Genomic DNA, 459921 nt, shown 5'->3' with positions numbered 1-459921 from the left:
CTCCGGTCACGGCGGCACGTTTGGCCGAGGAAACCGAGGTGTCGGAACGCACCCTTTACCGCGACATCGCCAGCCTGCGCGCGGCAGGGGCGGTGATTGATGGCGCTGCGGGCGAGGGGTATTGGCTGACCGAAGATCCCGCCCTGCCGCCGCAATCCTTTACCCGCCTTGAGATCGAGGCGCTGGTGCTGGCCATGGGCGAACTTGCCGCGCGGGGCGATCCGGCCATTGTCGCGGCGGGCGAAGCGGCATTGGCCAAAATCATCGCCACCCTGCCGGAAACCAAACAGCGTCAGGCGATGCATGCGGTGGTGACTGTCAACCGGTTTGGCCGCCTGCCGCCCACCACGCTGGATCTGTCGCTGTACCGGCAGGCCTGTTGGGAGGAAACCGCGCTTGATATTGCCTATTGCGATGCCGGGGGCGCGGCGACGCACCGGCGGATTTACCCGCTGACGATTGTTTATTCCGAACGGTTGGTGTCGCTTTTGGCGTGGTGTGTGCTGCGCCGGGATTTCCGCCAGTTTCATTTGCACCGTATCAATGACGTGGCCCTGAGCGATGAGGGCTTTCGCCCCCGCCGGGTGGCGCTGTTGCGGGAATATCTGGCGCGCTTGCGCAATCGGGGTTCGGGGGGCAAACAGGAATGATGGATCTTCTGACCGCCAATGACCGCCCCGGCGCCTATCCGGCAAGCTGGTACGCGGAAACCGCCACACCGCTGGCCCCCTTCGCCCCCCTGACAGGCGAGGTGCGCGCCGATGTCTGCGTGGTGGGCGGCGGTTATACCGGGTTGTCGGCGGCGCTGCATCTGGCGGGGTCCGGGTTTTCGGTGGTGCTGCTTGAGGCGCAGCGTGTGGGGTTTGGTGCCTCGGGGCGCAACGGCGGGCAGGTGGGCAGTGGCCAGCGGCAGGATCAGGATTGGTTGCTGCGCCACGCCCCCGGATCGGCCCGCGCCCTGTGGGATATTTCGCAGGAGGCCAAGGCGCTGATGCAATCCCTGATCGCACGTCACGGGATTGAGGCGGCTTGGCGCCCCGGTGTCGCCCATGCCTGTCACAGCGTCCGCTCGGCCGCCCATGCGCACAGCTATGCCGAAACGCTGGCGCGCGATTATGGCTATGATCAGATCGCACCGCTGGACCGGGCCGGGATCGGCGCGCTGATCGGGTCAACCTGTTTCGCCGGGGGCGATCTGGACAGGGGCGCGGGGCATCTGCATCCTTTGCGCTTTGCCCTTGGGCTGGCCCGGGCCGCGACTGCGGCGGGGGTGCGGATATGTGAACAATCGCGCGTGAGTGCCGTGGCAAAGGGCCGGGTGCAAACGGAACAGGGCCATGTCACGGCGGATCATATCGTGCTGGCCTGTAACGGCTATCTTGGGGGGCTGGCGCCGGATGTGGGTGCGCGGGTCATGCCGATCAATAACTTCATCGTCGCAACCGAGCCTTTGGGCACACGTGCCGATACGGTTCTGGCCAAAGACATCGCCGTGGCGGATGACCGGTTCGTGGTGAATTACTGGCGCCTGTCCGAGGATCGCCGCCTGCTGTTTGGCGGCGGCGAAAGTTATGGCTATCGCTTTCCGCGCGATATTGCGGGGCTGGTGCGCAGGCCCATGCTGGCGATTTATCCGCACCTGCGCGATGTGGCGATCACCCATGCATGGGGCGGCACATTGGCGATTACCATGAACCGGATGCCGCATTTTTCGCGCGGTGGTGGCGTTTACACGGCGTCGGGGTATTCCGGGCACGGGGTGGCCATGGCCACCATGGCCGGGCGGATCATCGCCGGGGCGGTGCAGGGCGATGCCACCCGGTTTGACACCATGGCGGGGATCACCGCGCCAAAATTCCCCGGCGGCGCCGCCCTGCGCAGCCCGCTTTTGGCGCTGGCAATGACATGGTACGGGCTGCGCGACCGGCTGGGGCTTTGACGCCTCAGCAGTACCGTTCAACCCCCACCCATTGCGCGGCGGAATACCGATCACCATGAAGGCTGCCCGGGGGCAGGGCGCGGGCAATGCGGGCCAGATCCTCGGCATTCAGGGCCAGGTCGCACCCGGCGGCAAGATCGCGCAGGTGGGCCACCGACCGGGTGCCGGGGATCGGGTGAATATGCGGCCCGCGCGACAACAGCCATGCAATGGCCAACGTCGCCGTGGCCACCCCCATATCAGCCGCCAATGCGCGCAGGGGGGCCGTTGCCGCAACATTGCGCGCCCGGTTTTCGCCGCAAAACCGCGGGTTGGTCTGCATGAACGCGGTGGCGGCGGCGCGGGCGGCATCGGGGGGCGTGTCGGTCAGCAATCCACGGGTGACGGGGGAAAACGCAACCAGGGCCGCGCCAACCGCTGCGCAGGCCTCGACCAGCCCCAGATCGGGCAGGCGGGTGGCGATGGAATATTCCGATTGCACCGCCGCGATGGGATGCACCGCAGCGGCGCGGACAAGGGACGTGGGCGCAATTTCGGAAAAGCCGAAACTGGCAATTTTACCGGCGTTTTTCAGGGTGATAAGGGTTTCGACCACCTCTTCAATCTCGCGCTCTGCCTCGCGCCGGTGAACATAGAACAGATCGACCTGCTCCACCCCCAGACGTTTCAGGCTACCGTCCAGTTCACGGGTCAGATGGGCGGGGGAATTATCGAAATACCGGTTTCCGTCGGCGTCGCGGGTGATGCCCGCCTTGGTGGCGATGTGAAACCGCTCACGGGTGCCGGTTTGCGCCAGATACCGCCCGATCACGGTTTCCGAACGCCCCGCCCCATAGACATTCGACGTGTCCATGGCGGTGATCCCCAGTTCTTGCGCGGCATCGAGAATGGCGAAAGAGGCCTCATCAGTGGTGGCGCCATAAAAATCGGAAAATGACATGGCGCCAATTCCGATGGCGGAAACGTGCGGGCCATCGTGGCCAAGGGGGCGGGTGTGCATGGGCAGGCTCCTGTTGGGTGGGCACACCAAAGCGCGAATAGGCCGGGATGTCGAGATACGCCACGGGCCACCCTTGGAAGGTAGGCTGAAATGCCTGTAAGGTGGCGCAAGGTTTGCAGGGGACAACCGGAATGACCAGCACCACGCCATCGACCACCCTCACACGTCGCGATCTGTTGCGCCTTGCCGGGCGATACGGGCTGTCCAGCACGCTGTTGGCGGCGGGCAGTTTCGGTGGCGCGCTCAGTCTGGCGAATGCCGCGCGCGCGGCGGAATCAACCTATGAGAAACGGTTTGCCAAATCGGCGCGCCACACCTTTCGGTTCGGTGCGTCGGGGTTGAATGCCGCAAGCCTGTTGATTGAACGGGCCGGGGCGCTGGAATTTGCCCGGGATCTGGAAAGCCGCACCGACGGCGAAATCCGCATCGAATTCATCGGCGACAACCGGGCGTGCAGTCAGACGTCCTGTGTTGATCTGGCGCGTCAGGGGGTTGTCGATTTTTATACCGCCTCGACCCAGAATTCGGCGCTGGGTGCGCCCTATCTCAACGTGCTGGATTACGCTTATCTGTTTCCGTCCCGCGCCGCGCAATATCATTTCCTGTATGCGCCCGCGTCACAAAAGCTGTTGCGCGATCCGCTTGAGCAACAGCACGGGGTGAAATTCCTGTTCAGTCATTGTGAACTGCGCGGCATTCAACTGGGTCATGGATGGCAGGATAAACCGCTGGTCAGCACGATCGACGACCTGGCCGGCACCACCAACCGGGTGACAAGCACGCAACTGGGCCGCATCGCCATGCGCGCGCTGAACCTCAACCCGGTGCCCATGGTGTGGGAGGAAACCCTGAGCGCACTGGACAACGGGCTGATCGACGGCGCCGAAACCTGGGCCTCGGCTGTGGCATACGCGGGAATGGCGCCGGTGGTGTCGCAAAGTGTCGATCTGCGGTTCTTTGCCGGGATGGAGCATACGGGCATGTCAGCCGAGGCGTTCAACGGGTTGTCGGATGATCTTCAGACGGCGGTGATGGAATCGGCTTATTGGGCGCAGGCCCATGTGCAGGGCGCCAATGAGGCGGCGCTGGTCAACACCGTGGGGTTCAGCGAACCGCAGTTGCCCGGCACGATCTTTGCCCGTAATCAGGTGCGCATCGCCCGGCTGAGCGACGCGGAAATCCGCAAAGCCGAGGAAATGTGTTCGCCCGAATTTCAGCCCCAATTGTGGGAACCGTGGCGCGAGCGCCTGAACGACTGGTCCGGCGGATACGATACCTATCAGGAAATCCATGACATCGCCCGGGAAATCCCGGTCGACATGCTGGCCGAAAATGTTGAACCGCGCCGGTGGTGGAAGGGGTGATTGGCGCTTGACGCTGGCCGCCCGGGGGCCAACATTGGCGCCGACAATTGAAACACCCCCCGGGAGGACGACCATGCCATTCACCAGACGCCAGACCCTTGCCCTGATCGGTGGCACCGCCGCCAGTGCCCTTGCCGCGCCCGCCATCGCGCAAAACCGCAAGGTGACCGTGGGGGCCCTGCGCCTGACCAGCCACGCCGCCAGCTTTGTGGCCGAACAGCGCGGCTATTTCGCCGACGCCGGGCTGGACGCCGATCTGCGGTTCTTTGATGCGGCCCAACCCATGGCCGTGGCAATCGCCAGCGGCGATGTGGATTTCGGCATCACGGCGATGACCGGCGCGCTGATTTCATTGGCCGACAAGGGCGCGGTGCGCATCATCGGCGGCGCCTTGCAGGAAGAGCCGGGCATCGACGGGCAGAAAATCCTGGCCTCGGATGCCGCGTTCAAGGCGGGCGTTACCACGCCAAAGATGCTGGATGGCAAGAAATGGGCAATCACCCAGGCCGGTTCGTCGTTCCATTACATGGGGTCGAAAATGGCCACCGGCGAAGGGATCGAACTGGAATATACACCCCTGCAAAAGGTCGGCAATATCGTTGGCGCGATGAAATCGGGGCAGGTGGATGGCTGGTCGATCGTACCACACATCGCCAAGGCGCTGGCCGGGTCCGGTGCGGTGCATATCATCGGTGATGTGGCTGATTATCTGCCCAATTATCAGGTAACAACGGTATTCACCTCGGAAAAGAACACCACCGACAACCGTGCCCTGACCGAAGATTTCCTCAAGGTGTTTTCCCACGGGGTGGATGATTTCAATGCCGCCCTGGTGGACAAGACACTGGGTGACGAAGGCCGTGACGACATGGTCGAACTGATCCACAAATACGTCTATTCCGACCGCCCGCTGGACAAGGCGGCTCCGTCGATCATCAACGGCGCGATGCGCCTGAACGCGAATGCGGCGCTGAATATGGGGTCGCTCAAGGATCAGCTTGATTGGTTCAAGGCCGAGGATCTGGTGGATTCCTCCATCGCGCTTGATACCGTGGTGGATGACAGTTTCGCCCCGACCATGGCCTGATCGCTTATGGAGTTGTCCCTTGTCGGCGTCGCTCATGCCTATGACGGCGCCGACGTTCTGAGCGATATTACCCTCGACATTCCCGGCGGGCGCATCCTGTGCATCGTCGGGCCGTCGGGCTGTGGCAAATCCACCCTGCTGCGCCTGATCGGCGGGCTGGAGCGGCCAACCGGCGGGCAAATCCTGCAAAAGGGCCGCGCGCCTGAGGGGTGCCTGAACCCGCTGACCTATGTGTTTCAGGATTTCGCCCTGCTGCCCTGGCGCAGTGTCGAGGGCAACGTGCGCCTTGTGCTTGAGGATCATCACCTGCCAGCCGACAGGGTTGAGGAGATCGTGGCCGATGTTCTGGCCCGCACCCGGCTGGCCGATTTTCGCAAGGCGCTGCCACGGCAATTGTCGGGCGGGATGAAACAGCGGGTGGCGATTGCCCGGGCTTTGGCGGTGAACCCGGCGGTGATGCTGATGGATGAACCCCTTAGCGCGCTGGATTCCCAGACCCGCGAATTGCTGATGGATGATCTGGTGGGTCTGTGGACGCGGGCACCCTTTACCTCGGTCTATGTCACCCACAACCTGGCCGAGGCGGTGCGCCTTGGCCATCGCATCGTGGTGCTGTCGCGCCGCCCCGGGCGGATTGCCGAGGTGGTGGATATTGATATGCCGCTGGAGCAACGCCGGGCCGATCACCCCGATCTGACCCATCAGCAACAACGCCTGTGGTCGATCATGCGCGATGAGGCCCGCGCAGCGGACGGAGAGCTTATTCATGGCTGAAACGATCAATGCCACACCGGTGCCGTTTCGTGGTGGTGGTTTTGCGCCGCGCGCCAAGCGGGGCGTGGGAATCGTGGTCTTCGTGGCGCTGATCGCGCTGGTGGAATGGGGCACGCGGGCCGGATGGATTTCCGCCCTGACCCTGCCGCGCCCCTCTGATGTTCTGGCCACCTTTGTTGATCTTTATCAAACCGGCCGCCTGTGGGAACACCTGATCCCGTCCCTGACGCGGCTTGTCGTGGGGGCCACATTCGGGGTCAGCGCGGGCATGGCGGTGGGGTTTGCCATCGGGTTGTTTTCCTATGCGCGCGCCGGGTTGGTGCCGTTGATCGCGGCGATTTTTCCGGTGCCGAAAATTGCCCTGCTGCCGCTGTTCGTGATCTGGTTCGGCATTGATGAGGCCAGCAAATACGCCCTGATCGCCTTTGGCACCTTTACCCCCACGGTCGTGGCCACCTATGGCGCGGTCGATAACGTGGACCGCACCCTGATCCGCATGGGGCAGAGTTTCGGGATGTCGTGGTTTTCCATCCTGCGCAAGATCGTGCTGCCCGGTGCAATGCCCGGCATTCTGTCGGGGCTGCGGATCAGCCTTGCGATTGCGATCATCCTGTTGGTGGCTGCTGAAATGCTGGGCGCGCAGCGGGGCATTGGCGCCTATATCCTTGAGGCCGGGTCGCTTTATGATCTGGAGCGGCTGTTTGCGGGCGTCACGATCTTGTCATTGCTGGGCGTGACTGTAAGTTTCGTGATCGGACTGATTGAAAAACGCCTGCTGCGCTGGCGCAACTGACATACCCGGAGGACCCATGAAATTCACCACCATCACCGCCGCCCTTGCCGCTCTCGCCATGGCCGCACCTGCCACAGCGGAAACGCGCATCACCTATAAATCGGCCAAGACCGGATCATCCTATTACCAGATGGGTGTCGAAATTGCCGAGGCGATGAAGAAAGGCACCAACGGCGACGTGATTGTCACCGTCGAGGAAAGCCAGGGATCGGTGCAAAACGTGATGGAGGTGCGCGCCCGGGGCGGCGATTACGTCTTCACCACGCCGCCCGCATTGGTCGGGGCCGCGCAAAAGGCCGCAGGCCCGTTCAAGGACAAGGGCGCACCGGCGTTCGATACCATCCGTGCGCTGTTTCCCATTCCGTCGCTGACCATGCATTTCGTGATGTCCGCCGACAGCGGCACCACCACCATGGCGGGGCTTGCGGGCAAGACGATCCTGCTTGGCTCGGGGTCTTTCGGGGCAACCGAGGGCGCGAAATACATCGAATTGTTCGGGCTGGATGGGAAAGTCACCATCGCCGACAGCGAATTGTCAAACGCCGTGGCGGCCCTGAAAAACGGTCAGATCGACGGGTTTGTCACCGCTGGCAGCTATCCTGCGCCGAATGTGATCGAGGCCGCCGCCTCAACCCCCGTGACACTGATTTCCATGTCCGACGATGAAATCGCCGCCACCAAACGCACCCGCCTTGTCATTCCCGCAGGCACCTATGCCGGGCAGGACAGTGACGTTGACACCACGTCATTGCCCGTTGTCGCCTATACCACCGACAAGATGGACGACGACACCGCCTATGAACTGACCAAGACATTCTGGGAACAGAAAAAGGCGATGAGCGGCACAGCCCCGTGGTGGGCTGCGGTCAACACTGACATGCTGTCCAACATCACCACCAAGATCCACCCCGGTGCTGCCCGCTATTACGGTGAAATCGGCGTGACGCTCAGCGATTCGCAGATGTGAACGCCCGGCCTGCCCATCCCTACGGGGGGCAGGCCTTCTTTTTGCTTTCGGAAACGGCCAGAAACCGTGGCTAAAATGCCCCGGCCCCGTGTAAACTGCGCGTGACTTTCCCTGTGTGTGGATCAAAACGCGCCGCTGCGGGGTTGCCAGTACAATGAGCCTGTCACTAATTGACAAATATAACTGCCATGTCTTTCCGATCTGCCCGGAGAGCAAGCCGAGTACAAAAGGAACTGCCATGATGAATCGCCGGACCATTCTGAAAACCGGAGCGGCGTTCGGTCTGCTGGGCGCCACACCCGTTTCTGCGGCGCCGACCATTCCGACCTATAATGTCCCCGAACAATATCTGCCACGCGAAGTCAGCCTGCGGGTGAACCTTGCGCCGGGCGAAATCCATGTGATGCCCGACGAATTCGCCCTGTATTGGACCATGCCGGAAAACCGCGCGATTCTGTTACACCTGTGGCATCGGGCGTGTGGGACTGTATGAGCCGGGCGAATTTTACGTGGGCGCGAAAAAGGAATTCCCAAGCTGGAAGCCGACTGCGGACATGGTAAAGCGTTCTCCCGAACATTATGCGCGCTATGCCGAAGACGGGCTGCCCGGCGGGTTGTCCAACCCCCTTGGGGCGCGGGCTCTGTATCTGTTCAAGCCCCAGATCGGCGACACCTTCCTGCGCATCCACGGCACGGATAAACCGAACACCATCGGGCGTGCGGTGTCCAACGGTTGTGCGCGGCTGGTGAACGATCAGATTGCCGATCTTTACAGCCGGGTGCCGATGCAAAGCCGGGTCGTGCTGTATGCGCGGATGTTGCCCAACCGGTCGTAACGCGGCCCGACGCAATCGTGACTGGAATGCATGTGCGCGGCCCCCTAGGCTGCGCACAAATCGTTTTGGCGCCCGGTTTGCGGCCATCTGAAACCGCCAAGTGAAAGTCAGAGCCATGAGCACACCCCTTCGCGCCGCAGATATCCTTGCGCGTCGTCTTTATGCCGCCGGGTGCCGCTATGCCTTTGGCATGCCGGGGGGCGAGGTTCTGACGCTGATTGACGCGCTGGAGCAGGCGGGGATCACCTTTGTACTGTGCAAACACGAAAACGCCGCCGGGTTCATGGCCGAAGGGGTGCACCACGTCGATGGCGCCCCTGCCATTCTGGTGGCAACACTGGGGCCGGGGGCGATGAACGGCGTCAACGTCGTGGCCAATGCATTGCAGGACCGGGTGCCGCTGATCGTGCTGACCGGCTGTGTCGATGCGGCCGAGGCGCAAACCTATACCCATCAGGTGCTGGATCACCGGGCCGTGTTTAGCCCGATCACCAAGACAACCTTCACCCTCAGCGCGGGGGCCGCCGGGGTGATCGCGGACAAGGCGCTGGGAATTGCCCGCGAAGGGCAGGCCGGGCCGGTGCATATCGACGTGCCGATTTCCGTGGCCGATGCACCCGGCACCGATATGGAAGGCAGCCGCGCCATCCCCGCCCCCACGGTGCCGGCCAATATGCAAAAGGCGCGCCGCTGGCTGTCCGAGGCGCACCGCCCGATCATGATCGTTGGCCTTGATGCCCTGAACGACGGCGCGGCGGACGAGGTACACAGGTTCGCCAATGCCCATTCGGTGCCGGTGATCACCACCTATAAGGCCAAGGGCGTGATCCCCGAGGATCATCCTCTGTCGCTGGGGGCGGCGGGCCTGTCGCCCAAGGCCGACAAGGTGCTTTTGCCGCTGATCGCTGAGGCCGATCTTGTGCTTTGTGTCGGGTATGATCCGATTGAAATGCGCGTGGGCTGGCGCGATCCGTGGAATCCGGCTGTGCAACGGGTGATCGACATTCACGCCGCCCCCAACCACCACTACATGCACCAGACCCGGCTCAGCTTTCTGGCTGATACCGGCGCCACCCTTGCCGCCCTGGGCGAAGGCGGGGCGGTGCGCGTGACCTGGGCCGAGGGCCGCGCGCAAGAGGCAAAGGCCACGCTGGCACAGGCCTTTCCCAGAGATGAGCCATGGGGCCCGGCGGCGGTGATCGACACTTGCCGCGCCGCGTTGCCGGATGGCACCATTGCCACGGTGGACAGCGGCGCGCACCGGATTCTGCTGTCGCAGATGTGGCGCTGTGACGGGCCGCGCACCCTGCTGCAATCCTCGGGGCTGTGTACCATGGGGGGTGCCGTGCCATTGGCCATGGGCGCCAAAATCGCCGCCCCCGACCGCCCCGTGGTCAGCTTTTGCGGCGATGCCGGGTTCCTGATGGTGGCGGGCGAACTCTCTACGGCGGCGGAACTGGGGCAGAACACGATTTTCGTGGTGTTCGTCGACCGCTCGCTGGCGCTGATCGAGCTGAAACAGCGCGGGCGGCAGATGCAAAACCGCGGCGTCGATTTCGCGGGCCATGATTTTGCCGCCATCGGGCGCGCCTTTGGTGGCAACGGGGTGACGGTGCAAAACCGCGCCGATTTGCAGGGGGCGATCAAGGGGGCGCTGAACGCTGACACCTTTACGGTGATTGCCGCTGTGATAGACCGTCAATCATACGACGGACGCATTTAATCAAGGATCACAAGATGGCGGGCGCACTGGACGGGCTGAAAATTCTGGATCTGACGCGCATTCTGGCCGGGCCAACCGCGACCCAGCTTTTGGGCGATCTGGGCGCCGAGGTGATCAAGATCGAAAACCCCGGCACCCGGGGTGACGACACCCGCACCTGGGGGCCGCCGTTTGTCACCGGCACCGATGGGCAGGCGACGGATCTGTCGGCCTATTTCATGTGCGCCAACCGTAACAAACTGTCGGTTGCCGTCGATATCGCCACCCCTGAAGGCCAGGAAACGATCCGCGCGCTGGCGGCGCAATCGGATGTGGTGATCGAGAACTTCAAACCCGGGGGCCTTGTCAAATACGGGCTGGACGCCGCCACGTTGCTGGCTGCGCATCCTGCGCTGGTTTATTGCTCGATCTCGGGGTTTGGGCAGACGGGGCCGAATGCCAGCAAGCCGGGCTATGATCTCATGGCGCAGGGGTTTGGCGGGATGATGTCGCTGACCGGCGCCATTGACGGCGAACCGATGAAGGTGGGCGTGGGCATCGCTGATGTGATGTGTGGAATGTACGCCACCATCGGCGTTCTTGCTGCCCTGCGCCACCGCGATGCCACGGGGCAGGGGCAGCATGTGGATGTGGCGCTGGTCGACAGCCAGATCGCCTGGCTGATCAACGAAGGGGTGAGCTACCTCACCTCGGGCGATGTGCCACAGCGGCGTGGCAATGCGCACCCCAATATCGTGCCCTATCAGGTGTTTGCCGCCTCGGATGGTCATCTGTTGGTGGCGGTGGGCAATGATTCACAATTCACCCGGTTTTGCGATTTTCTGGGCCGCGCCGATCTGGCCACGGATGTGCGTTTTGCCACCAATCCCGCACGTCTGGCCAACCGCGAGGTATTGATTGCCATTCTGACGCCGCTTTTGGCCGCCCGCCCCATGGCCGATATCGTGGCGGGGCTGGAAGCGCGCCGCGTGCCCGTGGGACCAGTGCAAACCCTGGATCAGGTGTTTGCCAGCGATCAGGTGGCGGCGCGGGGAATGATCGCCGAGGTGCCTTGCCCCGACGCGGCGGCGGGCCATGTGCGGCTGGTCGGGAATCCGCTTCACCTGTCGGCCAGCCCGGTCACATATCGCCGCGCACCCCCCGGTTCGGGCAGGACACGGATGCGGTTCTGGCCCGTTTGCGCGATAAACCCTGAAACATCCCTGGGCGAACAGCGGCGCGAAACTGCAATATTTGCATCCAAATCGCCTGTTTTGCCGTCAAATCATATCACGGCTCTGTCATACACGGGGCTGTGAGGCCTAATTTACACGTTGGATTGATAGGTATGCAGGACGCTGCCCTACAGATCGAGACATCCGATGACCCACGATATCTTTGGCCAAACCACAACCCTGCCGGCCGGTCCCGCGCTGGAAAGTTGGAATGCAACCCAGATGGCGTTTCTGGCCCATGGTGCGGCAACGCCAACCCATCTGGCGGTCACCTTGAGCGCGGCACCTGATTTTGCGCTGGGGCATGCGGTCAAGGGGATGTTTTATCTTTTGCTCGGACGGCGCGAGCTGAACGCCACCGCGGCCGAGGCCCTGACAAGCGCCCGCGCGGCACTGACCACAGGCCCGGTCAGCGCGCGGGAAACAGGGTTTGTCGCGGCGCTGGATCTGTGGGCTAGGGGCGATATTTCGGGCGCATTGGGCCGGTTCGAAACGATATTGGCGGCACGCCCCGACGATACGCTGGCGCTGAAGCTGGATCATGCCCTGCGCTTTGTCATGGGCGATGCTGCGGGGATGCGCCGGATGGTCGAATCCGCGCTGCCCGCTTATGGCGACGATCACCCGGGGCGGGGCTATGTGTTGGGTTGTCATGCCTTTACGCTGGTGGAAAACGGTGCCTTTGCCCGGGCGCAGCGAACCGGGACCGCGGCGCTGGAGCTTTGCCCCGATGATGCCTGGGGGCTTCATGCGGTGGCCCATGTCCATGATATGACGGGCGACGCACAGGGCGGGCTGACATGGCTGACCGGGCGCGAGGCGGCCTGGGCCCATTGCAACAATTTTCGCTATCATGTCTGGTGGCACAAGGCGCTGATGCATCTGGATCTGGGCCAGACGGACGCGGTGTTCGCGCTGTATGACACCGAGGTGCGCAAGGATCGCACCGACGATTATCGCGATATTTCAAACGGCACCACGCTGTTGATGCGGTTGGAGATGGACGGCATCGATGTGGGCGACCGTTGGGCCGAACTGGCCGATATTTCGGCGCAGCGGACCGATGACGGCTGTTTGATCTTTGCCGATCTGCATTACATGATGGCGCTGGTCAGCGACAACCGCACCCGGGCCGTCAACACCCTGATGGGGCGGTTGCACCGGGATGCCAAGGCCCAGACCACCCAGATGCACCGCGCGATGAAACGCCCGGGCCTGTCCGCGATGGCCGGGCTTGCAGCCTTTGGCGAGGCGCGTTTCGATATTGCCTTTTTCAATCTGGCGCAGGCGCGCAAGACCATGCAACTGGCGGGGGGCAGCAATGCCCAGCGGGATGTGTTTGAGCGTCTGACCATCGACAGCGGCATTCGCGCCGGTTTTCTGGACGAGGCCGAGCAGGTTCTGAACGAACGCACGGCCAAACGGGCCTGCCGCGACGATGGCTATGCGGCGGCGCGCCGCGCATTGATCGCCCGGGGCCGTGATGCCGCTTGCGCCGGGCGTGTCCCGGCGGAATAAGCCGCGTGGCAGATGGACACGGGTATGAGCATGGCAACCACCACCGATTTTCGCCTCTCCGAGAGACAGACAGCGGCGGCGCAGGTCAGGCCCACCGCGCGGGCGCGCGATCCGCGCCTTGATTTTTATCGCGGCATCGCGATGTTCATCATCCTGTGCGCCCACACCCCGCACAATTACTTTTCGTCCTGGATTCCGGCGCGTTGGGGGTTTTCCGACGCGACCGAAATTTTTGTGTTTTGTTCGGGCATGGCCAGCGCCATCGCCTTTGGCAGCTGCTTTGTGCGGCGCGGCTGGGTTTTGGGCGCCGCGCGGGTGTGCCAGAGGGTCTGGCAGGTGTATTGGGCGCATATCGGCATGTTCGTAGTGATTGCCGCGATGATGGCGGCGATCGATCAGCTTGGTGGATTTGACAAACACTATATCGGGTCTCTCAACCTGTGGAAGTTTTTCGAAAATCCCGCGCCCGAACTGATCGGGCTGGTGTCGCTGACCTATGTGCCGAATTATTTCGACATTCTGCCGATGTATATGGTGATTCTGGCGATGCTGCCGGTGGTGATGGCCCTGTCACGGCTTGGCGTCTGGGCGGTTGCCGTTGCGGTTATCGCGGTCTGGATCATGGCGCAAAGCGCGCTTTGGGCCTGGGCGGGAACCACGTTTCACGGGCTGAGCTTTCCGGCAGAGCCATGGTCGGACCGGCAGTGGTTCTTTAACCCTTTTGGGTGGCAACTGGTCTTTTTTACCGGGTTTGCCCTGATGCGCGGCTGGATTCCCGCGCCGCCCCTGCGGTGGTGGCTGGTGGCGCTGGCCGCGCTGGTGGTGCTGGCCAATGTGCCGCTGTCCAACATCGGCATCCGGGAATTGCACCTTGATTGGGCGCGCGACTGGCGGGATGCCAACAAGGCGTGGTTCGACAAATCCGATTTCGCCCTGTTGCGCTATGTTCATTTCCTTGCGCTGGCCTATCTCGCCTATGTGGTGGCTGGCCCCGGGGGCGCCCGTCTGCAACCTGAGGGGACAAGCGGGATGTCGCGCGGTTTTGCAATCGTCGTTGCCCTGATCACCAGGGTGGGGCAGCAATCCCTGGCGGTGTTCCTGTTTTCCATGGTCTTTGCCCGGTTCAGCGGCTTTGCCATGGATCAGATCGGGCGCACCACCTGGAACATGGCATTGGCCAATGCCGTTGGTTTTGCACTGTTGATTTGCGTCGCTTACGGCGTGGGCTGGTTCAAAAGCCAGCCATGGAAAGGGTCGGCCACGGGATGATTGATATGCAACGCCGCAGTTTTCTGGCCAGCCTTGCCGCATTGGCCGCCGCCCCCGCCGCCGCAATGGATGAACTGGTGCGCGCCGAGGCGCCGTTTTCCGGCGATTGGCTGCGCGCCGAGGCATTGCGCCTGTCCAAAGCACCCTATGCCCCCGCACCTGATGTGCCGCAGGCGTGGCGTGACCTGACATATGATCAATACCGTATGGTCTGGTTCAATTCGCAAAAGGCGATCTGGGCGGATGAGCCACGGCCGCTTCAGCTTGATCTGTTCGCGGCCGGGCTATATTTTGCCCACCCGGTACAGATTTCGATTGTCGAAAATGGCATGGCCCGCACGCTGGGGTTTGATTTCAGCCTGTTTGACAAGACTGACATGTTTCCCGATGTGCCGATTGACGACACCATGGGCTATTCCGGGTTGCGCCTGCGCGCCGAGATGAACAAGCGCGGTATTTTCGAGGAATTCATGGTGTTTCAGGGCGCCAGCTATTTCCGCGCCATCGCCAATGGTCAGACTTATGGCCTGTCGGCCCGGGGGCTTGCTCTTGGCACGGGCGATGCCGAAGGCGAGGAATTTCCCGAGTTTACCAAACTCTGGGTCGAGGCCCCGGCGGCGGGGGCGGAAACCTTCATTCTTCATGCCCTGCTGGACGGGCCGTCGGCCACCGGCGCGTATCGGTTTGAAATCACGCCCGGAATGCCAACGCGGGTAGAGGTGTCGGCGCAATTGCACCCAAGGGTCGATCTGGGTCACGCCGGGCTGGCCCCCCTGACCAGCATGTTTCTGTTTGATGAAACCAACCGCAGCCGGTTCGATGATTTCCGCCCCGCCGTTTATGACAGCGAGGCCTTGATGATGTGGAATGGCAAAGGCGAAGCCCTGTGGCGCCCGCTGGCCAACCCGCGCGAATTGCAGGTGTCGAGCTTTGTCGATGTAAACCCCCGTGGGTTTGGCCTGATTCAGCGCGACAGGCGGGCCGAGGATTTCGCCGATCTCGAGGCGCGCTATGAAAACCGCCCGACCCTGTGGATCACCCCCGGGGGGATTGGGGGCGGGCATCGTGCGGCTGGTGGAAATCCCGTCCGAGCGTGAGATTTATGACAATATCGTCGCCTATTGGCGCCCGCGCGATCCACTGCCTGCCGGGCAAAGCTTTGATTTTGCTTATGGTATGGTCTGGGGGGAACAGCCGGGCGGTCTGCCTGATGTGGCGCGGATCATCAACACCCGGATCGGCAAGGGGTTTGATCGGGTGCGGGTGGTTTGCACCGTTGATTTTGCCGACCACCCCGCCTTTGCCGACGGGATCGAGGCGCTGACCATCCATGTCAACGCCGACATTGATGATGTCACCCCCGGGATATTGCAGCACAACCCCGGAACCGGCGGCATGCGGCTCGCGTTCAGTTTCGAACCGGGCGAGGCGACGGCGGTGGAACTGCGGGCGCAATTGTTCAGAAACGGCATTCCGATCAGCGAAGTGTGGCTTTATAAATGGACGGCGTAACCCCTTTTCCCATCCACGGCACCATGCCGCCGCCTAGCCCGATGCACCGCCCGATTCAGGCGCTGGACCGGCCCCATGCGGGGGCCTCGGCGCCGGTGCGGGTGCGCTCACGGGCGGTGGCGTGGCGATTGGCCACCTTTGTGCCTGCGCTGCTGACAACCCTGGCGCTGATTGCGGCCTTCACCGACTGGTTCGCGGTGGATGGGGTTTCTGGGTTTGAGGGCGTCGTCATCGCTTTGATCGCGTTTACATTTTTCTGGATTGCTCTGTCGGTCAGCACCGCCAGCCTTGGGGTGGCAACGCTGTTTGTGTCGCGCCGACGCGCGGCCCCGCAGGGGCAGGGCCGGGTCAAACCGCTGCGCGTGGCGCTGCTTGTGCCAGTCTATAATGAATCGCCCGCCGATGTGTTTGGCAATGCCGCCGCCATGCTGCTTGCCCTGTCCAAAGAACCCCATGTGCATCGGTTTTCCCTGTTTGTCCTGTCCGACACCCGCGACGATGCCATTGCCGCACAGGAATTGCGCGCCTTTCACGGGCTGCGCGCCATGCTGCCCGAAGGGGCGCCGGTGTATTACCGTCGCCGCGCCGACAATGTGGATCGCAAGGTCGGCAATCTGGCCGATTGGGTGGAAAACTGGGGCGGGGCCTATCCTGCCATGCTGGTTCTGGATGCCGACAGTCTGATGAGCGGGCGCGCCATTGTCTCGCTTGCCGATGCGCTGTCTGCCGATCCGGCGGCGGGGTTGATCCAATCCTTTCCCACCCTGTTCGGCGCGCAATCCCTGTTTGGCCGGGTACAGCAGTTTTCCAACCGGATCTATGGCACCGCATTGGCCGAAGGTCTGGCCAAATGGACCGACCGCGAGGGCAATTATTGGGGCCATAACGCGATCATCCGCAGCGCCGCCTTTGCCGCCTGTGCCGGGTTGCCCCGGGTCAGGATGCGCAGCGGCGAGGAGCGCCTGATCCTGTCCCATGATTTCATCGAGGCGGGGATGCTGCGCCGGGCCGGATGGTCGGTGCGGTTTTCGCCCTGGATCGAGGGCAGCTATGAAGAGGTGCCCGCCACCCTGATTGATTATGTGCTGCGCGACCGGCGCTGGTGTCAGGGCAATCTGCAACATCTGCGTTTGCTGGCCAGTCGCGGGTTTCATGCGGTGTCGCGGTTTCATCTGGTGTCGGGGGCCATGGGGTATCTGATGTCACCGGCCTGGCTGGCGCTGTTGGTGGTGTGGTTTCTGGTGGGCAATGGTGCCGAGTCCAACGTGATCCGCTATTTCAGCGATCTGAACCCCCAGGTGCGCTGGCCGGAAATGACCCGCACCCACGGCATTGCCATGCTGGCGTTCATGTATGCCATGCTGCTGGCCCCCAAATTGATGAGCGCGGGCGCCATTCACCGGGTTGGCATCCCCCTGCGTGATCTGGGTGGGCTGCGCCAGTTTTTGTTGTCGGTGCTGGGGGAAATCAGCCTGTCCATTGCCTATGCGCCGGTCCTGATGGTGCAGCAATCCGTTGCCGTTCTGCGCACCGCCGTTGGGCTGCGTGAAACATGGGTGCCGCAACAGCGCGGCGGCGGCGGGCAGTATGGGATTGGTACGCTGATAAAATTCCACGGGCTGGAAACATTTCTGGGGGCGGTTATCCTTGGGGGGATGGCGCTGAACGTCGTGTCCCTGTGGCTGTTGCCTATCGCGCTCAGCCTGGTGATGGCGGTGCCGCTGTCGGCGCTGTCGGGGGTGAACCTTGCCAATCGCCGCTGGTCGGCGCGCCAGTTGGGCACGCCTGAAATCATCAACACGCCGCGCATCATCCGGTCGGCCATGGTGGAACGGCGGCGCTTTGCCGATCTGCTGGCGCGTTCGGAACAGGTGGCGGCGGAATAACGCTGGGGGCGCCATCACTTGCCGCGCTGAACCTTCGGATTGCGGCTGTTCAAGGGCAGGTTGCGCGCGATCCAGCCCGGCCCGGCGGACGAGCCGAGCATGCCTTCCGGCACGTCGATGATCTGGCTGAACCCGGCGTTGCGCAATTGGTTGCCCACCCGGGCCGACCGCACGCCGCGCGCACAGATCAGTGCGATGGGCGCGCCGTGATTGCCCGCCACGGCGGCGCTCAGGGCGGTGATGAAATCGTCGCGCCGCAGATCCAGCCGCAGGGCCGGACCGGCGCTGCCCGTGCGCGCCCATTCATCGGGGCGGCGAATGTCGACCAGGGTGATTTGCCCCGCCAGCGCCGCATCGTGGGCCTGTGGCGGGGTCAGGGTGTCGCCTGCGAAATCTTCGGTCAGGGCGTCATAGAACAGAGTCCGCCCATCCAGCGCGACAAACCCCGCGCCCCCCGCCAGGATCAGCGCGATACCCCCCAGAACAGCCCGGCGTGACAGCGCGCCCATGAATGGCTCAGCCCGCCGGCGCGAACTTGCCGCGCACAATTTTTTCGGCCTGTTGCGGGGTCAGGGTGGGGGGCAGCAGGCTCAGAACGTCGCCCTTGCCGTTCAGCAGATAGATAAAACTGCCATGGGCATAGATCGGGCCATATTCGGGATCGTCGAAGATATGTTTTATCTCCACCGAATAGGCATCATAGGCCACCTGCAATTCGGCCCTTGTGCCGGTCAGCCCCACGAAATCGGGGTGCAGATATGTCAGCGGCGGGCCGATCTCGGCCACTGTGTCGCGGGCGGGATCGACCGTTATCATCACCGGGCGCAGGGCCACGCCCTCGGCCGCCATGGTTTCGGTGATGTCAGCCATGAGAGGCAGCGCGGCCGAGCAGATCTGAAGACAATTGGCATAGCCAAAGAACAACAGTTGCGCCCGCCCGTCCGGGTCAACCTGGGTGCGGCGCGCCCCGGTCTGATCGGTCAGGGCAAACGGCCCGCCCACGTCAAAGGGCAGGCGGGGGGCTTCGGCCTGTGCGGGACCGCCCGCACATAACAGGGCAAGACCAACGGCGCGGATCATTCTTCAAACAACTCCGCCTTGATTGCCGCGTCGCGGTCAATGCCCAGCCCGAAATAGCCGGTGCTGGCAATCATCGCATTCACGCGCGGATCGCGGCGGAACCACGGCCCCTTGCCTTTGGCATCGGGGTTGTTTTCTGCCCAAACCTTGGTCCAGCGGTTGGCCGTGGTCCATTCGGTATCGCCCTGCTTGCGGATTTTCTGCACCAGATAGATATTCTTGGCGCCCAGTTCCGCATCGTCGATCAGCAGGCCGTCAACCTCGACATCCATGGCGCAGAACGGCAGCAGTTCGACCACAGCGCCGGTAAACAGGGGTTGGTTGTTCTTGTTGGGAAACACCAGAGCATTGTCGGCGCTGCGCACAAGGCCCAACTGGCGCGTTCCACCGCCGCAATCTGCGGGGCAATCGCCGGTGATTTCACACAGAACATCCACCACCTTTGCCTCAAATCGGGCAGGTTGTTCGGCATAGAGGTTCCATGATTTTGCCTCGCTGTCCTGGGAAAAATCCTGTGCAAAGGCGGGCGCGGCAAGGGCCACGAGGGGGATCAGGGGGGTGAGAATGCGCATCTTACCGCTCTCCTTCCGGGATGGCGAAGGGGGGAACGGTGCCGTAATCCAGATGGTTTTCGTTGGTGATACCATTGTCGGTGACGACTTTTTCAACCACGAGGTAATTCAGCCCGTCCCGTTCATAGTGCATTCCGTCAGCGACGATCTGATGACTGGCAAGGTTAAGCTGGGTATCGCCCCCGGCACTGGCGGCGCTGTCTTCGATTTTAAGAACCATGTAAACGGTGCCATCGTCGCCCAGCAGACCCACGGGAATACCGCCCGCCGAACACCACATCGCGCAGGTATGGTGGGCCGTGCCGACAACGGCATCCGGCCCGCCCATGACCCCGGAAAAGTAACACCAGGTATCAATGATTTCGCCGGTCACCAGAATGCGTTCACCTTCTGCGGCCCAGAGGGGCGCGGCAAGGCTGACAAGGCCGGTTGCAAGGGCAATTGGTCTGAGCATGACGCTCCTCCTGTTAAGCTGATATGCGACAGCCTGTCACAGCAAAAGCGAGGCACCAAACGGCAATGCCCTTGGTCAAGCAGGTGTGATCACAGGTTACCGCCCCCGAATGCGCGGATCCAGCGCATCGCGCAGCCCGTCCCCGATGTAATTCACCGACAGCACGGTCAGGGAAATGGCAAGGCCGGGCCACATGACCCGCTCGGGGTATTGTTGCAGGTAATCGGTGGAATCAAACAACAGCCGCCCCCAGGTGGGGAAATCCGACGGAAACCCGAGGCCAAGGAACGATAGGGCGCTTTCGGTGATGATCGCATTGGCGATGCCCAAAGTGGCGCTGACCATGATCGGGGACAACACATTGGGCAGGACATGCCGGGTGATCATTCGCCGGCTGGGGGTGCCGATACTGCGCGCCGCCAGCACGAATTCACGTTCCTTTAGGGCCAGAACATCGCCGCGCACAATCCGCGCCGTCTGCATCCACGAGGTAATGCCGATCACCCCGACGATCAAAATGAAAATCCCGGTTTCAGGGCCGAACGTGGCGCGCAGGGCATCGCGAAACAGCAGGATGATGACCAAAAGCAGCGGCAGCAGGGGCAGCGCCAGAAACAGATCGGTGAACCGCATCAGGATACCGTCAAGACGGCGGAAATATCCGGCCAGAACGCCGATGGTGGTGCCAAGAAACAGCGACAGCGCCATGGCCATCAGGCCCACGGCAACACTGGTCTGTCCGCCGGTGATCATCCGGGCCAATGTATCGCGGCCCAGTTGATCGGTGCCAAAGGGATGGGCAAAGCTAGGCCCCGAATTGCGGGCGCGGATGTCGATGTATTTCGGATCAATGCCCCACAGATATGGCCCCAGGACCACCGCCAGAAGGATCAGCAGGAAAAAACCAAGACCGGCCAGCGCGCCCTTGTGGGTGCGGAACTGATCCCAGATATCCCACCATTGGTTGCGCGGGGGGCGGGGCATCTGGGCGGATTGCGCGGCCCCGATCGGATTATGGATCACCGGTTCAGTCATAGCGGATCCTCGGGTCAAGCACGCCGTAAAGCACATCGGCAATCAGGTTGAAAACAACAATCAGAATGGCAAAGATAAACGTCAGCGTCTGCACCATGGGCAGATCATTGGCCTGAATCGCGGTGATCAGAAGCTGGCCGATCCCGTTCACCTTGAACACCTGTTCGGTGATGATGGCGCCGCCAAAAATGCCCGGCACCCCCAGCGCGATCACGGTCACGACCGGGATCATCGAATTGCGCAGCACATGCACCAGCAGCACGACGTTTTCCGTCATGCCCTTGGCCCGGGCGGTGCGCACGTAATCCTGGTTGAGGTTGTCCAGCATCGAGGCGCGCATGAAACGGCTGATCTGCGCGGTGGTTTGCAGCGCCAGCACCATGACCGGCATGATCATCTGCATCAGTTGCACCTTGAAGCTGGCCCAGTCGTTGACCACATGGGTGGTGTCATAGATCGACGGCAACCAGCCCAGTTTCACCGAAAAGATCACGATCAACAGCACCCCGGAAAAGAACGGGGGCACCGAATAGCCGATCATCGAAACGAACGTCCCGGCCTGATCGAACATCGAATACTGGCGATAGGCCGAATAGATGCCGATGGGCAGGGCGATCAGCACGCCGACCACATAGGCCATGCCCACCACCCACAGCGTCTGGGGTATGCGCTGCATCACGATATCCATCACCGGGCTGCGCGTTTGCCACGAAATCACCCGCAGTTTGCCATCGGCAAAGCCGGTGCCGAACAAATGATCAAACAGATTCAGCGGTTCGATCCAGAAGAACTGAACGAGCCATTTGATAAACCGGATATATCCCGGTTCACCCAGCCCCAGCGCCAGACGCATCTTTTCCTTCACCTCGGGGGGCACCGTCAGCGGCACCTGCGCCATGGGATCGCCCGGCGCGAGTTCGAGCAACAGAAAAATGACCAGGCCAATAAACAGCAGGGTCGGAATGGAAATCACAAGCCGGCGGATTGTGAATGTCAGCATGGGCTTACCTCTGGCCGGAAAACAGGGCTGGGATCAACGGGCACGGCCCCTGTCGCCAGATAATGCGTATGGGGTTCCAAGATGATACATGCCCTTGTGGCGCTCTGGCATGGCATTGACAGGGGCGGGCCAAAGCCCGCCCCAAAGGAATGATTATTCCTTGATGCGATACCAGTCGGCCGCATTCCACAGCTCGGAATCCCAGGTGTTCAACTGAACCCCCCCAAGGTGTTGGAATGGGCGGACACACGGCCACGATCCACCAGCGGAACGATGGTATAGGTGTCTTTTGTCACCATTTCGTTCAGCTTTTTGGCGATGCGGCTGCGTTCGTCCAGATCGCCCGTACGCCCCAGTTCCGCAATCATTTCATCATAGGCCGGATCACAGAACCGGTTGATGTTTTCGCCCTGCCACTGGGTTTCGGGGCGGGGGGCCTTGTCGCATGTATAGGCGGCAAGATAGGCCTCGGGGTCTGTGCCATCAAAGTTGTTGGCATACATTTCCACATCGGCATAGAACCGCTGGAACGTATCGGTCGAGCCGGGATCGCCGCCAAAGAAGACCGAGGCATCAATGGCGCGCAATTCGGTTTCAACGCCGATTTCCTGCCACCACTGTTTGATCAGGGCCTGAAAATCCTGACGCACGGCATTGACCGAGGTTTGATACAGGATCGACAGGCGCACGCCCTTGTCGTTCACCCGCACACCATCCGGCCCGGGTTTGAACCCGGCTTCGTCCAGCAGCGCCTTGGCGCCTTCGATGTCCTGCGCGATGCAATCGGTGTTGTCGCTGGCATACATGGCCGGTGCGGGCACCAGGTTGCAGGTGGGGCGGCCTGCCTGACCATAGCCGATCTCGGTCAGAAGGCCGCGGTCGATGGCCATGCTCAGCGCCTGCCGCACACGTTCGTCTGACAGGAAGGGGTGCGGATGCTTGGTGGTTGCACGTTCGCCCTCGGGCAGGTCGGGCGATGGGTCGGTCATGTTCATCTCGATCCGTTCGACCAATGTGCCGAAGGCCGAAACCGGGGTGCCTTTGCCCGCAGCCGCCATGTTGGCGATCACTTCGGGGGCGAGTTGCAGGTTCCAGGCGTAATCGTATTCGCCGGTTTCCAGAACCGCGCGCCCGGCCGCGGCCGCATCGCCGCCGCCCTTGAATGTCACTGTCGCAAAGGCCGGTTTGTTGGGGTCACGATAGTTGGGGTTGGCCTCCAGGGTGATCACGTCGTTGGGGCGGAACTCCGTAACCACAAACGGACCGGTGCCGATGGGGTTGAAGTTTTCTTCGGTGCATTCCGGGGCGCGGGCGCCTTTGCAGTCGGCGAATTGCGCCGCCTGAAGGATCGGTGACTGGCCGCCCATGAACGGCAGATACGGGTTGGGTTTGGGTTCCTTGAAGGTCACCTTGACCGTCAGATCGTCAAGCGCCTCAACGCTTTTTACGCCCTCAAATTTGGCCAACTGCGCGCAGCCGCCTTCGGGGTCCATGCAGTAATTGGCGGTGAACACAACGTCAGCCGAGGTAAAGGGCGACCCATCAGACCATTTCAGATCGGGTTTGATCGTCCAGGTGATGGTGGTCAGGTCTTCGCTCACGCCGCCATTGGCCACGGTGGGAATTTCGCTGGCCAGAAACGGCACCATGTTGCCGTCCTGATCAAAGCGGCCCAGAGGTTCCAGAACCAATGAGGCGGCTTCGATGTCCTTGGTGCCGCCCGACAGGAACGGGTTCATGATCGACGGTGCTTGCCAATAGATGATCTTGACCTCGCCGTCGCGGCCCCGGTCGCCTTCGTGGGCGTCAGCATAAGCCATAACCGGGGTCAGCGCCACGGCAGCGGCGGCCCCCCAGAGGGCAGTTCTGAGTTTCATGATATACTCCCTTGGTTGTTGGTTTTTTGGTCTTGCGCAGCCGGTCGCAGGCCTGGCCCTTGATCGGATACGGTGTCGTTCAAAAGGTGGCAGGCGGCAAAGCGCCCCGGTTCCACCTCGCGGAATTCGGGATCAATCTGGCGGCAGATATCCATCACCGCAGGGCAGCGGGTGCAGAAATTGCACCCCTGGGGCGGATTGGCCGGCGATGGCACGTCGCCGGTCAGAATCTGGCGTTGGCGCTGGCTGGCCACGGCCGGGTCCGGGTCGGGGACCGCCGACAGCAGCGCCTTGGTATAGGGGTGCAGCGGTGCGGCATAGATTGCGTCACGGGGGGCCAGTTCAACCAGCTTGCCCAGATACATCACCGCCACACGATCCGCGATATGGCGCACCATGGACAGATCATGCGAGATGAACAGATAGGTCAGGCCCATCTTGTCCTGCAGATCCTCAAGCAGGTTGACGACCTGCGCCTGTATCGACACATCCAGCGCCGCGATGGGTTCGTCGCAGACGATAAAGCGCGGGTTCAGGGCCAGGGCGCGGGCAATGCCGATACGCTGGCGCTGACCGCCGGAAAAGGCATCGGGGTATCGGTTGGCAAAGGCGCGGTTCAGCCCCACCTGATCCATCAGCTCGAACACCCGCTCGTCACGCTCGGCGCGGCTCAGTTTGGTGTGTTCGATCAGGGGTTCGCCGATGATCCGGGCCACAGTCATCCGGGGGTTGAGGCTGGCCTGAGGGTCCTGAAACACCATCTGCATCTTGGGACGCATCTGGCGCAAAGCCTCGGGCGTGGCGTCGGCAATATTGGCGCCTTCGATCAGGACCGCGCCCGCTGTCACCTCGTACAGCCGCAGCAAAGCCCGCCCACAGGTGGATTTGCCACAGCCGGATTCCCCGACAAGCCCAAGGGTTTCACCCTCGTAGATGTCAAAGCTGACACCATCCACGGCCTTGACCGCGCCCACGATGCGCTGCAACAGCCCGCCGCGGATCGGAAAGTGCATCTTGAGGTCGCGCACTTCGACCAGTTTGCGGGCGGCGGTCATCGCTTATCGCTCCCTGCCGGTCGCTCTGCGCGGTGGCGCGAACAGCGATGAGGGACGCAAGGACCGAAGAGCGCTGGGTCAAACATGGCGCGGGCCTCCGGTGGCGGGATCCCAGAAACAGGCCACATCGTGGCCGTGGCCCACGGGAACGCGGATCGGGTTCTCATTGGCGCAGCGATCAAACCCCTGCGCGCAGCGGGGCAGGAACGGGCAGGCGGCGGGGGCCGCTGTCATGATCGGCGGCTGTCCTTCAATCACTTGCAGACGCGCATCCCGCCTGCCGCTGACCGAAGGAATGGTTTTCAGCAGGCTGCGGGTATAGGGATGCTGGGGGTTGGAAAACAATTCGCGCACCGGGGCCTGTTCAACGACTTGCCCGCCGTACATCACCATCACCCGGTCCGCGATCCCGGCAATGACCCCCAGATCATGGGTGATCCAGATGATCGCCATGCCCAGCTTTTCGCGCAGATCCTTTACCAGTTCCAGAATTTGCGCCTGAATGGTCACGTCCAGCGCGGTTGTCGGTTCATCCGCGATCAGAACTTCAGGGTCACAGGCCAGCGCAATGGCAATCATCACCCGCTGGCGCATTCCGCCGGAAAACTGATGGGGAAAATCCGCCAGCCGGCGCCGGGCATCGGGGATGCCGACAAGCTCCAGCAATTCGGCCGCGCGCCGCATCGCCGCCGCCTTGTTCATTCCCATATGTTTGCGCAGGGGTTCACAGATCTGAAACCCCACATTGAACACCGGGTTAAGCGAGGTCATCGGATCCTGAAACACAAACCCGATCCGTTTGCCGCGAATGGCGCGCAATGCGCCTTCGTCAACCGCCAAAAGATCGCAGCCACCAAACAGAACCTTGCCGCCGCACACATCTGCCGGAGGCGAAGGCAGCAGGCCGATCAGCGACATCATGGTCACCGATTTGCCTGAACCGGATTCGCCCACCACCCCCAAGAGTTCGCCGGGGCGCAGATCAAAGCTGACCGAGTTGACGGCATGGATTTCGCCGGACCGCGTTTTGAACACGGTTTTGAGGTCCTTGACATCAAGGACGGGCGCGGCCCCATCGGGCATAGGTGACTCCCCAGTCAGACTTATCGTTTATCCCGGATCGGTACATTGCCGTCCGGGTTGGCCCGTACCATTGCGCAAGTTTTGCATTCCGACAACCTGTTATCGTCAGACATCCTATTATCTTTTCGCATACCTTCGGGAAACGGGTGACTTGACCTCTGGGTGCTCTGGTCGCACCTTTCGCGCAACCCGAACCCCGAACGCAAGGAATGCACCGATGCCCCGCCTGTCCGCCCGTCAGATCATGGAAACCCTCGTTGCCTTTCCCACCGTCAGCCGCGACAGCAATCTTGACCTGGTGGATTGGGTCGAAACCTATCTGGCCGACCTCGGGGTCAGCGCGACGCGGGTGTATGATGCAACGGGCAGGAAGGCGGCGCTTTACGCCAATATCGGCCCAGATGTCGAAGGCGGGATCGTTCTGTCAGGGCACACCGATGTGGTGCCCGTTGACGGACAGGCATGGGACACCGACCCGTTCGTGGTGACGCAAAAGGGCGGGCGGCTGTATGGCCGGGGCACCTGTGACATGAAGGGGTTTGACGCGCTGGCATTGTCGGCGGTGCCACTGGCGCTGGAACGCGGCGTGAAACGGCCCCTGCAAATCGCGCTGAGCTATGACGAGGAAGTGGGATGTGTCGGCGCCCCGCCGATGATTGATGAAATGGTCAAACACCTGCCCCGTGCCGCCGGGGCGATCATTGGCGAACCGTCGATGATGAAAGCGGTGACTGCCCACAAGGGTGGCACCGGGTTTCACACCCATATGCGCGGGTTCGAGGTGCATTCCTCGCTTATTCATACCGGGGTCAGCGCGATCATGTTCGCGGCCAAGCTGATCGAGTGGGCCTCGCAGGTGAATGCCGAAAACGCCGCCGCCACACCCGGTGGTTTGGCCAGCGCGTTCGTGCCACCCTATACCACCCTGCACGTGGGCCAGATCAGCGGCGGCACCGCCCATAACATCACCGCCAAGGATTGCCGGTTCGGGATGGATTTCCGCGTGGTGCCCGGCGAATCCATGGACGACTGGAAAGCCCGCTATCTGGCCAAGGTAAAAGAGATCGAGGCCGAAATGCAGGCCATCGTCCCGGAAACCGGCATTGACGTGGAATCCTATTTCAGCGTCACGCCTCTGGCCCCCGAAGAAAACGGCACCGCCGAGGCGTTGGTGCGCGCGATCACGGGCGACAACGCATCCCATGTGGTCAGCTATGGCACCGAGGCGGGGCAGTTTCAGGAACGCGGCTATTCCGCCGTGGTCTGCGGGCCGGGCGACATTGCCCAGGCGCACCAACCCAACGAATATATCGAAATCAGCCAGTTCGAGGCCGGCGAGGCATTCGTGTCGCGGGTGGTTGACAGCCTGTGTGAGTAGGGCGCAGGCGCGGCTGGCCCCCCTTGCCGCACAGGTCACAATACCCAATAATCCGCCCAATGTCACAGGAGCCACACCATGCCCGTCAAGAACCGCTTTGCCGAATTGCTGCCCGAAATCACCGAATGGCGCCGCGATCTGCACATGCACCCCGAGTTGCAGTTCGACACCCACCGCACCAGCGGGATTGTCGAGGAAAAGCTCAGGGCGTTTGGTTGTGACGAGGTGGTGCCGGGCATCGGGCGCACCGGCGTTGTCGGGGTCATCAAGGGGCGCAAGACCGGATCGGGCAAGGTGATTGGCCTGCGCGCCGACATGGACGCTCTGCCGATCATCGAGGATACGGGCCTGGAATATGCCAGCACCGCGCCGGGCAAGATGCACGCCTGCGGCCATGACGGCCACACGGCCATGCTGCTGGGGGCGGCGAAATATCTGGCCGAAACCCGCAATTTTGACGGCACGGTCATTGTCATATTCCAACCTGCCGAAGAGGGCGGCGGCGGTGGCCGTGAGATGGTAAACGACGGCATGATGGAACAATTCGGCATTCAGGAAGTGTACGGAATGCACAACTGGCCGGGTATGCCCGTGGGCAGTTTTGCGATCCGCCCCGGCGCCTTTTTCGCGGCGACGGATGTGTTTGAAATCAACGTGGAAGGGCGGGGCGGCCATGGCGCCAAACCGCAGGAATGCGTTGACCCGATCATCGCCGCCTCGCAGATCGTGACGGCCTTGCAATCCATCGCCTCGCGCAATGTGGACCCGGTGAAACAGGTGGTGGTGTCGGTCACCGCGTTCCAGTCCGAAGGCGAAGCGTTCAACGTCATCCCCCAACGGGTGCGCCTGCGCGGCACGGTGCGCACATTGGACGGCGACGTTCAGGATCTGACCCAGGAGCGGCTGACCACGATTGCCGAAATGACAGCGCAGGCCATGGGCTGTGTGGCGACGGTGAATTACACGCGCAATTACCCGGCCATGGTGAACAGTGAAACCCAGACCGATTTTGCCGCGTCAGTTGCCGAATCCGTGGCAGGCGATTGTGCCGAAGCGCCCCTTGTCATGGGTGGCGAAGATTTCGCCTTCCTGCTCAACGCCCGCCCCGGTGCCTATATCCTCGTGGGCAACGGCGACACGGCAGGCGTGCACCACCCGAAATACAACTTTGACGACGATGCGATTCCCGCAGGATGTTCATGGTGGGCCGAAGTGGCCGAACAGCGGATGCCGGTAGGTTGAGCGATGCTTAGAAAGTTACTTCGACTGATTTTCGGGTATCCACGCAAAAGAAATACTACGGTCAATAGCCTCAGGCGGGGGCGCATCCAGTCGCGCCCCGCCAAGAAAAACCACGAACGGCACGACAGCCTGTCAACATTGGCACTACGGGCGTTCTGAAAGGCAGATGTTATGTGATCGATGGCGACACTATCGTGATCAATAGCACAAAAATCAGGATCGCGGGTATTGACGCGCCCGAGATAGACCACCCTTGGGGTGTGAAATCTAAATTTTATGTCATGGGACTGTGTAAAGGCCGTGAGGTGACCGCACTTGTCCAACCTGATATTTCGTATGATCGAGTTGTTGCAAAGTGTTACCTGAGTGATGGCACCGATCTGGCCGCCGAGTTGGTCAAGCATGGGCTGGCGCTTGATTGGCCAAAATTTTCCGGGGGCACATATGCCCAGTTGGAGCCTGACGGAATCAGAAAAAAATTGTGGCGCACTGCCGCACGGCAACAAGGCCGGATGACGGTGAATAGGTCAGACGCAACGTCCAATATGTAGATCAACCAAGTGATCCGAGGTCACCCGCCGGTATGGCTCATGTGGCGGGTCATCTGGCCATCGGTGCGTTGGCGTGAATAATCAAAATCATGGCCCTTGGGTTTGCGGGCGATGGCGTTGCGGATCGCCTGTTCCAGCGGCGCGTTGTCATCCGAGGCGCGCAGGGGGGCGCGCAGGTCGGCCATGTCTTCCTGGCCAAGGCACATATACAATTCGCCGGTGCAGGTCAGGCGCACCCTGTTGCAGCTTTCGCAGAAATTATGGGTCAGGGGGTGATGAACCCGATCTTCTGGCCGGTTTCCTCAAGCCGCACATACCGCGCCGGGCCGCCGGTGCGTTCGGTCAGATCCGTTACGGTATATTCTTCGCGCAATCGGGCGCGCAGGTCATCCAGTGACCAATATTGATCCAGCCGGTCCTCGTTGCCCAGATCGCCCATGGGCATCACTTCGATCCAGGTCAGATCACACCCCCGATCGGCGCACCATTTTGTCAGGGAAAACAGCTCATCCTCGTTGAACCCCTTCAGCGCCACGGCGTTCAGTTTCACCCGCAGCCCCGCCGCCTGTGCCGCATCAATCCCGCGCATCACCTGTGGCAGTCGGCCCCAGCGCGTGACCTTGGCGAACTTCGCCTCGTCCAGCGTATCAAGGGAAATGTTGATCCGGCGCACCCCGGCGGCATAAAGATCGGCCGCGTATTTCTCTAGCTGCGACCCGTTCGTCGTCAGCGTCAATTCGTGCAGCGCGCCCGATTCCAGATGCCGCGACATGGACCGGAAAAATGTCATGATATCGCGCCGCACCAAGGGTTCGCCCCCGGTGATGCGCAATTTCTGCACCCCAAGCCCGATGAAGGTGGAACACATGCGATCCAGCTCTTCCAGGCTCAGCAATTCCTTTTTGGGCAGAAAGGTCATGTTTTCCGACATGCAATAAACACAGCGAAAATCACAGCGGTCGGTCACGGACACCCGCAGATACGAGATGGTGCGCTGGAAGGGATCAATCAAAGGCGTATTCATACTCAGAGACTAGGCAGGGCAAAGACCCGCCGCAAGGGGGATTGCCCGTTGCCGACTGGCTGACGGCATACTATCCTTGGAACATGAACAAATTATTGTGTCCCGCCGCCCTTGCCGGGTTTTTCGCGCTGTCTGCCTGTGGGCAGGTGGGTGGTTTTCTTGAACGTGACGAAGTTTCGCCGCAGCCGCCGCAAAACACCGGCGACCCTCTGGATGCGACAACCCCGGGGGTGCCGCCCTGAGCGACGATGAGCGCGCCGTGGTGGCGGCCCCCGCCGCCCCGTTCGGCACGCACCGCCGAAGATTTCGACACCACCACATCCGACCAGCGCGCCAAGGCCACGGCGGCGCCCACACAAGGCGGCGCGCGGCGGTTGGGCGAAACGGTTGCCTCGCTTGGTGATCCGTCGCAATCGGGGTTCTGGATCAAAACACCTTTGGCCAAAACCGCCGGGTCGGGGCGGATCGAAAACCCCGCCAATGGCAAATCGGCGCAGGTTGAACTGATCCCGCTTGATGGCCCTGAATCGGGTGGATCGCAGGTATCGCTTGCGGCCCTGCGCCTGATTGATGCGCCGATCACCGATTTGCCAACGCTGGTTGTTTACGCCAACTGAGGTTGGTTCCGCTGGCACCGACGTTGCCCGATCCACAGCTCTCGGCTTGGCGCTGGTAGGGTGCCATGGCGAAATCCGGATCGTGCCCTGGTTCATCCAATACATAAAGACTGTCACGTATGGTATTGATTTTAAATAAATACATTTCGAAGCTCCAACCTATAGAGAATAGCGCACCGCACCCCCTGGCCGCGTGGGCAGTGGTGATCAAACCCGCCCGGTGAAATGCAGCACCTTGGGCAGGGCCCAATTCATGCGTGTGCGCTGACCGGCGGCCAGAACCACATGATCAGCATCCATACTGCTCTTTCCTTTTATTGCGCGACCTTTTACCCCTTGGCGGCCCCGGCAGAATGGGCGGGATGATCAAAAACCTTTACGCCCCGTACCATTCAGGGTGGAAAGCCGCCAAAGGGGGCGTCATGCGCACGGTGATTTTCGATCTTGACGGCACGCTGGCCGACACGGGGCAGGATATGCTGGCGGCGGCCAATGCCTGTTTTCGCGGCCTTGGCCATGGGGATGTCTTGCAGGTGGAAACCGACCGGGGCGTCGGGGTGCGCGGTGGGCGGGCGATGTTGGAACTGGGGTTTTCGCGCCTTGGTATTCCGGTGGATGAGGCGCGGTTTCGCTCGCTTTATCCGGTTCTGTTGGGCCACTACGCCGAGAATATCCATGTGCATACGCGGTTTTATCCGGGCGTAGTGGACGCGATACAGCGGTTGCGCGACAACGGATATGCCGTGGGTATCTGCACCAACAAACCCGAGGCGCTGGCCGAAACCCTGATGCAACGCATGGGCGCGCGTGACTGGTTTGGCGCGCTGATTGGCGCCGATACCCTGCCCACGCGCAAACCCGACCCGGCACCATTGGCCGAGGCTGTGCGCCGCTGTGGCGGCGATCTGGCGCGCGCGGTTTTGGTGGGCGACACCGACACCGACCGAAAGACGGCGCGCAATGCCGGGGTGCCTTCGGTGCTGGTGACGTTCGGGCCGGGGGATGATGACGTGCGTGATCTGCACCCCGAGGCATTGTTGCACCATTTCGATGATCTTGACGGGGTTGTCGCGGCCTTGATCGGTTGAGACAGGAGGCGCAGTTGGACGAGGTTTTCACCGGTAGTTTCACCCAGCAGGAACCGATCTGCCAAGCGGGAATCGAAGCCGCGCTGCGGGTTTTGGGGCATGGGCGGTTGCATCGTTACAATGTTGCACCGGGCGAGGAGGGCGAAACCGCACTGTTGGAACAGGAGTTTGCGGCGCAGACCGGGGCGCGATATTGCCTTGCCGTGTCCTCGGGGGGCTATGCCATGGCCACGGCTCTGCGCGCCCTGGGGGTGGGGCCAGGGGACAAGGTTTTGTCCAACGCCTTTACGCTGGCGCCGGTGCCGGGGGCGATTGCCAGCCTTGGGGCGGTGCCGGTTTTTGTGGGCGTGACCGCGTCACTGACCATCGATCTGGCGGATCTGGCCGAAAAGATCGCCAGCAGCGGTGCAAGGGTGTTGTTGCTGTCGCATATGCGCGGGCACATTTGCGACATGGAGGCGTTGATGGCCCTGTGTGACGGAACAGGGGTGCGGGTGGTTGAGGATTGCGCCCACACCATGGGGGCAGGGTGGAACGGCACGCCGACGGGGCGGTTCGGGGCCGTGGGGTGTTTTTCCACCCAGACCTATAAACACGCGAATTCCGGCGAAGGCGGGCTGTTGATTTCCGACGATCCCGATCTGATGGCGCAGGCGATTCTGCTGTCGGGGGCGTATATGCTCTATGATCGGCACAAGGCCGCGCCCCCGCCCGAGGCGTTCGAGGCGGTGAAATACGACACGCCCAATATTTCGGGCCGTATGGACAATCTGCGCGCGGCTATCCTGCGCCCGCAACTGGCAAGGCTGGAGGAACGCGCCGTGGCATGGAACGCCCGGTATCGCCGGGTCGAACAGGGGCTGCGCGCCACCCCGGGGCTGACCCTGATTGAACGGGCCGGGGCGGAATCTTTTGTGGGGTCATCGTTTCAGATGCTTTTGCGCGACTGGCCGACCGACAGGATCGAACGGGTGGTTGCGCGCTGTCAGGCGCGGGGGTCGAGCTGAAATGGTTTGGCGCGCCCGAACCGGCGGGGTTTACCTCGACCTATGGCCATTGGCGCTATGTTGACGCGCCCGCAATGCCCGCAACCGACCGGGTTCTGGCGGGCCTTCTGGATATGCGCCTGCCGCTGACGTTTTCGCTGGCTGATTGTGATCTGATCGCGCGAATTCTGCGCGCCGAAATTGGCGCGGCGTTCCAGGCCCCGCATTAATCTTGCGCCTGATTTGCAGTTCCGGCCCGGCTCGGATAGATCGGGCGCAGCAATCCGGGGAAAGTCATGATTACACTTCACCACTGCCATCAGACCCGCTCCATGCGGGTTCTGTGGTTGCTGAACGAACTGGACGTTGAGTTCAATCTGCGTGTCCACCCGTTTGACCGTTCGCTTCGGTCAGAAGAATTTCTCACCCGTTCGCCTGCGGGGCGGGTGCCGGCCCTGGAAATCGACGGCGATGTCCTGTGGGAAAGCGGCGCCATCTGCGAGGTTCTGTGCGAGAGGTTCTCGGAGCGTGGCCTTGGGCGGGTGCCCGGCGAAATTGATCGGCCTGACTATCTTGTCTGGCTGCATTTTGCCGAAACCATCAGCCAGCACAGCGCCGCCCTGACGCAACAGCATATCGCGCTGTTTGATGATGCCATGCGGTCGCCCATCGTGATGAAGCTTGAGGCCGCGCGCCTTGGAAAATGTTACGCGGCGATCGAGGGCCGTCTGTCCACGCCGGTTGAAAACCGCGACTATCTGCTGACCAGCGGGTTTTCGGCGGCAGACATCTGTGTGGGGCAGGCGGTGTATATGGCGCGCCATTTTGCCACGCTGGATGATTTTCCCGCCGTTTCCGAATGGTACGACAGAATCACCGAGCGCCCGGCCTTTCAGAGCGCGCTGCCCCCCGAGGGCGCCGAACTGCTCTATGACAAGCCGTTTTATGCGCCCTGGCCCCTCTGAGATTGGCATTGTGCGGCGCCTGCGCCGGTTGACCCGGCCCAAGGGCGGGCTTAGACAGACGACAGCCAATGTTTCGCCGGGCCGCGTCCGGCACCAAGGAGCAGCACAGTGGACGAATACCTTCGCGAATACCTGCCGATCATGATCTTTCTGGCGATGGCCATCGGCCTTGGCCTGGTTCTGATTCTGACGGCCACCATCATTGCGGTGCGCAACCCCGACCCCGAAAAGGTGTCGGCCTATGAATGCGGGTTCAACGCCTTTGACGACGCGCGGATGAAATTCGACGTGCGCTTTTATCTGGTGGCGATCCTGTTCATCATCTTTGACCTTGAAATCGCCTTTCTGTTTCCCTGGGCCGTGGCGTTCAGGGATGTGGGCGATGTCGGGTTCTGGTCGATGATCGTGTTTCTGGGCGTGCTGACCGTGGGCTTTGCCTATGAGTGGAAGAAGGGGGCGCTGGAATGGCAATGACCGGAACCAATACCGCCGGTGTGGATCGCGAAGTCACGGTTCAGGATCTGAACCGCGATTTGCAGGACAAGGGGTTTCTTGTCACCTCGACCGAAGACATCGTGAACTGGGCGCGCACCGGTTCGCTCCACTGGATGACCTTCGGTCTGGCCTGCTGTGCCGTGGAAATGATGCACACCTCGATGCCGCGCTATGATGCCGAACGATTCGGCGTCGCGCCCCGTGCATCTCCGCGCCAGTCGGATGTGATGATCGTGGCCGGAACCCTGACCAACAAGATGGCACCGGCCCTGCGCAAGGTATACGACCAGATGCCCGAGCCGCGCTATGTGATCTCGATGGGGTCATGTGCCAACGGCGGCGGTTATTATCACTACAGCTATTCCGTGGTGCGCGGCTGCGACCGGATCGTTCCGGTTGATATCTATGTGCCCGGCTGCCCCCCGACCGCCGAGGCGCTGCTGTATGGCATCCTTCAGTTGCAACGCAAGATCCGCCGCACCGGCACCATCGTAAGGTAGGCCCCATGTCCGACACCCTGAACGAACTCGGCGCCCATATCGAAGCGAAACGCCCCGATTGCGTGCTGTCTTTTGCCGTCACCCATGGCGAACTGACCATGGAGGTCGCGCCATCCGCCCTGGTGTCTTTTGTCGAGTTCCTGAAAACGGACCGGACCTGCCGGTTTTCCACGCTGGTCGATATCACCGCAGTTGACTATCCGGCCCGCCCGGCGCGTTTTGACGTGGTGTACCATTTTCTGTCGATGTATCAGAACCACCGCATCCGCCTGCGGGTGGCCGCCCGTGACGACGAAATGCTGCCCTCGATCATTGGCGTGCATCCCTCGGCCAACTGGTTCGAACGCGAGGTGTTCGATATGTTCGGCATCCTGTTCACCGGCCACCCCGATTTGCGCCGGATCCTGACCGATTACGGCTTTCGCGGCTTTCCCCTGCGCAAGGATTTTCCGACCACGGGCTATACCGAGGTGCGCTATGACGAGGCCCAGAAACGCGTGGTTTACGAACCCGTCAATCTGGTTCAGGAATACCGTCAGTTCGATTTCATGAGCCCCTGGGAAGGTGCCGAATACATCCTTCCCGGCGACGACAAGGCCGGGGGCGGCGCCAAGTGATCGGCGCTGTCGGCCACCATTGCGGGGGCTAGGGCCATGGCCACGCCGGTTGTGATGTTCTGTGTCGGAGCAACGAAATCAGGCACGTCCTGGCTGTTCGAGGCGTTGAGCGAACACCCGGAATGCCATTTTCGCACCGTCAAGGAATTGCATTATTTCGATGGGTTGGAAAAGGGCAAACTTGCCGAACAACACGCCCGGATGACCGGCTGGCGCGATGGGCTGGCCGAAAAGCTGGCCGCCAAATCCTGGCTTCGCCGCCGTGATCTGGCCCGCCGGGTGAAAGACCGCGATGATTGGCTGGCGGTGCTGGGGCAGGGCGGTGAAAATACCGACGCCTATTTTGCCTATCTGAACGCCGGGCGCAAAAAGGCAAAGGTGGTGGGCGATATCACGCCTGCCTATGCCTTGCTGCCGGTTGAACGGCTGCGCGCCATGGCAACACTGAGTGACGATGTGCGGTTCGTCTATATCATGCGCGACCCGGTGGCGCGGCTCTGGTCCCATGTGCGGATGATCGCGACGCGGCGCGGGGGCGACGGAACGGTTGACCCGAACCGCGCAAGGAATATCCTCAACCGCACGATCAGCGGCGGCGAGGATGAAATCGCAACCCGCGGCGATTATGCCGCTGCACTGGCCCGGCTTGACGCGGCGGTGGCACCGCAAAAACGGCTGGCGCTGTTTTACGAGGACGTGTTCGGCGGCGACGGGATGGCGCAACTCTGTGCGTTTCTGGGCATTGCGCCGCGGCCGGGCGAACAAACGCGACGGGTTCACGCAGGCACGGTGCTGGACATGCCCGACCCGTTGCGCGACAAGGCACGGGAATGGCTGGTGCCGCAATACGAAGATGTGGCCCGTCGGATGGGCCGTCTGCCCGAGGCGTGGCAGGCAAACATGATGAGGGTCTGAAATGGACGGACAATTCGACGACGCGCTGACAGGCGAACAGAAAATCCGCAACTTCAACATCAACTTCGGGCCGCAACACCCCGCGGCCCATGGTGTGCTGCGTCTGGTGCTGGAACTGAACGGCGAAATCGTGGAGCGTTGCGACCCGCATATCGGCCTGCTGCACCGTGGCACCGAAAAGCTGATGGAATCGCGCACCTATCTGCAAAACCTGCCCTATTTCGACCGGCTGGATTACGTCGCACCGATGAATCAGGAACATGCCTGGTGTCTGGCCATCGAAAAACTCACCGGCACGCCGGTGCCGCGCCGCGCCTCGCTGATCCGGGTTCTTTATTCCGAAATCGGTCGTGTTCTCAATCACTTGCTGAATGTCACCACACAGGCGATGGACGTTGGCGCGCTCACCCCGCCGCTCTGGGGCTTTGAAGAACGCGAGAAACTGATGGTGTTTTACGAACGGGCTTGCGGTGCGCGCCTGCACGCGGCCTATTTCCGCCCGGGCGGTGTGCACCAGGATCTGCCCCCCGCCCTGATCGAAGACATCGATCAATGGGCCAGGGAATTTCCCCCGGTGCTGGATGACATCGACGGGTTGCTCACCGAAAACCGCATCTTCAAACAACGCAACGCCGATATCGGTGTGATCACCGAACAAGAGGTGCTTGACTGGGGCTTTTCCGGCGTGATGGTGCGCGGCTCTGGCATGGCCTGGGATCTGCGGCGCGCTCAGCCCTACGAATGTTATGACGAATTCGAATTCGGCATTCCCGTTGGCAAGAATGGCGATTGTTTCGACCGCTATCTGGTGCGGATGCAGGAAATGCGCGAATCTGTCAAAATCATCCATCAGGCCTGTGAAAAACTGCGCAACGAACCTGGCCCGGTGATGACCCGCGGTAAAATGGCGGCGCCCGCCCGCGCCGACATGAAAACCTCCATGGAAGCGCTGATTCACCATTTCAAGCTTTACACCGAAGGCTTCCACGTTCCGGCGGGCGAAGTGTACGCCGCCGTCGAGGCGCCCAAGGGCGAATTCGGTGTCTATCTCGTGGCTGATGGCACGAACAAACCCTACCGTGCCAAACTACGCGCGCCGGGCTTTCTGCATCTTCAGGCCATGGATCACGTGGCATCGGGCCACCAACTGGCCGATGTGGCCGCGATCATCGGCACCCTGGATGTGGTGTTCGGTGAGATCGACAGGTAACAGCTCCATGCTTTTTACTGATAAAAATACTCCCGCCGGAGGCTCCGGCCTCTGCCACGAACACGAGGGTCGCACGTAAATGCTCCGCCGCCTCCATTCCGAACAGCCCGACAGCTTTGCCTTTACGCCCGCCAATCTGGCATGGGCCAAGGCGCAGATGACCAAATTTCCCGAAGGCCGCCAGGCCAGCGCCGTGATCCCGATCCTGTGGCGCGCCCAGGAACAGGACGGCTGGCTGACCCGCGCCGCCATAGAAGAGGTCGGGCGCATGCTCGATATGGCCTATATCCGGGTGCTTGAGGTCGCGACCTTTTATTTCATGTTCCAGCTTCAGCCGGTTGGGTCTGTCGCCCATATCCAGATCTGCGGCACGACATCCTGCATGATCTGCGGCGCCGAGGATCTGGTGTCGGTCTGCCGCGAAAAAATCGCCAAATCGCCCCATCACCTGAGCGCGGATGGCAAGTTTTCGTGGGAAGAGGTCGAATGTCTCGGCGCTTGCGCCAATGCGCCCATGGCCCAGATCGGCAAGGATTATTACGAGGATCTGACCGCAGACAAACTGCGTGCGCTGCTTGATGATCTGGCGGCGGGCAAGGTGCCGGTGCCGGGGCCGCAGAACGGGCGCTATGCCGCGGAACCGGCCAGCGGACTGACCAGCCTGACCGATCACTACGAGGGCCGCGCGCAATATAACGCGAGTGTCGGACTGGCCAGCGATCTGGGCGATACGATCAAACGGATTGACGGCAGCGAAGTGCCGTTGATCACCCCCTGGGCGCGGGCCCGCAACGAAGGCGCGGCACAGGACAGCGCCCGCGACGATCTGATGCCGCCCTCTGCCAACACCGACAAGCCGACGCCGGGGCCGAAACCCGCCAAAACGCAGCCCGCCGATGATACCGGCGTGACCAAGCATGAGGCCAAAGAAACCAGAGCCGCGCGCCCGGACCCGAGCGGGGATGCGCCCGATGATGGCCATAGCGCGGCCGAAGCGCTGCCGGCCGAGGATGGCCCCTCGGCAGAAAGCCGCGCCGCCGCCGATATCGCGCCCGAAGATGCCGTGCGCCCCGAGGCGCTGAAGGCCGCGCGCGATGGCAAGGCCGATGATCTCAAGATGATCAAGGGTGTCGGACCCAAGCTTGAGGAATTGCTGCATTCTCTGGGCTTTTTCCACTTTGATCAGGTCGGTGGCTGGTCTCCGGCTGAAATCGCCTGGGTCGATCAGAACCTTGACGGATTCCGGGGCCGGGTGATCCGTGATGATTGGGTTGCACAGGCGCGCATTCTGGCCGCAGGTGGCCAGACCGAATTTTCGAAACGCGCCAAGTATTGATTTGAAAACGCCTCTTGCATAAGGGAAACCCCAGATGAGCGACCGCCGCGAAACCGATCTAGCTCTGGCGCGCCAACAGCGCGCCGCCGCGATCGCGATTGCCGGGGCGATGGTGATCTGGATGATTTTGCAGTATGTCGGGGCGCAGGGGCTGATCTCTACCCGGGGGATGTTTTTTTCGATTTCGCCGCGATGGCCGTTATGGTCTGGGCGCTGGTGGTGACATTCAGGGTCTGGCGCAAACGGCGCAACGACACGACCCGTTGAAGTAAGGTAAACGACATGCTGAAAGATCAGGACCGGATTTTCACCAACATCTATGGGATGCACGACCGTTCTTTGGCGGGCGCCAAGGCGCGTGGCCATTGGGATGGCACCGGCGATATCATCAAGAAGGGCCGTGACTGGATCATTGACCAGATGAAGGCCAGCGGGTTGCGGGGCAGGGGCGGTGCGGGGTTTCCCACCGGTCTGAAATGGTCGTTCATGCCCAAGGAAAGCGATGGGCGCCCGGCCTATCTGGTGGTCAACGCGGACGAATCCGAACCGGGCACCTGCAAGGACCGCGAGATCATGCGCCATGATCCGCATACCCTGATCGAAGGCTGCCTGATCGCGTCTTTCGCGATGAATTCAAATGCCTGCTATATCTATATCCGGGGCGAATATATCCGCGAGCGCGAGGCGCTTCAGGCGGCGATCGACGCGGCCTATGACGATGGGTTGCTGGGCAAGAATGCCGCCGGGTCGGGCTGGGATTTCGATCTCTACCTGTCCCACGGGGCCGGGGCCTATATCTGTGGCGAAGAAACCGCGCTGTTGGAAAGCCTTGAAGGCAAAAAGGGCATGCCGCGCATGAAGCCGCCGTTCCCGGCGGGGGCCGGCCTTTACGGCTGCCCCACCACGGTGAACAATGTCGAATCCATTGCCGTGGTGCCGACGATCCTGCGCCGTGGGCCGGAATGGTTTGCCGGGTTTGGCCGCCCCAACAATGCGGGCACGAAACTGTTTGCGATCTCGGGCCATGTGAACAACCCCTGCGTCGTCGAAGAGGCCATGTCGATCAGTTTCGAAGAACTGATCGAGCGGCATTGCGGCGGTATTCGCGGTGGGTGGGACAACCTCAAAGCGGTGATTCCGGGGGGATCATCGGTGCCGATGCTGCCCGGCAAGATCATGAAGGACGAGGCGATCATGGATTTCGACTGGCTGCGCGAGCAGAAGTCGGGCCTTGGCACTGCTGCCGTGATCGTGATGGATCAGAACACCGACATCATCAAGGCGATCTGGCGGTTATCGGCGTTCTATAAACACGAAAGCTGTGGCCAGTGCACGCCCTGCCGCGAAGGCACCGGGTGGATGATGCGGGTGATGGACCGTCTGGTAAAAGGCGATGCCGAACCCGAAGAAATCGACATGCTGCTGGATGTGACGAAACAGGTTGAGGGCCACACGATCTGTGCCCTTGGCGATGCCGCCGCCTGGCCGATTCAGGGGCTGATCCGGCATTTCCGCGATGAAATCGAAGACCGGATCAAACACAAGCGCACAGGGCGTTCCAGCGCGGTTGCCGCTGAATAGTGAAGCCGCACAAAGGGTTGTGGCGGATGGCGCTTCGCGGATATGTCTTGGACGTGCAACGGCAGGGAAAGGCCCCCGGATGACAGTATCTTTTGGACGTCTTGCCGTGCTTGGCGTGGTTCTGGTTTCGGTTTTGGCGGGCTGTGGCATCCGGCAACGGTTGGGGTTTGCCACAGCAACGGCCGAGATCGTTTTGCCGTACAAGGCAAAGCTGACCAAGGACGGCGATGATCCACGCCGCTTTTCCGTTCGCGCCGAGGCGGATGGCGCCAGCATAGATGACGTACGCGAAAGCGTGCGCCACCCGGCCACGGGATATTGCCTGCTTAACTTTGGCGGCTCTGACATCAATTGGGATACGGACGCCGATGGTGAATGGCAGGCGCTGCGCGGCGAAAAGGGCGGGCTGACGTTCTCGGGCATCTGCACCGACAGATGAGGCAGCCTTCGGGCCATCACATTGCGGAATTCAACATCGGAATCCTGTCGCACGACTGGGATGATCCCCGGGTGGCTGATTTCGTCAACGGGCTGGATCTGGTGAACGGGGTTGCGGCACGCAGCCCCGGTTTTGTCTGGCGGCTGGGCGATGACGCCATGGAATCGGCCCAGAACGATGCCGAAGGAGTGCTGGGCGGCAATCCACGCACAGCCAGCACATTGTCGGTCTGGCGCGATGTGGCCAGCCTGGAACATTTTGTCTGGAACACGGTTCACAAGCGGTTTTATGAGCGGCGCCGCGAATGGTACGATATGGGCGCGGCCCTGCGTCTGGTGATGTGGTGGGTGCCCGAGGGCCACCGCCCCACGATCCCCGAGGCCAAGGCGCGATTCGATTTGCTGGATCAGCAGGGGCCGTCTGAGCGGGCCTTTGGCTGGGCTTGGCTGAAACACGAAGGCTGACGTCGGGTTACCTCACCTTTGCGTTCGAATCGCGCGTGGGACTTGCAAAATCACCCCCTGACGGCCAATTTCATGCAACCGCACCGCAAGGCGCGGCGTTTTCGGAGTGTGCGGACACCTGAAACCCGAGACCGGAGCTTTGACATGACGAGAGTTTTAACAAGTATCGCGCTTTGCGCGGGCCTTTTGCTGGGCGCGCCGGCGCAGGCGCTGACGCCGCTGCATCAGGAAAAGACGGTGCGCGCGATGTTTTATGCCGTCGGGCTGGCCGATGAGGTGCGCAAACACTGCCCGACGATTTCGCCCCGAATGGTGCGCGCCTTTCTGTATCTGAAATCCATCGAAACCTATGCGCGCAAGGCCGGGTATTCCGACGATCAGATTCGCGACCTGACCGAGAACAAGGCCGAAAAGGAAAAACTGCGGGTGCAGATCAGGGCCGATCTGGCCAAACGGGGGGCTGTGCCGGGCCAACCGGATGGATACTGCAAGGTTGGGCTGGAAGAGATTGCCGCCAATTCGGCCTCGGGGCGGCTTTTGTCGGCCAACTGACGGCAAATGGTGCGATTTTTGCGGGGCGTGCTGCCGCAGGGGGGAAACGGCGTTGCGAATTCCGGCGAAGTGTTCCAAGACAGGGGAACTTCGCCCTCTGTTCGTTTCGTGGGCGGGCAGTGTTTTCCGGGCCGTCCCTCGGCCCGTGCAAGGGAAGGACATCAGCCATGGGCACCCTGCGCAAGATCATCATTGACGGAGCCGAGGTCGAGGTCGACCAGGCCATGACCCTTATTCAGGCCTGCGAAGTGGCGGGCATTGAAATTCCCCGGTTCTGTTATCACGAACGCCTGTCGATCGCGGGCAACTGCCGGATGTGCCTTGTCGAGGTTGTGGGCGGCCCGCCCAAACCTGCCGCGTCCTGCGCCATGCAGGTGCGCGATCTGCGCCCCGGTCCCGAAGGTGCGCCGCCCGAGGTGAAAACCAACAGCCCCATGGTCAAGAAGGCCCGCGAGGGGGTTATGGAATTCCTGTTGATCAACCACCCGCTGGATTGCCCGATCTGCGATCAGGGGGGCGAATGCGACCTTCAGGATCAGGCCATGGCCTATGGCGTTGATTTTTCGCGGTATCGTGAACCCAAGCGCGCCAACGCCGATATGGATCTGGGGCCGCTGGTTGGCACGGCGATGACGCGCTGTATTTCCTGCACGCGCTGTGTTCGATTTATCACCGAAGTGGCGGGCATGCCGGAAATGGGCCAGACGGGCCGCGGCGAAGATGCCGAGATTACATCCTATCTCGGGCAGACGCTCGAATCTGAATTGCAGGGCAATATCATTGATCTCTGCCCGGTTGGGGCGCTGACCTCCAAACCCTATGCCTTTACAGCCCGTCCATGGGAGCTGTCCAAGACGGAAACCATCGATGTGATGGATGCGCTGGGGTCCAATATCCGGGTTGATACAAAGGGGCGCGAAGTGATGCGCCTTTTGCCGCGCAACCATGATGGCATCAACGAAGAATGGCTGTCCGACAAATCGCGCTTTGTCTGGGATGGCCTGCGCCGTCAGCGGCTTGACCGGCCCTATGTGCGTGTGGATGGCAAACTGAAACCCGCCACCTGGCCCGAGGCTCTGGCCGCTGCGGCATCTGCCATGAAGGGCGCAAAGGTTGCCGGGATCGTCGGTGATCTGGCCCCGGTCGAGGCGGTCTTTGCCCTCAAGGGAATCGTGAGCGGTCTGGGCGGTGTGATGGAATGCCGCACGGATGGCGCCAAGCTGCCTGCGGGCAACCGTGCAGGCTATGCCGGGACGGCCAGAATCGAAGACATCGACAATGCCAAACACATCCAATTGATCGGCACCAATCCCCGCGCCGAGGCGCCGGTGCTGAACGCGCGGATTCGCAAGGCGTGGCTGCGCGGTGCCAATGTGGGGCTGGTGGGTGAACCTGTCGATCTGACCTATGAATATGCCCATGTGGGTAAAGGGCCGGGTGATCTGCGCAAGCTGCTGGATCATGATTTCGGCGCGGTTCTGGACGAACCGTCGCTGGTGATCGTGGGGCAGGGCGCCTTGTGCCGCGAAGATGGCGCCGCCATTCTGGCGGATGCCATGGCGCTGGCTGAAAAGTCAAAATCCGGTCTGCTGATTCTGCACACCGCCGCCGGGCGGGTCGGGGCCATGGATGTGGGCGCTGTTTGCGAGGGGGAATCACCGCCGCGCTGGACGGGGCCGATGTGGTGTATAACCTTGGCGCCGATGAGGGCGACATTCCCGCAGGCCCCTTTGTGATCTATCAGGGCAGCCATGGCGACCGGGGCGCGCACCGGGCCGATGTGATTCTGCCGGGCGCCGCCTGGACCGAGGAACAGGCCCTGTTCGTGAACACCGAAGGCCGCCCGCAATTGGCCATGCGCGCCGGATTCGCGCCGGGCGAGGCCAAGGAAAACTGGGCGATCCTGCGCGCCTTGTCTGGCGAGTTGGGTGCGACGTTGCCCTATGATTCCCTTGGGGCATTGCGCAAGGCGTTGGTCAAAGAGGTGCCGCATCTTGGGAACATCGACGCGGTTCCCGTCAATGAGTGGCACGCCGAAGACACGGGCAATCTGACAGATGCGCCTTTTGTCCATGCAGTGCGGGAACACTATCTGACCAATCCGGTGGCCCGGGCCAGCGCCCTGATGGGGGAACTGGCCGCCAATGCCAAGGCGCGGGGCACGTCGCGGATGGCGGCGGAGTAAGAGATTGCGCGCCCGGATCGCCACGCTTTTGGCCGCCACAACCCTGGCGGCCTGTCAGCCCAGCAACCCGACGGTCGATCAATTGGGTCTCGTGCCCGATTACCTCGGGGTGCAGACGCGGCTTTTGGATGGCGATCTGGTGAACTTTCTGGTTGAGGCGCGCGGTGCCTTGCAAACCCACGACGTTGAGCGTTATGCCGAATGTGCTGCGGCGCAGTATGCGCTGATCCGTGGCTATGGTTTTGCGCGGCACGTGCGCACGAATGTGGACGAAGAGGGTGGCATTTGGCGCGGCGATGCTGTTTACACCATCTCGCCAGCCCTGCCCCGGGGGTGCGCACCATCGACGCCGAAGTCGTGGTGGCACGCTGCCGGGAAAGCGGAATACCAACGGTTTGAGAAGGCCCAAGTTTTCAGATGGACACGGTGACAAACAATGACTGAATTCTTTTCCACCGGACTTGGCATTGCCCTGCTTGTTGCGGTTCAGTGCCTTTTGGTCATCGCGTTTGTCATGATCTCGCTGCTGTTTCTCGTTTATGGGGATCGCAAGATCTGGGCCGCTGTGCAGATGCGCCGGGGGCCGAACGTGGTGGGTGTGTTCGGCATCCTGCAATCGGTGGCGGATGCGCTGAAATACGTGGTCAAGGAAATCGTGATTCCCGCCGGCGCTGATCGCACGGTGTTCATGATGGCACCGATGACCAGCTTTGTTCTGGCCATGGTGGCATGGGCGGTTATCCCCTTTGCCGATGGCTGGGTTCTGGCCGACATCAACGTCGCCATTCTCTATGTCTTTGCGATATCCTCGCTTGAGGTGTACGGCGTGATCATGGGGGGCTGGGCGTCCAACTCGAAATATGCGTTTCTCGGGTCGCTGCGGTCCGCCGCACAGATGATCTCTTACGAGGTCAGCATCGGGTTGATCATCATCGGCGTGATCATTTCCACCGGTTCGCTGAACTTTGGCGATATCGTGCGCGCGCAGGATGGCAATTTCGGGCTGTTCAACTGGTACTGGTTGCCGCATTTCCCGATGGTGTTCCTGTTCTTCATCTCGGCGCTGGCCGAAACCAACCGCCCGCCGTTCGATCTGCCGGAGGCTGAATCCGAATTGGTCGCCGGGTATCAGGTTGAATATTCGTCGACGCCGTTCCTGTTGTTCATGGCCGGAGAATACATCGCCATCTTCCTGATGTGCGCCCTGACCACGCTGCTGTTCTTTGGCGGTTGGCTGTCCCCGATCCCGGGCCTGCCCGATGGCGCGCTGTGGATGGTTGGCAAGATGGCAATCTTCTTTTTCCTCTTCGCCATGGTCAAGGCCATCGTGCCGCGTTACCGCTATGACCAGTTGATGCGATTGGGGTGGAAAGTTTTCCTGCCGTTCTCGCTGTTCTGGGTCGTGTTGGTTTCGTTTTTTGCCCACTTTGAAATGTTCGGCGGCGCCTATGCCCGCTGGGCGGTTGGAGGCTGATCCCCATGGCAAATATAGACTATGCCCGCGCAGGCCGTTATTTCCTGCTGTTTGACATCTTCATCGGGTTCAAGCTGGGGTTCAAATATTTCTTCGCCCCCAAGGCGACGATCAATTACCCCCATGAAAAAGGCCCTCTGTCGCCGCGGTTTCGCGGGGAACACGCGCTGCGCCGCTATCCGAACGGCGAAGAACGCTGCATCGCCTGTAAATTATGCGAGGCGATCTGCCCCGCACAGGCGATCACCATCGACGCCGAGCCGCGCGATGACGGCAGCCGCCGCACCACGCGCTATGACATCGACATGACGAAATGCATCTATTGCGGGTTCTGCCAGGAGGCCTGCCCGGTGGATGCCATCGTCGAAGGGCCGAACTTTGAATTTTCGGCCGAAACACGCGAAGAGCTTTACTATGACAAGACCAAGCTGCTGGACAACGGAGAGCGTTGGGAAGCCGAGATTGCGCGCAACCTCGAAATCGACGCGCCGTACCGGTAACGCATTGCACACGGTCCGCCAGAGGCCGACGGAAAAAGGGAACTGAACGATGGGTGTTGCGGCTTTCGCATTCTATCTTTTCTCGATCACGCTGATCATAGCGGGGCTGTTCACCGTGATCAGCCGCAACCCGGTGCATTCGGTGCTCTGGCTGATTTTGGCGTTCCTGTCGTCGGCGGGGTTGTTTGTGCTGCTGGGGGCCGAATTTGTCGCCATGCTGCTGATTATCGTCTATGTGGGCGCGGTGGCGGTTCTGTTCCTCTTTGTCGTCATGATGCTGGATGTTGACTTTGCCGAGCTGAAGGCAGAAATGACCAAATACATGCCGTTGGCCCTGCTGATCGGCGTCGTGATTCTGATGCAGCTGGGCATGGCCTTTGGCGTCTGGCAGGCCAGCGATCAGGCTGACAGCCTGCGCGCGGCTGTGGTGGCCGATTACGGCAATACCGAAAACACCGCCATCCTGGGGCAGTTGATCTATGACGATTACCTGCTGCAATTCCAGCTTGCCGGCCTGATCCTGTTGGTGGCCATGATCGGCGCGATCGTGCTGACCCTGCGCCATCGCCCTGACGTGAAACGCCAGAACGTCATCGCCCAGATGATGCGCGATCCGGCGGTGGCAATGGAAATCAAGGATGTGAAGCCGGGGCAGGGGTTGTGATGCCTGCCCAAGCCGAAGGAGAAAGCGATGTCGCGCAATACTATCGTGGTTCTGGTGGTCGTGCTGATCATCCTGTTCGGCGGCTATTCGTTCATGGGCTGACGGCCCGCAAGACTGACCTGACTCGGGGAACCACCCAATGATCGGAATCGAACATTACCTCACCGTTGCCGCCGCGCTGTTCGTGATTGGCATCTTCGGGCTGTTCCTGAACCGCAAGAACGTGATCATCATTTTGATGAGCATCGAATTGATCCTGCTCGCGGTGAACATCAACTTTGTCGCCTTTTCGTCCTTTCTGGGCGATCTGGTCGGACAGGTGTTCACGCTCTTCGTTCTTACGGTTGCCGCCGCCGAAGCGGCAATCGGGCTGGCGATCCTCGTGTGTTTCTTCCGCAATCGCGGAACCATCGACGTTGAAGACGTCAACGTGATGAAAGGCTGAACCGTTGGAAACGATCATTCTCTTTGCCCCGCTGGTGGGCGCGCTGATCTGCGGCTTTGGCTGGAAGTTCATCGGTGAAAAGCCCGCACAATGGACGGCCACGGGCCTGTTGTTTCTGGCCGCGTTCCTGTCGTGGATCGTGTTCTTTTCGTTTGACGGGGTGACACAGCAGATTCCGATCATGCGCTGGATCGAAAGCGGCTCGCTGGCCACGGAATGGGCGATCCGCCTTGACCGTCTGACCGCGATCATGCTGATCGTCGTCACCACGGTATCGAGCCTGGTTCACCTCTATTCCTTCGGTTACATGGCGCATGACGCGAACTTCCGCGACGATGAATCCTATCGCCCCCGGTTCTTTGCCTATCTGTCGTTCTTTACCTTTGCCATGCTGATGCTGGTGACGGCCGACAACCTCGTGCAGATGTTTTTCGGCTGGGAGGGCGTGGGCGTCGCCTCGTACCTGTTGATCGGGTTCTATTACCGCAAGCCAAGCGCGAACGCCGCCGCGATCAAGGCATTCGTCGTCAACCGGGTGGGCGATTTCGGCTTTGCCCTCGGGATTTTCGCGATCTTCTTCCTCGTGGATTCCATCAACTTTACCGATGTCTTTGCCGCCGCACCGCACCTGGCGGACACCAAGCTGCATTTCCTTTGGGCCGATTGGACGGCGGTTGAGGTGATCTGCCTGCTGTTGTTCATCGGCGCCATGGGCAAATCGGCGCAATTGTTCCTGCACACCTGGCTGCCCGACGCCATGGAAGGCCCGACCCCCGTGTCGGCGCTGATCCACGCGGCCACCATGGTGACGGCAGGCGTGTTCCTTGTCTGCCGCATGTCGCCGCTGATGGAATTTGCGCCCCATACGAAAACATTCATCACCCTGATCGGGGCCAGTACCGCGTTTTTTGCGGCCACGGTCGCTTTGGTGCAGAACGACATCAAACGTGTGATCGCCTATTCCACCTGTTCGCAGCTTGGTTATATGTTCGTCGCCGCCGGGGTGGGCGTTTACTCGGTGGCCATGTTCCACCTGCTCACCCATGCGTTTTTCAAGGCGATGCTGTTCCTTGGGGCCGGGTCTGTGATCAACGGCATGCACCACGAACAGGACATGCGAAATTACGGCGGGTTGCGTAAGAAACTGCCCTTTACGTTCTGGGCGATGATGATCGGTACGCTGGCGATCACCGGTTTCGGGATTCCATTGACCCATATCGGATTTGCCGGCTTCCTGTCCAAGGACGCGGTGATCGAATCCTCATGGGGTGCGGTCGGCGGGGCCAGCACTTATGCTTTCTGGATGCTCGTCATCGCGGCCCTGTTCACCAGTTTCTATAGCTGGCGCCTGATATTCATGACGTTCTATGGCAAGGCCCGCGGTGAAAAGCACACCCACGACCATGCCCACGAAAGCCCGAACACAATGTTGGTGCCGCTTGGTGTACTGGCGCTCGGGGCGATTCTTTCGGGGATGCTGTGGTACAACCCGTTCTTTGGCGATCACGCCAAAATGGAAAGCTTCTTTGGCATCAGCCAGGGCGAGGTGCACGCTACGACCGCCGGGGCACACGGCGAAGAGGGCGCGCAAGCAACCGATGAGCACGCCGCCGCCGCCGCCGCGCCCGGGCAGGGGGCCATATACATGGGCGCCGACAACCACGTCCTGGAAGAGGCGCATAATTCCCCCGCCTGGGTCAAGGTCAGCCCCTTCATCGCCATGGTGATCGGCTTTGCCTTGGCATGGCTCTTTTACATCAAAAACCCCAGCCTGCCGACACGTCTGGCAGAAACGCAGCCACAGCTTTACCGCTTCCTGCTGAACAAATGGTACTTTGATGAAATCTATGACGCGATCATCATCCGTCCCTACAAGGCCCTGGCCCGGTTCCTGTGGACGCGGGGCGACGGCACCGTGATTGATGGCGGGATCAACGGTCTGGCCATGGGGATCATCCCGTTTTTCACCAGGCTCGCGGGCCGTGCCCAATCGGGCTATCTGTTTCACTACGCCTTCGCCATGGTGCTGGGCATTGCATTGTTCGTCACCTGGATGACGCTCGGCGGAGGGGCCGAATAATGGACAACCTTCTTTCCATCGTCACCTTTCTGCCGGCCCTTGGTGCGCTGATCCTTGCGCTGTTCCTGCGCGGCGATGATGAGGCGGCGCAGCGCAACGCGAAATATCTGGCGCTGATTGCCACATCGGCGTCGTTCCTGCTGTCGATCTTCATCCTTACCGGGTTCGATCCTTCCGATACCGGTTTTCAGTTCGTCGAAGACCGGGATTGGCTGCTCGGCCTGAAATATAAAATGGGCGTGGACGGCATTTCGGTGTTGTTCGTCATGCTCACCACGTTCCTGATGCCTCTCACCATTCTGGCCTGCTGGGATGTCAAGGTCCGGGTCAAGGAATATATGATCGCCTTTCTGTTGCTGGAAACGCTGATGCTTGGCGTCTTCTGTGCGCTGGATATGATATTGTTCTATCTGTTCTTCGAGGGCGGCCTGATCCCGATGTTTCTGATCATCGGGATCTGGGGCGGGGCGAACCGTGTTTATGCGTCGTTCAAATTCTTTCTCTACACCTTCTTTGGCTCGGTCCTGATGCTGGTGGCGATTGTGGCGATGTATGTGTCCGCCGGCACCTCTGATATTCCGACGCTGCTGACCCATAATTTCGCCTCTGATGATTTCAGCGTGCTGGGCGTCCATATTGTTGGCGGGATGCAAACGCTGATGTGGTTCGCCTTTTTCGCGTCGTTTGCGGTGAAAATGCCCATGTGGCCGGTTCATACCTGGCTGCCCGATGCCCACGTTCAGGCGCCCACCGCCGGGTCTGTGGTTCTGGCTGCGATCCTGCTGAAAATGGGCGGTTACGGCTTTTTGCGGTTCAGTCTGCCGATGTTTCCCGTCGCCTCCGAGATATGGGGCCCGCTGGTGCTGTGGCTCAGTGCGATCGCCATTGTCTATACGTCGCTCGTTGCCTTTGCGCAGTCGGACATGAAAAAACTGATCGCCTATTCCTCGGTCGCGCATATGGGGTATGTCACGGCGGGGGTTTTCAGTGCCAATCAACAGGGGCTGGACGGCGCGATCTTTCAGATGATCAGTCACGGCTTTGTGTCGGGGGCGCTGTTCCTCTGTGTCGGCGTGATCTATGATCGGATGCACACCCGCGAGATCGACGCCTATGGCGGTCTGGTAAACCGGATGCCCGCCTATGCGATGATTTTCCTGTTTTTCACCATGGCCAATATCGGCCTGCCCGGCACCAGCGGTTTCGTTGGCGAATTCCTGACGCTTATGGGGTTGTTCCAGGTGAACACCTGGGTTGCCTTTGTGGCCACGTCGGGGGTGATCGTGTCGGCGGCCTATGGGCTGTGGCTCTATCGCCGGGTCGTCCTTGGCGATCTGATCAAGGAATCCCTGAAATCCATTACCGACATGACGCGCCGCGAGCTGGATAATCTTTGCGCCACTGGTCGTCATGACCATCCTGCTCGGGGTGTACCCCAGCCTTGTCACCGATATCACCGGCCCTTCGGTTGCGGCGCTTCTGGGCAGCTATGACACGGCGGTTGTCGAACATGCCGCCCAAAGCCAGATCGCGCAGAACTAGGATCACAAGAGATGATTGCAAACGATATCTTTCAGGTTTTGCCCGAACTGGCGCTTGCCGTATTTGCCATGCTTGCGCTTTTGGGCGGGGCTTATTTCGGCAAGGATGCGGCTCGCCCGGCCCATATTGTGGCTGACGGTCGCGATGATGGTGCTGTTGGCGTTTATTGTCGCCTCCGGGTCGGCAAGCACCGCGCCGGCGTTCAAGGGAAGTTTCACCAACGATGGATTTGCCCGCTTTGCCAAGGTGATGATCCTGTTCTCCGCGGCCTCTGTCCTGTTGATGAGCGAGGGCTATATGGCCCGACGCAATTTGCTGCGGTTTGAATTTCCGATTCTGATCTGTCTGTCGGTTATCGGCATGATGGTCATGGTCAGCGCCGGTGATCTGATCACCCTCTACATGGGGTTGGAGCTTCAGTCGCTTGCGCTTTACGTTGTTGCCTCGCTGCGCCGCGACAGTGTGAAATCCACCGAGGCGGGCCTGAAATATTTCGTGCTCGGCGCGCTCAGTTCCGGTCTTCTGCTCTATGGCTGTTCGCTGACCTATGGCTTTGCCGGGACCACGCTGTTTTCCGGGATCATTACCGCCGTCGGTACCGAACATGCACCGCTGGGGCTGTTGTTCGGTCTGGTCTTCATCATTGCCGGTCTGGCGTTCAAGGTATCTGCTGTTCCGTTTCACATGTGGACACCCGATGTTTACGAGGGGTCGCCCACCCCGGTTACCGCTTATTTTGCCACCGCGCCCAAAGTGGCGGCTATCGTGCTGTTTGCGCGGGTGATGCACGATGCGTTTGGCGGTGTTGTCGGGGACTGGCAACAGATCATCGTGGTTCTGTCGATACTGTCGATGTTGCTTGGGGCCGTCGGGGCCATCGGGCAGACCAACTTCAAGCGGCTGATGGCCTATTCGTCGATTTCGCACATGGGCTATGCATTGATCGGGTTGGCGGCGGGCACGGCGTTGGGCGTGCAGTCCATGCTGGTCTATATGGCGATCTATGTGACGATGAACGTCGGCACCTTTGCCTTTATCATGACCATGGAGAAAGACGGCCAGCCGGTCACCGATATTTACGCCCTGAACCAATATGCCAAACGCGAGCCGCTGCGCGCGCTCGCGGTGCTGGTGCTGATGTTCAGCCTTGCGGGCGTGCCGCCGATGCTGGGCTTTTTCGCCAAGCTGAACGTCTGGCAGGCGGGTGTTGATGCCAACCTGTTCTGGTTGGTGGCAATATCGGCTGTGGCCTCGGCGATTGGCGCCTTTTATTACCTTCGGATCGTGTTTCTGATGTATTTCGGAAAAGACGGTGATGGGTTGGATCAGGGCGGTTCGCCTGTTCTGTGGGGTTTTCTCATGGTGTCGGCGCTGGCGATGGTTCTTGGTGTGATCAATCTTTTTGGCATCGACAGCGCAGCGGCCGCGGCGGCGGCAACTCTTGTCAACTGATCCCACGGGGCCAACGGGGCCATCCCCCTGGCCTGATGGGTATGACCGGATCATTCTCGACGAGGTAGACAGCACCAACGCCGAGGCCGCGCGCATGGCCCCGGAGCTGGCACGGCCCACCTGGATCATGGCACATCGCCAGACCGGGGCGCGGGGACGGCGGGGCCGAACGTGGAGCATGCCGCCCGGTAATTTTGCCGCGACATTGGCGATGCGTCCCGGAGGCGTGGCCGGATGGGCCGCGCTTCGGTCGTTTCTGGCGGCCAACGCCCTGTTTGAAACACTGGCACTTTATGTCGATCGCACGCGTCTGGCCAACAAATGGCCCAACGACGTGTTGCTGGACAACGGCAAGATCGCGGGCATCCTTCTGGAAAGTGCCGGAAGCGGCGGGCAGGTTGAATGGTTGTCCATCGGGATTGGCGTCAACCTTGCCACGGCGCCCGTCGTGCGCGATGCGGGGTTTTCGCCGGTCAGTCTGGCCGAACAGGGTGGCGCCAGTGTAACGCCCGAGGCATTTCTGAACGATCTCGCCGGATGTTATGCCACCGAAGAAGCGATCCTTGAACAGATGGGGTTTGCCTCGATTCGCGAAAACTGGCTTCGTCATGCCGCACGGTTGGGCGAAACCATCACCGCCCGCACCACGACCGAAGAAATCAGCGGCCGCTTTGAAACCATCGACGAGGCAGGGCAGTTGGTTCTGGATACCCCGGCAGGGCGCCGGATCATTCCCGCTGCCGATGTCTTTTTCTGAAAGGGGTTTCGCCCATGCTTTTGGCCATTGATTGCGGCAATACCAACACCGTGTTTTCCATATGGGACGGCGAAAAATTCATCGCCACCTGGCGGACGGCGACGGAATGGCAGCGCACGGCGGATCAATATTATGTCTGGCTGTCCACCCTGATGAGCCTGCACAAGCTGGACGTGGCCATCACCGAGGTGATCGTTTCGTCCACGGTGCCGCGCGTGGTGTTCAACCTGCGCGTTCTGTCTGATCGGTATTTCAGCTGTCGCCCCCTTGTGGTGGGCAAACCCGACTGCCTGCTGCCCATTGAGGTGCGCGTCGATCAGGGCACCGCTGTGGGGCCGGACCGGTTGGTGAACACGGTGGCGGGGCATGATCTTTATGGTGGCGACCTGATCGTCGTCGATTTCGGCACGGCGACCACGTTTGATGTGGTGGCTGGTGATGGCGCCTATGTTGGCGGCGTGATCGCGCCGGGGGTGAACCTCAGCCTTGAGGCGCTGCACAATGCGGCGGCGGCGCTGCCCCATGTGGATATTTCCAAACCGCAATCCGTGGTGGGCACCAATACGGTGGCCTGCATGCAGTCTGGCGTGTTCTGGGGCTATATCGGGCTGGTGCGCGAAGTCTGCACCCGCATCAAGGCCGAACGGGACCGCCCGATGAAAATCATATCAACCGGCGGGCTGGCGCCGTTATTCCAGCAGTCCGAAGCATTATTCGATGATTTCTCGGATAACCTTACAATGCACGGTTTGACCGTGATCCATCGCTATAACAAGGAAAACAAAAGCGTATGAATACTGAACGATTGATTTACCTTCCCCTCGGCGGCGCCGGGGAAATTGGTATGAACTGTTACGTTTACGGCTATGGCCCCGAGGGCGCCGAGCGTTACATCATTGTCGATCTGGGCGTTACATTCCCGGATATGGATGGCAGCCCCGGCGTGGATCTGATTTTTGCCGATATCGCCTGGATCGCGGAACGGCGTGACCGGCTGGATGCGATTTTCATCACCCACGCCCACGAAGATCACGTGGGCGCTGTCGGCCATCTGTGGTCGCGGCTGCGGGCGCCGGTGTATTGCCGCACGTTCACCGCGTCGCACGCAAAGCGCAAGATGGAAGAACAGGGGCAGAACCCCGACGAGGTCAAAATTGTCTCGGCCTGGCCCGAAATGGTGCAGGCGGGGCCGTTTCGCGTTGGGTTTCTCCCGATCTCGCATTCCATCCCCGAAAGCAGTGCCTTGGTGATCGACACCCCCGAAGGCCGGGTGATTCACACGGGCGATTTCAAGCTCGACAAGACGCCGCTGGTTGGCGAGGCCTATGACCCCGACCTCTGGGCCGATGTGGCCAAGGATGGGGTCAAGGCGCTGATCTGCGATTCCACCAACGTGTTTTCCGGCAAACCGGGCCGTTCCGAGGCGTCGTTGGGCGATAACATCACCAAACTGATCGCCGAACAATCCGGCATGGTTGTTGCCACCACATTTGCCAGCAACGTGGCCCGGGTGCGCACGCTTGCCGTGGCCGGCGAAAAGGCGGGGCGGTCGGTGTGCCTTTTGGGGCGGGCGATGCAGCGGATGATCCGCGCGTCGGTCGAAGCGGGCGTTCTGTCGGATTTCCCCGCCACCGTCAGCGTCGAGGATGCGCGCGAAGTCCCGCGGGAAAGCCTGATGCTGATCGTCACGGGATCGCAGGGCGAACGGCGTGCTGCCAGCGCGCAACTGGCCCGGGGCAAATATCTGGGCATGACCATGGCCGAGGGTGACACGTTTTTGATGTCCTCGAAAATCATTCCGGGCAATGAACGGGGCGTTTATCGGATCATCAATGCCTATTCCGAAATGGGCGTCGATGTGGTGGACGATAACGATGGCATGTACCACGTTTCTGGCCACGCCAACCGCCCCGATCTGTTGGAGATGCAGAACCTTGTAAAGCCGCAGATCGTGGTGCCGATGCACGGCGAACACCGGCATTTGCGCGAACATTGCAAACTGACCGGGCAACAGGGCCGCATGTCGGTTCTGGCGCCCAACGGCACCTGTGTTTCCCTGTCGGGCAATGAACCCAAGGTGGTGGAATACGTGGAAACCGGGCGCACCTATCTGGATGGCTCGGTTCAGATCGGTGCCATGGATGGTGTCGTACGTGACCGGATCTCGCATGGCGCTGAACGGTCATGCCATCGTGACGCTGATCATGGATGAAAATGACGATCCCTTGGGCGATCCCTGGGTTGAGATCATGGGCCTGCCCGAAACGGGCAGCTCCGGCGTGCCGCTGGTCGATGTGCTTGAGGCCGAGCTGGCCCAGGTTCTGGGCCGGACCGCTGACAAGATTCTGATGGATGATGCCAAACTTGACGAGGCCCTGCGCCGGGCCACACGCAACGCCGCGAACACCGAAATCGGGCGCAAACCCGAAGTGACGGTGGTGGTGTCGCGGCTTAGCTGAAAATTTCACGGGCCACGCAACCATCGTGGCCCGCGCACGTTATCCATAGAGAATAACCAAGAGGACAATGACATGATCAAGAAAAGTGGCTCTGCAAAATGGTCAGGCGGGTTGAAGGATGGCAAAGGCCATGTCTCGACGCAATCCGGCGTACTTGACGATCAACCCTATGGCTTCAACACCCGTTTTGAGGGTGAAAAGGGCACCAACCCGGAAGAGCTGATCGGGGCGGCACATGCGGCATGTTACTCTATGGCGCTGAGTCTGATTCTGGGCCATCATGATCTGAAGGCCGATGAAATCGCCACCAAAGCGACCGTCGCCATCGAAGAGGTGGATGGCGGTTTTGCCATCACCAAGATTCATCTCGATGTCACGGCGAGCATTCCCGGCGCCGATGCGGCCAAGTTTAAAGAGGTCACAAACGCCGCTAAGGAAGGGTGCCCGGTGTCAAAGCTGATGAATGCCGAGATCACCATGGATGCCAAGCAAGTCTGACGTTGCCTGATCGCCCGCAGGTGCGGCCCAAGAGGGGCGGCACCTGCCATCATACCCGGCGCTGCAGCCGCTTTTTGTACCAGTTTTGATAGGGATGTTCGGCGTATTTCGTCGCCAACGCCGACAGCGCAATCGCAAGCCCCAACATGACGGCCATGACAAGCGCGCTGGAATAGACGTTAAAGCCAAAGGCGATGCGCACCAGATTTCCGACAACGGAATAGATCAGAATATGGGCGAGATAAAGAATATACGACGATTCCCCCCACAAGATAACGCTGTCAGGCAAGGGTTTGGTTAGCCCCAGCACCCCATAGACGATCATCGCCGCCGGAATACCCGGCATGATCTCGCGCGATACAGGCAGGTTGAGCATATCACCCAGATGCGCCAGCATCAAAAGCGTTCCACCAATCAGAACCGGGATCTGCAACCGCGCCGCGCCGCGCAGGAACACCACGGCGATTATTGCGCCGAACAGGAATTCCAACACGGCGGAATGCAGCGCCAGTAACAGCCATGTCGGTTTTTCACTGACCCCATAAAGGAAAATCTGCGTGGCAATCACCCAGAGCGCCATGGCGGCAAAAAACACCCGTGCGCCGAACCTGAAATAGGTCAGCGCAAACAGCCAATAAAACAGCAGTTCAATGGATAAGGTCCAGGCAATCGTGATGACCTGATCTGGATAGGGCAGAAGGAAATAGGACACGATCAGGCGCGACGTGGACGGAAAAATAAATTCACCCTGCGCCAGACCCAAGGCAACAGCGGCCAGCACATAAAGGGTAAGGATGGCCCAATAGGGCGGCAGGATCCGCCAGAACCGCGCCCGTAAAAACCGCAGCGCGTTCATCCCCACGCGGCCCTGGACGCTGTAATAGATGATAAATCCGCTGATGACGAAAAAGATATCAACGCCCGCTTCACCATGTTTGAACAGGCTGAACGCGCCGGTGGCAAACCCCTGGGCATCGGCGGCAGCCCAGAGATGGAACGCGGCAACCAGGGTTGCCGCCAGACCGCGCAAAAGCTGAATACTGTCGATCCGGGATTTTCTCATGGGGCTGTCATAGCAGAAAAACCATAAACGAACGGTATAGATGCCCCTGAACAAAAAGACCTGCCGCGCTGTTGGCGGCAGGTCTGATTTTCGTTCCGTTCCATGATCTCGGGTCAGCCAGCGCGCCGTTCCTCAAAACTCATGGCGATAAAGCTGGGCAGATGATCGCCCATGCCGACGACCTGCGCGTTATCCTGCCGCTCGCCACCACGATTGCGCCCGCCGCGGCCACGGCTGCGCTGCTGTTCTTTCGGGGGTTCTTCGGGTTGCGGTGCGGGCTGCGCTTGCGGCGCTTCGGCCTCTTGCACGACGGCGGGTTCTTCTTTGGAAACCGGGGCCTTGCGCGACCGGCTGCGCGTGCGCTTTGCGGGCTTGGGCGCGTCGTCGTGTGATTCTTCCGGCGCGGGTTTGGCCAGCGGGTTCTCCAAACGCGGCACCTCTTTGGACAGCAGCCGTTCAATATCTTCGAGGTTCTTTTCGTCGCTCGGCACGCAGATCATCATTGCCTTGCCATCGCGCCCGGCGCGGCCCGTGCGCCCGATGCGGTGGACGTAATCCTCGGCGTGGGAGGGCACATCGAAGTTGAACACATGGCTGACCGCGGGTACATCCAGCCCCCGTGCGGCCACATCGGACGCAACGAGAAACCGCAGTTTGCCTTCGCGGAACCCTTCCAGGGTGCGGGTGCGTTGCGACTGGTCCAGATCGCCGTGGATCGGCGCGGCATCATAGCCGTGCTTGGCCAGAGATTTCGCCACGATATCCACATCCGTCTTGCGATTGCAGAAAATGATCGCGTTGGTGCATTTGTCGCCCTCGGCGTCGATCAGGGCGCGCAATACGTCGCGCTTTTCGCTGGCCTGACGGTCCTTGCGCGAGGCGCGGAACATGACCACGCCCTGTTCGATGGTTTCGGATGCGGTGGCCTGACGGGCCACTTCCACCTTTTCCGGGTTGGAAAGAAATGTATTGGTGATCCGCTCGATTTCGGGCGCCATGGTGGCGGAAAAGAACAGGGTTTGGCGGGTAAAGGGCACAAGGCCGAAAATCCGTTCGATATCGGGAATGAACCCCATGTCGAGCATCCGGTCCGCTTCGTCCACGACCATGATTTTCACGTCGTTGAGAATCAGCTTGCCGCGCTCCTGATGATCAAGAAGCCGGCCGGGCGTGGCGATCAGAACATCGACGCCCTTGTCGATCAGGATATCCTGTTCCTTGAACGACACGCCACCAATCAGCAACGCCTTGGTCAGCTTGACGTATTTCGAATAGGTATCAAAGTTTTCAGCCACCTGCGCGGCCAATTCGCGGGTCGGGCACAACACGAGGCTGCGCGGCATCCGTGCCTTGGCGCGGCCGCGCGCAAGCATTTGAATCAGCGGCAGGGTAAAGCCGGCGGTCTTGCCTGTGCCCGTCTGCGCAATGCCCAGAACATCGCGCCCTTGCAGGGCGGCGGGGATTGCGCCCACCTGAATTGGCGTGGGGGATCTCGTATCCTGCCTCGTCGATGGCCTTCATGATCTTGGGGTCGAGGTTCAAGTCAGAGAATTTTGTCATTCGGTTCCGTGGGTTAACGGACCGATCTGTGGCCCGTGCGTCAGATGTGCGGCGGCCCGGATGGCCGAATTTGCCCAAGGGGCACGCGCGTGGGCATGTGGCTACTGGAAATGCGGCTCTGGGTCAACGTGACATGGGGGAACGTGAACAATCCGGCATTGTTTTGCCGGATTGTGTTGACTTTAAACCATCATTTCCTTGGTTGCCGTAAGGGTAACATCAGGATGATCGCGTGCGATACGGTCAATATCCCATTGCAGGCGGGTCAGGAACACGATGTCGCCGTCGCTGTCGTGGGAAATATGACCCTTGTTGGCGTTCACAAAGGTGTCGACGGCGGCCTGCGGCCCGGAAACCCAGCGCGCACTGGTGAATTGCGACGGTTCGAACCGCACCGGCAGGCCATATTCCAGCTCGATCCGGCTGGCCAGAACCTCAAACTGCAACTGCCCGACGACGCCGACGATGAAACCCGCACCCAACATGGGTTTGAACACCTTGGCCGCGCCCTCCTCGGCGAATTGCGACAGGGCCTTGTCCAGATGTTTTGATTTCAACGGATCGCCTGCGCGGCAGTTTTGCAGAAGTTCCGGCGCGAAAGACGGGATGCCGACGGCGCGCAGGGCTTCGCCTTCGGTCAGGGTATCGCCAATGCGCAACTGGCCGTGGTTCGGGATGCCGATGATGTCGCCGGCCCACGCTTCCTCGGCCAATTCGCGGTCCGAGGCGAGAAACAGCACCGGATTGCTGATCGCCATGGGTTTCTTGCTGCGCACATGGGTCAGTTTCATACCCCGGTGAAAATGCCCCGACGCAAGGCGCACAAAGGCCACCCGATCGCGGTGTTTCGGATCCATGTTGGCCTGCACCTTGAACACGAATCCCGTCACTTTGGGTTCGTCCGGCGCAATCTGGCGGGGGGTGGCGCGCTGGGGCTGGGGTTCGGGGCCGAATTCTCCGATACCGTCCATCAATTCCTTGACGCCAAAGCTGTTGATCGCACTGCCAAACCAGATCGGGGTCAGGGTGCCGTCCAGCAGGGCCTGCTGATCAAAGGGGGCAGCAATTCGCGGGCCATTTCAACATCTTCGCGCAGCTTTTCCAACAGATCGGCGGGAATGTGTTCGGCCAGTTTCGGATCGTCCAGCCCGTTGATGGAAATCGATTCCGCAACCTTGTTCCGGTCGGCGCGGTCCATCAGCTCCAACCGATCATGGAGCATGTCGTAACAGCCCAGAAAATCACGCCCCAGCCCGATGGGCCACGAGGCGGGTGTCACGTCAATGGCCAGATTTTCCTGAATCTCGTCAATGATTTCAAATGTATCGCGGCTTTCCCTGTCCATCTTGTTACAGAAAGTCAGGATCGGCAGATCGCGCAAGCGACAAACCTCAAACAGTTTTTGCGTCTGGGATTCCACGCCCTTGGCGCCGTCAATCACCATCACGGCGGCATCCACCGCCGTTAGGGTGCGATAGGTGTCTTCGGAAAAATCCGAGTGGCCGGGGGTGTCGACCAGATTAAAGCGGAAGGTCTTGAAATCAAACGACATGGCCGAGGCGGAAACGGAAATGCCCCGGTCTTTTTCCATCTGCATGAAATCGCTGCGCGTGCGCCGCGCCTCACCCTTGGCGCGGACCTGTCCAGCCATCTGAATGGCGCCGCCATAGAGCAGGAATTTTTCGGTCAGCGTGGTTTTACCGGCATCAGGGTGGCTGATGATGGCAAAGGTCCGGCGCCGGGCGATTTCCGGCGGCAGGGCGGGTGAATTTGAGGCGCGATCCAACATGCAGCGCATATAGCGCCGCTTACGGGGCGGCGCAATCGGCGCTGGCCGTGTTATCGTGCCGAGGCGCTGCGCAACAGTTCGACGGTGACTGATCCCTGACGCGGGCGCAGCAATTCAACCCCCGGCGTGCTGGCCCCCCGGCAAGGGTATCCTGCAATTCGGGCGGCAGGGCGGGGCGGACACGGGTATCGACCATCAGGCTTTCGGCGGCGATACCTTCGGCATAAATGATTTCATGGCGGTCAAACAGGATTTGGAAATAATCGACAAATCCGCCGTCGGTTCGGGTGACCGTATCGTCGTTGACCAGATATTTTGCCTTGACCAACACCTCGGCCTGACCGGCCTTTACCCGGTCTTGCCGCTGATAGATGAACAGCCGGTGATTGGGGCTGACGATCAGGTCGTTGTCGTTGTTCAGGGTGCCGGCGGCGATGCGGATCGGGGCCATGGCGCCCGTGGCGCGCAGGGTTTGCTGGCCGATCCAGCGCACCTTTTGCGCCCCGTGATCGCGGGTCAGAACGGTATCGCCCGGCATCAGATCCTCGATCCGGGTCTGACGGCCCGAGGCCAGCGTGATATGGGTGCCACGGGTGAATGACACACAGGCGGTCTGGGCAAAGCGGGCCAAGGCGGCCGCACGGTCCACCGCCACAAGGGAATAGCCAAGTTTGGGTTTTATCCGGGCCAGCGGGAACAGGTAAATTTCGGCAATCGTGGCATGATCGGCGTTCAGTTCCACCAGAATCAGCGCCTCAAGGGTGGTGCCATCGGGGGTCATGAAGGTGGCAAGACTGTCGAGATGCAGCGCCGCGCCAACCCGGCCACATTCGGTATCGGTGACGATGGCCATCTGTCCGGGGGTGGCCGTGGTGCTGTGCGCAAGGCGATGCTGGGCCGCGCGGGGGGCCAGCATATAGACATCGCCAAGGTTGAGTTCACTGGCATGGCTGATCGGATCGCCCAGGTTCGCCCCGTCGATCGCGCAAAATCCGGCAGAGCGAAAAACCGACAGGCTTTGTGCCGGTTCGCCCAGGGTGTTGTTCGTGTGGTTCATCAGCAGCTCACTATGTTTGTCTGCGGCTGTCATTGGCCGTTTTCTGCAAAACGCCCGACGACACCCCACCGCCATAGCAGTTGCAACGTTAAGAACCCCCCAACAGAAGGTCAACGAAGGGTTTGTTTTCCGTTGCGTTTTAACCGCTTTTGTTTCGAATTCGTCGACAGTTTGCGGGAATTGGCATGTTTGGCCCCGGCCCGCCGTGAATGGCAACTTTCCTCTGCACTGGCGGGGTGTTAGATCGGTTGAAACATCAAACCCAAGGAGAGATGCAATGGATCTGGGGATTTCGGGCAAACGGGCCGTTGTTACGGCGTCGTCCAAGGGGCTTGGGCTGGGCTGTGCGCGGGCGCTGGCCGAGGCGGGCGTTCATCTGGTGATGAATGCGCGGGGCAGTGAGGCGCTGGAGGCGGCGGCTGCGGGTATTCGTTCCGAATTTGGAGTCGAGGTCACGACGGTGGTTGGCGATGTGACCGAAGATGCCGTGCGTGCCGCAATCCTTGATGCCGTGGCCGGGCAGGGTGGCGCGGATATTCTGGTCACCAACGCCGGTGGCCCGCCCCCCGGCATGTGGAGCGATTGGGAGCGCGAGGATTTCATCAAGGCGCTGGATGCCAACATGCTGACCCCCATTGCCCTGATGAAAGCCTGCCTTCCCGGGATGATGGATAAGGGCTGGGGCCGGGTGGTGAACATCACGTCGATGTCGGTCAAGGCGCCCAATCCGGTGTTGGGGCTGTCCAATTCGGCCCGTGCGGGGCTGACGGGATATGTGGCGGGGACATCGCGGCAGGTTGCGCCTTTTGGCGTGAACATCAACAACTTGCAGCCGGGTATTCATGCAACGGATCGCGCGGTTTCGCTTGATAAAGGCGTGAGTCAGTCACAGAATATCTCCATGGAAGCGGCGACAGAGCAACGCGCAGCGGGGATTCCCGCGCGCCGCTATGGCACCGCGGATGAGTTCGGGCAAACCTGCGCCTTCATGTGCAGTCAATACGCCGGATATATGGTCGGGCAGAACATCCTGCTGGATGGCGGGGCCGTCGCAACCACAATGTAGGGGCGGCATTTTGGCATCGGGGTTGAACCTCGCGGGGCGCGCTGCTACCTGCGGGGCCAAGCCCGACAAGATCGCTCGGGTATGACACGAGGCCTTGGTGAATCAGTCCGCCCCCCGTTTGCGCATCGAAAACATCACCCGCATCTTTGGTGGGCGGCCAGTGGTGGACGATGTGTCGCTTGATGTGATGCCGGGGCAGGTGACTTGCCTGCTTGGGCCGTCGGGCTGTGGCAAATCCACAACCCTGCGGATCATCGCCGGGGTTGATGAACAGAACAGCGGTAAAATCTGGGTCGATGGCGCGCTGATGTGCGACACGATCACCCGTGTTCCCCCCGAGGGGCGTTCCATCGGGTTGATGTTTCAGGATTTCGCGCTGTTTCCCCATCTGACCGTCGCCGACAATGTGGCGTTTGGCCTGCGCGGGGGGCGTGCGGAAAAACGTCGCCGGGTCGAGGAACTGCTGAGCCGAGTCGCGCTGGAGCGCTATATTGACGTGTTCCCGCACGAGCTTTCGGGGGAACAACAGCGTGTCGCATTGGTGCGCGCCCTGGCCCCCCGCCCGAAAATCATGCTGATGGATGAACCGTTTTCCGGCCTTGATAACCGGCTGCGCGATGGCATCCGCGACGACACCCTGTCGATCCTCAAGGAGGAAGGCACCGCCGTTCTGCTGGTCACCCACGAGCCGGAAGAGGCAATGCGCATGGCCGATGAAATCGCGCTGATGCGCGCAGGCAAGGTGGTGCAGCGTGGTGCGCCCTATAACATATATAACGCCCCCGCCGATCTGGAGGCCGCTGCATTCTTTAGCGATATCAACGTGATCCGGGGCAAAGTGCGCGGCGCGCTTACGGAAACCGCCTTTGGCCAGTTTCTGGCGCCGGGTGTGCCCGATGACACCGAGGTTGATATTGTCATCCGTCCGCAACATGTGCGCATGGATTTTGATCGCGCCGGACGCGGCCCTTTGCCCACCGCCAGTGATGGCACACCGGCCCGCGCCGTGGTCAAACGGGCGCGGTTCATCGGCAAGGAAAGCCTGGTGGAATTCCAGCTTGATTTCGACAGCTCGATCATGACGGCGACGGTGCCATCGGTGTTTCTGCCCAAACCCGGCACGCCCCTGTGGCTGATGATCCGGCGTGACCGGTGTTTTGTCTTTCCGCACTTGTGATCACACGGGCCGCTGGCGGTTGATATAATCAATCAACGTCTTGCCCTGTTCTTCGACAAACAATTCCGGCAGCGTCGCCAGTCGGGTGATCCGGTCCACGCGCAACACTTCAAAATCGGCACTTAATTCGCACCACACCGTGACCGTCCAGACCCGCCCCCAATACTCAAGCTTCAGCGGGCGGATGGTGCGGCGTGTCTCGGTGCCATTCAGATCGGTGTAATCGATCGCCAGTTTCTGCCGGGCCCGGATGGCGGCGCGCAGTTTTGGCATATGCACAAATCCATGGGCGGCATCGGCAAAGGGATAGATGGCAAAGCCCCAGCCGCGCGGCGGCGCGCTTCGGTCTTCGGGCAGAACCGCATCGATCTTGGCCGAGAGCGACTGCGCCGCGTGCTGTAATTCCGGGTCGGCCCCTTCGCCCACCACCGCCATGCCCAGATGCAGGGCTTCAAGCTCGGTCAGGGTCAGGTTCAGCGGGGGCAGGGTGATCGGCGCGGTCATCTGATACCCAAGGCCCCGTTCGCCCTGCACCGGCACCCCCGACGCCATCAGCGTTTCCATATCCCGGTACAGCGTGCGCAGGGACACATTCAGCGTGTCGGCCATGGCCTGGGCACGGTGCAGCCGCCCGTCACGCAGGATCTGGATCAACTCGAACAGGCGGTCGGTACGGCGCATGGTGATTCGCAACTTTGCTGGGCAGGGTGGCGCCCATTACTGACAAAAACCTGTCAGTTGACAATCCCGTGTCGCAAAACCCGGCATTTCCCCGCCATCGCACCCCGGTTTCGCCGCGTTCCCGCTTTTCCTTGCGCGCGCTCTGCCCTAACAAGAGACGTCATGTCAGTTGCCGCCCCGACCGGGCCGCACAAAGGGAGATACCCCATGTTGAACAATATCGGCCTGCCCGGCCTTCTTCTGATCGCCGTCGTCGTTCTGGTCCTGTTCGGCCGGGGCAAGATTTCTTCGCTGATGGGCGAAGTGGGTAAGGGCATCACCGCCTTCAAAAAGGGTGTCAGCGATGGCACCAAGGAATTGGAAGACGCCGATTCTGCCGACGACAAGGTCGTCGATGCCGAACCCGCCAAGCGGGACGAGGCCGAGGCCGCGCCCCTGAACAAAGACAAGGTCTGATCAGGACCGAAAGGCACGCGCCATGTTCGATATCGGCTGGACGGAACTTCTGGTGATCGGCGTTGTGTCGCTGATCGTGGTTGGCCCCAAGGATTTGCCGGGGATGTTCCGCACCCTGGGGCGGTTCACCGCCAAGATGAAGGGCATGGCACGCGAATTTCAGCGCGCCATGGATGATGCCGCCGATGAGGCCGGGGTCAAGGATGTGGCAAAGGATCTGCGCAAGGCCACGTCCTCAAAAAGTCTGGGCCTTGATGCCTTGAACAATGCCGCCGACAAGTTCGAAAAATGGCAACCCAAAGCGGGGGCCAGAGGGCCAAAAACCGGCGATGTTGCCGCAGCGGCGATTGCCACCGCCGAACCAGAGGCCGACGCCACCAAACTGGCCGCCGAACGGGCCGAACACGGCGAAGAGTTACGCACCGCCACCGCCGAAAAGGCCGCCGTGCCGGATGGCGCGCCCGCAGCCGCAGCGCCCAAGGATGACGCATGAACTCCCAGGACGAAATCGAGGATTCAGGCGCCCCCCTGATCGAACATCTGGCCGAATTGCGCACGCGGCTGATCCGTTCTGTGATTGCCTTTATCATCGGGATCGTGATCGCCTTTACCGTGGCGGAACCGATCCTGCAATTTTTGCTGAAACCGATCGAGGCCACCCTGCGCAGTCTGGGTGATCCGTCGCCGACACTGCAATATACGTCACCGCAGGAATATCTGTTCACGCTGTTCCGCATTTCCATGGTGTTTGGGTTTGGTCTGGCTTTCCCGGTGATTGCGCATCAACTGTGGCGCTTTGTGGCGCCAGGGCTGTACCGGACGGAAAAGTCGGCATTTCTGCCTTTTCTGATCGCATCGCCTCTCATGTTCCTGCTGGGGGCGGCTTTTGCCCAATTCATCGTCACGCCGCTGGCGATGCAGTTTTTCCTTGGCTTTGCCGACATCAGTTCAATCTTTGCCGGGTTGCTGAAGGGCGCCACGGGCGATCTGCCGGCGGCCACGGCCACAGTGCCCGATACAGCCGCAGGGGTAAGGATTACCTTTTTCGGTAAGGTCAACGAATCCCTTGATATAACGTTGAAATTCATCATGGCATTCGGGCTGTGCTTTCAGCTTCCGGTGTTGCTGACGCTGATGGGCAAGGCCGGGTTGGTGTCGTCGCGTGGGTTGGCGGATATGCGCAAATATGCGGTTGTCGCCATCCTTGTTCTGGCGGCCATCGTGACGCCCCCCGATGTAACCACCCAGGGCATTCTGTTTATTGTGGTTTACGGCCTTTATGAAATCTCGATCCAGCTTGTCAAAATGGTGGAAAAGAAACGCACCGATGAGTTGCGCGCCGAGGGCATTCTTGGCGAGGACGAAGAGCTGTGGGACGAAGCTGACGAAGCCGACGACGCTGACGAGGATACGCCGAAACCATGACGACCGACCCGATGGAACGTATCGCCGCCGCCCTGGAGCGCATGTCACCGCCGCCCCTGCATGCCCCCGATCTGGACGGGGCCGATGCCTTTGTCTGGCATGTGGCCCCCGATAACCTGGCCCCCGTGGCACAGGTGAACCGGGTGGATCTGTCGCTGTTGATCGGGGTCAACCGATCGCGTGATACGCTGCTGGAAAATACCATCCGGTTCGCCTGCGGCCTGCCGGCGAACAATGCCCTGTTGTGGGGCGCGCGTGGCATGGGAAAATCAAGCCTTGTCAAGGCGATACATGCCGAAGTTGTCGTGCGTGGCCACCCGCTCAAGATTGTCGAGGTCCAGCGCGAGGATCTGCCCTCCATCTCGCGGCTGTTGAACCTGCTGCGGGACAGCGCGCATCGTTTCGTGCTGTTTTGCGACGATCTCAGCTTTTCCCACGACGATCAGCATTACAAATCGCTCAAGGCGGTGCTGGATGGCGGGATCGAGGGGCGACCTGACAATGTGGTGTTCTATGCCACGTCGAACCGCCGCCATCTGATGCCTCGCGACATGATCGAAAACGAACGCTCCAGCGCGATTTCCCCATCCGAGGCGGTCGAGGAAAAGGTGTCGTTGTCGGATCGTTTCGGGTTGTGGCTGGGGTTTCATCCCTGCACGCAGGACGAATATCTGGCGATGATCGAAGGCTATTGCGCCGCTCACGGGGTGCCCGTTGACCCTGAAACCATGCGCGCCGAGGCGATCGAGTGGCAGGCGACGCGGGGCGGGCGTTCGGGCCGTGTGGCGTGGCAATATTTCACCGATCTGGCCGGGCGTCAGGGTGTGTCACTGACCTGACGCCCGCCTTGTGTACCCAAGTTTCGGAATGCCGGATCAGCCGTCGAAATCAATCTTTTCCATGATCCGCAACGCCTCGGCGCGGTGTTTGGCGATGTCGGTCAGCGGCGTGGTGTCGGGGGTGATCTTGCCCCAGCTTTTCACCAGATCGGCGGCGGGCGTGTTCGGATCGGCGGGGTATTCATAGACGGCATTGGCATAGATCGACTGTGCCTCGGGCGAGGCGAGGTATTCCATGAATTTCAGCGCGTCATCGCGATTGGGGGCATGGGCCGCCATCGCAACGCCGGAAATGTTCACATGGGTGCCTGATCCGTCGGCGAATGTGGGAAACCGGATGTTAACCGCATTGGCCCATGCGGCCTGTTCGGGATCGTTCAGCATCGCCCCGATGTAATAGGTGTTGCCAAGCGCGATGTCGCATTGCCCGGCCCAGATCGCCTTGGCCTGGGCGCGGTCATCGCCTTCGGGTTTGCGTGCCAGATTAGCCTTGATGCCGCTGGCCCATGCTTCGCCGGCCTCCAGACCATCGTGTTCGATTACAGCGGCAAGCAGGCCGATGTTGTAAACATGGGTGCCAGAGCGGGTGCAGATGCGGCCTTTCCATTTGGGATCGGTGAGATCCTCATAGGTTGTGATTTCACCATCGGCCACCCGGTCTTTGCTGGCATAGACGATGCGGGCCCGATAGGTGACGCCAAACCATTGGTTGTCGGCATCGCGCAGGGTGGCGGGAATGTGAGTGTTGAGGATGTCCGAGTGAACAGCCTGGGTCACGCCCGCGTCTTTTGCTTCGGACAGGCGCGAAATATCAACTGTCAGGATAATATCGGCGGGTGATCGGGCGCCCTCGGCCTTGAGCCGCGCCACCAGCCCCTTGTCGATATAGGCAGAGTTCGTCTTGATCCCGGTTTTTGCCGTAAATCCGTCCAGCAGGGGCTGAATCAACTGCGGTTGACGATAGGAATAGATATTCACATCGGCGATGGCCGGGGCGGCCAGCGCCATCAGCGACGCAGCAAGGGTGAGTGTGCGGATTGTCATGAATGCCTCCGGTTCTGGTGCTGGCTCTTATAAATCTGACAAAAATACTCTGGTCAATGTCCGACTGATACACTCGGCTATTTTTCCGCCGCTTTCGCCGCATCCCAAAGGGCATCCATTTCGTCGAGGGTCGACTCCTCGGGGCGCCGGCCCTGGGCGCGCAATGCGGTTTCGATCTGGCTGAACCGGCGGGTGAATTTATCGTTGGTGCCGCGCAGGGCCGCTTCGGGGTCAATCCCCAGATGGCGGGCCAGATTGGCCATGACAAACAACAGGTCGCCCATTTCGTCGGCCATTTCCGCCGGGCCAAGGGTGTCGCGCGCGGCGACCAATTCGCGGGATTCCTCCAGCAGTTTATCCAGCACCTGTTCGGTTTGCGGCCAGTCAAACCCGACCCGCGCCGCGCGGTTTTGCAATTTCACCGCCCGCATCAGGGCCGGAAGGCCAAGGGCCACGCCATCCAGCGCGCCCTTGTCCGGCCCTGCCGCCCGTTCGCGGGCCTTTTGCGTTTCCCAGTCGCGGGTCTGTTGTTCTGGCGATTTGTCGCGGGATTCATCGTTAAACACATGGGGGTGACGCGCGATCATCTTGTCGGCGATGGTGTTGACGATGTCATCAAAGGTGAAATGCCCCGCCTCGGCTGCCATTTGCCCGTGATAGACCGCCTGAAACAGCAAATCGCCCAGTTCGCCCCGAAGATCGCCCATATCGCGCCGGGTGATGGCATCGGCCACTTCGTAAGCCTCTTCGATGGTATAGGGGGCGATGGAATCGAAATCCTGCTCAACATCCCAGGGGCAGCCGGTGTTCGGATCGCGCAACCGGCGCATGATTTCCACCAACCGTGTAATATCGCGGGGATGGGAGTGAATCGGATCAGTTGAATTGGCCATTTACGCCGCCCTGTTTCTCTGGAACGCTGGTAGTCTCTGTCACCTTGGGAATGGGAGCTAAGATGCCTGTCGTCAACCGTATCGCGGATTTCGCGGAAGATATGAAAACCTGGCGGCGCTGGCTGCATCGCAACCCCGAACTGGGGTTTGACCTGCCGAAAACCGCCGCATTCGTGGCCGAACGGTTGCGCGATTTCGGGGTGGACGAGGTGCATGAAGGCATCGCGCAAACCGGGATTGTCGCGATCATTCAGGGGCAGGGCGTTGGCCCCACCATCGGGCTGCGCGCCGATATGGATGCACTGCCGATCCTGGAGGCAACCGGGGCGGAATATGCCAGTGAAACGCCGGGAGTGATGCACGCCTGTGGCCATGACGGGCACACGACCATGCTGTTGGGCGCGGCGCGGTATCTGGCGGAAACGCGCAATTTCGCCGGGCGTGTCGCGCTGATCTTTCAGCCCGCCGAAGAGGGGGGCGGCGGTGGCGAGGCGATGGTGCAGGATGGCATCATGGAACGGTTTGATATTGGTCAGGTCTTTGCCATGCACAACGCCCCCGAATTTGCCGTGGGTGAGTTTTTCTGCACCCCGGGGCCGATCATGGCGGCAGTGGATGAATTTACCGTTACCGTGCATGGAAAAGGCGGCCATGCGGCCTATCCCCATGATTGCACCGACCCGATTCCGCCGCTTTTGGCCATGGTGCAGGGGTTTGGCACCGTGGTGTCGCGCAACCATAAACCGATTGACGATCTGGTGATCTCGGTCACGCAAATCCACACCGGCACCGCCAACAACGTGGTGCCCGCCAAGGCGGTGTTTTCGGGCACCGTGCGCACGTTCGACCCGGCGGTGCAGGCGATGGTGATCGCCCGGCTTGAGGAATTGGTGGCGGGCAATGCGGCGGCTTACGGGGTGCAGGCAGAGTTGGATTATGAAAAGGGTTACCCGGCGACGGTGAACGACCCTGCCAAGGTGGATTTTGCCCTTGACGTCGCGCGCGACATCGTGGGCGAGGGGCGCGTGGATGGCGCAGTTGAACGGATGATGGGCGCCGAGGATTTTTCCTATATGCTGAACGCGCGGCCCGGGGCCTATCTGTTTCTGGGGCAGGGCGAGGGGGCGTTCTGCCACCATCCGGCCTATGATTTCAACGATGATGTGGCCCCGGTGGGTGCCTCGTTCTTTGCCCGGATCGTTGAACGGGCGCAGCCGGTGGGATAACGCCCCCGAAGCGTTGAAAATCAAAACCATGAAAGGGGTGCCCATGGCCCTGGAAGATGCGAAAACACAGATCGACGTGGCTTTTACCCGCCCCGATCGCCGGGGGTTGGCATTTGAAAATGCCTTTGGTGGCGCCACGTCATTTCTGCGCCGCACCTATACCAAGGATCTGGCGGGTGTTGATCTGTGCATTACCGGCGTGCCGTTTGATCAGGCGGTCACCAACCGCCCCGGCACCCGGTTTGGCCCCCGCGCGATCCGCGAGGCAAGCGCGCTTCAGGCGTTCGACCCGCCCTATGGCTGGGGTTTTGATCCGCTGAGCGAATTTGCCATCACCGATCACGGGGATGTGGCGTTTGATTATGCCGATACGGGCAGTTTCCCGGGGTTGGTGCAGGCCCATATCGCGCGGATTCTGGCCGCGGGGCCGGGGGTGATAACCCTTGGCGGGGATCATTTCATCACCCTGCCGATCCTGCGCGCCTTTGCCGAAAAATATGGCCCCGTGTCGGTGGTGCAGTTTGACGCCCATTCCGACCTTTGGGCCGATGACGATATGGGCCGGATCGACCACGGCACATTCATGTATAAGGCGGTAAAGCTGGGGCTGGTCAATCCTGCGCGCTCGGTTCAGATCGGGATTCGCACGGAATGCCCCGATTATCTGGGCATGAATGTGATTGACGCGCCCGAGGCGCACCGCATTGGCCCGGCTGCCGTGGCCGATAAGGTGCGCGCCATTGTGGGGGATGCGCCGACCTATGTTACCTTTGATATTGACGGGCTGGACCCGGCCTTTGCGCCCGGCACCGGCACACCGGTCTGGGGGGCCTGAGCAGTTGGCAGGTCGCGGCGATCTTGCGCGCGCTGGCGGGGATCAACCTGATGGGGGGCGATGTTGTGGAAGTGTCACCGCCCTATGACACCACCGGCGCCACCGCCGTTGCCGGTGCCCATGTGGCGCACGAGCTGATATGTCTGTGGGCGTGGAACAGGCGGGCGGGCGTAAGAAACGAGGGTTAAACACATGAAAACCATGATTGTTCTGGTTGTTCTTGCCGCGCTGGCGGGCGTTTCGGCCTGGGTGCGTCTTGCGCCGATTGACGCCGCACGTTGGGACGTCGATCCGCTGACCGTCAAATCGCCGCAGGCGACCGGCTGGCTGGTGCGCCCAGAGGGGGGCGATGCGGCCTGGGCGACATTTGATGCCGATGAAACAACTGTGTTGCAGGCCTTTGATGCCATTGCCATGGCCGAACCGCGCACCCGGCGCTTGCAAGGGAGCGTCGAGGCCGGGCGCATCACCTATGTGACGCGCTCAAAAATCTGGGGCTTTCCTGATTTTACGACGGTTCAGGCTGTTCCGGTGGAGGGTGGCACCAGTCTTGCCGTTCTGGCGCGCCTGCGATTTGGGCGGTCAGATTTTGGGGTGAACCGCGCCCGAATCGAGAGGTGGTATGACGCTTTGGGGCAGCGATTGGCGCAGGTGGAGTGACGACGACAGGCAGCCTTCGCGGATCTCACGCCACATGGGGACGTTCAGAGACATCTGGCACTCGGCGGTAAAGGTGCGCCCGTTCACATGCAGGCAAATGCTTTGGCCCAGCTCCACGCGCCCGCCGGTGCTGTTGGTGCAATAACAGTCAATCGTCTTGCCGCCGGGGCCTTTGACATCGGCCATGGCGGGGCTGGCGATCAGGATAAGGGCGATGATCCTAAGCATGGGCGATAATAGCATATGTTTGCGCCCTTGACCAAATGGTTCGGTTAAGCGATGGCAGGGGATGGTTCCTCTCGACAGACTTGCCCAGATCACCGAACGCTTTGAATACCTTGAGGCCGCCATGGCCCAGGGGACGGGCGATATTGCCGCTTTGGGCCGGGAATATGCGGAATTGCGCCCGGTTGTGGAACAGATTGCCGCCTATCGCACCCTTCTGGATGACATGGCCGAGGCCGAGGCGATGCTGGACGATCCTGAAATGCGCGCCCTTGCCGAAGATGAACTGCCACAGTTGAAGGGCCGCCGCCCCGGGTTGGAAGATGCCCTGCGATTGGCGCTGTTGCCGAAGGATGCGGCAGATGCGCGGCCTGCGATTCTGGAAATCCGGCCCGGAACGGGGGGCGATGAGGCATCGCTGTTTGCCGGTGATTTATTGCGCATGTATCAACGGTTTGCCGAGGCGCAGGGCTGGCAGTTCGATATTGTTGCCGAACAACAGACCGAACTTGGCGGCATCAAGGAAGTGATCGTCAACGTGCGCGGTGCCGGGGTGTTTGCCCGGCTGAAATACGAATCCGGCGTGCACCGGGTGCAACGGGTGCCGACCACCGAATCGGGCGGGCGCATCCACACCTCGGCGGCGACCGTGGCTGTTCTGCCCGAAGCGGCCGAGGTGGATGTGCAGATTGACGCCAGCGACATCAGAATCGACACCATGCGCGCCAGCGGGGCAGGCGGGCAGCACGTCAACACCACCGATTCGGCGGTGCGCATCACCCATATCCCCAGCGGCATTGTGGTGGTCAGCGCCGAGAAATCCCAACACCGCAACCGTGAAATCGCCATGGGGGTGCTGCGGGCGCGGCTCTATGACGCAGAGCGCCAGCGAATCGATGGAGAGCGCAGCGCGAGCCGCAAATCACAGGTGGGCAGCGGCGACCGAAGCGAGCGGATCTGCACCTATAATTTCCCGCAGGGGCGGATGACCGACCATCGGATCAACCTGACGCTTTATAAGCTGGATCAGGTGATGCAGGGCGATCTGGACGAGGTGATAAATGCCCTGACCGCCGACGATCAGGCGCGCAAACTGGCCGAATTCGAAGCATGAACAATACGACCGTGGCCGACCTTTTGCGCGGCGCAACCCGCGCTTTGCGCGATGGTGGCATCGACGGGGCCGAGGGCGATGCCCGCCATCTGGTGGCGGCGGCAACGGGCCTTGGGCGCGACCGGCTGACCCTGTATCTGCGCGATCCGGTTGCGGGCGGGGGCGATGTTCTGGACAGGTTCATCGCGGCGCGGCTGGCCGGGGTTCCGGTGTCGCGCATATTGGGGCGGCGGGCGTTTTATGGCCGCGAATTCACCGTCACCGGTGCCGTTCTTGACCCACGACCCGAAACAGAAACCCTTGTGCATGAGGCGCTTGGCGCGTGTTTTTCAAGTATCCTCGACCTTGGCACAGGGTCGGGGTGTATCCTGATTTCGCTGCTGGCCGAACGCCCACAGGCGCGCGGGCTGGGTGTGGATATCAGCGCCGATGCCCTGAAAATTGCCGCTGAAAATGCCGCGTCTTTGGGCGTGGCAGGTCGGGCGCGGTTTGCCCTTTCCGATTGGTGGGCTGGCATCACCGGGCAGTTTGATCTGATCGTGTCGAACCCCCTATATCGCCGCTGCGGAAATGTCCGGACTGGCCCGCGAGGTGCGCGACCACGACCCCGCCGTGGCCCTGAGCGACGGGGCGGACGGGTTGAGCGCCTATCGCGCCATTGCCGCCGGGCTGTTGACGCATCTGGTGGCGGGCGGGCGGGTGTTGGTCGAGATCGGGCCGACCCAGGGCGCCGCTGTCATGGCCCTGTTTGCCGGGGCCGGGCTGGGCGATATCCGCTGCCTGCGCGATCTGGATGGGCGCGACAGGGTTATTGCTGCAACTGCACCCTAAGCGGGCAAATAGGCCTGGGTTGTGTCGCTTTTACGCCGAATACGCATATTTTGCTTGCCATTCGCCATGGGCCGTGTTTTCAAAAGAATGCAAAGGCTGGGACGCGGTTGTGTCCCCCTTGCTGATCGCCCGTAATATCGCAATCGACCTGGTATCGCCTGTAATAGGAGGGCGGAATTCTACCGGGTCAGCCCTTTCATCGGGCGCGCAGATAGAAATGCCCAGATACAAGGCTGGAACCAGAGCAACATGAGATCTTCCAAGTCCCGTTCGCGGAACAAGAACAACCGCAACAACAACAACAATCGGTCCGGTGTGAACATCGTTAACCGCGTGTTCGACAGTTCCGGCCCCGAAGGCAAAGTGCGTGGCACGCCCCAGCAGATCATCGACAAGTATAACCAGCTTGCCCGTGATGCCCAGCTGAGCAATGACCGCGTGGCCGCCGAGAATTTCCAGCAGCACGCCGAACATTATCTGCGGATGCTGAGCGAGGCACAGCGCGAGATCGACGCGCGCCGCGAACAAGAGGCCGCGCAGCAGGCCCAGCGTGACCGCCAGCATCAGCAAAACCAGCAGAACACCCAAAACAACCAGCAGAACAACCAGAACGCCCCGCGCCCGGGCGAGCAGGAACAACCATCCGTCGCGGCCCAACCACAGCCACAACCCGATGCCCAGCCTCAGGTCGAACAGCTGCCTTCGGGCGATGCCGCCGCCAAGGATGCGCCGGTCAAGGATGAAAAGCCGACACCCCGCCCACGGCGTGCCCGCACCCCCGTGCCGCAGCCAAGCGCGAGGCAACACAGGACGATGTGATCGACACGGGCGCCAATGCCGATTCCGATTCCGGTCTGGTGGAAACCCCCGAAAGCAAACCGGCCAAACCGCGCCGCAGTCGGGCCAAGCCAAAACCAAAGGCGCAAGAGGGCAACGATACCCCCTCTGACAACCCGGAAGCGGCGGAGTAGGCGTTTCGCCAGACCAACGAAAAAGGCCCCGCGCGATTGCCTTGCAGCATCGCGCGGGGCCTTTTTTCAGGCGGTCAAGATTGCCACGCTACAGGGTGTAAAGCGGCGTCTTGCCTTGTGCGTTGTGAACCTCATTCACCGTGGCGCGATCCAGCGCCAGACGTTCGGCCAGCGCGTTAAGGTATTGCGCCTCGGCGCGGTTGTCCGGTTCGATCGCCATGAGTGAGGCGGTATAAATTTCCAGCTCCAGCCCGGCAGGGACATCGCGCGCCAACGCTTCGACATCCACCGGGGCGTTCAGGGCGGTTTCGACAAAGGCCTGATCGGTGGCCTCGCTGTCGCCCAGAACCTCCCACAGGGCGCGGCGCTCGGTCTCGTCGATTTCGCCGTCGGCCTTGGCGGCCATGATCATCGCGCGGATCGCCAGCGCGGCGTGGGTTTCTTCCGGCAGGTCGGGCGCGGCGGTGGAATCAAGCAGGCCGCGCATTTTTGCGCCACCATCGGCAGTGCCGCCCGACGCACCCGCAAGGCCACCCAGAATGCCGCCAACACCACCCGCCGCCAAACCGCCAGAGGCGCCACCGCCGCTCAGGCCCAACTGGCCCAGCATTCCGCCCAGCCCGCCAGAACTGCCACCCGCGCCGCCGAGGCTGCCCAGCAGCCCGCCAATGCCCTGACCCGAACCCTTTTGTTCGGCAAGCTTGCGTTTGACCCCTTCCATCCCGCCCGCGCGGGTGAACGCCTGCGCGCCCTTGGCGGCGACAAAGGCAATGGCAAGTTTGGTCGTCATGCTTTTCAGCGACATCTGGCAATCCTCCTGTGATATTCTGACACTAGATAGGCGCGCAGGGGGTGTTTCCTAGACCAGATCAGGTTCGCGGCTCAGGCGGCGGGCCAGCGCGGCAACGCTTAACCCCTGCACGATGATCGAAAACACCACCACCATATAGGTGCAGGTCAGGATCAGCGGTTTCCATTCGCCCTCGGGCAGGGACAGGGCCAGCGCGACCGAAATCCCGCCCTTCAACCCGCCCCATGTCATGATCGGAATGACGCCATTGGCAAATCTGCGAAAGGGGCGCAGCACCAGAATGGGAATCGCCACCGCCGCCAGCCGCGCCAGCAGGGCCAGCGCAACGGTGATTGCCCCGGTTGCCAGCGCATCCATGCCAAAGGCCACGGCGAACACCTCAAACCCGATCATCAGGAACAGAACCGCGTTCAGAATTTCGTCGATCAACCGCCAGAATCCATCGACATAGCGGCGGGTTTCTTCGCTCATCCCGTATTTTGTGCCGACATCACCGATCAAAAGCCCCGCACAGACGGCCATGATGGGTGCTGACACATGCAGGTAAACGGCCAGTTCATACCCACCAAAGGCAAGGCCGAGGGTCAGCAGCACTTCAAGCGAATAATCATCAATCTGGCGCATCACCCGAAAGGTGATCCAACCCAGGCTCAGGCCCAGCAACGCGCCGCCCACCGCCTCGCGCACAAACAGCGTGGCGGCCCCGGCCACGCCTTCGGCATGGTGCGCACCGCTGGGATAGGCCAACCCGATCAGCACCAGAAACACCACATAGCCAACCCCGTCATTGAACAGGGATTCGCCCGCGATCTTGGTTTCCAGCGCCTTTGGCAAATCGGCCTCGCGCAAGACCCCCAGAACGGCAACCGGATCGGTGGGGGAAATCAACGCGCCAAACACCAGCGCAATCAGCAACGGCATCCCCGTCAGCCAAGAGAACCCGACACCGACGATCACAGTGGACAGGCCCACGCCGATGGTGGCCATCAACACCACGGGCAACCATTGTTCGCGCAGATCGCCCAGTTTGACATGCAGCGCCCCGGCAAACAGCAACAGGCCCAGCATCCCCTCAAGCAGGGCATCGGAAAAATCAATGCCTGTCACGATCCGGCGCACCTGATCGGCCATCCCCAGATCGGGCAGCAGCAGGTCAAGCCCGAGAATGCCGAAGGACGCCAACAGCGACACCACGAGAATGCCGATCGAGGATGGCAGCCGCAGATAAAGATAATTGATCGCGCCAAACACTCCGGCCAGCACGATCATGAGCGAGGTGATCTGAAGTAATGTCATTGGTTGCAATCCCCGAACCTGAATGGGCTGCTGCTAGCATGGGCCAACGCGCGACAAAAGCCACGGTGATTGTCTCTGGCGCGCCGATGGCTATGGTCGCGGTGAGGGTGCAACCAGAAAGGGCCGGAACCGTGCAGCATATTCACCGAAATTCCGAAGGGGTGTTCATCATCGCCGCGACGCCGTTCGATGACAGCGGCGCGCTGGATCTGGCCAGCACCGACCGGATGGTTGATTTCTATCTTGAAACCGGGGTCAGCGGCATGACCATTCTGGGCATCATGGGCGAAGCGCCCAAGATGGCAGGGGATGAGGCAGAGCGTTTTGCGCGTCATGTGTTGAACCGGGTCGCGGGGCGGGTGCCGGTGATTGTCGGGGTTTCGGCGCCGGGGCTTGATAACATGGCGCGTCTGGCTGGCACGGCGATGGATGCGGGGGCGGGCGGCGTGATGGTCGCGCCACAACCGGGCATGGTGACCGAGGCCAAGTTGAACGGTTACATGGCGCAGGTCTGTGCCGCCCTTCCTGATGTGCCGATCTGTTTTCAGGATTATCCCCAGACAACCGGCGTGCAGGTATCGGTGGAAACCATCATCGGGCTGAGCGTCGATCACCCCCAGATCGTCATGCTGAAACACGAGGATTGGCCTGGATTGACCAAGCTTAGCCGGGTGCGTGCCGAAACCGGTGTGGGCGATGTGGCGCGCCTGTCGATTCTGACCGGCAATTCGGCGCTGTTTCTGGCGCAGGAAATGCAGCGTGGCGCCGATGGCGCGATGACCGGCTGTGCCTATCCCGAAATGTTGGTGCATGTGGTGGCGCGCCATAAGGCAGGCGATGTGGATGGCGCCGAAGATCTGTTTGATGCCTATCTGCCCATGGTGCGCTATGAACAGCAGTTGGGCCTTGGCCTTGCCATCCGCAAAGAGGTGCTGGCGCGACGCGGGGTGATTGCCTCGGCAAAGGTGCGCGCGCCGGGGCCGGTTCTGACCCGAACCGACCATGATGAAATCACCCGCCTGATGGCCCGGCTGGAGGTGCGTCTGAAGGCGCTGGGATAGCGCGGGCCAAAGCATTACTGCGCAAAGGCCACCAGCGCGCGTTCATCCCATGAAATGCGGGCGGTTTCGCCACGCTCCAGCACCCGGCGCCCCACGAGGTTTTTCATCGACAGGGTGACGGGTTTTTCCACGCCTTCAAGGGCCACGTCATAATATGTCATGTCCCCGTAATAGGCCAATTCATCGACGCGGCCCTTGGTTTCGCGCGCCGGGGCCGGTTCGTCGCCAAACAGGATCGACATGGTTTCAGGCCGGATGCCGATGGTGCAATCGCCGGAAAGCGGCCCGGCGGGGCATTGCCCGGGGGTGATGGCGGCGCGGCCAAGGCCCGCGATCTCAACGCCGGTGTCTGTCGTGGTGGCGGGCAGGAAATTCATCACGCCGATGAAATCGGCCACCTTTCGCGACACCGGGCGCCGGTACAGGGTTTGCGGATCGGCCAGTTGCGCGATTTCACCCTCGAACATCACCGCGATCCGATCGGACATGATCAGCGCCTCTTCCTGATCGTGGGTGACAAGAACAAAGGTGATGCCCACATGGCGTTGCAAGCGGCGCAGTTCGTTCTGCATCTGCTCGCGCAGTTTCTTGTCCAGCGCCGACAGGGGTTCATCCAGCAACAACACCTTGGGTTTCAGAATCAGCGCCCGGGCCAGTGCCACCCGTTGCCGTTGCCCACCCGAAAGGGCATGAGCGGCGCGCGCGCCAAAGCCCCCAAGGCCGACCATATCCAGCGCCTCTTCAACCTGAAGGTTTTTGGCCTGCTTGCTCAGGTCTGATCGGCGGCGCAGCCCAAAGGCGACGTTTTCGGCCACGCTCAGGTGGGGAAAAATCGCATAGCTTTGAAACACCATGTTGGTGGGGCGTTTGTTGGCCGGTACATCCACCATGTCCTGCCCGGACAGCAAAAGAATGCCCTCGGAAATATCCTCAAACCCCGCAATCGTGCGCAAAAGTGTGGTTTTGCCACAGCCGGACGGGCCAAGCAGCGAAAAGAATTCGCCCGCGCCTATATCAAGGTCGATGCCGCGCAGGGCGTGGTAGGTGCCGTAATATTTATGCACGTCGCGCAAAGAAACGATTGGGGTCAAAGAAAGCCTCCGGTGTCTTTTCCGCCCGCCCGGGCAATGCCCCGGCGCCGCGCGATTTCGGCCACGGTCAGCAGGATAACCGACAGCGCCACAAGGATGGTTCCCAGCGCCATGACCACGGGGATTTTCTGGGGAAACCTGAGTTGTCCCCAGAGGTAGACGGGCAGGGTGGGTTCGGTGCCGGTAAGAAAGAACGCGATGATGAACTCGTCCAGCGATATGGTAAAGGAAATCAGCAGCGCCGAAATGATGCCCGGCATCACCAGCGGCAGGGTGATCAGCCGAAAGGTGGACCAGCGGGTTTCGCCAAGGTCAAACGCCGCCTCCTCAAGCGAGGAATCGAGATTGCCAAAGGCCGAATTCAGGATCGCGATGCAAAAAGGGGTGCAGATAAGGGTATGGCCAAGAATCACCGTCCAGCCGCCCAGGGGCAGGCCAAGCGCCAGCAGCACCACCAAGAGCGACACGGCGACAATGATTTCGGGCAAAACCAGCGGCAGCATGATAAAGCCCAGCATCGGCCCCTTGCCCGGAAAACTGTATTTCGCCCCGGCCCGCGCGGCGCAAATGCCAAGGGTGGTGGACAGCAGCGCGGTTGTGACAGCGATAATCAGCGAGGTTTGCACCGATTTCACCAGCGCCGGTGTGTTGGGGATTTCGCTGAACCACTGGGTGGTGAACCCCGACAGCGGAAACGCGATGATCGTGCTGTCATTGAACGCAAAGATCGGCAACAGGATGATCGGCGCATAGAGAAACAGCAGATAAAGAACGGCATAACCGCGCAGCCACCTCATGTGCTCCGCCCTTTCAGCCAGCGGCGGTTTGCAAACAGGAACAACAGTGAAATCACCGTGACGATTCCCATGGCAATGACGGCAAGGGTGGCGCCCATGGGCGCGTTGTTCAGTTTCAAAAACTGCGTCTGGATCATGTTGGCGATCATCAATCCGTTCGGCCCCCCCACAAGGCGCGGCGTTACATAATCGCCGATGGTGGGGATGAACACGATCAGGGTGGCCGCAACCACACCGGGCACCGCAAGGGGCAGGGTGACGCGCAGGAAGGTCATCACATGATTTTCCCCCAGATCGCGCGAGGCCTCAAGCAAGGAACGGTCGATCTTTTCAAGGCTGACAAAGATCGGCAGAATCGCAAAAGGGGCAAAGGCATGGGCCAGCGTGATGACCACGGCGTTGGCGTTATAAAGGATAAAGGTCAGCGGTTCGTCGATCACCCCAAGGCCCAGAAGCGATGAATTCAGCACGCCGTTATAGCCAAGGATCACCTTCCACAAAAACACCCGGATCAGATAGCTGGTCCAGAACGGGATGGTGATCATGAAAATCCACAGGCTCTTGCGGCCCGGCGCCACATGGAACGACACGAAATAGGCGATGGGAAAGGCCAGAACCACCGTGGCCAGCGTCACCGACCCCGCAATCAGCACCGAACGCAGCATGAGCTGGGCATAAAGCGGCTCACTGAAGGCTTCGCGATAGTTTTTCAGGGTCAGGGTGTAATCAATCGTCAGGAAATCCTGCGACCAGAAACTGAAGGCAAATATCGCCGCCAGCGGCACCGCCAGCAACAACAGCGCATAGAGGGCAGGCGGTGCGATCAGCGCCAGCCCCCGGGCGGTTTCAGAATTGCGAAACACCGGCATTCTTCTCCCTGTTGGCGCCTTCGTTGGGGGATGCTTCAACGGTTGGGGGAAAAGTGCAACAGGAAATGATGGAGTCAGGGCACCACATGCAGGGTCGGGGCGCGGTTTGCCTCGGACATGAGCGCAATCAGAACCTCGACATGGCGCGCCACATTGTAACTGGCATCGCCCGCCTTGCGGCGCTCTTCGCACGCGGCCTCATGGGCCAGAAGGGGGCGCAGCGGATCGGCGCTTGCCGGGGTGTCGGGCAGGATGCGGCGCAACACCCGGCGCCGGTCATAATCGGACAGGCCAAAGCGCGCGGCACGGATTAAAAGACGGGGACGGCGCAGGCGGGACAGGGCATTGGTGGCGGGATTTGTCATCATCGGTTCCTTTGGAATGTGGCAACATCGTGGCGCAACCTTGGCACAACCGGGGCGTGTGTTGCGCAATGGTCGCAAAGGCCGCGCGCTGCCCTACACAATCGTTTACGTTTTGGTAGCAATCTCGCTCAGACCGGCTTGTTGTTAACGATCTGATAACAATTACAATCAAGGGTTGATCGCGCTGGGGGTAAATCTGTGGATAAACAGGCCCCGGCGGCCGGTTAAACGAGGGGACGTAACGATGTTGTCAGTATCGCCGATTGCGGCAGCGCCGGAATGGGTGCCAGAAGAGGTGAGGCTCTATCTTGCACATACGGAACACGGGGCGTCGATCCGCGCCCTTGCCCGGGCCGCGGGGTGTCATGCCTCGACGGTCATGCGCCAGATCCGACGCTATGAACAACGCCGCGACGATCCTCTGATTGATCATGCCCTGCGCCGTCTTGGCGCCATGGGCATCGGGCAAAACACGCCCGTTCATTTGACCGGAGACACCATGAAGCACACCAGACCCACCCGCGCCAGCGCGGCCCCCGATGACATTCAGATCGACAAAGAGGCGCGCCGGGTGCTGCGCCGTCTGGCCGAACCGGGGGCCTGCCTTGCCATTGCCACGGGGATGGAAAACGCCGTGGTGGTGCGCGAAGGCGCGGACGGACAGACCGTGCGCACCGCCATTGTGCAACGCACGGTGGCCGAGGCGATGGCCCTGCGCGACTGGATCGCGGCAGGCACCGGGGGCAAGATTGCGCGCTATCATCTGACCAATGCCGGGCGCGCCGCCCTGCGCCAATTGTTGGACGCGGCGGGCGAATTCCACGGCACCGCACAGCGCAGCGCCGCCAAGGGGCGGGCGCGCTATGGGATGGCGGAAAGCCCGCTGAACGTTCTGGCGCGCCGCCGCGACAAGGATGGCAGCCGCTTTCTGAGCGAACCTTTGCTGGCGGCGGGTGAGCGGCTGCGCGAGGATTTCGAACTGGCGCAGATGGGCGGGCGCAGCCCACGCAACTGGGAACAAATCGTCGCGCAGGGGGTGGGCGACGAGGCGGGCGATCCGAAAGGCACCGGGCCAGAGGCCGCCCGCGCTCGGGTGGCCGCGGCGCTGGCCGAACTTGGGCCGGGGCTGGGCGATGTGGTGCTGCGCTGTTGCTGCCTGCTGGAAGGGATGGAAACAGTCGAGCGGCGCATGGGCTGGGCCGCGCGCTCGGGCAAGATCGTGCTGCGGATCGGGTTGCAGCGGTTGCGCCGCCATTTCGACGAAACCGAAGGTAAATGGTCGCCGATGATCGGTTAGGGTGCCCAGCTCAGGAAATTCGCAATCAGACGCAACCCCGCATGTTGCGATTTTTCCGGGTGAAACTGGGTGCCGATGCGGTTTTCCGCACCGACAATGGCGGTGATCGTGCCGCCATAGTCACAATGGGCCAGCCTTTGGGCCGTATCATCCATTTCCATCTGATAAGAATGGACGAAATAGGCGTGTTCACCAGTTTCAATCCCGGCCAGCACCGGATGGGGGCTGTCAATTACCAGATCGTTCCACCCCATATGCGGCACCTTCAGCGCCGGATCGGCGGGGGCGATGGCGCGCACCTCGCCGTTGATCCAGTTCAGGCCGTTGGTTGGCTGATATTCATGGCCACGGCGCGCCATCAGTTGCATCCCCACACAGATGCCCAGAAACGGGCGGGCGCGGTGTTCGACCGCCTCGACCAAGGCCTCGTACAGCGCGGCGTGGCCTTGCATCAACGCATTGCGGCAGGCGGGAAAGGCCCCGTCGCCGGGCAGCACGATCCGGTCGGCGCGGGCCACATCCTCGGGGCGCGATGACACGATCACGCTGCCGGCATCGGTTTCGCGCGCCATCCGCTGAAACGCCTTTTCCGCCGAATGCAGATTGCCGCTGTCGTAATCAATCAGAACCGTCAGCATTCACAGCGCGCCCTTGGTCGAGGGCAGGATGTCACCCATGCGCGGATCGGGTTCAACCGCCATGCGCAGGGCGCGGGCGACGGATTTGAACGTCGCTTCGGCAATGTGGTGGCTGTTGATGCCATGCACCTTGTCGATATGCAGGGTGATGCCCCCATGGGTGGACAGGGCCTGAAAGAATTCACGCACCAGTTCGGTATCGAAGCTGCCGATTTTTGCGGTGGGCAAATCGGCGTTCCAGATGAAATAGGGCCGCGCCGACAGATCCAGCGCAGTGGCAATCTGGGCATCGTCCATGGCCAGGGTGCAGGAACCATATCGCCGGATACCGCGTTTGTCGCCCAAGGCCCGGGTCAGGGCCTGCCCCAGAGCGATGCCGGTGTCCTCGACACAATGGTGATCGTCGATGTGCAGATCGCCCCTGGCGCGCACCTTCATGTCGATCAGCGAGTGGCGCGACAGTTGGTCCAGCATGTGATCAAAGAACCCGATGCCGGTCTGGTTGTCATACTGCCCGGTGCCGTCAAGGTTGATCTCGACCGAAATATCGGTTTCGGCGGTGGTGCGGGTGATGCTGGCGTTGCGCATGATGTGCCTCCGGGTGCTGTGCGCTGTCTATAGGGGGGTGGCCTGCGGTGAAAAGGGGCGACAACGCAAGACACTTGCAAGACTGCGGGCGCCGTGTTCCAGTAATAGTGTGGAAAAAATGCGGCAAGCACTGCGCATCGGGGCGCGACAGGCAAATGAGCCAAGGGAATGCAATTGCATACCGGGGTTTCCATTTGGGCAATGCACATTACGCAGGGGGTACGCTACCCCTGCGGCAATCACGACACATCAGATAAACACGTTGGAGGAGAAACCATGGGACGCGTTGCACTTGTGACCGGCGGAAGCCGGGGATTGGCGCTGCAATATCCATTGCCCTGAAGGATGCAGGATATACCGTTGCCGCGAATTACGCGGGCAATGATGAGGCGGCGGCGAAATTTACCGATGAAACCGGGATCAAGGCCTTTAAATGGTCGGTCGCCGATTATGATGCCTGCGCTGCCGGTATTGCCGAGGTAGAAGCCGCCCTTGGCCCGGTTGAGGTGCTGGTGAACAACGCCGGGATCACCCGCGATGCCATGTTCCACCGCATGACCCCCCAGCAGTGGCGCGAAGTGATCGACACCAACCTGTCGGGCGTGTTCAACATGACCCACCCGATCTGGCCCGGCATGCGGGAACGCAAATTCGGGCGGGTGATCAACATCAGTTCGATCAACGGCCAGAAAGGGCAGGCGGGGCAATCCAATTATTCCGCCGCCAAGGCCGGCGACATCGGCATCACCCGCGCGCTGGCGCAGGAAGGCGCACGGGCGGGCATCACCGTGAACGCCATCTGCCCCGGCTATATCGGCACCGAAATGGTGCGCGCCATTGATGAAAAAGTGCTGAACGACAAGATCATCCCCCAGATCCCCGTGGGCCGTCTGGGTGAACCCGAGGAAATCGCCCGCTGTGTGACCTTCCTTGCCAGCGACGACGCCGGGTTCATTTCCGGCTCGACGATCAGCGCGAATGGCGCACAGTTCTTCGCATAAAATTTGAAAATCTGTCAGTGGGTGGGTGTTATAACACAAGTGTTATGACACCCCTTGTGGCAAAGGAGATCTAGATGAAAGACGGAACACCCGACATTGATCCTGTCGAATCCCGTGAGTGGCAGGAGGCGATCGAGGATGTGATCGCGCGTGATGGCGCGGACCGCGCGCATTTCCTGTTGGACAAAGCCGTGCAACAGGCCCGCGCCGCAGGTGCGACCCTGCCGTTCAGCGCGACGACGCCTTATCAGAATACAATTCCGTCTGACGACCTGCTTGACGTGCCCGGCGATCAGGACATGGAATGGCGCATTCGCACGATCAACCGTTGGAATGCCATGGCCACGGTGGTGCGGCGCAACAAGGAATCGTCCGAATACGGCGGTCATATCGCCTCTTTCGCCAGTTCGGCGGTGATGTATGACATCGGGCTGAACCATTTCTGGCGGGCAAAATCGGCGATTCACGGCGGCGATCTGGTGTTCTTTCAGGGCCACATCGTGCCGGGTATCTATGCGCGCTCGTTCATGGAGGGGCGTTTTTCCGAACAGCAGATGGAGAATTTCCGCTCCGAGGTGGCCGGTGGCGGGCTTTCGTCCTATCCCCACCCATGGCTGATGCCGGATTACTGGCAATTCCCGACCGTTTCCATGGGCCTTGGTCCCTTGATGGCGATCTATCAGGCGCGGTTCATGAAATACATGCACAACCGGGGCCATATCGATATGGCCGACCGCAAGGTGTGGTGTTTCCTGGGTGACGGCGAGATGGACGAACCTGAATCCCTGGGTGCCATCGCGTTGGCGGCACGTGAAGGGTTGGACAACCTTATTTTTGTGGTCAACTGCAACCTTCAGCGCCTTGATGGCCCGGTGCGCGGCAACTCGAAAATCGTGCAGGAACTTGAGGGCCACTTCCGCGGTGCCGGCTGGGGCGTTCTCAAGGTGCTGTGGGGCAAGGGCTGGGACGACCTGCTTGAGATGGACACCACCGGGCGGTTGCGTCAGTTGATGGATGAAACCGTCGATGGCGATTACCAGACGTTCAAATCCAAGGACGGCGCGTTCATCCGCAAGCATTTCTTTGGCAAATATCCCGAAACGGCGAAACTGGTCGAAGACTGGACCGACGATCAGATCTGGGCATTGCGCCGGGGCGGCCATGATCCGCAAAAGGTGTACACGGCGTTCAAACGCGCGACCGAGGCCAAGGGCCAACCCACCTGCCTGTTGGTGAAAACCGTCAAGGGCTATGGCATGGGCAAGGCGGGTGAGGGGCAGAATACCTCGCATCAGCAAAAGAAGATGGTCGAGGAACAATTGCGCGCCATGCGCGACCGGTTCCAGATTCCGGTCAGCGATGAAGACCTGCCAAAGGCGCCGTTCATTTCCCTGAACAACGCACAAAAGGCTTACCTCGCGGACCGCCGCAAGGAATTGGGCGGCGCATTTCCCCAACGGTTTACCGGCGCGCCCGCGCTGGAAATTCCGCCGCTTGAGGCATTTAAGGCACAGCTGGAAAGCACAGGCGAGCGCGAAATTTCCACCACCATGGCCTTTGTGCGCATCCTGACAACCCTGTTGCGCGACAAGAAGATCGGCAAACAGGTGGTGCCTATCGTGCCCGACGAATCCCGTACCTTCGGGATGGAGGGGCTGTTTCGCAGCGTTGGCATCTATAACCCTCAGGGGCAGAATTATACCCCCGAAGATGCCGATCAGATGATGTTTTACAAGGAATCGACCAGCGGTCAGGTTCTTCAGGAAGGCATCAACGAAGCGGGCGCCATGGCCGATTGGATCGCCGCGGCGACATCCTATTCCAACCATGGCGTGCCGATGGTGCCGTTCTATATCTACTACTCGATGTTCGGGTTCCAGCGGGTCGGCGATCTGGCCTGGGCGGCGGGCGATTCACGGGCGCGCGGTTTCATGCTGGGCGGCACGGCGGGGCGCACCACCCTGAACGGCGAAGGGTTGCAACACGAGGATGGCCACAGCCACATTCTGGCCAGCACCATTCCCAACTGCATCACCTATGACCCCACGTTCAGCTTTGAGGTGGCCGTCATCGTGCAGCATGGTTTGCAGCGGATGTATGGCAATCAGGAAGATGTCTATTTCTACATCACCCTGATGAACGAAAACTATCGCCATCCGCAAATGCCCATGGGCAGCGAAGAAGGGATTATCAAAGGGCTCTATGCCCTTGAACGGCAAAAGAAACCCGGAAAAAAGCATGTGAACCTCATGGGGTCCGGCACCATTCTGGTGCAGGCCCTCAAGGCGGCTGAAATGCTCAAGGAAGATTTCGGCGTCACCGCCGATATCTGGAGCGCGACCAGCTTTAACGAACTGGCCCGCGAGGGGCAGGATTGCGCCCGCTGGAACCGTCTGAACCCCCTGAGCGATCCGAAGGTGCCCTATATCACCCAAACCCTGAAAGACGCCAAAGGCCCCATGGTGATCGCCAGCGATTACATGAAAAACTATGGCGAACAGGTGCGCGGTTTCATTGAACAGCCGCTGTCGATCCTTGGCACCGATGGCTTTGGCCGCTCGGACAGCCGGGTGAACCTGCGCCGGTTCTTCGAGGTGGACGCAAACCACATCGCCGCCGCCGCCATGGTCGAGCTTTACAAGCTCAAGGCCGTGACCCGCGCCGATATGGAAAAAGCCATCAGCAAATACGACATCGACGGCGACAAGCCGAACCCCCGCTTGGTGTAAGCCGAAGATCAGGAGAGAAACATGAGCATAGACGTCAAAGTACCCGATATCGGCGATTTCAAGGATGTGCCGGTGATCACCATTCTGGTGGCCGTGGGCGATACCGTGGCCAAGGAAGACCCGCTGATCGAGCTGGAATCCGACAAGGCCACCCTTGAGGTGCCATCCTCGGCGGCCGGTGTGGTCAAGGAAATCAAGGTGTCCGAGGGGGATAATGTCTCCGAAGGCGCGCTGATCCTGGTGCTCGAGGCCAGCGGCGAAGAGGACGCGAAAGCGCCCGATGAGGCGCCCGCCAAAACCGAAGCGCCAAAAGAAACGGCACAACCCGCCGCTGCCGCTGCGCCCGCTCCGGCCCCCGCCGTCACCGACAGCGGCTTTTCCAAGGCCCACGCATCGCCCTCGGTGCGTGCTTTTGCCCGCAACCTCGATGTGGACCTGTCCAAGGTCAACGGCTCGGGCCGCAAGGGCCGCATCCTGCGCGAAGACATCACCGCGATGTTCAAATCCACCGCCACCCCGGCCTCGGGCGCTGCCCCGGCGCAGGGTGGTTCGGGCATCCCGCCGATCCCCGCCGTCGATTTTTCCAAATTCGGCCCGGTCGAAGATGTGGACATGCCCCGGATCAAGAAAATCTCTGGCCCGGCACTGCACCGCTCGTGGCTGAACATTCCCCATGTCACCCACAACGAAGAGGCCGACATCACCGAGCTCGACAAGTACCGCAAAGACCTCGACACTCAGGCCAAACAGGAAGGCTATCGCGTCACCCTGCTGTCATTCATCGTCAAGGCCTCGGTCAGCGCGCTGAAAAAACACTGGGAATTCAACAGCTCGATCCACCCCGACGGTGACAAGCTGATCAAGAAATCCTTCTATAACATCGGCTTTGCCGCCGACACGCCCAACGGTCTCATGGTGCCGGTGATCAAGGACGCCGATCGCAAGGGCATCGTCGAGATCAGCAAGGAACTGGGTGATCTTTCGGCACAGGCCCGCGACGGCAAGCTGAAATCGGGCGATATGCAGGGGGCCACCTTTACCATCTCGTCGCTCGGCGGGATCGGCGGCACCTCGTTCACCCCCATCGTCAACGCGCCCGAGGTGGCCATTCTCGGCCTTACCCGGTCCAAGATGGCACCGGTCTGGGACGGCGAACAATTCGTGCCGCGCAACATGCTGCCCATGTCCCTGTCCTATGATCACCGGGCCGTTGACGGGGCGTTGGCGGCGCGGTTCTGTGCGCACCTGAAATACCTGCTGGGCGATGCCCGGCGGTTGATGCTGTAAGGGGGCGCGAAGATGGATATCAAAGTACCCGACATCGGCGATTTCAAGGACGTTCCCGTGGTCACCATTCTGGTGGCCGTGGGCGATACCGTCGCCAAGGAAGACCCGCTGATCGAGCTGGAATCCGACAAGGCGACGCTGGAAGTTCCCAGCCCCGCGGCGGGCACGATCAAGGAAATCAAGCTCTCCGAGGGCGATAAAGTTTCTGAAGGCAGCCTGATTCTGGTGCTGGAAAGCGCCGACGCCGAAACCAGCGATGAGGGCGTGCCAGCAACCGAAGAGCGTGCACCAGAGGCACCCAAAACCGTCGCCGCCAGTGGCACCGCCACCGGCAAGGGCGATCTGCACGCCGAGGTTGTCGTGCTCGGCTCGGGCCCCGGCGGTTATTCGGCTGCGTTCCGCGCCGCCGATCTGGGCAAATCCGTGATCCTGATCGAAAAATACCCCAACCTTGGGGGGGTCTGTCTCAACGTCGGCTGTATCCCCTCCAAGGCCCTGCTGCACGCTGCCAAAGCAATCACCGAGGCCGAGGAAATGGGTGATCACGGCGTCACCTTCGCCAAGCCCAAGATCGATCTCGACAAACTGCGCGGCTGGAAAGACAGCGTGGTGAAACAACTGACTGGTGGTCTGGGCGGTCTGGCCAAGGCGCGCAAGGTGACCACGGTACAGGGCTATGGCAAATTCACCGGCGCCAACATGATCGAGGTCACAGGCGACGATGGCACCAAAACCGTCAGCTTTGATCAATGCATCATCGCCGCCGGGTCCGAGCCGGTAAAGCTGCCGTTCATCCCCCACGATGATGAACGGGTGATCGATTCCACCGGCGCGCTTGAACTGCGCGACATCCCGAAAAAACTGCTGGTGCTGGGCGGCGGGATCATCGGTTTCGAAATGGCCACGGTCTATGATGCGCTCGGGTCCGAAGTGACGGTCGTGGAACTGATGGATCAGATCGTTCCGGGCTGTGACAAGGATATCATCAAACCTCTGCACAAGCGGATGGAAAAACGCCTTGCCGCGATCAAGCTCAAGACGAAAGTGACCGATGTAAAGGCCCAGAAAAACGGCCTGAAAGTCACGTTCGAGGATGACAAGGGCGAGGTCAGCAGCGCCATCTTTGACCGGGTGCTGGTGGCCGTTGGCCGCCGCCCCAATGGCAAGTTGATTGATGCCGAAAAGGCGGGCGTCGCGGTGGATGAACGGGGCTTTATCGCCACTGACATTCAGATGCGCACGGGCCAATCCCACATTTTCGCCATTGGCGATGTGGTGGGCCAACCGATGCTGGCCCACAAGGCGGTCCATGAGGGCAAAGTCGCCGCCGAAGTCGCCGCAGGGCACAAACGGGCGTTCGATGCGCGGGTGATCCCTTCGGTTGCCTATACCGACCCCGAGGTCGCATGGGTGGGCGTTACGGAAACCGAGGCAAAGGCCAAAGGCATCAAATACGAAAAGGGCGTGTTCCCCTGGGCCGCTTCAGGGCGTTCCCTTGCCAACGGGCGCAACGAAGGGATCACCAAACTGTTGTTCGATCCCGCCGATGACCGGGTAATCGGGGCCGCCATCGTCGGCACCAACGCCGGTGATCTGATTGCCGAAGTTGCGCTGGCCATCGAAATGGGGTGTGATGCCGTTGATCTGGGCCACACGATCCACCCGCATCCGACGCTTTCGGAAACGGTGAACTTTGCCGCCGAAATGTTTGAGGGTACAATCACCGATCTGATGCCCCCCAGGAAACGCCATTGAAGGATACCACCATGACCAAGAATCCGTTCGACGTGAGTGACATGTTCAAGGCCTTCGATCCGGCCGAGATGCAGAAGATGTTTCAACCTCAGAACATGTTTTCCATGTTCCAGCCGCAACAGCAGTCGATGTTCGATGTGGACAGCATCGTAAAGGCCAACCAGCGCAATTTCGACGCATTGCAAGAGGCCAACAAATCTGCCGCCGAGGCCTATAAGGACATGCTGGACAAACAGATGGAAATGTTTGGCCAGATGACCAAAACCGTCCGCGAACAATATCAGTGGGCCGAAGACAACGCCGGGCCGGATACGCTCAAGGCGAAACAGGCCGCGATGAATGACGCGGTCGAAGAGGCTCTGACGATGATGAAAAAGCTGGCCGATGCGACCCGCGAGGCCAACGAAAAGGCCTATGAACAGGTCAAGGGCCAGGTCTCGGAAGCGGTTGAAGAGATCAAGAAGAAAAAGTAAAACGCCGATTGGCGCAAGAATATTACGTCCGGGGTTGTGTGTGAATATGATTCGCCCATAACCCCGGACGCCAAATGAATTTGGGGGACTAAATGCTGATCGGGACACCGAAAGAGCAATTCGAAGGCGAGCGGCGCGTTGCGTTGACGCCCGATAGCGCAAGGGCCTTGGCCAAGCTGGGCCATAGCGCCCTGATCGAAAGCGGCGCAGGCATTGCTGCCGGGTTTTCCGATGCCGCCTATGCCGACGCAGGCGTTGAGGTGGTGCAGAACGCTGCTGTCGTCTGGAGCAAATCCGACATCGTCGCCAAGGTGCGCCCGCCCTCCGAGGTCGAAATGGCACAGATGCGCGATGGCCAGACCCTGATTTCCTTTTTCAACCCGGCGGGCAACCCCGAGCTGATGGAGCAGGCAAAAGACAAGGGCGCCTCGGTCATTGCCATGGAAATGGTGCCCCGCATTTCCCGCGCGCAAAAGATGGACGCGCTGTCCTCCATGGCCAATATCGCCGGCTATCGCGCGGTGATCGAGGCGGGCAATAATTTTGGCCGGTTCTTTACCGGTCAGGTCACGGCGGCGGGCAAGGTGCCCCCGGCCAAGGTTCTGGTGATCGGCGCCGGTGTTGCCGGGCTCGCGGCCATCGGCACCGCGACGTCGCTGGGCGCGATCACCCTGGCCTTTGACGTGCGCCCGGAAGTGGCCGAGCAGATCGAAAGCATGGGCGCCGAATTTGTCTTCCTTGAGTTCGAGGAATCCTCGCAGAACAGCGCGGCGACCGGCGGCTATGCCGCCCCGTCCAGCCCGGAATTCCGCGAAAAGCAGCTTGAGAAATTCCGCGAACTGGCGCCCGAGATCGACATCGTGATCTGCACCGCGCTGATCCCCAACCGTGAGGCGCCCGAACTCTGGACGCCGGACATGGTGGCGGCGATGAAGCCGGGCAGCGTGATCATTGATTTGGCGGCGGAAAAGGGCGGCAACTGCAAACTGACCGTGCCGGACGAGAAAATCGTCACCGACAACGGCGTGACCATCGTGGGTTACACCGATTTCCCGTCGCGCATGGCATCGCAGGCCAGCACCCTTTATTCCACCAATATCCGCCACATGCTGACGGATCTGACCCCGGGCAAGGATGGCATCGTCAACCACAACATGGAAGACGACGTGATCCGTGGCGCCACGGTCACCCACAAGGGCGAAATCACCTATCCGCCACCGCCCCCCAAGGTCAAAGCCATCGCTGCTGCTCCGAAAAAGGAAAAGGCGCGCGAATTGACCGTGGAGGAAAAGAAGGCGAACGAGGTGGCCGCCTTCAAGACGCAGACCCGCAATCAGGTGACATTGCTGGCGGTTGGCGCGGTGGTGTTGCTGGGCGTCGGCCTTGTCGCTCCGGCCAGTTTCATGCAGCATTTCATCGTGTTCGTTCTGGCGGTTTTCATCGGGTTTCAGGTGATCTGGGGCGTGGCGCACAGCCTGCACACGCCGCTGATGGCGGTAACCAACGCGATCAGTTCGATCATCATTCTCGGGGCGCTTATGCAGATCGGGTCAGGGTCGTTCCTTGTCATCATATTGGCCGCGCTGTCGGTCTTTATGGCCGGGATAAACATCTTCGGCGGTTTCCTCGTGACACGGCGCATGCTCGCCATGTTCCAGAAATCGTAAGGGGCGCAAGACATGGAATTTGGTTTCACAACAGCGGCTTATGTCGTCGCGGCGGTTCTTTTCATTCTTTCGCTGGGTGGGCTTTCGGGCCAGGAAAGCGCCAAGCGCGCGGTGTGGTATGGCATCGTCGGCATGGCATTGGCCGTGGCGGCCACGCTGGTCGGTCCCGGTGCGGGATTCTGGTTTTTGTCGCTGCTGCTGATCGCGGGCGGCGCGATCATCGGCTATCAGCTGGCCACCAAGGTGCAGATGACGCAGATGCCCGAACTGGTCGCGGCGATGCACAGCCTTGTCGGTCTGGCGGCGGTGTTCGTCGGGCTGATCGCCCATATCGAACTGGGCCGGGTTCTGGCGATGAACGCCGAGGCCCGCGCCGCGCTTGATGGGTTCGCGGCGCTTCTGGCTCACAAGAGCCCGGTTGAGGTGTCGATCCTGCGGGTCGAGCTGTTCCTTGGCATCTTTATCGGTGCGGTCACATTTACCGGATCGGTGGTGGCCTATGGCAAACTGGCGGGCAAGGTGGATTCAGCGGCGAAAAAGCTGCCCGGCGGGCATATGCTCAACGCCGCTGCGGCCGCTTTGTCGGTGTTTTTCCTCATCTGGTACTTCAACACCGGCGGTTTCTTTCCGCTGTTCCTCATGCTGTTGGCCGCTTTGTTCATCGGCTATCACCTGATCACCGGGATCGGCGGGGCGGATATGCCCGTGGTGGTTTCCATGCTCAACAGCTATTCGGGCTGGGCGGCGGCGGCGATTGGTTTCAGCCTTGGCAACGACCTGTTGATCGTGGTTGGCGCGCTGGTCGGCTCAAGCGGTGCGATCCTGTCCTATATCATGTGCAAGGCGATGAACCGGTCGTTCGTCAGCGTGATTCTGGGCGGCTTTGGCGGCGCGGCAGGCCCCGCGATGGAGGTCGAGGGCGAACAGATCGCCATCGACGCCGATGGCGTGGCCGCGGCGCTTGAGGACGCCGACAGCGTGATCATCATTCCCGGCTATGGCATGGCCGTGGCACAGGCACAGCAATCGGTCAGCGAACTGACCAAGCGCCTGCGCGCCAAGGGCAAAGAGGTGCGTTTCGCCATCCACCCCGTGGCGGGCCGACTGCCCGGGCACATGAACGTGCTGCTGGCCGAGGCGCGTGTGCCTTACGACATCGTGCTGGAAATGGATGAGATCAACGATGATTTCCCCAACACCGACGTGGCCATCGTGATCGGGTCAAACGACATCGTGAACCCCGCCGCACAGGACGACCCCAACAGCCCCATCGCCGGAATGCCGGTTCTGGAATGTTGGAAGGCGAAACAGGTGTTCGTGTCGAAACGTGGACAGGGAACGGGATATTCCGGCATCGAAAACCCGCTGTTCTTCAAGGAAAACACGCGGATGTTCTATGGCGACGCCAAGAAATCGCTGGATGATCTGCTGACCCGGATCAGTTGAAATCACACCGCGAACGTGAAAACCCCGGCCTTGCGCCGGGGTTTTTTTATGCCCCGCGCCATCGTGACAGGACAGCCGCCGCCCATTGGTGGTAAATCTGCCGGATCAGGGGGCGTTATTTTGCAAGACATCATCACACATGAACCGATCATCAGGATGGCGGTGTTTTTTGGCCTTTTGATCGCCATGGCGGGGTGGGAATTTGCCGCGCCGCGCCGCCGGGTGGAAATTCCGCGGCTGGTGCGCTGGTCAAACAATCTGGGGCTTGTGGTGCTTGATTCCCTGCTGGTCAGGCTGGTGTTTCCGATGGTGGCCATTGGCGTGGCGGTGATTGCAGGCGAAAATGGTTGGGGATTGTTGAACCAGTTTTCCCTGCCGGTCTGGATCGAGGTCATTCTTGCGATCCTGGCCTTTGATCTGGCAATCTATCTGCAACATGTGTTGTTTCACGCGGTTCCGGCCCTGTGGCGGCTGCACCGGGTGCATCATGCCGATCTGGAATTTGATGTGACAACCGGGGTGCGGTTTCACCCGTTTGAAATTCTGATTTCCATGGGGATCAAGCTGTTGCTGGTTCTGGCCCTTGGCCCCTCTGCCGGGGCCGTTTTGATATTCGAGGTGCTGTTGAACGCCACATCGCTGTTCAACCATTCCAACATCCGCCTGTCGCCGCGGCTCGATGCCCTTTTGCGCCTGATCGTCGTGACCCCCGATATGCACCGGGTTCACCATTCGGTTCTGCCATCGGAAACCAACAGCAACTTTGGCTTTAACCTGCCGTGGTGGGATCGGCTGTTGGGCACATATATCGCCCAACCCCGCGCCGGGCATTCGGCAATGACCATCGGGTTGGGGCGGTTTCGCACCCGGCGCGATCTGTGGCTGGATCGCCTGTTGGTGCAACCGTTTCGCGGTGCGGCCTCGGGCGAACCGGACCCGGCACCGCAGGATGACCCCTGAGGTTACGCCGGTGCCACGGCCGCGACCCGGGTGAACAGCCCGCCGATCAGCCGCCTTGCCAGTATTTCAACCAGCACCAGCGACAGGATAAAGCCACTTGTCACCGCCGTGGCAATGCCCAGCCAGACGCCCCAATACCCGAAATCGAACACCACCACATAGAGCCAGGCAAACAGCGCCACGCCGATGCCCTGACGGTAAATCCCGATCCACAGGGTATAGACGGGCCGCTTGAACGCCTGAAGGATCGAATTGATCGCAAACAGCATCACATAGACCGGCAGGATAAACCCATCGACGTGCAGGTAACTTTTGCCGATCTCGATCACCTGTGCGTCGTCGGTAAACACCGAAAGGGCAGGGCCGGCGGCAAACCACAGCACGCAGGACGCGCCGAGCATCAGGATGACCCCCGATTTGAAACAGAACATCGACGCCTCGCGCACCCGGTCGTAATCGCGCGCGCCATAATTCTGCGACATGATCGGGAGCAATGCCCCGGTCAGCCCGAAAGCGGGCAGCAGCAGAAGCTGTTCGATCCGTAACGCCACGCCATAGGCCGCCACCGCCGAGCCACCGAACCCCTTGAGGAAATATTGCACCACGAAACCCGCGATCATCATCACCATCATCGCGAAACTGGCAGGCAGGGCTTGCGCGGCAATTTCACCATATACTGCGGGGCGGGGGATATATTGCCGTTCGCCCTGCATCGCTTCGGAGGTGAACACGCGGTAAAGGATGAACACCATCACCCCGGTTTGCGACGCGAGGGTGGACAGGGCGATGCCGTTAAACCCCAGCCCCTCCCACGGGCCAAGGCCGAAGATGAACAGCGGGTTCAGCACGACATTGGCAAAAAACGCAGCGATATTGGCATATTGCATGGATTTCGTATCGCCCTGCGCGGTCAGGATGCCGTTGGCACCAAAGGCAATCAGGAACGCCGGCGCGGCAAAGATCAGAATGTCGAGGTATTGGTTCGCCGCATCCCGGTAATCGCCCGGTTCGGAAATCAGCGCGATCAGATCGGGCGCAAAGACCCACCCCAATATGACCCCCAGAACCGACACGATCAGGGCAAATGACACCCCCTGCGATGCAATCACCGATTCCTTGGCCGAACGTTCGCCCAACGCATTGCCCACCAGCGCGCTCATCGCGGTGGACAGACCAAACCCCAGCGCGATCAGCACGAAAAACACCTGAAACGAAATCGCCAGCCCGGCCTGTGCGTCGGTTGAAAGCATCCCGGCGAAATAGACATCGACGACGTTATAAAGGGTGGTGAACACCATGCCGATGGCGGTGGGAATGGCCAGCGCGCGGAAATGTCCGGCGATGGACCCGGTGGTCAGGTCGCGGCGTGCCATGGTTTCTCCTGTCTGGCTGTCGCGCGACCATAGCGTCGGCGCTGCAAAAGGACAGGGCCGATCCGCGCCCATTGTCAACTAACCGCTTGACCATTGGGGCCACCCTGCGAAATGTCAGGGCAACGGCCCTTGGTGCGCGTTCTGTTTGTGCGCCGCGGGCATTCACACAAGGAGCTGAATCCATGCCACTGAAAACACGCCACTATGACCGGATCGGAAACGGTGGGTTGACCTTCACTGAAATCGGCTTTGGCACTGCGCCCCTTGGCAACCTGTTTCACGCGCTCAGCGATGAGGATGCCCAGGCCACGTTGCAGGCGGCATGGGATGCGGGGGTGCGGTATTTCGACACTGCGCCGCTTTATGGGCTGGGCCTGTCGGAAACCCGGGTAAACCGGTTTTTGCGCGACAAACCCCGTGATGAATATGTGCTTTCCACCAAGGTGGGGCGTCTGTTGATGCCCACAACCCCCGACAAACGCGACAGCCCCGACAAATGGATCGACGTTCCGGCGCGGAACGAAAAATTCGATTACACCTATGATGGCGTGATGCGCAGTCTTGAGTTTTCGTTCGAACGGCTGGGGGTCAGCCGGGTTGATATTCTTTATGCCCATGATCTGGATATGTTTTCGCGGGGCGACCGGGGCGTTCTTGATGCGGCGATGAATGAATTCATCGAAGGCGGCTACAAGGCATTGCTGGAATTGCGCGATCAGGGCGTGATCAAGGCCTTTGGCGCCGGGGTGAACGAATGGGAAAGCTGCCAATGGCTGGCCGAGCGGGGCGATTTCGACATCTTTCTGCTGGCCGGGCGCTATACCCTGCTGGAGCAAACCCCGCTTGATACCTTCCTGCCATTGGCGCAGGAACGGGGCATCGGGCTGGTGATTGGCGGGGCCTATAATTCGGGCATTCTGGCAACGGGCGCAAAACCCGGCGCCCATTACAACTATGCACCTGCATCGCCCGAAATCCTTGATCGCGTGACCCGGATCGAGGCGGTCTGCGCCGCCCACAACACCCGGCTGATTGATGCCGCGTTGCAGTTTCCGCTGCTGCATCCTGCGGTGGTGTCGGTCATTCCGGGCGGGCAGGGCGTGCGCGAACTGGATGGCAGCATCCGTGCCGCCGGGGCGGACATTCCCGATCAGCTTTGGCAGGATCTGAAATCCGAAAACCTGCTGCGCCAGGAGGCCCCCACGCCATGATCGACGCCCATCACCACCTGTGGCAGCCCGCCCGGGGCGATTATGACTGGATGAAACCGGACAGCCCCCTGGCGCGCGCCTTTACCCCCGCTGATCTGGCGCCGATCGTGGCGCGCCACGGCATCACCAAAACCGTGCTGGTGCAGGCGGCGCCAACCGTGGCCGAAACCGATTACATGCTGGGTCTGGCCGATGCCACGCCCTTTGTCGGCGGGGTTGTCGGCTGGATCGATTTTGAACAGCCGGATCACGCGCGCCATCTGGCCCGTTGGGCGGCACATCCGAAATTCTGCGGCGTGCGACCGATGATTCAGAACATCCCCGATGTGGATTGGATGCTGCGCGACGATGTGCAGTGGGCCTTTGCCGCGCTGATTGACCATGATCTGACCTTTGACGCCCTTGGGTTTCCGCGCCATCTGGGCAATTTTGCCCGCATTGCCGAAAAATACCCCGATCTGCGGTTCGTGATCGACCACGCGATGAAACCGGCCATTGGCGGCGATGCTGATGCGGCATGGTTTGATGGCATGTCCCGTCTGGCCGATCTGGGGGTGTGGTGCAAATTCTCGGGCCTTGTGACCGAGGCGTCGGCCGATTGGCGCACCGATGATCTGCGCCCCTATGCCGAACATCTGTTTTCCCGCTTCACGCCGGAACGGGTGATGTGGGGGTCGGATTGGCCCGTCTGCACGAGGGCCGCGCCCTATGACGGCTGGGTGTCCGCCGCGCAAGAATTGTGTGCCGGACAGTCACAGGCAGCCCGAGAGCGGATTTTCAGCGCAAGTGCCGCCGAATTTTACCGCCTCGCCCCCTGAGGGTGGGGCCGGGCGCGGGGGAACTGTTGCTGCATTGCAGCAAAATCGCGCCCGGCCCGGGGTTTGGCGAAAAAGTGAGCGCAACAACGGTTGAAATTTCTTGCGATACGCGGCCCTTTGGACAAGAACAACGCAACAGTTACCGCTAACATGACACGCATTCCGCGCGTTCCGAAAGGGTCCACCATGTCCGCCAAGGATTTATCTGCCGATTTTGGCGATGCCATCGCCCGCCACCTTACCTATTCCCTGGGCAAGGATCCGGCCCATGCGCAAACCACCGATTGGCGCATTGCCCTGTCGCTGACCGTGCGCGACCGGATCGTCGATCCGTGGTTCGCCAGCACCCGCGCCACCTATGAGGGGCAACACAAGCGGGTCTATTACCTGTCGATGGAATTCCTTATCGGACGGCTGCTTGAGGATGCGGTGGTCAACCTTGGCCTGATGGAAACCGCCGACAATGCCCTGCGTACCCAGGGGGTGGATCTGCAAACCGTTCTGGAGGATGAGCCCGACGCCGCCCTTGGCAACGGCGGCCTTGGCCGTCTGGCGGCGTGTTTTCTTGAATCCCTCTCGACCATCGGCTGCCCCGCCTATGGATATGGCATTCGCTATGAACACGGGTTGTTCAAGCAAAGCTTTGAGAACGGCGTGCAGAAGGAAGCACCCGAAGATTGGCTGCAACAAACCCACGCGTGGGAATTCGAGCGCACGGAATCTGCCTATACCATCGGTTTTGGCGGCGCCGTGAAAGGCCAGCTTTGGACGCCCGAGGAAACCGTGATCGCCAAGGCCTATGACACCCCGGTCATCGGCTGGCAGGGTCGCTGGGCCAACACCCTGCGCCTGTGGGAGGCAAAACCGACCAAGCTGTTCGATCTCGACCGGTTCAACGCCGGTGATTATTACGGTGCCGCCGAACCCGAGGCCTTGGCGCGCACCATTTCCCGCGTGCTTTACCCCGATGACAGCACCCCCGAAGGCAAGCGCCTGCGCCTGAAGCAGGAATTCTTTTTCACCGCCGCATCCCTGCGCGACATCCTGCGCCGGTTCCTGTCGGAATATGACGATCTGTCGCTGTTGCCCGCCAAGGTCGCGATTCAGCTTAACGATACGCACCCGGCGATTGCGGGGCCGGAACTGGTGCGCATTTTGCATGATGAACAGGGTATGGACCTGCCCACGGCCATCGAAACGGCGCGGGGGTGTCTGAATTACACCAACCACACCCTGCTCCCCGAGGCGCTGGAACGCTGGAGCGAGCCGCTCATGTCCGATCTGCTGCCCCGTCACATGCAGTTGATCGAGGCGATCGACGACGCCCACGCCATGGCCAACCCGCGCCGCACCGTCACCCTGCGCGAAAATGGCGAGGTCAAGATGGGCGAAATTGCCTTTACCATGGCCAATCGCGTGAATGGGGTGTCGGCCCTGCACACCGGGTTGATGAAGGAAACCGTGTTCAAGGAATTGCACGCCCTGCATCCCAACCGGATTGTCAACGAAACCAACGGCGTAACGCCGCGCCGCTGGCTGCTGTCGGCCAACCCGCGCCTGTCGTCGCTGATCACCAGCGCCATTGGCGATGGCTGGGTCGATGATCTGGAGCAATTGCAACAGCTTGACGGCAAGCAGAATGATGCCGGTTTTCTGGCGGATTACGCCAAGGCGAAACACGACAACAAGGTGGAACTGTCCAACTGGTTTGCAGAGACCGAAGGCGTGGCGCTGGACCCCGAGGCGATGTTTGATGTGCAGATCAAACGCATTCATGAATACAAGCGCCAGCATCTGAACATTCTTGAAGCGATCGCCCTGTGGCAGGAAATCCGCGACAACCCGAACGGCAACTGGACGCCGCGGGTCAAGATTTTCGGCGGCAAGGCGGCGCCGGGGTATGTGTTCGCCAAACAGATCATCCATCTTATCAATGCGGTGGGCGATGTTCTTAATGCCGATCCGGTCACGTCAAAATGGCTCAAGGTCGTGTATCCGGCCAATTACAACGTCACCCTTGCCGAACGCCTGATCCCCGCGTCGGACCTGTCCGAACAGATCAGCACGGCCGGCAAAGAGGCATCGGGCACCGGCAACATGAAATTCGCCCTGAACGGCGCGCTGACTGTCGGCACGCTGGATGGTGCCAATGTCGAAATCCGTGAACATGTGGGGGCTGACAATTTCTTTCTGTTCGGCATGACCGCCGCCGAGGTGGTGGCACGGCGCGACATTGACGGCCATGCAGCCAAGGCGATTGCCGCCGATCCCCGGCTGGCCCGCGCGGCAAAGGCGATTGCAGACGGGGAATTTTCCAAGGATGATCCGACCCTGTTTCACGCCATCACCGACAATCTGGCCGGGCCTGACTATTTTCTCGTCGCGTCGGATTTCACCGATTACTGGCGCGCCCAACGTGCCGTGGATGCCGCCTACCTCGACCGCGACCATTGGATGAAAATGGCGCTGCTCAACACCGCGCGGTCAGGCTGGTTTTCGTCTGACCGGACGATCCGCGGCTATATGGCCGATATATGGGACGCCAAGGCGGTGCAGACAAAAGAGTAATTCCCCCGTTCGCATCACGGCCCTGCAACAAGGGTTGCCCCAATCGTGAAATGACTTACCGTGGATTCCATGAAAACACCTAAACCGACTGCCAAAACCCCAGCCAAGCCCGCCGCAAAAGCCGCCGCAAAGCCCAAGGCGCCGGTTGCGAAGAAGGCGCCCGCGAAAAAGACTGCGGCAAAAGCAACGCCCGCAAAGGCGGCGCCGGCCCATGGCCTGACGCGCGCTGTGGCGCTGGCCCTGCACGAGGGACGCCACAGCGACCCGTTTTCAGTGCTTGGTCCGCAAAAACGCGGGCGGGCGACCTGGCTGACCACCACCGATCACGGGGCCACCGCCATGACCGCGCGGATCGGGGCCAAGACCTATCCGCTGGAACGGGTGTTTGACGATCTGCATGTGTTCAGCGGGAAAGTACCGGCCAATAAACCCTATATCCTCGAGGGGCGCGACGCCGAGGGCAACACATGGGACATGCAGGATCCCTATCGTCACGGTCCGGTCATGGGCGAGATGGATGAATACCTGTTGGGCGAAGGCACCCATCAACGGATATGGACCGTCCTCGGCGCCCATGTGATGGAACACGACGGCATTCAGGGCACCCATTTTGCCGTCTGGGCCCCGAACGCGCAAAGGGTCAGCGTGGTGGGTGGGTTCAACCATTGGGATGGCCGCCGTCACCTGATGCGTCGCCGGGGCGCCACCGGCGTGTGGGAAATGTTCATTCCCGGCGTGGGTGACACGGAAATCTATAAATACGAAATCATCGGTGCCGATGGCACCCTGCAACCGCTCAAGGCCGATCCGGTCGGGTTTGGGTCGCAGCATCCGCCGGAAAACGCCTCGATGGTGCGCGATATTCGTGGCTATGGCTGGCAGGATGCCAGATGGATGAACACCCGCGAAGGGCACAACGCCCGCAGCGCGGCGATCAGCGTTTACGAGGTGCATCTGGGATCGTGGCGGCGTCACACCGACGACAACAACCGCCCGCTTTCCTATGTCGAGGCGGCGCGCGATCTGATTGATTACGTGGCCGACATGGGGTTCACCCATATCGAACTGATGCCGATCAGCGAATATCCCTTTGATGGCTCATGGGGGTATCAACCGGTTGGGTTGTTCGCGCCCACCGTGCGCCATGGCCCGCCCCACGAATTCCGCAATCTGGTCGAGGCGGCCCATGCGAAAAACATCGGCGTGCTGCTGGATTGGGTGCCGGGGCATTTCCCGACCGACCCCCAAGGGCTGGGCCGGTTTGACGGCACGCCGCTTTATGAACATGCCGATCCGCGCGAAGGCTTTCATCAGGATTGGAACACCCTGATTTACAACTATGGCCGCACCGAGGTGGCCAATTTTCTTGTCTCCAACGCCTTGTATTGGCTTGAAGAATATCACGTGGACGGGCTGCGCGTTGATGCCGTGGCGTCGATGCTGTACCGCGATTATTCGCGCAAGGACGGGGAATGGGTGCCCAACAAAGACGGCGGGCGCGAGAATTACGAAGCCATCGCCATGCTGCAAAACACCAACACCATCGTTTATGGCCAACAGCCCGGCATCATGACCGTGGCCGAGGAAAGCACATCCTATCCCGGCGTCTCACAGCCGGTTGACGGTGGGGGGCTTGGCTTTGGCTACAAGTGGAACATGGGCTGGATGAACGACACCCTGTCGTTCATGGAAAAAGACCCGATTTATCGCCGCCATCACCACCATCAGATGACCTTTGGCATCCATTATGCGTTTTCGGAAAATTTCATCCTGCCGATCAGCCATGATGAGGTGGTCCATGGCAAAGGCTCCATGCTCGACAAGATGCCGGGCAATGCATGGGAGAAATTCGCCAACCTGCGCGCCTATTACGGGTTCATGTGGGGGCATCCGGGCAAGAAACTGTTGTTCATGGGGCAGGAATTTGCCCAACCCGGCGAATGGAACCATGACGCGCAACTGACCTGGGGTGTCCTGAGCGATCCGGCCCATAAGGGGATTCAAACCCTCGTGCGTGACCTGAATATGCTGTACCGCGATTATCCGGCGCTGCATGTCAAAGATTGCGATCCCGGCGGGTTTCAATGGATCGAGGTGAACGACGCCGAAAATTCGGTGCTCTCGTGGATACGCCGGGGCGGTGCCGATGATTCCGAAATCGTGGTGGTGTGCAATTTCACCCCGGTTGAGCGGACGGACTATCACCTTGGGCTGCCGCAGACGGGTGAATGGCGCGAAATCCTGAACACCGATGCCGCGCTTTATGGGGGTGGAAATCGCGGGAACATGGGGGCCATCAACGGCAATGACACCGGCCATCAGGGGCAGCCTGCCTCGGCCACGGTGGTGCTGCCGCCGCTTTCAACCATGATTTTCGTCAAGGACTGAGCGGTAAAATCATCTGCCGCCCCGGTGCAGGGGCGGTGAAGGTCCGGTGTGCAAGCCGTGCATCGCGATTGCGGCGGTCCACCCGTCGAAAACAGACGGGACGATAAGTCCAGATTGGGAGGGAAAGACATGGCGACACCAAACGCGAGATTGTCCAGCAGAAGCATGGCCTTCGTTCTGGCGGGGGGCGGGGCAGCCGCCTCAAGGAACTGACCGACCGGCGCGCCAAACCGGCGGTGCCCTTTGGCGGCAAAACCCGGATCATTGATTTTGCCCTGTCCAACGCCCTGAATTCGGGCATCAAGAAAATGGCCGTCGCCACCCAATACAAGGCCCATTCCCTGATCCGCCATTGCCAGCGCGGCTGGTCGTTTTTCCGGGCCGAACGCAACGAATACCTTGATATCCTGCCCGCCTCCCAACGGGTTTCGGAAAACAAATGGTATCTGGGAACGGCCGATGCCGTGACCCAGAATATTGATATCGTTGACAGCTATGATATTGAATACGTTCTGATTTTGGCCGGTGATCACATCTATAAGATGGATTACGAACTGATGCTGCAACAACATGTCGAGACCGGCGCCGATGTGACCATCGGCTGCCTCACCGTGCCGCGCGAAGAGGCCAGCGCCTTTGGTGTCATGGATATCGACGCAAGCGACCGCATCACCAGCTTTCTGGAAAAGCCCGCCGATCCCCCCGGCACCCCCGATGATCCGAACGTCACATTGGCGTCGATGGGCATCTATGTGTTCAAGTGGAGCTTTCTGCGCGACCTGTTGATCCGCGATTCCGAGAACAGCAATTCGACCCATGACTTTGGCGGCGACATCATTCCCGACATCGTGAAAAACGGCAAGGCGATGGCCCACCGGTTTGAGGACAGTTGTGTGAAACACGACCCGGCGGCACCCGCATACTGGCGCGATGTGGGCACGATTGATGCCTTCTGGAAGGCCAATATCGACCTGACCGGCTTTACCCCCGATCTTGATCTCTGGGACAAACAATGGCCGATCTGGACGTATTCTGAATCCGTTCCCCCCGCCAAATTCGTCCACGATGCGCCAGACCGGCGTGGCATGGCGCTTTCTTCTCTGGTTGCCGGGGGTGCGTGATTTCAGGAAGCGAAATCCGCGAAAGTCTGCTGTTCACGCAGGTTCACACCAATTCCTATTCCAGCCTCGAACAGGCGGTGGTGCTGCCCTATGCCACCATTGGCCGCAACGCCAAGTTGCGCAAGGTGGTGATCGACCGTGGGGCACAGATTCCCGAAGGGTTGCAGGTGGGGATTGACCCCGATGAAGATGCGCGGTGGTTTCGGGTGTCGGAAGGCGGTGTCACCCTGATCACCCAGGACATGCTGGATCTGCGGGCCGCTGCCAAATGATGCAGGTGCTGTCGGTTGCGTCGGAATGCGCGCCGCTGGTGAAAACCGGCGGTCTGGCCGATGTGGTCGGCGCCTTGCCCGGGGCGATGACCGGGCAGGGGGTGCAGATGCGCACCCTGATCCCCGGCTATCCTGCGGTTCTGGCCAAGGTGGACCTTGGCGATGTGGTGCTGACCGAGGACGATCTGTTCGGTGACCGGGGCGATGTTATGGCGGCCAAGGCCGGTGCGCTTGATCTGTTGATCCTGCGCGCCCCGCACCTGTTTGACCGGCCCGGCTTGATCTATCTGAATGCCGCCGGGCAGGATTGGAGCGACAACCCCGAGCGTTTCGCCGCCCTGTCGTGGATGGCCGCCCGGATTGCGCGCGAAGGCGCGGCGGATTGGCGGCCTGAAATCCTCCATTGTCACGACTGGCAGGCGGGGCTGGCGCCTGCCTATCTGCGTTCTCTGGGCATTCATGATGTGCGCTCGATCCTGACGATTCACAACGTCGCGTTTCACGGGTTGGCCCCGGCGGCCAAACTGGATGCGCTGCGCCTGCCGCACTGGATGTTCACCCCCGACGGGGTGGAATTCTGGGGGCGGATTTCGGCGCTGAAGGCCGGGTTGGTTTACGCCGACAGGCTGACCACCGTTAGCCCGACCTACACCCGTGAGTTGCTCACGCCGGAGTTCGGTATGGGTCTTGATGGGGTGTTGCGCGCACGGGCGGGGGATCTTTCGGGTATCCTGAATGGGATCGACCTTGACCTGTGGAACCCGGAAAGTGACCCCAATATCGTGCCGTATCAATCCTGTGACGGGAAGGCCGCGAATAAACACCGGGTGTTGGAGGAATTCGGCCTGCCGCCCGGCGATGGCCCGCTGGCCGTTCTTATCTCGCGTCTGAGCGAACAAAAGGGGCTGGATCTGTTGATCGACGCGCTGCCCGGGTTTTTGGCGCGCGGCGGGCGGTTGGCTCTGCTCGGGAGCGGCGATCCGGGGCTGGAACATGCCTTTGGAGACCTTGCCAATCATTACGACAACGTGAGCGTTCGCATCGGCTATGACGAGGCGTTAAGCCATCGGATGATGGCGGGGGGCGATGCCATTCTTGTGCCGTCGCGGTTTGAACCCTGCGGCCTGACCCAGCTTTACGGGCTGCGCTATGGCACGGTGCCGCTGGTGTCGCTGACCGGGGGGCTGGCCGATACGGTGATCGCGGCCAATGACGCGGCGCTGCGTGCGGGCGTGGCCACGGGCATTCAGTTTGCGCCCATAACCGCCGATGCCCTGGCGGGCGCGCTGGATCAGCTTTGCGATCTTTACGCTCAGCCTGACGTCTGGGCGCGGATTCAACAAAACGCCATGGCCCACCCCGTGGGCTGGGAAACCTCGGCGGCTGAATATGCCGCCCTTTACCGGACAGTGACAGCCGCCCCATGACCAGCCCTTTCGTGATGACAGCCGGGCGCGCCGCCCCCTTGGCGCGACCTTTGACGGCGACGGCGTGAATTTCGCCGTCTTTTCCGAACATGCCGCCCGTATGGTGCTGTGCCTGTTTTCCGAGGATGGCAAACACGAGGTGGCGCGCCTTGACCTGCCGGAACGGGATGGCGATGTCTGGCACGGCTATATTTCAGGGATGCGCCCGGGGCAGCAATACGGGTTGCGCGCCCATGGCCCCTATGCCCCTGATGAGGGCCACCGTTTCAACGCCAACAAATTGTTGATCGATCCCTATGCGAAACGCCTGACCGGCCATCCGGAATGGCACGATGCGCTCATGGGCTATACCGTTGGCGCGCCGACCGGGGATCTGAGTTTCGATAAGCGCGACAGTGCGGTCTATATGCCGCGCTCGGTGGTTGAAGACCCGGCATTCTCGTGGGGCAGGGATGGGGCGCCGCAAACGCCAATTCAGAATTCGGTGATTTATGAGGCCCACGTCAAGGGCCTGACGGCGCTGCACCCCAGTGTCGATCTGCCCGGCACATTCCTTGGCATGGCGTCTGATCCGATGCTGGATTACCTGACCGATCTGGGGATCACGGCGATCGAGCTGTTGCCCGCCCAGGCGTTCCTGAACGACCGGTTTCTGGTGGAAAAGGGGCTTACCAACTACTGGGGCTATCAAACCCTTGGGTTTTTCGCACCCGAGCCGCGCTATCTGCACCGGGGACAGATTGCCGAGTTTCAACAGATGGTTGCGCGGTTCCATTCTGCGGGCATCGAGGTGTTGATGGATGTGGTTTACAACCACACCTGCGAAGGCAATGAAATGGGGCCGACCCTGGCCTTTCGGGGCCTCGACAATGCCAGCTATTACCGCCTGGCCGATGATCCGCGCCATTACATCAACGACACGGGCACCGGCAACACGTTGAATGTCGATCATCCCATGGTACTGCGTATGGTGATGGATTCACTGCGGTATTGGGTCGAGGTGATGCATGTCGACGGGTTTCGCTTTGATCTGTGTTCCACCCTTGGGCGCACTGACACGGGGTTTGACCGGGGGGCGGCATTTTTTGATGCGATCCGGCAGGATCCGGTTCTGACGGGCACGAAACTGATTGCCGAACCCTGGGATATTGGCCCCGGTGGGTATCAACTGGGCGCGTTTCCACCGCCGTTCATGGAATGGAATGACAAGTATCGTGACAGCGTGCGTCGGTTTTGGCGGATGGATCCGGGTCTGGCGCCGGGGCTTGCCGACCGGTTGACCGGTTCCGCGTTGCAGTTTGACCATTCGGGCCGGCCCGCGACAAGTTCGGTCAATCTGGTGACGGCCCATGATGGGTTCACCCTGCAAGATGTTGTATCCTATAACGAAAAACACAACATTTCCAACGGCGAATATGGCATGGACGGCCACGGCGAGAATTTCTCGGACAATATGGGGGTTGAGGGCGAAACCCAGAAACCCGCCGTTCTGGCGGCCCGCGCGCAGCGGCGGCGCAATATGATGGCGACGCTGTTTCTGTCTCAGGGCACGCCGATGTTGTTGGCGGGCGATGAGTTGGGCCATTCGCAAAAGGGCAACAACAACGCCTATTGTCAGGACAATTCCATCAGTTGGATCGACTGGTCAAAGGCCGACAGCGATTTTCATGATTTCACGCGCCGGATGATCGCGTTTCGCCGTGACCACCCGATTTTGCGGCAAAAGTTGTTTCTGCATGCCCAGGAAAGGGCGATCGACGGCAAGGCGGATGTGTTTTGGCGCATGGCTGACGGGGCGCCGATCTCTGATGGCTGCTGGCAGGATCCGGGGTTGAATTGCATCTGTGTCGAAATGCGCACGGCATCGGGAACGCCATTTTACGGCACAACGGAAACCGCGGTGTTCGCGGTGTTCAACGCCGGTGCCGCGGCCACCGTCACATTGCCCGAAACGCCCCAAGGCCGGATCTGGCGCCATGCAATTGATACCGCCGATCCCACGGGCCCCACAAAGCCGGCCCAGGGCAGTATCGAGGTCGCGGCCCATAGCCTGGCGGTACTGGCGCTGGAGCGGGCCCCATGACAACGCCACTTGCACGTTTGGCCGAATGGCTGGGGGTGATGCCCTGCTATCAGGATCAGACCGACACCTGGCACGACACCAGCGCCGAAACCATGGCCGCCATCGTTGCGGCGATGGGGTTTGATGTCACCTCGGACACGGCCCTGAGCGATGCCTTGAACACGTTGCAGGATGAGGCGGCGGCGCGCGACCTGCCCCATTGGTTGGTGGTTGAGGCGGGTCAACCCGGCCCAAATCTGACGGGCGATTGGGAGTTGTTTCTGGACACCGGCGAGGTGCGTCAGGGGCAGGGGCCGTTGCCCGCCCTGCCGCCGGGCATTCACCGCCTTTCACTGGGGGGCATGATACATGGCTGTTGACCGCCCCGGCGTGCCTGCCCGCCCCGCCGCCCCATTGGGGGATGACCCTGCCGCTGTATGGCTTGCGCACCGCGCAACAGGGGGGCGTGGGCAGTTACGCCGATCTGGCTGTGGTTGCCCGGGGGATGGCCGGGCGCGGCGCCGCGTTTGTGGGGCTTAACCCGATTCATGCCGGGTTTCCCACCGATCCCATGGCCTTTAGCCCCTATTCCCCCTCCAGCCGCCGCCGGTTTTCCACCCTGCACATCGAAGCGGGCGCCACCCCGGACGACCACGCAGAACTGATTGAGTATCCCGCCGTCTTGCAGGCGCAGCATGTGGCGTTGCACAATGCCTGGGCGGCCTTTTCCGGCGATCCGCAGTTCGATGCCTTTGTCGCGGCCGAGGGCGAAGCGTTGCACCGGTTTGCCCTGCATCAGGCCCTGTCGCAAGTGCACGGCCCCTATTGGCCCGACTGGCCAAAGGCCTTGCACGATCCGCTGTCGCCCGAGGTGGCCGCCTTTGCCGAGGCCAATGGCGATGCGGTGCAATATCACGCATGGCTGCAATGGCAGGCCGAGGTACAGCTGGCTGATGTGCGCGCCGCGACGGATGACATGGCGCTGGGGCTGTATCTTGATCTGGCTGTTGGCACCCATCCGGCGGGGGCGGAAACATGGGGCGATCCCGATCTGTTTGCACCGGGCTGTTCGCTGGGCGCGCCGCCTGATGCGTTTTCGGCAGATGGCCAGCGGTGGAATCTGGCCCCCATGCGCCCTCTGCATCTGGAACGCACCGGGTTTCGCGCCCTGGCCGAAATCCTGCGGGCGCAGTTGCGTTTTGCCCGGGTGCTGCGGATCGACCATATTCTGGGGTTTGAGCGGGCCTTCTGGGTGCCCGAACACGGCCCCGGCGCCTATGTGACCATGCCCAAGGCGGCGTTGCTGGCCGTCGCAAGGATCGAGGCGGCGCGGGTGGGCGCGGTGATCATCGGTGAGGATCTGGGCAACATCCCCGAAGGGCTGCAACAGGATCTGAAGGCGGCGGGCATACTGGGGTGTCGGGTTGCCATGTTCGAACAGGACTGGGATGCGGCAACGCCCGTGTTCAAACCCGCCTGCGGCTATGACCGCGACGTGCTGACGTCGTTCGCCAGTCACGATCTGCCCACTTATCGCGGCTGGCGGCGGGGGCGCGATATTGAATGGCGCGAAACATTGGGCAGCCTGCCCGCCGATGCCGCAACCCGCGCCAAGGTGCGGCGAGAGGCCGAGGTCGCGGCGCTGGCCACCACCATCGGCGGCACAAATATCGGTCGGTTGAACGGGTTTCTGGCGGGAACACCGTCGCGCCTTGTGGCGGTGCAGGCCGAAGATGCCCTGGCCCATATCGAACAGCCCAATCTGCCCGGAACCGTGTATGATCACCCCAACTGGCGGCGCCGTCTGGGCATAAAGGCGGCAAAGCTGGCCGATCACCCGGGTGTGGTGGAAACCGCGAAAATCATGAAAACCGCAGGAAGATGAGGAAGAGATGAGCGTTATCACCGTCAAGACCGCCCCGATCGAAGGGCAAAAGCCGGGCACCAGCGGGCTGCGCAAGAAAACCCGCGTGTTCATGGGGCCGCATTACCTGGAAAATTTCATCGCCGCGATATGGGCGGCCATTGACGGGGTTCAGGGAAAAACCCTGGTGCTGGGTGGTGACGGGCGCTATTTCAACGACCGTGCCGCGCAGGTGATCCTGCGCATGGCCGCTGCCGGTGGGGCGAAAAAGGTGATTGTGGGGCAGGGGGCGTTGCTGTCGACCCCCGCCGCCAGCAATCTGATCCGTTTGCGCCAGACTGACGGTGGGATCATCATGTCGGCCAGCCACAACCCCGGTGGCCCGGACGAGGATTTCGGCGTCAAGTTCAACATGCCCAACGGCGGCCCGGCCCCCGAAGAGGTGACCAACCGCATGGTGGCGGCCACGCAGAACATCACGCAATATCAGATCCTTGAGGCGCAGGATGTCGATTTGGCGGTGCTTGGCACCATCCGGTTGGGCGATATGGAGGTCGAAGTTGTCGATCCCGTGGCCGATTACGCCGCGCTGATGGAAAAGCTGTTTGATTTCGACGCGATCCGCGCCCTGTTTCAGTCGGGCTTTACCCTCCGGTTTGATGCCATGCACGCGATCACCGGCCCCTATGCCACGGCGATCCTTGAGGGCGTTTTGGGGGCGGCCAAAGGCAGCGTGGTGAATGCCACACCCAGCCCCGATTTCGGCGGTGGCCACCCCGACCCCAACCCGATCTGGGCCAGGGAATTGATGGATGTGATGATGGGCGACAAGGCCCCTGATTTGGGCGCTGCCAGCGACGGCGACGGCGACCGCAACATGATCGTCGGGCGCGGCTGTTACGTCGGTCCGTCCGACAGCCTTGCGGTGCTGGCCGCCAACGCGCATCTGGCGCCGGCCTATGCTGGCGGCCTGAAAGGGGTGGCGCGCTCCATGCCCACGTCGCGGGCGCTGGACCGGGTGGCGGCAAAACGCGGGCTGGATTGTTATGAAACGCCCACGGGGTGGAAATTTTTCGGCAACCTTCTGGATGATGGCCGCATAACCCTGTGTGGTGAAGAATCCGCCGGCACCGGCAGTGACCATGTGCGCGAAAAGGATGGGCTTTGGGCCGTTCTGTTGTGGCTGAATATTCTGGCCAAAACCGGAAAATCGGTGGCGCAGCTGATGCAGGATCACTGGGCCGAATTCGGGCGCAATTTCTATTCCCGCCATGATTACGAAGCGGTGGATGCTGCAAAAGCCAACGCCATGATGGATGGCTTGCGCGCCCGGCTGGGTGATCTGGTGGGCAGCGATGTGATGGGCGCGTCGGTCGACGGCGCAGATGAATTTGCCTATGACGATCCGGTGGACGGATCGCGCGCCACGTCCCAGGGGTTGCGGGTATCGTTTCAGGGCGGCGGGCGCATTGTCTATCGTCTGTCGGGGACAGGCACCGTGGGGGCAACACTGCGCGTATATATCGAGGACGTGTCAGATGATCCGGCGGGGTTTACCAAAGAGACACAGAATGCTCTTAAAGAGATGATCGCAAGGGCAGATCACATCGCCGGTATCCGCGAATTTACTGGCCGCGACGCGCCGGATGTGCGCACCTGATACGAAACGACCAAGGGAGTTGACATGCACAAGCTTAAAGAGTTGATCCGCTTTTCCACTTTTGCCATCGCGATTTTGCTTTTTCTGCTGTCATTGCTCTGGTTGTCCTATTCGCCTTGGGGGTGGATCGGCGTTGTCGTCTTTGGCGGTGCCACCCTTTTGGGAATTCATGATCTGTTTCAAACCCATCACGCGGTGCTGCGCAATTACCCGGTTCTGGGGCAGATCCGCTATTTCTTTGAACAGATCCGCCCCGAGATCCGGCAATACCTGATCGAGGGCGACAATGAGGAAGAACCGTTTTCGCGTGAAGAACGCAGCATCGTTTATCAGCGCGCCAAGGGGCAGGAATCGGCGCGTCCCTTTGGCACCAAACAAAAGGTCTATGAACCGGGGTATAAATGGCTGACCCATTCGGTGAACCCCTGCCATATCGACGACCCGGATATCCGCGTCACCATCGGCGGGCCGGAATGCCGTCAGCCCTATGATGCGTCGATCTATAACATCTCGGCCATGTCGTTTGGCGCGCTGTCGGCCAATGCCATTCTGGCCCTGAACAAAGGCGCCAAGGCGGGCGGTTTTGCCCATGACACGGGCGAGGGCGGGATTTCGCGCTATCACCGCGAGGGCGGCGGCGATCTGATCTGGGAAATCGGTTCAGGCTATTTCGGCTGCCGCAACGATGACGGATCGTTCAACGCCGATAAATTCGCCGAGAACGCCAATGGCGATCAGGTGAAAATGATCGAGATCAAGCTGTCGCAGGGGGCCAAACCGGGCCATGGCGGGATGCTGCCCGCCAGCAAGATCAGCCATGAAATCGCCGAGGCGCGCGGAATCCCCATGGGCAAGGATTGTGTGTCGCCCGCGGGCCATTCGGCATTTTCCACCCCGCTTGAGCTGTGTCATTTCATTCAGAAGTTGCGCGATCTGTCCAAGGGCAAACCCGTGGGATTCAAGCTGTGTGTCGGCCACCGGCGTGAATTCATGTGTCTGGTCAAGGCGATGATTGAAACCGGAATTCGCCCTGATTTCATTGTCGTGGATGGCAAAGAGGGTGGCACCGGCGCGGCGCCTCTGGAATTTGCCAACCATATCGGGATGCCCCTGACCGAGGGGCTGACGTTTGTTCACAACACCTTGCGCGGCGCGGGGCTGCGCGATGAGATAAAGCTGGGCGCGTCGGGCAAGCTGATCCATGCGTTTGACATTGCCCATGCCTTTGCTTTGGGCGCCGATTGGGCCAATTCGGCCCGGGGGTTCATGTTTTCGGTCGGCTGCATTCAGGCACAGGCCTGCCACACCAACCATTGTCCGGTGGGGGTGACCACCCAGGATCCCCTGCGCCAGCGTGCGTTGGTGGTTGCGGACAAATGGAAACGTGTGGCCAAGTTTCATGGCAACACGCTCAAGGCGCTGGCCGAAATGTCGGGGGCCGCGGGCCTGTCAGATCCGCGCGCCTTTTTGCCACATCATTTCATGCAGCGCGATTCCAGCGGCGAAATGGTGACCGGCGAAGAGGTGTTTCCCTATAAACCCATCGGATTTCTGCTGCGCGGCGAAGACTGCGGATCGGGCTATCTTGAACGCTGGAACCGCGCCCGCTCTGAAAGTTTCGCGCCTCAGGGCGCCTATGTCTGAGAAACTCAGGCGGGCAGCCCGTTGAGGTGGCCCGCACAGCCGGTGAGGGCGGCGTAATCGTCTTCGACCACCGACACGGCGAACTGATCGGTGAAATCGGCAAAGCGCCCCTTGTCGCGGAACGCGGTGCCAAAGCCGAAATCAACCAGATAGGGGGTGATCGCCCGGGTCACCCCGCCGACCAGATAAATCCCGCCAAAGGGCAGGGTGTTCAGGGCAAGGTTTCCGGTGACCGTGCCCAGCATCCGGGTGAACACCCGCACCGTTTCCGCCGCCAGCGGATCGTCGCCCGATGCCAGCGCCTTCATGATGTCAGAGGGGGCAGATCGCGCCGCGCACCCGCCTCATGGGACAGCCAGCTATAAACCCGGGTAAGGCCCCGGCCCGAAAGAACGTCTTCGATCGCCGGAAATCCGTGGGCATCTTCAACGAAACGCGACAGGCGCAGATCCTCTTCGGTGCGGATCGGCAGGTTGGTATGGCCCGCTTCGGCCGGGGGCACATAGCGGCCGGTTTCGGTGTTGTAAACCGGCGCGGCATTAAATCCGGTGCCCACGCCAATCACCAGTTTCGCGGCATGTTCGCCACCGTGTTCCCCCGGTAAAATCGGGCAAAGATTGCCCGGATCAAGATGATCCAATGCATGACCTTGGGCTTGCAGGTCATTGAGAATGGACACCTTTTCGGCTTTTGTGGCCGTCGCCAACGTATCGCGGTCAATCGTCCAGTCCAGATTGGTCAGGGTGGCGCGTCCGTCATGCACCGGCCCGGCCACCGCCACGCAGGCCCCGGCGCAATCAACACCGCCCTGATCGGCCAGATATTGCCCCAACACCGAATTAAGCCCGTCGTGATCCGCGTTGCGAAACCGCGTGACCGTTTCAGGCAAAATCAGCGGCCCGCGCGCCAGGGCAACGCGGGTGTTGGTGCCACCGATATCGGCAACAAGAGACAGGGTGTCATCGGCATATTCGGTCATGTCAGCCCCGCAGTCAGCGCGCCAAAGCGGCAGCAAGGGCGTGATAGGACGCTTTGGGGGTGCGCTGCAAGGTGTCGAAATCCACATGCACCAAGCCAAAGCGCGGCTCATACCCCAGGGACCATTCGTAGTTGTCCATAAGCGACCAGGTGAAATAGCCCTTGACCGGGATACCTTCGTCACAGGCCTGTTTCACCTTGGCCATATGGGCGTTGAGATACTCAATCCGCGCCCGGTCATTCACCGCGCCGCCGATCAGCCGGTCGTCATTGGCCAGCCCGTTTTCGGTCACGTATATTGGCAGGCCACGGGCGTATCCTTCGTGGGTGCGTTTCAGAAAGGCGTAAAGACCCTCGGGGAAAATCTCCCATCCTACCTGGGTTTTGGGCAGGGGGCCGGGCACTTCGTGGTGATGGGGCCACGGGCCATCGTCGGGCGCGATGATCTTGCGGGTGTAATAATTGATGCCGACCCAATCGACGGGGGTCGAAATTACATCGAAATCATCCTGCCAGCCCTTGGGCATATGCGGCCCCAGCCCCTCCATCACGTCAGCGGGATAGGATTTGTTGAAAATGCCCGAGAGAAAGAACCGGTTGTAATAGCCATCATAAAGGGTGGCCGCCTTTGCCGCTTCGGGGGTGGCATCGGCGGGGGTGGCATATTCAAAATTGCACACGGCCCCGAGGTTTTTCATCCCCAGCCCGCGCATGGTTTCGATTGCCCGCCCATGGGCCAGCAAAACATGGTGCATGGCATGGGCGGTTGCGCGGATATCGCGCATACCAGGGGCGTGGTGGCCAAGGAAATGCGACAGCCAGCCAACACACCAAGGTTCGTTGATCGGCGCCGCACTCCAGAGCCGGTCGCCGATGCGGCCCATGATCACCTCGGTGAAATCGGCAAACCAGCTGGCGATGTCGCGGTTGCGCCACCCCCAGATCGGCCAGTTGCACCGGCAATTCCCAATGATACAGCGTTGCGGCAGTTTTCAGCCCCCGTTCCAGCAGGCCATCGACCAGACGGTCGTAAAAATCCAGCCCCTCCTGGTTCACAGTTCCGCGTCCTTCGGGCAGCACCCGCGCCCAACTGGTGGAAAAGCGGTAAACGTCAAAATTTCCGGCCTTCAGCAGGTCCAGATCCTGATCCAGGCGATTGTAATGATCGCAGGCAACATCACCGTTTTCGGCACCTGCCACATTGCCGGGGGTTGCGGCGAAGGTATCCCAATGGGTTTGGCCCGCGCCGCCCTGGGCGTGGCCTTCGATCTGATAGGCCGAGGTGGCGGCCCCAAACAGGAACCCTTCGGGAAAATCGCGGCGGGACAGATTCATTGCATCATCCTTGTCTGGCAGGGCGGCGCGGTGCGGGGCCGGGCCGGTGGACAGGCCGATCTGAAAATCGGCCTCAAGAAGTTCGGTTATGGGCGCTGATGCCGGGTCATCAATCACCCGAAGCAGCATTTCCGCCGCCAGCCGCCCATGGTCGCGCACCGGCGAGCCGCAGCGAGGTGAAATCAGGCACCCGCCCGCCGTTGCGGAAATACGAAAGATCATCATCGTGGCTGATCAGGGAAATGTCACGCCCCATGGCCAGGCCCCGTTCATGACAGGCCCGGCGCACACCAAGTGCGGTAATCATTGATGAGGTCAGAAAAGCAGTGGGCGGATCGGGGCCGTCCAATTGTGCCAGTGTCGCGTCATAGCCGTTGAATTCGGTCATCTCGTGGGACACCATGATCAGAGGGTCGGGCGCGATGCCGTGATTGCGCAGGGCCTCAAGATAGCCATCGCGCCGCCGTGCAGCAAAATCCATCGTTTCAAGCCCGTTCAACAGCCCGATCTGCCGGTGGCCCAGTTCCGCCAGAAAACCGGTGGCCCGGGCAAAGGCGCGCCGGTTGTTCATATCGAGCCAGTTATACCCCGCCGTCGGCCCGCCGAACCGGCCATGCACCACAAAGGGCAGGGCGAGGTCCGCCAGCAGCGCCGGCCGCTCATCCTTCAGCTTGGGGGCGTGCACGATGATCCCGTCCACCGAACGCTTTGCAGCAAGTTCGCGGTAAAGCTGTGCCTCTTCGCGCCCGCCGGTCATGGACAGAACCATGTCATAGCCGTGCCGGGCATAGGTTTCACCGGCACCGGCAATGAAATCGGCAAAGACCGGATTGACCACCTCGTGTTGCGACGACACGGGAATGATGTGGGCAATCGCCATGGCCCGCCCGGTGGCCAGCCCCTTGGCCCGTGTGTTGGGGCGATAATTGTGTTTGCGCGCCGCCGCCACCACCCGCAGCCGCGTGGCTTCGTTGACTTCGGGATACCCGTTCAACGCCCGGCTGACCGTGGTTTGGGACAAGCCCAGCACCTGAGAAAGTTCGCGGAGATTCATGTCGTTGGGGTTCCAAAGCGCTTTCAATTTCCGAGTGACACTAGCCAAGTCGGCTTGCAAGGTCAAAGGTTGCGAATGCTGCGGCGCAGCACGGAAATTTGCCTTTCAGTTTGGTTTTGCTAGATTAATCCCCAAGGCCGATTGACACAGCGAAGATGATCAGCGACGGTCACAGCATTCAAAGCGCTTTGGGCCGATTCCATCGCGCCGAGAGAAATGATGCGCGCCATCGCGCAAAATTCGGGAGGGAATTTACCATGAACAAGATGCTTTTTGCCGGGGCAGCCGTGATCGCGCTGTCCACGGGCATGGCACAGGCGCAGGCCGATCTGCCGTTTGCCCCGGGCGAGGGTGATTTCAGTTGGGACAGCCTTGAGCCGATCAAGGACATGGATCTGAGCGGTCAGCAGTTGACGGTGTTTGGCCCATGGCTTGGCCCGGATCAGGGGTTTGTTGAAAACGTTCTGGCCTATTTCGCTTATGCGACGGGCGCCGATGTGCGCTATACCGGGTCGGACAGTTTTGAACAGCAGATCGTCGTCGATGCCGAGGCAGGATCGGCCCCCAACGTCGCCGTATTTCCCCAGCCGGGGTTGGCCAAGGATATGGCCGCACGGGGTTTTCTGACCCCGCTGGGCGATGAAACCGCCGATTGGGTCAGGGATAATTACGCCGCCGGGCAATCCTGGGTCGATCTTGGCACCTATAAGGACAAGGCAGGCAACGACGAATTGTTCGGCTTTTTCTACAAGGTCGATGTGAAATCTCTGGTCTGGTACAGCCCCGAAAATTTCGAGGATGCCGGTTACGAAGTGCCCCAAACCATGGAAGAGCTGAAGGCGCTGACCCAGCAGATCGTGGACGACGGCGAAACGCCTTGGTGCATCGGTCTGGGCAGCGGGGGCGCCACGGGGTGGCCGGCCACCGACTGGGTCGAGGATATGATGCTGCGCACCCAGCCGCCCGAGGTTTATGACGGATGGGTCACCAACGATGTCAAATTCGACGACCCGCGCGTTGTGGCCGCGATCGACGAATTCGGTTGGTTCGCCCGCAACGATGCCTTTGTCGCCGGTGGTGCCGATGCCGTGGCCAGCACCGATTTCCGTGACAGCCCCAAGGGTTTGTTCTCATCACCGCCGCAGTGCTACATGCACCGTCAGGCCAGCTTTATTCCGGCCTTTTTCCCCGAAGGCACCATGGTGGGGGCCGATGCCGATTTCTTCTATTTCCCCGCCTACGAGGAAAAGGATCTGGGCAAGCCGGTGTTGGGCGCAGGCACGCTTTGGGCCATCACCAAGGACAGCGAGGCGGCGCATGACCTGATCAAATTCCTGGAAACGCCCCTGGCCCATGAATTGTGGATGGCGCAATCGGGTTTCCTGACCCCGCACAAGGGCGCGAACACCGATCTGTTTGCCGACCCGACGCAAAAGGCGCTGAACGATGTTCTGCTGAATGCCACGACCTTCCGCTTTGACGGGTCCGATCTGATGCCGGGCGGCGTTGGGGCCGGTTCGTTCTGGACCGGAATGGTGGATTATGCCGGGGGCGAATCCGCCGCCGATGTGGCCAAGGCCATTCAGAACAGCTGGGACGCGCTGAAATAAACGGTGCATGATCCGGGGCGCCCGCGCGGCGCCCCGTGATCGCATGCGGGGCGGTTTCGCCCGCCCCGCGCAATCCGGGCATCAGACCCGAATTCAACGCCACGGGGGGAAGAATGCATCCAGCGCTTCAGGGTCTTTTGACCATTGTGATCGGCGTCGGCGGTTGCGTCGCTTATTACTATTTTTCCAATCAGTTTCTGGACAAGGTTCTGTTTCCGCCCCGGGGCAAACACGCCGGGCGCAACATCAACCGCGCCAATCTGATCCGCCCGTGGTTGTTTCTGGCGCCCGCGCTGATCGCGCTGGGGCTTTATCTGGCCTATCCGGTGGTTGAAACCCTGCGCCTGTCGCTGACGGATCGCAGTCAGGGCGGCGCGTTTGTGGGCCTTGCCAATTACCGCCAGATGGCCGCCGAGCCGAAATTCTGGGAGGCGCTGACCAATAATTTCCTGTGGTTGCTGATCGTGCCGGCGTTTTCGACCATGTTCGGCCTGTTGGCGGCGCAACTGACCGACCGGATCAAATGGGGGGCGATCGCGAAATCCCTGATCTTCATGCCCATGGCGATTTCCTTTGTCGGGGCGGCGGTGATCTGGAAACTGGTTTATGACACCCGCCCTGTGGATCAGGAACAGATTGGCGTGATGAACGCGATCTATCTGGCGCTTGGCGGGGCTGAACCGCAACAATGGCTGACCAATCCGTTCTGGAATTCGCTGTTGCTGATGGTGGTGCTGATCTGGATTCAGACCGGTTTTGCCATGGTGATCCTGTCGGCGGCCCTGCGCGGTATTCCCGAAGAAACCATCGAGGCGGCGATTGTCGACGGTGCCAACCCGTTTCAGGTGTTTTTCAAGATCAAGATGCCGCAAATCGCCACCACCATCGTTGTGGTCTGGACGACCATCACCATCGTCGTTCTCAAGGTGTTCGATATCGTCTTTGCCATGACCAACGGCCAGTGGGGCACGCAGGTTCTGGCCAATTACATGTATGATAAATTGTTCCGCGCCAACGATTGGGGCGTGGGGTCGGCCAGCGCGATGATCATCATGCTGCTGGTGTCACCGATCCTTGTCTGGAACGTCTATAGCGCCCGCAAGGAGATGCGTTGATGGATAACATTGCCGGAACCAAATCATCGCTGACATGGGCGGTTCACATCTCGGTTGTCGTGCTGGTGGCCCTGTGGCTGTTCCCGACCGTGGGCCTGTTGGTCAGTTCATTCCGCACCGCCGATCAGATCGCGACATCGGGCTGGTGGCGGGCGATGTTTCCCTCGGAACAAAACCTGATCCTGCGCACCGCACCGCCCGCCGATCAGGTACAAGAGGGTAATCTTTACGTCACCCAGGGCAATCTGTTCGTGGAAGACGGCAAACCGCGCCCCGATGCGACAATCTCCGTCTGGGGCACATCTTCGCGCGATGTGGCCGCCTATAAGGTGGGCGAAACCGTCGATATGGGCGAGGATGGCCGTTTGACCGTGCAAAAGAACGGCGATTACCGGCTTGAAGGCGACACCGAATTCAGTGGGCGGCGCGGCGAACGGGTGTTTGTCACCGCCAAAACCCCGCCGGAATTCACCCTGCGAAACTATGAAAACGTGCTGTTTGACCCTGACAACCGCGAAGGCATGACCAAGGCATTTTTCAATACCCTGACGGTGACGATCCCGGCGACGATCATCCCCATTCTGGTGGCGGCCTTTGCGGCTTATGCCCTTGCCTGGATGGATTTTCCCGGGCGTTCCCTGTTGATTGCCGCCGTTGTTGCCCTGTTGGTGGTGCCGCTGCAACTGGCGCTGATCCCGCTGTTGAAGTTTCACAACGAAATTGGCATCGGCAAGGGGTATCTGGGCGCGTGGCTGGCCCATACCGGGTTCGGGTTGCCCCTGGCGATCTATCTGTTGCGCAATTACATGGTGGGATTGCCCCGCGACATCATTGAAAACGCCAAGGTGGATGGCGCGACGGATTTTCAGATCTTCGTGAAAATCATCCTGCCCCTGTCTTTTCCCGCCCTGGCCAGTTTCGCGATCTTTCAGTTTCTCTGGACATGGAACGATCTTCTGGTCGCGCTGGTGTTCCTGATCGATTCAACCGGCGAAACCACGGTGATGACCAAACAGATTGTTGAATTGTTGGGCACCCGGGGCGGAAATTGGGAAATTCTGGCAACCTCGGCCTTTGTGTCGATCTCGGTGCCGTTGCTGGTGTTTTTCATGATGCAGAAATATCTCGTGCGCGGCCTGTTGGCCGGCTCGGTCAAGTAAGGAACTATAATGAGCTTTGTTGAACCCCAAACGGCTCCGGCCATTGTGACCGGGGCGCCGGACAAGGATTGGTGGCGCGGTGCGGTGATCTATCAGATCTATCCGCGCAGTTTTCAGGACAGCAACGGCGATGGCGTTGGCGATCTGGCCGGGATCATCCACCGACTGCCCCATGTGGCGGCTCTGGGGGTTGATGCAATCTGGATTTCGCCGTTCTTCCGTTCGCCCATGCTGGATTTTGGGTATGACGTTTCGGATTACCGCGATGTCGATCCGATGTTTGGCACCCTGGGCGATTTTGACGCGCTGATGGAACGGGCGCATTCGCTGGGGTTGAAAGTGCTGATTGATCTGGTGCTGAGCCACACCAGCGCGGAACACCCCTGGTTCAAGGAAAGCCGCGCCAGCCGCGACAATGGCAAACAGGATTGGTACGTTTGGGCCGACCCCAAACCCGATGGCAGCCCGCCCAACAACTGGCTGTCGATTTTTGGCGGGTCCGCCTGGGAATGGGATGGCGAGCGGATGCAGTATTACCTGCACAACTTTCTGGCCCAACAACCAGACCTGAACTTTCACTGCCCGGCGGTGCAGGACGAACTGTTGGATGTGGCGCGTTTTTGGCTCGATCGCGGGGTTGACGGGTTTCGCCTTGATACCGTCAATTTCTATTTTCACGACAAGGAATTGCGCGACAACCCCGCCCTTGCGCCCGAGTTGCGTAACGCCAACACCGCCCCCAGCGTGAACCCCTATAATTTTCAGGATCACCTCTACGACAAGACCCAGCCCGAGAACCTCGAATTTCTGCGCCGCCTGCGCGCGGTGATGGAGGAATACCCGGCGATCACATCGGTGGGCGAGGTGGGTGAAAGCCAGCGCGGCATGGAAACCCAGCGTGACTATACCGCCGGTGACGATCTGCTGCACATGGCTTATGATTTCGATTTCCTGTCCGGCGTCTATCCTTCGGGCAACCGGATCAAAGAGGTGCTGGAACGGTTTGACAGGATCGTGACCGAGGGCTGGGCCTGCTGGGCGTTTTCCAACCACGATGTGGAACGCCACGCCAGCCGGTGGAATTTTTCCGAAGGCGCGCGCCGTCTTTACGCCGCCGTGCTGCTGTGCATGAAAGGCACCATCTGCCTGTATCAGGGCGAAGAACTGGGCCTGACCGAGGCTTACGTCGCCTATGAGGATTTGCAAGATCCCTATGGCAAACAATTCTGGCCCAAATTCAAAGGCCGCGACGGGTGCCGCACACCGCTGCCCTGGGTCCGTGACAACGCCAACGGCGGGTTTTCCGATGCCAAACCATGGCTGCCCATGGCCGTCGATCATCTTGAACGGGCTGTTTCGGTGCAGGATCAGGATGAAAATTCAACGCTGGCCTTTTACCGCGCGCTGATCGCGTTTCGAAAGGCGCATATGCCGCTGATCAAGGGTAATCTGCGGGTGGTTGCCGCCGATGATGATATTCTGGTGTTGATCCGCAGTTATGACGGCCAAGAGGTGCTTTGCGCCTTCAACCTGACCGATGAAACGCAGCCGCTGACGCTGCCTGAGGGCAACTGGCAACAGGATAAGGGCGCACCGTTTCGGGCAGGAAAAACCGAACGCGGGGTGCTGTTACCGCCCTGGCAGGCCTTTTTCGCCCTGCGTGAACCGGCAAAGCAAGAGATGATTTAAGGGAGCGAGACATGGCCGATCTACTTTTGACAAATGTTGGCAAAACCTATGGCGGCGCGGTTGAAGTTCTCAAGAACATCAATCTCGATATCAAACGGGGCGAATTGATCGTGTTTGTCGGGCCGTCGGGCTGTGGCAAATCCACCCTTTTGCGGATGATTGCAGGGTTGGAAAAGATCACCAGCGGCGAATTGCAGATCGACGGTCAGGTGGTGAACGATGTGCCCCCGGCACAACGGGGCATTGCCATGGTGTTCCAAAGCTATGCCTTGTACCCCCATATGACGGTGCGCGACAACATGGCGTTTGCCCTGAAAATCGCCAAGAAATCGAAGGAAGAGATCGACGAAGCCATCGCCGAGGCCAGCCGGATTCTGCAACTGGAGCCCTACCTTGATCGCCTGCCCAAGGCGCTTTCGGGGGGCAGCGCCAACGGGTGGCGATCGGGCGTTCGATCGTGCGCGACCCCAAGGTGTATCTGTTCGACGAACCGCTTTCCAACCTTGACGCGGCCCTGCGGGTGGCGACGCGGATTGAAATTGCCCAGTTGAAAGAGGCGATGCCAGACAGCACCATGGTCTATGTGACCCACGATCAGGTCGAGGCGATGACCCTGGCCAGCCGCATCGTGGTGTTGGCGGGGGGCGGCATTGCCCAGGTCGGCACGCCGCTGGACCTGTATGAAAGGCCCGAAAATGAATTCGTGGCGCAGTTCATCGGCTCGCCCGCCATGAACCTGTTGCCGGGCAAGATCACCGGCACCGGGGCGCAGACACGGGTTGCCATGGAGGCCGGGGGGATTGCGCTTTCCGATTATCCGTCCCATGAGGCGGATATGGGGGCCAGCGTGAATGTTGGGGTGCGCCCCGAGGATCTGGTGGAAACCGACGGTGACTATCTGTTTGAGGGAACCGTGAACATCACCGAGGCCCTGGGCGAGGTGACGTTGCTGTATTTCGACCGGGTGGACGGGGCGGACCCGGTGATCGGCAAACTGGCGGGCATCCATTCCAACCTGCGCGGGCGCAGCGTGAAACTGACCGGCGATCCGTCGAAGGTGCATCTGTTCCACAAGGGGGAATCCTTGCTGTATCGCCCGGGTGGGTTGGCAAAAACGGCAACGACAACGAACCTCAACGTGGCAGTGCATTAAGCGGCGCGCGCATCGCTCCCTTGCGGTCGCTCTTTGCGAGAAGCGACCGCAAGGGAGCGCCGAGCGCCCCCGTTTCAGGCCAGACCCGGCAACCAAAGCACGATGGCCGGAAAGGCCACCAGCGTCGCGATGGTCAGGGCATCGGCCACAAAGAACGGTGCCACGCCCTTGAACACATCCTGCACCGAGATGTCATCGCGCACCCCGGCCACCACGAAACAATTCAACCCGATAGGCGGCGTGATCAGACAGAACTCGGCCATTTTCACCACCAATATCCCGAACCAGATCGCACACATCGGCCCTGACATGCCGAACGCGCTGTCTGCCGCCGCCACGTCAATGCCGCCGTTCAGCGCCATCACCGCCGGATAGACAACAGGCAGGGTCAACAGCAGCATCCCGATGGCATCCATGAACATGCCCAGCACCGCATAGGCCAGCAGGATCAGCACCAGTGTCAGCATGGGCGATTGGTGCAGCCCCGCGATCCAGTCGGCAAAGGCATGGGGCAGGTCGGCAAAACCCAGAAAACGCACATAGATCAGCACGCCCCAGATGATGGAAAAGATCATCACCGCAAGTTTTGCGGTTTCCAGCAGGGCATTGCGGAATTGCGTCCATCGCATCCCGTTCCACAGGGCGATCAGGAACACCACGAATGCCCCCAGCGCGCCGCCCTCGGTGGGCGTGCCCCAGGCATCGCCGCCAAAGGGGTTGTAGATGAAAAAGATGATGATCACGACCACGAACAGAATTGGCAGGGCCGGGGGCAGGGCGGCGAACCGCTGACCCCATGTGAACCCTTTCACCGGCGGCCCGAACCGGGGCAGCACCAGCGCCATTCCAACGATGAGCGACCCATAGATCACCGCCGAAACGACCCCCGGCACGAACCCGGCCAGCAGCAGTTTGCCCACGTCCTGTTCAACGATGATCGCATAGATCACGAGGATGGCCGAGGGCGGGATCAGCGAGGCCAGCGTGCCCGCCGCCGCCACCACCCCGGCGGCGAATTTCTTGTCATAGCCCACAGCCAGCATTTCCGGGATCGCGATACGCGCGAACACCGCCGAGGTGGCAACCGAGGCACCGGAAACGGCGGCAAACCCGGCAGTGGCAAACACGGTGGACACCGCCAGCCCACCGGGCAACCAGCCGACCCAGCGTTTCGCCGCCTCGAACAAGGCCTGCGTCAGCCCGGCGTAATAGGCCAGATAACCGATCAGGATAAAGGTTGGGATCAGGCTGAGCGCCTGTGACGAGATCTTGGAATGGGGCACCTGACCGGCGGTTTTCACCGCCACCGTCAAGGCCCAGAGAAAATCATCGCCAGCATATCCTTTCTTGGCCCAGAATATCCAGATCAGCCCCACAAGGCCCGCCAAAGCCGCGGCAAAGGCCACCCGCATTCCCAAGATAACCAGCACCAGCATCCCGATCGAGACGGCGATTCCGATGTCGATAGGCTCCATCAGCGTGATCCTTTCGGGGCGCCACTGACCGTTTCGGCCTCGGCGGCGGCGATTTCAGCGGCGCTTTGCACCAGAGGCACCGCGACGGGTTCGCTCAGGCCCAGAACAAAGGCCCGCCCATAGCCCCAGAGTTGCAGCACCAACCGCAGGCACAGCACCGAAAACGCCACGGGCACCAACAGTTTCGCGGGCCAGAGCGGCAGGGAAATATCCATTGAACTGTCGCGTGACCAAAGCGGCGCGCCGAAATCGAAACTGCGCTGGAAATGCGCCCAACTGCCCCAGACCAGCAGCACCATCAGCACCAGAATGGCAAAGGTGGTGATGAATTCCACCAGCCACAACACCCGGCCCCGCAGGGCGCCCACCACCATATCCATGCGGATATGCCCGCCAAGACGCTGGGTGAACGACACGCCCATGAAGGCAATCAGCGGCATCGCCTGTTCGATCCAATCAACATAGCCGCGCAGGGGCGCATCAAACAGGTTGCGCCCTCCCACCGTCCACACAGCCATGAGCATCAGCGAAAACACCGCCAGCCCCGACACCAGCGCCAGCGCGCTTTCAACGCGAAACAGCCCGCGATCAAGGCGTGACAAGGTTGATGTGTCTTCCAGAACGGCGGCGCCACCGGCCATGGGCCTGCTCCTGCATAGGGAAAATCACCCCGGACCGCGCGGCCCGGGGATTGACGGCTGCGATGCTGTCGTGCTTACGACCCGTTGGCGACCATACCGGTCACAAGATCATAAAGCTCTTGCGCGGGCAGGCCCTTGGCGGTGTTTTCCTCGATCCAGGCCTTGGCGGCGGGGGCGGCGGCCTTTTCCTTGAACGCGGCAAGCTGGTCGTCGGTATAGGTGATCTGTTCGATGCCCTTTTCCTCAAGCAGGGGCCACCATTTCGCCATGGTATCGTTTTCGTAATAGTCGATGTAATACTGCATCGCTTCATCCACCGACCCCAACAGTGCCTCGCGTTCACTGTCGCTGAGGCTGTCCAGTGCGTCGGTGTTCACCACCACGGGGCAGTTGACCGTGCCGGGGTTCAGGTTGGTGGTCCACCATTTGGCGTTTTCCGTGGTGCCAAACGACATATGGGCATGAGGCGCAAAAGACACAGCCCTGACCACGCCTGAATCCATCGCCTGGCGCACTTCGGTGGCCGACATGGAGGTGGGAACGGCGCCCACGGCCTCCATCGCCGCGCCGATGCCGCCAGTGGCGCGCACCGACATGCCTGCGAAATCGGCCAGCTTGTGGGGGGCGTCACCGACACCGATCAGGTTGTATTGGGGCAGGGGGCTGGGCATCAGCAGGGTGGCATTCCAACGGGCCAGATCCTTGACCACGGCGGGGTGTTTGTAGACCGCCATCGAGATCGCGTTTTCCTGTTCCAGGTTGGTTATGCCCAGAAACGGCAGCTCCATCACCGTGATCGAAGGGTTCTTGTCGGCATGATATCCGGCACAGAATTGCGCCATCTCGAAAGCGCCGATCGAAATCCCGTCGAGGTTCTCGCGCGAATTGCTCAGGCCACCGTAAGAGATGTTCAGGGTGAATTCGCCATTCGTCTTTTCGCTTATCAGTTCACCAAGCTTTTCCACATGTTCGGTGAAGGCGCGCCGTTTGCCCCAGAGTGAGACATTCCATTCCGTCGCCATCGCTTCGGTGGCAAAGGCAGTTGCGAGGGCGGCAAGCGCCACCCGGCCCATCAGCTTGTTCATTTTGTCCTCCCAGACGTATTTTATAATTTTGTTGCGCCTGCAGGATAACGTGGGATGGCGCGTGGTCAAACAAAGAAAACCGGCGCGCCGGCCGTGTGGACATTGGGCTTGGCAAATGCGGCGCTGCATGGTGATGTGCGCGGGTAACAGCCGGAGAAACCGATGCCCGTTCCCAAGAACCACCTTAAATCTGCCCTTGCCGAGGGCACATTGCAGACCGGCCTGTGGATGGCCTTTGCCCATCCGACGGCTGCCGAAATCGCCGCCCGGTCGGGGTTTGACTGGTGCCTGATTGATTGTGAACACGGCCCCAACGACCTGCCGCTGGTGCTGTCGCAGTTCCAGGCGATGGCGTCGGGCCCGTCTTCGGTGGTGGTGCGGGTGGCCGAGGCGGATGCGCGGTTGATGAAACAGGTGCTGGACATCGGAATCCAGACAATTCTGGTCCCGATGGTGAACACCGCTGACCAGGCTGCTGAAATGGTCCGTGCCACCCGCTATCCGCCCGAGGGTATTCGTGGCGTCGGCGCGGCACAGGCGCGGGCCACGGGTTTTGGCGAGGCAAAGGATTATGTCCATGTGGCGGGGGATGAAATCTGCCTGATCGTTCAGGCCGAAACCCGCGAAGCCATCGCCAACATAGGTGACATCGCCGCCACCCCCGGCATTGATTGCGTGTTCATCGGCCCTGCCGATCTGGCTGCGGACATGGGGCATCTTGGCAATATGGGCCACCCTGACGTTGTCGCCGCCATCGAGGGTGCCGTTGCCAAGATCCGCGCCGCCGGAAAGGCCGCAGGTATCGTAACCTTTGACACAACGCGGATCGGATATTTTGCCGGTCTTGGCTTTACCTTTCTGGGGGTGGGCGGCGATGTGGCCTGTTATGCGGGGGCGTTGAAAAATTTGGCGCAAACCGCCAGGGACGCCGCCGGTTGAGCCGAGGGAATTTGAGTATTTGGATCAGTAAAAAGCCAGGGGCCTGATTGGTTGCCCGCAGCGTGATTGGAGGGGGCGGGCAAATTTGCCAATGGCCCTTTCCTTTTCGTGCTGTGCGTGCGAAAGGGACGCGTCAAACGAAAACTCCACCGAAAGGCTTTCCCATGGAGATCTCGCGAGGCGCTTACCTTCGACGATGTCCTTCTTGTTCCGGCTGCGTCCAGCGTGCTGCCCAGCACCGCCGACACCCGCACCTGGGTGACCCGGAGCATCGCAATGAACATTCCTTTGCTGAGTTCTGCCATGGACACCGTGACCGAGGCGCGCATGGCCATTGCCATGGCGCAGGCCGGTGGGATCGGGGTAATTCACCGCAATCTGGACATCGAGCGGCAGAGCGAGGAGGTGCGCCGGGTAAAGCGGTTTGAATCGGGTATCGTTTATAACCCGATCACCCTGACCCCGGATCAGACCTTGGCCGATGCCAAGGAATTGCAGGAGCGGTATCACGTCAGTGGGTTTCCGGTGGTTGATCAAAAGGGGCGCGTTGTCGGTATCGTGACCAACCGCGATATGCGTTTTGCGGGCGACGATGCCACGCCGGTCAGAACGATGATGACGAGTGATGATCTCGCGATTCTGCATGAACCCGCCGATCTGGACGAGGCGCGCAGCCTGATGCGGGCGCGGCGGATCGAAAAGCTGTTGGTCACGGATGGGGCGGGCAGGCTGACCGGTCTTTTGACCCTCAAGGACAGCGAACAGGCGGTGCTGAATCCGCAGGCCTGCAAGGACCAACTGGGCCGTTTGCGGGTGGCGGCGGCCAGCACCGTGGGCGATGCCGGTTATGAGCGCAGCCAGGCTTTGGTTGATGCCGGGGTTGATATCATCGTGATTGATACCGCCCATGGCCATTCCGAAGGGGTGGCGCGGGCGGTTGAGCGGGCCAAGGGCCTGTCAAACGAGGTGCAGATCATCGCGGGCAATGTCGCCACAGGCGAGGCCAGCCGCGCCCTGATTGGCGCTGGCGCCGACGCGGTAAAGGTGGGTATCGGCCCGGGCAGCATTTGCACGACGCGGATGGTGGCCGGTGTCGGGGTGCCGCAACTGACGGCGATCATGGATTGCGCCAAGGCCGCCGGTGACGTGCCGGTGATTGCCGATGGCGGGATCAAGTTCTCGGGCGATTTCGCCAAGGCGATTGCGGCCGGGGCCTCTTGCGCCATGGTTGGCAGCATGATTGCAGGCACCGATGAATCCCCGGGCGAGATGATCTTGTATCAGGGGCGGTCCTATAAATCCTATCGTGGTATGGGGAGTCTTGGTGCCATGGCGCGGGGCAGTGCCGACCGGTATTTCCAGAAGGATGCGGCAAGTGACAAGCTGGTTCCTGAGGGGATCGAGGGGCAGGTGGCCTATAAGGGATCGGCGGGGGCCGTGGTGCATCAACTGGTGGGTGGGCTGCGGGCGGCCATGGGCTATACCGGCTGTGCGACGGTGGATGAGATGCGCCGGAACTGCCAGTTCGTCAAGATTACCGGCGCCGGTCTGAGCGAAAGTCATGTGCATGACGTGCAGATCACGCGGGAATCTCCGAACTATCGTATCGGTTGATATCAATGCATTACAGGATGATCTTTGCGCGATACATTAAGTCATGACGCCGGGCGCGCGGATTGCGGCGGCGATCGGGATCATGGATCGGGTATTGGAGGGCGAGGCCGCTGAACGCGTCCTGACCACCTGGGCGCGCCAGAACCGTTTTGCCGGCTCGGGGGATCGGGCCGCGATCCGCGATCATGTGTTTGACGGGCTGCGCTGTCTGGCCTCTGCCAGTGCCATGGGGGGGCCAGAACGGGGCGGGGTGTGATGTTGGGCGTGGTGCGGCAAAGCGGACGTGACCCGGCCGACCTGTTTACCGGGCAGGGCCATGCGCCCGCCCCCTGAGCGCCGCGGAACGCATTGTGCCCGCAGCGCCACAGGGGGATGCCGCGCTTGATTGTCCTGAATGGTTGTCACCCCTGCTGCGGGAGTCTTTGGGCGATGATTTTGCCCCGGTCATGACGTTGCTGCAACGCCGTGCGCCGCTGTTTTTACGGGTTAATCAGGCCAAAACCGATGTGGAAAGCGCCCGTGCGGCGCTGTTGCGTGATGGTATCGAAACCCGGCCCGGGCCGCTGTCGCCCTTCGCGCTGGAGGTGACGGAAAACCCGCGCCGGGTGCAGAACAGTCAGGCGTTTACCGAGGGGATGGTGGAAATCCAGGATGCCGGCAGTCAGGCGATTGCCAACGCCGTTCCGCTGGAGCCGGGCCGGCGGGTGCTTGATTTCTGCGCCGGCGGTGGTGGGAAAACCCTTGCGTTGGCCGCGCGATGCCCTGATGCGCAGTATTTTGCCCATGACGCCGACCCGCGCCGCATGGGGGATCTGGGGCCTCGCGCCCTGCGGGCGGGCGCCAGTGTTACCGCGCTTGCCACCCCGGAGTTGGCGCAGCATGGCCCCTATGATGTGGTGGTGGTTGATGCCCCCTGTTCGGGCAGTGGGGCGTGGCGCCGCTCTCCCCAGCACAAGTGGGCGCTGACCGCTGATGGATTGTCCAGGGTGCAGCGGATCCAGTCTGAAATCCTGACGCAGGCGGGCGCATTGGTGACGCCCGGGGGCACTCTGGCGTACATGACATGCTCGTTGCTTGCCGGTGAAAACGACGGTCAGGTCGAAAAGTTTATCGCCAATTGTTCGGATTTCCGGGTCTCGGGGCAACACCGCCTGACACCACTTTCGGGTGCGGATGGTTTTTTCCTTGCAATTCTAAGGCGATCATAAATCATTCAAGCCTGTTGCCACGGAGCCAGCGCGGATGTGTTGAATGTTTGCATTAATGAACATTTAACCAATGCCGGGCATGGCTATTGATGTGTTTGACTTGAAAACAAGGCTTCCTTTGACTGATTTTGTTGTCCCCCCTACTGGAGTCGTGCAAACGGCAGATGGTCTTTCGGCGCGTGCGCCAGCCCTGTTCATGTTGGCGTTGGCGCTGGCCGGGCTTGGCGGGGTCATGCCCGCTGATCGTTGGCGCGCGGCGGTTTGGTTCATCGCTCTGACCCTTGCCATGCTGGGGGTGATCCTGTTTTTGCTGTCGGCCCGTCGCATTCATCGGGCGCGGGTGCGCCTTTCGGTTTTTGAAGAGTTCACCCAATTTGAACCGGGCGCGGTTGTTCTTTCGGATCGGGCGGGGCGTATCGAGGCGCAAAATTCCACCGCGTGTGATATATTTGCCCTGCACCCCGGTGATCACGCGGCGCGGCTGCTGGATTACATGGCGGCGACGCCGGGCGCACTGTTTCACGACCTGCGCGGGCGGGCCTTGGGTGTGGGGCGCGCCGAAGAGCCGGCCAGTGGCCCGAACGGGGCTGAGGGTGTGATTGTAACCCGGGTCGGGCAGGACGGGCTGTTGTGGCGGTTTGGCGTCGCGGGACGCGCGGATGATTTGGCGGATAATGGCCCGGATGCCCAGGCATCACCGACCGCGGCTGACGTGCCAGCTGAAACCCATGCCCCCCATTCCGACCTCTATCTTGAAAATCTGCCCGTTCCGATCCTGCAAATCGCCCGGGACGGGACGGTGGAACAGGCCAACCGCCGGGCGCGGCGACTGTTGGAAGACACTGATATCGTTGGGCAACCCCTTGCATCCGTTGTCGAGGGGCTGGGCCGTCCGATCCGCGACTGGCTGGGCGATGCGTTTGACGGGCGCGGGTTGCATCGCCCCGAAGTGGTGCGCATGACACCGGGCAAGGTTGATCTCTATCTCCAGATTACCCTTGGCCAGATCGGGTTTGAGGATGGCATGAAACTGGTGGCGGTACTGCATGATGCGACCGAGCTGAAAACGCTTGAGGCGCAGTTCGTACAAAGCCAGAAGATGCAGGCGATCGGTCAACTTGCCGGGGGTTGCCCATGATTTCAATAACTTGCTGACTGCGATCAGTGGGCATTGTGATCTTTTGTTGTTGCGCCGCGATGAGATGGACCCTGATTTTGCCGATCTCGAACAGATCAATCAGAACGCCAACCGCGCCGCCAGTCTGGTTGGTCAGCTTCTGGCGTTTTCGCGCAAGCAGAACTTGCGTCCCGAGTTTCTCGATCTGCGTCGCACCCTTGCGGATCTGACCCATCTTCTGAACCGGCTTGTGGGCGAGAAAGTGGACCTGTCCTTCTCCCACGATCCCGCGCTGATGCCGATCCGGGCTGATAAGCGGCAGTTGGAACAGGTGATCATGAACCTTGTGGTGAACGCACGCGACGCCATGCCGTCGGGCGGGCAGATCACCATCGAAACCCAGGTCGAAAGCCTGACCGAACCCATGGGACGCGACCGCGTAATCGTGCCTGCGGGGGTCTATGTGACGGTGCGGGTACGTGACCGAGGGGTCGGAATCACGCCCGACAAGCTCCCCAAAATATTCGAGCCGTTCTTTACCACCAAGAAAACCGGCGAGGGAACCGGGCTTGGCTTGTCCACGGCCTATGGGATCGTCAAACAGACCGGCGGGTTCATCTTTGCCGACAGCACACCGGGCGAAGGGTCGTGCTTTCTGCTGTATTTTCCGGCACATCGCCAGACCGAAATGGAGACAGCCAAGGTGCGCCCCGGCGCCCCCTCCAAACCTGTGCAGGCAGGCGATGGCGTGGTTCTTTTGGTCGAGGACGAGGCGCCGGTGCGTGCCTTTGCGTCGCGCGCCCTGCGCTTGCGCGGCTATACGGTGATCGAGGCCGAGAACGGCGAGGAGGCAATTTCGATTCTCGAAGACAAGACGCTGGCGGTGGATATCTTCGTGACCGATGTGATCATGCCCGGCATGGACGGGCCGTCCTGGGTGAAAGAGGCACTGTTGACCCGCCCGGACACCAAGGTGGTTTTTGTCTCGGGCTATTCCGAAGAAAACCTGGCGGAAACCCAGGCGAGTATTCCAAATTCGATCTTTCTGCCCAAACCATTTTCGCTGACGCAACTGACTGCAACCGTTCTGGCGCAACTAAGCTGATCCTGCGGCATGCGCGGCGTTTTGAAAGTCGGACCCATGGTAAGGGTTGGTTAATCAATATGCGACAGGATGTTAAAGTTAACGGTTGAAATGTTCGCGCTTTGATCTCATAACAAGGCAAGAACAAGAAGCGAACACAGGCAGGCATTGCCGCCCGGACCCGGGTGTGGAATAAGGATGCGGAACATGGCAACGGCAAATCTTTTGGATATGACTGACAAGCGCAAGGCAGACAGACAGAAGGCGCTGGATTCAGCGCTGGCCCAGATCGAACGGCAGTTCGGCAAAGGCTCGATCATGAAGCTTGGCGCCGACAATCCGGTCGCCGAGATCGAAGCGATTTCAACCGGATCTCTGGGGCTGGACATCGCACTGGGGATCGGCGGTCTGCCGCGCGGGCGGATCATTGAAATTTACGGGCCGGAAAGTTCGGGCAAAACCACCCTTACCCTGCATGTGGTTGCGGAAGAGCAGAAAAACGGTGGCGTCTGTGCCTTCGTTGATGCCGAACACGCCTTGGACCCGCTTTATGCGAAAAAGCTGGGCGTCAATCTTGATGAACTGCTGATCAGCCAGCCGGACACTGGCGAACAGGCCCTTGAGATAACCGATACATTGGTACGGTCCGGCGCGGTCAGTCTGGTTGTTGTCGATTCTGTTGCCGCCCTGATTCCCAAGTCGGAACTTGAGGGGGACATGGGTGATTCCAGTGTCGGTGTTCAGGCCCGTCTGATGAGCCAGGCCATGCGCAAACTGACCGGATCCATCAATCGCAGCAAATGCATGGTGATCTTCATCAACCAGTTGCGCATGAAAATCGGTGTGATGTTTGGCAGCCCGGAAACCACGACGGGGGGCAACGCGCTTAAATTCTATTCCTCGGTGCGCCTCGATATTCGCCGGATCGGCTCGGTCAAGGATCGCGACGAGGTGGTCGGCAACCAGACCAAGGTGAAGGTGGTCAAGAACAAGGTTGCGCCACCGTTCAAGATCGTCGAATTCGACATCATGTATGGGGAAGGGATTTCCAAACGTGGCGAACTTCTGGATCTCGGGGTTCTTGCGGGCGTCGTGAACAAATCGGGATCGTGGTTCTCCTACGGTGATGAACGGATCGGGCAGGGCCGTGAAAATGCGAAACAGTTCCTGAAAGACAATCCAGCAATGGCGCTTGAAATCGAAGACAAGATCCGCGCCTCTCACGGATTGGATTTTGACGGTGATGTGTCGGAAGAAGACCCGATTCTGGACGACTGAAACAGTCGCCATCGAACAAAAGCGGGCCCGCGCCACAGCGCCGGGCCCTTTTTTCTGTCCCGCCCCTGCAATCCCCGTCAATCAGTGGACAGCCCCGCCGCAGCCCGCTAGATCAGAAAGGCTATTCCGCAACACCAGGACAGTTCGCCCCTATGCCCAGCTTGAATGAAATCCGTTCGACCTTTCTCGACTATTTCGGCCACAATCAGCACCGCATCGTCGCCAGTTCGCCGCTTGTGCCGCGCAACGATCCGACGCTGATGTTCACTGCGGCGGGCATGGTGCAGTTCAAGAACCTGTTCACGGGCGTCGAACATCGCGATTACACCCGCGCGACAACGGCGCAGAAATGCGTGCGCGCCGGGGGAAAGCACAACGATCTCGACAATGTGGGCTATACCGCCCGCCACCATACCTTTTTCGAAATGCTGGGCAATTTCAGCTTTGGCGATTATTTCAAGGAAGAGGCGATTCCGCTGGCGTGGGATCTGCTGACCAAGGAATTCGGCATCGACGCCAGCCGCCTGTTGGTCACCGTTTATCATACCGATGAAGAGGCAGTGGCGATCTGGAAAAAATACGCCGGCCTGCCGGACGAGCGGATCATCCGCATCGCGACCGACGATAATTTCTGGTCTGCCGGTCCCACCGGCCCCTGCGGCCCCTGCACCGAAATCTTTTACGACCACGGCGATCACATTCCTGGTGGCCCTCCGGGCAGCCCGGATGAGGATGGCGACCGGTTCATCGAAATCTGGAATCTGGTGTTCATGCAATATGAACAGCTTGAGGATGGCACCCGCCGCGACCTGCCCAACCAAAGCATCGACACGGGTATGGGGCTGGAGCGGATCGGCGCGCTGTTGCAGGGCAAGCACGACAATTACGACACCGATCTGTTTCGCGCCCTGATCGAGGCCAGCGCACAGGCCACCGGCACAGACCCGGACGGGCCGCAAAATGTGCATCACCGGGTGATCGCCGATCACCTGCGGTCCACCTCGTTTCTCATGGCTGATGGGGTCATGCCCAGCAATGAAGGCCGGGGGTATGTGCTGCGCCGGATCATGCGCCGCGCCATGCGTCACGCCCATTTGTTGGGCGCGAAAGATCCGCTGATGCACCGTCTGGTGCCGGCCCTGGTCACTCAGATGGGGCAACCCTATCCGGAACTGGGCCACGCCCAGGCGATGATTCAGGAAACGCTGCTGAACGAGGAAACCCGCTTTCGCCAGACCCTTGAGCGGGGTTTGCGGCTGTTGGATGATGAGCTGTCGGGCCTACCCGAGGGCACCGATCTGTCGGGACCGGCAGCGTTCAAACTCTATGATACCTTCGGTTTTCCGCTGGACCTGACACAGGATGCCCTGCGCGAAAAGGGCCGGGGCGTGGATACGGTGGGGTTTGATGCCGCCATGGCCGAGCAAAAGGCCAAGGCCCGCGCTGCCTGGGCCGGGTCCGGTGAAACCGCGAATGCAGCGATCTGGTTTGATCTGGCCGAACAGCATGGGGTGACAGAATTTCTTGGCTATGACGCCGAGCAGACCGAAGGCCAGATCCTTGCTCTGGTGATGAATAACGCCGCGACCGAGACTGCGGGTGTCGGCCAATCGGTGCAAGTCATCGTTAACCAGACGCCGTTTTATGCGGAATCCGGCGGGCAGGTGGGCGACACCGGCACGCTGGTCACGGCTGATGGCAAGGCACGGATCACGGACACGCGCAAATCTGCCGATTTGTTCATCCACATGGCCGAGGTGACCGAAGGCACCCTGCGGCGCGGTGCGGGTGCCACCCTTGCCATTGACAAGGATCGGCGCAGCCTGATCCGCGCGAACCATTCGGCGACCCACCTTCTGAATGAGGCCCTGCGCGAGGTGCTGGGCGATCATGTGGCACAGCGCGGCTCGTTGAACGCGCCCGACAGGCTGCGGTTTGATTTCAGCCATTCCAAGGGGTTGTCCCTGGAAGAAATCGCCCGGGTCGAGGCACAGGTAAACGCCTTTATCCGTCAGAACGATGCGGTTTCAACCCGGATCATGACCCCAGATGAGGCCCGCGCCCTGGGCGCGCAGGCGTTGTTCGGGGAAAAATACGGCGATGAGGTGCGGGTGGTGTCCATGGGGCGTGCGCAAACCGGCAAGGGCCACAGTGGCGATACCTGGTCGATCGAACTCTGTGGCGGCACCCATGTGACGCGCACGGGCGATATTGGCCTGTTCGTCGTGCTGGGCGACAGCGCGTCCTCGGCCGGGGTGCGCCGGATCGAGGCGCTGACCGGCGCCGCCGCGCTTGAGTATCTGCTGGGGCAGGATCGGCGGCTGGCGGAATCCGCGCTGGCACTGAAAGCCTCGGCTGCTGATGTGCCGGACCGGCTGCGGGCCCTGTTGGACGAACGCAAGGGATTGCAGAACGAGGTCGCGCAACTGCGCCGCGATCTGGCCATGGCGGGTGGTGCGGGGCAGGGCGAACAGCCGGGCACCGAAACCATCAACGGTGTGCCGTTCCTGGCCCAGAGCCTGAGCGGCGTCACTGGCAAGGATCTGCCGGGCTTGATTGATGCCCACAAGGCGCGGATTGGGTCGGGGGCGGTTTTGCTGATTGCGGACGCGGCGGGCAAGGTGGCTGTGGCGGCAGGTGTCACCGATGATCTGACCGGCACGGTTTCAGCGGTTGATCTGGTGCGTGTTGCCGTTGCCCCCATGGGTGGCAAGGGCGGCGGCGGACGGGCCGATATGGCCCAGGGCGGCGCCAAGGATGCCAGTGCCGCCGCCGAAGCCATCGAAGCCGCAAGAACCCTGTTGAAAGGATAAGTGATGACAGCTCTCTGGATTGCCCATGTAACAGTGACCGACGAGGCCGCCTATGGCGAATACGCCAAACGCGCCACCGGGGTTATTGCCGGACACGGGGGCGTGTTTCTGGCCCGGGGCGGGGCTTATGAAACCCTTGAAGGCCCGGATCGCCCCCGCAATGTGGTGGCACGGTTTCCCTCGGTGCAGGCGGCCCATGATTGCTATTACTCGGATGGCTATCAAGAGGCGCTGAGTTTCGCCAAGGGTGCCGCCCAGCGAGAGCTGTATATCGTCGAAGAAAGCGCTGGCTGAGGGTCTGGCCAGCATCACGGCGACCCGGCCCAAAGAAAGGCGCGCGCCTTGCAGCGCGCGCCAATCAATAATGTCGTGGCCCCGAAGGGGCCTCCGTTGGATCAGCCTATGGATTTGGCGTTACGCTTGCGTTCGTGGGGATCAAGGAACCGCTTGCGCAGACGGATGGCGTTTGGCGTTACTTCGACCAGTTCATCATCATCCACATAGGCGATGGCCTGTTCCAGGCTCAGGGTTACGGGGGTGGTCAGGCGCACCGCCTCGTCGGTGCCAGAGGCCCGCACGTTGGTCAGCTGCTTGCCCTTCAGGGGGTTCACCTCAAGATCATTCTCGCGGTTGTGTTCGCCGATGATCATACCGGTGTATACCGGCACCTGCGCGCCGATAAAGAACTTGCCGCGATCTTCCAGTTTCCACAGGGCATAGGCCACGGAAACCCCGGCCTCCATAGAAATCAGAACCCCGGCGCGGCGCCCCGGGATGGCGCCCTTGTGCGGTGCCCATTCGTGAAACACCCGGTTCAGCACCCCGGTGCCGCGCGTGTCGGTCAGGAATTCACCGTGATAGCCGATCAACCCCCGTGACGGTACATGGGCGATGATGCGGGTTTTGCCCACGCCGGCGGGCTTCATCTCTACCAACTCGCCTTTGCGGCTGCCGGTGAGTTTTTCGATCACGACGCCCGAGTAATCGTCATCCACATCGATGGTTGCTTCTTCGATAGGTTCGTGGACCACGCCGTCAATCTCGCGCAACAAAACCTGCGGGCGGGAAATCGACAGTTCGAACCCCTCGCGGCGCATGTTTTCGATCAGCACGCCCATCTGAAGTTCGCCCCGTCCGGCAACCTCGAACGCTTCGCCGCCCGGCGTGTCGGTCACCTTGATGGCGACGTTGGATTCGGCCTCTTTCATCAGGCGTTCACGGATCACCCGCGATTGCACCTTTTTGCCGTCCTTGCCGGCCAGGGGGCTGTCGTTGATGCCAAAGGTTACGGTGATGGTGGGCGGGTCGATGGGTTGGGCGGGCAGGGGGTCTTCGACCGCCAGGGCACAGATCGTGTCGGCCACGGTGGCCTTGGTCATGCCGGACAGGGACACGATGTCGCCTGACTGTGCCTCTTCGATGTCCTGCGGGGCCAGGCCACGGAACGCGGAAATCTTGGTCACGCGAAACTGTTCGATCTTTTGGCCGATGCGCGACAACGCCTGCACGGTCGCCCCAACCTTGAGCGTCCCTGATTCCACCCGGCCCGTCAGGATGCGCCCGACAAAGGGATCGGACCCCAGTGTCGTGGCCAGCATGCGGAACGGTTCATCGCGGTTCTTGATCTGCTTTGGGGGCGGAACATGGCGCACCACGAGGTTGAACAGCGCGTCCAGCGTCTTGCGCGGGCCGTCCAGCTCGGCGTCGCACCACCCGTTGCGCCCGGACGCATAAAGGTGGGGAAATCCAACTGGTCGTCGTCGGCCTCAAGGTTGGCGAACAGGTCGAACACTTCGTTCAACGCGCGGTCGGGTTCGGCGTCGGGTTTGTCGACCTTGTTCAGCACCACGATGGGGCGCAGGCCAAGGGCAAGCGCCTTTGACGTCACGAATTTGGTCTGGGGCATCGGCCCTTCGGCGGCGTCCACCAACAGGACAACGCCATCGACCATGGACAGGATCCGCTCGACCTCGCCGCCGAAATCGGCGTGGCCGGGGGTGTCGACGATATTGATCCGCGTGCCTTTCCATTCCAGCGATGTGGCCTTGGCCAGAATGGTGATGCCGCGCTCGCGTTCCAGATCGTTGCTGTCCATGGCGCGTTCGGCCACGGCCTGATTCGATCGGAACGAGCCAGATTGTTTTAAAAGTTCATCAACAAGCGTGGTTTTGCCGTGGTCAACGTGAGCGATGATCGCAATATTGCGAAGGTCCATGAGTGTTACCTTTTTCGGAGTTGCGGGGGCCATACCGTGCAACCGCAGAAAAGACCAGCCTTCGCGGCGCAATCCCGTCGTTTTTATGCGTCGGGCGGTGAACCGGCGCGGTCAGTGGGTGGCGCTGTTTGAAAACAGGTGGATCACCAGAATGCCCGCCAGGATCAGCCCCATGCCAAAAATCGCCGCCAGATCCAGCTTTTGGCCAAAAACAAAAAACCCGATGGCCGCGATGAACACGATCCCCAGCCCCGACCAGATGGCATAGACAATGCCAACCGGCATCGTCTTGAGCGCCAGCGCCATGAGCCAGAACGACAGCCCATAGCCAACAACCACGATCACCGAAGGCCAGAGGCGGGTGAATTGCTGACTGGCCTGAAGCGCGGTGGTTCCAATGGTTTCGGCCAGAATCGCAAAGAACAGGTAAAGATAATGGGCGGGCATGGTTCCTCGGGGTGTGAATGCCGTTTTGCCATACCCCAAGGACAGGGCCGGGGAAAGCGCGCGGCCCCCGGCGGGGGCAAAGAAAAGGGGCCGGAACGCCCTGCGCCCGGCCCCATTCACATCGGTGTGGCGCGATTACATCGCCTTGTTCAGGTTCTCGTCAATCTTTTCAAGGAACCCTTCCGTGGTCAGCCATTTCTGGTTCGGGCCGACCAGCAGCGCCAGATCCTTGGTCATAAAGCCGCTTTCAACGGTGTCTACGGTGACCTTTTCCAGTGTTTCCGCAAACTTGAGAAGCTGGGCGTTGTCGTCCAGTTTCGCGCGGTGCTTCAGCCCGCCGGTCCAGGCATAGATCGAAGCGATCGAGTTGGTGGAGGTGGCCTCGCCTTTCTCGTGCTGGCGATAATGACGGGTCACGGTGCCGTGGGCGGCTTCTGCCTCGACCGTCTGGCCATCGGGGGTCATCAACACGCTGGTCATCAGCCCAAGCGAGCCAAAGCCCTGCGCCACGGTATCGGATTGCACATCGCCGTCATAGTTTTTGCAGGCCCAGACATAGCCGCCGTTCCATTTCATCGCACAGGCGACCATATCGTCGATCAGGCGGTGTTCGTAGGTGATGCCGGCTTTTTCAAATTTCTCTTTGAATTCTGTCTCATAGATGTGCTGGAACAATTCAAGGAACCGGCCATCATATTGTTTCAGAATGGTGTTCTTGGTCGACAGATACACCGGCCAGCCCATGTTCAGGCCATAGTTCATCGAGGCGCGGGCAAAATCAATGATGGATTTGTCCAGGTTATACATGGCCATCACAACGCCCGAGATCCGGCGCGTCGAACACTTCGCGTTCGATTTCGGTGCCGTCTTCACCAACGAATTTGATCGTCAGTTTGCCCTTGCCGGGGAATTTGAAATCGGTGGCACGGTATTGATCGCCAAAGGCGTGACGGCCCACAACGATGGGTTTGGTCCAGCCGGGCACAAGGCGGGGAACGTTCTTGCAGATGATCGGCTGGCGGAAAATCACGCCGCCCAGAATGTTGCGGATCGTGCCGTTGGGGCTGCGCCACATCTGTTTCAGGCCGAATTCCTCGACCCGTGCCTCGTCGGGGGTGATGGTCGCGCATTTTACACCAACGCCGTATTTCTTGATCGCCTCGGCGGAATCCACGGTGATCTGATCATCGGTGTCATCGCGCGCCTGAATGCCCAGATCATAATATTTCAGGTCAATGTCGAGATAGGGAAGGATCAGCTTTTTCTTGATGAAATCCCAGATGATCCGGGTCATTTCATCGCCGTCCAGTTCGACGACAGGGTTTTCGACTTTGATCTTGCTCATGGGGGCGCCCCTTTTGTACGGATTCGGTTGGCCGTGGTTTAGCGTAACATCCGGACTGTGGAAAGGGGGTTGTATGCCAAGGTATACAACGTTTTCCGCCTTCTGTGCGCCAGCGCCCTGTTGCTGTGCGCGGGGGCAGGTCGACATCGGATTTCAAGAGCCTAAGTGTCGTTCAGACAACGCCAAAAACGCAGACAGGAGCGATTGATATGAGTAAGCCAAAGATTGCCGTGATCTTTTATACGACCTATGGCAACAACCACGCCATGGCCGTCGAGGCCGCCCGCGCCGCCGAAGAGGCTGGCGCCGAGGTGCGCCTGCGCCGTGCCGCCGAAACCGCGCCCAAAGAGGTGGTCGAGGGGCAGGAACCCTGGGCAAAGCAACTGGCCGCCATGCAGGACATTCCCGAGGTCAGCCATGATGACATGACATGGGCCGACGGTTATTATTTTTCGTCCCCCACACGTTATGGCAATGCCACCAGCCAGATGCGCGCGTTCATCGACACCCTTGGCCCCCTGTGGCAGCAGGGCAAACTGGTTAACAAGACTTTTACGGCGATGACCAGCGCGCAAACCCTCCATGGCGGGCATGAAACGACGCTCATGTCACTGTATATCACAGCGATGCATTGGGGGGCGATTCTGGTGCCGCCAGGCTATGCCGACGGGATCAAATTCGAGGATGGCGGAAACCCTTACGGATATTCCAAACCCGCAGGCGAGCTGGACGAGACAGGCCGCAAATCCATCGCCTTTCAGGCAAAGCGTCTGGTGGACACAACGGCCCGGTTGCTGGCCTGATCAGAAAGGGGCGCCGGGGAAACCCGGCGCACCACCCTACAGCACTTCTCGCAATACCTGAAACACTCAGTATCACCCAACGCGTTGAAATCTCTGATTTCAGGCAGTGTTGGGTGATACAGGTTTTTGCGAAAGTGCTTTAGCGCGTGGTTTCGGTCATGCGCCGTTTTACATAGGTTTCGACGTCACCGATCATCTGCTCCATATGCGGATCTTCAAAGAAATGGCCCGCACCCTCCATTTCGGTATGGGTGATGGTGATGCCCTTTTGTTCATGCAGCTTGTCGACCAATGCCACGGTATCGCGGGGCGGCGCCACGCGATCGGCACTGCCGTTGATGATCAGGCCTGACGCGGGGCAGGGCGCAAGGAAGCTGAAATCATACATGTTCGCGGGGGGCGACACGCTGATGAAACCGGTGATTTCGGGGCGGCGCATCAAAAGCTGCATCCCGATCCATGCGCCAAAGCTGAATCCGGCAACCCAGCAATGTTTCGCGTTCTGGTTCATCGACTGAAGATAATCCAGCGCGCTGGCGGCGTCGGACAATTCGCCGACCCCCTGATCGTATTCCCCCTGACTGCGCCCGACACCGCGGAAATTGAACCGCAGAACGGTGAATCCCATGGCGTGAAACGCATAGTGCAGGTTATAGACAACGCGATTGTTCATCGTGCCGCCGAACTGGGGGTGGGGATGCAGGATAATCGCAATGGGGGCATCGGATTTCTTTTGCGGATGGTAACGGCCCTCAAGCCGCCCTTCCGGGCCGGGAAAAATAACCTCGGGCATATGTCTCCCTGACGAGTTGGGGGGCCGCATTGTCAAACTTGACGAAAACGCTTGGCCACCTTAGAACGGTTCTAATCTGCGGTGAGCCGCAGGGTCATGGGTGAGGTAATTGTCCTGACCCCCGGCGTCAACTGCCCATAGGCATGTCAGAAAGGGCAAACCCCGTGAAACTGAGCACCAAGGGACGTTATGCGATGGTTGCGCTGGCCGATCTGGCCCTTGCAGAGCCTGACAAGCTGGTTTCGCTGGGCGAACTCAGCCGCCGACAGGATATTTCGCTGCCCTATCTGGAACAATTGTTCGTAAAGCTGCGCCGGGCTGAATTGGTCGAATCGGTGCGCGGGCCGGGCGGCGGGTATCGCCTTGCACGCCCTGCGATCGAAATCCGCGTGGCCGATATACTGGTCGCGGTGGATGAAACCGTCAGCGCGATGCACACCGGGGCCGGGGCGCAGGGCGGCGTGTCGGGCAGCCGGGCGCAATCCCTGACCAACCGGTTGTGGGAAGGGCTGAGCGCCCATGTTTACGTCTTTCTGCACCAGACGCGGCTGTCGGATGTGGTGGGCAACGGATTGGCCCCGTGCCCGGCGGTTCCAACCCTGTTCACGGTGGTTGACGGGGCATGAATGCGCGCGCCTATCTTGACTGGAACGCCACAACGCCCCTGCGCCCCGAGGCGCGGGCCGCGATGATTGCGGCCATGGATGTGGTGGGCAACCCGTCGTCGGTGCATGGCGAGGGACGCGCGGCAAAGGCCGTGGTCGAACGCGCCCGCGCACAGGTGGCGGCGGCCTGCGGGGCCGAGGGGGCGGATGTGGTGTTCGTATCATCAGCAACCGAGGGCTGTGCCATGGTTTTGTCGGGGCGCGGGTTGGCCTGCGCGCCGGTTGAACATGACGCGGTAACGGCGTGGTGCGATCCGGCACTGGCGGTTGATGGCGCCGGGGGTGTTGCGGTGACTGACCCCTCCGGCACGGCCCTGCAACTGGCCAATTCCGAAACCGGCGTGGTGCAGAATTTGCCCGCTGGTCTGGCCTTTTGCGATGCGACACAAGGGTTTGGCAAGCTGCCTTATGCCTTTGAATGGTCCGGCGCCGAGGCGGCCGTGATTTCGGCCCACAAATTTGGCGGGCCCAAAGGGATTGCCGCCGTATTGTTGCGGCGCGGGCTGGATGTGCCGGCGATCATCAAGGGCGGCGGGCAGGAAATGGGCCGCCGTTCGGGCACCGAAAACATTGTCGGGATCGCCGGAATGGGCGCCGCCGCCGAGGCCGCCGCGCGCGATCTGAGCGATGGACTCTGGGATGGGGTTGCGCAACTTAGAAATATTCTAGAAACAGCACTGGCGTCTGGCGAAAAAGAGACTATTTTTGTCGGGAAAGACGGCGCACGCCTGCCCAACACCAGTTGCATCCTGTCGCCCGGTTGGAAGGGCGAAACACAGGTGATGCAGATGGATCTGGCCGGGTTTGCCGTTTCCGCCGGCAGCGCCTGTTCCAGTGGCAAGGTGCGCGCCAGCCGGGTGTTGCAGGCCATGGGGTTTGACGACCGGGCATCCTCCAGCGCGATCCGCGTATCGCTGGGGCCGAACACCACGCGGGACGAAATTGAGCGTTTTGCCGACAGATGGCTGACGCAGGAACGGAAATACCGGACGAAGGCAGCCTGAGGGCGGTCTGAAAGGGGATCGAGATGAATGTAGTTGATACTGACGTAAAAGAAGGCGTGGACCGCGAAACCGTGGATGCCGTCAAATCCCTTTCGGGCAAATACAAACACGGCTGGTCCACCGATGTTGAAATGGATTACGCGCCGCGCGGGTTGTCCGAAGACATCGTACGGCTGATTTCCGAAAAGAACGACGAGCCGGAATGGATGCTGGACTGGCGCCTTGAGGCCTATCGCCGCTGGGTGAAAATGGAAGAACCCGAATGGGCGATGGTCCATTATCCCAAGGTGGATTACCAGGATCAATTCTATTACGCCCGTCCCAAAAGCATGGAAACCAAACCCAAATCATTGGATGAGGTCGACCCCAAGCTGTTGGAAACCTACAAGAAACTTGGCATCCCTCTGAAAGAGCAGATGATCCTTGCAGGGGTTGAGGGGGCCGAGAATGCCGACGAAAACCGCAAGGTTGCGGTGGATGCGGTGTTTGATTCCGTTTCGGTTGGCACCACTTTTCAGGCTGAACTGAAAAAGGCCGGGGTGATTTTCTGTTCGATCAGCGAGGCGATCCGCGAACACCCGGAACTGGTAAAGAAATACCTTGGTTCGGTCGTACCGCAATCCGACAACTTTTTCGCGACCCTGAATTCGGCGGTGTTTTCCGACGGCTCGTTTGTCTATATCCCGCCCGGCGTGCGCTGCCCGATGGAATTGTCGACCTATTTCCGCATCAACGCCGAAAACACCGGCCAGTTCGAACGCACCCTGATCATTTGCGATCGCGAAGGCTATGTTTCCTATCTGGAAGGCTGCACCGCGCCCATGCGCGACACCGTGCAACTGCATGCCGCTGTTGTGGAAATTGTCGTCATGGACGATGCCGAAGTGAAATATTCCACCGTCCAGAACTGGTATCCGGGCGACGAAAACGGCAAGGGCGGCATCTTCAACTTTGTGACCAAGCGCGCCGATTGCCGGGGCGACCGGGCCAAGATGTCCTGGACCCAGGTTGAAACCGGGTCGGCGGTGACGTGGAAATATCCAAGCTGCATCCTGCGGGGCGACGATTCACAGGGCGAATTCTATTCCATTGCCATCGCCAACAATTACCAGCAGGCCGATACCGGAACGAAAATGGTGCATCTGGGGAAAAACACCCGTTCGCGCATCGTGTCAAAAGGGATTTCCGCAGGTCGGGCGCAGAACACCTATCGCGGCCTCGTGTCGATGCACCCCAAGGCCAAGGACAGCCGCAATTACACCCAATGCGACAGCTTGCTGATCGGTGACAAATGCGGCGCGCACACGGTGCCCTATATCGAAGTGCGCAACAACTCTTCCCGGGTGGAGCACGAGGCGACCACATCCAAGGTGGACGACGATCAGTTGTTTTACTGCCGGCTCGCGCGGGATGGGCGAGGAAGACGCCGTGGCCCTGGTTGTCAACGGGTTCTGCAAGGAAGTGTTGCAGGCTTTGCCGATGGAATTCGCCATGGAAGCGCAGCAACTGGTTGCGATTTCGCTGGAAGGGTCGGTGGGCTGACATGGGCGGTCTCGACCCGATCAAAGAGCCGAAAGGCAGCGGGTGGTTCTACTGGCTGGTGTTTGCGGGTGTCGTGGTCCTGGTGATGTTGGTGTCGTCCGGCTGGTGGCTGGGCGCCGAGCCATGGAAAATCGCGGTTGCCGGTGGCGCGAGCGGGCTGATCGGGTCGTTGTCCGGGCGTTGGGCGGCTGCCCAATGGCCGCGCACGAAAGGATAAAGATCCATGTTTCCTATTGCTTTGGTTCCGGCCCGTTTTGTGGCCAAAAGGCGCTGACATGGGGCGGGGGTTTGACAAACACCGGGCGCGGGCGCTGATTGATCTGCTGGCACCAGAGCGGCGCACGCGGGTGGTTGAGGTGGGCGCGAACCCGATTAACGAAAACGCCTATGGCGGGTTGTTGGCCATGGGCGCCTGCGATGTCTGGGGGTTTGAACCCAGCGATGAGGCCTTTGCCCGCCTCAAACCGGGGCCCAACGAAACCTATATCAAGGCGGCGGTGGGCGATGGCACGACCGGCACTTACCATTTGTGCAAATCCATTTCCCTGTCGTCCCTGCTGGAACCTGACCCCCGCACGACCGGGTTTTTCCGCCGTCTGGCAAATCCTTCGCAGGTGCAAGAGAGGATCGAACTGACCACAATGCGCCTTGACGATCTGGCAGAGGTGCCGGACTTCGATCTTCTCAAGATTGACGTGCAGGGGGGCGAAATGCAGGTCTATGACGGGGCGCGCGAAAAGCTGGGCCAGGCGGTGGCGGTGATTAGCGAGGTGGCCTTTGTGCCGCTTTACAAGGATCAGCCGTTGATTGACGCGCAAATGGGGTTCCTGCGCGAGCTGTGGGTTTGATCTGCACAAGATGTTGTTTTTGAAGCAATTCTCGTTGCGCGGCGGATTGAATACCGGGCTGAACAAACGCGGCCATGCCAATCAGTTGCTTGATGGCGATGCGGTGTTCCTGCGTTCGCTGCGCTTTCCCGAAAAGATCGGGGACGAGGCCCTGAAACATATGGCCATTCTGGCCGATACGGTTTTCGACAGTTTCGATGTGGCGCTGCGCTGTGTCGAACATCTGATCGAACGTGAACTGGTCGATCCGGCGGCGGCGCGGGCTTATGCCGCAACGTTGCCGGATCAGGCCGTGAAATAGGGCGCCCTGGGCGCCAAGAAGGATGAGAAGGTAAACAAATGCTTGAAATCAACAACCTGCACGTCAAACTTGAAGACGATGAGCGCGTCATCCTGAAAGGGGTCGATCTGAAAATCGGATCGGGCGAAGTCCACGCCATCATGGGGCCGAACGGGTCGGGAAAATCGACGTTGTCCTATGTTCTGGCCGGGCGCGACGGCTATGAAGTGACCGATGGCACCGCCAAATTGCAAGGCGCCGACGTTCTGGACATGGACCCGGAAGAACGCGCCGCCGCCGGTCTGTTTCTGGCGTTCCAGTATCCGGTTGAAATTCCGGGCGTAGGCAACATGACGTTTCTGCGCACCGCCGTAAATTCCCAGCGCAAGGCACGCGGCGAAGATGAGATGAGCTCGACCGAGTTTCTCAAGGTGATCCGCGCCCGGGCCAAGGAATTGCAGATCGACGCCGAGATGTTGAAACGGCCGGTGAATGTCGGATTTTCGGGCGGTGAGAAAAAGCGCAATGAAATCCTTCAGATGGCCATGCTTGAGCCAAAGATGTGCATCCTTGACGAAACCGATTCCGGGCTTGATGTGGATGCAATGAAACTGGTCGCCGACGGGGTGAATGCCCTGCGCGATGCGGGGCGGTCGTTTCTTGTGATCACCCATTATCAGCGGCTTTTGGATCATATCAAACCTGACGTGGTGCATATCATGGCCGATGGGAAAATCGTGAAAACCGGCGGTCCCGATCTGGCGCTTGAGGTCGAAAACAACGGCTATGCCGACATCATGGCGGAGGTGCAGTAATGGCACTGCCACAACAGAAAACCGATCTGGCCGAGGCGCGGATTGCCGCGCTGGCCCTGCCCGATGGGGCCGGGTGGTCGGCTGATGCACGGCAGAATGCCGTGTCGCGGCTGCGGGCCATGGGCCTGCCGCATCGGCGCGATGAATACTGGCGCTATACCAAACCCGACACCCTGACCGCCCCCGAGGCGCCGCAGGCCGCATTGTTCAATGCCGGTGAAACCCCGGTGTTTGACGGGCTGGACCAGTTGAAAATCGTGTTTGTCGATGGTGTTTTCGATGCCGATGCCTCCGATGATCTGACCCTTGCCGGGGTCGAGATTGATCGTCTGGACAGCGCCAGCGATATTCACTGGGCGCGCGGCCTTTATGGCACGTTGGAAACCAACGGCCAAACCCCGGTTGCCCGCCCCCTTGCCGCCCTGAACACCGCCTTTGCCAGTGACGGCGTGCTGATCCGTGCCACCGGCAAGGCGGCGCTTCCTGTTTCGCTGATCTATCTGCACCGGGATGAAACCTCGGATGCGATGCTGCACCATGTGATCCGGGTGGAAGAGGGCGCCGATCTGACCCTGCTGGAAAACGGCCCTGCTGCCGCGCGGTTCAACAAGGTGCTGGAGGTGGATGTCGCCGATCATGGCGTATTCAACCACATCCGCGTTCAGGGCCGCGATCACGAACGTCGGGCGGCGACCCATATCTTTGCCCGTCTTGGCACCGAAAGCAGCTTCAAATCCTTTACGCTGTCGGTCAACGGTGTGCTGACCCGCAACGAATGCGTGATCGAACTGACGGGCGATGATGCCCTGGCCCATGTGGCCGGTGCCGCCGTGGGAGATGGTGATTTTCACCACGATGACACGATTTTCATCACCCATGACGCCCTGAACTGCGAAAGCCGTCAGGTGTTCAAAAAGGTGCTGCGCAACGGCGCGACAGGCGTGTTTCAGGGCAAGATTTTGGTCAAGGCGGGGGCGCAGAAAACCGACGGTTATCAGATTTCGCAGGCGCTTCTGCTGGACGATGACAGTCAGTTTCTTGCCAAGCCCGAGCTTGAGATCTATGCCGATGACGTGGCCTGTTCCCACGGGTCAACCACCGGCGCGATTGATGAAACAGCGTTGTTTTATCTGCGTTCACGTGGGGTGCCATTGGATGAGGCGCAGGATCTGATGGTTCTGTCGTTCCTGGCCGAGGCCCTGAACGAAATCGACGACAAGGATATTGCCGCCGATCTGACCGACCGTCTGGCGGCCTGGCTGGCCCGGCGGCGCGGCTGAACCAATGGGTGTGACCAGCGATATATTGGCCAGCTATCGCCGGCCGGGTGCGGTGCTGCGGCGCCGCACCGCCGGGGCAGTGCGCGAGGATCGCGCGCTGATTACAGTGATGATTGCCTGCGCGTTGATCTTTGTGGCCCAATGGCCGCGCCTGTCGCGCGAGGCGTTCCTGACCGGCCAGGAGTTCGAGGTGTTGATGGGCGGCGCATTGCTCGGCTGGGTGTTCATCATGCCGCTGGCCCTTTACGCTGTTGCCGCGCTCAGCCATATGGTTGCGCGAATGCTGGGCGGGCGGGGCACATGGTTTGGCGCGCGTATGGCGCTGTTCTGGGCGCTGCTGGCGGCTTCGCCGCTGTGGTTGCTGTGGGGGTTGATCGCCGGATTTATCGGCGATGGTCCCGGCCTGAATCTCGTGGGGGCGGCCGCGCTGCTGGCATTCCTCGGGATCTGGGGCGTCGGGCTTTGGACGGTCGAATGGCGAACGGAGCGGGCGCAATGATGAACCTTTCCACCCTGCTGCCCATGGCGGTGCAGACGGTTCGCGCGCCCCGTGCGGTGGCCGAGCGGCTGATGGCGCTGAATTTGGGGCGCGAGGTTCTGTGGCAGGCGCTGGTGCTGGTCGTGGTTCTGTCGATCCTGCTGGCCGAACTTGGCAATCTTTTGCTCGGCGGCTGGAGCGGTGCGCAGATGCCGCCGCTGTTCATCAGCCCCCTGCAACTGGGCCTGATCCAACTGTCGCTTTTGGTGGTAATGGTTTTCATTGTCTTCTGGGTTGGCCGGGCCTGCGGGGGTACGGGGCGGTTTCAGGATGGGCTGGTTCTTATCGTCTGGCTGCAATTCGTGATGGTGTGCCTTCAGGTGGTGCAAAGCATTGCCCTGCTGTTTCTGCCCATGCTGGCCTGGCTGATCGGGGTGTTCGGGTTGTTGCTGTTCATGTGGCTGCTGACCCATTTCATCGCGACCCTGCACAGTTTCAAATCCATTCCCAAAACCTTTGTGATGATCCTGGCGACCAGTTTCGGTCTGGCCTTTGGTCTGTCCCTGATACTTGCCGTGATCGGAATTTCCGTTCCCGGCATGGAGTGATCCGATATGTATGACGTGAATGCAGTGCGTGGCGATTTCCCGATCCTGTCGCGACAGGTGAATGGCAAGCCGTTGGTTTACCTTGATAATGGCGCCTCGGCCCAAAAGCCCAAAGTGGTGATTGATGCGATCACCCAGGCCTATTCCATGGAATATGCCAATGTGCATCGCGGGCTGCATTTTCTGTCAAACCTTGCCACCGACAAATACGAAGCGGTGCGCGCCACCGTGGCCCGGTTCCTGAACGCGGGATCGGAAGATGAAATCGTGATGAACAGCGGCACGACCGAAGGCATCAACATGGTCGCCTATGGCTGGGCCGCGCCGCGGATGCAGGCGGGCGATGAAATCATCCTGTCGGTGATGGAACATCACGCCAATATCGTGCCCTGGCATTTCCTGCGCGAACGCCAGGGTGTCGTGCTGAAATGGGTGGAAACCGATGCCACGGGCGCCCTTGACCCCGACGCCGTGCTGGCCGCGATCACGCCGCGCACCAAACTGATTGCCGTCACCCATATGTCCAACGTCCTGGGCACCCGTGTGGATGTAAAGGCGATCTGTGCCGGGGCGCGCGAAAAGGGCGTGCCGGTCCTGGTGGATGGCAGTCAGGCAGCGGTGCATGGGCCGGTGGATGTGCAGGATATCGGCTGTGATTTTTATCCGGTGACGGGGCATAAACTCTATGGTCCGTCCGGGTCCGGGGCGATTTATGTGCGCAAGGACCGGATGGCCGAGATGCGCCCGTTTCTGGGCGGCGGTGACATGATCCGCGAAGTGCGCCGCGACGGGATTGATTATAACGACGCGCCGATGAAATTCGAGGCTGGCACCCCCGGTATCGTGCAACAGATCGGGTTGGGTGTTGCGCTGGAATACATGATGGATCTGGGGATGGAAAACATCGCCAGGCACGAGGCCGATCTGCGCGATTATGCAGCGGCGCGTCTTGCCGGGCTGAACTGGGTTCAGGTGCAGGGCACAACGCCGGACAAGGGCGCGATCTTTTCTTTCACGCTGGACGGACAGGCCCACGCCCATGACATTTCAACGGTTCTGGACAAACGCGGCATTGCCGTGCGGGCCGGGCACCATTGCGCGGGGCCGTTGATGGAGCATCTGGGGGTGCATGCCACCTGCCGGGCCTCTTTTGGCCTTTACAACACCCGCGAGGAAATTGACGCGTTGATTGATGCGTTGGATCTTTGCCACGATCTGTTCGCCTGATCCAGCGGAGGCGCGCCTTGCGCGCCACATCATGTTTTGCCGCCCGTGGCGGGCGTGGCGCGCCAATGGGCCTGTTCCGTTCGCTGAACCGTTGGGGTTTGGCGGGTGTTTGCAAAAGACTGCCACGCGCAACCCGTCTTTGCACGATTTTACGTTGCGGGTGCGCGATGTGGCGGTTATAGAAGCGGCGCGCACCCATAGCTCAGCTGGATAGAGTGTCGCCCTCCGAAGGCGAAGGTCGTAGGTTCGAATCCTACTGGGTGCACCAAAACATCTGTCATCCTGTTCATTGCGGCCCATGCCGGGCCTTTGAAGCCTGCGTCGTGGCATGGGTGCCCTGGTTGCGGGGAATCTTTTCCTCGTCCCTTGCGCCGGAGGCTTTCACAGGGTCAACTGTCGGCTGACCCAGTTAGTGTGACAAGGCCAGATTAACCCCATGTATCCTACCGCCGCCAAGTTGATCGCCGGGCTTTTGTTTGCCGCGCTGGCATTTTTCGTGACCGGGCTGGTTTTGCCGCATATCCCCTATGGCGCTGATATTCCGGTAACATTTGGGGTGGTGAACGCGGGGATCGGGTTCTTGATGGGCTGGCGTGTGGTTGGGCGGCGGGCCGGTGAAGGCTATGCCTTTGGGGCGGCCTATGGGCTGACGGCGGGGGTGGCCATCACGTTTTGGGTGCTTTTGTGGTGGGGCGGGCGCGAAATGATTCAGCGGTCGCTGGATTTGTACTATGACGACCCGACCGAGGCGCTTGAGGAAATGGTGCGGCTGATGCTGGAATACGGCGGTTACATTGTGAACTATGATGTGTTGCCGGCCTTTGCCATCGGGGCGGTTTTTTGCGGTTTGATCGCCGAATGGGTTGGTCAGAAAAACGGGCGCCCGGCGGAGTAACCCATGACGGATATTTTCATTTTCGGCACGCTGCTGGACAGTGATCTGCGGCGCTGTGTGGCGGGCTGTGATCTGCACGCCGCGCCTGCGGTTCTGGCCGGGCAGGGGGTGTGGCGGGCCAGCGGCGGCGATTATCCGGTGCTGGGCGCGGGGACGGGCGCGGCGGGGCTGTTGCTGTGCGATGTTCCCCCCGATGCTATGGCGCGGCTGCATTTTTATGAAGAAGGGTTCGGGTATATCACCGGGCAGGTGACGGTTGACGTTGATGGTACGGCGCGCGCTGCAACGGTCTATCTGCCTGCCGATCCGGCACCGCCCAGTGGCGAGGCGTGGTCGCTGGCCGATTGGCAGGCTGGTTGGGGGGCGATGACCCGGCGTGCGGCAGATGAGGCGATGACGCTGTTTGGCACGGTGACGGGTGCGGTGCTGCGCGAACGGATGGGGACGATCCGGGTGCGCGCGGCCTCGGCCCTGCGCGCGCAGACACGGAATGTCGCGGGGGCGCCGTTTGACCGCTCGGCGGTTGTCACGCAGGACGTGCGCCGCCCCTATGTCGATTTCTTTGCGGTGGAGGAGCGGGATCTGACCCACCGCCGCTTTGACGGCAGCCAAAGCGCGCCGATGTCGCGCGCCGCGTTCCTGATGGGTGATGCGGTAACGGTTCTGCCTTATGATCCGGTGCGCGACCGGGTGCTTTTGGTGGAACAGTTCCGCTTTGGCATCTTCACCCGTGGCGATCCCGCGCCCTGGAGCCTTGAGCCGGTGGCGGGCCGGATTGATCCGGGCGAAGACCCGCAAACCGCGGCACGCCGCGAAGCGGAGGAGGAGGCGGGGCTGACCATGGGCGAGTTGCGCCATGTGGCCGACCATTATCCAAGCCCGGCAGCCGTGACCGAATACCTGATCAGCTATGTCGGGCTGTGCGACTTGCCCGATCTGGTGCAGGGGGCCGGGGGCCTGGATGATGAACAGGAAGATATCCGCACCCATGTGATAGCCTTTGATGATCTGATGGCGCGGATCGGGCGCGGCGAAATCACCAACACGCCGCTTTTGCTTACGGCGTATTGGCTGTTGAATGAACGCGCGCGTCCCGGCGCCTTTGCTTGAGTTCGCCTTGTGGTGCGCCTAGACAGGGGCGGTATCGGCAAGGAATCCATAACATGACAATTCACCGCGATCTGGCCGCCGCAATCGGCAACACCCCCTTATCCGGCTGAAAGGCCCGTCCGAGGCCACGGGCTGTGACATTCTGGGCAAGGCCGAGTTCATGAACCCCGGCCAGTCGGTCAAGGATCGCGCGGCGCTGTTCATTATCCGCGACGCGGTGGCGCGCGGCGATCTGAAACCGGGTGGCACCATCGTCGAGGGCACCGCCGGCAACACCGGAATCGGGCTGGCGCTGGTCGGGGCATCCATGGGGTTTCGCACTGTCATCGTGATTCCCGAGACCCAGAGCCAGGAAAAAAGGACATGCTGCGCCTTGCCGGGGCAGAATTGGTGCAGGTGCCGGCGGCGCCTTACAAGAACCCCAACAATTATGTCCGTTATTCCGGGCGTCTGGCCGAGGCTTTGGCGAAAACCGAACCCAATGGCGCGATCTGGGCCAACCAGTTTGACAATACCGCCAACCGGCAGGCCCATGTCGAAACCACCGGCCCCGAAATCTGGGATCAGACGGGAGGCAAGGTGGATGGGTTTGTCTGCGCTGTCGGGTCCGGCGGCACCTTGGCTGGCGTGGCCGAAGTGTTGCAGCCCAAAGGCGTGAAAGTGGCGCTGGCCGATCCCGAGGGTGCGGGGCTGTTAAAGATTTATACCGGCGATGAAAACCCCGGCAATTCGATCACCGAAGGCATCGGGCAGGGGCGGATCACTGCCAACCTCGAAGGATTCACCCCTGACATGGCCTGGCGCATTGGCGATGCCGAATCCCTGCCTGTGGTGTTTGATCTGCTGACCGACGAGGGCCTGTGCCTTGGCGGGTCGTCGGGCGTCAATGTGGCGGGTGCAATCCGCATGGCACGCGAGATGGGGCCGGGGCATACCATTGTCACGATCCTGTGCGATTACGGCACCCGGTATCAAAGCAAACTGTTCAATCCGGCATTCCTGCGTGAAAAGGGCCTGCCTGTTCCCGCATGGCTGGACGAGGGCGGGCGCGGATTGCCGTCGGTCTTTCAGGAATGAGCCATCGCGCGCCGCACCTGTTGCGGGCGTTGCTGGTCACTGTGCTGTTGTGGCTGGCGCTGCCGCTTTTGGCGCAACCCGAGCAGGATCTGACCGCATGGGAGAATCTGGCAGGACGTGCCGAAACCACGCTTGAGGCGGGCAATGCCAGCGATCTGCGGCTTGAGGATCTGCGCACCGAGATTGTCGGGTATCGCGAGGAATTTCAAAAGGCGCAGGGCACCAATCAGGCCCGGATCACCACTCTTGAGGCGCAGATTTCTGCCCTGGGTGATCCGCCGGGCGAAGAAGGCCCGCCCGAAGCGGTTGAAATTGCATCGCGCCGCGCCGAGCTGGAGCGCCAGCTTGCACAGTTGAAAGCCCCGCAGCGCAGCGCCGAGGAAGCCTATAACCGGGCCGATGGGTTGATCCGCGAGATCGACAAGACGATCCGCGAACGCCAGGCCGAAGAGGCGCTGCGCCGGGGGCCAAGCCCGCTGAACCCGGCGTTGTGGGCCACGGCGTTTGGCGACATGGCCAAGAGTTTTCGCGCGTGGCACGATGAGACAAGCGAGGCGCTGAACGCAGAAAACCGCGCTGAATCTTTGGGCGGCAACGGTGTTATCATCGCAGTCTTGCTGGTGATTGCGTTTGTTCTGGTGCTGCGCGGACGCAGTGCCGTTGAATGGCTGACCCTGCGGTTTTATGCCGGGTGGCGTGGTCACAGTAGCCCCGCTTTGGCCTTTGTCATTTCGCTGGGTCAGATCGCGGCGCCGGTGTTGGGGCTGACCGCGCTAAGCGCCGCAGGTTTCATGAGCGGCCTTCTGGGCCTGCGCGGGCAGCTTGCGGCTGAAACCCTGCCGACCCTTGGCGTTCTGGCGTTTGGCGCGATCTGGCTGGGCGCGCGGTTGTTCCCGCGGCGCGTCGAAATTGACGCGCCACTGCCCATTCCGCTGGAGCAGCGGCACAGGGCGCGCGTTTATGTCACCCTGCTGGGGCTGGTTCTGTGCAGTGGCGCATTGTTGGGGCAGGTTGTTGAATTTGATGCCTATTCCAGCGGAACACGGGCGGTTCTGTCGTTTCTGCTGATGGTGGTTGCGGGCCTGATTCTGGTGCGGCTTGGACGTATGTTGACCTCTGTCCATCTTGCTGCCCCGTCGCAGGATGACAACGACGCGGTTTCCGCGGTGCCTTATTTTACCGGGATCGTGCATCTGATTGGCCGGATCACAACCGTGGTGGCCGTGATTGGCCCGCTGTTGGTGGCGGTCGGATTTGAAATTGCCGGAACGCGCCTTGTTTACGCGGTGATTGGCAGTCTGGCCTTGTTGGGGCTGTTGGCGGTGCTGCGTCTGGCGGTGCGGGATTTCTATGCGCTGTTCATGCAGTTGGACCCGCGCCAGGCCGGCGAGGCGCTGACCCCGGTTCTGATCAGTTTCCTGCTTGGCATCTGTGCGCTGCCGCTGTTCGCGCTGATCTGGGGGGTGCGTTCGGCCGACCTGCTCGAACTCTGGACCCGCTTTCGCGAAGGGTTTTCCTTTGGCGAGACCCATATTTCCCCAGTGGATTTTATCAGTTTCGCCATGGTCTTTGCCCTTGGGTTTGCAATGACGCGGCTGTTGCAGGGCACACTGCGTTCGTCCGTGCTGCCCAAGACCCGGATAGATACGGGCGGGCGCAATGCCATTGTGGCGGGCACCGGCTATGTGGGGATTTTCCTTGCCGCGATCTTTGCCATCGTTTCGGCGGGAATTGATCTTTCGTCGCTGGCCATCGTGGCCGGGGCGCTGTCGGTCGGGATCGGGTTCGGCCTTCAGAACATCGTGTCGAACTTTGTCAGCGGTATCATCCTGTTGATCGAACGCCCGATTTCCGAGGGCGACTGGATCGAGGTCGGCGGGCAGATGGGCTATGTGCGCGACATTTCCGTGCGTTCGACCCGGATCGAAACCTTTGACCGCACCGATGTGATCGTGCCCAACGCCGATTTTGTCAGCGGCACCGTAACGAACTGGACCCGTGGCAATCTGGTGGGGCGGGTGATTGTGCCGGTGGGGGTTGGCTATGGGTCGGACACCCGGCAGGTTGAAACGATTCTTCAGGAAATCGCCGAGGCGCACCCCCTTGTGGTGATGAACCCACCCCCCGCCGTGGTGTTCATGGAATTCGGCGCCAGCAGTCTGAAATTTGAAATCCGGGCGATCCTGCGCGATGTGAATTTCGTGCTGTCGGTGAAATCCGACATGAACCATGAAATCGCCGCCCGGTTTCGGGATGAAAGCATCGAAATCCCCTTTTCCCAACATGATCTCTGGCTGCGCAACCCCGAGGCGCTCCATCGTGCGCCCCCGCAGGGGCGGCCGACAGAAACACCCCCATCGCAAACCGGGCCATCGGACCGTGCCTATCTGACGCTGGATGATGTGACGGACACGGGTGATGCAGATGCCAGCCCCCCTCGGATGCCGGAAAGGACGATCTATGACCATACTTCTGTTTCGCGATGACGCGTACCTGCACAGCGCCCCCGCCGTTGTAACCGCCCTCACCGATGAGGGGGGCGTGATCCTGGATCAATCAGTGTTCTATGCCACAGGTGGGGGGCAGCCGGGCGACAGCGGCACCCTGGCCTGGGATGGGCGCGAGATCGAAATCGCCACTTGCCTCAAGGGGGAAGGCGACGATCTGATCCTCATACCGGCGATGCCCGATGCCTTGCCGCCGGTGGGCACCCATGTAACCCAGACTCTGGATTGGGGCCGTCGGTTGCGCCACATGCGGGTGCATACGGCGCTGCACCTTCTGTCGGTGGTGATCCCGCTACCGGTCAGCGGCGGGGCGATTGCCGCCGAAAAGGGGCGGCTCGATTTCGACATGCCCGAGGCGCCCGATGACAAGGCCGCACTGGAGGCCGCCCTGAATGATCTGGTAAGTCGCGATCTGGAGATCAGCGAAAGCTGGATCACCGACGATGAATTGCGCGCCAATCCGGGCCTTGTGAAAACCATGTCGGTGATGCCGCCCATGGGGGCAGGGCAGGTGCGCCTGGTGCGTATCGGCCAGGGCGACGGGCAGATTGATCTGCAACCCTGCGGCGGCACCCACGTGCGCCGCACCAGCGAAATCGGCCCGCTGCGTCTGGGGAAAATTGAGAAAAAGGGCGCGCGCAACCGCCGTGTTTACCTGCATCTGGCGTGAGTTCGCAATGTGGGCGCAATTCCCGCCCAACTCCCTTGCAATCCCCGGCGCGATTGGCTAACTCACGCCCCACGGACAGGTGGCCGAGTGGTCGAAGGCGCACGCCTGGAAAGTGTGTAGGCGGGAGACCGTCTCCAGGGTTCGAATCCCTGTCTGTCCGCCACCCCACGATTTTGCAGCGTTTCGATAGGTCGCCTTGGGCGGCCTTTTTCTTTTGTCTGTAAGGTTTTGGCGGGAATTTCCGTTGTTCTGGATTTCTTTCGATTGCTCCGGTATGCTTTCCTTGAGTGGTATGGAATGTGGTATATCTCATGGCGGCGCTTACCGGAAAACTGACAAAGAAGCTGGTCGAGAACCTTGGGCCGGGGCGACATGGGGATGGGGGCGGGCTTTATCTGGTGGTTGATCCAAGCGGCGCGCGGCGCTGGATCGTTCGGGTGGTGGTCAAGGGGCAGAAAAACAGGATGGGCGCGCCGCTGCGCACTGACTTTGGCTTGGGCGGTGCCGATGTGGTGACATTGAATCAGGCGCGGGATCGGGCGTTGGAATATCGGCGCATGGCCAAACAGGGGCTGAACCCACGTTTCAACGCGCGGCAGGATGTTCCGACATTCGAGGAAGTGGCGCAGCAAGTTCACATCGCGCGGATGCCCACGTGGAAAAACGCCAAGCATGGCCAGCAATGGATCAACACCTTGCGCGACTATGCCTTTCCCAAGATCGGGCGCATGCCGGTCGATAGCATTGGCCAACCCGAGGTTTTGATGTGCCTGTCGCCAATCTGGACCGAAAAACACGAAACCGCGAAACGTTTGGCGCAGCGGATCAAAACTGTGTTGGATGTGGCGCGCTCAAAGGGGCTGCGGTCGGGCGAAAACCCGGTCACGGCGATCAAAGAGGCACAGGTTTTGCCAAAGGTGAAGCTGCGCCCCAAACATCACGGCGCGATGGCGTGGCAGGATGTGCCAGCCTTCTACGCTGATCTGAAAACCCGCAACGCCATGGCGGCAAAGGCGCTGATGTTCACCTGTCTGACCGGCTCGCGCACCAGTGAAGTGTTGGGGATACAATGGCCGGAAATTGATTTTGACGCGGGGCTGTGGACCTGTTCGGCGGACCGGATGAAAGGCGGGGTTGTTCACCGGGTGCCGTTGACAGATGAAATGCGCGCGATCCTTGAGCCATTGCGGGCGATGCAATCCGATTTTGTCTTTGAGGGCCAGAAACGGCACCGGCCCCTGTCCAATATGTCGATGCTGATGTTGCTGCGCCGGATGAAGGTTGAGGGCGTGACGGTGCATGGCTTCCGCTCAACCTTCCGGGATTGGGCGTCAGAGGTGGCCAACGCGCCGCGCGAGGTTGCGGAAATGAGTTTGGCGCACAAGGTCGGGTCGGATGTGGAGCGCGCCTATGCGCGATCTGACCTGTTGGACAAGCGCCGGGGGTTGATGGAGCGGTGGTCAAATTATGTCACGGGCGCCGAAAAGTCGGTTGTCACGTTGGCCTTTGGATCGCGGTAGCGCTCCATATGAGAGTGTCCGATCTTCTGTGTAACTTCGATCTGGTCCATGCTTCCCGAGAGGAGCAAGGACGATGACCATATCCAAGGAACTGCTGGACGAACTACTGAAGGGCTGCGAGCGGCCTGAAGACCTGCTTGGCGATGCCGGGCTGATGAAAGAGCTGAAGATCAAGCTGATGGAACGAATGCTGGGTGCCGAGCTGACGGCACATCTGGGCTATGAGGATGGCAAGGACGCGCCGGCCGATCAGGCCAACCGCCGTAACGGCTCATCCGCCAAGAGACTAAAAGGCCAGGATGGGGAGTTGCCGATCGCGGTTCCGCGTGACCGGGACGGCAGCTTCGAGCCTGAACTGGTGAAGAAGGGCCAGACCCGCATTGATGGAATGGATGACAAGATCATCGGCCTCTATGCCGCCGGTCTGACCGTCCGTGACATCCGTGCTCATCTTGAGGACGTCTATGGCCTGCAAGTCTCGCCAGATCTGATCAGCCGCGTGACCGACGCGGTGCTGGATGAGGTTCGGGAATGGCAGTCCCGTGCGCTGGACCGGATGTATCCCATCGTCATTTTCGATGCTCTGCGGGTCAAGATCCGTGACGCCAACAGCCGCATGGTCAAGAACAAGGCTGTCTATGTCGCTCTCGGCGTCAACAGGGATGGCATGCGCGAGGTGCTGGGTCTTTGGATCGCCGACAACGAGGGCGCCAAATTTTGGCTCTCCGTGATGACGGAACTGAAAAACCGTGGGGTACAGGACATCCTGATCGCGGTCGTAGACGGCCTCAAGGGCTTCCCTGACGCCATCACGGCCGCCTTTCTTCAGCCTCTGCTGGCGGGATGTTTCCGATGGGGCCAAGCAAGCGTCTGTTGTTGAACCAATCGACCCATTCGAGGGTGGCCATTTCCAGATCCTGCATGTTCCGTCACGGTCCCTGGCGATGGACCAGTTCGGTTTTGTAGAGGCCGTTGATCGTCTCGGCGAGGGCGTTGTCATACGAGTCTCCCAGGCTGCCGACCGATGGCTCGATCCCAGCTTCGGCCAAACGCTCGGTATAGCGGATGGACAGATATTGGGCGGATTCAACCGGTCGTCGCAACACCTTCGATCATATCCTGTCTGAGAAGCCGGTCGAGAGCCTCCGCCGGTGTCTGCCAGCCCAGCGTCTTGCGCGGTCGCGTGTTGAGCGCATGGGCAACGGCGCTCAACTCGTCGACGCCGCGTTGGCTGAGGTCTGTCCCTTTCGGAAAGTATTGGCGGAGCAAGCCGTTGGTGTTCTCGTTGCTGCCGCGCTGCCAAGGGCTCTGAGGATCGCAGAAGTAGATCTCGAGACCGGTGTCGATCCGAAGCTGCGCGTGTTGTGCCATCTCGGCCCCTTGGTCCCGAGTCAGCGATCGTCGCAAGTTAGCAGGCAAGCCGCGGATAGTCCCCGCGATGGCATCCCGGATGGCTTCGGCACCGTGACCGGCGAGGGCTGGTCCATTTTTGGCAGACTTCCTTGTCCCGTGCCCCTCCATGCGCGGCAAGTGCAGGAGCATCGTAAAGCGGGTCGTGCGTTCAACCAGCGTGCCGATCGCCGAACTGCCAAGACCGAGAATGAGGTCGCCCTCCCAATGGCCTGGAACTGCCCTGTCACCGATTTCTTCCGGGCGGTCGCTGATCATCAGCGCATCGGCGATGAAGGCCTTGTCGCGGTTCCGTGCGCGTTCGCGAGGCACTCTGAGAGCACGGCCGGACCGGAGACAGGCAGACAGCTCCCGCTTCAGCGCGCCGCGCCCTTGAATATAAAGAGCTTGGTAGATGGCTTCGTGGCTGATGCGCATGGTTGGGTCCTCGGGGAAGTCCACCTTCAGACGCTGCGCGATCTGCTCCGGGCTCCAGGCTGAGGACCAGCGTCGGCTCTGCCGGTGAATGGCCCGCCGTCCTTTCCATACCACAACAGGCCCATTGAAGGCGATGCCGTCCGGTGCGGCAATGAGGCCGGAAAGCCGATCCTGCACGTAGTCACGCAGGGCAGGGTTCAGCGCGAGCTTGCTGACCTTCGGACGCTTGGCTGCACGGTCAGCGTGCCACTGCGCGTTGATCGCACGGTAGTCGTAATCTCCGCCACGAGTTGCCGAGTTGCGCCTGATCTCTCGGGAGATCGTGCTGGGCGATCTCTTCACCTTCCGTGCAATCGCGCGGATACCTGTGCTCCTCGCGCATTCAAGGGCTATTTCCTCACGTTCTGCGAAGGAAAGGCTACGGCTCTTCGGTCAAGCGGCCGATGGCGCAAGATGTGTGGGAGGCAGTCCGCCAGAACTCCGAAACCATCGGGTTCCGACAGGAGCAGAGACACCCGCTTCAACGGCGGCCTCCTCACTCGAAAGCCCCGATGCAATCTCCCGCCAGAACCGGCATAGATTCTCACGCTGCCAGATTGGCGGCCGACCTGGCGAGGATAATTTGGGACGGGTCGAGCGCTCGGATTTCCGTTTTCCTGTCATTATTTACACCTCCAAAAACGGGGTGTTGCGACGACCGGTTGAATCCGCCCAATATCTGTCCATCCGCTATACCGAGCGTTTGGCCGAAGCTGGGATCGAGCCATCGGTCGGCAGCCTCGGAGACTCGTATGACAACGCCCTCGCCGAGACGATCAACGGCCTCTACAAAACCGAACTGGTCCATCGCCAGGGACCGTGGCGCAACATGCAGGATCTGGAAATGGCCACCCTCGAATGGGTCGATTGGTTCAACAGCAGACGCTTGCTTGGCCCCATCGGAAACATCCCGCCAACAGAGGCTGAAGAGAACTTCTATGCACAGCGCGACGTGCTCGATATGGTCGCGTGAAATGAAGTTATAGGTCTCCGGTGAAACCGGCGCGATTCAGAGCGCCAGTTCCTACACTACGCCACGGGACACTATCGCATGAAGGGGGGCCTGTTTTGGACCAGCCATTCTGAACTGTCGGGTCACGCAACGGGGCAACACCTGTTTGATCGCCAGTATTCACTGCCTTGTTATCTGCTTTCACAAGATCATCAGACGCAGTAGGCATGCCGATCTTTGGCGTTTCGGGACAGATCATGGCGCAAAAATCAACGATCTATAAAGTTGAACTCTCGGTCTCTGACATGGATCGTCATTATTATGAGACCCATAAACTGACCGTTGCGAAGCACCCGTCGGAGACGGATGAGCGGTTGATGGTGCGCATCCTGGCTTTTGCGCTGAATGCCCATGCGCATTTGGAAATGACGAAGGGTCTTTCAACCGATGACGAACCGGACATCTGGCAAAAAAGCCTGAGCGGCGAGCTTGATCTGTGGGTGGCTCTGGGGCTTCCCAGCGAGAAGGTGATGCGCCAATCCTGCGGCAAAGCTGGCAAGGTGATCGTCTATCCTTACGGCGGCAGGACCGCCGAGATGTGGTGGGACAAAGTTAAAAACAGCACCACCCGTTTCGATAATCTTCAGGTGATAAATCTGTCCGAGACCGACACCAGCGACCTTGCGAAACTGGTAAGCCGCGCGATGAAGTTTCAGGTCAATATTCAGGACGGCGATGTGATGGTCAGTGTTGGTGACAGCATCGTTTACGTGACCCCGGTAAAATGGAAGCCCGCTGCTTAATTCACGGATGCCTGCCGGAATGGCGGGTTTGCATTGTTGAGTGGCGCGCCAACCTCTGCGCCGATTGCTATGCGAAAATCTTCTTCGGCCCGAACCTGATGACCCAGATGGCATTTCTAGGTGCCATCAATTGTTACGTGCTGAATTCCTTCAGAACCTCTGCGGCAATCTGGAATGATCGCACCCTTGCTTGCGGGTCGTGGATCATGCCTGTCACCATAAGCTCATCTGGTTGATACCTGGATATCAGGGCCTCGAACTGCCTGCGGACCGTCTGAACATCGCCGGTCGCCGAGCAGGACAATGCGCGTTGGACCTGGGCAAACACCGGCGCCGGAATGAGCGAGGCGACATCGTTCTGCGGATGGGGCAGCTTGCCCGGGTTTCCTGTGCGCAGGTTGGCGAAGGCCAGGAATTGCGATGACCGCAGAAACTCTGCTTCTGCCTCGGTTTCCGCCGCGCAAGCCCCTGTGGCCATCATCACATAGGGGCGCGCAAGGGATTCCGAGGGCTGGAAAGACGACCGATAGATCGAAATCGCCTGCTCCAACAGGTCAGGTGCGAAATGCGATGCAAAGGCGTAGGGCAGGCCAAGATGCGCCGCCAGTTGCGCACCATAGAGCGAGGAGCCGAGAATCCAGACCGGAACCTGGGTGCCTTCGCCGGGAATGGCGCGCACCGCAGCGCCCTTCGGCGCGTCGTTGAAATAGCCAATCAATTCCTGCACGTCCTGGGGAAAGCGATCCTCGGGCGCCATATGGCGCCGCAACGCGCGGGCTGTCGCCATATCCGTGCCGGGTGCGCGCCCCAATCCCAGGTCGATCCGGTCGGGAAACAGGGTTGCAAGCGTTCCAAATTGTTCAGCCACCATAAGGGGGGCGTGATTGGGCAGCATGATTCCACCGGCGCCAATGCGCATGGTTTTCGTCGCCGCCGCGACATGACCGATGACAACCGCCGTGGCTGCACTGGCGATGCCCGGCATGTTGTGATGCTCGGCCAGCCAAAAGCGGTGATATCCCGCAGCCTCTGCCGCGACGGCAAGGGTTGCGGTATTGGCCAAGGCATCTGCTGCGGTCTTGCCTTCGGGGATCGGCGACAAGTCGAGTAACGAGAATTTCTTCATGGTGCGGTCCTTTTGCATGACCTATGCACTGCAGGGTTGCGAACCAAGGAAACCCGCGGATTTTTGTTGTGAGGCCCGGCGTTGCGCGACTGCGCAGGCCCGCCCGGCCAATGCAGGGGGCGTGCGTCACTCGTCAGTCTTGCCCCAAACAGGACGGCGGGCGATGTTGGTTGGCGCTGGTTTGGCGGCTCCGGTACGGGACCAGAAACCGGTTTTGCGGGAGTGGGATTTCTTCAGCTGCGCGAGATAGGTGGCGTGGTCGGCCACTTCGTTCGGGCGTTCCGCGCCGCGCACGGTGGCACTTCGCACAATCAATTACCCTTGCAGGTCGCCGCGTGGCCGAGTAAAAGGCCGCAGTCGCGGGTGTATCTCAATGGTAGAGAAGCAGCTTCCCAAGCTGATGACGAGGGTTCGATCCCTTCACCCGCTCCAAATCCACGGAATCTGAGAAATTCACGCGATATGTCGTGGTTGCGTGTGGCGCCGGGTCCGTAGAGTGTTTTGCACCAGGCGATGAGTGCGGCCCCGCCAATTCTTCCAAAGGATGAAATACGTTCTCAACTCTTTGTTGAAGCGGCGTTTTTAGCCGCCTGTCAGGCGTTTCCCATTCATGTAACGGAATTGGCGGCATCTAAAAGAATTGACAGAATAGGCGTCGCGGGTGTCTCATAAACTCGTTTTCAATCAAATTTTATGGGGGTTTTCTCGTGGCTAATATTGCACTCGACGGCGTTTCACCTTTCACGGCTTTTGGCAACACCTTCAACTGGAGCAATAATTATCTCGGTGAGGTCAATATTTCGGTCTATGACGGACAGCCTGGTTATACGCTGAACGCAGCTCTTTCCGGAAACTGGGACATTGACGTTCTCAGGCTGCGCAGCGACGGGCCGATCAACGCGAATTTCACCAACAACGGCGGGGGCGACCGCACGATCAATTATGTCGATCTGGATGATGCCACCGGAACGCTGGATTTGAGCGACACGCGGGTACGGTTCCTGCGCGGTGATGGCGAAATCAATCTGACCCTGGGCAATGAACGCACCTCGGCGGTCGAACTCTACGGTGGCAACAACAGGATCACACTGGGCAGCGGTGGCGTGGGTTTGATTGAGTTTGGCAATGGCAACGACACGGTCAGCGGCGGTGACGGCTATATCAACGGGCTGTACATGGGGCACGGCAACAACGTCTTTAACGGCGGCAATGGCTTTGTTTCGTATCTGAGGGGTGGCGACGGCGACGACACGGTCACGATTCGCAACGGCGCGGATTCACTGTCGCTGGGCGATGGAGCGAACACCCTGACCATCGAAAGCGGTATGGGGGGCAACACCAACTTTGTCGGCGCGGTCACGTCCTACAGTGGCAACAACACCGTCACCGTGAACAGCAACGGCGAGGTGCATTCGATCGGGTTCTCGAACGGGCAGGACCGGGTGACCCTTGATGGTGGACGGGCCGAGCAGATTCAGTTGGGCGACAACGACGATATTTTCGTGGCCCGCAACGGTGGCGAAGCCAGTACCGTCATTCTGGGCAGCGGCAACGATCAGGCTTTCATCGGAAATGGCAGCGATGTCGTGTCGATCACGGCCTATAACGGTGACGACCGGTTCGTTTATTCCGGCGATGGCCGCGGCCAGAGCGCCCAGATGGGCAATGGCAACAACCGGATCGAGATGAGCGGCAGTGCGCGCGTTGACCAGGTTCTTGCCTATGGGGGGGATGACACGGTTATGATGTCCGGGTCGACCCGGATCGAGAGCGCCGGTCTGAACGACGGTACAAACACCGTCACCCTGACCGGTGACAGCCGGATCGGCAGCCTGCAACTGGGCAATGACAACGATACGATTACCCTGAACGACAACGCCCGTATCCATCTGTTGAAAATGGGCGCAGGCGACAACCGGCTGACCACCGGAAACGGGTTTATGGAATCGGTCTATTCCTATGAGGGCAACAACACCCTGCGCATCGGTGATGGCGGCGCGCGGCAGATCGCCTTCAGTGGGGATGGCGGCGTGCATGATGTCATCACCCAGGGCTTTGTCGGGGCGTTTCAGGTGAACGGCAATTCGCGCACGACCCTTGTGGCCAACGGCGGGGCAAATTCCATTCGTCTGGGCGATGGTGACGACAGCGTCACCATGGGCCGCAACGGGTTGGGGCAGGTTCGGCTGGGCGATGGCAACGATACCATTTTCCTGCACGAAACAGACCCGAACCATGGCACAGCGGTGCAGGGCGGGGGCGGTGTTGATACCGCCAGTTTCGCCCTGTTCGGGCGTGGCGTGGCCGTATCCCTGCAACTTGACGGTGCGTTTCAGGATATCGGTGATTTTGCCGGCGATACCGGCCAATCCGTCGCCGGGTATTTTTCGTTCATCCAGATGGAGTCGCTGATCGGGTCCGGTTTCGATGACCGGCTGATCGGCGGCGATGAGGACGAGGTGCTGCACGGCGCCGCCGGCAACGACGTGATCTATGGTGGCGCCGGGAACGATACGGTGCTGGGCGATGGCGGCAACGATATTGTTTACGGCAACATAGGGGACGATCTGATCGGCGGCGGCGATGGGAACGACGCGCTGTTCGGTGTGGCCGGGGCCAATGCAATTTATGGCGGCGCGGGCAATGATACCGTGCAGGGGGGCACCGGGGCAGATACCATTGTGGGGGGCGGTAACGGCGCAAATACGCTGCTGGGCAATGGTGGCAACGATGTGATCACCGCCGGAGCGGGCGCCGATTTCATGGCCGGTGGCGATGGCAACGACTCGCTTTATGGCGGGGTCGGGGCCAACAGAATTTACCTTGGCGGGGGTGACGATTTCGTCGGTGCAGGGGCGGGAAATGACGCCATCTTTGCCGGTGCGGGGGCCAACCGCATTTATGGCGGAACCGGCAATGACACGATCACCTCGGGCACCGGGCGCGATGTGATTACCGCCGGCCCCGGGGCCGACGTTTTCGTCTTCAACAGCGCCGCACAGGCGGGAATTGGGGCCGGGCGCGATATCATTACCGATTTCCAGACCGGGGTTGATCACATTGATCTGAGTGCGCTGAATTTGACTTTCATCGGCGGGGCCGCATTCAGCGCCCCGGGGCAATTGGCGTATCAGACGGGCGGTGCGGCGGGGTATCTGATTGGTGACATCAACGGCGATGGCGTTACGGATTTCACCATCCAACTCAGCGGCGCGCCGGGGCTGACCGCCGGTGACCTGATCCTGTAAGGTCCAAGATCGGCGGGAATGTTGATTTGCATTCCCGCCGCGCAAATCGCCACGTGCCACGCCAAAGGCCGCTCCATTCCCGGGGAATTGGGCCAAAATTGTTGATCGAAACGTGAAATTGCGCCACCCTTGACAAGGTGGGCTGCCTATTCTGGCATGTTGACCACACATATTGTTTGAATTGCCGGAGTTTTGATTACCCAATATTGCACATAGAGAGGTCTTCTTGATGGGCATTCAGCTGAATACCTACAAGGCGCGTGTCGACCGAACCATCCCCAGAATCGAAGCGCTGAGCGACGTTACGACCAAGATCAGCTATCTGATTACGGCCGCCAGTTTCGGCGTGACAAAATTCAAGACCGCAGATGAAACGGCCGACAAGGCCGACAATGGCCTTTTCATCGCCAACGGCCTGCTGACGACGGTGGGGTTCATTTCGCCCCTCAAGACGCCGGTAAAGGGGTTGCAAGAGGTTCTCAAGGCACTGGAAAAACCAGTCGACAAGATCAACGACGCCTTTGACGATATTAGCGGCAAGGACGATACCTCGACCCCGACCAAGGAAGGCGACGGCGCGTTCATCGAAAGCGTCGAATCCAACCTGAACACTGCGGGTCTGGTCATTGCAGGCGTCAGGGACACCCTGACGCTCAAGCATCGCCAGCTTGAAATCGCATCCGAGGCGACAGGCCATTTCAGCCTTGCGATAGCCGCCGCCACCCGGGGCGGCGAAACCTGGAGCGGCAATTATACCGCGCTGAACACGGCCATCGAAGATCAGATGGCGGGGCGCACGGCCCTGATCGCGGGGGTTGAATCTCTCTATGCGTCGATCAAGGCCGATGTTGACGGGTTTCTGCAAGTGCTTGTCGACATTGATTTCGAAAAGATCCTTGGCGATCTGGTGGATCTGGAGGAAATTGGCAAACTTTTCGATTTCCTTGAAACACCGCTTGAAACGGCCGGTGCGCTGATCGAACCGATCCTGCCGCTTTTGAATGCGGTCGATGCATTGGTCGGGCTGATTGTGAACCCGATCATCGACTTTGTTGTCGATACGTTGAATCTGGATGATGTTCTGGGCGCGGCGCAAGACGCGATTTCATCGCTGACCCCGGCGATCAACCTGTTGGACGCGTTCAACCAGCTTGTTCAGCCGATGCAGGATTTCCTGCTGGAATATATCGTCGATGGTTTGGGCACGATCCCGTTTCTTGATGCCATCGAAGGGGCCTTTTTCGGTGATGTGGTTGGTGAGGCGGATCACGGGCCGACCGGCTGGGGCGATGATGTGTCCAACGTGCTGCGCGGCGATGATGGCGACGACATACTTGATGCCCTGGGCGGCAACGACACGATCCTGGCCGGTGGTGGCAACGATGTGATCCTTGCCGGGGCCGGGTCGGACCGGCTTGACGGTGAGGTGGGGAACGATCTGTTCTATTTCGGCGCCAGTTTCACCGAATACGAACTGGCGCGCGACCCGGACACCGGCGATATCATCGTCAGCCATCTGGCGCCGCAGACCTCGGTAAATACCGGGGTCGATGTTCTGGTGGCGCTTGATGATGGCGATACGGTGGTGTTCACCGATATTTCGTTCACCGGCGCCGAGTTGAACAATGCGATTATCGGCGGTTCGGTGCTGGTCGGTGATCAGAATGGCCCTGCCGACGATCTGATGTTTCTTCAGTCCTCGGGGCTTCGGGTGTCTGTGGACGGCAGCAGGTTCTATATGGCCGAGGGCCGTTCTGGCGACGACCGGATTTTCGGATCAACGGGCGATGACCTGTTGGATGGCGGATCAGGCAACGACGTGCTGCTGCCGGGGTTGGGTGACGACATCGCCAGAGGCGGGCCGGGAACCGATACGTTTCAGGTGCTTGAGGGCGCGCGCAGCCAACTGAGGGTGGATCTGATCGACGGCACATCCTTTGGTCAGGGGCGCGACACGCTCAGCGGCATTGAAAACGTCATCGCGTCGCCGGATCAGAAACATTCGGTCCGCGGCAGCGAATTTGCCAATGCGATTTATACCGGCGACGGAATTGACGTGATCTCGGGCCTTGGGGGCAACGACACGATAGATGCCGGCGGCGAGGACGATTATATCATCGGCGGCGCGGGGGCCGACGTGATCTATGCCGGGGCAGGCAACATCGACGTGATGGTGTCAGGCAGCGCCGCCGAGGCAGGTGTCAGCGACCATTATGTCGGGGGCGACGGGCTGGATTGGGTATCTTACGCTGCCCTCGCAAGCACGGGGATCAGCGAACAATCCGACGATCCCGCCATCGGCAACAAATTCCGCGAATTCCTGCGCGAGGTCGCGCAAAGCGGCCCGGTGCGCATCGACGGCACCACTGGCATCATCACGCGGTTTGACATGGCCGGCCACCAGATTTCCACCGACACTACGGACGGGGTTGAGGGCTTTATGGGGTCCGACATGGCCGATACGATCGCCGGCGGTGCGGTGGCCGATGGGCTGCACGGGGCGGGCGGCAACGACACGATCCGCACTGGTGGTACGGAAAACATCGACGGTGGCGTGGGCGACGATCTGATCCTGGTCGAAAGTGTCAATGGCGGCTCGACCGCGCTTCAGGTGAATGGCAACAACGGATTCGACACCCTGCGCCTTGACGGGGTGGGGGATGCGCGCTGGTTTTACAAGGTCGACACCGGCATCGCGCTGACCCTGAAGGCCTTTAAAACCACCGTGGTGGGCGAAGACCTGCGCAATGCGGGTGGTGCGTTCTTTTCGATCAAACCGGAAAGCATCGAATTGATGTCGTTCGGCAATTTCGACGATCATGTGATTTACAAACCGGGGGGCGGGGCGCTCCGGCAATTCGAAATGCGCGATGGCAACGACCGTTTTGACGGTGAAGGCGGCAATGCCGAGGTTTTTGCAGGCAACGGCAACGATGTCGGCCATTTCAACAACGGAGGTGGCGGCATTTTCCGGGGCGAGGCGGGCGACGATTACGTCATCTTCGACGATTCAGACAGCGGCAACGCCGCCCTGATGGGCATTGGCAATGATTTCGTGCAGATCGAACGGTTCTTCGGTGATGCTGACGGCGGCGCCGGTTTCGATGCCATCTCTTTCAATATTGACCTGGAGTCGCGGATTGTTGCCGACCTTGCCGCTGGCACCGTTGCGTCGTTCAAGGGCGCGACCAGCACCAATCGCTCCGATCAGGTCGGAATGACCTTGCGAAATTTCGAAACGCTGATCGCGACTGATTTCAACGATCTGATCGAGGGCAGCAACCGCTCGGAACAATTGATTGGCCGTGGGGGAAACGACACGATCCATGGCGGCGGGGGCGACGACAAACTTTATGGCGGTGCCGGAAATGACCAACTGCAAGGCGGCGCAGGCGAGGATCTGCTGCACGGGGGCACTGGCAACGATCATCTGGACGGCGGGCCGGGCAACGACACGGTGTCCTATGCATGGGTGCGCCCGGGCGGTTTGGACGGCGCGCTGCGCGCCGGTAATTTCGGCGGTGTCAGCGTTGATCTGACGGCAAACCTTGCCACTGGCGCCTTTGGCAATGACACGCTGGCCTTTATCGAAAACGTGGTCGGCAGCGGGGGGGATGATACGCTGACCGGCAACCGGTTCAACAATCTGTTGTCCGGGGGCGCGGGGGATGACAGCCTTGTGGGTGGCGGTGGCAATGACGTGCTGGTCACTGGCACTGGTGACGACACCGCCGCAGGTGGTGCGGGCGATGACAGGATCGTCGCCGGCCCCGGGAGCAAGCTGCTTTATGGCGGAGCCGGGATCGACACGCTTGATCTGGGCACGTCGCAGGGATCAATCCTGTTGCGGCTGGGTGCGTCCAACTATTCGGGGACAATGACCGAACAGGTCGCCCGCTGGTCAATCCGCGATCTGGACGGCGACGGCACCGCCGAAAGCGACGGCACCGAGGCGCGGATGTTCAACGGTGTGTCGATGACACCCGAACAGGTGCGCGAGGCCAACCCGGCCTTTTCCAACAGCGCCGACGACCTGACACGCATCCTGCCCACCCAATCGGACCGGGAGTATCGGGCGTTTCTGATCGAAACGGTGGATGTCGAAAATTACGCCGTCGGGCGGTTCTCTGGTTTTGAAAAATATGTGGGCAGCGAAAGCGGCGATACGTTCAGCGGCAATAGCGCGGCGAATTACTTCCTCGGCGCTGGCGGGGATGACACGATATACGCATACGAAGGAGACGACCTGCTTGCAGGCGGTGCGGGCAAGGACGAGCTTTACGGAGGAACCGGCAACGACACCCTGTACGGCGGAACGGGCAATGATCTCATCGCCGGGGCGGGCGGAAACGACTTTATCAGTGGCGGGGCCGGGGCCAACGTCATCTATGGCGGCGCGGGAAACGACACGGTTCAGGGTGGCACGGGCAACGATCAGATCGACGGTGGCGCCGGCACAAACCGGTTGTTCGGCAACGGTGGAAACGACACGATCAGGGCGGCCATGAACGGTGATTTCATCGGCGGTGGCGCGGGTGACGATCTGTTGCTGGGCGCAGACGGGGCCGACACGATCTTTGGTGGTCTGGGCAATGACAGAATCGGAACCGGCGCGGGCAATGACCTGATTTACGGCGGGGCAGGGGCCAACCGTTTGTTTGGTGGGTTGGGCGCCGACACGATTCAGGGCGGCACCGGTGGCGATCTGATCTATGGCGAAGGGAATGGGCGCAATGTGCTGCTGGGCAACGGGGGCGATGACAGGGTCCACGCTGGATCGGGCGATGATTTTCTTGCGGGTGGCGCGGGCAATGACAGCATCTTTGGCGGTGCCGGGGCCAACGCCATCTATCTGGGGGCGGGCAATGATTTCACCGGCGGCGGCGCGGGCAGTGATGTGATCGTCGCCGGAGCGGGCAGCAACCGTATTTATGGCGGCGTGGGCAATGACACGATTCATGCCGGAACGGGACGCGACGTGATGACTGGTGGCCCCGGTGCGGATGTATTCGTGTTCGCCAGTGCCGCCGCGGCGGGGCTGGGCGGGGGGCGCGATGTCATCACTGATTTCACCTCGGGCAGTGACCGGATCAACCTCGGCGCGCTGAACATGACGCTGATCGGCAATGCCGCGTTCAGCGGCACGGCGGGTGAACTGCGCGTGATCGCGGGCTTTGTGGTGGGCGATGTGGACGGCGACGGGATGAATGATTTCGCCATCGAACTAAGCGGCGCACCCGCACTGTCGGCGGCTGATTTCATCCTTTGAGCGCGGCTTGATCGGGCCACTATCGCCCACAGCCCTAGGTGTCGGGGGGATCAGGCCAAGGCCGCGCAGATAGATGCCGATGCAGGATTCCAACAGATCCTCGGGCGGGAAGGGCGATGTCCGCCCCGGGCTGCCCCGCGCGAACAATTCAACCACCCCGTGGGACATGGCCCAGATATGGGCGCTGAACATTTGCGGCGGCGGGCGTTTGGCAGGCGGGATGTGTTCGGACAGTTTGACGGCGGCCTTTTCCAGCACCGATTGCGCCTTGTTGGCGACACGGGCCAGTTCGGGGGTGCGGTTTACGGAAATGCCGGATTCGAACATCGCCACATAATGGCCGGGATAGCGGCGCGCAAAGGCGAGGTATGCCCGCCCCGTTGCTTCGAAGCTGGCGAGATCCGACGGCTGGCCGCTGTCATAGGCGTATTCCATGAGATCGGCAAAAACCGCATAGCCTTGCGCCGCCACCTCGGCGATCAGATCATCACGCCCTTCAAAGTGGCGATAGACGGCGGCGGGGGTGACACCGGCCTGTTTTGCCGCCTCTGACAGGGTAAACCCGTTCGGCCCCTTGTCATGGATCAGCGCAAGCGAGGCATCCACAAGCGCCTGACGCAGGTTGCCGTGGTGATACCCGCGCTTAGCCATTCCAGCTTTCAGGCCCGCCGGTTATCTTTGGATCCGGGGCGCTTAAATCTGACGCCTTTCCTTTGAAATCAACAGCCTGCAACACGCTTTGAATGCTGGCCAGCCGCGCGCGTTTCTTGTCGTCGGCTGCGATCACCGTCCAGGGGGCGGCGGTGGTTTCACTGCGATGCAGGGTTTCACTGATCGCCTCGGAATAGGCATCCCAGCGTTTCAGGCCCTCGACATCAATCCAGCTTAGTTTCCATTGTTTCAGGGGGTCACTCTCGCGTTTGAGAAAACGGCGCAATTGTTCGGCGCGCCCGACATTCAGCCAGAGTTTGACAAGGATGATCCCGTCATTCACCAGCATATGTTCGAAATCATTGACCTGCTGAAAGAACCTTTCGCGCTGTTCGGGGGTGCAAAACCCGAACACATGTTCAACAACGCCCCGGTTATACCAAGACCGGTCAAACAGCACGATGTCGCCGGCCGAGGGCAGGTGGCTGATATAGCGTTGAAAATACCACTCGCCCATCTCGCGCTCGGTCGGTTTGGGCAGGGCCACGACGCGCGCCACCCGGGGGTTCAGGTTTTCGCGGAACCGTTTGATCGCGCCGCCCTTGCCCGCCGCATCGCGTCCTTCAAACACCAAGGCAATCCGTTTTCCGGTGTCTTTCACATCAGCCTGAAGACGCACAAGATTGAGTTGCAGCGCGTCCAGCGCATCATCGTAATCGCCGCCATCCATCCGGTCGTCGTAGGGATAATCGGGGTCAAGGATGTCTTTCTTTTTGCCGTCCTTGATTGCCGCGCGCACCGTGTCGGGGGCCTCGGTTTCAAAGAACTGGCTGATGGCGCCGTCAAAGGGCAGGGTCATGTTCATCTCCTGATCGTGCTGTCCGACAGTATGGCGGCGTGCCGCTCAGCGCAATCCGGCGCGCTGTGCGGCGCGGTCGATGGTATCGGTTACCGCATCGGGGGCCACATGATGGGGCATGTGACCAATCCCCTCAAGGCGGGTCAGACGGGCACCGGGGATCTGTCGCACCAGCACCTCGGAGTGGACTTTTAGCGGAACGATGTCATCTGCCGTGCCGTGCAGGATTTCCACGGGCATCGACAAGGTGCCGTAATGTTTTGACATTTCAACGATATGCGGGCGCAGGGATTCAACCTGTCGGGCGTTGGCCCGAAACGATGCGCGGCGCAGGGTCAATCCGGGGCCGACATATTCGGCGTATCCTGCGGGCGGTTCCTGGGGCTGGAAGATCTCGTTGATCGTGTCTTTTACCCGTTGTTCCGGGGCAAAGGCGGTGATCAGGGGCACGACAGTCGCGCCCCCCACAGACGAGGCGGCGATGTCATATAGCGCGCCCAATCCTCCGGGCCATGGGTTTGACACCGCCGATACAATGACCAGCGCGGCAGGATCATATTCCAACCCCCAGGCCAAGGCGACCGCGCCGCCATAGGAATGGCCCAGCACGATGGGCCGCGTCACACCCAATTGGTCGGCGGCGGCCTTGAGGAACGCGGCCTGTTGGGCCGGGCTTTCGGCGGCAGTGTTGGTGGCGCCCTCAAAAGCCGGGGAAATGCGGTCGGTATAGCCAAGACCGGGGCGATCAAAGGCCACCACATGATAGCGGTCTTTCACCCGGTCAACGAAATCAAAGGTGAAATCGCGCAGATTGCCGCTGGCCCCGTGGATCAGGATCAGATCGGGGCCTTTGCCCGCCTCAAAGTAATGCACGCGGCGGCCTTCAACGGTCAGGAATTTGCCGATGGGGGGAAAACGCGCCTCGGCCTCGGCCTCGCGGTGGTCGGCGCGTTTGTCCACCAAGGCACCGCAGCCTGCGAGGGCTGCGGCAACGACGAAACTAGCGGCCAATCTGGGAAATGTCATAATGCGTTGTCTGATATATCTGGTTAAGCCAATTGCCATAGAGAAGGTGGGCATGACTTCTCCAACGGTTCAACGGTTTCAGGGTTGGATCGTTCCCCGGATAATAATTGTCAGGCACCTTGACCGGCGTGCCATCGGTGACATCGCGGTCATATTCCTGTTTCAACGTGTCGCTGTCATACTCAAAATGGTTAAAGATATAGAGCGCGCGGTGGCCCGGATCCTCAACCAGACAAGGCCCGACCTGATCAGAGCCAAGCAGCGTGGTCAGCCCGGGTGCGGCGTCGATCTCGGCTTGCCGCATTTCGGTCCAGCGGCTGACCGGAATCACGCAATCGTCGGAAAACCCGTTCAGATAGGGGGATGTGGGCGCCAGATTGGCGTGCCGGAAACAGCCAAACGCCTTGGCGGGCAGGATGTGTTTCGTGACCCCGTGAAAATGGTTGATCATCGCCATACCGCCCCAGCACACGCCAAAGGTGGAATGTACATTGGTCTGGGTCCAATCCATGACCTCGCACAGTTCATCCCAATAGGTGACCTGATCGAAAGGCAGATGTTCAATCGGCGCGCCGGTGATGATCAGCCCGTCGAATTTTTCGTCCTTCACCTCCTGAAACGGGCGATAAAAGGTTTCCATATGTTCGGCGGCGGTGTTTTTGGCCTGATGTTCGGACATGCGGATCAAGTGAAGATCAATCTGAAGCGGCGTTGCCCCGATCAGGCGGGCGAACTGATTTTCAGTCTGAATCTTTTTGGGCATCAGGTTCAGCAGGGCAATCCGCAAGGGGCGGATATCCTGGCGCGCGGCATCGGTATCGTCCATCACCATCACGCCCTCGTTCTTCAGTACGTTGAAGGCCGGAAGGGCAGAGGGCAGTTTGATGGGCATTTCGATGCTCCTTGGATGGGGTGAACAGATAGGGTGCGGGGGTGCGGCTCAACCCTTGTCGCGTGATGGTGTTCGCGCGATGGCCTTGGCGATCAGGGCATCAAACCCGGCGGCATCGCGCAGGTTCGCCACCTCTTCGGCGCTGACGGTGACGCCCCAGTTGCGCGCCATGGCACCATAGCGTGGACGGCGGTGCGCCAGAGCGCGGGCATAGGTCCAGCGCACAAAGGCATCAGGATCAACGTCGCCCTCGGACATATTGTGTTCGCTCAGATATTCGGCCCAGGCTGCGGTCAGGAAATCCGGGTGATAATACATCGGTTTTGGGGCACGATCAAACCGGCGGATCAGTTGGGCGGCGTGCGCGTCGGTTCCTTCAATCCAGACCGGCAGGGTATGGGATGACAGCGTTGTCATCACCGGATCATCGGGATCGTCGGGATTGACGACCTCGCAGATCGACCCGCCCGTGTCGCAGACGAAATTGTCATAGCCATAAAGGCTGTGCGCCCGGTCGATGAAATGCACCGTGTCCAGCAGGGCGGCGGTTTCGGCCTCGCGGTGTTGATCCTGCCGGTGCATGTATTGGGCAAAAGGCAGGCCGCCCTTGTCGGGGTTGCCGGGTTTGCCCAGATAGGTGGACAGGGGCGCCAGATTGTCGAACGTGATGTTCGAGGCCACATAGATGCTGTCGCTCAGCAGAAGTTCGCGCAACAGCGGCACCTTCATCGCCTCGCGTTTGAAATTATCGGCGATATGTTCGCCCATGTACCGGGTGCCGATGCGGTAATCTATGGAGTAATGAAACCACCCCGCCCCGGCGCGCAGGGTGTTGGCCACATGGGTTTTGCCCAGCCCCGACATGCCGAACAACATCACCCGTTTTCCGGGGGCGGCGTGCCAGCTTTCGGCGGTTGGATAGAGCATGTGACCTCCGGTGTTTTCCGGCGTCTTATCCTGCCCCGTCAGGATTTGGTAGAGGGCGAATGCGCCGTCGCCCCCTGCCGTTCAGGATCAACAGCCCCAGCGCAAGCACCCCAAACCCAAGATAGGCCGTCGGGCGCAGGGTTTCGCCGAGCACCACGACCCCCAGAACAATGGCCACAGGCGGAATCAGCAGGGTACAGAGCATCAGATTGCCAGCCCCCGCCATGGCCAACACCCGGTAATACAGCAGATAGGCAAAGGCGGTGGCGATCACCGCGTAATATCCGATGGCCAATACCGTGCGCGGCGCCAGGTCAAGCGTGATTGGCCCGTCGATCATCCAGGCGGCCGGTACCATGATGATTGTGGAGCCACTCAGCATCCCGGCGGCGGCCACTTCGGGGGGCAATCCGCCCAGCATGCGCCGCGCCCACGCCCCGGCAAAGGCATAGCTGAGCGTACCCCCCAACACCGCCAGTTGCGCCAGTGAACGGATGTCGAAATCGGCCAAAGCCTCAATCCCGATGGCGGTGGCAACCCCCAGAAACCCAAGAGTCACGCCGATAATGCGCCGCAGGGTCAGCCGCTCGTCGGCAAAGACTGCGGCCGCCACCAGCACCCCGAAAATCGCGGTCGCCGCGTTCAGGATCGACGTAAGGCCGGTTTCGATATGCAGCTGCCCCCACGCCATGAGCGAAAACGGAATGACGTTGTTCAACAGCCCCATGACCAGAAACGCGCCCCAGATGCGCGGATTGCGGGGCAGGGGCAGACGGCGCAGGGCGATGACGCCCCACAGAATCAGCGCGGCCCAGCCGACCCGGTGCGCCACGGCGGTGGCCACGCCGATTTCATCCAGCGCAATACGGATCGAAAGAAACGACGCGCCCCAGATTGCCGAAAGCAGCAACAGTTCGGCCCAGGCGCGGGGGAAAGGGTTTTCTGGTCTGACATATCTCAGGTGTTGAGTCCCGGCATCTGGTGGGTCGGACCCAGCGTAGATCGGCCCGGTTCCGAAGTCCAGATTTTGCAGATGTGTTCGTCGGGCGCGGGAAGGTTGAGGCGCTTTCATATCAGGGCGTTGGACAAAATCCGCTGTCTTTTGACCGGGCGCGCCTGAGCGCGAAAAAACCATTCCATATGCCACAGTCAGACAGTTTGTTTATACCCGTCGCGATCACGTGGTCTGGCCGCCCTGCCATCGTTTCCATGGGCGCAGTGGTGGCGGGTCTCGCGGTCTGCCAGAACTGACTTTGTCCTTGATGCGCTGGAACAGGCCCTGCATGATCGATGGCCTGTTCAGAAAGGTGGCTTGATTCACCACTCGCATCGCGGCGGGCAAGGCGGATTCAACCGGTCGTCGCAACACCTTCGATCATATCCTGTCTGAGAAGCCGGTCGAGAGCCTCCGCCGGTGTCTGCCAGCCCAGCGTCTTGCGCGGTCGCGTGTTGAGCGCATGGGCAACGGCGCTCAACTCGTCGACGCCGTGTTGGCTGAGGTCTGTCCCTTTCGGAAAGTATTGGCGGAGCAAGCCGTTGGTGTTCTCGTTGCTGCCGCGCTGCCAAGGGCTCTGAGGATCGCAGAAGTAGATCTCGAGACCGGTGTCGATCCGAAGCTGCGCGTGTTGTGCCATCTCGGCCCCTTGGTCCCGAGTCAGCGATCGCCGCAAGTTAGCAGGCAAGCCGCGGATAGTCCCCGCGATGGCATCCCGGATGGCTTCGGCACCGTGACCGGCGAGGGCTGGTCCATTTTTGGCAGACTTCCTTGTCCCGTGCCCCTCCATGCGCGGCAAGTGCAGGAGCATCGTAAAGCGGGTCGTGCGTTCAACCAGCGTGCCGATCGCCGAACTGCCAAGACCGAGAATGAGGTCGCCCTCCCAATGGCCTGGAACTGCCCTGTCACCGATTTCTTCCGGGCGGTCGCTGATCATCAGCGCATCGGCGATGAAGGCCTTGTCGCGGTTCCGTGCGCGTTCGCGAGGCACTCTGAGAGCACGGCCGGACCGGAGACAGGCAGACAGCTCCCGCTTCAGCGCGCCGCGCCCTTGAATATAAAGAGCTTGGTAGATGGCTTCGTGGCTGATGCGCATGGTTGGGTCCTCGGGGAAGTCCACCTTCAGACGCTGCGCGATCTGCTCCGGGCTCCAGGCTGAGGACCAGCGTCGGCTCTGCCGGTGAATGGCCCGCCGTCCTTTCCATACCACAACAGGCCCATTGAAGGCGATGCCGTCCGGTGCGGCAATGAGGCCGGAAAGCCGATCCTGCACGTAGTCACGCAGGGCAGGGTTCAGCGCGAGCTTGCTGACCTTCGGACGCTTGGCTGCACGGTCAGCGTGCCACTGCGCGTTGATCGCACGGTAGTCGTAATCTCCGCCACGAGTTGCCGAGTTGCGCCTGATCTCTCGGGAGATCGTGCTGGGCGATCTCTTCACCTTCCGTGCAATCGCGCGGATACCTGTGCCCCTCGCGCATTCAAGGGCTATTTCCTCACGTTCTGCGAAGGAAAGGCTACGGCTCTTCGGTCAAGCGGCCGATGGCGCAAGATGTGTGGGAGGCAGTCCGCCAGAACTCCGAAACCATCGGGTTCCGACAGGAGCAGAGACACCCGCTTCAACGGCGGCCTCCTCACTCGAAAGCCCCGATGCAATCTCCCGCCAGAACCGGCATAGATTCTCACGCTGCCAGATTGGCGGCCGACCTGGCGAGGATAATTTGGGACGGGTCGATCACTCGGATTTCCGTTTTCCTGTCATTATTTACACCTCCAAAAACGGGGTGTTGCGACGACCGGTTGAATCCGCCCAATATCTGTCCATCCGCTATACCGAGCGTTTGGCCGAAGCTGGGATCGAGCCATCGGTCGGCAGCCTGGGAGACTCGTATGACAACGCCCTCGCCGAGACGATCAACGGCCTCTACAAAACCGAACTGGTCCATCGCCAGGGACCGTGGCGCAACATGCAGGATCTGGAGATGGCCACCCTCGAATGGGTCGATTGGTTCAACAACAGACGCTTGCTTGGCCCCATCGGAAACATCCCGCCAACAGAGGCTGAAGAGAACTTCTATGCACAGCGCGACGTGCTCGATATGGTCGCGTGAAATGAAGTTATAGGTCTCCGGTGAAACCGGCGCGATTCAGAGCGCCAGTCCATTTGCTATCGCTTCGTACTGATCCTCTATAAAATACAGCATGGTATCTTGTTCAGTTGAGTGACCATACCGCTTGAACAGCGGGTGACGTCCCCGGACGTGGTGTAGCTTGCGGTGGCCATCGGGTTTCTCGGTAGGGTCGGGTTGTGATGACCAACCTGAACCGAGGATTACACCCGATGACCAAACAGATGATGGACCTGCGTGCGCTTGTGGAAAAGAGCGCCGATGCCGATTTGCTCCGCGAGATGATCGGTTTCGCCGCCGAACGGCTGATGGACCTGGAGGTCGGCGCCAGGACCGGCGCCGACTATGGCGAGAAGAGCGTCGAACGTCTGGCGCAGCGTAATGGCTACCGCGACCGGGATTGGCAGACCCGGGCAGGCAGTGTGGAGTTGCGCATCCCCCGGCTGCGCACCGGTTCCTACTTTCCCTCTTTCCTGGAGCCTCGACGGGCCGCGGAGAAGGCGCTGACGGCCGTTATTCAAGAAGCCTATGTCCATGGCGTATCGACCAGAGCCATGGACGATCTCGTGCAGGCCATGGGCGGGACCGGAATCTCCAAGAGCCAGGTCAGTCGGCTTTGCGAGGAAATTGATGAACGGGTCGATGCCTTTCTGACGAGAGTGTCCGATCTTCTGTGTAACTTCGATCTGGTCCATGCTTCCTGAGAGGAGCAAGGACGATGACCATATCCAAGGAACTGCTGGACGAACTTTTGAAGGGCTGCGAGCGGCCTGAAGATCTGCTTGGCGATGCCGGGCTGATGAAAGAGCTCAAGATCAAGCTGATGGAGCGAATGCTCGGTGCTGAGCTGACGGCACATCTGGGCTATGAAGACGGCAAGGATGCCCCGCCTTATCAGGCCAACCGTCGCAACGGGTCATCTGCCAAGAGATTGAAGGGGCAAGACGGCGAACTGCCGATCGCAGTGCCGCGGGACCGGGACGGCAGCTTCGAGCCTGAACTGGTGAAGAAGGGCCAGACCCGGATCGATGGAATGGATGACAAGATCATCGGCCTCTATGCCGCCGGTCTGACGGTCCGTGACATCCGCGCCCATCTCGAAGACGTCTATGGCCTTCAGGTATCGCCAGACTTGATCAGCCGCGTGACCGACGCGGTGCTGGATGAGGTTCGGGAATGGCAGTCCCGGGCGCTGGACCTGACCTGCCCCCCGGAAGTTCCCTCAATCTGATGTAGAGTCTGCCCAACCTGAAGGAGCAGACGAGATGAGGAAAAGCCGTTTTACCGATGCGCAGATAATCGGGATGATCAAAGAGCAGGAGGCTGGTTTGCCAACCGCTGATCTGTGCCGGAAGCATGGCCTGAGCCCTGCGACGTTCTACAAGCTGAAGGCCAAGTATGGCGGGATGGATTTGTCCGATGCTAAGCGGCTGAAGCAGCTCGAGGATGAGAACGCGAAGCTGAAACGCCTAGTGGCAGATGTCATGCTGGACAATGTTGTGCTGAAGGATCTCCTGGGAAAGCCCTGACGACGCCGATGCAACGGCGGGACGCAGCGCTGCGGGCGATGCGGGATCATCCGATCTCTCAACGCCGGGTCTGCGTCCTGATCGGTGTCGATCCCAAGACCGTGCGGCGCGAAAGATCGCCCGATAATCCGGAGGTCCGCCTGGAAATGAACAAGATTGCTGAGAAACGGCGCCGGTTCGGTTACCGGCGCATTGGCGTCCTGCTGGAGCGCGTGGGCATGATTATGAACGAAAAGAAACTTTACCGAATTTACCGGGAAGAGGGTCTGTCAGTGCGCCGCCGTAGAGGCCGGAAACGGGCGCGAGGCAGCCGCACACCGATGCCAGTGCCATTGCGCCCGAACCAGCGCTGGTCCTTGGACTTCCTGTCCGACACCTTCGGAGCCTGTCGCAAATTCCGCATCCTGGCTGTGAACGACGATTGCTGCCGCGAAAACCTATGCCTGGTCCCGGACACGAGCATCTCCGGGGCCAGGGTCGCACGGGAGTTGGATGCGCTGGTCCGGATCTATGGGAGGCCCGCCTGCATTGTCTCGGACAATGGCACCGAGTTTACCAGCAAAGCGATCCTGAAATGGGCAAACGACAACAAGGTCGAGTGGCATTACATCGATCCCGGCAAGCCGCAGCAGAACGGCTACATCGAGTCATTCAACGGCAGCCTCCGCGATGAATGCCTGAACGAAGAGATCTTCGACACCTTGGCAGATGCCCGCCGAACGCTGGCCCTCTGGCGCTACGATTACAACAACGTCAGGCCACACTCATCGCTCGGCAACAAGACCCCAGCAGAAGCGCGCCGGGCGCTTGACCTACATGATGGCACCGCGCCCGGCGCGCTTGCCACACCCGAAATCGACGACTATCAAACCCAAGGACTCTCGTTATGAATGAGGGACGACCGGGGGGCAGGTCACAACGACTATTCCTCAGCGGTCGTCGTAAAGGACCAGCAATTGCCCATCTACAACGGCACGCGCGTCGTCCTTGGGCCGCGCGAGCGCACCGTCGTCTTCGCGGACAAGTTCAGGGGGGTCAGCTACGTCGATGTGGTCGACTACCTGATCCGCCTGCGCAACGCGCCTCCATTCGGAGGGAAGTCGGAGCTTATCATCGACGGCACTAGCATCGGGCGGGTCGTCTCGGACATGATGCACGAGCAATCCGTCGATCATACGGCTGTCCAGATGACGGGTGGTCAGGACTGGCGGCGTGCGGGTCGATACGTCAACGCGTCCAAGACCCTGATGATCGAGAACCTTGCCGTGCTATTCGCATCGGGCGACCTCAAGTTCGCCCAAGACCTTCCAATGCGGAAGGAGATCGAGGAAGACCTGTCGTCCTTCACGACGCAGACCACAGCCGCCGGAAACCAGATCATCACGCAGTCGCGGAACGCCTCGGGTCACGGCGACACAGGCATTGCCTTAATCGTCGCGGCCTTCGCATCGCAGTATCTCGTGCCACAGAATATCCGCGTCTCGACCCTAAAAGGCTGGTTCTAACCTGCGCTTTCGTCGCGCTCGTGGCCGTCGCGCCTGCCGTTGCCCGACGAAGCGCTCGAGACGCGGGCAAACACCCCCGAAAAATCGCCCGCTGATGGGCGTCTCGATGTTTTGGGCATCGTTGCGCCCGCCAGTCCGCGACGCGCCTTAGACGCGCGCTGATGGGCGGAGGATCGAGCCGCGTAAGTCAGTAATCAAAAGCGTCAAATAGTATCGAAACATCAAATGAAGAATCGTAGCCTGGAGCTTGCACTCCCTCTAGACCAAACGTGAAGAAGTGCTTCCTGGCGGCACGCCAACCGCGCATCAAACTGGGGAAACCGACTTCAACCTCATCCGTCCCATCATCATCGGAACGCCAAGCCGACGACGCAATCCAATTTCCCAATATTAATTCCTCGTTAGAAGGGGTCGGGCAGTTGCGGCGGTATTGGGTCCTCAAAATGTGTCGCCGCTGCACACTAGCGCGCCGAACCATATTTACTGTCCAGCCATCGAGAGCTTTGAGAACGGTTGGGTCTTCAATAAGGCAATAAAAGCCCATTAATCCCCTCATTTTTGAAAGGCGCCTACCGTTGTAGAGAAAGTCTTGGATCTCTTGCTCTGTCAGACCTCCGTAGAATCCTCTGCGAAGCTCATACACCAAGCCCAACAAGTCCCAGTCATAGCCATACCTTCGATTGGCTCTGCTGCGATTGAACCCGTACTTGAGAGAATTAATCAAATATATATTGATTAAGCGCGATACTTTTTGCCGGAGTTTCTTCTCAGTTTTTCGAGGAAGCGTAAGCCCCTTGTCGCTGAACCCGTAACCTAAATAGGTGAAGTCACTTATTGTGCGAATTTCATGTTGATGATCCGTGACCTGCCCCCCGGAAGTTCCCTCAATCTGATGTAGAGTCTGCCCAACCTGAAGGAGCAGACGAGATGAGGAAAAGCCGTTTTACCGATGCGCAGATAATCGGGATGATCAAAGAGCAGGAGGCTGGTTTGCCAACCGCTGATCTGTGCCGGAAGCATGGCCTGAGCCCTGCGACGTTCTACAAGCTGAAGGCCAAGTATGGCGGGATGGATTTGTCCGATGCTAAGCGGCTGAAGCAGCTCGAGGATGAGAACGCGAAGCTGAAACGCCTAGTGGCAGATGTCATGCTGGACAATGTTGTGCTGAAGGATCTCCTGGGAAAGCCCTGACGACGCCGATGCAACGGCGGGACGCAGCGCTGCGGGCGATGCGGGATCATCCGATCTCTCAACGCCGGGTCTGCGTCCTGATCGGTGTCGATCCCAAGACCGTGCGGCGCGAAAGATCGCCCGATAATCCGGAGGTCCGCCTGGAAATGAACAAGATTGCTGAGAAACGGCGCCGGTTCGGTTACCGGCGCATTGGCGTCCTGCTGGAGCGCGTGGGCATGATTATGAACGAAAAGAAACTTTACCGAATTTACCGGGAAGAGGGTCTGTCAGTGCGCCGCCGTAGAGGCCGGAAACGGGCGCGAGGCAGCCGCACACCGATGCCAGTGCCATTGCGCCCGAACCAGCGCTGGTCCTTGGACTTCCTGTCCGACACCTTCGGAGCCTGTCGCAAATTCCGCATCCTGGCTGTGAACGACGATTGCTGCCGCGAAAACCTATGCCTGGTCCCGGACACGAGCATCTCCGGGGCCAGGGTCGCACGGGAGTTGGATGCGCTGGTCCGGATCTATGGGAGGCCCGCCTGCATTGTCTCGGACAATGGCACCGAGTTTACCAGCAAAGCGATCCTGAAATGGGCAAACGACAACAAGGTCGAGTGGCATTACATCGATCCCGGCAAGCCGCAGCAGAACGGCTACATCGAGTCATTCAACGGCAGCCTCCGCGATGAATGCCTGAACGAAGAGATCTTCGACACCTTGGCAGATGCCCGCCGAACGCTGGCCCTCTGGCGCTACGATTACAACAACGTCAGGCCACACTCATCGCTCGGCAACAAGACCCCAGCAGAAGCGCGCCGGGCGCTTGACCTACATGATGGCACCGCGCCCGGCGCGCTTGCCACACCCGAAATCGACGACTATCAAACCCAAGGACTCTCGTTATGAATGAGGGACGACCGGGGGGCAGGTCATCCGAGATCACAGCAATTCCCGGAGATTTCTTACGATTTACGATCAGACCACTTTCAGAACAATGTCGGTCAAAGCATCGTTCAAGGCGCTGCGCCTCCTCATAGCTACCACAGATCGCTACTACGTCGTCAGCAAATCTAACAAACTTGCCTGACTCCGCCGATAATTTCCGGTCAAGATCATGATTTGCTAGATTTGCCAAAAAGAGCGATGAGGAAGAACCCTGAGGGGTTCCTTTGATCTTCCGTCGAAAAGTTAGAGTTCTATGCGCCTCGGCATCGCCTAAGCGATGGTGAAGAAAGGACTCGAAAATGTGACGCTCATGCGGTGTCAAGCTGACCGCAGATCGGTCGGAAATTTTCCTTTTCAAATAATTGGCTGGAATGTTGTCGAAATATTTTTCAGAAATCAATCTGAACTGCAAACAGCTTTCCATCTTTGTCAAAATCCCTGAGTGCAAGGATCGCATCAAACACGTTCTTGTCTGGATGATAAGCGTAAGAATGTGGAGAAAGTCGCTTCTTATTTCGTTCAAGGGTTCTTCGCAGCAGCACATTAGCAAGCGCGGCGTCAGGAATACCGAAAGCCGTAACATCTCGAGTTGTCCCGTCTGGCTTGGGTATTTGAAAATTTATTGCCGGTTCAGGATCGTATTCGTATCGAAGAACTTTGTGCCAAATAGCAGTTGCTAGAACATTTGCATTACGCTTGCAATGTCGGGGGTCAAAGTGTCGATGCAACGGCCTAGCTGAACGCACAGAGGGCAAGGTAGCATCGACATTGGTGCGACGTGTGAACTTTTCTCTATACTTATCTTGTTTTTCGAGGTGAGATCGTTCTTTGTCGAAAGCCTTTTTGCTTAACCGTTTTATTTCCGTCCTAAGTTCGTTGCGCATCTTAACCCACTATAGCTATTCGGTGGGGCGCATAGAGTAAGGGGAAACGACAACCTAGATCGCCGCACCATCCGATAGAACTCTCGAACCATCGTCGCCAATTCAGTTTCCCGAAAAGGACGTCTTCGACCCCATAAGAGCCGGGTAGATCACGCCCCACCTAGGCTTCGCGCCATAATTGTAAAAGAGCAAACCCGGCGAGCAGTGTCAATCTGAGACTGAGTTTGACACACCTGAATACTGAACCGTCAATTCAGGATCACGCATTGCCTTCCCGACCTTCAACAGGCGGGATTGATCAACGCGCACTTCTCTTTTGCCTCCGACTAACAGGTAGTGGCGACTAGGGTCGGATAGCTCGACTTTCTTGATCAGCTTTCGAGACGCTGCAACATTCTGCTGAGGCGATTTTTCAGGATCACCACGATAGCGGTCAAATTCCTTGCGATCTTCAAGCTCAAGTTCAATTGTAGTGAAAGCTCTTTCGCTGCTTCCGGGCTTTGTAGGATCATCGCCACCGAACAGCCGAAACAAATCATCCTCTGACTTGATCATCCGGCACCGGGATTTAGGGGGCGCAATGAGACGCGGCGATCCCACATGTGAACGCGTTCGGCGCGGTCAAAATCAGGAGAAAAGAATTTCGCTAAGGCCCTGGCAACCCGCTTTGCAACTTTGACTTCGGGGGCGGCAACCACCTCAACCGCGCGCTTGACGGTCACATAGAGAAAGCCATCTTCGACGCGCTTCGTCTCAATGCTCCAATCATCACCTTCCAGCTTTTTGAACGTGTCTTCGTGTTCTTCAAACCGGCGTTCAACGTCCGCCTTACGTTGCTTACTCACGAGGTCTGAAAACTCAGGGGTCAGAAGGTTTTGCTCATCTGCGTCCAAGTCATCGCCGCGCTCATACTTGGCCATTGCCTCGTACTGACGTTGATGATGCTCGTTGATACGGGCCACTTCGGCATCCGCCTTGGCGATCTCATCTTCGATCTCGCTTAGACGGTTTCTGAGGCGGGTGACGCGTTTTTCCGCAGCAGCTTTGGCCGAAACGGTTTCTTCCAGTGCTGTGACAAAGAGGTCGTCGAGACGTGGGTTCAACTCTCCATCGGCCACACGCTGCGCAACGGCGGCGTCTGGGTGGTAGAAGAACCCGTCTGTGTAGGTCTCGTTCATGCGACGATTCTGCCCTTAGACGGTTTTACGATCAAGCCCTTTCCACTAGGAAACGAAAATGGGGTCGGTGATGCGTCGGGATCGTAGGCGGTTGCAACGGACATCACCTTCGATATTGTGCCGGCGTGCCAGTATTGATGGTGTTTCTCACCTATGCTCTGAGCCGGAAACTTGACGATGCGGTTCAGCTTGCCTCGCTTGGCTCTGGCTACGAAGACGGAAGCCATAGGCCTGATCTCACGGCCTTCATGCCAATACTTCTCAATCAGCGGGCGGCAATGGTCAGACAGCCGAGTATCGGGCTGCGTTTCTGAGGTGAACCAGCGCCCGTCTTCCCAAGCAAATGCCGTGCCATCGCTGAAATCGCAAGTGCCGGGATCGTCACCCATCGCCTTTAATACAGCGATGTCACCCGAAGTGAAGGTCGCAGCACCCAAGTCCACACCAATGTCTATCGCCACAATCGACTGATTGTCTGAGGCATATAGCTGCGTGCCCGCCAACTCGACGAACCCTAGCCACGGGAACAGCTTCGTCCCGCGCCCTCGAAACTTATTGGCGGTAAGTAGCGCCTCACGGAAACCCGGAGGCACGGGGGTTCTGCAATCAGGCCCAGTCATAAGCGGCCTTCGAAAAATTGCTCGGATAAGAAGCGGGCGCGATCCTCTTGGGTTGGATAGCCACGCAGTTCCTCGCCGAATGGCGAGGGAAGTAATTTGCCTGCATCGTCGTATTGCCGCACCCCCGGTGCCTGCCATTCGAAAGCCTCGGCAAAGGTGCGCAACTCACCCATACAGATCAGGCTGCGCGCCCGTTGATCGGTAAGCGCAAGCGTCCATGGGAAGTAGCTCTCAACTTGAGTTCGCACCCATTCCCGTTTGCGCTTAGGCAGAAACGAAATGTTTCGATCATTGCTGATCATCTTAGATTGAGATTTTAGATCGTAGTCGTCCATCTCGACTCCGATGTGATAGCCACGATACCGAAGCCGTGACCGCTCCACGATGTGTCCTCCTACCCGGTCAAGTTCACCGTTTTCCGTCCTTAGCAACTTAAACTTGTCCTGCGGATACATCTCATCTTCCACGAGGTCGACAGCGCCATAGAACCCATGCTCATTCCAAGCCGCAGAATCGCCTGACGTTAGGCCAGCTTCGCGGATCATATCGTTCCCGGTCGTGGCGAGGCCATGCGTTTGCACATCGCAGGAAAGGTCACTGAGCGCCATTCTAGCCAGTTGTGCCCAACGCCAACGCTCCCCTTCAGGCTTCTCATTGTTCGGGGAAAGGCAAAGGTAATCTTTCGCCTGATCGACAACTTCGAGCAGCCGTTCTTTGCCTTCGCCTTGATGGAACACAGGCAGCACACAATCGCCAAACTCTGCACGAAGGGCCGTGAGGTTTCGATCTGACTGCTCCGTAGCGTCTCGCAACTCCTGTGGCGTCGGATCACGACCTTTTTCGCCGGGAATGACATCCAAATTGATCAGCCAGATTTCTTTGAACAGGCCGTCCGCATGAGTGAGGAAGCGCGAGTAAGCCGCCTTGACCTCTTCAAGCGTAACCGACGCGCCTGCGTTCCACGCCGTGAAGGCACCAGAATCGAGCATGATATGCGAGGGACAAGAGGGCGCTCGGCACTGGGCTCGCGGTGCGAAGCGCCTCTGTATAGGGCACCCACTCTTCGTCAATACCACGTTGCGCCATTAAAGAGCGCTGCTCCTGGTCCTTCCGCTCCAGCCGAGCGACAGCCGTTGGTAGATACTCGCAATAATCGTCAAAGGTCCGAATGCCTGCTTTGACCATGCCCAGCCACTTCATGACCTCACGCGCATATTCGCCGTGCATAGAGAACAGCCTGTGCGAACAAAGCTGATTTTCTATCGCTTGAAAGGCGTCGTTCTTCGGCGTGCCGGACATATATAGGTGCATCGCGCCCTCCTGACACGAAGGGTAGCAACCGCAAGGCGATCAGGAAACCAGAATTGCAGAATAGGCGAATTATCAAACGAATGAGTCGTGAAAATCGTCAGCGTTTGAAAAACGTTTGAAAATGGTCAGCCGCCTGCGGCGCGGCGTAAGATTTTCTCTTCATTTCCAATGATTTAAATGGTGCCCCCACACGGACTCGAACCGCGGACCTACTGATTACAAATCAGTTGCTCTACCAGCTGAGCTATAGGGGCAATCTGTTGGAAGGTCAGACCATCCGAGGGGGCGTTTAGACGATTGGCGCGCAAAGCGCAATCCGTCATATCCGCGTTTTGGCGACCAAATCGAATATCACCCACACCATCAGGTGAACCGATGTTGCAGAGAAAGGTCCGGGACGATTGCCCGGGCCTTTCGTGACGCGCGATTGCGCGTTCAGAACGTATAGCCGACCTTCAGCCCGACACCGATGGCATGGTTCTTGCGGAATTCAGATGCGGCCACGCCGCCGCCCAGGGTGGTTTGGGCATTGCCGATATCCACATAGCGAATCCCGCCCGTCACTTTTACCCGGTCCATGGTATAGGTCGCGCCCAGTCCGGCCGAGATATATCCGTCAGTCGGGCCAAGGTTCGCGGCAAACCCACCGTTCTGCTTTTCATATCCGACCGTCCCGGCAACCGACCAGTTTTCGTTCAGCTTGCGCCCGACGCCCAGCGTGAAGGAATAGGTATCGTCGGCATAGCTGACCAGGGAATTGCCAGTGAGGCCCTTATAGACGACGGGCGTGATGTCAAAATCGCTCCAGTTGACCCAGCGGACCGAGCCGAACACCAGGGTGTCCTTGGCCACGCCCGTTTGAAATTCGAGGTTCACTGACTGGGGGGCATCAATTTCGGTCACGGTGTTGACCGGACTGGCGAACGCCGAGGTTTCGGTGGTGGACAGCGAGTGTTTGATCTTTGAATTATAGGTCAGGGCGACGCGCAGCGCGATCTCGGGCTTTTCATAGGCGATGCCCACGAGATAGCCAAAACCGCCGTCCTTTTCGCCCTTGGCGGTATAGGGCGCGCCGGGGGTGACGACGCCGGGGGTTGTCGGCCCGGCGGTCACAAACGGGATCGTCGCATCGGCGCTGAACGTCTGATAGCGCAGGCCGCCAAAAACGCTGACATTGGAGGGGAACTTGTATTTCACCACAGCGGTCAACGCGCTTGAGGATAGTTCCGCAACCGTACCACGGGCGAAATAGGGTTGTGCACCCGGGTAGGAGACATCGGCGCCGAACGGTTGATCAAAAATCAATGCCACGTCCAGACCGTTGCCAAAACTGTGTTTGTACGCGGCGCCCGACTGAAGGTACGACGAAGCCATATCGCCCGAGCTGCCGCCCGGTGTCGGGCTGGTTGCGGTGCCGACGCCACTGATGGACGGAGAGACGCTGCCAAGGCTCGCCTCGAAATAATTGCCCGCCTCAAAGATCACGGCGACGGATTGCCCCGAACGATCAACCCCGCCCGCCTGCGCGACACTGGCCGACATCAAACCGGCCACTCCTGCCAATACTAGCTTACTCATCACATCTCCCCCAATGCTGTATTTTGTTACATACAACTTTGAGGATAGTTTAAATTTGGTCAATTCTTTACGCCGCGTCACGAAAATTTGATGCCGCTGCGTCATTTTCGCCGCGCTTGGGCCTCGGTCCAGATATTGAGATAATTCGCCGCAAAGATAATGACGGCGCCCAGCACGACATAAATATCCAGAGGTTCGCCATAAGCGAGCATCCCGACCGTGGCGATCACCGGCAGGCGCAGGAAATCGAACGGCATCACGATGGTCGCGGGCGCAAGGCTCAGTGCTGTGGTCAGGCAGAAATGAGCCAGCAACCCGGCGCCGCCAACCAGCACGACCCATGGCCAGAGCGCGGTGGATGGCACCGCGATATCACCATCATACCCCGCGCAGATCAACCCGAACACCGCCTGCATGCCGGTCAGCCAGAACAGGATGCAGGTGATCGATTGATCCCGCGTCAGCATCTTGGTGAACACCGCCGATCCGGCAAACCCGATGGCCGCCAATGCCGCTGCGACAATGCCCGGATCAAACGTGCTGAGCGACGGGCGCGCGACAATCAGGATGCCAACAAACCCCATGAGCGCGGACAACAACCGCACTGCGGTCAAGCGTTCGCTCAGAAAAAAGGCGCCGCCAGAGTGACCCAGAGCGGTGACGAGAATTCCAACGCAAAGACCTGTGCCAGGGGGATGGTCGCGATTGCGAAAAACCACAGGTTCTGCCCGGAAAAGTGGAACAGATTGCGCACGAGGTGCAATCCGATCCGGCTGCGGTTGACCTGATGCAGCGTACCGAAGCCGCGCGCCAGCACCACAACCGCCACAAACCCGATGACCGAGCGGAACAGCATGATTTCAAAGGTATCAAGCTCGCTCGACAGGCTGCGCCCTGCCACTGCCATTGAGGAAAACGACACGATGGCGCCGATCATCCAGATTGCAGCTTTCAGGGGTTGGGCCTCGGCCGGCGCGGGGGATGGCGCGGCCGTGGCCCGGATCATTCCCATTCGATGGTGCCCGGCGGTTTGGAGGTGATGTCATAGGTCACCCGGTTGATGCCCGGCACCTCGTTGATGATGCGGGTGGCGGTTTCGCCCAGAAATTCGTGGGTGAACGGGTAATAATCTGCCGTCATGCCATCGACACTGGTGACGGCGCGCAGGGCACAGGCAAAATCATAGGTGCGCCCGTCGCCCATCACGCCCACGGTGCGCACGGGCAGGATGGCCACGAAGGCCTGCCAGATTTCATCGTACAACCCGTGTTTGCGGATCTGGTCGATATAAACCGCATCGGCCCGGCGCAGGATCGCCAGCTTTTCGCGGGTGATTTCACCGGGGCAGCGGATAGCAAGACCGGGGCCAGGGAAAGGATGACGCCCGATAAAGCTGTCGGGCAGGCCCAATTCGCGCCCCAGTGCGCGCACTTCGTCCTTGAACAATTCGCGCAGGGGTTCGACCAGTTTCATGCCCATTTTTTCGGGCAGGCCACCAACATTGTGGTGGCTTTTGATCGTGACACTTGGCCCACCGGAAAATGACACGGATTCAATCACATCGGGGTACAGTGTGCCCTGGGCCAGAAACGCGGCACCGCCAATTTCGTCGGCGTGTTTCTGGAACACGTCAATGAACAACCGGCCAATGATTTTTCTCTTGGTTTCCGGGTCACTTACGCCGTCAAGTTCACCCAGAAACAGATCGGATTCATCGGCGTGGATCAGGGGCAGGTTGTAATGCTCGCGGAACATGCCGACGACTTGCTCGCTCTCGCCTTCGCGCATCAGCCCGTGATCCACATAGACACAGGTAAGCTGTTCGCCGATCGCCTCGTGAATCAGCACGGCGGCGACGGATGAGTCGACGCCCCCCGACAAGGCACAGATCACCTTGGCATCGCCGACCTGTTCGCGGATCGCCGCGATGGCCTGTTCGCGGTAGGCGCCCATGGTCCAATCCCCGGTGAACCCGGCGATCTTTACGAAATTTTCATAAAGCGTCTTGCCATTGGGGGTGTGGTGAACCTCGGGGTGGAATTGCACCGCGTAAAACCGGCGCTTCACATCGGCAATCACCGCAAAGGGGGCGTTGGGTGACGTGGCTGACACCTCAAACCCCGGGGCGATTTTCGCAACGTGGTCGCCGTGCGACATCCAAACCTGTTCGCGCCCCTCAAGAAACCACCCGGTCAAAAGATCGGTTCCATGGTCGGTGGGGGTGACATAGGCGCGCCCGAATTCGGCGGTGCCGTGGCCGCGCAACACTTCGCCGCCCAACATCTGCATCATCACCTGTTGCCCGTAACAGATGCCCAGAACCGGTACGCCAAGGGTAAACACCGCCTCGGGGGGCGGGGTGACCCTTCGGCAATCACGCTGGCAGGGCCACCCGACAGGATCACCGCCTTTGGCGCAAAGTCGGCCAGAAAGGCATCGTCCACATTTTGAAACGGATGGATTTCGCAATAGACATTCAGTTCACGCAGGCGCCGCGCAATAAGCTGCGTCACCTGGCTGCCGAAGTCGATGATAAGAAGGCGCTCGTGGGATATATCACTCATGCCATGCGAATATTGCAGGGCGCCCCCGTGCGCAAGATGGTGTGTGGGCCAGACGCGCAATTGAGTATTTTTGCAAAAGAGAAACGGCAAGGTCGGTATTGGCCCGGATGGGGCGAAAACCGGCGTTGATATGGACAGGCAAAAGGATACGCCTTGGCAAACAGACGGGGAGTATCACCATGTCCGAAACAGCAGCGCCCCGACGGGCCAGAGGCGGTGGCGGCGCCGCACGCCGCGCCGAACGCACCGCGGTGCGGATCGAAGCCGCGCGTTTCATCGAACGCAACATTCCGGATCTTGAAATCCTGAACGCCGAAGCCATCGAAGTGATCGAGCATAACGCCGAAACGGTGCTGGCGGAAATCGGCGTCAATTTCCCCGAAAACCCCGGCGCGCTGGAGCGGTGGCGCAATGCAGGCGCGGCGATCGATGGTGATCGGGTGCGCATTCCGCGTGGTCTGGCGCGCAAACTGTGCCAGACGGCCCCCGGCCAGTTCACCCAGCACGCCCGCAACCCCGAGCGTAACGTCGAGATCGGTGGGCGCAATCTGGTGCTGGCACCGGTCTATGGCCCGCCGTTCGTGCGCGATGCGGAAGGTGGGCGGCGCTATGCCACCATGGAGGATTTCCGCAATTTCGTAAAACTTGGCTATATGTCCAAATGGCTGCATCATTCGGGCGGCACGGTGTGCGAACCCACAGATGTGGCCGTGAACAAGCGGCATCTGGATATGTTGCACGCCCATATGGTATATTCCGACAAACCATTCATGGGGTCGGTAACCGAACCGGCACGGGCGCAGGATCTCGGTGGATATGTGCAAGCTGTTGTTCGGGGCGGATTTCGTCGATCAGAACACGGTGATGACCTCGCTTATCAATATCAATTCGCCCCTGACATTCGACGGCACGATGATGGGCGCGCTTGAGATTTACGCCGCCAACAATCAGGCCTGCATCATTTCGCCGTTTATCGTGGGCGGGGCCATGGCGCCGGTATCGGTGGCGGGGACGCTGACACAGGTTCTGGCCGAGATTCTGGCCGGTGTCGCCTATTCGCAATTGGTGCGCTCCGGTGCGCCGATCATCGCCGGGGCCTTTGTGACCTCGATCGACATGAACAGCGGCGCGCCCACGTTTGGCACGCCCGAGGCGGCGCAGATCACCTATGGCGCGGGGCAGTTGGTGCGGCGGTTGGGCCTGCCGTATCGTTCGGCCGGGTCATTCTGTGGATCGAAGCTGCCCGATGCCCAGGCGGCCTATGAAACCGCCAATTCCCTGAATGTCGGGTTGCTGTCGGGGGTGAATTTCATGCTCCACGCCTGTGGCTGGCTTGAGGGCGGGTTGGTCAGCAGCTACGAAAAGTTCGTCATGGACGCCGATCAGTTGGGCGCGCTGCATGGTTTGGCGCGCGGCGTGGACATCACCGAAAACGGGCAGGCCATGGATGCGATTGCCGAGGTGGGGCCGGGGGGCATTATCTGGGCTGTGCCCATACCCAGAACAATTTCAAAGCGGCGTTCTGGCGGTCAGATCTGTTTGATTACAAACCGTTTGAGACATGGGACGAGGAAGGCGCACGCGACACCCAGACATTGGCAAGCCTGCGGGTGAAAAAGCTGCTTGGTGATTATGTTCAGCCGGCCCTCGACCCGGCGATTGCCGAGGCGTTGGAGGCCTATATCGCAGAAAAGAAGGCCTCGATGCCCGATGCGTTCGGCTAGGCGCCGGTGCCTTTTGACTGTGTGATTGAAACGCCCGGCCAACCGCCGGGCGTTTTTGTTTCCGGCACAGGGAACCGCTTTTGCGTTGCGGCGTTATATTCAGACACGAAAAAGGGCGACCGCGCACTGCAGCCGCCCAAAGCGAACGAGGAATCAATGTGGTGGTTAATGGCTCCGGGACAGGGAAACGATCAACTGCCCCAATGGCGGACGGCGCCGCAATCCATATGGACGAAATCGGATCTGGAGTAACGACCGACGCCACCCGCATGACAGGCCAGAGCGGCGCGCGCCATCTGGTTGACCGAACGCGACTGCAACCGCAGATCATTGGCCTGCCCACGCATGTGCAGCGAATTCTTGGCAACACCGCTGGAGCGGCGGCGCAGCATGGCGTTGGTTTCGGGCGAACGATAGCCGGACAACAGCATATAGGGTTCGGTGGTATCCAACAGATTATGCGCCGCCGCGACGATATCAACGGTACGCGGATCCATGGTTATGATCTTGTTGTTGCGCCAGTCGCGCATGAAATAGGTGATCTCGGTCAGGGCATCCTTGATATAATTGCCCTCGATCCAATAGATCATGTCGATGTTTTCACCGGTGCGTCCGGAATACATCTTGATGCGGCGGATATCGCCAGCGCCGCGCAGGAAGCCAAAAGCGTTGGCATATGTGGGTGCTGCGGCCACGGTTGTGGCGGCGAAAGCCCCCAGCAAAGCACGCCTTGAGAGGCCCTTCGAGCTTGAATCTGTCATGAGTTCTTCTGTCCCGTTCTTACCTGTATGCCGCTTTTCGCGACATTGATTGCCACCTCGTCCCCCAGGTTGCAGTGTCTCTATGACATGGCTGGGCGGTTGGACCAAGGTGCAAGGTCGCACTCTGTGACCGGTTTACCCCAGATCGGCAAAAATTTGCTTAACGCCGCTTTTCATTCGGCGGGATTCCCGGTTTGCTCCCGCGATGGTTTGTCGCAGCAAAGTGGGCTTCTGTCGCAAACGTGAGTGGACAGAAGCCGGGTTGGCGGCAAGGATTCCTTTAGGTACAGGTGGTAAGCCTGTGCAATGGCGTTATTTTTCAGTTTCGGAGTTTTATACGTGCGAACCCAGACCATCACCGCCCCGCTGACCCGGTTCAAATCCCTGGCTGTCGCGGTGCTGCTGTCGGCGGGCGCCCTTGCTCCGACGGTTGGCGCTGCCACGGCCCAGGTCACGGCCTTTAAACAGGCAATTGCCGAATCGGCCGCCAAAGATGACGCGCTTTCGACCTTTTACCGTGAAAACGGGTATGAGCCGATCTGGGTCGGCGATGGTGATGATGATCTGAAACGCCGGGCCGCTTTCCTGCAAGTCATTGATATGGCATCAGATCACGGGCTTCCGGCGGGGCGATACCGTTCTGCTGATGTGCGGGCCTTGCTCGCTTCGGCGCGCAGCACCCGGGATCGTGGGCGCATCGAAGTCGAGATGAGCCGTATGTTCCTGCGCTATGCCCGGGACATAAACACCGGCATCCTGACGCCGTCGCGCGTTGATCTCGGGCATCAAACGCGTGGTGCCCCTGCGTGACCGTCTGGACACCCTGCGCGCGTTCGAGAAAAGCCTGCCACTGGCGTATCTGCGGGGCCTGACGCCCAGATCGCCGGAATACACCCGCCTGATTCGTGAAAAGATGCAGCTTGAGCGCAAGATTCAGCAAGGTGGATGGGGTGCGCGCGTGGCGGCAAATTCGCTCAAGCCGGGCGAGGCGGGGGATCAGGTGATCGCCCTGCGCAACCGGCTGACCTCTGAGGGGTATCTGCGCCGCAGTGCCACCCGCGTCTATGATGATGAGATCACGCAAGCCGTGGCCGCGTTTCAGCGCGACAACGGCCTGACCGACGATGGGTTCGCCGGTAGCACGACGATTGAGCGTCTCAACATCGCGCCTGAAACCCGGCTGGGGCAAATATTGGTGTCTCTGGAACGGGAACGCTGGATGAATATCGAACGGGGCAAGCGCCACATCTGGGTGAACCTGACCGATTTCAAAGCCCAGATCATTGATGACGGCGAGGTAACCTTTGAAACCCGCAGCGTCATCGGCAAAGATGTGAGCGACCGGATGACGCCCGAATTTTCGGACGTGATGACCCATATGATCATCAACCCCAGTTGGTATATCCCACGTTCGATCGTGGTGAATGAATATCTGCCGGTGCTGCGGCGCAATCCCAATGCGCTCGGGTATCTGAAAATCACCGACAGCCGGGGCCGCGAGGTGAACCGGGGCCGTGGATTTGCACAATACACCGCCCGGAATTTCCCATTTTCCATGCGCCAGCCGCCAAGTTCGCGCAATGCGCTGGGGCTGGTAAAGTTCATGTTTCCCAACAAGTACAACATCTATCTTCATGATACGCCTGCAAAAAATCTGTTCTCACGCGAACGTCGGGCGTTCAGCCACGGGTGTATCCGCCTGAATGATCCGTTTGATTTTGGCTATGCCCTGCTGGCCAAACAATCGGACAGCCCCAAGGCCTTGTTTCAAAGCCATCTGCGCACTGGCACGGAATCCCGGATCAATCTGGAACAGCCGGTTCCGGTGCATCTGGTCTATCGCACGGCCTATACCAAACCCGAGGGCGGGATGGAGTATCGCGGCGATGTTTACGGACGTGACGCCAAGATCCTGAATGCCCTGCGTGCGGCCGGGGTGGAAATGCCGCAGATCGGCAGCTAAACCAGCCCCAACCCAGAGGGCATGACATGGCATTCACGATTGAACAGATCGCAACCGCGCTTGAGGCCGAGGCCTTTGGCGCACTTGACCTATTGATCACCGGCGCGGCTGAGCCGGCGATGGCCGGGCCGGATGACCTGGCGCTGGCGATGCAGCCGAAGTACGCAGATGGTCTGGCACAGGGCAGCGCGCGCGCGGCTATCCTGTGGGCCGGGGCCGATTGGCAGGCTTTGGGGCTGGAGGCGGCCCTGGTGGTGCCACGGCCCCGCTATGCCATGGCACATTTGACAAGGCTGCTTGATCCCGGGCCGCGCATTGATGCCGGAATTCACCCCAGCGCGGTGATTGATCCCACCGCCACAATCGGCGCGGGGGCGGCCATCGGGCCATTGGCGGTGATCGGGGCCGACGTTGAAATCGGAACCAGGGCGCGCATCGCATCCCATGTCAGCATCGACGCGGGCACGCGGATCGGAGCCGACGCCATGATCCTGTCGGGCGTGCGGATCGGCGCGCGGGTCAGCATCGGCGCGCGGTTCATCGCCCAACCGGGGGCTGTGATCGGGGCCGACGGGCTGTCCTTTGTCACGCCCCAGACATCGGGGGTTGAACGGGCGCGCCATTCGCTGGGCGATCAGGGCGACCTGCTTGACCAAAGCTGGGCGCGCATTCATTCGCTGGGGTCTATCCGCATCGGTGACGATGTGGAACTTGGCGCCAACGCCTGTGTGGATCGTGGCACCATCCGCGACACGGTGATCGGGGATGGGTGCAAAATCGACAACCTGTGCCACCTGGCCCACAATGTGGTCATGGGGCGCGATTGTCTTTTGGCTGCGCTGACCGGCATCGCGGGCAGCACCACGGTGGGCGATCGCTGTATCTTTGGCGGTCAAAGCGGGGTTAGCGACAATATTTTCATCGGTGACGATGTGATCTGCACTGGCGGGACCAAAATTCTGTCCAATGTGCCGGCCGGGCGGGTTATGATGGGGTTTCCGGCGGTGCGGATGGATCAGCACGTGGAAATGTACAAGGCCGCCCGCCGTTTGCCCCGCATGATGCGCGAACAGGGTGGCAAGAAACCTGTTTCAAAGCCCGGGCAGAGTGGCTAAGTCAGCCACAGGCGTAATATATCCCCGGAGGATGTCATGTCCGACACGATTGAAGACACCGTAATCCGTATCATCGCCGAACAGGCCGTTGTTGACCCATCAGATGTGAGCCGGGATCAAACCCTGGCGGATCTGGGGATCGACAGTCTCGGATTGGTGGAATCGATCTTTGCCATCGAGGAAACCTTCGATATCGAGGTGCCATTCAACGCCAATGACCCCAGCCAAAGCGATTTTGACATTTCGTCGGTTGCCGCCATTATCGCGGCCGTACAGGGGTTGGTCAGGGATCAGAAGGGCGGATGAAGCGGGTTGTCATTACCGGCGCGGGAACAATCAACGCGCTGGGGCATTCGGTGCCGGAAACCCTTGCCGCCATGGCCGAGGGGCGTTGTGGCATCGGCCCGCTGGATTTTCGGGATGTTGAACGCCTTTCGATCCGCATCGGCGGGCAGGTGCGCGGATACACCCCCGAGGCCGAATTCAACCGGCAACAGATTTCGCTTTATGACCGGTTCACCCAGTTCACCCTTCTTGCTGCGCGCGAGGCGATTGCACAGGCGGGCCTTGAGTTTAACGGCGATCTGGCTGCCCGCTCGGGGGTTGTTCTGGGCACCGCCGGGGGCGGGGTGCAGACCTGGGATGAAAATTACCGCGCCGTTTACGAAGAGGGCAAAAATCGGGTTCATCCCTTTGTTGTGCCCAAGCTGATGAACAACGCCGCCGCATCGCACGTCAGCATGGCCTATAACCTCATGGGGCCGTCGTTCACCGTGGCAACCGCCTGTGCCTCGTCCAATCATGCCATGGGGCAAGCGTTCATGATGATCCGCAGCGGCATGGCGCCGGTGATGGTGACGGGCGGGTCCGAATCCATGCTGTGTTTTGGCGGGGTAAAGGCGTGGGAGGGGCTGCGCGTCATGTCAAAGGATGCATGCCGGCCGTTTTCCTTGGGGCGCAACGGAATGGTGCAGGGCGAAGGCGCGGGGATATTCGTGTTCGAGGAATACGAACACGCCCGGGCGCGCGGGGCCGAGATTTTGGCCGAGGTGGCCGGATTTGCCATGACATCCGATGCCTCTGACATCGTGATGCCCAGCAAGCAGGGCGCGGCCCGGGCCATTGCCGGAGCGATGGCCGATGCGCGGGTGAACCGCGATCAGGTGGGCTATATCAACGCCCACGGCACCGGCACCGCGGCCAATGACAAGACAGAATGCGCCGCAGTTTCCGATGTGTTCGGGCCGCACGCCAATGATTTGATGATCAGTTCCACCAAATCCATGCACGGTCATCTGATTGGCGGCACCGGCGCGGTGGAGCTGTTGGCCTGCATCATGGCCCTGCGCGACGGGGTGATCGCCCCAACCATCGGCTATGAAGAGCCGGACCCGGAATGCGCCCTTGATGTGGTGCCCAATGAGGCCCGCGACGCGAGGGTCGATGTGGTGTTGTCCAACGCCTTTGCCTTTGGCGGGATGAACGCGGTGCTGGCCCTGCGTCGGGCATAAACGTCAGGCAAAAAAATGCCGCGCTTTTGGGGCGCGGCATTTTTCGTGGCTCGGGCCGTGGTTCAGTTGCCGTTGGCCGTGTTCACCGCATCATATCCGGCGGTAAACCCGTTCAGGGATACTTTCAGATTGACCTTTTCGTCGGGTGCCGCAGCGGGAACGATGCTGAGTGTTGCTGCGGCACCAGCCTTGAATCCCGCCACATCGGCATTGGTGAACCCGATCCGCGCGAAACAGCCGGTGGCCGCGCAAAAGGTGTAGGGATAGCGTTTTGCCTTGCCGCCATCCACGGCCAGGGTCATCTGCGCGGTCAGCAGGGTTTCGAGTGGCGTGATCACGGTGGCACCGGCCGCGGCCTGCTGGCCCTTGGGCAGGCCAAAGATGCTGATTTCAGCGACAGAATTGCCCTGTTCATCGGCCAGAAGCTGATAAAGCTGGCATGGGTCTTTGCCCTCTGCGGCGCGCACACACCGCACCTCCCAATCGCCATGGGTTTCGGACACATAGGTCGAACCAACGCCGCCGCTGTTGGCGTCGCTCACTTCTTCGCCCAGGGCAAGCCCGCTGGAATCAACGCCATCAGCGGCAGGTGTTTCGGCGGCGGGCGCTTCTGTTGCCGGGGCATCGGCAGGCGTGTCGGTGGTTTGGGCCATTGCCATGGGGGCCCAGGCCACCATCGCAACAAGGCCAATTGTTTTCAAAAGATCAGACATGTTGTTCCCATTACTCAAATCCGGTTCCGGCAAGGATTTAACACGCCCAAAGCGCGCTGTCAGGTGCGATTTGCGCACAGGCAAAGGCCAACGTCCTGACCCCGGAACGTAAAAAAGGGCCTGTAAAACAGGCCCTTTCTGATGGTGCTCTCCCTGCCGGACTGGCCGACTTATTCATTGATTGGGACGGTATGAAACTTGACCGCAGCCGTCAACAGGGAAAATTTCAAAACTTTCCGATGGCCGCACTCCCTGTTGGACAACAAAAAAGACCGCGCCATAAAGGGGCGCGGCCAGTCCGTCAGGGAGGATTGTCACCTCACACGATCCTGTCGCGCCGGGGACAGATCAACTCTGGCACAGAATGGTTAATTTTGTATTTTGAACGCAACGCACAATGAAAAGGGGCGAACCGGTGGCAGAACAGATATTCGTGGGCGGGGGCGGCGATGCCTATGCAACGGCGCAGGGTTTGCTGCTGGGCTATGCCAACCGTCATGGTCTGATCGCGGGCGCGACGGGCACCGGCAAGACGGTGACGTTGCAAATTCTGGCCGAGGGGTTTTCCGCAGCGGGGGTTCCCGTGTTCCTGTCGGATGTGAAGGGCGATCTTTCGGGGTTGGCACAAGCCGGATCACCCGATTTCAAGCTGCACGATGCCTTTATGGAACGCGCCGCCAAGATCGGGTTTTCTGATTACACCTATAACGCCTTTCCCGTCACATTCTGGGATCTGTTCGGCAAATCGGGCCATCCGGTGCGCACCACCATTGCCGAAATGGGGCCTTTGCTGATCTCGCGGCTTCTGGATCTGACCGAGGCACAGGAAGGGATCGTCAACATCTGTTTTCGCGTCGCAGACGAAGAAAACATGGCGCTGCTCGATCTCAAGGATCTTCAGGCGCTTTTGGTCTGGGCCGGGGAAAACGCCAAGGATCTGTCCCTGCGTTATGGCAATGTCTCCACCGCCTCGATCGGGGCGATTCAGCGCCGGTTGCTGGTGCTGGAAAATCAGGGCGGTGCGGAATTGTTCGGTGAACCGGCGCTGGATCTGGCCGATGTGATGGCAACCGATGCCGACGGGCGTGGACGGATCAATATTCTGGCGGCGGACCGGCTCATGTCGTCGCCGCGCCTTTACGCCACCTTCCTGTTGTGGCTGCTGAGCGAGCTTTTCGAAGAATTGCCCGAGGTCGGCGACCCGGACAAACCCAAACTGGTGTTTTTTTTCGACGAGGCGCATCTGTTGTTTGACGACGCACCAAAGGCGTTGGTGGACAAGGTGGAACAGGTGGCGCGGTTGATCCGCTCCAAGGGGGTGGGGGTGTATTTCATTACTCAAAACCCTGCCGATGTCCCCGAAGACGTGCTGGGCCAGTTGGGCAACCGCGTGCAGCACGCCCTGCGCGCCTTTACCGCCCGCGACCAAAGCGATTTGCGCAAGGCGGCACAAACCTATCGCGACAACCCGGCCTTTTCGACCGAAGAGGCGATTCGCGAGGTTGGCGTGGGCGAGGCGGTGACGTCATTCCTGGAGCGCAAAGGCGTGCCGGGCATGGTGGAACGCACCTTGATCCGCCCGCCGTCCTCCCAACTTGGGCCGATTTCCGCGGCTGAACGCGCGGGGGTGATTGCCAACTCACCCCTGAAAGGAAAATACAAAACCCGGCTGGATCGCGACAGCGCGTTTGAAATTCTGGCCCGCCGGGCGGAAAAGGCCGCGCGCGATGCGCAGCAGGCCGAGGAAGAAAAGGAACGGGAATTCAGCAATGCCCGGCGGTACAACCCGGGCACCACAACCACCCGCCGCGCGCCCAAACGCGAGGACAGCTTTGGCGAAGCAATGGCGAAAATGGTGGTGAAAGAGCTGAAAGGCACCACAGGACGGCGGATCGTCCGGGGCATTTTCGGCACGTTGTTCAAGGGGCGATAAGGCGCAAGGGGGGAAAATCCGACTTTGGGATTCGGGCAAAGCGTGGCAGACTTTCCGCTTTATCCGGTTTTCATTTTTCCAATGAGGGTTTCATGCTGAAATATCTTTCCGCCTTTCGCCGGTTCCTGACCGCCCACAAAGTTGCGCCTGCCACGGCCCAAAAGGTGGCCGAGCGGATATTGAACAAGATGAACCGTGGGGCTGAACTTACGGGTGACGAAATGCGTCTTGGTGCCCTTTATATCCAACTGGGCGACATAAAAGGCAAGGAAAGCGGGTCAGAATTCCTGAAGGATGCCATAGGTCTGGGGTATACCGAGGTGGAGTGGACCTATGCGCTTGCGCCCGGAAAAACCGGGCGCAAGGCCGTGGAGTGGACTTATTCCAAAGCTCCGGTTGCGGGTGCGCGCCGTGGCCCGGCAAAATTTTCGCCTACCGAATCGGGCTATACCGAAGTCGAATGGACCTATCACAAGACCGGCGCACGATTGCCCGACGCCAGCGGCATTTCCGCGATGGCCGAGCAGGTGGCAAGCGGCTGAGCCATCCGCCGGATCACCTTGGGGTTAGGGTTGTGATGCCCACCGCCGCCGCCCGGGCCAGATCCGGGTCCAGCGACATCGGGATATATTCGCCCCGCCGCCACAATTCGCCCAGATCGTCGTAATGGCGTGACAGTGGGTGGCCCGATTGGCCGGTCGCAATGATGAACACCGAACTGTCAGGATCGGCAAAATCATAAACCCCGCGATACCCGGCCCCGTGGACATTCAAAAACGGGTCGGGGCCGGTGCCACTTGTGCGGCCCCGGCGCAGGGTGTTGTCACCGCCACTGGTGGATTGGCGGATGTTGGTGAACCATTTCAGGATCGGAGTCTTGCCCAGAACCGGGTGATCGTGGGTTGCCTGATGGGCATCGCCCCAGCGCAGGGATTCAAGCGCCGTGCCATATCGTTCGGAAATCCAGATCAGCGCCGCATCCAGTGATTGGCGCGCGATATCCTGACAGGTCTCGATCGGGGCCGATTGCAACACATCACACCACACCGCCGCACCATCGGTATTGCGAAACACCCGTTCGATGAACACCGGGTCGATATGGTTGAATTCTTCGGCCAGTGGGCCCATTTCATCGCGGATCAGCCGTTCCTGCAAGGCGCGCATCCAGGCGGCATAGATCAACGGTTCGGGCAGATGTTCGTTCATCTCGCCGTTCCAGCCCGCCAACAGATCCAGCGCGCGTTGGCGCAGCCGTTCCGGCGTGCCATCGGGGGCCGGTTCGCCGGTAAACCACAGATCGGCCGCCACCAATGGCAGCAGGGCGCGCGCCGTGGGGCTGACCGTATCAAGCTGCGCCTCGACGAAACTTTCCCGTGTATGCACCTCGCGGTTTTGCATCAGGCGGCGCCAGCGCAGAACGCGCTGGGTATCGCCCCATTCCCATGACACATGAAGCGGAAAGGGCCGGTCCACGGTTTTGTTGTTGGTATTGCCAAGGATGCCGCCCTTGGGGGATATGAATTCGGGGTTCGCGGAATAGGGCAGGCGGCCCAGCCAGCGGTTTTCGGCAATCCAGCCGGGGGTTGGCATCCGCCCCAGGCTTTGGTGATGTTCATTGCGCGATGGCATGGCGCCGATGGTTTTCATGGCGATATCGGTCTTGTCCACCAGCGTCAGGTTTTGCGCCGGGGCGATAAACCCCTCGCCAGCGGCAATGCCTTCGTGGATGTCGGCGGCGTGCATCAGCTCCATTGCCGCCGTCATCGAGGTATCGGCAGGCGACAGAACCGTCCACGCGACCGAGGCAACATGGCCGGGCGGGGTGATCGTGCCAAGGTCATAGTGGCTGGCAGGCAAAATCGGGCCGTTATCGCTCCAGCGCAGGGTCAGGGTGCGCGGCGGCTGATCCTTGATGCGCAGAATCGACGTGCGCGTGCGCAGGGGGGCATAGCCGGTCGGGGTCAGCACCTCTTCGGGATTATCGGGGTTCAGTTTTTCGATATAGACATCCTGATCGTCCACATAAGCCGAGGTGATCGCCCAGCCCAGCCGCGCCGACCGCCCGGCCAGAACCACGGGCATTCCCGGTATCGTTGCCCCGATCACCCCACCCGATGCCAGTTCAAGGCGTGCCAGATACCAGATGGTCGGCGCGGTAAAGCTCAGGTGGGGATCGTTGGCCAGCAATGTCCCCCCCGAAGCCGAGCGCGCGGGCGCGGCGGCCCAGGCGTTGGATGCCCCGGCAAAGGCGCGGGGCTTGAACGGTGAAAGCGGGTCAGGCGGCGTTGGATCACCGGCGACATAACGCGGCACATCCGGGAACATCGACGCATATTCCGGCAGCGCGGCCACGCCCGTTCCGGGTGCATCGGGCAGGATGTCACGCACCCGGCTTTCCGGCAGGATCAGCGACGTGCGGGCGCGCAGCACCTCATCTTCCAGATGCGAGGACAGTTGCAGCCCCATCAGTTTGATGATGGCCAGGCTGTCGGCGGGCTGCCACGGCGCGATTTGCGGCGAAAACAGGAAAAATTCCGGCGCGCCCCGCCCCCGTGCGCCCGCGTTCACCTGTTCAAGCCAGGCATTTACCCCGGCGGCATAGGCGCGCAGAGCGATCTTGGTCGCGCCGGACTGGGCCTCGAACGATTGCACGGCAAGGTTATAAATGTCGAAACGGCGGATCAGATCATCAATCGCCACGGTCCGTTCACCGAACAATTCAGACAGGCGCCCCTGCGCCGTGCGGCGCAGCATGGTCATCTGCCAAAGGCGGTCCTGCGCATGGGCAAAGCCAAGGCCGAAATACACATCGGCATCCTGCGCGCCGAAAATATGCGGCACATCGGCATGATCACGCACGATTTCGACCGGCGCTGACAGGGCCGGCTCCACGAAAGTGGCGGTGTAATCGGGAATCGAGCGGCTGGTGAATTGATAGATCACGAACGCAGCCAAAAGGATAACGGCAACGAGCCCGACAAAAATGCGCAACAACCAGCGAAAGAACAGGGACATGAAACCTCGGTTGACCATGGGGGGGCAATGGTTAGGAAGGTGGTAAGCGATTTGAAACCCGGAGGAAAGCAATGACAAAGGTAGCGTTCTTAGGTTTGGGCGTCATGGGCGCGCCGATGGCGGGCCATCTGGCCAAGGCCGGGCACGACGTGACCGTCTTTAACCGCACGGCCAGCAAGGCCGAAGATTGGGCAAAGGCCCATGGCGGCAAGGCCGCGCCAACCCCCCGCGATGCCGTGGCCGGTGCCGCATTTGTGATGTCCTGCGTGGGCAACGACGATGATTTGCGCGCGGTCTGTCTGGGCGATGATGGGGCATTCGCGGGCATGGACAGGGGCGCGGTGTTTGTCGATCACACCACGGTTTCGGCCGCAGTCACCCGCGAATTGCACGACGCCGCCCACGAAAAGGGCATCGCCTTTGTGGACGCGCCGATTTCGGGCGGTCAGGCGGGGGCTGAAAACGGGGTTCTGTCGGTTATGTGTGGTGGCAGCGCCGAGGATTACGCCAAGGCCGAACCGATCATCGATTGCTATGCGCGAGATCTGTCGGCGGATTGGTGACTCTGGCGCGGGGCAGATGACCAAGATGTGCAACCAGATCGCCATTGCCGGTCTGGTTCAAGGCCTGTCCGAGGCGTTGCATTTCGCCGAAAAGGCCGGTCTTGACGGGCGCGCGGTGGTCGAGGTGATCAGCCAGGGCGCCGCAGGATCGTGGCAGATGAACAACCGGTATGAAACCATGCTGGACGATCATTTCGAACACGGATTCGCGGTGGATTGGATGCGCAAGGATCTGGGCATCTGTCTGGACACCGCCGATGAAAACGGCGCCTCTCTGCCGGTGACGGCGCTGGTCGATCAGTTTTATAAGGACGTGCAAAAGATGGGCGGCGGGCGCTGGGATACCTCGGCCCTGTTCAAGCGTTTGCAAAACATCGGCTGATCCAGCGGAGCGGGCTGCGCCCGCACGACATTTTTGATTGGCGCCCGTGGCAGGCCGCAGCGCGCCAATCGAACCGTGGCACATGGTATATTCGGCAAAGGGCGTTGACCTTGCGCCGGACGCAGCATAGCTGCATCGCCATGGCACGCGCACCTCTTTTACAACTCTCCGATATCGCCCTGACCTTTGGCGGCGATCCTGTGTTTTCTGACCTCGATCTGGTGGTTCAGCCCGGCGACCGGGTGGCCCTTGTCGGGCGAAACGGATCGGGAAAATCCACCCTGATGAAGGTGATGGCCGGTCTGGTTGAACCGGATTCCGGCGACCGTGTGGTCAGGCCGGGCGTCGGCGTAGGATATATGGAGCAGGACCCCGGGATGGTGGGCTTTGCCACCTTGGGCGATTATGCGGCCAGCGCACTGGACGACGGCGAGGCGTACCGCGTTGAAATGGTGGCCGAAGGGTTGAAATTTGACCCGTCGCGCGCGGTTTCGGTCGCCTCGGGGGGCGAACGGCGCCGCGCGGCATTGGCCAAACTCCTGGCCGAGGCGCCGGGGCTGATGCTGTTGGATGAGCCGACGAACCATCTGGATATTCAGGCAATTCAATGGCTTGAGGATGAACTTTCATCCACCCGCGCCGCGTTTGTCCTGATCAGCCACGACCGCGCCTTTCTGAACGCCCTGACCCGCGCGACCCTGTGGATCGACCGTGGGCAGGTGCGCCGTCAGGAAAAGGGGTTCGATGCCTTTGAGGGATGGCGCGACGCGGTCTGGGACGAAGAAGACATGCAGCGCCATAAGCTGAATCGCAAGATCAAGGCCGAGGCCCGCTGGGCGGTTGAAGGCATTTCAGCCCGGCGCAAGCGCAATCAGGGCCGGGTGCGCGCCTTGGGTGAATTGCGCAAGCAACGCAGCGAACAGATCAGACGGCAGGGCACGGCGGCCATGGCGCTTGAGGCGGGGCCGACCAGCGGCAAGCGGGTGATGGAAGCGCGCGGTATTTCAAAGACATACGACGGAAAGGTGATCCTTGCGCCCTTCGATCTGAGGGTGCAGCGGGGCGATCGGATTGCCTTTGTCGGACCGAACGGCGTGGGCAAGACGACCCTGCTGAAAATGTTGATTGGCGAGATCGAACCGGACACCGGCGAGGTGCAGAGCGGCACCAATCTGGAACTGGCGGTGTTCGACCAGAACCGCGCCCAGTTGGAGCCGGAAAAATCGCTCTGGGAAAACTTGACCGGCGATCCGGCCATCGGCGTTTCGGGCAAGGCAGATCAGGTAATGGTGCGCGGTGCGCCGCGTCATGTGGTCGGATACCTCAAGGATTTCCTGTTCTCCGAGGCTCAGGCCCGCGCGCCTGTCCGCTCTCTTTCCGGCGGTGAAAAGGCGCGGCTTTTGCTGGCGCGGATCATGGCGCGGGAAAGCAATGTTCTGGTGCTGGATGAACCCACCAACGATCTGGATGTGGAAACCCTGGACCTGTTGCAGGATCTGCTGGGCGATTACGATGGCACGGTGCTGTTGGTGTCGCATGACCGGGATTTTCTGGATCGCGTGGCCGACACCACCGTCGCGATGGAGGGTGATGGCCGCGCCACCACCTATGCCGGTGGCTGGAGCGATTACCAAACTCAACGTGGCGCGCGAATGGCCGAACCGGCCCCTGTCGCCAAGCGGGCGGCGGCTCCGGTTGCGGCGGCCAAGCCGACCGAACCTGACGGCCTGTCGTTTACCGAACGTCACCGGCTCAAGGCGTTGCCGGATGAAATTGCCCGGCTAGAGGCCGAGATCGTCAAACTTGAAGAACTGTTGATGGACGCTGATCTGTTCACGCGCGAGCCGGTGAAATTCAACAAGGCGACCGAGGCTTTGGTGGCACGGCAGGGCAAACTGGCCGAAGCCGAAGATGAGTGGCTGAGTCTTGAGGAAAAGGCGGCGTCCTGAAACGCCGCCTTTCAAGTTCAATAAATCCCCTTACTTTGCCTCATCAGCAAAGAAGCGGGCGGTTTGCAGGGATACCAGTTCTGCGGTGGTGTAATCGGCCGGGTTCACGTTGAGCGACGCGGCGAGTTGCACCTTGCCGGGCGCCAGGCTGTCGCGATCCGATGCGGTGGGGTTGGATGCGGGCTTGGACAATTGGGTGATCAGGAAATCGTTGTTTTCGTGCTGTGCCCGATCAAGCAGGATGGCGCGGTTGGTGTCGCTGGCCGCGCTCCCCGAGGTCGAAACCCGCTCGGCCCCGGCCGACGCGAGGATGAATGCGGCCTTGGCGTTGCCGGTGGCGCCGCCTTCGCGCTGTGCCTGATCCAGTTGCACCAGCTGCGCGGTGGTCAATGTGCCGGGAACGACGCCGACCGAGTGGGACAGTTGGATTTCACCGGCAGAGAGGCTTTGGGCAGCGGCAGGGATAGCAGCGGCAGAGGCGGCGGCAACGGCGATAGCGGCAATAAATGCGTTCAGTTTCATGGTCTTGGTCCTTTACATAGGTGGCGGGCCGCGGCCCTGCCTTTGGTTTGTGTCTCTCGCGGCGGAGCGTGTCGTGCTGTTGTCCGCCTGCTGTGAGGGGTAGATGGCGTCGCGCGATGGCGAACGGTAGGGTTGAAATGAGAGGGGCACATGTGCGCGGGCGCACATCACAAAACGCGGCGCGCGCGACGGAATACGCGGCACATCCGTATGCCCGTAAAACAAGGCGCCAAGGCGCGCCCGCCGATCACACAGGGCGTTTTTGTTGCGGCGGAAATGGCCCCGGCGGCGCAAATGTTTCAGAAATCACAGGCGTGGCGGGCAGGGAAAAACCATTCTGAAACAGGGTTTAATGCTCGGGTGAGTGGACGCTAGCCACGAAAGCCACTGGCCACTACGAATTTTTCGGAGCTGTCCGACCGGGAGGCCGGTGGTTTGACGTTGGCGACCTTGGTAAACTTCTGTTTCAGTATCTGTTGCAGCTCATGCTCCGCACCACCGGCCAATACCTTGGCCACAAATGTGCCCCCGGGAGTCAGCACATCAAAAGCAAAATATGCCGCAGCCTCGCACAGGGCCATGATGCGCAAATGGTCGGTCTGTTTGTGGCCCGAACTTGAGGCAGCCATGTCTGACATCACCACATCGGCCGGGCCATCGAGCCACCCTTTGACCTGATCATCGGCGCCGTCTTCGAGGAAATCCAGAACGTGAATGTCGCAGCCGGCGATCGGCTCAACCTCCTGAAGATCAATCGCGACGATTTTGCCCACCGCCTTGCCCGGCTTGTCGCCCAGGGCGTTGACCCGCCGTGCCGCGACCTGGCACCAGCCCCCGGGGGCACAGCCCAGATCAACGACCCGCGCGCCGGGCACGAGAAAACGATACTTGTCGTCCAACTCCAGAATCTTGAACGCGGCCCGCCCCCGATAGCCCATGGCCTGAGCCTTTTTGACATAGGGATCGTTCAATTGCCGTTGTAACCAGAGAGTCGATGACAGCTTGCGCCCCCGGGCGCTTTTCACCTTGATGGTCAGATCACGTTGTCCGCGCCCTGAGATGCTTTTCTTGCCGGGAGGTTTGGCCATAGCTGTGATCCTTTGGTTCACGCCTTTATAATGCGTTGGCGCGACGGGGGCCATGGGGTGCGCAATCGCATTGTCGGATGCCTCCGGCGGGAGTATTTCTTTCAGTAAAAAGCGGGTATTTTTTACTGATAAAAATACTCAAATTCCGCCCTCACCATCACGCACCGCCCGGTAAACGAAAAGGCGGATCGCTGTGGCCAGGCCGGTTTCTGTGTCACGTGCCCCGTCGATTTCGGCAGCGAGATCGTTGAGAGGGCGGTTTTGCCGGGCGGCCAGCGCGCGAAACCCGTTCCAGAAATCATCTTCCAGCGAAACCGAGGTGCGGTGTCCGCGCAGGGTGAGCGAGTGTTTGCGCGGACGGTCGTTCATTCATTCGTCTTCGAGATGATGTTGGTCAAGTACGCGCGCTGCGTGGGCGTTGCGGGTCGCGTCGAGGATCCTTTCGGCCTTGGTGCGTCCGTGTTTTACGGCATTGGCGTCGGCTTCGGCCCGCTTTTCGCTGCGGGCGCGGTCCTTGCGGGCGCGGGTCAGGTTGATCGGGGGGTCATTTCGGGCCGATCATCTGTTCCGGGCGCACCACTGCATCGAAGGTCTCGGCATCTACAAACCCGAGTGCAATTGCCTCTTCTTTCAGGGTGGTGCCGTTTTTGTGGGCCGTTTTGGCAACCTTGGTCGCGTTATCATAACCGATGGTCGGGGCGAGAGCGGTGACAAGCATCAGGGATTCGTTCATGATACGGGTGATGTTATCGCTATTGGCGGTGATTCCGACGACGCAATTATCGGTAAACGTGGCGCTTGCGTCGCCCAAAAGCTGCATGGACTGCAAAATGTTATAGGCCATCATGGGTTTATAGACGTTCAGTTCGAAATGTCCTTGCGATCCGGCAAACCCCACTGCTGCGTCGTTGCCGAACACATGGGCGCAGACCTGTGTGAGCGCCTCGCATTGCGTGGGGTTCACCTTGCCGGGCATGATGGAACTGCCGGGTTCGTTCTCGGGGAGCATCAGTTCACCCAATCCACAACGTGGGCCAGAGCCGAGAAAGCGGATGTCGTTCGCGATCTTGAACAGGGACGCGGCGACGGTTTTGAGCGCGCCCGACATTTCCACCAAGGCGTCGTGGGCGGCCAGAGCCTCAAATTTGTTGGGGGCGGTGACGAAGGGCAGGCCGGTGATTTCGGCCATGTTTGCGGCAACCGTTTCCGCCCACCCCTTGCGGGTGTTCAGCCCGGTTCCGACGGCGGTGCCGCCCTGGGCGAGTTCACTGATATGGGGCAGGGCCGCCTTGACCCGTTTGATCGCCATGGCGACCTGATGGGTATAGCCGGAAAATTCCTGTGCCAGCGTCAGCGGAGTGGCATCCATAGTGTGGGTGCGGCCGATTTTGATGATTCCGTCGAATTCTTCGACCTTGGCCTGTAATGCTGCATGGAGCTTTTCCAGCCCCGGCAAGGTGACATCGCGCGCGGTGGTGGCAACGGCGATATGCATCGCGGTCGGGAAGGTATCGTTGGAGGATTGCCCCATGTTGCAGTGGTCGTTCGGATGCACCGGATCTTTGCTGCCGATGGTGCCGCCGAGGATTTCGATGGCGCGGTTGGCGATGACCTCGTTCGCGTTCATGTTGCTTTGGGTGCCCGAGCCGGTCTGCCAGACGACCAGCGGGAAATTGTCGTCGAATTTACCAGCGGCGACTTCGGATGCTGCGGTGATGATCGCGTCGGCCTTGGTGGCATCAAGCGCGCCCGCCTCTTTGTTGGCCATGGCGCAGGCCTGTTTGATCACGCCAAGGGCACGCACGATGGCGACGGGCTGTTTTTCCCAACCGATCGGGAAATTCATCAGCGAACGCTGGGTCTGGGCGCCCCAGTATTTATCTGTGGGCACCTCGAGAGGGCCAAAGCTGTCGGTTTCTGTGCGTGTGTTGGTCATTGCGGCCTCCGGCATGTGGGATTGCTGCGGTTTTAGGGGGGCGCTGGCGAAAGGCAATTCACGTCCCGCTTTGTTGGCGCTCGCATCGGCGAAAACGATAGATCCGGGCGGGGGGCAGGTTGCGCAGGATGCGGCGCCCCTTTTCGATCCGCAATCCCAAAGCGGCGATGGTTTCCGCAGGCAGGGGCGGGCGCGGGCCATAGGTGAATTGCACATAGGGGGCATCGGGGGCCAGAATGTTGAAGGCCGCGCTGACTATATCGTGGCAGACGGCACTGGGCATCGACAACAGGGGCAGGCCCGAGATCACGCCATCGGCCTTGTCGTTTCCGAGCAACTCCGTGGCCTGTTGCGCCGGTGCGTTATGGATGGTCACGCCCGGGGGCAGGCAGGTTTTCAGATAGGCGGCCAGTTCGGAATCGAGTTCGAACAGGGTGAGGCATTCGGGCGGCAGACCTGCGCGCAACAGGGCGCGTGAAATACTGCCGGTGCCGGGGCCAAATTCGACAACCCGACCGCTGGCCGGGCCGAAACCGGTGGCCATGGCGGCAGCCAGATGACGGGATGACGGGGCGATGGCCGACATTTGCCGGGGATTGCTGAGCAAGCGACGCCGAAACAAGGCAAGCTCGGAGGGAGGCGTGCTCATGTTCGGGGAACCATTTAACGCGCCCTAGTGTTTTCGAAAGCTGTCGAGACTGACAACGTCGGCGTTTGAGGGTTCAGAGGCGCTGTCGTCTTCGGGCGCTGCCGCTTCCTCATCCGAATCATTGTCGCCCTCATCGTCGCGAGTCTGGGTTTCGAAACGCAGTCCGAATTCGACTGACGGATCAACGAAGGTGCGGATCGCATCATATGGAATATAGAGTGGCTCGGGGTTTTCCCCAAAGTTCAGGGTGATCGAGAAACCTTCGTCGGTAACATCAAGCCCGTCATACCAATGCTGGATCACCACGGTCATTTCATCGGGATAGCGATCAGAGAGCCAATCGGCGATTTCAACGTCGGGGTGCATGGTATCGAAGGTGATGAAAAAGTGATGCTCGCCCGGCAGGCCATGCTGGGCCACATCGTTCAGCACCTCCTGAATCAGACCGCGCATGGCGCGATGCATCAGGTTTCCATAGTCGATCTTTCGCGACATCAACTGCCCCCGGTTTTGTTTGGTCACCATAGTGGATTCCGGGGTGATGAAAAGACCGTGCCGACGCTTTTCGCAATCACGTTGACGCTGGGGCAGGGCCTGCACCGCAGAACGGACAATGGGCGCCCATGAAGCGGGTTAACGGATGCGGATCGAGATTTGGCTGGAAAATGCCGGAACAAACGCGATCATGACAACGATTCCCCGGACAGGCAAAGCATCACCGCCTCTTGCGGGATGAGGCCAAGCTGTTGGAACAGGCCGAGGAAATCGAAGTGGTTATAGACCTCGACGATCTTGCCATTTTCAAACCGCGCCATGATCTGGCCGGTCGCTGTGACGATGGCGGTGTTGATCTGTGATTCGGCGCGCACCCGGGTCATCACCGACACCCAATCATCATCGGACAGGGTTTTGACGATCGTGATTTCGGGGATGGTAACCATATTCAGCACCGCCATTACCATGGTCTTGAAATCTTCGGGCGTGAGTTTCAGGTCGGGCATCAGGCCCTCGGCCCCTGCATTCGGCGCAAAGATTTCATCGACAACGTCCATGTCAGCGGTCAACCAGACGCGTTCAAGGAAGTCGTGCAGGATTTCGGCGTTCGTCATTGGATGGCTTTCAACAGGAGTGTTCGAACCCGTTTTAGGGCGCAATCCTTGAAAATCCGTAAAGCCGGACCGAAAATGAAAACTGCCAGTCTGATGGGGAAAGTGCAGGCTTCTGTTGCCAGGTGCCTGCGAACCCCGCCTTACGCGGCTAGGCGTAAGGGCTTAAGATTTGGTAACAGTGACAGCTTACGCTGCGACTGCGACCGGAGCATGGTTGTTATTGGCAACTATACTATATGCACCGATATCGGTGGTAGCTCACCGAGTAAAAGCTACAGCTTTAGACGTTTGTCGATCCTGTTTCGGCCCCATATTCCCCCAATAAGGGAAGTTTTGGTGGAGCCGCCGGGTACCGCCCCCGGGTCCAATCCGCTTATTACCTGCGCGTTTATCACCATAGTCGGGTTACCCCGACAGGATCAGAGATAGGCACATCGCCCGCCGATTTCAAGCATTCATTGGCGTTTTCACCTGCCAGGGTCAGCGGATCAAAGGGCCAAGCGGGCCGAGCAGTCAATCTTGAGCAGATCAAGGCGGGCTTCGGCCAGTTTGAGATCGAGCAGGTCGACCAAAAGTTGATCCACCGGTGTGGTGATCAGGCCCACGATGCCACTGGCCGCCCCGAGCACGCCGCCCAGCAAGCGACCGCCAACGGGCAATATGTCGGTGACGAGACCCACGATCAGCCTGCGCAGATCTTCGTGCAGGGACGCAGTAAGACCCGGCGTTGTCGGGCCAAACGTGCGCCCCGTGCCATTGATGTAATCATCATAGCTGAATGACACGCTGCGGCGTACCGGTTCGTACCGGTATCCATCGCTGTCCATATCGTCGGTACTGCTGCCAAGGGACAGGCCAAGGAGGCGGGCACCGATCGTGACCTGAAGAAGGTCAGCCTCGACCGGGGAAAAGACGGCGACGGCCTGATCGGGGGCGTTGCTGCAAGGGACACCGCCGGCTGCCAGATGGGCCGCCGCATTCGCCACGTCGATTGTGAGGTTCAGTTCAACCAGCCCGGCCAGACGCACACCGTTGACGTGCAGCCTGATCTGCGAGGTTCGGGCCACGGCCTTTGGGTCGCCGGGGACGGCCCCAAGAACGACCTGCCGTGGGTCGGACACCTGAAAGGTGACATCTGCTCCGGCAAGGGGGCCGAGATCAACGCCCAGGTGCAGGTCGATCACCCGCTCGCCCAGTATTTCGGCCGATCCGAACACGACATCGGCCACGGAAAGATCGACCTCGTGAATGGGGGAACCGACGACAGTTTGGCGCAATGCCTTGTCGACATAGATCAGATCACCAAGCCGGACATCACCAAGGGTGCCCGACACCGTGCGCCCCAGAGCCGTGCCCATGATTGTCGAAGCATCGATCTCGGCGTCGAGAATATCACCATAGGTGGTATGCCCGGGTTCGAGAATGTCGGCATTTGCCGCCACGGCGCCGAGGAATTCGAACCCGCGCAGGCGCACCCCATGCCCCGAACACAGCACATCCAACCCGGCGCCAAGAACCGGGCGCAACATATCGCGGAACAGATTGAGGCTCAGCAGGCAGTTCGACAGGGCAAAGCTGACCCGCGGTTTCAACGCTGCGGTGGCCGAACGCGCGATCATGAGCTGATCTTCGGGCAGGAAGGCCCCGAGGACAAAGAAATGCGGGCGCGAGGTGGCGGTCACACGCACCGCATTCATCCCGTCCAGCAGCCCTTGATCGGTCGCGGGGGCAAAATGATGATCGGCGGAAAGCTGTCCAAACACAATGCGAGAGTCAGGCAGGGGCAACACCGGAAACGGCCATATCCCCGGACGCGCGTTGGTATCCCTGGCCGCCTGACGGGAAATTGGGGCGGTATCGAATTTTCGGATTGCGGTCAGGGCGGCCAGATCGGCCTGGGCTTGCACATGGCGTTTCTGGGCATTCAAACTGGTCAGATCTATTGCTACGCCAATTGCCATGAAAATTGCCGGCAGCATGACAAGTGTGAAAACACTCAGGCCACCGTTTTCCTTGACGACCAATGCACGAAGGGCATCGCGGATACTGCGCCCGCCGCTCACAGGACCATCTCCGCCGAGCCGGACAGGTTGGAAATCGAAAACCCGACAAGGCTGCCCAGACGGTTTGCCAGAGTTTGGGTCAGGTCGTATTGAACGATTACCGCAATTGAGCGCCCGGCATCCGCGCTTTGGCAGGCCACATTGCTTACGCGGTCAGGGGATACGAATGGCAATCCTTCTGCAAGGCGTGGCATCAGGTCTGATTTCAGGGTCGAACAGATTTCATCGAGTGGGATGGCGCGGTCGACATAGGTGAGCGACAATCGTGTCATGTCAGAGGCAAGCTGTTGAACATCGCTGAGAGTGGCAAAATACATGCAGATGGCGGCGATCGTCAGGCACACAAGAAAGATGCCCGGCAGCAGAATCGCAAATTCTACTGATATATTGCCATCTTGCTGGTGGATGAAACGACGGATTCGCGGATTCCTGGTTAAAAAGCAGAACATGGGTCACTCTTCCCTAGGCTGTGGGCCGCGGCAGATCTACTCACCGCTTGGTTGTAATTGGGGGCGAGGAGTGAGGCTGAATTAGGGCGGAATACGGGCCGCCGTTTCACACAGTGACACAGTCTGGCCATGATTGTGGCATGCTTTGGTCGGAAAAAACGGACAATTCGCCGAAAACAACTTAATATTTTAAATTCGGCACCGTTAACACTTTGGGCGACCCTGGCGGGGTGCCTGCAAAAAAGCCTGTTTCAGTGGGAATTAACTTTTAATGATTCCCGATAAAATTCAGGAAAAATCATTTGTGGTATAACGATCTGAAATTAAAGTCGATTTTTTGCAATAAAATTGGCGCCAACGCATAGGCGCCAATTCATTTGTATGGGAATGGATTCAGAACCCGGCCTTGATTTTCTCAAAGGTCTCGGATTGCTTTTCGCGCAGTTCGTTGGACATGGGCAGTTGCGCCAGTACCGGGGCGTCGATCTGCCCAAGGCCAACGGCGGTCAGGGCTTCGTCGCCAAAGCTCTGCATCGCCGTGGCATTTGAATGGCCATATCCGGCGTCCAGCAATGCCTTGGTCGAGGACGGATCAAGCATCGCATTGATGTAGTCATAGGCCTTGTCCTCGGATCCCTGACCGTCTTTCAGGTTCACGTAACCGCACAGCCACAGCGAGGAACCCTCAGTCGCCTCACGCTGAAACCCGATGGGAAACCCTTCCTCGGCCATGGTGGGCAGGGTTTCATTCCAGGCCCAGGCGACGAGAACCTCACCGGTGGCCATAAGTTGAGCAAGTTCGGCCGGGTCGGTCCAATAGGTGCGCAGATTGCCATGCACCTCGCGCAGCCAGTCGCTGGCGGCGTTGAACTGCTCATCCGTGGCGTTGGTCCAATCGGTGGTGCCGGTCGCCAGATACGCGAGCCGCATAGGAATCATCGACGTTATCGGGCAGGGTCATCCGCTGGCTGTATTTCGGGTTCTTGAACACATCGAGCGAGGCGACATCTTCGGCCGGCACTTCATCGGTGTTATAGGCAATGCCGGTTGATCCGAAATCTGTGGGAATGAAATAGGTGTCGGTGCTGGCGGCCACGTCTTTGCCGGTCAGGTTGGCGTCAAGATCGTCAAAGGCCGGGATGCGCGCGGTGTCCCACGGCTCAAGAATCCCGGATTCGACCCATTTGGTCACGGACCCGGCGCAGACATGGCTGACGTCTGCCTTGAACCCGGAACGCAGTTTCTGAAACGCTTCCTCTTCGTCCCCGAAAAACGCAAAGGTGGGGGATGCGCCGTTCTTTTCCACATAGGTTGAATGGAATGCGGGGTCTTCGAAGCCGGGGTAATCAAACACCAAAAGGTCGCTGTCCTGGGCCATGGCGGCCCCGGCCATGACCGCAAAAGCGCTGGCGGTGAGCAGAAAGGTCGGTTTGGTCATAGGCTTTCCTCCAGTGGAAAATATGGCTGATACCGGCATGACGTTAGGGGGCGCTGTGGCGCGCGACAAGGTGAATTCACAGGCATGCGGCGCGGTTTTTACGCGGCTGGCCGGGACCGGGGGATTTGCGCTAGAATGGCGCGCGAAAGGAAGGTGTCAGATGGATCTTGGTGCATTTTCGATCAGCCTGTCCGTAAGCGATCTTGCGGTGTCAGAGGGGTTTTACGAAAAGCTGGGGTTTCGGGTGGTGGGCGGTGAGGCGGCGCAGGGCTGGCTGATTCTGCGCAACGGCGGCTGCACGCTGGGCCTGTTCAAGGGAATGTTCGAGGGCAACATGCTCACATTCAATCCGGGGTGGGACGATGCGGGCGGCAAAAAGCCGGAGTATGAGGACATCCGCAGCCTTCAGGCCCGCCTGCGCGCCGCCGGAATCGAACCGGTGCAACCGGTCAGCGGCAATGACGGCCCCGGAAACCTGATGCTGCGCGACCCCGACGGCAACGCGATATTGCTGGATCAGCATGTGTGATGGGGGGCGTTCGCGTTCAACAAACGGTGGTTTCAGAAATATGCGCCAACCATCTTGCGTGATGTGACCGCGGGCGATCGCCGCAGGTGTTGCCGCGCTTTTCTTTTGTCACGCATTCATCACTCTGACATACCTGACGGCGATACTGACACCGGGAGGGTGAGGTGATTGCTGCGCGTATCCGGGCCATGGGGGCGCCCCATTGGCTGATCCTGTTCGGGGCGATCCTGCTGGGATGGGGGGCGCTTTATCTGATGGCGCTGCCGGGTGATCTGCGCGCTATGGGGCGGGTATACGGGGGTGATTTCTGGCGTGGGTTATGCACGCTGACCCCGGATGGGGCCGGGTATCTGCGGATTTGCGCCATGTGGCTGTTGATGTCGGGGGCGATGATGCTGCCCACGGCGCTGCCGGCGCTGGCGACTTATGACGATCTGGGCGCCTCGGCCCCGACGCGGTTTGGCGCGCTGGTGGCGGGGTATATGGCCGTCTGGGCCGGGTTTTCGGCGCTGGCGGCAGCGCTGCAATTCGGGCTTTACCGGGTTGATCTGGTGTCGGCCTTTGGCGACAGCCGCTCAGACCTGTTGTCGGCGGCCCTGTTGCTGTTGGCGGGGGGTTATCAATTCACCCCGCTGAAAGAGGGCTGCCTGAACAAATGCCGCGCGCCGCTGACGTTTTTCATCACCCATTGGGAGGCAGGCCCATGGCGCAACGGGCTGCGCCTTGGGCTGACCTGTCTTGGCTGTTGCTGGGCGCTGATGCTGCTGGCCTTTGTGGGCGGGGTGATGAACCTTGCCTTTATGGGGCTGGCGACGTTGATTATGGTTCTGGAAAAGCTGCCTGCGATGGGCCGGTTCGTCACCCGGCCTTTGGGCGCGATATTGATCGGAACAGGGCTGTGGATGGCCCTGACCGCAGTTTGAGAAGGGAAAGAGATGTCAACGACAGTGCAGAGCGAGGCCACCGTGGGCCAGGTGCCATGGGCGATCAAGGGTGAATTGATCCTGAACTGCAACTGCACGGTGTTTTGCCCCTGCGTGGTGTCCCTTGGCAAACATCCCCCGACCGAGGGGTATTGTCAGGCGTGGTCGGGCATCCGCATCGACAGCGGCCATTATGGCGACACCGATCTTGCGGGTCTGAATGTGGGGCTGCTTTTGGATATTCCCGGGCTGATGGCGCGGGGCAACTGGAAATGCGCCGCCTATATAGATGATCGGGCCAGCGATGCGGCCTTTGATGGGCTGGTCAACATCTTTTCCGGCGCGGCACGCGGCACCACCGGCCTGTTTCGCATGCTGGTGAGCGAATTTCTGGGTGCCGAACGCGCGCCGGTATCGTTTGAAACCGTGGGCAAGGCGCGCCGTCTGACCGTGGGCAAGAAAATTCAGGGCGAGGTGGTGCCGGTGGGCGGGGCCGACGGCGACAGCGACATCGTGGTCAGCAACACGCAATACTGGATGGGCGCCGACATCACCGTGGCAACAGCCACGAAGGGGCGGGTGCGCGCTTTTGGCCGGGTCTGGGATTTCGACGGGCGCTCGGCCGAGATTTGCCAGATCGACTGGTCCGGGCCGCAATCGTGATCACGCCTGCCTTTTGCGCCACCATGGCGCGGTATAACCAGTGGCAGAATAACAGCCTGATCACCGCCGCCGAAACCTTGGGCGAGGGCGCCCGCGACCTGGATCGCGGGGCGTTCTTCGGCTCGATCCGGCGAACGTTTTCCCATCTGCTCTGGGGCGATACCATCTGGATGTCGCGGTTTGACGGCTGGGAGGCGCCTGGCGTGGGCATTCCAGACAGCGGCGACTTTGCCCCCGACTGGGCCGGGTTTGTTGAACGGCGGCGCGCGGCGGATGTGCAGATCGTCGATTGGGCCGATGGGTTGCAAGCGCTTGACGGTGATCTCGCGTGGTATTCCGGCGCCCTGGGCCGCGACGTGGTGCGCCCGCTGGCCCTGTGCGTGACACATATGTTCAACCACCAGACCCACCACCGGGGCCAGATCCACGCCATGCTGACCGCAGCCGGCGCCACCCCCGAGGCAAGTGATCTGTTCGCCATGCCGGGGCAGTAAGATGTTAAAGGTCATCTGCCCTTGCCCCGCACGCCGCAACACCAAACTGAAAAGGAAGAGCCGGGCCTTCGTGCGAGATCGCGGCGGAATTTTCGAAGACGCCAAAAGGGCATGATTCTGCGTGACGCACGAATGTCAGTTATCGTTTTCCAGGGCCAATCGTTTGACCAACACAAAGGCCAGTATTACCGCAATAAAAAGAAGCAACGCACCGACAATCCAGGCGAAAGGTGTGGAATAAATTTCCGCCGACGCTCCGGCAAACACCATGCCCAATGCGGCCCCCAACTGTTGTATCAACGATCTCAGCGACAGCATGGTTGACCGCTGATGGTCGCCCGCGCAGCGATGCAGAATGCTGCTTGCTGGCGTTTCGCATACACCAAGTATCACAGAATACAGGATGAAAACCACCACAAAGCCGACGATACTGCCTTGCAACGCCAATGCAATCTGAACGCCCGCCAGACAAGCAAACGTTGCTGCCAGCGTAAGGGCGTGCTGCCGTTTGAATACCCGGCTGACGTGGGAGGACAGAGATGCGCCGACAGCGATGGAGAAGAAATAGGTCGCGGTCACGATACCAATGACAGTGTTTGCGTAAGCCTCATCAATCATGGGCTTTGCGTGGGTCGGCCAGAGCACTTCGACCGGGTTGGTCGCCATCAGAAAGAACGCCAGCGATGCCAGCAGGATTGAAAGTGTTGGATGTTTCAGAGCAAGCAGGCTTGCGTCCTTGATCACCGTTGGAACGTTTGCGAACCCCTGTCTGAGTGCGCCAAAATTCATCGGACGCGGATTTTCCACAATGGCCAACACTGTGAAAACAAAGACACCCAGCATCACACCAAAACTTGCCAAATAGGACACATCATAGACACTGAACCCAAGGCGTTTCGCGACTGAGCCTGACATATCCGGCAACAGACCTCCCAGAACCGCGCCAACGGCCAACCCCACGGCATTGGCCGACTGTGCTTTGGCCAATGCGGGCTGGACATCCACATTTGGCGCGGCAGTCTTAAAGGTTTCGACAAACCACGCATCGAGCGTGCCCGACCGAAGCGCCCGTCCAAGACCGATGAATCCAAATGATAATGCCAGAACGTAGAAGTCGCTTGTCGAGAGAAAAAGTGCCAGCGAAATCAGGCTGGCGACGACCGCTGTCAGAAAGACCGGCTTGCGGCCAATGCTGTCAGCGAGACCGCCAAACGGGAGTTCCATCGTCATTGTTGCAAGCGAGTAAACCCCGAAAAGAAGCGAGATTTGGAAAATATCCATGCCCCTGTCAGCCAAGGCCAGAGCAACAACGGCAACTGTGAGGCCCATCGCGAACCGATCAAGAAACTGGTGGATCTGGAACACACGAATGTGCCGTCGGGCTGACCCATTCAGCGCTGCAAAAGAGAACTCTGTTTCGGTTGTCATCTTCACAGCATCAACGTTGCTGCCGTCGCGCACAATACCCCAGGTGAGCCGGAACCTGCCCTGTGCAATAAAGCAGCCATTCGAAAAAGCGCGGCGAATGGCGGCAAATTCTGCACCATCGACATTGGCGCAGATGGCGTGTGAATGCCCACCCCGGGTCAGAAATACTTGACGTTTGGGCCAATATTGCGTCACGCCCATTCCTGAAGGGATTCAGGAAATCCATCGGTGCGTGCCACTCATGCGTGACGTTTTCACGTGCGGGGTCTGCCCAGGACAGTACCGGGGGTGTTTTCGAGACAGGAAAGGAAAGACGATGTTCAACGCGTTGATCGTGGAAAAGGATGAAGACGGCAAGACGGCCGCCTCGGTGCAGCAGATCGCAGAGGATCGGTTGCCCGATGGCGATGTGACCGTGGCGGTCGAATATTCGACGGTGAATTACAAGGACGGGCTGTGCGTTGGCCCCGGCGGCGGGTTGGTGCGCAATTATCCCCATGTGCCGGGGATTGATTTTGCCGGCACGGTCGAGGCCAGCGACGATCCGCGCTATGCCCCCGGTGACAAGGTGGTTCTGACCGGCTGGCGGGTGGGCGAGGCCCATTGGGGCGGCTATGCGCAAAAGGCGCGGATCAAGGCCGATTGGCTGGTGCCGCTGCCGGATGGGCTGAACAGCCGCATGGCCATGGCCGTTGGCACTGCCGGGTTCACGGCCATGCTGGCGGTAATGGCGCTTGAGGATCACGGGCTGGTGCCGGGCAACGGGCCGGTTCTGGTGACGGGGGCGGCCGGGGGCGTTGGTTCGGTCGCCACGGCGATTTTGGCGGCGCTGGGGCACGAGGTGGCGGCGGTGACGGGGCGCCCGGAACAAGAGGAGTATCTGCGCAGCCTCGGGGCCACGCAAATCGTTGCCCGCAACGAGATTGGCGAAACTGTAAAGCGCCCGCTGGAGGCGGAAACCTGGGCCGGCTGTGTCGATGCCGTGGGGGGCGCGATGTTGGCGCGTCTTTTGGGGCAGATGAAATACGGCGCCAGCGTTGCCGCCGTGGGGTTGGCGGGGGGCGCGGCGCTGCCGGCCACGGTGATTCCGTTCCTGCTGCGCGGGGTGAATCTGTTGGGAATCGATTCGGTGATGCAGCCGTTTGAGAATCGCCAGCGCGCCTGGGCCCGGATCGCCCGTGATTTGCCCCTGGACAAACTGGAGGCAATGACACGGCCTGCCACACTGGCTGATCTGCCTGCCCTGGGGGCTGATATCCTGAAAGGGCAGGTCAGGGGCCGGGTGGTGGTTGATGTGAACGGCTGAGGGGGCTGTTTGCATTTCACGATCACGTGTTTACCATGGGCGACGGAACGCAGAGCCGGTGACCACCCGCAACGGCGGGACGCGATACCGCAGGTCACCGGACGGTAAACACGAAGGAGAGCCCGGTGTTTAACAAGATAATCTGCCCGGTCGACCTTGCCCATGAGGGTAAACTTGAGCGGGCGCTGACCTGCACCGCCGATCTGGCGAAACTTTATGGCGCGTCGGTCGCCTATGTGGGGGTCACGACGGCGGCCCCGTCAGCGGTGGCCCATACCCCTGAACAATTCGCGGCGCGGCTGGCCGATTTTGCCGCCTCGCAGGCCACCAAACACGGCATCACCGCCACGGCCGAACCACGGTTCAGCCATGATCCGACCTCGGATCTGGAAGCGACCATATTGAAGGCGGTCAAGGAAACCGCGGCCGATCTGGTTGTCATGGCCAGCCATGTGCCGGGCCTTGCCGACCGGATCTGGCCATCGCACGGGGGCGGCATTGCGGAACATGCTTCGGTGTCCGTGATGGTCGTGCGCGCCTGAACCGGCGGGGCGCCAACCGCGCCCACCCAATAATGACCTCCAACCCAAGAGGGATAACATAATGACAGATCAATCCGGCGAAGCGGGCATACCAGTGCCCGAAGGCCATACCGCCATCATCGAGACGGATTACGAAATCGGCGACAACAATATCGAAGGCTCGCTCGGGTCGCTGGGATTTGACATTCACAACCCGGTGTTTCTCGTGTCGGCTCTGTCGATCATGGCGTTCGTGTTTTACACGATTGCCCTGCCGGAACAGGCCAACGGCGTCTTTTCGGCCATGTTCAACTTTACCACCAAGAACTTTGACTGGTTCCTGCTGGCAGCCGGGGATCTGGTGGTGATCTTTACGTTGCTGCTGATTGTCACGCCCTATGGCAACGTGCGCCTGGGCGGCACGGATGCAAAGCCCGATTACAGCTATATCGGCTGGTTCGCGATGTTGTTCGCGGCGGGCATGGGGATTGGTCTCATGTTCTATGGTGTGTCTGAACCCCTGACGCATTTTTCAACCTCCATGGGTGAAATCACCAGTGAGAACGGCATTCGCACCGATTGGGCGCCCCTTGGCGCGGCCACGGGCGATGAGGTCGGCGCGGTGCGTCTGGGCATGGCGGCGACGATTTTCCACTGGGGCCTGCACCCTTGGGCGGTTTATGCCACTGTCGCGCTGGCACTGGCGTTGTTCACCTATAACAAGGGCCTGCCCCTGACGATCCGCAGCGCGTTCTATCCGATCTTCGGCGAACGCATCTGGGGCTGGTGGGGTCATGTGATCGACATCATCGCGGTGTTTGCCACGCTGTTCGGACTTGCCACGTCCCTTGGCTTTGGCGCGACACAGGCCAATGCCGGGCTGAACGAATTGTTCGGTGTTCCGATCAGCAACACGACCGAAGTTGTGCTGATCACCCTGATCACCGCCGTGGCGCTGTTTTCGGTGGTGCGCGGCCTTGATGGCGGGGTGAAAATCCTCTCCGAGGTCAACATGGGCCTTGCCGGCATTCTGGCGCTGTTCACGCTGATCGTCGGGCCAACAGCGTTCCTGCTGGCCTTCTTCTGGGACAGTCTGGTGGCCTATGTCGAATATCTGCCGCAGCTTGCCAATCCGTTCGGGCGCGAAGATGTGAACTTTTCCCAGGGCTGGACAGCGTTCTATTGGGCCTGGTGGATCAGCTGGTCACCCTTTGTCGGCATGTTTATCGCCCGGGTGTCGCGCGGGCGCACGGTGCGTGAATTCATCGTCTGCGTGCTGTTGATCCCGTCGATGGTCTGTGTGTTGTGGATGTCGATCTTTGGCGGCACCGCAATTCATCAGGTGATTACCGACAATTTCACCGGCGCACAGGATGCCGAATTGCCCCGTCAGTTGTTTCAGATGCTTGGGCAACTGCCGCTGGCACAGATCACATCCTTTATCGGGATCATTCTGGTGATCGTGTTCTTCGTCACCTCGTCGGATTCCGGCTCGCTTGTCATTGATACGATCACGGCGGGCGGCAAGGTTGACGCGCCGATGCCCCAGCGGGTGTTCTGGTGTGTGTTCGAGGGTGCCGTGGCCATCGCCCTGCTGATCGGCGGGGGGCTTGCCGCGCTGCAATCCATGGTGATTTCCACCGGGTTGCTGTTTACCGTCGTGTTGCTGGCCATGTGTTACTGCATCTGGCGGGGCCTGGCGTCCGAGCGCGCCAAAGGCTGAACCGACAGCATTGAAACAGAAGGCGGCGCGCGGAAAACCGGGCGCCGTTTTCTTTTGCGGTGCTTGACTTGCACCGGTAATCGTTTCATAAGCGCGGCCTCTGGGCGGGTCTGACTCGTGCCGGATGAATTTTTAATGTCGCCCGAAAGGGCGCGCTGTCCGAGGCGGGGCTTGCACATGGCAAGGCCCACAAACCCCACAGGGGGCCACAGGACGCGGAGAATGAGGAAGATACCATGTTCGCGGTCATGAAAACCGGCGGCAAACAGTACCGGGTCCAGAGCGGCGATGTGCTGCGCCTGGAGCGGCTGGCAGCCGAAGCTGGTGAGACAATCCAGTTCAACGAAGTTCTGATGGTTGGCGGCACTGTCGGCACCCCCCTTGTCGAGGGCGCGGGTGTGCAGGCCGAAGTGATCGACCAGATCAAGGGCGAAAAGCTCATCCATTATGTCAAGCGTCGCCGCAAGCACAGCTCGCAGCGCACCAAGGGCCACCGTCAGAAACTGACGCTGGTACGCATCGGTGACATTCTGGAATCCGGCGCCGACAAATCCGGCGTGAAGGCCGCGATCGGCACCGGGTCGCTGTCCGCCGCTGCGCTCGCCGCGCTGGCCCCGGCCAAGAACAAGCCCGCCAAGCCAGAGCAGGACCGCACCGCCAAACCCGCAAAGGCCAAAAAGGCAAAAGCCCCCAAGGCCGAAACCCCTGCCGAAGACGTGCCGGGCGTAAAGCCGACCAACCTGCTGAGCGAGGCCCGCGAGGGTGGCGCGGACGATCTGAAAAAGATTTCAGGCGTCGGCCCCAAACTGGAAGGCATCCTGCACGAAAACGGTGTGTTCCACTTTGACCAGATCGCAGCATGGAGCCCCGAAGAAATCGCCTATATGGACGAAAAGCTGACGTTCAAGGGCCGTATCGAGCGTGACGATTGGCTGACGCAAGCCAGCGAATTCGCCGCTGAAAAGGAGTAACACCCAATGGCACACAAAAAAGCAGGCGGTTCATCCCGCAACGGTCGCGACTCTGCGGGTCGTCGTCTGGGCGTCAAGAAATTCGGCGGCGAAGCCGTGATTCCCGGCAACATCATCATGCGTCAGCGCGGCACCAAGATGTGGCCGGGCGAAGGTGTGGGCATGGGCCGGGATCACACGATCTTTGCGACCGTCGAGGGCAAGGTGACCTTTCACAAGGGCCTCAAACAGCGCACCTTTATTTCGGTTCTCCCGGTGGCGGAGGCCGCTGAATAAGCCGAACCCGAATTGATCAAGACATGGGGGATCGGCATCGCGCCGGTCCCCTTTTTCGTTTTCGATGCACGGGCCTGCCTGCCCTTGCAAGCCATAGCAACGATCGCCATTTGTCTTCATATGGCCCAGATTGTGTTACACCCTGTGTGGATCTTGGCAGATGAAGTGATCGCAACAGCCGTGGAAGATGCACGGTCGGAAAGATTTTTGATGCTGACCCTGGCCACTCTGATGGTGGCCAGCGTGGTATTTGTGCTGTTCGGAGGAGGGACAACATGAAGATGGAGCCAATCGCGGATCAAATGACCGTGGAAACCGAACGCTGCGTATTGCGGCCTCTGCGCCGCTCGGATGCGGGGTTGCTGGCCATGTATATGGGGGATGAACGCGTGGCCACGGCCAGCCAATCCATCCCCCATCCTTTGCCCCCGGCACCACCGAGGCGTTTATTTCCCGCGCGCAGGCTCCTGACCGCAGCAGTGATATCTGGGCGCTTGATGGCTCGGCCCATGGGCTGCCCGAGGTTCTGGGCCTGATCGCGCTGGAACGGATGGACCGGCTGCAATCGGAAATCACCTATTGGGTCGCACCGGCATTCTGGAACACCGGCCTGGCAAGCGAGGCGGTTGGCGCGTTGGTCGCCGCCCGTCCGCAAGATGCGCGCATTATTTTCGGCGCGGTGTTTCAGGATAATCCGGCCTCGGCACGGGTTCTGACAAACTGCGGTTTCGCCTATCTTGGCGATGCCGAAACCTTTTGCGTGGCCCGGGGCGGCACCGTGCCAACCTGGACCTATTCACTTAAACTGGGGTGATCCTGCGGCGTGGCAAAACGCGCAGTCAGGCGCGGCTGGAAACAGCGCGCCTGATGTTGCGGCCACCCGAACCGGGCGATGAGGTGGCCCTGACCGGGGCCATCGGCAATTATGACGTGGCGCGCTGGCTGGGCCGGGTGCCGTATCCCTATACCCGGGATGATGGCGAACGGTTTGTCGCCGGCGCGGTGCCGGGGCGCACCTGGATGATCGAAGCGGGCGGAGAGTTGATCGGCGGCATTTCGGCGGATCACGAGCTGGGCTATTGGCTGGCGCGCGATGTCTGGGGGCAGGGATACGCCACCGAGGCCTGCGATGCCGTGGTTGATGCCTTTTTTGCCGATCCATCCCATGATGCCCTGCCGTCGGGCCATTATCCCGGCAATGACCGTTCGGCCCGGGTTCTGATAAAACAGGGGTTTCGCTATACCGGTGAGCGGCAGATCAACGCCCGCGCCCTGTCGCAGGCGGTGACATCACGCACCATGGTGCTGAGCCGCGCCGAATGGGCCGCGCGCCGTCAATATGCCCTGCGCACCCCGCGCCTGACCCTGCGTGAATTGCGCGACGGCGATGTGCCGGCGCTGATCCGTATCGCGGGACAGGACCGGGTGGCGCGGATGTTGTGCCACATTCCGGCCCCCTGGCCCGAGGATGCCGCGCGCCGCTGGCTGAATGCGGCGCGGTTTCGCGGGCGGTTGGGGTTTCGGGCGGCGATCTGCCGGCGCGGGCGGCTGATCGGGACGGTGGGCATCGGACGCGCGCAGGGACGTTCGGCCGTGTCCTGCATGTATTTCATCGACCCCGCCGAACAGGGCCGGGGCTATGCCAAAGAGGCGCTGGTGCATTTTTTGCACGACACCATGGCGCGGTTTCACGTTGAAACGCTCTGGGCCGATCATTTCGATGATAATCCGGCCAGTGGTGCGGTGTTGCACCATGCCGGGTTTACCGCGCAGGGGGCCGATACCGGCACCTCTGTCAACCGCGCGGGCGAACATCCGATCACCCTCTATCGCCTGTCACGCAGCGATCTGCGCCCGATCACCCCCTGAGCGACCTTGAGCCGGGCCACGAAACCCGGTATCGCCTGCGCCAGCCCTCTGACCCCGAAAGCGAACGTCATGAAATTTCTCGACCTGTGCAAAGTCTATATCCGCTCTGGTGGCGGCGGGGCGGGTGCGATCAGCTTCCGGCGCGAGAAATACATCGAATACGGTGGTCCCGATGGAGGCGATGGCGGCAATGGCGGCGATGTGATCATCGAGGCGGTCGAGGGGCTGAACACCCTGATTGATTTCCGCTATCAACAGCATTTCTTTGCCCAGTCGGGCCAGCATGGCATGGGGCGGCAACGCACCGGACGGTCGGGCGAAGACATCGTGTTGCGCGTTCCCGTCGGAACCGAGGTTCTGGACGAGGATGAGGAAACGATCATCACCGACCTGACCGAAGTGGGGCAGCGGGTGGTGCTGGCGCGCGGTGGCAACGGCGGTTTTGGCAACCTGCATTTCAAATCCGCCACCAATCAGGCGCCGCGCCGCGCCAATCCGGGGCAGGAAGGGGTAGAGCGCACGATCTGGCTGCGCCTGAAACTGATCGCGGATGCAGGCCTTCTGGGCCTGCCGAACGCGGGCAAATCCACCTTTCTGGCCGCCACATCGAACGCCCGCCCCAAGATTGCCGATTATCCCTTTACCACCCTTGTGCCGAACCTTGGCGTTGTCGGGGTGGACGGGGCCGAATTTGTGGTGGCCGATATTCCGGGCCTGATCGAAGGCGCGCACGAGGGGCGGGGGCTGGGCGTTACCTTTCTTGGTCATGTGGAACGCTGTTCGGTCCTGTTGCATCTGGTTGATGGCACCTCCGAGGATGTGGCCGCCGATTGGCAAACCATCATTGACGAACTTGACGCATATGGTGGTGCCCTGGCCGACAAGCCGCGCATCACCGCCCTGAACAAGATCGACGCACTGGATGACGAGGACCGCACCGAGGTGAAAGCGGCGCTTGAGGCGGTGGCCGGCCCGGTGATGATGATGTCGGGCGTCAGCCGCGAAGGCCTGACCGAGGTGCTGCGTGCGGTGCGGGCCGAAATCGCCACCGGCAAGGTTGACGACGGCGCCGGAGAAACGACATGGCGTCCCTGAACGGCGCGCGCCGTATCGTTGTCAAGATCGGCTCGGCCCTTTTGGTGGATCGTGACAGTGGCGATCTGCGCGCTGACTGGCTGCACGCCCTCGCGCAGGATGTGGCGATGCTCAAGGAACAGGGCGGCGATGTGGTGCTGGTGTCCTCAGGCTCTATCGCGCTGGGGCGCGGGGTGCTGGGCCTTGGCAATGGCGTGCTGTCGCTGGAGCAATCCCAGGCGGCGGCGGCAGTGGGGCAGATCCGCCTTGCCCGCGCCTATGAGGAAGTGTTGCAGCCCCATGGCATGATCACCGCGCAGGTTCTGGTGACGCTTGAGGATACCATGGACCGGCGCCGCTATCTGAACACCCGCGCCACGCTGGAGCAGCTTTTGTCATTGGGCGTGGTGCCGATCGTCAATGAAAACGATACGGTCGCCACCGATGAAATCCGCTTTGGCGACAACGACAGGCTGGCGGCGCAGATCGCCGTGACCGTGGGGGCGGACCGGTTGATCCTGCTTTCTGATGTCGACGGGTTTTATTCCGCCAACCCCCAAAGCGACCCGACCGCCCAAAGGTTTGAAACCATCGCCCGCATCACACCGGAGATCGAAGCGATGGCAGGGGATGCCGGGTCTGGCCTGTCAAAGGGCGGGATGAAAACCAAACTGATGGCGGCGCGCACGGCCATTGGCGGCGGCTGTGCCATGGCCATCACCAACGGTTTTGCCACCCGTCCGATCCGAGCCTTGGAACAGGGCGCAAACGCCACCTGGTTTCTGGCCGAAGGCGATCCGCAGACCGCACGAAAACGCTGGATCGCGGCGATGAAACCGCGCGGCACGCTTATGGTTGATGCCGGGGCGGCGCGCGCACTGGGGCAGGGAAAATCCCTGCTGCCCGCCGGGGTGATTGGCGTTCAGGGCCGGTTTGGCCGTGGCGATCCGGTGGTGATTGCGCAGGCTGACGGTAAATCCATCGGCTCGGGCCTGACCCGCTATACCGGCGATGAGGCGCGCGCGATCATGGGGCACCACAGCCGTGACATCGAACCCGTGCTGGGCTATCCCGGTCGCGCGGCCCTGATCCATCGCGATGATATGGTGCTGTGACCCTCTCTTGTTGTTGCTGAAAAATCCGCAAAAGGTGCCGCCTGATGAACGATCACACCGACATTCCCGCCCTGATGGCCGACATCGGCCAGCGTGCCCGGGCCGCCGCCGCAACCCTTGCCTTTGCCCCGTCCGAGGCCAAGGCCAGGGCGCTGAACGCCGCCGCTGATGCGGTTTGGGCCAACCGGGCGGCGATTTTGACGGCCAACCGCGAGGATCTGGAATTTGGCCGCGAAAAGGGGCTGTCCGATGCGATGATCGACCGGCTGACCCTGAGCGAGCCCGCGCATTCAGGCGATGGCCGACGGGCTGCGCGCCGTGGCCGAACAGGACGATCCGGTCGGCCGCGTGACCGAGGAATGGGACCGGCCCAGCGGGCTGCACATTCGTCGGGTGCGCACGCCGCTGGGGGTGGTCGGGGTGATCTATGAAAGCCGCCCCAATGTGACGGCTGATGCCGGGGCGCTGTGCCTGAAGGCGGGCAATGCGGTGATATTGCGCGGTGGCTCGGAGAGTTTCAACTCGTCCCGCGCGATCCACGCCTGCCTGACTGAGGGGTTGCGCGCCGCCGATCTGCCCGAGGATGCGGTGCAGCTGGTTCCGACCCGTGATCGTGCGGCGGTAAGCGAGATGTTGACCATGACCGATACGATTGACGTGATCGTCCCGCGCGGCGGCAAGGGGTTGGTGGGGCTGGTGCAACAACAGGCCCGGGTGCCGGTGTTCGCCCACCTTGAAGGCATCGTGCATATTTATATCGACAAGGACGCCGACCCGGAAAAGGCGCTGAAACTGGTGATGAACGCCAAAACCCGGCGCACCGGCATCTGTGGCGCCGCGGAATGCCTGCTGATCCACCGGGATGTGGTTGATACCATCGGGCAGGGTGTGGTGCGCGCGCTGATGGATGCCGGGGTCGAGGTGCGGGGCGATGCAACCCTGTGTGCCATCGAAGGGGTGGTTGCGGCGCAGGATGGTGACTGGGGCCGTGAATATCTCGACATGATCATGGCCGCGCGGGTGGTCGATGATATTGACGCCGCCATCGCCCATATCCGCCGTTTTGGCAGCAACCACACCGATTGCATCGTCACCGAGGACGACGCAGCCGTCGAGCGGTTCTTTCAACGGCTCGATTCCGCGATCCTGATGCACAATGCGTCAACCCAGTTTGCCGATGGCGGTGAATTTGGCATGGGTGCCGAAATTGGCATCGCCACGGGAAAGATGCATGCGCGCGGCCCGGTGGGGGCCGAACAACTGACCAGTTTCAAATATCTGGTAACCGGTGATGGCGCGGTCAGAAGCTGAGCGAGATTGCGCTGTCACCCTGCGCCAGCGCCACGCGGCGCCCGATTTCCGCTGCCGCCTTGTCAGCCAGCAGGAAATGCACGTGATTGGCGCCGATGTCACCGGCACTGCCTTGGCGGGTCGCGGCGGGCCACAGATCGGGCAGGGGTTTCAACCGCTCTGCCTGCCCTTCGATCTCGCCATTCCGGGCCATTGCGCCAAATGGTGATCTTGCCGCCCCAGGGCATTGCCGTTTCAAGGCATTGGATCAAAAGAAAGGCCAGTTTGACCTCGGCGCGCGGGGGATGGGTTTCGATTTGCCAGTCGATCGACAGTTTGCCCGTCGAAAGTGGCCCGAGAATCGACAGGATTTCAGCGCGCCCGATGTCTTGCCCCGCGCTGGCCGCACCAAAGGCGACGCGAAAAAACCGGATGCGCGCGTTGGCATTCTGAACGCTTTCGCTGATCAGGCTCATTTCGGGGCCGGCCGCCACCCCGGACATGGCCAAAAGCTCCAATCCATTGCTGATCGCACCAAGGGGGCTGATCAGATCGTGGCAGATACGCGACCCAAGCAGGGCATTGATATCGGGTGACGCCGCGCTCATGCTGTGCGGCCCGCAACAAAGGAACGTAACATGGGTGATATGACCTCGCTATTGGAACCGGGGATGATCGTGCGCCATCCTGACAAGCCCGAATGGGGCCCGGGCCAGGTGCAATCCAACATCAACGGCAAGGTGACGGTGATGTTTCGCCACATGGGCAAGGTGGTGATTGACGGCGCGCGTGTAGATCTCATGCCGGTGTATGACTCCTGACCAACGCCCGGGAACTGCCTTGGGTTTTCCCTTGATAGGCTAACATTCGTTAAAATTGTGTCAACGCTCCTGAGTGTGGCGCGCCGGTTGCCACGAGGGCGCGGGATGCCTAAAAGGCCACAGCCCGAAACAATCAGAGTGGTTCCGCGCCCATGGCCCCGAAACAACCGCGGTTTTCGTGCCGTCTGGCCCGCGACGAGGCCGATCTGGCCGCGGCCCAGCGGCTGCGCTATGCGGTATTTGTTCAGGAACTGGGTGCAGAGGGCAACATGGTGGATCACGACACCGGGCGCGAGGCGGATCGGTTCGATCCGTTCAATCAACACCTGATTTTGGTCGATGACGCCCGCGCTGAAACGGGGCAGGACGGGGTTGTGGGTGTTTATCGCCTGTTGACGTCACAAGGGGCCAAAGCGGCGGGGCAGTTCTATTCCGAAGACGAATACGATCTGACCATGCTGAAACAAAGCGGGCGGTCATTGTTGGAGCTTGGCCGGTCGTGCCTGCACCCGGCCTATCGCGGTGGATCGGCGATGATGCACCTCTGGGCGGCGCTGGCGGATTATGTGCAGGCCCACGACATCGAAATCCTGTTCGGGGTCGCCTCGTTTCATGGCACTGATATTGATACGCTGGCGGCCCCGCTGTCGATCTTGCATCACCGGCATCTGGCCCCCCCGATTTGCGGGTCCGCGCCCAACCGGCACAGTTTCAGCGGATGGATCTGTTGCCCGAATCCCGGATCGACCGCCCGGCGGCCATGCGCGCAACACCGGCGCTGATCAAGGCCTATTTGCGCCTTGGCGGGGTTGTGGGCGAGGGTGCCTTTGTCGATCATGCCTTCAACACAACTGATGTTTGCCTTGTCATGGATACCGCCCAGATGAATGCCCGCCACCGCGACATTTATACAAAGGCCCGCGGATGAGCCCGACCTGGGATGACGCCCCGCCACCGCCGCCCCTGCGAATTGGCCCGCTGGGATGGCTGCGGGTTTTGCTGCGCGGCGCGGTTCTGGGTGCGGTGGTGTTTGGCGGGCTGGCGGTGCTGTTGCTGGCGCGGCTGGTTGAGCGGCCCTTTTGCGGGCTGCACCGGCCTGTGACGCCTTATATCACGCGCGGGGTCTGTCGGGCGGCATTTTTCATCCTCGGGATCGGGTTCAAGGTGCAGGGCCGCCCGATGGTGGGCCGGGGGGCGGTGGTGGCCAATCATTCGTCGTGGCTGGATATTTTCGCGCTGAACGCGGCGGATCTGGTGTATTTCGTGGCCAAATCCGAGGTGGCGGGTTGGCCTGGAATCGGCTGGTTGGCGCGGGCCACGGGCACGCTGTTCATCCGGCGCGACCGGCGCGAAGCGGCGCTGCATCGGGATATGTTCCATGACAGGTTGGTGGCAGGGCATCGGTTGGTGTTTTTTCCAGAAGGCACGTCAACCGATGGAAAGCGTGTTCTTCCCTTTAAATCAACGCTTTTCGAGGCGTTCTTTAAAGATGACATGAAGAACATCATGCAAATTCAGGCTGTGACAGTTCTTTTCGATGATCCGGTCGGGGCGCCCCGGGGGTTTTATGGCTGGTGGGGCGATATGGAGTTTGGCGCCCATCTGCTCAAGACACTGGCGGCGCGCCGACAGGGTGCGGTGACGATCCTGTATCACGACCCGGTGCAGGTGGCGGATTTCGCCAACCGCAAAATCCTGGCGCTGCACCTTGAAAACCTAACCCGTGAACCTCTGAAAAATCATATTATTTCGGTCGGTTAAGAGATCAACCTCACAAACGACTCTAACGTCGTGGCGGCATCTTCGGTCTGCCAGATCTCGTCTCCGATGCCGAAGAAATCGGTTACCGGTGCGAGGTCGGTGAATTTTGCGGCGTCCAGCGCACCTTCGGCCACCACCGGCACCTCGATCATTTCCGACCACCAGGCGAACAGATCGCGGGGGGCCACAGTGCCATCGCCCAGGGGCGTTTGCGCCACGGGGCCAAAGCTGACGTAATCGGCGCCGCTTTCGCCCGCCGACATGCCATCATGGCGCGAGGTGGCGCAAAAGGCGCCGACAATGGCATCGCCGCCCAGATCGCCACGCACCTTGCGCACGTTGCGCGCGCCTTCCACCAGATGTACGCCGTCCAGCCCCAGTTGTTCGACCATCAGCACATGATCCTGAATGACGATGGCCACGTCGCGGGCATGGGTCACTTCGCGCAGGGCATCGGCGGCACGGGCCACATCATCCTGATTATGGCTGGCCATATGCAGGCGCAGACAGGCCACATCGACCCGGTCAAGCACCTGCGCCAGCCTGTCGCAAAAGGCCGGAACCGCGAACGTGGGTGGCGTAATGAGATAGATCTGCGGGCGCTCGGAATCGGACATGGCTTGCTCCTCGGGGTCTTGGCCCCGTCTCTTACCCGGCCTGAGCGGGCTTGGCTATCTCTCGGGTAAACTGCGGGTAAATTCCAGCGCCATGGCGATCAATGTGGCGCGCAGGGCGTCATCGCCCATGGCCCACTCTTCCACATCGACCATGCCGCCCATGGGCCGCCCGGTCATCACCATCGGGCCGACACCGGGCAGGGCAAGTGCGGCGTCATGGCGCGCCTTGCCCACCCGAAACAATCCGCCCTCCTTGTGAACACCACAGAGCATATGACCATTCACCATAAAACACAGGCCGCCGAACATGCGTTTTTCCACCACGACGCCCGTATCGTTCACGTCGTCGCGCAGCAGGGCGGCAAGGCCTTCGTCATATGGCATCGGGTCGCTCCTTGATCCTTTTCGGTTCTGACCCTATCACGCCCCCAGACAAAATCGCCGGAGAATTCATGTCAACGCCCCCCGCCGCTCAGCCGCTGTTCGTGCTGGTCCGCCCGCAGATGGGCGAAAACATCGGCGCCGCCGCGCGGGCGATGTTCAATTTCGGCCTCACGGATATGGCCATGGTCGAACCGCGTGACGGCTGGCCAAATCCCCGCGCCACGGCCCTGGCCAGCGGGGCGGGGCGGGTGCTGGACGCCGCACAGATCCACGCCACCACGCCCGAGGCGGTTGCCTCCTGTTCCTTCGTCTTTGCCACGACCGCCCGCAGCCGCGACATGACCAACCCGGTTTACACGCCGGAGGCCGCCATGGCCCATGCCGCAACCTTGATCGGCCAGGGGCAGCGGGTGGCGGTGCTGTTCGGCCCAGAACGCGCGGGCCTTGAAAATGACGACATCATCCGCGCCAATGCCCTGATCAACGTGCCGGTGAACCCGGATTTTCCCTCACTGAACCTGGCGCAATGCGTGTTGCTGACCGCCTATGAATGGCGCCGCCAGTCGGCCGATCTGACCCTGCAATCCACCCATTGGGCAGGGCAGGAACCGGCAACCCAGATCGAGGTTGAAAAGCTGGCCGAACATTATGAACAACGGCTTGATGAGGCGGGGTTTTTCTTTCCGCCCCACAAGGCCGATCCGATGAAACACAGCCTGCGCAACCTGTGGTCGCGCCTGCCCCTGACGGCGGCCGATGTGCGCACGCTGCACGGCATGCTGCGGCAATTGCTGCGTGGGCGGCAGGGCTGACTTGCAGGGTGACAGGGGCGCGGCTAGTGTCCGGCCAAAGGGGGCAATATGACCACCAAACGAAGCATTTTTGAAGAGGTCGGCGCGGATCAGCCCCGCGCGGCCCCCCGTGGCGGCATGATAGATGCCCGCCCCAAAGGCGCGCGACGCGCCATTCGGGTCTGGCTCATGGTGCTGTTTGCGCTGGTGATGGCGATGATTGCCCTGGGTGGTCTGACGCGCCTGACCGATGCGGGCCTGTCGATAACCGAATGGCGCCCGGTCACTGGTGCGCTGCCGCCGATGAACGCCGCCGATTGGCAGAGCGAGTTCGACAAATACCGCGCCATCCCGGAATATCAGTTGCAGAACAAAGGGATGAGCCTTGCATCCTTCCAGTTCATCTATTGGTGGGAATGGAGCCATCGTCAGTTGGGCCGCATTATCGGGCTGGTCTGGGCGCTGGGGTTCTTTGGGTTTCTTGTGGCGCGCAAAATCCCCACCGGCTGGACCGGGCGGTTGTTGGGCGTTGGGGTCTTGGGCGGGGCGCAGGGCGCGATCGGCTGGTGGATGGTGTCATCCGGGCTGAGCGGCAGCGCGCTTGATGTGGCGTCTTACCGGCTGGCCACGCATCTTGGGCTGGCGTTTGTCATTCTCGGGCTGATCGCCTGGTACGTGTTTCAACTGGGCCGTTCCGAGGCCGATCTGATGCAGGCACGGCGCAACCGCGAAGGCGGGCTGGTTACGGCCACGACCGTTTTGATCATTGCGGCGGGCGTGCAGATTTTGCTGGGCGCGCTGGTGGCGGGCATTGACGCGGGGCGGTCCTTTCCCGACTGGCCGTTCATGGCGGGTGGGTTTCTGCCGCCTGATCCCCTGTCGCTGACCCCGATCTGGCGCAACTTCTTTGAGGATCCGGGATTGGTGCAATTCATGCATCGGATGATGGGGTATCTGCTGTTCGTTCTGGCGCTGGCCGTCTGGTGGCGCGCCCGCCGTTCGGCCAACAATGCCACGCGGTTTGCCTTTAACGCGATGATGGCGATGCTTTGTGTTCAGGTGGCGCTGGGGATTTTCGCGGTGATCTATCAGGCGCCGCTGCACATCGCCATCGTGCATCAGTTCGGCGCCGTTATCGTGTGGGTGTTGATCCTGCGCGCCCGCCACATGGCCCGTTTTCCCGTCGCGCAATCCCTGCGCGGCTGATTTTCATAGTTCAGGAGCATTCCCATGGCCGCATTTGACGATCTGATGGCGTTTCAACGAGAAACCGAGGCATTGGCGCAGATTGCCGGGCGGCTGGGCTGGGATCAGGAAACCGTGATGCCCCGGGGCGCCGCCGATCAGCGTGGCGAGGAAACAGCGGCCATGGAGGGTGTTTTGCACGCCCGCCGGATTGATCCGCGGGTGGGCGAATGGCTGGAGCGGGCCGAAGCGCCCGACGAGGTGGGCGCAGCCAACCTGCGCCACATCCGCCGCACGTTCGAACGCACTACCCGGGTGCCCGCGCGCCTTGCCGCCGAACTGGCCCGGGTGACCAGCGTGTCACAGGGCATCTGGGCGACGGCACGGGCCAATAACGATGTGGCGGCGTTTCTGCCCACGTTCCGCAATGTTCTGACCCTGAAGCGGGAACAGGCGGCGGCGCTGGCCGATGGTGGCGATCCCTATGACGCGCTGCTGGACGATTACGAACCGGGCGCCACGGGGGCCGGGCTGGCCGATATGTTCGGGGCGCTGCGCCCACGGCTGGTGGCCTTGCGCGAACGTGTGCTGGGCGCACCTTACCAACCTGCGGGCCTTGCGCAAACGTTTGACGAGGCCGGGCAACTGGGCATCAGCACCGCGCTGGCGCGCACCTTTGGCTATGACATGACGCGGGGGCGGATCGACAAGGCGGTTCATCCGTTCTCGAGCGGGTCGGGCAATGACGTGCGCATCACCACCCGCACCACGCCCCATGATCCGTTCAACTGCTTTTATTCCACGATCCACGAGGTCGGCCATGCGGCCTATGAACAGGGGATAGATCAGGCGCATCTGCTGACACCCGTGGGGCAGGGGGTTTCCATGGGGGTGCATGAAAGCCAGAGCCGGATTTATGAAAACCAACTGGGCCGCTCGGCGGCCTTTACCGGCCATCTGTTCGGGGTGATGAAAGACACCTTTGGCGATTTCGGCGTGGCCGACGCGGCGGCGTTTCACGGGGCGGTCAACCGGGTCGGCCCCGGGTATATCCGCACCGAGGCCGATGAGGTGCATTATAACCTGCATGTGCTGTTGCGTTTCGATCTGGAACGGCAGTTGATCGCGGGCACCCTGGCCCCCGAGGAACTGGAAGAGGCGTGGAACGCCCGGTTTCTGGCCGATTTCGGGGTTGCTGTCGATTGTCCGGCCAACGGGATGTTGCAGGATGTTCACTGGTCGGTGGGGTTGTTTGGCTATTTCCCGACCTATACCCTTGGCAATGTCTATGCCGGATGTCTGCACCAGGCGCTGCGCGCCGCTCTGCCAAACCTTGACGATGATCTGGCCCGGGGCGACACGTCTGCGGCCACCGAATGGTTGCGCGCCAATGTGCAAACCTATGGCGGGTTGCGCCCGCCCCGTGACACGATCCGCCATGCCTGTGGCTTTGACCCCCACGAGGCGCCGCTGCTGTACTACCTCGAAGCAAAGTTTTCGGCGCTTTACGGGCTTTAAGCCCCTAAAGAGGCCGGATTTTCAGCCGGGTGATCCGGTTATCCTTGCGCTGCGCCACTTCAAAGCGGAAGCCGTGGAAGGAAAACACCTGCCCCTGCGTGGGAATGGTTTGCGCCTCGTGAATGACAAGCCCGGCGATCGTATTTGCCTCTTCGTCTGGCAGCGACCAATCGGTGGCGCGGTTCAGATCGCGGATGGTCATGGCGCCATCGACAACGTAATCGCCCGCGTCCGTCCGGCGCAGGGGGGTTTCAGCGTCCATGTCGAATTCATCGGTGATTTCGCCAACGATTTCTTCCAGAATATCCTCGAGGGTGATCAACCCCTGAAGGGCGCCGTATTCATCGACGACCAGCGCAAAATGGGTGTGACGGCGCAGAAACTGGCGCATCTGATCGTCAAGCGTGGTGGTTTCCGGCACGAAATAGGGCTTCATCGCCACATCGAGAATATCGAAATCGTCAAACGGGTCGGCCACGCCGGGGTGTTCGCGGCGCCTGGCATACATCGCGCGCAAAAGATCCTTGGCGTGAATCACGCCGATGATTTCCTCCTGGGTGCCGCGATAGATCGGCAGGCGGGTGTGGGGTGATTTAAGGCATTGGGCCAGCGCCTCGTCCGGGGGGATCGTCACGTCGATCATCTCGATCTTGGAACGGTGAAGCATGATTTCCTCGACCGTGCGTTCCGCCAGATCCAGCGCGCCCAGGATACGGTCGCGATCCTCTTTCTGCACCACGCCCTCGGAGTGGCCAAGGTTCAGCGCGCCGGCGATTTCTTCGCGCACCGCGAGGATCTGACTGTCCGGGTCGGCGTTGACGCCGAACAGCCGCAACACCACCCGCACAAACGCGCGCACGGCGCTGACCATGGGGGAAAATACGGTGATCACGATCTGAATCGCCCGGCTGACCATGCCCGCAGCGGTTTCGGCGTTGGTGATCGCATAGGTCTTGGGCAGGACTTCGGCAAAGATCAGCACCAGCAGCGTCATCACCAGCGTCGCCAATGCCACGCCGGATTCACCGAACGCCCGGGTAAACAGGGCGGTGGCCAGTGACGTGGCCAGAATATTCACCAGGTTGTTGCCCAAAAGGACCGAACCGATCAGGCGTTCGTTGTCTTCGGTGATCGCCAGCGCCCGCTGCGCCCCGGTGTTGCCCTTGTCGGCCTGCGCGCGCAGCTTTCCGCGCGATGCGGCGGTCAGGGCGGTTTCGCTGCCTGAAAAGAAGGCTGAACACACCAGCAAGGCAAGAATTGCCGCGCCCGTGATCCAGAAGGCAGTATCATAAACGCCAGAGGCCGTTTCCATCGCGATTGTCTTTCCTTTTTCCGGTGGTCCTGAGGGGCATATGCGCCCCTAGCTGTCTTTGGCAAGCGGGTGATGCTCCAGCACCAGGTCGCGCAGCCGTTCATCCAGCACATGGGTATAGATTTCGGTGGTGGACACATCGGCGTGGCCCAGCAATGTCTGGATCGACCGCAGATCGGCCCCCCGGCCAACAGATGCGTGGCAAAAGCATGGCGCAGGGTGTGGGGCGTTACCTTGTCAGGCGAAACACCCCCATGAACGGCAAGTTCCTTGATCAGGGTATAAAACCGGTGGCGCGTCAGATGGCCCTGTTTGGCATGGGTCGGAAACAGGAATTTCGAAGCCGCAAAACGCTTTGCCACCCGCTCTGCATCTTTTGCATCACGTTCCAGCAGCCACACCGTCAGGGCATCGCGGGCCGGAGGGGACAGGGGCACCATGCGTTCCTTGCCGCCCTTGCCGCGCACCAACAGCATCCGGGGGTCGCCCCGGGCAGCGGTCACAGGAAGCGAGACAAGCTCGCTCACCCGCATTCCGGTGGCATAGAGAATCTCCATCAGGCAGGTATTGCGGAGCCGGTCACTGCGCGATGTGCCGGCGGTCTGGGCGGCGCCGATCAGCCGGTCCACCTCATCCACGCTCAGGGTTTTGGGCAGCCGTTTGGCCCGACCCGGCCCCTTGATCTGAATCGCCGGATTGTCGGCGCGCCAGCCTTCCTCGAACGCGAAACGATAAAGCTGCTTGATCGCCGACAGCCGCCGCGCCCGGGTGGATTGGGCCAGGCCCAGCGTATCGCAGTCAATCATATAGGTTTCGACATCGTTGCGCTGCGCCGTGTCGAAATCCAGTGCTTTGCGCTCCAGCCACTCGGCAAAATCCTTCAGGTCGCGGGCATAGGCCAGCCGGGTGTTTTCGGCGGCGTCCAATTCAGCGGCCTGCGCCTCCAGAAAGGTCTGGATGCGCCGGATCATCGAAACGCTCATGTCACCGGTCCCACAATCATCAAGTGCAGGGCGGCGCGGCGGGCGTAAACCTCAAGCCCGGTGGCGCGCAGCAGGGCGATGGCGTTTTGCAGCTCATCAAGGTTGCCCGCCGCGCCTTTGGCAAACAGGGTGATTGCCTGCAACACTGCTTCGCCCCGGCGCCCCTGATCCAGCAGGGATTGCAGATCGGCTGACGGGGCCTTGGCGCGAAACCCATCGCGCAATGCCGTGCTCAGGGAATCAACGGGCGTGGCACGGACCGCCTCGCCCTGCGCCAACGCCAGCCAAAATGCCTGTTCCGGGGTTTTTGCCTTGGCCCGGGCGGCGGCGGCGGCAAAATCCTGTGACAAAAGGCCGATCTTCAGCTGAATTTCGTCGCTTTCGCCCGACAGCACCAGCGGATCAACCGCCGGGGCCATCGCCTCGGAAAAGGCCACCTCCAGCCCGTTGTCCAGCATTTCGCGCCACGCAGCAGGCAAAGAATTTGCCACTCCGTCATCATCGCCAAGGTTGATCGCCTCGGCCAGATCCTGAACCGCGTCCACCCGTTCCCAAACCCCGCCCGAGGCGGCAGGCTGGCGTTCGCTGTAGATTTCGATCAGGCGATCACCGGAAATGGCACCCATGCGCGCCAGACGTTCGGCGGCGGTGATCCGCGCCTTCCAGCCGGTGATCGGCCGCAAATCGGCATGGGCAAAGGCGATGGGCAGGTTCAGCGTCGACAGGGGTTCGCCAACGGCGGCGTACATGGAAAACACCAGCGGCGATGGTTTGCGTTCAACCGGCAGGGGGGCGCGTTTTCCGAAAGCTCGGCGGACAGGAACCGCGCCAACAGCTCATCCTCATCGGATTTGATCAGGCCCAGCGCCTCGGCGGTATCAAGGGTCAGCGCCGCCGCCTGCCAATCGCCCCCCGCGCCAGACAGAAAATCCGCGCCGCATAGGTGGGCGAAATCTGGGGCAGGGCGCGCATCCGGGCGCAGGCCTGATTTTCGGTGCCGTTCAGCAGGGAAATATCGAACCAGCGGCGGAAATAAACCGGTTCGGTCCGACCGGCGCGATCCAGCATTTCGGCGGCGCTGTCCAGCGCGCCAAGACCCAAAAGCGCGTCGATCCGCGCCAGAAACAGCGCGGTATCGCCCGCCGAATCATCGGGAGGATCAAGCTCGGCAATCAGCATGGATTTCAGCAAATCGCGCAGCGGCGCCAGATCGGGGGGCGTTTGGGCCGTCAGCAATTGTGCCAGTCTGCGCGATGATGTCGTGCCCCACAAATCAGACGGCAGCCCAAGACGGCGCGCGGGCACAAGGCCCACCGTATCGGGGTTGGGGCGGTCCAGCGGGCGCACGGTAACGGTTTCGGGCAAGGCAGAGGTGGCAATGTCATTGGCCGGGGGCGCGCGCCGGGGCAGGGCAACCGGCGCAGGCAAAATCACGCTGTCCGACAGCCAGTCAATGGCCGAAAGCGGTGCTTCGGACTGTGCCGCCACGGGCACACAAAAGGCCAGAATGGCACAGGCCTGACGGATAAGTTTAATTTGCATCCAGCGTCACAGGCACGGTCATATCGGTTTTCTCGGGCCGCATATCGCCCAGATAGGCGAAACCGGTCAGCCCGACAAAGCCGGCGATCGCAAGAAAAATCAACAGTTTCAGTAGCCGAATCATAAATGTTCCCTTCCCGGGGGCCTGCCAATTGCGGGCTCTGCGGCCCTTGTCCGGAATTATATATGGTCTTTCCGGCAATATCACGCCATTCAAGAGAAGAAAGCGAACCAATAAGCGGGACAATGCCGGGGTGCCATATCAACTGAGGAAAACGGTCGTTCTGGTCGGGATGATGGGCGCCGGGAAAACAGCCGTTGGAACGGCGCTGGCGCGCACGCTGGGCGTAACGTTTCGCGATTCGGATCACGAGTTGGAAACAGCGGCAGACCGCACCATCGCAGAAATTTTCACCCGCGACGGGGTCGAATTCTTTCGCGCCAAGGAAACCCAGGTGATTGAGCGGCTGTTGCAATCTGAACCCGGCATTCTTTCAACCGGTGGCGGAGCGTTTTTGGCAGAGCGCAACCGTGAAATGATCTCGCAGCACGGGGTGTCGGTCTGGCTGGACGCTGATGTGCGGCTGTTGTGGTCGCGGGTGCGTCACAAGGACACGCGCCCGCTTTTGCACACCCCCGATCCGTTCGGAACCCTGCAAGAGATATTCGCCACCCGGGTGCCTCTTTATCAACAGGCCGATCTGGCGGCGCAATGCGACGCGCGGTTTTCGATCGACGATATGGTGGGGCGGGTGATCGACATGCTGGCGACCCGTCCTGATGTGCTGACAAGGAAATGACAATGACAGTGGATGTACGGGTTGAACTGGGTGCGCGGGCCTATGATGTGCGGATCGGCGAGGGGCTGATCGCGACGGCGGGCGCCCATCTGGCGCCTTTGCTGCACCGCCCGCGCGTGGCCGTCCTGACCGATGAAAACGTCGCTGGCGCTCATCTTGAGTCCCTGCGCGCCGGGCTGGCTGCTTCGGGGATCGACATGGTGGCCCTGGCCCTGCCGGTGGGCGAATCCACCAAAGGCTGGCCACAGTTTACCCGCGCCGTCGAATGGTTGCTGGACCAACGGATCGAACGGCGCGATGTGGTGGTCGCCCTTGGCGGCGGCGTGATCGGCGATCTGGCGGGCTTTGCTGCGGCGGTGCTGCGCCGGGGGTGCGGTTTGTGCAAATCCCCACGTCGCTTTTGGCGCAGGTCGACAGTTCTGTCGGCGGCAAGACCGGAATCAACGCACCGCAAGGCAAGAACCTGATCGGGGCGTTTCATCAGCCGTCGCTGGTGCTGGCCGATATCACGGCGCTCGACACTTTGCCGGGGCGCGAACTGTTGTCGGGATACGGTGAGGTGGCGAAATACGGTATGCTTGGGGATGAAACGTTCTTTAGCTGGCTAGAGGAAAACGGCCCCGCCATTGCCGCCGGTGATCGCGCGCTGCGCGCCGAGGCGGTGCGCCGTTCGGTGCAGATGAAAGCCGACATTGTGGCGCGCGATGAAACCGAACAGGGTGAACGGGCGCTGCTGAACCTTGGCCACACGTTTTGTCATGCCCTGGAGGCCGCCACGGGGTTTTCCGACCGGCTGCTGCACGGCGAGGGCGTGGCCATCGGTTGCGCGCTGGCCTTTGAGGTATCGGCGCGCCTTGGTCTTTGCCCGCAAGAAGACCCAAGCCGCGTGCGCGCCCACCTGCGCGACATGGGCATGAAAACCAACCTGACGGATATTCCCGGCGATCTGCCCGACGCTGACGCTTTGATTGCCCTCATGGGGCAGGATAAAAAGGTGGTCGACGGGGCGCTGAATTTTGTCATGACCGGGCGGATCGGTCAGGCCTTCGTGACCGATCAGGTTGACGCCGAAGTGGTGCGCGACGTGTTGCGCGACGCGGCCCGGTAACACCGACGCATCCGGGGTGATGTGCCGCGCGCGGGGGCACCCGCGCGCCCTTGCGCGCGCAAATCATAGCGTGGCGCGCCTTGCGCGCCTCCGCTGGATCAGTCTCGGCTCAGAACGGGATTTCATCGTCCATGTCGTTGTTCGCCGGGCCGCCGCGCCCGCCGCGATCATTGCCACCGCCGCCGCCATAACCGCTGTCGCGGTCATCGGGGTAACCGCCGCTGTCGCCACCGCCGCCATAATTGCCGCCACCACCGCCGCCGCCATCGCGACCGTCAAGCATGGTCATCACACCGTCAAAACCTTGCAGCACCACTTCGGTTGAATACCGGTCCTGGCCCGATTGATCCTGCCATTTGCGGGTTTGCAGCTTGCCTTCAATGTAAACCTTTGCGCCCTTGCGCAGATATTGTTCGGCAATCCGCACCAGACCTTCCTGAAAGATCGCGACGCTGTGCCACTCCGTGCGCTCGCGCCGTTCACCGGTGTTGCGGTCTTTCCAGGTTTCCGACGTCGCGATACGCAGATTGCACACCTTGCCGCCGTTCTGAAACGTCCGCACTTCGGGATCGCGGCCCAGATTGCCGATCAGGATCACCTTGTTTACAGAACCCGCCATTGTCCGCACTCCTTCGATTCTCGGTCCGTCTTTGGTGTTAGCCTAGGGCGAACCCGGTTAACAGGCGCTAAAGCGGCCCGGGGCTGGAAAAGATCGCGCATTTGGGTATACTCGGCGAAAACAGCGGTAAGGTATTTTCATGATCGGCAAGGTAACGCTGTTCCTGGCGGCAGTTTCGGTTGCGCCCGCGTTGGGCTGGGCGGAGAATCTGTCCGTTTCCTCCAAGAACCGGCTGAAACTGTTTCAATCCCAGACAAGTGTTCTGGATGGCCGCGCCGCCAAGCAATATTCCAATTCTGCCCGGCTTAAACCCGAGCGGATCAAGATACCGGGGCGCAGCTCAAACGGCACGGCGCCTCGGTATACCGGCAAATACTCTGGCCCCTTTCTGAGCGTGGCCCGGGCCGCCGCACGCAAACACAATGTGCCCGAAGACCTGTTTTTGCGGTTGGTTCAGCGCGAATCCGGCTGGAACCCCAATGCCGTATCCCACAAGGGGGCCATCGGGCTGGCGCAGCTCATGCCGGAAACCGCGCGCAAGCTGCATGTCGATCCGAACATTCCGGGGCAGAATCTGGACGGCGGCGCGCGGTATCTGCGGCGCCAGTATGAAAAGTTCAATTCATGGCGGCTGGCCCTTGCGGCCTATAACGCCGGGCCGGGGGCCGTGGAAAAGCACGGTGGCGTGCCTCCCTACAAGGAAACCCGCAACTACGTTCTGGCCATCTGGGGCAGCTAGAAGCGCCTGTCGATCCGGTTCTTTTGTTATCGATCCGCGCGCCGGAAGGCCGAAGGTGTGTCGCCTGTCTGATGCTGAAACGCCCGGGTGAAATACGCGGCTGACCGAAACCCGAGAGAGGCGGCCACATCCTTGATCGGCAGGGCGGTATCACGCAGCATCTTGCGCGCTTCATAATGCACCCGATCCTGTAACAGGGCCGAGGCGTTGCGCCCGCAGGCCGCCTTGCAGCACCGCGACAGATGGGTTGCGGTCACGCCCAGGGCGGCGGCATAATCGGCCACGCCGCCACCCTTGCGAAAATCGCGTTCCAACAATGACGCAAAGGCCGCTGCCAGACGGTCACTGGCGCGATCCGCCGCCGGATCATGATCAAGCGCCTCTGGTCCGGCCTGTCGTTCCAGCCATACGGCAAGCAGGCCGGCGTGATGCACCAGCGCCCGTTCCATGGCGTCGGCGCCCAGTTCCAGTTCGCGCTGGATGTTTTCGATCTGAAACGCCATTTCGCTCTGATGCTGCGCGGCGCGCAGGCGCAGGTGCAGCGGTTCGGACGGGATTTCAATTTCGCTGATGCGTGGAAAAAACAGCGCGCTGCCCGACACCTGTGTCATCATTTCGAACCCGTGCATCGTGCCTGGGGGCAGCAGGATGGCGTTGTGCGGCCCATACCCCCGGGTGACGCCGGAAATCGTGATTCGCCCCTGTCCCCGGGTGAACCAATACAGAACCGGCGTGGAATAGCTGCGCATTGCTTCGGTGCGCCAGCGTCCCCCCTGTGCAAACCGCTGAAGCGGAACAAGACGGAACCCGGGCATGGGGATATCGGCGTTGGTCATGGCAGATCAGACCCTCGTTTTGGTGGTGGTATCTGGGTGTTGGCTGGCAGGCCCCCGAACCCCGGAAGGTCGGGGGAATCACCGGCTGAGTCAAACAGAACCTGCCCGAGCGGCGGATTTCAGTGCAACGCCGTATCCTGACCGGCAACAATCGGGTGCCAATCGCGCATCCGTTTGCGAAACCACGTCCGCTGACGTTTGGCATATTGCCGGGTGGCGATCACGGCAGCATCGCGCGCCTGATCCAATGTCATGTCACCGCGCAAGTGGGCGATCAGCTCGGGCGCGCCGATGGCGCGTGACGCGGGGCGGCGCGCGTCCCAGCCGGGCAGGTTGGCACGCACCTCGTCCAGCGCGCCCTGGTCCAGCATCAGATCGAAGCGCCGCTCAATCCGCGGGTTCAGCCAATGCACCGGCGCCTCAACCACCACGGCGAAACATTTGGCCAGCGGCAACAGGGGCGGCGGCGTGGCGTCCTGCCATGCGGCCAGCCCGCGCCCGGTGGTGGCCTGCACCTCCCACGCGCGCTGAATCCGGGCGGGATTTTGCCGATCTATCCGCGCGATGGTGGCCGGATCAAGCTGTGCAAGCAGGGCAGGGGCGCCGTCCTGCGCCATCATTGCATCGGCGATGGCGCGCACATCGGGCGGCGTCGGGGGATTTCGGCCAGCCCTTCGGTGAGGGCAGCGAAATTCAGCCCCGTTCCGCCAACGATAATCGGGCGCGCCCCCTCCAGCAACGCCGCAACCTCGCGCAGCCAGTGACCGGTGGAATAGGGCGCATTTCCCGGCACATGGCCATAAAGAGCATGGGGCGCGCGGGCCAGATCATGATCGTCGGGGCGGGCGGTCAGCACCCGCCAGTTGGCAAACACCTGCAAGGCGTCGGCGTTCACGATCACACCGCCCGCCTGTTGGGCAATCGCCAGTGCCAGCGCCGATTTGCCCGAGGCCGTCGGCCCGGCAATCAGCACCGGACGGTCGGCCCCCGCCTGTGCCATGATCGCTTTGTGCGTCACGTTACCCCCTATGGCGCATTGAAACCCGCCCGCTTTTGCGACATTTACACTGGCGATACAATCGGCGGCAACCACACGGGACGGGAACAGATGACAGAGGCTCAGGCAGGCGACGGCAAGGTGACATATAAACGGGTTCTGCTGAAAATCTCGGGCGAGGCCCTGATGGGGGAAACCGCCTTTGGCCTGCATCCCCCCACCGTGCAACGGATCGCTGCCGAGGTGAAATCGGTTCACGATCTCGGGGTTGAAATCGCCATGGTGATCGGGGGCGGCAACATCTTTCGCGGCTTGCAAGGCAGCGCGCAGGGAATGGAACGCACCACCGCCGATTACATGGGCATGCTGGCCACGGTGATGAACGCGCTGGCCATGCAAAGCGCGCTTGAGGAACTGGGCATCCACACGCGGGTGATTTCCGCCATTCCCATGGATCAGGTCTGTGAACCCTACATTCGCCGCCGCGCCGTGCGCCACCTTGAGAAAAAGCGGGTCTGCATTTTCGCCGCCGGCACCGGTAACCCCTATTTCACCACCGACACGGCGGCGACCCTGCGCGCCAATGAAATGGCCTGCGAGGCGATCTTCAAGGGCACCAAGGTGGACGGGATCTATGATATGGACCCGGTGAACAACCCGCAGGCGAAACGCTATGACCGGGTGAGCTATGACGAGGTGCTGCGCAAGAACCTCAAGGTGATGGATGCCAGCGCGATCGCACTGGCGCGGGACAACAAACTGCCCATCGTCGTGTTTTCATTGGATGAACCGGGGGGATTCCGGGGATTCTGGCCGGGAAAGGCACCTATACAATCGTACACGGTTAAAGGTATAAGAGCCAAAAGCACACGGCACAGGTGGCCGGTGCGAAAATGCACCCTGCGCCCGGGCGCAGGACGACATGAGGTAACGACATGGCAGACGACGATTTCGATCTTGATATTGATGACCTGAAACGCCGCATGGACGGCGCGATGGAGGCGTTGCGCCACGAATTCGCCTCGCTGCGCACGGGCCGCGCCTCGGCCAGCATGGTCGAACCGGTGATGGTTGACGCCTATGGGCAACTGACCCCGATCAATCAGGTGGGCACCATCAACGTGCCCGAACCGCGCATGGTGACGGTGACGGTCTGGGACAAGACCCTGATGGGCAAGACGGAAAAGGCGATCCGCGAATCCGGTCTGGGCATCAACCCGGTGATTGACGGCATGACCATCCGCCTGCCAATTCCCGAGCTGAACGAAGAGCGCCGCGCGCAACTGGCCAAGGTGGCCGGTGGGCGGGCCGAGGATGCCCGCGTTGCCATCCGCAACGTGCGCCGCGATGGCATGGACCAGCTTAAAAAGATGAAGGCCAACGGCATGTCCGAGGATGACCACAAGGTGTGGTCGACCGAGGTGCAGGATCTGACGGACGCAGGTATCGCCAAGATCGACGCGGTGCTGGCGACCAAACAAGAAGAGATCATGCAGGTCTGAGCGGCCCGGCGCCGTGAAACCCTGCGCTGTCCGCTTCCGTGTATTCGGTGTGCAACCGACAGCACCGACCATGAAGGAGAGCCACACATGAGCAGCAAGACCGACGATCAGGATCAACGGACCGGGCCGCGCCATGTTGCGATCATCATGGATGGCAATGGCCGGTGGGCGCAGGGGCGGGGCAAGCCGCGCCTGTTCGGCCATCACGCGGGCGTCAAGCGGGTCAAGGAAATCGTGCGCGCCTGCCCGGATCATGATGTGCAATACCTGACAGTTTTTGCCTTCAGCACTGAAAACTGGAAACGCACCCAGGCCGAGGTTTCGGGCCTGATGAAGTTGTTCCGCCGCTATATCGCCTCCGAGGCGCGCGACCTGCTGGCCGAAGGCGTGCGCGTGCGGTTCATTGGCGACCGGCTGCAATTGGATGCAAAGCTGCGCAAGGTCATGGACGAAATCGAGCTGCTGACCAGCGGCAATGACCGGGTACATCTGACCGTGGCGCTGAATTATGGCGGGCGCGATGAATTGGGCCGGGCCACGAAGCGTCTGGCGCGCGAGGTGGCCGAGGGGCGCCTTTCGCACGATGCGGTGGATGAAACCACCTTGGCGCGGTTTCTTGATACCTGTTTCCTGCCCGATCCCGATCTGGTGATCCGCACCAGCGGCGAGGCGCGGATTTCCAACTTCCTGCTGTGGCAATCGGCCTATGCGGAATATGAATTCGTCAACACGCTTTGGCCCGACTTTGATTCCGTTGAATTTGGCCGGGTTCTGGCGGAATATGGCAAACGCGAGCGCCGCTTTGGGGCCGTTCCTGCATGACGGCCAAGCCGGGTCAGTGGGACGACCTGATCGTCCGGGTCGCCTCGGGCGCCTGTATTGCGGCGGTCGGGTTGATCTGTGTCTGGGTCGGGGGCTGGCTGTTTCTGGCGCTTACCGTCATCGTATCCGCCATCATGGTGTGGGAACTGGCGCGGATGGTTGACCCTGACGCCCCCGCGATCATGCTTGCCGGGGTGGCTGGCCTCGCGCTGTTGATCGCCGATCTGGTGGCGCCCGGTTTTGCCCTGCCGCTGGTGCTGGCGCCTGCCTTTGTGGGGTTTGGCCTGTTGCAGCACCGCCGGGTGACATTTGCCCTGTTTACCATCATGATCCTGCTGTCCGGCTTTGGCCTGTTCGTCTTGCGGGCCGATTTCGGATTTGTCTGGATGCTGTGGCTGGTTCTGCTGGTCGCCTGCACCGATATTGCCGGGTATTTTGCCGGGCGTTTCATTGGCGGGCCAAAATTCTGGCCCCGTGTCAGCCCCAAGAAAACATGGTCGGGCACGATTGCCGGCTGGATCGCGGCGGCCATCATCGGCGCGGTGTTCATGGGTGTAACCGGCGCGGATGCGCAACTTATCGGCATTACCGTGGCCCTGTCCATGGCCAGCCAGATGGGCGATGTTGCCGAAAGCGCGGTCAAGCGGCGGGTCGGGGTCAAGGACAGTTCCAACCTTTTGCCGGGGCATGGCGGGCTGTTCGACCGGTTTGACGGCATGTTGGGCGCGTCGGTGGTTTTCCTGCTGGTGGAACGGCTGGTCGATTTCCCGCCGGGGGTGTTATGAGCCGACGCAGGGTTTCGGTTTTCGGCGCGACGGGATCAATCGGCGGCAACACTCTCGATCTGATCGGGCGCGAATGTGCGGCCTATGATGTGGTTGCGCTCAGCGGCGGGCGGAACGTGGCGCGGCTGGCCGAACTGGCCCGTCTGCACAACGCCGAAATTGCCGTGACCGCCTTTGAGGAGTGTTTGCCCGCGCTGCGCGATCACTTGTCCGGCACCACGATCACCTGCGCCGCCGGGGCCGACGCGATCATTGAGGCCGCCACGCGCCCTGCCGATTGGGTGATGTCGGCCATTGTCGGGGCGGCGGGGCTGGCGCCGGGGATGGCGGCGCTGAAACAGGGCACGACACTGGCGCTGGCCAACAAGGAATCCCTCGTCACTGCGGGGCCGTTGCTGATGCAGACGGCGCGTGATCACGGGGCGACAATCCTGCCCGTGGACAGCGAACATTCCGCCGTTTTTCAAGGGCTGGTGGGCGAAGACATCGCCACGATTGAGCGGATCATCATCACCGCCAGCGGCGGGGCCTTTCGCGATTGGCCGATAAAGGATCTGGCCCGCGCGACACCTGCGCAGGCCTCGAACCACCCGAACTGGGACATGGGCCAAAGAATTACCATCGACAGCGCCAGCATGTTTAACAAGGCGCTGGAACTTATTGAAACGCATGAATTCTTTGGCGTTCCACCTGAGAAGATCGAAACCCTCATCCACCCGGAATCGATGATTCATGCCATGGTCGGGTTTGTCGATGGCGGGTTGCTGGCCCATGTGGGGCCGCCGGATATGCGCCACGCCATCGGTTTTGCGCTGCACTGGCCGCGGCGCCGGGCGTTGCCGGTGCAGCGGCTGGATTTTGCCGCACTGGGGCAATTCACATTCCGCGCCCCCGATGACGCGCGATACCCGGCCCTGCGCCTGGCGCGCGAGGTGATGCAGGCGGGCGGGCTGGCCGGGGCGGTGTTCAACGGCGCCAAGGAACGCGCGCTGGATGCGTTTATCGCGGGGGAACTGGGGTTTCTTGATATGGCCGCCGTGGTTGAACAAACCTTGGCGCGACTGGCCGGTGACAGCCTGCTATCGGGCGAGATGACCCTTGATACTGTGGCACAAACAGACCATCTGGCGCGGGTAAGGGCGGGCGAAGCGATCCGCGAAAGACAAAACAAAGAGCAGGACTAACCCATGGACCTTGTCGGACTGATCCCGTCTTTCGGCAGCTTTTTCTATTCGATACTGGCCTTTATTGTCGCCCTTTCAGTGATCGTGGCGGTGCATGAATACGGCCATTACATCGTCGGGCGCTGGTCGGGCATTCATGCCGATGTGTTCTCTTTGGGCTTTGGCCCGATCCTGTATTCCCGGCGCGACAAGCGCGGCACCCAGTGGCAGATCGCGGCCTTGCCCTTTGGCGGCTATGTGAAATTCGCCGGGGATGCCGATGCCGCCAGCGTTGAAAACACAGATGTGTCGCACCTGAGCGCGGCCGAAAGGCGCCACACCATGGCGGGGGCGCCGCTTTGGGCGCGGGCGGCCACGGTTGCGGCGGGGCCGGTGTTCAACTTTTTGTTTTCCATTGCAATTTTCACTGTGGTGATGATGTTTCGCGGAGTCGCGAGCGAGCCCGCTGACCGTGGATGAAATCACCCCCTTCCGGCGGGGGTGCAGGAATTGCGCGCGGGCGATGAAATTCTGTCTATTGCGGGGCTGACCACGCCCAAACTGGCCGATATGGACGATTTCATCAGAAAACTGCCCCTTGCGCCCAGTCTTGACTATACCGTGATGCGCGATGGTCAGAGCCTGACAGTGGAAGGTCCGCACCCGTATCCGCCGCTGATCAGCGGTGTGAACCTGCAATCCTCGGCCATGGATGCCGGGCTGAAAATCGGTGACGTGATTACGTCGGTGGATGGCAAGCCGGTCTTTGCCTTTGATCAGCTTCCCGCATTGGTGGCGGCGGCCAAGGGCACGCCCCTGGATCTCAAGGTCTGGAGCGATGGCCCCAATGGCGGGACAACCCGTGACGTGGTTCTGTCGCCCCGCTCTGTCGATCTGCCCGTGGCCGGTGGCGGGTTTGAAACCCGCTGGCTGATCGGGATTTCAGGTGGTCTGTTCTTTACCCCGCGCACCGAATCCCTTGGGCCGTTTGCCGCCTTGGGGCAGGCGGCGTCGCAAACCCTGTTCATTGCACAATCTTCGGTGTCGGGCTTGTATCACATGGCGGTGGGGGCGATTTCATCCTGCGGCTTGCAGGGGCCGATCGGCATTGCACAGACCAGCGGCGCGGCGGCATCGCAGGGGGGCTGACGTTTATCTGGTTCATTGCGGTGCTGTCCACTGCCGTTGGCCTGTTGAACCTGTTTCCGATTCCGGTGCTGGATGGCGGGCATCTGGTGTTTCACGCCTATGAGGCGGTGTTTGGCAAACCGCCCAGCGACGGCGCGCTCAGGGTGATGATGTTCATCGGGCTGGCCTTGCTGGGAACGCTGATGGTGTTTGCCCTGACCAACGATATTTTCTGTCCCTGAGGGGGTAAAGCGCTGGTCAGGTCCAATTTACGCCACAATCGCGGGGTAAAGGTGTGGATACCCTGAACACCATCCGCCCCAAGTGAGCCAGACCATGCAACATATCCAAGCCAGCGCCCGCAGTATCTCTCTTTTGGTTGATCTGAACCTTGATCGGCTGATCTATTTCGGCGCCATCGCCGTGGCGCTGATGGCCGCGGCCTATATCGGCACCTATTAAGGCGCGTTAACCCAACATATATGTATTTTGGGCCCGGACCGCATAAATAAGCGGTTCCGGGCCTTTGTGCGTTTTGACAAGTCCGGCCAATCCCGATAGCACAGTCGCACTGGAGTCTGCATCGGATTGGGGCATATGGGCAACGTGACAACAGGCGATCGCCGCCGGATACAAACGACGATGGCAACCTGTCTGCGTGGTATTGTTTTCTTTCTTTGTTTTTCGGCGTTTGGGGCGTTTTTCGCATCAGATGCCGCTGCACAGTCGTTTCGCTTTAACGCGGTGACGATCGAGGGAAACGAACGGGTCGAACCTGGCACGATCCTGTCATACGCGGGAATCGGGCGCGGCGAGACGGTCAGCGCCGGCGCGTTGAACGATTCCTATCAGCGGATCGTCAATTCGGGCCTGTTTGAAACCGTCGAACTGGTGCCCAGTGGGTCAACTCTGGTGATCCGGGTCAAGGAATGGCCGACGATCAACCGCATCAACGTGGAAGGCAACGTCAGAATCAAGGACGACGCGCTGAATCCGCTGATCAAATCCCAGGCGCGCCGGGTCTATAACCCCAGCATCGCCGAACAGGATGCCGCCGCCATCGCCGGAATGTACGAAGCGCGGGGCCGTCTGGCCGCCACCGTGACGCCCAAGATCATCCGCCGTTCAAACAACCGCGTCGATCTGGTGTTCGAGGTGGTCGAAGGCAAGGTGGTTGAAATCGAACGCCTGTCATTCGTTGGCAACCGCGACTTTTCGGATCGCCGTCTGCGCCGGGTGCTTGATACCAAACAGGCCGGTTTCCTGCGTCAGTTGATCCAGCGTGATACCTTTGTGGCCGACCGTCTTGAACTCGACAAACAATTGCTGCGCGATTTCTATACCTCGCGCGGCTATGTGGATTTCCAGACCCTTAGCGTGAACAGCGAATTTTCCCGGGAACGCAACGCGTTTTTCCTGACCTTCACCGTGCAGGAAGGGCAGCGGTTCCAGTTTGGCAATATCACAGCCTCCAGCGATCTGCCCGGTGTCGATGCCCAGGAATTTCTGGCGGTAACGAAAACCCGCGCCGGTCAAACCTATTCGCCGCTGTCCATCGAGAATGACATCAACAGGATGGAACGTCTGGCCACGCGCAAGGGGCTGTCGTTTGTGCGGGTCAATCCCAAGGTGGACCGCGACGACCGCAACCTGATCCTGAACGTTGATTACGTGATCGAACGCGGCCCCCGGGTTTTCGTCGAGCGGATCGATATCGAAGGCAACGCCACAACCCTTGACCGGGTGATCCGGCGCCAGTTTGACGTGGTCGAAGGCGATCCGTTCAACCCCCGTCAGATCCGTCAGGCGGCTGAACGTATTCGCGCCCTCGGCTTTTTCGCCAATGCCGATGTGAAAACCAGCGAAGGCAGCAACCCCGATCAGGTGGTCGTTGATGTGGATGTGGAAGAACAACCCACGGGCAACCTGTCGTTCGGAGGCAGCTATTCCGCCGACACGGGCCCGGGCATCAACGTTTCATTCGCCGAGCGGAACTTTCTTGGCCGGGGTCAAACCCTGAGTTTTGCGGTGTCGTCAGGAACGGATTCAACCAGTTCGAATTTCACGTTCGTCGAACCGGCTCTGTTGGGGCGTGATCTGAAATTCTCGTTCCGGGCGTTCTATTCGGTGACGGAACAGGAAAACTCGTTCTATGACACCCGCGTCGTAGGGTTTTCGCCGTCAGTGGAATTTCCGGTGTCTGAAAACAGCAGGCTTGCGCTGCGGTATTCGCTCTCGAAGGACACGATCCTGAATGTCGATTTTGACAGCTCCCGCATTCTCAAGGCCGAGGCCGGGTCGCTTTTTACCAGCGCCCTTGGCTATACGTTCAGCTATGACACCCGGCGCACGGGGTTGAACCCGAATTCCGGTGTCTTGTTGCAGTTCGGTCAGGATTTTGCAGGCTTGGGCGGTGATACCCAATATATCAAGACCTCGGCCCTGGCCATCGCCCAGACCAAGGTAATGAACGAGGAAGTGACCCTGCGCGCCACTGTTGAAGGCGGGGCGATCAACCCGCTTTCCGGCACGTCGACGCGGTTGACTGATCGGTTTTTCCTTGGCCCCAATCAGCTTCGCGGATTTGAATCCAAAGGCACCGGGCCGCGCGATCTGAACGCTCCTAACCAAGACGCCCTTGGCGGTAACTTTTACGCCGCAGCCCGGTTTGAGGCCGAATTCCCACTGGGGATCCCCGAAGAATACGGCATCTCGGGCGGTGCTTTCGTTGATGTCGGTTCGGTCTGGGGGCTGGATAACACGTCGGGGGCCAATGGCATTACGGTGGATGACGCCGCCGCACTGCGCGCCTCTGTCGGCCTGTCGCTGTTTTGGAATACGCCCATCGGCCCGCTGCGGTTCAACTTTTCCAAGCCTCTGAAAAAAGAGAGCTATGACAAGGTGCAGAATTTCAACCTGACGATCTCGACCGAGTTCTGATATGGCGCCAGGGGCGGTGATCCGGGCGTTTGTCGTGGCGCTGGCCCTGGGGTTGACGGGCGTACCTGCCGTGGCGCAGGACGCCGGGTCATTGCTCATTCTGGATCAGGAGGAGTTGTTCCTGCGCTCGCAGTTTGGCCAGCGTATGCGCGCCGACATCGCCCGTTCTTCACGCGAACTGGCCGCCGAAAACCGCCGGATCGAGGCAGAGCTGGTGGCCGAAGAACAGGATCTGACCGATCAGCGCGCCACCTTGCCGATGGATGAATTCCGCGCCAAGGCCAAGGCATTCGACCAAAAGGTCACCGCGCTGCGCGCCGAGCAGGATGCCAAATCACGGGCGATTTCAGGGGCCACCGACGAGGCGCAACAGCGGTTCTTTGGCCGGGTTGCGACAATCCTGTCGCAGATCATGCGTGAACGCGGCGCCGTGGCCATTCTGGATCAGCGGGTCGTGTTCCTGTCGGCGGATGTGATCGACATCACCGATGTGGCGATCAGCCGGATTGATGCGGCCTTGGGCGATGGCACCGACACACCACCAGGTGATGCCGCCCCGGCGCCAAGCGCGGATCCGGAACCGGCGCCTGCTCAGGAATAGCGCGGGCTCGCTTGCGGGGCCGCGCGCCAGTTGCTAGTCAGGGATCAAAGCCAAAGGATGCCCCGATGAGTGACAAGACAAGCGCCGACATTCACCTGATCCAGCGGATCATCCCCCATCGTTATCCGTTCCTGCTGGTGGACAAGCTGCGCGATATTGACGGGTCGCAAAGTGCGGTGGGCATCAAGAATGTCACCATGAACGAGCCGCATTTTCAGGGCCATTTCCCCGGCACCCCAATCATGCCCGGTGTCACCATCGTCGAGGCCATGGCCCAGACCGCGGCGGTTATGGTGGGCGTCGACATGGATTTGGCCGACAAGAATTTCCTTGTTTATTTCATGGCCATCGAAAGCGCCAAGTTCCGCCGCAAGGTCATTCCGGGCGATGTTCTTGAAATGCACATCACCACCAAACGGGGTGGTGGCAAGGTGTGGAAATTCCACGGGCGTGCCACGGTTGACGGCGAATTGGCCTGCGAGGCCGAATTTACCGCGATGATGGACCTGCCCAGGTGAGCATTGACCCAACAGCGCGGATTCACCCCTCGGCGGTGATCGAGGACGGGGCGGTGATTGGGGCAGGGGTTGAGATCGGGCCATTCTGCGTGATCGGACCAGACGTGCATCTGTCCGAGGGCTGTCGTGTCAAAAGTCACGCCATCGTGACGGGAAACACCACAATCGGGGCCGATAGCACGATCTTTTCCTTCGCCAGCGTCGGCGAAATTCCGCAGGATCTGAAATTTTCCGGCGAACAGACCCGGCTTGAAATTGGCGCCCGCTGTCGGATTCGCGAACATGTAACCATGAACACCGGCACCGATGGTGGCGGCGGTGTGACCCGGGTGGGCGATGATTGCCTGTTCATGGCCGGCGCCCATGTGGCCCATGACGCCAAGGTGGGGAACCGGGTGATCATGGTCAATAATTCGGCATTGGCGGGGCATTGCGTGGTTGGTGATGATGTCATCATCGGCGGGCTGTCGGGCATCCATCAATGGGTGCGCATTGGTCAGGGCGCGATCATCGGCGCCGTGACCATGGTGACGCATGACGTGATCCCCCATGCTCTGGTACAAGGGCCAAGGGGCGAGTTGGACGGGCTGAACCTTGTGGGGCTGAAACGCAAAGGTGTCAGCCGCACCGATATTACCGCCCTGCGCGCCGCCTTTCAGATGTTGAAACAGGGTGACGGCGCCTTTCAGGATCGCGCCCGCCGGTTGGGGGACGAAACCGAAAGCGCCTATGTGCGCAGTATTGTCGATTTCATCACCGCCGACAGTGATCGCGGCTTTCTGACCCCGTCATGAGCCTGTGTCTGATCGCAGGGCAGGGGCACCTGCCCGGGGTGCTGTTGCAGCGGCTTGAAAGGCAGGGCGAAGCGGTGCTGCTGGCCCGGCTTGAAGGAGAGGGCGAAAGCGGGGGCGGGATGTTGTATCTTTCCGCATCGAAACCCTTGGCACGCTGATTGAAACCCTGCGCGCCCGGGGCGTCACCCGCGCCTGCTTTGCCGGGGCGATCCGCCGCCCGGTGATTGACCCGTCGCGTATTGATGCCGCGACTCTACCTCTTGTGCCACGTTTGATGGCGGCGCTGGGGCAGGGCGATGACGGGGCGCTGCGCGTCGTTCTGGCGCTGTTCGAAGAGGCGGGTATCGCCATCGTCGCCGCCCATGATCTGATTCCCGAACTGGTGGCCGAGGCGGGCATACTGACCCGCGCCACCCCCGGCGATCAGGCCCAGGCCGATGCCGGCTCGCGCCGCCGATATCGTCAGCGCCGTGGGGCAGGCCGATGTCGGGCAGGGCTGTGTGGTGCTGCGCGGTCAGGCTTTGGCGATCGAGGCGCAGGCCGGCACCGATTGGATGCTGCGCAGCCTTGCCCTGATGGCCGCCGCACCGGGTGCTTTGGCCCCGCCGCCCCCGACAACCGGGGGCATTCTGTTCAAGGCGCCCAAACCGGGGCAGGACCGCCGCGTTGATCTGCCCGCGATCGGGCCGCAAACCGTAATGCTTGCCGCCGAACTGGGGCTGGCGGGCATCGTCATATCTGCGGGGGGCGTCATGATGCTTGAGCGGGAAAGCCTGCTGGCCCGGGCCGATGCGGCGGGCCTGTTTATCTGGGCGCGAACGTGAAGCTTTTCCTCGTGGCGGGCGAGACGTCGGGCGACCGGCTGGGCGCGGCCTTGATGGCCGGGCTGAAAACCCTGCGCCCGGATGTCACGTTTCAGGGGGTTGGCGGGCCTTTGATGCAGGCCGAGGGGCTGAACAGCCTGTTCCCCATGGACGAACTGAGCGTCATGGGCATCGCCGAGGTCCTGCCGAAATACCGCCAGTTGCGCGCCCGGATGATCCAGACCGCTGACGCCGTTCTGGCCGCGCGCCCCGATGCCCTGATCACCATCGACAGCCCCGATTTCTGCCTGCGCGTTGCCGCGCGGGTGCGGGCGAAAGCACAGATTCGCACGGTTCATTTTGTTGCCCCGTCGGTGTGGGCCTGGCGCCCCGGGCGGGCGGCGAAAATGGCCCCGAACGTGGATCAGGTGCTGGCCCTGCTGCCCATGGAACCGCCGTTGATGGAGGCGGCGGGAATGCGTTGTGATTTCGTCGGTCATCCGGTGGTGACAGAACCACAGGCCGATAGCGCCGCCCGCGCGGAATTTCGCGACAGGTACGGAATTGGCGCGGCCCCCTTCTTTTGGTCCTGCCCGGATCGCGCAACAGCGAAGTCGGGCGGCTTTTGCCGATCTTTGGCGAAACCGTTGCGCGATTGGCGGCACAGCGCCCCGATTTGCGGGTGACGGTCCCGGTGGCCCCCGGCGTGGCTGACAGGGTGAGTGCTGCGGTGCGCGCCTGGCCCGGGGCGCCGGTGATCGTTGATCCGCGCGGCATCGCCCCGGATGCGGCACGCCGGGCCAAGGCCGCGGCATTCGGGGCCGCCAACGTGGCCCTTGCAGCCTCGGGCACGGTTTCGCTTGAATTGGCGGCGGCGGATACGCCCATGGTTGTGGGCTATGACATGAACTGGCTCAGTTGGCAGATCATGTCGCGCATGGCGCTGATTGACACGGTTACGCTGGTCAACGTGGTCACAAACACCCGGCTGATCCCCGAATTTCTTGGCCCGGCCTGTCGCCCTGCGCCCATGGCCGACGCGCTGAACCGATTGCTCGACGATCCAGACGCGCAACACGCGGTGTTGTCCCAAACCATGGAGGCGCTGGGGCGTGGCGGCGAACCGCCCGGCCTGCGCGCCGCCCGCGCCGTCATTGACGGGTTGGGCCTCACCCTTGGTGATCCAGCCGCCGCCATAAATCCGGCTGCTTTCAGGATCATAAAACACACAGGCCTGCCCCGGTGAGACGCCCTCTTCCGGGGTTAACAGCTCAACCTCGGCTGTGGTGTCGCTGAGCGGGCGCAGAATGGCCGCGCGCGGCGGGCGGGTTGAACGGACCTTGACCAGAACCTGCCATTCTTTCTGTGACGTTAAAGGCACATCGCCCAGCCAGTTGATTTCCTTCAACGGGACCGTGCGGGTGGAAAGCAGCGCCTTTGGCCCGACGATCACCTCGCGCCGGTCCACATCCAGACGCACCACATACAGCGGCTCTTCCAGCCCGCCAATGCCAAGCCCGCGCCGTTGGCCGACCGTATAATGGATCACGCCCTGATGTTCGCCCAGATCGCGCCCGTCCACATCGACGATTCGCCCCGGATCGGCGGCACCGGGGCGCAGTTTCTCGATCACGGCAGCATAATTGCCGTTTGGCACGAAACAGATGTCCTGACTGTCGGGTTTATCCGCCACGCTTAGCCCGTGTTTGGCCGCCAAAGCGCGGGTTTCGGCCTTGCTGGCCAGATGGCCGAGGGGAAAACGCAGATAATCCAACTGATTTTGCGTGGTGGAAAACAGAAAATAGCTCTGATCCCGCGCGGCATCGGCGGCGGCGTGCAATTCGGCCTTTTGCGGCCCCATCTTGCGCTGGATATAATGCCCCGTGGCCATGCAATCGGCCTCCAGATCGCGGGCGGTTTCCAGCAGATCCTTGAATTTCACCCGCTCGTTGCAGCGGATACAGGGCACGGGTGTGGCACCGGCAAGATAACTGTCGGCGAATTCGTCAATAACCGCTTCTTGAAATTTGTTTTCATAATCAAGAACATAATGGGGAAATCCCATGGTTTCTGCCACGCGACGGGCATCGTGAATATCGCGCCCGGCGCAACATGCGCCTTTTTTGGCCAGGGCGGCGCCGTGGTCGTACAGCTGCAAGGTGACGCCAACCACGTCATAGCCTTCGGCGGCCAATTCGGCCGCGACAACCGAACTGTCCACGCCCCCTGACATGGCCACGACAACGCGCGTTTCCGAAGGCGGTTTGGCAAACCCCAGGGAATTCAGCGGATGATTGCTATCCAGTGGCATGACGGCTCCGTTTGGTTTTGTCGGAATATAGGAAAATTCGAAACACTCTCAAGGGGCGGTTTCATCCCCCATTAAGTGCCTCGTTCTACGGTTTGGCTCGGGGGTACGAAAGGGGTGATACCATGTTTCTAAAGAAAGTGACCGGTCCGCGAGCGGTGAAATTACCTGGAGGACAGATGATGACACGGGCTGATTTGCCGGACCCGAATACAAAACGCTGGGTCGCCAGCCGAAAGGCTGCCGTCGTGCGCGCCGTTTCCGGCGGCCTGATTACCGAAGATGAAGCGTTGAACACCTATGGGTTGACCGACGAAGAATTCAACGGATGGCGCAGCGCGGTCGATCGCCATGGTGAAGCGGCGCTTAAAACCACGCGATTGCAAAAATATAGACAACTTTAAGGAGAGCGTGTTAACTGCTATTAAGCGTAACCGGTCATTAACCATTTGCGATCAAGGTGGGATGAACTCGGGAACTGGCGGAGAAATTGATGCGTATTTTGCTTGTTGAAGACGATCCTACCACATCGCGCAGTATCGAATTGATGCTGACCCATGCGAATCTTAATGTTTATTGCACGGATATGGGGGAAGAAGGGGTCGATCTGGCCAAGCTCTATGATTACGATCTGATTCTTCTCGATCTCAATCTTCCCGACATGCATGGGCATGAGGTGCTGCGTCAGGTCCGACAGGCCCGAGATCGATACACCGATCCTGATCCTGTCCGGTGCCGACGATACCGAAAACAAGATCAAGGGGTTTGGATTCGGTGCCGATGATTACCTGACCAAACCTTTCCATCGCGAAGAACTGGTCGCGCGGATTCATGCCATCATCCGCCGCTCCAAGGGCCACGCGCAATCGGTGATCGCCACGGGAAAGATCACCGTCAACCTCGATGCCAAAACGGTCGATGTTCGCGGGCAGACGGTGCATCTGACGGGCAAGGAATATCAGATGTTGGAGCTGCTTTCATTGCGCAAGGGCACAACCCTGACCAAGGAAATGTTCCTGAACCATCTTTATGGCGGCATGGATGAACCTGAACTGAAAATCATTGACGTGTTCATTTGCAAGTTGCGCAAGAAGCTGTCGCAGGCCACGAATGGCGACAATTACATCGAAACGGTCTGGGGGCGCGGCTATGTTCTGCGCGATCCCGACCCAAGCGAAAATGGCATGCCCGTGGCCGTCAGCGCCTGACAAGGCGCGTTTTACCGTAACCCGGACTGGACCCCGACCGCAACCGAACCTATCAAACCATATGGTTCAGGCGGAGGCACAGATGGCCGATCCAACCCGGGTTGAAGACTTAAACGAAGACGCAGCGCAGGCAGAGCTGGCGCGTCTTGCCGCGTCGTTGTCGGTGGCGAACGCTGCCTATCACGGGCAAGATCTCGCCCGAGATAAGCGATGGTGAATATGACCGTCTCAAACGGCGCAACGCCGCGATCGAGGCGCGTTTTCCCCATCTAAAACGCGCCGACAGCCCGAGCGAACAAGTGGGCGCGGCTCCGGCGGACGGGTTTTCCAAAGTGGCACACCGGGCGCGGATGCTGTCCCTTGGTAACGCGTTTTCAGCCGAGGATGTGGGCGAATTCGACCAATCAATCCGCAAATATCTCGGGTTGGGGGCCGATGCGCCGCTTGATTACACCGCCGAACCCAAAATTGACGGCTTGTCTCTGTCCCTGCGCTATGAAAACGGGCGGCTGGTGCAGGCGGCCACCCGGGGCGATGGCGCGGTGGGGGAAAACGTGACGGCGAATGCCCGCACGATCAGCGATATCCCGACCGAGCTGAGCGACGCCCCCGACGTGTTGGAGGTGCGCGGCGAGGTCTATATGTCCCATGCCGATTTCGAATCCCTGAACACCCGACAAGAGGCGGCGGGAAACCGCCCTTTTGCAGAATCCACGCAACGCCGCCGCCGGATCTCTGCGTCAGCTTGACGCAGAGATCACGCGTGCGCGCCCCCTGCGGTTTTTTGCCTATGCCTGGGGCGACATCAGCCAACCTTTGGCCGACACGCAATACGGCGCAATCGCGCGGCTGCGGGAACTGGGCTTTGCAATCAATGGTCTTACCGCGCTTTGTGACGGGCCGGATTCCCTGATTGCCCATTATGGGAAAATCGAACAACGGCGCGCGACCCTGGGCTATGACATCGACGGCGTCGTTTATAAGGTCAATGATCTGACCTATCAGGCGCGGCTTGGCTTTCGCTCGACAACGCCACGTTGGGCGATTGCCCATAAATTTCCGGCCGAACTGGCCTGGACCCGGCTGGAAAACATTGAAATTCAGGTGGGGCGCACCGGCGCGCTGTCGCCGGTGGCGCGGTTGCATCCGGTCACGGTGGGCGGCGTTGTCGTGTCGAACGCGACGCTGCACAACGAAGATTATATTGCGGGGCGCGGCGGCAAGGGCGAAGAGATTCGCGGCGGCAAGGATATTCGGATCGGCGATTGGGTACAGGTTTATCGCGCCGGGGATGTCATTCCCAAGGTCGCCGATATTGACCTGAGCCAGCGGCCACCAGATGCCAAACCTTTCACGTTTCCCGAGGTCTGCCCCGAATGCCAATCCGACGCCCCCCGCGAACCGGGCGATGCCGTGCGCCGTTGTTCAGGTGGGTTGATTTGCCCCGCGCAGGCTGTTGAAAAACTGAAACATTTTGTCAGCCGTGCGGCATTTGACATTGAAGGTCTTGGCGCCAAACAGGTTGAACAATTCTATCGCGACAAATGGATCAGCGAACCGGCTGATATTTTCACGCTCCACGAACGCTATGGGTCTGGCATCCAACAATTAAAGAACCGTGAAGGCTGGGGCGAAAAAAGCGCCGCCAACCTGTTTGCGGCGGTCGAGGAAAAGCGTGTAATCCCGCTGAACCGGGTTATTTTCGCCCTTGGTATCCGCCATGTGGGCGAAAATAACGCCAATCTGTTGGCCCGACATTACGGCAGTTGGGCCGCTTTTCATGCTGCAATGACAGCGGCCAGTCCCGATTCCGAGGCGTGGAACGATCTTGTGGGCATCGACGGCGTGGGTGATGTGATGGCGCAATCCTTGATCACCGCGTTTCAACCGGGCCCCGAGCGCGATGCCATCGACAGGCTTGCCGCGCATCTGAATATCCAAGACACCGCGCGCCCTGAAACCGATGGCAGCCCGGTGGCCGGCAAGATCGTGGTTTTCACCGGCACGTTGGAAAAAATGACCCGGGCCGAGGCCAAGGCGCGGGCCGAATCCCTGGGCGCCAAAGTGGCCGGCAGCGTTTCAGCCAAGACTGATCTGTTGGTTGCTGGCCCCGGTGCCGGATCCAAAGCGAAAAAGGCGGCGGATTTGGGGGTTGAAATCATCGACGAAGACGGGTGGTTAACCATGGTCGAGGGGCTATGAGCACCCGCCCCGAAACTCTGTTTCCGCTGTTTTCCGATCTGACCAAACTGGACGGGATCGGCCCGAAAACGGCGCAGGCCATGGCGCAGATTGATATCGAAAAGCCGCGCGATCTGTTGTTCACGCTGCCCCATTCGGGCGTCGACCGGCGCCGTCGCGCCTCGATCCGCGAGGTCGATGCGCCCTGTGTTGTCACTGTTGAGGTCGAGGTGGGCCGTCATATCGCCCCCAGCGCGCGGGGCCGGCCCCACCGGGTTGAGGTGACGGATGCGCAAACCACCTTTCAACTGGTGTTTTTCCATGCCCGTGATGACTATCTGAACCGGCAATTGCCCACGGGCCAACGCCGGGTGGTGTCGGGACAGATCGAAATATTCGACGGCATCGCCCAGATGGTCCACCCTGATCACATGATGCGCGTGGATGAGGCTGGGGCAATTCCGGCGTTTGAGCCGGTCTATCCCCTGACCGCCGGGGTAAGCCAAAAGGTGATGGCGCGCGCGGCCCAATCTGCCCTGTCCCATGCCCCTGATCTGGCCGAGTGGATCGACCCCGCGCTATTGCGGCGCGAGGGGTGGCCCGGGTGGCGGGCAGGGTTGCAGGCGGCCCATGGCCCGTCGGGCGCGGCGGATCTTGTCGCCGATGCCCCGGCGCGGCGGCGTCTGGCCTATGACGAACTTCTGGCCCATCAGCTTACCCTGGCATTGGCGCGGGCCGACCGGGCAAAGGCGGCGGGAATCGCCTCACATGCCACTGGAAGTTTGCAGTCCAAGATTTTGAAATCACTGCCTTATACGCCTACCGGGGCGCAGCATCGCGCGATTGCCGAAATCACGGCAAACATGGCGACCCCCACGCGGATGAACCGCCTTTTGCAGGGCGATGTGGGGGCCGGAAAAACCCTTGTCGCGCTGATGGCGCTGCTTGTCGCGGTCGAATCCGGCGGGCAGGGCGTGATGATGGCGCCAACTGAAATCCTTGCGCGCCAGCACCTTGAGGGGCTGCAACCGCTTGCCGAACAGGCAGGTGTGGTTCTGGAAATCCTGACCGGGCGCGATAAGGGCGGCGAACGCGCGGCGAAACTCGCCGCATTGGCGGGGGGCGATATTCAGATTCTGGTGGGCACCCATGCAGTGTTTCAAAAAGATGTGGTCTTTCGCGATCTGCGCCTTGCGGTTGTGGATGAACAACATCGTTTCGGGGTGCGGCAGCGGCTCGATCTGGGGGCGAAAGGGCGGGCGGTGGATGTTCTGGTGATGACAGCCACGCCGATTCCGCGCTCTTTGGCGCTGGCGCAATACGGCGATATGGATGTTTCGGTTTTGGATGAAAAACCGCCCGGGCGCAAACCGATCACCACGGCCCTGGTCAACACGGCGCGGATGGACGAAGTGGTCGCCAAGTTGCGCGGCGCGATTGCCGAAGGGCGGCAGGCCTATTGGGTTTGCCCGTTGGTGGAAGAAAGCGAAACCGTCGATCTTACCTCGGCCGAAGAACGGTTCAAACACCTGCGCGCCACCCTTGGGGAGGGGGCCGTCGGGCTGATCCACGGGCAGATGCCCCCCGGCGAAAAAGATGCGGCCATGGCCCGGTTTGTGGCTGGCAAAACCGGTGTGTTGGTGGCGACGACGGTGATCGAGGTGGGGGTGAACGTGCCCAATGCCTCGATCATGGTGGTTGAGCGGGCCGAAAGTTTCGGTCTGGCGCAGTTGCATCAGTTGCGTGGCCGGGTCGGACGGGGCAGCGCCGAATCGACCTGTCTGTTGCTTTATCAGGCGCCTTTGGGCGAAAGCGGGCGGCGGCGGCTTGATATTCTGCGCCAGACCGAGGACGGATTTCGCATCGCCGAGGAGGATCTGGCCATGCGCGGGGCTGGCGATTTGATCGGGCACGCACAATCGGGCCTGCCGCGTTTTCGCATTGCCGATCTGGAACGGCAGGCGGCGCTGTTGGTTCTGGCCCAAAGCGATGCACGCAAATTGCTGCATGATGACCCCAAGTTGAACACCGACCGGGGACAGGCGGCGCGGCAGCTGTTGTGGCTGATGGAACAGGAAAAGGCGATCCGTTTGATTTCAGTTGGTTAGCAGGTTTGTTCCCGTTTGTTCACAAATGTTCTCATAAAGTTCTTTACATAGCGCTTCGAATATGAGAACAAATAGGCAACAAGACAATGCAACAGGAAAGGCCAGCAAGATGATCAGACAGATCAAAATTGTGATGAACCGGTGCGATACTCTGGTTCAGGATTTTGCAGGTGCTTTGGCCTTGGTTGTGTTGCTCATGGCCGGGCTGTATCTGCCCGGTTTTTAACCCTTATTCGGAGTTTTACTGACTGCCTGCTGTCCGTCGTGCCGGTTTCGCATCCCTGTCCCCAACACAGATGCGCTGCCTACTGTCCCTGATCCCGGGTGCCTCAACCCCCGCGATCCCCCGGCACACCTGACGGGCACACCACTGACGCCGCCATTCCACCCGGAATGTGCGGCGTTTTTTTACGCGCAGGCCGAATTCTCGGCGGTTTCAAAGGCTTCAAGGGTGGCCTCAAGCGCCAGCATGATCGACGCGTGCCGGTTTTTGTAATCCTTGGCGGGTTCCAACACCCCAAGCCCGTCAAACGGCGCATCGGGGACAGGGCCGCCGGATTTGAGCATCGCCTTAAGCTGATCGCGGGCTTTCTCTACCTCGGTCCGGGTCCGGCCCAGAATGCTGCTCCCTACAACCGACGCCGCCGCCTGACCCAGCGCGCACGCCTTTACATCCTGCGAAAACCCGCTGATCCGGCCATTTTCTGTGTTCAATTGCACAGAAACCGTCGATCCGCAGAGGGGTGATCGTTTGCGCGCGCTGGCTTGGGCTGCGTCCAACGGCGCAGTCAGGGGCATGTTGGCCGCAAGTTCCAGAATGCGCCCGGAATAAAGTTTGATCATATCGCTGTCGGCCATGGCGCACGCTTTCGTTTTCGGAACACTTATCGTAGATAGCCCCGGCACGCCCCGTTGAAAAGGTGGTCCGATGACGTTTGATCCCGACACTCTGCGCTTTGATGCCGCCGGCCTGATCCCTTGCATCGCACAGGAGGCGGCCACGGGCGAGGTTCTGATGCTGGCCTGGATGAACCGGGATGCGGTGTTGAAAACGTTGGAAACCGGGCGCGTCACCTATTGGTCGCGCTCGCGTCAGGCGTTTTGGATCAAGGGTGAAACCAGCGGGCATTTGCAGCATCTTGTTGAACTGCGGCTGGATTGCGACCGGGATTGCCTGTTGGCGCTGGTTCGCCAGGAAGGGCCTGCCTGCCACACGAACCGACGGTCGTGCTTTTACACCGGGTTGCGGGACGGGGCCGAGGTTGAGCTAAGCTCACCCATGACCTAACCCAACCATCCGCCGAATATCGGCGGGGGTGGCACCCTCGGCGCGGAATTTTGAAAGGGCGCGGGCATCGTCGCGCTTGGCCAACCGTTTGCCGTGCTCATCCCGGATCAGGGGGTGATGGTGATAAATAGGCGTCGGAAGATCCAGAAGATGTTGTAATACCACATGAATTTTTGCTGCTTCTAACAGATCGGCCCCGCGCACCACATGGGTGATGCCCTGTGCGGCATCGTCCAGCACGACAGACAGGTGATAGGATGTGCCCATATCACGGCGCGCCAGAACGACATCACCGATGGTCCCGATCAACTGCGCCGAGGTGAATTGGATTATTCCGGACGCGGTATCATGCCCCTGTTCTTCAAAGGAAAAACCAAGATCGCCCGCAGCCTTTTTCATATCCAGCCGCAAAACGGCCTGGTGCGGGCGGTGTGGCGGCGCCGCGCCGACGCCGCGGCAGGTGCCTGGATAAACCACGCCATCGGGGCCAAGCAGCGGCGCGCCCTCTTGCGGGGCGGCAACTGCGGCGGCAATATCGTGGCGGGTGCAGGTGCATTGAAACAACAGACCGGCCTGCCACAGCCGGTCAAGGGCCGCATCATAGGCGGGTTGGCGATCTGATTGCCGCATGACGGGATCGGGCCAATCAAGGCCAAGCCAGTGCAGATCATCACAAATTTGCGCCTCCCATTCCGGGCGGGCGCGCGATTGATCAATATCTTCGATCCGCAAAAGGAACGTGCCACCCTTGGCGCGGGCCATATCATGGGCCAGAATCGCCGAATAGGCGTGGCCCAGATGCAGCGGTCCGGTGGGCGATGGCGCAAACCGGGTGGTAAACATTTCAGGCCGGAACGGATTGTGCCGCCAGCCATGCCTGCCAATCGGCCTTGGCGCGGTCGGTATAGGCCTTGTAGCGGTCCTTGCGCCCACGACGGCCCGATTTCAGGCCCTCAACTGGCGGAAACAGGCCGAAATTGACGTTCATGGGTTGAAATGTTTTGGCATCGGCCCCCCCGGTGATGTGATGCACCAGAGCGCCCATGGCCGTGGTCGGCGGCACGTCGGGCAGGGGCGTGCCATTGATTTCGGCCACAGCAAGCCGCGCCGCCAACAGCCCCATGGCGGCAGATTCAACATAACCCTCGACCCCGGTGATCTGTCCGGCAAAGCGGATGTTGGGGCGGGATTTCAGGCGCATCTGACCATCGAGCAGCGTGGGGGAATTCAGGAATGTATTGCGGTGAATACCGCCAAGACGGGCAAAACGCGCGCTTTCCAATCCGGGAATCATACGTAAAACATCAGCTTGCGCGCCATACTTCATCTTGGTTTGAAAGCCGACGATGTTGTAAAGCGTGCCCAGCTTGTTGTCGCGGCGCAGTTGCACCACTGCATAAGCTTTGACATCCGGGGTATGGGTGTTTGTCAGGCCGATGGGTTTCATCGGGCCAAACCGCAGGGTCTCGCGGCCCCGTTCCGCCATCACTTCGATCGGCAGGCAGCCATCGAAATATCCGGCGGTTTCGCCCGGTTTGAACGCCGCCTTGTCTGCCGCCAGAAGGGCATCAATGAACGCCTCGTAAGTCGCTTTGTCCATTGGGCAATTCAGGTATGCCGTGCGCTCTTCCTCGGTATCGCCCTTGTCATAGCGCGATTGCATCCACGCCTTGCTCATGTCGATGCTGTCGGCATGGACAATGGGCGCGATGGCGTCAAAAAACGCGAGCGCATCGGTGCCCGTTTCGGTGCAGATCGCCTCGGCCAGCGCGCCGGATGTCAGGGGGCCGGTGGCGAATATCCAATGGCCATCTTGTGGTAACGCCCTGATTTCAGATGGTTGCACCGTGATGTTCGGGTGATGGATCAATTTTTCAGTAACAGCGGCCGCGAAGGGATCACGGTCAACCGCCAATGCGCCGCCAGCGGGCAGGCGATGACGATCTGCTGTTTCCATGATGATGCCACCTGCCGCACGCATTTCCCAATGCAGCAGACCAACGGCATTCTGCTCGCTGTCATCCGAACGGAAAGAATTGGAACATACCATCTCGGCCAGGTGGCCGGTGCGGTGGGCGAATGTTTCGACGCCGGGGCGCATTTCGTGCAGCACGACGCGAAGCCCGGCATTTGCTGCCTGCCAAGCGGCCTCGGATCCGGCCATACCGCCGCCGACGATGTTTAATGTTCTGTCCATATCACGGGATGTAGCGGCCCGCCGCGCCATTGAAAAGGGCGGGCGGGCAGAAACTCAGCTCTCGGGCAGGTCTTCTTCGCCCTGATCTGCGATCCAGGCAACGCTGACCACTTCTTCTCCGGCGCCGGTGTCAAACACCTTGACCCCGCCAGCCCCGCGAGAGCGGAAGGAAATGCCATCAACCGGCACCCGGATGGATTGCCCGCGCGACGTGGCAAGCATGATCTGATCGTCCATTTCCACCGGAAAGGACGCCACGAGACTGCCGCCGCGCATGGCCTTATCCATGGCTGTCACACCCTGTCCACCACGCCCGCGCACCGGATAGTCGTGGCTGGAGCTAAGCTTACCAGCGCCTTTTGACGTGATCGTCAGAATCAGATCCTCGGCTGCCGACATTTCAACGTAACGATCCTGAGTGAAATTCCGATCCTCGGCGGCTGCATCTTCATCATCGGTTTCGGCATCATCGGCAAGGCCCGCCATGGCCCGGCGCATCTTGAGATAGGTTGTGCGCTCTTCCGGGGTGGCCTCAAAGTGGCGGATCACGGCCATGGAGACGACACGATCACCCTTGGCAAGGCGGATACCCCGCACACCGGTGGAATCGCGCCCCTTGAACACCCGCACATCGGTGGTGGCAAAACGGATCGCGCGCCCAAGGGCCGTAACAAGCATCACATCATCGTCTTCAGTGGCGATCCGGGCATTCACAAGTTCAACGTTTTCAGGGAGTTTCATGGCGATCTTGCCATTCGACTTTACGTTGGTGAAATCCGAAAGCGCATTGCGCCGCACGCTGCCGTCGCTGGTGGCAAAGACGATTTGCAATTCGTCCCAATCCGCCTCGTCCCGGTCCACGGGCATGATCGCGGCGATGGAAACGCCGATGGGAATGGGCAGAATATTGACGATGGCCTTGCCCTTGGCGGTGCGCCCGCCCATGGGCAAACGCCAGGTTTTCAACTTGTACGCCATGCCATCGGTGGTGAAAAACAGCAGTTGCGTGTGGGTGTTGGCCACAAACAGGGTGGTGACGACATCTTCATCCTTGGTGGACATGCCCGACAACCCCTTGCCGCCGCGCCGTTGACTGCGGAATTCGGCCAATGGGGTGCGTTTGATATAGCCCGACTGGGTGATCGTGACGACCATATCCTCACGTTCGATCAGGTCTTCGTCGTCCATATCACCGGACCAGTCGACAATCTCGGTCCGGCGCGGCACGGCGAATTGATCTTTCACCTCTTGCAGCTCGGTTGAAATGATCGCCATGATCCTGTCACGCGACCTGAGGATGTCGAGGTAATCCTTTATTTTCGCGGCCAATTCTTCCAACTCGTCGGTCACTTCCTTGACCCCGAGTTGGGTCAGGCGCTGAAGCCGCAGTTCAAGAATCGCGCGGGCCTGAATTTCGGACAGGTTATAGGTGCCATCGTCGTTCATCGTGTGGCTGGGGTCGTCGATCAGCCGGATGAAGGGGGCGATTTCTTCGGCGGGCCATGCGCGCTCCATCAACCTGTGCCGTGCCTCGGCGGCGTCCATGCTGGCGCGGATGGTCGCGACGACCTCGTCAACATTGGAGACCGCGACGGCCAGACCGCAGAGGATGTGGCTGCGTTCACGGGCCTTGCGCAGATCGAACGCAGTGCGACGCGCCACAACTTCTTCGCGGAAGGTTATGAAATGCGTGAGAAAATCGCGCAGCGTCAGTTGTTCGGGGCGACCACCGTTCAGGGCCAGCATGTTACAGCCAAAGGACGTCTGCATCTGGGTGAAGCGGAACAATTGGTTCAGCACGACCTCGGCAGTCGCATCGCGTTTCAGTTCAACCACCACGCGCACGCCGATACGGTCAGATTCGTCCTGAACCGCCGAGATACCTTCCAGCTTTTTCTCACGCACAAGTTCGGCGATCCGTTCGATCATCGACGCCTTGTTCACCTGATAGGGAATTTCATCCAGAACAATGGCATAGCGGTCTTTCCTGATCTCTTCGATCCGGGTTTTGGCACGGATGATGACGCTGCCGCGCCCTTCGAGATAGGCCTTGCGCGCGCCGGAACGCCCCAGAATGATGCCACCGGTGGGGAAATCGGGCGCGGGCACGATTTCCATCAATTGTTCGGTCGACATGTCTGGATTTGCAATCAGGGCAAGGGTGGCATCCACCACTTCGCCCAGGTTGTGAGGCGGAATGTTGGTGGCCATGCCAACCGCGATTCCGCCCGCGCCATTGACCAGCATGTTGGGGAATCTGGCAGGAAGAACAGTGGGTTCTCGATCTTTCCCGTCATAGTTATCCTGAAAGTTGACGGTGTCTTTTTCGATGTCCGCCAGCAGCGAGGCGGCGGGTTTGTCCATCCGCACTTCGGTATAGCGCATGGCGGCGGCATTATCACCATCCATGGAGCCAAAGTTGCCCTGACCGTCAAGCAGCGGCAGAGACATGGAAAACCCCTGTGCCATACGCACCAGTGCCTCATAAATCGCGCTGTCGCCGTGGGGGTGATATTTCCCCATGACATCGCCCACGGGGCGGGCGGATTTGCGATAGCTTTTGTCGTGGGTATTGCCGGTTTCATGCATCGCATAAAGAATGCGCCGGTGGACCGGTTTCAACCCGTCCCGCAGATCGGGGATGGCGCGCGAAACGATGACGGACATGGCATAATCGAGGAACGAGGTTTTCATCTCATCCGCGATCGAAATCACCTCGCCATGATAGACCGGTCTATCGTCGGGGGTTTCATCATCATTTTCAGGGGTTTCTGGCGTGTCGTTCACGTTTCCCGCTGCTCCCTCGGGCTTATCTATATATTGTTGGGCGCAGTATATCCCAGCATGGATATTGCGTGCAATGGCAGCCTGCACATTCCACAAGCAGCCAGCAAGGTTGAGTGATAACACGCTGTTTTAATTGAAAAGTAAAACCGATGTGGCATGATTCTTTTACAGGCAACCAAAAGAGGTGCGTCATGCAGATGTCGGAAACGGAAATGATGATGAAGGGCTATGGGCTGACCACGGCGGAAATGTATTACCGGATGCCGGATTTTACCAGCGTTCTCAATACGTTCATCTGGCAAGATTATGATCTGGCCCCGGATCATCCCCGGCTGTTTCGGTTCATCGAATACTGGCGGGATGAGATCGAAGGGCCGCTCCATTCGGTTCGCTTTACCCATCGCAAGATCATTGCGCCGGGGGAATGGCGCAATGTTCAGGGGGAATTCACGATCCATTGACGTGGCCGCCGGGCCACAGTGTCAGGGCAACAGCCGCGCGATATAGCCGGGCAGGGCGAAAGCCGCCAGATGCACCTCGGGGGTATAGTAATCGGTTGTCAGGCCTGCGGCAGTGAAACGCTGTTGCAACTGCGCAAGCGTCACCTGTCGCGCGCCCCCATCCGTGCCCCAACCAAAGGCCATCGGCCCACCAGCATAGGTGGGAATAGTGGCGAGATAACAGGTGTGGTCGTCGAACAGCGCGCAAAAGGCGCGCATGGTGTTGGTGAGTTCATCGCCCTGAAGAAACGGCACGCCGTTCTGGGTGACGAGGATCCCCCCAGGGGCAAGGGCGCGTTTGGCATGGCCATAGAAGGTGTCGGTAAACAGCACTTCACCCGGGCCAACCGGATCGGTGGAATCGACAATGATGATATCAAAACGCTCAGAGGTTTCGCGCATGTAATCCGCACCATCGGCGATTTGCAGATCAAGACGGGGATCATCAAACGCCCCGGCCGAGAGGGCGGGCAGGTATTCTTTCGAGAAATCCACGACACCGGCGTCAATTTCGATCATGGTCACGCGGTCGATGTCAGAGTGGCGCAGCACCTCGCGGGCCATGCCACCATCGCCGCCGCCAATGATCAACACCCGCCGGGCCGCGCCATGGGCGAGGATCGGCACATGGGTGAGCATTTCGTGGTAGATGAAATTGTCGCCCTCGGTCACCTGCACCACATCATCGAGGGTGAGGATCTCGCCCGAAGGTCGGGTTTTCAAACACCCGCAGGCGTTGGTGGTCGGTTGCGCTGTCATAAAGTACACGGTCTTCGCGCAAGGCCTGGGCGTGGTCGGCGTGCAGGCGTTCGGTTGTCCAATTGCTCATCGGGTTCCTTTCGGCAGCGCTCATCGGTCCTTGCGTCCCTCTTCGCGCAGAGGGACCGCAGGGACCGATAAGCCGTGGGTCAGGCGGCGGTGCTGGCGTTGACGAGTCCGTCGCCGCGCAGCAGCTCGCGCACCCGTACATCATCGGTGGCGAAGGCCACTTTCAGCACGTCGACGGCGCGCCACGGGTTTGCATCACCGCACATGAACACGTCAAAGGCACCATAGCCGATTTCGGGCCACGTATGCACCGAAATGTGGCTTTCGGCCAGAACGGCGACACCGCTCACCCCCTGAGGTGAAAATTTATGGGTGTGGATGTGCAGCAAGGTCGCACCGCACAGATCAACGGAATCGCGAAATGCCTGCTGGATACGCGATTCATCATCCAGGCCCTGGCCATTGACCACCTCGATAATCAGATGCGTCCCGGCAAAGACCTTTCCGTCACGACGGATAAAGTGATCCTCGCGCGTGTCGTCCAACACATCGTAATTCAGCTTCGCGACTTCACAGTCGCGGGTGTCTTCCGCTTGGGCGCCTGTCTCCAGACCGATCCCCAGTTGGAAGAGGTTGGAGCCGTCCATGGCCATCCCCTTCGTTCCAGTAGATTGAAATCCGTGGTCCCTTAGCGCCCCCCGTTTGCACAGGGTTGGGATCGGTCCCGCATGTGAGGGGGCATCTAGGGGGAAGAAACGATCACGCAACCCGTTTTCTGCCCTCAAGCGTGATTTTTACGGTCCGGGCGGCATGGAAACCTCCAGCATTGTGGGGTAAAATAATACCTTAATTGTAATCGCTTGTTTATAAACGGTTTTATCTGGAAGATGGTGATTGACTGTGGCGCGCAAACCCTTAGAACACCGCCATCCCGTGGTGGCATTGCCATCACGCAATCTCTCGACAGGACAGAGCATGAAAACCTTTACCGCGACCCCGGCGGATATCGACAAGCAATGGATCCTGATCGACGCTGAAGGCGTCGTTCTGGGCCGTCTTGCATCGATCATCGCCATGCGTCTGCGCGGCAAGCACAAGCCGAGCTTTACCCCGCACATGGACATGGGTGACAACGTCATCATCATCAACGCCGACAAGATCCAGCTGACCGGCAACAAGCGTGACAAGCCGAACTATTGGCACACCGGTTATCCGGGCGGCATCAAATCCCGCACCACCGGCCAGATCCTCGAGGGCAAGTTCCCCGAGCGTGTCGTCACCATGGCCGTCAAGCGGATGCTGCCCGGCGGCAAGCTGAGCCGTCAGCAGATGACCAACCTGCGCGTTTACGCATCGGCGGATCACCCGCACGAAGCGCAGAACCCGACCGTTCTGGACGTGAAAGCCCTGAACAAGAAAAACACGCGGAGCGCATGAGCATGGCCGACGAAATAAAATCTCTGGATGAGCTGAACGCCGCCGTATCCGGCAGCGATCTGGCTGCCGACGTCAGCGTTGGTCCGGTGCACGAACAGGTGCGCGACGAACTGGGCCGCTCTTATGCCACCGGCAAGCGGAAAGATGCGATCGCCCGCGTCTGGATCAAGCCCGGATCGGGCAAGATCACGGTGAACGGTCGCGATCAGGAAGTGTATTTTGCACGTCCCGTTCTGCGTCTGATCCTGCGCCAGCCGTTCCAGGTGGCCAATGTCGAAGGTCAATTCGACGTTGTGGCAACCGTCAAGGGCGGTGGCCTGTCCGGTCAGGCCGGCGCGGTCAAGCACGGCATCAGCAAGGCGTTGCAGTTCTATGATCCGTCCCTGCGTGGCGCCCTCAAGGCCGCCGGGTTCCTGACCCGCGACAGCCGCGTTGTGGAACGTAAGAAATACGGCAAGGCCAAGGCGCGTAAGAGCTTCCAGTTCTCCAAGCGCTAAGGCGCAGTGGGGCAATACCCCACGTTTGCCACAAAAACAACAAAGGGCCGGGGTTTCCCGGCCCTTTGTGCGTTGTTCTGTCCATTTAACGGGGCCAGAGCCGGTTTTCACCCAAGGCTGCCCATGGTCAGTTGTGTTAGGCGCCTGGCGTTGGGAAAAGCCGAAGGAATGCTTTTGCGCCAGTCGGTGTGAAACGCACGACCCGCGATTTCTGATCTCGCTTCGACCAGGACAGTTCTTCGAACCGGCGCAGGAATGCCCGGCCAAGGCTTCCGGCGAGATGCGATCTTCGCTCACTCCAGTCCAGACACTCACGGCAAAGCGGGCTGCATGCTTTGTAAAGCGCATCCATGTCGATTCCAAAATCCGCGGCAAAGGCCGAACCTCTTTCGGTCAGGGTCAGGGTGTCACCGTCAAGGATGATATGCCCCTGTGCCCCGAGGCTATCGAACATCTGCGTTCCCATGTCACCGGCCAGATGATTGTAACAAACTCTGGCTTCGCGCAGCTCGGCGTCTTTGGGTCCGGTCCGTTTCCGCATATGACCCGCGCCGGCAGCCAACCCCATCAGCCCCTCAAGAACATGCGCGACCTCATCACTGGCGAGAGAGAAATATTTGTGTCGCCCTTGCTTGCGTGGCCGCAACAGACCACCATCATCGAGCTTTGACAGATGCGAGCTTGCCGTCTGGATCGTGACGCCGGCCTCCTCTGCCAGCTCGCTTACGGTCAGGGCTTTTCCGCTCATCAACACGGTCAACATGTTGGCCCGCGCCGGGTCACCGATCAGCGCAGCGATATGGGCAATATATGGGCCTTCTTTCATACTTCGACCGTAATCGAAGCATTCAATCATCGCAATGAGCTAGCGTGGGGAAAGGCAATTTTGGGAGAGACATATATGCTGACCTGTATCATCCGCTACGATATCGACCCGACGAAGCAAGCTCAGTTCGAACAATACGCCCGCAACTGGGGGCAGGCAATTCCGCGCTGCGGGGCCGATCTGGTCGGCTATTACGCCCCACACGAGGGCTCATCGACACTGGCTTATGGTATCTATAACATCGCAAGCCTTGCAGATTATGAAGCCTACCGTGCGTGCTTGGCCGCTGATCCGCTGGGGCGTGAGAATTACGAGTTTGCCCAGAAAGAGAAGTTTTTGCTGCGTGAAGACAGGACATTTCTGAAACTGGCGTCTGCGCCACATGGCCCCGGTGCCGCAACATGATTGCGGTGATATTCGAGGTCGAACCCGCCGAAGGCCGCAAGGACGAGTATCTTGACATCGCGGCCGAATTGCGACCGGTACTGGATCAGATCGAGGGGTTCATCTCGGTGGAACGTTTCCAAAGCCTGACCGATTCACGGAAGATTCTTTCGCTGTCATTCTTCGAAGACGAGGCTGCAATTGCCCGGTGGCGCAATCTGAGCGCGCACAGGGGCGCACAGACCAGAGGACGCACAGGCGTCTTTGACACTTATCGCCTGCGCATCGCGAGCGTTATCCGTGACTATGGCATGTTCGAACGCGCCGAGGCCCCATCAGACAGCTGCGACGCGCACGATGAACAAGATCGTGAAACCGGCGCCGGCTGAGGCCGACGTCGGTATCGCTTTTTCGGGCTCAGGACAGCCAGTCTTCGCCGTGGTGATGGTGATGGTGGTCATTATCATCATCATCGTCATCCTCGTCGGCGGTGTCGTCATCGTCATCGCTTGGGATCGACAGGCCGACCATCAGGTCCACCGCGTCATTTTCGTCGACGGCATCTTCATAGGCGTTGATGATGTCTTGGGAATCCTTGAAACCGCCGTCTGGCGCCTCGACGCGGAATGCTTCCTGGGGGTTACCGTCTTCATCGTTTTCGTAGAACACAACGGCCTCTGTCTGGGTCACGTCACCGCCGATTGCTTCGAAGTGGGAAACATAATTGGCAAAGGTCGGATCGGTGCCTTCGGGCAGGGACGGTACGCTGTAGGGGTTCGGATCCGGGGCTTCGGATTGGATATAATAGCCACCAACCGGATTGCCGTTGTCGTCAAAGTCGTAACCGAAGAAAACCTTGTCATAGGTCGGCTCATCAGCGTCCTGATCATCGCCGTGACAACCGTGTTTATCGTCATCGTCGTCGTCGCGATCGTGTTTGCCGTGCTTGTCATCGTCATCGTCGTCGCGATCGTGTTTGCCGTGCTTGTCATCGTCGTCGTCGCGGTGATGCTTGCCGTGCTTGTCATCATCGTCGTCGTGATCATGTTTGCCGTGTTTGTCATCGTCGTCATCGCGGTGATGCTTGCCGTGCTTGTCATCATCGTCGTGCTTGCCATGATCGTCATCGCGGTCGTGCTTGTCGTCGTCATCACAGAACGGATCGTCATTGTGGTTGTCATGGCCGTGGAAATTGTGGCCGTGGAAATTGGGCGTGTCGGCCAGATACGAAACCTTGGTCGCAATCTGCTGAAGTATGCTTCTCAAAAACATCCGGGCGGTCCTTTGAATGGGGCCGGAATTCGTTTGGCGTGCCGAATTCCACCATGAAGATTATACGGGGGCGGGCGAGACAAGCCGAGCTCGCGCCTCACGGCAAAATTCCTAAACGAATCGTTTACCGATATGAAGTATGCCAATCCGGAAATCTGTGTTGCCAATGTGGCAACGATCATCACATTCCTTTGAATACAGGTAAAGATTGCGGCAGAAACGGGCCGCAATCATGGCATGGTTGAATCAAAATCGCCTTTCGGTTGCGTCGAAACTGTGCACAATCTTGATATGTGCCGATTATTGTTTCCACACAGGGGCGAAAATCATCGCGCGGCCTTTTCGGCAATGCCGCTTTCGCCTTCGCGTCTGGCCAGTTCCGAATCGACCTCGGCAAGGGTGATATCGCGGGCGGCCAGCATTACCAGCAGGTGATAGACAACATCCGCCGCTTCGCTGGTCAGGCGGGCGCGGTCGCCCTTGACCGCTTCGATGATCGCCTCGATCGCCTCTTCTCCGAACTTTTCGGCGCATTTTTCCGGGCCTTTGGCCAGAAGTTTTGCGGTCCATGAACTTTCGGGGTCGGCGGCGCGGCGGTTCTCGATGGTTTCGGCCAAACGGTGCAGGGCAGTCATGACAGCCTCATGGGTATTCCGGCGGCGGCCATATGGGCCTTGGCCTGATGGATGGTGAAATCACCAAAGTGAAAGATCGACGCCGCCAGAACCGCGCTGGCGCCGCCCATGGTCACGCCTTCAACAAGGTGATCGAGGGTGCCGACACCGCCCGAGGCGATGACCGGAATTTTAACCGCATCGGAAATGGCGCGGGTCAGGGGCAGGTTGAACCCGGCGCGTGTTCCGTCGCGGTCCATTGAGGTGAGCAGGATTTCACCGGCCCCTTTGGTCGCGACAAGGCGCGCGAATGCCACCGCATCAATGCCGGTGGGGCGGCGCCCGCCGTGAGTGAAGATTTCCCATTGTCCCGGCGCCGTGGTTTTCGCATCGATGGCGACAACAATGCACTGACTGCCGAATCTTTCGGCGCTTTGGGCCACCACATCGGGGTTGGCGACAGCGGCTGAATTGAAGCTGACCTTGTCCGCCCCAGCCAACAACAGCTTGCGCACATCCTCGGGGGTTCTGACGCCACCACCCACGGTCAGGGGCATGAAACAATGTTCGGCGGTGCGGGTGACCAGATCGAACATGGTGGCGCGGTTGTCTTCGGTCGCCATGATGTCAAGAAAACACAGCTCGTCCGCGCCGGCGGCATCATAGGCGATCGCCGCCTGCACCGGATCGCCGGCATCAATCAGATCAACAAAATTCACGCCCTTGACGACGCGCCCCTCGGCCACGTCAAGACAGGGGATGATACGGGTTTTCAGCATGGCGGGCGCTATCCTTTCAGGGCGGTCAGGGCATCGGCCAGATCAATCGCGCCATCGTAAAGGGCGCGCCCGGAAATGGCGCCTGCAATGACGCCGGTGTCGCGCAGGGCGTGCAGATCGGCCATCGAGGACACGCCACCGCTGGCGATGACCGGGATGGTGACCGCCCGGGCCAGGGCCTCGGTTGCGTTGATGTTGGGGCCTTGCATGGCGCCGTCACGGTCGATGTCGGTATAGATGATCGCGGCGACCCCGGCATCTTCAAAGCTTTGGGCCAGATCGGTGACCATCACATCGGTTTCCGTGGCCCAGCCCTTGGTCGCCACCCGGCCATTGCGCGCATCAATCCCCACGGCCACCTTGCCGGGGAATTCCCGCGCCGCCTCGCGCACCAGATCGGGGTTTTCCACCGCAACCGTGCCGAGGATCACCCGCGACAGCCCCCGCGACAGCCAGCGTTCGATGGTGGCCATATCGCGAATACCGCCGCCCAACTGCGCCGGGACGGTGAGGGTGGCAAGAATGGCCTCGACCGCCGCGCCGTTCACGGGCGCCCCGGCAAAGGCGCCGTTCAGATCCACAAGATGCACCCATTCGCACCCCGCATCCTGAAACGCCCGGGCCTGTGCGGCAGGGTCGCTGCCAAAGACCGTGGCCTTGTCCATGTCGCCCTTGAGCAGGCGGACGCATTGGCCGTCTTTCAGGTCGATGGCGGGATAGAGGATCATGGGCTTGTCCTTTGTCGCTGGCGTTAACGCCTTTTGCACCGATGGGCGGGTAAGCTCAAGATGCGCGCAACCCAACGTCAGTGTTGCCCGATGGCGCCGGGGCGGGTTCACTGGGCCGGAACATGCGGGAGGAGAGAGTAATGAAAAGATTTTGCCTGGCCCTTGGGGCCGCCCTGGTCATGGGAACGGCGGCGCTGGCCGATCCTGTGGAAGGCACATGGCAGACCGAACCCGACGATGGCGCCTATGCCCACGTCAAAATCGTTCCCTGTGGCACGGCCTTTTGCGGCACGATCATGCGGACGTTCAAGGCGGATGGCGAATATAAATCGCCCAACATCGGGTTGCAGATCGTGCGCAACATGGAACCGGCAGGGGGCGGGCGTTACAAGGGGCAGGTGTTCCGCCCGTCCAACGGCAAGACCTATCTTGGCAAGATCGCCCTGTCAGGCAATTCGATGAAGCTGTCAGGCTGTGTGGCAGGCGGGCTTTTCTGTTCGAAACAGACATGGCAGCGGTTGAAATAGGCGTGATCCAAAGGCGGCGCTGACGCGCCATTCCATAGTTTGCGGGCGCCCGTTGCGCGGGCGGGCGCCGTTATGACCGTGGTGCGGGGTGCAGCGGCATCTGCGCCCTGTGCAACCCGGCCATGCGCCCTGTCAGGCTGTTGGACTTGGCCTTTGTGATCGGCTAAGGCTGAAATCAACTGACGATGAGGTTCCCATGGCTCGCGATCTGAAAATCCCCGAACAGCGCCACCCCGAAAAGGCGCGCCGCCCCGACAATGCCCAGCCCAAGAAACCGGCCTGGATCCGGGTCAAGGCGCCGGGCGGCGAGGGCTATGCCAAGACCCGCAACATCATGCGCGAACACAAGCTGACCACCGTTTGCGAAGAGGCGGGATGCCCGAACGTTGGCGAATGCTGGTCCCAGGGCCATGCCACGATGATGATCATGGGCGAGGTGTGCACCCGCGCCTGTACGTTCTGCAACATCGCCACCGGCAAACCCCCCGAGGCGCTGGATGTATTTGAACCGGGGCGCGTGGCCGATGCGGTGAAAAAACTGGGGCTGAACCATGTGGTCATCACCTCGGTTGATCGCGACGACGTGGAGGATGGCGGGGCCGAACATTTCGCCCAGACGATCCGTGCCATTCGCCGTCAATCGCCGGGCACCACGATCGAAATTCTCACCCCCGATTTCATCAAATGCGCCCCCGAGGCGTTGGAACAGGTGGTCGCGGCCAAGCCCGACGTGTTCAATCACAACCTTGAAACCGTGCCGGGTCTTTACCCCGAAGTGCGCCCCGGCGCGCGGTATTTCCATTCTCTGCGCCTGTTGCAGCGGGTCAAAGAGTTGGACCCAGAAATTTTTACCAAATCCGGCATCATGGTCGGGCTGGGCGAAGGGGCATTGGCGGTGCGTCAGGTGATGGACGACATGCGCGCGGCGGATGTGGATTTTCTGACCATCGGCCAGTATCTGCAACCAACGCCCAAGCACCACCGGGTCGACCGGTTTGTCACGCCCGAAGAATTTTCCAGCTATGAAAAGGCCGCTTGGGGCAAGGGGTTTTTGATGGTTTCGGCCACGCCGCTGACGCGGTCAAGCTATCACGCGGGCGATGATTTTCGGCGGCTGCGCGAGGCGCGGCTTGCGAAGCTGGCCGCGCTCTGAGGGTGCGCCCGGGGTTATTTCACCCCGGGGATCGCCTTGAGATAAAGCGCAATCGCCACCCGGTCACTTTCGGGCAGTTGCGAGAGCTTGTCGATCACCGCCACCATATGCCCGCCCGCGGTATCGAAATCGGGGGTAAAGCCGCTGGTCAGGTATTCCACGATTTCGTCCTGTGACCAATCCAGCGCGGCGGGGGTGATATTGGGGATACGCCCTTTGCCGCTGGGGTTTGGCGCGCCGGCCAGCCAGCGATCATTTTCAGGGCCACCCAACAGGTTGCGCGGGGTGTGGCAGGCGCCGCAATGGGCCAATGCCTCGACCAGGTAACGCCCCCGGGCCAGCTCGGGCTTTAGTGTGCCGCGCAGCACCCGATCCTGCGAGACGAACAGCATCTTCCAGCCGCCAAGGCTGCGCCGGATGTTGAAGGGAAAGCCCACCTCATGGGGTTGCGATGGGGTGTCGGAGGCGGGCAGGGTGCGCAGATAGGCGATCAGGTTCACGATGTCGCTGGTTTTCGCCTTGCCATAGGAATCATAGGGGAAGGCGGGGTAATAATGGGTGCCTTCGGGCGAAATGCCCCGCTGAATTGCATTCACCAATTGCAGATCGGTCCAGCTTCCCGTGCCCTCGACCGGATCGGGCGAGATATTGGGCGCGATGAAGGTGCCGAAATCCGAGGGAAAGCGCATGCCGCCTGCCAGAACCGGCGGGCCTTCGGCCTTGGTATCCGGCGCCACATGGCACGACGCACAGCCGGCGGCCAGAAACACCTGCTCGCCCGCGACCGGATCACCGGTCAGCCCGGCAAGGGCGCTTTCGGGCATGGGATCGGGGCGGGTGACGACCCAGAACACGGCAAGGCCCACAAGGGCGATGGCGATGGTCCAGCGGAGAAACGGGGGCATGGCGACCTCTTTTTTACCTCTCAGCAGCCTAACCCATGGGCCGGGCGAGCCGCACTGCAAATGTTACCCGGTCAGGGCCGTCGCCAATTATGTGGCGCAACCGAAAGGGCATCGGGCCAGCCGACCCAGCGTTCAATGGCAAACAGCAGCGCACAGATCGCAACCACGCCAATCACCAGTTTCACCCGGGACGCAGAGGGCGGATGGCGCGCCCAGCGAGCCATGCGCAGCAACCAGTGCAGGTTCATGTTTTCTTTTCCTTTCGGTCCGGGCTGTGCCATTCTGCGCGTCGGACCAGTTTAACGTGGCGGACCCTGAAATGCGAACGATCCTTGCCCCGATGTTTGTCGCGCTGGCCCTTGGTGCGGCACCTGTGATGGCACAGGATTACGATCTCGGCGCGCGCGGCCTATCTTGCCGGGGATTATGCGGCGGCGCTTGCGGTTCTGGAACCTCTGGCGCGGGCGGGTGATCCGGGGGCGCGCAATGTTCTGGCCGATGCCTATGACGACGGCAACGGAGTGGAAAAAGACCCCCAACGCGCCCTGGCCCTGTATCAGGCGGCGGCGGCGCAGGGGTTTGCGCGGGCGTCTTATAACCTTGGGGTTTTGCTAAGCGAGGGGCGCCCGGGCATTCCCGCCGATATTGCCCAGGCCATCGTCCATTATGACGAGGCGATGGCACAGGATTATCCTGCCGCCTTTAACAATCGCGGGGTGTTATATGCCCTGGGGCGGGGTGGCCCTGTGGATTCTGCGGCGGCGGTGGCCATGTATCGCCGGGCGCATGAATTGGGCGATCTGAACGGCACCGATAATCTGGCCGATATGTTGCGCCGGGGCGAGGGCGTGGAACAGGATGCCGCCGCAGCGCTGGCCCTTTGGCAAAGCGGCGCAGCGCGCGACCATGGGCCATCGACGCTTAATCTCGGGGCGATGTATGCCAACGGGATTGGCGTGGCCGAGGATCCGGAGGCGGCCTATGCCCTGTATCTGTTGGCGGCACAGCGTGGGTCGGTGTTTGCGGGGCGCAATCTGTTTGCGATTCACGCCGATACCGACAACCCCCACCATGATGCCGAGGCGGCGCTGGCCTGGTGCCTGTGGGCGGTGCCACGCATGGAAGAGGATCGGCGCCCCGCCCAAGAGGCCGAATGCGCCGCCGCACAAACGCCGATGTCGGCTGAGAGCGTGGCGCGCGCCCGGGCGATGGCCGACACCCTTACCCGGTAAAGCGGACCTTGCCGATATAGGGCAGGTTGCGGTTGCGCTGCGCATAGTCGATGCCATAGCCGACGACGAATTCATCGGGGATTTCAAACCCCGTCCAGGTGGCGCGCACGTCCACCTCGCGGCGGGTGGGTTTGTCGAGCAATGCAATGGTTTCCAACCGGTTCGGGTTGCGGGATTTCAACAGCTGAATCACATGATGCAGGGTGAATCCGGTATCGACGATATCTTCGACAACCAACACATCGCGCCCGCCGATTTCACCGCGCAAATCCTTGAGAATGCGCACTTCGCGGCTGCTTTCCATCCCGTCGCCATAGCTGGACGCCTCAAGGAAATCGACCTCGACGTTCAGATCCAGTTCGCGCACCAGATCGGCAATGAACACGAACGACCCGCGCAACAGGCCCACGACCACCAGCTTTGAGGTGCCCTTGTAATGGGCCTGAATTTCGCGCGACAATTCCTCGATCCGGGCGGCAATCGCTTTGGCCGAGATCATTTCGTCAATCACATAAGGCGCCTGAGCCATTCCATCCCCTTGATTTCCGCGCGCTCATGGTCGACATGACCCCGAACGCCGTAACCTTAGATAAGATATGCCGACACATCACGAAACCCGCAAACTGCCCTATACCGCCGATCAGATGTACGATCTGGTTGCCGATGTCGGGCGCTATCCCGAATTTCTGCCCTGGTGTGCTGCCGCGCGCGTGCGCGAGACACGCCCGGTTGACGGAGGTGAGGTGATGGAGGCCGATCTGGTGATTTCCTTCAAGGTGTTTCGCGAAAAGTTCGGTTCACGGGTGACGCTGTGGCCCGATGATCGCAAGATTGACACCGAATATCTGGACGGCCCGTTCAAACACATGATCAGCAATTGGCAGTTCTTCCCTGCCGAACAGGGCTGTGATGTTGATTTCTTTGTGGATTTCGAATTCCGCAATCGGGTGTTGCAGGCCGCTGCGGGCGTGTTTTTCAATGATGCCATGCAGCGCGTCGTGCGCGCGTTTGAACGGCGCGCAGCGGCGCTTTACGGCTGAGCGGGCAGGTCTGACACCGCGTCGATCAGCATTTGCAAGGCCTGTGCGGTGCTGGCCCGGCGCACATGATCGCGCCCGATGGGGCCGAATTCGTGGGTGGCGCTGTGGGTGCCCTGTGCCGTGGCCACGGCAAAACAGACGCGGCCTTCGGGTTTGTGCTCTGATCCGCCCGGCCCGGCGATGCCGGTGGTTGATACGGCGCATTGCGCGTCTGACCGGGCAAGGGCGCCTGCGGCCATTTCGCGCGCCACCTCTTCGCTGACGGCACCGTGCGTGGTCAGGGTTTCTGTGGCAACCCCGAGCATTTCGGATTTCGCGGCGTTGGTATAGGTGACGAAACCGCGATCAAACACCGCCGACGATCCGGCAATATCGGTTAGCGCGGCGGCAACCATGCCCCCGGTGCAGCTTTCGGCGCACGTGATCATCACGCCGCGTTCCCTGGCCAGCGTCAGCAGGGTTTCGGCCCGGCTCACATCAGCACCAGATGAAACAGCGCGGCAAGGGCGATGCCGCCGATGGCCGCAAACACGCCGGCGATTACATCATCCAGCATCACCCCAAGGGCATCGTCGCGCCGGTCGGCCCAGCCCACCAGCCAGGGTTTGGTGATATCAAACAGCCGGAACAGAACGAACGCGGCAACCCAGCCGGGCCAGAGCCTTTCCGGTGCGACGCCCATCATCGACGACCCATAGGCCACCGGCAACAGGGCAATCCACTGGCCGACCACCTCGTCAATCACGATTTCCGATGGGTCATGGTTGTCGCGCCCCCGGGTCTGTTCGGCGGTGGCCCAATGCCCGGCCACAAAGGCCAGCGCGGCGCAGACAACAAGACCGGGCCAGCCCGCGATCAGCAAGATGCCATAGGCCAGCGGCAGCGCGAAAAGCGACCCCCAGGTGCCCGGGGCAGGGCGCAGATGGCCAACCCCCAGAACGGTTGCAATCAGGTGTGACAGGGTCATGACGCCACCAGTGTCACTGTGGCCAGCGCGGCAATGCCTTCGCCCCGCCCGGTAAAGCCCAGTCGTTCGGTCGTGGTGGCCTTGACCGATACGCGACCGGGGGCAAGCTCCATGAGGTCGGCCATATTCGCGATCATCCTTTCGGCGTGGGGGCCGATCTTGGGCGCCTCGCACATCAGCGTCAGATCGACATTGGAAATGATATAGCCCCGCGCACGGGCCAATCCCACCGCATGGCGCAGGAAAATCGACGAAGCCGCGCCCTTCCACTGTGGGTCGCTGGGCGGAAAGTGGCGCCCGATGTCGCCCGCCGCCAGCGCGCCGTAAATTGCATCGGTGACGGCGTGCATCCCGACATCGGCATCGGAATGGCCCAAAAGAGCGTGGGAATGCGGAACGGCAAGGCCGCACAGCACCACATGATCGCCCTCGCAAAAGGCGTGTACGTCAAAACCGTTGCCGGTGCGAATATCCATGGTGCGATCCATCAAGTGTTCGGCGCGGGCGAAATCGCCGGCCGTGGTGATTTTAAGGTTGTCCTCATCGCCTGCCACGATCCGCACTGCCAGACCGGCCGCACGGGCGACCTCTACGTCATCCATGGCGCCGCCCGGGTGCACGCGGTGGGCGGCAAGGATGGCGTCAAAATGAAACCCCTGAGGCGTTTGCGCCCGGAAAAGCCCGGTACGATCACGGGTGCCGGTGACATATCCGCCATCCCCCGACCACAGGGCATCGGAAACGGGCAGGGCGGGGGCGGCGCCGGGGGCGTGGTCAAGGGCCTCGCACACCCGGGCGATCAGGGCGTGGGACACCAAAGGCCGGGCCACATCATGAATCATCACGCGGCGCACATTCTGCCCCTCAAGCGCGGCAAGGCCGGCCAGCACGGAATCGCTGCGCCCCGCACCCCCGGCCACAACCGTGACATCGCCATGGGCGGTGTATCCGTGGGCCATATCCATATCATCAGGGTGCAGCACCAGAACGATCTGCGCGATCCCCGGGGCGGTGCGGAACACATCAAGCGTCCACGCCAGAACGGCGCGCCCGCGCAACAGGCGCCATTGCTTGGGCACCGGGCCACCCACCCGCGTTCCGCGGCCTGCGGCCACAATCACGGCGGCTGTGGTCATTCCCTGTCATCCCCTTAGGCGCACTCCGTCTAGGACATGGCGCGACTCATGACAACGAAAAGCGTTTGCCGACGTTATTCGCCCAATTTTTAGGCAAACCATATTTTCTGCCTGATTTATGGCGCTTTCCCTTTGGGTCTGGTTGGCCCGCCCGCCTGTGCGGGTTAGCTAGGGGCGATTGCTCAGAGATTAGGCACTTGCGTGAAAAATATGATCCTTCCTGACCCTCCGGTCTTGCTTGCTCCCATGGCGGGAATCACCGATTTGCCGTTCCGGCAGTTGGTGGCGTCCTTTGGCGCCGGGCTGGTGGTCAGTGAAATGGTCGCGAGTCAGGAAATGGTGCAGGCCAAGGCGGGCATGCGCGAAAAGGCGGAACTGGGCCTTGGCGCGGCGCGCACTGCCGTACAGGCTCGCGGGGCGCGAGGCCCATTGGATGGCCGAAGCGGCCCGCATGGTCGAGGCAAACGGCGCACGGATCATCGACATCAACATGGGCTGTCCGGCCAAGCGGGTGACCAGCGGCATGTCCGGCTCGGCGCTCATGCGCGATCTGGACCATGCGCTGGGGCTGATCGAGGCGGTGGTGGGGGCGGTCAAGGTGCCGGTGACCCTGAAAACCCGGCTGGGATGGGACGCGGCGTTGATGAACGCCCCCGATCTGGCGCGCCGGGCCGAAGCGGCAGGCGTGGCAATGATCACCATCCATGGCCGCACCCGGTGCCAGTTTTACAAGGGCGCGGCGGATTGGGCGGCGATCCGGGCGGTGCGCGATGCGGTGCGCATTCCGGTCGTGGCCAATGGCGATATCATCGACAGCGCGACAGCCCGGTCTGCCCTGAAACAATCGGGCGCCGATGGGGTGATGGTGGGGCGCGGTGCGCAGGGGCGGCCCTGGGTGCTGGCGCAAATCGCGGCAAACCTGGCCGGCGCTGCGGTGCCCGCCGCCCCACAGGGGGGCGCATTGGCCGATCTGGTGGCGGAACATTATCAGGCGATGTTGTCGTTCTACGGCACCGCGCTTGGGGTCAGGGTGGCGCGCAAACATCTGGGTTGGTTCATGGACGGGGGCGAAACCCCCGCCGCCCTGCGCCGCGAACTGTTGACCGCGCCCGACCCGGCGCAGGTTCTGCGCCTGTTGCCTGCGGCCTTGGACGGCCGCAGCACCCGGCACGCCGCATGAGCGCCTTGTCCGAAACGCTTTGGGCGTCGCTGCCGGTTCCGGCGTTTCTGCTGGACCCGGGCGATATGATGTCTGAAATCAATCCGGCGGCGGAACAGTTTCTGAATGCCTCGGCGCGCAGTATGCGGGGCGCGCCGATGTTTGACAGGCTGGCCATCGACGCCCCGATCGAAGAATCCTTTCTGCGGGTTCGCCGGGATCAATCGGCGCTGTTTATAAACAACGTCGATGTGGGCACCGGTCAGCGTCCGCCGGTGCAATGCAACATTCAGATCGCGCCGATGATCGGAATGCCCGGTTTTGTGCTGGTCATCATGGAACCACGCCAGATTGCCGATCGGCTGGGCCGGGCACATTCGGTGAAATCCTCGGCCCGTTCTGCCATTGGCATGGCCGAAATGCTGGCCCATGAGATCAAGAACCCACTGGCGGGCATCACCGGCGCGGCACAACTCTTGTCCATGGGGCTGAGCGGGCAGGACCAGGAGCTGACGGATCTGATTGTCGCTGAAAGCCGCCGGATTGTGGCGCTTTTGGATCAGGTTGAACAATTCGGCAATCTGCGCCCGCCCGTGCGGCGCGCGATCAACATTCACGATCTGCTGGACCGGGCGCGCAAATCGGCGCTGGTGGGGTTTGCCGGCCACATGAGGATCACCGAGGAATACGACCCCTCGTTGCCGCCCACCCATGTGGACGGCGATCAGATATTACAGGTGTTCCTCAACCTGTTTCGCAACGCAACCGAGGCCGCCGGCCCCGAGGGGGGCCGGATCAGCATCCGCACCTTTTATGATCTGTCCCTGCGGTTGCGGCGCAAGGACGGATCGGCCGGCGCCCTGCCGTTGCAGGTGGAAATCATCGATGACGGGCCGGGCCTGCCGCCGGACCTTGCTCAGGATATTTTCGAACCCTTCGTTTCGGGCCGCGAGAATGGCACCGGGCTCGGCCTCGCATTGGTGAGCAAGATCATCTCTGATCATGATGGCTGGATCGCCGTCGAATCCACGCCGGGGCGGACAATGTTCCGCATCTCTTTGCCCGTTGCCCCGAAAGACCAACGCCCATGACGCCACAACGACGTGAAGGACAGTAAAAACCATGGATGGAACCGTACTTGTCGCCGATGACGACCGCACGATTCGCACCGTATTGACCCAGGCCCTGACCCGGGCGGGGTGCAAGGTTCATGCGACCTCGTCCATGGTGACGCTCATGCGATGGGTGGAGGAAGGAAAGGGCGACCTGGTGATTTCCGATGTCATCATGCCCGACGGCAACGGGCTTGAGGCGCTGCCAAAGATTTCGCAACTGCGCCCCGGGTTGCCGGTGATCGTGATTTCGGCACAAAATACGATCATGACGGCAATTCAGGCCGCCGAGGCCGAGGCCTATGATTATCTGCCCAAACCTTTCGATCTGCCCGATCTGATGAAACGCGCCGCCCGGGCGCTGGAAATCAAACGCCGCGCCCCGATGACGCGCACAGCCACCGATGGCGCGGCGGCTGACGATTTGCCCCTTGTGGGCCGCACCCCGGCGATGCAGGCGTTGTACCGGCTGGTCGCACGGGTGATGAACACGGATCTGCCGGTGCTGGTGACCGGTGAATCCGGCACCGGAAAATCCCTTATCGCCCGGGCGATCCACGATTTTTCCGATCGCCGCACCCTGCCGTTCGTGGTGGCAAGTGCCGGTGACATGGCCAGCATGGAAGGGCCTGCAACCATCCTCAGCCGGGCGCGGGGCGGCTCGATCCTGTTTGATGAAGTGGGGGATCTGGACGAAGACGCGCAAGCGCGGATCGTGCGGATGCTGGACAGTTTTACCGATAATGCCCCGCGCGTCATGGCAACAAGCCAGTCTGACCTGACCCATCGCATGGAAACCGGCGTCTTTCGCCAGGATCTGTTCTATCGTCTTGGGGGGGTGGCCATTACCGTGCCGTCCCTGCGCGAACGGGTCGACGATATTCCTTTGCTGACGGCGCATTTTCTGGCCCGGGCCGAACGCGACGGCCTGCCCCTGCGGCGATTTTCCGACGCCGCCATGGATTTGATTCGCGCCTATAGCTGGCCGGGCAATGTGCGCCAGTTGGAAAATACCCTGCGCCGCATTGTCGTGACCGGCACCGAAGAGGAAATCACCCGCGCCGAGGCCGAGGCCGTTCTGGGCAACCAACCGGCGATGGAACCCCTGACCGGCGGCGGCGAGGGAGAGCGGCTGTCGGGTTCAGTGAACAAACACCTGCGGCGGTATTTCGATTTGCACGGCGGGGTTTTGCCGCCACCGGGCCTGTATCAGCGGATTCTGCGCGAGGTCGAAGCGCCGCTGATTGAAATCGCACTGGATGCAACCGGCGGGAATCAGGCGAAATGCGCCGATTTGCTGGGGATCAACCGAAATACTTTGAGAAAGAAGATCACAGATCTCGATATCCGCGTGACACGGCGCCGTAAATTGATGTAAAATCGCAACAGAATGTGTGGCCGTTCGGTGTCAACCGAAGCAGAGACCACCAGATAGAGCGGTACGTCGCGAAAAGCGACACATCAATTAGGGGGTTCACCCGTGACAGGGCGTGTCCGCACGGCAACTTGGGATCGGATCGCGCGACTGCGTCGCCAGCGGCGCTTCAAGACATTTTCGACGCTCAGTCTGGTGGTTCTCGGGCCGGCTTTGGCGCTGGGGACATTTCTCATTCTTGGCCCTCTTGATCGGGGCGCCTCGACGCTTTCGCTCCGGCTGATTCTGCTGGCCGATCTGGTGTATGTGCTGGTGGTGGCCGCGCTGGTTCTGGGGTCTTTGGTGCGGATGGTGGCGGCGCGCCGGGCGCAATCGGCGGGATCGCGGCTGCACATGCGGCTGACCGGTGTGTTTGCCCTGATCGCGCTGATCCCGACGGTGACGGTCGCGATCTTTGCAACGCTGACGGTGAATGTCGGGCTTGAGGGGTGGTTTTCCGAACGGGTGCGCGAGGTTGTCGGCGCCTCTCTGGCCGCCGCCGAGGCCTATGAGGACGAACAGCGCCAGGATCTGCGCACCGATACCGATGCTTTGGCGGAGTTCCTGTCGTCCCTGCAAAACGACAGCTTTCAGGTGTCTGACGGGGAAATGCGCCAAGTCCTGGCACAGGCCCAAAAGCGCATCCAGCGGGGCCTGCGCGAGGCGTTCGTGATCGACAACAGTGGTGAAATCCGCGCCCGGGGCGAAGGCTCGTATCTCTTTGATTTTGAAAAACCTTCCGATGATGATCTGGCTCGTGCCGCCGACGGCGAAACAGTGATCATCGAAGATTGGGCACAGAATGAATTTCGCGCGCTGGCGCGGCTTGGCGGCATCGGCAACCGGTTTTTATATGTCAGCCGCGATGTGGACGGGCAGATCCTGTCACTGTTGGATGACACCAAGAAAACCGTCCGTCTTTATGACCAGCTTGAGAGCGAGCGGGGCCGTATCCTGTTTGAATTCGGGCTGCTCTATCTCGGGTTTGCGGTGATCCTCATTCTGGCGGCGATCTGGCTGGGCCTGTGGTTTGCCCAACGTCTGTCAGGCCCGGTGGGGCGGCTTGCGGGGGCGGCACAGCGGGTGGGCGCCGGCGATCTTGACGTGCAGGTCCGCGAGGAAGAGGGCGACGATGAAATCGCCATGCTGGGCCGGTTGTTCAACCGGATGACCAAGCAATTGAAAGGCCAGCGCGACACCCTGCTGGAAACCAACGAACAGATTGACCGGCGGCGGCGGCAGTTTGATTCCGTGCTGTCCTCGGTCACGGCCGGCCTTGTCGGGTTGGACGCGGACGGGCAGGTCACCTTTGTGAACCGTTCGGCGGAACGGTTGTTGCAACTGGATGATACCACCGGACAACAGGTTTCCTTTTCACTGGCGGTGCCTGAATTCGGGCCTTTGTTCAATCGGTTGCGCGCCAACCGGCGGCTTGAGGTGGCGCAGGAGGAAATCAAGGTTTCGCGTGGTGGCCATCTGGAAAGCCTGCTGGTGCGCATGGCCACCCGGCGGTCAGAGGACGGGCGGCTTGAGGGGTATGTGGTGGCCTTTGATGATGTGACCGATCTGGTCGCGGCACAACGCATGGCCGCCTGGGGCGATGTGGCCCGCCGTATTGCCCATGAGATCAAAAACCCGCTGACCCCGATTCAACTGAGCGCCGAGCGGATCAAGCGCAAATTCGCCCGTCAGCTTGACGACGAAAACGCCGCCGCGCTGGAGCAATACACCGATGTGATCATCCGCCAGACCGGCGATTTGCGCCGGATTGTCGATGAGTTTTCAAAATTTGCCCGGATGCCCGAACCGGAACGGCGCACCCACGACATCGCCAAACTGCTGCGCGATGCGGTGACGTTACAAGAGGCGCGCGATAGCGATCTGACGCTGGTGGCCGACATCCCGACCGAACCTGTGATGGCGGAATTCGATGACACGATGATCGGGCAGGCGGTGACAAACCTGATCAAGAACGCCGGGGAAGCCATTGAAAGCCTTTATGAAAAGGGGCGCCCCGATGGCCATTCCCCCGAGGTGCGCGTGGTGATGACCGCCGATCCGGTTGAGGTACAGATTTCGATTTCGGACAATGGCATCGGTCTTCCCGAAGATCGCAGCCGCCTGTTTGAACCCTATGTGACGACCCGCGCCGAAGGCACCGGTCTGGGCCTGCCGATCGTCAAGAAAATCATCGAGGAACACGGCGGCACCCTGACCCTGCGGGACGCCGATCCTTTTGGCGATACCGCCCACAGGGGGCGCGCGCCGATATTACCCTGCCTCGGTTAAGCGAGGCAGACGCAAGTTTAGTGAATGAGGTGGCAGTATGAAGAAAGGTATTTATCATGGGTGACATTCTGATCGTCGACGACGAACGCGACATCCGCGAACTGATTTCCGATATTCTCAAGGATGAGGGGTATTCCACCCGTCTGGCGGGCAATTCCGATGATTGCATGGCCGAAATCGCGAAAGAGCTGCCCTCGCTGATGATCCTCGATATCTGGTTGAAAGACAGCCAGATGGACGGAATCGATATTCTCAAGGCCACCAAACGCGACCATCCGGGCGTGCCGATCATCATCATTTCGGGCCACGGAAACGTGGAAATCGCCGTGGCGGCGATCAAGCAGGGCGCCTATGATTTCATCGAAAAGCCTTTCAATATTGATCAATTGACTGTGGTGATCGGGCGGGCGATGGAAACATCCCGCCTGCGCCGTGAAAACAGCGAATTGAAACGCCGCGATGGTGTCGTGGCCGAGATGATTGGTTCAAGTTCGTCGTTCAAGGCTTTGAAATCAAACCTTGAAAAGGTGACAAAATCCAACGGTCGCATCATGCTGACTGGCCCGGCGGGCAGCGGCAAAGAGGTGGCGGCGCGCTATATCCATGCCAATTCCAACCGCGCCGATGCGCCGTTTGTGTCGGTCAGTTCGGCCTCGGTTGAACCGGATCGCATGGAAGAGGTGCTGTTCGGGCGCGAAAGCAACGAGCGCGGGATCGAACCGGGCCTGTTGGAGCAGGCCGACGGCGGTATCCTGTTCTTTGACGAAGTGGCTGACATGCCCCTTGGCACCCAATCCAAAATCCTGCGTGTGCTGGTCGATCAATCCTTTACCCGGGTTGGCGGTTCGGAAAAGGTCAAGGTCGATATGCGGGTTATCAGCTCGACCAACCGGGATCTGGCGCAGGAAATCCAACTGGGCCGGTTCCGTCAGGAATTGTTTCACCGGCTGGCGGTTGTTCCCATCGCCGTGCCCGCCCTGGATGAACGGCGCGAGGATATTCCCGAACTGGCAGAATATTTCATCGCCGGATTCAACAAAACCCAAGGGTTGCCCCTGCGCGCGGTCAGTGACGAGGCGATTGCCCTGCTGCAAACCATGCTGTGGCCGGGCAATGTGCGCCAGTTGAAAAACGTCATCGAACGGGTGCTGATTCTGGGCAGCGACAAGGGCGATATCGCCGCCAGCGAACTGCCCGGCACCGAACCCGTGGCCGAAGAGGAAGGGCGCGTGGTGCTGTCCGGACTCGGCTCGCCACATTACCATTGCGCGAGGCGCGGGAATTGTTTGAACGGGAATATCTGCTGACCCAGATCAACCGCTTTGGCGGCAATATTTCGCGCACTGCCACCTTTGTGGGCATGGAGCGCAGCGCGCTGCATCGCAAGCTGAAGTCGCTGAATGTGGTGACAAGCAACAAACTGGGCAGCCGGATCGCCCATGTCGAGGATATGGAGGGGTAGGGCGGCTATTTTGTCCTGACAAACACAACGCCACGATTCTGCCCCTTGGCGGCGCACAGGTCATCGCTCAGGGGCGGCAAAACGCGCTGTGCCTGTCCTGCTGCGGCGCGGGTGACCTTGGGCGAACATTGGGGGATGTTAACCCGCTGATATCCTTTGTCATTCATGCATTGCCCGACAACACGTTTGCGCAGATCGGTGTTGGCGTCATAGGAATACACCTCGCCGCCAACCACCCGCGCAGCGCCGGTCACACAGCGGCCATCGGCGTTGCAGATGGTTTTGCCCGGGATCACCTGTACTGGCGTGGTGCGCACCTGGGTGTTGGGCGGAACATCGCGCGCGCCCTGCGCCTCGCAACGGGTTTGATCGGCGGTTAACCGTGTCATGGTCTGACCCGCCTGATAAAACCCCGAATAGGGCGCGCAGCCCGAGAGTGTGACCAGAAGAGCGGCAATCATCCGGTTTTTCATTGCGTCCCCCTGCCTGTCTTGCGATGAGTGAGCCTTCGAAGTGCAACGGTTTCACCGAACGCCGGGTCTGTCCAGTGCGATCAGGCCGAGGGAGTGGACAGATGAAAGTTATCATTTGCGGGGCCGGGCAGGTTGGCTGGCAGATTGCCAAGCATCTGTCGGGCGAGCGCAACGACGTGACCGTGGTGGACAAGGACGCCGATCTGGTGCGCCGGGCCACCGATACCCTGGATGTGCAGGGGATCGTCGGGTTCGCGTCCTACCCCGATATTCTTGACCGGGCCGGGGCGCGGGATGCGGATATGGTGATTGCCGCCACCCACAGCGACGAGGTGAACATGGTCACCTGTCAGGTGGCGCACTCGGTGTTTTCGGTCCCGCGCAAGATCGCGCGGCTGCGCTCGCAAAGTTACCTTACCGCGATTTATTCCGATCTGTACCGGCGCGATCACATGCCGATCGACGTGGTGATTTCCCCCGAGCGCGAGGTGGCCGAGGCGGCCCTGCGCCGTCTGGCGGCCCCCGTCGCCTTTGACACGCAGAGCTTTCTGGGCGGGCAGACCCAGCTTTTGGGGATCGCGCTGGATGCGGATTGCCCGGTTCTGAACACGCCCCTGCGCCAGTTGACCGATCTGTTTTCCACCCTGCGCGCCATCGTTGTGGGGGTGCGCCGCAAGGATGCGCTGTTCGCCCCTGTCGCGGGCGATCAATTGTTCGCCGACGATCAGATTTATGTGCTGTCCCACCGGGATGACGTAAACCGCACCCTTGAAATCTTTGGCAAAAGCTTTGCCAAACAGCATCGGGTGGTGATCGTTGGCGGTGGCAACGTGGGGCTTTCCGTGGCCTCGGCGCTGGAAAAGCGGACCGAGCGGGTGCGCGTCAAGGTGATTGAACGCTCGCGCGCCATTGCCGAACGGGCGGCGGACATGCTGGAGCGGACCATCGTTTTGCACGGTGACGGGTTGAACATGGAACTGTTGAACGAGGCCAGCATCGCCAAGGCCGACGCCGTTCTGGCCGTGACCGATGACGACAAGGTCAATGTTCTGGCGGCGGTGCGGGCCAAGGCGGCGGGCTGCAAGATGGCGATCTGTCTGGTGAATGACCCGACGCTGCAATCGCTTATGGGGCCGCTTGATATTGATGCCTTCATCAACCCGCGCTCTACCACGGTTTCCAGCATCCTGCGCCATATCCGGCAAGGCCGGGTGCGCGGGGTATATTCCATCGGCGATGCCGAGGCCGAGGTGATCGAGGCACAGGTGTTGTCCACCTCGCCCATCGCGGGGCAGTTGGTGCGCGATATTGCGTTCCCCGAGGGGGTTCTGGTGGGGGCCGTGCAAAAGGGCGATACCGTCGTCACACCCCAGGGCGGCACCCGGATCGAAGAGGGTGATCTGATCGTGCTGTTTGCCATGGCGGGCGATGTCCCCGAGGTAGAGCGGCTGTTTCAGGTCAGTATTGATTTCTTCTGATGCAAGGCCTTGTATCCCGCCTGCCGCTGATTGTCGTGCTTATGGGGTTCGCGGCCCTGGCCATGATCGTGCCCGCACTGCATGCCTATGCGGTAGAAGACATGCATGTGGCGCGGGCGTTCTTTTATTCCTGCATCCTGTTCATGATCATCACCGGGCTGGTGGGGTTTGCCACTGATGGCATGATCGTGCGGCGCCGTGCGCGGGGCTATCTGATTGCCCTGGTGTCGGCCTTTACCCTGATACCGGCGCTGATGGCGGTGCCGTTCTCCGAAAGCCTGGACAACACGACCTTTACCAGCGCGTGGTTTGAAATGGTGTCGAGCATGACAACCACCGGCGCCACGCTGTATGATCCGGCGCGCCTGCCCGATACGCTGCACCTGTGGCGGGCCATGGTCGGTTGGATGGGCGGGCTTTTGGTCTGGGTGTCGGCTGTGGCGCTGATTGCCCCGATGAACCTTGGCGGATTCGAGGTGCTGTCGGATGGCGGGATCGGTGACGGCACCAGCCCCGCCGCATCACAGATCACCCGGGTTGCCGACGGTTCGCAACGTCTGGTGCGGTTCACAGCGCGCCTCGGGCCAATCTATTGTGGCCTCACGTTGGTGTTGTGGATTGGCCTTTTGATGGCGGGCGAAACGCCTCTGGCGGCTGTTTGCCGGGCCATGTCAACGCTGGCCACCAGCGGAATCACCACCGGGCAGGGGGGCGATGGCGGCATGCCCGGGGAAATGCTGGTCTTTGTCTTTCTGTTTTTTGCCGTATCGCGCCGGACCTTTTCCAGCGAAGGCGCCGCGCGTGGGTTTGACCGGTTGCGCGGCGATCCCGAACTTCAGATGGGGCTGTTCTGCATCATCGCGCTACCGCTGTTTCTGTTCCTGCGCCATTGGGTCGCGGCCTATGAGATCGACGGCCAGATCAGCCCGGAACGTGCCGCACGCGCCCTTTGGGGGGCGGTGTTCACCACCCTTTCGTTTCTGACCACCACAGGTTTTGAAAGCGCCGATTGGGACACGGCCCAATTCTGGTCGGGGCTGGAAACGCCGGGGCTTGTGCTGATGGGGCTGGCGCTGATCGGCGGCGGGGTGGCCACCACGGCGGGGGTGAAACTGTTGCGGATCTATGCCCTTTACAAACACGGGGTGCGCGAGATGGAAAAGCTGGTCCATCCCACATCTGTCGGGGGGCCGGTACCGTGGCGCGGCGTATCCGGCGCAAGGGGGCCTATGTGGCATGGGTGTTTTTCATGCTGTTCGCGCTGTCGATCGCGCTGGTCATGGTGGCGCTGTCGCTGGCCGGGATCAATTTTGAAAACGCCACCGTTCTGACCATTGCCGCGCTGTCCACCACTGGCCCGCTTGTCACGCTGGCCCCGGCCGAACCGATCGCCATGGCCGACCTTGGCGGCGCTGCCCGGTTCATTTTTGCGGCGGCCATGGTGCTGGGGCGGATGGAAACCCTGGCGTTGATTGCCCTGCTGAACCCCGATTTCTGGCGCCGGTGACACGCCGGTTGCGCAGTTTTGCGCCCGGCTTCTATTTGCTCTGGATTCTCCGGTAAACCCGGATCATATTGGCATAGTTTGAAGATTGCCTGCTATTGTGGCGGGCCAAGAATAAAGGTTTGGACGGGGACATGGCTGGCGACAGACAGAATTTGCAAGACGCGTTTTTGAATCACGTACGGAAGACCAAGGTTCCGGTTACGATCTTTTTGATCAACGGTGTGAAATTACAGGGCGTTATCACCTGGTTTGATAATTTTTGCGTGCTTTTGCGCCGCGATGGCCAGTCGCAGCTTGTGTATAAACATGCGATTTCCACGATCATGCCGGCTTCGCCCATCAATCTGTATGACGGTGAAGAATAATCATGGATGAAACCGGTGTTCAGGCGATGCGCGCCTGGGTGCTGCATCCCGACATCAAATCCGACCGCGAGCCGGCGCGACCCTGACGTGGCGCTGGACGAGGCAACGGCGCTGGCCGCTGCCTTGCCCGATTTGGATGTGGTGGGCGGCGATGTGGTGCGCCTGCCCAAGGTGCAGCCCGGCATGTTGTTCGGCAAGGGCAAGATTGCCGAATTGAAAACGCGCCTGCACGACGCGGACATCGGCCTGGTTCTGATTGACGGGCCGGTGTCACCGGTACAGCAGCGCAACCTTGAAAAGGAATGGCAGGTCAAACTGTTGGACCGCACGGGGTTGATCCTTGAAATTTTTTCGGATCGCGCCCGCACCCGTGAAGGGGTGTTGCAGGTGGAAATGGCGGCGCTGTCCTATCAGCGCACCCGCCTTGTACGCGCCTGGACCCACCTTGAGCGGCAGCGCGGCGGGCTTGGTTTTGTCGGTGGTCCCGGCGAAACCCAGATCGAGGCCGACCGGCGCGCCATTGACGAACAATTGACCCGGCTGAAAAAACAACTGGCCAAGGTCGTAAAAACCCGCGAATTGCACCGCGCCGCACGGGCCAAGGTGCCGTTTCCCGTGGTCGCCCTGGTTGGCTATACCAACGCCGGAAAATCCACGCTGTTCAACCGGATGACCGGGGCGTCGGTGATGGCCGAGGATATGTTGTTTGCCACCCTCGATCCAACCATGCGGGGGGTTGAACTGCCTTCGGGCAAAAAGGTGATCCTGTCCGATACCGTCGGGTTCATTTCCGACCTGCCAACGCAGCTTGTGGCGGCATTCCGCGCCACGCTGGAGGAGGTGCTGGGCGCCGATCTGATCTGTCATGTCCGCGACATTGCCCATGCCAACACCGAGGAACAGGCCACCGACGTGCGCGCGATTCTGAAACAACTGGGCGTAGAGGACAACATTCCGCAGATCGAACTGTGGAACAAGATCGACGCCCTTGATCCCGATGCCCGCGATGCCCTGCACAGCCTTGCCGCGCGGCGCGACGATGTGCTGCCCGTGTCCGCCCTGACCGGCGCCGGGCTTGAGGTGTTCTATGAGGCGATTGCAGGCGCGCTGGATGACGAACGCAGCGCGCGCACCCTGTCGCTGACCTTTAGCGAAGGGCGCAAACGGGCCTGGTTGCATGAACAGGGCGTGGTCGAGGCGGAAACCCAGACCGATGAAGGGTTTACCCTGAATGTCCTGTGGACCCCGCGCCAGGAACACCAGTTCCGCAGCCTGTAACGCGCGGCGGCGTTACCCCGGCGTCGGGATGGTTTTCTTTGGCGTCGGATCGGCCTCGCGCGATTTGCGCATCAGCCACCAGGCGGTGGCGGAACACAGCAGGATGCCGACCATCAGCGGCACCGGCGTGCCATCAAAGGCCAGCCCGATCGGCACCGCGATCAGCACCGCCAGCACCGTGGAAACACCCCCCACGACCGAGGCGGCCATGCCCGCGATATGCCCCATGGGTTGCAGGGCCAGCGCGTTGAGATTGCCAAAGGTCAGCCCCGCCATACAGAACACCGACACCGCCCAAAGCACAAATGCGGGCAGTGCAAGCGCATCGGGCATCAGCCCCAACAGGTTGATCAGCACCAGCACGGTCGACAGCACCGTTTGCGTGGCATAGGCGGCAATGGCCAGACGGCGCATGCCCAGCCGCATGACCAGCCGCGCGTTCAGCAATGTGCCCGTGCCTGACAGCAGGGCGATACACATGAAGAACAGCGGAAAATTCTCGCGCAGATCGAAAGTGATATCAAACACCTGCTGGATTGAACTGAGCATCCCGAACATCTGACCCGACCCAAGGGTCAGCACCGCGATATAGATGCGCACCATCGGGTTTGAAAGCACCTCGATGAACGCGGCGCGCAGGGGGCCGGCGCGAAACGGGCGGCGCCGTTCACGGGGGAGGGTTTCAGGCTGTCGCGTGGTCATCCAACTGGCGGCAATGAGGGCGAAAATCACAAAGACGACAAAGATGGAGCGCCAGCCGAAAACGCCGATCACCAGGGAACCAAGAAACGGGGCAATGGCGGGAATCATGATAAAGATCATCATCACGAAAGACAGGATCTGTGCCATCCGCCGCCCTTCATAAAGGTCACGGATGATCGCCGCCGACACGATCCGCGGGCCAGAGGCGCCCAACCCCTGAACAAGGCGCGCCAGCAGCAGGGTTTCAAGGGTCGGGGCAAACAGCGCCGCAATGCTTCCCATGATATAGATGGCAAAGCCGGTCAGAATGGTCGCCTTGCGCCCCAATGTGTCGGACAATGGCCCGGAAACGAAGGTGCCCGCCCCCATGCCCAGCACAAAGGCGGTGACGATCAACTGGGCGTTGTTGGGGGCCTCGGGGGTGAGGCGGGCGGCGATTTCGGGCAGGACCGGCAGCATGGAATCGATGGAAAAGGCCACCGTCGCCATGGTCACCGCCATCAGCGCAATGAATTCGCCCTTTGAAAGGGCGCGTGTCGGCGCCCTCATTGCGTGCCCGTCATTTGCGCCGCGATGTCATCCAGCACGCTGAGCCAGAGATCGGTGGATTGCGCACCGGCCAGAACATGGCGGTTGCTCAACACGAAGGTCGGCACCCCGGTAACACCCCGTTCGCGGGTGTGCGCCTCGCGGGCGCGAATGTCGTCGATGTCGGCATCAGAGGCCAGAAGCCGTTCGATCAGGGTGCGATCAAGTTCGATCTTTTCCGCAATATCAAGCAGAACCCCCGTGTCACCAATATCGCGCCCCTCGCGGAAATACCCGTTCATCAGCGCGCTTTTCGCCGCTGTCTGGCGCCCCTCAAGCCCGGCCCAATGGATCAGGCGGTGGGCATTCAGGGTGTTGGGCGTGCGGGTGATTTTCGACCAGTCAATCTGAATGCCTGCCTGTTCGGCAGCCTTTTCAATTTGCGAATACACGCGGATGGCGCCGTCGCGCCCGCCAAATTTCGCCTCAAGATAGGCGCGCCGCTCCATCCCTTCGACCGGCATGTCGGGGTTGAGCTGAAACGGGTGCCATTCGATGTGGAACGGGTGATCGGGGCGTTGTTCAAGGGCGCGATCCAGCCACGTCTTGCCGATAAGGCACCACGGGCAGATCGGATCGGAAATGATGTCGAGCTTTACAGTGGTCATGGCGATTCCTTTCAGATGTGCAGGGGACAGGGGCAGAGGCATCGCCATTGCGCGTCTTGGACCGCTCAGCCTATAACCCGGCTATGGAAAAGAGCCAACCTTCGATCATCAAGCTGGCGCGCAGCGACGGCAGCACCGAAACGGCACACCCGGTTGATCTGGGCGCCCGGGTGCGCGATCTGCGCCGGGCGCGCGACTGGACGCTGGAACAGGCGGCGCGACAGGCCGGGATGGCCCGCTCGACCCTGAGCAAGATCGAAAACGGTCAGATGTCGCCCACCTATGACGCGCTCAAGAAACTGGCGCGGGGGCTGGAAATTTCGGTGCCGCAACTGTTCACGCCGCCCCGGGGCGAAAAGGTGAACGGGCGCATGGCGGTGACGCTGAACGGGCAGGGGGCCGGTCATGCGACCACCACCTATGAGCACGAGCTGTTGGCCGGGGTGCTGACGAAAAAGCGGATGCTGCCCTATCGCGCGACGATCCGGGCGCGCAGCCTTGAGGAATTCGACGGCTGGGTGCGCCACGACGGCGAGGAATTTCTGTATGTCCTCACCGGCACGATCCGGCTGTGTTCGGAATTTTATGAACCGGTCGAGATGTGTCGCGGCGACAGCGCCTATTACGATGCGACCATGGGGCATAACGTGATTTCAACCAGCGTCGACGATGCGACGATCCTTTGGGTCACGTCGCTGGAATAAGCGTGGCGTGATCCGGCGGCGCGGCCCGTTGGGCCGCACGACATGTTTGGCTGGCGCCCGTGGCCAGGGTTGCGCGGTCAATGCGTCGCACACCTTGGTTGAGGGGGCGGTTATTTGGCGTTCTCATCCCACCACCAGATGTCTGGCTGAAACCCCTGCCAATCGCCATAAATCGGGATGGTTTCTGGATATTTCAACTGTTTGGCATGGGCCAGATGGGACACCGGATTGAACCAGATCGGGATCACATAGCGCCCCGAGGTCAGCACCCGGTCAAGCGCCCGGGTGGCATTGACGAAACCATCGTGATCGGGGGCGTTCAGCATTGCGTCAATCATCGCTTCGGCGGCGGGGCTTTTCATGCCCATCCAGTTGCGCGATCCTTCGGTATCGGCGGCCTTTGCCCCCCAATACAGTAATTGTTCGTTGCCCGGAGACAGCGACAGCCCGCGAATGTAATAGGCCATGCCAAAATCGAAACGGTTGGTGCGTTCCTTGTATTGGGCGCTGTCCACGGCGGTGATTGTCGGCGTAATCCCCATGCGGCTGAGCGCCGAGGCGTAAAGATCAATGATCTGTTGCGGTTCGTTCGCCCCCTGATTGAGCAGGATTTCAAAGGTGAACGGGCGCCCCTGGGCATCTTTCATCTGGCCGTTCTGAATGGTCCAGCCGGCCTTTGCCATCAGATCGATCGCATGGGCGACGTTTTTGCGGTTACGTTCAGATCCGTCCCCCTCAGGCAGGGTATAACCATCAATGGCACCGGGCAGCAGGCTTTCGGCATAGGGGGCCAGAAGATCGCGCACGGGGGCGGGGGCCGGCCCTGGTTTCATTCCCAGTTCCGAGTTGGAGAAATACGAGGTGATGCGGGGATTGGCGCCACCGTTCAGGGTTTGGTTGATGAATTTGAAATTGAACGCCTGAATCAGCGCCTCGCGCACGCGCCAATCGGCAAACACTGGATTGCGGGTGTTCATCACCAGCCCCTGAATGCCCGAGGGGCGATGGTGCGGAATATCGGATTTCACCACATCGCCCGACTGAACGGCGGGGAAATCATATTGGGTTTTCCATTTCTCGGCGTTGGTTTCGCGCATGGTGTTCAGAAGACCGCCCTTGAACGCCTCGAACATGGCGGTGCCATCGCCAAAGAACTCCATCCGCACCTCATCAAGGTTGTTGGTGCCCTTGCGGAATGGCAGATCAGCGCCCCAATAATCGGGGTTGCGTTTCAACAGCACAAAACGGCCCGGATCAAAATCGGCGATCACATAAGGCGCGCTGCCGATGGGGACATCATCAATCCCGCTGGCGGCGAAATCCTTGCCCTCCCATTGGGCCTTTTTCAGGATTGGGCGCATTCCCATGAGCAGGGCAAGTTCGCGGTCCGGCACGTTGAAGGTGAATTTGACCGAACGGGGGCCGGTCTGTTCCATTTTGGCGACCTTGGCCCATGTCCCGGCATAGCGCGGGTGGCCGATGGTGCCGAGGGTCTCATAGCTCCACATCACGTCTTCCACGGTGACCGGGGTGCCGTCGGAAAATTTCGCCGCTGGGTTGAGTGTGAATTCCACCCATGTGCGGTCGGGATCGGTTTCAACCGATTCGGCCAGAAGCCCATAGAGCGTGAAGGGTTCGTCATAACTGCGCCCCATGAGGGTTTCGAACGCAAGGAACTGAAGCTGCCAGGGGGTGGTGCCCTTGAGGATGAACGGGTTGAGGGAATCGAAACTGCCCACCTCGCCCTGAACGATGCGCCCGCCCTTGGGGGCATCGGCGTTCACAAAAGGCAGAGACACAAAATCCGGTGGGTTGGCAGGTTCGCCATACATAGCGATGCCATGTTTCGGTTCCGCATGGGCCAGACCGGCGGCAAGAGTGGCAACAAGGGCAAGGCCCGTATTGCGCAGGAAGTGGAAACGATGAATGCTCATCTTCGGGTTTGTCCTTTCGGTCCCTGATTATTTGCACCGACCGTAAGGGGGTATTCCTGTGCTTTCAAACTTTTAGCTTGGATGCCGCAGCGGAATTAGGTATAACAGTGTCACTGCTCGATAGGTTTCTTGCCTGTATGAAACCTGCCTCAATAACTCAACGCCCGCCTTGTGCGGGCGTTTTTTTTCGTTTGATCCGGCAGGTTTGTTCGGTGTTCTGAACCTATGGCGCAGAGGGCAGCAAGTTTAAAAACCCTTTAACACAAGAGCATTTGCCCGATTTTCGGGTATGGCGCCCGATGCCTGCGATGGTGGTGACGGCGGCGCTCAATGATCGGGGAACCGCGCGTCAGCGCGCTGCGCAACTGCCTGATATGGCGGCGAATCGCCTTTTGCGTGCAGGCAGCGGTTCACAATCTGTTGCGCCCCCATGGTCATTGCCGCAATGCCCGCTAGGATGCGCGAAATCACCGTCACCCAGGAGTCGACATGCAACTTAAAGGTAAAACCGCCATCATCACCGGCAGCAATTCTGGCATCGGCCTGGGGATTGCCCATGAGATTGCCAAACTGGGCGCGGATGTGGTGCTGAACTCATACACCGACCGCGAGGAAGACCACGCTCTGGCCGCAGAGCTTGCCGCAGAGCACGGTGTGAGCGCGCGCTATATCGCGGCGGATCTGTCCAGGGGCGATGCCGCCCGCCGGTTGATCGAAGAGGCAGGCACCTGCGATATTCTGATCAACAACGCCGGCATTCAACATGTCGCCCCGATCGAGGATTTTCCCACCGAAAAATGGGACGCGATCATCGCGATATGTCTGAGTGCGGCGTTCCACACCAGCGCCGTGGCGGTGCCGATGATGCGCAAGGCCGGCTGGGGCAGGGTGATCAACATCGCATCCGCCCATGGATTGCGCGCCCATGCGTTCAAATCCGCCTATGTTTCGGCCAAGCACGGGATTGTCGGGTTGACCAAGACCGTGGCCATGGAAACCGCCGAACAACCGATCACCTGCAACGCCATCTGCCCCGGTTATGTGATGACACCGCTTGTGGATAAACAGGTTGTAGACCTGATGAACAGCAAGGGGTTGGACCGCGAAACGGTTGAGCGTGACCTTATTCTGGATCGCCAGCCGTCGAAAACCTTTGCCACCATCGATCAGATCGCCGGCACCGCCGCGTTTCTGTGCAGCGCCGCCGCCGATCAGATCACCGGCACGGAAATCAGCGTCGATGGCGGCTGGACGGCAAGCTAGGATGGTGACACGCGTTAACCTTGCGCTTCAGGGCGGGGGCGCCCATGGCGCGTTCACCTGGGGCGTGCTTGATCGCATCCTTGAGGACGACGATATCGAAATCGCGGGCATTTCCGGCACCTCTGCGGGGGCGTTGAATGGCGTCGCGCTCAAGGCCGGGATGATTGCCGGGGGGCGACAGGGGGCGCGCGACAATCTCAACTGGCTCTGGGGGCAGGTGAGCGGGGTCAACGATATGGGGGTGGCCGACTGGGCTCGCCTCGCTCGCGCCGCCAACCCAGATGTTCAGCGCGATGATGGAGTCTTCGCCCGCCTATCTCATGACCGAGGCGGCCACCGGTGTTGCCAGCCCCTATTCCCTGGGGCCGGGGTTGGAAAACCCTCTGCGCCGAATCGTGGATCAGTTTCACTTTGGACATGTCTGCGCCGGTGAAGGCCCTGAATTGTTTGTCGGGGCCACCAATGTGCGCACGGGCAAGATCAAGGTGTTCAGTGGCGCGGAAATCACCACCGATGCGATCCTTGCCTCGGCCTGTTTGCCAACGATGTTCCGCGCGGTTGAAATTGATGGCGCGGCCTATTGGGATGGCGGCTATACTGGCAACCCGGCGCTGTTTCCGCTGTACGAAACCCGGTTTCCCGATGACATCATCGTGGTGAACATCAACCCGATTGAACGTGCCGCGATCCCGGTAACGCCCCAGCAGATCGTCAACCGGATCAACGAGATCAGCTTTAACACGTCCTTGCTGCGCGAACTGCGCGCGGTGCATTTCGTTCAGGAATTGCTGGATGCGGGCAAGATGCCGCCGGGGGCGATGAAACGGGTTCTGATCCATATGATCGCGGATGATGCGTTGATGAACGATTTGGGGGTGGCGACAAAAACCATCGCCACGCCGGTTATCCTGTCACGCCTTCACCGGGCCGGGCGCCGTGCCGCAGATCAGTTTCTGGGCACCCACAGGGGCAACCTGGGCCGGATCGGCACCGTCGATCTGGAAAAGATGTTCGGCTGACGTCTGCGGTGTTATTCCGCTGCGCGTTCGGACAGAACAAGCGGCGGAACAACCTTGGGGGTCGGGTAAACAAGGCCGGCGGAAATCACCAGTTTCGCCGCATCCTCGACGCTCATGTCCAGCTCGATCACCTCGCTGCGGGGCACGAACAGCAAAAAGCCCGATGTCGGATTTGGCGTGGTGGGCAAAAACACCGAAACCTTACCCTGATCGGCGGGGATGCGGGCGGCGATTTCCCCCTTGGCAGCCGTCGAAACAAAAGCGATGGCCCAGATTCCGCGCCGGGGATATTCAACCAGACAGGCCTTGTCAAAGGATGTGTCAGTCTGGGCGAATACGGTTTCCGCGATCTGTTTCAACCCGTTATAGACCGATCTTACCACCGGCATCCGATCAACCAACCCTTCGCCCCAACGGATAAGCGACCGCCCGATCAACCCTTTGGCAAGCCAGCCGACAACGATGGTAAAGACCAGAAATATAAGCACCCCGGCACCACGCAGATTGATACCGATATAGGTGGCCGGTTTGAACTGATGCGGCACGAATGGCAGCACCCAGCCATCAATCCAGCCGATAACGGACCAGATCAGCCAGATGGTCAGGCCGATCGGGGCAATCACCACCAGACCGGTCAGGAAACTGCCTCGCAGGCTCCCGAAAATCGAGCGGCGCCGCTTGCTGTCGGGGTCGTCGTTATGTCCGGGTGCCATCTTTTACCATTATCGCCGCTGTCGTGAATATCTAGGCATTCCGCGGTGATCCTGCAACATTATGATCCCTTTTGTGCCGCGCCCACCCGCACAACGCCGATGTCCCGGGCGATCTCCGCCGCCAACCGGGCATTGTTCAGCACCAGTGCGATATTGGCCCGCAATGAACGCCCCTCGGTCAGCTCGAATATCCGTGCCAAAAGAAACGGCGTGACGGATTTTGACCCGATGCCTTGTTCTTCGGCCTCGGCCACAGCCTGTGCAATAACCGGCGCCAGGTCGCCAGACGGAATTTCTTCGGCAACCGGAATCGGATTGGCAACCATCTGCCCGCCAGGCACGCCCATGCGCCCGCGAATGACATGGGCGGCGGCGATATCGGCGGCACTGTCCATGCGCAGGGGTGCGGTCAGCCCTGAATCCCGTGACCAGAAGGCGGGAAAGGCATCCTGCCCATACGCGATGACCGGCACGCCAAGGGTTTCCAACACCTCCAGCGTCTTGGGGATATCGAGAATGGCCTTGGCCCCGGCCGCCACAACCGTCACAGCGGTCTGGGCCAGTTCGTGCAAGTCGGCAGAAATATCAAACGTGGTTTCCGCACCGCGATGCACGCCGCCAATACCGCCCGTGGCGAACACCTCGATCCCGGCGAGGCGCGCGGCAATCATCGTGGCGGCAACGGTGGTGGCTCCGGTGCCCCGGGTTGCCACACAGGCGGCCAGATCGGCACGTGACAGTTTGGCCACCGACTGCGCCTGTCCAAGGGCCGTCAGGCTCGCTCTCGCTCAACCCGACGTGGATCACCCCGGCAATCACCGCGATGGTGGCCGGAACGGCCCTCGCATCACGAACGGTCTGTTCCACCAGCATCGCCGTTTCCACATTCTGCGGATAGGGCATCCCATGGGTGATGATCGTACTTTCCAGCGCAACAATGGGCAGACGACCGTCGCGGGCCTCTTGAACTTCGGGCGAAAAACGCAGGGGAAACGACATCATTCAGATCCTTTGGAAATATAGTCAGCAGCGGCAGTCAGGGCCGCATGCAGGGCATCCTGAGGCACAGCCCCAGACAGATCGGCGGCCATATGGGCCGCCATAAACGTATCGCCCGCGCCGGTGACACGGGCAACGGTCACAGCGGGCGGCATGGCCGACAACAGACCGTGCGGTCCGGCCTCGGCCACCGCCGCGGCGCCGTTCGTGACCAACACCCGGTGGGCGCCCCGCGCGATCAGCGCCGCAGCGGCCGTGGGGGTATCGGTGAACACGGCTTGGGTCAGCAACCCGGCCTCTTCGAGGTTTACATAAAAGGTGGCGCGTGGATGAGCAAACAGCCCCGCCAATCGCTCGGCCTTGCCGGGCGAGGCAGGGGCAACCCGCAAATCAGCAGCAGCAAACAGCGGGTCGCGCGCGATCCGTGCCAGCAGCCCAACGGTCAGATTGCCATCCAGCGCGATCATCCCGCCATAGGGCAGGGCGCAAGTGCCAAGGCGCCCATCCCCCAGCGCAGTCAGGATTTCACCACCCGCCGCCTCCAGTGAATGAGCATCGGCAATGGCGGCAACCAATCCGCCCACGCTTTCAATCGCCATATAGCGGTCGGTGGGCAAACCGCCGGAACGATAGATGAAATCCGTCATGATCCCCAGCGCCGCGCTCGCGGCAATCAGTTCGTCCCCCTCGGCGTCACGCCCCACGGCGCTCAGCACTGCCGGGGTCAAGCCGAACCGGCGCAGGGTCATGGCGATATTCATTGCCACCCCACCGGGAATTCGCGCAATGCGTCCCGGCACGTCAGACCCCACCCGCATGGGCGCGGGGGTGAGCCCGATGATGTCCCACAGGACCGAACCGATACAGAGGATGTCAGGGCGTGTCATGGCCCGTGTTGTGAAGCAGCCCGAGGCAGGGCGCAAGATGGCAGATGACGCTAAACATGAGTATTTGGATCAGTAAAAAGTTCAGAAATCACTATCTGTCTGGCGTCTTTTTACTGAAACAAATACTCCCGCCGGAGGCATCCGACGCTTTCGGCCCTCACAGCCCTTGCACATGGCACGCAACCGGTGTATCGCGCCCCCACTTCACAGGTGGGGCTTGGGCCGGTCGGGGAGACATCCCGCATCGGTCCGCCGGTTGAGCAATTGCTCTGATGGCCCTGCCGAGGCGCAAACCGGAAAAGGAAAATGGACATGGCGCTCCCCGATTTCTCACTGCGTCAGCTTCTTGAAGCTGGCGTTCACTATGGTCACCAGACACAGCGCTGGAACCCGCGGATGCAGCAATTCATCTATGGCGACCGTAACGGCATCCACATTCTCGACCTGACACAGACCGTTCCGATGCTGGATCAGGCCCTGAAGGTGATCCGCGATACTGTGGCCAAGAACGGTCGTATTCTGTTCGTGGGCACCAAGCGCCAGGCGCAAAAGCCGGTCGCCGAGGCTGCCGAAAAATGCGCGCAGTATTACATGAATCACCGCTGGCTGGGCGGCACGCTCACCAACTGGAAAACCGTTTCCCAGTCGATCAACCGTCTGAAGATGATCGACGAGAAAATGGAGCAGGGCGCCGATGGTCTGACCAAGCGCGAGCGTCTGAGCATGGAGCGTGACCAGACCAAGCTGAACGCCAGCCTGGGCGGGATCCGTGAAATGGGCGGTGTTCCTGATCTGCTGTTCGTGATCGACGTGAACAAGGAAGATCTGGCCATCGCCGAGGCGAAAAAACTGGGTATTCCGGTTGTTGCCGTGGTTGATTCCAACTGCTCGCCCGATGGCATCGACTATATCATTCCCGGCAATGACGATGCTGCCCGTGCGATCGCGCTGTATTGCGATCTGGCGGCCCGCGCCGCCTTGGATGGCATGTCGGCACAGATGAGCGCCGCCGGCGTTGACATGGGCGCCATGGAAGAGGCCGCCGTGGAGGAAGTGCTTGCCGAACAGCAGGAAGCGGCAACCGCCGAAAGCTGAGCGAAAGCAAGCGATACGGGCCTGTGGCGCATGGTGCCACAGGCCCGATACCGGGCCGGGCCACGCCCCCGCTGATGAACAACCGACAATTCGAGGAGCCAGGGAAATGGCAATCACCGCTGCACAAGTGAAAGAACTGCGCGACACCACAGGTGCCGGCATGATGGACGCCAAAAAGGCGCTGACCGAAAACGATGGCGACATGGAAGCCGCCGTTGACTGGCTGCGCACCAAGGGTCTGGCCAAGGCTGCCAAGAAATCAGGCCGCACCGCTGCCGAGGGTCTTGTGGCTGTCAAGGTGGAGGGTGGCAAAGGGATCGCCGTTGAGGTGAACTCGGAAACCGATTTCGTCGGCAAGAACGCCGAGTTTCAGAAAATGGTTAGCGATATCGCTGATGTGGCCCTGACCGTGGACAATGTTGACGCATTGAAAGCCGCTGAAATCAACGGCAAGCCTGTCGACACTCTGATCACCGACGCCATCGCCAAAATTGGCGAAAACATGTCAGTGCGTCGCATGTCGACCCTGGCCGGTGAAACTGTCGTGTCCTATGTGCACAACGCCGCCGCGCCCGGCATGGGCAAGATCGGCGTTCTGGTTGCGCTGAACGGCAACAACGAAGCCTTCGGCAAACAGGTTGCGATGCACATCGCCGCCACCAACCCGGCATCCCTGTCCGAGGCCGATCTTGACCCGGCCGTCGTGGACAAGGAAAAATCCGTGCAGATGGACATTGCCCGTGAAAGCGGCAAGCCCGAAGCGGTGATCGAAAAGATGATCGTGGGCCGGATGAAGAAATTCATGTCCGAAGTGACCCTGCTGAATCAGGCCTTTGTCGTGAATCCCGATCTGACGGTCGAGGCCGCCGCGAAAGAGGCGGGCGTGACCATCACCGGCTATGTGCGCCTGGAAGTGGGCGAAGGCATCGAAGTGGTGAAAGAGGATTTTGCCGCCGAAGTGGCCAAGGCTGCCAAGGGCTGATCCACCCGGTTTGACAATTTCCAAAGGCGCGCCCGCGAGGCGCGCCTTTTTCGTGTCCGGGCGCGGTGCCCCCGGTCCGCCCGAAATATTGAACGGACCGAAGGGCGGTTCCATGGCTCAAAATGCCACCACTCACGGAACGCCACAACTATTGCAGCTTATGGCGCGCGGGAAAAGTGGGAGGAACCCTACCTGACAGCCTTTGTCATCATCCTTGGGATAATGTATTTCTTATTCAGAGGGTTGTGAGCAGACCTTGCAGTGCTTTTTTGCGGGAACGATGCAGATGCGACGGGGCCTATGCACCTGATCTGATCAAGCCCCGAATTTTGACGGCCTTTTCGAAATGATCAAGCCTGTGGGTCTTGATCCACCATTCGGCCGCTTCCATCAGACACTCTGGGTCGTCATTTTTATTGGCAAAGAATGCATAGAATGACAGCCCCACAGTTTCACCCTTTTTGGCGATCTTGTCGTCGCATATCGCAATCGCCCTGGTTCTGAGGCTTGATCTCATCTTGGCTTTCTTTTTTGAAATCAGATATCTACACGTCAATATTAAGAAACTTCTTCGCGCAAGCGGATCGGAGTTTTCAACGCTCCAGAACAAAAATCTGATTCTGGAAGGACGCTTTCAGAACCGCCTGGGCGGTGGTTTCAACATCCAGCGCCTCGCGGGCCAGACGCAGGTGTTTTTCGACGGTTGCGGCAGTCAGGCCCATGATTTCGGCGGCGTCCTGGGTGGTTTTTCCGTCGCGCACCCATTCCAACGCCTCGCGCTGGCGCTTGGTCAAATGACGGGCCGGGGTGGAGTAGGGGAGCTGGATCAGCTTCAGATGCACTACGTTATTCATCACGGCGATGTCCCGCCCGTGAACACGCCAGACCTCTTCGACTTCGTCCTGGCTCATCCCGCGGCGGGCGGTCAGGGCGATGGCACCTTTGTTGCGGATCGACGCGTCACGAAAGCTGATCGAATAGCCGGCAGTGACACCGTGCGAGATATTGAATTCAACGACTTTTTTCTCACTCGCGGTCAGGCTGTCGGCGTTCTGCGCCCACCAGCCCCAACTGCATGCCCCATTGTTGCGCAGCGCCCAATGCACCATGGGGGCGTGAAAATACAAGCCACCCTTCAGAAACTTGTCGGCATAATCACTATCGTGGTTCGTCATGATCAGGAAATCTTCGCGGTCGCCAAACCCGGTGGCGGTGCGAAAGCGGGTGAACCCATAAAGCAGGCGATCAAACCCGTAAGTTTCCATCGTGTCACAATGCAGTTGCCAGACATCCTCGACCGATGTGGCCTCGATCACCTGTTCCAGATAGTCGATCATTGGGCCACCTCTGCCAAATGTCCCGCCATCGCGTTCAGGGCCAGATCGTACCCCCGCGGCCCAAACCCGCAAATGACGCCGACGGCAACCTTGGCGATATAGGATTGGTGGCGAAAGGGTTCGCGCCCATGAACGTTGGACAGGTGCAGTTCAATCGTTGGAATTTCGGCAGATGAAATGGCATCCATCAGGGCAATCGACGTGTGTGTATAGGCACCGGCGTTCAGGATCATGCCCTGATGTTTGCCCCGGGTTGCGTGGATCAGATCGATCATCACACCTTCATGGTTGGATTGCGCGAACTCCAGACCCAGCCCCAGCGCGCCAGCGGTGCTTTGGCATTGCTCTTCAATCTCGGCCAAGGTGGTGCGACCGTAGACCTCGGGTTGGCGTTGGCCCAGCAGGTTCAGGTTGGGACCGTTCAATATCAAGACCGAAGACATGTGCGTATTCCTTATCTGCACCATGCAATTAGCCGCCCATATGGCCTCGTGTCGACCCTTTGAAGCGACTTTTGTGAAAAAGCCCCAAGATCAACTGTTTTGACAGATCAGAGCGGCGCAGTGTTGGCGCAGTGTTATCTTACCGGAGCTTGCATGATGGCGTTAACAGAACGTCAATCGACATATATAAATTACATAATACTGATTATAAGTATTGTGGGGTGAGTCAAGGCACATTCTAAACTGGGTTGCGAAATTTCCCCTATCTTGCTGGAAAGCAAGGAGAATGAAAGATGGCGCATAGAGAGCTAAACCTGCGCGAACGGCGCACGATTGAAGATATGTTGAATGCGAAGATCCCTGTGCGAGAGATCGCGGCGGAGATCGGCAGGCATGTTTCGACGGTGTATCGAGATATCAAGCGCAATGGCTACACCGATGAGGAACTGCCGGAACTGAACGGATACTACGGCGTGGTTGCGCAGCGGACTGCGATCCAAAGACGTGTGCGACGGCGCAAGCTGGTGCGGCTTGTTGGCCTGCGCAAAGCCGTGATCAAGCAGCTCAAAGAAGGTTGGTCGCCGGAACAGATTGCGGGCCGACTGCAATTTGAAGATCAAACCGTGCGTGTCAGCCACGAGACGATCTACGCCTATGTTTACGGTCCTGATGGCCAGTCCAGAGAACTTGCACGCTACCTGCCAAACCGACGTAAAAAACGGCGCCCGCACCATTCGCGTAGGCCCCGTGGCCTTGTATTCCCGCCGGATCGGTCAATCCATGAACGGCCTGATTACGTTGACACCCGCCAGACTTTTGGCGAATGGGAGGGTGATTTGATGATCTTTGAACGCGCTCAAGGCAAGATGAACGTCGCCTCACTGGTCGAGCGCAAGACTCGCTTTGCCGTCCTGTTCCGCAACAACGACCGCAGCACAACACAGCTGATGAACCGACTCATGGGCGTGATGGAACCCCTGCCCCAACCGGCCCGCAAATCCATCACATTCGATCGTGGGATCGAGTTTAGGAACTGGCGCAAGCTGAAGCCAGGGATCGGAACAGAAGCTTGGTTCTGTGATCCACAGGCACCTTGGCAGAAGGGTTCGGTTGAAAATCTGAACAAGCGGGCAAGACGCTACTTACCACGGGATGCGCCTGTGGCCGCGCTCTCAAATCGAGATATGAAGTCGATTTGTGATCGCTTGAACGGCACGCCCAGAAAGTGTCTTGGCTGGCGCACACCAACGGAAGCCTTCAGGGAAGAACTGATGAAACTGAGATAGCGGAAACCGTCGCAACGACACTTGAGAATCCATAAAATTGGCCGCTTTCACGTTACCCAAGCGCGTATCCCGCCCCGCGCACGGTGCGCAGCGGATCTGCACCGCCGTGTTGGCACAGCGCCTTGCGCAGCCGTCCGATGTGAACATCGACCGTCCGGCTGTCCACATAGATGTCGCGCCCCCAAACCCGGTCGAGCAATTGTTCCCGGCTCCAGACGCGGCCCGGTTTTTCCATGAACGTCGACAACAGCCGAAATTCGGTCGGCCCCAGCTTCAGCAGTTTTTCTGCCCGCGTCACCCGATGGGTTTCAGCGTCCAGCGTGATATCTTCATAATCCAACCGTTGCCCCACCGCCGCAGGACGTGTGCGGCGCAGCTGGGTGCGCACCCGTGCCATCAGTTCGACCACTGAATACGGTTTGACCATATAATCGTCGGCGCCGGTTTCCAGGCCGCGCACCTTGTCCAGCTCTTCGCTGCGCGCACTGAGCATGATGATCGGAATTGCGCGTGTTTCAGCGCGGGTTTTCAGGCGGCGGCACACTTCAATTCCCGACACGCCGGGCAGCATCCAATCCAGAACAATGACATCGGGCGCATCCTCTTGCACAAGCAAAAGCGCCTCGTCGCCGGATTCAGCGCGCGACACCGCGAACCCTTCGGCCTCAAGGTTATAGGCCAGAACCTCGCGCTGTGCGGGTTCATCCTCGACGACAAGAACACGGGGTAAATCAGCACTCATCGGCTCAGCCCTTCGGTTCGCTGACAAAGGGTGTGCGATCCTGTTTGTCGCGGGGGTCTTCGGGCACGTCGCCCGTCACCAGATAGATCACCTGTTCGGCAACCGAGGTCACATGATCGCCCATGCGTTCGATATTCTTGGCGATGAAATGCAGGTGCATACAGGCGGTGATATTGCGCGGATCTTCCATCATGTGGGTCAACAATTCACGGAACACCGCGTTATACATCTGGTCGATTTCGCGGTCGCGGTTGCGCACATCGGCGGCCAGTTCGATATCCTGCTGAATATAGGAATCAAGCGCGTCTTTCAGCATCTTTTCCACCTCGCGCGCCATACGGCGAATGGAGTGCGAGGCGCTGCCCACCTGTGGCATATCGGCCAGAACGCTGGTGCGTTTCGCCAGATTCTTGGCGTAATCGCCGCAGCGTTCCAGATTGGCACTGATTTTCATCACGCTCAGCACAATGCGCAGATCGCTGCCCATGGGCGCGCGCAAGGCAATGATGCGCGCCGCTTCTTCGTTGATGCTGATCTCAAGCGCGTCAATCACCTTGTCCCCTGCCCTGACCCTGGCCGCCAGGTCGGTGTCGCGATCCACAAGGGAATTGGCACTGTGCGCAATGGCCGATTCAACCAGCCCGCCCATTTTCATGATCTGCGCGGTGACACCTTCAAGATCGCGGTCAAAGGCGGATGCGACATGTTGATCCGTCATCGTTTCAGTCCCTTTTACCCGATGTGCCCGGAAATATAGCGTTCGGCACAGCCGTTCCGAGGATTGGTGAATGTCTGACGGGTTTCGCCCAATTCGACAAGGTTGCCACCGTTTGAAAATGCGGCGCGCGGGCCGGATCGTGCGTCAATTAACACCCTGTACCGATCATCGCGGATAAAGGCGAAAGAAATGTGATCGCCCCCCGAGAGAAAGGCGACCGCGTCGCAGCCAATAGCCACGGCGACCGCAGTGGTTTCAAGGCTACGTGGAAACGCCATAACGTCCCGGTACTAAGCTTTTGTGGCGGGGACATAAAAGATTTGCGACAATGTCCGAAAAGGCATTACGTCAAGGGCAGAAGAACCGAAAAGCGGCTCCCCTCGCCCGGAACACTGGAAATGCGCAGCCGTCCCCGGTGCCGGTTGACGATGTGTTTCACGATCGCCAGCCCCAGACCGGTGCCGCCCTTTTCACGTGATCGGTGGTTATCGATCCGGTAAAATCGCTGGGTCAGGCGGGGAATATGAAGCGGGTCAATCCCGTCGCCACGGTCCACCACATCAATGCGGACGGCGCCCGTGCGCATGGAGGGGTCGCGCTCCAACACCCGGGCCTCAAGAGTTATAACATTGCCCGAAGAACCATATTTCGCAGCGTTTTCGATGAGGTTGGTAAAGACCTGGCGCAACTGATCGGCGTCCCCGACGATATCGGGCAAATCGCTAACCCCGGTCAAACGCAGGGTCATGTCCTGTTGTTCGACCACCGGGGTCAGCGACAGCATGACGGTGTGCAACACTTCACCCAAACGCACGTTTTGGGTGGGGCGCATCCGTTCTTCGCTTTCGACCCGGGACAGCGACAGAAGATCCTGCACCAAGCGGTTCATCCGCATCGCCTCGTGGGCCATGATGTTGAGAAATTTGTCGCGCGCGGTGGCATCGTTGCGCGCCGCGCCGCGCAGGGTTTCGATAAATCCGATCAGCGCGGTCAGCGGGGTGCGCAATTCATGGCTGACGTTGGCAACAAAATCGCGGCGCATCTGCCCGGCGTCGTGCATTGCGGTCGTATCTTCCAGACTGACCAGCACACCGGCGCCATCATCGGCCAAAAGCGGCGCCGCATGGGCCACCCAAAGCGTTTCGCGCGCCTCGGTGGTGCCGATGAAATTTGCCCGCGTCGGGCCGCCACCGCGCGCAACCGATTCGATCGCATCCAGAATCAGCGGCTGGCGCAATACGCCAACATAATGCCCCCCCAAAAGCGCCCCGCCCAACAAGGCGCGCGCAGCGTTATTGCTGACCGCGATCCGGCTTTCGTGATTCACAAAAAAGGTCGGCGTTTGTAACGCGTCCAATACCTGTTGGATACTTTCAATACGCATTTCGCAACGACCGCCCGTGATCTTGATGGCTCAAGGTGTCATACTTCCGCCGATTGCACCTTGATATATGAGTATTCGATTGAATGTGGTAACGATCGCGGTGTAATTTCTGCCTAATACCGCACATCTCGCCTGTGACCGGTTTACACAATTTGCGAACCGTTAAACACCCTAATCCGAGGGCGGCCCGAAATGACCAAGACCCAAAGGATCAAAGGTATTTCCCGCCAGGCCGTACGCAGCGCGGGCGCCAAGGGTGGGCCCGCGTGCCTGATTGTCGGTGACGCGTCCTATGCCCGCCGTGCAATGCTGCGGCTGCCGGTATCGGTGTCTGCCCAAACGTGTCGGATTTTCAGCGTTGCCGATCAGATAATGAACCATCCGCACCCGGACATTGTGCTGTCATTTGCCATCACCCCGATGTTTGACTGCCTTGATCTGGCGCAATTGCTGTGGCTTTACGGATTTCGCAACCGCCAGCGGATCGTTGATCAGAACCTGCCAAACCCTGAAATCATCTGCCGCGAAGTGGCGCAGATCTGTCCGGGGCTGGATTTCGGGGTGTTTGACCCGGCCGAGCTGGGCCTGTTCTAAAGCGGCTTCAGCCCGGCGGCAAACCGGGCGGCATTGGCGCGGTATCCGGCGGCCGAGGCCAAAAGCCCGGCAATCGCCTTTTCGTCCAGTTCGCGCACAACCCGGCCCGGCGCGCCCATCACCAGGCTGCCATCGGGAATTTCCTTTCCCTCGGTGATCAGCGCCCCGGCACCGATCAGGCAGGCTTTGCCAATCACCGCACCGTTCAGCACCGTGGCCCCCATGCCGATCAGCGATCCATCGCCAATGGTACAGCCGTGCAGCATCGCCTTGTGCCCCACCGTGCAATCGGCCCCGATGGTCAGCGGAAATCCCATGTCCGTATGCAACACGCAATTTTCCTGCACATTGCTGCCCTGCCCCACTTCGATCCACTCATTGTCGCCGCGCAGCGTGCAACCGAACCAGACCGACGCCTGCGCCAACACCCGGATCTTGCCAATCAGGTTGGCATCCGGCGCGATCCAGGCATCCGTCGCGATTTCGGGCGCTTGGCCATCCAGTATGTAAAGGGTCATGGGCGTTCCTCGAATTCGTCCTGCAACGCACGGACATGATGCCCCAGATCGGGCTGTTGGCTCAGGCGCAGGCGTTCGGCACCGATGATGGTTTTCAACCGGGCTTCGGTTTCGTCCAGATCGTCGTTCACCAGCACATAATGGTAGCCGTCCCAGTGGCTGATTTCATCCCAGCTTTTTTCCATCCGCCGGGCGATGGTTTCGGCGTCGTCCTGGCCGCGGGTTTCCAGACGGCGGCGCAGTTCGGAAATGCTGGGCGGAAGAATGAAAATCGACAGGACATGTTGTTGCAGCGAGGACGTTGAAATCTGCTGGGCGCCCTGCCAGTCGATATCAAACAGCACATCACGCCCCGCGCTTATGGCATTTTCAACCGGCGCCTTGGGCGAGCCGTAATAATTGCCGAAAACCTGTGCATGTTCCAGCATCTGGTCATCGCGGACATGTTTCTTGAACTCATCCTGCGTGACGAAATAATAATCGACGCCCTCGGTTTCGCCCTCGCGGGGGTCGCGGGTGGTGGCCGATACCGAAAACCGCAGGCTGGAATCCCATTTCATCAGGCGTTTGGCCAATGTCGATTTTCCCGCCCCCGAAGGGGATGACAGGATGATAAGAAGGCCGCGTCTTGCCAAGGGGTTACTCCACGTTCTGAACCTGTTCGCGCATCTGGTCTATCGTGGTTTTCAGGGCAAGGCCAACCCGTGTCAGGGCCGGATGCTGGGATTTCGAACAAAGTGTGTTGGCCTCGCGGTTGAATTCCTGGGTCAGAAAATCGAGCTTTCGCCCCATCGGCCCCGGCACCGCCAAAAGATCGCGCGCGGCGCCCACATGGGCGCGCAACCGGTCCAGTTCCTCGGTGATGTCGGATTTCACCGCGATCAGGGCCAATTCCTGTGCCACGCGGTCGGGATCGGCACCATCGGTATTGTCCAGAACCCGGGCCAGGGTTTCGCGCAGATGGGCCGCCATCTGATCGGCCCGCCCGGCACACAGCGCCAGCGCCTCATCGGTCAGCGCGGCGATTTCATCGACCTGCCCGGTGATGATCCGGTGCAGCGCGGCGCCTTCCTGCCCGCGCATGGCATTCAGATCGGCCAGCAACGGCGCGAACGAGGCGACCAAAGCCGCGCGCAGGGGTTTGGTGTCTTCGGTTTCGGGGCTGGCTGCCTCAAGAATGCCACGTTGTGCCAGAATGTCGGTCGCACTGGGCGCGACGATGTTAACCCCGCGCGCCATGGCGGCGGTTTCGATCGCGGCAATGTGATCCAGCGTGCGCGCCAGCGCCGCTGCGTCGATCTGCATGCCGGGCACATTTCCGGCGCGGGACACGCGCAGGGACAGCGTAACATTGCCCCGCGCCACAGCCCCTTGAACCAAAGGGCGAATCTCACTTTCCAGGCCTTCTATCCATTCTGGCACACGCAGACGTAGATCGAGCCCCCGGCCATTCACGCTGCGGATGTCCCATGTCCAGGACCATGTATCAAAGGCCCCCTGGGCGGCGGCAAAGCCGGTCATCGACTTGGGCATGGCAATTAACCTTTTGACATGAATGTGACAGATTTAGGGCGCATCTTTTGATATAAGACACATGGGGAACATAATTGGTCCAGCGGAAAACGGCACCCACGCGGTGCAGCGCCCGGCGGACAGTTTGAGGTGAGTGAAGATGCAACAGAATGAAACATCCTTTGGCCGCGTGGTTTCGATGTTTCTGCGCAAGCCCGCAGAAGCCGATTGTTTTGCCGAGGTCGAAACCTATTGGCAGGCTTTGTGCGATGGTCGTCTGATGCCGCTTCGGTCCGAACTTGACCCGCGCGGGATTGTCGGCGCCCTTGACCGGACGTTTCTGATCGAACGGGTGGCACCGGGCGTGGCGCGGTTCCGGCTGGCCGGCAATCATTTGTCTGACCTGATGGGAATGGAAGTGCGCGGGATGCCGCTGAGTTGCTTTTTCATGCCCACCGCTCGGGCCGGCATTGCCGATGCGGTGGAATGTGTGTTCAGCGAACCGGCCCGTGTCGATTTGTGGCTGTCGGGGCCAAGCGGCCTAGCCCGGGGCACGATGAATGCGCGGATGTTGCTGTTGCCCCTGCGCGATGATGCCGGTGACGTGACGCGCGCCCTGGGCTGCCTGTCGGCCAGCGCCCCCTTGATGCGCGCGCCGCACCGGTTTTCCATCACGTCTGACAACCGCCGCACCCTGATCGGGTATGGCACCCGCCCCGTGGGTGTGGATGCCACTGTCAGGCCCACGGTCATGGACACGGTGAAAGTGGCCCGTCAGCGGGGCAAACCCGCGCTGACGGTGATTGACGGCGGCGCCTGACCCCGCGCCGCGCGCTTTGACCTAGCTGGCGGCAGCGGCGGTGCGGGTCGCGGTCTGCCGGTCGCTCAGTTGTTCGGCCACGAGGAAGGCAAGCTCCAACGCCTGACTCGCGTTCAGGCGCGGATCGCAGGCGGTGTGATAGCGGTCCGACAGGTTTTCATCCTTCACCGCCCGCACACCACCGGTGCATTCGGTCACATCCTGACCGGTCATTTCAAAATGCACACCACCCGGCACGGTGCCTTCGGCGTTATGCACCTCGAAAAACTCCTGCACTTCGCGCAGCACCGATTCAAAGGGCCGGGTTTTGTAACCGCTGGCCGATTTGATCGTGTTGCCATGCATCGGATCGCAAGACCAAACCACTTTGGCGCCTTCTTCCTCGACCGCGCGGATCAGTTTGGGCAGGTGGTCGCCCACAGACCCGGCGCCAAAGCGCGCGATCAGGGTCAGACGGCCCGCATCGTTGTTGGGGTTCAGTTCCGCCATCAGGCGTTTCAGGTCATCGGTCGAAATCGACGGCCCGCATTTCAGGCCGATCGGGTTCAGCACCCCCTTGCAGAATTCCACATGGGCGCCATCGGGTTGGCGCGTGCGATCCCCGATCCAGATCAGATGGCCCGATCCGGCCAGCGTGTTGCCGCTGGTGGTATCGACCCGGGCCAGCGCTTCTTCGTATTCCAGCAACAGCGCCTCGTGCGAGGTATAGAAATCGACCGTGGCCAGATCGTGGTTGTTTTCACTGGTCAGACCAGCGGCCGTCATGAAATCAAGCGAGATCCTGAATCCGGTTGGCCATGTCGCGATATTTCTCGGCCTCGTCGGATTCGGTAAACCCGAGCGTCCAGGCATGAACCCGGTGAATATCGGCATAGCCCCCCTTGGACAGCGCGCGCAGAAAATTCAGCGTCGCCGCCGCCTGAGTATAGGCCTGTACCATCCGGTCAGGGTTGGGAATTCGCGCCTCGGGGGTGAAATCAAACCCGTTGATGATGTCGCCACGATAGCTGGGCAATTCCACGCCACCTGTGGTTTCGGTCGGCGCCGAACGCGGCTTGGCGAACTGCCCGGCCATACGGCCCACCTTGACCGTTGGCACCTTGGCGCCAAAGGTAAGGACCATCGCCATCTGCAACATCACCTTGAACGTGTCGCGCAGGTTGTCTGAACTGAACTCGGCAAAGCTTTCGGCGCAATCGCCGCCTTGCAGCAAGAACGCCTCGCCGCGCGATACGGCGGCCAGTTCCCGGCGCAGGGTGCGCGCCTCGCCTGCAAACACCAATGGCGGAAACTTGGCCAGACGCTGCTCGACCTCGGCCAGGGCGGCCAGATCGGTATAGTCAGGCATCTGGACCCGCGGTTTGTTGCGCCAGTCGGACTTCTGCCATTGCGTCATTGTTCTGCTCCGGGATCAGGTGGAATTCAGGCTGCGGTTATACGCAGCCCCGGACCGGTTGAAAACCGCAAAAGGCCCCACCCGGCGCCATCATCGAACGAAACGGCCATGGATGTCTTGATAAGGTGCGTCAAACCTGTTTCGGTCCGCGGATCGACAAGATCGGACAGATACCATGGAAGTGAGTCGCTACAGTGTAGAGGTTGACACCGCAGGCCAAAAGCCGCGCCATTTCGTGTTTGTTCTGCTTGAGGATTTTACGCTTCTGTCCTTTGCCAGTGCGCTGGAAAGTCTGCGCATCGCCAATCGCCTGGCACGGGCCACGCTTTATACCTGGAGCATCGTCGGAGAAGGTGGTGAGCGGATCAAATGTTCGGCCGGCACCGCGTTTCAGCTTGATGGCGATCTGGAAGAATTGAACCGCGACGATACGGTTCTGGTCTGTGGCGGCCTTGACGTGGCGCAGGCCACCACCAGGAAAATCCTGAACTGGCTGCGCCGCGAGGCCCGGCGCGGGGTCACGATCGGCGGGTTGTGTACTGCCGGTTTCACATTGGCCAAGGCCGGGCTTCTGGATGGCAAACGCGCGACGATCCATTGGGAAAACCAGGACAGTTTTGCCGAGGAATTCGAGGAAATCAGCCTGACGAAATCGGTCTTTGTGGTGGATGGCAACCGTTACACCACCGCCGGGGGCACCTCATCCATTGATCTGATGCTGAAACTTGTGGCCGATCACTATGGTGAAACCCTGGCCAGTGCTGTGGCCGATCAGTTGATCTATTCCTCGATCCGCACCGATCAGGACACCCAGCGTCTTTCGGTGCCCACCCGCATCGGGGTGCGTCACCCGAAACTGTCGACGGTAATCCAGATGATGGAAAACCACATCGAAGACCCGATCAGCCCGGCGACTCTGGCCCGCGATGTGGGCATGTCCACCCGCCAGCTTGAACGGCTGTTCCGCCGCTATCTGAACCGGCTCGCCGAAACGGTATTATATGGAGTTGCGCCTGCAAAAAGCGCGCAACCTGCTGATGCAGACGGATATGAGCGTGATCAACGTGGCCCTTGCCTGTGGGTTTGCCAGCCCGTCGCATTTTTCCAAATGCTACCGCGCCCATTACGAAACCACCCCTTACCGCGAACGCGGCATTCAGGCGACCCGCCTGTCGTTCTGATGTGCCCGCTCAGCCCGGCGCCATCCGAAACAGCGCCCCCTGCCCGACGCTGAGAAACCAGATCGTGCCATCCGGCGCCTCGCGGATGTCGCGCACCCGTTGCGTTTCATCCGAGGAAAGCCGCTCGTCCTCGTTCATGGTGGTGCCATCAAGGCGCGAAATCATGTTGAATTTCAACGACCCAACGAATAAATCCCCCGCCCATTCAGGCCAGAGCCGCCCGGAATAAAACGTCATCCCCGAGGGCGCGATAGACGGATCCCAGTAATGCGCCGGCTGTTCCATCCCCGGTTTTTCAGTGCCCTCCCCGATTTTCCGCCCGGAATAATGCCGCCCGTATGAAATGACGGGCCAACCGAAATTGGCACCTTTGGCGATCCGGTTCACCTCATCGCCGCCGCGCGCCCCATGTTCGGCCACCCAAAGCTGTCCGGTGGCATCCAGCGCCGCGCCTTGGGGGTTGCGGTGGCCATAGGACCAGATTTCCGGCTGCGCGCCATCATGGGTGACAAAGGGGTTATCGGCGGGGATCGTGCCATCGCGGTTGATGCGGATTACGCTGCCGTTGTGGGTCGCGACGTTCTGGGCCTGATCGGCATTGCCCCGTTCGCCCACCGTCAGAAACAGATGCCCATCTGCGCCCTCAACAATGCGCGATCCAAAATGCTGCCCGCCGCTTGACCCCGGCGCCATCTCGAAAATCACCCGCAGGTTTTCAAGACGGCTGGCGTTGTCCGACAGGGTGGCAACCGCCAGGGCAGTGCCCGCACCGCCGGGTTGCGATTTGGCAAAACTAAGGAAAACGTCGCGGCTGCTGGCAAAATCACGGGGGATCATGACGTCAAGCAAACCGCCCTGCCCTTTGTCAAAGACCGCGGGCAAGCCCTGGACGTTTTGCACCGCGCCATCGGCCCCGACATGCAACAACCGCCCGCCCCGTTCCGTCACCAGAAAGGCGCCGCCCGGCAGAAACCCAAAGCTCCAGGGTTCGTTCAGCCCGCTCACCACCGGCGCAACAGCGATTCTCCCGGCGCTGCTGTCAAGGGCAAGTCCCGCAGCCGGGGCAACCCCGATCAGAGCAACCGCCGCCGCCACAAAGGAAAATCTCATCGACACCTCCAGAAGTTCTGACCATTCCACCACCAGATAGGTTGGGGTGTCGTAGGGTAAACCCAAGCGCCCCGTCACATTCGCGTCAGATCGGTCACGCAATCCTCTTTTCTTTTGCGGCGGCGCACCCTAACCTTGGCCCAGGACAACGATCCGCAAATAGGGAGAAATACATGAAAAAGCTGCTTCTGGCTTCGGCCATGACTGCCATCGCCGCAACATCGGCCTTTGCCGACGCCCATTCCAAGGAAGTAAAGATCGGCGTGATCCTCGGGTTCACCGGGCCGCTTGAATCAATTACCCCCGATATGGCCAACGGCGCCGAACTGGCAATGAAAGAAGTCACCGATTCGGGTAAACTGCTGGATGGGATGAAAGTCACATCCGTCCGCGCCGACAGCACCTGTATCGATTCGGGCGCCGCGACGGCGGCCGCCGAACGTCTGATCACCTCGGACGGGATCAAGGCGATCATGGGCGCCGATTGTTCCGGCGTGACCGGTGCGATCCTGACCAATGTGGCGGTGCCCAACGGCATCGTGATGATTTCGCCCTCCGCCACCTCGCCGGGCCTGTCCACCACCGAAGACAACGGGCTGTTTTTCCGCACCTCGCCGTCGGATGCCCGCCAGGGTCAGGTGATGACCGATATCCTTTTGGATGATGGCATCAAAAGTGTCGCTGTCAGCTATGTGAACAACGACTATGGCAAAGGTCTGGCCGATGCGTTTCAGGCCGCCTATGAGGCAGCCGGTGGTACGGTAACCATCAACACCGCCCACGAAGACCAAAAGGCCGATTATTCCGCCGAAGTGGGCGCCCTGGCCGCCGCAGGCGGTGATCGTCTGGTTGTGGCCGGTTATGTCGATGGCGGCGGATCGGGCATCGTGCGCGCTGCACTTGATACCGGTGCATTTGACACGTTCCATTTCCCCGACGGGATGGTTGGCGTGGCGCTGGAAACCAACTTTGGCACTGAAATCGACGGATCCACCGGCGAAGTTCCCGGCACCGATAGCCCGGGCGTGGCAAAATATGCCGACGTCGTGAACGGCGCCTTTGACGAAACCGGTTCATTTTCGCCCGAAAGCTATGACGCCGCCGCGCTGATCATGCTGGCGATGCAGGCCGCCGGATCGGTCGAGATCTGCCGATTTCAAAGACAAGGTCATGGAAGTGGCCAATGCACCGGGTGAAAAGATCTATCCCGGCGATCTGGGCAAGGCTCTGGACCTGATCAAGGCCGGCACCGACATTGATTATGTGGGCGCTTCGGCGGTCGAACTGATCGGCCCCGGTGAATCTGCCGGCAACTACCGCGAGATCGTCTTTGAAGACGGCAAGATGGTGACGGCTGGGTATCGTTGATCCGATAACGTGACATCAAATCACCCCGGCGCAGCTTTTGCGCCGGGGTGTCTGGTGTTTGTCAGCGAGAGCCGGAAACGGCCACCGACGCGAGGGGGCAATCAATGATCGTTGTCGAAAACCTGCACAAGCATTTCGGCGGGTTTCACGCCGTTGACGGCGCATCTCTGAAAATCGAAACCGGATCCATTACCGGGCTCGTCGGGCCAAATGGCGCCGGAAAAACAACTCTTTTCAATGTGATCGCCGGGGTTCTTAAACCAACATCCGGCAAGGTGACCATGGACGGTCAGGATATCACCGGCCTGCCACCCCACACCTTGTTTCATGATGGGCTGTTGCGCACCTTTCAGATCGCCCATGAATTCGGCTCGATGAGTGTGCGCGAGAACCTGATGATGGTGCCGCCCGCACAATCGGGCGAAACGATCTGGAACGCCTGGTTTGGCCGCGCCCGCATCGCACAGGAAGAATCGGCCCTGTTGAAGAAAGCCGACGAAGTTCTTGAATTCCTTACGATTGACCATCTCAAGGATGAAAAGGCCGGCAATCTTTCGGGCGGGCAGAAAAAGCTGCTCGAACTGGGCCGCACGATGATGGTCGATGCCAAGATCGTGTTTCTTGACGAGGTGGGCGCCGGGGTGAACCGCACCCTGCTCAACACTGTGGGCGATGCGATTTTGCGCCTGAACCGCGAGCGCGGCTATACCTTCTGCATGATCGAACATGACATGGATTTCATCGGCCGGCTTTGCGACCCGGTGATCGTCATGGCCGAGGGTCACGTATTGGCCGAAGGCACCATCGAACAGATCAAGGCCAACGAACAGGTGATCGAGGCCTATCTGGGCACCGGTTTGAAAAACAAGGCAAAAGCATGACTGGCAACCCCTGGCAGGATGATCGCGGCAACAAGGACCGCACGATCACGAAAAGCAGCGCGGCGGGCGGATCGGGTGATCCGGTACGCCCCGGCAAGGGGCCCTCGGGTGCGGCGCGGGTCGAAGGCGGCCCGTTCCTGATCGGTGATACCATGACGGGCGGCTATGGCTCCGGCGCCGACATCTTGCACGACTGCACCCTTGCGGTGAACCCGGGCGAAATTGCCGTGATCGTCGGGCCGAACGGCGCGGGGAAATCCACGGCCATGAAGGCGGTTTTCGGCATGTTGAACGTGCGCAGCGGCGCGGTCCGGCTGGAGGGCGAGGACATCACCCACCTCAGCCCCCAGGATCGTGTGGCCAAGGGCATGGCCTTTGTCCCCCAGACCCACAACATTTTCACCTCGATGACGGTCGAGGAAAACCTTGAGATGGGCGCGTTCCTGCGGCGCGATGACATCGGCAAGACGATTGCGCAGGTCTATGATCTGTTTCCGATCCTTGGCGACAAACGGTTGCAGGCGGCGGGCGAGCTTTCGGGGGGCAGCGCCAACAGGTGGCCGTGGGCCGCGCGTTGATGACCCAGCCGCGCGTGTTGATGCTGGACGAACCCACCGCCGGGGTCAGCCCGATCGTCATGGATGAATTGTTCGACCGGATCATCGAAGTGGCCCGCACCGGCATTTCTATCCTTATGGTTGAACAAAACGCACGCCAGGCGCTGGAAATCGCGGATCGCGGCTATGTTCTGGTGCAGGGAAGCAACGCCTTTACCGGCACGGGGCAAGAGCTGTTGGCCAATCCTGATGTGCGCGCCAGTTTTCTTGGGGGGTGATCGATGACAGGTGCAGAAAATTTTATGCTAATCCCCCAGATGTGGTGCGCAAATGTGCCGCATCAGAATTTTTTTACGGCAAGCCGGAACCCGGAGGGTATATTTTGAGTTTCGTCTGGTTAGCCTTTTCCCGTCACCGCAACAACGGTTGCGGCCCCCGCGCCCCAAGCGATTTGGGCACGGTTCCGACAGGAAAGGAAAACGCGCATGGCATTCCTGCCTCTGACATTGTTGGCGCTGTTGAACGCGGCCAACCCCAATCTCGCCCCCGCCGATATGGCCTGCCGGTTCAATCCGGGCGGCGCCAAACCGCCTCTTTGGATCAGTGTGCGCCCCGAGGAAGAAACCTCGCGCCCCGGGTTGTTCAAGGTGCGCCTCTGGATCGACGGCACGCCGCTGAGCGGCAGCGTGACCGCCCTGCCAGACACCAAGGCGCGGGATGTGGTGGTGCGTGGCGTGACCCGCGACCGCACAACATGGCTGATCGCGATCAAGGACAACGGCAGCGCCTATTTGCGCGCGAAAGGTGCGACCGACAAGGCGCGCGTAACGATGCAAACGGGCACCTGCGCCCATTATCAAAGCGCGTTCGAGGTCTGGCTGACCTCCTGAACCGCGCGGCGCGAAAGGTGGCATGATGGATCTGTTGAACGCTTTTGTGGCGCTGGCCAATTTTGTTCTGATCCCGGCCACCTCTTACGGTGCGCAACTGGCGCTTGGGGCGCTTGGGGTCACGCTGATCTATGGGATCTTGCGGTTTTCCAACTTTGCCCATGGCGATACGATGGCCTTTGGCGCCATGGCGACCATTCTGGTCACCTGGTTGTTTCAGGGCTGGGGCATTTCCCTGGGCCCGCTGCCCACGGCGCTGTTGGCCCTGCCCTTTGGCATTGCCGTGACGGCCCTGTTGTTGCTGGGAACGGATCGGTTGGTTTACCGGTTTTATCGACGGCAAAAGGCGGCGCCGGTGATCCTTGTCATTGTGTCGATGGGGGTGATGTTCATCCTGAACGGGCTGGTCCGGTTCATCATCGGCCCCGACGATCAGCATTTTTCCGATGGCGCGCGGTTCATCATTTCCGCCCGTGATTTCAAGACCATGACCGGCCTTGACGAAGGGCTGGCCCTGCGCACATCGCAAGGGATCACCATCCTGACGGCGGTTGTTGTCGTGGCGTTCTTGTTCTGGTTTCTGAATCGCACCCGCACCGGAAAATCCATGCGCGCCTTTTCCGACAACGAAGATCTCGCGTTGCTTTCCGGCATCAACCCCGAGAGGGTCGTGACCATCACCTGGATTCTCGTGGCGGCCCTGGCGACCATTGCCGGGGTGCTGTACGGGTTGGACAAATCGTTCAAACCCTTCACATATTTCCAGCTTTTGCTGCCGATTTTTGCCAGCGCCATCGTCGGCGGTCTGGGCAGCCCGGTGGGGGCCATCGCCGGCGGGTTTCTCATCGCCTATTCCGAGGTGATGGTAACCTATGCGTTCAAAAAGGTGCTGGGCTATCTCACCCCCTGGTTCGAGCCTGAAGGTTTGGTGCAACTGCTGAGCACGGATTACAAATACGCAGTCAGCTTTGCGATCCTGGTGATTGTGCTGCTGTTCAAACCCACCGGGTTGTTCAAGGGGAAATCCGTATGAGCCATTCCGTCAGAACCCCGCTTTTGTTTGCCCTTGTTGGCGCGATGTTCCTGTTTACCGGGTTCACATCGTCGTGGAACTCGGCGTTGGGGATTTTCAACATGGGGCTGATCAGCGCGATCATGGCGCTGGGGGTGAACATGCAGTGGGGCTATGCCGGGCTGTTCAACGTCGGCGTCATGGGGTTTGTTGCCCTTGGCGGCCTTGGCGCGGTGATCGTGGGAATGCCCCCGGTGCCCGAGGCATGGGCCGCTGGCGGTTTGCGGGTGATGCTGGGGTTGTTTCTGGCGCTGGCCACCATTCTGGGCGCGGTACAGGTGTGGAAACGCATGTCACCGGGCAAGGCACGCGGCGCGGTCATTACCCTGTTGCTGATTGTCGGGTTCTTTGTGTTTCGCGAGGTTTTTGACGGCGGCGTCGCGGCTGTAGAAGCGGTGAACCCTGCCGTTTCTGGCAACCTTGGCGGGCTGGGCCTGCCGATTTTGCTGGGCTGGCCTGTGGGCGGGCTGTTGGCCGCCGGTGCCGCGTGGATTGTGGGCAAGACGGCTTTGGGGCTGCGGTCCGATTATCTGGCGATCGCGACGCTGGGGATTGCTGAAATTGTTATCGCCTTGATGAAAAACGAAGATTGGCTGGCGCGCGGCGTCAAGAACGTCATCGGCATTCCGCGCCCGGTGCCCTATGAGGTGGATCTTCAGCAATCCAGCGATTTTCTCGCCCGGATGCAGGCCCTGGGCGCCGATCCGGTGGCCGCCTCTTCAATCGTGGTAAAGCTGTGCTATGCTGCATTGTTCGCCGTGGTGTTGCTGCTGTTGATCTGGCTGACACAAAGCGCGCTGAAATCGCCCTGGGGCCGGATGATGCGCGCAATCCGCGACAACGAAACCGCAGCCGAGGCGATGGGCAAGGATGTGACCGGGCGCCATTTGCAGGTGTTCATCCTGGGCAGTGCGATCTGTGGGTTGGCGGGCGCAATGATGACCACCCTTGACGGGCAGTTGACCCCCGGCACCTATCAGCCGTTGCGCTTTACCTTTCTGATCTGGGTGATGGTGATCGTTGGCGGATCGGGCAACAACTGGGGCTCGGTTCTGGGCGGGTTCCTGATCTGGTTCCTGTGGGTTCAGGTTGAACCGATGGGCCTGTGGCTGATGAATGTGCTGTCGTCGGGGTTGGCCGAAGGGTCGCCGTTGAAGGAACACCTGATCAAAAGCGCGGCGCATATGCGGTTGCTGACCATGGGGGTTGTTCTGCTGTTGGTGCTGCGGTTCTCGCCCCGGGGATTGATTCCCGAACGATGAGTGATCCGGCGGAGCGGGCTGCCGCCCGCACTCCATTCTTTGTTTGGCGCCCGTTTCTGGCCATCTGCCCATGAGCGATGTTACGATCTTGTTGGTTGCTGCGGGGGCGTCATCGCGGATGCGGGGGCGGACAAGCTGTTGGAGCAGATCGACGGGATGGCGTTGTTGCACCGTCAGGCGGCAGCGGCGGTTGCGACTGACGCGCCGGTGATCGTCGCCCTGCCCCCGAACCATGGCGCGCGGTTGGCCGCCCTGCGCCCGCTGCCCGTTGCGGTGATCGAAGTGCCCGGGGCGGCGCAGGGGATGGGGGAAAGCCTGCGCATGGGCGCGCTGGCCGCTGGGGCACCGGGTGGATTGATGGTGATGCTGGCCGATATGCCCGAGATCGAAACCGCCGATCTGTTGCGGCTGATCCGCGCGTTCGACATCCATGAGGCGCAAAAGATCATTCGCGCCGGGGCCGAGGACGGGACGCCGGGCCATCCGGTGATCTTTCCCGCCGATTGTCTGGGGCGCTTTGCCGCTTTGCGCGGTGATATCGGTGCGCGTGATATTCTGGCGGCCAATCGCGCGCGTTGCGTCGTTGTTCCGCTTGGCGACCAGCGCGCGCTGGTCGATCTGGACACGCCCGAAGCCTGGGCCGACTGGCGGCGAAACCGCAGCTAGAACGCCAAAAACCCGCCGTGACCGGCAGGTTGAACACGGGCTGTCGCGCAAAAAGTGACCAGGAGGCAGCCCACCCCCAGCCACAGTTGAACGGCGCGATGTCTAGAATCATCGCGCCGCTCGCTGCTTAACCGAGGGTATTATTTCAGCAAAAGCGCTGCTTCGTGCTTTTTCAGGGTCCGGCGGGCCGCCGCATAATCGGCCAGCCCTTCGGCCTGTGCCAGCTCGGGGAACAGCGCCAGGATTTCGTCACGCTGCGCGCTGTCGATCCCCTTGAGGCTGTAATCGCCGGGTTGGAAGCTTTCGGTCCAGGCCCCGTCCGACAGCACGACTTCGTGCTGATCGAACATGAAGTGGATATAGCTGGTCGAGGTCGCCTCGACCGACATGATCCCCTTGTCATCCACCAGATGTTTGGCGGCGACCAGAACCTCACGCTCTTCAAAATAGAGCGCGGTTTTGTCGTTTGCCACCAACACCCGGTGGTTGGGCGATACCAGCATATCACGTTCGGGCAGGTTGTTGCCCAGAGAACCGGCCTTGATCAGCACGGGCTGCATCTGCGGGCTGTTGTGCAGCGCACGGGCATCCAGAGCCTTGTGACCGACCCAGCGGATTTCCTGAATACCGTTGTCGCGGGTAATGACCCGATCACCGATCTCTCAGCTCCTCGACGCGACGTTCGCCCTTGGGGGTGGCAATCAGGCTGCCCGGGGTAAAGCAAGGGACGATTTCCTCGATGTTGGTGAAATCAATCTGGCCCACTTCGGCGCCACCGGCATCGAAATACACGACCGAGCCGTCGATGCCGTTGCCATCACTGTCGGTCACCGTGTCCTGTAGTTCAAACCGCACGGCACCTGCCGTATTGCCGATGGACCCGGTCAGATCGAGCGTATCGTGATCGCTGCTTGTGGGGCCAAATCCGGCACCACCCGACACGTTGTCACCGCCATTGAGCCCCTGGAACAGATCGGCGTCGTCATTGCCTTCCAGAACATCGTTGCCGTCGCCGCCGTTGATGGTGTCTTCGCCATCATTGCCGCGCAGGGTGTCATCCCCGGCACCGCCCATGACCGCATCATCGCCGGCGCCCGCTTCGACCGTATCGTCACCGGCACCGGTATCGATCGTATCGTCGCCAAAGCCACCGATCACGGTATCATCGCCCGCGCCGCCTGTGATGCTGTCGTCCCCGGCGCCCCCCATCAGATCGTTGGCGCCATCGCCACCATCCAGAGTGTCGTTGCCAAGGCCACCATCAAGGGTGTCGTCACCGGCACCACCATCCAGCATGTCGTTATCGGCACCGCCGGCAAGGTTATCGTCGCCCTGACCGCCAATCAACGTATCGTCACCGGCCCCGCCGACCAGGCTGTCATTATCGACACCCCCGTCGAGCATGTCGTTGCCGGTGCCCCCGATCAGCGTATCGTTGTCGTCTTCGCCATAGATCACATCGTCACCGGCGCCACCGTCAAGATAATCCAGACCGTTTTGCGGAACGGGATCAGGCGCATCGCCCGGCCCCTGTGATACGTCGGGATCTTCGCCCTGGAACCCGGTGATCGGATCGTTGCCAAAGCCACCATAGATGGTGTCGTTGCCCGCGCCGCCGGTGATCGTGTCCGATCCGTGGCTGCCGGTCAGGCTGTCGTCGCCGTCACCGCCGTAAACCTCATCATCGTCGATGCCGGCATTTACTGTGTCGTCGCCCGTCCCGCCATAGATCGTATCGCGATCATCGCCGGTGGTGATGCTGTCGTTGCCAGCGCCGCCATCCACGTAATCGCGACAGTCATCCTGGTTCGGGTCCGACGTGGCCCCGGGGAAAAACGGATTCGGAAGGCTGGGATCGTCGCCTTCATAGTCGGACAGGGCATCAATACCCGCGATGATCGTGTCGTTGCCGTCGCCGCCAAGGATGGTGTCAGACCCGAGACCGCCATCAATGCTGTCGTCGCCGTCGCCGCCGTCGACCACATCGTTGTCGATGCCCGCGTCGATCACATCGTTGCCGATGCCGCCATCAATGGTGTCGCTGTCGTCGCCGGTAATGATTGTGTCGTCGCCCGCGCCGCCATCGACCGAATCCCGATCATCGTCGGGGTGTGGGTCGGCCGCGGTGGGAATTCCGGGAACGATCGGATCATCCAGCAGCGGGTCATTGCCGCTGACGTCGATCACATCATCGCCATCACCTCCATCGACGGTTTCGCTGCCTGACCCGTCGGTGAGCGTATCATCGCCCACGCCGCCGTTCAGCACATCGTCACCGGTGCCGCCGTCAACGCTGTCATCGCCCTCTGCGGCATCAACGGTGTCGTTGCCATCTCCGGCTTCGACGATATCATCGTTGCTGCCCGGGGCGGGTGGCAGGATCGCGTCGTTGTTGTCGATCCTGTCGCCATCGGGATCACCGGTATAAGCCCGGTCGATAAGATCATCCCCCGGCGTGCCACTGACAATGCCATCGGCCCCGGTGGGCGGAGGTGGCGGCGGGGTCGTGCCACCCCCCAGCAGGTTTTCGATTTCGGTGAAATCGGCGATCGTGCCATCGTTCAGGGTGGCTGTGCCGGTCAGGCCGCCACCGGCGCCCGGATCGGTGTTGGAATAGGTGATCTGGCCAGTCGGATCATCAACCAACCCGCGCAGATCGAGAGTGTCGCCGTTCACCTCGCCGGTTTCGCCCCCGGCGACGGTGATCGTCTGGCCGGGTGCCAGTTGATCAAGCGAAATACGGAAATAATCATCGCCACCGTCGCCCATGACGGTGTCGTTCACACCTGCGGTGAAATCATCGTCACCGTCTCCGCCGGAAAAGCTGTTGGCGCCATCACCGCCCACGAAGGTGTCGTCACCGTCAGAGCCAATAGCGCCTTCGATAACGCTGCCGCCATCGATGCTGTCATTTTCCGCATCGCCACCCGACAGGGTATTGTCGTTCAGGTTCACATTCACCGGATCGCCCGAGGCGGAATAATCGATGACATCGTGACCTTCGCCCCCATAGAAGCTGTCGGCCCCATCGCCACCAACGAACACATCGTCGCCTGCACCACCTTCAAGATAGTTCGTTCCCGAACCGCCGACCAATGTGTCGTTGCCATCGTTGCCGCGCAGGATATCGTTGCCGGATTCGCCATAAAGCAGGTCGTCGCCGTCGTTGCCATAGGCATCGTCGTTCCCGTCGCCCGCATAAACGGTATCGTTTCCCGCGCCGGGCTTGATGAAATCATCATCGCTGCCGATATTGCCGAATTTCGCATCACCTGCATCAACCCGGTCGCCTTCGGGGTCGGCGTCATAATTGACATCGATCAGATCATTCAGATCCGCGGGGTTCTGATCGCCCTGAACGATCCCGTCGCCCGTGGGGGGCTGTTGCCAGTTCAGATCACCTGCGGATTGCGTCGTATTCGCAGCGCCTGCGTCGCCGCCGGGCTGTTCTGTGTTCCTGGTGTTGTCCGTATCCGACATGTTCCGACTCCATCTCTTTGCGACGCGCGACACAGCACCTGGCGGCGCGCCGTCGAGCTTTCCAATCCGAAATGCCTCATCGCTGTACGATGCAAGCAATCCCATTTCGACCGTCCCAATTCTGGAACGTTAACAATGAAGTGCTTGAGCCTTACCCGACCCGTGCAGACATTCATTCGATCATCTCGGCCATGGTTCACAATGGCCTGCCCGATCCGGTCGCCCCCCGACGACACTCGAAACCCAGTTCGCCTATCAACCTACCTCAGCCAACGGCGTAACCAAGTGGAAAATTGTCAAGAAATTGGCGGGAAATCCAGCCTTGCCCCCGCAGATCGGGTCTGGATCATGCCTGTCACCCGGATTTGTTTCCGATTCGACAACGTTTGTGGGGCCGAAGTTTCGCAAAATGCGACGATTTTTATGTTTTGTTAAACAATTACACCAAAAGTCCATCCAGACAGCCGGCAGTATTGGGTGATTTGTTTCCCGATTGGAAACCGTAGTGGAAATCGTACCAGAAACATGCGCTTCCGGGGCCGCCGCAACCCAGGGTTGAGTGACAAAAGGTGTTGGTCGTCCAATTCCCCGAAATTCGCGGTATTGGCCCTGATTGATAAACACTTAATTCGAGATCATCACGCCGCGATGGCGGCGCTGTCCGGGCCTGCGCAAACCGGTTCCCAGCCCGAAACAGAGGGGCAAAGCCCCCGGTTGGGACGACGAACAAGACCAGATAACAGGGAACTGCACCAAACTAAAATGGTACCCGAGGCCGGACTCGAACCGGCACGCCTTGCGGCGGGGGATTTTGAATCCCCTGCGTCTACCATTCCGCCACTCGGGCCCGGGCGCGGTGCTGCGCCATGGGACAGGGGCCGTTTATATCGGGCGCGCGCCTAGGAAAAGCGAAAAACGCACGATCAGAGCCGGTTGGCGCTGAAAGTATCACATTGGGTCAGCGCGCCGGTGTCATAACCGCGTTTGAACCACCTTTGACGCTGGGCTGAACTGCCGTGGGTGAACGTGTGCGGCGATGGCACGCGCCCGGCGTTGCGTTGCAAAGTGTCGTCACCGATCTGCTTGGCCGCATTCATCGCCTCGCCTACATCTCCGGGGTCGAGGCTGGCGAATTTGGCGTCGGCGTTGCGCGCCCAGATCCCGGCATAGCAATCTGCCTGAAGCTCGACCCGGACGGAAATGGCGTTGCTCTGTTCATCGCTGACCTTTGCGCGCATCTGGTTGGCCTGCCCCAGAATGCCCAATTCATCCTGCACATGATGACCGATTTCATGGGCGACCACATAGGCGGCGGCAAAATCGCCCCCCGCGCCCATGCGTTGGGCCAGTGTGGTAAAGAATGCGGTGTCGATATAAACCTTTTTGTCGCCCGGACAATAAAACGGCCCCGTCGCCCCCGAGGCATTGCCACAGGGGCTTTGGGTCACGCCCTTGAACAGCACCAGAATGGCCGGGGTATATGTTTCGCCCACCTGGTCGCGGAACACATCGGACCAGACCTCTTCGGTATCGGCCAGAACGACCGAGACAAATTGTGCCGCATCTTCATCCTGTTGTGTCAGCTCGGTCGTGCCTTGTTGAATCGGCGCGCCCTGTTGCAACAATGGTGTCACGTCGATGCCAAGGAAGTAACCAATCAGCAGAACGGCAATCACCCCGAGTCCGCCAACGCCGCCCACAGCCGCCCTGCCCCCGCCTGACATGCGCCGCCGGTCTTCGATATTGCGGCTGGTGCGCCGTCCTTTCCATTGCATCGCTGGTCCTTTCTGGTTGCCCCGATCCTAGCGCAACCCGGCAGGGTGGCAATCCGTTCCGCGCGCATGGCGCAGTTGACGCGCCCCGCGCCCCGTGCTGCAAGAGGCCACACATAGTGGGGCCGGGCCGGATGCTGAGATCACTTTACACCTGGGTGCTGGGCCTTGCCCAAAGCCCCCATGCGATTTGGGCGCTGGCCCTTGTGGCGTTTCTGGAAAGCTCGGTCTTTCCGATTCCCCCTGATGTTCTGATGATCCCGATGATTCTGGCCCGCCCGTCGCGCGCATGGCTCATCGCGCTTGTCGCGCTCATCGCTTCGGTTCTGGGGGGCTTTTGGGCTATTGGATCGGGTCGGGGTTGTTCGAGACTGTGGGCCGCCCGATTCTGGAGTTTTATGGCAAGGACGCCTATTTCGCCGAGTTTTCCGCCCGGTATAACGCCTGGGGCGCATGGGCGGTTCTGATCGCCGGGGTCACGCCGTTTCCGTTCAAGGTGATCACGATCCTGTCAGGCAGTACCGGCCTGTCCTTGCCCATTTTCATTCTGGCAAGCATCATCGCCCGGGGCCTGCGGTTTTTCATTGTCGCCGCCCTGTTGTGGAAATTCGGCGCCCCGATCCGTGATTTCATCGAGCGGCGGCTGGGGCTGGTGTTTGTGGTGTTCGTCATTGTCCTGTTGGGCGGGTTCTTTCTGGTGAGGTATCTATGAACACGCGTGTTCTGATCGTGATCGCGGCAGCCGGATCGGCGGCGCTGTTGGGGGGGCCTTTGTGTTTCAGGCCCTGGGCTATGCGCCCTGCGCCATGTGCCTGTGGCAACGCTGGCCCCATGGGGTGGCGATTGTTCTGGGGCTGGTCGGCGTGGTCTGGCCCCGTGCATGGGTTGCCGTTCCTGGTGCCCTCGCCGCCCTGACCACCGGCGCCATCGGCGTGTTTCACGCCGGGGTCGAGTGGAAATTCTGGCCCGGTCCCAGTTCCTGCACCGGCAATGGCGCCGGCCTGTCGGGCCTGTCCGGTTCGGATCTTTTGTCCACCGCCATCCCCGAGCACCTTGTCATGTGCGATCAGATTGTGTGGTCGTTTCTTGGCTTGTCCATGGCGGGGTGGAATGCGGTGATTTCGTTCGCATTGGTGGTGGTTTGGCTTGCTGCTGCCCGCCGCGCGGGCTGATCCGTCGGATTTTTGAGTATTTTGATCAGTAAAAAGTCAGCTTTGCCGGGTTGAAAGCAGCAGGTTGGTTTCACTTGAGGTAATGCCGGGCAATTCGCGGATGGCAAACAGGATTTTGTCCAGATCTTCCAAAGTGGCGGCGCCCAGTTCGATGATCAGATCCCATTTGCCATTGGTCGAGTGGATCGCCTGCACCTGCACCATTCCCTGCAGGCGGTGAATGAGGCGGCTGGTGCCTGCCCCTTCGATGCCCAGCATCATCAGCCCGCGCACAGGGGCGCGCGCGACGTCCTTGCGGGTTTGCACGGTGAAGCCCTGAATATCGCCATTTGCCTGCATGCGTTCGATCCGTGCGCGCAGGGTGGCGCGGGATTTGCCCAGCCGTTTGGCCAGTTCCGCCAAAGGGGTGCGGGCATCGCGGCGCAGGGCGGCCAGAAGCGCGGAATCGGTTTCATCCATATCGGCAGTTATAGCCGCCATTTTGGCCTGTGTCATATCGAATTGGGCAAGATTTGCAGTATTATCTGGCGCAGATTGCACGGAGTATCCCGCCAAAGGGACAGAAGGAGCAGACATGAGCCGCATTATCCTGATTGGCGCCCCCGTTGATACGGGCAAGGCGCGGCGCGGTTGTCTCATGGGGCCGGATGCCTTTCGCGTGGCCGGCCTGGCCGACGCGGCCCGCGAATTGGGCCATTTGGTTGAGGATCGCGGCAATTGCGCCCCCGGCCCCATTGCCGAACATCCGGGTGCGCCGGATCATCTGGTGGCGCTGGGGGAAACTGTGGCCTGGACCAAAGCCCTTGCCGCAGCGGCCAGGGCGGCGATGGCGGATGGGATGCCGGTGTTTCTGGGGGGCGATCATGCGCTGGCCCTTGGCACCGTGTCGGGGGTGGCGGGTCATGCGGCCGAGGTGGGCCGCCCGCAGTTTGTGTTGTGGCTGGATGCGCACAGTGATTTTCACACGCCCCTGACCACCACCAGCGGCAATCTGCATGGCACACCTGTGGCCTATGTCACCGGGCGGCCGGGGTTTGATGCGTTTCCGCCCCTGCCCGCCCGTGTTGCCGATGAAAATGTCTCTATGATCGGTATCCGTTCGGTGGACAGTGCCGAACATGCCGCCCTGCTGGACAGCAATATTACCGTGCATGACATGCGCCAGATTGATGAAACCGGCATCGCCGCGCCCCTGCGCGCGTTTCTGGAAAAGGTGCGTGCGGCGAACGGAATGCTGCATGTCTCGCTGGATGTGGATTTTCTTGACCCCGCCATTGCCCCTGCCGTCGGCACCACCGTGCCGGGGGGGCCACATTGCGCGAGGGGCATCTGGTGATGGAGATGCTGCATGAAAGCGGGCTGGTGACCTCTCTGGATCTGGTTGAGTTGAACCCGTTTCTTGATGAACGTGGCCGCACCGCCGCGCTGATGGTTGATCTTGCCGCCTCACTGCTGGGGCGGCGCGTGTTTGACCGCCCAACCCGGAGCTTTATATGACACAGCCCTCTGACATGGCCTATGTGCCGTTTGTTTCCGTCGATCACATGATGCAGCTGATTCACCATATCGGGTTGGAGAAAATGCTGTGCGAACTGGCCGATGCCATCGAGGTGGATTTTCGCCGCTGGGAGAGTTTTGACAAGACGCCGCGCGTGGCGTCCCATTCTGCCGAGGGCGTGATTGAATTGATGCCCACCTCAGACGGGGATGTGTATGGGTTCAAATATGTGAACGGCCACCCCAGGAACATGAAGGACGGCTTGCAGACCGTGACCGCCTTTGGCCTGTTGGCGGATGTGGCCACCGGGTATCCGGTGTTGCTCAGCGAAATGACCATCCTGACAGCCCTGCGCACGGCGGCGATGAGCGCGCTGGCCGCCCGCCACCTTGCGCCAAAGAACGCCCGCACCATGGCGATGATCGGCAATGGCGCGCAAAGCGAATTTCAGGCGCTGGCGTTCAAGGCGATCTGTGGCATCGACACGCTGCGCCTGTATGACATCGACGGTGCGGCCACGGACAAGGCGATGAAAAACCTTACCGGGCGGGGGTTGACCCTGATCCGTTGCAAAAGCCCGCAAGAGGCGATCGAGGGCGCGCAGATCGTCACCACCGTCACGGCGGACAAACAATGCGCCACGATTCTGACCGACAACATGGTCGGCGCGGGGGTGCATATCAATGCCATCGGCGGTGATTGCCCCGGCAAGACGGAATTGCACCGCGATATCCTGACCCGGTCAGAGATTTTCGTGGAATACCCGCCGCAGACGCAGATCGAGGGCGAGATTCAGCAGCTTGACCCCGATCACCCGGTCACCGAACTGTGGCAGGTGATGACCGGTGCCGCACCGGGGCGGCGCAGCCGCGAGCAGATCACGCTGTTTGATTCCGTCGGCTTTGCGATCGAGGATTTTTCCGCCCTCACCTATGTGCGCGGCAGGCTGAAAGACAGCGGGTTGTTCCAGAAACTGGATCTTCTGGCCGATCCCGATGATCCGCGCGATCTGTTCGGGATGGTGCAGAGGGCCGCTATTTAGGGTCGGGAGGGATGGAATAGGTCAGGCTGGCGCGCGCCACCGGTTTATCCACCCCGACCGAGCGGATCAAAACATCGCCCACCACCAGAACCCGGCCCAGTTTCAACAGCCGTGCTTCGGCCAACAGATCGACGCCGGCGGCGGGTTTGCGCATGAAATCAATGGAACAACTGGTGGTCACGCAAAGGGCCTTTGGCCCGATCCGCGACAGGATCGCCAGATAGATCGCCACATCCGCCAGAGCAAACATCGCCGGGCCGGACACGGTGCCGCCGGGGCGCAGGTGCCGCTCGCTCACCAAAAGGCGGACGGTCACAAGATCGGGGGTTACGCTTTCCACCGCGAAATCCTTGCTGACCTGTGAAAATTCGGCTGTCAGGAAATCCCGAAGCGCCTCGGTATTCATGGCGATTGTCATGCTTTGCGTCCTTTGTGTGCTGCGCTAAGGTTGCGCCAAACCGGGCGGAGGGCAAGATGGCGTTACTGGAACGGTGCGACGATGGGGCGGTGGCCCATCTGACGTTGAATTCACCGGGCAACCTGAATGCCCTGTCCGACGGGATGCTGGCGGCGCTGGGCGATGGGTTTGCGGCACTGGCCGGGGATCGGGCGATCCGCGTCATCACCCTGAGCGGCGCGGGCAAGGCGTTTTGCGCGGGCCATGACCTGAAGGAAATGACGGCAAAGCGGCAGGCCGAAGATGGCGGCGCGGCGGCGTTTGGCGATCTGTTCAATCGCTGCGCGGCGGTGATGCAGGCGATTCCCCACCTGCCCCAACCGGTAATTGCCAGCGTTCATGGCATTGCCACCGCCGCCGGATGCCAATTGGTGGCAAGCTGTGACATGGCGCTGGCCGCAGATGATGCACGCTTTGGGGTGAACGGGGTGAACATCGGGTTGTTCTGTTCAACTCCCATGGTGGCCCTGTCGCGCAATATTCCGCGAAAACAGGCGTTTGAAATGCTGACCACCGGCGATTTCATCAGCGCCGAACGCGCGGCGGACCTGGGGCTGATCAACCGCGCGGTGCCTGCCGATACCCTCACAAACGAAACCGAGGCCCTGGCGCATAAAGTGGCGCAAAAGCTGGGAAGCGCCGTCATGACCGGCAAACGCGCCTTTTACGATCAGTTGGAAATGCCGCTGGCCGGGGCCTATGCCCATACCGGCAAGGTGATGGTTGAAAACACGCTGAACGCTGATACCCGCGAAGGGATTGATGCATTTCTGGCCAAACGCCCGCCCAACTGGCAGCAATAGGGCCAAGGCCCGTCTTGCCCCCATGAACCACCTGTCATAGGTATCTGCGATACCGGCGTGGCCGGGGGTGAAATTATCGGGGGCACCATGGCCAAAGGCGCGGCACGCAAGACATCGAACATCTTTGTCTGGATCATTCTTTTGCTTTTGATCGTCGGACTTGCCGGATTCGGGGCCGGCAGCTTTGGCGGATCGGTGCGCAGCATCGGCACCGTCGGCAAAACCGAGATCACGGTTGATCGTTATGCTCAGGCCATGCAACAGGAATTGCGCAGCCTTCAGGCCCAGACCGGGCGCAGTTTCACCATGGCCGAGGCACAGGCATTCGGTCTGGACCGCGCGGTTCTGCAACAGGTGATCGCCACCGCCACGCTGGAGAACGAGGCCGACGATCTGGGCCTGTCCGTCGGCGATGAGGCGGTGCGCCGCGAGGTGCTGCGCATTCCGGCGTTTCAGGGGCTGGCCGGCGGGTTTGACCGCGACACCTATGAGGCCACCCTGCGGCGCAACAACCAATCCGTGGCGCAGTTTGAAGACGGGATCCGCCATGACACCGCCCGTTCGCTTCTTCAGGGGGCGGTGGTTGCGGGGGCGACAACGCCCAAGGCCCTGACCGATACGGTGTTCACCTTCGCCCGCGAAACCCGTGATTTCACCTATATCCCCCTGCGCGCCGCAGCACTGGAAACACCGCTGCCCGAACCGGACGATGCCACGCTCAAGGCATTTTACGACGCCCATAACGATCTGTTTACCCTGCCTGAACGGCGCCGCATCACCTATGCGTGGCTGACGCCGCAGATGATGACCGACAAGGTGGATATCGACGAAACCGCCCTGCGCGCGCTTTATGACGACCGGATCGATGAATACGTCCAGCCCGAGCGCCGGCTTGTGGAACGCCTGGTCTTTGGCACCGAGGACGAGGCGAAACAGGCCAAGGCCGACATCGACGCCGGAAAGACCGATTTCGACACATTGGTTGAAGGGCGCGGATTGCAACTTTCGGACATCGACCTTGGCGATCTGTCGCGTGATCAGTTGGGCAAGGCCGCCGATGCCGTGTTCGCGCTGGATGGGCCGGGCATTGCGGGGCCGGTCGAAACCGATCTTGGCCCTGCCCTGATCCGGGTCAACGCCATTCTGGCCGCCCATGAAACCAGCTTTGAAGACGCGCGCCCCGACCTGCTCAGCGAATTCGCCGATGGTGCCGCGCGCCGTCTGGTCAGCGAACAGGTGGACCCGGTTGACGACCTGCTGGCCGGGGGCGCCACGATCGAAGAGGTGGCAAAGGAAACGCCGCTGGAACTGGGCGAAGTGCTGCTGAGCGACACCAGCGAAGACCCCATTGCCGGCTATGAAGAATTCCGCACCGCCGCCAATGCCGCCGAAGTGGGCGATTTCCCCGAGGTGGCCGAACTGGCCGACGGCGGTATCTTTACCCTGCGTCTGGATGAAATCGTTCCCCCCACCCTGCAACCGTTCGATGCCGTAAAGGTTGCCGTGATCGGCGCGTGGGAAACCGACGAAACCTCCAAGGCGCTTGCGGCGCAGGCCGAAGCCCTGAAAACCGCGATCGAGGGTGGCGAAGGCATGTTTGCCGGCACGGTCGAACCCGTGGCCCAGACCGACGCCTTGCGCGATGCCTTTATCGAAGACACGCCCGACGCTTTGGTCACCACGGTGTTTGACATGGCCCCAGGTGACATCCGGGTGGTCAGCGACGATACCGGGTCTTTCGTGGTGCGTCTGGATGCGATCAACACGCCCGATCTGGACAGCGCCGATGCCAAGGTCGTTCAGCAGGGCTTTGCCCAGCAAACCGCCCAAGGCTATGCGCAGGACATGATCGACGCCTTCACCCTTGCCCTTGAGGCTCAGGCGGGGATCGAGCTGAACCAGGCGGCGATCAACGCCGTCCATGCCCAATTCCCATAGGCGCTGACGATGCAACTGACCCCCTCATACGAAACCTTCGCCGAGGGCTTTGGCCGCGGTGAAAATCAGGTGGTCTATGCCCGCCTTGCCGCCGATCTGGACACGCCGGTTTCGTTGATGCTGAAGCTGGGCGAGGCGCGCGCCGATACCTTTGTTCTGGAATCGGTGACGGGCGGCGAGGTGCGCGGGCGCTATTCGATCATCGGGCTGAAACCCGATCTGATCTGGCAATGTCACGGCACCCAAAGCCGGATCAACCGGCAGGCCCGGTTCGACCCCGACGCATGGGATGCGCTTGACGGTGATCCCCTTGCCACCCTGCGCGCCCTGATTGCCGAAAGCCGGATTGCCCTGCCCGACGATCTGCCTGCCGCTGCGGCGGGGCTGTTTGGATATCTCGGGTATGACATGATCCGCCTGGTCGAACATCTTCCCGATGTGAACCCTGACCCCCTCGGCCTGCCCGATGCGGTGATGCTGCGCCCCTCGGTTGTGGCGGTTCTGGACGGCGTCAAGGGCGAGGTGACGGTGGTGTCCCCCGCATGGGCCAACAGCGGGCTGTCGGCGCGTGCCGCCTATGCCCAGGCCGCCGAACGGGTAATGGATGCGGTGCGCGATCTGGAACGCCAGCCAAAGGGCGAATCCCGCGATCTGGGCGATGAATTCGCGGCACCCGCGCTGGTGTCGAATTTCACCCATACCGGGTATCTTGCGGCCGTGGAAAAAGCTAAAGAATACATCCGGCAAGGCGATATTTTTCAGGTGGTCCCGTCGCAACGCTGGCAGGTGCCCTTCACCCTGCCGCCGTTTTCGCTTTACCGGTCTTTGCGCCGCACCAACCCGTCGCCGTTCATGTTCTATTTCAACTTTGGCGGCTTTCAGGTGATCGGCGCCTCGCCCGAAATCCTCGTGCGGGTGTTTGGCGGTGAAATCACCATCCGCCCCATCGCCGGCACCCGCCCCCGTGGCGCAACGCCGGAACAGGACCGCGCCAACGAGGCTGATCTTCTCTCTGACCCGAAAGAGCTGGCCGAGCATCTGATGCTGCTTGATCTGGGCCGCAACGATGTGGGCCGGGTGGCGAAAATCGGCACCGTGCGCCCGACCGAAAAATTCATCATCGAAAAATATTCCCACGTCATGCATATCGTATCGAACGTGGTGGGCGAATTGCGCGACGATCAGGATGCGCTTTCGGCATTTTTCGCCGGAATGCCCGCAGGCACCGTTTCCGGCGCGCCAAAAGTGCGCGCCATGGAAATCATCGACGAGCTGGAGCCGGAAAAGCGCGGCGTTTACGGCGGGGGCCTCGGCTATTTCAGCGCCGGCGGCGACATGGACATGTGTATCGCCCTGCGCACAGCGGTGTTGAAGGACGAAACCCTCTATATCCAGGCCGGAGGCGGCGTCGTCTATGACAGCGACCCGCAAGCGGAATTCGAAGAAACCGAAAACAAATCCAACGCCATCCGCCGCGCCGCCGAAGATGCAGGGCGGTTTACACGGGGCGGGAACGGGTAAGCAGGGCGGCACCATTGCCGGTCGGTCGCCGCCTTGCCTGACACCGAAACGATCAGCCCGGAACTGACCTTACCGAAACCAGAAATGCCCGAACTGGCTGCCATACCAAAGCGGCGGCACAAACCTTAAACAACCGGTTGGGTTCTGAACGGGGTTTCTGGCGGCGGCAATCGGAACCGTTGGCGAATGTTCCAGTAACGAGCGTTTATGGAGTGCGACTGAATAGCGGTTGTGCGGACTTCGCTTCCGTTCAGCGGAAAGTCAGGAAGGAAATAAGAAGCAATGCTACAAACACCACAATGCCTATCAACCAAGTCTTTGCATCCCCGAGTTTTCCGTAGGACTCCCAGTTAAAATACACAATTCGCTTACAAGCATAGGCGGCCCGCTCTGCGAACCCGCGCAGCCATGAGTCATTTCCAGTCTGGTCAACCATGACGATAGGATATCGCGGCTGACAGGGATTGCAACGGGCTCGCAGCCGACATTTACGACCTCCCAAAAACGACGGACAGTTTGTCGAACTCAGGATTTTTCATCAAGGGCACGCGCCTTTACCGTCAATTCCCCACCGCCCGCACATGCCGCGCCAGATCCTGCGCTATCGCAAACGCACCCTTGATCTTGTCGCCGGTTTTCGCCCAGTCGCGCAGGACGATGATCTTGTTGTCCTTCACCTTGGCCTGCCCTTTCTGTTCGGTGATGAAGTCGACCAGACCGGCGGGGTTGGCGAATTTGTCGTTGTGGAACTGAATCGTCGCGCCCTTTGGCCCGGCGTCCAGTTTGGCGATGCCCGCGCGTTTGCATTCGGCCTTGATGCGCACCACCAACAGCAGGGTGTTCACCTCGCGGGGCAGTTTGCCGAAGCGGTCGATCAGCTCGGCGGCGAACCCCTCCAGTTCAACCTTTGAACTCAAGCCAGACAGGCGGCGATAGAGGCCGAGGCGCACGTCGAGGTCGGGGACGTAATCTTCGGGAATCAGGACCGGCACGCCGAGGTTGATCTGCGGCGCCCATTGGCCGTCGTCGTCGGTCAGGCCTTCCAGCTTACCCGCCCTGATCTTGGCAATCGCCTCTTGCAGCATGGATTGATACAGCTCGTATCCGACCTCGCGCACCTGCCCTGATTGTTCTTCGCCCACCAGATTGCCGGCGCCGCGAATGTCGAGATCCTGACTGGCCAGCGTGAAACCCGCCCCCAGTGAATCGAGCGATCCCAGAACGCGCAGACGTTTTTCGGCGCTCGGGGTCAGTTTGGTGCGCGGTTTCGTGGTCAGATAGGCATAGGCGCGGGTTTTGGAGCGCCCCACCCGGCCGCGAATCTGATAAAGCTGGGCCAGCCCGAACATATCGGCGCGATGCACGATCATGGTGTTGGCCGTGGGAATATCAAGGCCGGATTCAACAATGGTGGTGGCCAGCAACACATCGTATTTGCCATCGTAAAAGGCGTTCATCCGATCATCAAGTTCCCCCGCCGCCATCTGCCCGTTGGCGGTGATGAAGCTCACCTCGGGGACGTGATCGCGCAGGAATTCCTCCATCTCGGGCAGGTCAGCGATGCGCGGCACCACGACAAAGCTTTGCCCGCCGCGATAATGTTCGCGCAACAGCGCCTCGCGCAGGGTGACGGCATCGAATTCCGAAACGTAGGTGCGGATGGCCAGACGATCCACCGGTGGCGTGCCGATGATCGACAGGTCGCGCACCCCCGTCAACGACAGTTGCAAGGTGCGCGGAATCGGCGTGGCGGTCAGGGTCAGCACATGCACGTCAGAGCGCATCTGTTTCAGGCGTTCCTTGTGGTTGACGCCGAAATGCTGTTCCTCGTCGATCACCAACAGGCCCAGATCGCGGAACTTGATGGATTTCGCCAACAGGGCATGGGTGCCGATCACGATATCAACCGTGCCGTCGGCAATCCCCTGCCGGGTCAGCGCCGCATCGCGGGTGGACACAAAGCGCGACAACTGGCGCACCTCGACCGGGAAACCGCGAAACCGTTCGGCAAAGCCTTTGAAATGCTGGCGCGCCAACAGGGTTGTGGGCGCAATCACCGCCACCTGATGACCATTCAGCGCGGCCACAAAGGCGGCGCGCATGGCCACTTCGGTTTTGCCGAATCCCACGTCGCCACAGATCAGGCGATCCATGGGCGCCCCCGCGGAAAGATCGCCCAGAACGTCGTTAATCGCGCTCTGTTGATCGTCGGTTTCCTGATAGGGAAAGCGCGCGGAAAAGGCATCCCACATGCCGTCTGGCGGCTCCATGATGGGCGCGCGGCGCAGCATCCGTTCGGCGGCGACCCGGATCAGACGGTCGGCAATATCGCGGATGCGCTGTTTCAGGCGGGCCTTTTTCGCCTGCCACGCGCCACCGCCCAGCTTGTCCAGCATGCCTTCGTCGTGACCATAGCGCGACAACAGTTCAACGTTTTCAACCGGCAGATAGAGCCGGTCGCCCCCCGCATATTCCAGCAGGATACATTCGTGATCGGCGCCCAACGCCTTGACCACCTCAAGGCCGCGATACACGCCGACGCCGTGATCCACATGCACAATCAGATCGCCGGGCGAGAGCGATTGGGTTTCGGTGAGGAAATTTTCCGCCCGCTTCTTGCGTTTGGTAGACCGGATGAGCCGGTCACCCAGCACATCCTGTTCAGACACAACGGTAAGGCCCTTGCCCTCAAACCCGTGTTCCAGCGCCCAGACCACCAGAAACAACCCGCCGCGCCCTTCGGGGATATCGCGGAAATCGGTGATGGGGGTTGCACTGGTCAGCCCCTCATCCTCCAACAACCCGGTCAGGCGTTCGCGCGCACCCTCGGAATAGGACGCAACAACCACCTGATCATCTTTATGCTTTGCGCGAACATGATCCGCCAAGGCACTAAAAAGGCTGATGTTTTCCTGCTGTCGTTCGGGCGAGAAGTTGCGCCCGATCCGTCCCCCCGCATCAATCACCCCGGGCCCCGTCGCCTGTGGCAGCGGGTTCAGTTGCAGCACCCGGCGCCCGGCAACCGCCTTGGTCCATGCGGCATCGTCAAGGTAAAGCAGCCCCGGCGGTGCGGGTTTATAAACGCTATCAACCCGCTTTTTGCTAAGCATCGCATCGCGGCGGTTGTCATATTGATCGGCGATACTGTCCCATCGGGCCAGCCGCGCGCCGGTGCTTTGATCGTCCAGCATCCATGTGGCATTGGGCAGATAATCAAACAGGGTTTCCAGCCGGTCGTGAAAGAACGGCAACCAATGTTCGATCCCTGCGTGTTTGCGCCCCGCGCTTACCGCCTCATAGAGCGGATCGTCGGTGCCTGCCGCGCCGAATTCAATCCGGTAATTTTGCCGGAACCGGGTGATTGCCGCATCATCCAGAATGACTTCGCTGACCGGGGCCAGATCAATCACCGAGAGTTTTTCCGTGGTGCGCTGCGATCCCGGGTCAAAGCGGCGCGCACCGTCCAGCACATCGCCAAACAGATCCAGCCGCACAGGCCCCATTTCGCCGGGGGGCCAGACATCAATGATGCCGCCGCGCACCGCATAATCACCCGGTTCGATCACCGTGGGTGCCTGGGTGAACCCCATGCGCACCAGAAACCCGCGCAACGCGCCTTCGTCGATCCGCCCGCCCACACGGGCCGAAAACGCCGCCTCGCGCAGCAATTCCCGCGCCGGAACCCTCTGGGTGGCCGCATTCAGCGTGGTCAACAGAATGAAAGGCCCGGGCATCCCATGGGCCAGCGCGGCCAGTGTCGCCATGCGCGTGGCGGAAATATCGGCGTTGGGCGACACCCGGTCATAGGGCAGACAATCCCACCCCGGAAAGGTGATGACCGTGGCCTGGGGCGCAAAGAATTCCAGCGCGGCACGGGTGGCCGCCAGACGTTTATCATCGCGCGCCACATGAACAACGGGGCCGCTGGCGCGCAAAAGTTCCTGCGCGATCAGGCGGGCGTCAAAACCTTCGGGCGCACCGGATACGGTGATATGGCTGGGATCGGACATGCGCCTTTTTCTATTCTGTGCAGACTGGCGTCAACGGCCCCATGGCCCGACATCCAGATTCGTGTACATCCCCCACATGGCGGTGACGAAAATCGCAAGGATGCCAATCAGTTGAACGATCATGCGGTGGCGCGACAAATACCTCTGGAGCGCCTCACCCGTGGCACCCTCGGTATCGATCGTCTTGGCCGTGGCCAAAGACAGGGCGCCGATTCCGGTCAGCGGAACGGCCATCAGCATGACCGCCTGGGCGAATTCCACCCTGTACCAGATTGCCAGTACCGCCAGCCCCGACAACAGCATCGCAACCAATGACACCAGCCCCAGCCCCGAAACACGCGCGATATAAAGCAGCCGGTTGACGTTGATCCGCGCCATGACATCCAGATCGGCCTCGGCCTGCCCGCCAAAGCGGCGCGCCCGCGTCACCATGTCATAGGGCACGCCCAGCACCCAATGGGATGCGGTGGACCATACCGTGGCAAGGGCGATCCAGTACCACAGGTTGGAAAACGACCGCATGTCGATCAGTTCAAAAACGGCCGTGTACCAGTTCAAACCGTAGCTCCTGATGTTGCAATTCGGCGCGACCCTACTCCGGGGGCGCCGGGAAACACCAGCCCCAGATCATGGGACTTGAGGTAGCGCGGCATCCATGCCACCCAAGGGGATACCTCCACCCGTTCATCCCCGAGATTGCCATGCCTCAAGCCCCCTTTCCCGCCACCCGGTTCCGCCGCCTGAAATCTTCGCCCGCCCTGCGCGCCCTGGCCTGTGAAAACACCCTGTCTGTGGGCGATCTGATCTGGCCGGTTTTCGTGCGTGACGGCGAGGGGCAGCGCACGCCCGTTGCCTCGATGCCGGGGGTTGAACGCCTGTCGGTCGATCTGTTGGTTGAGGCGGTCCGGGATGCGGCGGATCTGGGCATTCCGGCAGTGTGCATTTTTCCCTATACGGATCCGCGCCTTAAAACGCAGCTTTGCGAAGAGGCATGGAACCCCGACAACCTGTCAAACCGCGCCATCCGCGCGATCAAGGCAGAGGTGCCCGAGATCGCGGTGATGACCGATGTGGCGCTTGACCCCTATAACATCAACGGCCACGACGGGATCGTGCGCGACGGCGTGATCGTGAACGACGAAACCATCGCGGCGCTGGTGAAAATGGCAATGGCGCAGGCCGAGGCGGGGGCCGATATTCTTGGCCCCTCCGACATGATGGACGGGCGGATCGGTGCCATGCGCAGTGCACTGGAAACCGGCGGGTATCAAAATGTTGCGATCATGTCCTATGCCGCGAAATACGCCAGCGCCTTTTACGGCCCGTTCCGCGATGCGGTGGGGGCCACGGGGGCGCTGACGGGCGACAAGAAAACCTATCAGATGAACCCCGCCAATTCGAACGAAGCCCTGCGCCTGATTGCCCGCGATCTGAGCGAGGGCGCCGATATGGTGATGGTGAAACCCGGCCTGCCCTATCTTGATATATGCCGGCGCGCCAAGGACCGGTTCGGCGTACCGACCTATGCCTATCAGGTGTCCGGTGAATACGCGATGATTCAGGCGGCGGCGGCCAATGGTTGGATCGACGGGGCGCAGGTGATGGCGGAATCCCTGATTGCGTTCAAACGCGCCGGTTGCGACGGAATCCTGACCTATTTTGCCCCGGCCATGGCCCGGGTTCTGCGCGGTTGATGCGCCCCGGCGGCGCCCTGCCGATGGTGTCATAAGGGCGTGACATTGGGCGGTATCTGGCCTAACCTTGCGCCTGAATGGTCAGATAAGACCATCGCACGAGGCATAATCGGCAGTAAAAGGGCGAAACCCACATGAACATTTATTCCCGGCGCGCGGTTCTGGCCGGTGCGGCATCGACGGCGGCCCTTGGCGCTGCCTGTTCCAACGGTCTGGGCAGTCTTGGCGCCGAAACCATTGATGCGCGCGTCACCCGGTCCCTTGATTTTCTGTATTCCACCTATCCTGCCACCCGCGATCTGCGCGACAAGGCGGCAGGCCAGTTGGTGATGCCGCTGGTCACCGAGGCGGGTCTGGGAATCGGCGGCAGCTATGGGCGCGGCGCGCTTCAGGTGGCGGGCAGCACGATCGATTATTATTCCGCCACCCAGGCCAGTGTCGGGCTTCAGATCGGGGCGCAGCAATACGCCCATGTGTTGTTCTTCATGACCAATGACGCCCTTTATACCTTCCGCAATTCGCCCGGCTGGTCGGCCGGCGCCGATGTGCAATATGCGGTAAACGATCAGGCGGGCGATCTTTCCGCCGATACCACCACATCGCTGTCACCGGTGATCGCGGTGATTTTCGGTCAGGCCGGGTTGATTGCCGGGGCCACGGTCAAGGGCACGAAATACAACCGCATCATCCCCTGAGGGTTTTCACCGGTCCTGCACCGGTCTAGTGTCGCGCGGCCCCCTGACGAAAGGTCGCGCGATGCCGCTTCTGTTGAACCCTCACATGGCTTCTACCACGGCCCCGCCCGTGATGGAGGCGCGCCGCTGGCTGACCGGGGTGACATTTCCCGATGACCGCCCCTTGATCAATGTGTCTCAGGCGGCGCCCGTGGCCCCGCCCCCTGAACCGATGCGCGCCGCTATGGCCGACACCCTGATGAACACGCCGCAATCCCATCTGTATGGCCCGGTTCTGGGCCTGCCCGAATTGCGCGCCGAGGTCGCCACCCGCTGGAGCGCCGCTTACGGTGCAACAATCACGCCCGATCAGGTGGCCATCACCTCGGGGTGCAATCAGGCGTTTGCGGCGGTGATCGCAACACTTGCCACCCAAGGGGATGAAATTATCCTGCCAACCCCATGGTATTTCAACCATAAAATGTGGCTTGATATGAATGGAATCGCCACTGTTCCCCTGTCCACCGGGGCGGGCCTGATTCCCGACGCTGAAACCTGCGCCGCGCTGATCACACCACGCACCAAGGCGATCGTTCTGGTCACGCCCAACAATCCGGGGGGCGCGGAATACCCGGCCGAAACCCTGCGCGCCTTTGCCAGTCTGGCGCGCAGTCATGGTTTGGCGTTGATCCTTGATGAAACCTATCGCGACTTTGACAGCCGCAGCGGTGCGCCCCACGATCTGTTCACCGATCCCGATTGGGATGATGTGCTGATTCAGCTTTATTCGTTTTCCAAGGCGTATCGTCTGACCGGCCACCGGGTTGGGGCGCTGACGGCCAGTATGGCGCGGCTGGCGCAGGTGGAAAAATTTCTTGATACCGTCACGATCTGCCCCAACCAGTTGGGCCAGTATGCGGCGCTTTGGGGGATGCAGAATCTTGATGGCTGGCTGGCGGGGGAACGGGATGAAATCCTTGATCGGCGCGCCGCCATCGAACAGGGGTTCGCCCGCCTGCCCGGCTGGAACCTGCTCGGCTGTGGCGCCTATTTCGCCTATGTGGAACACCCGTTCGATATACCATCGGATGCGCTGGCCCAACGGTTGGTGCGCGATGCCGGGGTGCTGCTGTTGCCCGGCACCATGTTCACCCCCGACCAAGACCCGGCAGGCAAGCGGCAGCTGCGCATCGCCTTTGCCAATGTCGATCGCGCCGGGATCGGGCAGCTTTACGACCGGCTTTCGGCGTTCACAGCCTGATTTCACCCGGCCACGGCGCGCAACAGCCGGGCGCGCCCTGCCGGGACGCGCGCGATCTCAAGCCCGGTAAAGACATGAACCGTACCAAGGGCGCGGTCGATCACCGCATGGTCGCTGACCCATCCGCCCATGGCCAGATAGGTGCGCAACAGCGGCGGCAGCACCTTTTGCGCGGCGCTGCCGGTGACACCGGGCAAGGGCGCAAAACGCACCACCTCGCCCGCGCCGACACCGGGCGCCCAACGATCTGGCGCGCGGTGCCGGTCGCGCAGATAGGCAAAGGCGTGGTGATAGGGCGCCGGATCGCATCCCGCAAAGGACGAACTGCCAAACAGCAGCCCCACCCCCAAATCATCGACCTGCCGTGTCACCGCCCCCCATGCCAACCGCAACACATCACCATCCTGCCAATCAGGGTGAATGCAGAATCGCCCCAGTTCCAGCATCGGCGCGCCGAAATGTCCCAGCGCCGCCAGATCATAGAATTGCGCGGAATAGCTGTGGACGATCGCAGCGCCCCGATAAAGGCGCAGCCGAAAACACCCCACCAAAGCGCCGGTATCACAGGTTTCGATCAACACATGATCACACAGTACATCGAATGCGTCCCGGTCGTTCCGGTCGGCCCCGCCCCGAAAACAGCGCCCCCGCAGGGCCAGCGCGGCGGCCATATCCGGCGCACCCGCCGCCATGCGTGCCCGCAACCGGCCCTTGCTCAGAAGGATTGCACCTTTGGCCTGTGTCATGATCGCCCATTCATGGCTTGGATGCCCCGCAAAACACCCTAGATATGGGGCAACCCCGGCAATCCGGGCAAGTGTGAAAGGACATGCGATGCAGAAAGTCACCAAATCCGATGCCGAATGGCGCGAACAATTGTCAGATCTGGCGTTCAAGGTCACCCGCAAACACGGAACGGAACGCGCCTTTTCCCATGATTCCTTTCCCAAAGAGCCGGGCAGCTTTCATTGCGTCTGTTGCGGCGCCGAGGTGTTTGATCAGGCCCATAAATTCGACAGCGGCACCGGCTGGCCCAGCTTCTGGAAACCCGCCGTTCCTGAAATGGTCGGCGAACACGAAGACCGGTCCTGGCTGATGAAACGCACCGAGGTGCATTGCAACCGCTGCGCGGCGCATCTTGGCCACGTGTTTCCCGATGGGCCACAACCCACCGGCCTGCGCTATTGCCTCAACGGTGTGGCGTTGGAATTCAAACCCAAGTCAACCAGCTAGGGTCATGGCGCGGCCCATTCGGGGCTGCGCCATTCCGGGCGAATCGTGATCCCCGGTTCCGGCGCTATTGCAGGAAATCCCCGGCGTTGAAGTTGCCGATGTTGCCAAACAACTGTCGCAAGAACCCGATACCCTTGACGTTGCTGTCGGTGACCCGACGCGACAGCGCCACGACGCGCCCGTCCTCAAGCCCGAAGCGTTCGATATTTTCAACCACGCCAGTGTCGTCAAAGGAAATGGCCACCACTTCACGTTCCACCTCTTGCGGGGCGCGATAGGCATAGTGGCGGAACCGGCTTTTGACGTAAAACCACCCGCCCTTGTCCAGAACACCGGTCGACGTGGGCCGCCCGACGGCGGCGGCAACGGTTTCACGGGTGTCGGTGCCTACCTCGATTGCGGCAAGTTCATCATCCGCTGGCACATAGCCGTGATTGCGGTAAATCGCCGTGCATCCGGCCACTGCCAGTGCCAGCACAATCGCCGCCCCCAGCCGTGTCATCCTGGCCAATCGCCCCATACCACCCTCTGCGCTGCTTTTATCTGCCTCTTATCCGGCTTACAGTTTGTTCGCCCACTGTTCAAGAATCGAAACACCACCATGTCCACACCTCTTTCGCCTTCGCCCCATATCCTGCGCCTGTCCGATCTGGGGCACCGGCGCGAAACGACGTTCGAACTGGTGCCCGATGCCGATGGCCGCGCCGCTTTGGCCGCTGATCTGGGGCTGTCGGCCCTGCGCAAACTGCGATTTAGTGGTACATTGGCCCCCGTGGGGCGCCATGACTGGACCCTGACCGCGCGCCTTGGCGCCACAGTGGTGCAGCCCTGCGTCGTCACCCTTGCCCCCGTCACCACCCGGATCGACAGTGATATTCAGCGCCGGTATCTGGCGGAAATGGAACTGCCAGACACCGGCGGCGAAATCGAAATGCCCGAGGATGACACCGCCGAACCCCTGCCTGCCACCCTTGATCTTGGGCAGGTGATGGCCGAGGCGCTGGCCATGGCCCTGCCCGATTTTCCACGCGCTGCGGGCGTCGCCCTGGGCGAAGCGGTGTTCACCGAACCGGGCCAGGCGCCCATGCGCGACGAGGATGCACGCCCCTTTGCCGGGCTGGCCGGGTTGCGCGCGGCGCTGGATGATGAAAAAGACAGCTAGGGCAACCAGTTTTCCCTTGCCCCGCGCGCAGATCACAGTATGTTCCGCGCTCTTTCCGGGGGCCTTCACAGGGCTTGAACCGCGCGCCCGATGGGCGTATGGCCCTGCGGGATCAATAACGAATTCGCAGTCCCGCGAGATGAGCAACACCGGGCCAAGTGGCCCCCGATAACCTGAGGTTGAGACATGGCTGTCCCACAGAATAAAATCACCAAGTCCCGCCGCAACATGCGCCGCGCGCACGATTCGCTGACGCCCGGCAATCCGGCAGAGTGCCCGAACTGCGGTGAACTGAAGCGCCCGCACCATGTATGCGGTGCCTGCGGCCATTACGCCGAGCGTGAAATCGTCGCTCAGGCTGACGAAATCGATCTGGACGACGACGCGGCATAAGCCCACGTCGGCCCCGCCGCCCAGCATGCCCCAGGTTTCCCCTGTCCCCAATGATGAAGCCGCCGCACGTTCCGGCGGCCCTTCGCACACGGGTACGGGGGGCGCACGATCATTTCGATCGATGCAATGGGCGGCGATCAGGGGCCAAAGGCCGTTGTCGCCGGAATGGCAAAATCGGCCGAGAAAAACGCCGACATCGGGTTTATCCTGCACGGTCCCCGGACCGAACTTGCCCCCTTGGTCGAACAGGCCGGGCTGAGTGAGCGTTGCGAAATCCGCGATGCCGCCGGTGTCGTCACCATGGAGGACAAGCCCAGTCAGGTCATGCGCCACGGCAAGGACACCTCCATGTGGTCCTGCATCGAGGCGGTGCGCGCAGGCGATGCCGACGTTGCCGTGTCTTGTGGCAATACTGGCGCGCTGATGGCCGTCAGCATGATCCGCCTGCGCAAGATCGACGGGGTGAACCGCCCTGCCATTGCCTGCCTTTGGCCGTCGCGCAATCCCGGCGGGTTCAACATGATGTTGGACGTGGGCGCTGACATCCGCGCCGATCAGGATGATCTGTTGCAATATGCGCTGATGGGGTCGTCCTATGCCCGCAACGGGCTGGGCCTGAAACGCCCGCGCATCGGGTTGCTGAATGTCGGCACCGAAGAACACAAGGGCCGCGCCGAACTCAAGGTCGCCCATGATCTGATCGCCGATGCCGCCGCCCATTCCGACTTTGAATTTGTCGGTTTTGTCGAGGGGGGCGATATCCCCTCTGATCGGGTCGATGTGATCGTGACCGATGGGTTCACCGGCAATGTCGCCCTGAAAACCGGCGAAGGCACCGCCAAACTGATCAGCGATCTTCTGCGCGAGGCGTTTTCCTTTAACCTTCTGTCAAAAGTTGCCGCCCTTCTGGCCCTTGGGTCGCTCAAGCGGTTGCAGAAACGGATTGATCCGCGCCGGGTGAACGGCGGGGTATTTCTGGGCCTGAACGGCACCGTGGTGAAATCCCACGGCAGCGCCGATGCCACAGGCATTTCAGCGGCGATCAAGCTGTCGTTCAAACTGGCCCAGGGCGGGTTCAACGAACGGCTGGCCGCGCGGGTGGCCGCCGGCCTGGCCCACCGCCAGCAAACCGAAACACCACCGCAACAGGACGATACCGCATCATGACAACACGTGCTGTCGTAACGGGGGTTGGGCATTACCTCCCCGACCGGGTGGTCGAGAACGCCGAATTCGAAGCGATGGTCGACACCTCTGACGAATGGATTCTGCTCGCGCAGCGGGATCGAACGGCGCCATTTTGCCGCCGAGGGTCAGACGACCTCGGATCTGGCCACCCGCGCCGCCACCGCCGCCCTGGCCGATGCCGGGTTGGTGGCGGATGATCTGGATGCCATCATTCTTGCCACCTCGACCGCCGATCTGACCTTTCCCTCGGCCGCCACCATGGTGCAGGCCAATCTGGGCATGACACGGGGCTTTGCCTTTGATATTCAGGCGGTCTGTGCCGGGTTTGTCTTTGCTCTGGCCAACGCCAACGCCCTGATCATTTCGGGCCAGGCCAGGCGCGTCATGATCATCGGCGCCGAAACCTTCAGCCGCATCATAGACTGGAGCGACCGCGCCACCTGTGTCCTGTTTGGCGACGGCGCCGGCGCGCTCATACTTGAGGCGCAAAGCGGCAAAGGCACCACGGCGGACCGTGGTATTCTGTCGACCGATCTGAATTCCAACGGCCAATACAAAAGCGCGCTTTACGTCGACGGCGGTGTGTCCACCCAGACCGTCGGCCATCTGCGGATGCAGGGCAAAGAGGTGTTCCGCCACGCAGTGGAAAAGCTGGCCCAGACCGCCGACACCGCATTGGCCAAGGCCGGGCTGTCACCTCAGGATGTCGATTGGATGGTGCCCCATCAGGCCAATCTGCGCATCATCAAATCCACCGCACAAAAGATGGGCCTGCCTCTGTCCCGGGTGATTCTGACCGTGCAGGATCATGGCAATACATCCGCGGCCTCGATCCCGCTGGCCCTGTCCGTGGGCAAGGACCGCGGCGATATCAAGCGGGGCAATCTGATTGCGACCGAGGCGATCGGCGGCGGGCTGGCCTGGGGGTCGGTCATTCTGCGCTGGTAGCGCAGCAGGCCCGCAGATCGCACCTGACGCGTGACATTCACCGCAACGCGCAAGCCATTGAGATTGACTTTGAAAACAGGGCGCGCCAAGGTTACAAAAATCCTTGGGGGATGACATGAGTGAAAAAACACTGACCCGGATGGACCTGAGCGAGGCCGTCTTTCGCGAAGTCGGCCTAAGCCGGAATGAATCCGCGCAATTGGTCGAATCCGTTCTTGGCCACATGTCCGATGCGTTGGCCGCGGGCGATTCAGTCAAGATTTCGTCCTTCGGCACCTTCTCGGTGCGGGCAAAATCGGCCCGGATCGGGCGCAATCCCAAAACCGGCGAAGAGGTGCCAATCCACCCCCGCCGGGTGCTGACGTTCCGCCCCTCGCATCTGATGCGCGACCGGGTGGCGGATGGCAATAAACGGTAAGCTTCATGGATAACAAATCGCCCGATGCCTTTCGCACCATCAGCGAAGTGGCCGACTGGCTTGACGTGCCCACCCATGTGCTGCGGTTCTGGGAAAGCCGGTTCACCCAGGTCAAACCGGTCAAACGGGCCGGCGGCCGGCGGTATTATCGCCCGGCAGATATGGAATTATTGGGCGGAATCAAACGCTTGCTCCATGATGACGGGCTGACCATCCGGGGTGTTCAAAAACTCCTGCGCGAGGAAGGCGTGACGCATGTTTGCGCACTCTCGCCCGGCTCCGATGCCCCGCAAGACAACAGCGGGCCAGGCGAAAGCCCGATGGCCGTCGATGTCCCGTCGCTCCCGCCCCGGGGCGAGGTGGTTCAGTTCACCCCCGATACCGACCCGGCCCCCTCCTTCGATCTCGGCCAGGCGGAAACACCCGACGAATCCCTCAATCGCTGGCCCTTTGTCGATGACGCCCCACAGCCCGCCGCCGCACCAGAGCGCGACACCGCCCCCGAATCGCCCGCCCCAATGTGCGACGCCCCCGCCAGCCTGCTCGACCAGATCTCGCGCAGCGCCCGATGCCCGCTTGCGCGAGAATGCCGATTCCCTGCGCCCCCTCGTTGCACGTCTGGCCGCGCTCCATGGCCGGATGGTGGCGGCCCCTTCGGCCCCTGCGGCAGATTGATCGTAAACTCATGGTACAATGCTGCAATCGGCCCTTGCCCTCGGCGCGGGATCTCGTTAAAAGCACCCTCAGTCGGGCTATGGCGCAGCCTGGTAGCGCGTCCGTCTGGGGGACGGAAGGTCGCAGGTTCGAGTCCTGCTAGCCCGACCAATAGCTCTACCATTGCCACTCTTACCAAAGGCATCTCATGACCGGCGTATTGCCCAGCCAGCGCCTGCGCGCCCTGATCGCATCCGGCGCCATCGCGGCTGACCCCGCGATCCTTGAGGCCCAGATTCAACCCGCTTCGCTGGATCTGCGGTTGGGCAATGTCGCCTATCGGGTGCGCGCCTCGTTCCTTACCGGGGCCGATGCCACTGTCGCCGCACGGCTGGAAGATTTCCAGATGCACCGGGTTGATCTGAACGGTGGCGCGGTGCTGGAAAAGGGCTGTGTCTATCTCGTGCCCCTGGCCGAACGCCTGGCGCTGCCTGCGGGGCTTCAGGCCGTCGCCAATGCCAAAAGCTCAACCGGCAGGCTCGATCTCCTCACCCGGACGATCACCGATGGCGGCACCGAATTTGACCGGATTCCAGATGGTTACACCGGCCCTCTCTATGCTGAAATCTGCCCCAGGTCGTTTTCGGTGCTGGTGCGCCCTGGCATGCGGCTGAACCAGATCCGCTTTCGCGAAGGCCAGGGGCGCCTTGACGATTCCGCCCTGCGCGCCCTGCACGCCCAAACCCCGCTGGTGGATACCACAGCGGTGATCGACGACGGGCTGGCCTTTTCCGTTGATCTGAAACCGCAAACCGGCACTCTGGTCGGCTATCGCGCCAAACCCCACGCCGGGGTGATTGATCTCGATAATATCGCCCATTACCCCCCCGCCGAATACTGGGAGGAACTGCACAGCGACACCGGGCGCATCATTCTCGACCCCGGCGCATTCTATATCCTTGTCAGCCGCGAAGCGGTGGTCATTCCCCCGGATTACGCCGCTGAAATGGCGCCTTTTCTGGCCATGGCCGGGGAATTCCGGGTGCATTACGCGGGCTTTTTCGATCCCGGGTTCGGCTGGGCCGCCGCAGGCGGAACCGGGGCGCGCGGCGTGCTTGAAGTACGCTGCCACGAGGCCCCCTTTGTTCTGGAGCATGGTCAGGTCGTCGGCCGGCTGATTTACGAAAACATGGCCGCGACGCCGGAACAGCTTTACGGCGCCGACCTGAAATCAAACTATCAGGGTCAGGGCCTCAAACTGGCAAAACACTTCCGCACGTAAAACACCGCGCCCCGGCTTTTTACTGACAAAAATACTCAAGCTCCGCACTCTCATTGCGTGCCAAGGGTCAAAATCGCCCGATCCGCCGCATCGCGCGCAGTGCCTGCTTTGCCCGTTTGGAATTTTCGCGCCCCGTATTGTCCTGAGCACGCTCTTGCGCAGTCATGGTATTTCGCGGCTTTTTCGGCCCCAAAGCACGATCAATCCCCGCGTTCATCCCCCGGTTCATAAGCTTGCGCATCACCATACGCAGAACCATGTTGACGATCTGATTCATGTCTCGTCCCCTTCAAACATGTCGCCCTGCCCGTCATCATCGCCCGGGTCGCTCAGGTCTGGGGCGGGGCGGTTTTCCAAAAGACCTGCGGCGCGCAGCTCTTTCAGTCCGGGCAGATCACGGGCCGATTCCAGCGCAAAATGGTCAAGAAACCCTTGGGTTACAACAAATGTGACCGGGCGCCCCGGGGTCATGCGACGCCGCCCCAGTCGGATCCAATCCAGTTCCAGCAGTTGGTCAATGGTCCCACGCGACACGGAAACGCCACGAATTTCCTCGATCTCGGCCCGGGTGGCAGGTTGGTGATAGGCGACGATGGCAAGGGTTTCGATGGCCGCGCGTGACAATTTGCGCAGTTCAACCGTTTCCTTTTGCATTAGGAATCCAAGGTCGGGGGCGGTGCGGATCGCCCAGGCGTCGCCCACTTTCACCACCTGCACCCCGCGCCCCTCGTAACGGCGCCGCAGCAGGGCCAGCGCCTCGGCGGCATCGCTGCCGTGGGGCATGCGCGCGTTGAGATCGGCCACGCTCACCGGTTGGGCGCTGGCGAACAGCACCGCTTCGACCATGCGTTCCTGTTCGGCCAGGGGCGGCGCCTCGAACAGGCTCTCTTCGCTTGCGTGCCGCGCGCTCATCGAGCCTCCCGCGTTTTGATCTGGATCGGAGCAAAGGTGCCCCCCTGCCGGATTTCGATACGCCCCGCCTTGACCAATTCCAGCGAGGCAGCGAAATGGCTGGCTGTGGCGCTGCGCCGGCGCACCGGGTCGCCCTGCCAGTCGTCGGGCAGATAACTGGACAGGTCGGTCCAGTCCCCGACAAAACCGATCAGCCCGCGCATCCGTTCCAGCGCCTCTTCCATGGTCATCACATTGGTGCGGTCCATCACGAAGGGGCGGAAATCGTCGCGGGTGCGGATGCGGGCATAGCCCTGCATCAGGTCCAGCAGGGTCGCCGTATATTGCACCCTGCGGATACGTTCGACGCCTTCGCCCTGCCCGCGCGCAAAGAAATCGCGCCCCAGACGGTCACGCCCCATCAACCGCGCGGCGCAATTGCGCATGGCGGCCAGTCGCTCCAACTGAAATGCCAGATGTGCGGCCAGATCTTCGCCCGATGGCCCTTCGTCCTCGGGGTCTGGGGGCAACAACAGCCGCGATTTCAGAAACGCCAGCCAGGCCGCCATCACCAGATAATCGGCGGCAAGTTCGATGCGCAGGGCCTTGGCCTGTTCCACAAAGCTCAGATATTGACGCGCCAGGGCAAGCACTGAAATCTGGCGCAGGTCCACCTTTTGAGTGCGCGACAAGGTCAGCAGCACGTCAAGCGGCCCTTCAAACCCGTCCACATCGACAATCAGCGCCTCGGCGGCCAGACGTTCGGCCACCGGATCGAATTGCGGCTCGTCCGGCTCAGCCATAGACATGCCCCCCATGAGCGCCGCAAGCTCGGCCTCACAGGCGGGAATGTCAACATTTACAGGGGCGCGCCTCTGTGCCAATGCGGCCTGCGCGCGCTGTTTGGCCCGTTCGGACATGGGCGCAAGCGCCGCCGCGACCACCCGCCGTTCCGCCAGATCGCCATTGCAATGCAGCACCAGATCACAACCCGCCGCCTGTGCGCGCACCGCCCGGTCCACCACTGTGCCGCCAAGGGCGTTCATGCCAATGTCATCGGTCATCAACAGCCCGTCAAACCCGATGCTGCCCCGGATCACATCCTTGATCAGCACCGGAGAATGGGTGACGGGACGCGCGTCAAGCGCGGGAAACAGCATATGGCCGGTCATCCCCATGGGCAGATCGTTCAGCGCCCGAAAGGGAGCGAAATCCACCGCCTCAAGGGTGGTGCGATCAGCGTCGCAAACCGGCAGGTCATGGTGACTGTCCACCGCGCCGCGCCCATGACCGGGCATGTGTTTCATCACCGGCAAAACCCCGGCATCCATCAGCCCCTCGGCCATGGCCCGGGCCATTTCCGTCACGGTTTTGGCGTCATGGCCAAAGCAGCGGTTTTTCAGAAATGGATGGGTGTTTGCGGTGGCCACATCGCAGGTTGGCCCACAGTTCACGTCGATCCCGACCTGGGCCAACTCATGCCCGATCAGCAGGCCGCGCAGATACATCGCCCGCGCCGCACCCTCTGACGCCGCCACATGATCAAGCGGCGGCAACCATTGCCGCCAATGGGGGGCAAACATCCGCTGTACCCGCCCACCCTCCTGATCCACAAGGATCGGGGTGCCATCGCCCAGAATATCGCGGATCGCACCGGTCAGCGCGCGCAGTTGATCGGGGTTTTCCACATTGCGGGCAAACAGGATCACCCCCAGGGTCGGGTTTCGGCCAGAAAGGCCGCCTCTTCACCACCCAGAACCGGGCCATCGACACCAACGGTAAAGGCCGAGGTCGCCACCGGATCAGCGCACAACGACGGGAATGCAATCGGCCTTTTCGGCCATCAGCGCCGAACAGAACCGGCGCGCGTCGCTCAGATCGGCAAAGCCCATGGCGCGCAGGCGGTAAAACGTCTTGCCGCCCGATTGCGCGCGCTGCACGACGCGCTGTTTGCCGCCAAAGTAATCCTGAAACTGATCGCCGATCTTGTCCCATTGGTTGCGGGCGATCTCGGCGGATTCAAACGCGCCCAATTGCACAAGGCGCGTCCCGGCCGGAATGGTGTCGGCGGCGACGTCCACGGTATCGGGCGTTGTCTGGGCCGCAGCCACGACAACCGGGCGTGACAGACCCTCGGGGCGCAGGGGCGGACGGGGCGAGCGGCGCAGGCCCTTTTCATCGCGCAGGTTGCCCGACGTGTCGGCAGAGGTATCTGTTACCCCGGTCAGGGGCGTTATCCCATCTGACAGGGCTTCGGCCAGGGCCAGCGCATCGGTGGTGGAATCGCCGGTCATTTCAGGCAGATCCAGAGGCGGCGCATCGCTCAGGGCTTCGGCGACGGCCATATCGGTGGCCAGTGCATCTTCGGGGGTGTCGTCAATGGCAACGGCGGCGTCGGCCACAGCGGGCGTTGGCGTGGCGGCCTGATCCAGAACCGGGCGCGGCAGGCGCGGTGCGGGCAAATCTTCGGCGGCGAGGGTCAGGGGCGCGGGCGCCAGAATCACCTCTTCCGCCGGGCCGGCAGCAACGCCATCGGCGGCCACCTGATTGACGGCCAGCCCCTGATGCGCGGCACTTACCCCACCCGGGTCTTCGGGGGCAATGCGGATCGGCCCCGCAAGGGCGCGCACAACCGGCACCCCGGTAACATCGCGCACCAACAGTTTATAGCCCCAGACCCCGGTGCCCAGCAGCAACCCAAGCGAAATCAGCCCACCGGCCAGATTGACCGCGCGGCCCACCTTTGCGCCATGGGGTGTCGCTTCGCCTGCGTCGTTGTAAACATCCGCCATTCCATGCCTCACTGCTCGAATCGCCAAACAGCCCGAAAGGGCCAATTATCAGCGATGTCTGTCGTTTTGCCTGTCTCGCAACCCGCAGCAGGGGCGCCTTTGCTCAGCGCATTTCCTCAACCGGGGTTACCCCAAGAATACCCAAACCTGCGGAAATGACAACGGATACAGCGCGCGGCAGTGCAATTTTACCGCTGGACGCCGATGTGTTGCCCTCTTGCAGGAACCGCAGGCCCGGGGTGTCGTTGCCCCGGTTCCACAAGGTGTGGAAATCCGACGCCAGTTCATAAAGGTAAAACGCCACCCGGTGCGGTTCATGATTGCGCGCGGCGATTTCCACCAGACGCGGCCATTCGGCCAGTTTGCGCGCCACGGCAAATTCGGCGGCATCCTCCAGCACCGGCTGATCCGACAGGGCAATCCCGGACCCGGCAAATTTGCGCAGGACGGAATGCACCCTTGCGTTGGCGTATTGGACGTAAAACACCGGGTTGTCCTTGGATTGCTCGACCGCCTTGGCGAAATCAAAATCCAGCGGCGCGTCGTTCTTGCGGGTCAGCATGACAAAGCGCGCCACATCGGCGCCGACCTGTTCAACCACATCCGCGAGGGTCACAAAGGTGCCGGCCCGTTTGGACATCTTGAACGGTTCGCCGTTTTTATACAGCTTCACCAGTTGGCACAGCTTGATATCAAGAGGAACGGCGCCCCCCGACAGGGCTGAAACCGCCGCTTTCATCCGTTTGACATAGCCCCCGTGATCGGCGCCGAACACATCAATCAGGGCATCGAAACCGCGCTGCACCTTGTCATAATGATAGGCGATGTCGGGGGCAAAATAGGTCCACGACCCATCGGATTTCTTCACCGGGCGGTCTACATCGTCGCCATGGGCGGTCGAGCGGAACAAGGTCTGTTCGCGCGGCTCCCAATCCTCGGGCAGCTTGCCCTTGGGCGGCTCAAGCGTGCCTTCGTAAATCAGCCCCTTGGCATCCAGATCATCAATCGCCGCCTCGATCTTGCCGGTGCCATAAAGCGACTTTTCGCTGTAAAAACTATCCATGACGACCCCAAGAGAGGCCAGATCGGCGCGGATCAGATCCATCATCGCCTGTGTCGAAAATTCACGCACCTCTGACAGCCAAACCTGTTCGTCCTTGCCGACAAAGGCATCGCCAACCTTGTCTTTCAGCGCCTCACCCACTGCGATCAGGTAATCGCCGGGATAAGTGCCATCCTCAAACGCCACCGCCTGACCGTGCGCCTCAAGATAGCGCAGGTAAACCGAGCGCGCCAGAACATCGACCTGCGCACCGCCATCGTTGATGTAATATTCCCGCGTCACATCCCAGCCCGCATAATCCAGCAATGCCGCCAAAGCATCGCCAAAAACGGCGCCCCGGGTGTGCCCCACATGCAGCGGCCCGGTGGGATTGGCCGAAACATATTCGACCAAAACCCGCCTGCCCGCACCCATGTCGGACCGCCCGTATGTCGGATCATCCAGCGCGGCCGTGACAACCCCGGCCCACAGATCATCGGCCAGCCGCAGGTTCAAGAAACCCGGCCCCGCCACATCCGCCGCCACAATGCGCGGATCACCGGTCAACCGCGCCGCCAGGCCGTCGGCAATGTCGCGGGGTTTCATCCTGGCCGGTTTGGCCAGAACCATCGCCGCGTTGGTTGCCATATCGCCATGGGCCGCATCGCGGGGCGGCTCTACCGCCACATTGGCAAGGTCAAGCCCGGCAGGCAAGGCGCCCTCGGCCATCATCGTTTCAAGTGAGGCGATCACAAGCGTGCGGATCTCGGCAAACAGGTTCATTTCGGCTGTCCTTCAGGGTTGCGCGCGGTTTAACACGCGCAGCGGAATGTTCAATCACCCGAAAGACCGCGCCTGCCGCAAACTGGACCGCAGAGCCAAAACGCGCTAGATTGCCCGTGTTTTCATCAACTCTTTTCCGAAAGCCATCCCCATGAATTTTGAAGCCCGCCTGATCACCCTGCACCGCCTGCGCGACGACATAAAAGCCGAAACAACCACGCGGTCCCTGGCCGCCGAGGGCACCTATGACCCCGGCCTTTCGGCCAAGGTTGAACGCTGGCTGCAACAACTGACCATGGCACAGAAACAGATCAAATCCGGCCACCACCTGAATGCGCTGCAATTTCAACAGATGCGTTTTGCCGCCGACCGTTCGGCGCGCCATTCCGCCGGTCAGCGTTTCAAAAGCCGTGATCGCAATCTTGAACGGCTCTATGGCGCGACCCTTGAAATTGCTCTCGCAGTCGGCGAATTGCTGGCCGAAAAAGGGGCGGGAAAAGACGGCGTCGCCACAGCGGTGGAAACCATTGCAAAATCACTCAATAAGTTGATGAAATTCGCAACCGCCGATGACGCCGCAATTCAGGGGTTTGGCCTGGGCCAGCAAGAGGCAACAATCACCGCCTCGGTGCGCCAGTTGGAACATACCACAAACACCCCGACCGGCACCGGCGCCGGATTGCCGGTGATTGACATATTCACCCTGATCCTCGCGTATTTCGCCCTTCTCAAAGCCTTGCGAAAATAACCCTTTTACGTCTTGGCATCCTCGCGCGGTGCACCGCTGGGCCGCCCGTCACGTGCTTCGGTCTGCGCGACCTTCTCGGCCTCTTCATCATCTTGCGGAGTACCGTCGGCCTGTGCTTCGTCCATCTCGCCCTCTGGCGCAATCAGATCGCCCGTTCCCGGCGGCACCATGGTGATCAGGCGAATGCCCGCCTCGCCATCGAATTTGCCGGCGACCTTGGCATGCAACGGCACAAACGCTCCGGCCTTGTCTATATGCCCCACAATCACCGCTTCGGGGCGCATCATCCGCCAATCCTCAAAGGTAAACTCCTCGCTCAGCGCGGTGCTGCGAAAGGTCCATCCCTCCCACATGCGATTGCTCATCTTGCCAAAAGTCGCCGCATCGGCCAACCCCCGCCCGCCCAGGGATGCAGGCAGTTGATTGCGCGAGAATTCGGATTTCTCGCGGGTCAGCTGAAACACATTTTCGCGCCCGAATTCTGGCGCCAGATCCGTCGCGACAAGGGTGTTATAGGCATCATTGTCGGTGGCGGTAATGACTGTGGCAAAACGGTTGATCTCAACCCGGTGTTCCGCCACCTCTGACAGAATATCCCCATAAAACGTGTGTATGTCAGCCGCCCTTGCGCGGCGCAGATGGCTGCGGTTGGGATCGGCAATCAGCACCGAAACATCATGACGCGTCAGAACCTCGGCCAACCCGACGCTCCAGCGCGACCCGCCCACAATCAACACCCCGGGCAGTTCCGTCGCCACCTGCCCCAGCCACCGCGCCAGGGGCGCCATGGTAAACCCATGCAGCACCACCGTCACCGCAACCAGAACAAAGGCCAGCGGCCCGATCAACCCGCCATCCGTCACGCCAAGACCCGCCAATCGTTCCCCGAACAGCCCCGCCACCGCCACCAGCACCACACCACGCGGCCCGGTCAGCGCAACCAAAAGCCGCTCTTTCACAGGCACTTTCGTAAAGGCCAACGCGATCATCACCGTCAGGGGCCGCGCAACCAACACCACCAACGCCACAAACAGCCCCGCCCGCCAGGTCAGCGCGCCCAGTTGCGTAAAATCCAACGACGCCGCCAGCAGGATGAACACACCACTGACCAAAAGGATCGTCGCGTGTTCCTTGAACCGGCGCACCTCATCGTAACTGGGCAGATTGGCATTGCCGATCACGATGCCCATCACCGTCACCGCCAATAACCCGCTTTCATGAAGCAGCGAATCCGACAGGGCAAACACCGCCAGCAGCGTGCAGAACAACACCGCAACCTTCATGTATTCAGGCACCCACGCCCGCTTGAAACTGCGCGCCAGCACCCAACCCGCAGCCGCCCCCAACAGCGTGGCAAACCCGATCCCGACGACAAATTCCATCGCCGCCGCGCCCGCCGTCGTGGCGGTGTTCAGCACCAGCACAACCCCAAAGGCCAGAACCGCCGCCAGGGCACCAATCGGATCGTTTACAATCGCCTCCCATTGCAACAACGCGGCGGGGCGGCGCGACAGGCGGGCCGAACGCAGCAGTGGCGCAATCACCGTCGGCCCGGTGACAATCATGATGCCGCCGAAAACCGCGCTGCTTTCCCAACTCAGCCCGGCCCCGAACCGCAGCGCCATCGTGCTGGTCAGCCACCCCACTGGCGCGCCAATAAGAACCAGCCGCCGCACCCCTTCAGCCGCATCGCGCAAGGACTGAAAATTCAGGGTCAGCCCCCCTCGAACAGTATGACCGCCACCGCCAGCGAAATCATCGGCCCGGTCAACGGCCCGATGTCGCGCACCGGATCAAACAGGCCAAACACCGGCCCCGCCAGAACCCCCGCCAGCAGCATCAAAACGATGGCCGGCATCCGCAATTTCCACGCAACCCATTGCGACCCAACCCCAAGCGCGCCAACCAATGCAAAGGCCTGCACGGCGCCAAGCGCGCCTTCCACTTCGCTCGCCATCAGCGCCCTGCCCCTGGTTTTTTACTGATAAAAATACTCAAATTCCGCCCTTTCCACCACAAAGCCGCCCATGCTCCTGAATCGCAAAGCGGTCGGTCATCCCGGCGATGTAATCCCCAACAATGCGGGCAAGTTCCGTTTCGCCCTGGGCCTCGGCCACATCCTTGCGCCACTGCTTGGGCAATTGCGATGGATCGACCATGAACAGCGGGAACAGATCCTCGATCATCGCGGTTACCCGGGCGCGCATGTCCACCACTTTGGGCGCGCGGTACATCCGGTGGAACAGAAAATCGCGGATCACCTGCAAATCACGCCAGACCGGCTCGGAAAACCGGATCATCCCCTGCCCGGCGTCCCGCACCTCCTGCGCCGATGCAGGCGCCAGACGCTCCAATCGGTTCTGCGCCTGTGCGATCACATCTTCCACCAACAGACCAAAGAACCGGCGCAGGGCCTCGTGCCGCCGGCGATAATAATTCAAGCCCGGATACAGGTCATCAACCCGCCCGAAACACCGGTCGAGCAGCGGCATTTCGCCCAACTCATCGGTGCTGAACAATTCAGCCCGCAAACCGTCGTGCAGATCGTGGTTATTATAGGCGATATCATCGGCCAGCGCCGCCACCTGCGCCTCGGCACTGGCAAAGCTGTGCAGCTCCAGATCGTGGCGGGCGTTGTAATCAGACAGCACAAACGGAATGTCGCCCGTCACCGTGCCGTCGCGCCGAAGGGGCGCGACAGGACCATTATGTTTTGCAATCCCCTCAAGGGTTTCCCACGTCAGATTCAGCCCGTCGAAATCGGCGTAATGGCGCTCAAGCGATGTAACGATCTTGATCGCCTGCGCGTTATGGTCAAACCCGCCATAGGGCGCCATCAGAACCTGCAACGCCTCTTCGCCGGTGTGACCAAAGGGCGGATGGCCCAGATCATGGGCAAGGGCAATGGCCTCGGTCAATTCGCCATTCAGCCCCAGAACCCCCGAAATCGTGCGGGCCACCTGGGCCACTTCGATGCTGTGGGTCAGGCGCGTGCGAAAATAATCGCCCTCGTGTTCGATAAACACCTGGGTCTTGTGCTTCAGCCGTCGAAAGGCGCTGGCGTGGATGATCCGGTCGCGATCCCGTTGAAAACACGACCGGAACGTCGATTCTTCTTCGGCATAAAGCCGCCCCCGGGTTTCCTCGGGGCGTGATGCAAAGACCGCGTTCATATTCCTGCCAGTTCTTGTGAGCCTGTCCCACCCGACATATATTGCAACACAAGTGCCAAGCAAACGTGAAAGGCCCGCCATGCTGTTGCCGCCCAAGGTTACCGACCGCGCATTTGCCCGTTTGGCCGAAATCAACGATGCCGCCGAGGCGCCTCAGGCCCTGCGCGTGGCTGTCGATGGTGGCGGCTGTTCCGGGTTTCAATATGATATCAAGCTGGATCAACCCGATGACGATGATCTGGTGCTGGAAAAGGACGGGCAAAAGGTGCTGGTTGATTCCGTTTCCCTGCCCTTTCTCGCCAATGCCGTCATTGATTTTTCCGAAGAATTGATCGGCGCGCGGTTTGTGATCGAAAATCCGAACGCGACATCCTCTTGTGGCTGCGGTACATCCTTTTCCATGTAACGGATCAGGAACCGCCCCATGAAAATCGCGACCTTCAACATCAACGGCATCAAGGCCCGCATCGGGGCCTTGTCCGACTGGCTGGATGAAAGCACGCCGGACGTCGCGATCTTGCAGGAAATCAAATCGGTGGATGAGAATTTTCCACGCGAACACTTTGAAGACAAAGGATATTCCGTTTTCACCCACGGGCAGAAATCCTTTAACGGTGTCGCGATCCTCTCGAAACTTCCGCTTGAGGATGTGACCCACGGTCTGCCCGGCGATGACAGCGATGAACAGGCCCGCTGGATCGAAGCGACAGTGATGGGTGAAAAACCCATTAAAATCTGTGGGTTGTATCTGCCCAATGGAAACCCAGCACCGGGGCCGAAATACGACTACAAACTGGCATGGATGGAACGGCTCCACGCCCGGGCGCAACAGCTTCTTTTGTCTGAAGAACCGGCGCTAATGGCCGGAGATTACAACATTATCCCCCAGGACGAGGACGCCGCCCGCCCCGATGCCTGGCGCGATGATGCCCTGGCAATGCCCACCTCACGCGCGGCGTTTCGCCGCCTGCTGAACCTCGGCTTTACCGAAGCGTTCCGCGCCCGCACCCAAGGGCCGGGCCACTATTCCTTTTGGGATTATCAGGCCGGCGCGTGGAACCGCAACGACGGAATCCGCATTGACCACTTTCTTTTGACCCCGCAATGTGCTGATTTACTTGAAGATTGCTGGATTGAACCCGAGGTGCGCGGCCGCGAAAAACCCTCAGACCATGTGCCGGTCTGGGTGGACCTCGCGGCCTGATCTATTCTGCGGCCACCTTACGCCGTTCCAAAAGTGGTTTAAGGTACTGGCCTGTATAGCTTTCTGGCGTTTTGGCAATATCCTCAGGCGTGCCTTTCGCCACGATCTGGCCACCACCATCGCCACCTTCGGGGCCGATGTCGATGATCCAATCGGCGGTCTTTACCACGTCCAGATTGTGTTCGATCACCACAACGGAATTGCCCTGATCGACCAATTCATGCAATACTTCCAACAGCTTGCGCACATCTTCGAAATGCAGGCCGGTCGTCGGTTCATCCAGAATATACAACGTGCGCCCGGTTGATCTCTTGGCCAGCTCCTTGCTCAATTTCACCCGTTGCGCCTCGCCGCCGGAAAGGGTCGTCGCCTGCTGGCCCACTTTGATATAGCCAAGGCCGACCCGCATCAGGGCATCCATCTTTTCCCGGATGCTGGGAACGGCCTTGAAGAACTCCTGCGCATCTTCAACCGTCATGTTAAGAACGTCCGCTATGCTTTTGCCTTTAAAACGGATTTCCAAAGTTTCCCGGTTGTATCGCGCGCCTTTACATGTCTCGCATTCCACATAGACATCGGGCAGAAAATGCATCTCGATCTTGATCACGCCATCGCCCTGACAGGCCTCGCAGCGCCCGCCCTTGACGTTGAAACTGAACCGCCCGGGCTTGTACCCCCGCGCCTTGGATTCGGGCAGCCCGGCAAACCAGTCGCGGATCGGCGTAAAGGCCCCGGTGTAAGTCGCTGGATTCGAACGCGGAGTCCGCCCGATCGGGCGCTGATCAATATCAATCACCTTGTCCAGATGCTCCAACCCCTTGATGGTTTCGCAAGGCGCCGGAGTCTGGCGCGCCCCGTTCAGGCGCATGGAGGCCGTCTTGAACAGGGTTTCGATGGTCAGGGTCGATTTTCCGCCCCCCGACACCCCGGTCACACAGACGAATTTCCCCAGCGGAAAATCCGCCGTCACGTCATGCAGGTTGTTCCCGGTCGCTTTCACCACCGTCAGTTTTTTCTTGTTACCCTTGCGCCGGGTCGCCGGAACCGGGATTTCCCTTTTGCCAACAAGGTATTGGCCGGTGATCGATTCGGCATTCGCCATAATCTCATCCGGTGTTCCCTTGGCTACCACCTGCCCACCATGCACCCCGGCGCCCGGACCGATATCGAACACATAATCCGCCTCGCGGATTGCCTCTTCGTCATGTTCCACGACGATCACAGTATTGCCTTGATCGCGCAGGTTTTTCAGCGTCCCAAGCAGCCGGTCATTGTCGCGTTGATGCAACCCGATGCTGGGTTCATCCAGCACATAAAGCACCCCGGTCAGCCCGCTGCCGATCTGGCTGGCCAGTCGAATCCGTTGCGATTCTCCGCCCGAAAGCGTGCCGGCATTGCGCGACAGTGTCAGATATTCCAACCCGACATTGTTAAGGAATCCAAGGCGTTCTCGGATTTCCTTCAGAATGGCACGGGCGATTTCGTTCTTTTGCACCGTCAGGTGATCGGGCACCGTCAACGTCCAATCAAACGCCTCGCGGATTGACATCTGCACCACCTGCCCGGCGTGCAAACCGTTGATTTTCACCGCCAAAGCCTCGGGGCGCAGGCGATAGCCACCACAGGCGCCGCAGGGCCGGTTGTTCTGATAGCGTTCAAATTCCTCGCGAATCCAGTTTGAATCGGTCTCGCGATAGCGCCGCTCCATATTGGGAATCACGCCCTCAAATGCGCGGCTCACCTGATACACACGGCCGCCTTCATCATAGCGAAACGGAATCTCTTCATCCCCCGACCCACGCAGGAACACCTGCTGAACCTCGGGCGACAGGTCTTTCCATTTGTCGTTCTGATTGAATGAATAATGCTTTGCAATCGCTTGAATCGTCTGAAGAAAATAAGGAGATTTGCCTTTCCGCCACGGCGCCAGCGCCCCGTCTGAAATCTTCAGGTTCTGATCGGGGACCACCAGCCGTTCGTCAAAAAACAGCTCTACCCCCAGGCCATCGCAAACCGGGCAGGCCCCGAAGGGGGCGTTGAACGAAAACAGCCGCGGTTCGATCTCGGGGATGGTGAAACCACTGACCGGACATGCAAATTTCTCGGAAAACGTATGCCGCTCCGGCTCGCCTTCGGTCGGTGCAGTTTCAAGAATGGCGATCCCGTCAGCCAGATCCAGCGCGGTTCGGAAACTGTCGGCCAGCCGCGTTTCCAACCCCTCGCGCACCACAAGGCGATCAACCACCACATCAATGTCATGGCGGAATTTCTTGTCCAGCGTCGGCGGCTCTTCCAGCTCGTAAAACGCGCCATCCACCTTGACCCGCTGAAACCCCTGCTTGCGCAGTTCCACGAACTCTTTCTTATACTCGCCCTTGCGATCCCGAATGATCGGCGCCAGCAAATAGCCGCGCGTTCCGTCCTCCATGGCCATCACCCGGTCAACCATATCCTGCACCTGTTGCGCCTCGATCGGCAGGCCGGTCGCCGGGCTGTAAGGGGTGCCGACCCGCGCGAAAAGCAGGCGCAGGTAATCATAGATTTCGGTGACGGTGCCGACTGTCGAGCGCGGGTTTTTCGAGGTCGTCTTTTGCTCAATACTGATTGCCGGTGACAGCCCCGAAATATGATCAACGTCAGGCTTCTGCATCATATCAAGGAATTGCCGGGCATAGGCCGAAAGGGATTCGACATAGCGGCGCTGGCCCTCGGCATAGATCGTGTCAAACGCCAGGCTGGATTTCCCCGACCCCGACAACCCGGTGATCACCACCAGTTGATCGCGCGGAATATCCACGTCAATGGATTTCAGGTTGTGTTCGCGCGCGCCGCGCACTTCGATCATTTTCAACTCGGGCATGGCCCACCTCGGAATTTCGTGCGGCCCCGGGGGGCGGATGGTTTCAAGATAGGCGCGATGGCGCCGTCTGCCACCCGCAACCTAGAACATATGTGGAACATTTACCATTTCTTTAGACTTCGGTGGCAATCTTTCTGTGGATAAACACAACGCAGGAGGCACCGCACAGGGCAAGGGATGCCGTCAACACCATCAATCCGTCCAGACCGGCCCAAAATACCGTCGCAAACAGCGGCGTGCCAAGGGTGGTGCCGACATTGCCCAGTTGTGCAACCGCGCCACCGGCCCGTGCACGATCATCCGGGTCAGTGTTCAGCGCCGGGATCGCGGCAAAACTGGCGCCGGGGATCAGGCCAACAACACAGAAAAGCACGCAAATCAGGACAAAATGTAAGGCCGACGGACCAAAGACAAGGAATATCGCAACACCAAAGACAAGACAAAAGCCAACCAACACGATCCGCCCCGGGGCGATGGTGCGGGCCAGAACCCCTGCCGTCATGGTCCCGGACAGGGAAAGAATCGGCAAGAGCGCCGCAGAGGGTGCATTCGGCACCAGCGGCACAAAGGTAAGCAGGGAAACAAAGGTGAGCGTGTACCAAACAAACCCCAATGCCGGCGCCAAAAGCCGGGGCGTGCCATAGATGGCAAGATGTTCTTGCAGAATGCCCGGAATACGGCGCGGCTGTCGCGCAGGGGGCCGGGGGCGCGCAGCAACAGGGCCAACGCCACCACCCAGAGCGCGACGCCATGGCACACCATCAGGCCAGACAGGCCCCCGATGGCGATAATTTGGGGCATCATCACCGCAGCAATGGCAAAGCTGACGCCAAAGAACGTACCCCACAGGCCCATGACCACGGGCTGGTCAACGGGCCGCGCCATCCCGGCCATCATCGTCGGGGCGGCGATCACGATCACAAGATGGGAAAACCCCTCGATCACCCGACTGACCAAAAGCGGCCCAAAAGCAGGCAGAAGCGCCTGTGCAAACGACACCGCCCCACCCAGCAGCAGCGCCAGCAACAGCATCCGGCGTTGGCCGAACCGCGCCACGATCATGCCCGCCAGCACACCCAGCACGATTCCCACCGTGCCAAGGGCCGAAACGAGGATCGCAACATCAGCCAGATCGCGATCATAGGCCCGGGCAAAAGCGGGCAGCGCCAGCGATATCTTTGCAAACTGCGCCGCCGCAAACAGCCCGGCCAGAAACAGCAGGGCAATCAGGGGCCAATCGGTGCGCGTGGGGGTGGTTGTCATGCGCACCCCTTATGCCGCGAGGGTCATCGCGACAAGATGCGCCGCCTAAAAATGGATCGCCCGACCATAAGCATCAAGCACCGATTCATGCATCATTTCGCTGAGCGTGGGATGCGGGAACACCGTCTGCATCAGGTCTTCCTCGGTCGTTTCCAACTGGCGCCCGATAACATAGCCTTGGATCAGCTCGGTCACCTCGGCCCCGACCATATGGGCGCCCAGCAATTCACCGGTTTTGGCGTCGAACACGGTTTTCACGATACCCTCGGCCTCGCCCAGGGCAATCGCCTTGCCGTTGCCGATAAACGGGAAGCGGCCCACGCGCACCTCGTGCCCGGCCGCTTTCGCCTTCGCTTCGGTCATTCCGACGCTGGCGATCTGCGGTTGACAATAGGTGCAGCCGGCAATCGATCCGGGTTTGATCGCATGGGGATGCCCCCCGCGATCAGTTCGGCCACCATCACCCCTTCGTGGCTCGCTTTGTGGGCCAGCCAGGGCGCGCCCGCCAGATCACCGATGGCATAAAGGCCGCTTACGCCGGTGCGGCAGAATTCATCGGTCACCACATGGGTGCGATCCACCGTCACGCCCAGATCCTCCAGTCCAAGGTCTTCGGTATTGCCGACGATGCCAACGGCGGAAATCACCGTATCAAAGGTGTGCTTTTCAACCTTGCCGCCCCTCTCGATACTGGCCGTGACCTGCCCCTTGCCACGGTCCAGCCCCTTGACCGTGGCGCCTTCCATGATCGTGATGCCTTGTTTGATGAATTGCTTTTTGGCAAAGCCCGCAATTTCCGCATCTTCAACAGGCAGAATTCGGTCCATCACTTCCACAACTGTGGTGTCGGCCCCCAGCGTGTTGAAAAAGCTTGCAAATTCAATACCAATAGCACCCGATCCAATCACGAGGAGCTTTTTCGGCATCCGTTTGGGCACCAGGGCATGGCGATAGGTCCAAACCAGATCGCCGTCGGCCTCAAGCCCGGGCAGTTCGCGCGCCCGCGCCCCGGTGGCCAGCACGATATTGGGTGCCGTCAGGGTCTGTTCACCCTTGTCGGTGGTCACCGAAACATGCCCCGGCGCGCTTACCTTGGCGCTGCCCATCACGACCGTGACCTTGTTCTTTTTCATCAAATGGCCAACGCCGGAATTCAACTGTTTCGCAATCCTGCGCGACCGCTTTACCACCGCCTCCAGATCAAACCCGATGCCCGAGGCGGAAAGGCCGAAATCGCCCGCCCGCTCCATCAGGTGAAACACTTCGGCGCTGCGCAACAGGGCCTTGGTCGGAATACAGCCCCAGTTCAGGCAGATCCCGCCCATATTTTCGCGCTCGACGATGCAAACCCTGAGGCCCAGTTGCGCGCCCCGGATCGCGGCCACATAACCCCCCGGCCCCGCGCCGATCACAATCATATCGAATTTCTGCTCTGCCATCTCTGCCCCCGGGTCAAACTGGTTCAACGTTAAACCATCCGCCCAGCAGCATCAATCAATGGCTGCCGTCAAAACCGCACGAACGGCCCGGGATCAGGCCGCCTCAAGCGCCCGCACCGTGGCACCATAGCCCCCGTCGTCAATGAAGGCCTGTTCGCCAGCGTGGTTAACCCGCGACAGGGCGGCATTGCGGAACGGGAACCGCCCGAATCTTCGGATCACCTCCCGGTGCGCCCGGGCATGCAGCAGGTTATTGCCCCCGGTTTCGGGCATCCGCGTCAGAAACAGGCGCACGCAACGATCCTGATCGCACAGGTTTTCCGAATGCATCAGCGGCATATAGAAAAACTGGCGTGCGGGTTCGTCGATTTTCATGTCCCATCCCCGGGCAATGGCCATCTTGGCCGCCGCAAGGGCAAGGCGATCCGATGCAAAGGCAACCGCGCTGTCACGAAACATGTTCCGGGGAAGCTGATCGTTCAACATGATATAGGCAAGGGTGCCGCTGGGATAGGTCAGCCAGAGCGCAAAGGCGCCGTCCTGCGCCGCCTTCCAGGTTGCCCCGAACCGGTCGCGCACCTTTTTATCAAGCGCCGCACCACCCGCATACCACCCCTTTGGGCCGATCTCGTCCAGCCAGAATGCCAGAATTTCGTTCGGGTCCGCCATCACCCTGCCTCCTCACCACATTAAGAGCGCTTATCCTGATTCGTGACACAGAAATCCGACAAAACCAAGACTAGCCCACATCCCCCTCGGGATCGGCATCGTCCGTGTGCTCTGCGGCCCACTCTGTCGCCGCTTCGATCGTCAGCGCCGAAGCCGAAGGCAGCACCGAAACATAGGACGAGGTATCGCCGACACTGGGCGCCGGGCGCTGGGTCATCCGGTACAGGGCATACCCCCCAAGCACCAACATGAGCGTTGCAATATACATCCAGAACCCCGGCGGCCCGAACGGCCCCATCATCCAACCGGTGATCAGCGGCCCGGCAATCGCCCCCACGCCGTTGATAAACATCATCCCGCCTGACGCCGCCGCCATGTCCTCTTGTTCGAGATAGTCGTTGGTATAGGCCAAAAGCAGCGCATAGAGCGGGTTTGACATCCCCCCGATCAGAAAGGCCACGCCCAGCAGCACGCCGAACAGGTGGCCAAGAACCACACCCAACACACAGGCCGCCCCCCGATCAGCGCAAGCCCACAGATCAGAACGCGCCGGTCCATCCGGTCCGAAACCCAACCGATCGGATATTGCAACAGCATCCCCCCGATATAGATCGTGGCGATAAAAATCGAGATTTCGCGCACGCTCAGCCCCGCTTCGCTGCCGTAAACGGCAGCCATGCCGAATTGCGCCGAAAACACCCCACCCAGCAAAAACATCCCGACACAGCCAAGGGGCGACAGCCGGTAAAGCGACAGCAGGCTCATGGGTTTGGTGGTTTCAAAGGCCGGCGTCGGGTTCACCGACAACAGGATCGGTGCAAAGCTGATCGACACCAGAACCGACGGAATGATGAACATGATAAACCCGGACGGATCACCCAGCGCGACAATGCCCTGCGCCCCGATGATCCCGATCATCTGCACAATCATATAAAGCGAAAGGCTCTGCCCCCGGGTCTCATTGGTTGACGCATTGTTCAGCCAGCTTTCAGCCGTCACATAGACCGCCGAAAAACAAAATCCGATGGCAACGCGCAGCAGTGTCCAGGCGATCGGATCGGCAATCGCCGGATACATGATCAGGATCGCCGAAATGAACGACCCAAGCGCGGCAAACACCCGGATGTGGCCCACCCGGCGGATCAACTCGGGGGCCATGCGCGACCCGCCCAGAAAGCCCAGAAAATAGGCCGACATGACAATCGACATCGAAAACGTCGAAAACCCTTCCAGCCCGCCGCGAATACCCAGCAACGTTCCCTGAAGCCCGTTGCCAAGCATCAGCAATCCCATTCCCAGCAAAAGCGCCCAGGAACTGCGCAAAACCACCAACATATTCCGTCCGATCCCGTTGTCCGGCCATCTTGGGCCTGCATTTCAGGGGCCACTTGCCCCGGGGCGACTCAGCCGTGTCGCATTTGGCCGGGCGGTATCAGAAGCGACGCATCGCCGTAAGAGAAAAACCGGTATTCAGACCGAATGGCATGCTGATATATCTCCCGCACCCGCTCCGGCCCCATCAAGGCCGACACCAGCATCATCAGGGTGGTTTTGGGCAGGTGGAAATTGGTCATCAACGCGTCGGTAATCCGAAACCGGTATCCCGGCGTGATGAAAATGTCGGTCGGCCCACGCCAGGGGGCGATCCGGCCCGCCGCAGGGGCCGCGCTTTCAATCAGGCGCAGGGCCGTGGTGCCCACCGGAATGATCCGCCCGCCCGCCGCCCGGGTCGCGTTGATCTCATCCACCGCCTGCTCGCGCACCTCGCCCCATTCCGCATGCATCTTGTGATCGGCAATATCGTCCACCTTCACCGGCAGAAACGTGCCCGCCCCCACATGCAGGGTGACGTGGCTGAACGTCACCCCCCGCGCGGCAAGGGCCGCCAGCAAGGCCGCGTCGAAATGCAACGATGCCGTGGGCGCCGCCACAGCCCCCGAACGGGCGGCCCAGACCGTCTGATAATCCTCGCGATCCCGGGCATCGGCGGCCCGGCGCGCGGCAATATAGGGGGGCAACGGCATCTGCCCCGCTTCGGCCAGGGCCGCGTCAAAATCATCGCCGGTCAGGTTGAACGCCAAGAACCCGGTGCCATCCTCCCGCCCGGTCAGACGGGCGCGCAAGGCATCGGAAAACACGATCTCCTCGCCATCGCGCAGCTTTTTCAAAGGCTTCAACAACGCCCGCCAGCCGCCATCGGCCCGTGGCTCCAACAGCGTCACCTCAATACGCGCCGCCGTGCGCCCCTCGGCCCCGTCGCGAAACCGCTGCCCTGACAGGCGCGCCGGAATGACCCGCGTGTCGTTCAGCACCAACCGATCACCCGGGCGCAGAAACGAGGGCAGGTCAATCGCCCGTGCATCGACAATCCCATCCCCCTCGGCCACCAGCATCCGCGCCGAACTGCGCGGACGCGCGGGCCGGGTGGCGATCAATGGCTCGGGAAGGTCAAAATCGAAATCACTCAGCTTCATCACCCGCCTATGGCGCGGACATATGCCAAAGGTCAACACGCCCTGACTTTTTACTGATAAAAATACTCAAAATCCGACACCCGAAACCGAAACCACCCTCACCGTTCGGGCGCTGGCCGTCGGAAAATCTCGCGAAACATTCCGGGCGTCAGAATCGACAGGGGGTTCACCTGCACATCCGGCGCCGCCGCCGCCCCGGTCAGGCGAAAATTGAATCCAAACAATCCCTCCCCAGACCGGGTAAAGATCGAACCGATACGGTTCAGCAGGTAAATCGGCGAAATCACCCCCTGCATGTCAATCTGCTTGCTGGCCAGATCGTAAACGCCGTCCAGTGAAATCCCCAGGGACGCGCCCGTGGCGCTCGATTGATACAGCACCACCTGGGATGGGGTCAGGCGAAACTGCGCCTGGGTCTGCTCAAACACCAAACCATCGCCCTGCAATTGCTCCAACAACCCGACCACCGAAATCGCGCCCAGCAGATCGGCCATCGCGGGCGCCCCGCGAATGCGCAGGCGGCCAATGGTCAACGTCCCGTCATAGGTGCCGCGCAGGCCGGTGGCGCGCAGGATCATCTCCATCGGCCCGTCATAGCCGTTCTTCACCAACCCCGCGTCCCGCATTACCCCACCCGCATCCGCCGAGGTCAGGCGCAGGCTCACCCCCTGCGGCCCGCCCGCCAGCTCGCCGCGCACCGGGGTGCCGCCATTGATCCGGGCGGTAAAGCTGCCGTTGGTGCTGATCCCCGCCGCCAGTTTGCCGGTGAAATCAGTCAGGGTAATGCCCTCGCTCACCACCAACCGGTCCAACCCGATCGTGATCGGCCCGCGCGCCGCGCCCGTGCCGCCGCCCTTGCCGAACCCCGCCTTGCGAAAATCCAGCCGCCCGCCCGATACCGTGATCGCCGGGGGCACCCCGCGCCCCTGTCCGCGCAGGGTCACCGGCGCATCCAGCCAATCGTTCAACTGCACCCGGCCGAATGTCGCCCGCTCCAACCCGCCACCGGGGGCCAGGGAGATCTGCCCGGTGGCCTTCAGCCCGGCCGCGTTCACCGTGATGGCATCGACCATGGGCGTTGCCCCCAGGGTTGCGCGCAGCGACAGGGTGCCACGGGCCGCAGGTGGTTTGTGCCAATCCAGCGCATCAAGGCCCAGCCCGACCCCGGCAAGATCCGAGGTCAGATGCAACTGCGGCGGTTGCCCCGTGGCCAGATCCACGGTCACATCCGCCTGTCCCCGGCCCGAAACCATGCCATCGGGCAGGCCGATGCCAAGTTTCGTGACCGTGGCCGCCGACAGTTCCACCTGCCCCTGAAGGCGGCTTTTGCCGCGCTCGTCCGGGCTCAGCCCCATGCGCCAGCGCGCCTTTACCGGCACCCCGTCCAGGGTCGCAGCACCGTCGATCACCACCGCCACCGGCGACACCTGCACCGACAGGCGATCCGCCGCCACCACCCGCCCGGGCACCAGAGTGGTCGAACGCACTGCACTCAGCACCCCTTCGCTTTCATAACTCACATCAGGGGGTTTCAGCCCCTTGCGAAACGGCAGCGACAACGTGGTCGTCACCTGCGCGCGCCCCTCGGCCATATCCGGGCCACGGGCACTGTTGCGCAGAATGCGCAGGGGCGGCAAATCAAGCAGCGACAACACCGCGGGGATCGCGCCTTCGGTTTTCAGCGTGAATTCGCCCTGCGCCGGTTTCTGGCGGGTGTCCGGCACCACCATGACCGACCCGGCCAGATCAATCGCGCCGCCTTCGGGGGCTGTCACCGCGCCCTGCTCCACGGTCAGGGCAAAACGCCTGTCGGTGATCGAAGCATAGCCCGCGCCGCCCTCAACCGGGGGCATGTCGCGCAGGAATTTCAGGGTGGCATCGCGAAAGGCAAAACTGGCCGCCAGCGTGCCGCGCGCGCCCGGGTGTTTGCGAAAGGCGCCATTCACGTTGAACAATGTTCCGGTCGAGATGTTCTCGGCCAGCCAGTGGCGGGTCTTGGCCGCAACCGGCACCGGCCACAGCGCCAGCCCCCGATCCACCGGCACCTCGGGCGCATTCATATCAACCGCCACGTTCCAGCCCGCCGCGTCGGCGCTGATCTTGCCCCGGGCCACATAGCGGCGATGGGTGCCTGCCTCTGCCGCGGGTTCGCTCAGCACGACCTGCCCGATGTCCAGGGTAAACGGGTTGAGGCGCAACCGCACATCCGCCGCGCCCTGTTCAAAGGTCAGCGTGTCGGAAAACACCCCAAGGGGCGCCACGCGCAGCCGCTCAAGGCTGAGTTGCGCCACAAGGGCGTCGGGAAACCCCTGTTCCGACACATCGCGCAAATAGGCATGGCCGGTGATCTGGGCGCTCAATTCGGGGCTGTCCACCGAAATATCGGAAAAGGTGATCTTCTGGGCGGCAGGATTATAGGAAAAATAGGTGCGCGCCTTGGTAAACTCCAACGGTTCGGTTTCCGGGCGCGGCTGCACCGCACCGGCGGCGATATCCAACGTGCCTGCCAGTTCGTCGAGCATCCCGTCGCTGTTCAATGTGGCGCGCAGCGCCCCCGAAATCGGCGCGTTCAGCACCCCGAGAAAGGCAAGGGCCGGCGCCTGTGCGGCGATGTCCTGTGCTGCAACATCGGAAATATTCGCGGTGATCGCCGCGCGCCCGTCGCCGCGCAGGCTGCGCGCGGAAACCTGCACCTGTGCCAGGGTGTCGGTGCCGTTGAACACCTCGGCCAAAAGGCCCAGCTCCACCGCCTCGGGGGTTTGGGTGAGGGTCAACTGACCATCCACCACCTGCCAGACCCGCGCCGTGCGGGCATCTTCAAGGGTTACGGTCAGATCGCGGATTGCCGCGCGATCCATACGGGCAAACAGCGGTTGCGCCAATTGCGCCTCGATGGCGTCCAGCACCGCAGGCAGACCGGGAAAGGCCGCAGCGCCCTGCCCGAACGACAGCGAAAAGCTGCCGTCCGCCGCCCGGCGCAGGGTGATCTGCGCCCCCGCCAGCGTCAAAAAGCGCGGCGCGATCCGCCCTTTCAACAGCGCCAGCGGATCAAACCCCGCCTGCACCCGGTTCAACCGGGCCACCCCGGCGCCGTCACTGTCCGACAGCTTTACATCCAGAAGCGACAGTCGCGGCACACCGCGCCGGTCTATATATACGGCAATGCGCCCCAGATCGACATGGCCGCGCACCAGATCGCGGTTTACCCGGGCCTCGACCCGCTCTGTCACCCAGTCGGGCAGGATCAGGTTGCGCTCGGTCAGGGCCAGCGCGGCAATGCCTGCCAGAATCGCCAACACCAAAGCCAGCAGAACAAGCCAGCCCCCCAGATGCCCCGCCCGACGGGCCACAACGGCGCCGCGCCGCCGCCGGGGCGGTGGAGCCTGAGGCTCGGATGAGGTGTCGTCGGTCAAACCTGGATGCATCCCTGTGTTTCTGCGTGTATCTTTGGCACATGGGGCCTAAAACGGAACCCGTAATGCCGATGACGAAGGATCAACACCCCATGCGTGATGCAATCGCCCCAGATTTCACCCTGCCCCGCGATGGCGGCGGCAGTGTTACCCTGTCGGATCTGCGGGGCAAACCCGTGGTGCTGTATTTTTACCCCCGCGACGACACGCCGGGCTGCACCAAAGAGGCGCAGGGGTTCACCGAAATGGCCGCTGAATTCGCGGCCGCCGGTGCCGTGGTTCTGGGGGTCAGCAAAGACACCGTGGCCAAGCATGACAAGTTCCGCGACAAATACGGCCTGTCCGTGGCGCTGCTGTCGGACGCCGACGATCAGGTCTGCGAGGCTTACGGCGTCTGGGTCGAGAAAAACATGTATGGCAAGACATCCATGGGAATCGAACGCGCCACCTTTCTGATCGACGCGACCGGGCAGATCGTGCGCACATGGCGCAAGGTAAAAGTACCCGGCCATGTGCATGAGGTGCTGGAAGCCGTGCAGGCGGGCGCCGACACATGATGCCCCTGTGCGACATGGCGGTCGAGGTTCTGACCACCGCCGATGGCCGGGCCAAGACCGCCCTGTCCCGCCGTCACGCCGCCGCCTGGTTTGCGGCACGCGCGGCGGGTGAACTGCCCGAAATCGGCACCGCCACCCCGCCCCTGCGCCCGGCACGCCCCGAGGAACCTGCGCTGTTGTCGCCCCGCGATGTGCCGCGCCGCCGCCCCGGCACACCCGAGGGGCGGATTGCGCTGCTTCATGCCGTTGCCCATATCGAACTGAACGCCGTCGATCTGCACTGGGACATCATCGCGCGGTTTTCCCATATAAAGATGCCGCCCGGGTATTATGACGATTGGGTCAAGGCGGCGGATGAGGAATCAAAACACTTTAACCTGATGTGTGATTGCCTTGAGGCCGCAGGCAGCCATTACGGCGCCCTGCCCGCCCATGCGGGAATGTGGCGCGCCGCCGAAGATACCGCCGAAGATTTCATGGGCCGTCTTGCCGTGGTGCCCATGGTGCTGGAGGCGCGGGGGCTGGATGTGACGCCGGGGATGATCGAGGTGTTCCGCCGCGCCAAGGCCGACGATGCCGTCGCAGCGCTCGAAACCATCTATGCCGAGGAAGTGGGCCATGTGGCCTATGGCAGCAAATGGTTTCACTTTCTGTGCGGACGCCATGATCTGGACCCGAAAGAGGTGTTTCACGATCTGGTCCGCCGCTATTTTCACGGCCCCCTGAAGCCGCCGTTCAATGACGAAAAAAGGGCCGAAGCGGGCCTACCTCTTGATTTCTATTGGCCCCTGGCCACCGGATCAGCCATTTCCGACCGCTGAGGCGCCGCATTTCGGCAAAAATCCGCCTATATCACCGGTGACCATCCGCCTAACCCCGGGAAAAGGCGCAAAAATGTTGCCCTTCGGCATTCCCGCCGCTAATCACGGTGTGGCAAAAGGTTGGGGACCTGATGCTGCCATGGGGAATGGCCGATAAACAACGGGACGGAATACGTGACAGCACCAAACAGTAACTTTCTCAAGGCCGCGCTTGAGCGGGCCTTTCCCGAGCAACGTCTATTCCTTCGGTCCGATACCGAAACGCGCTTTCTGCGTTTGTCATCGGGGACACAGTTTCTGGCCATTTCCGGCAGTGCCCTTCTGGTTGGCTGGTCCATTGTTGCCACGTCGATCCTGTTGATGGACACGATCGGCGCAGGCAACATCCGCGATCAGGCCAAACGCGAACAGGCCACCTATGAAAAACGGCTGAACGCCCTGTCCATCGAACGTGACGAGCGGGCCACCGATGCCCGCAACGCACAGGATCGGTTCAACACCGCGCTGGCCCGGGTTTCGACAATGCAGTCCAGCCTGCTGAAATCCGAAGCCCGGCGCACCGAGCTGGAAACCGGCATTGCCCTGACCCAGGACACCCTGCGCCGCACCCTTAAAGAACGCGATGACGCCCGTGTCGAAACCGCCTCTCTTGAGGAAAAGCTGCAGGATACCGGCCTGAACCAACGCGAAAAAGGCCGGATGGTCGATGCCGAAGCGACCATGGATTATCTGGCCGCCGCATTGAACCACACCGCCGCCGAGCGTGATCATATGGCGACTCAGGCATCCGATGCCGAGGCCTTTGCCGAAGCCGCGATCAACGACCGCAAGCTGGTGGAAATGCGCAACGACCGGATTTTCGGCCAGCTTGAAGATGCCGTCACGATCTCGGTTGCGCCGTTGGACAAGATGTTCCGCGCCGCCGGATTGAACCCCGACACCCTGCTGAACGCTGTGCGCAAAGGCTATTCCGGTCAGGGCGGCCCCCTGACACCGATCACCTTTTCCACCAAAAGCCAAACGCCGGATGCGGACAGCCTCCGGGCCAATGGCATTCTGGATAAGCTGGACAAGATGAATCTTTATCGCATCGCCGCCCAAAAGGCGCCGTTCTCCCTCCCTCTGAAATCGGCATTCCGATACACGAGCGGATTTGGCCGGCGTTGGGGGCGGATGCACGAAGGCACAGATTTTGCTGCCGCCTATAGCACCCCGATTTATGCCACCGCCGATGGCGTGGTCACCCACGCCGGATGGTCGAATGGATATGGTCGCCTGGTCAAGATCCAGCACGAGTTCGGCATCGAGACCCGTTATGCCCACCAATCCAAGATTCGGGTGAAAGTGGGTCAAAGGGTATCGCGCGGGGACCGGATCGGTGATATGGGGAGCTCTGGACGTTCCACCGGGACTCATCTGCATTACGAAGTGCGTGTGGGTGGGAAAGCCGTTAATCCGATGACCTATATCAAGGCAGCGAAAGATGTTTTCTAAGAGCAAAATCAACGAGCCTGGACCAAAACAGGGAGGCGAATCCGTGCCATCATCCACCGCTCCGTCAAACGACGGAGCACCCGCTCCCAGAACCTCGACCGATTTCAGCCCCTCGGCGCCCAAGGCGAAGCCGCCCGCGTCAGTGCTGTCGGCGGATCTGGTGATCAAGGGCAATCTGAAAACCACCGGTGACATCCAGATCGAGGGCACCGTCGAAGGCGATATCCGCGCCCACCTTTTGACCGTGGGCGAAGGCGCCACCGTCAAGGGCGAAGTGATGGCCGACGATGTGGTCGTCAACGGCAAGGTCGTGGGCCGCGTGCGCGGGCTCAAGGTACGCCTGACATCGACCGCCAAGGTCGAAGGCGACATCATTCACAAGGCGATCGCCATCGAATCCGGCGCCCACTTTGAAGGCTCGGTGCAACGGCGCGACGATCCGCTCAACCCCTCGGGGCAGAGCAACGCGCCGCGGTCCGGCGGTGCGGCCGCACCGGCAGAGCCGAAATCCTGATCCTCTGAATATACCCGTTGAAAAGCCCCCGGCGCCGCGCCGGGGCTTTTTTTATGCCCCGTTGACGGGCATCACGGCGCGATGGTTTTGGATCAGCTGGAATTGGCCGAGCCGAAAAACAGCTCTGGCGTCTCCTTGATATCGCTGCCAAATGGCGCCTCAAACGCCGTAAAGTCGCCAAAATTCGCTGCAAAGCTGAACGAACTCGTCCCCGGCTTAACGCAGGAGTAACCAATGCCTACCCCGAATCAGCCCCCCGCCCCGGCACCACAATCCCCGCAACCCAATCCGAAACCCCCGTTCGATTTACGGACTGGGCCGCATTCTGAAGCTTGGCGTTTCGTCCCGATTGATTTAGATATCGGTCCATGGCCACTCCGATCACGGCAATCCGCAACCTCGGCCCCGCGATGGCGCAGGCCCTTGAGCGCGCGGGAATTTCCAGCGCCGAAGACCTGCGCAAGATCGGCACCGACGCTGCCTATGCGCGCTTGCTGGCAAATGGCGTGCGGGCCCACTTCATTTCCTATTATGTTATTGAAATGGGGTTGCAGGGCCGTCCTTGGAACGATTGTAAAGGCGCCGAAAAAGACGCTCTGCGCGTCCGGTTTGATGCGCTCAAGGCCGAACATTCCGACACTGGTCGCGCGACACTTGAGGCGGTTTTGAACCGCATCGGTGTGATCGCGCGCAAATAACGCTGGCGTCGCGGCATGTCTTTCGGGTTCAATCGTGCCATTGAGCCCAGAGGATTTTACCCCATGACAGATACAAAAGCCGATGCCGAACAGGAATGCGCCCGGCTGACCTTCGAAGCGCGCACGCATCTGCGCAACGGCGATATGAATGCCACGTTGGAAACCTGTATGGCGGCCCTGCGCTGTGGTGAGGTGCCCATGGAACAGGGTGCCATCATCGAAACCCTGCTGCGCGAATGTGACCGCAACGACATCGCAGATCAGATCCGCGCGCAACTTTACAAAGGGTTGGCCGAGGTCGAAGAGAATTATGGCGACGAACCCGTCGCGCTGACACATATGGCCAACGTGCTGATTTTGCTGGGGGAACATGCCAAGGCGGCCCCCCATCTGGACAAAGCCGTGAAACTTGCCCCCGACAGCGACGAGGCGTTGTTCTTGCAAACATTGTGCCACCTGGAAAACGGCACCTTTCAACCCGGCAGTATCGACATGGCCCCGGTACTGAAACGAAGCGAGTCGCCCGGACGGGTGCTTTCGGGGTTGGTGTCGCTGCTGGGCTTTCACGGCCAAAAGGCAGAAGCCCTGCGCATTCTGGATGCCGGCCTGCCCCTGCTGGGGGAGTCCGAAGAAATCGGTAAACGTGCGCTGACCCTGCGCGCGGCCCTGTCCGGCGGAATCGAACAGATCAACCAGCGCGACACCGCCAACCGGATTTTTGATGGATTCGCGGCCAGCTATGACCAAAGCCTTGCCGCGCTTGGCAACAATGGCCCCAATATGATCGGCGCCGTGCTCGATGATATCGGCTTGCCCCGGGACAACACGCTCAGGGTGTTCGATGCGGGCTGTGGCACCGGGCTGTGCGAACCCTATCTGCGGCCCCGGGCGAAATTGCTGCATGGCGCCGATCTGTCAGTGAAAATGTTGGAAAAATGTCTGGCCAAAGGCACCTATGATCTGTTGTGCCGCAGCGATCTGGCCGCGGCCGAGACCCTGCCCGATGACACCTTCGATCTGGCGGTCTGCGCCGATGTTCTGGTTTATTTCGGTCGGTTGGATCAGGTCTTTGCCAATCTCGCCGGGCGGCTGGTGCCCGGTGGCTGGCTTATTTTCACCGTCGAAGAGGCCCCCGCCGACATTCCGGCCCCCGGCTATGGCCTCAACCCCTCCGGGCGCAGCTGCCACAGCGAGGCTTACTTGCGGCAGGCGTTGGAAGGCGCCGGTTTCACCGTGGAACACACCCACCGCGACACCCTGCGCCTTGAATTTCGCAAACCGGTTCAAGGGCTTGCCATGGCAGCGCACAAACCGGCATGACACGAAAAAGGCCCGCGCATCGCACGGGCCTTTCACACTCAGCGGGTTGAACGATCAGCCGACCAGTTCAAGACCCGAGAAATAGAATGCGATTTCTTCGGCAGCGGTTTCCGGCGCGTCCGACCCGTGGACCGAGTTTTCGCCAACGGATTCGGCAAAATCGGCGCGCACAGTGCCCGCAGCGGCGTCGGCGGGGTTGGTCGCGCCCATGACTTCGCGGTTCTTGCCGATGGCGCCTTCGCCTTCCAGAACCTGCACGACAACCGGGCCGGATGCCATGAATTCGCACAGTTCGTCATAGAACGGGCGCGCGGCGTGCACTTCGTAAAACTTGCCGGCCTGTTCCTTGGTCAGGTGAATGCGCTTTTGCGCGACGATGCGCAAACCGGCATCTTCGAACTTGGCGTTGATCTTGCCGGTCAGGTTGCGTTTGGTGGCGTCAGGTTTGATGATCGAAAGGGTGCGTTCAATGGCCATTGGCTCTGCCTCTGTCTGAGCAGGGTCAGCCCCGTGCCGACCCCGTAAATCCGGCGTCCTGCTAACATGGGGCGCGCCCGGTGAAAAGGCGCGATTGACGCGGCGCGGCAGCACTGGCACATGCACGCCATGCTTATCATAGACAACATTTCCTATTCCGTCGAAGGCCGCCCCCTGTTTGAAGGGGCGTCGGCCTCGATTCCCGGTGGCCACAAGGTGGGTATCGTCGGGCGCAACGGCACCGGCAAGACCACGCTGTTCAACCTGATCCGCGGTGACCTGGTGCTGGAGGGCGGCGATATCCGCTTGCCCGCAAAGGCCCGCATCGGTGGTGTGGCGCAAGAGGTGCCGGGCAGCGAAGTGTCGCTGATCGACACCGTTCTGGCCGCCGATACCGAACGCGCCGAGCTGTTGGCCGAAAGCGAAACCGCGACCGACGGTGTGCGGATCGGTGAAATTCAGGCCCGTCTGGCCGATATTGACGCATGGTCCGCCGAGGCGCGCGCCGCGTCCATCCTGCGCGGCCTGGGTTTTACCCACGAAGAACAGCTCATGCCATGTTCGGCGTTTTCCGGTGGCTGGCGCATGCGCGTGGCCTTGGCGGCGGTGCTGTTTTCGGCGCCTGACCTGCTGTTGCTGGATGAGCCGACAAACTATCTCGATCTTGAAGGCGCCCTGTGGCTGGAAAACTATCTTGGCCGTTACCCCCATTCGGTGCTGGTGATTTCCCATGATCGCGGATTGTTGAACCGCGCCGTGGGCCATATCCTGCATCTCGAAGACCGCAAGTTAACGCTTTATACCGGAAATTACGACACCTTCGCACGCACCCGCGCCGCCCGTCTGGCGGTGGCCGAGGCGCAGCGCGGCAAGGTCGAGGCGCGGCGTGCCCATCTGCAAAGTTTCGTGGACCGGTTTCGCGCCAAGGCCAGCAAAGCCAAACAGGCGCAATCACGCATCAAGATGATTGAAAAGCTGGAAACCATTTCCAGCCCGCAAGAGGCCGCCCTGCGCGCCTTTACCTTCCCCGAGCCAGAGGAATTGTCGCCCCCCATCGTCAATCTTGAATCGGCCTCGGTCGGGTACGGGGAACGCGCTGTGCTCAGCAAGCTGACCCTGCGGATCGATCAGGATGATCGCATTGCCCTTCTGGGCCGCAACGGCGAAGGAAAATCAACACTTTCCAAACTGTTGGCGGGTAAACTTGATCCGATGGGCGGGCGGTTGACCAAATCGAACAAACTGCGCGTCGGGTATTTTGCCCAGCACCAGTTGGACGAATTGCGCGCCGATGAAACTCCGCTTGACCATTTGCGCCGCCTGCGCCCCAAGGAAACGCCATCGCGCCACCGCGCGCGCCTTGCCGGGTTTGGCCTGGCCGCGGCGCAGGTGGAAACCGTGGTCGGGCGGCTGTCGGGGGGACAAAAGGCGCGGCTGTCGTTGCTGGTCGCCACCATCGACGCGCCCCACATGCTGATCCTCGATGAGCCGACCAACCACCTTGATATGGAATCCCGCGAAGCTCTGGTCGAGGCGCTGACCGCCTATAGCGGCGCGGTGATCCTTGTGAGCCACGACATGCATCTGCTGTCATTGGTGGCTGATCGGTTGTGGTTGGTGAAAAATGGCCGGGTCGCGCCCTATGACGACGATCTGGAAAGCTATCGCAAGCTGTTGTTGTCCGCCGATGCACCGCCGGAAAAGCCCAAGCCGGTAAAGGTGAAACAGATCACCCAACAAGAGGTTTCCACCCTGCGTTCCGAGGTGAAGCGCGGCGAAGAGCGGGTGAACAAACTGTCCACCATGCGCGACAAACTGGCGAAAAAGCTGGCCGATCCGGCGCTTTATGAACCGGGCAAGGCGGGCGAAGCCGAAGTGTGGCAAAAGAAATACGGCGAAGTGATGGAGGCCCTGGACCGGGCCGAGGGCCTGTGGATGAAATCGCTGGAAAAACTTGAGAGCGCAAAGGCCTGAACCATGGATTTTGCGTTCTACATCACCGCTTTTGTTACGCTTTTCGTGGTGATTGATCCCATCGGCCTGACCCCGCTGTTCGTGGCCCTCACCGTGGGAATGAACCCGGCACGGCGGCGCGCGATCGGCCTGCGGTCGCTGTTCATCGGCGCGGCCCTGCTGACGTTGTTCGGGCTGTTCGGCGAGGCGGTTCTGGGATTTATCGGCATTTCCATGCCTGCCTTTCGCATTGCCGGGGGCATCCTTTTGTTTCTTACCGCCCTTGATATGTTGTTTGAGCGGCGCACAGAACGGCGTCAAGGTCAGGCCGATGCGAACGAAGACGATCCTTCGGTCTTTCCCCTTGCCACTCCGCTGATCGCCGGGCCGGGTGCCATTGCCACGATGATCCTGCTGACCGGACAGGCCGGCGGGGATTGGGGGGCGATGGTGCTGATACATCTGGTGCTGGCTTGCGTCCTGCTGATCACACTGGGGCTGTTTCTGGCGGCGGGCCTGCTGGAGCGGTTGTTGGGCGATGTGGGGATCAATGTCATCACCCGGCTGCTGGGCATGTTGCTGGCCGCGCTTTCCGTACAATTCGTGGTGGATGGCGTGCGCGCCCTGATGATCGTCTGAGCACTGGCAAAGTCGCACCGGCGCGCCTATCTCTGGGTCATGAATGGCGATCACATCGGACAACTCCTTTATCTTTTGCTGCTCCTTGTGGCGATTGGCGGCTATTTCGTGGTCTCCAACCGCGATAATTTTGGCAAAACCCTGCAACAGGGGGCAATCTGGGGCCTGATCTTTATGGGCGCGATTGCCGTTGCAGGATTGTGGCCCGGCATCCGCGACAATGTTGCACCACGCCAAAGTGTGATCGGCGGCGGCGCGCGGATCGAGGTGCCCCTGTCCTATGACGGCCATTACCACCTGAGCCTTGACATCAACGGCGTTCCGGTCCGTTTCGTGATCGACACGGGCGCAAGCGACATGGTGCTGACCCATGAAGACGCCGCGCGCGTGGGGATCGACCCAGACAGGCTCGCCTATCTGTCGCAGGCGCAGACGGCCAATGGCGTGGTGCCCATCGCCCGGGTCACATTGGACAGTGTGGCATTGGGCGGCGTGGTGGACCGCAGCGTCGGTGCGTCCGTAAACGGTGGCGAAATGTCAGGGCTCGCTTCTGGGGATGAGTTATCTCAACCGGTTCGGGCGGATTGAAATCGCCAGTGGCCGGTTGATTCTTGAGCGGTGATCACCCGCCTTCCGGTTCAATATCCTCAAGCGTCAGATCTTCTTCGATCTTCTGAAGTGCCTGCAACACAATTTCGGGATCGACCTTCCAGATTGTACCATCCCGCAGACGCGCCCGCGATACATAGGCCACAGCGGTGCCTGAACCATCGGTGCCGAACCGGAACGCCGAAAGGGGGTTGTTCTGCCACCGTACCTTCGCGGTTCCACCAAACAGAATACCCTCCATGGAATAGCCGGAAAACGGGCGCCCGAGGCTTTCGTTGAACACATCGAAGGTCACGAAATTGATCGAATAGGCCGCAACATCCTGATCGGTAATATTTTTGATGCTTGCCCCGAATCTTATACCTTCGCGGCTGTATTTTCCTTTTTCCACATAGTTCGCGGTTACCGCGACGATTTCAACCGGTGCGTCGGGCATGTCGATGATCTGTGTTTCGGCGGTGGCCATGGGCGCGATTCCCATGATTATCAGAGCCAATACAATTATTTGCTTCATGGGCATCCGCACACCTTTTCTATTCTCGACCGCCTCACTCATAGGTCAGATCTAGTAAACACCGGGTTAACGCTGCCGCGCTCAGGCCTCAGGTTTCGGCCTTCTTCTCCCAGCGTCCGCTTTCCTCGCTCCAATATTGGGCGCTGCATCCGGCTTTGGTCAGGGTGCGCCACTGGCTGCGCGCTTTGTCCAGCGCGGCCGGATCGTTGCCGTCGAACAGGACACAGACCCGTTCCAACGCCTGCACTTCGCCCGAAGTCAGATCGGCGCCGTCCATGGTCATCAGGCATTGCGCGCCATTGGCCATGGGTGCATCAACGGTCAGCAGGATCGGCTGTTCCTTGTCATGCGGCCCGCCCGACAAACCATGGGCCAGAAACGGATCACCCTCATTCAGCCACAGTTTTTCGTCCAGCCACGCCATGCGCCGCGCATTGCTGCCGCGCACACAGACCCGCCAGCCCGCCTGCCGCGCCTTGCCCAAAAGCATGGGCAGGGTCGCCTCCAGGGGGCGCTGGGTCAGGTGGTAAAAATACGCCGCCCCCATCAATCGGCCAGCGGATCGTAATCACCCACGGTCCAGACATGCCCGCCCGGATCGCGCAGGGAAAAGGCGCTGCCGCCGTGATCCTGCGGCGCAAGGGGCATCAGGATTTCGGCACCCGCCGCGCGCACCCGATCATGGCAGGCCGAAACATCTGCCATGACCGCGTAAATTGAAACACTCGCCCGCCCCCCGGTTTCAGAGGGCGCGATCATGAATTGCCCGAACCCGTCCGGCCCGGTATCGGGGCCAAACATGAAAATACCATCGCCAAGGCGCATCTGGGCATGCAGGATCGTACCATCATCGCCGCGAAACACGCGGTGTTCGGCCAATCCCAGCACATCGCGCAGAAACGCCAGCGCCGCCTCTGGATTGTCGTACCGGGTTGCGGCGATCAGCATGGTTTACCCCTCGTACCGGTCGCGGATCAGGCGATCGAGCGCCAGAACACCCCAGCCCGACGCCCCCTTGGGGGCATAGACGCTTTCCGCTGCGGTTGAGGCCACGCCGGCGATATCAAGGTGCATCCACGGCGTTTCATCCTTGACGAAACGGTGCAGGAATTCAGCAGCGGTGATTGATCCTGCGGGCCGTCCGCCGACGTTTTTCACATCGGCCACCCGGGATTTCAACTGTTTAGCATAGGCCTTGCCCAGTGGCATCCGCCAGGCGCCCTCGCCCTCGGCACCGGCGGCCTTGAGGAACCCGCTGCACAGGCTGTCATCGTTGGAAAAGACCCCCGCGTTTTCATGGCCCAACCCGATGATGATTGCGCCGGTCAACGTGGCCAGATCGACCATCCCCGAGGGTTTGAACCGTTCCTGCGCATACCACAGCACATCACACAGAACCATGCGGCCCTCGGCGTCGGTGTTGATCACCTCGACCGTGTCACCCTTCATGCTGACCACCACGTCACCGGGGCGGGTTGCCTTGCCGTCGGGCATGTTTTCCACCAGCCCGACCAATCCCACGACATTGGCCTTGGCCTTGCGGGTGGCGAGGGTTTTCATCACCCCCGACACAACCCCGGCGCCGCCCATGTCCATGGTCATGTCTTCCATGCCCGCAGCGGGTTTGAGCGAAATACCGCCGGTGTCAAACACCACACCCTTGCCGACCAGGGCAAAGGGCGCCTCGTGCGCGCCGCCTTTCCACTGCATGACCACAACCTTGCTCGGGCTTTCACTGCCCTGCCCCACGGCCAGCAGGGTGCGCATGCCCAGTTCCGCAAGGGCGGGTTCGTCCAGCACCTCAACCTCAACCCCCAAATCGCGCAACCCTTCCAGCTGGTTTGCGAATTCCGTGGTGGTCAGAACATTTGACGGCGCATTTACCAGATCGCGGGTGAAAAACACCCCCTCGGCGCGGGCCTTGATCAGGGCTGCGGCATCGGCCAGAGTTTCGGATTTCCCTGCCATCACCGTGATCGGGCCGGGCGTTTTTTTATCGCCGGTTTTCTGATCGGTGTAATCATAGGCGCGCAGTACCGCGCCAAGGGCCACCTCATCGGCGCCGCGCAACCCACCGGCAAGCACCAGCACGCCATCTTCGCCCACTGCGCGCCCGATGGTCACGCCGGCGCGGCGTGCAACATCGACGGCACTGCGCCGGCCCAGACGCACGACCTGCACCGCTTCGGCCTGCATTCCCACGGGCCAGGCCAGATCCTGTGCGTCGCCTTCTTCCAGCTTGGCAAAGGCATCGCTGTCAAGAAACCGCTGCAACGCGCCCTTGCACAGCCGGTTCACCCGGCGCGCCGCCTGATCCAGATTCGCCTCGGGGTCGATGAACACCACAACACGCCCCGGTGCGGTGGCGATGGCATCCAGATCAAGCGGTACAAAAGACAGGTCAGCGGGCGTGGTCATCGAAAAGGCTCCTTCATGGATGTCTGTGCTTGGCCAGAACCTATCCCCCTGTCCGCCCATTGGCCAGAAGGGAGTTTTCCCGGCCCGCGCCTTGGTCTAACATGGTGCGAACGGGCGTGAGAACCGGGGGGATGAGTGGCCAGATTCGACCGATACATGCTGTCACAGCTTATGTGGGTCTTTGGCTTTTTCTCACTGGTGCTGGTGCTGGTTTACTGGATCAACCGGGCGGTGTCCCTGTTTGACCAACTGATCGCCAACGGCCATTCCGCCTTTGTGTTTCTGGAATTCACCGCGCTTTCCCTGCCCAACGTGATCCGCGTGGTTCTGCCGGTGTCGGCCTTTGCCGCCGCCGTCTACGTCACCAACCGCATGGCAAACGAAAGCGAGCTGGTCGTGGTGCAATCCACCGGCTACAGCCCATGGCGCATGGCGCGCCCGGTTCTGGTGTTCGGGGTGATTGTCGCGGGAATGATTTCGGTCCTGTCCCATGTCCTGATCCCGGCGTCGATGACACAACTGGCGGCGCGCACGGCGCAGATTTCGGAAAACGTGACGGCCCGCCTGTTGAACGAGGGCGAATTCCTGCACCCCTCCGAAGGCGTGACGTTTTACATCCGCGACATCACCCCCGAGGGCGAGTTGCGCGATATTTTCCTGTCGGACCGGCGCAACCCCGATCAACGCGCCACCTATACCGCCGAACGCGCGCTGCTGCTGCGCAGCGATGCGGGGCCGAAACTGTTGATGTTTCAAGGTATGGTGCAAACCCTGGCACTGGAGAGTGAGCGGCTGTCGACCACGCGTTTCGCGGAATTCGCCTTTGATGTGGGGGAGTTGGTTGAACTGCCCACCGCCGGGCCGCGCGGCACCCGGCAGCTTTCAACCGCCGAACTGTTGTTTCCCACCCCTGCCGGAGCCGAGGAAACCGGCGAAAGCATGGATGTTCTGCGCTATGAGGGCCACAGCCGGATCACCGAGGCGCTCATGGGGCTTGTGGCACCAATCCTGGGGTTTGCGGTGCTGCTGCTGGGTGGCTTTTCGCGCTTTGGGGTCTGGAAGCAGATTGTCGCCGCCGTGGTTTGCCTGATCGTGCTTCAACTGGTCGATAATGCAGTGACCGATGCCGCACGCACGCGGGGCCTGTGGCCCATGGCCTATCTGCCGGTGACGTTCGGGTTGTTTCTGACCGGGGTGTTCCTGTGGTTTGCCGCCCATCCCCGCGCCTTGCGCCGACGCCGCGCACCGGTGGCGCCATGACCCTGCACCTTTACTTTGCGCGCCGCTTTGCCACGACGTTTCTTGGGGTGACGGGCATTTTTCTGGTGATCCTGCTGCTGCTGGATCTGGTTGAACAGGTGCGCAAATTCAGCACCGATTCCGTGCGCTTTGTCGATATGCTGGGGCTGGCGCTGCTGCATGTGCCCGAGAGCCTTTATGGCATCCTGCCGCTGATCATGATTCTGTCCACGCTGACCCTGTTCCTGTCCCTGGCCCGCACATCCGAACTGGTGGTCACCCGCGCGTCGGGGCGGTCGGCCATGCGCAGTCTGGGCGCGCCGATTGCCGTGGCTTTGCTGATCGGGCTGGTGGCGGTTTCGGTGTTCAACCCGATTGTTGCCGCCACCTCAAAGCAATATGAACTGGCCGCCGGGCGCTATGGCGCGACCCCGACCAGCGTGTTGTCGATCAGCCGCGAAGGGTTGTGGTTGCGTCAGGGGGACGGGGCGGGGCAAACTGTCATCAGCGCCGCGCGCGCCAATCTGGACGGAACTGAGCTGTATAACGTGACCTTCATCGCCTTTGCCGCCACCGGCGGCCCTGAATTGCGGCTTGAGGCCGGATCGGCCAAGCTTGAGGATGGTGCCTGGAACCTGAGCGGGGTCAAGGCATGGCGCTTTGACAGCGATAACCCCGAACGCGATGCCACCCGTTATCCGCAATATACCCTGCCATCGAACCTGACCCGCAATCAGATTCTCGACAGTTTCGCCACCCCGTCGGCGATCCCGATCTGGGAATTGCCCGGTTTCATCGCCCAGCTTGAACGGGCCGGTTTTTCGGCGCGCAAACATCTGATGTGGCTGAACATGGAACTGTCCCTGCCGCTGCTGTTGGTGGCCATGGTTCTGGTCGGGGCCGGGTTCACCATGCGCCACACGCGGTTCGGGCGCACGGGTCTGATGGTGCTGATGGCGCTTTGCATGGGGTTTTCATTGTATTTCATTCGCAATTTCGCGCAGATTTTGGGTGAGAATGGTCAGATCCCCATTCTTTTGGCCGCCTGGGGGCCGCCCGTGGCGGCAGTGCTGTTGCCCCTTGGCCTGTTGCTGCATTGGGAGGATGGCTGATGCGCGCCCTTGCTTTCGCCCTGGCCCTGATGCTGGCCCCCCTTGCCGCCAAGGCCCAGCAAGCGGCGACGCTGGTGGCCGACAAGGTGCAACTGACCGGCCAGAACACCCTTGAGGCCACGGGCAATATCGAAATCCTTTATGGCACGACGCGGCTGCGGGCGGCGCGGGTGGTTTATTCCAGGGCTGGTGACACCCTGCGCATTGACGGGCCGATCACCCTGACCGACAACGACGGCGCGGTCATTCTGGTGGCAGATCAGGCCGATCTGGACAGCGATCTGCGCAACGGCATTCTGACCTCGGCGCGGCTGGTGCTGAATCAGCAATTGCAACTGGCCGCCAATGAGATTGCCCGCATTGACGGGCGCTACACGCGCCTGTCCCGCTCGGTTGCCTCGTCCTGCGAGGTCTGCGCAGGCAATCCCACCCCGGTCTGGGAAATCCGCGCCCGTGAAATCATTCACGATCAACAGGAACGGCAGCTTTACTTTGATCAGGCGCAGTTCCGCTTTCTGGGGGTGCCAATTTTCTATGCCCCCCGCCTGCGCCTGCCCGATCCGACGCTGGCGCGCTCCAGCGGTTTTATGTTGCCGGGGCTGCGCACCTCGTCGTTGCTGAAAACCGGGCTGAAGCTGCCCTATTTCCTGACCCTCGGGGATCATGCCGATCTGACGCTGACACCCTATGTTTCATCCGCGACCCGCACCCTTGAACTGAAATATCGTCAGGCGTTCACCACAGGCGATCTTGCGTTTGAAGGGGCAATTTCCGATGATGATCTGATGCCGGGGCAGTCGCGGTATTACCTGATCGGGCAAGGCAGTTTCGCGCTGCCGCGACAGTTCCGGCTGGATTTTGACATCGAACTGGTGTCGGACACGGCCTATCTGCTGGATTACGGCTATTCCTCCAAAGACAGGCTGGACAGTGAAATCAGCATCTCGCGCGCCCGGCGCCGTGATCTGTTTCGCGCCGCCGTGACCGATTTCCGCACCCTGCGCGATGCCGAAGTGCCGATCCGTGATCAATTGCCGCGCACCTTTTCCACCGTCAGCTATGAACGGCGAATTCCGTCCATGGGCGGTGAATTCCGCCTTGGGTTTGACGCGGCCAGCCTGACCCGGTCGTCCAACACCGCAGGGCAAGGGCGCGATGTCAGCCGGATCGGGGTGTCAGCCGATTACCGGCGCAGCGTGACCTTTGGCAACGGCATGATCGCGACCACCGATCTGGGGGTGGTGGCCAGCACCTATGACACGCGGCAGGACAGCGCCTTTGCCACCACCACCGGACAGGTCACCCCCCACGCGATGGTTGAACTGCGCTGGCCGTTCCAGAAATCCGAAAGCAGCAGCGCCTATCAATTGCTGGAGCCGGTTATCCAACTGGCATGGTCCGAAACCCGGGGCAATATTGTGCCGAACGAGGATTCGGTGCTGGTGGAATTTGACGAAGGCAACCTGTTTTCGATCTCGCGCTTTCCGGGCGAAGATGCCCGCGAACAGGGCACGCGCGCCAATGTCGGGTTGCGCTGGACGCGGTATGACCCCAACGGCTGGACTCTGGGCGTGACCGTGGGGCGCATTTTTCGCGCCGACGATCTTGGGCAATTCGCCCCCGGCACCGGGTTGGACGGTGATCGCTCAGACTGGGCTCGCGGCGGGACAGATCCGGCTGGGGGACCGGCTGGCGCTGACCCACCGGGCGCTGTTTGACGATGATTTCAACTTTACCCGCAACGAAACCCGGCTGGCCTGGCAGAACGACCGTGCCGCCATCGGGTCATCCTATCTGTGGATGATGGCCGAACCTGCCGAAAACCGCCCCGACCCGACCCACGAACTGTCGGTTGATGCCGCCTGGCGGTTGACACGCAACTGGACAGGCCGCATGGACGGGCGGTTCGATCTTGAGGCAGATCGCACCGCCAAAGCCGGTCTGGGGTTGGAATACCGTTCAGAATGCCTGACCGTTGATCTTTCGGTATCGCGTCGGTTCACGTCCTCGACTAGTGTGACGCCAACCACCGATTTCGGACTGAACGTATCGCTTGCAGGCTTCGGTTCGGGGCGCAATAACGAATCCTATCGCCGCACCTGCGCAGAATGAGCCGGCGGCGTCACGACCACGAGGGAGCAGCACGCCCATGACCAAGATTTCGCTGAAACGCTGGGCCATTGTGCCCGCGCTTGTGATGGCATTGTGTGCGGGGGCACCGGGTGCCATGGCGCAAAACCTGTTTGCCCCCGTCGCCAAGGTGAATGAACGGGTGATTACCGCCTATGAGCGCGACCAAAGGGCGCGGATGCTGACCCTGTTCCGGGCTCCGGGCGACACACAGGAAGCGGCGCTGAAATCGCTGGTGGATGAACGCCTGCAACTGGCCGAGGCCAAGCGGCTGGGCATCAATGTCTCGGCCGATGAAATTTCCAAGGGTATGGAAGAATTCGCCGGGCGCGCCAACCTGAGCGCCGAAGACTTTACCAAGGCCCTGGGCCAGGCCGGGGTCGAGGCCGAGAGCTTTCGCGATTTTGTCGCCGCTGGCGTGGCCTGGCGGCAGGTGGTGCGCGCCAAATTTGCCGGGCGCGCCAACATATCCGAATCGGACGTGGACAAGGCGATCAAACGGCAAGGCACCCAGCCCGGAGTGCGGGTGCTGTTGAATGAAATCATCCTGCCCGCCAATTCGCCTGCCGCCGCTGCCGCCGCGCAAAAGCGGGCGGCCGAAATCACCCGCATCACCACCCTGCCCGTCTTTGCCAAGGCGGCGCGGACCTATTCCGCGGCCCCCTCGCGCAATGTCGGCGGGCGGCTGGATTGGATGGCCATCGGCAACCTGCCCCCCGAAGTGGCGGCCCGTGTCCTGACCCTGTCACCCGGGCAAGTCACCCCGCCGATCGCGCTGCCCAAGGCCATCGCCCTGTTTCAATTGCGCGCACTGGAAGAAACCAGCGCCTCGACCCAGCAAACACTCGAAGTGGAATACGCCGCCTTCTATATCCCCGGTGGGCGCAGCGAGGCCGGGTTGGCCGAGGCGGCGCATTTGCGCACCGAAATCGACACCTGCGACGATCTGTATGGTATCGCCAAAGGGTTGCCCGCCGGTACGCTGGAACGGTCAACCGTGCCGGTGGCCCAGGTGCCGGGCGATGTGGCGCTGGAACTGGCCAAGCTGGACGAAAACGAAGTCTCCACCGCGCTGACCCGCGCCAATGGCCAGACACTGGTGTTTCTGATGCTCTGTGACCGGCGCCCCGCCAAAACCGAGGCCGCCGAGGTGGACCGGGCCGCCGTGCGGGCGCAACTGACCAATCAGCGGCTTGCCTCTTACGCCAGTGCCTATCTGGCCGATCTGCGCGCCAACGCGACCATCACCTTTCCATGACCCCCCGCGCGCCCATTGCCCTGACCTGTGGTGATCCGTCCGGGGTGGGGCCGGAACTGGCCTTGGCGGCGTGGCGGCAATTGGGGGCACGGTTGCCGTTCTTTCTGATCGGTGATCCGGCGCATCTGCCTGTTGGTGTACCATGGTCGGAAATCAACGACCCTGCCGAGGCCGTATCGCTCAGCACTCGCGCCCTGCCCGTGTTGCGCCATGATTTTGCCGCGCCCGCCCTGCCCGGGCGGCCCGACCCGGCCAATGCCCAGGGGGTGATTGACGTGATCGCCCGTGCCGTCGATCTGGTGCAATCGGGCGGGGCCAGCGCGATCTGCACCGCGCCGATCCACAAGAAGGCGCTGAAGGATGGGGCGAATTTTGCCTATCCCGGCCACACCGAATATCTTGCCGCGCTGGCGGGGGTTGACCGGGTGGTGATGATGCTGGCCTGTGATGCCCTGCGCGTGGTGCCGGTGACGATCCATATCGCGCTCGCCGAGGTGCCGGGGGCGCTGACCCCCGAACTGTTACGCGATACCCTGCGCATCACCCACGCCGCGCTGATCCGGGATTTCGGGATCGACGTGCCGCGCCTTGCCGTGGCGGGGCTGAACCCCCATGCCGGTGAAGGCGGTGCCATGGGCGGCGAAGAGATTGCGATGATCGCGCCCGTCGTGGCATCCCTGCGCGCCGAGGGCATGGCCATCACCGGCCCAGCATCCGCCGATACGATGTTTCATGACAAGGCCCGTGCGGGATATGACGCGGCGGTCTGCATGTACCACGATCAGGCGCTGATCCCGATCAAGACGCTGGATTTTGCCGGGGGCGTGAATGTGACCCTCGGCCTGCCGTTCGTCCGCACCTCGCCCGATCACGGCACTGCGTTTGACATTGCGGGCAAGGGCGTGGCCGATCCGTCATCCCTGATTGCGGCGTTGCAGATGGCCGAACGGATGAGCCTGGCCCGCAACGGTGGGGCGTGATGGCACGGCCGGACCCTCCGGGGGGAGTATTTTTGTCAGTAAAAAGCCGGGGGTTGGGATGAGCGGATTGGACGATCTGCCGTCGCTGGCGCGGGTGATTGCGGCCCATGGATTGGCGGCGAAGAAGTCACTGGGCCAGAATTTTCTGCTGGATCTGAACCTGACCGAAAAGATCGCGCGGCAAGCGGGCGATCTGACCGGCTGTGACGTGTTGGAGGTTGGCCCCGGCCCCGGCGGATTGACCCGTGGGTTGTTGAGTCAGGGGGCGCGGCGGGTGTTGGCGGTGGAAAAAGACCCCCGCTGTCTGGCGGCCCTGGGCGAGATTGCCGACGTGTCGGACGGGCGGCTGGAGGTGGTGAACGGCGATGCGTTGGAGATTGACGCGCGCGCGCTGCTGACCCCGCCGATCCGGGTGGTGGCGAACCTGCCTTATAACGTCGGGACGGAACTGTTGGTGCGCTGGCTTGATCCGGGTCACTGGCCGCCGTTCTGGGAGTCGCTGACCCTGATGTTTCAGCGCGAGGTGGCCGAGAGGATCGTGGCGCAGCCGGGCGGCAAGGCCTATGGCCGGTTGGCGATTCTGAGCCAGTGGCGCGCCACACCGCGGATTGTCATGTCTTTGCCCCCGAGGCCTTTACCCCTGCGCCCAAGGTGCATTCGGCGGTGGTGCATTTCACCCGGCTGGAGGCGCCCCGGTTCGAGGCAGAGGCCAAGGTGCTGTTTCGCCTTGTTGCGATGGCGTTCAACCAACGGCGCAAGATGCTGCGCGCGGCCTTGAAGGGGGCCGCGCCGGACATTGAGGACAGATTGCGCGCCGCCGGGATTGCCCCGACCGAACGGGCCGAGCAGGTTTCGCTGGAGCAATTCTGTGCCCTGGCCCGAGGGTTTGCAAAGGACAAGGGATGACCGATTTCGTGGTGTATGATGTGTTTAGCGACACGGCATTCGGCGGCAATCCTTTGGCCATCATCCCCGACGCCGCTGCCCTGCCCGAGGCGCAGTTGCAGCAGATCGCGCGCGAGTTCAACTTTTCCGAGACCACGTTTGTTTATCCGCCTGAGACCCCCGGTCACACGGCAAGGGTGCGGATTTTCACCCCCACCATGGAGGTGCCTTTTGCCGGTCATCCGCTGATTGGCACCGCATTGGCGTTGCATGACATGGGGCGCGGGGATGCCCTGACACTGGAATTGGGCGTTGGGCCGATCATATGCACGATTGATCACGGGTTGGCGCGGTTTACCACCCATGTGCCCCTGCGGGTCGATGCCCACCCGGCCCTTGGCGATATAGCGGTCTGTCTGTCGCTGGCCCCGGGGCAGATTCGCACCGACCGGCATCAACCGGTGCAGGCGGGTGTTGGCCTGCCGTTTGTTCTGGTGGAACTGAGCGATCACGCCGCCCTGTCAGCGGCCCAGCCCGCGATTGACGGCTTTCGCAAGGGCGCCGCCGATTACCCGTCGGATCTGGATTTCGCGATCTTTGCCTATGTGCGCGACGATGCGCAGGTATCGGCGCGGATGTTCGCGCCCCTCGACAATATTCCCGAAGACCCGGCAACCGGCAGTGCCAGCGCCGCGCTGGTGGCGTTTCTGGCGCAGCTTGACGGGCAATCCCTGACCCTGCTGATCCGTCAGGGGGTGGATATGGGGCGGCCCGGCACCATTCACGCCGAGGCCGAGATCGACGGCGGCTTGTGCCGGGCCGTTCATATTGCCGGGCGGGCACGGCGGATGATGGAGGGGCGGCTGACGCTGTAGCGCCAAATCGCGCTGGTGTGCGCCTGCACCTTCGCCTATGGCAGAGGTATGAGTACCACCTTTCCCCCTGCGCCGTCGCCCGATGCCCCGCCCCTGCGCGCCATTGGCCTGATGGTATTTGCCATGGCCGGGTTTGCCCTGTCGGACATGTTGATCAAACTGCTTAGCGAGGGGCTTCCTCCGGGGCAGATCATCCTGACCCTCGGGCTGGGCGGGACCGTTGTTTTTGCCACTTTGTCGTGGCGGCGGGGGTGCCCCTGTTTGACCGCGACCTGTGGCATCCGGTGATCATTGCGCGCATGCTGGCCGAGGCCGTCGGCACCATCGGATTTGTAACCGCCCTGACCCTGACAACCCTGTCCATGGCATCGGCGGTGATCCAGGTATCTCCGTTGGCGGTGACCCTCGGGGCGGCGGTGCTGTTGCGTGAGCCGGTGGGCTGGCGGCGCTGGGGTGCGGTTCTGGTGGGGTTTGCCGGTGTTCTGATCATGTTGCGCCCGGATGGGTCTGGGGTGAACCTTGGCGCGCTTTTTGCGCTGCTGGGGGTTGTCGGGCTGTCGGTGCGGGATCTGGTGACGCGGCTGGTGCCGGACCGGGTGCCCAATCTGGTGGTGGCAACCTATGGGTTTCTGGCGTTGGTTCCGACGGGCATCGTGTTGCTGGCAGTTTCGGGGGATTTCACGCGCCCGACGCGGGCACGCTGGCCATATTGGGGGCGATGATCCTGTGCGCCACCATTGCCTATTTCGCGCTGACCCTGTCGTTGCGGCTGGGCGCGATGGCGGTGGTGGCACCGTTTCGATACACGCGGCTGATCTTTGCGTTCGCCCTTGGGGCGCTGGTGTTCGGAGATCGGTTGACGCCATCCATATTGATCGGTGCCGCATTGGTGGCCAGCGCGGGGATTTACACGTTCTACCGCGAGGACAGGCAGCGGCGCCGCGCGCGACGGGCCGCTCAGGCGGGTTGAACCTGCCATCCCCCCGGGCGCAGATCAAAGTGGCGCAGGGTATCTTCGTGAAACGCCGGGGCATCGGTGCCTGCCACCATGCGCTGTACCGCAAGCTGGCCGGTGCGCAGGGTCAGGAGATTGAAATCGTTTTCTTCGCCGCGCAGCCGGGTTGACAGGCCGGTGCCTGCCTGCACCTGTATCATGCCAAACCGCCCTGCCCGCTGGGCAAAGGCATCGGCGCCCCAGGTATGCAGATGCCCCGACAGCACCACATCGGTGCCGCAACGGGCCAGTTCCCCCAGCGCCCGTTCCGCCCCGCGCATCAGTTTCTTGCGCTCGCCGGGCAGATGCTCAAGCGGGTGATGAACCATCACAACCCGCATCCGCCGTTTCACCCCCGTAAAGGCATCGGCCACACGGGCGATATCATCTGACGAAAACCACCCGCTTTGCCAGGCCAGCGGATTGACCGTGTTGATGCCAAGAACAATCATCCGGTCATCTTCATAGCTTGGCTCAAGATCCTGACCGATCCAGCGGCGATAGCGCCGCCAGGGCGCGAACAGGCGCAGAAACGGGTTGGTCAGGGGCACATCGTGATTGCCCGGCACCACCAGAACAGGCGGTCGCAGGGCACCGATGAACGCGGCGGCCTGCTGAAACTGTGAATTGCGCGCCCGCTGGGTCAGATCGCCCGAGATAGCCACCAGATCAGGCGCGAGATCATTCACGCAGTCGATCAGCGGCGGCAGCAGGTCGGGCCGGTCGCGCCCGAAATGCAGATCGGACAGATGAACGATGCGTCTCATCGTATGGCCTTGTCAAAATCCTGCGCCACGATGACGTGCAATTCATCGGGCACCGCGCGAATGGCCAAGGGGTTATCCAGACGGCGGCGTTCCCCGTCCAGGGCAATACGGTGGCGGGACCGGCGGGCCGTGATGTCAAACCTGTGCGCCGCGATCCTCTGAAAATCACGCCCGTCCTCGGCCACGCCCATGGCCAGTGCAAGGGCCTGACGCAACAGCCCGAACCGGCCAGTGTGGGGGGACAGAAACATCAACAATTTGCCCTTGGCCAATTCCTCCTTTCCATCAAGGCCCATCTGTTCCAACTGGAACGCATTGTTCAGCACAAACACCAGCGGCGTGCGCAGGGTGATTTTCTGACCATCGGCGTCAATCTGCAAATCAAGGGGGCGGCGCAGGGTCAGCAGGGTTTTCAGCACCGACCAATAGGCGGCAATCCGCGACCGCCCCCAGCGGCGATAGACGCCTTCCCGATTGGCCAGAATTTCGGGATAGCGCCCGATGCTGGTGTTGTTCAGAAACAGATGGTCGTTGATCCGCCCCGTCGGCACCGCCCGCGCCGCGCCGTTCAGCAACACATCGACCGCCGGTTCGATCTCATCCGGAATATGCAGCGACCGGGCGAAATAATTGAACGTGCCAAGGGGCAAGACCCCCATCGGAATGCCCGACCCGGCCATCGCATCGGCCACGCCACAGATCGTGCCATCGCCGCCAGCGGCCACGACAAGATCAGCGCCGTCTTTCAGCGCCGTTTCAACCAGCTCATCGATCGAGGTGCCGCCCTGTAACTGTGCCACCTCAACTGTCGCGCCATTGGCCGACAACAAACGGCGCAGGTCATCGCCGCTGCACGGTGGTTCGGTTTTGCCACTGCCCGGGTTCAGGACGACATGGATTTTTCTGGCGGACATTCATATCCCCTTGTTCAAGCTGCTCGGCCCAACGCCCGCGAACGCCAAAGGTTGCATGGCATTTGCCTTCGCCCCGCGCGCTGCTATACCGCGCAGGACATCCATATCAGCCCCCGGAGCCATTCCATGAGTACCATCATTGACATTATCGGTCGCGAAATCCTTGACAGCCGGGGCAACCCGACCGTCGAAGTGGACGTGTTTCTGGAAGACGGCACGATGGGGCGCGCCGCCGTACCATCAGGCGCCAGCACCGGCGCCCACGAAGCGGTGGAAAAGCGCGACGGCGACAAAAGCCGGTACATGGGCAAAGGCGTGCTTGAGGCCGTCGCAGCCGTGAACGGCGAATTGGCCGAAGGTTTGGTGGGGTTTGACGCCACCGAGCAGGAAGCCATCGACGCGACGATGATCGAAATGGACGGCACCGACAACAAGGGCCGTCTGGGTGCCAACGCGATTCTTGGCATCTCTCTGGCCACTGCCAAGGCCGCCGCCGATTACAGCGCGCAACCCCTGTTCCGCTATGTGGGCGGCACCGCTGCGCGCACCCTGCCCGTGCCGATGATGAACATCATCAATGGCGGCGAACATGCCGACAACCCGATCGACATTCAGGAATTCATGATCATGCCGGTGGCGGCGGACAACATCCGCGAAGCCGTGCGCATGGGCAGCGAAGTATTCCACACCCTGAAAAAAGAACTCACCGCCGCGGGCCTGTCCACCGGAATCGGGGATGAGGGCGGGTTCGCGCCCAACATCAGCTCTACCCGCGACGCGCTTGATTTCATTCTGAAATCCATTGAAAAGGCCGGATATACGCCGGGCGATGACATCATGCTGGCCATGGATTGCGCCGCGACGGAATATTACCGCAACGGCAAGTACGAAATGAAGGGCGAGAATGCCTCGCTTTCGTCCGAGGAAAACGTCGCCTATCTGGCGAAACTGGTGGCCGATTATCCGATCCTGTCCATCGAGGACGGCATGTCAGAGGATGACTGGGACGGCTGGAAACTGCTGACCGATGAATTGGGCGACAAGGTGCAACTGGTCGGTGACGATCTGTTCGTGACCAACCCCGTGCGTCTGGCCGATGGCATCAAGCGTGGCTGTGCCAATTCCATGCTGGTCAAGGTCAACCAGATCGGTACCCTGTCCGAAACCCTGCGCGCTGTGGAAATGGCCCACCGGGCGCGGTTCACCAACGTCATGTCGCACCGTTCGGGCGAAACCGAAGATGCGACGATTGCCGATCTGGCGGTTGCCACCAATTGTGGCCAGATCAAAACCGGCTCGCTGGCGCGCTCGGACCGGGCTCGCCAAATATAACCAATTGATCCGTATTGAGGAAATGCTGGGTGAAACCGCCGTTTATGCGGGGAAATCTATCCTGCGCTAAAGCCGGGATTTTACCCAAATGCAAAAGGGTGGCCGCGGATGATGCTGACGCATTTCGCGTTGTGAGAGGCGCAGCGGAAGAGGCGGTCGCAGAAATTCCGACCAGTCGCCAGGCTTTGGCGACTGGCGAAGGCCCCCCAATGACGAGGCGGAAAAGCGATACGGCGGAGTTCAAGGCTCCGGCAAAATAGCAATTTATGTGTGGCCGCATAAATCTGGGTCGCCGGGCGGCCCCGGCTCGGCACAACGCTGCCGTGTTCGTCCGGCCACTTGCAATGCCCCAACCGTACCAGATCAGATATGAATGATGATGGAAACCTTGGCTCTGCCCGAATATATCCGCAGCGTGACACGGTTGACACAAACCGGGAACGCATATAGAACGTGAGTGGAACGCGGCAGACGGGCGCGGCATCGGAACAGACAAAGGTGGGCGATATGCTGACACGCAAGCAGCTGGAATTGCTGGACTTCATCAATAAGCGGGTTCAGCGCGACGGTGTGCCGCCTTCATTCGATGAAATGAAAGAGGCGCTGGACCTGCGTTCCAAATCCGGCATTCACCGCCTGATTACCGCTCTGGAAGAACGTGGGTTCATCCGCAGATTGGCCCACCGTGCGCGGGCGCTGGAAATTCTGAAACTGCCCGAAGCGATGGAAACACCGGGGTTCAGCCCCCGCGTCATCGAAGGTGATCGCGCAGATCCGCCCGCCACTGCGATGTCGCTGTCGGTGGCCGCTGCTGAACTGCCCGTCATGGGGCAGATCGCCGCCGGTGTCCCGATCGAGGCATTACAGCACGAATCCCACCGCGTCGCGGTTCCCGGGTCCATGTTGTCTGGCAAGTCAAATCATTATGCCCTTGAGGTAAAAGGAGATTCAATGATCGATGCCGGGATCAACGATGGCGATGTTGTTGTGATCCGCGAAGGATCAACCGCCGACAGCGGCGATATCGTGGTCGCGCTTGTCGAAGATCATGAAGCGACATTGAAACGGTTTCGCCGCCACGGCAGCTCCATAGCATTGGAAGCCGCCAACCCAGCCTATGAAACCCGCGTGTTCCGCGACGATCAGGTCAAGGTACAGGGGCGCCTGGTGGGCTTGATCCGAACCTATTGAAGTGCGAACCGCCGTCAATGCGTGTTCCACAAACGCGCTCCGGCAGCCGCCCGCGCGCTGACGAACCGCAGGCCGTTGGGCGTGGTGTAAACACTTAAACCGCCAGATTGGCGCAAGGCATTCCGGTCATACAAAGTGCATCCCTCTGGTGCGGTTTCTTCTGCGTCAGCCGAGAGAAAAACCAACGAGGCGGCAGTGCAACCTTCGGCTATCCGTGATTTTGCACCGCGCCCCGACAGATGGGCAACCGTTACACCCGCCAAGTCAAACGACACCACCGCCCCAACCCTGCGCAGCCCGGCGCGCGCTGCGGCACGTTCCTGATCCGGATGATCCCCATCGTTTTCCAACCAACTGAGCGCTACAAACCCCTCTCCCCGGGGTTTGTTCAGGGTTCGCCCGTCCTTTGTCATGACGCCAATCAACCCGCCGCTGTCAGACACCAGTAACGCCGGACGATCCGCCACCCCCCAGAGAACAAACGCCAGCACCACAGGCGCAAATCCTAACAAACGCGCCCGCCCCTGCCATAATGCGACCCATAACATTCCCAAGGCAAACACCGGAATAACCCACGGCCCGGGCGTGATGATACGCCCGACAGCGCCATCCTGCGCCGCTGTCCAACGGGCCACCCCCAAGATCCAGCGGATCGCCGGTTCCATCAGCGCGAGCCCGACGCCATAGCCCCCGAATGGGGCCAGACAGGCTGCCAACACCGCCCCCGGCATCACCACAAGCCCCATGAGCGGCACCGACAAGAGATTGGCCAACAGCCCGTAATGGGCGATCATGTTGAAGTGCGCCGCGGCAATGGGCGCTGTCGCCGCCCCCGCCACCGCCGAAGACAGAACCGTGGCCACCACAGGCACCGCCCATCGCGGCACGCGGTCAGCATTGAAATCGCGCAGGGCACGGAACACGGCGACCAATGCGATCGTGGCCGCAAATGACATTTGAAATCCCGGCTGGGTCAGGCTTTCGGGGCGCAAAAGCAAAACGATGATTGCCGCGACGGCCACCGCGCGCAGGGTCAACGCGCGCCGCTCCAACAGGATGGCCACAAACATGACTGCGACCATGATAAAGGCCCGCTGCGTGGCGACATTGCCCCCCGATAGCCCCAGATAGACCGCCCCGACAGCAAGCGCCCCCAACGCCGCAATCTTTTTCACCGGCCAGCCAAGGCCAACCCCCGGCACCGCTACCATGATCAGACGCAACGCGCCAAAAACAAAGCTGGTCAGCAGCCCCATATGCAGCCCGGAAATGGCCAGCAAATGGGCAAGGTTCGATTGTCGGAGCGCGCTCAGCGCGTCACGGGACATGGCCGAACGATCCCCGGTGATGACCGCAGCGGCAAAGGCACCCGGTTCGCCCGGCAACCGCGCGCGCACCTCGGCAGAGATTCCCGCGCGCCATCGGGCGAGGCTGAATCCCCCGGCATTGCCGCCAGCGCAATTAGCGGGGTCTGGGCATATCCGACGGCGCCAAGCCCCTGAAACCAGGACATTCTCTGGAAATCAAAACCGCCCGCCTCGACCGGGCCGGCGGGGGGGACAGATGGGCCGTCAGCCCCACGCGTTTGCCAATCATTGGAGGGGTTCCGGGGCTGTTCCCCAAGGACACCCGCAAATGCCAGGGCATGCGCGCAGGCCGCATATCGCGCAACACCACCTGGTCAAGCGTAAGACGAACCCGATCACTGGCCGACCGGTCGATACGGATAATCCGCCCTTCGACCGGGCCGTAATACCGAAAGCCAAGCACGGGTTCCGCCACCAGATGCGCACGCGCCCCGGCCAGAAGAAAGCCAAGCACCATCAGCAACACCGCCATCAACAGCGGCTTTGCCATCAGGCCCTGACGCAGCGAATAAATTGACACACACAGGGCAAACCCCGCAAGAACGCACCAAAGCCAAGGGGCGGTTCGGACAAAAGCGCAAAATAGCCCCCGATCCCGATGCCAAGACAAACCGGCACCCAGGGGAACAGCGCGCCGCGCTGCCGGTCGATCACGGCGCGCAGGCTCGTCACCGGTGCCACCCTTGTTTCCCTTTCCCTGATTGTTTAAACCCTCACGAACTCTATCCCCCAACTGGTTTCAAGAAGGTTAACGCGCATGTCCACGCCCGCGTCCGACACCCCCGTCGTCACCCGTTTCGCGCCCTCGCCCACCGGTTTTCTGCACATCGGCGGTGCGCGCACGGCCTTGTTCAACTGGCTTTATGCCCGGGGACGTGGCGGGAAATTCCTGCTGCGGATCGAAGATACCGACATCGCCCGTTCGACCCCCGAAGCGACCAAAGCGATCCTGACCGGCCTGCGCTGGATGGGTCTGGATTGGGACGGCGACGCGATCAGCCAGTCGGCCAACGCGCCGCGCCACGCCGAGGTGGCCCTGCAAATGCTGACCAAGGGCGCGGCGTATAAGTGTTTCTCGACCCAAGAGGAAATCGCCGCTTTCCGCGAAACCGCGCGGGCCGAGGGCCGCTCGACTTTGTTTCGGCTCGCCCTGGCGCGATGTTGCCCCCGCCGACCACCCCAATTTGCCCTTTGCGATCCGGGTCAAGGCCCCGCTTGAGGGCACCACGGTGATCGAGGACCGGGTGCAGGGCGATGTGACGATCCGCAATGATCAGCTCGATGACATGATTTGTTTACGATCCGATGGTACACCCACCTATATGCTGGCTGTCGTGGTCGATGATCACGATATGGGCGTCACCCATGTGATCCGGGGCGACGACCATTTGAACAACGCGGCGCGCCAGATGCTGGTGTATAATGCCATGGGGTGGGATGTGCCGGTCTGGGCGCATATTCCGCTGATTCACGGAGAGGACGGAAAGAAGCTGAGCAAACGGCACGGTGCCCTTGGGGTGCATGAATATGAGGCGCTGGGATACCCCGATACGGCCATGCGCAACTATCTCGCGCGGTTGGGCTGGTCCCATGGGGATGATGAGTTTTTCACCGATTCCCAGGCCCTGGATTGGTTCGATCTGGATGGAATCGGCAAGGCACCTGCCCGGCTGGATTTCAAGAAACTGGCACATCTGACCGGACAGCATATCGCGGCCATGGACAATGCTGCATTGGTTACAGGAATTGTTGGTTACCTCGCGGCAGCCGGTCTTCCTGCCCTGTCTGACGCGCGGATCGCGGCGTTGGAAAAGGCGATGCCGCACCTCAAGGAACGCGCGAAGTCTTACCCGGAACTCCTTGAAAAGGCGCACTTCTGCCTGATTGATCGCCCGGTGCAGCCCGATGAAAAATCAGCCAAGGCGCTGGATTCCGTATCCCGTGGTATGCTGGCCCAATTGACGCCGCACCTGCAAAATGCTAGCTGGACCCGGGACAGTCTGGAAGCCGCAGCAGCCACTGTTGCCGAAGCAAATGGCGTCGGGCTGGGCAAACTGGCAGCGCCGGTTCGGGCTGCACTCGCCGGTCGCACAGCGACCCCCAGTGTATTTGATATGATGCTGACGCTCGGGCGCGACGAAACGCTCGCCCGGCTTGGCGATGTTTGAGTGATCTGGCCGGCCCCACCACTCGGGGCCAGGCTCTCTTGAAATAAACCCGGGACCACGCCCACAGCGCGGTCATCCGAACAGGAAGGAACCGCAATGGCCGACACACAGAAATCTGCCAGCCTGACGATCGATGGTAAAACCTATGACCTGCCGATCCATTCGCCCACCGCCGGGCCCGATGTGATCGACATTCGCAAACTCTATGCCCAGGCCGACGTTTTCACCTATGATCCGGGCTTTACCTCGACCGCGGCCTGCGACAGCGAAATCACCTTTATCGACGGCGACAAGGGCATCTTGCTGCACCGTGGTTATCCGATTGATCAGCTTGCCGAAAAATCGCATTTTCTCGAAGTGTGCTATCTCCTGCTTTATGGTGAACTGCCCACGGCCGATCAGATCGAGGATTTCGAAGATCGCGTGACCAATCACACGATGATTCACGAACAGATGCATTATTTTTTCCGGGGTTTCCGGCGCGATGCGCACCCCATGGCAACCATGGTTGGCGTTGTCGGGGCCATGTCGGCGTTTTATCACGACAGCACCGATATTTCCGACCCCTGGCAGCGTGAGGTCGCCTCGATCCGCCTGATTGCCAAGATGCCGACGATTGCGGCCATGGCCTATAAATATTCCATCGGACAGCCGTTTGTTTATCCGCGTAACGATCTGGATTACGCCTCGAACTTCCTGCGCATGTGTTTCAGCGTGCCGAGCGAGGAATATCAGGTAAATCCGATCCTCAGCCGCGCGATGGACCGGGTGTTCACCCTGCATGCCGATCACGAACAGAACGCCAGCACCTCGACCGTGCGTCTGGCGTCTTCCTCCGGGGCCAATCCGTTTGCCTGCATCGCGGCCGGTATCGCCTGTCTCTGGGGGCCTGCCCACGGTGGCGCCAATCAGGCCTGTCTGGAAATGCTGCGCGAAATCGGCACGCCCGACCGCATCCCCGAATTCATCGAACGGGCGAAGGACAAGAACGATCCGTTCCGCCTGATGGGCTTTGGTCACCGGGTCTATAAAAACTTCGATCCCCGCGCCAAGGTGATGAAACAATCCGCCGACGAGGTGCTGGAGCTGCTGGGGATCGAAAACAACCCGACCCTGCAAGTCGCCAAGGAATTGGAGCGCGTGGCGCTGGAAGATCCTTATTTCAAAGAGAAAAAGCTTTATCCCAACGTGGATTTCTATTCCGGGATCATCCTTGACGCCATGGGCTTTCCCACCTCGATGTTCACCCCGATCTTTGCCCTGGCGCGCACGGTCGGCTGGATTTCCCAGTGGAAAGAACAAATCAGTGATCCGCAATTGAAAATCGGCCGCCCACGCCAGCTGTATCAGGGCGTGACCATGCGCGATTACGTCGACGTCGAGAACCGCTGACCCAAGACCCCGCGCGCCCGAACGCGCGGGGGATTACACGATTCTCAGCGCCCCTCGTATCGTGCGGGGCGCTTTTCAAGGAAGGCCAGAACGCCCTCTTTGAAATCAAACGACTGCCCACAATCACCCTGCAACCGAGCCTCGACCGCAAGCTGTTCGTCCAGCGTATGGTCAAAACTTTCGCGGATCGCCTTTTTCACATGGCCATAGGCCCGCGTCGGCCCCTGTGCCAGCTTGGCCGCCCGGCCCTGCCAATGTTCGGCGAAATCGACGTCGGGCACCGCTTCCCAGATCATCCCCCAATCGGCGGCCTGCCGGGCGCTGATCGGCTCGGCAAACAGGGCCGCGCCCATGGCCTTGGCTGCACCCATCTGACGGGGCAACCAATAGGTGCCACCGGCATCGGGGATCAGGCCGATCCGTGTAAACGCCTGAAGAAACACAGCACTTTCCGTTGCGATCACCACATCGCAGGCCAGCGCCAGATTGGCCCCCGCCCCCGCCGCCGGGCCGTTGACGGCGGCGATGGTGGGAATGGTGCAATCGAAAATTGCCTTGAGCATCGGCACATATTCGTCGCGCAGGGTCCGCTCCAGGTCCATGTTGGCCGCATTGGCCCCATCGCCCAGATCCTGCCCTGAGCAAAACGCGCGCCCCTGCCCCGTCATCACCAGCACCCGCGCCTCTTTTTCGGCGGCCTTGACCGCGTGCAGGATTTCGGCACGCATCTGGGTGTTCAGGGCGTTCATCACCTCGGGGCGGCGCAGGGTAAGCACCGCCATGTTGTCGCGCATCGACAGGCGGATTGTCTGGTATTGCATCGGCTGTTCCTTTGATCTGGGCCTGGGGCACAGCATGGCTGAACAGATCGGTTCACAAAAGGGAAACGCTGGGTTACGAGCCGATAATCCGGTCAAGCTCGGCCTGTTCCGCCGTCGACAACCCCGCCTGTGCCACCTCGGGGCGGCGGCTGCGCAGGTAAATCAAGGCGATGCCCCCGGCCAGCAACAGCATGGCAGGCCCCGCCAGCCACAGAATCAGGGTCGAACCACTGGCAGGCGGATCAAGCAGCACATATTCACCGTACCGATCCACGATATAGGCAACCGCCTGTTCATCGGTATCCCCCGCCGCCACCCGTTCGCGCACCAAAAGGCGCAGATCGCGAGCCAGATCGGCGTCGCTGGCATCAATGGGTTCGTTGCGACACACCAGACAGCGCAGGCCCTTTGAAATCTCGCGGGCGCGATGCTCCAGCACCGGATCAGCCAGCATTTCATCGGGTTCAACCGCCAGAGCGGGCAGCGTCCACAAACACAGGAAAAGGACAAGCCACCTCATTCGGCGGGCACCGCGCCGCGCGTCCGGCGCGCCCCTGCCGCCACCCGGTGGCGCCGGTCGCTGAGACTCAGCGCGCCGCCAAAGGCCATGATGATACAGCCCATCCAGATCCAGTTGGCAAAGGGTTTCACAAAGGTCCGCACAGTCCAGCCGCCGCCATCCTGCGGATCGCCGATCACCACATACAGATCACGGAAGATACCGTTGTGAATCGCCGCCTCGGTGGTGGGCATCCGCGCCACAGGATAAAGCCGCTTTTCCGGGGTCAGACGAATGGTTCGCCCGCCTTTTTCAAGATCGAGAACACCCATGGTGGTGAAATAATTCGGCCCGCGCCCCTTTTGCACATCCTGAAGGGTCACGTTATATCCGGCAACCTCAAAGGTTTCGCCGATATGTGCCACGCGAATATCCTCGGTCTGCCAGGCGGTCATGGCACAGATGCCAAACATGGTGATGCCGAAACCGCCATGGGCCACGGATTTGCCCCAGTCGGCCCGGGGCAGCCGCGTCAGACGGCCCAGACGCGACATGACATTGCCCCGTCCGCCCCGCAGCCACAGATCGGCCATCACGCCAAGGCAGATCCACAGCGCCAGAACGAGCGCCACAGGGGCCAGAAAACTGCGCCCCGTCTGCATCGTCCAAACCAGCGCGCCCAAGGCAAGGCTCAGCGCCAGGGCGCCCCAAAGCGGGCGCACCACCCGCCCGATCCGCGCCCGTTTCCACGGCATCAGCGCCCCAAGCGGCAGGATCGCGGCCAGCGCTACCATGAAAGGGCTGAACGCCGCGTTAAAGAACGGCGCCCCAACCGAAAGTTTGCGGTCAAAGAACAGCTCGGCAATCAGCGGCCAGAGGGTGCCGATAAACACCACGAAACAAGCCACGGTCAGCAACACATTGTTGGCCACCAACGCGGTTTCGCGGCTGACGGTGGAAAACACGCCCTTGGCCTCCATCGCGCCAGCCCGCGCCGCGAACAGTGTCAGCGCGCCGCCCATGAAAAACCCGAGGATCAGCAGGATATAAACGCCCCGCTCGGGATCATTGGCAAAGGCATGAACCGAGGTCAGAACCCCCGAACGGACGATGAATGTGCCGATCAGGGAAAACCCAAAGGCCAGGATCGCCAGAAGGATCGTCCAGCTTTTCAACGCCTCGCGCTTTTCCACAACGATGGCGGAATGCAACAGCGCGGCGGCGATCAGCCAGGGCATGAAGCTGGCGTTTTCAACCGGATCCCAGAACCAGAACCCGCCCCAGCCCAATTCGTAATAGGCCCACCAAGACCCAAGCGCGATGCCGATGGTCAGAAAAATCCATGCGGCCAGCGTCCAGGGGCGCACCCAACGGCCCCATGCGGCATCGACGCGCCCCTCCAGCAGGGCGGCGATGGCGAAACTGAAGGTCATGCTTAACCCGACATAGCCAAGATAAAGAAACGGCGGGTGAAACGCCAAACCCGGATCCTGCAACAGCGGATTCAGATCCTGCCCGTCAAAGGGGGCGTTGCAAGGCGCAGAAACGGGTTTGAGGTGAGCAACAGAAAGGCAAGGAACGCGACACCGATCGCGCCCTGCACCGCCAACACCCGCGCGCGCAGCGAGGTGGGCAAATTGCCGCCGAACCACGCCGCACTGGCCCCGAAAACCGACAGGATCAAACACCAGAGCAGCAGCGACCCTTCGTGATTGCCCCAAACCCCGGCGAATTTATACAGCAGCGGTTTAAGGGTGTGCGAATTTTCGACCACCAGCAACACCGAGAAATCCGAGGTGACAAAGGCATAGGTCAGCGCGCCAAAGGAAAAGGCGATCAACAACGCCTGCACCTTGGCCGCAGGTTCGGCCGCCGCCATCCACCCGGGCCACCCCTTGTGCGCGCCGATCAACGGCACGAATGTTTGCACAATGGCCACCATCAGGGCCAGGATCAGGGTGAAATGTCCGAGTTCAACAATCATGGCGCGACGTTACTCTGCCGCGCGCGCCGCGCCAATGGCCCCCGACGCAAAAGTGACCGCGCCGGGGATGGCGGTTTGACGCAGCCGGGCTAAAGCAGGCCGAACCCGCCTTTCAGGGTAAAGGCCAATACCCCCATGACGATGCCGCCAATGATCAGCCGCACCAGCCATTTCAGCAGATCCTCGATGGCGCCCAGCCGCTTTTCCACGTTCAGGCGATGCACCTCATCCACCGCATTTCGGGTTTCGCTCGCAATCAGCCGCGCCTCGACGGTCTGACGCCACAGCTCATCCATGCCCGGCCCGCCAGTCATCAAGCGCGGCGTTGCCCGAAGCGGCGCGCGGGGCCGGATCGGCGGACGCGGCGGTTTCGGGCCATGGGTTAACAGGGGGGCGGTGCGATGGAACTGGCTCAACTCTCGGCTCCTTTGTGGGGGGCGCGGCGGGGCGCAGGGTGTCCAGCGCCTCGCTCACCTGTGGCGCACGGGCCAGGCTGGCGGCAATACTGCGTTGAAATGCCTGTCCTTTCGCCTGATGGCGCGCGCCGAAGTAAAACGAAACGATGGCGCCCAACAGCCACCACAAGGGCTCGGGGATCAAGGCAAGACCCACCATGCGCCGGGAAAACCACACCGGATCAACCATGGCCGCCACGAACATCCCAAGGGTGCCAAAGGCCAGCGCCGGACGGGGCAACCTGTTCAGCCCGTCGACAAACCGATCAAACCGGCCACAGGGCACCTGTGCCGATTCCGCGGCGAATTGCGCCAGCGCGGCAGTACTCAGCGTACTCTGGCGCTGCCCGGCCGCTTCGGCGTTTTCGCGAAACACCTCGGCCGTGCGCGCGACGACATTGCCGTTGCCAAACAACAGCCCCAACACGCGTTCAATCATCCCCATGATGCCACCCGTTGTGCATGTTCCGCCGCGCTCAGATGATAGCGCGGCGAGATGAACTGTTCCGCCCGGGTGATCCATCCGCCCTTGCCGCCATCCCGGCGCCTTGCATATTTGCGTGACGCCGGGCGTTTATCGGCCAGCGCGTAGTAATAATTGCGCCGCGCGATTCCATAGGCGTCGGCGAAATGGCCCGGTGCCGCCGCCTCGGCCACTTGTGCCGCTGCGATGGTTTGCGGCCCGATCTGGCCATCCACGGCCACCCGCACCCCCATGTCGCACAGCAGGTGTTGCAGGATCTTCACCGCGTTGGCCCCGGCGTTCACATACATGTCGAACACGCTGGGCTGGATGACCTCGGGCAAATCCCCGATTCCCGGTTCGTCAAAATAATGGCGCACGAAAATATCGCGCGCCTGCTCCAGGGTCAGTCGTTTCACGTCGGCGGCACTGACCCGGCCATCACCGGTCAGATCAACCCCAAGCCGTTGCAGGGTGGCCAGCGTCACCCCGTATTTCGTGGCGCCGCCCGGATCGTCGGGGTCGTTCACATAGCCGCCCTCGCGGGCGACAATTTCATCGGCGATTGCCTGAACCGAAACCATTCCGCATCCTTTTCACAGCATGAACGTCGCCGTGAGGGTGCGTAGAATTGGTTAAACTTGCGGAACCTAACCGTTCGGCGCCTCGTAAACGCCCTGTTCCTTCAGCGCGTCTATCACTTCTTTCGGCATGTATGTTTCATCATGTTTTGCAAGTATTTCCGATGCTTGAAAGACACCGTTGATGTAACGTCCCGTACCAACCATGCCCTGACCCTCACCAAACAGATCGGGCAGAACCCCGGTATATGACACCGGCACCGTGGCCGCGCCGTCGGTCACGGCAAAGGTGATCGTTTCCCCCTGACCGCGCTGCAAGGTGCCATCGGCCACCAGCCCGCCAATGCGAAACACTTCGCCCGGCGTGGGCGGTTCAGCCATCACCTGTGCAGGCGAGCGGAAAAAGTTGATCCCGTCGCGCATGGCATAGCCGATCAACCCGGTGGACAGCGCCAACGCCACCACCGCAACGACAATCACCTGAATCCGGCGCTTTTTCTTCAGCCCACGCATGGCACGATCCTTATACAAACCCCGACGAAACGGAGGCGTTTTTCAGGTAACACCGGGCAAAAAACGGCAACCCTGCGCCGCATAATACAGGATCAGGCCGATTGAAACGTGATCTGACGTCGCAGGAACTGCGTAGCCTTGTCCGACACCCGCCCCGGCTCGCCCGTGGTCAAAAAGGCCGATTCCGCGCCGCTGCCCACCATGGCGGGGTGGCGTTGCAGGTAATCCGCCAGGCTTTCGGCCACCAGATTGGCCTGCGAATACACCTCGACATTTGGCCCCAGTGCCGCCTGAAACACATCTTCCATCAGCGGATAATGGGTACAGCCCAGAATCGCTGCCTGAGGTTCGGGCATCTTGCGGCGCAGGGCATCAACGTGACTGCGCACCAGCGCCTCGGCCAAAATCAGATCGCCTTCCTCGATGGCATCCACCACCCCGCCACAGGCCTGCGCCTCGACATCCACGCCGATGGCGCGAAAGGCCAACTCGCGCTGAAAGGCACGGCTGCGCACGGTGGCCGGCGTGGCAAACAGCGCCACGTGTTTTACCGCCACTTCGCGGGGCGGTGAATTATCGCCCCAACGCCGTTCGGTCAGGGCCTCGATCAGCGGAACAAACACGCCCAAAACCCGCTTGTCCGGCGGAATCCAGCTTTCCTGCATCCGCCGCAGGGCCGCGGCACTGGCGGTATTGCACGCCAGAACCACCAGATCACAGCCCGCATCAAACAGCCGCCGAGTGGCAGCGGTGGTCAGGTCGTACACATCCTGTGAATCGCGCACACCATAAGGCGCATGGGCGTTGTCGCCCAGATAGACAAACGGCACCTCGGGCAACCGACGCGCCACCGCATCCAGCACGGTCAAACCGCCCAGACCTGAATCGAAAATCCCGACTGCCATGTCAGACCTTGTATCTAGCCACGAATTCAAACCCGCAGGGCGCGCCCGCGGGCCTGTCACTCTGGGCATAGGTCTGTGCGCGCAGGAAGTCCATCACCGCTTTGCCATCGCGCCCAAACGCTCGCCCTATTCCGCCGCCTTTGCCATCCCGTCGCCCCCCGACCGGATCACCGCCAATATTTCCTCGCGCCGTTTGGCCGCCTTTTGTTCATTGGCCTGTTTGACCGGTCCGTATCCTCTGATCTGCAACGGAAGTTCAGCCAGCGCCACCACCGCATCGCGGGTTGCATCGTTCAGCAAGGGCAGCACCTCGGCCATATCCGTTTCATACTGGCGGATCAGGGCGCGTTCCATGCGCCGTTCTTCGGTGCGGCCAAACGGATCAAACCACGTGCCGCGCAGCATCTTGAATCGCGCCAACAGGGGAAAGGCGCGTTCGATCCACGGCCCGAAGGTGCGTTTGACAGGGCGGCCATCGGCGCCCATCCGGGTCATGATCGGGGGGCAAGGTGAAAGGTCAGTTTCAGATCGCCCTCAAACTCTGCCTCGGCCTTTTTGCGGCTGTCTTTCAGCAATCGAGCCACTTCGTATTCGTCTTTATAACTCAACAGCTTGTGATAGCCTTTTGAAGCTGCCTCACGCACCTTTTGATCCGCAATCCCTTCGACCAACTTGCGATAACGATTGGCCAATCCCTGCCCCTGATACCCAATCAGGTGATCGGCACGAAAGGCGATACGTTCTTCGGTGCTTTTTGGCAGGGCGACAACCTTTGGCGTAAGAATATCCTGCACCTTCTGTGGGTTAAGCGCCGCCCACCGGCCGAGTTCAAACGCACGGCGGTTGCGATCAACGGCGGCCCGGTTCAGTTCGATCGCCGTATCAATCGCGTCAAAGCTCAACGGGATAAACCCCATCTGCCAGGCGGCGCCAAACACCATCATGTTGGAATAGATGGAATCGCCCAGCAATGCCTTGGAAAGTTCCGTTGCATCAAAGAGTTGCAAGCGATCCTTCAAGCGCGCCTCTAACGCCAGCGCCAGCCGGTCACCGGGAATGCGGAACTCGGTATCGCGGGTGAAATCGCCGGTGATAATCTCGTGGCTGTTCACCACGCCACCCGTCACCCCCGGTTTCATCAACCCAATGGTTTTGGCCCCCGCCGACACCACCAGATCACCACCGATCAAGGCGTCACATTCCCCCGTCGCCACCCGTATCGCGCTGATATCGCCGGGGGAATCCGCCAGACGGCAATGAATATGCACCGCGCCGCCCTTTTGCGCCAGCCCGGCCATTTCCATCATGCCCACGCCTTTGCCATCCAGATGCGCCGCCATGGCCATGATCGCGCCGATGGTCACCACCCCGGTGCCGCCCACGCCGGTGATCACCACGTTATGGGTGCCGGTGATCGTGGGCAGATCGGGCATCGGCAGGGTGCCGGCATCGACATTCGCCGTCGCCTCGGCGCGCGGCTTGCCGCCGGAAATTGTGAGGAACGACGGGCAAAACCCTGCAACACAAGAAAAATCCTTGTTGCATGAAGATTGATCAATCGCCCGTTTGCGCCCCAGTTCCGTTTCCACCGGCACCAGAGACACACAGTTGCTTTGCACCCCGCAATCGCCACAGCCTTCGCAGACATCGGTATCAATAAACACCCGTTTATCCGGGTCGGGGAATTGCCCGCGCTTGCGACGGCGGCGTTTTTCGGCGGCGCAGGTCTGGATATAGATCAGAACGCTGACGCCGTCCTTTTCGGCCAGCGCCTTTTGCACCCTGGGCAGTTCATCGCGCTCGGCAATCTCGATTCCCTTGGGAAAGGCCGACAGATCAACGTCTTCCTTGGGGTCATAGACCACGGAAACATTGCGCACGCCCATGGCCAGAACTTCACGCGCGATCTGTTCGGCGGTCAGGCCGCCATCGTTGCGCTGGCCGCCGGTCATCGCCACGGCATCGTTATAAAGAATTTTATAGGTGATCCGCGTCCCCGCCATCAGGGCAAACCGGATCGCCTGCACCCCCGAGTGGTTATAGGTGCCGTCCCCAAGGTTCTGGAACACATGGTCGCGCTTGGAAAACGGTGCCTCGCCAACCCAATTCACGCCTTCGCCGCCCATATGGGTAAATCCGGTGGTTTCCCGGTCCATCCACTGCACCATGAAATGACAGCCGATCCCGGCATACCCCCGGCTGCCGTCGGGCACCTTGGTGCTGGAGTTGTGAGGGCAGCCAGAACAGAAATAGGGCAAGCGCGCCGCGATTTCAGGCGCATTGTCGGCCTTGCGCGCCCCATCCAGCCGCGCCAGCGCCCCTTCCAGGGCATCGGTGCGCCGCCCTTCGTCGATCAGGATTTTGCCCAGTTTTTCGGCAATCATCACCGGATCAAGGGCAAAGCGCGTCGGAAACAATTCCGGCCCGTGGGTGGTGCCCATGCGCCAGCCCCAGACGCGCCGCCCCTGCCGATCATCAAAGATCGCTTCCTTGATCTGCACCTCAAGCAGCTTGCGCTTTTCCTCGACCACCACGATCAGATCAAGGCCACTGGCCCAGTCGTGAAACGAATCCATGTCCAGCGGAAAGGTCTGCCCGACCTTATAGGCGGTGATGCCCAGCCGCTCGCATTCGCCATCATCCAGCCCCAGCAGGCTGAGAGCGTGGGTCAGATCAAGCCAGTTCTTGCCTGCCGCCACAAACCCGATCGTGGCGCCCGGTTTGCCGATCATGCGGCGGTCAATCCCGTTGGCCTTGGCGAACGCCTCGGCGGCAAAACGTTTGTGGTCGATGATCCGCGCCTCCTGCGGGATCCAGTGATCGCCAAGGCGAATGTTCAACCCGCCTTCGGGCATGTCGAATTCGGGCATCACGAACGACATCCGGTCAGGCCGCCCGTCGATCACGCTTGTTACCTCAACCGTGTCCTTCATCAGCTTCAGCCCGGCCCAAAGCCCGGAAAACCGCGACAAAGCATAGCCATAGAGGCCGTAATCTAGAATTTCCTGCACCCCCGCCGGCGACAACACGGGCATATAGGCATCGACCATGGCCCAGTCGCTTTGATGGCAGACGGTGCTGCTTTCGCCGGTGTGATCGTCGCCCATGGCCATCAACACGCCGCCATGGGTGGATGACCCGGCCATGTTGGCATGGCGCATCACATCGCCCGACCGATCCACCCCCGGCCCTTTGCCATACCACAGCCCGAACACCCCATCGAACCGGCCCTCGCCGCGCAGTTCGGCCTGTTGGGTGCCCCAAAGGGCGGTGGCGGCCAGATCTTCGTTCAGGCCCGGCTGAAACCGCACATCGGATTTGGTCAGAACCTTACCCGCCTGCCCCATCACAATATCGACCGCCCCAAGGGGCGATCCACGATACCCGGTGACATAGCCAGCGGTGTTCAGCCCCGCCGCCCGGTCGCGTGCCTTTTGCATCAGCATCAGCCGCACCAGCGCCTGCGTGCCGTTCAAAAGAACCTGACCCTTTTCCAGATCATATCTGTCGTGAAGCGAAACATCCTGCCGCATATCCAGCCCTCCCTGCCGTCAATCCTGCACATTCCCAGTATAGGTCAAAAAACCTGACCTACAAAATCAAATCGCGTCATGTTACCGTTTGCTTTACACGGTAGGCGACAAGTAACAGGTGACAAGTCGTTAGCGCTGTCGACGACGGATTGAGGGTAATATGGACTGGGACAAGCTCAGAATATTTCACGCGGTGGCCGAAGCGGGCAGCCTGACCCATGCCGGCGATTCGCTGCACCTGTCGCAATCGGCGGTATCCCGCCAGATCAGGGCACTGGAAGAATCGCTGAACACCACCCTGTTTCACCGCCATGCCCGGGGGCTGATTCTCACCGAACAGGGCGAATTGCTCCATGATGCGACACGCGCCATGGCCCGACGGCTTGATACAGCCGCAGCCCGGATAAAGGACAGCGAAGAGGAAGTGTTCGGTGAACTGCGCGTCACCACCACAACCGGATTCTGGCTCGCTCTGGCTCGCGCCGCGTCTGCCGGCGCTTTATGCCAAGTATCCAGACCTCAAGATCGACCTGATTCTTGATGAACATGTGCTTGATTTGCCCATGCGCGAGGCCGATCTGGCCATCCGCATGAAAGAGCCAAGCCAGGCCGATCTGATCCGCAAACGCCTGTTTACCGTGCGCATGCGCCTTTATGCCTCGCCCGATTATCTTGCTGCGAACGGCACCCCCACCCGGCAGGAAGACCTCGGCACGCACCGCCTGATCTGCCAGAATGCCAGTTCGGCGCAGGTCACGGCGGGGGCCATGATGGTGCAAAAACTGATGACCCACGACATCCCGTCCCTGTTGACCGTGAACAATTATTTCGGCGTCTTGCAGGGTGTGCTGAGCGGGCTTGGCATCGGGGTGCTGCCCGATTACGTGATTCAGGATTTCCCGCGCATGGTGCGCGTCCTGCCCGATTTCGAAAGCGCCGAAGTGCCCGTTTTCCTTGCCTATCCCGAAGAGCTGCGCCAATCGCGGCGCATTCACGCTTTTCGTGATTTCGTGGTCGACGAACTGGCAAGCCACCGCCAGCGGGTCAAGGAACAGGCAGAAATGCCCGAGCCATAGGCCGTTATGCACCATGTGCATAGCCGCATTGCAGCAATTCCCCCGGTTTCTTCTTGAAACGCTGCATCGGCAGGCATAGGTGCCTCTTCAGAAGGCAGCAGCGGCGCTTGCGCCCACTGGCTTCTACCTCCCTGTTGGACTTGGCCGAGCCTTTGTGCTCGGCCTTTTTTTTGCGCAAACACCCCCGCACCCTCTCAGGCCCGGTCGGCCCTTTCCCCCTGCGCGCCACGGTCTAAAAGGTGCCAACGCCCCGGGGAGACGAACATGCAAGAACCAGCCATCACCGAAGATCTGATTGCGGCCCATGGGCTGAACGGCGAAGAATACGCCCGCCTCCTCGACATCATCGGCCGTGAACCGACATTCACCGAGTTGGGCATTTTTTCCGCCATGTGGAACGAACATTGTTCCTATAAGTCGTCAAAGAAATGGTTGCGCACCCTGCCCACCACCGGCCCACAGGTGATCTGCGGTCCCGGTGAAAATGCCGGTGTGGTGGATATCGGTGACGGTCAGGCCGTGGTGTTCAAGATGGAAAGCCACAACCACCCCTCGTATATCGAACCCTATCAGGGTGCCGCCACCGGTGTAGGCGGCATTCTGCGCGATGTGTTCACCATGGGCGCGCGCCCCATTGCCGCGATGAATTCGCTGTCGTTCGGCACGCCGGATCACCCCAAGACCCGGACCTTGGTGCATGGTGTGGTGGCGGGCGTTGGCGGCTATGGCAACTGCTTTGGTGTGCCCACTGTGGGCGGCGAGGTGCGCTTTGATGCCGCCTATAACGGCAATTGTCTGGTCAATGCCTTTGCCGCCGGTCTGGCCGATACCGATGCGATCTTTTATTCCGCCGCCTCGGGCGTCGGGATGCCGGTGGTGTATCTGGGCGCGAAAACCGGGCGCGATGGCGTGGGCGGTGCCACCATGGCCAGCGCCGAATTCGACGACACGATCGAGGAAAAGCGCCCCACGGTGCAGGTGGGCGATCCGTTTACCGAAAAGCGCCTGATGGAAGCCACGCTGGAGCTGATGGCGACGGGCGCCGTGATTTCAATTCAGGATATGGGCGCGGCGGGCCTTACCTGCTCTGCCGTTGAAATGGGCGACAAGGGCAACCTTGGGGTGCGGCTGGACCTTGAAAAGGTGCCGGTGCGTGAAAGCCACATGACCGCCTATGAAATGATGCTGAGCGAATCTCAGGAACGGATGCTGATGGTGCTGAGGCCCGAGCTGGAGGCCAAGGCAAAGGCGGTGTTCGACAAATGGGATCTGGATTTCGCCATCGTCGGTGAAACCATCGCCGAAGACCGGTTCCTGATCCTGCTGAATGGCGAGGTGAAGGCCGATCTGCCGCTCAAGGCCCTGTCGGGCACCGCGCCGGAATATGAACGCCCGTGGGTGGCAACGCCCCCTGCCGAACCGTTCACCGAAACCCTAGACATTGACCCGATGGAGGGGCTGCGCGCACTGATCACCTCGGCGAACTACGGCGCCAAACAATGGGTTTATGAACAATACGACACGCAGGTCATGGCCGACACCGCCCGCGCGCCGGGCCTTGGGGCGGGCATCGTCCGGGTTCACGGCACCGAAAAGATGCTGGCGTTCACTTCGGATGTCACGCCGCGTTACGTCAAGGCAAACCCCGAATTGGGCGGCAAACAGGCCGTAGCCGAGGCATACCGCAACCTGATCGCCGTGGGCGCCCGGCCCCTGGCCACCACCGACAACCTGAATTTCGGCAACCCCGAAAAGCCGGAAATCATGGGTCAGCTTGTCTGCGCCATCAAAGGCATCGGTGCGGCCTGTTCCGCCCTTGATATGCCCATCGTGTCGGGCAATGTGTCGCTTTACAATGAAACCGACGGCACCGGCATTCTGCCCACCCCCACCATCGGCGCGGTCGGGTTGATCGAAAATGCCGACCAACTGATCGCGGGGCGCCCCGCTGACGGGGATTATGCCATCCTGATCGGCGCCACCGAAGGCCACCTTGGGCAATCCGCCCTGTTGGCTGAAATGTTTGCCCGCTGCGAAGGCGACGCGCCCCCGGTCGATCTGGACGCCGAAAAGGCCAACGCCACCTTTGTGCAACGCAACCGCGAATGGATCACCGCCGCAACCGATCTGTCGGACGGCGGCCTTGCCCTTGCCGCGTTTGAAATGGCCGAAGGCGCAGGCATCGGCCTGACGCTGGACAGCAGCGATCCGGCGTTCCTGTTCGGCGAGGATCAGGCCCGCTACCTGATCGCCTGCACCTTTGATGCAGCCGAGGCGCTGATGCATTATGCGCACGGTGCCGGGGTTCCCATTGCCACGGTGGGCCGGTTTGGCGGTGAAGATGTGCAATTGGGCGGTTCAACCACCCCCCTTGCCACCCTGTCACAGCTTTACCGCAGCAGCTTTGCCACCGCGGTGGGCTGATCCCCCGCGACACCTTCAACCTTGAAGCGCCCGCCCACGCGCCATAGATTGCAAACGACCAGGCAAAGGAGCCCACCATGGCAATGCAGGCCCAGGACATCGAAGCCCTGATCCGCGAGAGTTTTCCGCAGGCAAAGATCACCATCACCGACCTGCGCGGCGACGGCAACCATTACGCCGCCGAGGTGGTGGATGCCTCATTCGCAGGCATGAACCGTGTACAGCAACAGCGTGCCGTCTATGCCGCGCTCAAGGGCAAGATGGACGGCTCCAGCGGTGAATTGCACGCGCTGGCGCTGACCACCAAGGCCCCGGGCACCGCGTGAACACGCTTTTCACCGAAGGCTGGCCGTTGTTTGCGGCAATCGGCCTTGTCGTACTGATAACCTATGGCGCGCTTCGCCCCCATCTCAAGGGCGCCTCACGTCGTGATCGCAAAAAGGACAAACCAGAATGAGCGCTGAAGAACAAATCAAACAAACCGTGACCGCCAACGATGTTGTGCTGTTCATGAAAGGCACCAAGGAAATGCCCCAATGCGGCTTTTCCAGCCGCGTGGCCGGTGTGCTGAATTTCATGGGCGTGGATTACGCCGATGTGAATGTGCTGGCCGATGAAGGGGTGCGTCAGGGCATCAAGGATTATTCCGACTGGCCGACGATCCCACAGCTTTACGTCAAGGGCGAATTCGTTGGCGGCTGTGACATCATCACCGAAATGACGCTATCGGGTGAACTCGACACGTTGTTCTCGGAAAACGGTGTGACGTTCGACAAGGACGCCGCCGACAAGATCCGCGAAGCCAACGGCTGAGCGTAGCAATCGCGCCGCCGGTCATTCTTCGGCGGCGCGGCACCCCGACAGAATCGTGGTGCCTTTTACACCCCCGTGGCCCAAAAGCGCCTCGTCCCCCTTGGTAAACCAGATATATCCCTCGTCCTGCCCCACCTCGGCATAGAGCACGCCCGACCCGGACCGCGCACGTTCCAGCGCGACCAACCGGCCCTCGATGGGCATGATCGCCAGATCGGTATCGTCGCCACCGGTGACATAGGCCGCCGAAAGCGTGGCATCCCGTTCACAATGGTAAACCACAACCGAAACATCAGCCTGCGCGGTTCCGCCCAGCAGCGTCAGGGCAAGGGCAATCTGTGCTGTGCGGATCATGCGGTTGCCCGTTCTTCGGCATCGTCGGCAATGGCTTCGGCGCGGGCGGCCAGTTCGGCCATGGTTTCCACCACCGACGCCGGAATCACCGGCACCTCGACCCGCTCGGCCTCGGGGGGCGCGTTGCGCAAGGCCTCGGTCTGGGCCTGTGCTTCGGCAAGTTGCGCCTGAAGGCTGGCGATCGTCTGTTCGTTGGCGCGCACCTGTTCTTCCATGCCCGCCGTCTTGTCGGCCAGCATCAGCCCCGACATCAGCAACATGCGCCCCTCGGGCAGCCGCCCGATCTGGCCCACCAGCACGGCGGCCTCGGCATCCAGGGTGCGCGCGGCGGATTGCAGGTAGTGTTCCTCGCCTTCCTGACAGGCGACATCAAAGGTACGGCCACCGATATTGATCTTGATCTCAGGCACGGGCGCTCTCCTCGACGATGGGTTGCAGTTCGGCCAGGATTTCCGCCATTTCGGCGCGCTCGGCCTCGCGTTCGGCGCGCAGGTCGGACAGTTCGCGGCGCAGGGCCTCGGTGTCGTCATCACCATCGCTGTTTGCCGCGTCCTTTTGCAGGGCGGCGTTTTCTTCCTCAAGGGCCGCAACCCGGTTTTGCGCCGCGGTCAGATTGGTTTCCAGTTCCGCCACCCTGGTATCCTGCCGTTCCTTGATCGCGCGCACCCGTTCCTCCAATTGCGCTGTCACCGCGCGTTCGGATTCAAGATCGGCCATCAGCTCGGACGCGGGGGGCAGCTTTGCCGCCTCCTCCTCTGCGGACTCCGGCTCTGGTGGGGGGCCGGGCGTTGCAGGGTGGTCACATGGGTGGAAATCCGGTCAAGTGCTGCGGAAATTCGCCGCTCCAGCTCACTCATGTCATTCATGAAATCCGTCCTTGTTCCTGCCTGCTGCAGAATCGTTTCTTATGCTGTCAGCACCATTTAACCCCAAGTCAAACCCGAATTCAGCCCCCAACCTGCGATTTGAGCGCCAAAGCCCCCCGTTCGGCCGCCCGCACGCTTGAACTTAGCCCCCGGGCTGCTATCACCCGGGCAAGCCCCGATCAGATTCATGAAGGACAGACCCATGGACATCGCCACCCTGCGCGCACAGGCGCCAGACCACTGGAACCATGCCGCCGCCCTGCGCGTTCTGGCGCTTGATGCTGTCGCCGCTGCCAACTCCGGGCACACCGGAATGCCGATCGGCATGGCAGACGTGGCAACCGTGCTGTTTTCAAAGCACCTGAAATTCAGCGCCGCCAACCCCAACTGGCCCGACCGCGACCGGTTCATCCTGTCGGCGGGGCACGGCTCCATGCTGCTTTATGGGCTGCTGCACCTGACCGGTTACGCCGATATGACCATCGAGCAGATCAAGAATTTCCGCCAATGGGGTGCCATCACCGCCGGCCATCCCGAATATGGCCACGCAACGGGCATCGAAACCACCACCGGCCCGCTGGGTCAGGGGTTGGCCAATTCCGTCGGCTTTGCCATCGCGGAAGAGGCCTTGCGCGCCCGGTTCGGAAAAAAGATCGTCGATCACCACACCTTTGTCATCGCCGGTGACGGCTGCCTGATGGAAGGCGTCAGCCAAGAGGCAATCGCCCTTGCCGGGCGGCAGCAGTTGGGCAAGCTGATCGTGTTCTGGGATCACAACAATATCACCATCGACGGCAAGGTCAGCCTGGCCGACAACACCGATCAGGAACAACGCTTTGCCGCCTCTGGCTGGCATGTTCAGGCGATCGACGGCCACGACCCCGAGGCGATCGATGCCGCCATCGCCGCCGCCAAGGCCAGCGACAGGCCGTCGATGATTGCCTGCAAGACCCATATCGCCTTTGGCACCACGGCGCAGGACACCTCAAAGGGCCACGGCGCGCTGACCGATCCCGCATTGATCGAAGCGGCGCGCGAAACCTGGGGCTGGCCCCATGGCCCATTCGACATCCCGTCGGATATCAAATCATGGTGGGAAGGTGTCGGCCGGCAAGGCGACAGCGCCTTTGACCAGTGGCAGGACAATCTGGCCGGGCTGTCGGACAACCGCCAGGCCCTGTTCAACCGTATGTTCGACATGGAAGCGCCGAAAAAGCTGGCCAGCACCATCCGCGCCCTGAAAAAGCAACTGAGCGAAAGCGCCCCCAAGGTCGCCACCCGCAAAAGCAGCGAGATGGTGCTTGAGGTGGTCAACCCGATCATGCCCGAAACCATCGGCGGCTCGGCTGACCTCACGGGCAGCAACAACACCCTGACGGCGGATCTGGGCATATTCGACACCGACAACCGCAAGGGCCGCTATATCCACTTTGGCATTCGTGAACACGGCATGGCGGCGGCGCTGAACGGGATGGCGCTGCACGGTGGCGTGCGCCCCTATGGCGGCACCTTCATGTGTTTCACCGATTACGCCCGTGGCGCGATGCGGCTTTCGGCGCTGATGGGGGTGCCTGCGGTTTACGTGATGACCCACGATTCCATCGGCCTTGGCGAAGACGGCCCGACCCACCAGCCGGTGGAACATCTGGCCATGCTGCGCGCCACGCCCAACATGCACGTGTTCCGCCCCGCCGACAGCATAGAAACCGCCGAGGCCTGGGAACTGGCGCTGACCACCACCACCAACCCATCGGTTCTTGCCCTGTCGCGGCAAGGCCTGCCAACGGTGCGCACCGAGCACAAGACTGCCAACCTGACCGCCAAGGGCGCCTATGTGCTGGCCGAGGCCGGGGAAAAGCGGCGCGCGATCCTGATGGCCACTGGCTCGGAAGTGTCCATTGCGCTGGCGGCGCGTGACTTGCTCGAGGCCGAAGGCATCGGCACCCGCGTTGTCTCCATGCCCTGCTGGGAGCTGTTCGAACAGCAGGACGAAGCCTACCGGCGCAAAGTCCTGCCCGCAGGCCCGGTGCGCGTCGCTATCGAGGCCGGCGCGCGGTTCGGCTGGGACACATGGCTGTTTGGCGAACGGGGACGGCGCGAAAAGGCCGATTTCGTCGGCATGCAAGGCTTTGGCGCCTCCGCCCCCGCCGAAACGGTTTACGAGAAAATGGGCATCACCGCGCAAGCAACCGCCGAAAAGGTCAAGGCGCTGCTGGGCTGAACGACAGGCGGGCGGTTCATTGAGCCGCCCGCCAAAACCTCATCTGATCGCGGGTTGTATTTGGTGCAACAGACGCATCACGGCTTTTCGCTATCCGCTGCAAGAGAGCCAATGTTCCGTACACCGAGCGGGTCAAATCGGTCGCTATTGGAGCCGGTTCATAACTGTGATTTCACATCAGTCCCTACCCAGAAAAAGCCTGTTATTTCTGACTGTGAAGGGCGATCCCCGTAGGGTGACATCGGCTGGAATATAAGGCCGCCAATCGTCTTCGAACTGTCAACGATGAACCTTCTCGCACGTCGCAACCCGATCAAAAGTAATAACCTCCGGATATTCTTCTGATAGTCTTGGCTGAAAGGTGCCAACATATCGAAGCAAGTTGTACCCAAGTGCATCTTTTGCCTTTGCAAAGACGATGGCCCTTCGGTTCGGTTGCTCACTAATGTCCCGTCTTTGCTTTTCGATCGATGCCCTTCCATCAGAGTTGATTGCCCTCTCATGGATTTCTTTCCCATCTTCCGAAAGTTCATTCCGCCACATGCCGTGCTCGAACAACCTTGGGAACCACAAATAGTTGTTGGAGCCATCCGGAATTGTCCATGCACCTTTCTGCCAGCCGTTGCCCTTAAACCCGAAGCATCGCATAGCGTCGACCTGCGTCCGAAACACGACATTGTCCGAGACTTTCACAACCCCACGCTCGATCACCGGTTCAGGCGAGTATCGCGTTTCGTAATTCCAAGGCACAAAACCAGATTTCATCATCTCTTCTTTTTGGTCTTGTATTTTCTTAACGAATTCATCCACTTCATTTCTGATTTCAGACAAAGATTTGGGAGTTTCGCCTTCCTTCTGGGTCTTCAATCTATCGATTGTATGTCCTGTCACCAAAACAAGGTCTCGAGTCCGAAGCGTATCCTTCTGTTTAGCGATTTCCTCCTCATGGGGCGGCTCATCAATTTCAAGATGAAGATTGAATTGTGGAAAATATAGGTCAGTTAGCGCGTAGGTACCGTCTTCCTTTCGTACATATTGCTGCGTCACAAACTCAATTTCGTCATCGTCCAGCACATGTATAATCCGTGAAATAATAAAGAATTCCCATTTTTTGTTTCGAATTTTCTGGAGACTGCGCAGTATATAATCGGTCTTCGTTAGCATTTTGGCATTCCTCAGAGTGGTATTAGAAATCTCTAACGTAATTTATTTGGTAGGCATCAACAATGCCATTGATTTGGCTCACCGAGGGATGAAATCCTAAACTAGGAAATCTGATGCTGTGGGACTCTGTTGCGTAAAGCGCACACCCCCTCTGCCCCCTACACCTCGAACCGCAACACCCCGACCGTTCCCTGTGCCACGTCTTCGCGCGTGTAACTGCCGCCCAGTTGATCTGCCGAGGCGTCGATTACGGCGAGGCCGAGGCCGCCGGGGCGGCGGTGGTCGATGGGGAAACCCACGCCGTCGTCCGCCATGCGCAGGGCAAACCCGCCCTGCCCGTCCGGCCCGCCGGTCACGCTGACCCGGCCGGTTTTCCCATCGGGAAAGGCGTGTTTCAGGGCATTTTGCACAAATTCATTCACCACCACGGCCACCGCTGCCGCACGCTTTGAACTGACCATCACCGGCGCGATATCAATGTGCAGCGTCACCCCTTCGGGGCGCAGGGCACAAAGGCTGTCGGCGACCCGGGCGATATAGCGCGCCAGATCCACGGAATCCGTGGCATTGGAGCGGTACAATTGATCGTGCAGCGCCGCGACTGTCTCAATCCGCTGGATGACCGTTTCAAGCGCCGTCTTCACCTCGTCCGACACGCCGGAACGGGCCTGAAGCCGGGTCAGGGACACCACCGATTGCAGCGAATTCTTCACCCGGTGATCGACCTCGCGGCGCAACACATCGGCCTGATCCAGGGCGCGGCGCAGCTCAATCTGTTTCATCACCTGCCGCGCCAGCACCCGGAGCGCCTGACGCTGCACGTCGTTCAGGTTTCGCGGCTTGTGATCCAGCACACAAAGGGTGCCGATGGGCAGCCCCTCTTCGGTCAACAGTTGCGCCCCGGCATAAAACCGCAGCCCCGGATCGCCCTGACACAGCACGTTGTCCTGCATCCGTCCATCGCGCAGGGTGTCGTGAATTTCCACCAGAGGTTCGTCAAGGATGACATGCGAACAGATCGACGTATCCAGCGGCGTTTCCCGCACGCCCAGCCCGACCTCGGCCTTGAACCACTGTCGGTCCTCGTCGATCAGGTTGATCACCGAAATCGGCGCATCGCACAACACCGACGCCAGCAGCGCAACATCATCGAAATCCTTTTCCCGTTCGGTATCCAGAATGCCAAAACTGCGCAACGCGTTCAGGCGTTGTTCCTGCAATGGGTGTTGTGACGCGATCATGTTTTCCGCCTGAATTCAGTAAGACGGCGATTTTATCGCAACCAATACGAATGTGAAGGGCCAACTTTACCCGGGGCGCGGCGGTGTGGCCCCGGAAAGCACCAGAAACCCGCCGGCAAGCGCCCAGTTCTTGAAGAAAATCGTCATCTGCCAGGGGTCGTCAGGCAGAAAGTGAAACCAACTGGTAAAAATACAATAACCCGCCAGCGCAAACCCCAGCGGGCGCAGCCACCACCCCGCAATCAGCGCGACACCGGCAACGGCATTGAACACCAGCGCCGGCCAGATCAGCCATTCCGGCAATCCCTTGCCCGCCAGCAGCCCCATCACCGCCCCCGGGTCCAGCGCCTTTTGCGCCGCGCCCCCAAGAAACAGCAGCGCCATCAGGCACCGCCCGGTTATCCACGCCCATCGCTCCATCATCTTGTCTCCGTCCGGTCGCCCGACACTGCCCCCTGCCCGCATCACACGCAAGCACCGTCAGGGCTGGCCCCCACCCGGGGTTTCTGGCAGATTGCGCACCAGCGGACGCAGGATCAGGAACCACCTATGACAAATGCCATTGCCATCGGGATTGTCATCACGATCCTGGCACTGATCGGGCTGGACCATTGGTATGATACAGGCATTGTTGTTTTTCTCGGGCGCAAATTCGTCGATCTGGTGCTCTATGTGGCATTCTGGCGGTAATGGGCGCCCTGCCCCGTCTCTGCCCGGTTGACCTTCGGGGAATTTTCCACAACTTAACGCCAACCTCATTGCCACCGGGGCGCCGGGCGTTTCATCCGGCCCCCACCGTGAACCGACACACCACAGGAGAACTTCAATGACCGTCAAAGTTGCCATCAACGGATTTGGACGCATCGGGCGCAATGTCTTGCGCGGCATCATCGAGTCGGGCCGCACCGATATCGAAGTCGTCGCCATCAACGATCTGGGCCCGGTGGAAACCAACGCCCACCTGCTGCGCTATGACTCGGTGCATGGCCGGTTCCCCGCCAAAGTGACCACCACCGAAGACACCATCGACGTGGGTCGTGGCCCGATGAAAGTGACCGCCATCCGCAACCCCGCTGACCTGCCCTGGGGCGATGTGGACATCATCATGGAATGTACCGGCATTTTCACCAGCAAGGAAAAGTGCCAGGCGCATCTGTCGACCGGCGCCAAGCGGGTTCTGATTTCCGCCCCCGGCACCGATGCCGACAAAACCATCGTTTACGGGGTGAACCACGACACGCTGACCGCTGATGATCTGATCGTGTCCAACGCCTCTTGCACCACCAACTGCCTGTCGCCGGTGGTTAAAGTGTTGAACGACACCGTCGGCATCACCAAAGGGTTCATGACCACGATCCACAGCTATACCGGCGATCAGCCGACGCTGGATACGATGCACAAGGATCTGTACCGCGCCCGCGCGGCGGCCCTGTCGATGATCCCGACATCCACCGGCGCGGCCAAGGCCGTTGGTCTGGTCCTGCCCGAACTGAACGGCAAGCTGGACGGTGTGGCGATCCGCGTGCCAACCCCCAACGTTTCGGTTGTCGATCTGACGTTCGAGGCATCGCGCGCCACCACCATTCAGGAAGTCAACGACGCCATCCGCGCCGCTGCCGATGGCCCGCTCAAGAATGTTCTGGGCTATACGGATGAACCGCTGGTCAGCAGCGATTTCAACCACGACCCCCATTCCTCGGTGTTCCACATGGACCAGACCAAGGTGCTGGACGGCAACATGGTGCGCATCTTGACGTGGTACGACAACGAATGGGGCTTTTCCAACCGCATGGCCGACACCGCGGTCGCCATGGGCAAACTGCTCTGATCCGCTGATCACCCAAGGGGCGCTTTTCACCGGGCGCCCCATTTGCAACTGAACCAGTGCCCGCGACTCTGCCGTCAATTTCTCGTTAGGGATAGGCGATCACCGATAGGGCGCCGCCATCAGAAACCCTGATCCCATGCTGTCCGCCAACCATATGCGGCGCCTGCCGCCCGGCAGATCGGTCTGACGGCGGCGATCGAAAACGGTCCCTTGCAGACTCCGCTTGTTTTCCGGGTGCGCGATGATCTGGTTGAACCAAGTGGCCAACCGGGTGATGCTGGCCTGACCGGGCTGTCACGCACCGGGTTCGGCAATCGCGTTTTTTCAGTGCCAGTTGGGGCCGGAAGAATGAAAAGCCACTTCGTTGCGATTGCAGTTTGGTTTTGTATCCAAGGGGTCAGAGTATGGACGATTTTGCAGATGACGCATCGACAACAGGGGCGGTAAGCGACGGCGGGTCCGTCAGCGGAGTCCTTGAGGTCACGTTTGACAAGGATTGGTTTCGCATCGAAATGCTGGCCGACAGGGTCTATGATATAACGCTTACCGGTGCCGCTTCCCCCTCAATGTTAAACGTTTACAATGCCGATGGCGTTTACCAGCCCGGATTTCAACTGCCTTACGCCGCGTCCGACGGACGCACCCAAGAATTCCTTATCCCCCAAGGGTCCGACACCTATTACATTGAGGTCGTCAACGTTTATGACAACATCGGTTCCTACACCCTATCCGTAAACTCTGCGCCAAGCTTTTTTGGCACCGACGGCAATGATAGTCTTGATGGTTCGCCAACCCAAGCCAGTTACATGGATGGTGGGGGCCGCAATGACCTGCTGAATGGCGGTTCGCAAAACGATACAATGTTGGGCGGCTTTGGACAGGATACATTGTATGGTTTCGCCGGGTCGGATCAGATGTTTGGCGGGAACGGCCATGATGTCCTTATCGGGGGCGATGGGACCAGCAACATCATGCGGGGCGACGCCGGGAACGATTACATCAGAGGAAGCGCGACTGGCGACGACAATATCATCGGCGGGACGGGCGATGATCGCATCCTTGGCGTTGGTGGCAACAACACAATCTGGGGCGGTGACGGCAGCGATGTAATTATCGGCGGAACCGGCGCCGACAGGATATTTGGCAATGGCGATGGGAACGAATTTGTCGTTACCGGCGGACCCGGCACAGATACAATTTACGGCGGTCCGGGAGGAGATATCATTTTTGGCGGCGGCGGCAGTTCCATTCTTGGCGGCCTCGGCGACGACACCGTGATCGGCATATGGGGCGACGACACCATATTGGGCTGGCGCGGCGACGACAGCATTGAAGGCGCCGGCGGTGATGACATCCTTTTGGGGCAATTCGGCAATGACGTGATCGAAGGCGGCGCCGACGATGACCTGATCGGTGGCGGCGAAGGCAACGACCGGGTATTGGGCGGCGATGGCAATGACACGCTTTATGCGGGATACGGCGACGCCGATACCGTTGAGGGCGGAACCGGGGATGATATCATTCACGGTGGCCCCGGTCACAGCATCCTCAACGGCGACATTGGCGCGGATACGATCATCGCGGGTTTCGGGCAGGATGTCTTGACCGGCGGGGCGGGCGCCGATGTGTTTGTGTTTGAACACAGATGGGATATCTCGACCGCAGAAACCCGCGATGCAATCATGGATTTCACCATCGGTGTCGACAAGATCAACCTCGAAGCCCTGAACACCCGGTTCAACGGGTCAGACGGCTTTGTGGGCGGCGGCGTTGCGTCGTTCTATCATGCGACGCAAGAGTCTCTGGTGGTTGGGGATACCGACGGCGATGGGCAGGCCGACTGGTCGTTCGAACTTCATAACAGCGGCGCATTATCAGCGTCGGATTTCCTGCTCTGACAGGGCGCTTTTGCAAATCAGCACCACGCGCCCTGCCCTGCGGCCTGACCGGCCAAGGCGAAAAGCCAACGTCGGCCAGCGCCTTGGCGACCGCCGCAGAACAATTCCCGGACGCGCGGCGAAAATTGCGCAATTCGCCCTCGCCTTGCGGCCCGGGCTTTGCTACATCCAGCGCGTCGCAGGCCGGGTTTCGCCGTGCGGCGAACGTGCGGGTGTGGCGGAATTGGTAGACGCACCAGATTTAGGTTCTGGCGCCTTTGGCGTGGGGGTTCGAGTCCCTTCACCCGCACCACCTTATCCCGTTGAAATTAAACAAGGCTCTAATGCCATTCTGCTGTCACAAACCATGTTACAAAATGAGCGACGGATATGGCTGGCAAGGTGCGGCACCTACTGAATCGCAACGGCAGATATTTTGCCCGTCTGGTGATACCGAAAGACCTCCGGCGGCACATGGGTGGCAAGACCGAACTGCGAACTGCGCTAGGTCCAAACTATCGTTCTGCCTTGCGCCTGCTGCCGGGTGCCGTAGCTGAACTACAGCACAAGATCGCCCTAGCAGAGCGTAGCGCCGCAGGTACGCAAGGCAGGACGGTGATGTTGAACCGGTATCCTCTGGCCGCTGATCAGTTGGCGTTCCGTAACTATCAGGATCGACTGGCCCTTGATGAATACGCAAAGAGGATATCACCAAGGTTGGCCCAACTTGGGTGGCACGGATCACGCCCGATGCTGGCACGGTCAAGGCCGGTGGATATCGTGATGTCCCATTGCATCCCCAGTTTATCGACGATGGGTTCGGAGACTTTGTAGAAGCCGCGCACCCCGGCCCGCTGTTTCATAACGCGACCGACCCGAAGAATTTTCAACGTGCCGCGATGGTCGCATCTGGCAAGCTGGCAGACTGGTTACGCCTAAGCGGGTTGCGACCCGAGGGATTGCAGCCGAACCACGCCTGGCGGCACAGGCTCAAGACAACGTGCCGCGAACTCGGAATTTCTGATCGGGTGGTGGATGCTATCCAAGGTCACGCTGGCAAGACCGCTGCCGATCACTATGGCGACGTGACCCTGAAAACCAAGATCGACGCCATCGCCCGCCTGCCGGAATATCTGCTGAAATAGATTTGTTATAATATAACATTCTTCTTTCCAGCCGATTTGCACTGCGCTATATCCACAACACTCTGTTGTAGATTGGCACCGCATGGCATTCGATAAGATCAAGACCGCGTTCGGCTTCAAGCCCGAACAGATGGCGATCACGCTAACCGACCCCGAGGCTTTCGGGCTGTTTGGTGCGACCCCTACCGCGTCCGGTATCCACGTTTCGCCGACCTCTGCCCTGCGCGTCCCTGCCGTCGCCTGCGCGGTGTCCCTGATCGCTGAAAGCGTTGGTTGCCTGCCCGCCAAGGTCTATCAGCGCGACGACAAGCAAGCCGCCAAGGACCATCCGGCCTATCGTCTGACCCACGAAGCTGCAAACGACTGGACCTCTGCCGAAGCCCTGCGCGCCGCCCTCACAACCGACGCCCTGCTGACCGGCAACGGATATGCCGCAGTGACCCGCCTTGGCGATGGCACCCCTTTTGAGTTGCACCGGCTGGACCCGCACAAGGTGCGCCAGGATACAGCCGCAGACGGCGAACCGGTCTATACGATCCGCACAGATGCTGACGACACGATCCACAGCTACCGCGACGTGCTGCACATCCAGCCGTTCGGCGGCGTGTCACCGATCACGCTGGGCCGTGAGGCCATTGCGCTTGCCCTCGCCTTTGAACAGCACATTGGCAGTCTGTTCGCTAACGGTGCGCGTCCCTCTGGAATCATCCGGTCTGAAAAGGTGCTGGATAACGAGGCGAAAAAGAAGATCGCGGGTTCGTGGTTCAACACCCACGGTGGCAGATCGGCAGGCGGCACCGCGATCTTGGACGAGGGAATGACCTACGATCAGTTAAGCATGACGCTGGCCGACACTCAATTCGCGGACAATCGCATAGAACAGATCAGAGAGATCGCCCGCGTGTTCCGGGTGCCCCCGACGATGCTCTTTGAACTGACGGGCGGCACATGGTCGAACACCGAAGAAATGGCCCGTCAGTTTTACGCCATCACGCTCAAGCCATGGCTGACAGCCTGGGCATGGGCTTATGCGCGGTGCCTGCTGACCCCCGAGGAACGCGCCAGCTACTACGTTGAGTTTGTCACCGACGACCTGCTGACGACCGATCACGCCGCCCGTGCCACGGCATACAGCCAGTATCGCAGCATGGGTGCGATTACCGCTAACGAGGTGCGCAGCGGCCTGAATCTGACCCCGCGCCCCGATGGTGACAGCCTGGCGAACCCCTTCACCACATCCGGCAAATCGGAAACTGTTTCCGATTCCACACCCGAGGCAGGCCAATGAACGAGATCACCCACAAGGGTTTCTTCGGTGATGGCGAACACGTCTTCGCCCTGACCGACCCCATGATCACTGAACTTGAGCGGATCACCGGTCAGGGCATCGGCGCACTGTATCAACGCGCGGTCAGGATGGAATTTGCCGGTTCTGACCTCGCACAGATCATCCGGATTGGTCTGATCGGTGCAGGCATGGCCCCGCAAGAGGCGCACACCCTGGTGCAGGCCTACGCGACCGACCGCCCCATGTCCGAAACCTTCCCGCTTGCCCTCGATATCCTGGATGCCCGGTGGAACGGGATTCAGGAAACAAAAGGTGAATCTGCATGACCACCCGGCTTGAAGTCAAGGCACAGCTTACCGTCGATCAGGATACCGGCGAAATCGAAGGTATTGCGTGGCCCTTCGCAACAGCGGATCGCGTGGGTGACATGATCACGAAAGGCGCGTTTGCCAGCGCCGTCATGCCTGTCCCAATGCTGTTCGGCCACGACCAGAACGACCCGGTAGGCGCGTGGGAATCCGCCGAAGAGCGCGAAGACGGCCTGCACATAAAGGGCCGTCTGCTGATCGCCGATCTTCCCCGTGCGCGTGAGGTGCAAGCCCTTGTGCGATCCGGTGCCGTGCGCGGCTTGTCTATCGGTTTCCTGACACGCAAAGCGGTGAAGCGCCCCAAAGGCGGGCGCACCATTTCCGAACTCGAATTGCTGGAATGCAGCCTTGTCGCCATTCCCTGCCATCCCGGTGCGCGTGTCGCGTCGGCGAAGTCCGCTGTTCGGGCGCTTCAGCTCGCAACGGCAATCAACCGCGCCACGGCGCACCTTATGAGGAACGAGATCTTGAAACACATCTCCCCCACGGCCTTCGCCGTCCTGGACCGCAAGTCCGAGGAAGAGACCCCCGACGATATCGTAACGAAGGCACTGGCCGACTTTACCGCCACGGTGGAAGACCGCCTGAAAGCCGTCGAAACCAAGGCCGACTCGAAAGCACTGGCCGACCGTCTCGACAAGATCGAAGCCAAGGCCAACCGTCCGCAGAATCTTTCCACCCCCGCGCTGACGACCGGCACCGACAAGAAGGCGTTCGCGAACTACCTGCGCAGCGGTGACGCAACCGAGATCAAGGCCTTGAGCGTTGGCACCGGCACAGGTGGCATTCTTGCCCCCGAAACTGTCAGCACCACCATTCTTGAGAAGATCGCGGAATTTAGCCCGGTTCGTTCGGTCGCGCAAACGATCCAGATGAACGGCCCGCTGCTGCAACTGCCCCGGCTTGTTACCGAAGTGAATCCCGCCGCTGTTGCCGAAGGTGCCGCCAAGCCCGAAAGCGAACCGACCTTCGAACAGATCGACGTGAAGCCCTTTGAAATGGGCGTGATCGTTCCTGTTACCAAGACGCTGCTGGAAGATGCCCACGTCGATTTGTCGGCCTATCTGGCCGGTCATATCGCCCGCCGGTTCGGCCAGAAAGAGGCCGGATGGTTCATCAACGGCAATGGCACCACGCAGGCCGAAGGTATCCTGACCTCTGCCGAGGTGACGGAAAACGAGGTGGCCGCGATCAACGCCGATGCAATCGTCGATCACTTCTACAGCATGGCTACGGCTGCCGAGAACATGCGCGACAGCTACGGGAAGGCCGGAGACAGCGCCCCTGCCATGTTCAAGCGCCTTGGCCCCGGTCTTGCTGGTGGTCTTGCCGGTGCCGTGACCATCGGTGCGTTTGATGCCGTCGCGGATCGTATGCGCGGTATCGTCAAAGAGACTGCCGAGATCGGAGACGCCGCAGCCCGTGCTGGCGTAAGTATTGAGCGTTTTCAGGAGTTGAAATTCCTGGGCGATCAGAATCGCGTGGGTGTGGATGCCCGGACCGATGGCTTGAAGGAACTTTCCCTTCGGGCTGACGAATTTGTCGTCACCGGTCAGGGAAGCGCCGCCGATGCCTTCAAGCGCCTTGGCTATGGCGCAACCGAACTCAAGACGAAGCTGGCCGACCCCAGCGACCTGTTCCTTGAAATCACCGGACGGCTTGAAGGTCTGGACAAGGCCGCGCAGATCAGGATTGCCGACGAAGTGTTCGGCGGCACCGGTGGCGAACAGTTTGTGCAGTTGCTTGGGCAGGGGGAAGCCGCCTTGCGCAAGACGATGCAACAGGCCCGCGACTCGGGCGCTGTTCTGGATAAAGAACTGATCGAAAAGGCCGCAGAGTTAGATCGCCGGTTTCAGGCATTGCAGACGCGGATAAGCGGGTTCTTCGAGGAATTTGCCGTCGGTGCGGCAGACACTGCCGTCAAGATCGTAACCTTGCGCGCCGATATTGGAGACCTGTTTCGCACTGCCGATCAGGGCGAAAAGCTGCTTGGCGATGGCGTAAGCGATGCCCTCAAGAAAGACAGCGAAGCGGTAAAGGCCCATGAAGCCGAGATCGCCGCACTGCGCCGCGTCTATGAAGGTCTTGGCACCGACGCCGACACCCTTTCTGGCCAGCTTATGCAGGCCGCAGCGCAGTTGCGCACCTGGGGCTATGATCAGGCCGCCGACGATCTTTTGGCCGCTGCTGATGCTATGCGCAACCTTTCCGGCCAGATGGGAGCAGGCACGATCAGCGCAGACGACTTTGAGGTGCAGCTACAGGCAACTGCCGAGGCTGGCCGTGCCGCGTTTCTTGAGGTGTCAACAATCAACACAGCCGAGTTTGGCGGCGTTATCGCCGGTCTGGGCGGTCTGATAACGAGGCTGGCGCAAGCTGCACAGAAGGCTAGGGAATTGCGCGCAGCCCTTCCCGGTGCGCCCCCTGACGGCTCAAGCGACGGTGACATCACTGCGTGATGCACTGCCGGGCAGTGTGCTGCCCGACCTTCTGAACCAGATTCCCGGGGACGAGCAGATCGGCACGGTCACCGCCCCCTCTCGGCCGATTGCTCCGCAATCGCCTGCCGGGCAATGGACGGCGCCTACGACACGCGCCGCTGCCACAAGGCCATCAGCGAACGCGGCGCCGTCCCGATCATCCCGATCCGAAAGAATGGGCGAGCGTGGAAAGAAGACTGTCCGGCAGCACGCGTCCGAAACGAAACGCCACGGGCGACCCGACACTATGGCAGGGCGTTCCGGAAGCGGTGGACAGGATACCACGCCCGCAGCCGGGTCGAGGCGAAAATGCGTTGCCTCAAAGCCTTCGGCGAGCGTATCGCCGCAAAAGACCCCGACAGACAGACCGCCGAAATCCACATCCGCATCGCCCTCATGAACCGCTTCTCGGCCCTCGGCACCGCCGAGATCCTTCGCGTCGCATGACGTCAGTGGGGAAAGGGAAACTCACACCTCAAGAGAGAGTTCTGCAACAATGCCTCCCAGATCGGCAACCTTCCCAAGACAATACGGTTCGATCGTGGCCCATTGCGCGCCGGTTAAAACTCTTCGGGTCAAGGCTGCTCTCCTCTGTTTGCAACTTTGAATCAGAAGTCAGGTGATTTGGGAATCCTGAACGTCAACAGCCCCTAGTTAAGTATATAGGCCCCAAAAAAAACGCCCGAAGATTGCTTCGGGCGCAAGTTCGGAACGAGGGACAGTGAAGGACTTTGCGGGGGTTCCGGCCCCGCGTCCTGATTGTGATATGGGGGCCACGGCGGGCAGAAAAAGACCCACTCTCTGTTTTGTGACCACCGCGCGATTCGGGCATGATTACCGCTGTGACGCGGCATAAAGCGCGACCGCCGCCGCGTTTGATACGTTCAGCGACCCAAACCCCCCTGCCGCCGGAATCCGCACGACTGTGTCACAGGTGTCGCGGGTCTTTTCGCGCATACCCGGCCCCTCGGCCCCCAGCACCAGCGCAACGGCGCGCCCGGCAAGAGGCGTCAGCGCCTCACCCAGCGTCCCCTCGCCCGTGCCATCCAGCCCGATCAGCGTGTATCCCATGGCCCGCAGCCGCTCCATCGCGTCGGCCAGGTTGGTGACCCGCAGATAGGGTTGCCGCTCCAGCGCCCCCGAGGCCGTTTTTGCCAAGGCGCCGGTTTCGGGCGCCGCATGACGGGCCGGGGCGATCACCGCGCAGGCACCGAACACCTCGGCGCTGCGCAACACCGCGCCTACATTGTGCGGATCGCTGACCCGATCCAGCACCACCACCAGGGGCAACCGGCCATCGGGGGCGATACAGCAATCCTCAACCGACCCCCAGTGCAGCGGCTTTACCTCAAGTGCTGCCCCCTGATGCACCGACCCGGGATCAAGGGGTGCGGAAAATTTGCGCGGGTCCACCACCTCGGGGTCAATTCCCGCCGTGGTCACCGCATCGCCCAGCCGATCCAGCGCGTTGCGCGTCACCACCAGCCGCACCCGCACCCGCGCCGGGTTGAGCAGGGCATCGCGCACCGCATGCAGCCCGAACAGCCACACCGTCGCCGCCGCTGCCGCCCGCTTGTCGCGCTCTTTCTCGACCACCCACTTTGGTTTTTTCATCTCGGACCGCCTCTGCAACCTTTCCCCTGCCCTAGCCTGAATGCGCCGCCAACGCCAGAGGATGCGCATGTCACACGCTTCGGTGCATTTCCCGCTTGACGCTGAAATCCAGCGCCGGTATCCACCCCCACGCTGACCCGGTCATCCGGTTCACGTGGGCGACAGGCCGCAAGGTGTGGCAGGGGACTGTAACTCCCTCGCGGAGACGCACGCCAGGTTCGATTCCTGGGTCGCCCACCATTAAAAAATCCAACCTATTGTTTTTGCAGGTAAATATTGCGCGCCCAGCGACCTAGCCGCCAACCTATGCGCCAACCCAAGAACGGTTAGTATTAGGTTAGCACTCTCCAGTTCAATGCACGCCTCCAGTCGTTCAGGCAGTGTCAACCTGGGTTGATGATGCGTTTTACACCGAGTTCGATGGGATACACACTGCCCAACTGAAATCAATTGTCCCACGCTACAGTGCTTCCGTGTAACTAGAACATGGGTCTCACCGCGTGGACCTGACCTGCCCCCCGGTCGTCCCTCATTCATAACGAGAGTCCTTGGGTTTGATAGTCGTCGATTTCGGGTGTGGCAAGCGCGCCGGGCGCGGTGCCATCATGTAGGTCAAGCGCCCGGCGCGCTTCTGCTGGGGTCTTGTTGCCGAGCGATGAGTGTGGCCTGACGTTGTTGTAATCGTAGCGCCAGAGGGCCAGCGTTCGGCGGGCATCTGCCAAGGTGTCGAAGATCTCTTCGTTCAGGCATTCATCGCGGAGGCTGCCGTTGAATGACTCGATGTAGCCGTTCTGCTGCGGCTTGCCGGGATCGATGTAATGCCACTCGACCTTGTTGTCGTTTGCCCATTTCAGGATCGCTTTGCTGGTAAACTCGGTGCCATTGTCCGAGACAATGCAGGCGGGCCTCCCATAGATCCGGACCAGCGCATCCAACTCCCGTGCGACCCTGGCCCCGGAGATGCTCGTGTCCGGGACCAGGCATAGGTTTTCGCGGCAGCAATCGTCGTTCACAGCCAGGATGCGGAATTTGCGACAGGCTCCGAAGGTGTCGGACAGGAAGTCCAAGGACCAGCGCTGGTTCGGGCGCAATGGCACTGGCATCGGTGTGCGGCTGCCTCGCGCCCGTTTCCGGCCTCTACGGCGGCGCACTGACAGACCCTCTTCCCGGTAAATTCGGTAAAGTTTCTTTTCGTTCATAATCATGCCCACGCGCTCCAGCAGGACGCCAATGCGCCGGTAACCGAACCGGCGCCGTTTCTCAGCAATCTTGTTCATTTCCAGGCGGACCTCCGGATTATCGGGCGATCTTTCGCGCCGCACGGTCTTGGGATCGACACCGATCAGGACGCAGACCCGGCGTTGAGAGATCGGATGATCCCGCATCGCCCGCAGCGCTGCGTCCCGCCGTTGCATCGGCGTCGTCAGGGCTTTCCCAGGAGATCCTTCAGCACAACATTGTCCAGCATGACATCTGCCACTAGGCGTTTCAGCTTCGCGTTCTCATCCTCGAGCTGCTTCAGCCGCTTAGCATCGGACAAATCCATCCCGCCATACTTGGCCTTCAGCTTGTAGAACGTCGCAGGGCTCAGGCCATGCTTCCGGCACAGATCAGCGGTTGGCAAACCAGCCTCCTGCTCTTTGATCATCCCGATTATCTGCGCATCGGTAAAACGGCTTTTCCTCATCTCGTCTGCTCCTTCAGGTTGGGCAGACTCTACATCAGATTGAGGGAACTTCCGGGGGGCAGGTCAGAGCCTCTGCGGCATCACCCAAGATTTGTCCGCGCCGGAACAACCCCGGCTTGCGGACCAGATTCACAAGGGCGAAGCAAGCGATTTGACCTCAGCACTGGAGCACAGCGCCTCCTTCGAGCACCATGCCCATCCCCCCGCAGCAGGCAGCAGTCGGCCAAAGTGTCATGAGACTTCGGTGTCAGAGAATGAAATCGCTGGCCGTCACGGTCGGATCACCAAGAAGTTCGATGGCAAAATCGTTGATCCCGTCGCCATCCAGATCACCCATCACAAAGCCGGGGACATAACGCAGTTCACCCGCTGTACCGCTGAATGCGGTATCGCCGATGAACGTCATGTTCAGGGCGCCAAGGTCGATCTGGTCGCCCCCGGCAGTGAAATCGGTGATCACATCACGCTCTGAGTCCAGCCCAAGCGTGGCTTCGCGGTTGAATACGAAAATATCTGCGTCAGCCCCCCGGTCATTATGTCCTGCCCCGTGCCGGAAAAGATCATGTCGTCACCAGTGCCGCCATAGATACGGTTGTTACCCGCCCCGCCGATGATCACATCATTCCCTTGGCCGCCGCCAGCCAGATCGTCACCAAACCCGAGATAGATCTTGTTCTGACCGTCGCCGCCAAAGATCGTGTCGTTATCCGCGCCACCCGCAAGGAAATCAACGCCAGTACCGGCATAGATCAAGTCATCGCCGTCGTTGCCCAAAAGCACATTTGCCCCGGTGCCACCGCCATAGATCGTTTCCCCGACGATTCCACCCTGTACAGTGTCGTTGCCATACCCCCCATAGATTGTGATAGCCGCCGCGTCGCTGCCTGCGAAATCATCGCCCTGACCGGCATTGATCATATCATCCGCATCAGCGCCGAAGATGTGGTCATTGCCCGAGCCGCCTGCGGCAATGCCCCCGCCCGCGTTCGTATAGATCACGTCATCGCCAGTATTGCCGAACAACTGGTTGCGCCCTGCATCGCCATAGAGCGTGTCGCTGCCATAGCCGCCCCGCACTGTGTCATTGCCGAGGCCAGCGTTCAGCACATCCGCCCCAAAAGAGCCATAGATCAGGTCGTCACCAGCGCCTCCGTCCACGCTGTCGTTGCCATTGCCTGCATAGATCCTGTCGGCTCCCTCACCACCCTGGATCGTGCCGCCGTCATCGCCGCCCTGCACCATGTCATTGCCAAGGCCAGCATCAATTACGTTCGACCCAGCAGAGCCATAGATCAGGTCGTCGCCAGCGCCTCCGCCCACACTGTCGTTTCCAGTGCCTGCATAGATCGTATCGGCCCCGTCACCACCCTGGATCGTGTCGTTGCCCGCGCCACCACCAACGAAATCGCCGACAGCACTTGCGAAGATCATATCTTCACCGTCATCGCCGTACAATTTGTTGTGGCCCGCACTGCTGTGGATCACGTCATTGCCATCGCCACCGTAAACCGTATCGCTACCAAGCCCACCGTCGAGACTGTCGTCGCCACGCCAACCGTCGAGGCTGTCGTTCCCACCCTCGCCGAATATCGAGTCGTTTCCGGAACTCCCGTCAAGACTGTCATCGCCCTCCCCTCCAAAGAGCCTATCATCCCCAGATTGGCCGTTGATCCGGTCGTTTTTCTGACCCCCAGTCAGTATATCGTCGCCCCCCAAACCATATATCGTATTCATGGACGTCAAGTTGCCAGTGAGGATATCATCCTGTTGAGTCCCGGACATCCTGAATCCCAAGTTCAACACCTCGAACGTGTAACTTCCGGTTTGAGATTCGGGACGGTCAGAACCCCTGATTTGCGCGGCGACATAATATGTCCCTGCGTCGCGGAAAAAGACCTCTCTGGAATAGTGGGGGAATTCTTCTGCAATCAGGTCGCCAGAGGCGGTATAGACTTCGACGTAAAGAGGGTATGGGCCAAGTTCACCATGAGCAATGAGTTCTATGTAGTTTGGGATATCAAACGTAACAATTTGATCCTTGGCCACTTGCATCTGAAACCAATCCACGTTGCCAGAGATTTCAAAGTTACCCCCGGCGGTACCACCAACGTCAATTCTGCCTTGGGTCGTTACATCGTCGGGATAGTCATCCATTGGTCGGCCTTCATGTTACTTGTGTTTAGCTTTCAGCGCGTCCGCACTCTTCAGGCTGACAACCAATTGCGAACAGACCTTGTCAAAGGTTGTGATCGGTTGCTTGCAAAGTCCGATTGAGAAATCCGAGGAGCATCCCTTGACCCACGTTCACCAGGTCAGTTGTCCATTATGCGTTGTTGCATGCACTGGCCATCAGTTCAACGGCCTGAACCTGCCCTGCATCAAGCCATGTCCAGAGAAGCCGCCCGGCAGAAAACGGTCATGACCAGCATCCACAAGGCAGCGTTGCCGCTTGTGCTTGCACTGACCCAAAAGCGCGTGCCCATCAAAGACCGGCGTGATGCCCTGGCATCCACGCAGCGCGCCCTGGGGTGCGTTTTAAGGGCACGGCTGCTCTGGGGCGCGCCACCCGGGCCGTTGCCATTCGCCAAAACGTTTCGCCCCTGAACGCCCAGATCAAGCATGTTTTGTAAGGGCGGGTCAGGGGGACATCCAATCACCAGATCAGACATTGCAACGTCGCTGAACGCACCGTCCGACCCGCACTCAGATCTTCACAGATGGCAAGAGGCGCCCCCCACGCGCCTTTGTCGTCGCGGGGGCCTGTGCTATGGTGCGCAAATATCCCAACGCAGGATGTCCAATGTCGAACACTTCTCAAGTTTCCGCCTTGCTGGCGCAAGAAAACTGGCACGGCGAACGCAAGGCGTTACGGGCACTGGCGCTTGGGTGTGACCTTGATGAGGCGGTGAAGTGGGGCAAGCTCTGCTATTCCTTTGGGGGTGGCAATGTCGCCATTATTTTCACGATGAAACAATATTGCGCGCTGGGTTTTTTCAAGGGCTCACTGCTGACGGATACGCAGAATGCGCTGGTGGCGCCGGGCGAACATTCGCAGGCCATGCGCCAGCTTCGGTTCACCAATCTTGATGAAATCACCAACGGCGAAGCTCTGATAAAACAGTATATCGCACAGGCGATTCAGCTTGAAAAAGATGGGCGCGGTGTGGCCTTTGTTGAAAAGGAAAACCTTGCCTATCCCGATGCGTTGCAGGATGCGCTGGATGATGACCCCCGGTTTGCCGAGGCGTTTGGCGCGCTCACGCCCGGGCGGCAGCGCGGCTATGTTCTGCATTTCTCGGGCGCAAAACAGGCCAGCACCCGCGCCGCGCGGGTAGCAAAGTGCAAGCCTGCGATCCTCAACGGCAAGGGATTGAACGACCGCTGACAGCGTCCAAATCCGTAAACAAGCAACCGGCTCCGCCCTGCATTTTCTGCATAGCAGCATTCGAAACCTGTGCGTTGTGAGGCGCTAACATCGGGTCCATCTAGGGCGTGCAGGCAACGGATGTCTGCACCAAAGTACCCGAAAGGAAACACAATGAGCCTCTATCGTTCCCTGCGCAATGCGGCCGCCAAACGTGCCGCATATCGTCGTACGGTTGCCGAACTTTCTGCCCTGCCCCTCGACGTGGCGCTTGATCTGGGCATCTATAAGGGCGACGCCCGCAAGATCGCCCAAGCGGCCGTTTATGGTGCCTGAGACCACAGGCCAAGACCACACCGACCCAGCAACATCCTGAACCGGGCAAGCCAGAACAGCTTGCCCGTTTTGCGTTTCGCCAACGAAAAAGGGCGCAGCCTGCGCCACGCCCCGATCGCAAATTGTTAAAAAATCAGCCGCGTGCGCGCCCGACCAGCGCCCAAAGACCGGGCAGAACACCCGCCGCCAGCGCCAGTTTCAACCCATCGCCCAACAGGAACGGCGTCAGGCCCCAAGCCAGAATCGGCTTGTCCCAACCGTAAAGCTGGCCCAGCCACAACAGACCGGGGATATAGAGAATGACATTGCCGATCAGCATCGCCAGCGCCATCCGGCCCATGGATTTGTCCCAGCCGCGCCGCGCCATCAGGCCCATGGCCAGCGTCGCCAGAACATAGCCCACCAGATAACCGCCGGTGCTGCCCATCATATAGCTCAGTCCGCTCAGCTCGGCGGTGGAGCTTTGAAAGATGTCAAACCCAAGCGCGCCGATGATCATGTACCCCATGATCGTGGTCAGGCCCAGGCGCGGGCCATAGGCCGCAGCGATCGACAGCACCGCGAACGTGCCCATGCCGATGGCAACCGGGCTGCCCGGCACCGGCACCTTGATCTTGGCCATCACGGCCAATGCCGCGATTCCGGCAATCACCAGAACCACCTGTTTGATCCGCAAAAGCGTGCCTTCCGAGGGGCCGAAGGCCTCGATCAGAACGCGGTCGGTTGTCGTGTTGGCCATCTTGATGGTCCCTCCGATTATATATTCCCCCGCGTTTCTGCACCAGCAAAGGCCGTATCGCAAGGCTCATAGAGCGAGGTCATGCAATAGGCCTTGCGTGGCCCGCTGACCTGCCAGACCGCGCGCCACCGGGGCCAGCGCATGAAATCATACTGCACGACATAGGTGTCAGGCGCGCAGGCATGGGTATCGCCCGGGATCGCTGCGCCCGGATCAAACCGGTGAAAGGGCCGCCCGTCTGCGAAAAACACTGCAATCCCGGCGCCATCCACCCGCCAGAAATAGCGGCGCGTCGCCTGCACCGGGGCCTGTCCGGCCAACCGCAGCGCCCCCTTTTCATCATAGCACAACCCATCGGCATCCGGGATGAACATGGCCTGCCCGGCAAGATGCGCCTGTTGCCCGCTCAGCGCGTCGTCGATCTGGCGCGTCAGCGCCCAGCACCCGGCAAAATCCGCCAGCGCAATCATCGCTGAACCGCCGCAGATACCCTGTTTGCAACCTCAAAGCCGCACACCATGCCACCGCTCCCTTGCCGCGCCTGTTGCAGCAGTCTAAGACCGCGCCAACCCCAGTTCCACCCGAAAGGCCCCGCGATGATCCCGCGCTATTCCCGCCCCGATATGGTTGCCATCTGGTCGCCCGCCACGAAATTCCGCATCTGGTACGAAATCGAGGCCCACGCCTGCGATGCTCAGGCAGACCTTGGGGTGATCCCCGCCGACAGCGCCGCCGCCGTCTGGAAGGCGAAAGACGTGGAATTCAACGTCGAACGCATTGACGAAATCGAGGCGGTGACCAAGCACGACGTGATCGCCTTTCTCACCCATCTTGCCGAAATCATTGGCGAAAAAGAGGCGCGTTTCGTGCATCAGGGCATGACCAGCTCGGATGTTCTGGACACCACGTTCAACGTGCAACTGGTGCGCGCCGCCGACATTCTGCTGGCCGATCTCGACGCCCTGCTTGATGCGTTGAAACGCCGCGCGCTGGAACACAAAGATACGGTGCGCATCGGGCGTTCCCACGGGATTCACGCCGAACCCACCACCATGGGCCTGACCTTTGCGCGCTTTTACGCCGAAATGGACCGAAACCGCACCCGCCTGCGCGCCGCCCGGGCCGAAGTGGCCACCGGTGCAATTTCCGGCGCCGTCGGCACCTTTGCCAATATCGACCCGGCGGTCGAAGAACACGTCTGCGCAAAAATGGGCCTGACCCCCGAGCCGATTTCAACCCAGGTGATCCCGCGCGACCGCCACGCCGCGTTTTTCGCATGCCTTGGGGTGATCGGCAGCAGCATCGAAAACATCGCCACCGAAGTGCGCCACATGCAACGCACCGAGGTTCTGGAGGCCGAGGAGTTCTTCTCCAAAGGTCAAAAGGGCAGCAGCGCCATGCCCCACAAACGCAACCCGGTGCTGTCGGAAAACCTGACCGGGCTGGCCCGGCTGGTGCGCATGGCCGTGGTGCCGGCGATGGAAAACGTCACCCTCTGGCACGAGCGTGACATCTCGCATTCTTCGGTCGAGCGCAACATCGGCCCCGATACCACCATCACGCTGGATTTTGCCCTTGCCCGCCTGACCGGCATGATCGACAAACTGGTGATCTATCCCGACAACATGCTGGCAAACATGAACAAATTCCGTGGCCTGGTGATGAGCCAGCGGGTGCTTCTTGCCCTTACACAGGCGGGTGTATCGCGCGAGGACAGCTATAAACTGGTGCAACGCAACGCGATGAAGGTCTGGGAACAGGGCGCCGATTTCAAGACCGAGCTTTTGGGCGACGCGGATGTCACCGCCGCCCTGTCCCCCGCCGAAATCGAAGAGAAATTCGACATTGGATATCACACCAAACATGTCGATACGATCTTTGCCCGCGTCTTTGGCAAAACCGCCTGACCAACCGGCAAGGAGTTGACCGGCGACGGATTTTCCCTCTCTGTCGCCGGTCTTTTTCGGTTCCACCGCCAAATGATGTGAACTTTGGCCCGCTTCGGAACGACCTGTTAACCGATCTCTGTCACACCTTGTCCGATATCCTGACCGCGCAAAAGGCCGTGACGTGACAACAGACCTGACCCTGCCATCCCCCTCCGTCGCCCCCCCGCCAACGCGCCCCTCATGGGCGGCTCACCGGGCTTCAGGCCGGGTCGGGCCTGAATCGTCGGCAAAAGGCCGCCATCGTCGTGCGCCTGCTCTTGGCCGAAGGCGCCAGCCTGCCCCTTGCCGATCTGCCCGAACCGCTTCAGGCCGAACTCACCACTCAGATGAGCCAGATGCGCTATGTTGATCGCGCCACCCTCAAATCCGTGATCGAGGAATTCGCCAATGAACTCGATTCAATCGGTCTCGCCTTTCCCGGCGGCTTGGAAGGGGCGCTTTCACTGCTTGAAGGGGTGATCAGCCCGGATATGGCCGCGCGCCTGCGCAAACAGGCCGGGATGGTGTGGTTCAACGACCCGTGGGAAAGTCTGGCCAATTTCGACACCGATCACCTGTTGCCGCTGATGGGCCGCCAATCCCCCGAGGTGGGCGCGGTGCTGCTCTCAAAGCTCAGCGTCACCAAAGCCGCTGAAATCCTTGGAAAACTGCCGGGCGACAAGGCGCGCCGCCTGACCTTTGCCATGTCCGAAACGGCGGATGTCGATCCTGACACGGTGCGCCGGATCGGGTTGTCGCTGGCCGCCGAACTCAAGGCCGAACCACCCCGCGCCTTTGCCACCGGGGCCGTGGCCCGGGTCGGAGCGATTCTCAACGTGTCGGCCACCGCCACCCGCGACGATGTGCTGGCCGGCCTTACCGAAGACGACGCCGCCTTTGCCGACGAAGTGCGCCGCGCGATTTTCACCTTCCCCGACATTCCCGCCCGGATCAAACCCCTTGATGTGCCGGCAATCCTGCGCAACGTCCCACAGGAAAGCCTGATCGCCGTGGTCGCCAGCGCCGATGCAGCCACCTCCGGGGCAACGGAATTCCTGCTCGAAAACATGTCCAAACGCCTGGCCGGCACCCTGCGCGACGAGGCGGGCGAATCCGGCCCGGTAAAACTCCGCCAGGCCGATGCCGCGCGCACCGAGGTATTGGCCGCCATCCGCGCCCTGCTGGACACCGGTGAAATTCAGCTGGTCAGCGATGAAGAGGATGGTTGACCGTCCCATTTGCCGGTGGACAGCCCAAAACTCCGCCCCTAACCTGCGCCCATGAAACTCACAGACAACAAACGCTGGCACGACATGGGGGGCGATCCCGCCGATCCCCTGCCGTTGCACGGTGACCGCCCCGTCGAACATGATTTCGCCCTTTGGGAAAAACGCGTCGATGCCCTGATGGTGCTGATGACAACCAAGGGCCATTTCACCGTCGATGGATTGCGCCGCGTGATCGAGGATATGGGGCCAGAGGCCTTTGAAACCATGTCATATTATGACCGCTGGGTCGCCTCGGTAAACCAGAATCTGGTCGAATCGGGGGTCTATACCCTGGCTGAGCTGGGCGAAAAGATGGAACAGGTGGCACGGCGTGGTCCCACCTATGGGCAGGCCTCTCTTGCAGGTGCTTGACGCCGCACCCGGCGCCCCCGTGCGCGTGCGCGCCATGCAGCCGCCGGGCCACATCCGCACGCCACATTACCTGCGCGGAAAAACCGGGGTGATCGAACGCCGCCTTGGCCCCTTCGGCAACCCCGAACAACGCGCCTATGGCCTGCCCGGCGATCCGCTGCCGCTCTATCGGGTGCGCTTTACCATGGCCGAGGTTTGGGGCAATCGCGCCGAACGCCCCGACGACACGCTTGACGCCGAAATCTATGGCCACTGGCTGGAGCCTGCCTGACATGCCCCACGATCATAACGACCACGACCACCTCAGCCCCTCGGGCCACCCCTACCGCGCCGACAACGACACGGCCCTCACCTATTGGCAGTGCATGGAAATCGCCATGCGCGAACTGTTGATCGAGAAGGGCGTGACAACGACCGCCGAGATCGCCGCCCAGATCGACGCCATGGATGCCCGCAGCCCCGCCGACGGTGCCCGCGTCGTCGCCCGCGCCTGGGTTGACCCGGCGTTCAAACAGCGCCTGCTGGCCGATGCATCCGAGGCCAGCCGCGAAATGGGGTTCGACATCGGCGCCCTGCACCTGATTGCTGTGGAAAACACCGAACACCTGCACAATGTCATCGTCTGCACCCTGTGCAGTTGTTATCCCCGCAACCTGCTGGGCCTTGCGCCTGACTGGTACAAAACCCGCGAATACCGCAGCCGCGTGGTGATCGAACCGCGCCGGGTGCTTGCCGAATTCGGCCTTACCCTGCCCGATACCACCATGATCCGGGTCCATGATTCCACTGCCGACATGCGCTATATCGTGATTCCGGCCCGCCCCGCAGGCACCGACGCGCTAAGCGAAGCACAGCTCGCCACCCTCGTCAGCCGCGATTCCATGATCGGCACCGCAGTGGCCAGCGCCCCGGCCTGAGGTCAACTTGCCCTCGCCCGCGCCCCGGCCTATGTCGGGGTCAAACCACCCGAGGAGCCACCCCCTGCGTGATGCCCTGCAAAATCTGGCGATCCGCGCCATCCTGGGCCTTGCCCTTGCCGTGCCATACCGGGCGCGGGTGCCGATGATGGGCTGGATTGTCGCGCGAGATCGTGGCGCCCCTCGCCGGATGGGACAAACGGATTCGGGCCAATCTGGCCCATGTCATGCCTGACCTGCCCGAACCCGATGTGCGGCGTCTGATGCGTACTGTCCCCAACAATGCGGGCCGCACCCTGATCGAAATCTATTCCGGCAAGGCGTTCAAGGACCGGGTCAAGGATACCCCCCTGACCGGCCCCGGCCTGCCCGCGCTGAAACAGGCCCACGCCAAGGGACAGCCCGTGGTGTTCGTCACCGGTCATTTCGGCAATTACGACGCCCCCCGCGCCGCGCTGGCCCATCAGGGCTATCCCCTCGGGGCGCTTTACCGCGAGATGAAGAACCGCCGGTTCAACGATCATTATGTGCGCGCCATCACCAATATCGCCGCGCCGGTTTTTCCGGCCAACCGCAAAGGGTTGGCGGGCTATATCGGCCATCTGAAACAGGGCAGTTCGATCGGTATCCTGATTGATGTCTATGCCCCCGAGGGCGCGCGCCTTAGCTATTTCGGAAAACCCGCCCCCACGGCCCTGTCCGCGGCGGAATGGGCGTTGAAATACGGCGCGCTGATGATCCCGATCTATGGGGTGCGCCAGGCCGACGGGCTGAGCTTTGAGATCGTGCTGGACGATGCCATCATGCCCGGGGATCCCGAAACCACCACACAGGCCCTGAACGACAGCCTTGAGCGGATCGTGCGTCAGCACATGGATCAATGGTTCTGGATTCACCGCCGCTGGAAACCCGAGGATCAGGCCCGCCGCGCCGCCGCCGCTGCGCTCAGTTAAGGCGCGCGGCCCCCATGACAGGGCCGAACCCCACCTGCTGAATGATCACCGCCGCCGGGCCACCCGGCGCCGCCACATCCAGCGTCAGGGGTGCGCGCCCGTCCCATTCGGCCACCGTGGCCCAATCGCGCACGATATTGGCATAGGTATAGGTGTGCCCGGCGTTTTCGCCGCTTTTGATGTCAACGGTTTCGCTGGGGGTGAAGCGGGCAATCTGCACCACCATATTGCCCGGCGTCGGGCCGATCATCCGGGCCTCGACAATCACCCGGTCGCCGCTGCGATTGACGGTCAGGGCCATCGGATCAACCGCCGCCTTATGCGCCATGAGCAGTTCGGCCACCTCCATCGGGCGGTATCCGACCACGCGTTCCTTGCCGCCAATGATCAACTGCGGCGTATAGATCGTGCGCGCCCCGGCGGCGCGGGCATAGTGTTTCTGGCGTTTGGTAAAGGCGGGGCTGGCGAATTTGTCTTTCCAGCCGATGTAATCCCAATAATCCACATGCAGCGCCAGGGCGATCACGTCTTTACGTCCGGCCAGCTTGCCCAGCATCTCGTCTGCGGGCGGGCAGGATGTACAGCCTTGCGAGGTAAACAGCTCAATCACCACGGGTTGGTCGCCCGCTTGTGCCGCGCCGCCCCATCCAGTCATCGCAACCAATGCCGTTGCAATCCAGAGTCGCATGATCCGCCCTTTCGTTGGCCCCGGGTTCTGACTATCCAACGGGGGATGAAATAACCAATCAAGGTTTTGCGAGATACCGTGACGGAAAACCCGCCCATTGCGGGGCATTTGCCATGAATTTGGCACTGGCGCAACTCTGTGTACAAAGGTATACAAACACCGACTCCCTTGATTGCGCGCCCCGTATGGGCGAAGTGCAAGGGGAACACCCACCCAATTCAAAGGGAGACGCCCGATGACGATCCAGGTAGGAAACGATACCGCCAAAACCCGCAAGGATCTGACCGTGAATGGTCAGAGCTATGCCTATTATTCGATCCCAGCCGCCGAAGCCGCCGGACTTGGCGAATTTTCCCGCCTGCCCGCGGCGCTCAGGGTGGTTCTGGAAAACATGCTCCGGTTCGAAGACGGCAAGACCGTGCAACTGGACGACATCAAGGCATTTTCCGACTGGGCCGCGAATGGCGGCAAAACCAACCGTGAAATCGCCTATCGCCCCGCGCGGGTTCTGATGCAGGATTTCACCGGCGTTCCCGCCGTTGTCGATCTGGCCGCCATGCGCGATGGCATCGTTGCCCTTGGCGGCAAGGCCGAAATGATCAACCCGCTGAACCCTGTCGATCTGGTGATTGACCACTCGGTAATGATCGACGAATTCGGCACACCGCGCGCCTTTCAGATGAACGTCGACCGCGAATATGAACGCAACATGGAGCGGTATCAGTTCCTGAAATGGGGTCAGGGCGCATTCAACAATTTCCGCGTTGTTCCGCCCGGCACCGGCATCTGCCACCAGGTGAACCTGGAATATCTGGCCCAGACCGTGTGGAACGACACCGATCAGAACGGTGACCGCGTCGCTTACCCCGACACGTTGGTCGGCACCGACAGCCACACAACCATGGTGAACGGTGCGGCCGTTCTGGGCTGGGGCGTTGGCGGAATCGAGGCCGAAGCCGCCATGCTGGGCCAGCCGATTTCGATGCTGATCCCCGAAGTCGTCGGATTCAAACTGACCGGCGCCATGCCCGAAGGCACCACCGCCACCGATCTGGTGCTGCGGGTCGTGGAAATGCTGCGCGCCAAGGGCGTGGTCGGCAAATTCGTCGAATTCTATGGCGACGGGCTGGATAATGTGCCCCTGGCCGACCGCGCCACGATCGGCAACATGGCCCCCGAATATGGCGCCACCTGCGGGTTCTTCCCGATCGACGATGAAACCCTGCGCTATCTCAACACCACGGGCCGCGACAAAGACAACATCGCCCTTGTCGAAGCCTACGCCAAGGCCAATGGGCTGTGGCGCGATCCGGGCTATGCGCCGGTTTACACCGATACGCTCGAACTTGACATGTCCACCATCGTTCCGGCGATTTCCGGGCCGAAACGCCCGCAGGATCACATTGCCCTGACCGAGGCCGCCAGCACCTTTGCCAAGTACATCGAGGGCGAGCGCAACGGCAAGGACGTGACCGAAAACGCCGAAGTCCGCTGGGAGGCCGAAGGCGGCCAGCCCGAGCCGCGCGATATTCCCGGCGACATCGGCCATCACAAGCGCGGCTATGTGCCCAACGATGGCAGCAACTATCAACTGCACGACGGTTCGATCGTGATCGCCTCGATCACCTCCTGCACCAACACATCAAACCCCTATGTGATGATCGGCGCCGGTCTGGTTGCCCGCAAGGCGCGTGCCTTGGGCCTGAACCGCAAACCCTGGGTCAAAACCTCGCTTGCGCCCGGATCACAGGTTGTATCGGCCTATCTTGAGGCGGCGGATCTTCAGGAAGACCTCGACGCGATCGGGTTCAACCTGGTTGGCTATGGCTGCACCACCTGCATCGGCAACTCGGGGCCACTGGACCCTGCGATCAGCAAGGCCGTCAACGATTACGATCTGATCGGCGTGTCGGTCCTGTCGGGCAACCGCAACTTCGAGGGGCGGATTTCCCCGGATGTGCGCGCCAACTATCTGGCCTCGCCGCCCCTCGTGGTGGCCTATGCGCTGGTGGGTGACATGAACGTCGATATCACCACGGCACCCCTTGGGCAGGACAAGGACGGCAATGATGTGTTCCTGAAAGACATCTGGCCATCGGCGTCGGAAATCGCCGAATTGGTGGAAAAAACCGTCACCCGCGAGGCATTCCAGAGCAAATATGCCGATGTGTTCAAGGGCGATGAAAAATGGCGGGCCGTGGAAACCACCGACAGTCAGACCTATGACTGGCCCGCCGCCAGCACCTATGTGCAGAACCCGCCCTATTTCCAGGGGATGAGCAAAGACCCCGGCGTTATCAGCAACGTGAAAGACGCCAGGGTTCTGGCCGTTCTGGGCGATATGATCACCACCGATCACATCTCGCCTGCCGGGTCGTTCAAGGAAACCACGCCCGCCGGGAAATACCTGACGGACCGGCAGGTCGCCCCGCGCGAATTCAACTCTTATGGGTCGCGTCGTGGCAACCACGAGGTGATGATGCGCGGCACCTTCGCCAATATCCGCATCAAGAACGAGATGCTGGATGGGGTTGAGGGCGGCTATACCAAAGGCCCCGATGGGCAACAGACCTCGATCTATGACGCGGCCATGGCATGGCAAGAGGCGGGCACGCCGCTGGTCATCTTCGCGGGTGAACAATACGGTGCCGGGTCATCGCGCGACTGGGCGGCCAAGGGCACCGCGCTGCTGGGCGTCAAGGCGGTGATCGCCGAATCGTTTGAGCGTATCCACCGCTCCAATCTCGTGGGCATGGGCGTTATTCCGTTCGAATTCACGAATGGCGATACCCGCAAATCTCTGGGGCTGACCGGCGAAGAAACCGTGTCGATCACCGGGCTTGAGGGCGCGATCAAACCGCAATCAACAGTGCCCTGCACCATCACCTTTGCCGATGGCACCGTGAAAGAAATCGAGCTGAAAAGCCGAATCGATACGGCTGTTGAAATCGAATACATCGAAAATGGTGGCGTGCTGCATTACGTGCTGCGCAATCTGGCCAAAACCGCCTGACACGGCCAACACCTTGGCATGATACGACAACGGCCACCCAATCGGGTGGCCGTTTTTGTCTGACCCGGTCGGGGGCCGGGGGTTTTCGCTTACAGGTTGCGGAAACAATCTGTTCCCTCGCAATTCAGTCACAAACCGTTAAGTTTGTCATGACACGCTTGGGGGCGATGAAGATGATGACAAACCGCATTCGCGCGGCAACGCGCCGCTTGCACCTGCCGCTGCCGCTTTTGGAAACTGCACTTTTTGTGGGGCTTCTGGCCTATATCGCCTATCCGGGCTGAGCAGCCTTTTCCATCGCCGGGCGAATGGTTTCGCGCAGCACCCGCTGCGTGACCGGGCCGGGAAAGCGCAGAATAATCTTGCCTTCTGCGTCGATCACATAGGTTTCCGGCACCCCGTAAACGCCCCAATCCAGCG

Annotated in this window: 382 protein-coding genes, 8 tRNA genes, 1 other RNA gene and 81 pseudogenes (2 of these 472 only partly in view); 290 read left to right on the top strand and 182 right to left on the bottom strand. The window is 60.9% G+C overall.

The annotated features are described in order from the left end of the window. Together AC0L7P_RS13175 and AC0L7P_RS13170 are read left to right on the top strand one after the other, a co-directional pair. A protein-coding gene (locus tag AC0L7P_RS13175; protein ID WP_473433158.1) for a helix-turn-helix transcriptional regulator crosses the window boundary here: on the top strand, positions 1–650 show its 3' portion. It extends 55 nt beyond the left edge of the window; the window shows 650 of its 705 coding nt (coding positions 56–705); its start codon lies beyond the left edge, outside the window; its stop codon occupies positions 648–650. Beyond that, complete coding sequence (locus AC0L7P_RS13170) at positions 650–1939, top strand: NAD(P)/FAD-dependent oxidoreductase (RefSeq protein ID WP_473435457.1); 1290 nt, start codon at positions 650–652, stop codon at positions 1937–1939. Before AC0L7P_RS13175 ends, AC0L7P_RS13170 begins: the two co-directional genes overlap by 1 nt. A gap of 4 nt (positions 1940–1943) precedes the next feature. Here AC0L7P_RS13170 and AC0L7P_RS13165 read toward each other — a convergent pair whose 3' ends face one another. Next, positions 1944–2939: an aldo/keto reductase gene (locus AC0L7P_RS13165; protein WP_473433157.1), complete on the bottom strand. Its 996-nt coding sequence runs from the start codon at positions 2937–2939 to the stop codon at positions 1944–1946. A 131-nt stretch (positions 2940–3070) separates the two neighbouring features. On the opposite strand from AC0L7P_RS13165, the gene AC0L7P_RS13160 reads away from it, so the two are divergent. From AC0L7P_RS13160 to mdoH, 13 genes and pseudogenes are all read left to right on the top strand, one after another. Further along, positions 3071–4303: a TRAP transporter substrate-binding protein gene (locus tag AC0L7P_RS13160; RefSeq protein ID WP_473433156.1), complete on the top strand. Its 1233-nt coding sequence runs from the start codon at positions 3071–3073 to the stop codon at positions 4301–4303. A 73-nt stretch (positions 4304–4376) separates the two neighbouring features. Further along, entirely contained in the window at positions 4377–5390 is a 1014-nt protein-coding gene (locus AC0L7P_RS13155) for an ABC transporter substrate-binding protein (protein ID WP_473433155.1), read from the top strand. 6 nt (positions 5391–5396) lie between these two features. After that, positions 5397–6164, top strand: coding sequence for an ABC transporter ATP-binding protein (locus AC0L7P_RS13150; protein WP_473433154.1), 768 nt, complete (start codon positions 5397–5399; stop codon positions 6162–6164). Continuing rightward, entirely contained in the window at positions 6157–6957 is an 801-nt protein-coding gene (locus tag AC0L7P_RS13145) for an ABC transporter permease (RefSeq protein ID WP_473433153.1), read from the top strand. The genes AC0L7P_RS13150 and AC0L7P_RS13145 overlap by 8 nt, the downstream gene beginning before the upstream one ends. A gap of 16 nt (positions 6958–6973) precedes the next feature. Beyond that, positions 6974–7924: a TAXI family TRAP transporter solute-binding subunit gene (locus AC0L7P_RS13140; RefSeq protein ID WP_473433152.1), complete on the top strand. Its 951-nt coding sequence runs from the start codon at positions 6974–6976 to the stop codon at positions 7922–7924. A 238-nt stretch (positions 7925–8162) separates the two neighbouring features. After that, positions 8163–8417 (top strand): hypothetical protein, encoded by a 255-nt coding sequence (locus AC0L7P_RS13135; protein WP_473433151.1) that lies wholly within the window; start codon positions 8163–8165, stop codon positions 8415–8417. Continuing rightward, positions 8404–8760: a L,D-transpeptidase gene (locus tag AC0L7P_RS13130; RefSeq protein ID WP_473433150.1), complete on the top strand. Its 357-nt coding sequence runs from the start codon at positions 8404–8406 to the stop codon at positions 8758–8760. The genes AC0L7P_RS13135 and AC0L7P_RS13130 overlap by 14 nt, the downstream gene beginning before the upstream one ends. 115 nt (positions 8761–8875) lie before the next feature. Further along, entirely contained in the window at positions 8876–10483 is a 1608-nt protein-coding gene (locus AC0L7P_RS13125; protein WP_473433149.1) for a thiamine pyrophosphate-binding protein, read from the top strand. A gap of 14 nt (positions 10484–10497) precedes the next feature. Next, positions 10498–11678, top strand: a pseudogene (locus AC0L7P_RS13120) (CaiB/BaiF CoA transferase family protein). A gap of 166 nt (positions 11679–11844) precedes the next feature. After that, a complete protein-coding gene (locus AC0L7P_RS13115; protein WP_473433148.1) occupies positions 11845–13215 on the top strand; it encodes a tetratricopeptide repeat protein in 1371 nt (456 codons plus the stop codon). A gap of 30 nt (positions 13216–13245) precedes the next feature. Continuing rightward, on the top strand, positions 13246–14484 hold the full coding sequence (locus AC0L7P_RS13110; protein WP_473435456.1) for an OpgC family protein: 1239 nt from the start codon (positions 13246–13248) through the stop codon (positions 14482–14484). Beyond that, positions 14460–15996 (top strand): annotated as a pseudogene (locus AC0L7P_RS13105) (OpgD/OpgG family glucan biosynthesis protein). The gene AC0L7P_RS13110 and the pseudogene AC0L7P_RS13105 overlap by 25 nt, the downstream one beginning before the upstream one ends. Next, positions 15984–17882: a glucans biosynthesis glucosyltransferase MdoH gene (gene mdoH / locus AC0L7P_RS13100; protein WP_473433147.1), complete on the top strand. Its 1899-nt coding sequence runs from the start codon at positions 15984–15986 to the stop codon at positions 17880–17882. The pseudogene AC0L7P_RS13105 and the gene mdoH overlap by 13 nt, the downstream one beginning before the upstream one ends. 14 nt (positions 17883–17896) lie before the next feature. Here mdoH and AC0L7P_RS13095 read toward each other — a convergent pair whose 3' ends face one another. The 9 genes and pseudogenes from AC0L7P_RS13095 to AC0L7P_RS13055 all read right to left on the bottom strand — a co-directional run bounded on the left by AC0L7P_RS13095 (position 17897) and on the right by AC0L7P_RS13055 (position 26038). Beyond that, a complete protein-coding gene (locus AC0L7P_RS13095) occupies positions 17897–18391 on the bottom strand; it encodes a rhodanese-like domain-containing protein (RefSeq protein ID WP_473433146.1) in 495 nt (164 codons plus the stop codon). 7 nt (positions 18392–18398) lie between these two features. Continuing rightward, entirely contained in the window at positions 18399–18962 is a 564-nt protein-coding gene (locus tag AC0L7P_RS13090; protein ID WP_473433145.1) for an SCO family protein, read from the bottom strand. After that, positions 18959–19534: a hypothetical protein gene (locus AC0L7P_RS13085; protein ID WP_473433144.1), complete on the bottom strand. Its 576-nt coding sequence runs from the start codon at positions 19532–19534 to the stop codon at positions 18959–18961. The genes AC0L7P_RS13090 and AC0L7P_RS13085 overlap by 4 nt, the downstream gene beginning before the upstream one ends. A gap of 1 nt (position 19535) precedes the next feature. Then, a complete protein-coding gene (locus tag AC0L7P_RS13080; RefSeq protein WP_473433143.1) occupies positions 19536–19988 on the bottom strand; it encodes a hypothetical protein in 453 nt (150 codons plus the stop codon). Between the two features lie 96 nt (positions 19989–20084). Further along, on the bottom strand, positions 20085–21023 hold the full coding sequence (locus AC0L7P_RS13075; RefSeq protein WP_473433142.1) for an ABC transporter permease: 939 nt from the start codon (positions 21021–21023) through the stop codon (positions 20085–20087). Continuing rightward, positions 21016–22023: an ABC transporter permease gene (locus tag AC0L7P_RS13070; RefSeq protein ID WP_473433141.1), complete on the bottom strand. Its 1008-nt coding sequence runs from the start codon at positions 22021–22023 to the stop codon at positions 21016–21018. Before AC0L7P_RS13070 ends, AC0L7P_RS13075 begins: the two co-directional genes overlap by 8 nt. 153 nt (positions 22024–22176) lie before the next feature. Continuing rightward, a pseudogene (locus AC0L7P_RS13065) lies at positions 22177–23900 on the bottom strand (peptide ABC transporter substrate-binding protein). Further along, entirely contained in the window at positions 23897–24955 is a 1059-nt protein-coding gene (locus tag AC0L7P_RS13060) for an ABC transporter ATP-binding protein (RefSeq protein ID WP_473433140.1), read from the bottom strand. Before AC0L7P_RS13060 ends, AC0L7P_RS13065 begins: the two are co-directional and overlap by 4 nt. A 78-nt stretch (positions 24956–25033) precedes the next feature. Next, positions 25034–26038 (bottom strand): ABC transporter ATP-binding protein, encoded by a 1005-nt coding sequence (locus AC0L7P_RS13055; RefSeq protein WP_473433139.1) that lies wholly within the window; start codon positions 26036–26038, stop codon positions 25034–25036. Positions 26039–26255: 217 nt separating this feature from the next. On the opposite strand from AC0L7P_RS13055, the gene argE reads away from it, so the two are divergent. The 3 genes from argE to AC0L7P_RS13040 all read left to right on the top strand — a co-directional run bounded on the left by argE (position 26256) and on the right by AC0L7P_RS13040 (position 29209). Continuing rightward, on the top strand, positions 26256–27416 hold the full coding sequence (argE, locus tag AC0L7P_RS13050) for an acetylornithine deacetylase (protein ID WP_473433138.1): 1161 nt from the start codon (positions 26256–26258) through the stop codon (positions 27414–27416). A 78-nt stretch (positions 27417–27494) separates the two neighbouring features. Further along, positions 27495–28658, top strand: coding sequence for a M20 aminoacylase family protein (locus AC0L7P_RS13045; RefSeq protein ID WP_473433137.1), 1164 nt, complete (start codon positions 27495–27497; stop codon positions 28656–28658). A 173-nt stretch (positions 28659–28831) separates the two neighbouring features. Next, on the top strand, positions 28832–29209 hold the full coding sequence (locus tag AC0L7P_RS13040; protein WP_473433136.1) for a thermonuclease family protein: 378 nt from the start codon (positions 28832–28834) through the stop codon (positions 29207–29209). 20 nt (positions 29210–29229) lie between these two features. On the opposite strand, the pseudogene moaA reads toward AC0L7P_RS13040, so the two are convergent. Beyond that, positions 29230–30233: pseudogene (moaA, locus tag AC0L7P_RS13035) on the bottom strand (GTP 3',8-cyclase MoaA). An 83-nt stretch (positions 30234–30316) separates the two neighbouring features. Here moaA and AC0L7P_RS13030 point away from each other — a divergent pair. The 29 genes and pseudogenes from AC0L7P_RS13030 to AC0L7P_RS12890 all read left to right on the top strand — a co-directional run bounded on the left by AC0L7P_RS13030 (position 30317) and on the right by AC0L7P_RS12890 (position 56054). Next, entirely contained in the window at positions 30317–30475 is a 159-nt protein-coding gene (locus AC0L7P_RS13030; protein ID WP_473433135.1) for a hypothetical protein, read from the top strand. Positions 30476–30481: 6 nt separating this feature from the next. Continuing rightward, on the top strand, positions 30482–30850 hold the full coding sequence (locus tag AC0L7P_RS13025) for a hypothetical protein (protein WP_473433134.1): 369 nt from the start codon (positions 30482–30484) through the stop codon (positions 30848–30850). 422 nt (positions 30851–31272) lie between these two features. Further along, positions 31273–31938 (top strand): HAD-IA family hydrolase, encoded by a 666-nt coding sequence (locus AC0L7P_RS13020; protein WP_473433133.1) that lies wholly within the window; start codon positions 31273–31275, stop codon positions 31936–31938. A 14-nt stretch (positions 31939–31952) separates the two neighbouring features. Further along, a pseudogene (locus tag AC0L7P_RS13015) lies at positions 31953–33154 on the top strand (DegT/DnrJ/EryC1/StrS family aminotransferase). Between the two features lie 66 nt (positions 33155–33220). Further along, positions 33221–33889 carry a glutathione S-transferase family protein gene (locus tag AC0L7P_RS13010; RefSeq protein WP_473433132.1) on the top strand — a complete coding sequence of 223 codons (669 nt, stop codon included), beginning with the start codon at positions 33221–33223 and terminating at the stop codon, positions 33887–33889. 108 nt (positions 33890–33997) lie between these two features. Beyond that, on the top strand, positions 33998–34363 hold the full coding sequence (locus tag AC0L7P_RS13005; RefSeq protein ID WP_473433131.1) for an NADH-quinone oxidoreductase subunit A: 366 nt from the start codon (positions 33998–34000) through the stop codon (positions 34361–34363). Next, positions 34360–34884, top strand: a complete 525-nt coding sequence (locus AC0L7P_RS13000; RefSeq protein ID WP_473435455.1) for a NuoB/complex I 20 kDa subunit family protein — start codon at positions 34360–34362, stop codon at positions 34882–34884. Before AC0L7P_RS13005 ends, AC0L7P_RS13000 begins: the two co-directional genes overlap by 4 nt. A 5-nt stretch (positions 34885–34889) precedes the next feature. Then, the gene (locus tag AC0L7P_RS12995) at positions 34890–35501 is read left to right on the top strand and encodes an NADH-quinone oxidoreductase subunit C (protein WP_473433130.1); all 612 of its coding nucleotides are present in this window, start codon (positions 34890–34892) and stop codon (positions 35499–35501) included. A 36-nt stretch (positions 35502–35537) separates the two neighbouring features. Further along, complete coding sequence (locus AC0L7P_RS12990; RefSeq protein WP_473433129.1) at positions 35538–36416, top strand: sulfotransferase; 879 nt, start codon at positions 35538–35540, stop codon at positions 36414–36416. 1 nt (position 36417) lies between these two features. After that, positions 36418–37626 carry an NADH-quinone oxidoreductase subunit D gene (locus tag AC0L7P_RS12985; RefSeq protein ID WP_473433128.1) on the top strand — a complete coding sequence of 403 codons (1209 nt, stop codon included), beginning with the start codon at positions 36418–36420 and terminating at the stop codon, positions 37624–37626. Between the two features lie 79 nt (positions 37627–37705). Next, positions 37706–38962, top strand: coding sequence for an NADH-quinone oxidoreductase subunit E (locus AC0L7P_RS12980; RefSeq protein ID WP_473433127.1), 1257 nt, complete (start codon positions 37706–37708; stop codon positions 38960–38962). A 34-nt stretch (positions 38963–38996) separates the two neighbouring features. Next, positions 38997–39229, top strand: a pseudogene (locus AC0L7P_RS12975) (DUF5337 family protein). Positions 39230–39244: 15 nt separating this feature from the next. Then, positions 39245–40543 carry an NADH-quinone oxidoreductase subunit NuoF gene (gene nuoF / locus AC0L7P_RS12970; protein WP_473433126.1) on the top strand — a complete coding sequence of 433 codons (1299 nt, stop codon included), beginning with the start codon at positions 39245–39247 and terminating at the stop codon, positions 40541–40543. Between the two features lie 79 nt (positions 40544–40622). Continuing rightward, on the top strand, positions 40623–40982 hold the full coding sequence (locus AC0L7P_RS12965) for a hypothetical protein (protein ID WP_473433125.1): 360 nt from the start codon (positions 40623–40625) through the stop codon (positions 40980–40982). Further along, positions 40979–41446, top strand: coding sequence for a DUF3291 domain-containing protein (locus tag AC0L7P_RS12960; protein ID WP_473433124.1), 468 nt, complete (start codon positions 40979–40981; stop codon positions 41444–41446). The genes AC0L7P_RS12965 and AC0L7P_RS12960 overlap by 4 nt, the downstream gene beginning before the upstream one ends. Before the next feature lie 144 nt (positions 41447–41590). After that, entirely contained in the window at positions 41591–41998 is a 408-nt protein-coding gene (locus tag AC0L7P_RS12955; protein WP_473433123.1) for a DUF5333 domain-containing protein, read from the top strand. 167 nt (positions 41999–42165) lie between these two features. After that, positions 42166–44183 (top strand): annotated as a pseudogene (nuoG, locus tag AC0L7P_RS12950) (NADH-quinone oxidoreductase subunit NuoG). Then, positions 44143–44582: pseudogene (locus tag AC0L7P_RS12945) on the top strand (hypothetical protein). Before nuoG ends, AC0L7P_RS12945 begins: the two co-directional pseudogenes overlap by 41 nt. A gap of 37 nt (positions 44583–44619) precedes the next feature. After that, positions 44620–45657 (top strand): NADH-quinone oxidoreductase subunit NuoH, encoded by a 1038-nt coding sequence (gene nuoH / locus AC0L7P_RS12940; RefSeq protein WP_473433122.1) that lies wholly within the window; start codon positions 44620–44622, stop codon positions 45655–45657. A gap of 5 nt (positions 45658–45662) precedes the next feature. Continuing rightward, entirely contained in the window at positions 45663–46157 is a 495-nt protein-coding gene (nuoI, locus tag AC0L7P_RS12935) for an NADH-quinone oxidoreductase subunit NuoI (protein ID WP_473433121.1), read from the top strand. 49 nt (positions 46158–46206) lie between these two features. Next, positions 46207–46821, top strand: a complete 615-nt coding sequence (locus AC0L7P_RS12930) for an NADH-quinone oxidoreductase subunit J (protein WP_473433120.1) — start codon at positions 46207–46209, stop codon at positions 46819–46821. A gap of 139 nt (positions 46822–46960) precedes the next feature. Then, a complete protein-coding gene (nuoK, locus tag AC0L7P_RS12925) occupies positions 46961–47266 on the top strand; it encodes an NADH-quinone oxidoreductase subunit NuoK (protein ID WP_473433119.1) in 306 nt (101 codons plus the stop codon). A gap of 4 nt (positions 47267–47270) precedes the next feature. After that, positions 47271–49346 (top strand): NADH-quinone oxidoreductase subunit L, encoded by a 2076-nt coding sequence (gene nuoL / locus AC0L7P_RS12920; protein ID WP_473433118.1) that lies wholly within the window; start codon positions 47271–47273, stop codon positions 49344–49346. Continuing rightward, positions 49346–50888 (top strand): annotated as a pseudogene (locus AC0L7P_RS12915) (NADH-quinone oxidoreductase subunit M). Before nuoL ends, AC0L7P_RS12915 begins: the two are co-directional and overlap by 1 nt. A gap of 11 nt (positions 50889–50899) precedes the next feature. After that, positions 50900–52340: pseudogene (nuoN, locus tag AC0L7P_RS12910) on the top strand (NADH-quinone oxidoreductase subunit NuoN). Continuing rightward, a complete protein-coding gene (locus tag AC0L7P_RS12905; protein ID WP_473433117.1) occupies positions 52330–53097 on the top strand; it encodes a biotin--[acetyl-CoA-carboxylase] ligase in 768 nt (255 codons plus the stop codon). Before nuoN ends, AC0L7P_RS12905 begins: the two are co-directional and overlap by 11 nt. A 14-nt stretch (positions 53098–53111) precedes the next feature. Next, positions 53112–53891 (top strand): type III pantothenate kinase, encoded by a 780-nt coding sequence (locus tag AC0L7P_RS12900; protein WP_473433116.1) that lies wholly within the window; start codon positions 53112–53114, stop codon positions 53889–53891. Further along, a pseudogene (locus AC0L7P_RS12895) lies at positions 53888–55556 on the top strand (ribonuclease J). Before AC0L7P_RS12900 ends, AC0L7P_RS12895 begins: the two are co-directional and overlap by 4 nt. Positions 55557–55628: 72 nt before the next feature. Next, positions 55629–56054: an OsmC family protein gene (locus AC0L7P_RS12890; protein WP_473433115.1), complete on the top strand. Its 426-nt coding sequence runs from the start codon at positions 55629–55631 to the stop codon at positions 56052–56054. 49 nt (positions 56055–56103) lie between these two features. On the opposite strand, the gene AC0L7P_RS12885 is transcribed toward AC0L7P_RS12890, so the two are convergent. The 4 genes and pseudogenes from AC0L7P_RS12885 to AC0L7P_RS12870 all read right to left on the bottom strand — a co-directional run bounded on the left by AC0L7P_RS12885 (position 56104) and on the right by AC0L7P_RS12870 (position 61523). Beyond that, entirely contained in the window at positions 56104–57117 is a 1014-nt protein-coding gene (locus AC0L7P_RS12885) for an acyltransferase family protein (RefSeq protein ID WP_473433114.1), read from the bottom strand. Positions 57118–57230: 113 nt separating this feature from the next. Next, a pseudogene (locus tag AC0L7P_RS12880) lies at positions 57231–58677 on the bottom strand (DEAD/DEAH box helicase). A 182-nt stretch (positions 58678–58859) separates the two neighbouring features. Next, positions 58860–60466, bottom strand: a pseudogene (locus AC0L7P_RS12875) (peptide chain release factor 3). 19 nt (positions 60467–60485) lie between these two features. Further along, on the bottom strand, positions 60486–61523 hold the full coding sequence (locus tag AC0L7P_RS12870; protein WP_473433113.1) for a Hint domain-containing protein: 1038 nt from the start codon (positions 61521–61523) through the stop codon (positions 60486–60488). Positions 61524–61800: 277 nt separating this feature from the next. On the opposite strand from AC0L7P_RS12870, the gene AC0L7P_RS12865 reads away from it, so the two are divergent. Continuing rightward, positions 61801–62589, top strand: coding sequence for an SDR family oxidoreductase (locus AC0L7P_RS12865; protein WP_473433112.1), 789 nt, complete (start codon positions 61801–61803; stop codon positions 62587–62589). Between the two features lie 94 nt (positions 62590–62683). Beyond that, positions 62684–63766: an ABC transporter ATP-binding protein gene (locus AC0L7P_RS12860; protein ID WP_473433111.1), complete on the top strand. Its 1083-nt coding sequence runs from the start codon at positions 62684–62686 to the stop codon at positions 63764–63766. On the opposite strand, the gene AC0L7P_RS12855 is transcribed toward AC0L7P_RS12860, so the two are convergent. Then, a complete protein-coding gene (locus AC0L7P_RS12855) occupies positions 63767–64447 on the bottom strand; it encodes a helix-turn-helix transcriptional regulator (RefSeq protein ID WP_473433110.1) in 681 nt (226 codons plus the stop codon). Between the two features lie 207 nt (positions 64448–64654). Between AC0L7P_RS12855 and AC0L7P_RS12850 the strand changes: the two genes are divergently transcribed. Genes AC0L7P_RS12850 through AC0L7P_RS12835 form a run of 4 tightly spaced genes read left to right on the top strand, consistent with a single transcriptional unit; the run spans position 64655 to position 67167 of the window. After that, positions 64655–64903 (top strand): twin-arginine translocase TatA/TatE family subunit, encoded by a 249-nt coding sequence (locus AC0L7P_RS12850; RefSeq protein ID WP_473433109.1) that lies wholly within the window; start codon positions 64655–64657, stop codon positions 64901–64903. Between the two features lie 22 nt (positions 64904–64925). Next, positions 64926–65396: a Sec-independent protein translocase protein TatB gene (gene tatB, locus AC0L7P_RS12845; RefSeq protein WP_473433108.1), complete on the top strand. Its 471-nt coding sequence runs from the start codon at positions 64926–64928 to the stop codon at positions 65394–65396. Next, complete coding sequence (gene tatC, locus AC0L7P_RS12840) at positions 65393–66328, top strand: twin-arginine translocase subunit TatC (protein WP_473433107.1); 936 nt, start codon at positions 65393–65395, stop codon at positions 66326–66328. The genes tatB and tatC overlap by 4 nt, the downstream gene beginning before the upstream one ends. Further along, positions 66325–67167, top strand: a complete 843-nt coding sequence (locus AC0L7P_RS12835) for an ATP-binding protein (RefSeq protein WP_473433106.1) — start codon at positions 66325–66327, stop codon at positions 67165–67167. The genes tatC and AC0L7P_RS12835 overlap by 4 nt, the downstream gene beginning before the upstream one ends. 36 nt (positions 67168–67203) lie before the next feature. Here AC0L7P_RS12835 and AC0L7P_RS12830 read toward each other — a convergent pair whose 3' ends face one another. Both AC0L7P_RS12830 and mazG read right to left on the bottom strand, forming a co-directional pair. Beyond that, positions 67204–68211, bottom strand: coding sequence for a Fe(3+) ABC transporter substrate-binding protein (locus AC0L7P_RS12830; protein ID WP_473433105.1), 1008 nt, complete (start codon positions 68209–68211; stop codon positions 67204–67206). A gap of 77 nt (positions 68212–68288) precedes the next feature. Beyond that, entirely contained in the window at positions 68289–69104 is an 816-nt protein-coding gene (mazG, locus tag AC0L7P_RS12825) for a nucleoside triphosphate pyrophosphohydrolase (RefSeq protein ID WP_473433104.1), read from the bottom strand. 62 nt (positions 69105–69166) lie between these two features. On the opposite strand from mazG, the gene AC0L7P_RS12820 reads away from it, so the two are divergent. From AC0L7P_RS12820 to AC0L7P_RS12810, 3 genes and pseudogenes are all read left to right on the top strand, one after another. Beyond that, a complete protein-coding gene (locus tag AC0L7P_RS12820; protein WP_473433103.1) occupies positions 69167–70330 on the top strand; it encodes a M20 aminoacylase family protein in 1164 nt (387 codons plus the stop codon). A gap of 43 nt (positions 70331–70373) precedes the next feature. After that, positions 70374–71353: pseudogene (gene speB / locus AC0L7P_RS12815) on the top strand (agmatinase). A 4-nt stretch (positions 71354–71357) separates the two neighbouring features. Next, on the top strand, positions 71358–71825 hold the full coding sequence (locus AC0L7P_RS12810; protein ID WP_473433102.1) for a DUF1499 domain-containing protein: 468 nt from the start codon (positions 71358–71360) through the stop codon (positions 71823–71825). Here the strand turns inward: AC0L7P_RS12810 and AC0L7P_RS12805 are convergent. Beyond that, entirely contained in the window at positions 71748–72068 is a 321-nt protein-coding gene (locus AC0L7P_RS12805; RefSeq protein WP_473433101.1) for a hypothetical protein, read from the bottom strand. The two genes, AC0L7P_RS12810 and AC0L7P_RS12805, sit on opposite strands and share 78 nt — an antisense overlap. 46 nt (positions 72069–72114) lie before the next feature. Between AC0L7P_RS12805 and prfA the strand changes: the two genes are divergently transcribed. From prfA to AC0L7P_RS12785, 4 genes and pseudogenes are all read left to right on the top strand, one after another. Next, on the top strand, positions 72115–73164 hold the full coding sequence (gene prfA, locus AC0L7P_RS12800; protein ID WP_473433100.1) for a peptide chain release factor 1: 1050 nt from the start codon (positions 72115–72117) through the stop codon (positions 73162–73164). Then, a pseudogene (gene prmC, locus AC0L7P_RS12795) lies at positions 73161–73995 on the top strand (peptide chain release factor N(5)-glutamine methyltransferase). The gene prfA and the pseudogene prmC overlap by 4 nt, the downstream one beginning before the upstream one ends. A 249-nt stretch (positions 73996–74244) precedes the next feature. Beyond that, the gene (locus tag AC0L7P_RS12790) at positions 74245–74814 is read left to right on the top strand and encodes a DUF4167 domain-containing protein (protein ID WP_473433099.1); all 570 of its coding nucleotides are present in this window, start codon (positions 74245–74247) and stop codon (positions 74812–74814) included. Then, positions 74811–74966: a hypothetical protein gene (locus AC0L7P_RS12785; protein ID WP_473433098.1), complete on the top strand. Its 156-nt coding sequence runs from the start codon at positions 74811–74813 to the stop codon at positions 74964–74966. Before AC0L7P_RS12790 ends, AC0L7P_RS12785 begins: the two co-directional genes overlap by 4 nt. A gap of 88 nt (positions 74967–75054) precedes the next feature. Here the strand turns inward: AC0L7P_RS12785 and AC0L7P_RS12780 are convergent, their stop codons facing one another. Next, positions 75055–75771, bottom strand: a complete 717-nt coding sequence (locus AC0L7P_RS12780) for a DUF533 domain-containing protein (protein ID WP_473433097.1) — start codon at positions 75769–75771, stop codon at positions 75055–75057. Between the two features lie 54 nt (positions 75772–75825). Next, entirely contained in the window at positions 75826–77073 is a 1248-nt protein-coding gene (locus tag AC0L7P_RS12775) for a cation:proton antiporter (RefSeq protein ID WP_473433096.1), read from the bottom strand. A gap of 131 nt (positions 77074–77204) precedes the next feature. Here AC0L7P_RS12775 and AC0L7P_RS12770 point away from each other — a divergent pair, with 131 nt between their 5' ends. Then, positions 77205–78134, top strand: a complete 930-nt coding sequence (locus AC0L7P_RS12770; protein ID WP_473433095.1) for a dihydrodipicolinate synthase family protein — start codon at positions 77205–77207, stop codon at positions 78132–78134. Positions 78135–78148: 14 nt separating this feature from the next. On the opposite strand, the gene AC0L7P_RS12765 is transcribed toward AC0L7P_RS12770, so the two are convergent. From AC0L7P_RS12765 to AC0L7P_RS12750, 4 genes are all read right to left on the bottom strand, one after another. After that, on the bottom strand, positions 78149–79225 hold the full coding sequence (locus tag AC0L7P_RS12765; RefSeq protein ID WP_473433094.1) for an ABC transporter ATP-binding protein: 1077 nt from the start codon (positions 79223–79225) through the stop codon (positions 78149–78151). Further along, positions 79222–80022, bottom strand: coding sequence for an ABC transporter permease (locus AC0L7P_RS12760; protein ID WP_473433093.1), 801 nt, complete (start codon positions 80020–80022; stop codon positions 79222–79224). Before AC0L7P_RS12760 ends, AC0L7P_RS12765 begins: the two co-directional genes overlap by 4 nt. Continuing rightward, on the bottom strand, positions 80019–80891 hold the full coding sequence (locus AC0L7P_RS12755) for an ABC transporter permease (RefSeq protein ID WP_473433092.1): 873 nt from the start codon (positions 80889–80891) through the stop codon (positions 80019–80021). Before AC0L7P_RS12755 ends, AC0L7P_RS12760 begins: the two co-directional genes overlap by 4 nt. Positions 80892–80965: 74 nt before the next feature. Further along, on the bottom strand, positions 80966–81256 hold the full coding sequence (locus AC0L7P_RS12750; protein ID WP_473433091.1) for a DUF6477 family protein: 291 nt from the start codon (positions 81254–81256) through the stop codon (positions 80966–80968). A 244-nt stretch (positions 81257–81500) separates the two neighbouring features. Here AC0L7P_RS12750 and AC0L7P_RS12745 point away from each other — a divergent pair, with 244 nt between their 5' ends. Further along, the gene (locus AC0L7P_RS12745; protein ID WP_473433090.1) at positions 81501–82553 is read left to right on the top strand and encodes a DUF6456 domain-containing protein; all 1053 of its coding nucleotides are present in this window, start codon (positions 81501–81503) and stop codon (positions 82551–82553) included. Here the strand turns inward: AC0L7P_RS12745 and hisH are convergent. Continuing rightward, the gene (gene hisH, locus AC0L7P_RS12740) at positions 82550–83191 is read right to left on the bottom strand and encodes an imidazole glycerol phosphate synthase subunit HisH (RefSeq protein ID WP_473433089.1); all 642 of its coding nucleotides are present in this window, start codon (positions 83189–83191) and stop codon (positions 82550–82552) included. The genes AC0L7P_RS12745 and hisH overlap by 4 nt on opposite strands. Beyond that, positions 83192–83779 carry an imidazoleglycerol-phosphate dehydratase HisB gene (gene hisB, locus AC0L7P_RS12735; RefSeq protein ID WP_473433088.1) on the bottom strand — a complete coding sequence of 196 codons (588 nt, stop codon included), beginning with the start codon at positions 83777–83779 and terminating at the stop codon, positions 83192–83194. It lies immediately after the preceding gene. 276 nt (positions 83780–84055) lie between these two features. On the opposite strand from hisB, the pseudogene phbB reads away from it, so the two are divergent. From phbB to AC0L7P_RS12695, 8 genes and pseudogenes are all read left to right on the top strand, one after another. After that, positions 84056–84780 (top strand): annotated as a pseudogene (gene phbB / locus AC0L7P_RS12730) (acetoacetyl-CoA reductase). 74 nt (positions 84781–84854) lie between these two features. Then, entirely contained in the window at positions 84855–87509 is a 2655-nt protein-coding gene (gene aceE / locus AC0L7P_RS12725) for a pyruvate dehydrogenase (acetyl-transferring), homodimeric type (RefSeq protein WP_473433087.1), read from the top strand. A 21-nt stretch (positions 87510–87530) separates the two neighbouring features. After that, positions 87531–88796, top strand: a complete 1266-nt coding sequence (gene aceF / locus AC0L7P_RS12720; RefSeq protein ID WP_473433086.1) for a dihydrolipoyllysine-residue acetyltransferase — start codon at positions 87531–87533, stop codon at positions 88794–88796. A 12-nt stretch (positions 88797–88808) separates the two neighbouring features. Beyond that, on the top strand, positions 88809–90551 hold the full coding sequence (gene lpdA / locus AC0L7P_RS12715) for a dihydrolipoyl dehydrogenase (RefSeq protein WP_473433085.1): 1743 nt from the start codon (positions 88809–88811) through the stop codon (positions 90549–90551). 11 nt (positions 90552–90562) lie between these two features. After that, positions 90563–91024, top strand: coding sequence for a phasin family protein (locus AC0L7P_RS12710; RefSeq protein WP_473433084.1), 462 nt, complete (start codon positions 90563–90565; stop codon positions 91022–91024). 92 nt (positions 91025–91116) lie between these two features. Continuing rightward, the gene (locus tag AC0L7P_RS12705; protein WP_473433083.1) at positions 91117–92691 is read left to right on the top strand and encodes a Re/Si-specific NAD(P)(+) transhydrogenase subunit alpha; all 1575 of its coding nucleotides are present in this window, start codon (positions 91117–91119) and stop codon (positions 92689–92691) included. Positions 92692–92703: 12 nt separating this feature from the next. Continuing rightward, entirely contained in the window at positions 92704–94137 is a 1434-nt protein-coding gene (locus tag AC0L7P_RS12700) for an NAD(P)(+) transhydrogenase (Re/Si-specific) subunit beta (protein ID WP_473433082.1), read from the top strand. Between the two features lie 48 nt (positions 94138–94185). Further along, positions 94186–95097 carry a sterol desaturase family protein gene (locus tag AC0L7P_RS12695; protein WP_473433081.1) on the top strand — a complete coding sequence of 304 codons (912 nt, stop codon included), beginning with the start codon at positions 94186–94188 and terminating at the stop codon, positions 95095–95097. A 2-nt stretch (positions 95098–95099) separates the two neighbouring features. Here the strand turns inward: AC0L7P_RS12695 and AC0L7P_RS12690 are convergent, their stop codons facing one another. Next, a complete protein-coding gene (locus AC0L7P_RS12690) occupies positions 95100–96470 on the bottom strand; it encodes an MATE family efflux transporter (protein WP_473433080.1) in 1371 nt (456 codons plus the stop codon). A gap of 182 nt (positions 96471–96652) precedes the next feature. Between AC0L7P_RS12690 and AC0L7P_RS12685 the strand changes: the two genes are divergently transcribed. From AC0L7P_RS12685 to AC0L7P_RS12635, 11 genes and pseudogenes are all read left to right on the top strand, one after another. Beyond that, complete coding sequence (locus tag AC0L7P_RS12685) at positions 96653–97681, top strand: aldo/keto reductase (RefSeq protein ID WP_473433079.1); 1029 nt, start codon at positions 96653–96655, stop codon at positions 97679–97681. Then, on the top strand, positions 97678–98499 hold the full coding sequence (locus AC0L7P_RS12680) for an amidohydrolase family protein (RefSeq protein WP_473433078.1): 822 nt from the start codon (positions 97678–97680) through the stop codon (positions 98497–98499). The genes AC0L7P_RS12685 and AC0L7P_RS12680 overlap by 4 nt, the downstream gene beginning before the upstream one ends. 186 nt (positions 98500–98685) lie before the next feature. Next, the gene (locus tag AC0L7P_RS12675; protein WP_473433077.1) at positions 98686–101067 is read left to right on the top strand and encodes a glycogen/starch/alpha-glucan phosphorylase; all 2382 of its coding nucleotides are present in this window, start codon (positions 98686–98688) and stop codon (positions 101065–101067) included. A 69-nt stretch (positions 101068–101136) separates the two neighbouring features. Next, positions 101137–103455, top strand: a complete 2319-nt coding sequence (glgB, locus tag AC0L7P_RS12670; protein WP_473433076.1) for a 1,4-alpha-glucan branching protein GlgB — start codon at positions 101137–101139, stop codon at positions 103453–103455. Between the two features lie 129 nt (positions 103456–103584). After that, positions 103585–104848 (top strand): annotated as a pseudogene (glgC, locus tag AC0L7P_RS12665) (glucose-1-phosphate adenylyltransferase). Then, the gene (glgA, locus tag AC0L7P_RS12660; protein ID WP_473433075.1) at positions 104845–106275 is read left to right on the top strand and encodes a glycogen synthase GlgA; all 1431 of its coding nucleotides are present in this window, start codon (positions 104845–104847) and stop codon (positions 106273–106275) included. Before glgC ends, glgA begins: the two are co-directional and overlap by 4 nt. 64 nt (positions 106276–106339) lie before the next feature. Beyond that, complete coding sequence (gene glgX, locus AC0L7P_RS12655) at positions 106340–108358, top strand: glycogen debranching protein GlgX (protein ID WP_473433074.1); 2019 nt, start codon at positions 106340–106342, stop codon at positions 108356–108358. Beyond that, a complete protein-coding gene (locus AC0L7P_RS12650) occupies positions 108355–108717 on the top strand; it encodes a hypothetical protein (RefSeq protein WP_473433073.1) in 363 nt (120 codons plus the stop codon). Before glgX ends, AC0L7P_RS12650 begins: the two co-directional genes overlap by 4 nt. After that, positions 108714–110222, top strand: coding sequence for a 4-alpha-glucanotransferase (gene malQ, locus AC0L7P_RS12645; protein ID WP_473433072.1), 1509 nt, complete (start codon positions 108714–108716; stop codon positions 110220–110222). The genes AC0L7P_RS12650 and malQ overlap by 4 nt, the downstream gene beginning before the upstream one ends. Positions 110223–110229: 7 nt before the next feature. Beyond that, positions 110230–111861, top strand: coding sequence for an alpha-D-glucose phosphate-specific phosphoglucomutase (locus AC0L7P_RS12640; RefSeq protein ID WP_473433071.1), 1632 nt, complete (start codon positions 110230–110232; stop codon positions 111859–111861). Between the two features lie 24 nt (positions 111862–111885). Further along, a complete protein-coding gene (locus AC0L7P_RS12635; RefSeq protein WP_473433070.1) occupies positions 111886–113505 on the top strand; it encodes an FMN-binding glutamate synthase family protein in 1620 nt (539 codons plus the stop codon). Positions 113506–113510: 5 nt separating this feature from the next. On the opposite strand, the gene AC0L7P_RS12630 is transcribed toward AC0L7P_RS12635, so the two are convergent. From AC0L7P_RS12630 to AC0L7P_RS12615, 4 genes and pseudogenes are all read right to left on the bottom strand, one after another. After that, positions 113511–113813, bottom strand: a complete 303-nt coding sequence (locus AC0L7P_RS12630) for a glucokinase (RefSeq protein ID WP_473433069.1) — start codon at positions 113811–113813, stop codon at positions 113511–113513. Continuing rightward, a complete protein-coding gene (locus AC0L7P_RS12625; RefSeq protein ID WP_473433068.1) occupies positions 113810–114484 on the bottom strand; it encodes a glucokinase in 675 nt (224 codons plus the stop codon). Before AC0L7P_RS12625 ends, AC0L7P_RS12630 begins: the two co-directional genes overlap by 4 nt. Before the next feature lie 13 nt (positions 114485–114497). Then, positions 114498–115818 (bottom strand): annotated as a pseudogene (locus AC0L7P_RS12620) (GH1 family beta-glucosidase). A 27-nt stretch (positions 115819–115845) separates the two neighbouring features. Continuing rightward, positions 115846–116872 (bottom strand): annotated as a pseudogene (locus AC0L7P_RS12615) (LacI family DNA-binding transcriptional regulator); the annotation flags it as partial. A 257-nt stretch (positions 116873–117129) separates the two neighbouring features. Between AC0L7P_RS12615 and AC0L7P_RS12610 the strand changes: the two are divergent. From AC0L7P_RS12610 to AC0L7P_RS12590, 5 genes and pseudogenes are all read left to right on the top strand, one after another. Then, positions 117130–118482, top strand: coding sequence for an ABC transporter substrate-binding protein (locus AC0L7P_RS12610; RefSeq protein ID WP_473433067.1), 1353 nt, complete (start codon positions 117130–117132; stop codon positions 118480–118482). Positions 118483–118595: 113 nt separating this feature from the next. Further along, the gene (locus AC0L7P_RS12605) at positions 118596–119597 is read left to right on the top strand and encodes a carbohydrate ABC transporter permease (protein WP_473433066.1); all 1002 of its coding nucleotides are present in this window, start codon (positions 118596–118598) and stop codon (positions 119595–119597) included. Then, positions 119597–120757: a carbohydrate ABC transporter permease gene (locus tag AC0L7P_RS12600; RefSeq protein WP_473433065.1), complete on the top strand. Its 1161-nt coding sequence runs from the start codon at positions 119597–119599 to the stop codon at positions 120755–120757. Before AC0L7P_RS12605 ends, AC0L7P_RS12600 begins: the two co-directional genes overlap by 1 nt. A gap of 9 nt (positions 120758–120766) precedes the next feature. Continuing rightward, positions 120767–122446, top strand: a complete 1680-nt coding sequence (locus AC0L7P_RS12595; RefSeq protein ID WP_473433064.1) for an alpha-amylase family glycosyl hydrolase — start codon at positions 120767–120769, stop codon at positions 122444–122446. 11 nt (positions 122447–122457) lie between these two features. After that, positions 122458–123599 (top strand): annotated as a pseudogene (locus AC0L7P_RS12590) (ABC transporter ATP-binding protein). A 74-nt stretch (positions 123600–123673) separates the two neighbouring features. Here AC0L7P_RS12590 and AC0L7P_RS12585 read toward each other — a convergent pair. From AC0L7P_RS12585 to AC0L7P_RS12575, 3 genes are all read right to left on the bottom strand, one after another. After that, positions 123674–125074 carry a TRAP transporter large permease gene (locus AC0L7P_RS12585; protein WP_473433063.1) on the bottom strand — a complete coding sequence of 467 codons (1401 nt, stop codon included), beginning with the start codon at positions 125072–125074 and terminating at the stop codon, positions 123674–123676. Continuing rightward, a complete protein-coding gene (locus tag AC0L7P_RS12580; RefSeq protein ID WP_473433062.1) occupies positions 125074–125715 on the bottom strand; it encodes a TRAP transporter small permease subunit in 642 nt (213 codons plus the stop codon). The genes AC0L7P_RS12585 and AC0L7P_RS12580 overlap by 1 nt, the downstream gene beginning before the upstream one ends. Positions 125716–125789: 74 nt before the next feature. Continuing rightward, the gene (locus AC0L7P_RS12575; RefSeq protein WP_473433061.1) at positions 125790–126800 is read right to left on the bottom strand and encodes a C4-dicarboxylate TRAP transporter substrate-binding protein; all 1011 of its coding nucleotides are present in this window, start codon (positions 126798–126800) and stop codon (positions 125790–125792) included. 162 nt (positions 126801–126962) lie between these two features. Here AC0L7P_RS12575 and AC0L7P_RS12570 point away from each other — a divergent pair, with 162 nt between their 5' ends. The 7 genes and pseudogenes from AC0L7P_RS12570 to AC0L7P_RS12540 all read left to right on the top strand — a co-directional run bounded on the left by AC0L7P_RS12570 (position 126963) and on the right by AC0L7P_RS12540 (position 137147). Further along, complete coding sequence (locus tag AC0L7P_RS12570) at positions 126963–127739, top strand: HpcH/HpaI aldolase family protein (protein WP_473433060.1); 777 nt, start codon at positions 126963–126965, stop codon at positions 127737–127739. 117 nt (positions 127740–127856) lie between these two features. Beyond that, positions 127857–129353, top strand: a complete 1497-nt coding sequence (gene guaB / locus AC0L7P_RS12565; RefSeq protein ID WP_473433059.1) for an IMP dehydrogenase — start codon at positions 127857–127859, stop codon at positions 129351–129353. A 43-nt stretch (positions 129354–129396) separates the two neighbouring features. Then, positions 129397–130561 (top strand): annotated as a pseudogene (locus AC0L7P_RS12560) (RsmB/NOP family class I SAM-dependent RNA methyltransferase). A 493-nt stretch (positions 130562–131054) separates the two neighbouring features. Then, positions 131055–132783: pseudogene (locus AC0L7P_RS12555) on the top strand (ATP-binding protein). A 186-nt stretch (positions 132784–132969) separates the two neighbouring features. Then, positions 132970–134040: a recombinase RecA gene (recA, locus tag AC0L7P_RS12550; RefSeq protein WP_473433058.1), complete on the top strand. Its 1071-nt coding sequence runs from the start codon at positions 132970–132972 to the stop codon at positions 134038–134040. Between the two features lie 152 nt (positions 134041–134192). Further along, positions 134193–136853 carry an alanine--tRNA ligase gene (gene alaS, locus AC0L7P_RS12545; RefSeq protein WP_473433057.1) on the top strand — a complete coding sequence of 887 codons (2661 nt, stop codon included), beginning with the start codon at positions 134193–134195 and terminating at the stop codon, positions 136851–136853. A gap of 3 nt (positions 136854–136856) precedes the next feature. Beyond that, positions 136857–137147: a DUF1330 domain-containing protein gene (locus tag AC0L7P_RS12540; RefSeq protein ID WP_473433056.1), complete on the top strand. Its 291-nt coding sequence runs from the start codon at positions 136857–136859 to the stop codon at positions 137145–137147. Positions 137148–137248: 101 nt separating this feature from the next. Here AC0L7P_RS12540 and typA read toward each other — a convergent pair. The 3 genes and pseudogenes from typA to AC0L7P_RS12525 all read right to left on the bottom strand — a co-directional run bounded on the left by typA (position 137249) and on the right by AC0L7P_RS12525 (position 140860). After that, a pseudogene (gene typA / locus AC0L7P_RS12535) lies at positions 137249–139068 on the bottom strand (translational GTPase TypA). 111 nt (positions 139069–139179) lie between these two features. Beyond that, positions 139180–139515, bottom strand: coding sequence for a DMT family transporter (locus AC0L7P_RS12530; RefSeq protein ID WP_473433055.1), 336 nt, complete (start codon positions 139513–139515; stop codon positions 139180–139182). Between the two features lie 135 nt (positions 139516–139650). Further along, positions 139651–140860, bottom strand: a pseudogene (locus AC0L7P_RS12525) (NADP-dependent isocitrate dehydrogenase). Between the two features lie 209 nt (positions 140861–141069). On the opposite strand from AC0L7P_RS12525, the gene wrbA reads away from it, so the two are divergent. After that, entirely contained in the window at positions 141070–141663 is a 594-nt protein-coding gene (gene wrbA, locus AC0L7P_RS12520; RefSeq protein ID WP_473433054.1) for an NAD(P)H:quinone oxidoreductase type IV, read from the top strand. A 139-nt stretch (positions 141664–141802) separates the two neighbouring features. Here wrbA and AC0L7P_RS12515 read toward each other — a convergent pair whose 3' ends face one another. Next, positions 141803–142456 carry an alpha/beta hydrolase gene (locus AC0L7P_RS12515; RefSeq protein ID WP_473433053.1) on the bottom strand — a complete coding sequence of 218 codons (654 nt, stop codon included), beginning with the start codon at positions 142454–142456 and terminating at the stop codon, positions 141803–141805. 164 nt (positions 142457–142620) lie between these two features. Here AC0L7P_RS12515 and iscR point away from each other — a divergent pair, with 164 nt between their 5' ends. From iscR to AC0L7P_RS12415, 20 genes and pseudogenes are all read left to right on the top strand, one after another. Next, positions 142621–143082 (top strand): Fe-S cluster assembly transcriptional regulator IscR, encoded by a 462-nt coding sequence (gene iscR / locus AC0L7P_RS12510; protein ID WP_473433052.1) that lies wholly within the window; start codon positions 142621–142623, stop codon positions 143080–143082. Next, on the top strand, positions 143079–144125 hold the full coding sequence (locus AC0L7P_RS12505) for a cysteine desulfurase family protein (RefSeq protein ID WP_473433051.1): 1047 nt from the start codon (positions 143079–143081) through the stop codon (positions 144123–144125). The genes iscR and AC0L7P_RS12505 overlap by 4 nt, the downstream gene beginning before the upstream one ends. Positions 144126–144148: 23 nt before the next feature. Continuing rightward, positions 144149–145667, top strand: a pseudogene (sufB, locus tag AC0L7P_RS12500) (Fe-S cluster assembly protein SufB). Between the two features lies 1 nt (position 145668). After that, positions 145669–145884 carry a hypothetical protein gene (locus AC0L7P_RS12495; RefSeq protein WP_473433050.1) on the top strand — a complete coding sequence of 72 codons (216 nt, stop codon included), beginning with the start codon at positions 145669–145671 and terminating at the stop codon, positions 145882–145884. Positions 145885–145942: 58 nt separating this feature from the next. After that, the gene (locus tag AC0L7P_RS12490; protein WP_473433049.1) at positions 145943–146515 is read left to right on the top strand and encodes an FkbM family methyltransferase; all 573 of its coding nucleotides are present in this window, start codon (positions 145943–145945) and stop codon (positions 146513–146515) included. Further along, entirely contained in the window at positions 146475–146816 is a 342-nt protein-coding gene (locus AC0L7P_RS12485) for a hypothetical protein (RefSeq protein ID WP_473435542.1), read from the top strand. The genes AC0L7P_RS12490 and AC0L7P_RS12485 overlap by 41 nt, the downstream gene beginning before the upstream one ends. Before the next feature lie 38 nt (positions 146817–146854). Then, complete coding sequence (gene sufC, locus AC0L7P_RS12480; RefSeq protein WP_473433048.1) at positions 146855–147610, top strand: Fe-S cluster assembly ATPase SufC; 756 nt, start codon at positions 146855–146857, stop codon at positions 147608–147610. Continuing rightward, on the top strand, positions 147610–148890 hold the full coding sequence (locus tag AC0L7P_RS12475; protein ID WP_473433047.1) for a SufB/SufD family protein: 1281 nt from the start codon (positions 147610–147612) through the stop codon (positions 148888–148890). Before sufC ends, AC0L7P_RS12475 begins: the two co-directional genes overlap by 1 nt. A 4-nt stretch (positions 148891–148894) precedes the next feature. Next, a complete protein-coding gene (locus tag AC0L7P_RS12470; protein ID WP_473433046.1) occupies positions 148895–149389 on the top strand; it encodes a YIP1 family protein in 495 nt (164 codons plus the stop codon). Further along, the gene (locus AC0L7P_RS12465) at positions 149386–149976 is read left to right on the top strand and encodes a YIP1 family protein (protein WP_473433045.1); all 591 of its coding nucleotides are present in this window, start codon (positions 149386–149388) and stop codon (positions 149974–149976) included. The genes AC0L7P_RS12470 and AC0L7P_RS12465 overlap by 4 nt, the downstream gene beginning before the upstream one ends. Before the next feature lie 6 nt (positions 149977–149982). Further along, positions 149983–151203, top strand: coding sequence for a cysteine desulfurase (locus AC0L7P_RS12460; RefSeq protein ID WP_473433044.1), 1221 nt, complete (start codon positions 149983–149985; stop codon positions 151201–151203). 191 nt (positions 151204–151394) lie between these two features. After that, positions 151395–151471: transfer RNA gene (locus AC0L7P_RS12455), tRNA-Arg, on the top strand. Between the two features lie 168 nt (positions 151472–151639). Next, positions 151640–152098, top strand: coding sequence for a TrgA family protein (locus tag AC0L7P_RS12450; RefSeq protein WP_473433043.1), 459 nt, complete (start codon positions 151640–151642; stop codon positions 152096–152098). A gap of 3 nt (positions 152099–152101) precedes the next feature. After that, positions 152102–153208 (top strand): NUDIX domain-containing protein, encoded by a 1107-nt coding sequence (locus AC0L7P_RS12445; protein WP_473433042.1) that lies wholly within the window; start codon positions 152102–152104, stop codon positions 153206–153208. Positions 153209–153308: 100 nt separating this feature from the next. Continuing rightward, positions 153309–154285: pseudogene (locus AC0L7P_RS12440) on the top strand (cysteine synthase A). After that, positions 154282–156771, top strand: coding sequence for a DUF3772 domain-containing protein (locus tag AC0L7P_RS12435; protein WP_473433041.1), 2490 nt, complete (start codon positions 154282–154284; stop codon positions 156769–156771). The pseudogene AC0L7P_RS12440 and the gene AC0L7P_RS12435 overlap by 4 nt, the downstream one beginning before the upstream one ends. Next, positions 156746–157462 (top strand): alanyl-tRNA editing protein, encoded by a 717-nt coding sequence (locus AC0L7P_RS12430; RefSeq protein WP_473433040.1) that lies wholly within the window; start codon positions 156746–156748, stop codon positions 157460–157462. Before AC0L7P_RS12435 ends, AC0L7P_RS12430 begins: the two co-directional genes overlap by 26 nt. Positions 157463–157535: 73 nt before the next feature. Beyond that, positions 157536–157625 (top strand) — tRNA-Ser (locus tag AC0L7P_RS12425). A gap of 148 nt (positions 157626–157773) precedes the next feature. Then, positions 157774–158982 (top strand): tyrosine-type recombinase/integrase, encoded by a 1209-nt coding sequence (locus AC0L7P_RS12420; protein ID WP_473433039.1) that lies wholly within the window; start codon positions 157774–157776, stop codon positions 158980–158982. A 73-nt stretch (positions 158983–159055) separates the two neighbouring features. Next, positions 159056–159805, top strand: a pseudogene (locus tag AC0L7P_RS12415) (IS256 family transposase); the annotation flags it as partial. Here the strand turns inward: AC0L7P_RS12415 and AC0L7P_RS12410 are convergent. Both AC0L7P_RS12410 and AC0L7P_RS12405 read right to left on the bottom strand, forming a co-directional pair. Further along, a pseudogene (locus AC0L7P_RS12410) lies at positions 159792–160064 on the bottom strand (integrase core domain-containing protein); the annotation flags it as partial. The pseudogenes AC0L7P_RS12415 and AC0L7P_RS12410 sit on opposite strands and share 14 nt — an antisense overlap. Positions 160065–160068: 4 nt before the next feature. Next, a pseudogene (locus AC0L7P_RS12405) lies at positions 160069–161472 on the bottom strand (IS30 family transposase). Between the two features lie 46 nt (positions 161473–161518). Between AC0L7P_RS12405 and AC0L7P_RS12400 the strand changes: the two are divergent. Beyond that, positions 161519–161821: pseudogene (locus AC0L7P_RS12400) on the top strand (integrase core domain-containing protein); the annotation flags it as partial. Positions 161822–162057: 236 nt separating this feature from the next. Then, the gene (locus AC0L7P_RS12395) at positions 162058–162603 is read left to right on the top strand and encodes a YaeQ family protein (RefSeq protein ID WP_473435435.1); all 546 of its coding nucleotides are present in this window, start codon (positions 162058–162060) and stop codon (positions 162601–162603) included. Between the two features lie 133 nt (positions 162604–162736). Here the strand turns inward: AC0L7P_RS12395 and AC0L7P_RS12390 are convergent, their stop codons facing one another. Further along, positions 162737–163729, bottom strand: a complete 993-nt coding sequence (locus tag AC0L7P_RS12390; RefSeq protein ID WP_473432696.1) for an LLM class flavin-dependent oxidoreductase — start codon at positions 163727–163729, stop codon at positions 162737–162739. Between the two features lie 126 nt (positions 163730–163855). After that, positions 163856–164038 carry a hypothetical protein gene (locus tag AC0L7P_RS12385; protein WP_473433038.1) on the bottom strand — a complete coding sequence of 61 codons (183 nt, stop codon included), beginning with the start codon at positions 164036–164038 and terminating at the stop codon, positions 163856–163858. Between the two features lie 50 nt (positions 164039–164088). Here AC0L7P_RS12385 and AC0L7P_RS12380 point away from each other — a divergent pair. The 3 genes from AC0L7P_RS12380 to AC0L7P_RS12370 all read left to right on the top strand — a co-directional run bounded on the left by AC0L7P_RS12380 (position 164089) and on the right by AC0L7P_RS12370 (position 172246). Then, positions 164089–164161, top strand: a tRNA-Gly gene (locus AC0L7P_RS12380). Positions 164162–164436: 275 nt separating this feature from the next. Next, positions 164437–166977, top strand: a complete 2541-nt coding sequence (locus tag AC0L7P_RS12375; protein WP_473433037.1) for a hypothetical protein — start codon at positions 164437–164439, stop codon at positions 166975–166977. 229 nt (positions 166978–167206) lie between these two features. Further along, complete coding sequence (locus tag AC0L7P_RS12370; RefSeq protein ID WP_473433036.1) at positions 167207–172246, top strand: calcium-binding protein; 5040 nt, start codon at positions 167207–167209, stop codon at positions 172244–172246. On the opposite strand, the gene AC0L7P_RS12365 is transcribed toward AC0L7P_RS12370, so the two are convergent. From AC0L7P_RS12365 to AC0L7P_RS12335, 7 genes and pseudogenes are all read right to left on the bottom strand, one after another. Then, on the bottom strand, positions 172202–172897 hold the full coding sequence (locus AC0L7P_RS12365) for a TetR/AcrR family transcriptional regulator (protein ID WP_473433035.1): 696 nt from the start codon (positions 172895–172897) through the stop codon (positions 172202–172204). The genes AC0L7P_RS12370 and AC0L7P_RS12365 overlap by 45 nt on opposite strands. Next, positions 172890–173756, bottom strand: coding sequence for a polyphosphate kinase 2 (ppk2, locus tag AC0L7P_RS12360; protein ID WP_473433034.1), 867 nt, complete (start codon positions 173754–173756; stop codon positions 172890–172892). The genes AC0L7P_RS12365 and ppk2 overlap by 8 nt, the downstream gene beginning before the upstream one ends. Positions 173757–173801: 45 nt before the next feature. Beyond that, positions 173802–174782, bottom strand: coding sequence for an alpha/beta fold hydrolase (locus AC0L7P_RS12355; protein WP_473433033.1), 981 nt, complete (start codon positions 174780–174782; stop codon positions 173802–173804). Continuing rightward, positions 174757–175674: a homoserine O-acetyltransferase MetA gene (gene metA, locus AC0L7P_RS12350; RefSeq protein WP_473433032.1), complete on the bottom strand. Its 918-nt coding sequence runs from the start codon at positions 175672–175674 to the stop codon at positions 174757–174759. Before metA ends, AC0L7P_RS12355 begins: the two co-directional genes overlap by 26 nt. Before the next feature lie 48 nt (positions 175675–175722). After that, positions 175723–176601, bottom strand: coding sequence for an ATPase (locus AC0L7P_RS12345; protein WP_473433031.1), 879 nt, complete (start codon positions 176599–176601; stop codon positions 175723–175725). 25 nt (positions 176602–176626) lie between these two features. Further along, positions 176627–177511 (bottom strand): DMT family transporter, encoded by an 885-nt coding sequence (locus AC0L7P_RS12340; RefSeq protein WP_473433030.1) that lies wholly within the window; start codon positions 177509–177511, stop codon positions 176627–176629. A 439-nt stretch (positions 177512–177950) separates the two neighbouring features. Then, a pseudogene (locus AC0L7P_RS12335) lies at positions 177951–179288 on the bottom strand (IS30 family transposase). 112 nt (positions 179289–179400) lie between these two features. Here AC0L7P_RS12335 and AC0L7P_RS12330 point away from each other — a divergent pair. The 6 genes and pseudogenes from AC0L7P_RS12330 to AC0L7P_RS12305 all read left to right on the top strand — a co-directional run. Then, positions 179401–179703: pseudogene (locus tag AC0L7P_RS12330) on the top strand (integrase core domain-containing protein); the annotation flags it as partial. Positions 179704–179933: 230 nt separating this feature from the next. Continuing rightward, a pseudogene (locus AC0L7P_RS12325) lies at positions 179934–180380 on the top strand (transposase); the annotation flags it as partial. Between the two features lie 59 nt (positions 180381–180439). Beyond that, a pseudogene (locus AC0L7P_RS12320) lies at positions 180440–180931 on the top strand (transposase); the annotation flags it as partial. Positions 180932–180986: 55 nt separating this feature from the next. Next, positions 180987–182140, top strand: a protein-coding gene (locus AC0L7P_RS12315) for an IS3 family transposase (RefSeq protein WP_473432659.1) whose coding sequence is annotated in 2 segments (ribosomal slippage) — positions 180987–181236 and positions 181236–182140 — 1155 coding nt in all. Because the reading frame shifts where the segments join, the coding sequence is not laid out codon by codon here. Between the two features lie 66 nt (positions 182141–182206). Then, positions 182207–182755 (top strand): hypothetical protein, encoded by a 549-nt coding sequence (locus tag AC0L7P_RS12310; RefSeq protein ID WP_473433029.1) that lies wholly within the window; start codon positions 182207–182209, stop codon positions 182753–182755. A 927-nt stretch (positions 182756–183682) separates the two neighbouring features. Next, positions 183683–184836 (top strand): IS3 family transposase gene (locus tag AC0L7P_RS12305; protein ID WP_473432659.1). Its coding sequence is split into 2 segments (ribosomal slippage): positions 183683–183932 and positions 183932–184836, totalling 1155 coding nucleotides; the frame shifts between segments, so codons are not numbered across the junction. A 109-nt stretch (positions 184837–184945) separates the two neighbouring features. Here AC0L7P_RS12305 and AC0L7P_RS12300 read toward each other — a convergent pair. The 11 genes and pseudogenes from AC0L7P_RS12300 to guaA form a co-directional block, all read right to left on the bottom strand. Next, positions 184946–185299: pseudogene (locus AC0L7P_RS12300) on the bottom strand (reverse transcriptase domain-containing protein); the annotation flags it as partial. Next, positions 185265–185759, bottom strand: coding sequence for a hypothetical protein (locus tag AC0L7P_RS12295; RefSeq protein ID WP_473433028.1), 495 nt, complete (start codon positions 185757–185759; stop codon positions 185265–185267). The gene AC0L7P_RS12295 and the pseudogene AC0L7P_RS12300, both read right to left, overlap by 35 nt. Before the next feature lie 207 nt (positions 185760–185966). Next, positions 185967–186314, bottom strand: a complete 348-nt coding sequence (locus tag AC0L7P_RS12290) for a hypothetical protein (protein ID WP_473433027.1) — start codon at positions 186312–186314, stop codon at positions 185967–185969. Then, entirely contained in the window at positions 186311–186937 is a 627-nt protein-coding gene (locus AC0L7P_RS12285; RefSeq protein ID WP_473433026.1) for a hypothetical protein, read from the bottom strand. The genes AC0L7P_RS12290 and AC0L7P_RS12285 overlap by 4 nt, the downstream gene beginning before the upstream one ends. After that, on the bottom strand, positions 186934–187440 hold the full coding sequence (locus tag AC0L7P_RS12280; protein WP_473433025.1) for a hypothetical protein: 507 nt from the start codon (positions 187438–187440) through the stop codon (positions 186934–186936). The genes AC0L7P_RS12285 and AC0L7P_RS12280 overlap by 4 nt, the downstream gene beginning before the upstream one ends. 113 nt (positions 187441–187553) lie before the next feature. After that, entirely contained in the window at positions 187554–188546 is a 993-nt protein-coding gene (locus AC0L7P_RS12275) for a hypothetical protein (RefSeq protein WP_473433024.1), read from the bottom strand. Next, positions 188491–188868, bottom strand: a complete 378-nt coding sequence (locus AC0L7P_RS12270; protein WP_473433023.1) for a hypothetical protein — start codon at positions 188866–188868, stop codon at positions 188491–188493. The genes AC0L7P_RS12275 and AC0L7P_RS12270 overlap by 56 nt, the downstream gene beginning before the upstream one ends. Positions 188869–189046: 178 nt before the next feature. After that, a tRNA-Thr gene (locus AC0L7P_RS12265) sits at positions 189047–189122 on the bottom strand. Between the two features lie 181 nt (positions 189123–189303). Next, positions 189304–190446 carry an OmpP1/FadL family transporter gene (locus AC0L7P_RS12260; RefSeq protein WP_473433022.1) on the bottom strand — a complete coding sequence of 381 codons (1143 nt, stop codon included), beginning with the start codon at positions 190444–190446 and terminating at the stop codon, positions 189304–189306. Positions 190447–190547: 101 nt separating this feature from the next. Continuing rightward, positions 190548–191452: pseudogene (locus tag AC0L7P_RS12255) on the bottom strand (DMT family transporter). After that, positions 191449–193010 (bottom strand): annotated as a pseudogene (guaA, locus tag AC0L7P_RS12250) (glutamine-hydrolyzing GMP synthase). The pseudogenes AC0L7P_RS12255 and guaA overlap by 4 nt, the downstream one beginning before the upstream one ends. Positions 193011–193189: 179 nt before the next feature. Between guaA and AC0L7P_RS12245 the strand changes: the two are divergent. Both AC0L7P_RS12245 and AC0L7P_RS12240 read left to right on the top strand, forming a co-directional pair. Then, entirely contained in the window at positions 193190–193939 is a 750-nt protein-coding gene (locus AC0L7P_RS12245) for a trimethylamine methyltransferase family protein (RefSeq protein ID WP_473433021.1), read from the top strand. Next, positions 193827–194734, top strand: a pseudogene (locus tag AC0L7P_RS12240) (trimethylamine methyltransferase family protein). Before AC0L7P_RS12245 ends, AC0L7P_RS12240 begins: the two are co-directional and overlap by 113 nt. A 191-nt stretch (positions 194735–194925) precedes the next feature. On the opposite strand, the gene mepK reads toward AC0L7P_RS12240, so the two are convergent. Then, entirely contained in the window at positions 194926–195495 is a 570-nt protein-coding gene (gene mepK / locus AC0L7P_RS12235) for a peptidoglycan L,D-endopeptidase MepK (protein ID WP_473433020.1), read from the bottom strand. A gap of 339 nt (positions 195496–195834) precedes the next feature. On the opposite strand from mepK, the gene AC0L7P_RS12230 reads away from it, so the two are divergent. Genes AC0L7P_RS12230 through AC0L7P_RS12210 form a run of 5 tightly spaced genes read left to right on the top strand, consistent with a single transcriptional unit; the run spans position 195835 to position 200084 of the window. Beyond that, positions 195835–196305: a L,D-transpeptidase scaffold domain-containing protein gene (locus tag AC0L7P_RS12230; RefSeq protein WP_473433019.1), complete on the top strand. Its 471-nt coding sequence runs from the start codon at positions 195835–195837 to the stop codon at positions 196303–196305. Beyond that, positions 196289–197458: a L,D-transpeptidase family protein gene (locus AC0L7P_RS12225; RefSeq protein ID WP_473433018.1), complete on the top strand. Its 1170-nt coding sequence runs from the start codon at positions 196289–196291 to the stop codon at positions 197456–197458. Before AC0L7P_RS12230 ends, AC0L7P_RS12225 begins: the two co-directional genes overlap by 17 nt. Before the next feature lie 26 nt (positions 197459–197484). Beyond that, on the top strand, positions 197485–198573 hold the full coding sequence (lpxD, locus tag AC0L7P_RS12220) for a UDP-3-O-(3-hydroxymyristoyl)glucosamine N-acyltransferase (RefSeq protein WP_473433017.1): 1089 nt from the start codon (positions 197485–197487) through the stop codon (positions 198571–198573). A gap of 36 nt (positions 198574–198609) precedes the next feature. Continuing rightward, positions 198610–198879 carry an acyl carrier protein gene (locus AC0L7P_RS12215; protein ID WP_473433016.1) on the top strand — a complete coding sequence of 90 codons (270 nt, stop codon included), beginning with the start codon at positions 198610–198612 and terminating at the stop codon, positions 198877–198879. Then, complete coding sequence (locus AC0L7P_RS12210; RefSeq protein WP_473433015.1) at positions 198876–200084, top strand: beta-ketoacyl-[acyl-carrier-protein] synthase family protein; 1209 nt, start codon at positions 198876–198878, stop codon at positions 200082–200084. The genes AC0L7P_RS12215 and AC0L7P_RS12210 overlap by 4 nt, the downstream gene beginning before the upstream one ends. A 62-nt stretch (positions 200085–200146) precedes the next feature. Here the strand turns inward: AC0L7P_RS12210 and AC0L7P_RS12205 are convergent, their stop codons facing one another. Then, a complete protein-coding gene (locus AC0L7P_RS12205; RefSeq protein WP_473433014.1) occupies positions 200147–200797 on the bottom strand; it encodes an invasion associated locus B family protein in 651 nt (216 codons plus the stop codon). Positions 200798–201212: 415 nt separating this feature from the next. Here AC0L7P_RS12205 and AC0L7P_RS12200 point away from each other — a divergent pair, with 415 nt between their 5' ends. Both AC0L7P_RS12200 and AC0L7P_RS12195 read left to right on the top strand, forming a co-directional pair. Beyond that, positions 201213–202730: a helicase HerA-like domain-containing protein gene (locus AC0L7P_RS12200; protein ID WP_473433013.1), complete on the top strand. Its 1518-nt coding sequence runs from the start codon at positions 201213–201215 to the stop codon at positions 202728–202730. 92 nt (positions 202731–202822) lie between these two features. Further along, the gene (locus AC0L7P_RS12195; RefSeq protein WP_473433012.1) at positions 202823–203272 is read left to right on the top strand and encodes a hypothetical protein; all 450 of its coding nucleotides are present in this window, start codon (positions 202823–202825) and stop codon (positions 203270–203272) included. A gap of 13 nt (positions 203273–203285) precedes the next feature. Here the strand turns inward: AC0L7P_RS12195 and AC0L7P_RS12190 are convergent, their stop codons facing one another. Then, the gene (locus AC0L7P_RS12190) at positions 203286–205745 is read right to left on the bottom strand and encodes a penicillin acylase family protein (RefSeq protein ID WP_473433011.1); all 2460 of its coding nucleotides are present in this window, start codon (positions 205743–205745) and stop codon (positions 203286–203288) included. Between the two features lie 71 nt (positions 205746–205816). Here AC0L7P_RS12190 and AC0L7P_RS12185 point away from each other — a divergent pair. Continuing rightward, positions 205817–206690: pseudogene (locus AC0L7P_RS12185) on the top strand (NAD(P)-dependent oxidoreductase). 140 nt (positions 206691–206830) lie between these two features. After that, entirely contained in the window at positions 206831–208639 is a 1809-nt protein-coding gene (locus AC0L7P_RS12180; protein ID WP_473433010.1) for an ABC-F family ATP-binding cassette domain-containing protein, read from the top strand. Positions 208640–208669: 30 nt separating this feature from the next. Here AC0L7P_RS12180 and AC0L7P_RS12175 read toward each other — a convergent pair whose 3' ends face one another. The 12 genes and pseudogenes from AC0L7P_RS12175 to AC0L7P_RS12120 form a co-directional block, all read right to left on the bottom strand. Continuing rightward, positions 208670–209161, bottom strand: coding sequence for a hypothetical protein (locus AC0L7P_RS12175; RefSeq protein ID WP_473433009.1), 492 nt, complete (start codon positions 209159–209161; stop codon positions 208670–208672). Positions 209162–209532: 371 nt separating this feature from the next. Beyond that, complete coding sequence (locus AC0L7P_RS12170; protein ID WP_473433008.1) at positions 209533–210249, bottom strand: RlmE family RNA methyltransferase; 717 nt, start codon at positions 210247–210249, stop codon at positions 209533–209535. A 138-nt stretch (positions 210250–210387) separates the two neighbouring features. Beyond that, positions 210388–210618 carry a ribbon-helix-helix domain-containing protein gene (locus AC0L7P_RS12165; protein WP_473433007.1) on the bottom strand — a complete coding sequence of 77 codons (231 nt, stop codon included), beginning with the start codon at positions 210616–210618 and terminating at the stop codon, positions 210388–210390. Continuing rightward, on the bottom strand, positions 210619–210780 hold the full coding sequence (locus tag AC0L7P_RS12160; RefSeq protein ID WP_473435454.1) for a DUF4169 family protein: 162 nt from the start codon (positions 210778–210780) through the stop codon (positions 210619–210621). It abuts the gene before it with no gap. 13 nt (positions 210781–210793) lie between these two features. Further along, entirely contained in the window at positions 210794–212185 is a 1392-nt protein-coding gene (gene fumC / locus AC0L7P_RS12155) for a class II fumarate hydratase (protein ID WP_473433006.1), read from the bottom strand. A gap of 58 nt (positions 212186–212243) precedes the next feature. Next, positions 212244–212834 (bottom strand): class I SAM-dependent methyltransferase, encoded by a 591-nt coding sequence (locus AC0L7P_RS12150; protein WP_473433005.1) that lies wholly within the window; start codon positions 212832–212834, stop codon positions 212244–212246. A gap of 24 nt (positions 212835–212858) precedes the next feature. Continuing rightward, complete coding sequence (locus AC0L7P_RS12145; protein ID WP_473435453.1) at positions 212859–213329, bottom strand: SspB family protein; 471 nt, start codon at positions 213327–213329, stop codon at positions 212859–212861. Positions 213330–213517: 188 nt separating this feature from the next. Continuing rightward, complete coding sequence (locus AC0L7P_RS12140; RefSeq protein WP_473433004.1) at positions 213518–213943, bottom strand: ester cyclase; 426 nt, start codon at positions 213941–213943, stop codon at positions 213518–213520. 101 nt (positions 213944–214044) lie between these two features. After that, positions 214045–214398, bottom strand: a transfer-messenger RNA (tmRNA) gene (gene ssrA, locus AC0L7P_RS12135). 33 nt (positions 214399–214431) lie between these two features. Next, positions 214432–216006 (bottom strand): pilus assembly protein TadG-related protein, encoded by a 1575-nt coding sequence (locus AC0L7P_RS12130; RefSeq protein ID WP_473433003.1) that lies wholly within the window; start codon positions 216004–216006, stop codon positions 214432–214434. Further along, complete coding sequence (locus tag AC0L7P_RS12125) at positions 216003–216350, bottom strand: hypothetical protein (protein ID WP_473433002.1); 348 nt, start codon at positions 216348–216350, stop codon at positions 216003–216005. Before AC0L7P_RS12125 ends, AC0L7P_RS12130 begins: the two co-directional genes overlap by 4 nt. 498 nt (positions 216351–216848) lie before the next feature. After that, a pseudogene (locus tag AC0L7P_RS12120) lies at positions 216849–217893 on the bottom strand (ABC transporter substrate-binding protein). A 160-nt stretch (positions 217894–218053) separates the two neighbouring features. Here AC0L7P_RS12120 and AC0L7P_RS12115 point away from each other — a divergent pair. From AC0L7P_RS12115 to AC0L7P_RS12100, 4 genes are all read left to right on the top strand, one after another. Continuing rightward, a complete protein-coding gene (locus AC0L7P_RS12115) occupies positions 218054–218422 on the top strand; it encodes a VOC family protein (protein WP_473433001.1) in 369 nt (122 codons plus the stop codon). Positions 218423–218610: 188 nt separating this feature from the next. Then, complete coding sequence (locus AC0L7P_RS12110; RefSeq protein WP_473435452.1) at positions 218611–219345, top strand: DUF2182 domain-containing protein; 735 nt, start codon at positions 218611–218613, stop codon at positions 219343–219345. 12 nt (positions 219346–219357) lie between these two features. After that, entirely contained in the window at positions 219358–220008 is a 651-nt protein-coding gene (locus tag AC0L7P_RS12105; RefSeq protein WP_473433000.1) for a DUF1326 domain-containing protein, read from the top strand. Continuing rightward, positions 220005–220502: a DinB family protein gene (locus tag AC0L7P_RS12100; protein ID WP_473432999.1), complete on the top strand. Its 498-nt coding sequence runs from the start codon at positions 220005–220007 to the stop codon at positions 220500–220502. Before AC0L7P_RS12105 ends, AC0L7P_RS12100 begins: the two co-directional genes overlap by 4 nt. Positions 220503–220637: 135 nt before the next feature. On the opposite strand, the gene AC0L7P_RS12095 is transcribed toward AC0L7P_RS12100, so the two are convergent. Then, positions 220638–221930, bottom strand: coding sequence for an MFS transporter (locus AC0L7P_RS12095; RefSeq protein WP_473435451.1), 1293 nt, complete (start codon positions 221928–221930; stop codon positions 220638–220640). Positions 221931–222246: 316 nt separating this feature from the next. On the opposite strand from AC0L7P_RS12095, the gene acuI reads away from it, so the two are divergent. From acuI to AC0L7P_RS12040, 11 genes and pseudogenes are all read left to right on the top strand, one after another. After that, entirely contained in the window at positions 222247–223236 is a 990-nt protein-coding gene (gene acuI / locus AC0L7P_RS12090; RefSeq protein ID WP_473432998.1) for an acryloyl-CoA reductase, read from the top strand. A 125-nt stretch (positions 223237–223361) separates the two neighbouring features. Beyond that, positions 223362–223778, top strand: a complete 417-nt coding sequence (locus AC0L7P_RS12085; RefSeq protein WP_473432997.1) for a universal stress protein — start codon at positions 223362–223364, stop codon at positions 223776–223778. Positions 223779–223839: 61 nt separating this feature from the next. Further along, the gene (locus AC0L7P_RS12080; RefSeq protein WP_473432996.1) at positions 223840–225480 is read left to right on the top strand and encodes a BCCT family transporter; all 1641 of its coding nucleotides are present in this window, start codon (positions 223840–223842) and stop codon (positions 225478–225480) included. A 236-nt stretch (positions 225481–225716) separates the two neighbouring features. Beyond that, positions 225717–226451 (top strand): 50S ribosomal protein L21, encoded by a 735-nt coding sequence (locus AC0L7P_RS12075; RefSeq protein ID WP_473432995.1) that lies wholly within the window; start codon positions 225717–225719, stop codon positions 226449–226451. A 6-nt stretch (positions 226452–226457) separates the two neighbouring features. Next, positions 226458–226727: a 50S ribosomal protein L27 gene (gene rpmA / locus AC0L7P_RS12070; RefSeq protein ID WP_473432994.1), complete on the top strand. Its 270-nt coding sequence runs from the start codon at positions 226458–226460 to the stop codon at positions 226725–226727. A gap of 12 nt (positions 226728–226739) precedes the next feature. After that, positions 226740–227006: a hypothetical protein gene (locus AC0L7P_RS12065; RefSeq protein WP_473432993.1), complete on the top strand. Its 267-nt coding sequence runs from the start codon at positions 226740–226742 to the stop codon at positions 227004–227006. Further along, positions 227003–227541 (top strand): annotated as a pseudogene (locus AC0L7P_RS12060) (GNAT family N-acetyltransferase). Before AC0L7P_RS12065 ends, AC0L7P_RS12060 begins: the two are co-directional and overlap by 4 nt. Next, the gene (locus AC0L7P_RS12055; protein ID WP_473432992.1) at positions 227538–228596 is read left to right on the top strand and encodes a GNAT family N-acetyltransferase; all 1059 of its coding nucleotides are present in this window, start codon (positions 227538–227540) and stop codon (positions 228594–228596) included. The pseudogene AC0L7P_RS12060 and the gene AC0L7P_RS12055 overlap by 4 nt, the downstream one beginning before the upstream one ends. Before the next feature lie 69 nt (positions 228597–228665). Then, complete coding sequence (gene obgE / locus AC0L7P_RS12050; RefSeq protein ID WP_473432991.1) at positions 228666–229691, top strand: GTPase ObgE; 1026 nt, start codon at positions 228666–228668, stop codon at positions 229689–229691. Beyond that, positions 229679–230785, top strand: coding sequence for a glutamate 5-kinase (proB, locus tag AC0L7P_RS12045; RefSeq protein WP_473432990.1), 1107 nt, complete (start codon positions 229679–229681; stop codon positions 230783–230785). The genes obgE and proB overlap by 13 nt, the downstream gene beginning before the upstream one ends. 44 nt (positions 230786–230829) lie before the next feature. After that, positions 230830–232096 (top strand): annotated as a pseudogene (locus AC0L7P_RS12040) (glutamate-5-semialdehyde dehydrogenase). 98 nt (positions 232097–232194) lie between these two features. Here the strand turns inward: AC0L7P_RS12040 and AC0L7P_RS12035 are convergent. Next, positions 232195–232683, bottom strand: coding sequence for a histidine phosphotransferase family protein (locus AC0L7P_RS12035; RefSeq protein WP_473432989.1), 489 nt, complete (start codon positions 232681–232683; stop codon positions 232195–232197). Positions 232684–232713: 30 nt separating this feature from the next. Here AC0L7P_RS12035 and AC0L7P_RS12030 point away from each other — a divergent pair, with 30 nt between their 5' ends. From AC0L7P_RS12030 to olsA, 3 genes and pseudogenes are all read left to right on the top strand, one after another. Next, entirely contained in the window at positions 232714–232896 is a 183-nt protein-coding gene (locus AC0L7P_RS12030; RefSeq protein ID WP_473432988.1) for a DUF3553 domain-containing protein, read from the top strand. 152 nt (positions 232897–233048) lie between these two features. Next, a pseudogene (gene olsB / locus AC0L7P_RS12025) lies at positions 233049–233824 on the top strand (L-ornithine N(alpha)-acyltransferase). Continuing rightward, positions 233821–234657 (top strand): lyso-ornithine lipid O-acyltransferase, encoded by an 837-nt coding sequence (gene olsA / locus AC0L7P_RS12020; protein WP_473432987.1) that lies wholly within the window; start codon positions 233821–233823, stop codon positions 234655–234657. The pseudogene olsB and the gene olsA overlap by 4 nt, the downstream one beginning before the upstream one ends. On the opposite strand, the gene AC0L7P_RS12015 is transcribed toward olsA, so the two are convergent. Continuing rightward, positions 234654–235274 carry a thiamine phosphate synthase gene (locus AC0L7P_RS12015; protein ID WP_473432986.1) on the bottom strand — a complete coding sequence of 207 codons (621 nt, stop codon included), beginning with the start codon at positions 235272–235274 and terminating at the stop codon, positions 234654–234656. The two genes, olsA and AC0L7P_RS12015, sit on opposite strands and share 4 nt — an antisense overlap. 54 nt (positions 235275–235328) lie before the next feature. Beyond that, positions 235329–235658 carry a TfoX/Sxy family protein gene (locus AC0L7P_RS12010; protein ID WP_473432985.1) on the bottom strand — a complete coding sequence of 110 codons (330 nt, stop codon included), beginning with the start codon at positions 235656–235658 and terminating at the stop codon, positions 235329–235331. Between the two features lie 68 nt (positions 235659–235726). On the opposite strand from AC0L7P_RS12010, the gene AC0L7P_RS12005 reads away from it, so the two are divergent. The 3 genes from AC0L7P_RS12005 to AC0L7P_RS11995 are packed head-to-tail and all read left to right on the top strand — an operon-like array spanning position 235727 to position 239152. Next, a complete protein-coding gene (locus AC0L7P_RS12005; RefSeq protein ID WP_473432984.1) occupies positions 235727–236470 on the top strand; it encodes an RNA methyltransferase in 744 nt (247 codons plus the stop codon). Between the two features lie 48 nt (positions 236471–236518). Further along, the gene (gene ctaA / locus AC0L7P_RS12000; RefSeq protein WP_473432983.1) at positions 236519–237655 is read left to right on the top strand and encodes a heme A synthase; all 1137 of its coding nucleotides are present in this window, start codon (positions 236519–236521) and stop codon (positions 237653–237655) included. 24 nt (positions 237656–237679) lie between these two features. After that, positions 237680–239152, top strand: a complete 1473-nt coding sequence (locus AC0L7P_RS11995; protein WP_473432982.1) for a carboxypeptidase M32 — start codon at positions 237680–237682, stop codon at positions 239150–239152. 4 nt (positions 239153–239156) lie between these two features. On the opposite strand, the gene AC0L7P_RS11990 is transcribed toward AC0L7P_RS11995, so the two are convergent. The 5 genes and pseudogenes from AC0L7P_RS11990 to AC0L7P_RS11970 all read right to left on the bottom strand — a co-directional run bounded on the left by AC0L7P_RS11990 (position 239157) and on the right by AC0L7P_RS11970 (position 243113). Next, the gene (locus tag AC0L7P_RS11990; protein WP_473432981.1) at positions 239157–240464 is read right to left on the bottom strand and encodes an HlyC/CorC family transporter; all 1308 of its coding nucleotides are present in this window, start codon (positions 240462–240464) and stop codon (positions 239157–239159) included. A 48-nt stretch (positions 240465–240512) separates the two neighbouring features. Next, positions 240513–241435 (bottom strand): annotated as a pseudogene (locus tag AC0L7P_RS11985) (site-specific tyrosine recombinase XerD). Between the two features lie 8 nt (positions 241436–241443). Further along, positions 241444–242196, bottom strand: coding sequence for a hypothetical protein (locus tag AC0L7P_RS11980; protein WP_473432980.1), 753 nt, complete (start codon positions 242194–242196; stop codon positions 241444–241446). A gap of 136 nt (positions 242197–242332) precedes the next feature. Beyond that, entirely contained in the window at positions 242333–242989 is a 657-nt protein-coding gene (locus AC0L7P_RS11975) for a hypothetical protein (protein WP_473432979.1), read from the bottom strand. After that, on the bottom strand, positions 242979–243113 hold the full coding sequence (locus tag AC0L7P_RS11970; RefSeq protein WP_473432978.1) for a hypothetical protein: 135 nt from the start codon (positions 243111–243113) through the stop codon (positions 242979–242981). Before AC0L7P_RS11970 ends, AC0L7P_RS11975 begins: the two co-directional genes overlap by 11 nt. A gap of 79 nt (positions 243114–243192) precedes the next feature. Between AC0L7P_RS11970 and AC0L7P_RS11965 the strand changes: the two genes are divergently transcribed. The 3 genes and pseudogenes from AC0L7P_RS11965 (at position 243193) to AC0L7P_RS11955 (ending at position 244897) form a co-directional block, all read left to right on the top strand. After that, a complete protein-coding gene (locus tag AC0L7P_RS11965) occupies positions 243193–243789 on the top strand; it encodes a shikimate kinase (protein ID WP_473435450.1) in 597 nt (198 codons plus the stop codon). After that, positions 243786–244270 (top strand): annotated as a pseudogene (locus AC0L7P_RS11960) (iron-containing alcohol dehydrogenase); the annotation flags it as partial. The gene AC0L7P_RS11965 and the pseudogene AC0L7P_RS11960, both read left to right, overlap by 4 nt. Positions 244271–244363: 93 nt before the next feature. Beyond that, positions 244364–244897, top strand: a complete 534-nt coding sequence (locus AC0L7P_RS11955; protein ID WP_473435449.1) for a 3-dehydroquinate synthase family protein — start codon at positions 244364–244366, stop codon at positions 244895–244897. Between the two features lie 109 nt (positions 244898–245006). On the opposite strand, the gene ssb is transcribed toward AC0L7P_RS11955, so the two are convergent. Then, a complete protein-coding gene (gene ssb / locus AC0L7P_RS11950) occupies positions 245007–245516 on the bottom strand; it encodes a single-stranded DNA-binding protein (RefSeq protein WP_473432977.1) in 510 nt (169 codons plus the stop codon). 139 nt (positions 245517–245655) lie between these two features. Here ssb and AC0L7P_RS11945 point away from each other — a divergent pair, with 139 nt between their 5' ends. Further along, positions 245656–246255: a lytic transglycosylase domain-containing protein gene (locus AC0L7P_RS11945; protein WP_473432976.1), complete on the top strand. Its 600-nt coding sequence runs from the start codon at positions 245656–245658 to the stop codon at positions 246253–246255. A gap of 26 nt (positions 246256–246281) precedes the next feature. Here the strand turns inward: AC0L7P_RS11945 and AC0L7P_RS11940 are convergent, their stop codons facing one another. Then, positions 246282–247091, bottom strand: coding sequence for a helix-turn-helix transcriptional regulator (locus AC0L7P_RS11940; protein ID WP_473432975.1), 810 nt, complete (start codon positions 247089–247091; stop codon positions 246282–246284). A 119-nt stretch (positions 247092–247210) separates the two neighbouring features. After that, a pseudogene (gene miaA, locus AC0L7P_RS11935) lies at positions 247211–248091 on the bottom strand (tRNA (adenosine(37)-N6)-dimethylallyltransferase MiaA). A 108-nt stretch (positions 248092–248199) separates the two neighbouring features. Here miaA and pyrH point away from each other — a divergent pair. The 15 genes and pseudogenes from pyrH to lpxB all read left to right on the top strand — a co-directional run bounded on the left by pyrH (position 248200) and on the right by lpxB (position 260390). Beyond that, positions 248200–248936, top strand: a pseudogene (pyrH, locus tag AC0L7P_RS11930) (UMP kinase). 87 nt (positions 248937–249023) lie between these two features. Further along, entirely contained in the window at positions 249024–249590 is a 567-nt protein-coding gene (gene frr, locus AC0L7P_RS11925; protein ID WP_473432974.1) for a ribosome recycling factor, read from the top strand. Positions 249591–249677: 87 nt separating this feature from the next. Continuing rightward, on the top strand, positions 249678–250412 hold the full coding sequence (gene uppS / locus AC0L7P_RS11920) for a polyprenyl diphosphate synthase (protein ID WP_473432973.1): 735 nt from the start codon (positions 249678–249680) through the stop codon (positions 250410–250412). Continuing rightward, entirely contained in the window at positions 250409–251197 is a 789-nt protein-coding gene (locus AC0L7P_RS11915) for a phosphatidate cytidylyltransferase (protein ID WP_473432972.1), read from the top strand. Before uppS ends, AC0L7P_RS11915 begins: the two co-directional genes overlap by 4 nt. After that, on the top strand, positions 251194–252381 hold the full coding sequence (dxr, locus tag AC0L7P_RS11910) for a 1-deoxy-D-xylulose-5-phosphate reductoisomerase (RefSeq protein WP_473432971.1): 1188 nt from the start codon (positions 251194–251196) through the stop codon (positions 252379–252381). The genes AC0L7P_RS11915 and dxr overlap by 4 nt, the downstream gene beginning before the upstream one ends. 3 nt (positions 252382–252384) lie before the next feature. After that, positions 252385–253730: pseudogene (gene rseP / locus AC0L7P_RS11905) on the top strand (RIP metalloprotease RseP). A gap of 94 nt (positions 253731–253824) precedes the next feature. Then, on the top strand, positions 253825–253950 hold the full coding sequence (locus tag AC0L7P_RS11900) for a hypothetical protein (protein WP_473432970.1): 126 nt from the start codon (positions 253825–253827) through the stop codon (positions 253948–253950). Positions 253951–254130: 180 nt separating this feature from the next. Then, positions 254131–256428 carry an outer membrane protein assembly factor BamA gene (gene bamA, locus AC0L7P_RS11895; RefSeq protein WP_473432969.1) on the top strand — a complete coding sequence of 766 codons (2298 nt, stop codon included), beginning with the start codon at positions 254131–254133 and terminating at the stop codon, positions 256426–256428. 1 nt (position 256429) lies between these two features. Then, entirely contained in the window at positions 256430–257029 is a 600-nt protein-coding gene (locus tag AC0L7P_RS11890) for an OmpH/Skp family outer membrane protein (protein ID WP_473432968.1), read from the top strand. 65 nt (positions 257030–257094) lie between these two features. Then, positions 257095–257547, top strand: coding sequence for a 3-hydroxyacyl-ACP dehydratase FabZ (gene fabZ, locus AC0L7P_RS11885; RefSeq protein ID WP_473432967.1), 453 nt, complete (start codon positions 257095–257097; stop codon positions 257545–257547). Next, positions 257544–258341, top strand: a complete 798-nt coding sequence (lpxA, locus tag AC0L7P_RS11880) for an acyl-ACP--UDP-N-acetylglucosamine O-acyltransferase (protein WP_473432966.1) — start codon at positions 257544–257546, stop codon at positions 258339–258341. Before fabZ ends, lpxA begins: the two co-directional genes overlap by 4 nt. After that, positions 258338–258499, top strand: coding sequence for a hypothetical protein (locus tag AC0L7P_RS11875; protein ID WP_473432965.1), 162 nt, complete (start codon positions 258338–258340; stop codon positions 258497–258499). The genes lpxA and AC0L7P_RS11875 overlap by 4 nt, the downstream gene beginning before the upstream one ends. Further along, positions 258478–258663: pseudogene (locus AC0L7P_RS11870) on the top strand (LpxI family protein); the annotation flags it as partial. The gene AC0L7P_RS11875 and the pseudogene AC0L7P_RS11870, both read left to right, overlap by 22 nt. Before the next feature lie 115 nt (positions 258664–258778). After that, entirely contained in the window at positions 258779–259165 is a 387-nt protein-coding gene (locus AC0L7P_RS11865; protein WP_473432964.1) for an LpxI family protein, read from the top strand. Further along, positions 259162–260390: pseudogene (gene lpxB, locus AC0L7P_RS11860) on the top strand (lipid-A-disaccharide synthase). Before AC0L7P_RS11865 ends, lpxB begins: the two are co-directional and overlap by 4 nt. Here the strand turns inward: lpxB and mnmA are convergent. Continuing rightward, positions 260316–261455 (bottom strand): annotated as a pseudogene (mnmA, locus tag AC0L7P_RS11855) (tRNA 2-thiouridine(34) synthase MnmA); the annotation flags it as partial. The pseudogenes lpxB and mnmA overlap by 75 nt on opposite strands. Positions 261456–261577: 122 nt before the next feature. On the opposite strand from mnmA, the gene sciP reads away from it, so the two are divergent. The 4 genes and pseudogenes from sciP to recG all read left to right on the top strand — a co-directional run bounded on the left by sciP (position 261578) and on the right by recG (position 266949). After that, positions 261578–261856, top strand: a complete 279-nt coding sequence (gene sciP / locus AC0L7P_RS11850) for a CtrA inhibitor SciP (RefSeq protein ID WP_473432963.1) — start codon at positions 261578–261580, stop codon at positions 261854–261856. Positions 261857–261945: 89 nt separating this feature from the next. Then, positions 261946–262660 (top strand): annotated as a pseudogene (gene ctrA / locus AC0L7P_RS11845) (response regulator transcription factor CtrA). A gap of 82 nt (positions 262661–262742) precedes the next feature. Then, positions 262743–264862 (top strand): annotated as a pseudogene (gene ligA, locus AC0L7P_RS11840) (NAD-dependent DNA ligase LigA). Further along, positions 264859–266949 carry an ATP-dependent DNA helicase RecG gene (gene recG, locus AC0L7P_RS11835; protein WP_473432962.1) on the top strand — a complete coding sequence of 697 codons (2091 nt, stop codon included), beginning with the start codon at positions 264859–264861 and terminating at the stop codon, positions 266947–266949. Before ligA ends, recG begins: the two are co-directional and overlap by 4 nt. A gap of 408 nt (positions 266950–267357) precedes the next feature. Here the strand turns inward: recG and AC0L7P_RS11830 are convergent, their stop codons facing one another. Further along, positions 267358–267807 (bottom strand): iron-sulfur cluster assembly scaffold protein, encoded by a 450-nt coding sequence (locus tag AC0L7P_RS11830; protein ID WP_473432961.1) that lies wholly within the window; start codon positions 267805–267807, stop codon positions 267358–267360. Between the two features lie 70 nt (positions 267808–267877). Between AC0L7P_RS11830 and hisI the strand changes: the two genes are divergently transcribed. After that, positions 267878–268237 (top strand): phosphoribosyl-AMP cyclohydrolase, encoded by a 360-nt coding sequence (hisI, locus tag AC0L7P_RS11825; RefSeq protein ID WP_473432960.1) that lies wholly within the window; start codon positions 267878–267880, stop codon positions 268235–268237. Here hisI and gluQRS read toward each other — a convergent pair. Genes gluQRS through gyrA form a run of 3 tightly spaced genes read right to left on the bottom strand, consistent with a single transcriptional unit; the run spans position 268223 to position 273221 of the window. Further along, positions 268223–269080: a tRNA glutamyl-Q(34) synthetase GluQRS gene (gene gluQRS / locus AC0L7P_RS11820; RefSeq protein WP_473432959.1), complete on the bottom strand. Its 858-nt coding sequence runs from the start codon at positions 269078–269080 to the stop codon at positions 268223–268225. The two genes, hisI and gluQRS, sit on opposite strands and share 15 nt — an antisense overlap. Before the next feature lies 1 nt (position 269081). Then, positions 269082–270434: a methylenetetrahydrofolate--tRNA-(uracil(54)-C(5))-methyltransferase (FADH(2)-oxidizing) TrmFO gene (gene trmFO / locus AC0L7P_RS11815; RefSeq protein ID WP_473432958.1), complete on the bottom strand. Its 1353-nt coding sequence runs from the start codon at positions 270432–270434 to the stop codon at positions 269082–269084. Positions 270435–270488: 54 nt separating this feature from the next. Continuing rightward, the gene (gyrA, locus tag AC0L7P_RS11810) at positions 270489–273221 is read right to left on the bottom strand and encodes a DNA gyrase subunit A (RefSeq protein WP_473432957.1); all 2733 of its coding nucleotides are present in this window, start codon (positions 273219–273221) and stop codon (positions 270489–270491) included. A 191-nt stretch (positions 273222–273412) separates the two neighbouring features. On the opposite strand from gyrA, the gene AC0L7P_RS11805 reads away from it, so the two are divergent. Continuing rightward, positions 273413–273682 (top strand): usg protein, encoded by a 270-nt coding sequence (locus tag AC0L7P_RS11805; RefSeq protein ID WP_473432956.1) that lies wholly within the window; start codon positions 273413–273415, stop codon positions 273680–273682. A 21-nt stretch (positions 273683–273703) separates the two neighbouring features. Here AC0L7P_RS11805 and speE read toward each other — a convergent pair. Next, positions 273704–274574: pseudogene (speE, locus tag AC0L7P_RS11800) on the bottom strand (polyamine aminopropyltransferase). A gap of 55 nt (positions 274575–274629) precedes the next feature. Further along, a complete protein-coding gene (gene speD / locus AC0L7P_RS11795) occupies positions 274630–275136 on the bottom strand; it encodes an adenosylmethionine decarboxylase (RefSeq protein ID WP_473432955.1) in 507 nt (168 codons plus the stop codon). A gap of 328 nt (positions 275137–275464) precedes the next feature. Here speD and rplM point away from each other — a divergent pair, with 328 nt between their 5' ends. Together rplM and rpsI are read left to right on the top strand one after the other, a co-directional pair. Beyond that, positions 275465–275926: a 50S ribosomal protein L13 gene (gene rplM / locus AC0L7P_RS11790; protein WP_473432954.1), complete on the top strand. Its 462-nt coding sequence runs from the start codon at positions 275465–275467 to the stop codon at positions 275924–275926. 2 nt (positions 275927–275928) lie between these two features. Further along, on the top strand, positions 275929–276423 hold the full coding sequence (gene rpsI / locus AC0L7P_RS11785; RefSeq protein WP_473432953.1) for a 30S ribosomal protein S9: 495 nt from the start codon (positions 275929–275931) through the stop codon (positions 276421–276423). Between the two features lie 136 nt (positions 276424–276559). On the opposite strand, the gene AC0L7P_RS11780 is transcribed toward rpsI, so the two are convergent. After that, the gene (locus AC0L7P_RS11780; protein WP_473432952.1) at positions 276560–277249 is read right to left on the bottom strand and encodes an ArsR/SmtB family transcription factor; all 690 of its coding nucleotides are present in this window, start codon (positions 277247–277249) and stop codon (positions 276560–276562) included. 75 nt (positions 277250–277324) lie between these two features. On the opposite strand from AC0L7P_RS11780, the gene AC0L7P_RS11775 reads away from it, so the two are divergent. Genes AC0L7P_RS11775 through AC0L7P_RS11765 form a run of 3 tightly spaced genes read left to right on the top strand, consistent with a single transcriptional unit; the run spans position 277325 to position 278962 of the window. Further along, a complete protein-coding gene (locus AC0L7P_RS11775) occupies positions 277325–277654 on the top strand; it encodes an NIPSNAP family protein (protein ID WP_473432951.1) in 330 nt (109 codons plus the stop codon). Then, entirely contained in the window at positions 277651–278022 is a 372-nt protein-coding gene (locus tag AC0L7P_RS11770; protein WP_473432950.1) for an antibiotic biosynthesis monooxygenase family protein, read from the top strand. Before AC0L7P_RS11775 ends, AC0L7P_RS11770 begins: the two co-directional genes overlap by 4 nt. Continuing rightward, positions 277991–278962: a hypothetical protein gene (locus tag AC0L7P_RS11765; RefSeq protein ID WP_473432949.1), complete on the top strand. Its 972-nt coding sequence runs from the start codon at positions 277991–277993 to the stop codon at positions 278960–278962. The genes AC0L7P_RS11770 and AC0L7P_RS11765 overlap by 32 nt, the downstream gene beginning before the upstream one ends. 269 nt (positions 278963–279231) lie before the next feature. On the opposite strand, the gene AC0L7P_RS11760 is transcribed toward AC0L7P_RS11765, so the two are convergent. From AC0L7P_RS11760 to hisA, 3 genes are read right to left on the bottom strand one after another with little or no spacing between them, the layout of a single operon-like run. Then, positions 279232–279540: a phosphoribosyl-ATP diphosphatase gene (locus tag AC0L7P_RS11760; RefSeq protein ID WP_473432948.1), complete on the bottom strand. Its 309-nt coding sequence runs from the start codon at positions 279538–279540 to the stop codon at positions 279232–279234. Then, positions 279537–280298, bottom strand: coding sequence for an imidazole glycerol phosphate synthase subunit HisF (gene hisF, locus AC0L7P_RS11755; protein WP_473432947.1), 762 nt, complete (start codon positions 280296–280298; stop codon positions 279537–279539). The genes AC0L7P_RS11760 and hisF overlap by 4 nt, the downstream gene beginning before the upstream one ends. An 8-nt stretch (positions 280299–280306) precedes the next feature. After that, on the bottom strand, positions 280307–281026 hold the full coding sequence (gene hisA / locus AC0L7P_RS11750) for a 1-(5-phosphoribosyl)-5-[(5-phosphoribosylamino)methylideneamino]imidazole-4-carboxamide isomerase (RefSeq protein WP_473432946.1): 720 nt from the start codon (positions 281024–281026) through the stop codon (positions 280307–280309). Positions 281027–281166: 140 nt separating this feature from the next. Here hisA and AC0L7P_RS11745 point away from each other — a divergent pair, with 140 nt between their 5' ends. Together AC0L7P_RS11745 and lipA are read left to right on the top strand one after the other, a co-directional pair. Further along, complete coding sequence (locus AC0L7P_RS11745; protein WP_473432945.1) at positions 281167–281553, top strand: DUF2147 domain-containing protein; 387 nt, start codon at positions 281167–281169, stop codon at positions 281551–281553. A gap of 196 nt (positions 281554–281749) precedes the next feature. Further along, positions 281750–282706 (top strand): lipoyl synthase, encoded by a 957-nt coding sequence (gene lipA, locus AC0L7P_RS11740; protein ID WP_473432944.1) that lies wholly within the window; start codon positions 281750–281752, stop codon positions 282704–282706. A gap of 14 nt (positions 282707–282720) precedes the next feature. On the opposite strand, the gene AC0L7P_RS11735 is transcribed toward lipA, so the two are convergent. Both AC0L7P_RS11735 and AC0L7P_RS11730 read right to left on the bottom strand, forming a co-directional pair. Further along, positions 282721–283611, bottom strand: a complete 891-nt coding sequence (locus tag AC0L7P_RS11735; protein ID WP_473432943.1) for a c-type cytochrome — start codon at positions 283609–283611, stop codon at positions 282721–282723. 71 nt (positions 283612–283682) lie between these two features. Next, positions 283683–283859 (bottom strand): hypothetical protein, encoded by a 177-nt coding sequence (locus tag AC0L7P_RS11730; protein ID WP_473432942.1) that lies wholly within the window; start codon positions 283857–283859, stop codon positions 283683–283685. 138 nt (positions 283860–283997) lie between these two features. Between AC0L7P_RS11730 and AC0L7P_RS11725 the strand changes: the two genes are divergently transcribed. Continuing rightward, positions 283998–284843: a tetratricopeptide repeat protein gene (locus AC0L7P_RS11725; protein WP_473435448.1), complete on the top strand. Its 846-nt coding sequence runs from the start codon at positions 283998–284000 to the stop codon at positions 284841–284843. On the opposite strand, the gene hpt is transcribed toward AC0L7P_RS11725, so the two are convergent. Then, positions 284833–285372 carry a hypoxanthine phosphoribosyltransferase gene (hpt, locus tag AC0L7P_RS11720; RefSeq protein WP_473432941.1) on the bottom strand — a complete coding sequence of 180 codons (540 nt, stop codon included), beginning with the start codon at positions 285370–285372 and terminating at the stop codon, positions 284833–284835. The genes AC0L7P_RS11725 and hpt overlap by 11 nt on opposite strands. Before the next feature lie 67 nt (positions 285373–285439). Here hpt and AC0L7P_RS11715 point away from each other — a divergent pair, with 67 nt between their 5' ends. After that, positions 285440–285883, top strand: a complete 444-nt coding sequence (locus AC0L7P_RS11715) for a type II toxin-antitoxin system RatA family toxin (protein WP_473432940.1) — start codon at positions 285440–285442, stop codon at positions 285881–285883. On the opposite strand, the gene AC0L7P_RS11710 is transcribed toward AC0L7P_RS11715, so the two are convergent. From AC0L7P_RS11710 to AC0L7P_RS11700, 3 genes are read right to left on the bottom strand one after another with little or no spacing between them, the layout of a single operon-like run. Continuing rightward, the gene (locus AC0L7P_RS11710; protein ID WP_473432939.1) at positions 285874–286359 is read right to left on the bottom strand and encodes a CinA family protein; all 486 of its coding nucleotides are present in this window, start codon (positions 286357–286359) and stop codon (positions 285874–285876) included. The genes AC0L7P_RS11715 and AC0L7P_RS11710 overlap by 10 nt on opposite strands. Further along, complete coding sequence (locus AC0L7P_RS11705) at positions 286356–286850, bottom strand: phosphatidylglycerophosphatase A family protein (RefSeq protein WP_473432938.1); 495 nt, start codon at positions 286848–286850, stop codon at positions 286356–286358. Before AC0L7P_RS11705 ends, AC0L7P_RS11710 begins: the two co-directional genes overlap by 4 nt. Further along, positions 286847–287986, bottom strand: a complete 1140-nt coding sequence (locus tag AC0L7P_RS11700; RefSeq protein ID WP_473432937.1) for a bifunctional 2-C-methyl-D-erythritol 4-phosphate cytidylyltransferase/2-C-methyl-D-erythritol 2,4-cyclodiphosphate synthase — start codon at positions 287984–287986, stop codon at positions 286847–286849. Before AC0L7P_RS11700 ends, AC0L7P_RS11705 begins: the two co-directional genes overlap by 4 nt. Before the next feature lie 210 nt (positions 287987–288196). On the opposite strand from AC0L7P_RS11700, the pseudogene dusB reads away from it, so the two are divergent. From dusB to ntrX, 5 genes and pseudogenes are all read left to right on the top strand, one after another. After that, positions 288197–289166: pseudogene (gene dusB / locus AC0L7P_RS11695) on the top strand (tRNA dihydrouridine synthase DusB). After that, complete coding sequence (locus tag AC0L7P_RS11690) at positions 289163–290236, top strand: two-component system sensor histidine kinase NtrB (RefSeq protein ID WP_473432936.1); 1074 nt, start codon at positions 289163–289165, stop codon at positions 290234–290236. Before dusB ends, AC0L7P_RS11690 begins: the two are co-directional and overlap by 4 nt. A gap of 31 nt (positions 290237–290267) precedes the next feature. Then, positions 290268–291635 carry a response regulator gene (locus AC0L7P_RS11685; RefSeq protein WP_473432935.1) on the top strand — a complete coding sequence of 456 codons (1368 nt, stop codon included), beginning with the start codon at positions 290268–290270 and terminating at the stop codon, positions 291633–291635. A gap of 102 nt (positions 291636–291737) precedes the next feature. Then, complete coding sequence (locus tag AC0L7P_RS11680) at positions 291738–293960, top strand: sensor histidine kinase NtrY-like (RefSeq protein WP_473432934.1); 2223 nt, start codon at positions 291738–291740, stop codon at positions 293958–293960. 56 nt (positions 293961–294016) lie between these two features. Continuing rightward, positions 294017–295422, top strand: a pseudogene (gene ntrX / locus AC0L7P_RS11675) (nitrogen assimilation response regulator NtrX). 5 nt (positions 295423–295427) lie between these two features. Here ntrX and AC0L7P_RS11670 read toward each other — a convergent pair. Then, positions 295428–295895, bottom strand: a complete 468-nt coding sequence (locus AC0L7P_RS11670) for a hypothetical protein (RefSeq protein ID WP_473432933.1) — start codon at positions 295893–295895, stop codon at positions 295428–295430. A gap of 101 nt (positions 295896–295996) precedes the next feature. Here AC0L7P_RS11670 and trkA point away from each other — a divergent pair, with 101 nt between their 5' ends. From trkA to hflX, 4 genes and pseudogenes are all read left to right on the top strand, one after another. Continuing rightward, positions 295997–297373 carry a Trk system potassium transporter TrkA gene (gene trkA, locus AC0L7P_RS11665; RefSeq protein ID WP_473432932.1) on the top strand — a complete coding sequence of 459 codons (1377 nt, stop codon included), beginning with the start codon at positions 295997–295999 and terminating at the stop codon, positions 297371–297373. Beyond that, a pseudogene (locus AC0L7P_RS11660) lies at positions 297373–298880 on the top strand (TrkH family potassium uptake protein). The gene trkA and the pseudogene AC0L7P_RS11660 overlap by 1 nt, the downstream one beginning before the upstream one ends. Before the next feature lie 131 nt (positions 298881–299011). Further along, complete coding sequence (gene hfq / locus AC0L7P_RS11655; RefSeq protein WP_102107186.1) at positions 299012–299245, top strand: RNA chaperone Hfq; 234 nt, start codon at positions 299012–299014, stop codon at positions 299243–299245. A 2-nt stretch (positions 299246–299247) separates the two neighbouring features. Beyond that, a pseudogene (gene hflX / locus AC0L7P_RS11650) lies at positions 299248–300523 on the top strand (GTPase HflX). 12 nt (positions 300524–300535) lie between these two features. Here the strand turns inward: hflX and AC0L7P_RS11645 are convergent. Together AC0L7P_RS11645 and AC0L7P_RS11640 are read right to left on the bottom strand one after the other, a co-directional pair. Then, positions 300536–301774, bottom strand: coding sequence for a multidrug effflux MFS transporter (locus tag AC0L7P_RS11645; protein WP_473432931.1), 1239 nt, complete (start codon positions 301772–301774; stop codon positions 300536–300538). Next, positions 301771–302421 (bottom strand): DsbA family oxidoreductase, encoded by a 651-nt coding sequence (locus AC0L7P_RS11640; protein WP_473432930.1) that lies wholly within the window; start codon positions 302419–302421, stop codon positions 301771–301773. The genes AC0L7P_RS11645 and AC0L7P_RS11640 overlap by 4 nt, the downstream gene beginning before the upstream one ends. An 83-nt stretch (positions 302422–302504) precedes the next feature. Here AC0L7P_RS11640 and AC0L7P_RS11635 point away from each other — a divergent pair, with 83 nt between their 5' ends. Continuing rightward, positions 302505–303125, top strand: coding sequence for a helix-turn-helix domain-containing protein (locus tag AC0L7P_RS11635; RefSeq protein WP_473435447.1), 621 nt, complete (start codon positions 302505–302507; stop codon positions 303123–303125). 110 nt (positions 303126–303235) lie between these two features. On the opposite strand, the gene AC0L7P_RS11630 is transcribed toward AC0L7P_RS11635, so the two are convergent. Continuing rightward, a complete protein-coding gene (locus tag AC0L7P_RS11630) occupies positions 303236–305059 on the bottom strand; it encodes an extracellular solute-binding protein (protein WP_473432929.1) in 1824 nt (607 codons plus the stop codon). 489 nt (positions 305060–305548) lie between these two features. Between AC0L7P_RS11630 and AC0L7P_RS11625 the strand changes: the two genes are divergently transcribed. Together AC0L7P_RS11625 and AC0L7P_RS11620 are read left to right on the top strand one after the other, a co-directional pair. Then, on the top strand, positions 305549–306322 hold the full coding sequence (locus AC0L7P_RS11625) for a 3-hydroxybutyrate dehydrogenase (RefSeq protein ID WP_473432928.1): 774 nt from the start codon (positions 305549–305551) through the stop codon (positions 306320–306322). A 1-nt stretch (position 306323) separates the two neighbouring features. Beyond that, positions 306324–307341, top strand: a pseudogene (locus tag AC0L7P_RS11620) (patatin-like phospholipase family protein). Between the two features lie 11 nt (positions 307342–307352). Here the strand turns inward: AC0L7P_RS11620 and AC0L7P_RS11615 are convergent. From AC0L7P_RS11615 to AC0L7P_RS11605, 3 genes and pseudogenes are all read right to left on the bottom strand, one after another. Continuing rightward, the gene (locus AC0L7P_RS11615) at positions 307353–308054 is read right to left on the bottom strand and encodes a DUF502 domain-containing protein (protein ID WP_473432927.1); all 702 of its coding nucleotides are present in this window, start codon (positions 308052–308054) and stop codon (positions 307353–307355) included. A gap of 59 nt (positions 308055–308113) precedes the next feature. Next, positions 308114–309053, bottom strand: a pseudogene (locus AC0L7P_RS11610) (pseudouridine-5'-phosphate glycosidase). After that, complete coding sequence (locus AC0L7P_RS11605) at positions 309053–309940, bottom strand: PfkB family carbohydrate kinase (protein ID WP_473432926.1); 888 nt, start codon at positions 309938–309940, stop codon at positions 309053–309055. The pseudogene AC0L7P_RS11610 and the gene AC0L7P_RS11605 overlap by 1 nt, the downstream one beginning before the upstream one ends. Positions 309941–310252: 312 nt before the next feature. On the opposite strand from AC0L7P_RS11605, the gene rpsB reads away from it, so the two are divergent. Both rpsB and tsf read left to right on the top strand, forming a co-directional pair. Next, on the top strand, positions 310253–311035 hold the full coding sequence (gene rpsB / locus AC0L7P_RS11600; protein ID WP_473432925.1) for a 30S ribosomal protein S2: 783 nt from the start codon (positions 310253–310255) through the stop codon (positions 311033–311035). Between the two features lie 106 nt (positions 311036–311141). Then, positions 311142–312017, top strand: a complete 876-nt coding sequence (gene tsf / locus AC0L7P_RS11595) for a translation elongation factor Ts (RefSeq protein WP_473432924.1) — start codon at positions 311142–311144, stop codon at positions 312015–312017. A 298-nt stretch (positions 312018–312315) separates the two neighbouring features. Here tsf and AC0L7P_RS11590 read toward each other — a convergent pair whose 3' ends face one another. The 3 genes from AC0L7P_RS11590 to aroQ form a co-directional block, all read right to left on the bottom strand. Further along, positions 312316–312534, bottom strand: a complete 219-nt coding sequence (locus tag AC0L7P_RS11590; RefSeq protein ID WP_473432923.1) for a DUF6500 family protein — start codon at positions 312532–312534, stop codon at positions 312316–312318. A gap of 76 nt (positions 312535–312610) precedes the next feature. Beyond that, positions 312611–313354, bottom strand: a complete 744-nt coding sequence (locus AC0L7P_RS11585) for a helix-turn-helix transcriptional regulator (protein WP_473432922.1) — start codon at positions 313352–313354, stop codon at positions 312611–312613. Beyond that, a complete protein-coding gene (gene aroQ, locus AC0L7P_RS11580; protein WP_473432921.1) occupies positions 313351–313797 on the bottom strand; it encodes a type II 3-dehydroquinate dehydratase in 447 nt (148 codons plus the stop codon). The genes AC0L7P_RS11585 and aroQ overlap by 4 nt, the downstream gene beginning before the upstream one ends. A 293-nt stretch (positions 313798–314090) precedes the next feature. Between aroQ and AC0L7P_RS11575 the strand changes: the two genes are divergently transcribed. Next, on the top strand, positions 314091–315083 hold the full coding sequence (locus AC0L7P_RS11575; RefSeq protein ID WP_473432920.1) for an IS30 family transposase: 993 nt from the start codon (positions 314091–314093) through the stop codon (positions 315081–315083). 52 nt (positions 315084–315135) lie between these two features. Here AC0L7P_RS11575 and phoB read toward each other — a convergent pair whose 3' ends face one another. The 4 genes from phoB to AC0L7P_RS11555 form a co-directional block, all read right to left on the bottom strand. Continuing rightward, positions 315136–315825 carry a phosphate regulon transcriptional regulator PhoB gene (phoB, locus tag AC0L7P_RS11570; RefSeq protein WP_473432919.1) on the bottom strand — a complete coding sequence of 230 codons (690 nt, stop codon included), beginning with the start codon at positions 315823–315825 and terminating at the stop codon, positions 315136–315138. 4 nt (positions 315826–315829) lie between these two features. Then, positions 315830–316543: a phosphate signaling complex protein PhoU gene (phoU, locus tag AC0L7P_RS11565; protein WP_473432918.1), complete on the bottom strand. Its 714-nt coding sequence runs from the start codon at positions 316541–316543 to the stop codon at positions 315830–315832. A gap of 14 nt (positions 316544–316557) precedes the next feature. Next, complete coding sequence (locus AC0L7P_RS11560) at positions 316558–316821, bottom strand: hypothetical protein (RefSeq protein ID WP_473432917.1); 264 nt, start codon at positions 316819–316821, stop codon at positions 316558–316560. A 65-nt stretch (positions 316822–316886) separates the two neighbouring features. After that, entirely contained in the window at positions 316887–317927 is a 1041-nt protein-coding gene (locus tag AC0L7P_RS11555; protein WP_473432916.1) for a sensor histidine kinase, read from the bottom strand. Positions 317928–318119: 192 nt separating this feature from the next. Between AC0L7P_RS11555 and AC0L7P_RS11550 the strand changes: the two genes are divergently transcribed. Beyond that, positions 318120–318521: a hypothetical protein gene (locus AC0L7P_RS11550; protein ID WP_473432915.1), complete on the top strand. Its 402-nt coding sequence runs from the start codon at positions 318120–318122 to the stop codon at positions 318519–318521. Here AC0L7P_RS11550 and AC0L7P_RS11545 read toward each other — a convergent pair. From AC0L7P_RS11545 to AC0L7P_RS11535, 3 genes are read right to left on the bottom strand one after another with little or no spacing between them, the layout of a single operon-like run. Then, on the bottom strand, positions 318518–319039 hold the full coding sequence (locus AC0L7P_RS11545; RefSeq protein ID WP_473432914.1) for a gamma carbonic anhydrase family protein: 522 nt from the start codon (positions 319037–319039) through the stop codon (positions 318518–318520). The genes AC0L7P_RS11550 and AC0L7P_RS11545 overlap by 4 nt on opposite strands. Then, positions 319036–319674, bottom strand: coding sequence for a guanylate kinase (gmk, locus tag AC0L7P_RS11540; protein WP_473432913.1), 639 nt, complete (start codon positions 319672–319674; stop codon positions 319036–319038). The genes AC0L7P_RS11545 and gmk overlap by 4 nt, the downstream gene beginning before the upstream one ends. Positions 319675–319678: 4 nt before the next feature. Then, positions 319679–320572: a YicC/YloC family endoribonuclease gene (locus tag AC0L7P_RS11535; RefSeq protein ID WP_473432912.1), complete on the bottom strand. Its 894-nt coding sequence runs from the start codon at positions 320570–320572 to the stop codon at positions 319679–319681. 139 nt (positions 320573–320711) lie between these two features. Between AC0L7P_RS11535 and AC0L7P_RS11530 the strand changes: the two genes are divergently transcribed. Beyond that, complete coding sequence (locus AC0L7P_RS11530) at positions 320712–321371, top strand: PAS domain-containing protein (protein WP_473432911.1); 660 nt, start codon at positions 320712–320714, stop codon at positions 321369–321371. Positions 321372–321392: 21 nt separating this feature from the next. Here the strand turns inward: AC0L7P_RS11530 and AC0L7P_RS11525 are convergent. Further along, a pseudogene (locus tag AC0L7P_RS11525) lies at positions 321393–322767 on the bottom strand (class II 3-deoxy-7-phosphoheptulonate synthase). 175 nt (positions 322768–322942) lie between these two features. Between AC0L7P_RS11525 and AC0L7P_RS11520 the strand changes: the two are divergent. Then, positions 322943–323948, top strand: a pseudogene (locus AC0L7P_RS11520) (GlxA family transcriptional regulator). 9 nt (positions 323949–323957) lie between these two features. Here the strand turns inward: AC0L7P_RS11520 and AC0L7P_RS11515 are convergent. After that, complete coding sequence (locus AC0L7P_RS11515; protein WP_473435446.1) at positions 323958–325058, bottom strand: PQQ-dependent sugar dehydrogenase; 1101 nt, start codon at positions 325056–325058, stop codon at positions 323958–323960. 173 nt (positions 325059–325231) lie between these two features. On the opposite strand from AC0L7P_RS11515, the pseudogene AC0L7P_RS11510 reads away from it, so the two are divergent. The 8 genes and pseudogenes from AC0L7P_RS11510 (at position 325232) to AC0L7P_RS11475 (ending at position 331754) form a co-directional block, all read left to right on the top strand. Further along, positions 325232–326426: pseudogene (locus AC0L7P_RS11510) on the top strand (ABC transporter substrate-binding protein). A 104-nt stretch (positions 326427–326530) separates the two neighbouring features. After that, positions 326531–327307 carry an ABC transporter ATP-binding protein gene (locus AC0L7P_RS11505; RefSeq protein WP_473432910.1) on the top strand — a complete coding sequence of 259 codons (777 nt, stop codon included), beginning with the start codon at positions 326531–326533 and terminating at the stop codon, positions 327305–327307. After that, positions 327304–327866 (top strand): annotated as a pseudogene (locus AC0L7P_RS11500) (ATP-binding cassette domain-containing protein); the annotation flags it as partial. The gene AC0L7P_RS11505 and the pseudogene AC0L7P_RS11500, both read left to right, overlap by 4 nt. 18 nt (positions 327867–327884) lie before the next feature. Further along, entirely contained in the window at positions 327885–328142 is a 258-nt protein-coding gene (locus AC0L7P_RS11495; protein ID WP_473435541.1) for an ATP-binding cassette domain-containing protein, read from the top strand. Positions 328143–328349: 207 nt separating this feature from the next. After that, positions 328350–328754, top strand: a complete 405-nt coding sequence (locus AC0L7P_RS11490; protein ID WP_473432909.1) for a hypothetical protein — start codon at positions 328350–328352, stop codon at positions 328752–328754. A 25-nt stretch (positions 328755–328779) separates the two neighbouring features. Next, complete coding sequence (locus AC0L7P_RS11485) at positions 328780–329787, top strand: branched-chain amino acid ABC transporter permease (RefSeq protein ID WP_473432908.1); 1008 nt, start codon at positions 328780–328782, stop codon at positions 329785–329787. Continuing rightward, a complete protein-coding gene (locus tag AC0L7P_RS11480; protein WP_473432907.1) occupies positions 329784–331088 on the top strand; it encodes a branched-chain amino acid ABC transporter permease in 1305 nt (434 codons plus the stop codon). Before AC0L7P_RS11485 ends, AC0L7P_RS11480 begins: the two co-directional genes overlap by 4 nt. Beyond that, the gene (locus AC0L7P_RS11475; protein WP_473432906.1) at positions 331089–331754 is read left to right on the top strand and encodes a nucleotidyltransferase family protein; all 666 of its coding nucleotides are present in this window, start codon (positions 331089–331091) and stop codon (positions 331752–331754) included. Positions 331755–331894: 140 nt separating this feature from the next. Here AC0L7P_RS11475 and AC0L7P_RS11470 read toward each other — a convergent pair whose 3' ends face one another. The 4 genes from AC0L7P_RS11470 to ypfJ form a co-directional block, all read right to left on the bottom strand. Next, positions 331895–332371 (bottom strand): Hint domain-containing protein, encoded by a 477-nt coding sequence (locus tag AC0L7P_RS11470; RefSeq protein WP_473435445.1) that lies wholly within the window; start codon positions 332369–332371, stop codon positions 331895–331897. A gap of 34 nt (positions 332372–332405) precedes the next feature. Beyond that, positions 332406–335234: a calcium-binding protein gene (locus AC0L7P_RS11465; RefSeq protein ID WP_473432905.1), complete on the bottom strand. Its 2829-nt coding sequence runs from the start codon at positions 335232–335234 to the stop codon at positions 332406–332408. Positions 335235–335997: 763 nt separating this feature from the next. Continuing rightward, positions 335998–336081: transfer RNA gene (locus tag AC0L7P_RS11460), tRNA-Leu, on the bottom strand. Positions 336082–336157: 76 nt separating this feature from the next. Then, entirely contained in the window at positions 336158–337009 is an 852-nt protein-coding gene (gene ypfJ / locus AC0L7P_RS11455) for a KPN_02809 family neutral zinc metallopeptidase (RefSeq protein ID WP_473432904.1), read from the bottom strand. A 131-nt stretch (positions 337010–337140) separates the two neighbouring features. On the opposite strand from ypfJ, the pseudogene AC0L7P_RS11450 reads away from it, so the two are divergent. Together AC0L7P_RS11450 and AC0L7P_RS11445 are read left to right on the top strand one after the other, a co-directional pair. Then, positions 337141–337718 (top strand): annotated as a pseudogene (locus AC0L7P_RS11450) (YqaA family protein). A 61-nt stretch (positions 337719–337779) separates the two neighbouring features. After that, the gene (locus AC0L7P_RS11445) at positions 337780–338178 is read left to right on the top strand and encodes a disulfide bond formation protein B (protein ID WP_473432903.1); all 399 of its coding nucleotides are present in this window, start codon (positions 337780–337782) and stop codon (positions 338176–338178) included. A gap of 36 nt (positions 338179–338214) precedes the next feature. On the opposite strand, the gene AC0L7P_RS11440 is transcribed toward AC0L7P_RS11445, so the two are convergent. After that, positions 338215–338637, bottom strand: a complete 423-nt coding sequence (locus AC0L7P_RS11440; protein ID WP_473435444.1) for an Lrp/AsnC family transcriptional regulator — start codon at positions 338635–338637, stop codon at positions 338215–338217. Positions 338638–338752: 115 nt separating this feature from the next. Here AC0L7P_RS11440 and rocF point away from each other — a divergent pair. Both rocF and AC0L7P_RS11430 read left to right on the top strand, forming a co-directional pair. Then, positions 338753–339675: pseudogene (gene rocF / locus AC0L7P_RS11435) on the top strand (arginase). Then, a complete protein-coding gene (locus tag AC0L7P_RS11430) occupies positions 339672–340718 on the top strand; it encodes an ornithine cyclodeaminase (protein ID WP_473432902.1) in 1047 nt (348 codons plus the stop codon). Before rocF ends, AC0L7P_RS11430 begins: the two are co-directional and overlap by 4 nt. On the opposite strand, the gene AC0L7P_RS11425 is transcribed toward AC0L7P_RS11430, so the two are convergent. Continuing rightward, on the bottom strand, positions 340711–341136 hold the full coding sequence (locus AC0L7P_RS11425) for a PaaI family thioesterase (RefSeq protein ID WP_473432901.1): 426 nt from the start codon (positions 341134–341136) through the stop codon (positions 340711–340713). The two genes, AC0L7P_RS11430 and AC0L7P_RS11425, sit on opposite strands and share 8 nt — an antisense overlap. Before the next feature lie 56 nt (positions 341137–341192). On the opposite strand from AC0L7P_RS11425, the gene AC0L7P_RS11420 reads away from it, so the two are divergent. Genes AC0L7P_RS11420 through trpE form a run of 3 tightly spaced genes read left to right on the top strand, consistent with a single transcriptional unit; the run spans position 341193 to position 345437 of the window. Next, on the top strand, positions 341193–341978 hold the full coding sequence (locus AC0L7P_RS11420) for an enoyl-CoA hydratase (protein WP_473432900.1): 786 nt from the start codon (positions 341193–341195) through the stop codon (positions 341976–341978). Positions 341979–342035: 57 nt separating this feature from the next. Further along, complete coding sequence (locus tag AC0L7P_RS11415) at positions 342036–343916, top strand: peptidyl-prolyl cis-trans isomerase (protein WP_473432899.1); 1881 nt, start codon at positions 342036–342038, stop codon at positions 343914–343916. A gap of 9 nt (positions 343917–343925) precedes the next feature. After that, the gene (trpE, locus tag AC0L7P_RS11410) at positions 343926–345437 is read left to right on the top strand and encodes an anthranilate synthase component I (protein WP_473432898.1); all 1512 of its coding nucleotides are present in this window, start codon (positions 343926–343928) and stop codon (positions 345435–345437) included. Between the two features lie 560 nt (positions 345438–345997). On the opposite strand, the gene mfd is transcribed toward trpE, so the two are convergent. Beyond that, a complete protein-coding gene (gene mfd / locus AC0L7P_RS11405; RefSeq protein WP_473432897.1) occupies positions 345998–349447 on the bottom strand; it encodes a transcription-repair coupling factor in 3450 nt (1149 codons plus the stop codon). Between the two features lie 30 nt (positions 349448–349477). After that, complete coding sequence (locus AC0L7P_RS11400) at positions 349478–350005, bottom strand: component of SufBCD complex (RefSeq protein ID WP_473432896.1); 528 nt, start codon at positions 350003–350005, stop codon at positions 349478–349480. A gap of 143 nt (positions 350006–350148) precedes the next feature. Here AC0L7P_RS11400 and hemB point away from each other — a divergent pair, with 143 nt between their 5' ends. From hemB to AC0L7P_RS11385, 3 genes are all read left to right on the top strand, one after another. After that, entirely contained in the window at positions 350149–351141 is a 993-nt protein-coding gene (hemB, locus tag AC0L7P_RS11395) for a porphobilinogen synthase (protein ID WP_473432895.1), read from the top strand. Positions 351142–351275: 134 nt separating this feature from the next. Further along, complete coding sequence (locus tag AC0L7P_RS11390; protein WP_473432894.1) at positions 351276–351836, top strand: lipid-binding SYLF domain-containing protein; 561 nt, start codon at positions 351276–351278, stop codon at positions 351834–351836. Positions 351837–351897: 61 nt separating this feature from the next. Continuing rightward, a complete protein-coding gene (locus AC0L7P_RS11385; protein WP_473432893.1) occupies positions 351898–353076 on the top strand; it encodes an aminotransferase in 1179 nt (392 codons plus the stop codon). Between the two features lie 2 nt (positions 353077–353078). Here the strand turns inward: AC0L7P_RS11385 and AC0L7P_RS11380 are convergent, their stop codons facing one another. Further along, positions 353079–353822 carry a GNAT family N-acetyltransferase gene (locus AC0L7P_RS11380; RefSeq protein WP_473432892.1) on the bottom strand — a complete coding sequence of 248 codons (744 nt, stop codon included), beginning with the start codon at positions 353820–353822 and terminating at the stop codon, positions 353079–353081. An 88-nt stretch (positions 353823–353910) separates the two neighbouring features. On the opposite strand from AC0L7P_RS11380, the gene msrB reads away from it, so the two are divergent. Next, positions 353911–354309, top strand: coding sequence for a peptide-methionine (R)-S-oxide reductase MsrB (gene msrB / locus AC0L7P_RS11375; RefSeq protein WP_473432891.1), 399 nt, complete (start codon positions 353911–353913; stop codon positions 354307–354309). Between the two features lie 64 nt (positions 354310–354373). On the opposite strand, the gene AC0L7P_RS11370 is transcribed toward msrB, so the two are convergent. Then, positions 354374–354811 (bottom strand): outer membrane protein assembly factor BamE, encoded by a 438-nt coding sequence (locus AC0L7P_RS11370; protein ID WP_473432890.1) that lies wholly within the window; start codon positions 354809–354811, stop codon positions 354374–354376. Positions 354812–354910: 99 nt separating this feature from the next. On the opposite strand from AC0L7P_RS11370, the gene AC0L7P_RS11365 reads away from it, so the two are divergent. From AC0L7P_RS11365 to AC0L7P_RS11330, 8 genes and pseudogenes are all read left to right on the top strand, one after another. Beyond that, positions 354911–355471: a YceD family protein gene (locus AC0L7P_RS11365; RefSeq protein ID WP_473432889.1), complete on the top strand. Its 561-nt coding sequence runs from the start codon at positions 354911–354913 to the stop codon at positions 355469–355471. A 186-nt stretch (positions 355472–355657) separates the two neighbouring features. Beyond that, a complete protein-coding gene (gene rpmF / locus AC0L7P_RS11360; protein ID WP_473432888.1) occupies positions 355658–355864 on the top strand; it encodes a 50S ribosomal protein L32 in 207 nt (68 codons plus the stop codon). A gap of 126 nt (positions 355865–355990) precedes the next feature. After that, the gene (gene plsX / locus AC0L7P_RS11355; protein WP_473432887.1) at positions 355991–357031 is read left to right on the top strand and encodes a phosphate acyltransferase PlsX; all 1041 of its coding nucleotides are present in this window, start codon (positions 355991–355993) and stop codon (positions 357029–357031) included. Beyond that, positions 357028–358000: pseudogene (locus tag AC0L7P_RS11350) on the top strand (beta-ketoacyl-ACP synthase III). The gene plsX and the pseudogene AC0L7P_RS11350 overlap by 4 nt, the downstream one beginning before the upstream one ends. Before the next feature lie 115 nt (positions 358001–358115). Further along, on the top strand, positions 358116–358418 hold the full coding sequence (ihfA, locus tag AC0L7P_RS11345; RefSeq protein WP_473432886.1) for an integration host factor subunit alpha: 303 nt from the start codon (positions 358116–358118) through the stop codon (positions 358416–358418). A 5-nt stretch (positions 358419–358423) separates the two neighbouring features. Then, positions 358424–358600: pseudogene (locus AC0L7P_RS11340) on the top strand (MerR family transcriptional regulator); the annotation flags it as partial. Between the two features lie 566 nt (positions 358601–359166). Next, a tRNA-Pro gene (locus tag AC0L7P_RS11335) sits at positions 359167–359243 on the top strand. 37 nt (positions 359244–359280) lie between these two features. Continuing rightward, positions 359281–360354, top strand: a complete 1074-nt coding sequence (locus tag AC0L7P_RS11330) for a 2'-deoxycytidine 5'-triphosphate deaminase (protein WP_473432885.1) — start codon at positions 359281–359283, stop codon at positions 360352–360354. A gap of 67 nt (positions 360355–360421) precedes the next feature. Here AC0L7P_RS11330 and AC0L7P_RS11325 read toward each other — a convergent pair whose 3' ends face one another. The 6 genes and pseudogenes from AC0L7P_RS11325 to argS form a co-directional block, all read right to left on the bottom strand. Then, positions 360422–360631, bottom strand: a complete 210-nt coding sequence (locus AC0L7P_RS11325; protein ID WP_473432884.1) for a hypothetical protein — start codon at positions 360629–360631, stop codon at positions 360422–360424. Continuing rightward, entirely contained in the window at positions 360628–361266 is a 639-nt protein-coding gene (scpB, locus tag AC0L7P_RS11320) for an SMC-Scp complex subunit ScpB (protein ID WP_473432883.1), read from the bottom strand. The genes AC0L7P_RS11325 and scpB overlap by 4 nt, the downstream gene beginning before the upstream one ends. Continuing rightward, a complete protein-coding gene (locus AC0L7P_RS11315) occupies positions 361263–362048 on the bottom strand; it encodes a segregation and condensation protein A (RefSeq protein ID WP_473435443.1) in 786 nt (261 codons plus the stop codon). Before AC0L7P_RS11315 ends, scpB begins: the two co-directional genes overlap by 4 nt. 195 nt (positions 362049–362243) lie before the next feature. Then, a pseudogene (locus tag AC0L7P_RS11310) lies at positions 362244–362933 on the bottom strand (glycoside hydrolase family 3 N-terminal domain-containing protein); the annotation flags it as partial. A gap of 114 nt (positions 362934–363047) precedes the next feature. Continuing rightward, the gene (locus AC0L7P_RS11305; RefSeq protein ID WP_473432882.1) at positions 363048–364037 is read right to left on the bottom strand and encodes an SPOR domain-containing protein; all 990 of its coding nucleotides are present in this window, start codon (positions 364035–364037) and stop codon (positions 363048–363050) included. Between the two features lie 103 nt (positions 364038–364140). Next, the gene (gene argS / locus AC0L7P_RS11300) at positions 364141–365862 is read right to left on the bottom strand and encodes an arginine--tRNA ligase (protein WP_473432881.1); all 1722 of its coding nucleotides are present in this window, start codon (positions 365860–365862) and stop codon (positions 364141–364143) included. Positions 365863–366013: 151 nt separating this feature from the next. On the opposite strand from argS, the gene AC0L7P_RS11295 reads away from it, so the two are divergent. Then, positions 366014–366610 (top strand): hypothetical protein, encoded by a 597-nt coding sequence (locus AC0L7P_RS11295; RefSeq protein ID WP_473432880.1) that lies wholly within the window; start codon positions 366014–366016, stop codon positions 366608–366610. Positions 366611–366615: 5 nt separating this feature from the next. Here the strand turns inward: AC0L7P_RS11295 and AC0L7P_RS11290 are convergent. Further along, positions 366616–368567: pseudogene (locus tag AC0L7P_RS11290) on the bottom strand (cation:proton antiporter). Between the two features lie 37 nt (positions 368568–368604). Continuing rightward, on the bottom strand, positions 368605–369783 hold the full coding sequence (locus AC0L7P_RS11285) for a deoxyguanosinetriphosphate triphosphohydrolase (RefSeq protein ID WP_473432879.1): 1179 nt from the start codon (positions 369781–369783) through the stop codon (positions 368605–368607). A 79-nt stretch (positions 369784–369862) separates the two neighbouring features. Between AC0L7P_RS11285 and AC0L7P_RS11280 the strand changes: the two genes are divergently transcribed. After that, positions 369863–370189, top strand: coding sequence for a HesB/IscA family protein (locus AC0L7P_RS11280; protein ID WP_473432878.1), 327 nt, complete (start codon positions 369863–369865; stop codon positions 370187–370189). Positions 370190–370207: 18 nt separating this feature from the next. Next, positions 370208–370987 carry an exodeoxyribonuclease III gene (gene xth / locus AC0L7P_RS11275; RefSeq protein ID WP_473432877.1) on the top strand — a complete coding sequence of 260 codons (780 nt, stop codon included), beginning with the start codon at positions 370208–370210 and terminating at the stop codon, positions 370985–370987. A 1-nt stretch (position 370988) separates the two neighbouring features. On the opposite strand, the gene uvrA is transcribed toward xth, so the two are convergent. The 8 genes and pseudogenes from uvrA to AC0L7P_RS11235 all read right to left on the bottom strand — a co-directional run bounded on the left by uvrA (position 370989) and on the right by AC0L7P_RS11235 (position 383105). Next, positions 370989–373847, bottom strand: a complete 2859-nt coding sequence (uvrA, locus tag AC0L7P_RS11270; RefSeq protein WP_473432876.1) for an excinuclease ABC subunit UvrA — start codon at positions 373845–373847, stop codon at positions 370989–370991. A gap of 112 nt (positions 373848–373959) precedes the next feature. Beyond that, positions 373960–374349, bottom strand: a complete 390-nt coding sequence (locus AC0L7P_RS11265) for a hypothetical protein (RefSeq protein ID WP_473432875.1) — start codon at positions 374347–374349, stop codon at positions 373960–373962. Then, complete coding sequence (locus AC0L7P_RS11260; RefSeq protein ID WP_473432874.1) at positions 374346–375110, bottom strand: MFS transporter; 765 nt, start codon at positions 375108–375110, stop codon at positions 374346–374348. Before AC0L7P_RS11260 ends, AC0L7P_RS11265 begins: the two co-directional genes overlap by 4 nt. 45 nt (positions 375111–375155) lie before the next feature. Continuing rightward, positions 375156–376549 (bottom strand): annotated as a pseudogene (gene lpdA, locus AC0L7P_RS11255) (dihydrolipoyl dehydrogenase). Between the two features lie 93 nt (positions 376550–376642). Further along, the gene (locus tag AC0L7P_RS11250) at positions 376643–377218 is read right to left on the bottom strand and encodes a DUF924 family protein (protein ID WP_473432873.1); all 576 of its coding nucleotides are present in this window, start codon (positions 377216–377218) and stop codon (positions 376643–376645) included. Between the two features lie 70 nt (positions 377219–377288). Beyond that, positions 377289–378553: pseudogene (locus AC0L7P_RS11245) on the bottom strand (MFS transporter). A 68-nt stretch (positions 378554–378621) separates the two neighbouring features. Further along, on the bottom strand, positions 378622–379692 hold the full coding sequence (gene queA, locus AC0L7P_RS11240; protein ID WP_473432872.1) for a tRNA preQ1(34) S-adenosylmethionine ribosyltransferase-isomerase QueA: 1071 nt from the start codon (positions 379690–379692) through the stop codon (positions 378622–378624). 98 nt (positions 379693–379790) lie between these two features. After that, a complete protein-coding gene (locus AC0L7P_RS11235; protein WP_473432871.1) occupies positions 379791–383105 on the bottom strand; it encodes a YhdP family protein in 3315 nt (1104 codons plus the stop codon). 92 nt (positions 383106–383197) lie between these two features. Here AC0L7P_RS11235 and bcp point away from each other — a divergent pair, with 92 nt between their 5' ends. The 6 genes from bcp to AC0L7P_RS11205 all read left to right on the top strand — a co-directional run bounded on the left by bcp (position 383198) and on the right by AC0L7P_RS11205 (position 388509). Beyond that, entirely contained in the window at positions 383198–383662 is a 465-nt protein-coding gene (gene bcp, locus AC0L7P_RS11230) for a thioredoxin-dependent thiol peroxidase (protein ID WP_473432870.1), read from the top strand. Further along, positions 383659–384483, top strand: coding sequence for a ferritin-like domain-containing protein (locus tag AC0L7P_RS11225; protein WP_473432869.1), 825 nt, complete (start codon positions 383659–383661; stop codon positions 384481–384483). The genes bcp and AC0L7P_RS11225 overlap by 4 nt, the downstream gene beginning before the upstream one ends. Before the next feature lie 174 nt (positions 384484–384657). Next, entirely contained in the window at positions 384658–385977 is a 1320-nt protein-coding gene (locus tag AC0L7P_RS11220) for a DUF5930 domain-containing protein (protein ID WP_473432868.1), read from the top strand. Further along, entirely contained in the window at positions 385967–386491 is a 525-nt protein-coding gene (locus AC0L7P_RS11215; protein ID WP_473432867.1) for a bactofilin family protein, read from the top strand. Before AC0L7P_RS11220 ends, AC0L7P_RS11215 begins: the two co-directional genes overlap by 11 nt. 368 nt (positions 386492–386859) lie before the next feature. Further along, entirely contained in the window at positions 386860–387189 is a 330-nt protein-coding gene (locus AC0L7P_RS11210) for a TfoX/Sxy family DNA transformation protein (protein WP_473432866.1), read from the top strand. Between the two features lie 63 nt (positions 387190–387252). Further along, positions 387253–388509, top strand: coding sequence for a methyltransferase domain-containing protein (locus AC0L7P_RS11205; RefSeq protein WP_473432865.1), 1257 nt, complete (start codon positions 387253–387255; stop codon positions 388507–388509). A gap of 54 nt (positions 388510–388563) precedes the next feature. On the opposite strand, the gene ndk is transcribed toward AC0L7P_RS11205, so the two are convergent. Further along, the gene (gene ndk, locus AC0L7P_RS11200; protein ID WP_473432864.1) at positions 388564–388986 is read right to left on the bottom strand and encodes a nucleoside-diphosphate kinase; all 423 of its coding nucleotides are present in this window, start codon (positions 388984–388986) and stop codon (positions 388564–388566) included. A gap of 129 nt (positions 388987–389115) precedes the next feature. Between ndk and AC0L7P_RS11195 the strand changes: the two genes are divergently transcribed. From AC0L7P_RS11195 to AC0L7P_RS11185, 3 genes are read left to right on the top strand one after another with little or no spacing between them, the layout of a single operon-like run. Continuing rightward, on the top strand, positions 389116–390960 hold the full coding sequence (locus tag AC0L7P_RS11195; protein WP_473432863.1) for an ABC-F family ATP-binding cassette domain-containing protein: 1845 nt from the start codon (positions 389116–389118) through the stop codon (positions 390958–390960). 3 nt (positions 390961–390963) lie between these two features. Beyond that, on the top strand, positions 390964–391578 hold the full coding sequence (locus AC0L7P_RS11190; protein ID WP_473432862.1) for a MarC family protein: 615 nt from the start codon (positions 390964–390966) through the stop codon (positions 391576–391578). 39 nt (positions 391579–391617) lie between these two features. Then, positions 391618–392166 (top strand): retropepsin-like aspartic protease family protein, encoded by a 549-nt coding sequence (locus AC0L7P_RS11185; protein WP_473432861.1) that lies wholly within the window; start codon positions 391618–391620, stop codon positions 392164–392166. A 34-nt stretch (positions 392167–392200) separates the two neighbouring features. On the opposite strand, the gene AC0L7P_RS11180 is transcribed toward AC0L7P_RS11185, so the two are convergent. The 4 genes from AC0L7P_RS11180 to AC0L7P_RS11165 form a co-directional block, all read right to left on the bottom strand. After that, positions 392201–392653, bottom strand: a complete 453-nt coding sequence (locus AC0L7P_RS11180; protein ID WP_473432860.1) for a hypothetical protein — start codon at positions 392651–392653, stop codon at positions 392201–392203. Between the two features lie 136 nt (positions 392654–392789). Then, complete coding sequence (locus AC0L7P_RS11175) at positions 392790–393248, bottom strand: DNA polymerase III subunit chi (protein ID WP_473432859.1); 459 nt, start codon at positions 393246–393248, stop codon at positions 392790–392792. Next, positions 393248–393649 carry a VOC family protein gene (locus tag AC0L7P_RS11170; RefSeq protein ID WP_473432858.1) on the bottom strand — a complete coding sequence of 134 codons (402 nt, stop codon included), beginning with the start codon at positions 393647–393649 and terminating at the stop codon, positions 393248–393250. The genes AC0L7P_RS11175 and AC0L7P_RS11170 overlap by 1 nt, the downstream gene beginning before the upstream one ends. A gap of 3 nt (positions 393650–393652) precedes the next feature. Continuing rightward, positions 393653–395119 carry a leucyl aminopeptidase gene (locus tag AC0L7P_RS11165; RefSeq protein ID WP_473432857.1) on the bottom strand — a complete coding sequence of 489 codons (1467 nt, stop codon included), beginning with the start codon at positions 395117–395119 and terminating at the stop codon, positions 393653–393655. A gap of 135 nt (positions 395120–395254) precedes the next feature. Between AC0L7P_RS11165 and lptF the strand changes: the two genes are divergently transcribed. From lptF to AC0L7P_RS11110, 11 genes and pseudogenes are all read left to right on the top strand, one after another. Beyond that, on the top strand, positions 395255–396379 hold the full coding sequence (gene lptF / locus AC0L7P_RS11160) for an LPS export ABC transporter permease LptF (protein ID WP_473432856.1): 1125 nt from the start codon (positions 395255–395257) through the stop codon (positions 396377–396379). Beyond that, positions 396376–397470 (top strand): LPS export ABC transporter permease LptG, encoded by a 1095-nt coding sequence (lptG, locus tag AC0L7P_RS11155; RefSeq protein ID WP_473432855.1) that lies wholly within the window; start codon positions 396376–396378, stop codon positions 397468–397470. Before lptF ends, lptG begins: the two co-directional genes overlap by 4 nt. Further along, positions 397470–399188: an LPS-assembly protein LptD gene (locus AC0L7P_RS11150; RefSeq protein WP_473432854.1), complete on the top strand. Its 1719-nt coding sequence runs from the start codon at positions 397470–397472 to the stop codon at positions 399186–399188. Before lptG ends, AC0L7P_RS11150 begins: the two co-directional genes overlap by 1 nt. Continuing rightward, the gene (gene lptD / locus AC0L7P_RS11145; protein ID WP_473432853.1) at positions 399109–399582 is read left to right on the top strand and encodes an LPS assembly protein LptD; all 474 of its coding nucleotides are present in this window, start codon (positions 399109–399111) and stop codon (positions 399580–399582) included. Before AC0L7P_RS11150 ends, lptD begins: the two co-directional genes overlap by 80 nt. A 37-nt stretch (positions 399583–399619) precedes the next feature. Further along, complete coding sequence (locus tag AC0L7P_RS11140; protein WP_473432852.1) at positions 399620–400858, top strand: peptidylprolyl isomerase; 1239 nt, start codon at positions 399620–399622, stop codon at positions 400856–400858. After that, complete coding sequence (gene pdxA, locus AC0L7P_RS11135) at positions 400855–401838, top strand: 4-hydroxythreonine-4-phosphate dehydrogenase PdxA (protein WP_473432851.1); 984 nt, start codon at positions 400855–400857, stop codon at positions 401836–401838. The genes AC0L7P_RS11140 and pdxA overlap by 4 nt, the downstream gene beginning before the upstream one ends. A gap of 58 nt (positions 401839–401896) precedes the next feature. Then, positions 401897–402744 (top strand): annotated as a pseudogene (gene rsmA, locus AC0L7P_RS11130) (16S rRNA (adenine(1518)-N(6)/adenine(1519)-N(6))-dimethyltransferase RsmA). After that, positions 402741–403598 carry a PhzF family phenazine biosynthesis protein gene (locus AC0L7P_RS11125; RefSeq protein WP_473432850.1) on the top strand — a complete coding sequence of 286 codons (858 nt, stop codon included), beginning with the start codon at positions 402741–402743 and terminating at the stop codon, positions 403596–403598. Before rsmA ends, AC0L7P_RS11125 begins: the two are co-directional and overlap by 4 nt. A gap of 48 nt (positions 403599–403646) precedes the next feature. Further along, positions 403647–403886: a hypothetical protein gene (locus AC0L7P_RS11120; protein ID WP_473432849.1), complete on the top strand. Its 240-nt coding sequence runs from the start codon at positions 403647–403649 to the stop codon at positions 403884–403886. After that, on the top strand, positions 403850–404320 hold the full coding sequence (locus AC0L7P_RS11115; protein ID WP_473432848.1) for a DMT family transporter: 471 nt from the start codon (positions 403850–403852) through the stop codon (positions 404318–404320). Before AC0L7P_RS11120 ends, AC0L7P_RS11115 begins: the two co-directional genes overlap by 37 nt. Beyond that, positions 404317–404568: a hypothetical protein gene (locus tag AC0L7P_RS11110; RefSeq protein WP_473432847.1), complete on the top strand. Its 252-nt coding sequence runs from the start codon at positions 404317–404319 to the stop codon at positions 404566–404568. Before AC0L7P_RS11115 ends, AC0L7P_RS11110 begins: the two co-directional genes overlap by 4 nt. Here AC0L7P_RS11110 and AC0L7P_RS11105 read toward each other — a convergent pair. After that, positions 404556–405359 carry a metallophosphoesterase family protein gene (locus AC0L7P_RS11105; RefSeq protein ID WP_473432846.1) on the bottom strand — a complete coding sequence of 268 codons (804 nt, stop codon included), beginning with the start codon at positions 405357–405359 and terminating at the stop codon, positions 404556–404558. The two genes, AC0L7P_RS11110 and AC0L7P_RS11105, sit on opposite strands and share 13 nt — an antisense overlap. Beyond that, on the bottom strand, positions 405356–406273 hold the full coding sequence (locus AC0L7P_RS11100) for a diacylglycerol/lipid kinase family protein (protein WP_473432845.1): 918 nt from the start codon (positions 406271–406273) through the stop codon (positions 405356–405358). The genes AC0L7P_RS11105 and AC0L7P_RS11100 overlap by 4 nt, the downstream gene beginning before the upstream one ends. A 126-nt stretch (positions 406274–406399) precedes the next feature. On the opposite strand from AC0L7P_RS11100, the pseudogene eno reads away from it, so the two are divergent. Both eno and lexA read left to right on the top strand, forming a co-directional pair. Next, a pseudogene (gene eno / locus AC0L7P_RS11095) lies at positions 406400–407675 on the top strand (phosphopyruvate hydratase). Positions 407676–408112: 437 nt separating this feature from the next. Then, the gene (gene lexA, locus AC0L7P_RS11090) at positions 408113–408796 is read left to right on the top strand and encodes a transcriptional repressor LexA (protein WP_473432844.1); all 684 of its coding nucleotides are present in this window, start codon (positions 408113–408115) and stop codon (positions 408794–408796) included. A gap of 14 nt (positions 408797–408810) precedes the next feature. On the opposite strand, the pseudogene AC0L7P_RS11085 reads toward lexA, so the two are convergent. Further along, positions 408811–410844, bottom strand: a pseudogene (locus tag AC0L7P_RS11085) (ComEC/Rec2 family competence protein). A 76-nt stretch (positions 410845–410920) separates the two neighbouring features. On the opposite strand from AC0L7P_RS11085, the pseudogene gltX reads away from it, so the two are divergent. Together gltX and gltA are read left to right on the top strand one after the other, a co-directional pair. Then, a pseudogene (gene gltX, locus AC0L7P_RS11080) lies at positions 410921–412331 on the top strand (glutamate--tRNA ligase). Positions 412332–412427: 96 nt separating this feature from the next. Next, on the top strand, positions 412428–413723 hold the full coding sequence (gene gltA, locus AC0L7P_RS11075; protein ID WP_473432843.1) for a citrate synthase: 1296 nt from the start codon (positions 412428–412430) through the stop codon (positions 413721–413723). A gap of 44 nt (positions 413724–413767) precedes the next feature. Here the strand turns inward: gltA and AC0L7P_RS11070 are convergent, their stop codons facing one another. From AC0L7P_RS11070 to AC0L7P_RS11030, 9 genes and pseudogenes are all read right to left on the bottom strand, one after another. Beyond that, complete coding sequence (locus AC0L7P_RS11070) at positions 413768–414544, bottom strand: enoyl-CoA hydratase-related protein (protein WP_473432842.1); 777 nt, start codon at positions 414542–414544, stop codon at positions 413768–413770. Positions 414545–414617: 73 nt separating this feature from the next. Then, on the bottom strand, positions 414618–415064 hold the full coding sequence (locus AC0L7P_RS11065; RefSeq protein ID WP_473432841.1) for a cytochrome c-type biogenesis protein: 447 nt from the start codon (positions 415062–415064) through the stop codon (positions 414618–414620). Further along, a pseudogene (locus tag AC0L7P_RS11060) lies at positions 415061–417027 on the bottom strand (heme lyase CcmF/NrfE family subunit). The gene AC0L7P_RS11065 and the pseudogene AC0L7P_RS11060 overlap by 4 nt, the downstream one beginning before the upstream one ends. Positions 417028–417116: 89 nt before the next feature. Beyond that, entirely contained in the window at positions 417117–417323 is a 207-nt protein-coding gene (locus tag AC0L7P_RS11055; RefSeq protein ID WP_473432840.1) for a pseudouridine synthase, read from the bottom strand. Beyond that, positions 417316–417927: a holin family protein gene (locus AC0L7P_RS11050; RefSeq protein WP_473432839.1), complete on the bottom strand. Its 612-nt coding sequence runs from the start codon at positions 417925–417927 to the stop codon at positions 417316–417318. The genes AC0L7P_RS11055 and AC0L7P_RS11050 overlap by 8 nt, the downstream gene beginning before the upstream one ends. Next, the gene (locus AC0L7P_RS11045) at positions 417918–418529 is read right to left on the bottom strand and encodes a holin-associated N-acetylmuramidase (protein WP_473432838.1); all 612 of its coding nucleotides are present in this window, start codon (positions 418527–418529) and stop codon (positions 417918–417920) included. Before AC0L7P_RS11045 ends, AC0L7P_RS11050 begins: the two co-directional genes overlap by 10 nt. 66 nt (positions 418530–418595) lie before the next feature. Then, positions 418596–419039, bottom strand: coding sequence for a cytochrome c maturation protein CcmE (ccmE, locus tag AC0L7P_RS11040; RefSeq protein ID WP_473432837.1), 444 nt, complete (start codon positions 419037–419039; stop codon positions 418596–418598). Positions 419040–419131: 92 nt separating this feature from the next. After that, the gene (locus AC0L7P_RS11035) at positions 419132–419944 is read right to left on the bottom strand and encodes a glutamate racemase (protein WP_473432836.1); all 813 of its coding nucleotides are present in this window, start codon (positions 419942–419944) and stop codon (positions 419132–419134) included. A gap of 126 nt (positions 419945–420070) precedes the next feature. Beyond that, positions 420071–423477: pseudogene (locus tag AC0L7P_RS11030) on the bottom strand (indolepyruvate ferredoxin oxidoreductase family protein). Positions 423478–423637: 160 nt separating this feature from the next. On the opposite strand from AC0L7P_RS11030, the pseudogene AC0L7P_RS11025 reads away from it, so the two are divergent. The 4 genes and pseudogenes from AC0L7P_RS11025 to grxD all read left to right on the top strand — a co-directional run bounded on the left by AC0L7P_RS11025 (position 423638) and on the right by grxD (position 427790). Further along, a pseudogene (locus AC0L7P_RS11025) lies at positions 423638–424553 on the top strand (LysR family transcriptional regulator). Positions 424554–424817: 264 nt separating this feature from the next. Then, positions 424818–426977 carry a phosphoribosylformylglycinamidine synthase subunit PurL gene (purL, locus tag AC0L7P_RS11020; RefSeq protein ID WP_473432835.1) on the top strand — a complete coding sequence of 720 codons (2160 nt, stop codon included), beginning with the start codon at positions 424818–424820 and terminating at the stop codon, positions 426975–426977. Between the two features lie 77 nt (positions 426978–427054). Continuing rightward, complete coding sequence (locus AC0L7P_RS11015) at positions 427055–427303, top strand: BolA/IbaG family iron-sulfur metabolism protein (RefSeq protein ID WP_473432834.1); 249 nt, start codon at positions 427055–427057, stop codon at positions 427301–427303. Positions 427304–427430: 127 nt separating this feature from the next. Then, a complete protein-coding gene (gene grxD, locus AC0L7P_RS11010) occupies positions 427431–427790 on the top strand; it encodes a Grx4 family monothiol glutaredoxin (RefSeq protein WP_473432833.1) in 360 nt (119 codons plus the stop codon). Between the two features lie 21 nt (positions 427791–427811). Here grxD and AC0L7P_RS11005 read toward each other — a convergent pair whose 3' ends face one another. From AC0L7P_RS11005 to AC0L7P_RS10995, 3 genes are read right to left on the bottom strand one after another with little or no spacing between them, the layout of a single operon-like run. After that, positions 427812–428144, bottom strand: a complete 333-nt coding sequence (locus tag AC0L7P_RS11005) for an MliC family protein (RefSeq protein WP_473432832.1) — start codon at positions 428142–428144, stop codon at positions 427812–427814. Then, positions 428141–428554: a cell division protein ZapA gene (locus AC0L7P_RS11000; protein WP_473432831.1), complete on the bottom strand. Its 414-nt coding sequence runs from the start codon at positions 428552–428554 to the stop codon at positions 428141–428143. Before AC0L7P_RS11000 ends, AC0L7P_RS11005 begins: the two co-directional genes overlap by 4 nt. Beyond that, the gene (locus AC0L7P_RS10995) at positions 428547–428861 is read right to left on the bottom strand and encodes a hypothetical protein (RefSeq protein ID WP_473432830.1); all 315 of its coding nucleotides are present in this window, start codon (positions 428859–428861) and stop codon (positions 428547–428549) included. The genes AC0L7P_RS11000 and AC0L7P_RS10995 overlap by 8 nt, the downstream gene beginning before the upstream one ends. Positions 428862–429212: 351 nt before the next feature. On the opposite strand from AC0L7P_RS10995, the gene tkt reads away from it, so the two are divergent. Beyond that, on the top strand, positions 429213–431231 hold the full coding sequence (gene tkt / locus AC0L7P_RS10990) for a transketolase (RefSeq protein WP_473432829.1): 2019 nt from the start codon (positions 429213–429215) through the stop codon (positions 431229–431231). A 279-nt stretch (positions 431232–431510) separates the two neighbouring features. Here tkt and AC0L7P_RS10985 read toward each other — a convergent pair whose 3' ends face one another. From AC0L7P_RS10985 to AC0L7P_RS10975, 3 genes are all read right to left on the bottom strand, one after another. Next, positions 431511–432395 (bottom strand): AbaSI family restriction endonuclease, encoded by an 885-nt coding sequence (locus tag AC0L7P_RS10985; RefSeq protein ID WP_473432828.1) that lies wholly within the window; start codon positions 432393–432395, stop codon positions 431511–431513. Between the two features lie 158 nt (positions 432396–432553). After that, positions 432554–433636: a sensor histidine kinase gene (locus AC0L7P_RS10980; RefSeq protein WP_473432827.1), complete on the bottom strand. Its 1083-nt coding sequence runs from the start codon at positions 433634–433636 to the stop codon at positions 432554–432556. A gap of 66 nt (positions 433637–433702) precedes the next feature. Beyond that, the gene (locus tag AC0L7P_RS10975; RefSeq protein ID WP_473432826.1) at positions 433703–434059 is read right to left on the bottom strand and encodes a DoxX family protein; all 357 of its coding nucleotides are present in this window, start codon (positions 434057–434059) and stop codon (positions 433703–433705) included. Positions 434060–434185: 126 nt separating this feature from the next. On the opposite strand from AC0L7P_RS10975, the gene AC0L7P_RS10970 reads away from it, so the two are divergent. From AC0L7P_RS10970 to AC0L7P_RS10925, 10 genes and pseudogenes are all read left to right on the top strand, one after another. Further along, complete coding sequence (locus tag AC0L7P_RS10970) at positions 434186–434326, top strand: hypothetical protein (RefSeq protein ID WP_473432825.1); 141 nt, start codon at positions 434186–434188, stop codon at positions 434324–434326. A 136-nt stretch (positions 434327–434462) separates the two neighbouring features. Continuing rightward, complete coding sequence (gene gap, locus AC0L7P_RS10965) at positions 434463–435464, top strand: type I glyceraldehyde-3-phosphate dehydrogenase (RefSeq protein WP_473432824.1); 1002 nt, start codon at positions 434463–434465, stop codon at positions 435462–435464. 404 nt (positions 435465–435868) lie between these two features. Continuing rightward, complete coding sequence (locus tag AC0L7P_RS10960; RefSeq protein WP_473432823.1) at positions 435869–437362, top strand: calcium-binding protein; 1494 nt, start codon at positions 435869–435871, stop codon at positions 437360–437362. A 208-nt stretch (positions 437363–437570) separates the two neighbouring features. Then, positions 437571–437654, top strand: a tRNA-Leu gene (locus tag AC0L7P_RS10955). A gap of 77 nt (positions 437655–437731) precedes the next feature. Next, on the top strand, positions 437732–438175 hold the full coding sequence (locus tag AC0L7P_RS10950; RefSeq protein ID WP_473432822.1) for a DUF6538 domain-containing protein: 444 nt from the start codon (positions 437732–437734) through the stop codon (positions 438173–438175). After that, on the top strand, positions 438073–438486 hold the full coding sequence (locus AC0L7P_RS10945; RefSeq protein WP_473435540.1) for a site-specific integrase: 414 nt from the start codon (positions 438073–438075) through the stop codon (positions 438484–438486). The genes AC0L7P_RS10950 and AC0L7P_RS10945 overlap by 103 nt, the downstream gene beginning before the upstream one ends. A gap of 82 nt (positions 438487–438568) precedes the next feature. Continuing rightward, entirely contained in the window at positions 438569–439774 is a 1206-nt protein-coding gene (locus tag AC0L7P_RS10940) for a phage portal protein (protein ID WP_473432821.1), read from the top strand. Further along, complete coding sequence (locus AC0L7P_RS10935) at positions 439771–440100, top strand: gene transfer agent family protein (protein ID WP_473432820.1); 330 nt, start codon at positions 439771–439773, stop codon at positions 440098–440100. Before AC0L7P_RS10940 ends, AC0L7P_RS10935 begins: the two co-directional genes overlap by 4 nt. Next, the gene (locus AC0L7P_RS10930) at positions 440097–442601 is read left to right on the top strand and encodes a phage major capsid protein (protein ID WP_473432819.1); all 2505 of its coding nucleotides are present in this window, start codon (positions 440097–440099) and stop codon (positions 442599–442601) included. The genes AC0L7P_RS10935 and AC0L7P_RS10930 overlap by 4 nt, the downstream gene beginning before the upstream one ends. 16 nt (positions 442602–442617) lie before the next feature. After that, a pseudogene (locus tag AC0L7P_RS10925) lies at positions 442618–443069 on the top strand (transposase); the annotation flags it as partial. Between the two features lie 387 nt (positions 443070–443456). Here AC0L7P_RS10925 and rlmB read toward each other — a convergent pair. After that, positions 443457–444236: a 23S rRNA (guanosine(2251)-2'-O)-methyltransferase RlmB gene (gene rlmB, locus AC0L7P_RS10920; RefSeq protein WP_473432818.1), complete on the bottom strand. Its 780-nt coding sequence runs from the start codon at positions 444234–444236 to the stop codon at positions 443457–443459. A gap of 156 nt (positions 444237–444392) precedes the next feature. Here rlmB and AC0L7P_RS10915 point away from each other — a divergent pair. Beyond that, positions 444393–444476 (top strand) — tRNA-Tyr (locus AC0L7P_RS10915). 293 nt (positions 444477–444769) lie between these two features. Here AC0L7P_RS10915 and AC0L7P_RS10910 read toward each other — a convergent pair. From AC0L7P_RS10910 to AC0L7P_RS10895, 4 genes and pseudogenes are all read right to left on the bottom strand, one after another. Continuing rightward, positions 444770–445923, bottom strand: a protein-coding gene (locus AC0L7P_RS10910; protein WP_473432659.1) for an IS3 family transposase whose coding sequence is annotated in 2 segments (ribosomal slippage) — positions 444770–445674 and positions 445674–445923 — 1155 coding nt in all. Because the reading frame shifts where the segments join, the coding sequence is not laid out codon by codon here. Positions 445924–446170: 247 nt separating this feature from the next. Continuing rightward, entirely contained in the window at positions 446171–446401 is a 231-nt protein-coding gene (locus AC0L7P_RS10905) for a M10 family metallopeptidase C-terminal domain-containing protein (RefSeq protein ID WP_473435442.1), read from the bottom strand. Next, a complete protein-coding gene (locus AC0L7P_RS10900) occupies positions 446380–447354 on the bottom strand; it encodes a calcium-binding protein (protein WP_473435441.1) in 975 nt (324 codons plus the stop codon). The genes AC0L7P_RS10905 and AC0L7P_RS10900 overlap by 22 nt, the downstream gene beginning before the upstream one ends. A gap of 126 nt (positions 447355–447480) precedes the next feature. Next, positions 447481–447657 (bottom strand): annotated as a pseudogene (locus tag AC0L7P_RS10895) (calcium-binding protein); the annotation flags it as partial. Positions 447658–447909: 252 nt separating this feature from the next. Between AC0L7P_RS10895 and AC0L7P_RS10890 the strand changes: the two are divergent. The 3 genes from AC0L7P_RS10890 to AC0L7P_RS10880 all read left to right on the top strand — a co-directional run bounded on the left by AC0L7P_RS10890 (position 447910) and on the right by AC0L7P_RS10880 (position 449623). After that, positions 447910–448197, top strand: coding sequence for a hypothetical protein (locus tag AC0L7P_RS10890; RefSeq protein ID WP_473432817.1), 288 nt, complete (start codon positions 447910–447912; stop codon positions 448195–448197). Between the two features lie 526 nt (positions 448198–448723). Beyond that, positions 448724–449308 carry a YdeI/OmpD-associated family protein gene (locus tag AC0L7P_RS10885; protein ID WP_473432816.1) on the top strand — a complete coding sequence of 195 codons (585 nt, stop codon included), beginning with the start codon at positions 448724–448726 and terminating at the stop codon, positions 449306–449308. A gap of 153 nt (positions 449309–449461) precedes the next feature. Next, positions 449462–449623 (top strand): hypothetical protein, encoded by a 162-nt coding sequence (locus AC0L7P_RS10880; protein WP_473432815.1) that lies wholly within the window; start codon positions 449462–449464, stop codon positions 449621–449623. Between the two features lie 133 nt (positions 449624–449756). Here AC0L7P_RS10880 and AC0L7P_RS10875 read toward each other — a convergent pair whose 3' ends face one another. Both AC0L7P_RS10875 and AC0L7P_RS10870 read right to left on the bottom strand, forming a co-directional pair. Beyond that, positions 449757–450362 carry a biotin transporter BioY gene (locus AC0L7P_RS10875; protein ID WP_473432814.1) on the bottom strand — a complete coding sequence of 202 codons (606 nt, stop codon included), beginning with the start codon at positions 450360–450362 and terminating at the stop codon, positions 449757–449759. A gap of 17 nt (positions 450363–450379) precedes the next feature. Continuing rightward, the gene (locus AC0L7P_RS10870) at positions 450380–450832 is read right to left on the bottom strand and encodes a DUF6314 family protein (protein ID WP_473432813.1); all 453 of its coding nucleotides are present in this window, start codon (positions 450830–450832) and stop codon (positions 450380–450382) included. A 126-nt stretch (positions 450833–450958) separates the two neighbouring features. Here AC0L7P_RS10870 and purB point away from each other — a divergent pair, with 126 nt between their 5' ends. The 6 genes from purB (at position 450959) to AC0L7P_RS10840 (ending at position 455800) form a co-directional block, all read left to right on the top strand. Beyond that, positions 450959–452269, top strand: coding sequence for an adenylosuccinate lyase (purB, locus tag AC0L7P_RS10865; protein WP_473432812.1), 1311 nt, complete (start codon positions 450959–450961; stop codon positions 452267–452269). Positions 452270–452556: 287 nt separating this feature from the next. Further along, entirely contained in the window at positions 452557–453519 is a 963-nt protein-coding gene (locus tag AC0L7P_RS10860) for a flagellar motor switch protein FliG (protein WP_473432811.1), read from the top strand. Positions 453520–453570: 51 nt separating this feature from the next. Then, complete coding sequence (locus tag AC0L7P_RS10855) at positions 453571–453930, top strand: ScnB-like protein (protein ID WP_473432810.1); 360 nt, start codon at positions 453571–453573, stop codon at positions 453928–453930. Next, positions 453902–454201 (top strand): SH3-like domain-containing protein, encoded by a 300-nt coding sequence (locus AC0L7P_RS10850; RefSeq protein WP_473432809.1) that lies wholly within the window; start codon positions 453902–453904, stop codon positions 454199–454201. The genes AC0L7P_RS10855 and AC0L7P_RS10850 overlap by 29 nt, the downstream gene beginning before the upstream one ends. A 1-nt stretch (position 454202) precedes the next feature. Continuing rightward, positions 454203–454847 carry a nitrile hydratase subunit alpha gene (gene nthA / locus AC0L7P_RS10845; protein WP_473432808.1) on the top strand — a complete coding sequence of 215 codons (645 nt, stop codon included), beginning with the start codon at positions 454203–454205 and terminating at the stop codon, positions 454845–454847. Between the two features lie 158 nt (positions 454848–455005). Next, positions 455006–455800: a lysophospholipid acyltransferase family protein gene (locus tag AC0L7P_RS10840; RefSeq protein ID WP_473432807.1), complete on the top strand. Its 795-nt coding sequence runs from the start codon at positions 455006–455008 to the stop codon at positions 455798–455800. Here AC0L7P_RS10840 and AC0L7P_RS10835 read toward each other — a convergent pair. Further along, on the bottom strand, positions 455793–456488 hold the full coding sequence (locus tag AC0L7P_RS10835; RefSeq protein ID WP_473432806.1) for a DUF1223 domain-containing protein: 696 nt from the start codon (positions 456486–456488) through the stop codon (positions 455793–455795). The genes AC0L7P_RS10840 and AC0L7P_RS10835 overlap by 8 nt on opposite strands. Before the next feature lie 235 nt (positions 456489–456723). Here AC0L7P_RS10835 and acnA point away from each other — a divergent pair, with 235 nt between their 5' ends. Together acnA and AC0L7P_RS10825 are read left to right on the top strand one after the other, a co-directional pair. Next, positions 456724–459501 (top strand): aconitate hydratase AcnA, encoded by a 2778-nt coding sequence (acnA, locus tag AC0L7P_RS10830; protein WP_473432805.1) that lies wholly within the window; start codon positions 456724–456726, stop codon positions 459499–459501. Positions 459502–459650: 149 nt separating this feature from the next. Further along, positions 459651–459785 (top strand): hypothetical protein, encoded by a 135-nt coding sequence (locus AC0L7P_RS10825; protein WP_473432804.1) that lies wholly within the window; start codon positions 459651–459653, stop codon positions 459783–459785. On the opposite strand, the gene AC0L7P_RS10820 is transcribed toward AC0L7P_RS10825, so the two are convergent. Beyond that, positions 459773–459921, bottom strand: partial view of a DsbE family thiol:disulfide interchange protein gene (locus tag AC0L7P_RS10820; RefSeq protein WP_473432803.1) — the end only. The gene runs 394 nt beyond the window's last position; the window shows 149 of its 543 coding nt (coding positions 395–543); the start codon falls outside the window, past its right edge — the gene reads right to left on this strand; it ends in the stop codon at positions 459773–459775. The genes AC0L7P_RS10825 and AC0L7P_RS10820 overlap by 13 nt on opposite strands.

This window comes from Oceaniglobus sp. K40-3 (assembly GCF_055808395.1).
The sequence above is the reverse complement of the archived record's forward strand: the minus strand, read 5'-3'. Positions and strand labels throughout refer to the sequence as shown.

What these genes read in the sequence shown, in the direction of transcription:
- AC0L7P_RS11975 (WP_473432979.1), bottom strand. Translation starts at nt 242,989, where the DNA reads ATGCAAATTAAACTTATCCGTCAGGCCTGTGCCATTCTGGCCTTTTGT.
- AC0L7P_RS12760 (WP_473433093.1), bottom strand. Translation starts at nt 80,022, where the DNA reads ATGAGGTGGCTGCGCGGTTATGCCGTTCTTTATCTGCTGTTTCTCTAT.
- gluQRS (WP_473432959.1), bottom strand. Translation starts at nt 269,080, where the DNA reads ATGTTTACCACCCGGTTTGCGCCATCGCCCACCGGACCGCTGCATCTG.
- lptG (WP_473432855.1), top strand. Translation starts at nt 396,376, where the DNA reads ATGACCCTGCACCTTTACTTTGCGCGCCGCTTTGCCACGACGTTTCTT.
- obgE (WP_473432991.1), top strand. Translation starts at nt 228,666, where the DNA reads ATGAAATTTCTCGACCTGTGCAAAGTCTATATCCGCTCTGGTGGCGGC.
- AC0L7P_RS12460 (WP_473433044.1), top strand. Translation starts at nt 149,983, where the DNA reads ATGTATGACGTGAATGCAGTGCGTGGCGATTTCCCGATCCTGTCGCGA.
- hpt (WP_473432941.1), bottom strand. Translation starts at nt 285,372, where the DNA reads ATGGCTCAGGCGCCTTATGTGATTGACGAAATGATCTCGGCCAAAGCG.
- AC0L7P_RS11365 (WP_473432889.1), top strand. Translation starts at nt 354,911, where the DNA reads ATGTCCACACCTCTTTCGCCTTCGCCCCATATCCTGCGCCTGTCCGAT.
- rpsB (WP_473432925.1), top strand. Translation starts at nt 310,253, where the DNA reads ATGGCGCTCCCCGATTTCTCACTGCGTCAGCTTCTTGAAGCTGGCGTT.
- AC0L7P_RS12710 (WP_473433084.1), top strand. Translation starts at nt 90,563, where the DNA reads ATGACCAAGAATCCGTTCGACGTGAGTGACATGTTCAAGGCCTTCGAT.
- AC0L7P_RS12260 (WP_473433022.1), bottom strand. Translation starts at nt 190,446, where the DNA reads ATGAGTAAGCTAGTATTGGCAGGAGTGGCCGGTTTGATGTCGGCCAGT.
- AC0L7P_RS11305 (WP_473432882.1), bottom strand. Translation starts at nt 364,037, where the DNA reads ATGGCGGATGTTTACAACGACGCAGGCGAAGCGACACCCCATGGCGCA.
- AC0L7P_RS12830 (WP_473433105.1), bottom strand. Translation starts at nt 68,211, where the DNA reads ATGACAATCCGCACACTCACCCTTGCTGCGTCGCTGATGGCGCTGGCC.
- AC0L7P_RS13025 (WP_473433134.1), top strand. Translation starts at nt 30,482, where the DNA reads ATGAGCGCGCCGTGGTGGCGGCCCCCGCCGCCCCGTTCGGCACGCACC.
- argE (WP_473433138.1), top strand. Translation starts at nt 26,256, where the DNA reads ATGCCCCGCCTGTCCGCCCGTCAGATCATGGAAACCCTCGTTGCCTTT.
- AC0L7P_RS10970 (WP_473432825.1), top strand. Translation starts at nt 434,186, where the DNA reads ATGACAAATGCCATTGCCATCGGGATTGTCATCACGATCCTGGCACTG.
- AC0L7P_RS12270 (WP_473433023.1), bottom strand. Translation starts at nt 188,868, where the DNA reads ATGCACCTATATATGTCCGGCACGCCGAAGAACGACGCCTTTCAAGCG.
- mdoH (WP_473433147.1), top strand. Translation starts at nt 15,984, where the DNA reads ATGGACGGCGTAACCCCTTTTCCCATCCACGGCACCATGCCGCCGCCT.
- AC0L7P_RS12470 (WP_473433046.1), top strand. Translation starts at nt 148,895, where the DNA reads ATGGGTGTGACCAGCGATATATTGGCCAGCTATCGCCGGCCGGGTGCG.
- AC0L7P_RS12275 (WP_473433024.1), bottom strand. Translation starts at nt 188,546, where the DNA reads ATGCTCGATTCTGGTGCCTTCACGGCGTGGAACGCAGGCGCGTCGGTT.
- fabZ (WP_473432967.1), top strand. Translation starts at nt 257,095, where the DNA reads ATGAGTGACAAGACAAGCGCCGACATTCACCTGATCCAGCGGATCATC.
- AC0L7P_RS13110 (WP_473435456.1), top strand. Translation starts at nt 13,246, where the DNA reads ATGGCAACCACCACCGATTTTCGCCTCTCCGAGAGACAGACAGCGGCG.
- plsX (WP_473432887.1), top strand. Translation starts at nt 355,991, where the DNA reads ATGGGCGGCGATCAGGGGCCAAAGGCCGTTGTCGCCGGAATGGCAAAA.
- AC0L7P_RS12995 (WP_473433130.1), top strand. Translation starts at nt 34,890, where the DNA reads ATGTCCGACACCCTGAACGAACTCGGCGCCCATATCGAAGCGAAACGC.
- AC0L7P_RS10890 (WP_473432817.1), top strand. Translation starts at nt 447,910, where the DNA reads ATGAGCAATGAGTTCTATGTAGTTTGGGATATCAAACGTAACAATTTG.
- AC0L7P_RS12370 (WP_473433036.1), top strand. Translation starts at nt 167,207, where the DNA reads ATGGGCATTCAGCTGAATACCTACAAGGCGCGTGTCGACCGAACCATC.
- AC0L7P_RS13030 (WP_473433135.1), top strand. Translation starts at nt 30,317, where the DNA reads ATGAACAAATTATTGTGTCCCGCCGCCCTTGCCGGGTTTTTCGCGCTG.
- AC0L7P_RS12630 (WP_473433069.1), bottom strand. Translation starts at nt 113,813, where the DNA reads ATGAAGGCGCTGGCATCGGGCGACGATCCGCTGGCGGCGGAAACGGTG.
- AC0L7P_RS12365 (WP_473433035.1), bottom strand. Translation starts at nt 172,897, where the DNA reads ATGGCTAAGCGCGGGTATCACCACGGCAACCTGCGTCAGGCGCTTGTG.
- AC0L7P_RS12095 (WP_473435451.1), bottom strand. Translation starts at nt 221,930, where the DNA reads ATGACAACCGAAACAGAGTTCTCTTTTGCAGCGCTGAATGGGTCAGCC.
- nuoH (WP_473433122.1), top strand. Translation starts at nt 44,620, where the DNA reads ATGACTGAATTCTTTTCCACCGGACTTGGCATTGCCCTGCTTGTTGCG.
- AC0L7P_RS13150 (WP_473433154.1), top strand. Translation starts at nt 5,397, where the DNA reads ATGGAGTTGTCCCTTGTCGGCGTCGCTCATGCCTATGACGGCGCCGAC.
- AC0L7P_RS12575 (WP_473433061.1), bottom strand. Translation starts at nt 126,800, where the DNA reads ATGAACAAGCTGATGGGCCGGGTGGCGCTTGCCGCCCTCGCAACTGCC.
- aroQ (WP_473432921.1), bottom strand. Translation starts at nt 313,797, where the DNA reads ATGTCTTCGGTCTTGATATTGAACGGTCCCAACCTGAACCTGCTGGGC.
- AC0L7P_RS11995 (WP_473432982.1), top strand. Translation starts at nt 237,680, where the DNA reads ATGGCCGCATTTGACGATCTGATGGCGTTTCAACGAGAAACCGAGGCA.
- AC0L7P_RS11585 (WP_473432922.1), bottom strand. Translation starts at nt 313,354, where the DNA reads ATGATCGACTATCTGGAACAGGTGATCGAGGCCACATCGGTCGAGGAT.
- AC0L7P_RS12170 (WP_473433008.1), bottom strand. Translation starts at nt 210,249, where the DNA reads ATGGCCAAACCTCCCGGCAAGAAAAGCATCTCAGGGCGCGGACAACGT.
- rpmA (WP_473432994.1), top strand. Translation starts at nt 226,458, where the DNA reads ATGGCACACAAAAAAGCAGGCGGTTCATCCCGCAACGGTCGCGACTCT.
- AC0L7P_RS10875 (WP_473432814.1), bottom strand. Translation starts at nt 450,362, where the DNA reads ATGGCCAACACGACAACCGACCGCGTTCTGATCGAGGCCTTCGGCCCC.
- purL (WP_473432835.1), top strand. Translation starts at nt 424,818, where the DNA reads ATGCAAGAACCAGCCATCACCGAAGATCTGATTGCGGCCCATGGGCTG.
- AC0L7P_RS11645 (WP_473432931.1), bottom strand. Translation starts at nt 301,774, where the DNA reads ATGAGGGCGCCGACACGCGCCCTTTCAAAGGGCGAATTCATTGCGCTG.
- ctaA (WP_473432983.1), top strand. Translation starts at nt 236,519, where the DNA reads ATGACCACCAAACGAAGCATTTTTGAAGAGGTCGGCGCGGATCAGCCC.
- AC0L7P_RS12810 (WP_473433102.1), top strand. Translation starts at nt 71,358, where the DNA reads ATGAAAACCATGATTGTTCTGGTTGTTCTTGCCGCGCTGGCGGGCGTT.
- AC0L7P_RS11140 (WP_473432852.1), top strand. Translation starts at nt 399,620, where the DNA reads ATGACCAAGATTTCGCTGAAACGCTGGGCCATTGTGCCCGCGCTTGTG.
- AC0L7P_RS11830 (WP_473432961.1), bottom strand. Translation starts at nt 267,807, where the DNA reads ATGGCCGACAGCGATATGATCAAACTTTATTCCGGGCGCATTCTGGAA.
- AC0L7P_RS11065 (WP_473432841.1), bottom strand. Translation starts at nt 415,064, where the DNA reads ATGAGGTGGCTTGTCCTTTTCCTGTGTTTGTGGACGCTGCCCGCTCTG.
- AC0L7P_RS12205 (WP_473433014.1), bottom strand. Translation starts at nt 200,797, where the DNA reads ATGTCTGATCTTTTGAAAACAATTGGCCTTGTTGCGATGGTGGCCTGG.
- AC0L7P_RS12115 (WP_473433001.1), top strand. Translation starts at nt 218,054, where the DNA reads ATGGATCTTGGTGCATTTTCGATCAGCCTGTCCGTAAGCGATCTTGCG.
- AC0L7P_RS11050 (WP_473432839.1), bottom strand. Translation starts at nt 417,927, where the DNA reads ATGGGGATGATTGAACGCGTGTTGGGGCTGTTGTTTGGCAACGGCAAT.
- AC0L7P_RS13045 (WP_473433137.1), top strand. Translation starts at nt 27,495, where the DNA reads ATGCCCGTCAAGAACCGCTTTGCCGAATTGCTGCCCGAAATCACCGAA.
- AC0L7P_RS11555 (WP_473432916.1), bottom strand. Translation starts at nt 317,927, where the DNA reads ATGCGTATTGAAAGTATCCAACAGGTATTGGACGCGTTACAAACGCCG.
- AC0L7P_RS11390 (WP_473432894.1), top strand. Translation starts at nt 351,276, where the DNA reads ATGAACATTTATTCCCGGCGCGCGGTTCTGGCCGGTGCGGCATCGACG.
- AC0L7P_RS11590 (WP_473432923.1), bottom strand. Translation starts at nt 312,534, where the DNA reads ATGAGATCAAGCCTCAGAACCAGGGCGATTGCGATATGCGACGACAAG.
- AC0L7P_RS12495 (WP_473433050.1), top strand. Translation starts at nt 145,669, where the DNA reads ATGGGCGGTCTCGACCCGATCAAAGAGCCGAAAGGCAGCGGGTGGTTC.
- dxr (WP_473432971.1), top strand. Translation starts at nt 251,194, where the DNA reads ATGAGCCGACGCAGGGTTTCGGTTTTCGGCGCGACGGGATCAATCGGC.
- AC0L7P_RS11940 (WP_473432975.1), bottom strand. Translation starts at nt 247,091, where the DNA reads ATGACCAACGCCGATATCCCCATGCCCGGGTTCCGTCTTGTTCCGCTT.
- AC0L7P_RS12690 (WP_473433080.1), bottom strand. Translation starts at nt 96,470, where the DNA reads ATGGCACGCCGCGACCTGACCACCGGGTCCATCGCCGGACATTTCCGC.
- AC0L7P_RS13115 (WP_473433148.1), top strand. Translation starts at nt 11,845, where the DNA reads ATGACCCACGATATCTTTGGCCAAACCACAACCCTGCCGGCCGGTCCC.
- AC0L7P_RS12680 (WP_473433078.1), top strand. Translation starts at nt 97,678, where the DNA reads ATGATCGACGCCCATCACCACCTGTGGCAGCCCGCCCGGGGCGATTAT.
- nthA (WP_473432808.1), top strand. Translation starts at nt 454,203, where the DNA reads ATGCCCCACGATCATAACGACCACGACCACCTCAGCCCCTCGGGCCAC.
- AC0L7P_RS11225 (WP_473432869.1), top strand. Translation starts at nt 383,659, where the DNA reads ATGATGCCCCTGTGCGACATGGCGGTCGAGGTTCTGACCACCGCCGAT.
- AC0L7P_RS12435 (WP_473433041.1), top strand. Translation starts at nt 154,282, where the DNA reads ATGAGCCATCGCGCGCCGCACCTGTTGCGGGCGTTGCTGGTCACTGTG.
- AC0L7P_RS13000 (WP_473435455.1), top strand. Translation starts at nt 34,360, where the DNA reads ATGACCGGAACCAATACCGCCGGTGTGGATCGCGAAGTCACGGTTCAG.
- queA (WP_473432872.1), bottom strand. Translation starts at nt 379,692, where the DNA reads ATGAAGCTGAGTGATTTCGATTTTGACCTTCCCGAGCCATTGATCGCC.
- AC0L7P_RS10850 (WP_473432809.1), top strand. Translation starts at nt 453,902, where the DNA reads ATGGGCAGGCCTCTCTTGCAGGTGCTTGACGCCGCACCCGGCGCCCCC.
- AC0L7P_RS13090 (WP_473433145.1), bottom strand. Translation starts at nt 18,962, where the DNA reads ATGATCCGCGCCGTTGGTCTTGCCCTGTTATGTGCGGGCGGTCCCGCA.
- AC0L7P_RS11070 (WP_473432842.1), bottom strand. Translation starts at nt 414,544, where the DNA reads ATGCAATACCAGACAATCCGCCTGTCGATGCGCGACAACATGGCGGTG.
- ccmE (WP_473432837.1), bottom strand. Translation starts at nt 419,039, where the DNA reads ATGCGTGGGCTGAAGAAAAAGCGCCGGATTCAGGTGATTGTCGTTGCG.
- AC0L7P_RS10880 (WP_473432815.1), top strand. Translation starts at nt 449,462, where the DNA reads ATGAGCCTCTATCGTTCCCTGCGCAATGCGGCCGCCAAACGTGCCGCA.
- AC0L7P_RS13140 (WP_473433152.1), top strand. Translation starts at nt 6,974, where the DNA reads ATGAAATTCACCACCATCACCGCCGCCCTTGCCGCTCTCGCCATGGCC.
- AC0L7P_RS12745 (WP_473433090.1), top strand. Translation starts at nt 81,501, where the DNA reads ATGTTGTCAGTATCGCCGATTGCGGCAGCGCCGGAATGGGTGCCAGAA.
- AC0L7P_RS12890 (WP_473433115.1), top strand. Translation starts at nt 55,629, where the DNA reads ATGATCAAGAAAAGTGGCTCTGCAAAATGGTCAGGCGGGTTGAAGGAT.
- AC0L7P_RS13010 (WP_473433132.1), top strand. Translation starts at nt 33,221, where the DNA reads ATGATTACACTTCACCACTGCCATCAGACCCGCTCCATGCGGGTTCTG.
- AC0L7P_RS12030 (WP_473432988.1), top strand. Translation starts at nt 232,714, where the DNA reads ATGGGTGATATGACCTCGCTATTGGAACCGGGGATGATCGTGCGCCAT.
- AC0L7P_RS11280 (WP_473432878.1), top strand. Translation starts at nt 369,863, where the DNA reads ATGCTGTTGCCGCCCAAGGTTACCGACCGCGCATTTGCCCGTTTGGCC.
- AC0L7P_RS13155 (WP_473433155.1), top strand. Translation starts at nt 4,377, where the DNA reads ATGCCATTCACCAGACGCCAGACCCTTGCCCTGATCGGTGGCACCGCC.
- AC0L7P_RS12930 (WP_473433120.1), top strand. Translation starts at nt 46,207, where the DNA reads ATGGGTGTTGCGGCTTTCGCATTCTATCTTTTCTCGATCACGCTGATC.
- AC0L7P_RS12980 (WP_473433127.1), top strand. Translation starts at nt 37,706, where the DNA reads ATGCTCCGCCGCCTCCATTCCGAACAGCCCGACAGCTTTGCCTTTACG.
- wrbA (WP_473433054.1), top strand. Translation starts at nt 141,070, where the DNA reads ATGAGTAAGCCAAAGATTGCCGTGATCTTTTATACGACCTATGGCAAC.
- AC0L7P_RS13145 (WP_473433153.1), top strand. Translation starts at nt 6,157, where the DNA reads ATGGCTGAAACGATCAATGCCACACCGGTGCCGTTTCGTGGTGGTGGT.
- proB (WP_473432990.1), top strand. Translation starts at nt 229,679, where the DNA reads ATGGCGTCCCTGAACGGCGCGCGCCGTATCGTTGTCAAGATCGGCTCG.
- AC0L7P_RS13070 (WP_473433141.1), bottom strand. Translation starts at nt 22,023, where the DNA reads ATGCTGACATTCACAATCCGCCGGCTTGTGATTTCCATTCCGACCCTG.
- AC0L7P_RS12075 (WP_473432995.1), top strand. Translation starts at nt 225,717, where the DNA reads ATGTTCGCGGTCATGAAAACCGGCGGCAAACAGTACCGGGTCCAGAGC.
- AC0L7P_RS12145 (WP_473435453.1), bottom strand. Translation starts at nt 213,329, where the DNA reads ATGTCGCGAAAGATCGACTATGGAAACCTGATGCATCGCGCCATGCGC.
- hisF (WP_473432947.1), bottom strand. Translation starts at nt 280,298, where the DNA reads ATGCTGAAAACCCGTATCATCCCCTGTCTTGACGTGGCCGAGGGGCGC.
- AC0L7P_RS13135 (WP_473433151.1), top strand. Translation starts at nt 8,163, where the DNA reads ATGATGAATCGCCGGACCATTCTGAAAACCGGAGCGGCGTTCGGTCTG.
- AC0L7P_RS11165 (WP_473432857.1), bottom strand. Translation starts at nt 395,119, where the DNA reads ATGACCACGCCCGCTGACCTGTCTTTTGTACCGCTTGATCTGGATGCC.
- nuoF (WP_473433126.1), top strand. Translation starts at nt 39,245, where the DNA reads ATGCTGAAAGATCAGGACCGGATTTTCACCAACATCTATGGGATGCAC.
- AC0L7P_RS12290 (WP_473433027.1), bottom strand. Translation starts at nt 186,314, where the DNA reads ATGATCAAGTCAGAGGATGATTTGTTTCGGCTGTTCGGTGGCGATGAT.
- AC0L7P_RS12175 (WP_473433009.1), bottom strand. Translation starts at nt 209,161, where the DNA reads ATGAAACTGAACGCATTTATTGCCGCTATCGCCGTTGCCGCCGCCTCT.
- AC0L7P_RS11575 (WP_473432920.1), top strand. Translation starts at nt 314,091, where the DNA reads ATGGCGCATAGAGAGCTAAACCTGCGCGAACGGCGCACGATTGAAGAT.
- AC0L7P_RS12210 (WP_473433015.1), top strand. Translation starts at nt 198,876, where the DNA reads ATGAAGCGGGTTGTCATTACCGGCGCGGGAACAATCAACGCGCTGGGG.
- bamA (WP_473432969.1), top strand. Translation starts at nt 254,131, where the DNA reads ATGGCAACCTGTCTGCGTGGTATTGTTTTCTTTCTTTGTTTTTCGGCG.
- ihfA (WP_473432886.1), top strand. Translation starts at nt 358,116, where the DNA reads ATGAGTGAAAAAACACTGACCCGGATGGACCTGAGCGAGGCCGTCTTT.
- frr (WP_473432974.1), top strand. Translation starts at nt 249,024, where the DNA reads ATGGCAGACGACGATTTCGATCTTGATATTGATGACCTGAAACGCCGC.
- AC0L7P_RS12755 (WP_473433092.1), bottom strand. Translation starts at nt 80,891, where the DNA reads ATGCCGGTGTTTCGCAATTCTGAAACCGCCCGGGGGCTGGCGCTGATC.
- AC0L7P_RS11705 (WP_473432938.1), bottom strand. Translation starts at nt 286,850, where the DNA reads ATGACCCTGTCACACCTGATTGCAACCGTTCTGGGGGTTGGCCATCTG.
- AC0L7P_RS12110 (WP_473435452.1), top strand. Translation starts at nt 218,611, where the DNA reads ATGGGGGCGCCCCATTGGCTGATCCTGTTCGGGGCGATCCTGCTGGGA.
- AC0L7P_RS12245 (WP_473433021.1), top strand. Translation starts at nt 193,190, where the DNA reads ATGTCCGAAACAGCAGCGCCCCGACGGGCCAGAGGCGGTGGCGGCGCC.
- AC0L7P_RS11260 (WP_473432874.1), bottom strand. Translation starts at nt 375,110, where the DNA reads ATGACAACCACCCCCACGCGCACCGATTGGCCCCTGATTGCCCTGCTG.
- AC0L7P_RS10835 (WP_473432806.1), bottom strand. Translation starts at nt 456,488, where the DNA reads ATGCGACTCTGGATTGCAACGGCATTGGTTGCGATGACTGGATGGGGC.
- AC0L7P_RS11745 (WP_473432945.1), top strand. Translation starts at nt 281,167, where the DNA reads ATGAAAAGATTTTGCCTGGCCCTTGGGGCCGCCCTGGTCATGGGAACG.
- AC0L7P_RS11380 (WP_473432892.1), bottom strand. Translation starts at nt 353,822, where the DNA reads ATGACACAGGCCAAAGGTGCAATCCTTCTGAGCAAGGGCCGGTTGCGG.
- sciP (WP_473432963.1), top strand. Translation starts at nt 261,578, where the DNA reads ATGTTTCTAAAGAAAGTGACCGGTCCGCGAGCGGTGAAATTACCTGGA.
- AC0L7P_RS11195 (WP_473432863.1), top strand. Translation starts at nt 389,116, where the DNA reads ATGCTTATCATAGACAACATTTCCTATTCCGTCGAAGGCCGCCCCCTG.
- AC0L7P_RS13160 (WP_473433156.1), top strand. Translation starts at nt 3,071, where the DNA reads ATGACCAGCACCACGCCATCGACCACCCTCACACGTCGCGATCTGTTG.
- AC0L7P_RS12685 (WP_473433079.1), top strand. Translation starts at nt 96,653, where the DNA reads ATGCCACTGAAAACACGCCACTATGACCGGATCGGAAACGGTGGGTTG.
- AC0L7P_RS12105 (WP_473433000.1), top strand. Translation starts at nt 219,358, where the DNA reads ATGTCAACGACAGTGCAGAGCGAGGCCACCGTGGGCCAGGTGCCATGG.
- AC0L7P_RS12490 (WP_473433049.1), top strand. Translation starts at nt 145,943, where the DNA reads ATGGGGCGGGGGTTTGACAAACACCGGGCGCGGGCGCTGATTGATCTG.
- AC0L7P_RS12190 (WP_473433011.1), bottom strand. Translation starts at nt 205,745, where the DNA reads ATGTCCCTGTTCTTTCGCTGGTTGTTGCGCATTTTTGTCGGGCTCGTT.
- recA (WP_473433058.1), top strand. Translation starts at nt 132,970, where the DNA reads ATGGCAACGGCAAATCTTTTGGATATGACTGACAAGCGCAAGGCAGAC.
- AC0L7P_RS12700 (WP_473433082.1), top strand. Translation starts at nt 92,704, where the DNA reads ATGGAATTTGGTTTCACAACAGCGGCTTATGTCGTCGCGGCGGTTCTT.
- AC0L7P_RS13165 (WP_473433157.1), bottom strand. Translation starts at nt 2,939, where the DNA reads ATGCACACCCGCCCCCTTGGCCACGATGGCCCGCACGTTTCCGCCATC.
- AC0L7P_RS12530 (WP_473433055.1), bottom strand. Translation starts at nt 139,515, where the DNA reads ATGCCCGCCCATTATCTTTACCTGTTCTTTGCGATTCTGGCCGAAACC.
- AC0L7P_RS11715 (WP_473432940.1), top strand. Translation starts at nt 285,440, where the DNA reads ATGCCGACACATCACGAAACCCGCAAACTGCCCTATACCGCCGATCAG.
- AC0L7P_RS12195 (WP_473433012.1), top strand. Translation starts at nt 202,823, where the DNA reads ATGCTGAAATATCTTTCCGCCTTTCGCCGGTTCCTGACCGCCCACAAA.
- AC0L7P_RS11605 (WP_473432926.1), bottom strand. Translation starts at nt 309,940, where the DNA reads ATGACACGCCCTGACATCCTCTGTATCGGTTCGGTCCTGTGGGACATC.
- AC0L7P_RS11015 (WP_473432834.1), top strand. Translation starts at nt 427,055, where the DNA reads ATGGCAATGCAGGCCCAGGACATCGAAGCCCTGATCCGCGAGAGTTTT.
- AC0L7P_RS11765 (WP_473432949.1), top strand. Translation starts at nt 277,991, where the DNA reads ATGAACAAGATCGTGAAACCGGCGCCGGCTGAGGCCGACGTCGGTATC.
- purB (WP_473432812.1), top strand. Translation starts at nt 450,959, where the DNA reads ATGATCCCGCGCTATTCCCGCCCCGATATGGTTGCCATCTGGTCGCCC.
- lpdA (WP_473433085.1), top strand. Translation starts at nt 88,809, where the DNA reads ATGGATATCAAAGTACCCGACATCGGCGATTTCAAGGACGTTCCCGTG.
- AC0L7P_RS11005 (WP_473432832.1), bottom strand. Translation starts at nt 428,144, where the DNA reads ATGATCCGCACAGCACAGATTGCCCTTGCCCTGACGCTGCTGGGCGGA.
- AC0L7P_RS11315 (WP_473435443.1), bottom strand. Translation starts at nt 362,048, where the DNA reads ATGGCTGAGCCGGACGAGCCGCAATTCGATCCGGTGGCCGAACGTCTG.
- AC0L7P_RS12775 (WP_473433096.1), bottom strand. Translation starts at nt 77,073, where the DNA reads ATGACATTACTTCAGATCACCTCGCTCATGATCGTGCTGGCCGGAGTG.
- AC0L7P_RS11250 (WP_473432873.1), bottom strand. Translation starts at nt 377,218, where the DNA reads ATGGCGGACCCGAACGAAATTCTGGCATTCTGGCTGGACGAGATCGGC.
- AC0L7P_RS11535 (WP_473432912.1), bottom strand. Translation starts at nt 320,572, where the DNA reads ATGCCCAAGTCGATGACCGGCTTTGCCGCCGCCCAGGGGGCCTTTGAT.
- AC0L7P_RS11505 (WP_473432910.1), top strand. Translation starts at nt 326,531, where the DNA reads ATGATCGTTGTCGAAAACCTGCACAAGCATTTCGGCGGGTTTCACGCC.
- AC0L7P_RS11490 (WP_473432909.1), top strand. Translation starts at nt 328,350, where the DNA reads ATGGCATTCCTGCCTCTGACATTGTTGGCGCTGTTGAACGCGGCCAAC.
- acuI (WP_473432998.1), top strand. Translation starts at nt 222,247, where the DNA reads ATGTTCAACGCGTTGATCGTGGAAAAGGATGAAGACGGCAAGACGGCC.
- AC0L7P_RS10995 (WP_473432830.1), bottom strand. Translation starts at nt 428,861, where the DNA reads ATGGCCGATCTTGAATCCGAACGCGCGGTGACAGCGCAATTGGAGGAA.
- AC0L7P_RS11055 (WP_473432840.1), bottom strand. Translation starts at nt 417,323, where the DNA reads ATGGATGAGCTGTGGCGTCAGACCGTCGAGGCGCGGCTGATTGCGAGC.
- scpB (WP_473432883.1), bottom strand. Translation starts at nt 361,266, where the DNA reads ATGAGCGCGCGGCACGCAAGCGAAGAGAGCCTGTTCGAGGCGCCGCCC.
- AC0L7P_RS11295 (WP_473432880.1), top strand. Translation starts at nt 366,014, where the DNA reads ATGAATTTTGAAGCCCGCCTGATCACCCTGCACCGCCTGCGCGACGAC.
- AC0L7P_RS12540 (WP_473433056.1), top strand. Translation starts at nt 136,857, where the DNA reads ATGACAGCTCTCTGGATTGCCCATGTAACAGTGACCGACGAGGCCGCC.
- trpE (WP_473432898.1), top strand. Translation starts at nt 343,926, where the DNA reads ATGCAACTGACCCCCTCATACGAAACCTTCGCCGAGGGCTTTGGCCGC.
- AC0L7P_RS11990 (WP_473432981.1), bottom strand. Translation starts at nt 240,464, where the DNA reads ATGGAAACGGCCTCTGGCGTTTATGATACTGCCTTCTGGATCACGGGC.
- AC0L7P_RS11530 (WP_473432911.1), top strand. Translation starts at nt 320,712, where the DNA reads ATGCAACAGAATGAAACATCCTTTGGCCGCGTGGTTTCGATGTTTCTG.
- AC0L7P_RS12475 (WP_473433047.1), top strand. Translation starts at nt 147,610, where the DNA reads ATGGCACTGCCACAACAGAAAACCGATCTGGCCGAGGCGCGGATTGCC.
- AC0L7P_RS12595 (WP_473433064.1), top strand. Translation starts at nt 120,767, where the DNA reads ATGAGCTTTGTTGAACCCCAAACGGCTCCGGCCATTGTGACCGGGGCG.
- mfd (WP_473432897.1), bottom strand. Translation starts at nt 349,447, where the DNA reads ATGTCCGATCCCAGCCATATCACCGTATCCGGTGCGCCCGAAGGTTTT.
- AC0L7P_RS11690 (WP_473432936.1), top strand. Translation starts at nt 289,163, where the DNA reads ATGAGCGCCTTGTCCGAAACGCTTTGGGCGTCGCTGCCGGTTCCGGCG.
- AC0L7P_RS10985 (WP_473432828.1), bottom strand. Translation starts at nt 432,395, where the DNA reads ATGCTAACGAAGACCGATTATATACTGCGCAGTCTCCAGAAAATTCGA.
- AC0L7P_RS11775 (WP_473432951.1), top strand. Translation starts at nt 277,325, where the DNA reads ATGCTGACCTGTATCATCCGCTACGATATCGACCCGACGAAGCAAGCT.
- AC0L7P_RS11890 (WP_473432968.1), top strand. Translation starts at nt 256,430, where the DNA reads ATGGCGCCAGGGGCGGTGATCCGGGCGTTTGTCGTGGCGCTGGCCCTG.
- metA (WP_473433032.1), bottom strand. Translation starts at nt 175,674, where the DNA reads ATGCCCATCAAACTGCCCTCTGCCCTTCCGGCCTTCAACGTACTGAAG.
- AC0L7P_RS12605 (WP_473433066.1), top strand. Translation starts at nt 118,596, where the DNA reads ATGCATCCAGCGCTTCAGGGTCTTTTGACCATTGTGATCGGCGTCGGC.
- AC0L7P_RS13060 (WP_473433140.1), bottom strand. Translation starts at nt 24,955, where the DNA reads ATGACCGCCGCCCGCAAACTGGTCGAAGTGCGCGACCTCAAGATGCAC.
- AC0L7P_RS11545 (WP_473432914.1), bottom strand. Translation starts at nt 319,039, where the DNA reads ATGACCCTTTACATACTGGATGGCCAAGCGCCCGAAATCGCGACGGAT.
- AC0L7P_RS10940 (WP_473432821.1), top strand. Translation starts at nt 438,569, where the DNA reads ATGGCATTCGATAAGATCAAGACCGCGTTCGGCTTCAAGCCCGAACAG.
- AC0L7P_RS12445 (WP_473433042.1), top strand. Translation starts at nt 152,102, where the DNA reads ATGACGGATATTTTCATTTTCGGCACGCTGCTGGACAGTGATCTGCGG.
- AC0L7P_RS11110 (WP_473432847.1), top strand. Translation starts at nt 404,317, where the DNA reads ATGATCCTGTGCGCCACCATTGCCTATTTCGCGCTGACCCTGTCGTTG.
- AC0L7P_RS11215 (WP_473432867.1), top strand. Translation starts at nt 385,967, where the DNA reads ATGTTTTCTAAGAGCAAAATCAACGAGCCTGGACCAAAACAGGGAGGC.
- AC0L7P_RS11615 (WP_473432927.1), bottom strand. Translation starts at nt 308,054, where the DNA reads ATGGCACCCGGACATAACGACGACCCCGACAGCAAGCGGCGCCGCTCG.
- mepK (WP_473433020.1), bottom strand. Translation starts at nt 195,495, where the DNA reads ATGACAGATTCAAGCTCGAAGGGCCTCTCAAGGCGTGCTTTGCTGGGG.
- uppS (WP_473432973.1), top strand. Translation starts at nt 249,678, where the DNA reads ATGAGCAGCAAGACCGACGATCAGGATCAACGGACCGGGCCGCGCCAT.
- AC0L7P_RS12515 (WP_473433053.1), bottom strand. Translation starts at nt 142,456, where the DNA reads ATGCCCGAGGTTATTTTTCCCGGCCCGGAAGGGCGGCTTGAGGGCCGT.
- hisI (WP_473432960.1), top strand. Translation starts at nt 267,878, where the DNA reads ATGACGTTTGATCCCGACACTCTGCGCTTTGATGCCGCCGGCCTGATC.
- ndk (WP_473432864.1), bottom strand. Translation starts at nt 388,986, where the DNA reads ATGGCCATTGAACGCACCCTTTCGATCATCAAACCTGACGCCACCAAA.
- xth (WP_473432877.1), top strand. Translation starts at nt 370,208, where the DNA reads ATGAAAATCGCGACCTTCAACATCAACGGCATCAAGGCCCGCATCGGG.
- AC0L7P_RS11485 (WP_473432908.1), top strand. Translation starts at nt 328,780, where the DNA reads ATGGATCTGTTGAACGCTTTTGTGGCGCTGGCCAATTTTGTTCTGATC.
- hisH (WP_473433089.1), bottom strand. Translation starts at nt 83,191, where the DNA reads ATGCTGACGGTTCTGATTGATTACGACAGCGGCAATCTGCATTCGGCG.
- AC0L7P_RS12140 (WP_473433004.1), bottom strand. Translation starts at nt 213,943, where the DNA reads ATGACGAACGCCGAAATCCTGCACGACTTCCTTGAACGCGTCTGGTTG.
- AC0L7P_RS11780 (WP_473432952.1), bottom strand. Translation starts at nt 277,249, where the DNA reads ATGAAAGAAGGCCCATATATTGCCCATATCGCTGCGCTGATCGGTGAC.
- AC0L7P_RS10980 (WP_473432827.1), bottom strand. Translation starts at nt 433,636, where the DNA reads ATGATCGCGTCACAACACCCATTGCAGGAACAACGCCTGAACGCGTTG.
- AC0L7P_RS10825 (WP_473432804.1), top strand. Translation starts at nt 459,651, where the DNA reads ATGACACGCTTGGGGGCGATGAAGATGATGACAAACCGCATTCGCGCG.
- AC0L7P_RS11915 (WP_473432972.1), top strand. Translation starts at nt 250,409, where the DNA reads ATGACGGCCAAGCCGGGTCAGTGGGACGACCTGATCGTCCGGGTCGCC.
- phoU (WP_473432918.1), bottom strand. Translation starts at nt 316,543, where the DNA reads ATGACGGATCAACATGTCGCATCCGCCTTTGACCGCGATCTTGAAGGT.
- AC0L7P_RS12005 (WP_473432984.1), top strand. Translation starts at nt 235,727, where the DNA reads ATGTCAACGCCCCCCGCCGCTCAGCCGCTGTTCGTGCTGGTCCGCCCG.
- AC0L7P_RS12865 (WP_473433112.1), top strand. Translation starts at nt 61,801, where the DNA reads ATGGATCTGGGGATTTCGGGCAAACGGGCCGTTGTTACGGCGTCGTCC.
- AC0L7P_RS12580 (WP_473433062.1), bottom strand. Translation starts at nt 125,715, where the DNA reads ATGGCCGGTGGCGCCGCCGTTCTGGAAGACACATCAACCTTGTCACGC.
- AC0L7P_RS13075 (WP_473433142.1), bottom strand. Translation starts at nt 21,023, where the DNA reads ATGACTGAACCGGTGATCCATAATCCGATCGGGGCCGCGCAATCCGCC.
- tatC (WP_473433107.1), top strand. Translation starts at nt 65,393, where the DNA reads ATGAACTCCCAGGACGAAATCGAGGATTCAGGCGCCCCCCTGATCGAA.
- ppk2 (WP_473433034.1), bottom strand. Translation starts at nt 173,756, where the DNA reads ATGACCCTGCCCTTTGACGGCGCCATCAGCCAGTTCTTTGAAACCGAG.
- lpxD (WP_473433017.1), top strand. Translation starts at nt 197,485, where the DNA reads ATGGCATTCACGATTGAACAGATCGCAACCGCGCTTGAGGCCGAGGCC.
- glgB (WP_473433076.1), top strand. Translation starts at nt 101,137, where the DNA reads ATGAAAACACCTAAACCGACTGCCAAAACCCCAGCCAAGCCCGCCGCA.
- AC0L7P_RS11425 (WP_473432901.1), bottom strand. Translation starts at nt 341,136, where the DNA reads ATGACAATCGCCATGAATACCGAGGCGCTTCGGGATTTCCTGACAGCC.
- AC0L7P_RS11210 (WP_473432866.1), top strand. Translation starts at nt 386,860, where the DNA reads ATGGCCACTCCGATCACGGCAATCCGCAACCTCGGCCCCGCGATGGCG.
- grxD (WP_473432833.1), top strand. Translation starts at nt 427,431, where the DNA reads ATGAGCGCTGAAGAACAAATCAAACAAACCGTGACCGCCAACGATGTT.
- trmFO (WP_473432958.1), bottom strand. Translation starts at nt 270,434, where the DNA reads ATGGACAGAACATTAAACATCGTCGGCGGCGGTATGGCCGGATCCGAG.
- AC0L7P_RS11875 (WP_473432965.1), top strand. Translation starts at nt 258,338, where the DNA reads ATGAGCCTGTGTCTGATCGCAGGGCAGGGGCACCTGCCCGGGGTGCTG.
- AC0L7P_RS11190 (WP_473432862.1), top strand. Translation starts at nt 390,964, where the DNA reads ATGGATTTTGCGTTCTACATCACCGCTTTTGTTACGCTTTTCGTGGTG.
- AC0L7P_RS12625 (WP_473433068.1), bottom strand. Translation starts at nt 114,484, where the DNA reads ATGACCGAATATGCCGATGACACCCTGTCTCTTGTTGCCGATATCGGT.
- pdxA (WP_473432851.1), top strand. Translation starts at nt 400,855, where the DNA reads ATGACCCCCCGCGCGCCCATTGCCCTGACCTGTGGTGATCCGTCCGGG.
- AC0L7P_RS11970 (WP_473432978.1), bottom strand. Translation starts at nt 243,113, where the DNA reads ATGATTCGGCTACTGAAACTGTTGATTTTTCTTGCGATCGCCGGCTTT.
- AC0L7P_RS12650 (WP_473433073.1), top strand. Translation starts at nt 108,355, where the DNA reads ATGACAACGCCACTTGCACGTTTGGCCGAATGGCTGGGGGTGATGCCC.
- AC0L7P_RS12885 (WP_473433114.1), bottom strand. Translation starts at nt 57,117, where the DNA reads ATGAGAAAATCCCGGATCGACAGTATTCAGCTTTTGCGCGGTCTGGCG.
- AC0L7P_RS12295 (WP_473433028.1), bottom strand. Translation starts at nt 185,759, where the DNA reads ATGCGCAACGAACTTAGGACGGAAATAAAACGGTTAAGCAAAAAGGCT.
- AC0L7P_RS13020 (WP_473433133.1), top strand. Translation starts at nt 31,273, where the DNA reads ATGCGCACGGTGATTTTCGATCTTGACGGCACGCTGGCCGACACGGGG.
- hisB (WP_473433088.1), bottom strand. Translation starts at nt 83,779, where the DNA reads ATGCGCAACGCCAGCATCACCCGCACCACCGCCGAAACCGATATTTCG.
- AC0L7P_RS11640 (WP_473432930.1), bottom strand. Translation starts at nt 302,421, where the DNA reads ATGACCACTGTAAAGCTCGACATCATTTCCGATCCGATCTGCCCGTGG.
- aceF (WP_473433086.1), top strand. Translation starts at nt 87,531, where the DNA reads ATGAGCATAGACGTCAAAGTACCCGATATCGGCGATTTCAAGGATGTG.
- AC0L7P_RS11120 (WP_473432849.1), top strand. Translation starts at nt 403,647, where the DNA reads ATGAGTACCACCTTTCCCCCTGCGCCGTCGCCCGATGCCCCGCCCCTG.
- AC0L7P_RS11735 (WP_473432943.1), bottom strand. Translation starts at nt 283,611, where the DNA reads ATGCCCCCGTTTCTCCGCTGGACCATCGCCATCGCCCTTGTGGGCCTT.
- AC0L7P_RS12165 (WP_473433007.1), bottom strand. Translation starts at nt 210,618, where the DNA reads ATGAACGACCGTCCGCGCAAACACTCGCTCACCCTGCGCGGACACCGC.
- AC0L7P_RS11150 (WP_473432854.1), top strand. Translation starts at nt 397,470, where the DNA reads ATGCGCGCCCTTGCTTTCGCCCTGGCCCTGATGCTGGCCCCCCTTGCC.
- AC0L7P_RS11170 (WP_473432858.1), bottom strand. Translation starts at nt 393,649, where the DNA reads ATGCTGATCGCCGCAACCCGGTACGACAATCCAGAGGCGGCGCTGGCG.
- AC0L7P_RS11285 (WP_473432879.1), bottom strand. Translation starts at nt 369,783, where the DNA reads ATGAACGCGGTCTTTGCATCACGCCCCGAGGAAACCCGGGGGCGGCTT.
- AC0L7P_RS12015 (WP_473432986.1), bottom strand. Translation starts at nt 235,274, where the DNA reads ATGTCCGATTCCGAGCGCCCGCAGATCTATCTCATTACGCCACCCACG.
- bcp (WP_473432870.1), top strand. Translation starts at nt 383,198, where the DNA reads ATGCGTGATGCAATCGCCCCAGATTTCACCCTGCCCCGCGATGGCGGC.
- AC0L7P_RS11420 (WP_473432900.1), top strand. Translation starts at nt 341,193, where the DNA reads ATGGCGTTACTGGAACGGTGCGACGATGGGGCGGTGGCCCATCTGACG.
- AC0L7P_RS12820 (WP_473433103.1), top strand. Translation starts at nt 69,167, where the DNA reads ATGCCTGTCGTCAACCGTATCGCGGATTTCGCGGAAGATATGAAAACC.
- argS (WP_473432881.1), bottom strand. Translation starts at nt 365,862, where the DNA reads ATGAACCTGTTTGCCGAGATCCGCACGCTTGTGATCGCCTCACTTGAA.
- AC0L7P_RS12790 (WP_473433099.1), top strand. Translation starts at nt 74,245, where the DNA reads ATGAGATCTTCCAAGTCCCGTTCGCGGAACAAGAACAACCGCAACAAC.
- hemB (WP_473432895.1), top strand. Translation starts at nt 350,149, where the DNA reads ATGCCTCAAGCCCCCTTTCCCGCCACCCGGTTCCGCCGCCTGAAATCT.
- prfA (WP_473433100.1), top strand. Translation starts at nt 72,115, where the DNA reads ATGGTTCCTCTCGACAGACTTGCCCAGATCACCGAACGCTTTGAATAC.
- AC0L7P_RS11265 (WP_473432875.1), bottom strand. Translation starts at nt 374,349, where the DNA reads ATGACGGCAGGGGTTCTGGCCCGCACCATCGCCCCGGGGCGGATCGTG.
- AC0L7P_RS11325 (WP_473432884.1), bottom strand. Translation starts at nt 360,631, where the DNA reads ATGAATCAGATCGTCAACATGGTTCTGCGTATGGTGATGCGCAAGCTT.
- AC0L7P_RS12705 (WP_473433083.1), top strand. Translation starts at nt 91,117, where the DNA reads ATGCTGATCGGGACACCGAAAGAGCAATTCGAAGGCGAGCGGCGCGTT.
- aceE (WP_473433087.1), top strand. Translation starts at nt 84,855, where the DNA reads ATGAAAGACGGAACACCCGACATTGATCCTGTCGAATCCCGTGAGTGG.
- AC0L7P_RS12850 (WP_473433109.1), top strand. Translation starts at nt 64,655, where the DNA reads ATGTTGAACAATATCGGCCTGCCCGGCCTTCTTCTGATCGCCGTCGTC.
- AC0L7P_RS13055 (WP_473433139.1), bottom strand. Translation starts at nt 26,038, where the DNA reads ATGCCCGATGGGGCCGCGCCCGTCCTTGATGTCAAGGACCTCAAAACC.
- AC0L7P_RS11125 (WP_473432850.1), top strand. Translation starts at nt 402,741, where the DNA reads ATGACCGATTTCGTGGTGTATGATGTGTTTAGCGACACGGCATTCGGC.
- AC0L7P_RS11035 (WP_473432836.1), bottom strand. Translation starts at nt 419,944, where the DNA reads ATGGCAGTCGGGATTTTCGATTCAGGTCTGGGCGGTTTGACCGTGCTG.
- AC0L7P_RS12780 (WP_473433097.1), bottom strand. Translation starts at nt 75,771, where the DNA reads ATGTCGCTGAAAAGCATGACGACCAAACTTGCCATTGCCTTTGTCGCC.
- AC0L7P_RS13085 (WP_473433144.1), bottom strand. Translation starts at nt 19,534, where the DNA reads ATGCGCATTCTCACCCCCCTGATCCCCCTCGTGGCCCTTGCCGCGCCC.
- msrB (WP_473432891.1), top strand. Translation starts at nt 353,911, where the DNA reads ATGCAGAAAGTCACCAAATCCGATGCCGAATGGCGCGAACAATTGTCA.
- AC0L7P_RS10855 (WP_473432810.1), top strand. Translation starts at nt 453,571, where the DNA reads ATGAAACTCACAGACAACAAACGCTGGCACGACATGGGGGGCGATCCC.
- AC0L7P_RS12450 (WP_473433043.1), top strand. Translation starts at nt 151,640, where the DNA reads ATGTATCCTACCGCCGCCAAGTTGATCGCCGGGCTTTTGTTTGCCGCG.
- AC0L7P_RS12965 (WP_473433125.1), top strand. Translation starts at nt 40,623, where the DNA reads ATGACAGTATCTTTTGGACGTCTTGCCGTGCTTGGCGTGGTTCTGGTT.
- AC0L7P_RS10870 (WP_473432813.1), bottom strand. Translation starts at nt 450,832, where the DNA reads ATGATTGCGCTGGCGGATTTTGCCGGGTGCTGGGCGCTGACGCGCCAG.
- AC0L7P_RS11440 (WP_473435444.1), bottom strand. Translation starts at nt 338,637, where the DNA reads ATGGATGAAACCGATTCCGCGCTTCTGGCCGCCCTGCGCCGCGATGCC.
- AC0L7P_RS11955 (WP_473435449.1), top strand. Translation starts at nt 244,364, where the DNA reads ATGCTTGGGGATGAAACGTTCTTTAGCTGGCTAGAGGAAAACGGCCCC.
- ypfJ (WP_473432904.1), bottom strand. Translation starts at nt 337,009, where the DNA reads ATGCAATGGAAAGGACGGCGCACCAGCCGCAATATCGAAGACCGGCGG.
- AC0L7P_RS11205 (WP_473432865.1), top strand. Translation starts at nt 387,253, where the DNA reads ATGACAGATACAAAAGCCGATGCCGAACAGGAATGCGCCCGGCTGACC.
- AC0L7P_RS12960 (WP_473433124.1), top strand. Translation starts at nt 40,979, where the DNA reads ATGAGGCAGCCTTCGGGCCATCACATTGCGGAATTCAACATCGGAATC.
- AC0L7P_RS13095 (WP_473433146.1), bottom strand. Translation starts at nt 18,391, where the DNA reads ATGGGCGCGCTGTCACGCCGGGCTGTTCTGGGGGGTATCGCGCTGATC.
- AC0L7P_RS10975 (WP_473432826.1), bottom strand. Translation starts at nt 434,059, where the DNA reads ATGATGGAGCGATGGGCGTGGATAACCGGGCGGTGCCTGATGGCGCTG.
- gltA (WP_473432843.1), top strand. Translation starts at nt 412,428, where the DNA reads ATGGCCGACACACAGAAATCTGCCAGCCTGACGATCGATGGTAAAACC.
- AC0L7P_RS11465 (WP_473432905.1), bottom strand. Translation starts at nt 335,234, where the DNA reads ATGTCGGATACGGACAACACCAGGAACACAGAACAGCCCGGCGGCGAC.
- AC0L7P_RS11550 (WP_473432915.1), top strand. Translation starts at nt 318,120, where the DNA reads ATGACCAAGACCCAAAGGATCAAAGGTATTTCCCGCCAGGCCGTACGC.
- AC0L7P_RS12600 (WP_473433065.1), top strand. Translation starts at nt 119,597, where the DNA reads ATGGATAACATTGCCGGAACCAAATCATCGCTGACATGGGCGGTTCAC.
- AC0L7P_RS12465 (WP_473433045.1), top strand. Translation starts at nt 149,386, where the DNA reads ATGATGAACCTTTCCACCCTGCTGCCCATGGCGGTGCAGACGGTTCGC.
- lipA (WP_473432944.1), top strand. Translation starts at nt 281,750, where the DNA reads ATGGCTCGCGATCTGAAAATCCCCGAACAGCGCCACCCCGAAAAGGCG.
- AC0L7P_RS12570 (WP_473433060.1), top strand. Translation starts at nt 126,963, where the DNA reads ATGCCCGTTCCCAAGAACCACCTTAAATCTGCCCTTGCCGAGGGCACA.
- AC0L7P_RS12855 (WP_473433110.1), bottom strand. Translation starts at nt 64,447, where the DNA reads ATGCGCCGTACCGACCGCCTGTTCGAGTTGATCCAGATCCTGCGTGAC.
- AC0L7P_RS12640 (WP_473433071.1), top strand. Translation starts at nt 110,230, where the DNA reads ATGAGCGTTATCACCGTCAAGACCGCCCCGATCGAAGGGCAAAAGCCG.
- uvrA (WP_473432876.1), bottom strand. Translation starts at nt 373,847, where the DNA reads ATGCCCGAGTTGAAAATGATCGAAGTGCGCGGCGCGCGCGAACACAAC.
- lexA (WP_473432844.1), top strand. Translation starts at nt 408,113, where the DNA reads ATGCTGACACGCAAGCAGCTGGAATTGCTGGACTTCATCAATAAGCGG.
- AC0L7P_RS11480 (WP_473432907.1), top strand. Translation starts at nt 329,784, where the DNA reads ATGAGCCATTCCGTCAGAACCCCGCTTTTGTTTGCCCTTGTTGGCGCG.
- AC0L7P_RS11180 (WP_473432860.1), bottom strand. Translation starts at nt 392,653, where the DNA reads ATGGCCACCGCCGAAACACAGATCATCGACATGCCCGACGCACCGGTT.
- hisA (WP_473432946.1), bottom strand. Translation starts at nt 281,026, where the DNA reads ATGATCCTCTATCCCGCCATCGACCTGAAAGACGGCCAATGCGTCCGC.
- fumC (WP_473433006.1), bottom strand. Translation starts at nt 212,185, where the DNA reads ATGACCAACACACGCACAGAAACCGACAGCTTTGGCCCTCTCGAGGTG.
- AC0L7P_RS10930 (WP_473432819.1), top strand. Translation starts at nt 440,097, where the DNA reads ATGACCACCCGGCTTGAAGTCAAGGCACAGCTTACCGTCGATCAGGAT.
- AC0L7P_RS11945 (WP_473432976.1), top strand. Translation starts at nt 245,656, where the DNA reads ATGATCGGCAAGGTAACGCTGTTCCTGGCGGCAGTTTCGGTTGCGCCC.
- AC0L7P_RS12900 (WP_473433116.1), top strand. Translation starts at nt 53,112, where the DNA reads ATGCTTTTGGCCATTGATTGCGGCAATACCAACACCGTGTTTTCCATA.
- nuoI (WP_473433121.1), top strand. Translation starts at nt 45,663, where the DNA reads ATGGCAAATATAGACTATGCCCGCGCAGGCCGTTATTTCCTGCTGTTT.
- trkA (WP_473432932.1), top strand. Translation starts at nt 295,997, where the DNA reads ATGAAAGTTATCATTTGCGGGGCCGGGCAGGTTGGCTGGCAGATTGCC.
- AC0L7P_RS12635 (WP_473433070.1), top strand. Translation starts at nt 111,886, where the DNA reads ATGCACAAGCTTAAAGAGTTGATCCGCTTTTCCACTTTTGCCATCGCG.
- olsA (WP_473432987.1), top strand. Translation starts at nt 233,821, where the DNA reads ATGAGCCCGACCTGGGATGACGCCCCGCCACCGCCGCCCCTGCGAATT.
- AC0L7P_RS12420 (WP_473433039.1), top strand. Translation starts at nt 157,774, where the DNA reads ATGGCGGCGCTTACCGGAAAACTGACAAAGAAGCTGGTCGAGAACCTT.
- AC0L7P_RS12750 (WP_473433091.1), bottom strand. Translation starts at nt 81,256, where the DNA reads ATGACAAATCCCGCCACCAATGCCCTGTCCCGCCTGCGCCGTCCCCGT.
- AC0L7P_RS12080 (WP_473432996.1), top strand. Translation starts at nt 223,840, where the DNA reads ATGACAGATCAATCCGGCGAAGCGGGCATACCAGTGCCCGAAGGCCAT.
- AC0L7P_RS12870 (WP_473433113.1), bottom strand. Translation starts at nt 61,523, where the DNA reads ATGAACCACACGAACAACACCCTGGGCGAACCGGCACAAAGCCTGTCG.
- hfq (WP_102107186.1), top strand. Translation starts at nt 299,012, where the DNA reads ATGGCTGGCGACAGACAGAATTTGCAAGACGCGTTTTTGAATCACGTA.
- AC0L7P_RS10935 (WP_473432820.1), top strand. Translation starts at nt 439,771, where the DNA reads ATGAACGAGATCACCCACAAGGGTTTCTTCGGTGATGGCGAACACGTC.
- AC0L7P_RS12955 (WP_473433123.1), top strand. Translation starts at nt 41,591, where the DNA reads ATGACGAGAGTTTTAACAAGTATCGCGCTTTGCGCGGGCCTTTTGCTG.
- AC0L7P_RS11900 (WP_473432970.1), top strand. Translation starts at nt 253,825, where the DNA reads ATGCAACATATCCAAGCCAGCGCCCGCAGTATCTCTCTTTTGGTTGAT.
- AC0L7P_RS11105 (WP_473432846.1), bottom strand. Translation starts at nt 405,359, where the DNA reads ATGAGACGCATCGTTCATCTGTCCGATCTGCATTTCGGGCGCGACCGG.
- AC0L7P_RS12355 (WP_473433033.1), bottom strand. Translation starts at nt 174,782, where the DNA reads ATGACATTTCCCAGATTGGCCGCTAGTTTCGTCGTTGCCGCAGCCCTC.
- AC0L7P_RS11770 (WP_473432950.1), top strand. Translation starts at nt 277,651, where the DNA reads ATGATTGCGGTGATATTCGAGGTCGAACCCGCCGAAGGCCGCAAGGAC.
- AC0L7P_RS11980 (WP_473432980.1), bottom strand. Translation starts at nt 242,196, where the DNA reads ATGTACGCCGCCGTTGGCGAACCCCTGTCGACGCTGAACCTGCCCATC.
- AC0L7P_RS10885 (WP_473432816.1), top strand. Translation starts at nt 448,724, where the DNA reads ATGTCGAACACTTCTCAAGTTTCCGCCTTGCTGGCGCAAGAAAACTGG.
- AC0L7P_RS10900 (WP_473435441.1), bottom strand. Translation starts at nt 447,354, where the DNA reads ATGATCTTCGCAAGTGCTGTCGGCGATTTCGTTGGTGGTGGCGCGGGC.
- tsf (WP_473432924.1), top strand. Translation starts at nt 311,142, where the DNA reads ATGGCAATCACCGCTGCACAAGTGAAAGAACTGCGCGACACCACAGGT.
- AC0L7P_RS10950 (WP_473432822.1), top strand. Translation starts at nt 437,732, where the DNA reads ATGGCTGGCAAGGTGCGGCACCTACTGAATCGCAACGGCAGATATTTT.
- AC0L7P_RS11730 (WP_473432942.1), bottom strand. Translation starts at nt 283,859, where the DNA reads ATGAACCTGCACTGGTTGCTGCGCATGGCTCGCTGGGCGCGCCATCCG.
- AC0L7P_RS11630 (WP_473432929.1), bottom strand. Translation starts at nt 305,059, where the DNA reads ATGAGCATTCATCGTTTCCACTTCCTGCGCAATACGGGCCTTGCCCTT.
- AC0L7P_RS11175 (WP_473432859.1), bottom strand. Translation starts at nt 393,248, where the DNA reads ATGGGGGCGGCGTATTTTTACCACCTGACCCAGCGCCCCCTGGAGGCG.
- sufC (WP_473433048.1), top strand. Translation starts at nt 146,855, where the DNA reads ATGCTTGAAATCAACAACCTGCACGTCAAACTTGAAGACGATGAGCGC.
- rpmF (WP_473432888.1), top strand. Translation starts at nt 355,658, where the DNA reads ATGGCTGTCCCACAGAATAAAATCACCAAGTCCCGCCGCAACATGCGC.
- AC0L7P_RS12985 (WP_473433128.1), top strand. Translation starts at nt 36,418, where the DNA reads ATGGACGGACAATTCGACGACGCGCTGACAGGCGAACAGAAAATCCGC.
- AC0L7P_RS13125 (WP_473433149.1), top strand. Translation starts at nt 8,876, where the DNA reads ATGAGCACACCCCTTCGCGCCGCAGATATCCTTGCGCGTCGTCTTTAT.
- AC0L7P_RS12585 (WP_473433063.1), bottom strand. Translation starts at nt 125,074, where the DNA reads ATGGAGCCTATCGACATCGGAATCGCCGTCTCGATCGGGATGCTGGTG.
- AC0L7P_RS11670 (WP_473432933.1), bottom strand. Translation starts at nt 295,895, where the DNA reads ATGAAAAACCGGATGATTGCCGCTCTTCTGGTCACACTCTCGGGCTGC.
- AC0L7P_RS12695 (WP_473433081.1), top strand. Translation starts at nt 94,186, where the DNA reads ATGCCCCGCGCCATCGTGACAGGACAGCCGCCGCCCATTGGTGGTAAA.
- AC0L7P_RS12430 (WP_473433040.1), top strand. Translation starts at nt 156,746, where the DNA reads ATGACCATACTTCTGTTTCGCGATGACGCGTACCTGCACAGCGCCCCC.
- AC0L7P_RS11385 (WP_473432893.1), top strand. Translation starts at nt 351,898, where the DNA reads ATGCCGCTTCTGTTGAACCCTCACATGGCTTCTACCACGGCCCCGCCC.
- alaS (WP_473433057.1), top strand. Translation starts at nt 134,193, where the DNA reads ATGCCCAGCTTGAATGAAATCCGTTCGACCTTTCTCGACTATTTCGGC.
- rlmB (WP_473432818.1), bottom strand. Translation starts at nt 444,236, where the DNA reads ATGAAAAAACCAAAGTGGGTGGTCGAGAAAGAGCGCGACAAGCGGGCG.
- AC0L7P_RS11330 (WP_473432885.1), top strand. Translation starts at nt 359,281, where the DNA reads ATGACCGGCGTATTGCCCAGCCAGCGCCTGCGCGCCCTGATCGCATCC.
- acnA (WP_473432805.1), top strand. Translation starts at nt 456,724, where the DNA reads ATGACGATCCAGGTAGGAAACGATACCGCCAAAACCCGCAAGGATCTG.
- AC0L7P_RS11370 (WP_473432890.1), bottom strand. Translation starts at nt 354,811, where the DNA reads ATGACACGGCTGGGGGCGGCGATTGTGCTGGCACTGGCAGTGGCCGGA.
- AC0L7P_RS11625 (WP_473432928.1), top strand. Translation starts at nt 305,549, where the DNA reads ATGCAACTTAAAGGTAAAACCGCCATCATCACCGGCAGCAATTCTGGC.
- phoB (WP_473432919.1), bottom strand. Translation starts at nt 315,825, where the DNA reads ATGAGTGCTGATTTACCCCGTGTTCTTGTCGTCGAGGATGAACCCGCA.
- nuoK (WP_473433119.1), top strand. Translation starts at nt 46,961, where the DNA reads ATGATCGGAATCGAACATTACCTCACCGTTGCCGCCGCGCTGTTCGTG.
- gap (WP_473432824.1), top strand. Translation starts at nt 434,463, where the DNA reads ATGACCGTCAAAGTTGCCATCAACGGATTTGGACGCATCGGGCGCAAT.
- AC0L7P_RS12035 (WP_473432989.1), bottom strand. Translation starts at nt 232,683, where the DNA reads ATGAGCGCGGCGTCACCCGATATCAATGCCCTGCTTGGGTCGCGTATC.
- ssb (WP_473432977.1), bottom strand. Translation starts at nt 245,516, where the DNA reads ATGGCGGGTTCTGTAAACAAGGTGATCCTGATCGGCAATCTGGGCCGC.
- speD (WP_473432955.1), bottom strand. Translation starts at nt 275,136, where the DNA reads ATGGACGGCTCCAACCTCTTCCAACTGGGGATCGGTCTGGAGACAGGC.
- AC0L7P_RS12835 (WP_473433106.1), top strand. Translation starts at nt 66,325, where the DNA reads ATGACGACCGACCCGATGGAACGTATCGCCGCCGCCCTGGAGCGCATG.
- AC0L7P_RS11635 (WP_473435447.1), top strand. Translation starts at nt 302,505, where the DNA reads ATGGAAAAGAGCCAACCTTCGATCATCAAGCTGGCGCGCAGCGACGGC.
- AC0L7P_RS11685 (WP_473432935.1), top strand. Translation starts at nt 290,268, where the DNA reads ATGGATGGAACCGTACTTGTCGCCGATGACGACCGCACGATTCGCACC.
- AC0L7P_RS11100 (WP_473432845.1), bottom strand. Translation starts at nt 406,273, where the DNA reads ATGTCCGCCAGAAAAATCCATGTCGTCCTGAACCCGGGCAGTGGCAAA.
- AC0L7P_RS12010 (WP_473432985.1), bottom strand. Translation starts at nt 235,658, where the DNA reads ATGCCATATGACGAAGGCCTTGCCGCCCTGCTGCGCGACGACGTGAAC.
- AC0L7P_RS12180 (WP_473433010.1), top strand. Translation starts at nt 206,831, where the DNA reads ATGGCACGCGCACCTCTTTTACAACTCTCCGATATCGCCCTGACCTTT.
- AC0L7P_RS12150 (WP_473433005.1), bottom strand. Translation starts at nt 212,834, where the DNA reads ATGAGCACGCCTCCCTCCGAGCTTGCCTTGTTTCGGCGTCGCTTGCTC.
- AC0L7P_RS12285 (WP_473433026.1), bottom strand. Translation starts at nt 186,937, where the DNA reads ATGAACGAGACCTACACAGACGGGTTCTTCTACCACCCAGACGCCGCC.
- AC0L7P_RS11495 (WP_473435541.1), top strand. Translation starts at nt 327,885, where the DNA reads ATGACCCAGCCGCGCGTGTTGATGCTGGACGAACCCACCGCCGGGGTC.
- AC0L7P_RS11185 (WP_473432861.1), top strand. Translation starts at nt 391,618, where the DNA reads ATGAATGGCGATCACATCGGACAACTCCTTTATCTTTTGCTGCTCCTT.
- mazG (WP_473433104.1), bottom strand. Translation starts at nt 69,104, where the DNA reads ATGGCCAATTCAACTGATCCGATTCACTCCCATCCCCGCGATATTACA.
- glgA (WP_473433075.1), top strand. Translation starts at nt 104,845, where the DNA reads ATGATGCAGGTGCTGTCGGTTGCGTCGGAATGCGCGCCGCTGGTGAAA.
- AC0L7P_RS12805 (WP_473433101.1), bottom strand. Translation starts at nt 72,068, where the DNA reads ATGCTATTATCGCCCATGCTTAGGATCATCGCCCTTATCCTGATCGCC.
- AC0L7P_RS11560 (WP_473432917.1), bottom strand. Translation starts at nt 316,821, where the DNA reads ATGGCGTTTCCACGTAGCCTTGAAACCACTGCGGTCGCCGTGGCTATT.
- AC0L7P_RS11430 (WP_473432902.1), top strand. Translation starts at nt 339,672, where the DNA reads ATGACACAGCCCTCTGACATGGCCTATGTGCCGTTTGTTTCCGTCGAT.
- AC0L7P_RS12610 (WP_473433067.1), top strand. Translation starts at nt 117,130, where the DNA reads ATGAACAAGATGCTTTTTGCCGGGGCAGCCGTGATCGCGCTGTCCACG.
- AC0L7P_RS12215 (WP_473433016.1), top strand. Translation starts at nt 198,610, where the DNA reads ATGTCCGACACGATTGAAGACACCGTAATCCGTATCATCGCCGAACAG.
- AC0L7P_RS11760 (WP_473432948.1), bottom strand. Translation starts at nt 279,540, where the DNA reads ATGACTGCCCTGCACCGTTTGGCCGAAACCATCGAGAACCGCCGCGCC.
- AC0L7P_RS12395 (WP_473435435.1), top strand. Translation starts at nt 162,058, where the DNA reads ATGGCGCAAAAATCAACGATCTATAAAGTTGAACTCTCGGTCTCTGAC.
- rpsI (WP_473432953.1), top strand. Translation starts at nt 275,929, where the DNA reads ATGGCCGACGAAATAAAATCTCTGGATGAGCTGAACGCCGCCGTATCC.
- AC0L7P_RS12345 (WP_473433031.1), bottom strand. Translation starts at nt 176,601, where the DNA reads ATGCTCTATCCAACCGCCGAAAGCTGGCACGCCGCCCCCGGAAAACGG.
- tatB (WP_473433108.1), top strand. Translation starts at nt 64,926, where the DNA reads ATGTTCGATATCGGCTGGACGGAACTTCTGGTGATCGGCGTTGTGTCG.
- AC0L7P_RS11515 (WP_473435446.1), bottom strand. Translation starts at nt 325,058, where the DNA reads ATGAGATTTTCCTTTGTGGCGGCGGCGGTTGCTCTGATCGGGGTTGCC.
- AC0L7P_RS13080 (WP_473433143.1), bottom strand. Translation starts at nt 19,988, where the DNA reads ATGCTCAGACCAATTGCCCTTGCAACCGGCCTTGTCAGCCTTGCCGCG.
- AC0L7P_RS11045 (WP_473432838.1), bottom strand. Translation starts at nt 418,529, where the DNA reads ATGGTTTCGGTTCAGGCAATCGCCGATGAAATTGTCGCCCGCGAGGGC.
- AC0L7P_RS12505 (WP_473433051.1), top strand. Translation starts at nt 143,079, where the DNA reads ATGAATGCGCGCGCCTATCTTGACTGGAACGCCACAACGCCCCTGCGC.
- recG (WP_473432962.1), top strand. Translation starts at nt 264,859, where the DNA reads ATGAGCACCCGCCCCGAAACTCTGTTTCCGCTGTTTTCCGATCTGACC.
- AC0L7P_RS11805 (WP_473432956.1), top strand. Translation starts at nt 273,413, where the DNA reads ATGCAGATGTCGGAAACGGAAATGATGATGAAGGGCTATGGGCTGACC.
- AC0L7P_RS11700 (WP_473432937.1), bottom strand. Translation starts at nt 287,986, where the DNA reads ATGACCACAGCCGCCGTGATTGTGGCCGCAGGCCGCGGAACGCGGGTG.
- AC0L7P_RS11865 (WP_473432964.1), top strand. Translation starts at nt 258,779, where the DNA reads ATGCCGGCTCGCGCCGCCGATATCGTCAGCGCCGTGGGGCAGGCCGAT.
- AC0L7P_RS10960 (WP_473432823.1), top strand. Translation starts at nt 435,869, where the DNA reads ATGGACGATTTTGCAGATGACGCATCGACAACAGGGGCGGTAAGCGAC.
- rplM (WP_473432954.1), top strand. Translation starts at nt 275,465, where the DNA reads ATGAAAACCTTTACCGCGACCCCGGCGGATATCGACAAGCAATGGATC.
- AC0L7P_RS12990 (WP_473433129.1), top strand. Translation starts at nt 35,538, where the DNA reads ATGGCCACGCCGGTTGTGATGTTCTGTGTCGGAGCAACGAAATCAGGC.
- tkt (WP_473432829.1), top strand. Translation starts at nt 429,213, where the DNA reads ATGGACATCGCCACCCTGCGCGCACAGGCGCCAGACCACTGGAACCAT.
- AC0L7P_RS13170 (WP_473435457.1), top strand. Translation starts at nt 650, where the DNA reads ATGGATCTTCTGACCGCCAATGACCGCCCCGGCGCCTATCCGGCAAGC.
- AC0L7P_RS12675 (WP_473433077.1), top strand. Translation starts at nt 98,686, where the DNA reads ATGTCCGCCAAGGATTTATCTGCCGATTTTGGCGATGCCATCGCCCGC.
- AC0L7P_RS12390 (WP_473432696.1), bottom strand. Translation starts at nt 163,729, where the DNA reads ATGAAGAAATTCTCGTTACTCGACTTGTCGCCGATCCCCGAAGGCAAG.